The 459,255-nt window shown below is 72.0% G+C and carries 388 protein-coding genes, 9 tRNA genes, 3 rRNA genes, 4 pseudogenes and 1 riboswitch (1 of these 405 cut by a window edge); of the genes and pseudogenes, 221 read left to right on the top strand and 183 right to left on the bottom strand.

From position 1 onward, the window contains the following. A protein-coding gene (locus tag BS80_RS20585) for a maleylpyruvate isomerase family mycothiol-dependent enzyme (RefSeq protein ID WP_035799457.1) crosses the window boundary here: on the top strand, positions 1-499 show its 3' portion. Its footprint begins 335 nt before the window's first position; the window shows 499 of its 834 coding nt (coding positions 336-834); the start codon falls outside the window, past its left edge; its stop codon occupies positions 497-499. Positions 500-673: 174 nt separating this feature from the next. Further along, complete coding sequence (locus BS80_RS40920; protein ID WP_232246638.1) at positions 674-1,534, top strand: BRO-N domain-containing protein; 861 nt, start codon at positions 674-676, stop codon at positions 1,532-1,534. 50 nt (positions 1,535-1,584) lie between these two features. Here BS80_RS40920 and BS80_RS20575 read toward each other — a convergent pair whose 3' ends face one another. The 3 genes from BS80_RS20575 to BS80_RS20565 all read right to left on the bottom strand — a co-directional run bounded on the left by BS80_RS20575 (position 1,585) and on the right by BS80_RS20565 (position 5,670). Beyond that, a complete protein-coding gene (locus BS80_RS20575; RefSeq protein ID WP_051966834.1) occupies positions 1,585-2,946 on the bottom strand; it encodes an MFS transporter in 1,362 nt (453 codons plus the stop codon). A gap of 73 nt (positions 2,947-3,019) precedes the next feature. Continuing rightward, positions 3,020-4,267 carry a M64 family metallopeptidase gene (locus tag BS80_RS37895; protein ID WP_051966833.1) on the bottom strand — a complete coding sequence of 416 codons (1,248 nt, stop codon included), beginning with the start codon at positions 4,265-4,267 and terminating at the stop codon, positions 3,020-3,022. Positions 4,268-4,404: 137 nt separating this feature from the next. Next, a complete protein-coding gene (locus BS80_RS20565) occupies positions 4,405-5,670 on the bottom strand; it encodes a benzoate/H(+) symporter BenE family transporter (protein ID WP_332262180.1) in 1,266 nt (421 codons plus the stop codon). Positions 5,671-5,862: 192 nt separating this feature from the next. Between BS80_RS20565 and BS80_RS20560 the strand changes: the two genes are divergently transcribed. Continuing rightward, a complete protein-coding gene (locus BS80_RS20560) occupies positions 5,863-6,831 on the top strand; it encodes an LPXTG cell wall anchor domain-containing protein (RefSeq protein WP_035799456.1) in 969 nt (322 codons plus the stop codon). Positions 6,832-6,900: 69 nt separating this feature from the next. On the opposite strand, the gene BS80_RS20555 is transcribed toward BS80_RS20560, so the two are convergent. From BS80_RS20555 to pdhA (BS80_RS20545), 3 genes are read right to left on the bottom strand one after another with little or no spacing between them, the layout of a single operon-like run. Further along, a complete protein-coding gene (locus tag BS80_RS20555; protein WP_035799455.1) occupies positions 6,901-8,310 on the bottom strand; it encodes a dihydrolipoamide acetyltransferase family protein in 1,410 nt (469 codons plus the stop codon). 12 nt (positions 8,311-8,322) lie between these two features. Then, positions 8,323-9,294: an alpha-ketoacid dehydrogenase subunit beta gene (locus BS80_RS20550; protein WP_035799453.1), complete on the bottom strand. Its 972-nt coding sequence runs from the start codon at positions 9,292-9,294 to the stop codon at positions 8,323-8,325. 7 nt (positions 9,295-9,301) lie between these two features. Beyond that, positions 9,302-10,447, bottom strand: a complete 1,146-nt coding sequence (pdhA, locus tag BS80_RS20545) for a pyruvate dehydrogenase (acetyl-transferring) E1 component subunit alpha (RefSeq protein ID WP_035799451.1) — start codon at positions 10,445-10,447, stop codon at positions 9,302-9,304. Positions 10,448-10,808: 361 nt separating this feature from the next. On the opposite strand from pdhA (BS80_RS20545), the gene BS80_RS20540 reads away from it, so the two are divergent. Continuing rightward, a complete protein-coding gene (locus tag BS80_RS20540; RefSeq protein ID WP_035799439.1) occupies positions 10,809-11,468 on the top strand; it encodes a response regulator in 660 nt (219 codons plus the stop codon). Positions 11,469-11,621: 153 nt separating this feature from the next. Continuing rightward, positions 11,622-12,713: a phosphotransferase gene (locus tag BS80_RS20535; protein ID WP_083974975.1), complete on the top strand. Its 1,092-nt coding sequence runs from the start codon at positions 11,622-11,624 to the stop codon at positions 12,711-12,713. 6 nt (positions 12,714-12,719) lie between these two features. Here the strand turns inward: BS80_RS20535 and BS80_RS20530 are convergent, their stop codons facing one another. The 4 genes from BS80_RS20530 to BS80_RS20515 form a co-directional block, all read right to left on the bottom strand. Beyond that, the gene (locus BS80_RS20530; RefSeq protein WP_083974973.1) at positions 12,720-14,525 is read right to left on the bottom strand and encodes a protein kinase domain-containing protein; all 1,806 of its coding nucleotides are present in this window, start codon (positions 14,523-14,525) and stop codon (positions 12,720-12,722) included. Between the two features lie 95 nt (positions 14,526-14,620). Then, the gene (locus tag BS80_RS20525; RefSeq protein WP_083974971.1) at positions 14,621-16,093 is read right to left on the bottom strand and encodes a protein kinase domain-containing protein; all 1,473 of its coding nucleotides are present in this window, start codon (positions 16,091-16,093) and stop codon (positions 14,621-14,623) included. A gap of 373 nt (positions 16,094-16,466) precedes the next feature. Next, positions 16,467-16,985: a bacterial proteasome activator family protein gene (locus BS80_RS20520; protein WP_232246635.1), complete on the bottom strand. Its 519-nt coding sequence runs from the start codon at positions 16,983-16,985 to the stop codon at positions 16,467-16,469. 198 nt (positions 16,986-17,183) lie between these two features. Further along, positions 17,184-18,404: a hypothetical protein gene (locus tag BS80_RS20515; RefSeq protein ID WP_157536414.1), complete on the bottom strand. Its 1,221-nt coding sequence runs from the start codon at positions 18,402-18,404 to the stop codon at positions 17,184-17,186. Positions 18,405-18,649: 245 nt separating this feature from the next. On the opposite strand from BS80_RS20515, the gene BS80_RS20510 reads away from it, so the two are divergent. Beyond that, a complete protein-coding gene (locus BS80_RS20510) occupies positions 18,650-19,417 on the top strand; it encodes a ferritin-like domain-containing protein (protein WP_035799436.1) in 768 nt (255 codons plus the stop codon). A gap of 123 nt (positions 19,418-19,540) precedes the next feature. Here BS80_RS20510 and BS80_RS20505 read toward each other — a convergent pair whose 3' ends face one another. Beyond that, positions 19,541-20,518 (bottom strand): NAD(P)H-quinone oxidoreductase, encoded by a 978-nt coding sequence (locus BS80_RS20505; protein WP_035799434.1) that lies wholly within the window; start codon positions 20,516-20,518, stop codon positions 19,541-19,543. A gap of 69 nt (positions 20,519-20,587) precedes the next feature. Between BS80_RS20505 and BS80_RS20500 the strand changes: the two genes are divergently transcribed. Together BS80_RS20500 and BS80_RS20495 are read left to right on the top strand one after the other, a co-directional pair. Beyond that, complete coding sequence (locus BS80_RS20500; protein ID WP_035799431.1) at positions 20,588-20,833, top strand: hypothetical protein; 246 nt, start codon at positions 20,588-20,590, stop codon at positions 20,831-20,833. Positions 20,834-20,949: 116 nt separating this feature from the next. Further along, positions 20,950-21,570: a cyclodeaminase/cyclohydrolase family protein gene (locus tag BS80_RS20495; protein ID WP_035799429.1), complete on the top strand. Its 621-nt coding sequence runs from the start codon at positions 20,950-20,952 to the stop codon at positions 21,568-21,570. A 30-nt stretch (positions 21,571-21,600) separates the two neighbouring features. Here BS80_RS20495 and BS80_RS20490 read toward each other — a convergent pair whose 3' ends face one another. The 5 genes and pseudogenes from BS80_RS20490 to BS80_RS41940 all read right to left on the bottom strand — a co-directional run bounded on the left by BS80_RS20490 (position 21,601) and on the right by BS80_RS41940 (position 26,811). Then, positions 21,601-22,650, bottom strand: a complete 1,050-nt coding sequence (locus tag BS80_RS20490; protein WP_051967164.1) for a potassium channel family protein — start codon at positions 22,648-22,650, stop codon at positions 21,601-21,603. A 101-nt stretch (positions 22,651-22,751) separates the two neighbouring features. Then, entirely contained in the window at positions 22,752-23,996 is a 1,245-nt protein-coding gene (locus tag BS80_RS20485; RefSeq protein WP_269676109.1) for a molybdopterin molybdotransferase MoeA, read from the bottom strand. Beyond that, positions 23,993-24,945 (bottom strand): annotated as a pseudogene (locus BS80_RS44125) (NTP transferase domain-containing protein). Before BS80_RS44125 ends, BS80_RS20485 begins: the two are co-directional and overlap by 4 nt. A gap of 19 nt (positions 24,946-24,964) precedes the next feature. Beyond that, complete coding sequence (locus tag BS80_RS41945) at positions 24,965-26,014, bottom strand: MBL fold metallo-hydrolase (RefSeq protein ID WP_051966831.1); 1,050 nt, start codon at positions 26,012-26,014, stop codon at positions 24,965-24,967. Positions 26,015-26,169: 155 nt separating this feature from the next. Then, the gene (locus BS80_RS41940) at positions 26,170-26,811 is read right to left on the bottom strand and encodes an FMN-dependent NADH-azoreductase (protein ID WP_035799426.1); all 642 of its coding nucleotides are present in this window, start codon (positions 26,809-26,811) and stop codon (positions 26,170-26,172) included. A 110-nt stretch (positions 26,812-26,921) separates the two neighbouring features. Here BS80_RS41940 and BS80_RS20460 point away from each other — a divergent pair, with 110 nt between their 5' ends. After that, on the top strand, positions 26,922-27,290 hold the full coding sequence (locus tag BS80_RS20460; RefSeq protein ID WP_035799423.1) for a winged helix-turn-helix transcriptional regulator: 369 nt from the start codon (positions 26,922-26,924) through the stop codon (positions 27,288-27,290). Positions 27,291-27,300: 10 nt separating this feature from the next. Here the strand turns inward: BS80_RS20460 and BS80_RS20455 are convergent, their stop codons facing one another. The 5 genes from BS80_RS20455 to dnaB form a co-directional block, all read right to left on the bottom strand. Continuing rightward, positions 27,301-27,921: a class I SAM-dependent methyltransferase gene (locus BS80_RS20455; RefSeq protein ID WP_232246545.1), complete on the bottom strand. Its 621-nt coding sequence runs from the start codon at positions 27,919-27,921 to the stop codon at positions 27,301-27,303. A gap of 19 nt (positions 27,922-27,940) precedes the next feature. Further along, entirely contained in the window at positions 27,941-29,194 is a 1,254-nt protein-coding gene (locus BS80_RS20450; protein ID WP_035802108.1) for an RNA polymerase sigma factor, read from the bottom strand. 110 nt (positions 29,195-29,304) lie between these two features. Next, on the bottom strand, positions 29,305-29,727 hold the full coding sequence (locus BS80_RS20445; protein WP_232246544.1) for a YciI family protein: 423 nt from the start codon (positions 29,725-29,727) through the stop codon (positions 29,305-29,307). Positions 29,728-29,985: 258 nt separating this feature from the next. After that, entirely contained in the window at positions 29,986-31,644 is a 1,659-nt protein-coding gene (locus tag BS80_RS38645; protein WP_063772019.1) for a hypothetical protein, read from the bottom strand. Positions 31,645-31,989: 345 nt separating this feature from the next. Then, a complete protein-coding gene (gene dnaB, locus BS80_RS20435) occupies positions 31,990-33,561 on the bottom strand; it encodes a replicative DNA helicase (RefSeq protein ID WP_051967162.1) in 1,572 nt (523 codons plus the stop codon). Positions 33,562-34,117: 556 nt separating this feature from the next. Here dnaB and BS80_RS20430 point away from each other — a divergent pair. Further along, positions 34,118-35,446, top strand: a complete 1,329-nt coding sequence (locus BS80_RS20430; RefSeq protein ID WP_035799417.1) for an MATE family efflux transporter — start codon at positions 34,118-34,120, stop codon at positions 35,444-35,446. A gap of 81 nt (positions 35,447-35,527) precedes the next feature. Here BS80_RS20430 and rplI read toward each other — a convergent pair whose 3' ends face one another. From rplI to rpsF, 4 genes are all read right to left on the bottom strand, one after another. Further along, positions 35,528-35,974: a 50S ribosomal protein L9 gene (gene rplI, locus BS80_RS20425; RefSeq protein WP_035799415.1), complete on the bottom strand. Its 447-nt coding sequence runs from the start codon at positions 35,972-35,974 to the stop codon at positions 35,528-35,530. A 17-nt stretch (positions 35,975-35,991) separates the two neighbouring features. Then, on the bottom strand, positions 35,992-36,228 hold the full coding sequence (rpsR, locus tag BS80_RS20420; RefSeq protein WP_030304537.1) for a 30S ribosomal protein S18: 237 nt from the start codon (positions 36,226-36,228) through the stop codon (positions 35,992-35,994). Positions 36,229-36,306: 78 nt separating this feature from the next. After that, complete coding sequence (locus tag BS80_RS20415; RefSeq protein WP_035799411.1) at positions 36,307-36,921, bottom strand: single-stranded DNA-binding protein; 615 nt, start codon at positions 36,919-36,921, stop codon at positions 36,307-36,309. A gap of 132 nt (positions 36,922-37,053) precedes the next feature. Further along, complete coding sequence (gene rpsF, locus BS80_RS20410; protein WP_035799409.1) at positions 37,054-37,344, bottom strand: 30S ribosomal protein S6; 291 nt, start codon at positions 37,342-37,344, stop codon at positions 37,054-37,056. A gap of 320 nt (positions 37,345-37,664) precedes the next feature. Here rpsF and BS80_RS20405 point away from each other — a divergent pair, with 320 nt between their 5' ends. From BS80_RS20405 to BS80_RS20395, 3 genes are all read left to right on the top strand, one after another. After that, positions 37,665-37,964, top strand: coding sequence for a hypothetical protein (locus BS80_RS20405; protein WP_035799408.1), 300 nt, complete (start codon positions 37,665-37,667; stop codon positions 37,962-37,964). A gap of 217 nt (positions 37,965-38,181) precedes the next feature. Then, entirely contained in the window at positions 38,182-39,300 is a 1,119-nt protein-coding gene (locus tag BS80_RS20400) for a lipid II:glycine glycyltransferase FemX (protein ID WP_035799406.1), read from the top strand. 32 nt (positions 39,301-39,332) lie between these two features. Further along, positions 39,333-40,385, top strand: coding sequence for an alanine racemase (locus BS80_RS20395; protein ID WP_035799405.1), 1,053 nt, complete (start codon positions 39,333-39,335; stop codon positions 40,383-40,385). On the opposite strand, the gene BS80_RS20390 is transcribed toward BS80_RS20395, so the two are convergent. Together BS80_RS20390 and BS80_RS20385 are read right to left on the bottom strand one after the other, a co-directional pair. After that, positions 40,382-41,977: a glycosyltransferase family 87 protein gene (locus tag BS80_RS20390; protein ID WP_083974969.1), complete on the bottom strand. Its 1,596-nt coding sequence runs from the start codon at positions 41,975-41,977 to the stop codon at positions 40,382-40,384. The two genes, BS80_RS20395 and BS80_RS20390, sit on opposite strands and share 4 nt — an antisense overlap. Positions 41,978-42,100: 123 nt before the next feature. Continuing rightward, the gene (locus tag BS80_RS20385) at positions 42,101-44,758 is read right to left on the bottom strand and encodes a transglycosylase domain-containing protein (RefSeq protein WP_157536409.1); all 2,658 of its coding nucleotides are present in this window, start codon (positions 44,756-44,758) and stop codon (positions 42,101-42,103) included. Positions 44,759-45,172: 414 nt separating this feature from the next. On the opposite strand from BS80_RS20385, the gene BS80_RS20380 reads away from it, so the two are divergent. The 4 genes from BS80_RS20380 (at position 45,173) to BS80_RS37890 (ending at position 49,505) form a co-directional block, all read left to right on the top strand. Continuing rightward, entirely contained in the window at positions 45,173-45,856 is a 684-nt protein-coding gene (locus BS80_RS20380; RefSeq protein WP_035799403.1) for a PadR family transcriptional regulator, read from the top strand. Between the two features lie 135 nt (positions 45,857-45,991). Continuing rightward, positions 45,992-47,068 carry an inositol-3-phosphate synthase gene (locus BS80_RS20375; protein ID WP_035799401.1) on the top strand — a complete coding sequence of 359 codons (1,077 nt, stop codon included), beginning with the start codon at positions 45,992-45,994 and terminating at the stop codon, positions 47,066-47,068. A gap of 94 nt (positions 47,069-47,162) precedes the next feature. After that, positions 47,163-48,524 carry an MFS transporter gene (locus BS80_RS20370; RefSeq protein WP_232246542.1) on the top strand — a complete coding sequence of 454 codons (1,362 nt, stop codon included), beginning with the start codon at positions 47,163-47,165 and terminating at the stop codon, positions 48,522-48,524. A gap of 42 nt (positions 48,525-48,566) precedes the next feature. Further along, on the top strand, positions 48,567-49,505 hold the full coding sequence (locus tag BS80_RS37890) for an LppU/SCO3897 family protein (RefSeq protein ID WP_051966830.1): 939 nt from the start codon (positions 48,567-48,569) through the stop codon (positions 49,503-49,505). Positions 49,506-49,511: 6 nt separating this feature from the next. On the opposite strand, the gene BS80_RS20360 is transcribed toward BS80_RS37890, so the two are convergent. Beyond that, entirely contained in the window at positions 49,512-50,951 is a 1,440-nt protein-coding gene (locus tag BS80_RS20360) for a CCA tRNA nucleotidyltransferase (protein ID WP_035799398.1), read from the bottom strand. Positions 50,952-51,288: 337 nt separating this feature from the next. Here BS80_RS20360 and BS80_RS20355 point away from each other — a divergent pair, with 337 nt between their 5' ends. The 7 genes from BS80_RS20355 (at position 51,289) to trxA (ending at position 61,575) form a co-directional block, all read left to right on the top strand. After that, a complete protein-coding gene (locus BS80_RS20355) occupies positions 51,289-53,562 on the top strand; it encodes a DUF6049 family protein (RefSeq protein WP_332262179.1) in 2,274 nt (757 codons plus the stop codon). Between the two features lie 192 nt (positions 53,563-53,754). Then, complete coding sequence (gene murJ / locus BS80_RS20350) at positions 53,755-56,238, top strand: murein biosynthesis integral membrane protein MurJ (protein WP_035799395.1); 2,484 nt, start codon at positions 53,755-53,757, stop codon at positions 56,236-56,238. Positions 56,239-56,446: 208 nt separating this feature from the next. Next, positions 56,447-58,291, top strand: a complete 1,845-nt coding sequence (locus BS80_RS20345) for a protein kinase family protein (protein ID WP_051966828.1) — start codon at positions 56,447-56,449, stop codon at positions 58,289-58,291. Between the two features lie 48 nt (positions 58,292-58,339). After that, positions 58,340-59,065: an RNA polymerase sigma factor SigM gene (gene sigM, locus BS80_RS20340; RefSeq protein WP_083974965.1), complete on the top strand. Its 726-nt coding sequence runs from the start codon at positions 58,340-58,342 to the stop codon at positions 59,063-59,065. Beyond that, positions 59,062-60,012, top strand: coding sequence for an anti-sigma factor (locus tag BS80_RS20335; protein WP_035799391.1), 951 nt, complete (start codon positions 59,062-59,064; stop codon positions 60,010-60,012). The genes sigM and BS80_RS20335 overlap by 4 nt, the downstream gene beginning before the upstream one ends. A 135-nt stretch (positions 60,013-60,147) precedes the next feature. After that, positions 60,148-61,116 carry a thioredoxin-disulfide reductase gene (gene trxB, locus BS80_RS20330; RefSeq protein ID WP_035799389.1) on the top strand — a complete coding sequence of 323 codons (969 nt, stop codon included), beginning with the start codon at positions 60,148-60,150 and terminating at the stop codon, positions 61,114-61,116. A 126-nt stretch (positions 61,117-61,242) separates the two neighbouring features. Further along, a complete protein-coding gene (gene trxA / locus BS80_RS20325) occupies positions 61,243-61,575 on the top strand; it encodes a thioredoxin (RefSeq protein WP_035799388.1) in 333 nt (110 codons plus the stop codon). 86 nt (positions 61,576-61,661) lie between these two features. Here trxA and BS80_RS20320 read toward each other — a convergent pair whose 3' ends face one another. The 9 genes and pseudogenes from BS80_RS20320 to rpmH all read right to left on the bottom strand — a co-directional run bounded on the left by BS80_RS20320 (position 61,662) and on the right by rpmH (position 68,497). Continuing rightward, on the bottom strand, positions 61,662-62,279 hold the full coding sequence (locus BS80_RS20320; protein WP_035799386.1) for a GNAT family N-acetyltransferase: 618 nt from the start codon (positions 62,277-62,279) through the stop codon (positions 61,662-61,664). A 136-nt stretch (positions 62,280-62,415) separates the two neighbouring features. Beyond that, entirely contained in the window at positions 62,416-63,513 is a 1,098-nt protein-coding gene (locus BS80_RS20315; RefSeq protein ID WP_035799384.1) for a ParB/RepB/Spo0J family partition protein, read from the bottom strand. Next, positions 63,510-64,520, bottom strand: a complete 1,011-nt coding sequence (locus BS80_RS20310; RefSeq protein WP_063772018.1) for a ParA family protein — start codon at positions 64,518-64,520, stop codon at positions 63,510-63,512. The genes BS80_RS20315 and BS80_RS20310 overlap by 4 nt, the downstream gene beginning before the upstream one ends. 230 nt (positions 64,521-64,750) lie before the next feature. Then, positions 64,751-65,521 carry a 16S rRNA (guanine(527)-N(7))-methyltransferase RsmG gene (gene rsmG / locus BS80_RS20305; protein WP_051966827.1) on the bottom strand — a complete coding sequence of 257 codons (771 nt, stop codon included), beginning with the start codon at positions 65,519-65,521 and terminating at the stop codon, positions 64,751-64,753. Positions 65,522-65,672: 151 nt separating this feature from the next. Then, positions 65,673-66,221: a Jag family protein gene (locus tag BS80_RS20300; RefSeq protein ID WP_035799382.1), complete on the bottom strand. Its 549-nt coding sequence runs from the start codon at positions 66,219-66,221 to the stop codon at positions 65,673-65,675. A gap of 86 nt (positions 66,222-66,307) precedes the next feature. Further along, positions 66,308-67,498, bottom strand: a complete 1,191-nt coding sequence (gene yidC, locus BS80_RS20295; protein ID WP_035799379.1) for a membrane protein insertase YidC — start codon at positions 67,496-67,498, stop codon at positions 66,308-66,310. Positions 67,499-67,501: 3 nt separating this feature from the next. Continuing rightward, positions 67,502-67,903, bottom strand: a complete 402-nt coding sequence (yidD, locus tag BS80_RS20290) for a membrane protein insertion efficiency factor YidD (protein ID WP_035799377.1) — start codon at positions 67,901-67,903, stop codon at positions 67,502-67,504. 41 nt (positions 67,904-67,944) lie between these two features. Beyond that, positions 67,945-68,340: pseudogene (gene rnpA / locus BS80_RS39500) on the bottom strand (ribonuclease P protein component); the annotation flags it as partial. 19 nt (positions 68,341-68,359) lie between these two features. Beyond that, positions 68,360-68,497, bottom strand: coding sequence for a 50S ribosomal protein L34 (rpmH, locus tag BS80_RS20280; RefSeq protein ID WP_035799375.1), 138 nt, complete (start codon positions 68,495-68,497; stop codon positions 68,360-68,362). A 434-nt stretch (positions 68,498-68,931) separates the two neighbouring features. On the opposite strand from rpmH, the gene dnaA reads away from it, so the two are divergent. From dnaA to BS80_RS20225, 12 genes are all read left to right on the top strand, one after another. Beyond that, the gene (gene dnaA, locus BS80_RS20275) at positions 68,932-71,055 is read left to right on the top strand and encodes a chromosomal replication initiator protein DnaA (RefSeq protein WP_035799374.1); all 2,124 of its coding nucleotides are present in this window, start codon (positions 68,932-68,934) and stop codon (positions 71,053-71,055) included. Between the two features lie 973 nt (positions 71,056-72,028). Beyond that, positions 72,029-73,159 carry a DNA polymerase III subunit beta gene (gene dnaN / locus BS80_RS20270; RefSeq protein WP_035799371.1) on the top strand — a complete coding sequence of 377 codons (1,131 nt, stop codon included), beginning with the start codon at positions 72,029-72,031 and terminating at the stop codon, positions 73,157-73,159. A 127-nt stretch (positions 73,160-73,286) separates the two neighbouring features. Beyond that, complete coding sequence (gnd, locus tag BS80_RS20265; protein ID WP_035799370.1) at positions 73,287-74,162, top strand: phosphogluconate dehydrogenase (NAD(+)-dependent, decarboxylating); 876 nt, start codon at positions 73,287-73,289, stop codon at positions 74,160-74,162. A gap of 34 nt (positions 74,163-74,196) precedes the next feature. After that, a complete protein-coding gene (gene recF / locus BS80_RS20260; protein WP_035799367.1) occupies positions 74,197-75,324 on the top strand; it encodes a DNA replication/repair protein RecF in 1,128 nt (375 codons plus the stop codon). Positions 75,325-75,398: 74 nt separating this feature from the next. Further along, positions 75,399-75,911: a DUF721 domain-containing protein gene (locus tag BS80_RS20255; protein ID WP_083974961.1), complete on the top strand. Its 513-nt coding sequence runs from the start codon at positions 75,399-75,401 to the stop codon at positions 75,909-75,911. A 294-nt stretch (positions 75,912-76,205) separates the two neighbouring features. Continuing rightward, on the top strand, positions 76,206-78,248 hold the full coding sequence (gene gyrB, locus BS80_RS20250) for a DNA topoisomerase (ATP-hydrolyzing) subunit B (RefSeq protein ID WP_035799362.1): 2,043 nt from the start codon (positions 76,206-76,208) through the stop codon (positions 78,246-78,248). Positions 78,249-78,307: 59 nt separating this feature from the next. Beyond that, positions 78,308-80,932, top strand: coding sequence for a DNA gyrase subunit A (gene gyrA / locus BS80_RS20245; RefSeq protein WP_035799360.1), 2,625 nt, complete (start codon positions 78,308-78,310; stop codon positions 80,930-80,932). Between the two features lie 144 nt (positions 80,933-81,076). After that, a complete protein-coding gene (locus BS80_RS20240) occupies positions 81,077-81,796 on the top strand; it encodes a DUF3566 domain-containing protein (protein WP_232246541.1) in 720 nt (239 codons plus the stop codon). Between the two features lie 236 nt (positions 81,797-82,032). Further along, positions 82,033-83,454, top strand: a complete 1,422-nt coding sequence (locus BS80_RS20235; RefSeq protein WP_035799358.1) for an SAM-dependent methyltransferase — start codon at positions 82,033-82,035, stop codon at positions 83,452-83,454. 16 nt (positions 83,455-83,470) lie between these two features. After that, positions 83,471-83,544, top strand: a tRNA-Ile gene (locus BS80_RS20230). 337 nt (positions 83,545-83,881) lie between these two features. Further along, the gene (locus BS80_RS42915; RefSeq protein ID WP_211786189.1) at positions 83,882-84,010 is read left to right on the top strand and encodes a DLW-39 family protein; all 129 of its coding nucleotides are present in this window, start codon (positions 83,882-83,884) and stop codon (positions 84,008-84,010) included. Between the two features lie 136 nt (positions 84,011-84,146). After that, positions 84,147-84,219, top strand: a tRNA-Ala gene (locus BS80_RS20225). Positions 84,220-84,282: 63 nt separating this feature from the next. On the opposite strand, the gene BS80_RS20220 is transcribed toward BS80_RS20225, so the two are convergent. After that, entirely contained in the window at positions 84,283-85,128 is an 846-nt protein-coding gene (locus BS80_RS20220) for a DUF5324 family protein (protein WP_051966825.1), read from the bottom strand. Positions 85,129-85,307: 179 nt separating this feature from the next. Here BS80_RS20220 and BS80_RS20215 point away from each other — a divergent pair, with 179 nt between their 5' ends. Continuing rightward, entirely contained in the window at positions 85,308-85,832 is a 525-nt protein-coding gene (locus tag BS80_RS20215; protein ID WP_035799357.1) for a peptidylprolyl isomerase, read from the top strand. Between the two features lie 131 nt (positions 85,833-85,963). Next, complete coding sequence (locus tag BS80_RS20210; protein ID WP_083974957.1) at positions 85,964-86,923, top strand: rhomboid family intramembrane serine protease; 960 nt, start codon at positions 85,964-85,966, stop codon at positions 86,921-86,923. Positions 86,924-87,265: 342 nt separating this feature from the next. On the opposite strand, the gene crgA is transcribed toward BS80_RS20210, so the two are convergent. Next, positions 87,266-87,517 (bottom strand): cell division protein CrgA, encoded by a 252-nt coding sequence (gene crgA / locus BS80_RS20205; RefSeq protein WP_035799352.1) that lies wholly within the window; start codon positions 87,515-87,517, stop codon positions 87,266-87,268. Between the two features lie 179 nt (positions 87,518-87,696). Between crgA and BS80_RS20200 the strand changes: the two genes are divergently transcribed. From BS80_RS20200 to BS80_RS20180, 5 genes are all read left to right on the top strand, one after another. Next, positions 87,697-88,455 carry a DUF881 domain-containing protein gene (locus BS80_RS20200; protein ID WP_083975313.1) on the top strand — a complete coding sequence of 253 codons (759 nt, stop codon included), beginning with the start codon at positions 87,697-87,699 and terminating at the stop codon, positions 88,453-88,455. 114 nt (positions 88,456-88,569) lie between these two features. Then, positions 88,570-88,740, top strand: coding sequence for a hypothetical protein (locus BS80_RS41935; RefSeq protein WP_035799350.1), 171 nt, complete (start codon positions 88,570-88,572; stop codon positions 88,738-88,740). A 60-nt stretch (positions 88,741-88,800) separates the two neighbouring features. After that, a complete protein-coding gene (locus tag BS80_RS20190) occupies positions 88,801-89,463 on the top strand; it encodes an aminodeoxychorismate/anthranilate synthase component II (RefSeq protein ID WP_035799348.1) in 663 nt (220 codons plus the stop codon). Between the two features lie 88 nt (positions 89,464-89,551). Next, entirely contained in the window at positions 89,552-90,505 is a 954-nt protein-coding gene (locus BS80_RS40910; protein ID WP_051966824.1) for a class E sortase, read from the top strand. 59 nt (positions 90,506-90,564) lie between these two features. After that, complete coding sequence (locus tag BS80_RS20180) at positions 90,565-91,287, top strand: class E sortase (protein WP_035799346.1); 723 nt, start codon at positions 90,565-90,567, stop codon at positions 91,285-91,287. Between the two features lie 134 nt (positions 91,288-91,421). Here BS80_RS20180 and pknB read toward each other — a convergent pair whose 3' ends face one another. The 6 genes from pknB to BS80_RS20150 form a co-directional block, all read right to left on the bottom strand. Further along, positions 91,422-93,545, bottom strand: a complete 2,124-nt coding sequence (gene pknB / locus BS80_RS20175; RefSeq protein ID WP_035799334.1) for a Stk1 family PASTA domain-containing Ser/Thr kinase — start codon at positions 93,543-93,545, stop codon at positions 91,422-91,424. 254 nt (positions 93,546-93,799) lie between these two features. Beyond that, on the bottom strand, positions 93,800-95,251 hold the full coding sequence (locus BS80_RS20170) for a peptidoglycan D,D-transpeptidase FtsI family protein (protein WP_035799332.1): 1,452 nt from the start codon (positions 95,249-95,251) through the stop codon (positions 93,800-93,802). Positions 95,252-95,322: 71 nt separating this feature from the next. Further along, on the bottom strand, positions 95,323-96,726 hold the full coding sequence (locus BS80_RS20165) for an FtsW/RodA/SpoVE family cell cycle protein (RefSeq protein WP_035799327.1): 1,404 nt from the start codon (positions 96,724-96,726) through the stop codon (positions 95,323-95,325). A gap of 32 nt (positions 96,727-96,758) precedes the next feature. After that, the gene (locus tag BS80_RS20160) at positions 96,759-98,468 is read right to left on the bottom strand and encodes a protein phosphatase 2C domain-containing protein (protein ID WP_035799322.1); all 1,710 of its coding nucleotides are present in this window, start codon (positions 98,466-98,468) and stop codon (positions 96,759-96,761) included. Positions 98,469-98,566: 98 nt separating this feature from the next. Beyond that, positions 98,567-99,106, bottom strand: a complete 540-nt coding sequence (locus BS80_RS20155) for an FHA domain-containing protein FhaB/FipA (protein ID WP_035799321.1) — start codon at positions 99,104-99,106, stop codon at positions 98,567-98,569. A 12-nt stretch (positions 99,107-99,118) separates the two neighbouring features. Further along, the gene (locus tag BS80_RS20150; protein WP_035799320.1) at positions 99,119-99,976 is read right to left on the bottom strand and encodes an FhaA domain-containing protein; all 858 of its coding nucleotides are present in this window, start codon (positions 99,974-99,976) and stop codon (positions 99,119-99,121) included. 438 nt (positions 99,977-100,414) lie between these two features. Here BS80_RS20150 and BS80_RS20145 point away from each other — a divergent pair. Further along, positions 100,415-100,501, top strand: a tRNA-Leu gene (locus BS80_RS20145). Between the two features lie 99 nt (positions 100,502-100,600). Here BS80_RS20145 and BS80_RS20140 read toward each other — a convergent pair. Continuing rightward, on the bottom strand, positions 100,601-100,948 hold the full coding sequence (locus BS80_RS20140) for an ArsR/SmtB family transcription factor (RefSeq protein WP_035799319.1): 348 nt from the start codon (positions 100,946-100,948) through the stop codon (positions 100,601-100,603). Between the two features lie 37 nt (positions 100,949-100,985). Next, on the bottom strand, positions 100,986-101,360 hold the full coding sequence (locus BS80_RS20135; protein WP_035799315.1) for a hypothetical protein: 375 nt from the start codon (positions 101,358-101,360) through the stop codon (positions 100,986-100,988). 227 nt (positions 101,361-101,587) lie between these two features. Here BS80_RS20135 and BS80_RS20130 point away from each other — a divergent pair, with 227 nt between their 5' ends. From BS80_RS20130 to BS80_RS20120, 3 genes are read left to right on the top strand one after another with little or no spacing between them, the layout of a single operon-like run. Beyond that, a complete protein-coding gene (locus BS80_RS20130) occupies positions 101,588-102,328 on the top strand; it encodes an alpha/beta fold hydrolase (RefSeq protein ID WP_051966823.1) in 741 nt (246 codons plus the stop codon). 37 nt (positions 102,329-102,365) lie between these two features. After that, complete coding sequence (locus BS80_RS20125) at positions 102,366-102,953, top strand: sigma-70 family RNA polymerase sigma factor (protein ID WP_035799313.1); 588 nt, start codon at positions 102,366-102,368, stop codon at positions 102,951-102,953. After that, positions 102,950-103,696, top strand: coding sequence for an anti-sigma factor (locus BS80_RS20120; protein ID WP_035799312.1), 747 nt, complete (start codon positions 102,950-102,952; stop codon positions 103,694-103,696). Before BS80_RS20125 ends, BS80_RS20120 begins: the two co-directional genes overlap by 4 nt. Here the strand turns inward: BS80_RS20120 and BS80_RS20115 are convergent. From BS80_RS20115 to BS80_RS20090, 6 genes are all read right to left on the bottom strand, one after another. Beyond that, positions 103,689-104,462, bottom strand: a complete 774-nt coding sequence (locus BS80_RS20115; protein ID WP_035799309.1) for a DUF1295 domain-containing protein — start codon at positions 104,460-104,462, stop codon at positions 103,689-103,691. The two genes, BS80_RS20120 and BS80_RS20115, sit on opposite strands and share 8 nt — an antisense overlap. Beyond that, entirely contained in the window at positions 104,459-105,769 is a 1,311-nt protein-coding gene (locus BS80_RS20110; protein WP_035799300.1) for an SAM-dependent methyltransferase, read from the bottom strand. The genes BS80_RS20115 and BS80_RS20110 overlap by 4 nt, the downstream gene beginning before the upstream one ends. Positions 105,770-105,772: 3 nt before the next feature. After that, entirely contained in the window at positions 105,773-107,050 is a 1,278-nt protein-coding gene (locus BS80_RS20105) for a class I SAM-dependent methyltransferase (protein ID WP_051966822.1), read from the bottom strand. Then, positions 107,047-107,826, bottom strand: coding sequence for a DUF1365 domain-containing protein (locus tag BS80_RS20100; RefSeq protein ID WP_232246540.1), 780 nt, complete (start codon positions 107,824-107,826; stop codon positions 107,047-107,049). Before BS80_RS20100 ends, BS80_RS20105 begins: the two co-directional genes overlap by 4 nt. Beyond that, a complete protein-coding gene (locus BS80_RS20095) occupies positions 107,823-109,100 on the bottom strand; it encodes an NAD(P)/FAD-dependent oxidoreductase (RefSeq protein ID WP_035802059.1) in 1,278 nt (425 codons plus the stop codon). Before BS80_RS20095 ends, BS80_RS20100 begins: the two co-directional genes overlap by 4 nt. A 254-nt stretch (positions 109,101-109,354) precedes the next feature. Then, positions 109,355-109,594: a chaplin gene (locus tag BS80_RS20090; protein ID WP_035799298.1), complete on the bottom strand. Its 240-nt coding sequence runs from the start codon at positions 109,592-109,594 to the stop codon at positions 109,355-109,357. A 431-nt stretch (positions 109,595-110,025) separates the two neighbouring features. Here BS80_RS20090 and BS80_RS20085 point away from each other — a divergent pair, with 431 nt between their 5' ends. The 3 genes from BS80_RS20085 (at position 110,026) to BS80_RS20075 (ending at position 112,164) form a co-directional block, all read left to right on the top strand. Continuing rightward, a complete protein-coding gene (locus BS80_RS20085) occupies positions 110,026-110,370 on the top strand; it encodes a hypothetical protein (RefSeq protein WP_157536407.1) in 345 nt (114 codons plus the stop codon). A gap of 88 nt (positions 110,371-110,458) precedes the next feature. Then, complete coding sequence (locus BS80_RS20080) at positions 110,459-111,835, top strand: DUF4331 domain-containing protein (protein ID WP_035799291.1); 1,377 nt, start codon at positions 110,459-110,461, stop codon at positions 111,833-111,835. 11 nt (positions 111,836-111,846) lie between these two features. Continuing rightward, complete coding sequence (locus BS80_RS20075; RefSeq protein ID WP_035799290.1) at positions 111,847-112,164, top strand: hypothetical protein; 318 nt, start codon at positions 111,847-111,849, stop codon at positions 112,162-112,164. Between the two features lie 165 nt (positions 112,165-112,329). Here BS80_RS20075 and BS80_RS20070 read toward each other — a convergent pair whose 3' ends face one another. Together BS80_RS20070 and BS80_RS20065 are read right to left on the bottom strand one after the other, a co-directional pair. Then, entirely contained in the window at positions 112,330-113,505 is a 1,176-nt protein-coding gene (locus BS80_RS20070; RefSeq protein ID WP_051966821.1) for a sensor histidine kinase, read from the bottom strand. Then, on the bottom strand, positions 113,502-114,167 hold the full coding sequence (locus BS80_RS20065; protein ID WP_063772017.1) for a response regulator: 666 nt from the start codon (positions 114,165-114,167) through the stop codon (positions 113,502-113,504). The genes BS80_RS20070 and BS80_RS20065 overlap by 4 nt, the downstream gene beginning before the upstream one ends. A 250-nt stretch (positions 114,168-114,417) precedes the next feature. Here BS80_RS20065 and BS80_RS20060 point away from each other — a divergent pair, with 250 nt between their 5' ends. Both BS80_RS20060 and BS80_RS40905 read left to right on the top strand, forming a co-directional pair. Then, positions 114,418-116,184: a phosphatidylglycerol lysyltransferase domain-containing protein gene (locus BS80_RS20060; protein ID WP_051967155.1), complete on the top strand. Its 1,767-nt coding sequence runs from the start codon at positions 114,418-114,420 to the stop codon at positions 116,182-116,184. 236 nt (positions 116,185-116,420) lie between these two features. Next, on the top strand, positions 116,421-117,194 hold the full coding sequence (locus tag BS80_RS40905; RefSeq protein ID WP_051966820.1) for a hypothetical protein: 774 nt from the start codon (positions 116,421-116,423) through the stop codon (positions 117,192-117,194). A gap of 53 nt (positions 117,195-117,247) precedes the next feature. Here the strand turns inward: BS80_RS40905 and BS80_RS20050 are convergent, their stop codons facing one another. Continuing rightward, positions 117,248-119,167 carry an ATP-binding SpoIIE family protein phosphatase gene (locus BS80_RS20050; RefSeq protein ID WP_232246539.1) on the bottom strand — a complete coding sequence of 640 codons (1,920 nt, stop codon included), beginning with the start codon at positions 119,165-119,167 and terminating at the stop codon, positions 117,248-117,250. 469 nt (positions 119,168-119,636) lie between these two features. On the opposite strand from BS80_RS20050, the gene BS80_RS20045 reads away from it, so the two are divergent. The 6 genes from BS80_RS20045 to BS80_RS20020 all read left to right on the top strand — a co-directional run bounded on the left by BS80_RS20045 (position 119,637) and on the right by BS80_RS20020 (position 125,769). Further along, entirely contained in the window at positions 119,637-120,434 is a 798-nt protein-coding gene (locus tag BS80_RS20045; RefSeq protein ID WP_051966819.1) for a J domain-containing protein, read from the top strand. Between the two features lie 74 nt (positions 120,435-120,508). Continuing rightward, on the top strand, positions 120,509-120,835 hold the full coding sequence (locus BS80_RS20040; RefSeq protein WP_035799289.1) for a rhodanese-like domain-containing protein: 327 nt from the start codon (positions 120,509-120,511) through the stop codon (positions 120,833-120,835). A gap of 89 nt (positions 120,836-120,924) precedes the next feature. Continuing rightward, positions 120,925-121,599, top strand: coding sequence for a DUF5819 family protein (locus tag BS80_RS20035; protein WP_051966818.1), 675 nt, complete (start codon positions 120,925-120,927; stop codon positions 121,597-121,599). Continuing rightward, positions 121,596-122,960 (top strand): HTTM domain-containing protein, encoded by a 1,365-nt coding sequence (locus BS80_RS20030; RefSeq protein ID WP_051966817.1) that lies wholly within the window; start codon positions 121,596-121,598, stop codon positions 122,958-122,960. The genes BS80_RS20035 and BS80_RS20030 overlap by 4 nt, the downstream gene beginning before the upstream one ends. Before the next feature lie 93 nt (positions 122,961-123,053). Then, positions 123,054-123,659 carry a BRO-N domain-containing protein gene (locus BS80_RS43580; protein ID WP_051966816.1) on the top strand — a complete coding sequence of 202 codons (606 nt, stop codon included), beginning with the start codon at positions 123,054-123,056 and terminating at the stop codon, positions 123,657-123,659. Continuing rightward, positions 123,634-125,769 carry an FUSC family protein gene (locus tag BS80_RS20020; RefSeq protein WP_035799286.1) on the top strand — a complete coding sequence of 712 codons (2,136 nt, stop codon included), beginning with the start codon at positions 123,634-123,636 and terminating at the stop codon, positions 125,767-125,769. Before BS80_RS43580 ends, BS80_RS20020 begins: the two co-directional genes overlap by 26 nt. On the opposite strand, the gene BS80_RS20015 is transcribed toward BS80_RS20020, so the two are convergent. The 6 genes from BS80_RS20015 to paaN form a co-directional block, all read right to left on the bottom strand. Further along, positions 125,749-126,531 (bottom strand): TrmH family RNA methyltransferase, encoded by a 783-nt coding sequence (locus BS80_RS20015; RefSeq protein WP_035799284.1) that lies wholly within the window; start codon positions 126,529-126,531, stop codon positions 125,749-125,751. The two genes, BS80_RS20020 and BS80_RS20015, sit on opposite strands and share 21 nt — an antisense overlap. A 51-nt stretch (positions 126,532-126,582) precedes the next feature. Next, complete coding sequence (locus BS80_RS20010; RefSeq protein ID WP_051966815.1) at positions 126,583-127,560, bottom strand: hypothetical protein; 978 nt, start codon at positions 127,558-127,560, stop codon at positions 126,583-126,585. 463 nt (positions 127,561-128,023) lie between these two features. Next, the gene (locus BS80_RS20005; protein WP_083974949.1) at positions 128,024-130,447 is read right to left on the bottom strand and encodes a protease pro-enzyme activation domain-containing protein; all 2,424 of its coding nucleotides are present in this window, start codon (positions 130,445-130,447) and stop codon (positions 128,024-128,026) included. Between the two features lie 258 nt (positions 130,448-130,705). After that, positions 130,706-131,578: an oxygenase MpaB family protein gene (locus tag BS80_RS20000; protein ID WP_035799279.1), complete on the bottom strand. Its 873-nt coding sequence runs from the start codon at positions 131,576-131,578 to the stop codon at positions 130,706-130,708. A gap of 32 nt (positions 131,579-131,610) precedes the next feature. After that, positions 131,611-133,233 carry an FAD-dependent monooxygenase gene (locus BS80_RS19995; protein ID WP_083974948.1) on the bottom strand — a complete coding sequence of 541 codons (1,623 nt, stop codon included), beginning with the start codon at positions 133,231-133,233 and terminating at the stop codon, positions 131,611-131,613. Between the two features lie 219 nt (positions 133,234-133,452). Further along, positions 133,453-135,150 carry a phenylacetic acid degradation protein PaaN gene (gene paaN / locus BS80_RS19990; RefSeq protein ID WP_035799274.1) on the bottom strand — a complete coding sequence of 566 codons (1,698 nt, stop codon included), beginning with the start codon at positions 135,148-135,150 and terminating at the stop codon, positions 133,453-133,455. A gap of 148 nt (positions 135,151-135,298) precedes the next feature. Here paaN and BS80_RS19985 point away from each other — a divergent pair, with 148 nt between their 5' ends. Then, positions 135,299-135,889 carry a TetR/AcrR family transcriptional regulator gene (locus BS80_RS19985; RefSeq protein WP_035799272.1) on the top strand — a complete coding sequence of 197 codons (591 nt, stop codon included), beginning with the start codon at positions 135,299-135,301 and terminating at the stop codon, positions 135,887-135,889. Here BS80_RS19985 and BS80_RS19980 read toward each other — a convergent pair. Beyond that, positions 135,886-136,467, bottom strand: a complete 582-nt coding sequence (locus BS80_RS19980; RefSeq protein ID WP_232246538.1) for an Lrp/AsnC family transcriptional regulator — start codon at positions 136,465-136,467, stop codon at positions 135,886-135,888. The genes BS80_RS19985 and BS80_RS19980 overlap by 4 nt on opposite strands. Before the next feature lie 181 nt (positions 136,468-136,648). Between BS80_RS19980 and pdhA (BS80_RS19975) the strand changes: the two genes are divergently transcribed. The 4 genes from pdhA (BS80_RS19975) to BS80_RS19955 all read left to right on the top strand — a co-directional run bounded on the left by pdhA (BS80_RS19975) (position 136,649) and on the right by BS80_RS19955 (position 141,894). Then, positions 136,649-137,782, top strand: coding sequence for a pyruvate dehydrogenase (acetyl-transferring) E1 component subunit alpha (pdhA, locus tag BS80_RS19975; RefSeq protein ID WP_035799268.1), 1,134 nt, complete (start codon positions 136,649-136,651; stop codon positions 137,780-137,782). Further along, complete coding sequence (locus BS80_RS19970) at positions 137,779-138,792, top strand: alpha-ketoacid dehydrogenase subunit beta (protein ID WP_035799264.1); 1,014 nt, start codon at positions 137,779-137,781, stop codon at positions 138,790-138,792. Before pdhA (BS80_RS19975) ends, BS80_RS19970 begins: the two co-directional genes overlap by 4 nt. A gap of 1 nt (position 138,793) precedes the next feature. Beyond that, the gene (locus tag BS80_RS19965) at positions 138,794-140,143 is read left to right on the top strand and encodes a dihydrolipoamide acetyltransferase family protein (protein ID WP_408607416.1); all 1,350 of its coding nucleotides are present in this window, start codon (positions 138,794-138,796) and stop codon (positions 140,141-140,143) included. A 161-nt stretch (positions 140,144-140,304) separates the two neighbouring features. Beyond that, on the top strand, positions 140,305-141,894 hold the full coding sequence (locus BS80_RS19955) for a globin domain-containing protein (protein ID WP_232246537.1): 1,590 nt from the start codon (positions 140,305-140,307) through the stop codon (positions 141,892-141,894). A gap of 21 nt (positions 141,895-141,915) precedes the next feature. On the opposite strand, the gene BS80_RS19950 is transcribed toward BS80_RS19955, so the two are convergent. From BS80_RS19950 to BS80_RS19940, 3 genes are all read right to left on the bottom strand, one after another. Next, positions 141,916-142,467: an NUDIX domain-containing protein gene (locus BS80_RS19950; RefSeq protein ID WP_051967153.1), complete on the bottom strand. Its 552-nt coding sequence runs from the start codon at positions 142,465-142,467 to the stop codon at positions 141,916-141,918. 203 nt (positions 142,468-142,670) lie between these two features. Continuing rightward, on the bottom strand, positions 142,671-145,718 hold the full coding sequence (locus BS80_RS19945) for a S53 family peptidase (RefSeq protein WP_157536405.1): 3,048 nt from the start codon (positions 145,716-145,718) through the stop codon (positions 142,671-142,673). 184 nt (positions 145,719-145,902) lie between these two features. Further along, complete coding sequence (locus tag BS80_RS19940; protein ID WP_035799248.1) at positions 145,903-146,280, bottom strand: phage holin family protein; 378 nt, start codon at positions 146,278-146,280, stop codon at positions 145,903-145,905. 106 nt (positions 146,281-146,386) lie between these two features. Here BS80_RS19940 and BS80_RS19935 point away from each other — a divergent pair, with 106 nt between their 5' ends. Both BS80_RS19935 and tenA read left to right on the top strand, forming a co-directional pair. After that, positions 146,387-146,704, top strand: a complete 318-nt coding sequence (locus BS80_RS19935; protein ID WP_035799243.1) for a cupin domain-containing protein — start codon at positions 146,387-146,389, stop codon at positions 146,702-146,704. 29 nt (positions 146,705-146,733) lie between these two features. Continuing rightward, entirely contained in the window at positions 146,734-147,402 is a 669-nt protein-coding gene (tenA, locus tag BS80_RS19930; RefSeq protein WP_035799242.1) for a thiaminase II, read from the top strand. A 55-nt stretch (positions 147,403-147,457) separates the two neighbouring features. On the opposite strand, the gene BS80_RS19925 is transcribed toward tenA, so the two are convergent. Together BS80_RS19925 and BS80_RS19920 are read right to left on the bottom strand one after the other, a co-directional pair. Further along, positions 147,458-150,253 (bottom strand): PKD domain-containing protein, encoded by a 2,796-nt coding sequence (locus BS80_RS19925; RefSeq protein ID WP_035799240.1) that lies wholly within the window; start codon positions 150,251-150,253, stop codon positions 147,458-147,460. A 135-nt stretch (positions 150,254-150,388) separates the two neighbouring features. Next, the gene (locus BS80_RS19920; protein WP_035799237.1) at positions 150,389-153,166 is read right to left on the bottom strand and encodes a right-handed parallel beta-helix repeat-containing protein; all 2,778 of its coding nucleotides are present in this window, start codon (positions 153,164-153,166) and stop codon (positions 150,389-150,391) included. Between the two features lie 222 nt (positions 153,167-153,388). Between BS80_RS19920 and BS80_RS19915 the strand changes: the two genes are divergently transcribed. Further along, the gene (locus BS80_RS19915; protein ID WP_035799234.1) at positions 153,389-153,589 is read left to right on the top strand and encodes a DUF5326 family protein; all 201 of its coding nucleotides are present in this window, start codon (positions 153,389-153,391) and stop codon (positions 153,587-153,589) included. 78 nt (positions 153,590-153,667) lie between these two features. On the opposite strand, the gene BS80_RS19910 is transcribed toward BS80_RS19915, so the two are convergent. Continuing rightward, positions 153,668-156,490 (bottom strand): PKD domain-containing protein, encoded by a 2,823-nt coding sequence (locus BS80_RS19910; RefSeq protein WP_035799225.1) that lies wholly within the window; start codon positions 156,488-156,490, stop codon positions 153,668-153,670. 211 nt (positions 156,491-156,701) lie between these two features. On the opposite strand from BS80_RS19910, the gene BS80_RS19905 reads away from it, so the two are divergent. Then, complete coding sequence (locus tag BS80_RS19905) at positions 156,702-157,394, top strand: VC0807 family protein (RefSeq protein ID WP_083974942.1); 693 nt, start codon at positions 156,702-156,704, stop codon at positions 157,392-157,394. Positions 157,395-157,427: 33 nt separating this feature from the next. Then, complete coding sequence (locus BS80_RS19900) at positions 157,428-158,504, top strand: hypothetical protein (protein ID WP_063772015.1); 1,077 nt, start codon at positions 157,428-157,430, stop codon at positions 158,502-158,504. A 65-nt stretch (positions 158,505-158,569) separates the two neighbouring features. Here BS80_RS19900 and BS80_RS19895 read toward each other — a convergent pair whose 3' ends face one another. Together BS80_RS19895 and BS80_RS19890 are read right to left on the bottom strand one after the other, a co-directional pair. After that, positions 158,570-160,072, bottom strand: a complete 1,503-nt coding sequence (locus tag BS80_RS19895) for an SPFH domain-containing protein (RefSeq protein WP_035799223.1) — start codon at positions 160,070-160,072, stop codon at positions 158,570-158,572. A gap of 124 nt (positions 160,073-160,196) precedes the next feature. Then, entirely contained in the window at positions 160,197-160,403 is a 207-nt protein-coding gene (locus BS80_RS19890) for a hypothetical protein (RefSeq protein ID WP_035799221.1), read from the bottom strand. Between the two features lie 286 nt (positions 160,404-160,689). On the opposite strand from BS80_RS19890, the gene thiC reads away from it, so the two are divergent. Continuing rightward, positions 160,690-162,510 carry a phosphomethylpyrimidine synthase ThiC gene (gene thiC, locus BS80_RS19885; protein ID WP_035799218.1) on the top strand — a complete coding sequence of 607 codons (1,821 nt, stop codon included), beginning with the start codon at positions 160,690-160,692 and terminating at the stop codon, positions 162,508-162,510. Between the two features lie 135 nt (positions 162,511-162,645). Here thiC and BS80_RS19880 read toward each other — a convergent pair whose 3' ends face one another. Then, positions 162,646-163,113 (bottom strand): NUDIX hydrolase, encoded by a 468-nt coding sequence (locus tag BS80_RS19880; protein WP_035799216.1) that lies wholly within the window; start codon positions 163,111-163,113, stop codon positions 162,646-162,648. Next, complete coding sequence (locus tag BS80_RS19875) at positions 163,100-163,579, bottom strand: DUF5919 domain-containing protein (RefSeq protein WP_232246629.1); 480 nt, start codon at positions 163,577-163,579, stop codon at positions 163,100-163,102. The genes BS80_RS19880 and BS80_RS19875 overlap by 14 nt, the downstream gene beginning before the upstream one ends. Positions 163,580-163,666: 87 nt before the next feature. Between BS80_RS19875 and BS80_RS44120 the strand changes: the two are divergent. Next, positions 163,667-163,747: pseudogene (locus BS80_RS44120) on the top strand (NUDIX hydrolase); the annotation flags it as partial. Between the two features lie 167 nt (positions 163,748-163,914). Here BS80_RS44120 and BS80_RS42905 read toward each other — a convergent pair. Then, on the bottom strand, positions 163,915-164,373 hold the full coding sequence (locus tag BS80_RS42905; RefSeq protein ID WP_035799214.1) for a hypothetical protein: 459 nt from the start codon (positions 164,371-164,373) through the stop codon (positions 163,915-163,917). Between the two features lie 142 nt (positions 164,374-164,515). On the opposite strand from BS80_RS42905, the gene BS80_RS19865 reads away from it, so the two are divergent. The 5 genes from BS80_RS19865 to BS80_RS19845 all read left to right on the top strand — a co-directional run bounded on the left by BS80_RS19865 (position 164,516) and on the right by BS80_RS19845 (position 169,626). Next, positions 164,516-166,192 (top strand): DUF885 domain-containing protein, encoded by a 1,677-nt coding sequence (locus BS80_RS19865; protein WP_035799213.1) that lies wholly within the window; start codon positions 164,516-164,518, stop codon positions 166,190-166,192. Between the two features lie 56 nt (positions 166,193-166,248). Next, entirely contained in the window at positions 166,249-167,913 is a 1,665-nt protein-coding gene (locus tag BS80_RS19860; RefSeq protein WP_035799212.1) for a DUF885 domain-containing protein, read from the top strand. A gap of 86 nt (positions 167,914-167,999) precedes the next feature. After that, positions 168,000-168,671: a hypothetical protein gene (locus tag BS80_RS19855; protein ID WP_157536403.1), complete on the top strand. Its 672-nt coding sequence runs from the start codon at positions 168,000-168,002 to the stop codon at positions 168,669-168,671. 57 nt (positions 168,672-168,728) lie between these two features. Then, positions 168,729-169,160, top strand: coding sequence for a GNAT family N-acetyltransferase (locus tag BS80_RS19850; RefSeq protein ID WP_198045562.1), 432 nt, complete (start codon positions 168,729-168,731; stop codon positions 169,158-169,160). Positions 169,161-169,191: 31 nt separating this feature from the next. Beyond that, the gene (locus BS80_RS19845) at positions 169,192-169,626 is read left to right on the top strand and encodes a YrdB family protein (protein WP_051966813.1); all 435 of its coding nucleotides are present in this window, start codon (positions 169,192-169,194) and stop codon (positions 169,624-169,626) included. Here BS80_RS19845 and BS80_RS19840 read toward each other — a convergent pair. The 3 genes from BS80_RS19840 to BS80_RS19830 form a co-directional block, all read right to left on the bottom strand. After that, positions 169,587-170,474, bottom strand: a complete 888-nt coding sequence (locus BS80_RS19840) for a hypothetical protein (protein ID WP_035799209.1) — start codon at positions 170,472-170,474, stop codon at positions 169,587-169,589. The genes BS80_RS19845 and BS80_RS19840 overlap by 40 nt on opposite strands. A 180-nt stretch (positions 170,475-170,654) precedes the next feature. Beyond that, a complete protein-coding gene (locus tag BS80_RS19835; RefSeq protein ID WP_083974938.1) occupies positions 170,655-171,839 on the bottom strand; it encodes a metallophosphoesterase in 1,185 nt (394 codons plus the stop codon). A 125-nt stretch (positions 171,840-171,964) separates the two neighbouring features. Further along, positions 171,965-173,122: a LacI family DNA-binding transcriptional regulator gene (locus BS80_RS19830; RefSeq protein ID WP_035799207.1), complete on the bottom strand. Its 1,158-nt coding sequence runs from the start codon at positions 173,120-173,122 to the stop codon at positions 171,965-171,967. A gap of 366 nt (positions 173,123-173,488) precedes the next feature. Between BS80_RS19830 and hisC the strand changes: the two genes are divergently transcribed. Then, positions 173,489-174,568, top strand: a complete 1,080-nt coding sequence (gene hisC, locus BS80_RS19825) for a histidinol-phosphate transaminase (RefSeq protein WP_035799204.1) — start codon at positions 173,489-173,491, stop codon at positions 174,566-174,568. A 59-nt stretch (positions 174,569-174,627) separates the two neighbouring features. On the opposite strand, the gene BS80_RS19820 is transcribed toward hisC, so the two are convergent. Next, positions 174,628-175,020 (bottom strand): VOC family protein, encoded by a 393-nt coding sequence (locus tag BS80_RS19820; protein ID WP_035799202.1) that lies wholly within the window; start codon positions 175,018-175,020, stop codon positions 174,628-174,630. 264 nt (positions 175,021-175,284) lie between these two features. On the opposite strand from BS80_RS19820, the gene BS80_RS37880 reads away from it, so the two are divergent. The 12 genes from BS80_RS37880 to BS80_RS19760 all read left to right on the top strand — a co-directional run bounded on the left by BS80_RS37880 (position 175,285) and on the right by BS80_RS19760 (position 191,912). After that, complete coding sequence (locus BS80_RS37880; RefSeq protein ID WP_051966812.1) at positions 175,285-176,838, top strand: efflux RND transporter periplasmic adaptor subunit; 1,554 nt, start codon at positions 175,285-175,287, stop codon at positions 176,836-176,838. Further along, positions 176,838-177,710, top strand: coding sequence for an ABC transporter ATP-binding protein (locus BS80_RS19810; RefSeq protein WP_083974936.1), 873 nt, complete (start codon positions 176,838-176,840; stop codon positions 177,708-177,710). Before BS80_RS37880 ends, BS80_RS19810 begins: the two co-directional genes overlap by 1 nt. Further along, positions 177,707-178,921, top strand: a complete 1,215-nt coding sequence (locus BS80_RS19805) for an ABC transporter permease (RefSeq protein WP_035799199.1) — start codon at positions 177,707-177,709, stop codon at positions 178,919-178,921. The genes BS80_RS19810 and BS80_RS19805 overlap by 4 nt, the downstream gene beginning before the upstream one ends. Before the next feature lie 49 nt (positions 178,922-178,970). Beyond that, the gene (locus BS80_RS37875) at positions 178,971-179,678 is read left to right on the top strand and encodes a hypothetical protein (RefSeq protein WP_157536401.1); all 708 of its coding nucleotides are present in this window, start codon (positions 178,971-178,973) and stop codon (positions 179,676-179,678) included. Positions 179,679-179,830: 152 nt separating this feature from the next. Further along, entirely contained in the window at positions 179,831-180,532 is a 702-nt protein-coding gene (locus tag BS80_RS19795) for a VC0807 family protein (protein WP_035799197.1), read from the top strand. Between the two features lie 115 nt (positions 180,533-180,647). Next, the gene (locus BS80_RS19790; RefSeq protein WP_083975307.1) at positions 180,648-181,490 is read left to right on the top strand and encodes a response regulator transcription factor; all 843 of its coding nucleotides are present in this window, start codon (positions 180,648-180,650) and stop codon (positions 181,488-181,490) included. Positions 181,491-181,497: 7 nt separating this feature from the next. Then, the gene (locus BS80_RS19785) at positions 181,498-183,048 is read left to right on the top strand and encodes a sensor histidine kinase (RefSeq protein WP_332262177.1); all 1,551 of its coding nucleotides are present in this window, start codon (positions 181,498-181,500) and stop codon (positions 183,046-183,048) included. 100 nt (positions 183,049-183,148) lie between these two features. Continuing rightward, a complete protein-coding gene (locus BS80_RS19780) occupies positions 183,149-183,769 on the top strand; it encodes a Uma2 family endonuclease (protein ID WP_035799195.1) in 621 nt (206 codons plus the stop codon). A 222-nt stretch (positions 183,770-183,991) separates the two neighbouring features. Next, positions 183,992-185,536, top strand: a complete 1,545-nt coding sequence (locus BS80_RS19775) for a cytochrome ubiquinol oxidase subunit I (protein ID WP_035799193.1) — start codon at positions 183,992-183,994, stop codon at positions 185,534-185,536. A gap of 18 nt (positions 185,537-185,554) precedes the next feature. Further along, complete coding sequence (gene cydB / locus BS80_RS19770) at positions 185,555-186,580, top strand: cytochrome d ubiquinol oxidase subunit II (RefSeq protein WP_035799190.1); 1,026 nt, start codon at positions 185,555-185,557, stop codon at positions 186,578-186,580. Position 186,581: 1 nt separating this feature from the next. Continuing rightward, a complete protein-coding gene (gene cydD / locus BS80_RS19765) occupies positions 186,582-190,106 on the top strand; it encodes a thiol reductant ABC exporter subunit CydD (protein ID WP_035799188.1) in 3,525 nt (1,174 codons plus the stop codon). 9 nt (positions 190,107-190,115) lie between these two features. Beyond that, complete coding sequence (locus tag BS80_RS19760) at positions 190,116-191,912, top strand: GAF domain-containing sensor histidine kinase (protein WP_051966810.1); 1,797 nt, start codon at positions 190,116-190,118, stop codon at positions 191,910-191,912. A gap of 17 nt (positions 191,913-191,929) precedes the next feature. Here BS80_RS19760 and BS80_RS19755 read toward each other — a convergent pair whose 3' ends face one another. Together BS80_RS19755 and BS80_RS19750 are read right to left on the bottom strand one after the other, a co-directional pair. Beyond that, on the bottom strand, positions 191,930-193,033 hold the full coding sequence (locus BS80_RS19755; protein ID WP_035799187.1) for a DUF1648 domain-containing protein: 1,104 nt from the start codon (positions 193,031-193,033) through the stop codon (positions 191,930-191,932). Continuing rightward, positions 193,030-193,446 carry a GntR family transcriptional regulator gene (locus tag BS80_RS19750; RefSeq protein ID WP_035799184.1) on the bottom strand — a complete coding sequence of 139 codons (417 nt, stop codon included), beginning with the start codon at positions 193,444-193,446 and terminating at the stop codon, positions 193,030-193,032. Before BS80_RS19750 ends, BS80_RS19755 begins: the two co-directional genes overlap by 4 nt. Before the next feature lie 313 nt (positions 193,447-193,759). Between BS80_RS19750 and BS80_RS19745 the strand changes: the two genes are divergently transcribed. From BS80_RS19745 to BS80_RS19700, 10 genes are all read left to right on the top strand, one after another. Continuing rightward, positions 193,760-194,182, top strand: a complete 423-nt coding sequence (locus tag BS80_RS19745) for a YegP family protein (RefSeq protein ID WP_157536399.1) — start codon at positions 193,760-193,762, stop codon at positions 194,180-194,182. Then, on the top strand, positions 194,175-194,588 hold the full coding sequence (locus BS80_RS19740; RefSeq protein ID WP_157536397.1) for a hypothetical protein: 414 nt from the start codon (positions 194,175-194,177) through the stop codon (positions 194,586-194,588). The genes BS80_RS19745 and BS80_RS19740 overlap by 8 nt, the downstream gene beginning before the upstream one ends. 307 nt (positions 194,589-194,895) lie before the next feature. Then, positions 194,896-195,939: a PstS family phosphate ABC transporter substrate-binding protein gene (locus BS80_RS43575; RefSeq protein WP_035799177.1), complete on the top strand. Its 1,044-nt coding sequence runs from the start codon at positions 194,896-194,898 to the stop codon at positions 195,937-195,939. Between the two features lie 147 nt (positions 195,940-196,086). After that, positions 196,087-196,686, top strand: coding sequence for a hypothetical protein (locus tag BS80_RS19730; protein ID WP_035799175.1), 600 nt, complete (start codon positions 196,087-196,089; stop codon positions 196,684-196,686). Positions 196,687-196,944: 258 nt separating this feature from the next. After that, positions 196,945-199,584 carry a hypothetical protein gene (locus BS80_RS19725; protein WP_157536395.1) on the top strand — a complete coding sequence of 880 codons (2,640 nt, stop codon included), beginning with the start codon at positions 196,945-196,947 and terminating at the stop codon, positions 199,582-199,584. 95 nt (positions 199,585-199,679) lie between these two features. After that, positions 199,680-200,681: a phosphate ABC transporter permease subunit PstC gene (gene pstC / locus BS80_RS19720; protein ID WP_035799169.1), complete on the top strand. Its 1,002-nt coding sequence runs from the start codon at positions 199,680-199,682 to the stop codon at positions 200,679-200,681. 39 nt (positions 200,682-200,720) lie between these two features. Next, entirely contained in the window at positions 200,721-201,911 is a 1,191-nt protein-coding gene (pstA, locus tag BS80_RS19715) for a phosphate ABC transporter permease PstA (protein WP_083974934.1), read from the top strand. A gap of 35 nt (positions 201,912-201,946) precedes the next feature. After that, a complete protein-coding gene (locus BS80_RS19710) occupies positions 201,947-203,830 on the top strand; it encodes a substrate-binding domain-containing protein (protein WP_083974932.1) in 1,884 nt (627 codons plus the stop codon). Then, positions 203,827-204,720: a sortase gene (locus BS80_RS19705; protein WP_083974930.1), complete on the top strand. Its 894-nt coding sequence runs from the start codon at positions 203,827-203,829 to the stop codon at positions 204,718-204,720. Before BS80_RS19710 ends, BS80_RS19705 begins: the two co-directional genes overlap by 4 nt. A 20-nt stretch (positions 204,721-204,740) precedes the next feature. Next, positions 204,741-205,562: a phosphate ABC transporter ATP-binding protein gene (locus BS80_RS19700; protein ID WP_035799164.1), complete on the top strand. Its 822-nt coding sequence runs from the start codon at positions 204,741-204,743 to the stop codon at positions 205,560-205,562. A gap of 69 nt (positions 205,563-205,631) precedes the next feature. On the opposite strand, the gene BS80_RS19695 is transcribed toward BS80_RS19700, so the two are convergent. Further along, positions 205,632-207,674, bottom strand: coding sequence for a hypothetical protein (locus BS80_RS19695; RefSeq protein WP_035799162.1), 2,043 nt, complete (start codon positions 207,672-207,674; stop codon positions 205,632-205,634). A gap of 222 nt (positions 207,675-207,896) precedes the next feature. After that, positions 207,897-208,718 (bottom strand): HAD family hydrolase, encoded by an 822-nt coding sequence (locus tag BS80_RS19690; RefSeq protein ID WP_035799161.1) that lies wholly within the window; start codon positions 208,716-208,718, stop codon positions 207,897-207,899. Positions 208,719-208,987: 269 nt separating this feature from the next. Here BS80_RS19690 and BS80_RS19685 point away from each other — a divergent pair, with 269 nt between their 5' ends. The 4 genes from BS80_RS19685 to BS80_RS19670 all read left to right on the top strand — a co-directional run bounded on the left by BS80_RS19685 (position 208,988) and on the right by BS80_RS19670 (position 212,097). After that, positions 208,988-209,521 carry a helix-turn-helix domain-containing protein gene (locus tag BS80_RS19685; RefSeq protein ID WP_232246535.1) on the top strand — a complete coding sequence of 178 codons (534 nt, stop codon included), beginning with the start codon at positions 208,988-208,990 and terminating at the stop codon, positions 209,519-209,521. Between the two features lie 119 nt (positions 209,522-209,640). Next, a complete protein-coding gene (locus BS80_RS19680; protein WP_035799157.1) occupies positions 209,641-210,237 on the top strand; it encodes a hypothetical protein in 597 nt (198 codons plus the stop codon). A gap of 34 nt (positions 210,238-210,271) precedes the next feature. After that, the gene (locus BS80_RS19675; protein WP_063772014.1) at positions 210,272-211,507 is read left to right on the top strand and encodes an MAB_1171c family putative transporter; all 1,236 of its coding nucleotides are present in this window, start codon (positions 210,272-210,274) and stop codon (positions 211,505-211,507) included. Continuing rightward, positions 211,504-212,097 carry a phosphatase PAP2 family protein gene (locus BS80_RS19670; protein ID WP_035799154.1) on the top strand — a complete coding sequence of 198 codons (594 nt, stop codon included), beginning with the start codon at positions 211,504-211,506 and terminating at the stop codon, positions 212,095-212,097. Before BS80_RS19675 ends, BS80_RS19670 begins: the two co-directional genes overlap by 4 nt. A gap of 75 nt (positions 212,098-212,172) precedes the next feature. On the opposite strand, the gene BS80_RS38640 is transcribed toward BS80_RS19670, so the two are convergent. Next, positions 212,173-215,091, bottom strand: a complete 2,919-nt coding sequence (locus tag BS80_RS38640; protein ID WP_157536394.1) for a beta strand repeat-containing protein — start codon at positions 215,089-215,091, stop codon at positions 212,173-212,175. 261 nt (positions 215,092-215,352) lie between these two features. Between BS80_RS38640 and BS80_RS19660 the strand changes: the two genes are divergently transcribed. Continuing rightward, a complete protein-coding gene (locus BS80_RS19660) occupies positions 215,353-216,036 on the top strand; it encodes a DUF6159 family protein (protein ID WP_035799152.1) in 684 nt (227 codons plus the stop codon). 72 nt (positions 216,037-216,108) lie between these two features. Here BS80_RS19660 and BS80_RS19655 read toward each other — a convergent pair whose 3' ends face one another. Further along, on the bottom strand, positions 216,109-216,996 hold the full coding sequence (locus BS80_RS19655) for an LLM class flavin-dependent oxidoreductase (protein ID WP_035799150.1): 888 nt from the start codon (positions 216,994-216,996) through the stop codon (positions 216,109-216,111). Positions 216,997-217,089: 93 nt separating this feature from the next. On the opposite strand from BS80_RS19655, the gene BS80_RS19650 reads away from it, so the two are divergent. The 4 genes from BS80_RS19650 (at position 217,090) to BS80_RS19635 (ending at position 218,545) form a co-directional block, all read left to right on the top strand. Beyond that, a complete protein-coding gene (locus BS80_RS19650; RefSeq protein WP_051966809.1) occupies positions 217,090-217,371 on the top strand; it encodes a hypothetical protein in 282 nt (93 codons plus the stop codon). After that, entirely contained in the window at positions 217,368-217,760 is a 393-nt protein-coding gene (locus BS80_RS19645) for a PIN domain-containing protein (RefSeq protein WP_035799148.1), read from the top strand. The genes BS80_RS19650 and BS80_RS19645 overlap by 4 nt, the downstream gene beginning before the upstream one ends. 138 nt (positions 217,761-217,898) lie before the next feature. Then, positions 217,899-218,147 carry a type II toxin-antitoxin system CcdA family antitoxin gene (locus BS80_RS19640; protein ID WP_035799145.1) on the top strand — a complete coding sequence of 83 codons (249 nt, stop codon included), beginning with the start codon at positions 217,899-217,901 and terminating at the stop codon, positions 218,145-218,147. Continuing rightward, entirely contained in the window at positions 218,144-218,545 is a 402-nt protein-coding gene (locus BS80_RS19635; RefSeq protein ID WP_035799142.1) for a DNA-binding protein, read from the top strand. The genes BS80_RS19640 and BS80_RS19635 overlap by 4 nt, the downstream gene beginning before the upstream one ends. A gap of 144 nt (positions 218,546-218,689) precedes the next feature. Here the strand turns inward: BS80_RS19635 and BS80_RS19630 are convergent, their stop codons facing one another. The 5 genes from BS80_RS19630 to BS80_RS19605 form a co-directional block, all read right to left on the bottom strand. Then, complete coding sequence (locus BS80_RS19630; RefSeq protein ID WP_035801968.1) at positions 218,690-221,113, bottom strand: non-reducing end alpha-L-arabinofuranosidase family hydrolase; 2,424 nt, start codon at positions 221,111-221,113, stop codon at positions 218,690-218,692. Between the two features lie 162 nt (positions 221,114-221,275). Then, positions 221,276-221,728, bottom strand: a complete 453-nt coding sequence (locus tag BS80_RS19625) for an SUKH-3 domain-containing protein (protein WP_035799138.1) — start codon at positions 221,726-221,728, stop codon at positions 221,276-221,278. Between the two features lie 216 nt (positions 221,729-221,944). Further along, entirely contained in the window at positions 221,945-223,084 is a 1,140-nt protein-coding gene (locus BS80_RS37870; protein ID WP_051966808.1) for a pentapeptide repeat-containing protein, read from the bottom strand. 79 nt (positions 223,085-223,163) lie between these two features. Further along, positions 223,164-227,012, bottom strand: a complete 3,849-nt coding sequence (locus tag BS80_RS19610; RefSeq protein ID WP_051966807.1) for a polymorphic toxin type 28 domain-containing protein — start codon at positions 227,010-227,012, stop codon at positions 223,164-223,166. Continuing rightward, the gene (locus tag BS80_RS19605; protein WP_232246534.1) at positions 227,009-227,704 is read right to left on the bottom strand and encodes a WXG100 family type VII secretion target; all 696 of its coding nucleotides are present in this window, start codon (positions 227,702-227,704) and stop codon (positions 227,009-227,011) included. Before BS80_RS19605 ends, BS80_RS19610 begins: the two co-directional genes overlap by 4 nt. A 643-nt stretch (positions 227,705-228,347) precedes the next feature. On the opposite strand from BS80_RS19605, the gene BS80_RS19600 reads away from it, so the two are divergent. From BS80_RS19600 to BS80_RS19540, 13 genes are all read left to right on the top strand, one after another. After that, entirely contained in the window at positions 228,348-230,264 is a 1,917-nt protein-coding gene (locus BS80_RS19600; protein ID WP_035799133.1) for a hypothetical protein, read from the top strand. After that, the gene (locus BS80_RS37865) at positions 230,261-230,827 is read left to right on the top strand and encodes an NADPH-dependent FMN reductase (protein WP_051966806.1); all 567 of its coding nucleotides are present in this window, start codon (positions 230,261-230,263) and stop codon (positions 230,825-230,827) included. The genes BS80_RS19600 and BS80_RS37865 overlap by 4 nt, the downstream gene beginning before the upstream one ends. Beyond that, a complete protein-coding gene (locus BS80_RS40900) occupies positions 230,820-231,575 on the top strand; it encodes an O-methyltransferase (protein ID WP_035799130.1) in 756 nt (251 codons plus the stop codon). Before BS80_RS37865 ends, BS80_RS40900 begins: the two co-directional genes overlap by 8 nt. Further along, positions 231,572-232,522, top strand: coding sequence for an NAD-dependent epimerase/dehydratase family protein (locus BS80_RS39485; protein ID WP_035799128.1), 951 nt, complete (start codon positions 231,572-231,574; stop codon positions 232,520-232,522). The genes BS80_RS40900 and BS80_RS39485 overlap by 4 nt, the downstream gene beginning before the upstream one ends. After that, complete coding sequence (locus tag BS80_RS19580; protein WP_083974924.1) at positions 232,513-233,103, top strand: NADPH-dependent FMN reductase; 591 nt, start codon at positions 232,513-232,515, stop codon at positions 233,101-233,103. The genes BS80_RS39485 and BS80_RS19580 overlap by 10 nt, the downstream gene beginning before the upstream one ends. Further along, entirely contained in the window at positions 233,100-234,389 is a 1,290-nt protein-coding gene (locus tag BS80_RS19575; RefSeq protein WP_035799126.1) for a M16 family metallopeptidase, read from the top strand. Before BS80_RS19580 ends, BS80_RS19575 begins: the two co-directional genes overlap by 4 nt. A 6-nt stretch (positions 234,390-234,395) precedes the next feature. Further along, positions 234,396-237,140, top strand: coding sequence for a class III lanthionine synthetase LanKC N-terminal domain-containing protein (locus BS80_RS19570; protein ID WP_035799123.1), 2,745 nt, complete (start codon positions 234,396-234,398; stop codon positions 237,138-237,140). Further along, positions 237,137-238,315 carry a pyridoxal phosphate-dependent aminotransferase gene (locus tag BS80_RS19565; protein ID WP_035799120.1) on the top strand — a complete coding sequence of 393 codons (1,179 nt, stop codon included), beginning with the start codon at positions 237,137-237,139 and terminating at the stop codon, positions 238,313-238,315. The genes BS80_RS19570 and BS80_RS19565 overlap by 4 nt, the downstream gene beginning before the upstream one ends. Continuing rightward, a complete protein-coding gene (locus BS80_RS19560) occupies positions 238,312-240,081 on the top strand; it encodes a S9 family peptidase (protein ID WP_035801957.1) in 1,770 nt (589 codons plus the stop codon). Before BS80_RS19565 ends, BS80_RS19560 begins: the two co-directional genes overlap by 4 nt. A 110-nt stretch (positions 240,082-240,191) precedes the next feature. Further along, complete coding sequence (locus BS80_RS19555; RefSeq protein WP_035799118.1) at positions 240,192-241,109, top strand: helix-turn-helix domain-containing protein; 918 nt, start codon at positions 240,192-240,194, stop codon at positions 241,107-241,109. Positions 241,110-241,167: 58 nt separating this feature from the next. After that, on the top strand, positions 241,168-242,439 hold the full coding sequence (locus tag BS80_RS19550) for an MFS transporter (protein ID WP_051966803.1): 1,272 nt from the start codon (positions 241,168-241,170) through the stop codon (positions 242,437-242,439). 23 nt (positions 242,440-242,462) lie between these two features. Beyond that, the gene (locus BS80_RS37860) at positions 242,463-242,969 is read left to right on the top strand and encodes a pyridoxamine 5'-phosphate oxidase family protein (RefSeq protein WP_051966802.1); all 507 of its coding nucleotides are present in this window, start codon (positions 242,463-242,465) and stop codon (positions 242,967-242,969) included. 109 nt (positions 242,970-243,078) lie between these two features. Next, on the top strand, positions 243,079-246,090 hold the full coding sequence (locus BS80_RS19540; protein WP_051966801.1) for an AfsR/SARP family transcriptional regulator: 3,012 nt from the start codon (positions 243,079-243,081) through the stop codon (positions 246,088-246,090). A 12-nt stretch (positions 246,091-246,102) separates the two neighbouring features. Here BS80_RS19540 and BS80_RS40895 read toward each other — a convergent pair whose 3' ends face one another. Then, positions 246,103-246,261 (bottom strand): hypothetical protein, encoded by a 159-nt coding sequence (locus tag BS80_RS40895; RefSeq protein ID WP_157536390.1) that lies wholly within the window; start codon positions 246,259-246,261, stop codon positions 246,103-246,105. Positions 246,262-246,368: 107 nt separating this feature from the next. After that, on the bottom strand, positions 246,369-247,676 hold the full coding sequence (locus BS80_RS19535) for an ATP-grasp domain-containing protein (RefSeq protein ID WP_051966800.1): 1,308 nt from the start codon (positions 247,674-247,676) through the stop codon (positions 246,369-246,371). 373 nt (positions 247,677-248,049) lie between these two features. Here BS80_RS19535 and BS80_RS19530 point away from each other — a divergent pair, with 373 nt between their 5' ends. From BS80_RS19530 to BS80_RS19495, 8 genes are all read left to right on the top strand, one after another. Further along, positions 248,050-248,931, top strand: coding sequence for a hypothetical protein (locus BS80_RS19530; RefSeq protein WP_157536388.1), 882 nt, complete (start codon positions 248,050-248,052; stop codon positions 248,929-248,931). After that, positions 248,921-249,838, top strand: coding sequence for a hypothetical protein (locus tag BS80_RS37855; RefSeq protein WP_051966799.1), 918 nt, complete (start codon positions 248,921-248,923; stop codon positions 249,836-249,838). Before BS80_RS19530 ends, BS80_RS37855 begins: the two co-directional genes overlap by 11 nt. Next, on the top strand, positions 249,835-250,677 hold the full coding sequence (locus BS80_RS19520; protein WP_035799114.1) for a hypothetical protein: 843 nt from the start codon (positions 249,835-249,837) through the stop codon (positions 250,675-250,677). The genes BS80_RS37855 and BS80_RS19520 overlap by 4 nt, the downstream gene beginning before the upstream one ends. Next, positions 250,674-251,633 carry a hypothetical protein gene (locus BS80_RS19515; protein WP_035799112.1) on the top strand — a complete coding sequence of 320 codons (960 nt, stop codon included), beginning with the start codon at positions 250,674-250,676 and terminating at the stop codon, positions 251,631-251,633. Before BS80_RS19520 ends, BS80_RS19515 begins: the two co-directional genes overlap by 4 nt. A 146-nt stretch (positions 251,634-251,779) precedes the next feature. Continuing rightward, positions 251,780-252,736, top strand: coding sequence for an ABC transporter ATP-binding protein (locus tag BS80_RS19510; protein WP_035799110.1), 957 nt, complete (start codon positions 251,780-251,782; stop codon positions 252,734-252,736). Next, on the top strand, positions 252,720-253,643 hold the full coding sequence (locus tag BS80_RS19505; RefSeq protein WP_035799107.1) for an ABC transporter permease subunit: 924 nt from the start codon (positions 252,720-252,722) through the stop codon (positions 253,641-253,643). Before BS80_RS19510 ends, BS80_RS19505 begins: the two co-directional genes overlap by 17 nt. A 9-nt stretch (positions 253,644-253,652) precedes the next feature. Beyond that, complete coding sequence (locus tag BS80_RS19500; protein ID WP_035799104.1) at positions 253,653-254,570, top strand: ABC transporter ATP-binding protein; 918 nt, start codon at positions 253,653-253,655, stop codon at positions 254,568-254,570. 43 nt (positions 254,571-254,613) lie between these two features. After that, positions 254,614-255,345, top strand: a complete 732-nt coding sequence (locus BS80_RS19495; protein WP_232246533.1) for an ABC transporter permease — start codon at positions 254,614-254,616, stop codon at positions 255,343-255,345. 70 nt (positions 255,346-255,415) lie between these two features. Here the strand turns inward: BS80_RS19495 and BS80_RS19490 are convergent, their stop codons facing one another. After that, on the bottom strand, positions 255,416-256,669 hold the full coding sequence (locus tag BS80_RS19490; protein ID WP_232246532.1) for a CynX/NimT family MFS transporter: 1,254 nt from the start codon (positions 256,667-256,669) through the stop codon (positions 255,416-255,418). 89 nt (positions 256,670-256,758) lie between these two features. After that, on the bottom strand, positions 256,759-257,490 hold the full coding sequence (locus tag BS80_RS19485) for a FadR/GntR family transcriptional regulator (RefSeq protein WP_232246628.1): 732 nt from the start codon (positions 257,488-257,490) through the stop codon (positions 256,759-256,761). Between the two features lie 350 nt (positions 257,491-257,840). On the opposite strand from BS80_RS19485, the gene BS80_RS19480 reads away from it, so the two are divergent. Next, positions 257,841-259,589, top strand: coding sequence for an LCP family protein (locus BS80_RS19480; RefSeq protein ID WP_232246531.1), 1,749 nt, complete (start codon positions 257,841-257,843; stop codon positions 259,587-259,589). 67 nt (positions 259,590-259,656) lie between these two features. Here the strand turns inward: BS80_RS19480 and BS80_RS19475 are convergent, their stop codons facing one another. From BS80_RS19475 to BS80_RS19435, 9 genes are all read right to left on the bottom strand, one after another. Continuing rightward, on the bottom strand, positions 259,657-260,466 hold the full coding sequence (locus tag BS80_RS19475) for an HAD family hydrolase (protein WP_035799101.1): 810 nt from the start codon (positions 260,464-260,466) through the stop codon (positions 259,657-259,659). Next, a complete protein-coding gene (gene serS, locus BS80_RS19470; RefSeq protein ID WP_083974916.1) occupies positions 260,463-261,737 on the bottom strand; it encodes a serine--tRNA ligase in 1,275 nt (424 codons plus the stop codon). The genes BS80_RS19475 and serS overlap by 4 nt, the downstream gene beginning before the upstream one ends. A gap of 581 nt (positions 261,738-262,318) precedes the next feature. Further along, the gene (pheA, locus tag BS80_RS19465) at positions 262,319-263,254 is read right to left on the bottom strand and encodes a prephenate dehydratase (protein ID WP_035799097.1); all 936 of its coding nucleotides are present in this window, start codon (positions 263,252-263,254) and stop codon (positions 262,319-262,321) included. A gap of 110 nt (positions 263,255-263,364) precedes the next feature. After that, a complete protein-coding gene (gene efeB, locus BS80_RS19460) occupies positions 263,365-264,603 on the bottom strand; it encodes an iron uptake transporter deferrochelatase/peroxidase subunit (RefSeq protein WP_035799095.1) in 1,239 nt (412 codons plus the stop codon). Between the two features lie 3 nt (positions 264,604-264,606). Then, a complete protein-coding gene (locus BS80_RS19455) occupies positions 264,607-266,568 on the bottom strand; it encodes a copper resistance protein CopC (RefSeq protein ID WP_035799092.1) in 1,962 nt (653 codons plus the stop codon). A gap of 8 nt (positions 266,569-266,576) precedes the next feature. Continuing rightward, complete coding sequence (locus BS80_RS19450) at positions 266,577-267,059, bottom strand: copper chaperone PCu(A)C (RefSeq protein WP_035799091.1); 483 nt, start codon at positions 267,057-267,059, stop codon at positions 266,577-266,579. Next, the gene (locus tag BS80_RS19445; protein ID WP_035799089.1) at positions 267,059-267,730 is read right to left on the bottom strand and encodes an SCO family protein; all 672 of its coding nucleotides are present in this window, start codon (positions 267,728-267,730) and stop codon (positions 267,059-267,061) included. The genes BS80_RS19450 and BS80_RS19445 overlap by 1 nt, the downstream gene beginning before the upstream one ends. 85 nt (positions 267,731-267,815) lie before the next feature. Next, positions 267,816-268,556 (bottom strand): YcnI family copper-binding membrane protein, encoded by a 741-nt coding sequence (locus tag BS80_RS19440; protein ID WP_198045561.1) that lies wholly within the window; start codon positions 268,554-268,556, stop codon positions 267,816-267,818. 111 nt (positions 268,557-268,667) lie between these two features. Beyond that, positions 268,668-269,507 carry a hypothetical protein gene (locus BS80_RS19435; protein ID WP_051966798.1) on the bottom strand — a complete coding sequence of 280 codons (840 nt, stop codon included), beginning with the start codon at positions 269,505-269,507 and terminating at the stop codon, positions 268,668-268,670. Positions 269,508-269,752: 245 nt separating this feature from the next. On the opposite strand from BS80_RS19435, the gene BS80_RS19430 reads away from it, so the two are divergent. Further along, positions 269,753-270,406: an ATP-binding protein gene (locus BS80_RS19430; RefSeq protein WP_035799088.1), complete on the top strand. Its 654-nt coding sequence runs from the start codon at positions 269,753-269,755 to the stop codon at positions 270,404-270,406. Positions 270,407-270,416: 10 nt separating this feature from the next. Here the strand turns inward: BS80_RS19430 and BS80_RS19425 are convergent, their stop codons facing one another. After that, positions 270,417-272,087: a hypothetical protein gene (locus BS80_RS19425; RefSeq protein WP_157536386.1), complete on the bottom strand. Its 1,671-nt coding sequence runs from the start codon at positions 272,085-272,087 to the stop codon at positions 270,417-270,419. A 124-nt stretch (positions 272,088-272,211) separates the two neighbouring features. On the opposite strand from BS80_RS19425, the gene BS80_RS19420 reads away from it, so the two are divergent. From BS80_RS19420 to BS80_RS19410, 3 genes are read left to right on the top strand one after another with little or no spacing between them, the layout of a single operon-like run. Then, positions 272,212-273,108, top strand: coding sequence for a LysR family transcriptional regulator (locus BS80_RS19420; RefSeq protein ID WP_035799085.1), 897 nt, complete (start codon positions 272,212-272,214; stop codon positions 273,106-273,108). A 60-nt stretch (positions 273,109-273,168) separates the two neighbouring features. After that, positions 273,169-274,254: an allantoicase gene (gene alc / locus BS80_RS19415; RefSeq protein WP_035799082.1), complete on the top strand. Its 1,086-nt coding sequence runs from the start codon at positions 273,169-273,171 to the stop codon at positions 274,252-274,254. 43 nt (positions 274,255-274,297) lie between these two features. Further along, positions 274,298-274,546: a hypothetical protein gene (locus tag BS80_RS19410; RefSeq protein ID WP_035799075.1), complete on the top strand. Its 249-nt coding sequence runs from the start codon at positions 274,298-274,300 to the stop codon at positions 274,544-274,546. A gap of 33 nt (positions 274,547-274,579) precedes the next feature. Here the strand turns inward: BS80_RS19410 and BS80_RS19405 are convergent, their stop codons facing one another. Beyond that, positions 274,580-275,770 carry an acyl-CoA dehydrogenase family protein gene (locus BS80_RS19405; RefSeq protein WP_035799072.1) on the bottom strand — a complete coding sequence of 397 codons (1,191 nt, stop codon included), beginning with the start codon at positions 275,768-275,770 and terminating at the stop codon, positions 274,580-274,582. Positions 275,771-275,868: 98 nt separating this feature from the next. Here BS80_RS19405 and BS80_RS19400 point away from each other — a divergent pair, with 98 nt between their 5' ends. Continuing rightward, positions 275,869-276,510, top strand: a complete 642-nt coding sequence (locus BS80_RS19400; protein WP_035801934.1) for a TetR/AcrR family transcriptional regulator — start codon at positions 275,869-275,871, stop codon at positions 276,508-276,510. 75 nt (positions 276,511-276,585) lie between these two features. After that, positions 276,586-277,194 carry a TIGR03086 family metal-binding protein gene (locus tag BS80_RS19395; RefSeq protein WP_035799070.1) on the top strand — a complete coding sequence of 203 codons (609 nt, stop codon included), beginning with the start codon at positions 276,586-276,588 and terminating at the stop codon, positions 277,192-277,194. A gap of 107 nt (positions 277,195-277,301) precedes the next feature. Here the strand turns inward: BS80_RS19395 and BS80_RS19390 are convergent, their stop codons facing one another. Then, positions 277,302-277,523: a DUF5302 domain-containing protein gene (locus tag BS80_RS19390; protein WP_035799068.1), complete on the bottom strand. Its 222-nt coding sequence runs from the start codon at positions 277,521-277,523 to the stop codon at positions 277,302-277,304. A 342-nt stretch (positions 277,524-277,865) separates the two neighbouring features. Here BS80_RS19390 and BS80_RS19385 point away from each other — a divergent pair, with 342 nt between their 5' ends. Then, positions 277,866-278,687 carry a protein phosphatase 2C domain-containing protein gene (locus BS80_RS19385; protein WP_035799066.1) on the top strand — a complete coding sequence of 274 codons (822 nt, stop codon included), beginning with the start codon at positions 277,866-277,868 and terminating at the stop codon, positions 278,685-278,687. On the opposite strand, the gene BS80_RS19380 is transcribed toward BS80_RS19385, so the two are convergent. From BS80_RS19380 to BS80_RS19370, 3 genes are read right to left on the bottom strand one after another with little or no spacing between them, the layout of a single operon-like run. Further along, complete coding sequence (locus BS80_RS19380; protein WP_035799065.1) at positions 278,672-279,826, bottom strand: glycosyltransferase; 1,155 nt, start codon at positions 279,824-279,826, stop codon at positions 278,672-278,674. The genes BS80_RS19385 and BS80_RS19380 overlap by 16 nt on opposite strands. Positions 279,827-279,836: 10 nt before the next feature. Then, on the bottom strand, positions 279,837-280,046 hold the full coding sequence (locus BS80_RS19375) for a DUF397 domain-containing protein (protein WP_035799064.1): 210 nt from the start codon (positions 280,044-280,046) through the stop codon (positions 279,837-279,839). Continuing rightward, complete coding sequence (locus BS80_RS19370) at positions 280,043-280,861, bottom strand: helix-turn-helix domain-containing protein (protein ID WP_035799062.1); 819 nt, start codon at positions 280,859-280,861, stop codon at positions 280,043-280,045. Before BS80_RS19370 ends, BS80_RS19375 begins: the two co-directional genes overlap by 4 nt. 129 nt (positions 280,862-280,990) lie before the next feature. Between BS80_RS19370 and BS80_RS19365 the strand changes: the two genes are divergently transcribed. Beyond that, positions 280,991-281,224 (top strand): hypothetical protein, encoded by a 234-nt coding sequence (locus BS80_RS19365; protein WP_035799059.1) that lies wholly within the window; start codon positions 280,991-280,993, stop codon positions 281,222-281,224. 102 nt (positions 281,225-281,326) lie between these two features. After that, entirely contained in the window at positions 281,327-281,515 is a 189-nt protein-coding gene (locus tag BS80_RS19360) for a hypothetical protein (RefSeq protein WP_035799056.1), read from the top strand. A gap of 19 nt (positions 281,516-281,534) precedes the next feature. On the opposite strand, the gene BS80_RS19355 is transcribed toward BS80_RS19360, so the two are convergent. From BS80_RS19355 to BS80_RS19330, 6 genes are all read right to left on the bottom strand, one after another. Then, positions 281,535-281,918: a hypothetical protein gene (locus BS80_RS19355; protein ID WP_035799053.1), complete on the bottom strand. Its 384-nt coding sequence runs from the start codon at positions 281,916-281,918 to the stop codon at positions 281,535-281,537. Between the two features lie 179 nt (positions 281,919-282,097). Further along, positions 282,098-282,880 carry a phosphotransferase gene (locus BS80_RS19350; RefSeq protein WP_051966796.1) on the bottom strand — a complete coding sequence of 261 codons (783 nt, stop codon included), beginning with the start codon at positions 282,878-282,880 and terminating at the stop codon, positions 282,098-282,100. A gap of 120 nt (positions 282,881-283,000) precedes the next feature. Continuing rightward, complete coding sequence (locus tag BS80_RS19345; RefSeq protein WP_035799050.1) at positions 283,001-284,041, bottom strand: aldo/keto reductase; 1,041 nt, start codon at positions 284,039-284,041, stop codon at positions 283,001-283,003. 8 nt (positions 284,042-284,049) lie between these two features. Further along, complete coding sequence (locus BS80_RS19340; RefSeq protein WP_035799047.1) at positions 284,050-284,514, bottom strand: MerR family transcriptional regulator; 465 nt, start codon at positions 284,512-284,514, stop codon at positions 284,050-284,052. 125 nt (positions 284,515-284,639) lie between these two features. Further along, positions 284,640-285,593, bottom strand: a complete 954-nt coding sequence (locus tag BS80_RS19335) for a pirin family protein (RefSeq protein ID WP_035799044.1) — start codon at positions 285,591-285,593, stop codon at positions 284,640-284,642. Between the two features lie 310 nt (positions 285,594-285,903). Continuing rightward, a complete protein-coding gene (locus BS80_RS19330) occupies positions 285,904-286,458 on the bottom strand; it encodes an SseB family protein (protein WP_035799041.1) in 555 nt (184 codons plus the stop codon). Between the two features lie 231 nt (positions 286,459-286,689). Between BS80_RS19330 and BS80_RS19325 the strand changes: the two genes are divergently transcribed. Both BS80_RS19325 and BS80_RS19320 read left to right on the top strand, forming a co-directional pair. After that, positions 286,690-288,519: an acyl-CoA dehydrogenase gene (locus tag BS80_RS19325; protein WP_035799038.1), complete on the top strand. Its 1,830-nt coding sequence runs from the start codon at positions 286,690-286,692 to the stop codon at positions 288,517-288,519. Positions 288,520-288,908: 389 nt separating this feature from the next. Beyond that, positions 288,909-290,213, top strand: coding sequence for a M18 family aminopeptidase (locus BS80_RS19320; RefSeq protein WP_035799036.1), 1,305 nt, complete (start codon positions 288,909-288,911; stop codon positions 290,211-290,213). 57 nt (positions 290,214-290,270) lie between these two features. Here the strand turns inward: BS80_RS19320 and BS80_RS19315 are convergent, their stop codons facing one another. Further along, positions 290,271-292,097: an NHL domain-containing thioredoxin family protein gene (locus tag BS80_RS19315; RefSeq protein WP_035799033.1), complete on the bottom strand. Its 1,827-nt coding sequence runs from the start codon at positions 292,095-292,097 to the stop codon at positions 290,271-290,273. A gap of 251 nt (positions 292,098-292,348) precedes the next feature. Between BS80_RS19315 and BS80_RS19310 the strand changes: the two genes are divergently transcribed. Together BS80_RS19310 and BS80_RS19305 are read left to right on the top strand one after the other, a co-directional pair. Further along, a complete protein-coding gene (locus tag BS80_RS19310) occupies positions 292,349-293,389 on the top strand; it encodes an acyltransferase family protein (RefSeq protein ID WP_198045560.1) in 1,041 nt (346 codons plus the stop codon). 92 nt (positions 293,390-293,481) lie between these two features. Then, a complete protein-coding gene (locus tag BS80_RS19305; RefSeq protein ID WP_408607401.1) occupies positions 293,482-293,970 on the top strand; it encodes an LURP-one-related/scramblase family protein in 489 nt (162 codons plus the stop codon). A gap of 52 nt (positions 293,971-294,022) precedes the next feature. Here the strand turns inward: BS80_RS19305 and BS80_RS19300 are convergent, their stop codons facing one another. Then, entirely contained in the window at positions 294,023-294,643 is a 621-nt protein-coding gene (locus tag BS80_RS19300) for a GNAT family N-acetyltransferase (RefSeq protein ID WP_035799031.1), read from the bottom strand. A 137-nt stretch (positions 294,644-294,780) separates the two neighbouring features. Further along, positions 294,781-296,064, bottom strand: coding sequence for an adenylosuccinate synthase (locus BS80_RS19295; protein ID WP_035799029.1), 1,284 nt, complete (start codon positions 296,062-296,064; stop codon positions 294,781-294,783). Positions 296,065-296,190: 126 nt separating this feature from the next. Here BS80_RS19295 and BS80_RS43870 point away from each other — a divergent pair, with 126 nt between their 5' ends. The 4 genes from BS80_RS43870 (at position 296,191) to purM (ending at position 299,905) form a co-directional block, all read left to right on the top strand. Continuing rightward, positions 296,191-296,589 (top strand): hypothetical protein, encoded by a 399-nt coding sequence (locus tag BS80_RS43870; RefSeq protein ID WP_332262176.1) that lies wholly within the window; start codon positions 296,191-296,193, stop codon positions 296,587-296,589. Then, the gene (locus BS80_RS43865) at positions 296,550-297,023 is read left to right on the top strand and encodes a hypothetical protein (RefSeq protein WP_332262175.1); all 474 of its coding nucleotides are present in this window, start codon (positions 296,550-296,552) and stop codon (positions 297,021-297,023) included. The genes BS80_RS43870 and BS80_RS43865 overlap by 40 nt, the downstream gene beginning before the upstream one ends. A gap of 152 nt (positions 297,024-297,175) precedes the next feature. Beyond that, on the top strand, positions 297,176-298,756 hold the full coding sequence (purF, locus tag BS80_RS19285; RefSeq protein ID WP_035799028.1) for an amidophosphoribosyltransferase: 1,581 nt from the start codon (positions 297,176-297,178) through the stop codon (positions 298,754-298,756). A 72-nt stretch (positions 298,757-298,828) separates the two neighbouring features. Continuing rightward, on the top strand, positions 298,829-299,905 hold the full coding sequence (gene purM / locus BS80_RS19280; RefSeq protein WP_035799026.1) for a phosphoribosylformylglycinamidine cyclo-ligase: 1,077 nt from the start codon (positions 298,829-298,831) through the stop codon (positions 299,903-299,905). A 157-nt stretch (positions 299,906-300,062) separates the two neighbouring features. Here purM and BS80_RS19275 read toward each other — a convergent pair whose 3' ends face one another. Then, a complete protein-coding gene (locus BS80_RS19275; RefSeq protein WP_035799023.1) occupies positions 300,063-300,314 on the bottom strand; it encodes a DUF3073 domain-containing protein in 252 nt (83 codons plus the stop codon). 366 nt (positions 300,315-300,680) lie between these two features. Further along, complete coding sequence (locus tag BS80_RS19270; RefSeq protein WP_035799021.1) at positions 300,681-301,856, bottom strand: Glu/Leu/Phe/Val dehydrogenase dimerization domain-containing protein; 1,176 nt, start codon at positions 301,854-301,856, stop codon at positions 300,681-300,683. Positions 301,857-302,009: 153 nt separating this feature from the next. Here BS80_RS19270 and BS80_RS19265 point away from each other — a divergent pair, with 153 nt between their 5' ends. After that, the gene (locus BS80_RS19265) at positions 302,010-302,936 is read left to right on the top strand and encodes a hypothetical protein (RefSeq protein WP_035801929.1); all 927 of its coding nucleotides are present in this window, start codon (positions 302,010-302,012) and stop codon (positions 302,934-302,936) included. Positions 302,937-303,476: 540 nt separating this feature from the next. Then, positions 303,477-303,683, top strand: coding sequence for a developmental transcriptional regulator BldC (gene bldC, locus BS80_RS19260; protein ID WP_030459248.1), 207 nt, complete (start codon positions 303,477-303,479; stop codon positions 303,681-303,683). A gap of 551 nt (positions 303,684-304,234) precedes the next feature. Here bldC and BS80_RS19255 read toward each other — a convergent pair. The 3 genes from BS80_RS19255 to BS80_RS19245 form a co-directional block, all read right to left on the bottom strand. Then, positions 304,235-304,308 (bottom strand) — tRNA-Asp (locus tag BS80_RS19255). Positions 304,309-304,444: 136 nt separating this feature from the next. Continuing rightward, positions 304,445-308,410, bottom strand: coding sequence for an ATP-dependent RNA helicase HrpA (gene hrpA, locus BS80_RS19250; RefSeq protein ID WP_051966794.1), 3,966 nt, complete (start codon positions 308,408-308,410; stop codon positions 304,445-304,447). Positions 308,411-308,522: 112 nt separating this feature from the next. Further along, positions 308,523-309,518, bottom strand: coding sequence for a LysR family transcriptional regulator (locus BS80_RS19245; RefSeq protein WP_035799019.1), 996 nt, complete (start codon positions 309,516-309,518; stop codon positions 308,523-308,525). A 158-nt stretch (positions 309,519-309,676) separates the two neighbouring features. Here BS80_RS19245 and BS80_RS19240 point away from each other — a divergent pair, with 158 nt between their 5' ends. Next, entirely contained in the window at positions 309,677-310,603 is a 927-nt protein-coding gene (locus tag BS80_RS19240; protein WP_035799017.1) for a zinc-binding dehydrogenase, read from the top strand. 68 nt (positions 310,604-310,671) lie between these two features. After that, complete coding sequence (locus BS80_RS19235; protein ID WP_232246530.1) at positions 310,672-311,733, top strand: alpha/beta hydrolase family protein; 1,062 nt, start codon at positions 310,672-310,674, stop codon at positions 311,731-311,733. 62 nt (positions 311,734-311,795) lie between these two features. On the opposite strand, the gene BS80_RS19230 is transcribed toward BS80_RS19235, so the two are convergent. From BS80_RS19230 to BS80_RS19200, 7 genes are all read right to left on the bottom strand, one after another. Next, positions 311,796-313,010, bottom strand: a complete 1,215-nt coding sequence (locus BS80_RS19230; protein ID WP_035799015.1) for a beta-ketoacyl-[acyl-carrier-protein] synthase family protein — start codon at positions 313,008-313,010, stop codon at positions 311,796-311,798. Then, on the bottom strand, positions 313,007-313,255 hold the full coding sequence (locus tag BS80_RS19225) for an acyl carrier protein (RefSeq protein WP_035799014.1): 249 nt from the start codon (positions 313,253-313,255) through the stop codon (positions 313,007-313,009). Before BS80_RS19225 ends, BS80_RS19230 begins: the two co-directional genes overlap by 4 nt. After that, the gene (locus BS80_RS19220) at positions 313,248-314,360 is read right to left on the bottom strand and encodes a beta-ketoacyl-ACP synthase III (RefSeq protein WP_063772012.1); all 1,113 of its coding nucleotides are present in this window, start codon (positions 314,358-314,360) and stop codon (positions 313,248-313,250) included. The genes BS80_RS19225 and BS80_RS19220 overlap by 8 nt, the downstream gene beginning before the upstream one ends. Before the next feature lie 82 nt (positions 314,361-314,442). Continuing rightward, a complete protein-coding gene (locus BS80_RS19215; RefSeq protein ID WP_035799012.1) occupies positions 314,443-316,434 on the bottom strand; it encodes an acyl-CoA dehydrogenase family protein in 1,992 nt (663 codons plus the stop codon). Beyond that, complete coding sequence (locus tag BS80_RS19210) at positions 316,431-317,195, bottom strand: AfsA-related hotdog domain-containing protein (protein WP_035799008.1); 765 nt, start codon at positions 317,193-317,195, stop codon at positions 316,431-316,433. The genes BS80_RS19215 and BS80_RS19210 overlap by 4 nt, the downstream gene beginning before the upstream one ends. Positions 317,196-317,358: 163 nt before the next feature. Beyond that, positions 317,359-318,192, bottom strand: a complete 834-nt coding sequence (locus BS80_RS19205; RefSeq protein ID WP_035799005.1) for an SDR family NAD(P)-dependent oxidoreductase — start codon at positions 318,190-318,192, stop codon at positions 317,359-317,361. Between the two features lie 110 nt (positions 318,193-318,302). Next, complete coding sequence (locus BS80_RS19200) at positions 318,303-319,349, bottom strand: 3-oxoacyl-ACP synthase III family protein (protein WP_035799000.1); 1,047 nt, start codon at positions 319,347-319,349, stop codon at positions 318,303-318,305. Between the two features lie 752 nt (positions 319,350-320,101). On the opposite strand from BS80_RS19200, the gene BS80_RS39475 reads away from it, so the two are divergent. After that, the gene (locus tag BS80_RS39475) at positions 320,102-321,016 is read left to right on the top strand and encodes a hypothetical protein (RefSeq protein WP_051966792.1); all 915 of its coding nucleotides are present in this window, start codon (positions 320,102-320,104) and stop codon (positions 321,014-321,016) included. Positions 321,017-321,103: 87 nt separating this feature from the next. On the opposite strand, the gene BS80_RS19190 is transcribed toward BS80_RS39475, so the two are convergent. Together BS80_RS19190 and BS80_RS19185 are read right to left on the bottom strand one after the other, a co-directional pair. Continuing rightward, positions 321,104-321,943 (bottom strand): response regulator, encoded by an 840-nt coding sequence (locus BS80_RS19190; RefSeq protein WP_083974912.1) that lies wholly within the window; start codon positions 321,941-321,943, stop codon positions 321,104-321,106. Further along, on the bottom strand, positions 321,940-323,352 hold the full coding sequence (locus BS80_RS19185; protein ID WP_035798996.1) for a sensor histidine kinase: 1,413 nt from the start codon (positions 323,350-323,352) through the stop codon (positions 321,940-321,942). The genes BS80_RS19190 and BS80_RS19185 overlap by 4 nt, the downstream gene beginning before the upstream one ends. 212 nt (positions 323,353-323,564) lie before the next feature. Here BS80_RS19185 and BS80_RS19180 point away from each other — a divergent pair, with 212 nt between their 5' ends. Next, a complete protein-coding gene (locus BS80_RS19180; RefSeq protein WP_051966791.1) occupies positions 323,565-324,236 on the top strand; it encodes a DUF2306 domain-containing protein in 672 nt (223 codons plus the stop codon). A gap of 138 nt (positions 324,237-324,374) precedes the next feature. Here the strand turns inward: BS80_RS19180 and BS80_RS19175 are convergent, their stop codons facing one another. Together BS80_RS19175 and BS80_RS19170 are read right to left on the bottom strand one after the other, a co-directional pair. Continuing rightward, positions 324,375-324,989: an NIPSNAP family protein gene (locus BS80_RS19175; RefSeq protein WP_063772011.1), complete on the bottom strand. Its 615-nt coding sequence runs from the start codon at positions 324,987-324,989 to the stop codon at positions 324,375-324,377. After that, a complete protein-coding gene (locus BS80_RS19170) occupies positions 324,986-325,453 on the bottom strand; it encodes a hypothetical protein (RefSeq protein ID WP_035798993.1) in 468 nt (155 codons plus the stop codon). Before BS80_RS19170 ends, BS80_RS19175 begins: the two co-directional genes overlap by 4 nt. Positions 325,454-325,526: 73 nt before the next feature. On the opposite strand from BS80_RS19170, the gene BS80_RS19165 reads away from it, so the two are divergent. Then, entirely contained in the window at positions 325,527-326,495 is a 969-nt protein-coding gene (locus BS80_RS19165; protein WP_035798990.1) for a helix-turn-helix transcriptional regulator, read from the top strand. A 259-nt stretch (positions 326,496-326,754) separates the two neighbouring features. Here BS80_RS19165 and BS80_RS40890 read toward each other — a convergent pair whose 3' ends face one another. Then, positions 326,755-327,999, bottom strand: coding sequence for a plasmid pRiA4b ORF-3 family protein (locus BS80_RS40890; protein ID WP_157536385.1), 1,245 nt, complete (start codon positions 327,997-327,999; stop codon positions 326,755-326,757). A 75-nt stretch (positions 328,000-328,074) separates the two neighbouring features. Between BS80_RS40890 and BS80_RS19155 the strand changes: the two genes are divergently transcribed. Both BS80_RS19155 and BS80_RS42895 read left to right on the top strand, forming a co-directional pair. Then, positions 328,075-329,208: a hypothetical protein gene (locus BS80_RS19155; RefSeq protein ID WP_035801915.1), complete on the top strand. Its 1,134-nt coding sequence runs from the start codon at positions 328,075-328,077 to the stop codon at positions 329,206-329,208. Between the two features lie 146 nt (positions 329,209-329,354). Further along, complete coding sequence (locus BS80_RS42895) at positions 329,355-329,525, top strand: helix-turn-helix domain-containing protein (RefSeq protein ID WP_332262193.1); 171 nt, start codon at positions 329,355-329,357, stop codon at positions 329,523-329,525. Here BS80_RS42895 and BS80_RS19150 read toward each other — a convergent pair. The 5 genes from BS80_RS19150 to BS80_RS19130 all read right to left on the bottom strand — a co-directional run bounded on the left by BS80_RS19150 (position 329,519) and on the right by BS80_RS19130 (position 331,072). Next, positions 329,519-330,064, bottom strand: a complete 546-nt coding sequence (locus BS80_RS19150) for a Uma2 family endonuclease (protein ID WP_035798987.1) — start codon at positions 330,062-330,064, stop codon at positions 329,519-329,521. The genes BS80_RS42895 and BS80_RS19150 overlap by 7 nt on opposite strands. A 220-nt stretch (positions 330,065-330,284) precedes the next feature. Next, positions 330,285-330,358 (bottom strand) — tRNA-Phe (locus BS80_RS19145). A gap of 28 nt (positions 330,359-330,386) precedes the next feature. After that, positions 330,387-330,460 (bottom strand) — tRNA-Asp (locus BS80_RS19140). Between the two features lie 66 nt (positions 330,461-330,526). Beyond that, positions 330,527-330,599, bottom strand: a tRNA-Glu gene (locus BS80_RS19135). Between the two features lie 131 nt (positions 330,600-330,730). Continuing rightward, the gene (locus tag BS80_RS19130) at positions 330,731-331,072 is read right to left on the bottom strand and encodes a metallopeptidase family protein (RefSeq protein WP_035798984.1); all 342 of its coding nucleotides are present in this window, start codon (positions 331,070-331,072) and stop codon (positions 330,731-330,733) included. A gap of 249 nt (positions 331,073-331,321) precedes the next feature. Here BS80_RS19130 and BS80_RS19125 point away from each other — a divergent pair, with 249 nt between their 5' ends. The 3 genes from BS80_RS19125 (at position 331,322) to BS80_RS19115 (ending at position 335,766) form a co-directional block, all read left to right on the top strand. After that, a complete protein-coding gene (locus BS80_RS19125; RefSeq protein ID WP_035798982.1) occupies positions 331,322-332,242 on the top strand; it encodes a hypothetical protein in 921 nt (306 codons plus the stop codon). A gap of 195 nt (positions 332,243-332,437) precedes the next feature. Then, positions 332,438-334,801: a DEAD/DEAH box helicase gene (locus tag BS80_RS19120; RefSeq protein ID WP_035798979.1), complete on the top strand. Its 2,364-nt coding sequence runs from the start codon at positions 332,438-332,440 to the stop codon at positions 334,799-334,801. A gap of 143 nt (positions 334,802-334,944) precedes the next feature. After that, positions 334,945-335,766, top strand: coding sequence for a TIGR02452 family protein (locus BS80_RS19115; RefSeq protein ID WP_035798977.1), 822 nt, complete (start codon positions 334,945-334,947; stop codon positions 335,764-335,766). 25 nt (positions 335,767-335,791) lie between these two features. Here BS80_RS19115 and BS80_RS19110 read toward each other — a convergent pair whose 3' ends face one another. Further along, the gene (locus tag BS80_RS19110; RefSeq protein ID WP_035798975.1) at positions 335,792-336,103 is read right to left on the bottom strand and encodes a hypothetical protein; all 312 of its coding nucleotides are present in this window, start codon (positions 336,101-336,103) and stop codon (positions 335,792-335,794) included. 129 nt (positions 336,104-336,232) lie between these two features. Between BS80_RS19110 and BS80_RS19105 the strand changes: the two genes are divergently transcribed. Both BS80_RS19105 and BS80_RS19100 read left to right on the top strand, forming a co-directional pair. Then, positions 336,233-336,907, top strand: coding sequence for a DNA polymerase beta superfamily protein (locus BS80_RS19105; RefSeq protein ID WP_035798972.1), 675 nt, complete (start codon positions 336,233-336,235; stop codon positions 336,905-336,907). 164 nt (positions 336,908-337,071) lie between these two features. Then, positions 337,072-337,144 (top strand) — tRNA-Lys (locus BS80_RS19100). Between the two features lie 403 nt (positions 337,145-337,547). Here the strand turns inward: BS80_RS19100 and BS80_RS19095 are convergent. Then, complete coding sequence (locus BS80_RS19095; protein WP_083974908.1) at positions 337,548-338,327, bottom strand: thioesterase II family protein; 780 nt, start codon at positions 338,325-338,327, stop codon at positions 337,548-337,550. Further along, positions 338,324-339,910 (bottom strand): amino acid adenylation domain-containing protein, encoded by a 1,587-nt coding sequence (locus tag BS80_RS19090; RefSeq protein WP_051966790.1) that lies wholly within the window; start codon positions 339,908-339,910, stop codon positions 338,324-338,326. Before BS80_RS19090 ends, BS80_RS19095 begins: the two co-directional genes overlap by 4 nt. A gap of 170 nt (positions 339,911-340,080) precedes the next feature. On the opposite strand from BS80_RS19090, the gene BS80_RS19085 reads away from it, so the two are divergent. Genes BS80_RS19085 through BS80_RS19045 form a run of 9 tightly spaced genes read left to right on the top strand, consistent with a single transcriptional unit; the run spans position 340,081 to position 361,385 of the window. Next, complete coding sequence (locus tag BS80_RS19085) at positions 340,081-340,374, top strand: phosphopantetheine-binding protein (protein ID WP_035798967.1); 294 nt, start codon at positions 340,081-340,083, stop codon at positions 340,372-340,374. Continuing rightward, positions 340,371-344,951, top strand: coding sequence for a type I polyketide synthase (locus BS80_RS19080; RefSeq protein ID WP_051966789.1), 4,581 nt, complete (start codon positions 340,371-340,373; stop codon positions 344,949-344,951). The genes BS80_RS19085 and BS80_RS19080 overlap by 4 nt, the downstream gene beginning before the upstream one ends. Beyond that, entirely contained in the window at positions 344,948-348,265 is a 3,318-nt protein-coding gene (locus tag BS80_RS19075; protein WP_035798964.1) for a non-ribosomal peptide synthetase, read from the top strand. Before BS80_RS19080 ends, BS80_RS19075 begins: the two co-directional genes overlap by 4 nt. Continuing rightward, positions 348,265-355,824, top strand: coding sequence for a non-ribosomal peptide synthetase (locus BS80_RS19070; RefSeq protein WP_035798962.1), 7,560 nt, complete (start codon positions 348,265-348,267; stop codon positions 355,822-355,824). Before BS80_RS19075 ends, BS80_RS19070 begins: the two co-directional genes overlap by 1 nt. Continuing rightward, a complete protein-coding gene (locus BS80_RS19065; RefSeq protein ID WP_051966788.1) occupies positions 355,824-357,059 on the top strand; it encodes an MFS transporter in 1,236 nt (411 codons plus the stop codon). The genes BS80_RS19070 and BS80_RS19065 overlap by 1 nt, the downstream gene beginning before the upstream one ends. Before the next feature lie 13 nt (positions 357,060-357,072). Next, the gene (gene hppD / locus BS80_RS19060) at positions 357,073-358,143 is read left to right on the top strand and encodes a 4-hydroxyphenylpyruvate dioxygenase (protein WP_051966787.1); all 1,071 of its coding nucleotides are present in this window, start codon (positions 357,073-357,075) and stop codon (positions 358,141-358,143) included. Further along, positions 358,140-359,297, top strand: coding sequence for an alpha-hydroxy acid oxidase (locus tag BS80_RS19055; protein ID WP_035798960.1), 1,158 nt, complete (start codon positions 358,140-358,142; stop codon positions 359,295-359,297). Before hppD ends, BS80_RS19055 begins: the two co-directional genes overlap by 4 nt. Further along, on the top strand, positions 359,291-360,601 hold the full coding sequence (locus BS80_RS19050; RefSeq protein WP_035798959.1) for an aminotransferase-like domain-containing protein: 1,311 nt from the start codon (positions 359,291-359,293) through the stop codon (positions 360,599-360,601). Before BS80_RS19055 ends, BS80_RS19050 begins: the two co-directional genes overlap by 7 nt. Beyond that, the gene (locus BS80_RS19045) at positions 360,591-361,385 is read left to right on the top strand and encodes a 4'-phosphopantetheinyl transferase family protein (protein ID WP_051966786.1); all 795 of its coding nucleotides are present in this window, start codon (positions 360,591-360,593) and stop codon (positions 361,383-361,385) included. Before BS80_RS19050 ends, BS80_RS19045 begins: the two co-directional genes overlap by 11 nt. Positions 361,386-361,412: 27 nt before the next feature. Here BS80_RS19045 and BS80_RS42890 read toward each other — a convergent pair whose 3' ends face one another. Beyond that, positions 361,413-362,096, bottom strand: a complete 684-nt coding sequence (locus BS80_RS42890) for a helix-turn-helix transcriptional regulator (protein WP_232246528.1) — start codon at positions 362,094-362,096, stop codon at positions 361,413-361,415. Between BS80_RS42890 and BS80_RS19035 the strand changes: the two genes are divergently transcribed. The 4 genes from BS80_RS19035 to BS80_RS19020 all read left to right on the top strand — a co-directional run bounded on the left by BS80_RS19035 (position 362,083) and on the right by BS80_RS19020 (position 365,696). Continuing rightward, a complete protein-coding gene (locus BS80_RS19035; RefSeq protein ID WP_198045559.1) occupies positions 362,083-363,549 on the top strand; it encodes an ATP-grasp domain-containing protein in 1,467 nt (488 codons plus the stop codon). The genes BS80_RS42890 and BS80_RS19035 overlap by 14 nt on opposite strands. Before the next feature lie 111 nt (positions 363,550-363,660). Beyond that, positions 363,661-364,299, top strand: a complete 639-nt coding sequence (locus tag BS80_RS19030; protein ID WP_035798957.1) for a class I SAM-dependent methyltransferase — start codon at positions 363,661-363,663, stop codon at positions 364,297-364,299. Then, positions 364,296-364,886, top strand: a complete 591-nt coding sequence (locus BS80_RS19025; protein WP_051966784.1) for a TrmH family RNA methyltransferase — start codon at positions 364,296-364,298, stop codon at positions 364,884-364,886. The genes BS80_RS19030 and BS80_RS19025 overlap by 4 nt, the downstream gene beginning before the upstream one ends. Before the next feature lie 39 nt (positions 364,887-364,925). Beyond that, positions 364,926-365,696 carry a glucose 1-dehydrogenase gene (locus tag BS80_RS19020; protein WP_035798956.1) on the top strand — a complete coding sequence of 257 codons (771 nt, stop codon included), beginning with the start codon at positions 364,926-364,928 and terminating at the stop codon, positions 365,694-365,696. 29 nt (positions 365,697-365,725) lie between these two features. Here BS80_RS19020 and BS80_RS19015 read toward each other — a convergent pair whose 3' ends face one another. Then, the gene (locus BS80_RS19015; RefSeq protein ID WP_232246527.1) at positions 365,726-366,718 is read right to left on the bottom strand and encodes a ScbA/BarX family gamma-butyrolactone biosynthesis protein; all 993 of its coding nucleotides are present in this window, start codon (positions 366,716-366,718) and stop codon (positions 365,726-365,728) included. 111 nt (positions 366,719-366,829) lie between these two features. Here BS80_RS19015 and BS80_RS19010 point away from each other — a divergent pair, with 111 nt between their 5' ends. Together BS80_RS19010 and BS80_RS19005 are read left to right on the top strand one after the other, a co-directional pair. Then, positions 366,830-367,492 carry a ScbR family autoregulator-binding transcription factor gene (locus tag BS80_RS19010; RefSeq protein WP_035798954.1) on the top strand — a complete coding sequence of 221 codons (663 nt, stop codon included), beginning with the start codon at positions 366,830-366,832 and terminating at the stop codon, positions 367,490-367,492. Positions 367,493-367,658: 166 nt separating this feature from the next. Further along, entirely contained in the window at positions 367,659-368,171 is a 513-nt protein-coding gene (locus BS80_RS19005; RefSeq protein WP_035798953.1) for a flavin reductase family protein, read from the top strand. A gap of 90 nt (positions 368,172-368,261) precedes the next feature. Here the strand turns inward: BS80_RS19005 and BS80_RS19000 are convergent, their stop codons facing one another. Continuing rightward, positions 368,262-368,972 carry a ScbR family autoregulator-binding transcription factor gene (locus tag BS80_RS19000; RefSeq protein WP_035798952.1) on the bottom strand — a complete coding sequence of 237 codons (711 nt, stop codon included), beginning with the start codon at positions 368,970-368,972 and terminating at the stop codon, positions 368,262-368,264. A gap of 509 nt (positions 368,973-369,481) precedes the next feature. Between BS80_RS19000 and BS80_RS18995 the strand changes: the two genes are divergently transcribed. Next, positions 369,482-369,937 (top strand): helix-turn-helix domain-containing protein, encoded by a 456-nt coding sequence (locus BS80_RS18995; RefSeq protein WP_035798951.1) that lies wholly within the window; start codon positions 369,482-369,484, stop codon positions 369,935-369,937. A gap of 32 nt (positions 369,938-369,969) precedes the next feature. On the opposite strand, the gene BS80_RS18990 is transcribed toward BS80_RS18995, so the two are convergent. Beyond that, the gene (locus tag BS80_RS18990; RefSeq protein ID WP_035798950.1) at positions 369,970-371,034 is read right to left on the bottom strand and encodes an enoyl-CoA hydratase/isomerase family protein; all 1,065 of its coding nucleotides are present in this window, start codon (positions 371,032-371,034) and stop codon (positions 369,970-369,972) included. A gap of 150 nt (positions 371,035-371,184) precedes the next feature. On the opposite strand from BS80_RS18990, the gene BS80_RS18985 reads away from it, so the two are divergent. The 3 genes from BS80_RS18985 to BS80_RS18975 all read left to right on the top strand — a co-directional run bounded on the left by BS80_RS18985 (position 371,185) and on the right by BS80_RS18975 (position 375,912). Beyond that, entirely contained in the window at positions 371,185-371,934 is a 750-nt protein-coding gene (locus BS80_RS18985) for an HAD family hydrolase (RefSeq protein WP_035798949.1), read from the top strand. Continuing rightward, complete coding sequence (locus BS80_RS18980; protein ID WP_035798948.1) at positions 371,931-374,339, top strand: glycoside hydrolase family 65 protein; 2,409 nt, start codon at positions 371,931-371,933, stop codon at positions 374,337-374,339. The genes BS80_RS18985 and BS80_RS18980 overlap by 4 nt, the downstream gene beginning before the upstream one ends. 325 nt (positions 374,340-374,664) lie before the next feature. Beyond that, on the top strand, positions 374,665-375,912 hold the full coding sequence (locus BS80_RS18975) for a S53 family peptidase (protein WP_051966783.1): 1,248 nt from the start codon (positions 374,665-374,667) through the stop codon (positions 375,910-375,912). Between the two features lie 61 nt (positions 375,913-375,973). Here the strand turns inward: BS80_RS18975 and BS80_RS37845 are convergent, their stop codons facing one another. The 7 genes from BS80_RS37845 to BS80_RS18940 all read right to left on the bottom strand — a co-directional run bounded on the left by BS80_RS37845 (position 375,974) and on the right by BS80_RS18940 (position 382,504). Continuing rightward, complete coding sequence (locus BS80_RS37845; RefSeq protein ID WP_051966782.1) at positions 375,974-376,564, bottom strand: PASTA domain-containing protein; 591 nt, start codon at positions 376,562-376,564, stop codon at positions 375,974-375,976. Further along, positions 376,530-377,111: a SigE family RNA polymerase sigma factor gene (locus tag BS80_RS18965; protein WP_063772010.1), complete on the bottom strand. Its 582-nt coding sequence runs from the start codon at positions 377,109-377,111 to the stop codon at positions 376,530-376,532. Before BS80_RS18965 ends, BS80_RS37845 begins: the two co-directional genes overlap by 35 nt. A 113-nt stretch (positions 377,112-377,224) precedes the next feature. Then, positions 377,225-377,587: a hypothetical protein gene (locus BS80_RS18960; protein ID WP_035798947.1), complete on the bottom strand. Its 363-nt coding sequence runs from the start codon at positions 377,585-377,587 to the stop codon at positions 377,225-377,227. An 84-nt stretch (positions 377,588-377,671) separates the two neighbouring features. Next, positions 377,672-378,403: an HAD family hydrolase gene (locus BS80_RS18955; protein ID WP_035798946.1), complete on the bottom strand. Its 732-nt coding sequence runs from the start codon at positions 378,401-378,403 to the stop codon at positions 377,672-377,674. Positions 378,404-378,552: 149 nt separating this feature from the next. After that, complete coding sequence (locus BS80_RS18950; RefSeq protein ID WP_157536381.1) at positions 378,553-379,347, bottom strand: hypothetical protein; 795 nt, start codon at positions 379,345-379,347, stop codon at positions 378,553-378,555. 62 nt (positions 379,348-379,409) lie between these two features. Further along, positions 379,410-381,785 (bottom strand): FtsX-like permease family protein, encoded by a 2,376-nt coding sequence (locus BS80_RS18945; protein WP_035798944.1) that lies wholly within the window; start codon positions 381,783-381,785, stop codon positions 379,410-379,412. Then, complete coding sequence (locus tag BS80_RS18940; protein WP_035798941.1) at positions 381,782-382,504, bottom strand: ABC transporter ATP-binding protein; 723 nt, start codon at positions 382,502-382,504, stop codon at positions 381,782-381,784. The genes BS80_RS18945 and BS80_RS18940 overlap by 4 nt, the downstream gene beginning before the upstream one ends. 216 nt (positions 382,505-382,720) lie before the next feature. On the opposite strand from BS80_RS18940, the gene BS80_RS18935 reads away from it, so the two are divergent. Both BS80_RS18935 and BS80_RS18930 read left to right on the top strand, forming a co-directional pair. Continuing rightward, complete coding sequence (locus BS80_RS18935; protein WP_035801896.1) at positions 382,721-384,037, top strand: sensor histidine kinase; 1,317 nt, start codon at positions 382,721-382,723, stop codon at positions 384,035-384,037. Positions 384,038-384,052: 15 nt separating this feature from the next. After that, positions 384,053-384,739: a response regulator gene (locus BS80_RS18930; RefSeq protein WP_035798939.1), complete on the top strand. Its 687-nt coding sequence runs from the start codon at positions 384,053-384,055 to the stop codon at positions 384,737-384,739. Between the two features lie 20 nt (positions 384,740-384,759). Here BS80_RS18930 and BS80_RS18925 read toward each other — a convergent pair whose 3' ends face one another. Next, entirely contained in the window at positions 384,760-385,404 is a 645-nt protein-coding gene (locus BS80_RS18925) for a maleylpyruvate isomerase N-terminal domain-containing protein (RefSeq protein WP_035798937.1), read from the bottom strand. Between the two features lie 99 nt (positions 385,405-385,503). Between BS80_RS18925 and BS80_RS18920 the strand changes: the two genes are divergently transcribed. Together BS80_RS18920 and BS80_RS40885 are read left to right on the top strand one after the other, a co-directional pair. Further along, the gene (locus BS80_RS18920; protein WP_035798935.1) at positions 385,504-386,148 is read left to right on the top strand and encodes a helix-turn-helix domain-containing protein; all 645 of its coding nucleotides are present in this window, start codon (positions 385,504-385,506) and stop codon (positions 386,146-386,148) included. A 17-nt stretch (positions 386,149-386,165) separates the two neighbouring features. Further along, positions 386,166-386,333 (top strand): DUF6126 family protein, encoded by a 168-nt coding sequence (locus BS80_RS40885; protein ID WP_157536379.1) that lies wholly within the window; start codon positions 386,166-386,168, stop codon positions 386,331-386,333. Here the strand turns inward: BS80_RS40885 and pdxR are convergent. Further along, positions 386,327-387,745 (bottom strand): MocR-like pyridoxine biosynthesis transcription factor PdxR, encoded by a 1,419-nt coding sequence (pdxR, locus tag BS80_RS18915; protein ID WP_035798933.1) that lies wholly within the window; start codon positions 387,743-387,745, stop codon positions 386,327-386,329. The two genes, BS80_RS40885 and pdxR, sit on opposite strands and share 7 nt — an antisense overlap. 50 nt (positions 387,746-387,795) lie before the next feature. On the opposite strand from pdxR, the gene BS80_RS18910 reads away from it, so the two are divergent. The 3 genes from BS80_RS18910 to BS80_RS18900 all read left to right on the top strand — a co-directional run bounded on the left by BS80_RS18910 (position 387,796) and on the right by BS80_RS18900 (position 389,918). Continuing rightward, a complete protein-coding gene (locus BS80_RS18910; protein WP_035798930.1) occupies positions 387,796-388,281 on the top strand; it encodes a carboxymuconolactone decarboxylase family protein in 486 nt (161 codons plus the stop codon). Beyond that, a complete protein-coding gene (locus tag BS80_RS18905) occupies positions 388,278-389,117 on the top strand; it encodes an isocitrate lyase/PEP mutase family protein (protein WP_035798927.1) in 840 nt (279 codons plus the stop codon). The genes BS80_RS18910 and BS80_RS18905 overlap by 4 nt, the downstream gene beginning before the upstream one ends. A 72-nt stretch (positions 389,118-389,189) precedes the next feature. Further along, a complete protein-coding gene (locus BS80_RS18900; protein WP_035798924.1) occupies positions 389,190-389,918 on the top strand; it encodes an MgtC/SapB family protein in 729 nt (242 codons plus the stop codon). Between the two features lie 75 nt (positions 389,919-389,993). Here the strand turns inward: BS80_RS18900 and BS80_RS38630 are convergent, their stop codons facing one another. From BS80_RS38630 to BS80_RS18870, 6 genes are all read right to left on the bottom strand, one after another. Then, a complete protein-coding gene (locus BS80_RS38630) occupies positions 389,994-392,885 on the bottom strand; it encodes a beta strand repeat-containing protein (RefSeq protein ID WP_063772009.1) in 2,892 nt (963 codons plus the stop codon). A gap of 152 nt (positions 392,886-393,037) precedes the next feature. Continuing rightward, on the bottom strand, positions 393,038-395,326 hold the full coding sequence (locus BS80_RS37840; RefSeq protein WP_051966781.1) for a SpoIIE family protein phosphatase: 2,289 nt from the start codon (positions 395,324-395,326) through the stop codon (positions 393,038-393,040). Positions 395,327-395,471: 145 nt separating this feature from the next. Next, positions 395,472-395,699: a hypothetical protein gene (locus BS80_RS18885; protein ID WP_035798921.1), complete on the bottom strand. Its 228-nt coding sequence runs from the start codon at positions 395,697-395,699 to the stop codon at positions 395,472-395,474. A gap of 199 nt (positions 395,700-395,898) precedes the next feature. Beyond that, complete coding sequence (locus tag BS80_RS18880) at positions 395,899-396,474, bottom strand: TetR-like C-terminal domain-containing protein (protein ID WP_035798918.1); 576 nt, start codon at positions 396,472-396,474, stop codon at positions 395,899-395,901. Beyond that, positions 396,474-397,322: an alpha/beta fold hydrolase gene (locus BS80_RS18875; protein ID WP_035798916.1), complete on the bottom strand. Its 849-nt coding sequence runs from the start codon at positions 397,320-397,322 to the stop codon at positions 396,474-396,476. Before BS80_RS18875 ends, BS80_RS18880 begins: the two co-directional genes overlap by 1 nt. A 109-nt stretch (positions 397,323-397,431) precedes the next feature. Beyond that, entirely contained in the window at positions 397,432-397,722 is a 291-nt protein-coding gene (locus BS80_RS18870; RefSeq protein WP_035798913.1) for a YiaA/YiaB family inner membrane protein, read from the bottom strand. Between the two features lie 250 nt (positions 397,723-397,972). Further along, positions 397,973-398,136, top strand: a riboswitch (cyclic di-AMP (ydaO/yuaA leader). An 11-nt stretch (positions 398,137-398,147) separates the two neighbouring features. On the opposite strand from BS80_RS18870, the gene BS80_RS18865 reads away from it, so the two are divergent. Then, positions 398,148-399,122: a M23 family metallopeptidase gene (locus BS80_RS18865; RefSeq protein WP_051966780.1), complete on the top strand. Its 975-nt coding sequence runs from the start codon at positions 398,148-398,150 to the stop codon at positions 399,120-399,122. Positions 399,123-399,136: 14 nt separating this feature from the next. On the opposite strand, the gene BS80_RS41930 is transcribed toward BS80_RS18865, so the two are convergent. Further along, a complete protein-coding gene (locus tag BS80_RS41930) occupies positions 399,137-400,108 on the bottom strand; it encodes a hypothetical protein (RefSeq protein WP_035798910.1) in 972 nt (323 codons plus the stop codon). Between the two features lie 51 nt (positions 400,109-400,159). Between BS80_RS41930 and BS80_RS41925 the strand changes: the two genes are divergently transcribed. The 5 genes from BS80_RS41925 (at position 400,160) to BS80_RS18835 (ending at position 403,649) form a co-directional block, all read left to right on the top strand. After that, complete coding sequence (locus BS80_RS41925) at positions 400,160-400,726, top strand: GNAT family N-acetyltransferase (RefSeq protein WP_035798907.1); 567 nt, start codon at positions 400,160-400,162, stop codon at positions 400,724-400,726. Between the two features lie 95 nt (positions 400,727-400,821). Continuing rightward, entirely contained in the window at positions 400,822-401,511 is a 690-nt protein-coding gene (locus BS80_RS18850; RefSeq protein WP_035798902.1) for a sensor domain-containing protein, read from the top strand. Positions 401,512-401,574: 63 nt separating this feature from the next. Continuing rightward, positions 401,575-402,282, top strand: a complete 708-nt coding sequence (locus BS80_RS18845) for a class I SAM-dependent methyltransferase (protein ID WP_051966779.1) — start codon at positions 401,575-401,577, stop codon at positions 402,280-402,282. After that, complete coding sequence (locus BS80_RS18840; protein WP_051966778.1) at positions 402,267-402,980, top strand: tyrosine-protein phosphatase; 714 nt, start codon at positions 402,267-402,269, stop codon at positions 402,978-402,980. Before BS80_RS18845 ends, BS80_RS18840 begins: the two co-directional genes overlap by 16 nt. A gap of 27 nt (positions 402,981-403,007) precedes the next feature. Beyond that, the gene (locus BS80_RS18835) at positions 403,008-403,649 is read left to right on the top strand and encodes a TNT domain-containing protein (RefSeq protein ID WP_035798898.1); all 642 of its coding nucleotides are present in this window, start codon (positions 403,008-403,010) and stop codon (positions 403,647-403,649) included. A 21-nt stretch (positions 403,650-403,670) separates the two neighbouring features. Here BS80_RS18835 and BS80_RS18830 read toward each other — a convergent pair whose 3' ends face one another. The 6 genes from BS80_RS18830 to BS80_RS18805 form a co-directional block, all read right to left on the bottom strand. Continuing rightward, positions 403,671-404,774, bottom strand: coding sequence for a hypothetical protein (locus BS80_RS18830; RefSeq protein ID WP_035798894.1), 1,104 nt, complete (start codon positions 404,772-404,774; stop codon positions 403,671-403,673). A 415-nt stretch (positions 404,775-405,189) separates the two neighbouring features. Continuing rightward, positions 405,190-405,263, bottom strand: a tRNA-Met gene (locus tag BS80_RS18825). 54 nt (positions 405,264-405,317) lie between these two features. Next, the gene (locus tag BS80_RS18820) at positions 405,318-406,334 is read right to left on the bottom strand and encodes a PrsW family intramembrane metalloprotease (RefSeq protein ID WP_051966777.1); all 1,017 of its coding nucleotides are present in this window, start codon (positions 406,332-406,334) and stop codon (positions 405,318-405,320) included. Between the two features lie 92 nt (positions 406,335-406,426). After that, complete coding sequence (gene trmB / locus BS80_RS18815) at positions 406,427-407,326, bottom strand: tRNA (guanosine(46)-N7)-methyltransferase TrmB (RefSeq protein WP_232246526.1); 900 nt, start codon at positions 407,324-407,326, stop codon at positions 406,427-406,429. 89 nt (positions 407,327-407,415) lie between these two features. Next, positions 407,416-408,651, bottom strand: coding sequence for an L-2-hydroxyglutarate oxidase (gene lhgO, locus BS80_RS18810; RefSeq protein WP_035798886.1), 1,236 nt, complete (start codon positions 408,649-408,651; stop codon positions 407,416-407,418). Between the two features lie 120 nt (positions 408,652-408,771). Further along, a complete protein-coding gene (locus BS80_RS18805; protein ID WP_035798883.1) occupies positions 408,772-410,331 on the bottom strand; it encodes a hypothetical protein in 1,560 nt (519 codons plus the stop codon). Between the two features lie 872 nt (positions 410,332-411,203). Here BS80_RS18805 and BS80_RS18800 point away from each other — a divergent pair. From BS80_RS18800 to BS80_RS18790, 3 genes are all read left to right on the top strand, one after another. Then, positions 411,204-413,576 carry an asparagine synthase-related protein gene (locus tag BS80_RS18800; protein WP_157536375.1) on the top strand — a complete coding sequence of 791 codons (2,373 nt, stop codon included), beginning with the start codon at positions 411,204-411,206 and terminating at the stop codon, positions 413,574-413,576. A 155-nt stretch (positions 413,577-413,731) separates the two neighbouring features. Next, positions 413,732-414,286, top strand: a complete 555-nt coding sequence (locus tag BS80_RS18795) for a universal stress protein (RefSeq protein ID WP_198045558.1) — start codon at positions 413,732-413,734, stop codon at positions 414,284-414,286. Positions 414,287-414,392: 106 nt separating this feature from the next. After that, a complete protein-coding gene (locus BS80_RS18790; protein ID WP_035798882.1) occupies positions 414,393-415,109 on the top strand; it encodes a DsbA family oxidoreductase in 717 nt (238 codons plus the stop codon). Positions 415,110-415,152: 43 nt separating this feature from the next. On the opposite strand, the gene BS80_RS42885 is transcribed toward BS80_RS18790, so the two are convergent. The 3 genes from BS80_RS42885 to BS80_RS18780 all read right to left on the bottom strand — a co-directional run bounded on the left by BS80_RS42885 (position 415,153) and on the right by BS80_RS18780 (position 418,569). Next, positions 415,153-416,004 carry an NPCBM/NEW2 domain-containing protein gene (locus BS80_RS42885; RefSeq protein WP_051966775.1) on the bottom strand — a complete coding sequence of 284 codons (852 nt, stop codon included), beginning with the start codon at positions 416,002-416,004 and terminating at the stop codon, positions 415,153-415,155. Further along, positions 415,938-417,335, bottom strand: coding sequence for a sigma-70 family RNA polymerase sigma factor (locus BS80_RS42880; protein WP_051966774.1), 1,398 nt, complete (start codon positions 417,333-417,335; stop codon positions 415,938-415,940). The genes BS80_RS42885 and BS80_RS42880 overlap by 67 nt, the downstream gene beginning before the upstream one ends. Positions 417,336-417,699: 364 nt before the next feature. After that, complete coding sequence (locus tag BS80_RS18780; RefSeq protein ID WP_232246525.1) at positions 417,700-418,569, bottom strand: TetR/AcrR family transcriptional regulator; 870 nt, start codon at positions 418,567-418,569, stop codon at positions 417,700-417,702. 436 nt (positions 418,570-419,005) lie between these two features. Here BS80_RS18780 and BS80_RS18775 point away from each other — a divergent pair, with 436 nt between their 5' ends. The 13 genes and pseudogenes from BS80_RS18775 (at position 419,006) to pstB (ending at position 437,523) form a co-directional block, all read left to right on the top strand. After that, positions 419,006-420,394, top strand: coding sequence for an NAD(P)/FAD-dependent oxidoreductase (locus tag BS80_RS18775; RefSeq protein ID WP_232246524.1), 1,389 nt, complete (start codon positions 419,006-419,008; stop codon positions 420,392-420,394). A 155-nt stretch (positions 420,395-420,549) separates the two neighbouring features. Beyond that, positions 420,550-421,893: pseudogene (locus BS80_RS18770) on the top strand (PP2C family protein-serine/threonine phosphatase); the annotation flags it as partial. 632 nt (positions 421,894-422,525) lie between these two features. Then, a 16S ribosomal RNA gene (locus BS80_RS18765) occupies positions 422,526-424,047 on the top strand. Positions 424,048-424,330: 283 nt separating this feature from the next. Next, a 23S ribosomal RNA gene (locus tag BS80_RS18760) occupies positions 424,331-427,451 on the top strand. An 88-nt stretch (positions 427,452-427,539) separates the two neighbouring features. Further along, a 5S ribosomal RNA gene (rrf, locus tag BS80_RS18755) occupies positions 427,540-427,656 on the top strand. The 16S, 23S and 5S rRNA genes sit together here, the layout of an rRNA operon. A gap of 109 nt (positions 427,657-427,765) precedes the next feature. After that, the gene (gene mshD, locus BS80_RS18750) at positions 427,766-428,773 is read left to right on the top strand and encodes a mycothiol synthase (protein ID WP_051966772.1); all 1,008 of its coding nucleotides are present in this window, start codon (positions 427,766-427,768) and stop codon (positions 428,771-428,773) included. A 275-nt stretch (positions 428,774-429,048) separates the two neighbouring features. Continuing rightward, a complete protein-coding gene (locus tag BS80_RS18745) occupies positions 429,049-431,277 on the top strand; it encodes an RNA degradosome polyphosphate kinase (RefSeq protein ID WP_051966771.1) in 2,229 nt (742 codons plus the stop codon). A 43-nt stretch (positions 431,278-431,320) separates the two neighbouring features. Then, on the top strand, positions 431,321-432,436 hold the full coding sequence (locus tag BS80_RS18740) for a CHAD domain-containing protein (protein WP_063772007.1): 1,116 nt from the start codon (positions 431,321-431,323) through the stop codon (positions 432,434-432,436). Next, positions 432,421-433,104: an NUDIX hydrolase gene (locus BS80_RS44115; protein ID WP_408607392.1), complete on the top strand. Its 684-nt coding sequence runs from the start codon at positions 432,421-432,423 to the stop codon at positions 433,102-433,104. The genes BS80_RS18740 and BS80_RS44115 overlap by 16 nt, the downstream gene beginning before the upstream one ends. Positions 433,105-433,338: 234 nt before the next feature. Next, positions 433,339-434,481 (top strand): phosphate ABC transporter substrate-binding protein PstS, encoded by a 1,143-nt coding sequence (pstS, locus tag BS80_RS18730; protein ID WP_035798881.1) that lies wholly within the window; start codon positions 433,339-433,341, stop codon positions 434,479-434,481. Between the two features lie 145 nt (positions 434,482-434,626). Continuing rightward, positions 434,627-435,628, top strand: coding sequence for a phosphate ABC transporter permease subunit PstC (gene pstC / locus BS80_RS18725; RefSeq protein ID WP_035798879.1), 1,002 nt, complete (start codon positions 434,627-434,629; stop codon positions 435,626-435,628). Beyond that, on the top strand, positions 435,625-436,704 hold the full coding sequence (gene pstA, locus BS80_RS18720) for a phosphate ABC transporter permease PstA (RefSeq protein ID WP_051966769.1): 1,080 nt from the start codon (positions 435,625-435,627) through the stop codon (positions 436,702-436,704). Before pstC (BS80_RS18725) ends, pstA (BS80_RS18720) begins: the two co-directional genes overlap by 4 nt. A gap of 42 nt (positions 436,705-436,746) precedes the next feature. Further along, a complete protein-coding gene (gene pstB, locus BS80_RS18715; RefSeq protein ID WP_035798878.1) occupies positions 436,747-437,523 on the top strand; it encodes a phosphate ABC transporter ATP-binding protein PstB in 777 nt (258 codons plus the stop codon). A 144-nt stretch (positions 437,524-437,667) separates the two neighbouring features. On the opposite strand, the gene BS80_RS18710 is transcribed toward pstB, so the two are convergent. Together BS80_RS18710 and BS80_RS18705 are read right to left on the bottom strand one after the other, a co-directional pair. Next, positions 437,668-438,657, bottom strand: coding sequence for an inorganic phosphate transporter (locus BS80_RS18710; protein WP_408607430.1), 990 nt, complete (start codon positions 438,655-438,657; stop codon positions 437,668-437,670). Between the two features lie 11 nt (positions 438,658-438,668). After that, a complete protein-coding gene (locus BS80_RS18705) occupies positions 438,669-439,289 on the bottom strand; it encodes a DUF47 domain-containing protein (protein WP_035798876.1) in 621 nt (206 codons plus the stop codon). A gap of 332 nt (positions 439,290-439,621) precedes the next feature. Here BS80_RS18705 and BS80_RS18700 point away from each other — a divergent pair, with 332 nt between their 5' ends. Continuing rightward, complete coding sequence (locus BS80_RS18700) at positions 439,622-439,969, top strand: metal-sensitive transcriptional regulator (RefSeq protein ID WP_051966768.1); 348 nt, start codon at positions 439,622-439,624, stop codon at positions 439,967-439,969. Positions 439,970-439,981: 12 nt separating this feature from the next. On the opposite strand, the gene BS80_RS18695 is transcribed toward BS80_RS18700, so the two are convergent. Both BS80_RS18695 and BS80_RS18690 read right to left on the bottom strand, forming a co-directional pair. Next, positions 439,982-440,248 carry a hypothetical protein gene (locus BS80_RS18695; RefSeq protein ID WP_157536373.1) on the bottom strand — a complete coding sequence of 89 codons (267 nt, stop codon included), beginning with the start codon at positions 440,246-440,248 and terminating at the stop codon, positions 439,982-439,984. A gap of 166 nt (positions 440,249-440,414) precedes the next feature. Next, the gene (locus BS80_RS18690) at positions 440,415-441,317 is read right to left on the bottom strand and encodes a hypothetical protein (RefSeq protein WP_051966767.1); all 903 of its coding nucleotides are present in this window, start codon (positions 441,315-441,317) and stop codon (positions 440,415-440,417) included. A 242-nt stretch (positions 441,318-441,559) separates the two neighbouring features. On the opposite strand from BS80_RS18690, the gene BS80_RS44110 reads away from it, so the two are divergent. Continuing rightward, complete coding sequence (locus BS80_RS44110) at positions 441,560-441,682, top strand: hypothetical protein (RefSeq protein WP_269676108.1); 123 nt, start codon at positions 441,560-441,562, stop codon at positions 441,680-441,682. Positions 441,683-441,716: 34 nt separating this feature from the next. On the opposite strand, the gene BS80_RS18685 is transcribed toward BS80_RS44110, so the two are convergent. Both BS80_RS18685 and BS80_RS18680 read right to left on the bottom strand, forming a co-directional pair. Beyond that, on the bottom strand, positions 441,717-442,430 hold the full coding sequence (locus tag BS80_RS18685; RefSeq protein WP_035798873.1) for a phosphatase PAP2 family protein: 714 nt from the start codon (positions 442,428-442,430) through the stop codon (positions 441,717-441,719). Positions 442,431-442,642: 212 nt separating this feature from the next. Then, positions 442,643-443,686 carry a C40 family peptidase gene (locus BS80_RS18680; RefSeq protein WP_035801839.1) on the bottom strand — a complete coding sequence of 348 codons (1,044 nt, stop codon included), beginning with the start codon at positions 443,684-443,686 and terminating at the stop codon, positions 442,643-442,645. Between the two features lie 399 nt (positions 443,687-444,085). Here BS80_RS18680 and BS80_RS18675 point away from each other — a divergent pair, with 399 nt between their 5' ends. The 5 genes from BS80_RS18675 (at position 444,086) to BS80_RS18655 (ending at position 449,568) form a co-directional block, all read left to right on the top strand. Continuing rightward, positions 444,086-444,397: a hypothetical protein gene (locus tag BS80_RS18675; RefSeq protein WP_035801837.1), complete on the top strand. Its 312-nt coding sequence runs from the start codon at positions 444,086-444,088 to the stop codon at positions 444,395-444,397. A gap of 110 nt (positions 444,398-444,507) precedes the next feature. Next, positions 444,508-445,338, top strand: coding sequence for a hypothetical protein (locus BS80_RS18670; RefSeq protein ID WP_035798870.1), 831 nt, complete (start codon positions 444,508-444,510; stop codon positions 445,336-445,338). Continuing rightward, positions 445,328-446,617: a hypothetical protein gene (locus BS80_RS18665; RefSeq protein WP_408607391.1), complete on the top strand. Its 1,290-nt coding sequence runs from the start codon at positions 445,328-445,330 to the stop codon at positions 446,615-446,617. Before BS80_RS18670 ends, BS80_RS18665 begins: the two co-directional genes overlap by 11 nt. A 6-nt stretch (positions 446,618-446,623) precedes the next feature. Further along, entirely contained in the window at positions 446,624-448,198 is a 1,575-nt protein-coding gene (locus BS80_RS18660; RefSeq protein ID WP_035798867.1) for an SCO6880 family protein, read from the top strand. A 14-nt stretch (positions 448,199-448,212) separates the two neighbouring features. After that, positions 448,213-449,568 (top strand): ATP-binding protein, encoded by a 1,356-nt coding sequence (locus BS80_RS18655; protein WP_035798864.1) that lies wholly within the window; start codon positions 448,213-448,215, stop codon positions 449,566-449,568. Between the two features lie 43 nt (positions 449,569-449,611). On the opposite strand, the gene BS80_RS18650 is transcribed toward BS80_RS18655, so the two are convergent. From BS80_RS18650 to BS80_RS18630, 5 genes are all read right to left on the bottom strand, one after another. Next, complete coding sequence (locus tag BS80_RS18650; RefSeq protein ID WP_051966766.1) at positions 449,612-451,168, bottom strand: sensor histidine kinase; 1,557 nt, start codon at positions 451,166-451,168, stop codon at positions 449,612-449,614. Between the two features lie 4 nt (positions 451,169-451,172). Next, positions 451,173-451,946, bottom strand: coding sequence for a response regulator transcription factor (locus BS80_RS18645; protein ID WP_035798860.1), 774 nt, complete (start codon positions 451,944-451,946; stop codon positions 451,173-451,175). 73 nt (positions 451,947-452,019) lie between these two features. Continuing rightward, complete coding sequence (locus BS80_RS18640; protein WP_035798857.1) at positions 452,020-453,180, bottom strand: S1C family serine protease; 1,161 nt, start codon at positions 453,178-453,180, stop codon at positions 452,020-452,022. Positions 453,181-453,285: 105 nt separating this feature from the next. Continuing rightward, positions 453,286-454,329 carry a LacI family DNA-binding transcriptional regulator gene (locus tag BS80_RS18635; RefSeq protein ID WP_035798854.1) on the bottom strand — a complete coding sequence of 348 codons (1,044 nt, stop codon included), beginning with the start codon at positions 454,327-454,329 and terminating at the stop codon, positions 453,286-453,288. A 107-nt stretch (positions 454,330-454,436) separates the two neighbouring features. Beyond that, positions 454,437-455,171: a response regulator transcription factor gene (locus tag BS80_RS18630; protein WP_051966765.1), complete on the bottom strand. Its 735-nt coding sequence runs from the start codon at positions 455,169-455,171 to the stop codon at positions 454,437-454,439. A gap of 421 nt (positions 455,172-455,592) precedes the next feature. On the opposite strand from BS80_RS18630, the gene BS80_RS18625 reads away from it, so the two are divergent. The 6 genes from BS80_RS18625 to BS80_RS18605 all read left to right on the top strand — a co-directional run bounded on the left by BS80_RS18625 (position 455,593) and on the right by BS80_RS18605 (position 458,726). Next, positions 455,593-455,907 (top strand): MoaD/ThiS family protein, encoded by a 315-nt coding sequence (locus BS80_RS18625; protein ID WP_198045557.1) that lies wholly within the window; start codon positions 455,593-455,595, stop codon positions 455,905-455,907. Between the two features lie 126 nt (positions 455,908-456,033). After that, positions 456,034-456,723 carry an LmeA family phospholipid-binding protein gene (locus BS80_RS18620; RefSeq protein ID WP_035798851.1) on the top strand — a complete coding sequence of 230 codons (690 nt, stop codon included), beginning with the start codon at positions 456,034-456,036 and terminating at the stop codon, positions 456,721-456,723. 194 nt (positions 456,724-456,917) lie between these two features. Further along, on the top strand, positions 456,918-456,998 hold the full coding sequence (locus tag BS80_RS44105; RefSeq protein ID WP_370221044.1) for an Ms5788A family Cys-rich leader peptide: 81 nt from the start codon (positions 456,918-456,920) through the stop codon (positions 456,996-456,998). 218 nt (positions 456,999-457,216) lie between these two features. Continuing rightward, positions 457,217-458,059, top strand: coding sequence for a sulfurtransferase (locus BS80_RS18615; protein WP_035798849.1), 843 nt, complete (start codon positions 457,217-457,219; stop codon positions 458,057-458,059). Between the two features lie 33 nt (positions 458,060-458,092). Then, positions 458,093-458,383 (top strand): DUF1416 domain-containing protein, encoded by a 291-nt coding sequence (locus tag BS80_RS18610; RefSeq protein WP_035798846.1) that lies wholly within the window; start codon positions 458,093-458,095, stop codon positions 458,381-458,383. 82 nt (positions 458,384-458,465) lie between these two features. Beyond that, on the top strand, positions 458,466-458,726 hold the full coding sequence (locus tag BS80_RS18605) for a DUF3099 domain-containing protein (protein WP_035798844.1): 261 nt from the start codon (positions 458,466-458,468) through the stop codon (positions 458,724-458,726). Between the two features lie 20 nt (positions 458,727-458,746). On the opposite strand, the gene BS80_RS18600 is transcribed toward BS80_RS18605, so the two are convergent. Next, entirely contained in the window at positions 458,747-459,109 is a 363-nt protein-coding gene (locus BS80_RS18600) for a DsrE family protein (protein WP_035801823.1), read from the bottom strand. Positions 459,110-459,255: the final 146 nt, after the last annotated feature.

Here is a 459,255-nt window from a genome sequence, read left to right as displayed (position 1 = left end):
CCTGCGCACCGCCCGGACCGAGGCGACCGAACAGGTGCGCTGGCCCGCCGGACCGTTCTCCTTCGACGTCCCCTACCACCAGCTGCTGCGGATGCGGGTCTTCGACGTCTGGGTGCACGAGCAGGACCTGCGCCGCGCCCTGGGCACCCCCGGCAACCTCGCCTCCCCCGGCGCCCTGATCAGCCGCGACCTGCTGGTGGACGGCCTGCCCAAGGTGGTCGCCAAGCTGGCCGGCGCCCCGGCCGGCAGCACCGTCGCCTTCGACGTCACCGGCCCGCTGGAGTTCCTGCGCACCGTCCGGGTGGACGACACCGGACGCGGCTCGGTGGACGCCCAGATCACCCTGGGCCCGGACGTCAAGCTCACCCTCGACTGGGAGACCTACCTACGGCTGGCCACCGGCCGCGTACGGCCGGAGGCAGTGGCCGACGCGGTCCGCGCCGACGGCGACACCGAGCTGGCGGAGCGCATCCTGGCCAACTTCACCCTGACGTTCTGACGCCCGGCGCAACACACCGACAGAGCGTGACCACCCATACGGCGCACACGTACGACCGCGCGCCGGGCGAGCACTCCTCGCACATCCGCGCGGTCGTACGGTGCCAGTACCGCAGGCGTTCGACCTCGTTGATCCGGACACATCCCGTTCCTGAAGAAAGTGGGGGTGTCCGAGATGGACGACGTCGGCATGGTGCTGATGAGAACGAGTTTCCCGGTGACGGGGCAGCCGATCCGGGTGGTGATGATCACGGGAGACCCGTGGTTCGCCACGACGGACGTCTGCCGGATCCTCGGCCGGGGCAATCCGAGCAGGGCCAGCAAGTTGGTCGCGGAGGGTGAGACCACTACCGTCGACTTGCGGCGGGCAACCCTAACTTCAAGTAAGGGTTGGGGCGTTTCCGCAGGTGATCCGCCCTACACCAACAACAATCCGCTCCTGAACGTGGTCAGCGAGGCGGGCCTCTACACCTTGATCATGAGGTCCAAGAAGCCCTCCGCCGCCCCCTTCCAGGAGTGGGTCACCCGCGACCTCCTCCCCTCCATCCGGCGCGGCGACACCGACATCCCGACGCAGCGGCAGCGGATGGCGCAGACCCTCGCGGAGGCGATCGGGCAGCAGATCCAGATCGTCGCCGAGATCGACCGCGAGGGCTCCCCCGGGATCCACGTGCACTCCGACGGGACGGTGCACTGCCGGCACGGCGAGATGGAGTTCCACGCGCCGGGGCGCGCGGAGGACAGCGGTCCGCCGTTCGGGGCGTACTTCCAGTGCCCGAGCGTGGAGCGGGTCGGCATCCGGGGCGGCAAGGGCATACCGCGCTGCGGGAAGCTGAAGCTGGTCGAGCTGATCCGGCGGATGTCCGCCGAACCGGCCCCCGACCGGCCCGCGCCGGAGGCACAGCCGGTCCCGCAACCGGTCCCGCAGCCGGAGCCCTCGGCCTCGACCGGCCTCATGCTGGTCAGGCTCGGCGAGGCGGAGATCCACGGAAGCCCGCAGCAGGTCGCCGAGCTGATGCGGTACATGGCCGCGTGAGTGAGTCCCGTACGCCTCGCGCCGCGCGAGGCGTACGGGACTCTCCCGGCTCAGTGACTCTTCAGCTTCCCCCGGAGCCGCAGGATCATCGCGGCCCCCACCAGTAGCGGCACGTACATCCAGCAGAACGCCAGCCGGTACGCCCCCGCCGAGTACGTCGCGGCGCTGGCCGGTGAGAGTGCGTCGAGCAGGACGCCGATGCCCAGGAGAGTGATCACCGTGGCGATGAAGCCGCCCATGTTCGCGATGCCCGACGCCGTGCCGAGGCGTTCGGCGGGGTTGTGCGAGCGGGCGTAGTCGAGGCCCACCAGGGAGGCCGGGCCGTTGCTTCCCATCACCAGCAGGACCAGCACCAGCAGCCAGAACGGCGGGTGGCCGCCCGGCCAGGCCAGGGCCAGCGCCCAGCAGCCGGCGGTGGCCGTGATCACCGTGAGGACGATCGGCATCCGGGCCCGGGCCGAGCGGGCCAGCAGCCGGCCGATGAGCAGGGCGAAGAACATGTTGCTGAAGACCAGCAGGGTCAGCATCCCGCCCGCGTCGGCCCGGCTCATGCCCTGGCCCTCCACCAGGTAGGGCAGGCCCCAGAGCAGCGCGAACGCGCCGGCCGGGAAGGCGGTGGTGAAGTGCACCCAGAGGCCGAGCCGGGTGCCGGGCTCGCGCCAGGAGCTCCTGATCTGGGTCAGTACGGGCATCCGGACCGGTGCCGTTTCCGACACCGTTTCCGGCAGGACCGAGGCCGACGGCGGAGCCTCCTGGAGGAGCAGCGCGACGAGCGCGAAGGCGCCCACGCCGAGCAGGGCGACGGCACCGAAGGTGGCCGTCCAGCCCTCGGTGTGCAGCGCCTGCGCCAGCACCACCGTGGTCACCAGGTTGCCGGCCATCCCGGCCAGCCCGGTGAGCTGCATGACCAGCGAGGTCCTGGCGGCCGGGAACCAGCGGGCGGCGACCCGCAGGACGCTGATGAAGGTCATCGCGTCGCCGCAGCCCAGCACCGCTCGCGAGGCCAGCGCGGGCCCGAACGACGAGCTGAACGCGAACGCCAGCTGCCCGACGCTGAGCAGCGTGACACCCATCAGCAGGATCCGGCGCGGCCCGAACCGGTCGACCAGCAGTCCGACCGGTATCTGCATGGCGACGTAGACCATCACCTGCAGGATCGAGAAGGTGGAGAGCGCCGAGGCGCCCACCCCGAACCGCTGGGCGGCGTCCAGTCCGGCCACCCCGAGGCTGGTGCGGTGGATCACCGCGAGGACGTAGACGCTGACGCCGATCCCCCAGGCGAACCACGCGGCCCGCCCGCCGGGCGGCCCGGCTACCGAGGGCTCGGCCACCACCGGGGGCTCGGCCGGGGAAGGACGGGGGCCGGGGAAGGACGGGGAGCGGGTGGCGGCGGCGGCTGGGTCCACGGGCATAGTGGACCCAGACTAGTCATCCCACCTTTTGATCGCATACACCGGGTGGAGCGAGTGCACACGAACCACCCGCTCAGCCTTTCAGCACCCAGCGCACCGTGCGCGTCATGTGCTGGTCCCGGAAGGCCTCGTCCCGCACCCAGTCCGTGGTGTCCCGCACGGTCGCGGTCACCGCGACCCGCTGGCCGGGCGCCAGCGTGAGCGAACCCGGGTCGAACCAGGTGCGGTCCTCGGACTGCGGGTCCACCGACCGGCCGTCGACCTTCCAGTCCACCTGGAGCTGGCGCGGGCCGGTCAGCGGGAGCGGCTGGACGGAGAGCCGGGGGCGGCCCGTCACGTCGCCGGGGGCGGGCGAGGCGCCGTCGGTCGGCGAGAGCCGGCGGTAGATCTGCTCGATGATCGCCTCGCGCGAGGGCAGGTTGTAGCTGCCTCCCAGGGTGCGCATCACCGAGTCCGCGGTCGGGCGGTAGATGCCGTTGCTGCTGCGGTACGCGCCGACCGTGCCGCCGCCGTCCGGCGACTGCGCCCCGAGCCAGCGCCACCACTTGAGGTGGTCGCGCTGCATCACGTCGGCGCCCTGGTTCGAGAGGTTCGGGTAGTCGGCGTCGTTCGGGGCGCTGTCGTACTCGTCCCCGAGATCACCCACGGTGTGCCCTATCTCGTGCTGGATGATCCGCCCGGCGTCCGAGCTGCCGCCCGAGAGGGTCGTCACCCCCGTGCCCCCGGCGCCGCCGTACTCGGTGGAGTTGGCCAGCGCGATCAGGTACTGCGGTCCCTCCCCCTCCCCCGCGTACCGGGCGGTCGCCGCCTCGTCCGCGCAGAGCAGCCGCGCGGTGCCCTCGCACCAGAAGTGCATGCCGAGCGGGGTACCGGGCTTGCGGTTCTTGGTGTCCCCCTCCGCGATCCCGGAGACCGGGGAGACCACCTCGACCCGCCTTATGTTGAAGTAGCCCTGGTAGGTCCGGAAGGGCTCGATCTCCATCAGCGCCCGCCAGGACTGGTCGGCCTGCTGCCGGAAGAGGTCCTGCTGGCTCTCGGTGTAGCCGTCCCCGAGCAGCACCAGGGTGATCCGGTTGGACGGGTCGCCGCTGCGGCGTATGTCGACCGTCGGGGCGGCCCCCACGGTGCGCAGGTGTGCCGAGACGGCACCGGCCCGCGCGTGCGGAGGCACCGCGCGGTCGGTGGCCGCACCGGCTGCCGGGCCGATGACGGCGAACGGCGCCGGACCGGCGACTTCCAGGGCAGCCGGCAGGACCGCTGCGGCGAGCAGAACGAGTGCGGCCAGACTCCGGATGAGACGGCCAGGGTTGCCAGGCGTCATACGGGCGGGTCCTCGGTGCTCCGGTCACCCGGCGGGCGCTCGGGTGGGGGTCGCGGAGACATACCCCGGCCGAGCCGACTAGCCGACTTCCTGTCGAACATCTCACCGGACTGGCGCAACGAGTCACCCGGGCGGCCTCACCCGCGTCGCGGCCACCAGCGAGCGGTGGGGGCGGCGCGCAGCACCAGGTGGGTGCCCACGCCGAGCAGCAGGCCCCAGAAGGCCGCGCCGATGCCGAAGAGCGACATGCCCGAGGCGGTGGCGAGGAAGGTGACCACGGCGGCGTCCCGACCCTGCTCGTCGGCGACCGCCGCGGCCAGGCTGCCCTGGAACGAGCCGAGCAGGGCCACTCCCGCGACCACCGCGACGAGCGCTCCCGGCAGGCCGGTGAAAAGGCTGACCAGCACCCCGCCGAAGCTGCCGACCAGCAGATAGCCCAGGCCGGTGGCCATGCCGGCGACATAGCGCCGACGCGGATCGGGGTGGCTCTGCGGGCTGGTGCAGATCGCGGCCGTGATCGCTGCGATGTTGATTCCCGGCGAGCCGAAGGGGGCCAGCAGGACCGACGCCGCACCGGTCGCGCCGATCAGCAGCCGGTCGTCCGGCTGGTAGCCGGAGGACCGCAGCACGCCGAGCCCGGGAGCGTTCTGCGAGGCCAGCGCCACGATGGTGAGCGGCAGCGCGAGGCCCACCAGCGCCGCCGGGTCCAGGCCGGGCGCGGTCAGCACCGGGTGGGCGAGGCCGCCGTGCCCCAGCCGCAGCGGGAGCCCGACGGTGAGCCAGGCGGCCACGCCACCGGTCAGCAGGGCGGCCGGGACGGCATAGCGCGGAAGCAGCCGCTTGGCGAGCAGGAAGGCCGCCAGCGCGGACAGCACCACGGCCGGCGCGGTGTGCAGCGCGGTGAAGATGTCGGCGCCGAAGCTGAACAGGATGCCGGCCAGCATCGCGTTCACCACGCCGGTCGGCACCGCCCGGATCAGCCGCCCGAACAGGCCGGTGACGCCGAGCAGTGTCACGACTACACCGCTGACCAGGAATGCGCCGACCGCCGAGGGGTAGGAGTACGAACCAAGGCTGGTGACGAGGAGCGCCGCACCGGGCGTCGACCAGGCGGTGATCACCGGTGTTCGGGTGTACCAGCTGAGCAGGAGCGAGGTCAGCCCGCTGCCTATCGAGACGGCCCATATCCAGGACACCGTGTGCGCCTGGTCGAGCCGGCCGGCGGCAGCGGCCGCGAGCACCACCACCAGCGGTCCGGAGAAGCAGACGACGATGGCGATCATCCCGGCCAGCACGGCCGGCAGCGAGACGTCGCGGCGCAGCGCGTACGCGTGCGGGGCCTGCGCCTCGTCCTCGTCCGCGTCGGAGTGGGAGGTGCTCTGGACGGTGCCGTGTTCTGCCACCTGAGCAGTATTCAGGAAGGCTTGGACGACGGCCCGAAAATAATCTGAACTCACCTGCAACCCCTGGAGGGGATGCGCGTCCATACAGATGAAGGCACGGAGAGCGAGACCGGCAGGGGCCGGGGGGAAGTTCGAGAACCGGCCACCTTCAGACCACACACCCCGCAGCACCAGTCCTCGAAGGAACACGTCATGCGCGCGTCCGTTATCTCCGCTTTCGCGAAGAACATCTCCTCCACCGTCACCCGTCGTGCCCTCGCCACCGCCGCCGCCACCCTGGTCATCAGCGCCGCCGTTCCGCTCCTGCCGGGCGCGGCCACCGCCTACGCCTGTGGGGGCGCGCCCGCTCAGACGGCCGGTGGCCACGTGGTGCTCCCGGGCGTGGGCGGATTCATCCCCGACCCCGGCTTCCCCAGCAGCATCACCGCCGGTGGCGCCCCGATCCAGGTGGGTGAGGAGGTCGGTCCGAAGCCCGGTATCCCCGACGGCAGCTGGATCGCGCCCGAACTCGCGTTCTGGAACCCGGCCGGGGACCCGCCGGGCGGGAGCTACCTGCGGCCGGCGGACTTCACCGTCCAGGCCATGGTCGGCGGCCACTGGAAGACGCTGCCGGTCGTGCACACCTGCGACCCGGTCATCCGCGCCGACACCTCCTCGGTCGCCCAGCAGGTCGCACCGGGTCACGCCATGCGCGTCCTGTTCCAGATCACGCTCTCGGCCGACGCGCCGCGCAACCAGACCACGATCCAGATGTTCCCCAGCCCGGGCGCCGACGGCACGGGCACGCTGAACACACTCAAGGTGCTGCGCGTCGCCGCGCCGAGCGCCAAGCCGGCTCCGCCCGCCCCGCGCACCGCCGTTCCGGTCGTCCCGGCCGCGGCTGCCGTGTCCGCTGCCCCGGTCGCCGTGGCGCCGGTCGCCCAGGCTGCCGCACAGCCCGCCGCGCCGACGCCCGTGCCCAGCGCACCCGCCATACCCACCGCGCCCACCTCGCAGCCCGCCGCCGTGCAGCCGACGACGCCCGCCACCGCCGCGCCGCAGCTGTCCAGCACCGCTGCCGACAGCTCAGCCGTCCCGCTGCTCGGTGCCGGCGGCGCCCTGATCGCCCTCGGCGCCGGTGCCTTCGTGATCAGCCGGCGACGCCGCTCCGCCCGCCAGTAGGTCACGGGCACAAAGGACAGGGCCCCATCCCCGGCGGGGGATGGGGCCCTTCGGCCGTTCAGTGGGGCGTCAGCCCCAGGTGATCAGGCGCTTGGGACGCTCCAGGATGGCCGCGACATCGGCCAGCACCTTCGAGCCCAGCTCGCCGTCGACCATGCGGTGGTCGAAGGAGAGCGCCAGCGTGGTGACCTGGCGGGGCACCACCTTGCCCTTGTGCACCCAGGGCAGCTCCCGGACCGCGCCGAAGGCCAGGATGGCGGCCTCGCCGGGGTTCAGGATCGGGGTCCCGGTGTCGACGCCGAAGACGCCGACGTTGGTGATGGTGACGGTGCCGCCCTGCATGTCGGCGGGCGAGGTCTTGCCCTGGCGGGCGGTGTCGACCAGCGCGCCGAGCTCGACCGCGAGGCCGGACAGGGTCAGCGCGCCCGCGTTCTTGATGTTCGGCACGATCAGGCCGCGCGGGGTCGCCGCGGCGATCCCGAGGTTGACCTGGCCCCGCAGGACGATCTCCTGGTTGGGCTCGTCCCAGCTGGCGTTGATCTCCGGGTGCCGCTTGAACGCCGTGAGCAGCGCCTTGGCGACCAGCAGCAGCGGGCTGACCCGCACCCCCGCGCCCAGCTCGCCGCTCTCCTTCAGCGTGCGGACCAGCTTCATCGTGCGGGTGACGTCGACCTGGACGAACTCGGTGACGTGCGGCGCGGTGAAGGCGGAGGCCACCATCGCCTGGGCGGTGGCCTTGCGGACGCCCTTGACCGGGATCCGCTGGTCGGCGCCGGTGGAGAGCACGGGGGCCTCCACCGCGGCGGCGACCTGGACCGGCGCCTCGACCACGGCCGGCGCGGCGGGCGCGGCGGCGGCGTGGACGTCCTCGCGGGTGATGATCCCGTCCGGGCCGGTGGCGCGGACGGCCCGCAGGTCGATGCCGAGGTCCTTGGCGAGCTTGCGGACCGGCGGCTTGGCGAGCGGCCGGTCGGTCACCGCGTCCACCGCGACGGCGACCGGGGCGACGGGCGCCACGACCGGAGCGGGTGCGACCGGAGCCGCCACGGGGGCGGCGGCCGGAGCAGCCGTCCGGCGGGCCCGGCGCTGCACGGCGCCGGTGCGCGGGCCGTACCCGACCAGCACCTCGCGGCGGGCCGGCTCACCGGCCTCCTCGGCGGCGGCCGGAGCAGGCGCGGGGACCGCGGCGGGCGCGGCAGCCGCAGCCGGCGCCGGAGCGGCTCCGAGCACCGCGACCGTGATGATCGCGGTGCCGACGTCGACCGTCGACCCCTCGGGGAAGAAGAGCGACTCGACCGTCCCGTTGAACGGGATCGGCAGCTCGACGGCCGCCTTCGCCGTCTCGACCTCGCAGACGACCTGGCCGTCGGTGACGGTGTCGCCCGGCTGGACGTACCACTTGAGGATCTCGGCCTCGGTCAGCCCCTCGCCGACGTCGGGCATCCTGAATTCACGGAGCGAACGAACTTCGGTGGTCATCGCCACTCCCTCTCAGTACGCCAGCGCGCGGTCGACGGCGTCCAGCACCCGGTCCAGGTCCGGCAGGTACTGCTCCTCGACCCGGGACGGCGGGTACGGCGCGTGGTAGCCGCCGACCCGCAGAACCGGCGCCTCCAGGTGGTAGAAGCACCGCTCGGTGAGCCGGGCGGCGAGTTCCGCGCCCATGCCCATGAAGACCGGTGCCTCGTGCACCACGATCGCCCGCCCGGTGCGCTTGACCGACGCCTCGAGGGTGTCGAAGTCGACCGGCGAAAGCGAGCGGAGGTCGACGACCTCCAGGTGACGGCCGTCCTCCTCGGCGGCCGCGGCCACCTCCAGGCAGACCTTCACCATCGGCCCGTACGCCAGCAGCGTCAGGTCGGTGCCCGACCGGACCACCTTCGCGGTGTGCAGGTCCAGCGCCGGGGCAGCGCTGATCTCGGCCTTGTCCCAGTAACGGGCCTTCGGCTCCAGGAAGATCACCGGGTCATCGGACTCGACCGACTGCCGGAGCATCCAGTACGCGTCGTCCGGGTTGGACGGCGTGACCACCCGCAGACCGGCGGTGTGCGCGAAGTACGCCTCGTGCGACTCGCTGTGATGCTCGACGGCGCCGATTCCACCCGCGTAGGGGATACGGATCGTGATCGGCATCTTGACGTGGCCCAGCGCACGGGCGTGCATCTTGGCCAGCTGGGTGACGATCTGGTCGAAGGCCGGGTAGACGAACCCGTCGAACTGGATCTCCACGATCGGCCGGTAGCCGCGCAGCGCGAGGCCGATCGCGGTGCCGACGATGCCGGACTCGGCGAGCGGGGTGTCGATCACCCGGTCCTCGCCGAAGTCCTTCTGCAGGCCGTCGGTGACGCGGAAGACGCCACCCAGCTTTCCGACGTCCTCACCCATGATCAGGGTCTTGGGGTCGGTCTCCAGACAGTTGCGCAAGCCTTCGTTGATGGCTTTCGACATGGTGAGCTTGGACATGATCGGACTACTCCCCGCCCTCGAACGACTCCGCATACGCGACGTACTCGGCCCGCTCCTCGGTCACCAAGGCATGCGGCTCGGCGTACACATGGTCGAAGATCAGGGTCGGGTCCGGGTCGGGCATCGACCGGACGCCCTCACGCACCCGCAGGCCGAGCGTCTCGCTCTCGGCGTCGATCGCCGCGAAGAAGTCCTCGTCGGCCAGCCCCTCGCGCTCCAGGTACGTCTTGAGCCGCGAGATCGGGTCCTTGGCACGCCAGGACTCGGTCTCCTCGGCCGCGCGGTAGCGGGTCGGGTCGTCGGAGGTGGTGTGCGCGCCCATCCGGTAGGTGAAGGCCTCGATCAGCACCGGGCCGCCGCCGTTGCGGGCGCGGTCCAGCGCCCAGCGGGTGACCGCGAGGCAGGCGAGGACGTCGTTGCCGTCCACCCGGACACCGGGGAACCCGAAGCCGGAGGCGCGGCGGTAGAGCGGGATCTTCGTCTGGTTGGTGGTGGGCTCGGAGATCGCCCACTGGTTGTTCTGGCAGAAGAAGACCACCGGAGCGTTGTAGACCGAGGCGAACGTGAAGGCCTCGTTGACGTCACCCTGGCTGGAGGCGCCGTCGCCGAAGTAGGCGATCACGGCGTCCTCGGCGCTGTCCTTGGTGATGCCCATCGCGTAGCCGGTCGCGTGCAGCGTCTGCGAGCCGATCACGATGGTGTAGAGGTGGAAGTTCTTCTCGTTCGGGTCCCAGCCACCGTGGTTGACCCCACGGAACATCCCGAGCAGGTTGAGCGGGTCCACACCGCGGCACCAGGCGACGCCGTGTTCGCGGTAGGTGGGGAAGGCGTAGTCCTTCTCCCGCATCGCGCGGCCGCTGCCGACCTGGGCCGCCTCCTGGCCGAGCAGCGAGGCCCACAGGCCCAGCTCGCCCTGCCGCTGGAGCGCGGTCGCCTCGGCGTCGAACCGCCGGACCAGCACCAGGTCCCGGTAGAGCGAGCGCAGCTCGTCCGCCTCGATGGCCAGCGGGTAGTCCGGGTGTTCGACCCGTTCACCTTCGGGGGTGAGCAGCTGGATCAGCTCGGCCGGGGCGTCCTTCCCCGCCTGGAGGTTGTCAGGGACGCCGGGGGCGGCCTTCTTGCGCGCCCTCGCCGTGCTTTTGACGGTCACGTTTACTCCTCGGTCTGTCCGGCCGCCCGGGGTCGCCGGTGACCGGTCCGGTCACCGCCTCGCACAGTGCGCGGGGTGGGCGCACCGATTACGTGGCAGGTGGTGATCCTTTTCCGACGGCGTCCTCACGAGAACGTTACCCAGCGGGCGCACTTGGCGCGCCTGCGTGAGGACGTCCTAGTTGTTCCGACCTGGATGGGGGTCGGGCCGGGCTCGAAGCTAGCTCCGGCGGTGCCGTACAGGACACCTGCGCACGCTATCCGGGCAGCGCGTTTCGCGTAAGGGGGTGGATCAGACAGATTGTGTGGGCGACCCGTGCGGGCGATAGGCCTTCCCTATGACGATATGGGAGCCTTTACGGGTGACAGAAAACGGACAAATCAGGGTTTTCCTTCTCGATGATCATGAGGTGGTCCGACGAGGAGTTCATGAGTTGCTCACCGTGGAGGACGACATCGAGGTGGTCGGCGAGGCCGGCACCGCGGCCGAGGCGATCACCCGGATCCCCGCCGTCCACCCCGACGTGGCCGTTCTGGACGTCCGGCTGCCCGACGGCAACGGGGTGGAGGTCTGCCGCGAGATCCGCTCGCAGCACCCCGACATCCGCTGCCTGATGCTCACCTCCTTCTCGGACGACGAGGCGCTCTTCGACGCGATCATGGCCGGGGCCTCGGGCTACGTGCTCAAGGCGATCCGCGGCAGCGACCTGATCTCCGCCGTCCGGGACGTGGCGGCCGGGAAGTCGCTGCTCGACCCGGTGGCGACCGGCCGGGTACTGGAGCGGCTGCGACAGGGCGGCGAGAAGGAGGACGAACGTCTCGCCCAGCTCACCCGGCAGGAGCGCCGGATCCTGGAGCTGATCGGCGAGGGGATGACCAACCGGCAGATCGGCACCGAACTGCACCTGGCGGAGAAGACCGTGAAGAACTACGTCTCCAGCCTGCTGGCGAAGCTCGGCATGGAGCGCCGCACCCAGGCCGCCGCCTACGTCGCCCGGCTGGGCGCCGAACAGAACCGGTGACCCATCCGCCTCACCGATCACTTGCGGCACTGTCCGCGCAGCGCCGGACAGTTCACGCTCCGTCATCGACGGCGAAGATCGGCCCGATGATCACAGTCGGGCATTTTCGGGCATCCGTACCGCGTTCGGCGCCCGTCACTACGATGACCGAGCGTGACAGAGAGTCAGTTCACCTCCACCGCAGTCGTGCTGGAAGGTCCGGATGCCGGCGCCCCACCGGTCGGGACGCTGAGCCCACCGGTCTCGCGGTTCGTACTCGCCCGAGTGTTGCGCGGCTACCGCGCCGGGCGGCTGATCGAGGCGCACCCGGTCGCCGAGGGTCTGCTCAACCGGGGCTACCGGGTGACCAGCAGCGCCGGCGTCTACTTCCTCAAGTGCTACGTCGACCGCGCCACCGCGACCCTGCCGGCGATCACCGCCCAGCACCGGGCCACCACCGCGCTGTACGCCCAGGGACTGCCGATCGCGCCCCCACTGGTCGGCCGGGACGGGCAGACCGTCACCGACTGTGACGGCCGGCGGTTCGCGCTCTTCCCCTGGGTGCCGGGCTCGCACCGCACCGGCTCCGAGCTGAGCCTGGTGCAGTGCGAGGAGCTCGGCGCGCTGCTCGGGAACGTGCACGGCGCACTCGCCAGGGTCTGCGCCCCCGTGGTGCAACCCGGCCGACAGCCGACGGCCGACCCGCGGGCCACCGCGGCCCTGCTCGACGAGTTGCTGGAGCGGGCCCGGCGGCACCGCCCGCACGGCCCGTTCGACCAGCTCGCCGAACGCCGGCTGACCGAGCGCGCGGCGCTGCTGGAGGCCTACGCCCACCGACGGCCCGGGCCGGAGGCGGCCGGGCCGGCCGGCTGGGTGCACGGCGACTTCCACGGCCTCAACCTGCTCTACCGCGGCGAGCGGGTGGTCGCCGTCCTGGACTGGGACCGGCTGGGCGTGCGGCCGCGCGGCGAGGAGGCGGTCCGGGCCGCCACCCTGATCTTCAACGACCCGGTGACCGGCGAGCTCGACCTCGCCCGGGTCCGCCGCTACGCCCGCGGCTACCGCGAGGCCGCCGATGCGCCGGCCCAGGAGCTGGCGGCGGCGGCGCACCGGGTCTGGTGGGAGCGGCTCAACGACTTCTGGATGCTCCGGTGGCGCTACCAGCGCGCCGACCAGCGCGCCGACCAGCTCTTCCCGGCGGCCGCCGCGCAGACGGTGTGGTGGTGCCAGGAGTACGAACAGGTGCTGGACGCGTTCGTCAACTGAGCCGGGTCAGTGCCCGGCCCCCGAGCTCGGCGACGACCCGCCGCCGTGGCCGGTCGGCACGGTGCTGGGGTTCCCGCCGTCGTTGGACGGGGTGGACGCCGAACTCGACGCGGGGGCCGAGGCCGACGCCGTCGAGGAGGCGGTGGACGACGCACTCTCCGAGGCGGACGACGACGCGGAGGCCGACGCCGAAGCGGAGGCGGAGGCGGACGCCGAGTGCGACGGGTAGCGGGTGTAGCCGCCCGACGGGGTCTGCGGCGGGTAATCGCCGGTGGACTGGGTCGGGGTGTGGCTGCGGGTCTGAGTGGGCGGTGGCGTCGCCGACGGCGTCTCGGAGGCCTCGTCCGTCACCGGGGCGACCGGCGAGGTGACCGGGATCTGCGGCTTCTGCGAGCCGGAGTTGTTGTCCACCGCGAGCGCGATGCCGACCCCGCCGCCCGCGAGCAGCAGCAGGCCGAGGACCCAGGCCAGCGCGGTGCGGCGGCGCGGCGGCTCGTCGTAGCCGTCGTCGTGTCCACCACCCTGACCGCCCTGACCGCCACCACCGCCGTAGCCCCCCTGGCCGTAGCCACCGGAGTCGCCCGCGCCCTGGTAGGGCGAGGCCGGCGTGCGGTACGCCGCGGTCGGCGCGCCGTAGGGCAGCACCGTGGTCGCGTCGGACGGGTTCCCGGCCATCCCGAACGCCTCGGTGACCGCCGTCCCGTCGCTCGGCGTGCCCTGGTAGCCCGGGTAGCCGCCGCTGCCGGCGGCGCCGTGCATCTCGCGCAGCGCGTGCTGCAGGTGCGCGCGGAACTCGTCCGCGCTCTGGAACCGGTCGTCCGGGCTCTTGGCCAGCGCCCGCAGCACCAGCGCGTCGAACTGCTGCGGCACGCGCTGGTTCACCCGGGACGGCGGCACCGGCGCGTCCTGGACGTGCTGGTAGACCACCGCGAGCGGGGTGTCGCCGGTGAACGGCGGGCGCAGCGTCAGCAGCTCGTAGAGCATGCAGCCGGCCGCGTAGAGGTCGGAGCGGTGGTCCACCGGCTTGCCGAGCGCCTGCTCGGGCGAGAGGTACTGCGGGGTGCCCATCACCATGCCGGTCTGCGTCATGGTGCTGGCCGCGCCGGTGAGCGCTCGGGCGATGCCGAAGTCCATCACCTTGACCGCGCCCGAGGTCGTGATGATCACATTGGCGGGCTTGATGTCGCGGTGCACGATGCCGTGCCGGTGGCTGTAGTCCAGCGCCTCCAGCACCCCGGCGATGATGATCAGCGCCTGGTCGACCGGCGGCGCCTCCTCGTCCACCAGCAGCTCGCGGACGGTGCGGCCCTCGACCAGCTCCATCACGATGTACGGGGTGGACTCGCCACCGAGGTAGTCCTCGCCGGTGTCGTAGACAGCGACGATCGAGTGGTGGTTGAGCCCCGCGACGGAGTGAGCCTCCCGAGTGAACCGCAGTCGGGCGACCTCGTCCTGCGCCAGCTCGGGGCGGAGCAGCTTGACCGCGACGGTCCGGCCGAGCCGGACGTCCTGGGCGGCCAGCACCTCGGCCATGCCGCCCCGTCCGAGCCGGTGGGTCAGCCGGTAACGGCCGTCACCGAGGGTGCCGAGCGCGGCGGCGGTGCCGCGGCTCGGGGTGGGCGGACCCTCGAAGGAGGAGGGCCGGCCCGCCGCGCGGGCGGCCGTGGTCTCGTCGGGAGAGGAGACACCGCGGTCCTCCCGGTCAGCGAAGCGGGGCGTCTCGCGGGTGGCGTCGTTCTGCTCCGGCTCCTGGCCGGTGCCGGGGACGAGGTGGTCTCCCTCGCCGTCGCCCGGCTGCTGCGTCTGTGCCATTACTCCTCGCCCCGGGCCGACGCTCTCGTCGCGGTCGCCCATTCGATTCACTTCACCAGAACGCTACCGCCTCGGACACCCGGGCGCGGAACGCGTTACAGGACCGGCGGGAGACCTCCGGGTCCCGGGGAGAGCGGCGCGACGACCGCCGAGGGCCTCGGCGCGCTGCCGTACGTATTGGTGTCCGAGGTGTTGGTGTTCGCGGTCTTGTTGGCCACGATCGCGATGATGATCGCGACCAACACGATCAGGCCGATGATCACACCGATGATCACCAGCGCGGTCGAGCAGCCGTTGCTGCCGGACGCCGGCACCGGGCGCTGCCCGTACGGGCCGGGCTGCTGCATCGGCCGCTGCATCGGCGCCGGGGTGTGCGCCTGCTGCTGCTGCTGCGGGAAGGCGGACGGCGGCGTCTGGTACTGCGGCGGCGGGGTCTGGTAAGCCTGCTGGAACTGCGGCGGCGTCTGCTGGCCGAACACCGGCGGCGGGGTCTGCGGACCGTACGACGGCGCCGTGTGGGCCGGCTGGTACGGCTGCTGGACCTGCGGCGACGGCGTCCGGATGTCGCCCCCGACCTGCGGGAAGTTGGTCAGCGAGTGCGCGGCGTGCGCGGCCCGCGGGCCCTCGCCGATCACCAGCGGCGTACTGGCCATCAGCGGCGTGCCGCCTCCGGTCGCCGCACCGCCCGCGACCCGCTCGACCTCCTCGCGCATCGACTCGGCGGTCGGGAACCGGTGCCCCGGGTCCTTGCGCAGCGCGCGGGCGACCAGCGCGTCCACCGCGGGCGTGACCGCCCGGTTGAGGGTGGACGGCGCCGGCGGCTCCTCCTGCACGTGCTTGTACGCGATCGAGAACGGCGAGTCGCCGTCGAACGGCAGCTGGCCGGTGAGCAGCTCGAAGAGCATGCAGCCCACCGAGTAGAGGTCGGAGCGGGCGTCCACGCTCTTGCCCAGCGCCTGCTCGGGCGACAGGTACTGCGGGGTGCCGACCACCATGCCGGTCTGGGTCATCGACGTCACGCCGGACTGCATGGCCCGGGCGATGCCGAAGTCCATCACCTTGACGATGCCCTTGGTGTTGACCATGACGTTGCCGGGCTTGATGTCGCGGTGCACCAGGCCCTGGTCGTGCGAGGTGTCCAGGGCGGCCAGCACCGCGGCGGTGATCTTCAGCGCCTGCTCGGTGGGCATCGCGCCGTGCTCGGCGATCGCCTGGTTCAGCACGTCGCGCAGCGAGGGGCCCTCGACGTACTCCATGACGATGTAGGGGGTGGTCGCACCGTCCGGCGCGACCTCCTCACCGCTGTCGAAGACCGAGACGATGTTGGTGTGCTGCAGCCGGGCGACGGCCTGCGCCTCGCGGCGGAAGCGCTCGCGGAAGGACTGCTCGCGGCCCAGCTCGGTGTGCAGCGTCTTCACCGCGACCTGACGGTCCAGCACCGTGTCGTACGCCAGGTGGACGGACGCCATCCCGCCCTGGCCCAGCAGATTCTGGAGGACGTACCTGCCGTTGCCCAACGAGTGCTGGGCCTGCGGCTGACCGTGACCCGTGCTGCCGTCCTCGCTCATGGTCCTCTGCTTCCCCCTCGGCACGGCCGAACACCGCTGCCGCGACGTGGTTGATCGGATGCCCTGTCAGCCGGACTGTCAGGTGGCCTGTCGGGTGGCCCGTCGACGCTCCGCCGGACCGGCCCCCCGTGGACCGGACCACCGCACAACCTGTCGGACGGCTCGTCAGAGCCGACCGCACCCGCCCCGCCGACCGGGCCGACCCCGGCCGGCGGCCGGTATCAGCCGTCGACAGGGGCCAGGGTATCGGCACCTCGGCCCGGTGGGAGGTGCCGGGGCAGGCCGGGCCCGCGTACGGCGGTGTCACGCGGGGTCCTCCAGGTACGGACGGTTCCGCGCGGCCGTCGGTTCCGGCCGTGGATCGGGTTTCCGGCTACAGGTAGGGGCCGGACCGCATGCTGTGGCCCTCGTCCGGGTCGTCGAAGTCGTGGTCGGCCGGCTGACTGCCGGGCGGCAGCGCGCGACGCATCTGCTCCAGCTGCGCCCTGGCGGCCATCTGCTGGGCGAAGAGCGCGGTCTGGATGCCGTGGAAGAGGCCCTCCAGCCAGCCGACCAGCTGGGCCTGCGCGATCCGCAGCTCGGCCTCGGTCGGGATGGTGTCGTCCATGAACGGCAGCGACAGCCGCTCCAGCTCCTCCACCAGCTCCGGCGCCAGGCCGAGTTCCAACTCCTTGATGGAGCTGGCGTGGATGGCCTTCAGGCGGACCCGGCTGGCCTCGTCGAGCGGAGCCGCCCGTACCTCTTCGAGCAGCTGCTTGATCATGCTGCCGATACGCATCACCTTGGCCGGCTGCTCGACCATCTCGGTCACCGGGAGCTCCCTGGGCCCGGTCTCGTCACCCGAGCGTCCGAAGGCCCGGCCACCGGCTCCCGGGACACCGCCGACCGGCATACCGTCCGGGCCGACGATCAGCACCTGCTGCGGCCCTTCCTGCGACGGTCCGGTCGATCCCGTCGATCCTTGATACGGCTCGTACTCCGGCCGTTCGTCCAGCGGCTTCGTCATAGCTCCTTCATATGCTTCAGGCGTCGGGAGGGTCAACCGACCTGGAGACCGGCGATCCGGCGACGGGCCTCGCCGACAGCGCTGTCAGCTGCGTCGCAGGCGGTAGCCGACCAGCGCCAGGCCCAGTCCGATCAGCGCCAGCCCGGCGCCCAGCGGCAGTTGAAGGTTGGACGGATCGGCCCAACGGGCGGCCGCTCGCACACCCGCCGCCTGCTCGCCCGCCGCTGTCTGCACGCCCGCCGCGGGCGCCGTCGGGAGCACCGAGGCCACGGCGTCGGCCGGTCCGTCGACGACCGGCAAGCCACCGGCGAGGCCGCCCTGGCCCGCCGGAGCCGCCGCCACGCCCGCCGTGTCGTCCACGGCCCCCGAACCATCGGCGACCTGGTACGCGCCGTCCCCCGCCGCGACAGCCGCCGCGGCGCCGGGAGTCGGCGGGGCCGGCGCCGGCCCGGCGGGCAGGACGGCGACCGGCTCGACCGAGGGCGCACCCGACCCGACGGGCGGCAGCTGACCGGACGGCGCGGACGGACCCGGACGACCGCTCGGCATCGCGCCGGCGGAGGACGCAGCGGCGGCCGAGGCCGAAGCCGAAGGAGCGCCCGAGGGGGCGGAGGAGGCTGCGGACGGCGGCGCGGCGACCGGGCCCGGGGCCGAGACCGGTGCTGTCAGCGTCGGCGGCGCGGTGGGAATCGGTACGGCCGAGGGCTCCGGGGCGGGGCTGCCGGTGCGGGTCGGACCGGCGGACGGCTCGGCCGTCGCGGGTGCGGGGGTGGCACGGGAGGGACTGGCTGACGGCGCGTCACCGTCGGTCGGCGTCGGTTCCGCCGGATCGACCGGATCTGTCGGTTCGCTGGGGGTGACGGGCGCCGACGTCTGGAACGTCGGCGCCATGGGTATCGGGCGGAGCTGAGCCCGTACCGACGTCGGCGGGCTTCCGGCCGGCCCGTCGACAGGACCCTGCGACGCCGGACGACCCACCCCGACCGGCACCGCCGCACTGCTCAGCACACCGAGCGCCGCGGGCCCGCCGACCGGCACCGCCTGCGCCGTCGCGGGCACCACGAGCGACAACAACACGGGCGCCGTGAGCCCCGCACCGGCCACCAGCCGACGGGCCAACGCCGCACGCAGCGACACGGCCCGCGCACGGGCCGGACGGGCCGCCCGAGCGGACCGCAACGCCCGGCACCTGCCGAAGGCGGCCCGGGTACGGGAGAACGGCTGCGCCGGTCCGCCAGGCGCGACGCCTGCGGAACACCGGACGGCCGGAGCGAGCGGGGACATCGAGTGCGAGGTCATGGCCACGGACGGACAGTCCTTCCGACGGCCGGGGACCCGAGGGCCGCACCGGCAGCGGGACAGCTCCCGACCAGCGTCACACAGTCGGCCGCCCCCAGCACCTCAAGGCCCCGCCGACGCCCCCGTTCCCCCGTGCAGTGGTGGCCGGAGGCTCTCCGGTTGCGGGTCGCCGTGAAATCGCCCTTGACTGGATCGACCATGCCCGCAATGGACTTGATCGGCGCCCCCGCAGCCGGGAAAGGCGGTACCAGGTGCTCTCGGCCCGCAGCCTGTTCCAGGAGATCCACGACAACGACGACGCCTTCCGCCTGTTCTGCAGCATCGCCGCCAAGGGCGAGGACCAGGGCGGCTGGGAGAACGGCCGGATCGCCGCACTGGTCACCGACCAGGAGCTCGCACCGAAGATCGCCCGGCACGGCGCCGACGAGGAGAAGCACGGCCGGATCTTCAACGCCCTGCTGCACAAGCGCGGACTGCACCCCGTCGACGTGCCCGACTCGACCGACTACACGATGCTGCTGGAACGGCAGGGCATCGGCCTGGCCCACGCCCGGCTGCGCCGGGAGGAGCCGCTGACCGACCACGACGTCCTTGTCTACCTGGCCCACAGCCGGGTCACCGAGCAGCGCGCGGCCGAGCAGATGCGCCTCCTGGTCGGCGTCTTCGGCACGCACCCGGACATCAGCCGCGCAGTACGGATGATCTCCGCCGACGAGGACAACCATCTCGCCTACTGCCACGAGGAGTTGCTCCGGCTGGCCGCAGCGGGCCACGGCCGCGAGATCCTCGACGTCCTGCACCGCACCGCCCACGCCGAGATCCGCACCTACCGCGACGTCAGCCTCGCCGTGATGGCCCGGATGGGCGACATCCTGCGCTGGTCCAAGCCCAAGGCGGCAGTGCTGGCCCTCGGCATCCACCTGACCTACCTCTACGACCGCCTGCTCGGCTGGCGCCGGATGACCACCCTCAGCACCCCCGCCATCCCCAACGCGCTGGGCGAGCCCGCCCGGGCCTGATCCCCGCCCCCGCAGCCCACCAGGCCGCCGCCCCGCCCGCTTCCCGGAGATCCGTAGCAGCACGACACGGGCCCGGCGGTCCTTGCCATCGCGGCAGGTCCACCGGGCCCGACTGCCCACTCCTCAGGCCTGCAGGATGACCTTCCCCACCTGCTCGCTCGCCTCCACCACCCGGTGCGCGCCGGCCGCGTCGGTCAGTGGCAGCACCCGGTCCACCACCGGCTTCACCACTCCCGACTCGATCAGCGGCCAGACGTGCTCGCGCACCGCCGCCACGATCGCCGCCTTCTCCGCCAGCGGGCGCGGCCGCAGCGAGGTCGCCGCCACCGCCGCGCGCTTGGCCAGCAGCGTGGAGAGGTTCAACTCGCCCGTCGTGCCGCCCTGGAGCCCGATGATCACCAGGCGGCCGTTCACCGCCAGCGCGTCCACGTTCCGCTGGAGGTACTTGGCGCCCATGATGTCCAGGATCACGTCCGCCCCGGCGCCGCCGCTGGCCTCGCGCAGCACCTCGACGAAGTCCTGCTCGCGGTAGTTGATCCCGACGTCCGCGCCCAGCTCCGCACAGCGCGCCAGCTTCGCGGCACTGCCCGCCGTCACCACCACCGTCGCGCCGATCGCCTTGCCCAACTGGATCGCCATCGTCCCGATCCCGCTGCCGCCGCCGTGCACCAACAGCGTCTCGGCAGGCCGCAGGTGGGCCACCAGGAAGACGTTCGACCAGACCGTGCACGCCACTTCGGGCAGCGCGGCGGCGGCCACCAGGCCGAGGCCCTTGGGGATCGGCAGCAGCTGGCCGACCGGCACCGCCACCAGCTCCGCGTAGCCGCCGCCGGAGAGCAGGGCGCAGACCTCGTCCCCGACCGCCCAGCCCGAGACGCCCGGACCGAGCGCGACGATCCGTCCCGAGCACTCCAGGCCGGGGTAGGGCGAGGCCCCGGGCGGCGGGTTGTAGAACCCCTGACGCTGCAACAGGTCGGCGCGGTTGACCGCGGTCGCGGCCACCTCGACCAGGACTTCGCCCTCACCGGGCACCGGATCGGGCACCTTGGCCCACACCAGCGCTTCAGGGCCACCAGCTTGAGGAATCGTGATTGCGTGCATGGCCCGACGCTACCGCCCGGACCCGCACGCCGGGCGTACCGACGGCCGGTCGCTCCCGGCAGCGCTGGCATGTCGACGGCCGCTTGGGAGTGGGCACCCGACGGTCAGTCGCTCTACTACAACGCCAATCCGTCGACCGCCTGGGCCGACCTCCGGTTCACCGTCGGCCACCACCTGGTGCTCTCCTCCCGGGCCGACACCGGCACGCCCAACGGCCTCGCCCGGGTGCAGCAGCAGCCCCTGCCCGCCGCGTCCATCAAGGTCAACGGCACCGGCGACGTGGTCGCGGACGTCTTCGGCTACTTCGGCCGCTGACGTCCGGCCCTGCTCCTGCCGCCCCGACACCTCGTCGAGGCGTCAGGGACAGGGGATCTGACGAGCCGTCAGGCATGCGAGGATGTGATCACCGATCCTCCGGAGGAAGAGCTCCCGTGCGCGACGAGACGATCAGCGATTTCCTGGACCGCCTGGCCGACCGGGTACCCGCCCCCGGCGGCGGCGCTTCGGCCGCCCTGCACGCCGCCCAGGCGGCCGCTCTGCTGGGCATGGTGGCCCGCTACACGACGGGCGAGAAGTACGCCGTCCACCAGGAGGTGGTCGAGCGGATCCGCCGTGAGAGCGACACCCTGCGGGCCCGGGCGCTGACCCTGGCCGAGCAGGACGCGGCGGCCTTCACCGCCGTCACGGACGCCTACCGGCTGCCCCGGGAGAGCGAGCAGGAGAAGGCGGCGCGGTCCACCGCGATCGCGCGGGCGCTGGCCGGTGCGGCCCGCCCGCCGGCCGACGTGATCGCCGCCGCGCTGGACGTCGTCGAGCTGGCGGAGGTGCTGCTGCCGATCGGCAACCCCAACGTGGTGACCGACATCGCGGCGGCCGCCGAGGCCGCGCGCGCGGCGGCCACCACGGCGCGGGTCAACGTCGAGGTCAACCTCATCGGGATCCGCGACGACCGGGTACGCAGCGGGCTGCTCGCCGAGACCGCGCGGGTGGACGAGATCGCCACCCGGACCGAGCGGATCACCGCCGCCGTCCGCGAGGAGATCGCCAAGTGAGCGGCAAAGCCGGCACACCGGCCTGAGGGCTCAGACCAGCGGCGACACGGTCTGGATGGTGATCACCCGGTCGGTCAACTGCAGGACGGCGGCCTCCGGTTCGGCGAAGGTGAGCAGCCGCCGGCCGCGCAGCACCGCGACGACCAGGTCGGCGCAGTCACGCGGACTGTGCCCGGCCTCGGCCCTGGTGACCGGGCGTTCCACCAGGTCCAGCCCGTGGCCGTAGGTGAGCAGGTCCTCCATCACGGCGCCGGCGTTGGGGCTGAGCATCGACATCCCGAGCAGTCGGCCGGCCGAACTGGAGCTGGTGACCACCACGTCGGCGCCGCTCTGCCGCAGCAGCGGGGCGTTCTCGTCCTCGCGGACCGCCGCCACCACGATGGCACTCTTGTTCAGCTGACGGGCCGTCAGAGTGACCAGGACCGCCGTGTCGTCCCGCTCGGGGGCCACCACCACCTGGGCGGCCCTGGGGAGTTCGGCCCGCAGCAGGGTCTCGGTCCGGGTGGCGTCGCCGACCACCCCCACCAGCCCGTCCTGGGTGGCCTGTTCGATCACCTTGCGCTGCGGGTCGACCACCACGATCGACTCCTTCGCGACCCCCTGCCCGAGCAGCGTCTCCACGGCGCTGCGGCCCTTGGTGCCGTAGCCGACGATCACCGCGTGGTCGCGCAAGGAGGACCTCCAACGTCCGATCCGCCACTGCTGGCGGGTCCGTTCGGCCAACACCTCCAGGGTGGTGCCGACCAGGATGATCAGGAAGACCACACGCAGCGGGGTGATCACCAGGATGTTGGTCAGCCGGGCGGTGTCGCTGACCGGGGTGATGTCGCCGTAGCCGGTGGTGGAGAGCGTGACGGTGGCGTAGTAGGCGGACCCCAGCAGGTCCAGGCTGCCGCGCGCGTTGTCGTTGTACCCCCTGCGGTCCAGCCAGACGATCAGCGTGGTGACCACCAGCACCGCGAGCGCCACCGCCAGCCGCAGCCCGACCTGGCGCAGTGGTGGGGCCGCCGCCCGGGCCGGCAGGAGGATCCGGCCGGCCGGATCCGCGTCGTGGCCCCGGCCGCCGAGCAGCCGGGCCAGCGGCGCCCGCCGAGCCGGACCTCCCCGCCGGATGGGCTGCTCATCGGTGGTCACAGCACAAGGATGCGGTCGCCACGGCCGCACACGGCCGCGCCGGCGACCTACGGCGTGGCGAGCAGCTCGACCCGTTCCCCGCCCGGCACCCCGCCCGGTGGGACGACCGCCAGCGCGTCGGCCAGCGCCAGGCCGCGCAGCATCGACGGGCCGTCGAAGGCCAGCGGCACCGGGCCGTGCTCACCGTGCCGTACCGGCAGCAGCCGGGTGTCGGTCGGGTGGCCGGGCAGCCGCGCACCGGCCCGGACGAACCGCCCCGGCCCCGGTGGGCGGCCGCAGAGGCGGTGCAGCAGCGGCAGCGCGAAGGTGACCGCCCCGGCGACCGCGGCCAGCGGGTTGCCGGGCAGCCCGACCAGGTACCGGGGGCCGGTCGCCGACCCCGCCGGGGGCAGTTCGGCGAGCAGCATCGGGTGGCCGGGACGGACGGCCACGCCGTCCACCAGCAGCCGGCCGCCGGCCGCCGCGAGCGCCGCGTGCAGGAAGTCGACCGGGCCCGCCGCCGTGCCACCGGTGGTCACCACGACATCGGCCGACGAGTGCCGCAGGGCGTCCCGCAGCAGCCCGAAGTCGTCGCGGATCCCGCGGCGGCCGATCGGCTCGGCGCCGGCCGCCCGCAGCCAGGGCTCCAGCAGCGGCCCCAGTGCGTCCCGGACCAGTCCGGGGCCGGGCAGGCCCGCGTCGAGCAGCTCGTCGCCGAGTACCAACAGCTCCACCCTGGGCCGGCGCCGGACCGTCAGCCGGTCGTACCCGCAGGCCGCGGCGAGACCGATCACCGCCGCGGTCACGGCAGTCCCGGCCGGCAGCAGCGCCTCGTCCCGGTGGCACTCCTGGCCGCGCGGACGGACGTCCTGGCCCGGCGGCAGCCCGCCGGGGTCCAGCTCGCGCAGGGTGTCGCCCTCGGCGGCACGGCCGTGCTCGCGGCGCAGCACGGCGGTCGCGCCCGGCGGCAGCTGGGCGCCGGTGGCGATCTCGGTGGCCCAGCCGTCGGCCAGCGGCGGCGGCGTACGGCCCGCCAGCACCCGACCGGCCAGCCGCCATGGTCCGGGCCCGGACACCGCCCAGCCGTCCATGGCGGAGGTGTCGAAGGCGGGCAGGTCGGTGAGCGCGGTGAGCGGGCCGGCCAGCGTGCGGCCGAGCGCGGCCGCGAGGTCGACCGGCTCGGCGGGCAGCGGCGCCCGGACGGCCTGCCGGGCCGCCTCGCGGGCCTGGGGCCACGGGCAGTCGTGCCCGGCGGCGGCCGACCGCGACCGGCCGTCCCGGCCGGTGCCGACGCCGGGCGCCGCCGCGTTCACTCCTGCCCCGACGCCTGCTGGTCCGCCCAGCGCGCGGCCAGAGCGGCGATCCGCCGGTTGGCGGCGGCCACCTCGGCCGGGCCGCCGCCGCGGGTCGCGGCCGCGTAGCCGACCAGGAAGGCGGTCAGCGGCGCGGCCGGCCGGGCCACCCCGTGCGCGACCACCCGGGCCAGGTCGAGCAGTTCGGGGATGTCGACGGCCAGGTCGATGCCCAGCTCGGTCTTGGCCTCGGTGATCCAGTCGTCCAGCGTGCGCTCCATAGTGGACATGCTGCCTGATGACCGGCCCGCTGCTGTGCCGCGGGGATGACCCACGTGCTTCTTTTCGCTCACAGCGCGGCGTCCGGGCCCGTGCGCGCGGCCCGCTCCGGCTCCCGGCGCCGGGCCTCGGCCAGTTCCGCCCAGGTGTCGCAGTCGTACGACGCACCGTCACGGTCGGCCAGCCGTACGGTGCGCAGGCCCGCGGTGAGGCGGCGCAGCGGGGCTCCGACGGGGTCGCCGAGGGCGGCCAGCGCGGCGCGCAGGTCCGCGGTGCGGTAGGCCGCCGTCAGCGGCTGGTCGCGGCCGTCGGCGTCCACCAGGACGGCGGCCTGCGCCTCGCCGGTCACGGCGGACGCCAGCCGCTGGAGGGTGCGGGCGTCCAGGAACGGCAGGTCGGCGGCGAGCAGCAGCACCCGTTCGGCGCGGACCTGGGGCAGCGCGAGCCCGGCCGCGACGGCGGCCACCGGCCCGCCGCCCGGCGGACTCTCGCGGGTCCAGTGCAGATCCGGCCGGGGCGGCGGACCGGCCGGCCGGGGGCCGACCACCACCGTGTGGCCGGCACCGGCACAGGCCGCCAGGACCCGGTCGAGCAGCGTGCGGCCGCCGACGGTGAGCTGCGGCTTGTCCGCGCCGTCCAACCGACGGGCGGCGCCGCCGGCCAGCACGATGGCGTCGTAGGGCGTCCTCATGCGGCCAGTATCGGGCGTCTCAGCCCTGCTCGTCCCCCGCGCCGGACTCGTCCTGCGCCTCCCCCTGCGACTCGTCCGCGGACTCACCCTGGGATCCGTCGACCGCCGGCCGCGCGGTGTTCGCGGCGGCGCCCAGCTCCAGGGTGGCCGGCAGCGTCAGCTCGCCGTACAGCTCGCTCATCGCGGTGACCAGGCCCTCCGGGTCGCCGGGGTGGTCGGCGAGCGACCGGTCGAAGTCCCTCAGGTAGTCGTCGGTGAAGGTGAGCACCCGGGCGGCGTCGTCGTCGTGATCGGGCGCCCGGTGGCCGGCGATCACCCGCTCCACGCCGAGGTCGGCGATCCGCTCCAGATTGCGCGCCCAGACCCGGCGCTCGGCCGGGGTGGTCTCGGCGGTCCAGACGTGGGTCCCGTTGTACGCGAGGTCGCCCGCGATCACCGTGCGGGCGCTGGGGATGTGCACGACGGTGCAGTGCGCGCAGTCGCCCTGGCCGAGGTAGAGCACCCGGATCAGCTGACGGTCGATCATCAGCGGCTGCGGCAGCAGGGCCCGGGGGACCACCGGCGCGTCGGGGAGGTCGTCGCCGTAGACCGGCCGCCACTGGACGACCTTGGCCGCCGCCGTCCGGACGATCTCCTCGACCACCTGCGGCGCCGCCAGGACGTGCGCCTGCGGGAAGAGCCGCAGCACCTCCTCCACGCCGAAGTAGTGGTCGGGGTGCGGGTGGGTGATCACGACGGCCAGCAGGTTGCGGTTCTTGCCGGCGATCCACTCCGCGAGCTCGCGGCCCGCGCTGCGGGTCAGCTGCGCGTCGACCAGGATCGCGTCGCGCTGTCCGATGATCAGCGTGGAGGTGGCGAAGAACGCGGACTCCGGGCCGACGAAGACCTCGACCTCCAACGTCGGTCCGGCGGCCGGAGCTGCCGTGGAACCGCCCTGCGGCCGCGCCGGGACGGGCGCCGAGCCGCCCCGGCGGGCGATCACACCGCCGTCGCCGCCCCCACGACGGCCACCGCCGGTCGCGCCGCCCGGCTCGTCGGCACTCTCCTCGGGCGGTGGTGACGACGTCACGGGCTCTCCCTGGTCCACGGCGGTGCACGACTCCCCCGCCGCGCGGGGGTCCTGTGGGGACCAGCATGGAAGCCGACGGCCCGTCACGCCCGGCGGGCGCACCCGGGTGGGTGAGCGGTAGCCGGGCGGGACGGGCCGTCGCAGGGCTCGGAACGTCAGGCGCCGACGGCCGAGGCCTTCGCGAACGCGGCGGCGTCCTGGTGGGCCTTCGCCTTCGAGGCCGCGCCCGCCTCGACGAAGTCCGCGAGCGCCGGGTTGATCGCGGCCATCGTGAACTCGGCGACCACCAGGTTGACCTTCAGACCCAGCAGCTCGGTCAGCGTCTTCTCCACGTAGGTGGTGGCGAACTCGAAGGACTCGCGCGGGCTGCCCTCGGCGTACGAGCCGCCGCGCGAGGCGACGACGGTCACCGGGGTCCCGGCGGCGGACGGCGTCACACCGGCCGTGCGGCCCATCAGGACCACCTGGTCGATCCAGGCCTTGAGCGAGGAGGGGATGGTGAAGTTGTACATCGGAGCGCCGATGACGATGGCGTCGGCCTGCTCCAGCTCGGTGATCAGCTCGATGCGCGTGGCGAACGCGGCCTGCTGCTCGGCGGTCTGGTTCTCGGCCGGGATGAAGGCCGCGAACATCCCGGCTTCGCTCAGGTGCGGCACCTCGGTGGCGGCGAGGTCGCGGTAGATGACCGTGCCACCGGGGTTGGCGGCCTCCCACTCGGCGCGGAAGGTGGCCGAGACCTCGCGGGAGACGGAGCCCTCGCGGCGGGCCGACGAGTCGATGTGCAGCAGCGTAGCCATGAGAGATCCTCCGGGATCGGTCAGTAGTACTGCCTTTTTCTTGGCAGCTGGTTTTACCGTAGCAGCTTACTTTTATTCAGCCACTAGCGGCAAGCCAGTACGCTGGACCCATGGGCGAGCTTGAGACACCGACGACCGCACCCTCCGGATGTACCGGAGTGGACAGCGCCATGCACCGGGTGTTCGCACTCCTCGGCAAGCGCTGGTCCGGCCTGATCCTGGCCGTCCTCACCCAGCACTCCGGCTACTTCTCCGAGCTGCGCCGCGCCATCCCCGGCATCAGCGAGCGGATGCTCTCCGACCGGCTGACCGAGCTGGCCGAGGCCGGCCTGGTGGTGCGCTGCGTCGACGAGGGCCCGCCACTGCGGGTCTGCTACCGGCTCACCGAGGCCGGCCAGGCCCTCGGCCCCGCCCTGGAGGCACTCGGCCACTGGGCCGCCCTGCACCTGTCGGACGGCCCCTCCCGGCCCGGGTGCTGACCGCTGCCCCTCACGGCCGCAGGAACCCCCACTCCAGCCAGCGCACGTCCGCCCGCCCGTGCAGGTCGGTCCGCTCACCGCGATGCACCAGCCGCAGGCCCGCCCGCTCCGCCAACGCCGGCAGCTCCTGCGGCGGCACCTCGAACATCCGCCGCCCGGCGGGTACCGGCCCGCTCCGCACGGACATCACCAGCAGGCCGCCGGGCGCCAGCAGCCCGGCCAACCGGCCCAGCGCCTCGGCCCGCTCCGCCGCGTCCAGGTGCATCCAGACCGCGGTGAGCAGGATCAGGTCGAACCGGTCCACCGGCGCCCCGAGTACCGGCAGGCCGGGCAGCGCGTCGTCCACCCAGCGGATGGCCGCGTCCGCGTGCAGCAGCCGTCCGCGCTCGCGCAGCTCGGCCGTCGGCTCGACCGCCGTCACGGTGTGCCCGAGCCCGGCCAGCGCCGCCGCGTCCCGTCCGGAGCCGGCTCCGACATCCAGCACCCGCGCCGGCGCGGGCGGGAAGAGGTGCAGCAACCCGCCCTGCACCTGCTCGAACCCGACGCTCTCGTACTGCGCCACCAACGCGTCCGCGTCCGCGCCGTAGCCGGCGGCACCGGCCGGGAGAGCCGCCCCCAAGGTTTCTGTCACACCGTCAGACTAGTTCCTGTCAGCCGCACTCGGCCGCCCGGGCCAGCAACAGCGCGCGCTCGCGCTCGTTGCGGGTGAGCGCCGCCGCGCGTTCGAACTCCGCACGTGCCTCCTCCCGGCGGCCGAGCCTGGCCAGCAGGTCGCCGCGCACGCCGGGCAACAGGTGGTAGTCCTTCAGCGCGGGCTCCCCGGTCAGCTGGTCCACCAGTTCCAGGCCGGTGGCCGGGCCGAACGCCATCGACAGCGCCACCGCGCGGTTCAGCTCCACCACGGGCGACGGCGTACGTCGGGCCAGTGCCTCGTACAGCGCCGCGATCCGCACCCAGTCCGTCTCCTGCGGCGTGCGCGCCCGCGCGTGGCAGGCCGCGATCGCCGCCTGCAGGGCGTAGCCGCCGCCCGCACCGCCGAGCTCTCGGGCCCGCTCCAGCGCCAGGAGGCCGCGCCGGATCAGCAACTGGTCCCAGCTGCCGCGGTCCTGGTCGAGCAGCAGCACCGGCTCACCGCCCGGCCCGGTGCGGGCGGCCGAGCGCGACGCCTGGATCTCCATCAGCGCGACGAGCCCGTGCACCTCGGGCTCTGCGGGCACCAGTTCGGCCAGGATCCGGCCCAGCCGCTGGGCCTCCTCGCAGAGCGCCGGACGCATCCAGTCGTCGCCCGCGGTCGCCGCGTACCCCTCGTTGAAGATCAGGTACACCACCTCAAGGACCGACGAGAGCCGGTCGGCCAGTTCGGCGCCCTGCGGGACCTCGAACGGCACCCGGGCCCGGGCCAGCGTCCGCTTGGCCCGGACGATGCGCTGCGCGACGGTCGACTCCGCGACCAGGAAGGCCCGCGCGATCTCGTCGGTGGTCAGGCCGCCGAGCAACCGCAGGGTGAGCGCGACCCGCGCCTCGGTCGACAGCACCGGGTGGCAGGCCGTGAAGACCAGCCGCAGCAGATCGTCCTCGATGGTGCCGTCCAGCTCGACGACGTCCTCCGGCACCGGCTCCGAGCCGCCCGGCGGACCGCTCGCCAGCTCGTGCCCGAGCTCGTCCAGCTTGCGGGCCAGCCGCTCGCGGCGGCGCACCAGATCGATCGCCCGGTGCTTGGCGACCGTCATCAACCAGGCCCCCGGATTCTCCGGCACCCCCGTGGCCGGCCACTGCTCCAGCGCGGCGACCAGCGCGTCCTGCGCCAGCTCCTCGGCGATCCCGACGTCCCGCACGATCCGGGTCAGCCCGGCGATCAGCCGGGCCGCCTCGATCCGCCAGACCGCGTCGATCGTGCCGTGCACGACCGCACGACGGTCGGCGGAGGCCGGGGTGGGCGGCTCGGAGGCTGTCACGGCAACCCATCAGAGCAGCGCCCCGGGGGCCGCCGCAACAGCGGCCCCCCGCCCGCCGGCTACTGCTGCCCGGACCTGCGCAACAGCTCCTCGCGCATCCGCGCCTCGCTGGCGGCGGTCTCGGGCGTGATGATCTCCGCCGGGAAGTCACCCGGCTCGAACACCTGGCGCAGTTCCACCACCCCGCCCTCGCCGAACGGCACCCGGCAGGCCCACTCGACAGCCTCCTCGCGCGACTTCACCTGGAGCATCCAGTAGCCGGCGATCAGCTCCTTCGCCTCGGCGAACGGTCCGTCGGTCACCGTCGGGCGACCGCCGTCGAACGAGACCCGGGCGCCCTTGCTGCTGGGCTGCAGCCCGTCCGCCGCGAGCAGCACGCCCGCCTTGACCAGCTCTTCGTTGTACTTCCCCATCGCCTCGAACAGCTCGGCGGCCGGCAGCACGCCCGCCTCGGTGTCCTTGTCGGCCCTGACCAGCATCATGAATCGCATCGTCGTCCTCTTCCTCGGTTCGGATCGGGCGCCTGGCCCCGGACGTTTCCGCCCGGTGGGAACCAGCCTCCACCCATGCGTCGAACGGGGGGCGGCCGGATCGACAGCCCGGGTGAGGTTTTTTCCGGCCGCCGGGCGGACGCGCGACAGGCCCCGGGCGGCGCGTGCTGCGCTGCCCGGGGCCTGCTGGTCGAACGGGTGGAACAGGTGGATCAGGTGCTCCGGCCGGTCACGCGGCCGGGGCGGCGATCAGTCGTTCTGGTAGAAACCGAAGGCGTCGACCACCAGGTCGGTGGTGCCGGAGCCGGTGTTCCAGAAGTCGATGATGCCGGTGCCACCGGTGCCGGCCTGGACCAGGTTCGGAACGGTCTGGCCCGGCAGCCAGTTGAGCACCGAGCTGTTCGGGCGGCTGGCCGAGGCCGTGTTGTTGCCGTACTGGGCCAGCGTGTTCGGGTCGGGCGAGACGGTCAGGAAGCCGCCGCCCCTGGTGTTCGTGACGGTGGTGTTGAGGACGAAGCCGGTGATGTCGGGCTCGGTGTCGCTCAGCGGCATGTAGATGTACTGGCCGGCGTCGAGCGGGCCGCTGGGCCACGAGGGGTCGCGGGTGTCGAGCAGCCGGGTGGGCTTGATCGGCAGGTAGCTGCTCTTGCTGGCGGGGCTGTAGTAGCCGACCACGTCGATGACGACGTCGGCGCCGAGGCCGCCGCCGTTGTGGATGTCGATCTTGCCGTCGGCGCCGATCGGGACGACCACCGAGTTGGCGATGGTCTGGCCGGCGAGGTAGTTGACGTTGGACGCGTTGGGCGTGGCCTGGCCGTCGGGGAAGGCGGTCAGGAAGCCGTCGCTGCGCGGGTTGGTGACGGTGACGTTCAGTGCCACCGCGGTGGCGCCCGAGGCGGGCACGCCGGCGTTGCCCGCGACCTGCGCGGAGATCGCGCCGAGGCCGGGGACCTGGGCGGCGGAGCCGGTGCCGGTGCCGTCACGGGTGTCGACGATGCGGGTGGGCGTCAGCGAGGTGTAGCCGCTCGCCGAGCTCTGGGTGAAGTAGCCGGTGACGTCGGCGATCAGGTCGACCGAGGCCAGGCCGCTGTTGTACAGGTCGACGTAGCCGTCGGCGCCGACCGGGACGATCGCCATGTTCGGCACGGTCTGGCCGGCCGTGAAGTTGACGTTCGAGGTGGTCGGGCGAGCCGTACCGTCGGCGTAGGCGGTGATGAAGCCGCTGTTCGTCGGGTTGGTGACGGTGACGTTGAGGACGACCGCGGTCACCTTCGACGGGATCGCGCCGTTGCCGGCGACCTGCACCCGGGTGATGCCGTAGGACGGCACCTTCGCCGCGGGCGCGCCGGTGCCGTCGCGGGTGTCCAGCAGACGGGTCGGCCCGTACGGCGTGTACTGCGAACCGGGCGTCGACACCATCACGGAGTTGGACTCCACGACGGCGTTGTTGTCCGTGAGGACGACGCTGACGTTGTACTGCCCCAGCTTGGCGTAGCTGTGCGCCAGGACCGCCGGCACGGCGCCGCTGAAGTAGAGCGGGCCGGAGGTGCCGTCGCCCCAGTTGACGGTGCCGTTGAGCGGGAAGACCGCGGTGCTGACGGTCGTGGTCAGGTCGATGCTGTACGCGCTGGTGCCCGTCGCGCTGAGGCCGATGGTGAAGCCCGGGTCCGGGTCACCGCTCGCCGCGGGTGCCGGAGCCGCGCTGCTGCTGTTCGGGGCGGCAACCGCCCCCTTCTCCACCCGGGCCGTGTTGGAGGCCGCACTGGTGAAGGTCTTGAACGTCGAGGCCGCGGTCAGCGCGGAGGCACTCGGAGCGTCCGACTTGGTGGCCGTGCCCGGTGCGCCGGCCGCGCTGGCCGATGCCGGGACGAGAGCAACGCCGGCTGCGACTATCGCAGAAACCAGCATTGCGGAACGACGGTGAGACACTGGGCCCCCAGTTACGTGATGATCAGGACGCAAGGCTCACTCAGAATACAGATGACCGGGTATCAGGAACAGTCAATTCAGGTTGACCACACCGACTCTGACCATACCTTTACCATTAAGCCAGAGCCGCTCGACCCGAGGCATCGGTAACGCCGTGACATGAACTTTCAACGATGCCTCAGAGCAATTCGTGTGAAATCGTCCGATCCGTCACCGGGTTCGCCGACGCACCCCCGTCGCGCCGCCGGTTTGTTTATGCAATTGACCCACGCACCAAGCCGGTCGGGAGCCGAAGGCGCGCTTTCTGCGACCCGTGCGGGGAAATCAGTCGCGCGTCATGTCGACAAAGCGTGAATAGTGGCCCTGGAAGGCGACCGTGATGGTGGCGGTGGGGCCGTTGCGGTGCTTGGCGACGATCAGGTCGGCCTCGCCCGCGCGGGGCGACTCCTTCTCGTACGCATCCTCACGGTGCAGCAGGATGACCATGTCGGCGTCCTGCTCGATCGAGCCGGACTCACGCAGGTCGGAGACCATCGGCTTCTTGTCGGTGCGCTGTTCGGGACCACGGTTCAGCTGGGAGAGCGCGATCACCGGGACTTCGAGCTCCTTGGCCAGCAGCTTGAGGTTTCGCGACATGTCGGAGACCTCCTGCTGACGGCTCTCGGCCCGCCGGGAGCCGCCGGACTGCATCAGCTGGAGGTAGTCGATGACCACCAGCTTGAGGTCCTGACGCTGCTTCAGGCGGCGGCATTTGGCGCGGATCTCCATCATCGACAGGTTGGGCGAGTCGTCGATGAAGAGCGGCGCGGCGGTGACGTCCGGCATCCGGCGGGCGACCCTGGTCCAGTCGTCGTCCGTCATGTTGCCCGAGCGCATGTGGTGCAGCGCGACCCGGGCCTCCGCCGAGAGCAGACGCATGGCGATCTCGTTGCGCCCCATTTCGAGCGAGAAGATCACGCTCGGCAGGCCGTTGGTGATCGAGCAGGCCCGGGAGAAGTCCAGCGCGAGCGTGGACTTGCCCATCGCGGGCCGGGCCGCGATGACGATCATCTGGCCCGGGTGCAACCCGTTGGTCAGCGCGTCGAGGTCGGCGAAGCCGGTGGGGACGCCGGACATCTGGCCGTTGCGGGAGCCGATCGCCTCGATCTCGTCGAGGGCGCCCTCCATGATGTCGGCCAGCGGGGCGTAGTCCTCGCTGGTGCGCTGCTCGGTGACGGCGTAGATCTCGGCCTGCGCCGCGTTGACGATCTCGTCGACGTCGCCCTCGGCGGCGTAGCCCATGCCGGCGATCCGGGTGCCGGCCTCGACCAGGCGGCGCAGCACGGCGCGCTCGTGGACGATCTCGGCGTAGTACTCGGCGTTGGCGGCGGTGGGGACGGAGTTGACCAGGGTGTGCAGATAGCCGGGGCCGCCGACCCGGGCCAGCTCGCCGCGCTTGGTGAGTTCGCTGGCGACGGTGATCGGGTCGGCCGGCTCGCCGCGGGCGTAGAGGTCGAGGATCGCGCTGTGGATGAGCTCGTGGGCCGGGCGGTAGTAGTCGAGCGGCTTGAGCACCTCGACCACGTCGGCGATGGCGTCCTTGGAGAGCAGCATGCCGCCGAGGACGGACTGCTCGGCGGCGAGGTCCTGCGGCGGGACCCGCTCGAAGCCCTCCATGCCACCGGAGCGCTCGCGGTCACCGTCCTTCCCGCCGCCGCTGCCGCCGCCGTCCCGGTCGCGCTTGCGGAAGTCCCCGCCCTTGCCGCCCCCGCCGCCGGAGCCGCCCTTGCCGCCGCCCGGGCCGCCCTCAGCGCGGTTGCGGGAGACCGGGAGCCGGTCGCTCGGGCCGTCGGGCTGGAAGGGCCCGGAGAATGCGTCATCGGACGGCTGCCAGTCGTCCTCCGGGGGCGGAGGCACGTCGTGGTCGTCGTACTGGGGGCCGGTCACGCGTGTTCCCCGATCAGCGAGCGGTGCGAGTGCGGTGCGAGGGCGGAGTGGTCAAGGAGGGCGGCCGGGGTCACGAACCGGTCCACCTCCTTCTTACGCCACGGTGCCGACAAAACGGACGCCGGGTGGGCATCTGGCGCGTCGGACGAGCGCCCACGCTAAGGGGCCGGAGGGCCTTCGACCAAGACGGTTATCCACAGGGCGTGTGGATGACGGGACCTGTCCTGTGGACAACTGCCCGAAACCTGTGCACGAGCATGTGGACGGCCCTGTGGATAACCACACCATCCGTCCAGTGTCAACTTGCTGACCTGCGATGACTCGTTCTGATGGCTGTGCATGAGAAATTCTTCACACAGGCACGAATCGACCCTCCCCCGCCGGGCAACAGGCCCGTCGCTCACAGGTACGAGTAATAGCTGAGACGACATTGCGCCGCTTACCTGTGGATGGTTACGGTGACGGCTGTGCACAGCAGCAGCCCAGCCGCACGGCCATCCACCAGACCAGCAGAACCGGTGACCTCATGACAGCCCCGCGCACCGACCGTCGACGCCAGGACCGGGAGATCCTGGCCCTGGCCGTTCCGGCCTTCGGCGCCCTGGTCGCCGAGCCGCTCTTCCTGCTGGCCGACTCGGCGATCGTCGGCCACCTCGGCACCTCCCAGCTGGCCGGGCTGGGCGTCGCGGGCGCGGCGCTGTCCACGATCACCGGGGTGTTCGTCTTCCTCGCCTACGCCACCACCGCCGCCGTGGCCCGCCGGATCGGCGCCGGCGACCGCCGCGGCGCCGTCCAGCAGGGCATCGACGGCATCTGGCTCGCCCTGCTGCTCGCCGTCCCGCTGGTGCTGCTCACCCTCGTCGGCGCGCCCTGGATCGCGGACGCGCTGGGCGCCTCCGACACCGCCGCGCCGTCCGCGGTGACGTACCTGCGGATCAGCTCGCTGGGCGTGCCCGCGATGCTGATGGTGCTGGCCGCCACCGGCGTGCTGCGCGGCCTGCAGGACACCCGCACCCCGCTGCTGGTGGCCGTGGCCGGCTTCACCGCCAACATCGGCCTCAACCTCGCTCTGGTCTACGGAGCCGGACTCGGCGTGGCCGGCTCCGCCTGGGGGACGGTGCTGGCGCAGACCGCGATGGCCGCCGCCTACGTCGTCGTGGTGCTCCGCGGCGCCCGCCGGGAGCGGGCCGGCCTGCGCCCGGACGCGGCGGGCATCCGGGCCTGCGCCAAGGCGGGCTGGCCCCTGATGGTCCGCACCCTCAGCCTGCGCGGCGTGCTGATGGTCGCCACCGCGGTGGCCGCCCGGCTGGGCGACCGGGAGATCGCGGCCCACCAGATCGCGATGACCCTGTGGACCTTCCTCGCCTTCGGCCTGGACGCGATCGCGATCGCCGGACAGGCGATCATCGGCCGCAGCCTGGGCGCCGGGGACGCCCCCGCAGCCCGCGCGGCGACCCGCCGGATGGTCCAGTGGGGCGTCGGCTCGGGGGTGCTGCTGGGCCTGCTGGTGGTGCTCGCCCGCCCGCTGTACGTGCCGCTGTTCAGCCCGGACCCGCAGGTGCAGGACGCCCTCTCGGCCGTCCTGCTGCTGGTCGCGCTCACCCAGCCGGCAGCCGGTCTGGTCTTCGTCCTGGACGGCGTCCTGATGGGCGCCGGGGACGGCCCCTACCTGGCCTGGGCGATGCTGGTCACGCTGGCCGTCTTCACGCCGGTGGCGCTCGCCGTACCGGCCCTCGGCTGGGGGCTGCTGGGCCTGTGGTGGGCGATGAACCTCTTCATGCTGGTGCGCGGCGCGTTCCTGCTGAGCCGGGTCCGCGGCGGGCACTGGCTGGTGACCGGCGCCGTGCGGGCCTGACTCGAGGAGCCGGGAAAGACCCGAGGGCCGGCGCTCCGCGAACGGAGTGCCGGCCCTCGGGCCGTTCGACTGCTAGGCAGTTCAGGCAGACACGACGGCGACGTCGAGGTTGGCCTGGACGTCCGCGTGCAGCTTGACCGACACCTTGTGGGTGCCCACGGTCTTGATCGGCGAGGCGATCGTGACGGCGCGCTTGTCCACAACCGGGCCGCCGGCGGCCTTGACGGCCTCCACGACGTCGGCCTGGGTCACCGAGCCGAACAGGCGGCCGGCGTCGCCGGAGCGAACGGCCAGCTTGACCTGCAGGCCCTCCAGCTTGCCCTTGAACTCGTTGGCAGCCTCAAGGGTCTGGATCTGGTGGACCTTGCGAGCGCGACGGATCGCGTCGACGTCCTTCTGTCCGCCCTTGGTCCAGCGAATGGCAAAGCCACGGGGGACGAGGAAGTTACGTGCGTAACCGTCCTTGACCTCGACAACCTCGCCGGCGCCACCGAGGCCGGAGACCTCGTGAGTGAGGATGATCTTCATTCTTTGGTCACCCTCTCTTAGCGCGCGGTGCTGGTGTAGGGCAGCAGGGCCATCTCACGGCTGTTCTTCACGGCCGTGGCGACGTCACGCTGGTGCTGGGTGCAGTTGCCGGTGACCCGGCGGGCGCGGATCTTCCCGCGGTCGGAGATGAACTTGCGGAGCAAGTTCGTGTCCTTGTAGTCAACGTAGTTGACCTTGTCCTTGCAGAAGACGCAAACCTTCTTCTTCGGCTTGCGAGCAGGCGGCTTCGCCATTGTGTGCTCCAAAGTGGATTCACGATCCGGGCCGGCGCGTCAGCACACGGCTCCGGGTCGCACGAAATCTGTCAGCTCTTAGAACGGAGGCTCTTCCGAGAAGCCGCCACCGGACGGGGCACCCCAGCCACCGCCGCCACCCTGGTTTCCACCGGGTGCCGGAGCGCTGGACGCCCACGGGTCGTCGCTGGGACCGGACTGGCCGCCGCCGGAGGTGTTGCCACCCCAGCCGCCGCCGCCCTGCTGGCCACCGCCGCCGAACCCGCCGCCCTGCTGCTGGCCGCCGCCGAAGCCGCCGCCACCACCAGGTCCGCCCTGGCCACCGGACCGGTTGGCCCGGGTCACCTTGGCGGTCGCCGAGCGAAGGCTCGGGCCGACCTCATCGACCTCGACCTCGAAGACCGTCCGCTTCTCGCCTTCCTTGGTCTCGTAAGACCGCTGGCGCAGTCGGCCCTGCACGATCACGCGCATGCCGCGCTGCAGCGACTCGGCCACGTTCTCCGCCGGCTGACGCCAGACGTTGCACGTGAGGAAGAGGCTTTCGCCGTCCTTCCACTCGTTCGTCTGACGGTCGAAGGTGCGGGGAGTGGACGCGATGCGGAACTTCGCGACCGCCGCACCCGACGGGGTGAAACGCAGCTCGGGGTCGTCGACGAGATTGCCGACGAGTGTGATGACGGTCTCGCCTGCCATGGTGTGATGGCCTCTCGGGAGGAGGAGTTCCGTTCAGCGATGTTTCACGCTTCAGCGGTGCTAGTAATGGCTTCCGCCACGTGAAACATCGGACCTGGACTACCGCGGACCCCGAAGGGTCTCAGCGGTGGCTCAGTGGGTGTCCGGGCGCAGGACCTTGGTCCGCAGAACCGACTCGCTCAGCGAGAACTGGCGGTCGAGCTCCTTGACAACCGCGGGCGTGGCCTTCAGGTCGATGACCGTGTAGATGCCCTCGGACTGCTTGTTGATCTCGTACGACAGGCGACGACGACCCCAGGTGTCGACCTTCTCCACGTTGCCGCCGCCTTCGCGGACAACGTTGAGGAAGTTCTCGATCAGGGGGGAGACAGCGCGCTCCTCGACCGAGGGGTCGAGGATGACCATCACCTCGTAGTGACGCATGAGTAACCCACCTCCTTTGGACTCAACGGCCACGGTCTCTCCGTGGCAGGAGGGTTGTGCAGCGTCGGCACTGGAGGAGTGACCGACCGCGGTCCACCGTAGTGGCCGGGTCTGACAGTGCCGCTCCATCGACCCGCCGACGGGTGGGAACCCACGAGCGGAGACAGGACGGGCACAACTACACCAGTGCAGACCGCACAGCCTACCCGCACCCGTACGGCCGAACAAAACGCGTACCGGTTGAGATCCAGGGGTCAACCGGCGCAATCTGGGCACAACGGCTACACGCGCATCCTCGCCCTCCGCAGGAGGTGGGTTCCATGGCACAGTCCGTCCGCCGATTTCCCGCACTCACGCTGAACACCGACGGTCACACCCATCCCAGGGAGAACACCCTGGTCGGTCTCACCGTGATCTTCGGCCTGGTGGCCTTCATCTCCGCCGGCTTCTACAACCTGCATCTGCTGAGTTCCTGGGCCGGACTCGGCGGGATCGTCACCGGCCTGTGGGGGCAGTTCATCTCGGTGACCACGGCCGAGCGCTTCGTGATCGTGATCGCCCTGGCGATGTCCGTGATCGGCTTCGGAATGGGCCTGGCGCACGGCGGACTCTGGGGCTGACCCAGCCCGCAGCGGTGCACACGAACGGCGTTTCCCCGCTCGGCCGGGGAGCGCCGTTCGTCGTGCACCGGGCCTGCTGCGACACCCCCGCGGGCCCTAGGGTTCCGTCAACGCGCCGCAACCAAGCCGCCCGAAACGGACCATTCGGGCGATAGGGTCACACAAGCCCGCCCTTCGCCCCGTGCTTTTCCGACACCAGCCAAGGAGCACCCCGAGCATGAGCCTGCGTCTGAGGACGATCACCCGCGAGGAGCATCTGTCCTTCATCAGGAGCCTGCCGTCCGCGAGTCACATGCAGGTGCCCTCGTGGGGCGAGGTGAAGGGCGAGTGGCGCAGCGAGTCGGTCGGCTGGGTGGACGCGTCGGGTGCGGTGGTGGGTGCGGGGCTGGTGCTGTACCGGCAGTTGCCGAAGGTGAAGCGGTACCTGGCGTACCTGCCGGAGGGCCCGGTGATCGACTGGTTCGACCCGGATCTGGACCGCTGGCTCCAGCCGCTGCTGGCGCACCTGAAGTCGCAGGGCGCGTTCTCGGTGAAGATCGGGCCGCCGGTGGTGGTGCGCCGCTGGGAGGCCTCCACCATCAAGGAGGCCGTGGCGGGCAAGGAGGCCAAGCGGCTGCGGGACGTCGAGCCGGACTGGTACGAGCCGCGGGCCTTCGAGGTGGCCGACCGGCTGCGCAAGTCGGGCTGGCTGCAGGGCGAGGACGGCGGCGCCGGCTTCGGCGACGTCCAGCCGCGCTACGTCTTCCAGGTGCCGCTGGCCAGCCGTTCGCTGGACGACGTGCAGCGCGGCTTCAACCAGCTGTGGCGGCGCAACATCAAGAAGGCGGAGAAGAGCAGCGTCGAGGTGGTCCAGGGCGGCTACGACGACCTCGCGGTCTTCCACCAGCTCTACCTGGTGACCGCCGAGCGCGACCGCTTCACCCCGCGCCCGCTGTCGTACTTCCAGCGGATGTGGAAGGCCCTGACCTCCGAGGACCCCAACCGGATGCGGCTCTACATCGCGTACCACGAGGGCGAACCGCTGGCCGCCACGACGATGCTGACGGTCGGCGAGCACGTCTGGTACTCCTACGGCGCCTCCGCCAACCACAAGCGCGAGGTCAAGCCCTCCAACGCCATCCAGTGGCGGATGATGCGCGATTCCTACGCGCTCGGCGCCGGGATCTACGACCTGCGCGGCATCAGCGACACCCTCGACGAGGACGATCCGCTGTACGGCCTGATCCAGTTCAAGCTCGGCACCGGCGGCCAGGCCGCCGAGTACCTCGGCGAATGGGACTTCCCGCTCAACAAGCTCCTGCACAAGGCCCTGGACCTCTACATGTCCCGCCGCTGAACCACCGTGACGCACCACCTCCGGAGAGCTCGATGACTCTGTCGCTGTACGTGGACACCGACCGCTGGCGGGCGCATCAGCACGCTCTGCTCGCCGAGTTCCCGGGCCTGGTCCCGGTGGCCAAGGGCAACGGCTACGGCCTGGGCAACGCCCGCCTGGCCCAGGAGGCCGGGCTGCTGGGCACCGCGCTGCTGGCGGTGGGCACCGCCGACGAGGCCGCCGAGGCGGTCGACCGGTTCCCCGGCGAGTTGCTGGTGCTGACGCCCTACCGGATCGGCGAGGACAGCCCGCAGCTGCCGTCCCGGGTGCTGCGCACGGTGGCGAGCGTGGAGGCGGTCCGGGCGCTGCCCGGCGCCCGGGTGGTGGTGGAGTGCATGACCAGCATGCGCCGGCACGGGATCGCCCCCGGTGACCTGGTGCACCTGGCCGAGGCCGTCCACGACGTCGCCTTCGAGGGCTTCGCGCTGCACCTGCCGCTGGACCGGCCGGACGGCTCCGACCCCGCCACCGAGGTGTCGACGTGGGTGCAGGCGATCGGGCAGGCCGGCTTGCCCGTCGACACCGTCTACCTGAGCCACCTGGGCGCCCCCGGCGTGGCCTGGCTGAACGTGCGCCACCCGCACACCGAGTTCCGCTCCCGGATCGGCACCCGGCTCTGGCTGGGCGACATCGGCGCGCTGGAGGCCCGCGCGACGGTGCTGGACGTGACGCCCGTCGCCAGGGGGGACCGCTACGGCTACCGCCAGCACAAGGCGCCCTCCGACGGCCACCTGCTGGTGGTTTCCGGCGGCACCGCGCACGGCGTCGGCATGGAGGCGCCGAAATACGTGCACGGACTGATGCCGCGCGCCAAGGGCATCGCCCGGGCCGGGCTGGCGACCGTCAATCGCACGCTGTCGCCCTACTCCTGGCAGGGCCGACAGCTCTGGTTCGCCGAGCCGCCGCACATGCAGGTCAGCATCCTGTTCCTGCCCGCCGACAGCAAGCCGCCGGTCCTCGGCGACGAACTGTCCGTCAACGTGCGGCACACCACGACGCACTTCGACCGGGTGACAGACCGCCAGGCCGTCTCCCAGGGAGTCTAGGAGCGCTCGGGAGCCGACTGCGGGCTCGCCTCGTCGACGGTCCAGTCCACCTGGTCGAGCTCCCCGGAGCGCGCGTCCGCCAGCCAGTCGTCCCGGTTGGCGGGCGCGAAGGCGGCGTACGACTCCGCCTCGCGCAGCCTGCGGGCCGCGCCGATCACGAACCGGTCCGGAGCGAGGTCGAGCACGCCGCCCGACGGGTCGTCACTGCCGTCCCAGCGGACCGGGTCCCGGTCGGGGCGCAGGATGTCCCGGATCACCACGGCACACAGGTAGAGCGTGCCCAGCAGGTGCAGGATGACCGCGAAGTGGTACCAGTCCTGGCCGATCCCGTGCTGCTTGGCGTCACCGGTGTAGGCCAGGTAGGACCAGATGCCGAGGAAGTACAGCACCTCGCAGGCCTGCCAGATCAGGAAGTCGCGCCAGCGCGGCCGGGCCAACACCGCCAGCGGGATCAGCCAGAGCACGTACTGCGGGGAGTAGACCTTGTTGGTGACGACGAAGGCCGCGACGATCAGGAAGACCAGCTGGGCGTAGCGCGGCCGGCGCGGGGCCGACAGCGCGAGCCAGCCGATGCCCAGGCAGCAGGCGATCAGGAGGCCGGCGATCCAGTTGTTCAGGCCCGCCAGCGACTCGTTGCGGTCCTGCATGAGGATCATCCAGAAGGACCCGAAGTCCTCCTTGCGGGTCTGGCTGAAGGTGTAGAAGGTGGCCCAGCCGTCCCAGTTGGCGATCATGATCGGGACGTTGACGAGCAGCCAGGCGCCGACCGCACCCCCGGTCGCCTGCCAGAAGGCCCGCCAGCGTCCGGCGCGCCAGCAGAGCACCAGCAGCGGACCGAGCAGCAGCAGCGGATAGAGCTTGGCCGCGGTGGCCAGGCCGATGAAGACGCCCGCCCAGACCGTCCGGCTGTTCGCCCAGTACGCCATCGCCACGGCGGTCAGCGCGACCGCGAGCAGGTCCCAGTTGATGGTGGAGTCCAGCGCGAGGCAGGGCGCCAGCGCGAACAGCAGCGCGTCCCAGGGGCGGCGGCGGTGGGTGCGCGAGAGCGCGATCACGGTGACGACCGCGCAGATCAGCAGCATCGCGGCGTTGACCATCCAGAACCAGCGCTCGCGGTCCTGGATGACGCCGCCCTGCGGGGTGAGCCAGCCCGCGATCTGCATGAAGAAGCCGGTCAGCACCGGGTACTCCAGGAACTTCATGTCCGGAGCGGGCGACGGGATCATGTCGAGATAGGGGTGCAGACCGTCGGCGAACCCGCGGGCCGAGTACAGGTGCGGGATGTCGCTGTAGCAGGCGTGGGTGTACTGCGCGGTCGCGCCGAAGAACCAGCCGCTGGTGTAGCAGGGCACCTTCTGCACCAGGCCGAGCGCGTAGGTGACCACGGTGAAGAGCGCCAGCACCCGCGCCGGGATCCACCAGGAGACCCCCAGCAGGGCCCGCCGGCCGGGCGGGCCGCCGAGGAACTCGCTGCCGGCCGCCGCGACCGGGTCCTCGTCCGCGGGGACGACCACGGTGTTGGGCAACGGTCCTTCCGCGACCGGGGCCGCTGCCTCGGGCCCGGTGGATTCGTCACGCGCGATCGACGTCATGGCGCACATACTGCCGCACGACCGTGACGGGGACGAGAAGGACCCCGCGAGCCGCACGCGCGAGAACGGCCGTGGCGGCCCCGCTCGGTTGCGGGGCCGCCACGGCCGTTCCTGCGCTGTCGGCTACTGGCCGAGCAGTCCACCAGCCGCTGTCGGCGGCGCCGAGCTGGTCGGCGGGCTGGTCGGCGGGCCGGTGGGCCTGCCGCCGTGGCTTCTGGTCGGGGACGGGCTGTCGGTCGGGCCACATCCGAAGACCACGTCACAACCGGTCGGGCCCGAGCTCGGCAGCGACGGCGTCGTGGGCGCACCGGTCGGCGGCTGGGCCGGGGCCGAGCTGACCGGGGCGGCCGGGGGCGCGGTGCTGGGAGCCGGCGCCGTGGCGGTGTCGGTCGCCGTGGCGGAGGCCGAGGGCGACGGCGAGGCGGTGCTCGGCGCGCCCGAGGCGTCGACCTCGGTGTTGACCGATTCCGGCGTCGGGAAGTCGGTCGACGGGACGTTCGCCAGCGCGGCCTTCATGTACTCGGTGAAGATCTCGGTGGGGAGGTTACCGCCGTAGAAACCGCCGACCGCGCCGCCGGTGCCGGTCAGCGACAGCAGCTTGGGGTTGGCCGGGTCCTCACGGAACATGCTGACCGCGGTGGCCAGCTGCGGGGTGTAGCCGTCGAACCAGGCCGAGACGCCCTTGTCGGTGGTACCGGTCTTGCCGGCCACCGGGCGGCCGAGCGCCTTGGCCTTGGTACCGGTGCCCCGCTGGACCACGCCCTGCAGCACGTCGGTGATGTTGTCGGCGACCGCCTGGTCGAGGACCGGCTTCGGCGTCGGCTTGGTGAAGGCGGGCTTCAGCACGCCGTTGAACGAGACCTTGGTCACCGAGTACGGGTCGGTCTGCATCCCGCGGGCGGCGAAGACCGAGTAGGCCGAGGCCATCCGGATCGCGCTCGGGGTGGAGGTACCGATCGCGAAGGAGGCCGTGTTCGGGTCGGCGAAACTCTCCTTCTTCAGGCCCATCTTCTCGGCCAGCGCCTCCACGTTGGTACCGCCGACGTCCTCGCCGAGCTGCACGTACGGCACGTTCATGGACTGCTCCATGGCGGTGCGCAGGGTCACGAAGCCCGGGTCGCCGGGGTCGTCGTTCTTCTGCCGGAACGGCTTGTTGCTGGCGTCGAGCACGAGCGAGCCGTCCGGTTTGCGGATGGTGCTCATGTCGGCGCCGCTGTAGCGGCTGTCCTCGTTGATCCGGGTGGGCTTGCCGTCGGCGCCGGTCTGGGTCAGCACGCCGGTCTGCATGGCGGTGGCCAGCACGAAGGGCTTGAAGGTCGAGCCGACCGGGACACCGGAGGCGTCGGCGTTGTTGACGAAGTGGTTCTGGTCGTAGCCGGGACCGCCGTAGATCGCCACGATCGCCCCGTCGCCGGGGACCACCGAGGCCGCGCCGACCTGGACGTTGGTGTCCGTGTCGGGCCGCTTGGCGGGGTTGAGGTTCTGCGAGCTGATGTCGTCGACGGCCTTCTTCAGCGCGTCGACCTTGTCCTTCTGGAAGGTCGTGTAGATCTGGTAACCGCCCTGCGCCAGCGTGGCGTCGGTGATCGTCGGATCCTGCGCCTCGAGGTACTTGTTGGCCGTGTCGACCAGGTAGCCGATCTCGCCGGTCATGTTGGACGCGGTCTTGTTCGGGATCGGCATCGGGAACTGGCTGCACTGGGCACGGTCCGCGGCGGACAGCGAGTGGGTGGCCACCATCCGGCCCAGGACGTAGTTCCAGCGGTCCGTCTCACGCTGGAGGTTGGCCTTGCTGAGGCTGGGGTCGTAGTCGTTGGCACCCTTGAGCAGACCGGCCAGCATGGCGCTCTGACAGACGTTCAGGTCCTTGGCGTTGACGCCGTAGTAGGCCTGGGCAGCCGCCTGGATGCCGTTGGCGTTGCGGCCGAACCAGCTGGTGTTCAGGTAGCCGTCAAGGATCTGGTCCTTGGTGAGCTTCTGGTTGATCTTCAGCGTGATGAAGAACTCGCTCAGCTTGCGGCTCAGGGTCTGGTCCTGGCTCAGGTAGGCGTTCTTCACGTACTGCTGGGTGATCGTGGAACCACCCTGGGTCGGACCGCCGGTGGCCATGTTGTAGACGGCGCGGGCGATGCCCTGGGGGTCGATGCCGCTGTCGGTCTTGAAGGACTCGTTCTCGGCGGCGATCACCGCGTTCTGCAGGTTCGGGCTGATGTCGCTGAGCGGGACGATCTGCCGGTTGGTCTCGCCCTTGCGCGTCATCTCCGAGCCGTCGGCCCAGTAGTAGATGCTGTTCTGGTCCTTGACCAGGTCCTTGATGTTGGGGATCGCGGTGTTCGCGTAGGTGACACCGACCGCGCCCACTCCACTGCCGAAGATCAGCAGGAAGATCGTCAAGCACTGCTTCCACGACGGGAGCCAGCGGCGGACGCCGCTCTTGCCCCAGCGCGGGTAGTCGATGAACCGCTTCTTGCCCGGCGGCTTGCCGCCGTCACGGCCGCCGGCGCCGGCGCCGGAGGCGGACGCGGTGGTCGCGCCCTTGCGGCCGCCCTTCTGGGAGGCCTTGCGCATCTCGGCCCGAGTCAGCCGCGGCTGCTGGGCGGTCGACCGGGTACCCCGGGGGGCACCGGGGGCGCCGCCCCGGTTGGGCCTGGGCCGTCCTGGCGTGTCATAGGACGGCGCACCCTCCGGCGGACTGCCGTAGGCGTACGGTTGCCCGCCGTTGCTGCCCTCGGGTGGTTCGTCGCCGCCCGAGTTGTGCGACCTACGCCGGTGTTCGCTCATTGTCCAGTAACTCCTAGGCCAGGCACGGACGCCTGAAGACAGGTTCCCCTTCCAATGCCCGCAACCGCCCTAGGCCTTGTGTACGGCCGCTGCCCCGATGGTGGTCCTCGTGCACACGCGACAGCGTACGCACCCTGAAACCCTGACTAATCGGGCATCAGGAACTAATCACCAGAAAACCACCGCAGATCATTACATCCCCGTTGCCAAGACCCCCCGAGATGGCCGCGACCTGGGGCGCGAACAGATCGAACGAACTCTTGTGATCACATTCACCCGTGCCCCTCTTGCCCCAATCGTGACCTCGGCCTATCGTTCTCGATATATCGAGTCGATACATCGCAGCGGCATAGCCGACCGCGAGGTACCGAGGGCCCCGGCAGGGGCGAGTCGTCGGAGAGGAGGCCGGACAGCGTGAGCAGGCGTTCAGGAGTGCTGGAGTTCGCCGTTCTCGGCCTGCTGCACGATGCTCCGATGCACGGCTACGAGCTGCGCAAGCGGCTCAACGTACTGTTGGGGTCGTTCCGTGCGTTCTCGTACGGCACGCTCTACCCCTGCCTGAAGAACCTGGTCGCCCAGGGCTCGCTGGTCGAGGACAACCCGGACACCGCGTACGTCCCGGCCACGGCACTGAACGGCAAGCGGTCGAAGATCGTCTACCGGCTCTCCTCCGAGGGCAAGGAACGCTTCGAGGAGCTGCTCGCCGACTCGGGCCCGGACGCCTGGGAGGACGAGCACTTCGGCGTGCACTTCGCCTTCTTCGGTCAGACCGACCGAGCCGTGCGGATGCGCGTCCTGGAGGGCCGCCGCAGCCGGCTGGAGGAGCGGCTGGAGCGGATGCGGAGTTCGATCGCCCGCACCCGCGAGCGCTTCGACGACTACACGCTCGAGCTGCAGCGGCACGGCCTGGAGTCGGTGGAGCGCGAGGTCCGCTGGCTGAACGAGCTGATCGAGACCGAACGGGCCAATCGGAGCGGGCGCGGCATCGTGTCCCCGAGAGGCCAGGAAACACCACAGTCTTCGGACGGCCGTGGCGACGAGGACGGATCTTCGGATCCGCCCCGGCCACCGTACGACCGCCCGGGGCACTCCGCCTAGGAGTGCCGCCACCGCGTCTGCCCTGTGCCACGCGGCGGAAGTGGGCGCAGCGCGCCCGTCAGACAGTCAGATGAGAAGCAAGACGAGGATCGTCGGTCTCCGACGGACCTCACGAGATCACAGGGAGCAACCGGAATGGGTTCGGTTCGCGTAGCCATCGTGGGCGTCGGCAACTGCGCCGCGTCGCTGGTGCAGGGTGTCGAGTACTACAAGGACGCCGACCCGGCCGGCAAGGTCCCCGGGTTGATGCACGTGCAGTTCGGCGACTACCACGTCTCCGACGTGGAGTTCGTCGCCGCGTTCGACGTCGACGCCAAGAAGGTGGGCCAGGACCTGGCGCACGCCATCGGCGCCAGCGAGAACAACACCATCAAGATCTGCGACGTGCCGCCGACCGGCGTCACCGTGCAGCGTGGTCACACCCTCGACGGCCTGGGCAAGTACTACCGGGAGACCATCGAGGAGTCCGACGAGGCTCCGGTCGACATCGTGCAGGTCCTCAAGGACCAGCAGGTCGACGTCCTGGTCTGCTACCTGCCGGTGGGTTCGGAGAACGCCGCCAAGTTCTACGCGCAGTGCGCGATCGACGCCAAGGTCGGCTTCGTCAACGCTCTGCCGGTGTTCATCGCGGGCACCAAGGAGTGGGCGGACAAGTTCACCGAGGCCGGCGTGCCGATCGTCGGTGACGACATCAAGTCGCAGGTCGGCGCCACCATCACGCACCGCGTGATGGCGAAGCTCTTCGAGGACCGCGGTGTCCTCCTCGAGCGCACCATGCAGCTGAACGTCGGCGGCAACATGGACTTCAAGAACATGCTCGAGCGTGAGCGCCTGGAGTCCAAGAAGATCTCGAAGACGCAGGCCGTCACCTCGCAGATCGTCGACCGCGAGCTGGGCGCCAAGAACGTCCACATCGGCCCGTCGGACTACGTCCAGTGGCTCGACGACCGCAAGTGGGCCTTCGTCCGCCTCGAGGGTCGCGCCTTCGGTGACGTCCCGCTGAGCCTGGAGTACAAGCTCGAGGTCTGGGACTCCCCGAACTCGGCCGGTGTCATCATCGACGCCGTGCGCGCCACGAAGATCGCCATGGACCGCGGCATCGGCGGCCCGATCCTCTCGGCGTCCTCGTACTTCATGAAGTCCCCGCCGGTGCAGTACTTCGACGACGAGGCTCGCGACAACGTCGAGAAGTTCATCCGCGGCGAGGCCTGAGTCCGCGAGCCCTGAGCTCCCGACTCCGATCTCCGTCTGACTGTGGCCGATGTTTCACGTGAAACATCGGCCACAGTCATGACACCCTGAGCGTGTGGCGATCACCAGACGGCCGGCACCGGCCCCCAGCTCCCAGCTCACCGGCCACGCCACGCTCCGCGGGCTGATCCGCACGCGCGACTTCCGTCGGCTGCTCACCGCCCGGCTGCTCTCCCAGCTCTCCGACGGGGTCTTCCAGGTCTCGCTGGCCTCGTATGTGATCTTCTCCCCGGAACGCCAGTCCAGCCCGGCCGACATCGCCTCGATGCTCGCGGTGCTGCTGCTGCCGTTCTCCGTGATCGGCCCGTTCGCCGGGGTGCTGCTGGACCGTTGGCGCCGGCGCCAGGTGCTCTACCTGGGCAACCTCGCCCGCTTCGGCCTCGGCCTTGTCACCGCCGCACTTCTGCTCGGCCGGGCTCCCGAATGGCTCTTCTTCGGCGCCGCCCTGCTGGTCACCGCGCTCAACCGGTTCATCCTGGCCGGACTGTCGGCCGCGCTCCCCCGGGTCGTCGAACCGGCCCAGCTGGTCACCGCCAACGCCGTCTCCCCCACGCTGGGCACCGTGGCGGCCGCCGCCGGTGGTGGCATCGGATTCCTCTTCCACCAGGTGCTGCCCCCCGGGCAGAAGGCCGACGCCGGCCTGGTCTGCATCGCGGCCGTGCTCTACCTCAGCGCGGCCCTCGCGGCGCACCGGATGGACCCCGAGCTGCTCGGCCCCGAACACCACCCCGACCGTCCCGACCTGCGCGCGGCCCTCGGCCAGGCCGGGCACTCGCTGGCGGACGGCGTGCGCCACCTCGTCAGGGACGGCCGCCCGGCGGTGCACGCGCTGGCGGCGGTCACCGCGGCGCGGTTCTGCTACGGCGTGCTGATCGTCGTGGTGCTGATGCTCTCCCGCTACACCTTCAACCAGCCCGGCGACAGCAAGGGCGGACTGGCCACCCTGGGCACCGCGTTGGGCTTCTCGGCGGTCGGCTTCTTCCTGGCGGCCGTGGTCAGCCCGTGGTTCACCCGGCGGCTGGGGCTGACCGGCTGGATGGTCGCCTGCCTCGCCTCGGCCGCGGTCTTCGTCCCGGCGCTGGGGCTGCTCTTCTCCGAGGGCCCGGCGATGGTGGCCGCCCTGCTGCTCGGGGTGGTCACCCAGGGCACCAAGATCTGCGCCGACACCATCGTGCAGAACGCCGTCGAGGACGACTACCGAGGCCGCGTCTTCGCCCTGTACGACGTGCTCTTCAACGTCGCCTTCGTGGCGGCGGCCGGGGTGAGCGCGCTGGTCCTGCCACTGAACGGGCGCTCGGTCGGCCTGGTGGTCGGCGTCGCCCTGCTCTACGCGCTGAGCGCGGTGCTCTACGGACGGGCCTGCCGACGCGCCGATCCGTCGGCCAGGCGTGGGCTCGTGTTCGGCACGACTCGCTAGGGTTCGTCACTCACCCGTCCTGCCACGTCCTGGGAAGTCCTCGTGAGCAATCCGTACCCGCCGCCGAACCCGTACGCCCCGCAGGGCCGGCCGCCGCTGCCCAGCCCGTACGGCCGCGGGCCGGTGCCGGTGGGCTACCCGCCGGCGCCCGGGTACGGCTACCCGACCGCGCCCCCGCCACCCGGGGCGTACGGCCGGCCGCCGGCCGGATATCCGCAGCCCTACCCGTACGCGCCGCCGGCGCAGATGCCCGGCGGCGGCTACCCCCAGGGCTACCACCCCGGCGGCCCGGCCTGCCGGATCTGCGGCGGGTTCCCCGCGGTCGACGTCACCGTGCACGGACACCGCGGCATGATCGTGATCATGCGGTTCCTGCGCAGGCGCGGACCGTTCTGCCGAATATGCGGCACGGCCACGGTCCGCGACATGTCGCAGCAGACCCTGCTGCGCGGCTGGTGGGCCTATCTCTCCTCGGTCTTCACCCTCATCGCGCTGCTGCGCAACCGCGCGGCCTACCGGAAGATCCGGCAGCTGCCACCGCCCGCGCCCGGCACGCACGGCCCGCAGCTCGACCCGGGAGTCCCGCTGACCAGGCGCGGGGCGATCTTCATGCTGGCCCTGCCGATCGTCTCGCTCCTGCTGGCGCTCGGGCTGCTGATCGTGCAGGCCGCGCTCTTCGCCGGAACCGCCGCCACGAAGACGTCCGGCGGCTCGGCGACGGGCAACGGCTCCGACGTGGCCACCGCCAAGGCCGGCGACTGCGTGCACAACGAACACCCGACCACCAGCACCGAGGACCCCACCCCGAAGCTCGTGATCGTGCCCTGCGGCGCCACCAACGCCGAGTACAAGGTGGCCGGCCGGATCGACGGCGCCACCGACGGCGCCACCGCCTGTCGCCAGCAGTTCCCGTCGGCCAGCACCTGGTACACCCGCGAGAGCGGCGGCGACGGCTTCGTGCTCTGCCTGCTCCCCAACTAGTGCCGCTTACTGCTCCTGCTCGGCCGCCCACCAGGTCTTCAGCGCGGCCACCGCGGCCTCGTGCTCCATCGGGCCGTGCTCAAGGCGCAGCTCCAGCATGTGCTTGTAGGCCTTGCCCACCTGCGGGCCGGGCTTCAGCTCCAGTAGCTCCATGATCTGGTTGCCGTCCAGCGCCGGGCGGATCGAGTCCAGCTCCTCGCGCTCCTTGAGCTGGACGATCCGCTCCTCCAGACCGTCGTAGGTGCGCGAGAGGGTGGCGGCCTTCTTCCGGTTGCGGGTGGTGCAGTCGGAGCGGGTCAGCTTGTGCAGACGCTCCAGCAGCGGACCGGCGTCGGTGACGTAGCGGCGGACGGCGGAGTCCGTCCACTCGCCGCCGCCGTAGCCGTGGAAGCGCAGGTGCAGTTCGACCAGCTGCGAGACGTCGTCGATCAGTTCCTTGGAGTACTTCAGCTCCCGCATCCGCTTGCGGGTCATCTTCGCGCCGACCACCTCGTGGTGGTGGAAGGAGACCCGGCCGTCCGACTCGAAGCGCCGGGTGCGCGGCTTGCCGATGTCGTGCAGCAGCGCGGCCAGTCGCAGCGTCAGGTCCGGACCGTCCTGCTCCAGCGCGATGGCCTGCTCCAGGACGGTCAGCGAGTGCTCGTAGACGTCCTTGTGCCGGTGGTGCTCGTCGGCCTCCAGCTGGAGGGCCGGAAGCTCGGGCAGGACGAAGCCGGCGAGCCCGGTGTCGACCAGCAGCCGCAGGCCCTTCACCGGGTGGTCGGCGAGCAGCAGCTTGTTGAGCTCGGCCTGGACCCGCTCGGCCGAGACGATGGTGATTCGCTCGGCCATCGCGGTCATCGCCACGACCACCTCGGGAGCGGGCGTGAAGTCCAGCTGGGCGGCGAAACGGGCGGCCCGCATCATCCGCAGCGGGTCGTCGGAGAAGGACTCCTCCGGGGTGGCCGGCGTGCGCAGCAGCCGGGCCTCCAGGTCGTCCAGGCCGTGGTGCGGGTCGACGAATCCGCGACCCGGCAGGTCGACGGCCATCGCGTTCACGGTGAAGTCGCGGCGCACCAGGTCCTGCTCGATGGTCTCGCCGTAGGTCACCTCGGGCTTGCGCGAGGTGCGGTCGTACGCCTCGGAGCGGTAAGTGGTGATCTCGATCAGGAAGCTGCCGTCGGCGGTGTCCTTGCGGGCGCCCACCGTGCCGAACGCGATGCCGACGTCCCAGACCGCGTCCGCCCAGCCGTTCACCAGCTTGAGCACCTGCTTGGGCCGGGCGTCGGTGGTGAAGTCCAGGTCGTTGCCCAGCCGACCGAGCAACGCGTCCCGCACCGATCCGCCCACCAGGGCCAGCCGGAACCCGGCCGCCTGGAACCGTCGAGCGATCTCGTCCGCGACCGGGGAGACCCTGAGCAGCTCCTGAAGCCCGCGCGTCTGGGCCTCGCTCAGGCCTGGCAGCACCGTCGCGGCGGCAGCGGGAAGGGGGGTCTCGGGGCTGGAATCATCGACGTGGGACACGGCACACAAGCGTACGTGTCCCAGCGGCCCTGACGCCCGCGGGTTTCGCCGGCCGTCACGGTCGCTCATCCCAAGGCCCGCAACACTGCGGGCCGGGCAACGTCGTTACCATGCGGGTGGGGAAAACTCGGGTGCGCCACCACGAGCCGTTCGACAGGACGGCCCGCGGCAGCATGCAGCGCCCGAGCGGACGGCACCAGGACAGTGCGGGACAGCGCGGAACACCTCCGCGTGACGTTGACGAAGACGACAGCGAACCGGAACGGCGAGGGCGAAGCGCGTGGGCGAGCCAGCACGGCACACGGGAAGTCCTCGCAGGTCGGGCTCCGGTTCCCGACCATCGGCCCGCCTGCGGGCCGGAGCACTGTCCGTCGGCTGCGCCCTTGGGCTGCTCGGCGTCATCGCCGCCCCGCCCGCGCTGGCCGCGCCCGCCTCGGGCTCCTCCGACACACCCGTGAACGTCGTCATCAGCAACGTCCAGCCGGTCGCCCCCGGCCCCACCGGCCAGCTGACGATCACCGGCCAGGTCACCAACACCGGCTCGGGCACCATCAGCCACCCGCACGCCGGGCTGGAGCTGGGCAGCCACGACAAGCCGCTGAGCACCCGCAGCGACATCGCCGCGCTGTTCGCCAGGACCACACCCACCAGTGCCGACGGCAAGGAGCTCACCGACCCGGCGCCCAACCAGCTGTCCGACCTGGGCCCCGGCGCCACGGCGCCGTTCAGTTTCCAGGTCCAGATGGCCGACCTGAAGCTCGACAAGAGCGGTGTCTACGAGCTGGCAGTGGACGTCCAGGACGACAACGACCGTGTGGTGGGCATCGGCCGCACCGTCCTGCCGTACTTCGCGGACCCCAAGGACGCCCAGCCCACCCAGGTCGCCACGCTGTGGCCGCTCACGCACGCCCCCGAGCTGGTGGCCCAGACCACGGACACCGACCAGACCCCGGTGCTGCGCGACGACACCCTCGCCACCGACCTCGGACCGAGCGGCCGGCTCGGCCAGCTGGTCACGACCGGGGCCAAGATCAACTCGCTGACCTGGGTGATCGACCCGGAGCTGCTGGACACCGTCTTCGCGATGACCAAGCCCTACCGGGTCCAGCTGGCCGGGCACGGCGGCGAGCCCGCCAAGGCCGACAACACCAAGGCCGGCACCGGAACGGCCGTGGCGACCGCCTGGCTCGCCGCGCTGCGCGCCGCGGTGGCTGCCAACGGCTCACAGGTGGTCGCGCTGCCCTACGGCGACCCCGACCTGGCCTCGATCGCGCACAACGGCTCCGGTTTGGTGGGTCTGGACACCGTGACCGGCAAGGCCCGCACGGCCGGCAAGGTGACCGTCGAGGGCCGGCTGTCCACCGACGTGACGGACAACGTGGCCTGGCCCTACCAGGGCGTCCTGGACCAGCCGACCGCCGCCACCGCCAAGCAGCTCGGCGGCACGACGGTGCTGGTGAACAGCTCGAGCATGCCGGAGAGCCTCGCCTACACCCCCAATGCCGCCCGCCCGATCGGCAACGGCCAGACCGGCGTGGTCGCCGACAGCACCGTCGCCGCGCTGTTCCAGGGCGATCTCAACAGCCCGCTGAGCCAGGCCGAGGCGCAGCGGCGCTTCCTGGCCGAGACCCTGGCGGTCACCCTCCAGCAGCCGAGCGTCCCGCGCACCATGCTGGTGATGCCGCCACGCGACCTGACCGTGGGCAGCGCGCAGGCCCTGGCCGACTCGCTGGCCGCCGCCCAGGCCGGCAAGTGGACCACCCCGGCCACGCTCGACGCCGTCACCGCGGCCGCCGCCGACAGCAGGGCGACCACCAGCGTCCCGGCCGCCGACACCTACCCCGGCGACCTGCGCGCCACCGAACTGTCGACCAAGGACCTGGCGACGGTCGCCCAGATGCAGCAGGACGTCGACCGGCTGGTGCGGATCCTCACCCTCCCGCAGCGCGTCAGCAGCCCGTTCAGCGCCGCGATGCTCCGCTCGCTGTCCACCGAGTGGCGCACCCAGCAGAAGGCCGGCCAGGACTTCCGCACCAACGTCACGGCCTACCTGGCGCAGCTGACCACCGCCGTGGCCATCGCGCCCAAGAGCAGCGTGGTCACTCTTGCCGGTGATTCCGGCCTGCTCCAGGTCAGCGTCAAGAACGACCTCACCCAGACCGTGCTCAACCTCGAACTGCGGCTCACCTCCTCGCAGCCGAACCGGCTGAACGTCAGCCAGCCCGGCTCGATCGTGCTGGGCGCCGGGCAGAGCGCCTCGCTGCGCTTCACCGCCCGCGCCAAGGGCAACGGGGTCGTCCCGATGACCGCCCAGCTGTGGACGGTGGGCCCCGACGCCCAGCCCTACGGCCCCGAGGTGCAGTTCAAGGTCGACGTCACCCACGTCCCCAGCGGCGTCTGGTGGGTGGTCGGTGCTGGCGTGCTGCTGGTGCTGCTGGCCGGGCTGCGGATCTACCTCAAGCGGAAGAAGGGCCTCGTGGCCGCCGGGGACCCGGACGCCCCGCTCGCGGTCGGCGAAGGCGAGGACGACGCGCCGCCGGCCGAGCAGCCGTAGCCGGACGGCAGAAGGCGCAGGGGCGAGCCGCGTCGAAAGCCGGGATCGGGCGGGCCGTGATGAGACAGTAGATCTCTGGGACCGGCCGGTCCACGGCAGGCGGGCAGTGGCATCGTCCGGCGTCGGCCGACCGACCGGTCCGAGGCCGCCCGGAGACCCCGCGCGGCCGGACCCGGACAGCGAAGAGGTGGCATGAGCGGGCCGCGGGACGAGCGAGTACAGGGCCAGGAACGCGGACGGGGCCGGACCGACAGCGCACCCGCCCCAGGAGCCCCGCCGGCCGATGAGCAGGACTGGTACCTGACCGACACCTACGCCCAGGATCCGTTCGCCGCCGACCCGTACCCGACGCTCGCCGGACCCGACCCGTACGACCGCACCGCCGACGAGCCCGCCGAGCAGCGCGCCGAGCAGACCGTCGAACAGCCCGCGGACCTGGCGGAGCCGCCGGTCGAGGCGGAGGCGGCGCTCCCCGGCCTCCCGGACGGCGCCGGCGCCCCCGAACCGACCGTCCCCGCCTCCCGCTGGGCCGGGCGCGCCGCCCTGGCTGCGCGCCGCCTGCTGCCCGCCGCCGCGACGGCCGCCGCGAGCGCGCCGGAGAACAGCGCGGCCGAGCCCGGGCCGACCGGCTCCCCCTGGGACAGCGAGAGCACCGAGTACGTCGGGGTGGACGCCCTGCTCAGCGGTGTCGGCGCCGGCCACGCGGGCGGCGCTCTGGACACCGCGCCCGCCACGCCCGCCAGCCCTGCCCCGCCGTCGCCCGCTGCGCCGTCCGCGCCGTCCGCGCCGTCCGCGCCGTCCGCGCCGGAGAAGCCGGAGAAGCCGTTCATCCCGGTGATCGAGTTCGACCCGCCGCTGACCGCCGAGGAGGCCGAGCTCCAGCTCTCCCCGGCCCGGACGCCCAAGCCCTGGCTCGACCCGGCCAAGTCACCGGCACCCGAGACCCCGTCGGCCGGTGACCCCCGGGAGCCGACCGAGAGCGACGACGAGGCGCAGGAGCCCGGCGAGCCGACCGGCTCCCCGCAGCCCGGCGGCAAGATCGGCGGCTTGGTCAACTCCAGCGCCATCATGGCCGCCGGCACCCTGGTCTCACGCGGCACCGGCTTCGTGCGCACCATGGTCATCGCCGCCGCGATCGGCGTCGGCACGATGGGCGACTCCTACTCGGCCGCCAACACGCTGCCCACCCTGCTCTACATCCTGATCGGCGGCGGCGCCCTGAACGCCGTCTTCGTCCCCCAGCTGGTCCGCAGCATGAAGCAGGACGAGGACGGCGGGACCGCCTACGCCAACCGCCTCCTGACCCTGGTGATGGTCGGCCTGGCCGGAGTGGCGTTCGTCGCCGTGCTGGCCGCCCCGCTGCTGGTCCAGCTGATCTCGCACTCGCTGATGAGCAACCCCACCAGCGCCGACACCACGGTGACCCTGGCCCGCTACTGCCTGCCGACCATCTTCTTCATGGGCGTGCACGTGGTGATGGGTCAGATTCTGAACGCCCGCGGGCGGTTCGGCGCGATGATGTGGACGCCGGTCCTCAACAACGTCGTGGTGATCTTCACCTTCGGGATGTACCTCTGGGTCTTCGGCACCTTCGAGAACAGCCGCGTCACCCCGGAGACCATCTCGCCCGAGGGCCTGCGGCTGCTGGGTGTCGGCACCCTGCTGGGCCTCACCGTGCAAGCGCTGGCGATGATCCCCTACCTGCGGGCCGCCGGCTTCCAGTTCCGCCCGCGCTTCGACTGGCGCGGGCACGGACTCGGCAAGGCCGCCCGGCTGGCCAAGTGGACCTTCCTCTTCGTCCTCGCCAACCAGGCCGGCTATCTGGTGGTCACCCAGCTCGCCACTGCGGCGGGCAGCGCGGCCGCGAGCTCCGGCTACCTCGGGGTGGGCCTGGCGGCCTACTCCAACGCGCTGCTGATCTGGCAGCTGCCGATGGCCGTGATCACCGTCTCGGTGATGAGCGCCGTGCTGCCGCGGCTCTCCCGCTCGGCCGCCGACGGTGACGCCGGCGCCGTCCGTGACGACCTCTCGTACGGCCTGCGCACCTCCGCCGTGGCGATCGTCCCGGCGTCCTTCCTCTTCCTCGCGCTCGGCCCGCAGATCGGCACCGCGATCTACGGGCTGGGCAACGGGGGCAGTGCCTCGCACGGCACCACAGCGGTCGGCCTGATGCTCTCCGCCTTCGCGCTGGGCCTGATCCCGTACTCGGTGCAGTACGTGCTGCTGCGCGGCTTCTACGCCTACGAGGACACCCGTACCCCGTTCTCCAACACCGTCTGGGTGGCCGCCGCCCAGGCCGGCACCGCGGTGCTCTGCTACCTGCTGCTGCCCGCCCAGCTGGCCGTCACCGGCATGGCACTGGGCTACGGAGCCTCGTACGCGGTGGGTGTGGCGGTGGCGGTGCCCAAGCTCAAGCGGCGGATCGGCGGGCTGGACACCGGACGGATCGCCAAAACCTACGCCCGGCTGGCGATCGCCTGTCTGCCCGCCGCGCTGGCCGGCTTCCTCGTCGCCCTGCTTCTGGGGGACCTGCTGAACAGCTGGCTGGGAAGCGTGGTTACTGTGCTGGTCGCCGGAGCCGTACAACTGGCGGTCTTCACCGCGCTCGCCAAAAGGATGCGGATCGAGGAACTCAACGCGATGATCGGCATGGTCCGTAGCCGACTGGGCCGCTGACTTCTCCTCAGTTCGTCCACCCACGGATCCGTCCGGCACCGAGCGCAACCAGTTGGGCCCCTCGCCGGTCGTAGCAAGGTGGGAAGAGTGGGCACAATTGTCTTAGAACGACTTGGTCTGCAGACCCGGGTCCTCGTACGGCTGCCCTCCCGAGGGCCGGGCCGACAGGGGCGCCGGACCGGGCGATACAAGGGGAGGCAGGACGACGGTGGCTGATGGCACCAAGGCAGTCGTCGACGCATCAGCGGCCGAGGAGGAGGCCGAGACGACAGCACCGCTCTCCGCCTCCGAGATCGCCGCCGAGCTGACCGATCGGGCGGCCTCGGCCGCCGCCGACGAGGACTCGTCGTCCGTCCCGGCCGAAGCGGCCGGGACGGACGACGCCCCCGCGGACGAGGACGGCGACGACGGCGACAGCGACAGCGACGAGAAGCCCGACGACGACGACGACGCCGCGGCGGACGACGTCCCCGAGGACCTCCCGGTGCCACAGCGGCACAGCGGCGACAAGATCGCCGACCGCTACCGGCTGGAGGAGTGCACCTCGCAGACCGCGGTCTTCAGCAGCTGGCGCGCGGTCGACGAGAAGCTCCGACGTGCCGTCGGCGTCCACCTGATGGCCGCCGGGCATCACCGGGCCAAGGACGTGCTGGCCGCCGCGCGGTCCGCCGCCCTGCTCGGCGACCCGCGCTTCGTCCAGGTCCTGGACGCGGTCCAGGAGGGCGACCTGGTCTATGTGATCCGGGAGTGGCTGCCCGGCGCGACCGACCTGGCCACGCTGCTCGCCGACGGCCCGATGGAGCCCTACGACGCCTACCAGATGGTCCGCCAGGTGGCCGAGGCGGTCGCCGCCGCGCACCGCAGCGGCCGCTCGCACCTGCGGCTCACCCCGCGGTGCGTGCTGCGCACCGACACCGGCCAGTACCGGATCAACGGCGTGGCCGTGGACGCCGCGCTGCGCGGGCTGCCCGAGGAGGACGCCGAGCTGGTGGACACCCGGGCGATCGGCGTGCTGCTCTACGCCTCGCTCACCCACCGGTGGCCCTACCCCGAGGACCGGTACGACCTCCAGGGGCTGCCCAAGAGCCTCGGCTGCGTGCCCCCCGACCAGGTCCGGGCCGGCATCCACCGCGGCCTGTCCGACCTCGCCGCACGGACCCTGTGCGACCCGCCGCCGCACCACCTGGAGCCGATCACCACCCCGGCCGAGCTGACTAAGGCCATCGCGCTGCTGCCCAGGATCCGCCAGCCGCAGCCCGACCCTGCCCAGCCCGGCCTCGCCCAGCCGCGCTACTCGGTGCCCGAGCCGGTGGCCGGCCGGACCAGCCGCGAGCCCCGCGAGCCCCACCCGGCGGTGGAGCGGCCCGCACCGGCTCCGGCGACGATGCACCAGGAGCGGATCCCCGCCCGCCCCGCACCGCGCCGGCGCGCCAAGCGGCTGCTCAAGTGGACCCTGTCGGTCACCCTGCTCGCCGCGATCGGTTACGGCTCCTGGCACCTCGCCAGCCAGCTGGGCAACGGCGGCTCCGGCAGCAGCGAGAAGCAGGCCCTGGGCGTCACCGGGGTCGCCGGCTCGCCCAGCCCGGCCACCTCGATGGCGCCGCTGAAGCCGGTGACGATCGCCGGCGTCACCTCGTTCAACCCGCTGGGCGACGGCCCGATGCACACCGACCAGCTGCCCCTGACGTACGACAACAACCCCAGCACCTCCTGGCAGACCGAGGGCTATCTCCAGAACCTCACCACGATCGGACACGGCACAGGCCTGCTGGTCGACCTCGGCTCGACCACCTCGGTCGGCGAGGTCTCGGTGCAGTTCGCGGGCGGCGACACCACTGCCGAACTGCGGGTGCCCAGCGGCTCGGGCGCGACCGCACCCAGCCAGTTCACCGACTTCGGCGACCCGGTCGCCACGAGCACCGGCTCCACCGCCGACTTCCGGCCCACCACGCCGGTCCACACCCGTTACCTCTTGATCTGGCTGACCAGCCTCCCCAATGATGGGGCCGGAACCTACCGGGGCAAGGTCGCGGAGATCAAGGTCGCCGGCTGAGCTGTGCGGCTCGCCGTGCGCACCCGAGCGGCAGAGAGGGGACAGCAGATGGCGGAGCCGACGCGACAGCAGCTGTCCGAGGCCGCCGAGCCGACCGACGCGGAGCTCCTGGCACGTCATGTCGACGGTGACAAGGCTGCCTTCGGCGTGCTGGTCCAGCGCCATCGGGACCGCCTCTGGGCCGTGGCCGTGCGCACCCTCAGCGACCGTGAGGAGGCCGCCGACGCGCTCCAGGACGCACTGGTCTCCGCCTTCCGCGCCGCACACACCTTCCAGGGCCGCTCCGCCGTCACCACCTGGCTGCACCGGATCGTGGTCAACGCCTGCCTCGACCGCGCCCGGCGGACCGCCAGCCGTCGCACCGGCTCGCTGGACGAGGACCCGCAGCAGCTCGACACCCTGGTCGGCAGCACCGAGCCCACCGACGCCCTGGTGGTCCGCCAGGAGCTGCGCCGCGAGCTGGCGACCGCGCTCGACACGCTCCCCGTCGACCAGCGGGCCGCGATAGTCCTGGTGGACATGCAGGGCTATCCGGTCGCCGAGGCGGCCGAGGTGCTCGGCGTGCCCGTCGGCACCGTGAAAAGCCGCTGCGCGCGCGGCCGGGCCCGGCTGCTGCCGCTCGTCCGCCATCTGCGCGGGAGCGATGTTTCACGTGAAACATCGACCCGTCCCCCGCCACCGGGGAACCCAGCGGGCTCCGGCTCCGTCCCATCGAGGGATCCCGCCATCCCCGTGCGCAAGCTGAGCCTGGAAGGAGACGCGACGCCCCGATGACCAACCAGGCACCCGACCCCGTCGAGGACGATCCGACGGCCTCCGCCCCTTCCACGGACCAGCCGTCCGACGACCACCCGTCCACCGACCAGCTGGCGGATCTGCAGGAGGAACTGCTCGGCGCCGAGGAGGCCGCCGCCGTCCGCACGCATCTGGACGGCTGCGCGCAGTGCGCCGACACTCTCGTCGCGCTGGCCGAGCTGGCCGAACTGCTCGGCTCCGACGACCCGCCGGCGATGCCCGCGGACGTCGCGCTGCGGATCGACGCCGCGTTGGCCGCCGAGGCCGCCGCACACCCCATCGGCGAGCCGGCTTCGGCTCCGGTTTCGGGTTCGGCTTCGGGTTCGGCTTCGGGTCCGGGTCTCCCCCGCTCTCCGATCGCCGCGCCGCCCGGCCGCAGCGACCGCAGCTCGCGGCCCGGACGGACGGCCTTCCGCCGCCGGGCCCGGATGCTGCTGGCCGCCGCCGGATGCCTCGCCGTGCTCGGACTGGGGGCCGTCCTGGTCCACTCCGGCTCCTCCAACGACAACATCGCGAGCAGTGCGAACAGCGCCACCCTGCGGCCCGCGGACTCCCCCGCCCTGGCCGGCGGACCGGTCTTCAGCGCGGACGGCCTGCCGTCCCAGGTACAGCAGCTGCTGGCCTCCCAGCCCTCGGGCTCCACAGCCAAGATCGTGCCGCACGCCACCAACCAGAACGCCGACGCCACCGCCCCCACCGACCAGCTCCCCGGATGCGTTCGGGCGGCCGTCGGCGGCGACGCCGGCAAGGTCCCGCTCGCGGTCGGCCATGGCCGCTACGGCAGCACCCCGGTCGACGTCTACGTCTTCCCGCTCCCCGCCGATCCGGGCCGGCTGGACGTCTACCTGCTCGACGCGGGCTGCGCTCTGCACACCCCCGCCGCACCCGCCACCGTCGAACTGCACCAGACCGTGGCAGCGCCGTAAGCCATTCGTGAGGTGGGCGGCTGGTGCTGGGCAGCCGGGGAATGCGGGAGACTGGTGAGTCGTTGTCCGGGTCGGCGGAGCAGGACCGCCGCCCCTCCCCGCTAGCGCGGGTCGCGATGCGAACCAGGAGATGCAGTGAGCGACGTCCGTAACGTGATCATCATCGGCTCCGGCCCGGCAGGGTACACGGCCGCGCTCTACACCGCGCGGGCTTCCCTCAAGCCCCTCGTCTTCGAGGGTGCGGTGACGGCCGGCGGTGCGCTCATGAACACCACCGAGGTCGAGAACTTCCCCGGCTTCCGGGACGGCATCATGGGCCCCGAGCTGATGGACAGCATGCGGGCACAGGCCGAGCGGTTCGGCGCCGAGCTGGTCCCCGACGACATCGTCGAGGTCGACCTCACCGGCGAGATCAAGACCGTCACCGACTCCGAGGGTGTCGTGCACCGCGCCCACGCGGTGATCGTCACCACCGGCTCGCAGCACCGCAAGCTCGGGCTGCCGCGTGAGGACGCGCTCTCCGGGCGCGGCGTCTCCTGGTGCGCCACCTGTGACGGTTTCTTCTTCCGCGACCAGGACATCGCCGTGGTCGGCGGCGGCGACACCGCCCTGGAGGAGGCCACCTTCCTGTCCCGCTTCGCCAAGAGCGTCACGGTCATCCACCGCCGCGACAGCCTGCGGGCCTCCAAGGCCATGCAGGAGCGCGCCTTCGCCGACCCGAAGATCTCCTTCGCCTGGGACAGCGCGGTCGAGGCCATCCACGGCGACCCGAAGCTGACCGGCGTCACCCTGCGCGACACCACGACCGGCGAGCTGCGCGAGCTGCCGGTCACCGGCCTCTTCATCGCCATCGGCCACGACCCGCGCACCGAGCTCTTCACCGGCCAGCTGGAACTGGACGCCGAGGGCTACCTCAAGGTCGAGGCCCCCTCCACCCGCACCAACCTCACCGGCGTCTTCGGCGCCGGCGACGTGGTCGACCACACCTACCGCCAGGCGATCACCGCCGCCGGCACCGGCTGCTCCGCCGCGCTGGACGCCGAGCGCTACCTGGCCCACCTGGCCGACCAGGCGACCAAGGCCACGGCCGAGGTCGCGGCCTGACCCAGCGGACTCCGCCGGTCCCCGGGTGGCGCTGTTTCACGTGAAACAGCGCCACCCGGGGGCGGCACCCGCTGGACCGCAGTTTCCACCCGCAACACATCGCTGAATGCGACTTTGGGAGTTCCCGTGGCCGACGCCATCATCACCGTGACCGACGAGACCTTCGACGCGTCCGTTCTCCAGAGCGAGAAGCCCGTCCTGGTCGACTTCTGGGCGCCCTGGTGCGGCCCGTGCAAGCAGGTCGCCCCGGTCCTGGAGGCGATCGCCGACCAGTACGGCGACCAGATCACCATCGCCAAGATCAACATAGATGAGAACCCGGAGATCCCCGCCAAGTACGCGGTGATCTCGATCCCGACCCTCAACGTGTACCAGGGCGGCGAGATCGTGAAGACCATCGTCGGCGCGCGTCCGAAGGGCATGATCCTGCGCGACCTCGACGGCATCATCACGCTCTGACGTAGGTAGCGCCCCGGATGGGGTGAATGCCGGGAGGCGGGTCCGCGAGCGGACCCGCCTCCCGGCATTTTCGGTCTCAGCAGGCCTCAGAACGGCCGTAGGGCGGGCTCCTTGCGGGCTCCCCCGAGCAGCCGCTCCAACGCGCCCTCCACGTCGCCCTTCCAGGAGAGCGTGGAGCGGGCCTCCAGCCGCAACCGGGGGTAGCGGTGGTGCGGGCGGACCGTCTTGAAGCCGACCGCCAGCAGGTGATCGGCGGGCAGCAGGCATCCCGGCCGCTCGGCGCCGGCCACTCCGAAGGCCTCGATCGCCCGGAAGCCGCGCCCCAGAAGGTCCTTCGCCACCGTCTGCACCAGCACCCGGCCCAGCCCCTGGTGCTGATAGCCGGGCACCACCCGACTGATCATCAGCTGAACGGCATCCGGGGAGACCGGGCTCGTCGGAAAGGACTGCGAGCGCGGCACATAGGCGGGCGGCGCGTAGAGCACGAAGCCGACCGGCTCCTCGTCCACATAGACGATCCGCCCGCAGGAGCCCCACTCCAGCAGCACGGCGGAGATCCAGCCCTCCTTCTCCAGCTCGGGCTTCCCCGCCTCCACCGCCTCCCGGCCCCGCACCGGGTCGAGCTCCCAGAACACGCAGGAGCGGCACGGCTCCGGCAGGTCGGCCAGGTTGTCCAGGGTCAGTGGGGCGATTCTGCGTCCCATCCACCACACCTCCTCGATCGGTTCCTACCCAGGGACCCCCACGCCCAAGGACCCATCCGTGAAAGCCCGGCGCAGACGGCTGTGGGTGCATGTTTCACGTGAAACATGCACCCACAGTGTTCGAACCTCCGAGCACTCAGCTCGGGGAGAGCCGCAGCCCGTCGTCCCCCGGCGCCAGGCTGTCCAGGATCCGGTTGAGGTCCTCCACCGAAGCGAACTCCAGGACCACCTTGCCCTTGCCGAGCTTCCCGTTGCGCTGGGAGACCTCGACCTTGACCCGGGTGTCGAAGCGGTCGGAGAGCCGGCCGGCCAGATCGTTGAAGGCCGGGGAGAGCAGCTTGCCGGCCTTCGGGCCGGCCGGGCGCTGGGGCTTCTCGTCCTGGTCCAGCAGCGCGACGATCTCCTCGGTGGTGCGCACCGAGAGCCCCTCGGCGATGATCCGGCGGGCCAGCTGGTCCTGCCGCTCGCCGTCCACGACGCCCAGCAGGGCACGCGCGTGACCGGCTGTCAGCACACCAGCGGCAACCCGGCGCTGCACCGTGGCGGAGAGCCGCAGCAGGCGCAGCGTGTTGGAGACGTGCGAACGCGAGCGGCCGATCCGGTCGGCCAGCTCGTCGTGGGTGCAGGAGAAGTCGGTCAGCAGCTGCTCGTAGGCGTTGGCCTCTTCCAGCGGGTTCAGCTCCGCCCGGTGCAGGTTCTCCAGCAACGCGTCCAGCAACAGCTTGTCGTCCTCGGTGGCCCGGACGATCGCGGGGATCTGCTCCAGGCCCGCTTCACGAGAGGCGCGCCAGCGGCGCTCGCCCATGATCAGCTCGAACCGCTCAGGACCGACCTGACGCACCACCACCGGCTGGAGCAGGCCCACCTCCTTGATGGAGGCGACCAGCTCGGCCAGCTTGTCCTCGTCGAACACCTCGCGCGGCTGGCGCGGGTTGGCCGTGATGCTGTCCAGCGGCAGCTCGGCGAACCGCGCTCCCTCGACCGGGGCCAGCTCGGCGAGAGCCTCCCGGGCGTTCTCCGCCGCCTTGGCCGCCACCGTGCCGCGACCCGAGGGCAGGACCGGCATCGCGCTGGGCGACACCGTGCCGGTCGGCAGCAGCGCGCCCGTCGGCAGCCCCTCCGGCTGACCGGAGCGTGCCGGAGCCACCGTCGTCGTCCCGCTCGCCGCCCCCGGCGCGCTGCCCGGCGGGATCAGCGCCCCAAGCCCTCGTCCCAGACCCCTGCGACCACTCACCGGTTGCCCTCCATCGTGCTGTGCTGTGCCATCGGCGCCGCCTGCGCGCCGATCGTGTGCCGGTGCTTGCCCACCGCGCCGAGAGCGTCCGCGGCAGCCTGCTCCACCACGCTGGGCGGAGTCTCCAGGCCCACCGCCCGCAGCGCCAGCTCACGGGCGGCCTCCAGGTAGGAGAGCGCCCCGGTGGATCCCGGGTCGTAGGTGAGTACGGTCTGACCGTAGCTCGGTGCCTCGGAGATCCGGACCGACCGCGGAATGGCGGTCCGCAGCACCTCGGCGGCGAAGTGGTTGCGCACCTCCTCCGCGACCTGGGCGGCCAGCCTGGTCCGGGCGTCGTACATGGTGAGCAGAATGGTCGAGACGTGCAGCGTCGGGTTCAGGTGCGCACGCACCAGCTCGACGTTGCGCAGCAGCTGCCCCAGCCCCTCCAGCGCGTAGTACTCGCACTGGATCGGGATCAGCACCTCCTGGCCCGCCACCAGCGCATTGACCGTCAACAGGCCAAGCGAGGGCGGGCAGTCGATCAGGATGTAGTCGAGCGGCTGCTCGTAGGCGGCGATGGCCCGCTGCAGCCGGCTCTCCCGGGCCACCAGCGAGACCAGCTCGATCTCCGCGCCGGCCAGGTCGATGGTGGCCGGGACACAGAAGAGGCCCTCGACGTCCACCACCGGCTGGACCACGTCGGCCATCGGCTTGCCCTCGACCAGGACGTCGTAGATCGACGGCACCTCGGCGTGGTGGTCGATCCCGAGCGCGGTGGAGGCGTTGCCCTGGGGGTCGAGGTCGATCACCAGCACGCGTAGGCCGTGCATGGCGAGCGAGGCCGCCATGTTGACGGTGCTGGTGGTCTTCCCCACCCCGCCCTTCTGGTTGGCCACCACGATCACGCGGGTCGCCGGCGGCCGTGGCAGCCCCTCACCCGCCCTCCCCATGGCACGGACAGCGGCCTGCGCCGCCCTCCCGATGGGGGTGTCATCGATCTGGCCGATGGTCTCCGAGTCCTGCATGGGGGTCAGTGTTTCACGTGAAACCGGAGCGGCAACAGTCACCGCCCGGCTGCGACCGAGGATTCCAGAAAGCAGGGAGCGACGTTTCACGTGAAACACGATGCCCGCAATGTCGCAAATCTGACGGTGCGACACTCCGAACAACAAGAGGCCCGCGTCGCACCATGGCGACCCGGGCCTCTTCGTCCAGCATGGTCAGAACGGCCTCAGCGGGCTCCGACCGGCAGCTCTCAGCGTCGGCGCCGCCCCGCGGCACGGCCGCCGTCGGCCGGCCGGGCCACCCGCCCCGCCCTGGCCGCCTTGGCCCGCCGGGTCGCCGCCTTGACGCCGCCCGGGCTCTCGCCGACCTTCACCTGGACCACCCGGGTCGCGGCGCCCAGGGCGCTCTCCCCCACCGGGATCACCGAGCACTCCACCGCGCCGAGCCGGGCGAGCGCCGCGCGGGACTCGGCGAGCTCCTGCTCGGCACTGTCGCCCTTGAGCGCCAGCATCTGCCCGTACGGACGCAGCAGGGGCAGGCCCCAGCCGGCCAGCCGGTCCAGCGGAGCCACCGCGCGCGCGGTGACGATCTCCACCGCGACCTTGCCGATCATCTCCTCGGCCCGCCCCCGCAGCACGGTGACGTTCTCCAGGCCCAGCTCCCGGACCACCTCCTCCAGGAAGGTGGTGCGCCGCAGCAGCGGCTCCAGCAGCGTCACCGAGACATCCGGCCGCGCCAGCGCCACCGGAATCCCGGGCAGGCCCGCGCCCGACCCGACGTCGCAGAGCGTCGCCCCGATCGGGAGCAGCTCCGCCAGCACCGCGCAGTTCAGCACATGGCGGTCCCAGAGCCGCGGCACCTCCCGCGGCCCGATCAGCCCGCGCTGAACCCCCGAGGTTGCCAGCAGCTCGGCGTAGCGCTCCGCGGCGGAGAACTGCTCACCGAAGATCTCCCGGGCCGCCTGCGGTGCCTCGGAGAGCCCCTCCGGCACACCCTCGGCCGCCGCACTGTCCGTCGCCATCTCAGCTTCTCCGCTCACCGATTCCACCGACCCGCCTCAAGCACCGTTTCACGTGAAACATCCCCCGCCAACTCGGACCCGCCCCAGGAACGACGACCCCGCCCGCACGAGGCGGACGGGGTCGGTCGGGAGCGGGCTTCGCAGACGGGTCTCAACCCGCCAGGACGACAACGCAGCGCTGGGGCTCCTCGCCCTCCGACTCGCTGCGCAGTCCGGCCGCAGCCACGGCGTCGTGGACGACCTTGCGCTCGAACGGGGTCATCGGCCGCAGCTTGACCGGCTCGCCGGTCGTCTTCGCCTGCTCCGCGGCCTTGGCACCCAGGTCCGCCAGCTCGGTCCGCTTGCGCGCCCGAAAGCCGGCGATGTCCAGCATCAGCCGGCTGCGCTCGCCGGTCTCGCGGTGCACGGCCAGCCGGGTCAGCTCCTGGAGCGCCTCCAGCACCTCCCCGTCCTGCCCGACCAGACGCAGCAGCGTCCGGTCGTCGCCGTCACCGACGATGGACACCAGGGCGCGATCGCCCTCCACGTCCATGTCGATGTCGCCGTCGAGGTCGGCGATGTCCAGCAGGCCTTCCAGATAGTCGGCCGCGATCTCGCCCTCCTGCTCCAGACCAGCGAGCAGGGTGTCGGTCGAGTCGACGGCATCGACGGCATCGACGCTCTGACCGGCATCGACGGCGGAGGTGGTGCCTTCCGTCACAGGAGGGACTCCTTCGGAGATGGGGCCCAGAGGTACGGGCCGAGGACGAAGATCAGGCAGAGGTCCGGCTCAGCAACGCGGGCGGATCAGGACTTCTTCTTGGGCCGCTGACCGCTCTGCGACTGGCCGCCCTGCTGCGGGCCCCGCTTCGCCGATCCGCCGCTCTGCTTGGTCGGCTGCTGGCGCTTGGCAGCGGCCGGGGACTCGGTCTTGCCGGCTCCCTGCGTCGAGGGCACGGCATCCTCGGGAGCCTCGTCCTCGGCGGCGTCGTCCTTGGCGAGGCCGACCTTGGCACCGGTGTGCACCTGCTGGCGCTGCGACTTGCTCTGCTTGCGCGGCTGCTGGCGGCGGACCTGGACCGACTCCGTGACGGCGGCCGCGGCTGCGGCCTGCTGCTGCGCGGCGGCCTTGCTCCCGCCGAGACCGACGAGCCCGAGGACGCCCGCACCCTTGATCACGGTGCCGTCCGGGTTCAACCGGCCGGCCGCCTTCAGGCGGGCCTGACGCTCGTCCCAGGCCTTGCTGCCGGGCGTCGGGTTGTTGTGGATGACAACCAGCTGCTGGCCCATCGACCAGACGTTGGTGGTCAGCCAGTAGACCAGCACACCGACCGGGAAGTTGATGCCCATCACGGCGAACATGAACGGGAAGACGTACATCAGCATCTTCTGCTGCTGCATGAACGGCGTCTTGACCGTGAGGTCCATGTTCTTGGTCATCAGCTGGCGCTGGGTGATGAACTGCGACAGCGACATCAGGATGATCATCACGCCGGTGACGACCTTGACGCTGGTGTCACCGCTGTGCACGAAGGTCGCCGACAGCGGCGCACCGAAGATGTGCGCATGCTGGGCACTCGCCAGCAGGTCGCCCTTGATGACGCCGATCGGCTTGTTGTGCGCGACCGAGCTCAGCACCCCGTAGAGGGCGGTGAAGAACGGCATCTGCACCAGGATCGGAAGGCAGCTCGAGAAGGGGTTGGTGCCCGCCTCCTTGTAGAGCTTCATCATCTCTTCGGACTGGCGCTGCTTGTCGTTCTTGTAGCGCTCCTGGATGGCCTTCATCTTCGGCTGGATAGCCTGCATGGCCCGGGTCGACTTGATCTGCTTCACGAAGAGCGGGATCAGGCAGATCCGGATCACGATCACCATCGAGGCGATGGCCAGACCCCAGGCCCAACCGCTGTCGGCCGGGAAGACGTGGCTGTACAGCGAGTGGAACTGGACGATGATCCAGGACACCGCGGTGTACAGGGGATTCAGGAAGGACCAGGTCACCGGTCAGACTCCTTGGGCATTGGGCTTGGTCGTCAGGCTTGCGGACATCGGGCCTACCGACGTCTGACCAGCAGCCGTCGAGCCTGTGGTGACCGGGCCGTCGGCCGGGGAGCCCGCGGGCTCCGGGCGAACGGCGGTGCCGGTCCTGGGCTGCACCAGGGCGCGGAGCCGCTGGTGCCAAACGGGATGCTTGCGTGGCGGTACGTGGTCCACACCGCCGGGGGACCAGGGGTTGCAGCGCAGGATGCGCCACGCGGTGAGGGCACTGCCCTTCACCGCGCCGTGCACCCGCACGGCGTCGTACCCGTAGTGCGAACACGACGGGTAGTAACGGCAGACCGGACCGAGCAGTGGACTGATCGTCCACTGGTAGGCCCTGATCAGTCCCATCAGCAGGTACTTCATCGCCCTGATCCTGTCGCCGGGACCCCTGTTGTCGAGGGGCCGGGCTCCGTGCGGAGCAACCGCCGAAGGGCCGCATCCAGGTCATGTGCAAGATCCAGGTACGAAGCCGTCCCCGACGGGGGCAGCGCGCGTACCACTATCAGGCTACCTGCGGGAAACTGCGCCAGACGGTCCCGGACAAGGTGACGCAGGCGACGCTTCACGACGTTGCGCACCACGGCCGGTCCGACCGCCTTGCTCACGACGAAACCCGCACGCGCCGAGGATGTCCCCTCGGCGACGTGCGGGTGGGAGTCGCTGTCCCCGGCGACCTGCGCCGCAGGCTCGTCCTCTCGTCTGAGATGGACGACTAGCAGCGGTCGGCCGGCCCGGCGTCCGCGTTTGACCGCGGTCGCGAAGTCCTGGCGCCGCCGCAGCCGATTCTCGGGGGGCAGCACTGGAGACCCTGGACGCGGATCAGGCGGAGATGTTGGTGCGGCCCTTGGCACGGCGGGTCGCCAGGATGGCGCGGCCGGCGCGGGTACGCATCCGCAGCCGGAAGCCGTGGGTCTTGGCGCGACGACGGTTGTTCGGCTGGAAGGTGCGCTTGCTCACTCGGGGGCTCCTGGGGTGAATCGTAGGATGACGAATCGCAGCTTGGCCGTCACCGTGCGTCCGCGTGATCTCCCCTTCAGGACTGGGAAATCCGACCCGAAACCCCAGGTCTGCTGGGGTAAGAGGCAATCCACGGCGCCCGTGCTGCGCGCCTTCTGGAAGCGGGGTGGACCCGCGGACATGCGGCAGCGGCCATCGACAACTCGACCTGGTTACGGTACGCGGGACGAGGGTCGAGGGTCAAACCGGCTTCGTCGGAGGACTCCCCGACTGACCGCCACAGGGCACTCGTGCACAGCCTGTGGACAACAACTTGTATCAGCTCTGTCCGCTGACTACCGTTGCAGGACTTGTCTGGTTTGTTCATCCACCCGAACCGACACCAGATCCTGACCAGGACCTCCCCGTTCGGGGGAACGAGAAAGCGTGCACCAGTGGCTGATGTCAACAGCGATCTCGCCCCCGCCTGGGCGAAGGTCGTCGAGCGGCTGGTCAACGACACCTCGGTCGGTGACAAGGACAAACTCTGGGTGCAGCGCACCCAGCCGATGTGGATGATGCACGACACCGCCCTGCTCGCGGCGCCCAACGAGTGGGCGAAGCAGGTGCTGGAGGGCAGGTTGCTGCCCCAGCTGACCGACGGGCTGAGCCAGCAGTTCGGCCGGCCGGTCCGGATCGCCGTCATGGTGGACGCGAACGCGGCGCCGCCGAGCCCCTCCCCCGCCGTCGAGCCGGAGCCGCAGCCCACCGAGGAGCCGACCGGCTGGGCCGCCGGACCGGCCGAGGGCTATCCGCAGCAGTCCGCGCCGACCTTCGGGCGCGGCCGGTACGACACCGCCGGCTACGACCAGCGTCCCGCTCCGTACGCCGAGCGGCCCGAGCAGGCCGAGCGTCCGGAGGGCTCCGAGCGGTCCGAGCGGTCCGAGCGCTCGGAGCGGTCCGAGTGGAGCGGCCAGGGCGAGAGCTGGGAGCGCCAGGGCGGCTACCCGGCGCGGCCCTACCAGGAGCAGCAGTACCCCGAGCCTCAGCAGTACGGCGAGCAGCCCTACCAGGACCGCCCGTACCAGGAGCGGCCGCAGTACGGCGAGCCGCACCAGTACCGGCAGTGGACCGGCCGGGAGAACGAGAACCTCCAGGAGCAGTCCCCCGAGCAGCACCAGGGCGGCGCGCCGCAGCAGTCCCCCGGGCAGCGGCCCGGCGGCGACCCGGCGCAGGGCGACCTGTTCGGCGGCGCGTACGACCCGACCGGCGAGGAACGGGCCAGGCCCGGGGTACGACAGCCGCCGGGAGCGGGCCAGCGTGGTCAGCAGGGCGGCCGGCCGAGCGGCAACGCGCCGCAGGACCGCGGCCAGCTGATGCCCGACCCGAGCCGGACCGGCGGCGTGCCGGCCATTCGCCCCGGCTCCGAGGTGGACCGTCCCGGGTCGCCGAACCTGCCCGAACGGGTCGCCGACCGCACCCCCGTGCCCGGCGTCCCCGCCCCGCCCGGCGCACCGCCGGCCGGCGGCTCGCGCAAGGACGAGCCGGCTGCCCGCCTCAACCCCAAGTACCTGTTCGACACCTTCGTGATCGGCGCCAGCAACCGGTTCGCCCACGCCGCGGCGGTCGCGGTGGCCGAGGCACCCGCCAAGGCGTACAACCCGCTCTTCATCTACGGCGAGTCGGGGCTGGGCAAGACCCACCTGCTGCACGCCATCGGGCACTACTCGCGCAGCCTCTTCCCCGGCACCCGGGTGCGGTACGTGAGCTCCGAGGAGTTCACCAACGAGTTCATCAACTCGATCCGGGACGGCAAGGCGGACGCGTTCCGCAAGCGCTACCGGGACATGGACATCCTGCTGGTCGACGACATCCAGTTCCTGGCGAGCAAGGAGTCGACGCAGGAGGAGTTCTTCCACACGTTCAACACCCTGCACAACGCCAACAAGCAGATCGTGCTCTCCTCGGACCGGCCGCCCAAGCAGCTGATCACGCTGGAGGACCGGCTCCGCAACCGCTTCGAGTGGGGACTGATCACCGACGTCACCCCGCCCGAGCTGGAGACCCGGATCGCGATCCTTCGCAAGAAGGCGATTCAGGAGCAACTCAACGCTCCGGCCGATGTGTTGGAGTTCATCGCTTCCCGAATCACCCGGAACATCCGGGAGTTGGAGGGCGCGCTGATCCGGGTGACCGCCTTCGCCAACCTCAACCGGGCGCCGGTGGACCTGGAGTTGGCCGGGATCGTGCTCAAGGACCTGATCCCCGGCGGGGGTGAGGACGCCGGCCCCGAAATCACCGCGCAGGTGATCATGCAGCAGACCGCCGCGTACTTCGGGTTGAGCGTGGAGGATCTCTGCGGATCCTCGCGCAGCCGGGTGCTGGTGACGGCCCGCCAGATCGCGATGTACCTCTGCCGGGAGCTGACCGACCTCTCGCTGCCGAAGATCGGCGCACAGTTCGGCGGCCGCGACCACACCACGGTGATGCACGCGGACCGCAAGATCCGCTCGCTGATGGCCGAGCGGCGGTCCATCTACAACCAGGTCACCGAGCTGACCAACCGGATCAAGAGCTAGCCCACAGCGGCCTGTTGAGGCTGTCGCAGGGGTGTCGGGACGCATCGTCCGGGCACCCCTTCTTGGCGTTCCCGTCAGCCCCTTCGGGCGCCTTCGGGGTACCGAATCCAAGGGGACGGCGGGTGTGAATCCGGTGGAGCGGGGGAATGCTCGCTTCAGCTGACGCTCCACCAGCCTCCGGTCGCTTTCGTACAACTGACCAGGTAATCGAACAGTGTGAGCCGGATGGCCGACTGTCCACAGGAACGGGTGCTTTCCCCCGTCCACAGTGTGGGGAGCCCGGAGTTATCCCGAATTCCTCCACAGGTGGACGGCCGTTACGCTCTTCGGCGCAGGTCAGTGCCCTGTGGACTTGTGCACAACGGTTATCCACAGGCTGTGGACAGTTGGCGGGGCGTCAGACCGGGTTCGTGGTTGTCCACCGGCCGTCCCCAGGCTGGGGCAGGTTATCCCCAGGTTCTCCACAGCTGTATCCACTGTTCGACAACGTGCAGGCCCTGTTCATCACCTGGTGTGAAAGCCGTCACGAGATGTTGACCGACGCCCGTGGATAACCCGCCTCCGATCTGGGGACGGCGCTGGGGATAACCTGTGGATACGCAACGTGCCCTGTGGGTAACGCTCAGTTCTCCACAGTGGCACCTGGTTATCCACCGGCTGCGTCCACACCCACTGTGGACAAAAAACCGGGTCTGACCTGCGGAAACGGGGTTATCCACGGTATCCACAGCCCCTACTACTACCACTACACCTATAGACCAGTTGACTCGGAAAACAGTGGGGTGGGCCGAAATCTGTGGACAACGCCCGACCGACATTTGTTCGGCTTGCTTCCGCCCGTCTGCCCCGTCTGTCCGTGGAGTAGGTCAGACTGTCCTTCGGCACCTGGAGCCGATGGGGCTAGCCCCGCTGTCCAGTGCCGGTCAGACGATCAAGATCAGAAGCGACAGCAGGATCCAGGAGGCGGTTACCGGTGAAGTTCCGGGTGGAGCGTGACGTCCTCGCGGAGGCGGTGGCCTGGGCAGCCCGCAGCCTCCCGGCGAGGCCGCCGGTGCCGGTGCTGGCCGGCCTGCTGCTGACGGCGCAGGAGGGCACGCTGGCCCTCTCCGGTTTCGACTACGAGGTCTCGGCCCGGGTCGAGCTGGAGGCGGACGTCGAGGAGTCGGGCACCGTGCTGGTCTCCGGCCGGCTGCTCAACGACATCTCGCGCAACCTTCCCAACAGGCCTGTGGAGATCTCCACCGACGGCCAGCGGGTCACCGTGGTCTGCGGCACCTCCCGGTTCACCCTGCCGACCCTCCCGGTCGAGGAGTACCCGGCCCTGCCGCAGATGCCCACCGCGACCGGCACGGTCTCCGGTGAGGTCTTCGCCTCCGCCGTCAGCCAGGCCGCCGTGGCCGCCGGTCGCGACGACACCCTCCCGGTGCTGACCGGTGTCCGGGTGGAGATCGAGGGCGACCGGATCACCCTGGCCGCCACCGACCGCTACCGCTTCGCCGTCCGCGACCTGCTCTGGAAGCCCGAGCAGCCGGACATCTCGGCGGTCGCGCTGGTCCCCGCCAAGACCCTGCAGGACATCGCCAAGTCGCTCGGCAGCGGCGACACGGTCTCCATCGCGCTCGCCTCGGGCGGCGCGGGCGAGGGCCTGATCGGCTTCGAGGGCGCCGGCCGGCGGACCACCACCCGGCTGCTGGAGGGCGAGTTCCCCAAGTTCCGCAGCCTTTTCCCGACCGAGTTCAACGCGATCGCGGCGATCCAGACCCAGCCGTTCCTGGAGGCGCTCAAGCGCGTCTCGCTGGTCGCCGAGCGCAACACCCCGGTCCGGCTCAACTTCGAGCAGGGCGTGCTGACCCTGGAGGCCGGCTCGGGCGACGACGCCCAGGCCACCGAGCGGATCGACGCGGACCTGGAGGGCGACGACATCTCGATCGCCTTCAACCCGGGCTACCTGGAGGAGGGCCTGAAGGCCATCGACTCCGCCTACGCCCAGCTGGCCTTCACCACCTCGACCAAGCCCGCCCTGCTCAGCGGCAAGGCCGCGGTGGACGCCGAGGCCGACGAGGCGTACCAGTACCTGATCATGCCGGTGCGGCTCTCCGGCTGACCGAGGCCCTCAGCAGCGCGGGGTGTCCACAGGCTGGGAACAGCTTGTGGACACCCCGCGGCGTAGGCTCAGCAGGCGCGGCAACGGCGCCGCCGTCAGGCACGACACCACCAGGTAAGGACTTGTCATGGAGCTCGGCCTCATCGGTCTCGGCAAGATGGGCGGCAACATGCGTGAGCGCATCCGCCGCGCCGGCCACACCGTCATCGGCTACGACCGCAACCCCGACCTTGCCGACGTCGCGAGCCTCCAGGAGCTCGTGACCGGGCTTCAGGGCCCGCGCGTGGTCTGGGTGATGGTCCCGGCCGGCGGCCCGACCCAGGCCACCGTGGAGGAGCTTGCCCAGCTGCTCTCCCCCGGCGACGTGGTCGTCGACGGCGGCAACTCCCGCTGGACGGACGACATCAAGCACGCCGAGCTGCTGGCGGCCAAGGGCATCGGCTTCGTGGACTGCGGCGTCTCCGGCGGCGTCTGGGGCCTGCAGAACGGCTACGCGCTGATGTACGGCGGCGCCGCCGAGGACGTGGCGAAGGTCCAGCCGATCCTGGACGCGCTCAAGCCCGAGGGCGACTTCGGCGCGGTGCACGCGGGCAAGGTCGGCGCCGGCCACTTCGCGAAGATGGTCCACAACGGCATCGAGTACGCCATGATGCAGGCGTTCGCCGAGGGCTGGGAGCTGCTGGAGGCCGTCCCCGAGGTCACCGACGTGCGCGAGGTCTTCCGTAGCTGGCAGGAGGGCACCGTCATCAAGTCCTGGCTGCTCGACCTCTCGGTCCGGGCGCTGGACGACGACGAGCACCTGGAGAAGCTCAAGGGCTGGGCCGCCGACTCCGGCGAGGGCCGCTGGACGGTGGAGGCCGCGATCGACCACGCGGTCCCGCTGCCCGCCATCACCGCCTCGCTCTTCGCCCGGTTCTCCTCCCGGCAGGACGACTCCCCGCAGATGAAGATGATCGCCGCGCTGCGCAACCAGTTCGGCGGCCACGCGGTCGAGTCCAAGTAACGATCCCCGCAGAAGGCGAGCGCAGTCCACCCCCATGCATGTCGCGCATCTGTCGCTCGCCGACTTCCGTTCGTACGCCCGGGTCGAGGTGCCCCTCGACCCGGGCGTCTCGGCGTTCGTGGGGCCCAACGGCCAGGGCAAGACGAACCTGGTCGAGGCGATCGGCTACGTCTCCACGCTGGGCAGCCACCGGGTGGCCACCGACGCCCCGCTGATCCGGCTGGGCGCCGAGCGGGCGGTGGTCCGCTCCTCGGTCGTCGACCGGGCCAGGACCACCCTGGTCGAGCTGGAGATCACCGCGGGCAAGGCCAACCGGGCGCGGATCAACCGCTCGGACAACGTCCGGCCCAAGGACGTGCTCGGCCTGCTGCGGACCGTCCTGTTCGCCCCCGAGGACCTCTCGCTGGTGAAGGGCGACCCGGGCGAGCGCCGGCGGTTCCTGGACGAGCTGCTGACTGCCCGTGCCCCGCGCCTGGCGGGCGTCCGGCAGGACTACGAGCGGGTCCTCAAGCAGCGCAACGCGCTGCTGAAGACCGCCGCGATGGCCCGTCGGGCCGGCGGCGGCAAGGGCGCCGACCTGTCCACCCTGGAGGTCTGGGACGGCCACCTGGCACGGGCCGGCGCCGAGCTGACGGCCTTCCGGGTCCGGCTGGTGGACGCGCTCCAGCCGCTGGTGGCGCAGGCGTACGAGCAGCTGGCGCCCGGTGGCGGGCCGACCCTGCTGGAGTACCGCTCGTCCTTCGAGGGGGCGCTGCCGGCCAGCCGGGAGGAGGCCTACCAGCAGCTGCTGGAGGCCCTGCAGGCCGTCCGCAAGCAGGAGACCGAGCGGGGGCTGACCCTGGTCGGGCCGCACCGCGACGAGCTCGGGCTGAAGCTCGGCGAGTTGCCGGCCAAGGGCTACGCGAGCCACGGGGAGTCCTGGTCGTACGCGCTGGCGCTGCGACTGGCCTCGTACGAGCTGCTGCGGGCGGACGGCGGTGAGCCGGTGCTGATCCTGGACGACGTCTTCGCCGAGCTGGACGCCCGGCGCCGTGACCAGCTGGCCGAGCTGGTCGCCGGGGGCGAGCAGGTGCTGGTGACCGCGGCGGTGCCCGATGACGTGCCGAAGGCGTTGCGCGGCGCGCGGTACGCGGTGGCGGGCGGAGCCGTCGACCGGCTCTGAGAGCCGGTGTCAGCGAGCCCCCGGGGAACCTCGTACGCTGGTCTGTCCACAGCCTGGGGAAGGAGCGCGCCGCGATGAGCAAGGAATCCGAGCTGTCCGGGGTCGATCTGGCCCGGGTCGCGCTGCGGGCGGCGAAGGAGCAGGCGAGGCAGCGCGGGGAGCAGGTGCGCGAGAAGCGCGAGGCCAAGCGGCACGGCCTGCGCAGTGGGGCGCGGGCGGACGGGCGGGATCCGGTGCCCTTGGGGGCAGCGTTGAACCGGCTGATCACCGAGCGGGGCTGGGAGGCGCCGGCCGCGGTGGGCGGGGTGATGGGCCGTTGGTCCCAGATCGTCGGCCCGGACATCTCGGCGCACTGTGCCCCGGAGCACTTCGCGGAGGCGGAGGCGGTGCTGACGGTCCGTTGCGACTCCACCGCCTGGGCGACGCAACTGCGCTTGCTGGCACGGCAGTTGGTGGCACGCCTCAATCACGAGCTGGGCCATGGCACGGTCCGGGTGATCAAGGTGCTCGGCCCGGCCGCACCGCAGCGCGGGTACGGGCGGCTGCGGGCGCCGGGCAGCCGCGGTCCGGGCGACACCTGGGGCTGATCGCCCGTCGGCCCGCGCGCTCGATCCGGGCGCTCGATCCGGGCCGCGAGGGCCTTGACGGAGGGCCGCCCTCCGGAACCGCTGACGGCCCTTTTGAGGCCGCTGAGCCCCCTGGGCGAGTATCGGGACATGTGCGGAGGGGATTCAGAGCGGCACATCCGCCTTCAGAGCCTGCCAAACGCCCATCTCTGTCGGTCGTACCGGTAGACTGAAAGCCAAACACTGCCGCTTGCGGTAACAGAGTCGAACGCCGAGGTCGCACGCTCGCCCGTCCATCGGGTGGGGATGCGGCCCGTGCTGTGCCAGAGAGGGCGCTTCGTGGCCGATTCCGGCGAATCCAGCCAGTCCCCAGTCCCCACCGACCCGGCCACCCAGGCCGCCCCCGCCGACCCGGTGGCGTACGACGCCAACGCGATCCAGGTCCTGGAGGGGCTGGACGCGGTCCGCAAGCGCCCCGGTATGTACATCGGCTCCACCGGTGAGCGCGGCCTGCACCACCTGGTGCAGGAGGTCGTCGACAACTCCGTCGACGAGGCGATGGCGGGGCATGCCGACACCATCGCGGTGACGATCCTGGCCGACGGCGCGGTGCGGGTGGTCGACAACGGCCGCGGCATCCCGGTGGGCATGGTCCCGGGTCAGGACAAGCCGGCCGTCGAGGTCGTCCTGACGGTGCTGCACGCGGGCGGCAAGTTCGGCGGCGGCGGCTACGCCGTCTCCGGCGGTCTGCACGGCGTCGGCGTCTCGGTGGTCAACGCGCTCTCCACGCGGCTGGCGATCGAGATCCACACCGACGGCCGCCGCTGGACCCAGGAGTACAAGCAGGGCGTCCCGACCGCGCCGCTGGCCGAGCACGAGGCCACCGACCGCACCGGCACCAGCGTCACGTTCTGGGCCGACGGGGACATCTTCGAGACCACCGTCTACTCCTTCGAGACGCTCTCCCGCCGGTTCCAGGAGATGGCCTTCCTCAACAAGGGCCTGACCATCTCGCTGACGGACGAGCGCGAGGAGCACGTCGACGACGAGGGCAAGCCGCTCTCCGTCTCGTACCACTACGAGGGCGGCATCGCCGACTTCGTGACGCACCTCAACTCCCGCAAGGGCGACGTGATCCACCCCTCGGTCATCGACTTCGAGGCGGAGGACAAGGACAAGACGATCTCGGTGGAGATCGCGATGCAGTGGAACGCCTCGTACACCGAGGGGGTCTACAGCTTCGCCAACACCATCCACACGCACGGCGGCGGTACCCACGAGGAGGGCTTCCGCGCGGCGCTGACCGGCCTGGTGAACCGCTACGCGCGGGACAAGAAGCTGCTCCGCGAGAAGGACGAGAACCTCTCCGGCGAGGACATCCGCGAGGGCCTCACCGCGATCATCTCGGTCAAGCTCGGCGAGCCGCAGTTCGAGGGCCAGACCAAGGACAAGCTGGGCAACACCGAGGCGAAGACCTTCGTCCAGAAGGTGGTGCACGAGCAGCTGAACGACTGGCTGGACCGCCACCCGGTGGAGGCCGCGGACATCATCCGCAAGTCGATCAACTCGGCCACGGCCCGGATGGCGGCCCGCAAGGCGCGCGACCTGACCCGCCGCAAGGGCCTGCTGGAGAGCGCCTCGCTGCCCGGCAAGCTGAGCGACTGCCAGTCCAAGGACCCCTCCGAGTGCGAGATCTTCATCGTCGAGGGCGACTCGGCCGGCGGCTCGGCCAAGCAGGGCCGTGACCCGCGGATCCAGGCCATCCTGCCGATCCGCGGCAAGATCCTGAACGTCGAGAAGGCCCGGATCGACAAGGTGCTGCAGAACACCGAGGTCCAGGCGCTGATCTCGGCCTTCGGCTGCGGCATCCAGGAGGACTACGACGAGTCCAAGCTCCGCTATCACAAGATCGTCCTGATGGCGGACGCCGACGTCGACGGGCAGCACATCCGCACCCTGCTGCTCACCCTGCTGTTCCGCTTCATGCGGCCGCTGGTGGAGTCCGGGTATGTGTACCTGGCGATGCCGCCGCTGTACAAGATCAAGTGGGGTCGCGAGGACTTCGAGTACGTCTACTCCGACCGCGAGCGCGACAGCGTGATCGCGGCGGGCGTGGCGGCCGGGCGCCGGCTGCCCAAGGACGACGCGATCCAGCGCTTCAAGGGTCTGGGCGAGATGAACGCCGAGGAGCTGCGGATCACCACCATGGACCAGTCTCACCGGCTGCTGCAGCAGATCACCCTGGAGGACGCGGCCCGTGCCGACGACCTCTTCTCGGTCCTGATGGGCGAGGACGTCGAGGCCCGCCGGTCCTTCATCCAGCGCAACGCCAAGGACGTCCGCTTCCTGGACGTGTGACGGGTCCTCACGACTCCGTCCGTACGTACCAGTCACGCGTGAAAGGAAACTGACCACCAGTGGTCGACGACAACCGTCCCGACGGCGAGCAGCCGGACAGCACCTCCACCGACGTCTTCGTCTCCCGGGTCGAGCCGATCGAGCTCGAGACCGAGATGCAGCGCTCCTACCTCGACTACGCGATGAGCGTGATCGTCAGCCGGGCGCTCCCCGAGGTCCGCGACGGCCTCAAGCCGGTGCACCGCCGGGTGCTGTACGCGATGTACGACGGCGGCTACCGGCCCGAGAAGGGCTACTACAAGTGTGCCCGCGTGGTCGGCGACGTGATGGGCAACTACCACCCGCACGGCGACACCTCGATCTACGACACCGTGGTGCGGCTGGCCCAGCCCTGGTCGCTGCGGATGCCGCTGGTCGACGGCAACGGCAACTTCGGTTCCCCGGGCAACGACCCGGCCGCCGCCATGCGGTACACCGAGTGCAAGATGATGCCGCTGGCCATGGAGATGATGCGGGACATCGACGAGGACACCGTCGATTTCGCCGCCAACTACGACGGCCGCTCGCAGGAGCCGACCGTCCTGCCGGCCCGCATCCCCAACCTGCTGATCAACGGTGCCACCGGCATCGCGGTCGGCATGGCCACCAACATCCCGCCGCACAACCTGCGCGAGGTCGCGTCGGGCGCGCTCTGGGCGCTGGAGCACCCCGACGCCTCCAACGAGGAGCTGCTGGACGCCCTGATCGAGCGGATCAAGGCGCCGGACTTCCCGACCGGCGCGCTGATCGTGGGCCGCCGCGGCATCGAGGACGCCTACCGGACCGGCCGCGGCTCGATCACCATGCGCGCGGTGGTGGAGGTCGAGGAGATCCAGGGCCGCCAGTGCCTGGTGGTCACCGAGCTGCCGTACCAGGTGAACCCCGACAACCTGGCGCTGAAGATCGCCGACCTGGTGAAGGACGGCCGGGTGGCCGGCATCGCCGACGTCCGCGACGAGTCCTCCTCGCGGACCGGCCAGCGCCTGGTCGTCGTGCTCAAGCGCGACGCGGTCGCCAAGGTGGTGCTGAACAACCTCTTCAAGCACACCGACCTGCAGACCAACTTCGGCGCGAACATGCTCGCCCTGGTCGACGGCGTGCCGCGCACGCTGTCGCTCGACGCGTTCATCCGGCACTGGGTCAACCACCAGGTCGAGGTCATCGTCCGGCGCACCCGCTTCCGGCTGCGCAAGGCCGAGGAGCGCGCGCACATCCTGCGCGCGCTGCTCAAGGCGCTCGACATGATCGACGAGGTCATCGCGCTGATCCGGGCCTCGGACAGCGCCGACGCCGCCCGCAGCGGCCTGATGAACCTGCTCAGCATCGACGAGCTGCAGGCCAACGCGATCCTGGAGATGCAGCTGCGCCGGCTGGCCGCCCTGGAGCGCCAGCGGATCATGGACGAGCACGACGAGCTCCAGCGCAAGATCGACGAGTACAACGCGATCCTGGCCTCGCCGGCCCGTCAGCGCGAGATCATCTCCGAGGAGCTGACCGCGATCGTCGAGAAGTACGGCGACGAGCGGCGCTCCACGCTGATCCCCTTCGACGGCGACATGTCGGTCGAGGACCTGATCGCGGAGGAGGACATCGTCGTCACGATCACCCGTGGCGGCTACGTCAAGCGGACCCGCTCCGACCTGTACCGCTCGCAGAAGCGCGGCGGCAAGGGGGTGCGCGGGGCCCAGCTGAAGCAGGACGACCTCGTCGACCACTTCTTCGTGACCACGACGCACAACTGGATCCTCTTCTTCACCAACAAGGGCCGGGTCTACCGCGCCAAGGGCTACGAGCTGCCGGACGCCGGCCGCGACGCCCGCGGCCAGCACGTGGCCAACCTGCTGGCGTTCCAGCCGGAGGAGCACATCACCCAGGTGAAGGCGGTCCGCACCTACGCCGACGCTCCCTACCTGGTGCTGGCCACGCGTGAGGGTTTGGTTAAAAAATCCCCGCTCAAGGACTACGACTCGCCGCGCTCCGGCGGCCTGATCGCGATCAACCTGCGGCAGGACGAGGACGGCCGCGACGACGAGCTGATCGGCGCCGAGCTGGTCTCCGCCGAGGACGACCTGCTGCTGGTCTCGCGCAAGGCGCAGTCGATCCGCTTCACCGCGACCGACGAGGCGCTGCGGCCGATGAGCCGCGCCACCTCGGGCGTCAAGGGTATGGCGTTCCGCGAGGACGACGAGCTGTTGTCGATGAATGTTGTCCGTCCGGGCACATTTGTCTTCACCGCTACCGACGGCGGATATGCCAAGCGCACCCCGGTGGACGAGTACCGTGTTCAGGGACGTGGTGGCTTCGGCACCAAGGCGGCCAAGATCGTCGAGGGTCGTGGCTCGCTGGTCGGGGCGCTGGTCGTCGACGAGACCGACGAGATCATGGCCATCACACTTTCGGGTGGTGTGATCCGTACAAGGGTTTCCGGAGTTCGTGAAACCGGACGTGACACGATGGGCGTCCAACTGATCAACCTCGGAAAGCGCGACGCGGTGGTGGGCATGGCCCGCAACGCGGAGGCGGAGGACGAGGACATCATTGAGGACGTTGCTCAGGACGCTCCTCAGGACCACGACGGTTCGGGTCCGGCCGAGCCGGCCGACGAGGGTGCCCAGGCTCCCTCCGACGCCGGTGACCAGGCCTGACCCGACATTCGGTAGTCGGTTGCCCCCGGGAGGTCCGGGGGCGCCGACCGCCCCGGTTTCGGGCAAGTCGGTCCGATGCTGGACAGTGGAGTGACGACCAGGGCGCAGATCGCTGCTCTGGCGGGGAACTGCGGGAGGACCAGAGTGAGCGGGAGCACGGGTGCTGCGGGAGGTGCCGCGCCGGGCGGTGCGCCGTACGGAGGTGTGCCGCAGCCGCCGGCGGAGCACCCCGCGGCGTCCACCTCACTGATGTCCGCGGTGGGCGGTGGATACGGCACGCCGCCGCAGCCGGCCCAGCCGCCGAGTGGGACGGCCCCGGCGGGCTACTCCACGCCGACCACCTACACCAAGGGGCAGCCGACGCCGCCCCGCGGGACCCGGACCAGCGGTGGCGCGCCCACCGGCCCCGCCGGCACGCCCGGCGCCCCCGGTCCGCGCCGTCCGGGCACCGCACCGCAGTCCGCCCCCGGCGGGCTGGCCGGGCGGACCCGTAAGGCGCGGCTGCGGGTCACCAAGGCCGACCCGTGGTCGGTGATGAAGGTCAGCTTCCTGCTCTCGGTGGCGATCGGCATCATCCTGATCGTGGCGTCCGCGGTGCTCTGGGAGACGCTGGACTCGCTGGGCGTCTTCACCTCGCTGGGCAAGACGCTCAAGGAGGTCACCGGCTCGGGCACCGACGGCGCCACCGGCGGCCTGAACATCATGGACTACGTCGGCTTCGGCAAGGTGCTCTCGTTCACCACGATGATCGCGGCCGTGGACGTCGTGCTGCTGACCGCGCTGTCCACGCTGGCGGCGTTCATCTACAACACCGCGGCCGGCTTCACCGGCGGCATCGAACTGACGCTGGCGGAAGAGGACTGACGCGGCGTCAAACAATCTCAGCTTTTCCGTGAACCACGGAATGCACGGGTCCCACCGGCTGTTCGAGCGGTGGGGCCCGTTGGCATTCGGGTGACTGGCGTGATGGCCCGGCGTGCCGCCGGGGGGGAGCGAGCCGGTTACCGCTTGGCTGGTGGGACCTGCACGGCTACTGGTACGGCTCAGGGGGCAGAGTCGGTGCGACGGCTGCCCACCAGGTTGCTTGGAGGTTTCGCGCGATGGCACAGATCGCTCAGCAGCTCGTCGGTGCGCTGGAGGGGCTGCTCGGCACCCGACTCCCGTTCCGAATCCAGGCCTGGGACGGCAGTTCGGCGGGGCCCGCCGGTTCGCCGCAACTGGTACTGCGCAACCGCCGGGCGCTGCGCCGGCTGGTCTGGTCACCGGGCGAACTGGGCCTGGTGCGCGCCTACGTCTCGGGGGATCTGGACTTCGGCCCCGACACCGGCCTGTACGAGGTGCTGGCCGAGTTCGCGCACTTCGTCGAGCGGCCCGAGATCAAGGGCCTGCAGCTGGGCGTCTCCGAGCTGGCCGACCCCGAGACCCGGCGCGCGGTGCGGGCCCTGCTGAGCGCCGCCCTGCGGGCCGGGGCGATCGGCCCGCAGCCCGCCGCTCCGCCGGAGGAGGCCCGTCCCGCCGGCCGGGTGCACAGCCGCGGCCGGGACCGCGCCGTGATCAGCCACCACTACGACGTCGGCAACGACTTCTACCGCCTGGTGCTCGGCTCCTCGCTGGTCTACTCCTGCGCCTACTGGACGCCCGAGGGCAAGAGTCTGGAGGACGCCCAGGAGGCCAAGCTCGACCTGATCTGCCGCAAGCTGGGCCTGAAGCCGGGGATGCGGCTGCTGGACGTCGGCTGCGGCTGGGGCTCGCTGGTGCTGCACGCGGCCCGGCACTACGGCGTGAGCGCGGTGGGCGTCAGCATCTCCGCCGAGCAGGTGGCGCTGGCCACCCAGCGGGTCGCCGACGCCGGGCTGGCCGACCGGGTGGAGATCCGCCTCCAGGACTACCGGGAGATCCCGGACGGCCCCTACGACGCCATCTCCAGCGTCGGGATGGCCGAGCACGTCGGCAGCGAGCAGTACCGCACCTACGCGACCGGACTGTACGGACTGCTGGCCCCCGGCGGCCGGCTGCTCAACCATCAGATCGCCCGGCGCCCCAGCCAGCCCGGCGAGCCGTACGTCACCAGCCCCTTCATCTCCCGCTACGTTTTCCCGGACGGTGAGCTGGCGCCGATCGGCAGCACCGTCGCGCTGCTGGAGGAGGCAGGCTTCGAGGTCCGGGACGTGGAGTCGCTGCGCGAGCACTACGCCCTGACCCTGCGGGACTGGGTGGCCAACCTGGAGGCGCACTGGTCGGAGGCGGTCGGCCTGGTCGGCGTCGGCCGGGCGCGGGTCTGGCGGCTGTACATGGCCGCCTCGGCGCTGGCCTTCGAGGAGAACCGGATCGGCATCAACCAGGTCCTCGCCGTGCGCACCGGCCCGGCCGGCGCCAGCGGCCTGCCGCCCACCCGCGAGCAGTGGCTGGCCCGCGCGGAGGCGGCCGCGGACCTCGCCAGGTCCCCTGAGCTGCGCGTTGCGATCGGCGGTCCGAGCGGGTCGGTGGACCCGGATTTGGGAGATCGGCCGGAGGTCCGCTAATCTTTGAGTGCGGCAAGGGCCTATAGCTCAGACGGTTAGAGCGCTTCCCTGATAAGGAAGAGGCCACAGGTTCAAGTCCTGTTAGGCCCACCTGCGAGAACGGCCCCCATACTCACGCGAGTATGGGGGCCGTTCTGTGTTGCGGCGCCAAGGGTTCGGTGCCGCAGGTTCGGGGCCGCGCGGTGGCCGGGCGGCGGCCGGTTTGGGCCGACCGGGAGGCGCGGCGTCAATCCGTCGTCAGGGTCAGCCGGTTGGGGCACTGCTGGCCGGTCTCGAACAGGACACGGGTGTGTATCATCGGCCGCATGGTGGTTCGTCCATTCGACCGCCGGTTCGTACTTGTACATCCGAGGACTCGCAGTCCTGGCCGGTCGGCCGGGATCCTCCTGCCGAGCCCGCCCATTTGCTAGAAGGACGAGGTCCCGCGGTGAAGAAGCTCCTCCTGGTCGCCCTGGTCGCCCTCGGCGGCTTCTTTGTCTACCGTCAGGTCCAGGCCGACCGTGCCGAGCAGGACCTGTGGACCGAGGCCACCGACCCGATCCCGGCCGGTCGCTGAGAATTCGGATGCGGACGGCGGGGGGCCCCTTCGGGCCTCTCGGTCCGCCCTCCCCGCAGTGCTGCCGGGATACCTGCTGAAGATTCTCCGCAGGACCCGGTACGCTGTTGCCTGACGGCGCCAGCCGGGCCGTCGAGGGGCTTTAGCTCAGTTGGTAGAGCGCTGCCTTTGCAAGGCAGATGTCAGGAGTTCGAGTCTCCTAAGCTCCACAGGTTCCACAGCACGAAGGCCGACCCGGTGATCCGGGTCGGCCTTCGGCGTCTGGCGGGCCGTCAGTGCGGCTTGCGCGGGTCGTGCGGCTTGGGGTGGTCCTCGGGGGTGCCGGCGGTGTGCGGGCCCGGTGTGGGGCCGGGGGCCGGGGGCTCGGGGGCCGAGCCGTTCAGCGGGGCGGTGCCGGCGCCGGTGGCGGAGGCACCCAGGTCGCTGCTGGCCGGGTGCACGGTGTTCGGCGGGCCCTGCACGGCGGGCGGCTCGACCAGCCACTCCGGCTCGCTCTGCTTGCGCCACCACTGCCAGATCAGCACGCCGCTGCCGACCGCCACGGTGCCGGCGATGGCCAGCCCGGTGGCGAGGCCGTTGCGGTGGGCCTTCTTGGCGTTCTTCGCGGCCAGCCGGTTGATCTCCTCGGCGCTCACGTTGCCGTGCAGGGCGGTGAGTGCGGCGTTGCCGCGCAGCTGGGCCTCCTGGACCAGCGGCACGGTGGCCGCGCGGGCGTCGTCCAGCGCGCTGCTGATTCTGGGCAGGGTGCTCGTCCTGGCGTGGGCGCCGGCCCGGTCCGCCGAGTGCTTGGCGGCCAGCGCGGCCTCCTGGGCGCGGTGGACGGCCCGCAGGGTGCTCTCCTGGGCCTTCGGGGGCAGCGAGGCGAAGGCGTGCTCGACGTGCGGGGCGACGTGCTTCACGTAGCCGACCCGGGCCGTGTGGGCGGCCTGCAGGCTGCCGGCCTTGGCCTGGCCGGTGGCGGCCTCGAACCGGGGCCCGAGCGCGTCCAGCGCCGGACCGAGCCGCTGGCGGGCCTCGTCCGCGTAGTGCGCGGCGGTGTCCTTGGCCCCTGCGGCGTAGGGCGCCAAGGTCTCCAGGGTCTTGCCTGCGTTCTCGCGGGCTGTGTCCAAGCGGGTCACGAGATCCTCCTCCTGGGGGTGGCGTCTCTATGCACCTATCCACCTGATTGAAGATCATGCATCCTGATTTGTCCCCTTGCATCACAGGCTGGGCCGTCTGCGGACGGTGATTCGCATGTCGGGCGAGGGGTGCGTGGGAGGATTCCGGGGTCAGTGACGTAGACAGAGAGGTACCTCCCGTGGCCGAGAAACTGTTCGCGACCCTCAAGACGAACCACGGCGACATCGTCATCGAGCTCCTGCCCAACCATGCGCCGAAGACAGTGCGGAACTTCGTCGAGCTGGCCGAGGGCAGCCGGGAGTGGGTCGACCCGAACTCCGGGGAGAAGTCCACGGGCCGGCTCTACGACGGGACGGTCTTCCACCGGGTGATCAGCGGTTTCATGATCCAGGGCGGCGACCCGCTGGGGAACGGCACCGGCGGCCCGGGCTACAAGTTCGCGGACGAGTTCCACCCCGACCTGGCCTTCACCAAGCCGTACCTGCTGGCGATGGCCAACTCCGGCCCGGGCACCAACGGCTCGCAGTTCTTCGTCACGGTGGCTCCGACCGCCTGGCTGACCAACAAGCACACGATCTTCGGCGAGGTCGCCGACGCCGAGAGCCGCAAGGTCGTGGACCAGATCGCGGGCCTGGAGACCCGGCCGGGCGACCGTCCGGTCGAGGACGTGGTCGTCGAGTCGGTGGAGATCAGCCGCCGCTGACCGGTGCGGCTTCCCGCAGGGAGGCCTGAACAGCAGCCGGGCCTTGACGCCCGGCAGTAGCCTTGGCGGTCCCGGTGGTACTCCGTACGGCGGAGGCGTCACCGGGATCCGTCATGAGGAGGAGTGCCCGGATGGTCCAGGACGAGCCCGGTCGGCCCGATCCGAGCAAGCCGCAGCCCGATGTCGCAGCGGCCGAGCCGCCGGCTGCGGGTGCGCCCGGCTCGGCGCAGCAGCCCGGGTCCGCGCAGCCCGCGCACGCGCTGCCGGGCTGCTACCGGCACCCCGAGCGGGAGACCGGGATCGGCTGCTCGCGCTGCGGCCGGCCGATCTGCCCGCAGTGCATGGTGAACGCCTCGGTCGGCTTCCACTGCCCGGAGTGCGTCAGCGGCGGTGCGGCGCAGGTGCGCAGCGCGACCACGCGCTTCGGCGGCCGGCCGGTCCAGGACGGCGCGCTGGTCACCAAGATCCTGATCGGGATCAACGTGGTGGTCTTCGTACTGGCTGCCTACCTCTACAAGCCGCTGCAACAGGACTTCCTGCTGTTCAGCGTCAAGCAGTACGGCTACCGCTACGGCGTGGCCGCCGGTCCCGACCAGTGGTACCGGCTGCTGACCGCGACCTTCCTGCACGTCCAGCCCTGGCACATCGCCTCCAACATGCTGGCGTTGTGGTGGATGGGCCCCACCGTCGAGCGGGTGCTCGGCCGGGTGCGCTATCTGGCGCTGTACCTGGTCTCCGGCCTGGCCGGCAGCGCACTGGTCTACCTGGTGGCCGGCGACGCGGTGGCCTCGCTGGGCGCCTCCGGGGCGATCTTCGGGCTGTTCGGCGCCACGGTGGTGCTGTACCGGGCCGCCCGGCAGCCGCTGGGTCCGGTGGTCGCGCTGATCGTCTTCAACCTGGTGATCACCTTCTCGGTGCCCGGGATCGACTGGCGCGCGCATGTGGGCGGGCTGGTGGCCGGTGCGCTGACCGGGATCGGGATGATGCACGCGCCGCGGGCGAACCGGAACCTCGTGCAGGCGGGGACGGTGGTGCTGATGCTGGCCGTCGTCCTGGGGATGGTGCTGGTGGAGACGGCGCGCCTGAGTTGACTCGGGCGGCCGGCGCGTGCTGGGTGGGCGGGGTTGTCCACAGTGGTTGGGGGCCGCTGCACAGGCCGGCCGCCAACTCCCGCGCCGAGAGCCGGTCTACGCGCGTCTGCCTGCTGCTTCGACGTCTCGGACGGTGGTGGACGAAGCACTGCTCCGGGCGTGGTATGCACCGGGCCGGAAAAGTTATCCACAGACTGGGGGTACTTTTCCCCACTGTGGATAACTGTGTGGATAAGCACATCGCAGAAGCGGCGTCGGCTGTCGCCGAAAGGCGCCGGACAGCACGACGTGCCGCCTCGCCCGAGGGCGGAGCGGCACGGGTGGACGGGCGTCAGGCGGCCGTTACTTCCACTGCGTGGAGAGGCCGAAGCCGGCGGCGATGAAGCCGAAGCCGGCCAGGATGTTCCAGTTGCCCCACGCGTGCACCGGCCAGGTGCCGCCGGTCACGTAGAACGTGACGATCCACAGCAGCCCGATCAGGAACAGGGCGAGCATCGCCGGGGCCACCCAGCTTCGCCCGCTGCTGATCTTGACAGCGGTCGCCGAGACCGGCGGGGTGTAGTCGGACTTCTTGCGGAGTCGAGACTTCGGCACGAGGGGATCTCCTGTCGATGCGCTGTGGACCGCGCAGGGCTCAGCGGGGCGGGGCGGCTGTGGGGACCGGGTTCGTACGGGAGGTACTCCGCACATGCCACCGGCGTCCGTTAGCGTAGTGGCTCGCCGGGTCAGAAGGAGATAAGGGTACGGTGCAGAATTCCTCGATTCCCGGAGAGATTCCCCACGTCCAGGCTCCGACGCCCCGCCGACCGGTCCGATTTGTCGGGCGTGCCCTGACCTGCGGTGTTTTCGCACTGGCCGGTGTGCTCTTCTACGTCAGCGCGCACGCCGCCAACGGCATCGACCTGCGCACGGACAACTCGCTGCTGGGGCTGAGCGACGTCATACAGCAGCGCAGCGACCAGAACCAGCAGGCCCAGTCCGACCTCACCGCCCTCCAGCAGCGCGCCGACCAGTTGGCCGGGCAGCAGGCCCAGAGCCCGGCCGACGCCGGCCGGCTCGCCACGCTCCAGCAGGAGTCCGGCCTCACCCCGTTGCAGGGCCCCGGACTGACCGTCACCCTCAACGACGCGCCGCCCAACGCCACCGCCCGCGTCCCGGGCGTCCCCGAGCCGGGCGTCAACGACCTGGTGATCCACCAGCAGGACATCCAGGCCGTGGTCAACGCGCTGTGGCGCGGCGGCGCGGCGGGCATCCAGGTGATGGACCAGCGGCTGATCTCCACCAGCGCGGTGCGTTGCGTCGGCAACACGCTGCTGCTCCAGGGCCGGGTCTACTCACCGCCGTACGTGATCAGGGCGGTCGGCCGGACCGCCGAGCTGAAGGCGGCGGTGGAGGGCGACCCGTCGATCCACAACTACCTGCAGTACGTCAACGCGTACGGGCTGGGCTGGAAGGTGCAGGAGAGCACCGAACTGGCCGTGCCCGGCTACACCGGCACCACAGACCTCCAGGTCGCCACGGCGCAGCCGTAGGGCCCCGCGGGTAGCACGGCGTGCGTGGCCTGCGCGGGAGATCGGCCGCAGCCGCCGACGCGCACAGGTGGGAGGTCTACTCTGGTTCCCACTGCCCATCACCTAGGGAGCACCATGTACGGCTGGATCTGGCGCCATCTTCCGGGCAACGCCCTGGTACGGGCCGTCATCTCGCTGCTGTTGGTGCTCGGCGCGGTCTACGTGCTTTTCCAGTACGTCTTCCCCTGGGCGGAACCGCTGCTCCCCTTCAACGACGTCACAGTCAACAACGGCGGTGCCGGCTGACCGCCGCCCGCCCGGCCGCTCTGATCCCCCGTACCCCGCACCACACCGGAGTTAGCGCGAATGACCCCGCCTGTCACCGCCCCGCGGATCCTCGTGGTCGACAACTACGACAGCTTCGTCTTCAACCTGGTCCAGTACCTGTACCAGCTCGGCGCGACCTGTGAAGTGGTCCGCAACGACGCGGTGACGGTCGAGGAGGCGGTGCACCGCGACGGTGACCGCGGCTTCGACGGCGTGCTGCTCTCCCCCGGCCCGGGCGCGCCCGAGGAGGCCGGTGTCTGCATCGACATGGTGCGCCACTGCGCGGACACCGGGCTGCCGCTGTTCGGCGTCTGCCTGGGCCTGCAGTCGATCGCGGTCGCCTACGGCGCGGTGGTCGACCGGGCGCCCGAACTGCTGCACGGCAAGACCTCGCTGGTCACGCACGAGGACGGCGGCGTCTTCGCCGGGCTGCCCTCGCCCATGACGGCCACCCGCTACCACTCGCTGGCGGTCGAACCGGCCACCGTGCCGCCGGAGTTGGTGGTCACCGCACGCACCGAGAGCGGGGTGATCATGGGTCTGCGGCACCGCGAACTGCCGGTCGAGGGCGTGCAGTTCCACCCCGAGTCGGTACTCACCGAAGGAGGGCACCGGATGCTGGCCAACTGGCTGGGGCAGTGCGGCGACCCGGAGGCGGTCGGCCGCTCGGCCGGCCTCGCCCCGGTGATCGGCCGGGGCTGAGACCGTGACGGCGGTGCGTCCGGAGGGGCGCCGGGACACGGGGTACGGACAGCCGCCGTACACAGACCCGGAGCCGGACGGCTGGGGCGTGTACGAGACTGCCCAGCTCCCGGTGATCGAACCCCAGGAGTTCTACCGGCCCGGCCCGGGCCAGCAGCAGGGCGAGTACCCGTGGCTGGCCGACCAGACCCTGCAGCTGCGGACGATATCCGTGGACGCGGACCCGACCGAGCCCGTCTCCTCCCCGGACGGCCGGGCCGACCGGCGCCGGGCCCAGGGCCGGATCTCGGTGCGCTCCGGAAACGGCCGCAGGCGGGCCGTGGGGCGCCGTTCGACGGTGGCCCGGCCCAAGGAGTCCAAGGGCGTCATCGCGGCCCGGATGGTCGGCGAACTCTGCATCACGCTCGGCCTGGTGATGCTGCTCTTCGTCTCGTACCAGCTGTGGTGGACCAACGTGCAGGCGGACGCCTCCGCCAACAGCGCGCGCAACAAGCTGGAGCAGCAGTGGGCCACTCCGGCCACGCCGGCGCCCGGCGCCCCCGCGCCCAAGGACCCGGGGGTCTTCGCCCCGGGGCAGGGCTTCGCGATCCTCTTCGTCCCCAAGCTCGGCCTGCAGTACCCGATCGCCGAGGGCACCGACACCGAGAAGGTCCTCAACAAGGGCCTGGTCGGCCACTACACCGGCACCGCGATGCCGGCCGACGCCAGCGGCAACTTCGCCGTCGCCGCCCACCGGACCACGCACGGGCAGCCGTTCCGCCGACTGGCCGAGCTCGGCCCGGGCGACAAGATCGTGGTGGAGACCGCCACATCCTTCTACACCTACGAGGTGGAGGGCGGCATCCCGGAGACCTCGCCGACCAATGTGGCGGTGCTTCAGCCGATCCCGAAGGGCTCGCCGTTCGCCCAGCCGGGCCGCTACATCACGATGACCACCTGTACCCCCGAGTTCAGCGCCAGGGGGCGGCTCATCGTCTTTGGCAAGATGATTGCCGAACAACCGAGGAGCCAGGGGCAGCCTCCGGCGCTGACCACCTCCTAGGCCCTAGGACGCGGACGGCCCGCCGAGCGGCCCGCGGCCACAGCGCGAGGCGGGACCACGTGAGGCAGCAGCGGACAGCAGCCGGGCGAACGCGCGGCCGTGGGGCGGCGCTGCTGGGCGCCGTGGGGGAGCTGCTGCTCACGCTGGGGGTGGTGCTGGCGCTCTTCGTCGGCTACTCGCTCTGGTGGACCGACCTGGTCGCCGACGGCCGTTCCGGGCAGGCCGGCGACCGGCTGCGGCAGGCCTGGACGGCGCCGTCCGCCGCCGCGTCACCCGCTCGGGCGTACCGGACCGGTGACGTCGTGGGGTTCCTGCACGTGCCGGCGATGGGCAGGGACTACCAGGTGCTGATCCGGATGGGGACCGGGCTGGATGTCCTCAACGAGGGTGTGGCGGGGGTCTACCAGGAGCCCTACCCCTCGGCGCTGCCCTGGGACGCCGCCGGCAACTTCGCCCTCGCGGCGCACCGGGACGGCCACGGCGCCAAGTTCCACGACCTGGACGACGTCGGCAAGGGCGCGGCGGTGGTGGTGGAGACCCAGGACCACTGGTACGTCTACCGGGTGGACGCCACGCTCGACCAGACCTCCAAGTACGACACCGGCATCGTCGCCCCGGTCCCGGAGGGCTCGCCCTACCGCGGGCCCGGGCGCTACATCACCCTGACGACCTGTACGCCGGTGTACACCTCGCGCTACCGGATGGCGGTCTGGGGCAGCCTGGTCCGGGTCGACCCGATGGACGCCCACCGGACGCCTCCGCCGGAGCTGCGGGCCGGCTGACGGGGCGTCCGGACCGCCTCAGGCGGTGGAGCCGACGGTGGCGGGTGAGGGCGGGCGGTGCTGACGGCGCGCCGGGGAAGCCCGAAGGGGCTGTCGACGCCGTGGCGTCGACAGCCCCTTCGGAGGGTCAGCCGTCAGTTGTTGCCGTTCGGGGATGTCGTGGTGCCCCCGTTGCCGAAGGGCGGGGAGCCGAAGGCGCCGCCGATGGGCCCTTTGGTGTTGCCGCCACCGGGTGACGTGGTGATCACGATGTTCATGCTCGGGTCGACCAGCTGGTTCGGACCGGGGTTCGTGGTGACCACGATCGCGTTGTTGTCGCTGGGGCCGTTGTAGCTGAAGCCGAGACCGGCGTTGCGCAGCGCGGCGGTGGCGTCCTTCACCGACTTGCCGGTGACGTCCGGGACCTGGATCTTCGCCGGGGCGGCGTAGATGATCAGCGTGATCTTCGCGCCCGGGGCCGCCTTGCCGTTGGCCGCGGGGCTCTGCGAGGCCACCGTGCCGACCACCTTGCTGGGGTCGGTGGACGGGGTGGTCTTGGAGGAGTCCACCGCGAAGCCGGCGTCGGCCAGCGTCTGGGTGGCCACGTCGGTGGTCTGGCCGACCACGGAGGGGACGGCCACCTTGCCGGGACCCTGCGAGATGGTCAGCGTGATGGTGGCGCCCGCCGCGGCCGGGCTGCCGGCCGCCGGGTTCTGCGAGATGACCGAGTCCTGCGGGACGCTGGGGTCGTTGGCGTACTGCGGGGTGCCCAGGGCGAAGCCGGCGCCGGTCAGCGTCTGGTTGGCGGCGTCCTTGGGCTTGCCGGTGACGTCCGGGACGGGCGTCTGGGCCGGGCCGCTGGAGAGCTGGACGGTGATCGTGGAGCTCGCGGCGACCTTGGTGCCGGTGGCCGGCTCCTGCTTGCAGACCATGCCGGAGGGCTGGTCCGGGCAGGCGACCGGGGCGCCCTGGGTGACCTGGAGGCCGGAGTTCACGGCCTGCGCGGCGGCCTGGGCGTCGGCGAACGACTTGCCGGTCAGCGTCGGGACGGTGACCTGGCTGCTGCCGCCGGGGCCCTTGAACATCGCGCTGGCGACGAAGAACGAGCCCACCAGGACCAGCACGGCCGCGACGGCCAGGATGATCCAGGAGGTGTTGCTCTTCTTCGGCTGGTCGTCGCGGCGGCGCCCGGCACGGCCCTGGCCGTCGTCGTTTCCGCCGCCGTAGCCGTCGTAGTCGTCGTTCTGGTAGCCGCCGGGGCCCTGGCCGTAGCCCTGCGGGCCGCCGACCGGGGGCAGCATGGTGGTCGGCGCGCCGCCGCCCTGCTGGGGCAGCAGGTTGGTCTGGCCGTACGGGTCGTGCTGCTGCGGGTAGCCGTTCTGGTCGTAGCCGTAGCCGCCCATGCCGTAGGCGGCGGCCTGCTGGGCGGCGGCGACCGGGAGGCCGTCGAGGAAGCGCTCGATGTCGTCGCGCATCTCGTCGGCGCTCTGGTAGCGGTAGTCGCGGTCCTTGGCGAGCGCCTTGAGCACGATCGCGTCGACCTCGGGGCGGACCTCGGGGTCGTAGGCGGACGGCGGCTGGGCCTCCTCGCGCACGTGCTGGTAGGCCACCGCGACCGGCGAGTCGCCGACGAACGGCGGCCGGACGGTCAGCAGCTCGTACAGCAGGCAGCCGGTGGAGTAGATGTCGGATCTGGCGTCGACCGTCTCGCCCTTGGCCTGCTCGGGGGAGAGGTACTGCGCGGTGCCGATCACGGCCGAGGTCTGGGTCATCGTCATGCCGGCGTCGCCCATGGCGCGCGCGATGCCGAAGTCCATCACCTTGACGTTGCCCTGGCGGGTGAGCATCACGTTGGCGGGCTTGATGTCGCGGTGCACGATGCCGGCGCGGTGCGAGTACTCCAGCGCCTGCAGGATGCCGATGGTCATCTCCAGCGCGCGCTCCGGCAGCAGCCGGCGCCCGGAGTGCAGCAGTTCGCGCAGCGTGGAGCCCTCGACGTACTCCATCACGATGTACGGGATGGAGATGCCGTCGATGTAGTCCTCGCCGGTGTCGTACACGGCGACGATCGCGGGGTGGTTCAGCGAGGCCGCGGACTGCGCCTCACGGCGGAAGCGGGCTTGGAAGGACGGATCCCGGGCCATGTCGGCCCGGAGCGTCTTCACTGCGACGGAGCGGCCGAGCCGGGTGTCATGGCCGAGGTAGACCTCGGCCATGCCGCCGCGTCCGAGGACGCCGCCGAGCTCGTACCTGCCGCCGAGGCGACGAGGCTCTTCCATAGTTCCGACCCTCTCCCTCACCGGCCGGTGAGGATGTGACGTAGGTGTCCCCGCACGCTCTGAAGTGACGCTGTCCTCGCCACGGTGGTTCTGTGACTCCCGTCCCACACCGGAGCGGGGCGGGTACTTCAGGGCACACTCGCTGCTTGCGGATACGCTACCGGGCGCGTGCGGCACAACTCGACACGCCCGCCAGCTGAGACCAGACCGGTATCCGGGTCAGCGTACGGGACCGGACCGGGCGGGCGAAGGACCTACTGACCGATCACGGCCTGCATGACGGACTTGGCGATCGGGGCCGCGATGCTGCCGCCGCTGATCTCGTTGCTCGACGCCGCGCCGTCCTCGACCACCACCGCGACGGCCACCGGCGCGTTGTCGCCGACCTTGGCGTAGCTGACGAACCAGGCGAACGGCAGGCCGCTGTTGCCCTGGCCGTGCTGTGCGGTGCCGGTCTTGCCGCCCACCTCGACGCCGTTGATCTGCGCCTTCTTGCCGGTGCCGTCCTGCACCACGGCGACCATCATCTGCTGCAGCTTCTGGGCGGTGGCCGGGCTGATCGCCTGGTCCATCTCGTGCTCGGTGTGCTTGGAGATGGTGGTGCTGTTGGCCGAGCGCTCCTCGTCGACGAGGTAGGGCTGCATCAGCTTGCCGTTGTTGGCGATGGCCGCGGCGACCATGGCCATCTGCAGCGGGGTGGCCGCGGTGTTGTGCTGGCCGATCGCGTCCATCGCGGTGCCGTCCGGCGAGGAGTTGTTCGGGAAGACGCTGGGTGCCGAGCGGATCGGGGTGTCCACCGTGTTGTTGAAGCCGAACTTGTCGGCCTGGGCGAGCAGCTTCTGCGAGCCGAGCTCGGCGCCGATCTTGCCGAAGACCGTGTTGCAGGAGATCGCCAGCGCGTCCTTGAGGGTCGCGTTGGTGCACGGCTCGTCGGGGCTGTCGTTGTTCAGCTGGGTGTTGGTGCCCGGCAGGGTGTACGTCTGCGGGGTGTCGGTCTGGTCGTCGGGGCTCTGGAACTTGCCGGTCTCGAACGCGGTCGCGGCGGTGACCAGCTTGAAGGTCGAGCCCGGCGGGTACGTCTGGCGCAGCGCCCGGTTCAGCATCGGCTGGTTGGGGTCCGCGTTGAGGGACTTCCAGGCGGTGTCGTCGGTGGTTCCGGCGATGGTGCTCGGGTCGTACGACGGGGTGCTGACCAGTGCCAGGATCGCGCCGGTGCGCGGGTCGATGGCGACTGCGGCGCCCTTCTTGTCCCCCAGCCCGTCGAAGGCCGCCTTCTGGGCCTTGGCGTTGATCGTGGTGACCACGTCGCCGCCCTGCTTCTGCTTGCCGGTCAGCATGTCCAGCGTGTTGCGGAAGAAGAGCCGGTCGTCGGTGCCGGACAGGATCGGGTCCTCCAGCTGCTCCAGCTGGTTGCTGCCGTAGGCCTGCGAGGAGTAGCCGGTGACCGGGGCGTACATCGCGCCGTCCGTCCAGCCGGTCTTGTACTTGTACCGGTAGCCGTTGACGAAGTTGGACTGGGTGACCGGCTGGCCGCCGACGATGATGTTGCCGCGCGGGTAGGCGTACCGGTCGTACTTGACCCGGTCGTTGTACGGGCTGTTGGCGTAGCTGTCGGCCTGGACGCCCTGGATCCAGTTGGTGCGCAGCAGCAGCGCCATGATCAGGATCAGACAGAAGACGGAGACCCGCCGAATGGGCTTGTTCAAGAGATCGGGTCCCCTCCTCGTTCCTGGCGGCGCTGGTCGGTGCGGCGTGAGTCATTCAACCGCACCTTTCTTTACGCTCCGACCGCCCGGGTCGGTTCCGGCCTCGGACGGCGGGCGCTGTCGCTGATCTTGAGCAGGAGGGCGATCAGGGCCCAGTTGGCGATCACCGAGGAGCCGCCCTGGGCCATGAACGGCATCGTCATGCCGGTCAGCGGGATCAGGCCGGTCACGCCGCCCGCCACCACGAAGACCTGGAGTGCGAAGGCCGAGCCGAGTCCGACGGCGAGCAGCTTGCCGAACGGGTCGCGGGCGGCCAGGGCGGTGCGCAGGGCCCGCTGCACGATCAGTCCGTAGACCGCGAAGACCGCCATCAGACCGGTCAGGCCCAGTTCCTCGCCGAAGGAGCCGAGGATGAAGTCGCTCTTGGCGGCGAAGCCGATCAGCCAGGAACGGCCCTGGCCCAGCCCGGTCCCGGTGACGCCGCCGGTGCCGAAGGCGAACAGGGCCTGGCCGATCTGCTCGGTGGAGCCGGGCGGCGGGTGCGCGCCGAAGGCGGCCAGCGGGTCGAGCCAGGCGTTCATCCGGACCTTGACGTGGTTCTCGGTGGAGCCGACGAAGGCCGCGCCGGCGACCGAGAGCAGCAGGCCGAAGACGATCCAGCTGGTCCGCTCGGTGGCCACGTAGAGCATCACCACGAAGAGGCCGAAGAAGAGCAGCGAGCTGCCGAGGTCGGTCTCGAAGACCAGGATCAGGATGCTCAGCAGCCAGACCACCAGGATCGGGCCCAGGTCGCGCCCGCGCGGCAGGTAGAGGCCCAGGACCCGGCGGCTGGCCAGTGCCAGGGCGTCCCGGTTGGCGGTCAGGTAGCCGGCGAAGAAGACCGCCAGGATGATCTTCGCGAACTCGCCGGGCTGGATCGAGAAGCTGCCCAGGTGGATCCAGATCTTCGCCCCGAAGTCGCTGGCGCGGGCCGGGAAGAAGGCCGGCGCGGCGAGCAGCACCAGGGCGGCGGCCATCGAGATGTAGGTGTAGCGCTGGAGCACCCGGTGGTCCTTGAGCAGGACGATCACCGCGCAGAAGAAGGCCACCCCCAGAGCCGACCAGAGCAGCTGGTTGGCCGCGGCCGGGTAGTTGTTCTGGAGCAGCGGTCCGGCCTTGTCCAGCCGCCAGATCATCACCAGCCCGAGGCCGTTGAGCAGCGTCGCCAGTGGCAGCAGCAGCGGGTCGGCGTAGGGCGCGAAGCGGCGCATCACCAGGTGCGCGACCAGCGCGAGCGCCCCCATGCCGAGCCCGTATTCCAGCATCCCGGCCGGCAGCCGCCGGTCGAGTGCCAGGCCGACGTTGGCGTACGCCAGCGTCGGCAGCAGGACGGCGAACGCGAGCAGGCCCAGCTCGGTGTTACGCCGGTTGGGCGCGCCGGGGGAGTCGAGGCCGACCGTGCCGCCGGTCCGGCCGCTGAGCTGGAACACGCTCATCGGCTCAGCACTCCCCCGTGGCGCGCCCCACGTCAGGCGGTCGCGCAGTCGGCGGCCAGCGTCTGTTCCTCCGGGGTGAGCGCCGGGGGGCTGCTGGGCGCGGTGACGGGCGGTGACGGGGTGCCGGTGGCCTGGGCCGGCACGCTCGGCGCGGGCGTCGGCGCGGTCGGCGAGGGCGTCGTGCCCGCCGCGGGCGAGGCGCCCACCTTGGGAGCGGCCAGGAACGCGGCGGTGGTCGCGGCGGCCGGCGTGCCGCCGGTGCCGCCCGGCTTGGCGCCCTCGGAGATCTTCTTGCAGACCGTGGCCTGCGCGTCGAAGGCCTGCACCCGCTTGGTGGCGGCGTCCAGGCTGTCGGCGTCGATCGTGTTCTTGAGCTGGTTCTGCTGGTAGACCGGCAGGTACTTCAGCTCGACGTTCGGGTACTCCTGGTAGACCGAGGAGAGGCTCAGGCCGGCCAGGTTCTGGCTGATCCCGCGGTAGACCGCGACATGGCCGTTGTCCACGGCGACGTAGTACTGCCCCTGGGTCCACTGCCAGCCGCCGTACACGGCGCCGCCGACCAGGCCCAGCGCGACCACCAGGATCGCCGAGCGCTTGAACCAGCGGCCCTTGCGGGGCGCGGCCTCGGCCGGCGGGTAGTCCTCGGCACGGTAACCGGCGGCGTCGTACTCGCCGGCCGGGGCCGGCGGGGCGTAGCCCTCGGGGCCCTGCGGCGCGGCGCCGTAGCCGTCCTGGGAGTACTCGGCGCCGTAGCCCTCGGCCGGGCCGAAGCCGCCCTGGCCCTGGTCGTAGCCGGCGTCGTACCCCTGCTCGTAGCCGGGCTCGTAGCCGCCCTGGTAGCCGTCGGCCGGGCCGAAGGCGCCCTGCGGGGCCGGCGGCTGCTGGCGGCCGAGGCCGGCCGCGCGGCCGGCCGGGGTGTCGATGATCGCGTGGTCGGTCGCCGTCCCGTGCGGGCCCTCGGCGACCGCGCCGACGACCATCGGCAGACTGGCGAACTGCCCGCTGAGGGTGTCGGTGGCGCCGACCTCGATGACGTCCGCGACGATGCAGGTGATGTTGTCGGGGCCGCCGCCGCGCAGCGCGAGCTGGATCAGCTCCTGGATGGTCTGCTCGGGGGCGTAGAAGCTCCCGAGGGTCTCCTCCAGGGTCTGGTGGCTGACCGGGCCGGAGAGGCCGTCGGAACAGATCAGGTAGCGGTCGCCGGCCCGGACCTCGCGGATCGACAGGTCGGGCTCGACCTGGCCGCGGCCGTCCAGCGCGCGCATCAGCAGGGAGCGCTGCGGGTGGGTCTCGGCCTCCTCGGCGGTGATCCGGCCCTCGTCCACCAGGCGCTGCACCCAGGTGTGGTCCTGGGTGATCTGGGTCAGCGAGCCGTCCCGCAGCAGGTAGGCGCGGGAGTCGCCGACGTGTGCCAGGCCCATCCGCTCGCCGGTCCACAGCAGCGCGGTCAGGGTGCAGCCCATGCCCTCCAGCTGCGGGTCCTGCTCGACCATGACGCGCAGTCGCTCGTTGGCGCCGTGCACGGCGTCACTGAGCAGGGTCAGCAGGTCGGCGCGGAGGTCGGCCTCGTCCAGCGAGACGATCGAGCTGAGGGCCTCGGAGGAGGCGACCTCGCCGGCCGCCGCCCCGCCCATACCGTCGGCCACGGCCAGCAGGCGCGGGCCGGCGTAGCCGGAGTCCTCGTTCCCCTCCCGGATCAGTCCCTTGTGGGATCCGGCGGCGAAACGCAGCACGAGGCTCATGTTGTGCGTGCCCCCCTCTGGGCCTCGCGCACGGCAGCGGCAGCAGTGTGGCTGCCGTCCCGGCTGGTCATGGACGGGGTGCTGTCCCTCATGCGCTACTACTTCCGCAGTTCGATGACGGTCCTGCCGATACGGATCGGCATACCCGGCTGGAGCGGCGTCGGCACGGTCAGCCGCTGCCGGTCCAGATAGGTGCCGTTGGTGGAGCCTAGATCCTCTACGGTCCACTGCCCAGCCTGATCCGGGTAGATCCTGGCATGACGGGACGATGCGTAGTCGTCGTCGAGCACGATCGTGGAGTCGTGCGCGCGGCCGAGCGTGATGGTCTGGCCCTGCAGCGCCACCGTCGTACCGGTCAGCGAGCCTTCGACCACGACCAGCTGGCTGGGGGCGCCGCGGCGGCCGCGGCCCAGCTGCTGGGTGGCGTCGCGCCGCTCGGGCGCCGGGGCCTGCTGCGGACGCGGCGGCGCTGTGCCCGCGCCCGTCGCGGCCGCTGTTCCGGCGGCCCGACGGCCGCCCTTGGCGGTGCCCTTGGCGCCGAACATGTCGCTGCGGATCACCTGCACCGCAACGATGACGAACAGCCACAGCACAGCCAGGAATCCCAGCCGCATGACTGTCAGGGTCAGTTCTGACACCGGTGCCCCGCCCTACCCTTCGACCTGTCGGTAGATGATCGTCGTGCTACCCACGACGATCCGTGAGCCGTCGCGGAGCGTAGCGCGCTGGGTGTGCTGTCCGTCCACCACGATGCCGTTGGTGGACCCCAGGTCGAGCACCATCGCGGGGGTGCCGGGGCGGATCTCGGCGTGCTTGCGAGAGACTCCGGGGTCGTCGATCCGGACGTCGGCCTCGGTCGAGCGGCCCAGGACGCAGGCGGTTCCGGTGATCTGGTGGCGGGTGCCGTTGACCTCGATCCAGCGGCGGGTGCCGGCGCCGGCACCCGAACCGGGGAACGGGCGCACATTGCTCGGGGCGGGCGGCATCGACGGCATCGCGGGGGGCGAGTTCGGCGGCGGCGGGGCGCCACCGAAGGTCGGCGCGCCGCTCTGCTGCCACGGTGCGCCGGGCGCCTCGGCGGCCGGGCCGCGGCCGTAGCCGGGCTGCTGTTGCTGGGCCGGGGCCTCGGGGGTCTCGGTGGCCAGCGTGCGGCTGCGCACCCGGTAGAGCCCGGTGTCCAGGTCCTCCGCGCATTCGAGGTTGACCTGGAGCGGGCCGAGGAAGCTGTAGCGCTGCGCCTCCGCGTACTCCAGGACCATCCCGGACAGTTCCTGGCCGAGCTGGCCCGCGTAGGGGCTGAGCCGCTCGTAGTCGTGCGAGCTGAGCTCGACGATGAAGTCGTTGGGCACCACGGTGCGGTCGCGGTTCCAGATGGTGGCGTTGTTGTCGCACTCGCGCTGCAGCGCTCCGGCGATCTCCACGGGCTGGACCTCGGACTTGAACACCTTGGCGAAGGTGCCGTTGACGAGACCCTCGAGTCGCTGCTCGAACTTCTTCAGGACTCCCATGGGGCACCCCCTTCCAAGGGTTCTAGCGGTACTGCTCGGGCTTGATTGCGGTACTTCCGTACTGATCGTATCCACGCCGCGGCCATCTGTACGGTTCCCCGGCCGGGCCGAGCCCGGGGGTGGGCTTGCGCACACCCCTTCGTACGGGTGCCCCCGGTGGCCAAGAGGTACCCCTCGCCAACGGCCCTCACCCCTGGGCCGTTCCCGGCTCACCCGTACGCCGGGTGGCCCGGGCCTCGGTTCCGGTCGCGGCCCGGACAGACCTGTGCAGGTGGGCAGGGGGAAGGGATTCGTAGGTTCCCCGTGGAGCGTGCTAATGTTTCTCATGTCGGAAGGGGCGCCCGAGAGGGAGCCGAAGCCGGACGGAAGATCGAGAAGCGGGTCCAAACCGATTCGAAATCATCCGGACGATCGGTTAGCATCTACGACATCACCCATGCGCGGGTGGCGGAATAGGCAGACGCGCTGGATTCAGGTTCCAGTGCCCGAAAGGGCGTGGGGGTTCAACTCCCCCCTCGCGCACCATGGTCTTCGGACCATAAAGGCCGGTCAGAGCGACGAAAGTCGCGCTGACCGGCCTTCTTGTTGTGCTCGGCCCGGTGACGACGGCGGTGCGGGCTTCGCTCATCGGGCGGGCGGTGAGCCGGGGGCGCTGTGCAGCTCCTCCAGCAGGAGGCTGCGGTCGGTGATCAGCTCGGTGAGGATCCGGCGGGCGGCCCGCAGCAGGTCGGCGACGTCCGGGGTGCTGAGCGCGTACACCACGGTGTTGCCGTCCCGGGTGGAGCTGACCAGCTGGGTGCGGCGCAGCACGGCCAGCTGCTGGGAGAGGTTGGACGCCTCGACGTCTATCTCGGTGAGCAGCTCGCGCACCGGGCGCGGGCCGTCCTGCAGGAGTTCGAGCACGCGGATGCGTACCGGGTGGCCGAGGGTGCGGAAGAACTCCGCCTTGGCCTGGTAGAGCGGGACGGGCACCGGTCAGTCCTCTCCGCATTCCTCTTCAACCGCCCGGTCAGACGGTGAGTTCACTCTCGATCCGCCGGGCGTGGTGGCGGGCGAGCGCGAGGTTGGCCCGGGTGCGGTCGAGTACCAGGTAGAGGAAGAGGCCGTGGCCGCCGGTGCTGGTGAGTGGCCGGATCAGGTGGTACTGGTGGGTGAGCGTGCTGAGGATGTCCTCCATCGTCTCTCCCGTACGGCCCTGCAGTTCGACGGCCCGCAGGGTGGCGCGGACCACGTCGGTGCTGCCCGCCGCGGCCAGCGCGAGGTCCAGGTCGGCCGCGTGGCCCAGGGTGCCCAGGGCCATCCCGCTGCCGACGTCCACCAGCGCGGCCCCCAGCGCGCCCTCGATGGTCATCGCGTCCTTGAGCGCGTTCTCGATACCGGACATATGGCCCTCCTGGCTGATCGGATCGATGGCATGAGGGTAGGGAGATGGCCGGTGGGCACCACTCTGATGACTGAAACTGATCGCTATCTGCGCTCGGGGGCGCCAGTTCTGTTGACTAGACGTCGTCAATTGAAGACTTCTTCATCCTGATCGGACGGCTGGGCGGCGTACCCTTCGCCGCACCGGGGCTCGCGGCGGGCCCCACGGGACGGACGGAGTGGTCGCTCATGACGGGCGCGGTGACCTGGCGGGTACGGCCGGCCGAGCCCCGGGCGGTGGTGCTGGTGCTGCACGGCGGCCAGGTGGAGAGCACCGCGCCGGCCCGGGCCTGGCACCTCGCGGTGGTCCGGATGCACGGCTTCGTCCGGTCGGTGGCGCGCGAGACGGCCGGGAACGAGGTCGCGGTGGGCCTGCTGCGCTACCGCTACCGCGGCTGGAACGGCGACCGGGCGCACGCCGCCGCCGACGTGCGGGCGGCCCTGGACGCGGTGGCGGCCGCCCACGGTCCGGTGCCCGTGGTGCTGGTCGGGCACTCGATGGGCGGCCGGGCCGCGCTGCGCGCCGCCGGGCACCCGAGCGTCACCGGCGTCGTCGCGCTCGCTCCCTGGTGCCCGCCCGAGGACCCCTGCGAGCAGCTGGCCGGACGCCGCCTGGTGGCCCTGCACGGTGACCGGGACCGGGTGACCGACCCGGCGCAGACCCGGTCGCTGGCCGCCCGGGCCCGGGCGGCGGGCGCCTCGGTGGCCGCGATCGAGGTCACCGGGGCCAGCCACGGGATGCTTCAGCGCTCCGCGGACTGGCACCGCGCCGCCGCTCGGCTGGCGGCAGCCTTGCTGGACCTGCGCGAGCTGCCGGAGCCGGTGGCGCGGGCCATGGCGCTGGGTGGGGCCGACCCGGGCGGCCTGCGCCTGCCGCTGCCGACGTTCGAACAGTGGCCACCAATCCGGGCGGGCGTCGGCCCCGAATGAGGGGCGAGGAGATTGCCCGAGGCTGCCCAGGAGGCTCATGGTGAACGCGATCGTCCAGCTGGCCGGCCCGCAACGGCGCGGGCCCGACCTGGAGGAGCTGGTCGCCAAGGTGGCGATCGGTGACCAGGACGCCTTCGGTCGGCTCTACGACGCGGTGGCCGGGCCGGTGCTCGGACTGGTCCGCCGGGTCCTTCGGGATCCCGCGCAGTCCGAGGAGGTGACCCAGGAGGTGATGCTGGAGATCTGGCGCACCGCCGCGCGGTTCCGCCCCGACCGCGGAGCGGCGATGGCCTGGGTGATGACCATGGCGCACCGCCGGGCCGTCGACCGGGTGCGCAGTGCCCAGGCGGCCACCGACCGCGAGCAGCGGGCCGCGGCCTCCGCCCGGATGCCCGCCTACGACGAGGTGGTCGAACAGGTGGAGAGCCGGATAGAGCGTGAGCAGGTCCGTCGCTGTCTGCGCGGCCTGACCGAACTGCAGCGGGAGTCGGTGACCCTGGCGTACTACCGCGGCTGCACCTACCGTGAGGTGGCCGAGCTGCTCGGGGTGCCGCTGGGCACCGTCAAGACCCGGCTGCGGGACGGCCTGATCCGGCTGCGTGACTGCTTGGGGGTAGGGGAATGACCACGGTCGCGGAGCTGCACACGCTCACCGGTGCCTATGCCACGCACGCACTGCCCGAGGTGGAACGCTCGGCCTTCGAGGAGCATCTGGCCATCTGCCCGTCCTGTGCCCGGGAGGTCGCCGAATTCAGTGCCACGGTCGCCCGGTTGGGCCTGGCCGAGACCGTCGTCCCGGCGCCCGAGCTGAAGCAGCGGGTGCTGGCGCAGGCCGCCACGGTGCGCCAGCTGGCCCCGACCGTCGAGGAGGAGGACCGCCCGGCGGCCGTCCGCTCCCGGCGCGGGCGGATGCTGGGCCGGCTCGCGCTGGCGGCCTCGGTGCTGCTGGCCGTGACGGCCGGCGGGCTGGCGGTGCAGCAGCACCAGGACGCCCAGCGGGCCCGCAGCGAGACCGCCGCCGTCCGCCTGCAGTCCGCCGCTGTCAGCTCGTTGCTCACCGCCCCGGACGCGAGGACGGCGACCACCAGCTCGGGCGGTGGTGTCGGCACGGTGGTCTGGTCGCAGAGCAGGGACCAGGCGGCGTTTGTGGCCGGCAGCCTGCCCAAGCTCGCCGCGGACCACGTCTACCAGCTCTGGTACAACGACGCGGGCACCATGCGCGCGGCCGGTCTGCTGCCCGCCTCCAGCGGCGCGCTGGTGCTGACCGGGCGGATCGACGGCGCTGTCGGGGTCGGCGTGACGGTGGAGCCGAGCGGTGGCTCGGCGCACCCGAGCGGTGCGCCGGTGATGCTGCTCCCGTTCAGCTGACCCTGCGGCCGGCCGCTCGGCGCGGTGGCCGGGGGAGGAAGCCGCTGGTGCGCTCGGCATAGGCCGCGTAACCCGGCTTGGTGGCGATCAACTGCCGTTCCAGCAGCGCCTTTCCGCTGCCCCAGACGAGCAGGTAGGTCATCAACAGCGGGCTCGCCAGGGTGGCCCAGCCGTACGGCGCCTCGACCGCGAGCAGGTAGAGGCCCCACCAGACGCAGGCGTCGCCGAAGTAGTTCGGGTGCCGGGTCCAGGACCACAGGCCGCTCTGCAGTAGCCGGCCGCGGTTGCCGGGGTCGCGCTTGAAGCGCGTCAACTGCCAGTCCCCGACGGCCTCGAAGACCAGGCCGACGGCCCAGAGCAGGGCGCCGGCCAACGCGAGTGGGCCCAGCGGCGCACGGCCGTACTGCGCCAGCTGGACGGGCAGCGAGACGAACCAGACCAGCCCGGCCTGGGGGAGGTAGATCCACTGCAGGGCCCGGCCGCCGCGGCGGGCCAGCAGGCGTTCGTAGCGCGGGTCCTCGCCGTGGCCGCGCGAGCGCAGCGCGATGTGGCCGGACAGCCGCAGCCCCCAGAGCACCACCAGCGTGGTGACCAGGGCCCGGCGGGCCGGGGAGCCGTCCGCGAGGGCGCAGCCGGTGAGCGCCACCGCGCAGAAGGCCAGGCCCCAGGCGACGTCCACCACCCGGTGCCGGCCGGTCCGGGTGCCGACCGCGTAGGCCGCCAGCAGGACGACCAGTGCTGCCGCCAGGCAAGAGAGCGTGCTCACGAGGCCGGGTACCAGGCGTGCGGGGTGGCCGGGAAGCCGGACGTCCCGTCGGCGCCGGGGCGCACGGTCAGCAGCTGGTCGACGCCCATCCGGCGCTCGCTGAACGCCAGTGAGGCGCCCACCAGGTAGAGCCGCCAGACTCGCGCGCTCTCCTCGCCGACCAGGTCGGTGAAGGTGTCCCAGCGCAGCTCCAGGGTGTCCCGCCAGGCGTCCACCGTCCGGCTGTAGTGCTCGCGCAGCGCCTCGACCTGGCGAACCTCCAGGCCCGCCTCCTCCAGCAGCGCCACCGTGGCGCCGACCGGGCGCATGTGCATGTCGGGGGCGATGTAGGTCTCGATGAAGGCGCCGCCGCCGGGTGCGCCGGCGCCCCGGGACATCTGCTGGACGAGCAGCCGGCCGCGCGGCCGCAGTAGCCGGTGGAGCCGGCGGGCGAAGGCCGGGTACTGCGCGGCGCCGACGTGTTCGCCCATCTCGATGCTGCTGATCGCGTCGTAGGGGCCGTCGGCGATCTCGCGGTAGTCGCACAGCCGTACCGTCACCCGGCCGGACAGGCCGGCCGCGTCGGCGCGCGCACGGACGAAGGCGTGCTGGCGCTCGGCGAGGGTGACGGCGGTGACCTCGACCCGGTAGTGCTCGGCGGCGTACAGCGCCAGCGAGCCCCAGCCGCAGCCGACGTCCAGCAGCCGCATGCCGGGGGCGAGTCCCAACTTGCGGCAGATCAGCTCGAGTTTGGCGGTCTGCGCCTCGGCCAGGGTGGCGTGCTCGGAGGTGAAGTAGCCGCAGGAGTAGGCCATCGAGGGGTCGAGCAGCAGGGCGTAGAACTCGTTGGAGAGGTCGTAGTGGTGGCTGATCGCGGCCCGGTCGCGGGTCTTGCTGTGCGGGCTGCCGCGCAGTGCGGCCCGGCCGGCCGGGGGCGCGGGCCGCGCGCCGATCGCGCCGAGCCGCAGTGCCGCGGTGAGGGCCCTGGCCCGCTCGGCCGGGCCCAGCGAGGGGCGGCCGGCACGTTCGCGGGTGGCCTGCCGGATCCGGCGCAGGCCCTCGCCGAGGTCGCCCTCGACGTCGATGTCACCGGTGATGTACGCCTCGGCCAGGCCGAGTTCACCGGGGGACCAGAGCAGCCGGCGCAGCGCCCGGCGGGAGGTGACGGTGAGGGTGGGCGCGTCGGCGGGGCCGGCCTCGCTGCCGTCCCAGGCCCGGATCCTGATCGGCAGCGGGTCGCCGAGCAGCCGGGTGAGCAGCGGGGCGAGCGTCCCGGTGACGGTGCCGGGCGCCGGCGTCGAGGGCGGAGCGGCGGAGGTGGTGGACACGGTTCAGCTCTCCCTCGTCAGCAGCAGCTGCTGCACGTCCAGATAGCCCGAGCGGAAGCCCGCCTCGGAGTACGCCAGGTAGAACTCCCACATCCGCCCGAAGACCTCGTCGAAGCCCAGCGCGTGCACGTGCGGACGGTGCTCGGCGAAGCGCTCGCGCCACAGCCGCAGGGTCTCCGCGTAGTGCGCGCCGAAGCCCTGGCGGCCGGTGAGCCGCAACGAGGTGTGGGCGGACACGGTCTGCTCGATCGCCTCGGTGGAGGGCAGCAGGCCGCCGGGGAAGATGTACTTCCCGATCCAGGTGTGGGTCTGCTCGCTGGCGAGCATCCGCTCGTGCGGCATGGTGATGGCCTGCAGGGCGGCCCGGCCGCCGGGGGCGAGCACCCGGTCCAGCGTGCTGAAGTAGTGCGGCCAGAACGCCCGGCCGACCGCCTCGACCATCTCCACACTGAGCACCGCGTCGTAACTGCCCTCGGCCGAGCGGTAGTCGCACAGCCGCACACTCACCCGGTCGCCGTATCCGGCGGCGCTGACCCGCTGTTGGGCGAGCTGCTGCTGTTCGCCGGAGAGCGTCAGGGTCACCACCTGCGCGCCGCGGCGGGCCGCCCGCAGGGCCAACTCCCCCCAGCCGGTGCCGATCTCCAGCACCCGGGTCCCGGCGCCCACCTCGGCCAGGTCGAGCAGCCGGTCGATCTTGCGGTGCTGGGCCTGCTCCAGCAGCTCCCAGCCGGCCAGCGGCAGGCCGTGGTCGTCGGTGACGAAGAGCGCCGCCGAGTAGGTCATGGTGGGGTCGAGGAAGAGCGCGAAGAGCTCGTTGGAGAGGTCGTAGTGCCGCTGGATGTTGCGGCGTGCTCCCTCGGGGGTGTTGAGCTGGTCGGTCGGCCGGTGCAGCGCGTACCAGCGGCGCAGCCACTGCAGGCTGGGCGGCACCAGGGTGTCCATCGATCCGGCCATCACGGTGAGCAGCCCGACCAGGTCCGGGGAGTCCCAGTCGCCGGCCTGGTAGGCCTCGCCGAAGCCGATCAGACCGCCGGCGCCGACCCGTCGGAAGAACGCGTCGGGGTGGTTCAGCCGCAGCACGGGCGCGCCTGCCGCAGCGGCCACCAGTATGCCGCCGTCGGGGAGTTCGACCTGGAGCCCGAGTCGCCGGGCGACCTGGCGCAGCAGCCTGCGGGCCAGCGGTGCACGTAGCCCGGCGGCCGGGACCCGGGCCACGTCGGGCCAGCGTCCGGAGTCCGGAGCGGCGGTGGCGGTGCGCGGGCGGGGAAGTGTCTGGCTCACGGCAGGGGGACCTTTTCGTACGAGTGGGAGGAGGGGGACGCCGCCGCCGGACCGGGCCGGGGCTGCACCGGCAGACCGCGCAGCAGCAGCCGGATGCCCTGGACGCGGATGTGCAGCGACACCGCGAGGGTCGACCACGGGTGGCGCAGCACGGACCGCAGCAGCGCGGCCGGTCCGGCCGGGCGGGCCGAGCCGTGCACCGTGGCGGTGAACGGGCGTCCCCCGTCCAGCTCCAGATGGATCGTCAGGTCGAGCCGGTCGTCCGGCTCGGGCAGCCGCATCAGGTAGTCGCCGCGCACCGGGAAGAACGGCGAGACGTAGAACTCCTTGGGCGTGCGCGCGCGGGTGAGCTCGTCCGGGTGGAGCAGGTAGCGGTGGTCCTCGCCGTAGGTGTTGTGCACCTCGGCGACGGTGCACAGCGGCCGGCCGTCCGGGCTCCGGCACCAGTAGACGGTGATCGGGTTGAAGACGTGCCCCAGGCTTCGGGCCTGGGTGAGCATCAGGACCCGTCCGCCGCGCAGGTCGACGCCGCGGGTGGCGAGGAAGTGCTCCAGGTTGGCGCGCAGGCTCAGCCGTGGGTCGCCGGGGTGGTCGCGGGCCTCGATCCGGGCCAGCGGGCGCAGTGGCCGGGGCAGTCGGGGGAGGCGGTCGAGGTCGACCAGCCAGAGGAAGGTGCGGTGCCGGAAGGCATGCCGCAGGGGTGCGGTGCGCACGTGCGCGATGGCGCACTCGTAGAGCGTGGCGCCCCACGGGCCGGGCAGCGCGGTGTCGTTCACAGCGGACTCACCGCCCGGTCGAGCAGCAGCTGCGCGGCGCGGACGCCGGAGCGGCAGCCGTCCTCGTGGAAGCCCCAGCCGTGGTAGGCCCCGGCGTACGTGGTGACCGCGGTGTCCAGGGTCGGCAGCAGGCGCTGGGCGGCCACCGACTCGGTGGTGTAGAGCGGGTGTTCGTAGACGGTGCGGGAGATCACCTGGTCGCTGCGGAACGGGTGGTCCGGGTCCTCGTTGAGGGTGACCAGGTAGTCCTCGGGGGTGTCCAGGCGCAGCAGCCGGTTGAGGTGGTAGCTGACCTGGACCGGTCCTGAGCCACCGTCGCAGGAGGGCAGTTGGTGGTTCCAGGAGGCGCGGGCCCGGCGGGCGCGGGGCAGCGGCGACGGGTCGCGGTGCAGCACGGCCGGGTTGCGCGAGTAGTGGAAGGCGCCGAGCACCCGGGCCTCGGCCTCGGTCGGGTCGGCCAGCAGGCGCAGCGCCTGGTCGGGGTGGGTGGCGATGACCACGGCGTCGAAGTGCTCGGTGGGCCGGTCGCCGGCGCCGATCTCGACGCCGTCCGGGTGCCGGAGCACGGCGCGCACCGGCAGGCCGCGGTGCACGGTGGTGAGCGCGGCCGCGATCCGCTGGACGTAGCCCTGCGAGCCGCCGACCACGGTCCGCCAGCGCGGCGAGCCGGTGACGGAGAGCAGCCCGTGGTTCTCCAGGAAGGCGAAGAGGTAGCGCGCCGGGTAGTCGCCCGCGGCGCCGGCCGGGCAGGACCAGACGGCGGAGACCAGCGGGGTGAGGAAGTGCCGGGTGAAGTACGGCGAGAAGCCGCCGGCCCGGACGAACTCGGCCAGCGTGGGCTCGTCGGCGCCCTCGGCGCTCGGGGCGGCCAGCAGCCGCCGGGCCCGGCGGTGGAAGCGCGGAACCTCGGTGAGCATCCGCAGGTAGCGCCCGCGCACCAGGGCACTGGACTGCGCGAACAGGCCGCCGGGGCCGCGTGCCCCGGCGTACTCCAGTCCGCAGCCCAGGCACCGCACCGACATGCTCATCTCGCTGTCCTGGGTGCTGATGCCCAGGTCGCCGAAGAGCCGCAGCAGGTGCGGGTAGGTGCGGTCGTTGTGCACCAGGAAGGCGGTGTCCAGGGCGAGCGGTCGCCCGTCCAGGGCGGTGACCTGCTGGGTGTGGGCGTGGCCGCCGAGCCGCTGGTCCGCCTCGAAGAGGGTGACCGCCGCGCCGCCGCGCTCCAGCTCGTACGCCGCGGTGAGGCCGGCGACCCCGCTGCCGACCACCGCGATCCGGCGCCGTCCGCGGGCCCGGCCCGCGCCGGGCGCCCGGGGCGGCGCGGGCCGCGTCGTCGTCCGTGCGGCACTCTCGGGCACGCTGTTCACTCCCACCCCTCCGCTCTGCGTCGGCCCTCCCCTGGTCGGGGGACCGTCCGACCGGTATTCGCGGCCGGACCCGGGGGCGGATTGGTCACAGCCGGGGGAAGCCCGGAAACGGCTGCGGCCGCCCCCGCCCTGGTGGGCGGAGACGGCCGCAGCGGCAGCTGTTACGCGTTGACGCAGGTGTTCCCGAACGCCGGGTTGGCGATGCCGACCAGGTTGATGCTGTTCCCGCAGATGTTGATCGGGATGTGCACCGGGATCTGAATCAGGTTGCCCGACAGCACACCCGGCGAGCCGATCGCCGCGCCGTTGGCGGTGGCGTCGGCGCTGGCCACGCCGGCGCCGCCGAGGACGAGTGCACCAGCGGCACAAGCGAGCACAACGGCCCTGCGGAAGTCCTTCATGGGTCTTCTCCATTCCTTGCGGGATCGAACAGGGTCAAGCGAGAACACATTCCGTCGACAAGTGACCGAACGTGTTCCCATACTTACTCTTCGTCCTCGGAAGTGCCCTGGACTGTTACGCCACCCGTTATTCACCCGGTCGGCTGATCCGATCGTCGAGCAGGCCGCGCGACGGCCGCCGCGGCGGTCGGTGACCACTCGGACGGCCCCGGTTGGCGGCGGTGCTCTGCGCCGTCCGGATGACTGCCCGTGCCCTTCCGGCCCTGCCGGCTTGACCGGTCGAGCTGACGCCGTTTCACTTCAGCGTGGCTGCCGACCCTCTGCCACCGGACGGCCCTTCGTGTACGTACCCGATCTGTGCCCGTCCCGCTCGTAGGACCGAGCGCGAGGCTCGGGGCCTCCCCGTTCACCGAGTCGGAGGAAAACGACCCATGTCCCTGGATACCCCTGTGCCCGAAACCGCCACCGAGGCGGGCCTTTCCCGGCGCGGCCTGATCCGCAACGCCACCGCCGTCGGCGCGGTCGGCCTCACGGCCGGCCTGCTCTCCGGACTGGGCACCGGCAGCGCATCGGCCGATCCGTCCGACCCGGCGGACCAGCCCGACCAGGCCGCCGCGCCCGACGCGACGGGTGCGGCGCCCGCCGACCCCGAGACGCCGACCGTGGTGCACCTGCGCAACGCCCGCACCGGCGAGCTGGACGTCTTCCACGGCGACAGTCATCGCCGGGTCCGCGACCGCGAGTTGGCCGACGCGCTGCTGCGCACCCTGGGCTGACCCGCACTCCCCCGGTCGGCCCCGCGCCGGAGCCGACCGGGCATCTCCTGCCACGAATCTCTCGTCCCAACACCTCTGTGAGGTCAGTATGTCGTCCCACCGCGAAGCCCCCGAGATCTCCAAGGACCCGGTGGCGGACAGCACCGACGTCTACGCCTTCGTCAGCCCCGACGCCTGCGACACCGTCACGCTGATCGCCAACTACATCCCGCTGCAGGGACCGGCCGGCGGACCGAACTTCTACGAGTTCGGCGAGGACGTCCTCTACGCCATCCACATCGACAACGACGGCGACGGCCGGGCGGACGTCAGCTACGAGCTCCGCTTCAGGGTGGAGGTCCGCAACCCGGACTCCTTCCTCTACAACACCGGGCCGATCACCTCGCTGGACTCGCCCAACTGGAACCGCCGCCAGAGCTACAGCATCACCAGGGTCGAGGCGAGCGGCCGGCGCAGCGAGCTCGCGAAGGACCTGGCCTGCCCGCCGTGCAACATCGGCCCGCTGTCCACGCCCGACTACACCTCGCTGGCGAACGCGGCGGTGCACCAGCTGGACGGCGGCCGCACGGTCTTCGCCGGACAGCGCGCCGAGGGCTTCTACGTCGACCTCGGCTCGATCTTCGACCTGGGCACCCTGCGGCCGTTCCAGCAGCTGCACGTCATGCCGGCCTTCACCAACCCGGCCCCCGGCGTCAACACCACCAAGGCGCTCAACGTCCACAGCATCGCGCTGCAGGTCCCGATCACCGACCTGGTCAAAGACCACCGCCGCCCCACCGACGTGATGGACCCGCACGCCACCATCGGCGTCTGGACCACCGCCAGCCGCCACCAGGCCCGGATCATCAACCCGGAGGGCAAGGACATCGAGTCCGGCCCCTTCGTCCAGGTCTCCCGGCTGGGCAACCCGCTGTTCAACGAGGTCATCGTGCCGATGGGCAAGAAGGACCTCTGGAACGCCCAGCCCCCGTCCGACGACAAGAACTTCGCCCAGTACGTGGCCCAGCCGGAGCTGGCGAAGCTGCTGCCGGTGCTCTACCCCGGCGTCTTCCCGAACCTGGCGGCCTACACCAAGGACCGCGCCGACCTGCTGGCCATCCTGCTGACCGGCATCCCCACCGGCGTGGTGCCCGGCTTCCAGAACTTCACCGGCACCACCGAGGCCGACATGCTGCGGCTCAACGTGGCCGTGCCGCCCAGCACCAGCCCCAACATTCTGGGCCTGGTGGCCGGCGACGCGGCCGGCTTCCCGAACGGCCGCCGGGTCTTCGACGACGTGGTGACCATCGAGCTGCGGGCCATCGCGGGCCTGGTCCTGAACCTGGTCGACCCGTCCTTCACGCCGGACGGCGCCGCGAGCGCGATCACCGACGGCCTCACCCCGGCCGACCTCAAGAACCCCTACCTGAACGCCTTCCCCTACCTCGGCGTCCCGTACGACGGCTACAGCAACCCGTCGAGCTGATGGAGACCTCCATGCACACCCACGCACCACTGCCGCCGCCCTCCTGGGAGGGCAGCGTCGTCCTGGACATCGGCGGGGACCACGGCGCGGTGATCATCCACACCGGCCCCGCGCAGGACGGCCTGGAGATCGAGGTCGGCCCGGTCGACCCTCCCCTCCAGCGCACCCACGCCGCGGTCCGGCCGCGCCACCTGGGCGAGCGGACCGTCTACTGCGCGGTGATCAGCCCGCTGCCGGCCGGCGAGTACATCGTCTGGCGCGACCCGGTCACCGAGGCGGGCCGGCTGACCGTCCACGGGGGCGCGGTGAGCGAGCACCACTGGGAGTGACTAGTGCCGCGTCAGGCAACCTTCGCCCCGTCGCGACGCCCGGCACGCACTCTCGCCGCACCGGCCGAAAGCCCAAGTACGTCCAGTACGAGGACTTCCGGCCGGCACGCCGATAGCACGCACCGGACCCCGCTCCTTGACGGGCAAAAGTTACCTGACGCGGCACTAGTCGGCCGGCAGCTCGGTGTGCACGGCGAAGCCGCAGTCCGCGGTGGGGCCCGCGCTGAGCGAGCCGCCGAGCAACTGGGCCCGCTCGCGCAGGCCGACCAGCCCGTGCCCGCCTCCCGGCAGCGGCGCGGGCTGGCCGGCTGTCCGGGCGGGCGCGGGCCCGTTGTGGACGTCCACCAGCAGCCGGCTGCCGCGGGAGGTGACCCGGACCCGGACCGCCGAGCCCGGCGCGTGCTTGCTGATGTTGGTCAGCGCCTCCTGCACCGTCCGGTAGGCCGCCCGCTGGACGGCCTCCGGCCAGTTCCGATCGCCGGGCCGCAGCTCGGCGTCGGCGGCCAGCCCGCTCTCGCCGATCAGCCGGGGCAGGTCGGCCAGTCGCGGTTGGGGCCCGAGCGGCACGCTCCCCGGCCGCAGGTCGGTGCCACCGGCCGCGCGCAGCACCCCGACCATCTGCCGCAGCTCCTCCAGGGTGCGCACCGACAGCTCGCGGATGGTGGCGGCGGTCCGCTCGGCGGACGGATCGGTGGTGGACACCTGAAGGCCGCCGGCCTGCACGCTGATCAGGCTCACCTGGTGCGAGACCACGTCGTGCATCTCGCGGGCCAGCCGGGCGCGTTCGGTGGCCAGCACCCGCTCGGCCAGCAGCCGGGCCTCGCGCTCCTGGCCGCGGGTCAGCTCCTCCAGCCGCGCGGTCAGCTCGCGCCGGGTGCGGGCCAGCAGGCCGAGCGCGACCGGGGCGATGCCGAGCAGCAGCGACTGGATCATGGCCAGCCCGTTGGACTGGTTGAGTGCCAACGGGTCGATGGACGAGTTCTGCTCGGAGACCGACCAGGTGAAGTAGTCGGCCAGCGCGAAGGCGGTGGCGCAGAGCACCGTCACCGGCAGCCGGCGCCGGGTGGCGGCCACCGAGTAGACGGCGGTCATCGGCGCGAGCCAGCTCTCGGTGAAGAAGGTCCCGGGCAGCGCGAGCAGCACCGAGACCACCGGCCACCGGGTGCGCAGCAGCAGGCCGAGCACGGCGACGCCGTTCAGGGCGTTCTTCCACCAGACGGTGTCCCGGTCCAGCAGCCAGGTCTCCAGCAGCGCCAGCAGGACGGGCAGCAGCAGCGCCACCCACGGTCTGCTCAGCCAGCCCGGCAGCGTGCGGTCCCCGGTGGTTCTCGGCGCGGTCACTGCTGCTTCGGCGTCCGGACCAGCGCGGCCCGGTGCGCGATCACCGCGGCCTGCACCCGGTTGGCCGCGCCCAGCTTGCCGAGGATCGCGCTGATGTGGTCCTTGACCGTGCCGGTGCCCAGGAACAGCCGGTCGGCGATCTCGGCGTTGGCCAGGCCCTCGCCGAGCAGCGCCAGCACGTCCAGTTCGCGGCCGGTCAGCGAGCGGACCATGGCGAGCGCCGCCGCGTCCGGCCCGCCGCCGTCGACGTAACCGCCGATGACCGTGCGGGTCACCGCCGGGGAGAGCATGCTGCCGCCCGCGGCCAGGATCCGCACCGCGTGCACCAGCTGCTCGGGCGCGGTGTCCTTCAGCAGGAAGCCCGCCGCGCCGGCCCGCAGCGCGGTGCCGATGTACTCGTCGGTGTCGAAGGTGGTGAGCATCGAGACGGCCGGCGGGTCGGGCAGCGCCCGCAGCCTGCGCAGCACCGAGATGCCGTCCAGGTCCGGCATCCGGATGTCCAGCAGCACCACGTGGGGCTTCAGCCTGGTGACGAAGGCCTCGGCCTCGGCACCCGAGCACCCGCCGACCATCTCCAGGTCGGAGGCCGAGCCCACGATCAGCCCAAGGCCCGAGCGCACGAGCAGCTCGTCGTCCACGATCAGCACACGGATTGCTGTCACGTTCCCTCCTTCTCTCAGCAAGGACGAGCCTAGGGCGTCCGGCGGCCTCACCCCCGCCGATCGGCGGGGTGGGAATCAGCAGCCCGGTTCACGCGAATCTCATCCGGGGTGAGCCACGATGGAGGACGCCCCTGAGACACAAGCGGATGCGTCCCAGCCCCTGATCGTTTGGAATTGAGCTGTGTCGACCACCACGAAGCAGCCGGCCGCGGCCGTCCCGGCCGCGCCCCGGCCAGGCCTGCTCGCGCGCATGCGCCCGCGGGCCGCCGCCGGGACGGTCTGGTACCTGCGGCTCGTCGCCCTGCTCAACCTGGTGGCCGTGCTGCTGGTGCCGTTCCGCAACACGGTGCGCCACCACTCCGAGGGCGACTTCTTCACCCCGTACCTGGTGACGGCCGGCCTCGCCACCATGGTGCTGTCGCTCTTCCTGGCCGTCGCCATGCGGCGGCGCAAGCGGGCGGCCTGGATCTTCAACATGGTCCTGGGCGGGTTCACCTTCCTGATCTACCTGCTGGCGCTCTGCTGGCCGGGCGTGAACCACTTCCGCGAGCACGGCTTCAACTACTTCTCGGCGGTGCTCACCGGGCTCTTCGTGCTGGCGCTGCTGGTCGGCCGCAAGGAGTTCGTCTCCAAGGGCGACCGGTCCAACCCGATGATGGCGGTGGTCACCTTCATCGGCGGGCTGCTGGTGGGCGGGGCGATCGGCGCGCTGCTGGTCACCCTGAACAACAGCCTGCCGGGCGCCGCGATCGGCGACCGCTTCGGCTATGCGCTGGCCCGGATGATCACCATCGAGCCCTCCGAGCACGTGCAGGACGTCATCGACGTCCCGACCTGGGTGAACGCCTTCATCAACGCGATGAGCGCGGTGCTCTTCCTCCTGGTGCTCTGGGTCGCCTTCCGCAGCCCGCGGGACAAGGAGCTGCTGAACCCGGACGACGAGCAGCGGCTGCGCGAGCTGCTCGACAAGCAGGGCGAGCGCGACTCGCTCGGCTACTTCGCGCTGCGCCGCGACAAGGCGGTGATCTTCTCGCCGACCGGCAAGGCGGCGGTCACCTACCGGGTGGTCGGCGGTGTCTCACTCGCCTCGGGCGACCCGATCGGCGATCCGGAGGCCTGGCCGGGGGCGATCGACCTGTGGCTGGCCGAGGCCCGCGAGCACGCCTGGGCGCCGGCCGTGATGGGCGCCTCCGAGGAGGCCGGGGTGATCTACGCCCGGCACGGCCTGGACGCGCTGGAGCTGGGTGACGAGGCGATCGTCGAGCTGGACGAGTTCTCCCTGGAGGGCCGGGCCATGCGCGTGGTCCGGCAGGCGTACAACCGGGTGAAGCGGGCCGGCTACACGATCCGGATCCGGCGGCACGAGGACATCCCCGAGGCGGAGATGGCCGAGCTGCTGGCCAAGGCCGACCGCTGGCGGGACGGGCAGACCGAGCGCGGCTTCTCGATGGCGCTCGGCCGGCTCGGCGACCCGGGGGACGGCCGCTGCGTGATGCTGGAGTGCCATGACGCCGAGGGCGAGCTGCGGGCCGTGCTCAGCTTCGTCCCGTGGGGTGAGAAGGGCCTCTCGCTCGACCTGATGCGCCGCGACCGGGAGACCGAGAACGGCCTGATGGAGTTCATGGTGATCGAACTCCTGGAGCAGGCGAAGGAGATCCAGCTGGAACGGGTTTCGCTGAACTTCGCGATGTTCCGTTCGGTCTTCGAACGCGGTTCGCGGCTCGGAGCCGGCCCGGTGCTCCGGCTCTGGCGCGCGGTTCTCGGCTTCTTCTCGCGCTGGTGGCAGATCGAGTCGCTCTACCGGGCCAACGCCAAGTACCGGCCGATTTGGGAGCCCCGCTACCTGCTCTTCGAGAAGAGCAGCGAGATCCCGCGGATCGGCATCGCCAGCGCGCGCGCCGAGGGGTTCATCACCGCACCGAGTCTGCCCGCCCTGTTCCGTCGTCGGCATGTCCGGGTGGCCTCCGTGCCGTCGGCACCGAAACTGCCGACGGCGGAGCGCGGAGGGAAGGGGTAGTCCCTCCGCCGGGGGGCGGAGGGGGCCCATGGGGCTCGTGTGCACGAGGGAATGACGAGCCTCTCGAAACTCGCTTTATCCCTCGTAGAGATGAGCGGAAAATCAGTCTGTGGACCGAGCGAAATCGTTTTGCTCGTGTCTACGCTGGATGAGGAAGCCGACCGGGTATGTATCGGGGATCCCGGTCGGGAGACGTGTCGGGACGACGTTCCGGCAGGCGACATGGAGAGGTAGCCGTGAACCAGAGGACCCACGCGGGGGACGAGCGACGAGGGCGGGTAGCGCCGATCAGGCGGGCCGTCGTCGCCGAGTGGGGAACGCTCTTCGTGACCGTCCGGGACCAGCTGGCGCGCAAGCGTCTGGCGGCCGTCCCGCTGGCGACCCTCGCGACGTTCCTGATCCTCCTGTTCAGCGTCGTCCAGCACCTGCCGGGGGGCGAACGCCTGGTCACCCACCTCGGCGTGGTGAAGGCGGGGCTGCCGCTCGACGTCTCGCTGCTGCGCACCCCGCTCTCGCTCTACGTACCCGCCCTGGACCTGCCGGTGTGGGGGGCACTGGCGCAGGTGCTGCTGGTCTTCGGGATCGCCGAGATCGTGCTCGGCCGGCGGATGACGCTGCTCATCGCCTACGCCTGCACGCTGGCCGGCACCTTCTTCGCCAGGATCGGCGTGGCGATCGGTCCCGACCACCTGCTGGGCCTGCCCGAGAAGGTCGCCCAGTACCGGGACACCGGCCCGTCGGCGGCCGTGGTCGCGCTGGCGGTCTGCGTCGCCTGGAAGTGCCGGGCCTGGTTCACCATGGGCGCGGTGCTGGCGACCATGGTCGGCGAGGCCGTGCTGCTGCCGAACCTGGCGGGTCTGGAGCACGTGGTGGCGCTGATGACCGCGGTGCTGATCGCCGCCTCGGCCGAGGTCTTCGGCAGCTACTGGCCGCGGGTGCTGAGCGGCGTCGGCGCCGCCGCCCTCGTGACGGCGCCGGACAACCGGCGGCCGTCCGGCGCCGTGCTCTGACGCGCTGCTGGCCCGCCTACTGCCCCGCCTACTGCCCCGTCGCCGGCGTTTCGCTAGCGGCGGGGCAGCGGCAGTTCGAACCAGACGACCTTGCCGACCGCCTTGCGGGCGGTGCCCCAGCGTTCGGCGAGCTTGCTCACCAGGTTGAGGCCGCGGCCGTGCTCGTCCAGCGACTCGGCGGGCTCCAGCGACGGAAGGTTGTGGTTGTCGTCGCTGACCTCCACCAGCAGCTTGTCCACCCGGATCAGCTGGAGCTGCACGTAGTCCCTGGCCACCCGGACCGCGTTCGTGACCAGCTCGCTGACCAGCAGCTCGGTGGTGTCGCTGAGTCCGCCCAGCTGCCAGGAGGTCAGCTGGTCGCGGACCAGCTGGCGGGCCCGGCGCACCTCGGAGCGGTCGACCGCCAGCTTCCAGGTGGCCACCTCGGTCTCGGCCACGCCGTCGAAGCGGGCCACCAGCAGGGCCACGTCGTCCTTGCGGTCCTCGGTGTGCAGCCGCTCCAGGACCGTGTCGCAGGCCTCCTCGGGCGTCTGCTTGGGATCGATCAGGTTCCCGCAGAGCGCCGCCAGGCCGGCTCCTATGTCGCCGCCGCGCACCTCGACCAGGCCGTCGGTGCACATCACCAGCATCGAGCCGTCCACCACGTCGATCTTCTTGGCGACGAACGGGACGCCGCCGACCCCGATCGGCGCGCCGGCCGGGATCTCCAGCAGCTCGCCGGTGCCGTCCGGGTGCACCAGCACCGGGGGCACGTGGCCGGCGCTGGCCAGTTCGCAGGTCCGGTTGATCGGGTCGTAGACCGCGTAGAGGCAGGTGGCCAGGTGCTCGTCGCCGAGCTTCTGGGCCAGGTTGTCCAGATGGCGCAGCAGCTGGCCGGGGGGCAGGTCGAGCGCCGCCAGGGTCTGCATCGCGGTGCGGAAGCGGCCCATCGCGGCGGCCGAGTGCAGGCCGTGACCCATCACGTCGCCGACCACCAGGGCCACCCGGCTGCCGGGGAGCTGGATCGCGTCGAACCAGTCGCCGCCGACCTCGGCCCGCCGGTCGCCCGGCATGTAGCGGTGCGCGATCTGCACACCGGGGATCCGCGGCGGCCTGGTCGGGATCATCGAGCGCTGCAGGGTGGTGGCGACCTTGGCCTCGGCCCGGTGCAGCCGGGCGTTGTCCAGTGAGAGCGCGGCGCGGGCGGCGAGCTCCAGCAGGGTCGCGGCGTCGCCCTCGTCGAACGGGGCGCGGCCGGGCAGCCGCAGCAGCTTGAGGGTGCCCAGCACGGTGCCCCGGGCGGAGAGCGGCAGGACCAGCATCGAGCGGCCGCAGACCACCGGCACCAGGCTCGGGCCGCCGAGTGCGGCCGCGTAGTCGCCCGCCAGGTCCTCGGTCACCACCGCGACCAGCACCGCCTGGTTGCGCTGCAGCGCCATCCCCGGTGGGGTGGTGCGCGGCATCGCCAGCAGGGCGCCCTCCTTCAGCACGTGGTCCCAGGTGCCGGGAGCCTCGTGGAAGCTGGCCGCCACCCGGCGCAGCATGGTCTCGTCGTCCGGCTCCTCCTCGGGCAGCTCGGCGTCCGAGATCAGCCGGTCGAGCAGGTCCACGCAGGCGAAGTCGGCCACCCGCGGGACCAGTACCTCGCACAGTTCGCGCGCGGTGGTGTCCAGGTCCAGGGTGGTCCCGACCTTGCCGCCGACTTCGTTCAACAGGGCCAGCTGCTCACCGGCCTGACCGGTCGTCAGCATCGGAAGGAGCTGGTCGGCGCGCGAGGCGTGCGGGATGCGCGGACGGCTGCCGTTGGCCAGCGCGCCCATGGGCTGGTCGGGCGTCGCGGGCTGATCGTTCGTCAGGATGGCCCCCGAGGTCGGCGCGGGGCCCGGACCGGTAGGGCGTGCGCCGGGCCGGGCGGGAGGGAGGGGAGGTGCGGACGGGACCGGCAGGGCCGGCGGCGCGGCGGCTGCGGGCGGCGCGCGGAACGTGAAGGGCACGTCGTCACCGCGGGGCTCGGGCACCGTCCGCAGGCCTCGCATGCCTTCGGCCGGAGCGCGGGCCGGGGTCACCGGCCCCGGCGCCCGGGGCAGATCAAGAGGTGCGTCCGATGTGGAGTTTGGGTGGTCCGCCATGGGATTCGTGTCGCTCCCGCCTGGCCGGCCCGATGGTCGGCCTTCACCTGTGCGGCTTCAGGCATCCGTGCTGTACCGCTCGCAGCGAAGCATGTTGTGGCCCTCCAGCGAAGCACGGAGCGGCCCGTGACCGGTACCGAAACGCAGGTATTCGTCAGTATCAGTTGCGTGTCACCCAGCGTGCGCCGTTCCGCACGCCCTGTCCATGGTTTTGTTGGCCGGATCTCGTCCTTGCCACGGCCCCCGGGCGGTGGGCGCGGCCCGGGTAGGGTGGCGGAGCCCGGGACGGACAGGTGGGATCCCGGCCCGGACGAGTGGATGAGCGAGGCGACAGGTGACCGCGGAGAGCCCCGTCCGGTGGACCGACCCGGAGCGGCAGCAGCTGGAGGAACGGGTCGCCGCGACCGAGATCGCCTGGTTGACCCTTGAGGTCGACGTGGAGACGCTGCGGGTCGAGATCGACAACTTCGCGCTGATCCACCACGAGCGGCTCGGCCCGCTGTACGCCCGGCTGGACGAGCTGGAGGCGCTGGTCGCGGAGGCCGTCGCGGCCCGGACCGGCGCCGCGGAGGACGTCCGCCGCGCCGCCGAGGCCCGTCGGACGGTCGACGAGATGCCGGATCTGGACGCGCTGTTCGACAGCGTCCGGGCCGCCGAGGAGAGCCTGCACGAGACGCCGCCGCAGGCCGAGGCACCCCGCCGGGTGCGCCCCGGCAAGGACGCGCAGCGGCTCTACCGCGACCTGGCCCGGCGCGCCCACCCCGACCTCAGCACCGACCCCGCCGAGCAGCACCGGCGCTCCGCCTTCATCGCCCGGGTCAACGAGGCCTACGCGCGCGGCGCGGCCGAGGAGCTCGAAGCGCTGGCCGAGGAGTGGTCCACCGCGCCCGAGGCGGCCCCCGACGTCCAGGCGCCCGACCGGGGTGAGTGGCTGCGGCAGCGGCTGGAGTGGCTGAGCGGCAAGATCGCCGAGCTGGCCACCGAGCAGGTCCGGCTGGAGGGCACCGCGATGGGTTCGCTGCTCCGGCTCAGCCCGCAGGACCCCGACCGGCTGCTGGAGGAGCTCGCGGAGCAGCTCCTGGCCAGGGCCGCCGAGCAGCAGGCCGAGCTGGCGCGGTTGCTCGGGACGTGACGGAAACGGCATCGGTCGGCCCCGAACCGGTGGACAATAGGCCCATCCCTTCGCAGACCCAGGAGAGCCCGCCGATGTTCGCGCAGATCCCCACCACCGCGGCCGCAGCCGTCCCCGCCGAGGCCGTCCTGGTGGACGTCCGTGAGCAGGACGAGTGGGACGCCGGCCACGTCGACGGCGCCCTGCACATCCCGATCGGGGAGTTCACCGCCCGGATCGACGAGGTGCCGGACGCTCCGCTGTACGTGCTCTGCCGGGTCGGCGGGCGCTCGGCGCAGGTCGTCCAGTACCTGGTGGCCCAGGGCCGGGAGGCCTTCAACGTGGACGGCGGGATGTTCGCCTGGGAGGCCGCCGGCCGTCCGATGGTGAGCAGCTCGGGCGACGGCGCCTTCGTGCTCTGACCGACCTGCCCAACCCGCGCCCGGTGCGGCAGGATGACCGGGCGCGGCAGGTGGGCCGGCCGCACCATCGGCGCGGGGGAGCACGTGGAATGACGGACGGCGACGGTGCCGGTACCGGTGACGGCACGGGTGGCGGGGGCGGTAGTGCACCGCGGGTCTGGTCGCGGCCGGCGCTGGCCGTGCTGGTCGCGGGCGCTGTCGGGCTGGTCACCTGCACCGCGGGGTTCCTCGGTGCGCTCTTCCTGCACGTCGCGCCGCCCAACACGCTCTACCAGCGGTACCAGAAGCAGGTCGACGGCGTGGTCTACCCCGAGTTCGAGCAGAACTGGAAGCTCTTCGCGCCCGACCCGCTCCAGCAGAACGTGACGGTCGACGCCCGGGTCCGTACCGCTGCCGGCACCGGCGGGTGGATCGGCCTGACCGCGCAGGACATCGCCGCGATCCGCGGCAACCCGATCCCCAGCCACCTCGACCAGAACCTGCTGCGGCGGGCCTGGGACTTCTACGACAGCACGCACAGCAACCAGGACGACAGTGCCACCGCGCCCAACGGCGGCCTCGCCCAGGAGTACCTCAAGCGGATCGCGCTGCAGCGGATCGGCCGGGCGGCGGGCGGCGATCCGGTGACGGCGATCCAGTTCCGCTCCGGGACGCGTGAGGTGGCACCGCCGCCGTGGAGCCGGGAGAGCTGGTCGACCCAGATCCAGTACCGGGAACTCGGCTGGTGGCCGGTCACCGACCAGGACTACCGGGGGCTGCGATGAGCCAGTCGGAGACGGGCGGGGGCGCGGACGGGTTGGTGGCGGGGGCCGGGGCCGGGGCGGACGGGTTGGTGGCGGGGATTCCGCGGCAGGCGGCGCCGCCGAAGGTGGATCAGCCGGTGGATCAGCCGGTGGCCGGCTTGGTGGCCGGCCCGGTGGCCCTGGCGCGGCCGGTGCTCGGCGCGGTGCCGGTCGTCCGGCTCGCCGACCGGATCGAGGCCGCCGTGGCCGGCGGCTTCCACACCTTCACCGGGCGGGTGCTCGGCCCGTACCAGGCGGCGACGGTCCGGATCGGCTTCGCGCTCGTCTTCACGCTCCAACTGCTGCGCGAGTGGCCGCACCGGCGCGTCCTGTACGGCGACCGCTCCCCGTGGGGCCTGGACCTGGCACGGCAGTTGCTCGCCGGCAACCACGCCTTCACCGTGCTGGTCTGGTCCGACAGCCGGTGGTGGTTCGAGGCCGTCTACCTGTTCGCCGTGCTGGCCGGGATCCTGCTGATGCTCGGCTGGCGGACCAGGGCGACTTCGGTGCTCTTCATGGTGGCGGTGCTGTCGCTGCAGAACCGCAGCGTGCTGATCGGCGACGGCGGCGACAACATCGTCCACCTGATGGCGATCTACCTGGTCTTCACCCGGTGCGGAGCGGTCTGGTCGCTGGACGCCCGCAGGCGTGGGCGGGGGCCGGGGCGGGTGGGGCACGACGTCGCGGGGGTGCTCCTCTGGGCGGCGCTGGGCGGGTTGCTGGCGGCGGCACAGTTGGCCGGCCGGGTCGACTGGCTGGGCGCGACCTGGCCCTACCTGGGCTGGGGGGTGGTGTTCTGGACGCTCTGGGCCGTCGCCGGTGCCTGGTACGCCGTCAACCGCTGGTGGCCGCAAAGCGAACCGCGTGCGGTCCTGGACGCGCTGGCGACCATGCTGCACAACTGCGCGCTGCTGGTGATCGCGGTGCAGGTGGTGCTGGTGTACTCCACGGCCGGCTGGTACAAGGTGCAGGGCTCGCGCTGGCAGGACGGCACCGCGCTCTACTACCCCATGCACCTGGACTACTTCGCCCCCTGGCCATGGCTCTCCGGCGTGCTCGGGACGAGCGCGGTCCTGGTCTTCCTGCTCTCCTACGGGACGGTGCTGGTGCAGGTGGCCTTCCCCTTCACGCTGATGAACCGGCGGCTGAAGAACGTCCTGCTCGCCGTGATGATGCTGGAGCACCTGGGCATCGCGGTCGTGCTGGGCCTGCCGATCTTCTCGCTGGCGATGATCACGGCCGACGCCGTCTTCCTGCCCACAGCCGCGCTCGTCTGGTTCGCCGGGCGCGTACGAAGGACCGCGCGCTGGGGGCGCGCCCCGATGCTCCGGCTGCTCCGATGAACTGATCGAATGTTGCATCCGCACCCGTACTACCTACTTCAGGCTGGTGTCCTGCCGTCTACCTGAAAGTGGGACGCCGCGAACGAGGGCGAGATGACGATGGTGCAGTCGACCTTCCCCGGGAGTGGGCAGGCACTGCGGATCGTGATGATCGACGGGGAGCCGTGGTTCGCGACCGCGGACGTGTGCAAGGTGTTGGGGAGGGGGAACCTGAGCCAGGCGAGCCAGCTCGTGGACCCTGAGCACCGGCGGACGGTGAATACCCGTCGGATTAACCTCCCTCCGAGTGAGGTTAATGACGTTTCCGCAGGTGGAATTGGCTACCACCGAGGAAGTCCGATGATCAACCTGGTCAGCGAGGCAGGGCTGCACGTGCTGATCATGCGATCGGACAAGGCCGCTGCGAAGCCGTTCCAGGAGTGGGTCACCAGCGAGTTGCTGCCCGGCATCCGGCGTGGTGACATCGACGTCGAGCGGGAGCGGACGCGGTTGCGGGCGACCGTCGGGGAGGCGCTCGGTGAGGGTGGCGGGGGCCGGGCGGGGAGGGGGTGGTGGTGGAGATCGGGCGCCGGGTGGTGGCGCTTCGGCCGGTCGGGGAGTTCGCTGCCCTGCTGCGGGAGCTGGGCGAGGCGGGGTAGGCCGGGGGTGAGGTGCAGCGCCTACGATGTCCGGTATGCCCTGGTTGGCCGCGCTGCGTGACTCCGGACGGGCGGGGCTGCGTCTGGAGCGGGTGTACACCGAGCCGAGGCGGGCCGCGCGGGGGGCGTGCGCGGTGGCGTTGATGCTGTTTCCGACGCTGGCGATCGCCGGGCCCGCGCTGGCGACCTCGGCCGCGATGGGGGCCTTCATCGCGGGGACGGCGACCTTTCAGCGCAGCTTCCGGCCGCGCCCCTCGCTCGCGGTGGTGGCCGGGATCGGACTGGGCGTCAGCACCTTCCTCGGCTACCTCGCGGTCTCGGTGCCGGGGCTGTTCCCGGTGCTGCTGGCCCTGTGGGCGTTCGGGGCCGGTCTGGCCTGGTCGCTCGGGCAGACCGCGGGAGTGGTGGCCACCAACACGGTCACGGTGATGCTGGTCGTGGTCCAGCTGCCGGTCAGCGTGCCGACGGCGCTGGGGCACGGGGCGCTCTGCGCGCTGGGCGGCGTGGCGCAGGCGGTGATGATCACGCTCTGGCGCGGCAAACCGTGGGGGGCGCAGCGGGACGCGCTCGCGGACGCGTACGCGTCGCTGGCCGACTACGCGCGCCGGTTGCGGCACGATCCGCACGCCACCATCGATCCCGGCCCGCTGATGACCGCCCGGCACGCCGCCACGTTGACCAGCTGGCAGCAGCGCCGCCGGCCGCCGGAGCTGCGCGGGTTGCGGACGCTCGCCGAGCGGATCCGGCCCACCCTGGCGGCGGTGGCGGACCCGGCGATCGGGGCGGCGGCCGAGGGGCCCGAGCGGGACCGGGTCCGGGAGCTGCTGGCGGGGGCGGCGCAGTTGCTCGACGCGCTGGCCCGGGCGATCCGCACGGGAGATCCGGTGCAGTACCCGCAGTCCGCGCCGACCGCGCTGGTGGTGCCCGCGGGGCCGGTGCTGCGCGGCCCGGCGCTGCGGTCGGCCCGGCGGCTCACCACGCTGATGGTGCGGGCGGCGGGGACGCTCGACCGGACCGAGGAGGATTCGCTGTCCGAGCCGGTCACCGGGCCGGGCGGCGGTCTGGTGCGGCCGGGGCCGGCCCGGATGGTGCCGGTGGCGCTGCGCACCGCGCGGGCCCAGCTGCGCTCCGACTCGGTGGTGCTGCACCACGCTGTCCGGCTCTCCGGGGTGGTCACCACGGCCTATCTGCTGGCCAGGGTGGCCGGCCTCGAACACGGCTACTGGGCCGCGATGACCGCCGCGATGGTGATCCGGCCGGACTTCTCGCAGACCTACAGCCGCGGGGTCGCGCGGCTGGCCGGCACGGTGGTGGGCGTACTGCTGGCGACGCTGGTGGTGACGCTGGCGCACCCGGGGCAGTGGATCTCCTGTGCGCTGGCGGTGTTCTGCATCTTCGGCGCCTATCTGACCCTGCGCACCGGGTACGCGGTGACGACCACCTGCATCTCGGCCTACGTGGTCTTCCTGCTCGACCTGGGGCCCGGCGACCCGGTGCACACGGCGTACGAGCGGGTCCTGCTCACGCTGCTGGGCGGCACGGTCGCGCTGCTCGCCTACGCGCTGTTCCCGACCTGGGAGACCGCGCGGCTGCCCGAGCGGACCGCCGGCTGGATCGGCGCCGGCGGGCGGTACGCGGCGGCCGTGCTGACCGCGTTCGGGAGGGCCGAGGGGCGGGGCAGCGACCGGGTGCGTGAGGCGCTGCTGGACTTCCGGGAGGCCAGGGCGGAGTTCCTGCAGGCGCTGGAGCGCTCGGCCGCGGAGCCCGTCCGGCATGCGGTGCACTCGCCGCAGCTCTCCCGCAAGCAGTTGGGCAAGGTCCGCGAGGCGATGGCCTTCCTGGCCCGGGTCTCGCTGCTGATGGAGGCCCACCTGCCGGGCCAGTCGGCGGAGCCGGTGCCGGGCGCGGAGGAGTTCGGCCAGGTGCTGGCGGAGGCGACGGCGGTGGCCGGGACCGCCGTGCTCACCGGGCGGCCCGCGGACTTCCGGACCGTGCGGGCCGCCCACCAGCGCTGGGAGGAGCAACTGGAGGCCGATCCGGCGGTCGCCCGCGCCCACCGCCCGGGCGACCGGCTGGACGTGGTGCGCTCCAGCGTCCGGCTGCTGCTGCAGGCGCTGGGCGAGCTGGAGCGGGCCGTCCGGGTCAGGCCGTCAGGCGGGCGCGGGAGCTGACGGGCTGTGGGTCATCCAGTGGAAGAGGCCCATGCCCACCGAGGTGGCCAGGTTGAAGCTGGAGACCTGCGGCCGCATCGGGATCGCCAGCAGCCGGGTGGCCCGGGCGCGCAGCTCGGGGGAGACGCCGTGCCGCTCCGAGCCGAAGACGAGCAGCGCGTCGTCCGGCACGGTCACCGAGCGGATGTCCTCGCCCTCCGGGTCCAGCACGTAGAGCGGGCCGGCGGGCAGCTCGGGGGCGCTGAGCCGGGCCACCGCGGTGGCGAAGTGCAGTCCGGCGCCGGCCCGGACCACGTTGGGGTGCCAGGGGTCGATGTCGCCGGTGGTGATCACGCCGGTGGCGCCGAAGCCGGCGGCCAGCCGGACCACCGCGCCGATGTTCCCCAGGTTGCGCGGGTTGTCCAGGACGACCACGGGGGTCCGTCGGGGCAGGCCGCGCAGGGTGTCCAGGACCGCCCGCTCGCTCGGCCGGATCGCCAGCGCGGCAACGCCGGTGGGGTGCGGACGGGCCACCAGCTCGCGCAGGACCGCGGACGGCACCTCGACGGCGGCCGCCGTGACGGTCCGCGCGACGTCGTCCGCGAGGTCGGCGGCGAGCGCGGCGAGCGCGGCCCGGTCGGTGGTGAGCACCTGGCGGACCTCGCCGCCGAAGCGCAGGGTGTGCTTCAGCGCGTGGAACCCGTCGATCAGGACGGCGTCCGGCAGCGCGGCGGTCTCCCGCCACCGCCGGACCGCCTCGTCGGGGGCGTCGTGATCTGTCATCCCCCCACTCTCGCACGACGGTCCGGGCAGACCGCCGGGGCCGGTGAGCGGCTACTCCCACTCCCAGCGGATGCCGGTCTGGCCCGGGGCCTGTTCGGTGGCCAGCACGTGGGCGCTGGCCGAGGCGCCGATCCAGAGCCGCTGGCGCACCCGGTCGGTTTCCGCGCCGGGGTCGCGTTCGTAGCGCTCGCAGTGCGCGGGTACGGCCGACGGGTCGAAGTGGACCTGGAGCACGTACTCCCGGACGGGGACGGCGAAGCGGCGTCCGTAGACCGTGGTGGGTGTTCCGGGCGGGAGTTCGACCTCGTACTCGAAGACCGTGCAGTCGCCGAGCCCGAGCGGGCGGTCGAGCAGCAGTTCGGCGACCAGCAGGCCGATCTCCGGGCGGCGGCGGACCCGGCCGAGCCGGGCGTGCCGCACCGAGGAGATCTCCGGGCAGCCGGTGGTCCCCTCGTCGGCCTTGTGCACCACCAGGCAGCGCGAGACGCCGCCGGCGGTGGCCCGCACGACCTGGCGCATCCGCAGCAGGCGGCCGAACCGCTGGGCGTCCACGTAGTACGCGTCGTGGACGCTGAGGCGCTCCAACTCGCCGATGGGCGGCGCGTCGAGCTCCTCGAAGACCTGGGCGATCTGCTGCTCCTCGGGCCAGATCTCCTCCATCGGGAGGCTGCCCGGCACCACGGTGGAGACCCAGCGCCCGCGCGGGCGGGGCGGTCCGAGCAGGCTGGAGAGCGTGCCGCGGGGCAGCGTCAGCAGCTGTTCGAGCAGCTCCACGGCGAGCACCGAGGACGCCCGTTCCGGCTGGCTGCGGCCGCGACGCCAGTAACTCAGGGTGGTGACGCTCACCCTGACGCCACGTTGGGCCAGCGCGGAGCGCAGCCGGTCCAGGCTGAGGCCGCTGGCTTCGATGGCGCTGTGCAGCGTCTCGGCGAAGGTGCCGGTGGCGGGTGCCTGCTCCGGCGGCACGGCGACGTCCGTCGGGTCCGCGGCGTCGGCGGGGGCGACGGGCACGGTATCGACGGTGGTCATGGTGCCGACGGTGCCGACGGATTCAGCGGCGTGACAGACCGAGGGCAGTACAGGTCGAAGTCGAAGGGGTGCCGTACCGACCGGATCGGTCAACAGGGCCGAATGGTTCGGCTGCTGTTCGACCAACCGGAGGCGTCCGGCGCTGTACGGGTATTGCGAGCCCATGCGGATACCTTCCCCACCAGCCGAGTTCGGCGGGATTGGCCCAGTGACGGTGTCGTGGGGGCGTCACCGAGCTGGGGGAACCTTACGCACGGAGCAGAGGCTACGTCATCTACTGGTCGGTATGACAGTGGTCACGACAAATTACTTTCACCGCAGTTGCGTTGATCTCCAAGAGCACGAAACACGAATGCAACAATCCCGCCGGTATCGGGCGTTGACCCGATACCGGCGGGATTGCTAAGTGGCTGTTATAACGCGCTGAATGTGTCAGTCAGCCACCGGATAATCACGGACGGTGTCAGCTGGTGGTGACCGCGGTGTCGTCGATCACGAAGCTGGTCTGCAGCGAGGAGTCCTCGGTGCCGGTGAACTTCAGGGTGACGGTCTTGCCGGCGTAGGCCGAGAGGTCGAAGGACTTCTGGACGTAGCCGGTGGCGGCGTTCACGTTGGAGTAGGTCGCCAGCGTGGTGCCGTTGGCCGTGACACCGAGCTTGTCGTAGGCGGTGCTGCCGGTCTCGGCGGTGTCGATGTGCAGCCAGAAGCTGAACGTCGCCTTGCAGCCGGCCGGGATGGTGACACTCTGCGAGAGGGTGTCGGTGTGGGTGCTGCCGTAGCCGTCGAGGTAGGCCTTCCAGGAGCCGGAGTGCGCGGCCTCGGAGGTGCCGTTGTCGATGACGCCGGAGCTGGCGGTCCACGGGGTGGCGCTGCCGGTCTCGAAGCCGGCGTTGCCGAGCAGCTGGGCCGGGGTGCAGCCGGTGGAGCCGCCGCCGGCGACGGTGAAGGTGAAGGTGGTGCTGCCGGTGGCGCCGGTGGCGTCCTTGGCGGTGACCGTGACGGTCGAGGTGCCCGCGGTGGTCGGGGTGCCGGTGATCAGGCCGGTGGAGCTGATCGACAGGCCGGCCGGCAGGCCGGTGGCCGAGTAGCTCAGGGTCTGGCCCGAGGCCGAGTCACTGCCGCTGACCTGCAGGCTGACGGCGGTGCCGACGGTGCCGTTCTGGTTGCCGGGGGCGCTGACGGTGACGGTGTTGCCGCCGCCGGTGGAACCGCCGCCCAGCAGCGCGGTGGTCAGCGCGTCGCCGACCGGGGTGCCCCAGCCGGTGACCTGGTCGTAGCCGGTCTTGGTGCTGAAGTCCTGGTTGGCGCCGGACTTGACGTCGTGGAACGTGGTGCCGTAGCTGGAGCTGTTGGCGACCGCGTAGAGCGCCGGGTTGGCCTGGCCCAGGTTGGCCTTCGAGGCGGCCGCGGCCTTCTGGTTGAAGAGCGCGGTGAAGCCGGACCAGAGCGGGGCGGCGGCGCTGGTGCCACCGTAGACCTGCCAGCCGGGGCTGCTGGTGCCCTGGGTGTAGATCGCGAAGCCGCTGTTGGGGTCGGCGTTGGAGGACACGTCGGGGACGGTCCGCATGGAGCCGGTGATGCCCGTGCCGGTCTGCCAGCTGGGCTTGGAGAAGACGGTGGAGACGCCGCCGCCGGCGGTGCTCCAGGCGCTCTCCGAGGAGTAGGTGTTGCCCGAGAGCTGCAGGTTGGTGCCGCCGACGCTGGTCACGTAGGTGTCCGAGCCGGGGAAGTCCACCGACTTGACGCCGGAGCCGCTGGTGGAGCGGGTGCAGTCGCGCGAGCCGTCGTCACCGGAGGCCGAGTAGACCGAGATGCCCTGGGCAGCGGCCTGCTTGAAGGAGTTGTCGACCGCGGTCATCGAGGACTGCGTGGTGTCGGGCTCGCAACCGCCCCAGGAGATGGAGATGACCGAGACCTGGTTGTCCGCCACGATCTTGGCGGCCATGTCGATCTCGCCCTGGTCGCTGTTCGGGGCCTCGTAGACCAGCTGGGTGGCCTTGGGGGCCACGCCGCGCACGATCTCGCTGTCCAGCTCGACCTCGCCCTGGCCCTGGCCGGGGGCGCTGTCGTAGCTCTGGCCGTCGACCGGGACGGTGGTGACCGCCGGGCCGGTGAGGCCGAACTGGTTCTGGTAGGTCGTCAGGTTCGAGGCGGTGTAGCCGTCGAACTCCCAGAGCGCCACCTTCACGCCGGTGCCGTCGGCGCCGACCTTGTTCAGGTTGTAGGCGCCGTTGTACTGCGCGGGGCCGTAGCCGCTCGGGGTGGCCATCGGGGCCGAGGCGTTCGGCTTGGCCAGCTGCGGGGTGCGCACGGTCTTGTTGTTCAGACCGGAGACGCCCTCGACGATCGTCGCGACGTCCGCCGGGAGGGAGGCGGCGTTGTCGTTGGCGTAGAACTGCTTGGCGCTGGAGGCGTCGTAGTACGCGCTCTCGTGGGTGCCGAAGGCCTGGGCGATCTGCGCCGTGGTGCCCTTGGCGTCGATCACCTGGCGGTTGGCGCTGACCGTGGCGGTCAGGCCCTGCGACTTGAGGTACGCCGTGACGTGGTCCACGTCGGCCTGGGTCGGGCCGTAGCGGGCGTTGAACTCGGCCGGGGTCAGGTAGTGGCCGTACTCGTTCGAGCCCGGGGTGCTGACCGCGGTGAGGAAGCGGTTCAGGTCGGCGGTGTTGCGCAGCTTGAGGCTGACCGCCACCGACAGCTGCTGGGCGGCGGGAACGTCGCCCTGCTTCTGCGAGTTGGCCACCGCGGGGGTCACGGTGTTGGGGAGCGATATCCTCGGAGTCACCGTGTTGGGAGTCGCTGCTTGCGCGGCGGTGACTCCCATGGAGGCCACGGTCAGGGGCAGCAGGGCGATGGCCGCTGCGAGGGCGAGAGGGCGGGGACGCACGGGCTCCTCCTCTGGCCGGCGTGCATGTGCCGGCAGGGGCTAAGCGTTCCGGGGTCGAAAACGCTTGGATGAACATCCCAGAAATTCGCTGGGAGTTGTCCCAAGAGCAGGTAATTGGTTCCTAAATAACAGTCAAGTGTTAAATGCCGGGATCTGAACTGAATGGAGAGTTTTCCATACAGTGAATAGAATTCGGCCGGGTCCGGACCGCAGATGGTGTGCGGTGCGAACCCGGCCGGAAAACGGATTGACCAGACGTCAGTCCTTGTGGTGGACCGGGCATCCGGGGGTGGGGAAGGTGCCGAGGTCGGCCAGTCGGAAGCCGTTCGGATAACCCTTGATCTCGGGGTTCTGCCGCGCGTAGTGCGGGTGGCGCCGAGGTGGCAGCAGGCGGACGGCCCGGGCGCGCAGGCGCAGCGCGCCGTGCACCAGGGTGCGGGTGAGCGGGGCCGGCGACGGGTAGCGGAAGGCGCGCAGCAGCGGCTCGTCGAGCAACGCCAGGCTGGCGGCGCGCACCGCGCCGGCCAGCGGGCGCGGATACCAGGAGGACATCAGGTCGAGGGTGGCGTCGGAGACCTGCCGGGCGCCGGCGTCCCAGCCGAAGTGCGCCGCCTCGTAGGAGTCCAGGAACTCCTCGAACTCCTGGTAGCTCGAGGGGAGTTCCTTGATTCCCAGGTGGCGCCCCAGGGCGTGGTAGTAGGCCGCGGTGGCGCGCACTTCGTGGTCGGAGAGCCGGCGCCAGCCGTAGCGGTCGATCCACCGCTTGGGGACCACCACGAAGGTGCAGAGCACGTAGCGCATGTCGTCGTTGCTGATGTCGTAGCGCTGGTGCATCTGGTTGACCCGGCGGATCGCGGTCCGGCCGTCCTCGGTGTCGAAGCCGTGCTCCACCACGGCGCCGAGCAGCAGCGAGGTGTCGTCGTACCGCTTCTGGCAACGGTCCGTCAGCTCGGCCGTCGTGGCGAGGAGGCGGCCGATGCTGGGGACGGCGTAGGTGCGGTAGAGCGCCAGTTCCAGCGCCCGGGTGTGGTCCCAGGGGAACTCGTAGGTGGCGGTGAGCCGGTAGATCTCCAGGTGGTCGCGCTCGGGGTCGAGTTGCTGGATCTGCCGCAGCCGGTCGTAGCGCTTCATCGAACCATCGTTCCACAGGGTCCGACGGAGCGTCAGTCCACCGACGGGCGGCCCAGCCAGTGGACCAGCGCGGTGCGCAGTTCGGCCCGGCTCGGGTCCGCGGCGGCCCAGGCGGCGTAGCCGTCCGGGCGGACCAGCAGCACGGTGGAGCGGAGCTTACCGTGCGGGTCGGCGGGGGCGGCGTGCACCAGCCGGTCCGCCCACGGCTCGGTGACGGCGGCCTCCAGCCCGCTGAACGGCGCTCCGGGGGCCCGCTCGTCGGTGGTCACCAGGACGAACTTGCCCTCGCGCAGGGCCTCGTAGAGCCGGGCCGGGCGGCCCGGACGGTCCGAGGCCAGCCGCAGGTCGGGCATCCGGTGGCCGGCCAGCGGGTGGGCGCCGGGGCCGGCCGGGTAGCTGATGCCGATGCCGGAGATCGTCCGGGCTCCGCGCGAGACCAGCGGGCCGAGCTGGTCGGACAGGGAGGTGAGCGCCGAGCGCACCGCCCGGGTCGCCGCGCTGCGGGCCAGCGCGAGGCGGATCAGCGTGCCGGAGCTGCGCAGCACCGACTTGCCGACCGGGTGCCGCTCGTCCTGGTAGCTGTCCAGCAGGCCGTCCGGCGCCCAGCCGTGGACCACCGCCGCGAGCTTCCAGCCCAGGTTGGCGGCGTCCTGCAGGCCGGTGTTCATGCCCTGGCCGCCGGCCGGCGAGTGGCAGTGCGCGGCGTCGCCCGCCAGCAGCACCCGGCCGTCGCGGTAGCGGGCCACCTGGCGCTCGTCGCTGTGGAAGCGCGACATCCAGCGGGCGTCGTGCATGCCGTAGTCCTCGCCCAGGGTGCGGCGGGCGATGTCGGCGATCTCCGCCAGCTCGACCGGGGCGTCGTCCGGCAGCTGGCGGGTGCGGTCCCAGGCGATCACCCGGTACCAGCCGTCGCCGAACGGTGAGAGGAAACCGAAGCCGGCCTCGGTCGCCCGGACCGTCAGCACGTCCTGCGGCGCCCGCTCCAGGCGGACGTCGGCGAGCAGCACCGAGCTGATCACCGACTCGCCCGGGTACGGGATGCCCAGCAGCTCGCGGACGGTGCTGCGCACGCCGTCGGTGCCCACCACGTACGCCGCCCGGTGGGTCACCGGTCCGGCGGCGGTGCGCACCTCCAGGGTGACGCCGTCGGCGTCCTGGCGCAGGGCGGTCACCTCGTGGTCCCGCAGGAGCTCCGCGCCGGCCTTCACCGCCCGTTCCTGCAACAGCCGTTCGGTGTGTGACTGTGGGGTGATCAGCACGAACGGGAAGCGCGAGGGCAGTCGGCTGAAGTCGACGGTGAGCTTGCTGAACAGCCGCATCGAGGAGAGCGTGGAGCCGGTCGCCAGCAGCTCGTCCGCCAGGCCCCGGGCGTCCAGCTGCTCCAGGGTGCGGGCGTGCACGGTGAAGGCGCGGGTCAGGTTGGACTCCGTGCCGCGCCGCTCCAGCACGGTCACCCGGACGCCGGCGGCGGCCAGGTCGCCGGCGAGCAGCAGGCCGGTCGGCCCCGCGCCGACGACGATCACCTCGGACTCCCGGACGGCGTCGGCCGCCTCGCCTGCTGCCACGCCTGCTGCCTCGGTGACTGCCTCGGCGACTGCCGCCGTGGTGGCCTCGGTGCTGGCCGGCTGGTCGGAGTCGGTCGGCTGGTCGGTCATGGCCATCTCCCGGTGATCGGACGACGCTCTCAGGGCGCGGAAGGCTTCTCCGTCCCCCTTCAGCTTCCCATCATCGCGGGCCCGTTCGGCGCTGTGAATCTCCTTGCACGGCAGAGTCCGCACCAGGGCCTGTCCGGCTGGGCGTGCGGGGACGGGAGCGGCCCGGCCGACGGTGCTGACACGTCGGCCGGGCCGCTGCTCGGGGTGGTGCGCCCGGGCTCAGGCCGGGCGGCGGACCTGCACCACGCGGAACCGGTTGGCGACGAACGCGGCATCCGTGTAGGCGGAGTTGGCGGCCGGGTTGGCGCCGGTGCCGTGCAGGTCGGAGAAGGCGGCGGTCTGGTTCGGGAAGACCCCGCCGGTCAGGTTGAGCGAGAGCGAGACGCCGGTGTCCAGGCAGGCCTGCACCAGCTGCGACTCCACCTCGGGCGAGGTGGTGTAGCCGGTCGCGGTCATCGCGCCCTGCTCGGTGACCGTGCGGCGCAGCAGGTCCACCGCGTCGCCGGCGGAGTCCACCGCGACGGCGAAGAAGACCGGGCCGAAGCACTCGCTGAGGAAGACCGCCCGGTCGTCCGGCTTGTGCGCCTCGACCTTGATCAGCGCGGGCGTCCTGATGGTCGCGCCGGGGAACTCCGCCGACTCCACCACCCGGGGGGCCAGGGCCAGTTCGCCGTACTCGCCACTCGCCGCGGCGGCGCTGCGCTGCAGCACGGCCGGGTTGACGACGGCGCCCAGGATCTGCGCGGCGCGGGCGTCGTCCGAGAGCAGGCCCTCGATGGCGCCGGCCAGGTCGGCCACCACCTCGTCGTAGGTCTTGGTGCCCTGGTCGGTCTCGATGCCGGTGCGCGGGATCAGCAGGTTCTGCGGGGTGGTGCACATCTGGCCGGAGTAGAGCGAGAGCGCGAAGGAGAGGTTGCCCAGCATGCCCTTGTAGTCGTCGGTGGAGTCGACGACCACGGTGTTGACGCCGGCCTTCTCCGTGTAGACCAGCGCCTGACGGGCGTTCTGCTCCAGCCAGTCACCGAACTCGGTGGAGCCGGTGTAGTCGACGATCCTGACGTCCGGGTGCAGCGCCAGCGTCTTGGCGATGCCCTCGCGCTCGCGCTCGGCGGCCAGGGTGACCACGTTCGGGTCGAAGCCGGCCTCGGTGAGCACCTCGCGGGCGATCCGCACGGTCAGCGCGAGCGGCAGCACGGCGCGCGGGTGCGGCTTGACCACGACCGGGTTGCCGGTGGCGAGTGAGGCGAACAGGCCGGGGAAGCCGTTCCAGGTGGGGAAGGTGTTGCAGCCGACCACCAGCGCGAGGCCGCGCGGGACGACGACGAACTCCTTGCCGAGGCGCAGCGGGTCGCGCTTGCCCTGCGGCTTGGTCCAGCTCGCCTGCGACGGCAGCTTGGTCTGCTCGGCGAAGGCGTAGGCCACCGCTTCGAGACCGCGGTCCTGGGCGTGCGGGCCGCCGGCCTGGAAGGCCATCCCGTAGGCCTGGCCGGTGGTGTGCATGACCGCCTGGCCGAACTCGTGCGAGCGGGCGTTGATCCGGGCCAGGATCTCCAGGCAGACCGCGGCGCGCGCGGCCGCTCCGGCGGCGCCCCAGAGCGGAGCGGCGGTGCGGATGGCGGGCAGCAGGGCGTCCAGGTCGACGCGCGGGTAGGCGATGTCCAGCTCGATGCCGTACGGCGAGACCTCGGTGCCGACCAGGTCGCCCGCGTCGGGCTGGCCGGGCAGCGCGAAGGTGGTGCCGAGCAGCGAGTCGAAGGCCGCCTTGCCCTCGGCGGCGCCGTCCTCCCCGTAGGCCTTGGGGAACTCGGGGTAGGGCGACCAGTAGTCCCGTTCGGCGAGTGCGGTCAACGCCCTTGCCAGGGTCGCCTGGTGGCGCTCGATCAGTTCGCTGACGAAGGGGTGTTCCGCTGCGGCCATGCTGCGCTCCTCAGTGCGGGAGGACGGGGGCTGACGTTCCCCAGCGTAACCGAACGATCGGTCGGCTCAACAGACCCTGTTTCGCGCGCCCGCAGGCCGGGAGCACCTCGGGTGATCGGCGGCCGGGGCCGCCGGGGATACTCGGAGCATGGCCGGCTCTCCCATCACCCGCACCACCTACACCGTCGACTCGCTGCTCGCCGTGACCGTGGAGGTCTTCAACACGCGCGGCTACGACGGAACCTCGATGGAGGACCTCTCCCGGGCGGCCGGGATCTCGAAGTCCTCCATCTACCACCACGTGCGCGGCAAGGAGGAACTGCTGCGGCTCGCGGTCGGCCGGGCCCTGGACGGCCTGTTCGCCATCCTGGACGAGCCGCCGGCCGTCCAGGGGCGCCCGGTGGAGCGGCTGGAGCACGTCGTGCGGCGGACCACCGAGGTGCTCCTCGCCGAGCTGCCGTACGTGACGCTGCTGCTGCGGGTGCGCGGCAACACCGAGGCCGAGATCTGGGCGCTGGAACGCCGCCGCGACTTCGACCACCGGGTCGCCGACCTGGTACGGGCGGCGGTCGCCGAGGGCGAGCTGCGCGCGGACGTGGAGCCGCGGCTGGCCACCCGGCTGCTCTTCGGCATGATCAACTCGATCGTCGAGTGGTACCGCCCCGGCGCCGGCCCCGAGGCCGTGGACGGGATCCCGGACGCCGTCGTCCGGCTGGCCTTCGCGGGGCTGCTGGCCTAGGCCGGGGGGACCTGGTCGGTCTCCTCGAAGACCAGCAGGGTCTGGGTGGCCAGGACCTGGGGGATGCTCTGGATGCTGCCCAGGACGAGTTCGCGCAGGGCCCGGTTGTCGGGGGTGTGGACCAGCATCAGGACGTCGAACTCGCCGCCGACCAGGGCGATGTGGGCGACGCCGGGGAGTTCGAGGAGCTGGTCGCGGACCGTGCGCCAGGAGTTCTGGACGATCTTGAGGGTGACGTAGGCCGAGGCGCCCTGGCCGGCCCGCTCGTGGTCCACGCGGGCGGTGAAGCCCCGGATCACGCCGTCCTCCATCATCCGGGCGATCCGGGCGTAGGCGTTGGCGCGCGAGACGTGCACGCGTTCGGCCACTGAGCGTATCGAGGCGCGGCCGTCCTGCTGGAGCAGGCGCAGGATGGAGTGGTCCACCCGGTCGAGGCCGCGTTCGACCGGCGGTGGGGCGGGTGCGGGTGCCCGGCTGCCGGCGGGTGGTCGGCCGGACAGGCTGGTACCTGGCACGGAGTGCCCGTTGCCTGGCACTGGGTGTCCTGTTCCCGGCCCGACCATTTGTTCAGCGTCCATGTCCCCCGGCTCTCCTGCTGTGGACGTGCTGCCTTCAGTCGACTGCTCCGGCGGCCGATTGTCCAGCGCCTTCACTCGGCTGTGGCCACAATGAAAAGACAACCGAACAATCGGTGGCGAGGCAACCCCCCTCCCGCTCTCCAGCGGACCTGCCCCTCCCCACCCCTTGGAGGTGCCCGAGATGACAGTCCTCGACCACAGGCCCACGGCGTCTGTGCCTGGCTGGCTACCCGGAGCGACCGGCCCCCGGACCGACCCCGCGCCCCTCCTCCCGGACCCCTCGCCGGTCCGCCTGCTCGGTACCCCCGACCTGGAGAAGGCCGACCCCGCCCTGCTGCTCGACCTGTACCGCCGCCTGGTCGTCGGCCGGCGCTACAACCAGCAGGCCACCACCCTCACCAAGCAGGGACGGCTCGCCGTCTACCCGGCCTCCACCGGCCAGGAGGCCTGCCAGGTGGCCGTCGGCGCGGTCCTCCAGCCGCAGGACTGGCTCTTCCCCAGCTACCGCGACACCCTCGCCGTGGTCTCCCGGGGAGTGGACCCGCTGGAGGCGCTCACCCTGCTGCGCGGCAACGCGCACACCGGCTACGACCCGGTGGCCACCCGTACCGCGCCGCTCTGCACCCCGCTGGCCACCCAGGCCCCGCACGCCGTCGGGCTGGCGCACGCCGCCCGGCTGCGCGGAGAGCCGGTGGTCGCGCTCGCCATGCTGGGCGACGGCGGTACCAGTGAGGGCGACTTCCACGAGGCGCTGAACTTCGCCGCCGTGCTGAACGCCCCGGTCGTCTTCCTGGTGCAGAACAACGGCTACGCGATCTCCGTCCCGCTCACCCAGCAGTCCGCCGCGCCCAGCCTGGCGCACAAGGCGGTCGGCTACGGCATGCCCGGCCGGCTGGTGGACGGCAACGACGCGCCCGCCGTGCACGCGGTGCTGGCCGAGGCGGTCGAACGGGCCCGCAGCGGCGGTGGCCCGACCCTGGTGGAGGCGCTGACCTACCGCCTGGAGGCGCACACCAACGCCGACGACGCGACCCGCTACCGCGAGGACGCCGAGGTGGCGGCCTGGCGCGAGCACGACCCGATCCTGCTGCTGGAGCGGCAGTTGCGCTCCTCCGGGCTGCTGGACGACGCCGTCGCCACGGCCGCCGTCGAGCAGGGCGAGGAGCTGGCCGCCCGGATGCGTGCCGAGTTCCACGCCGAACCGGAGCTGGACCCGACCTCGCTCTTCCGGCACGTCTACGCCGAGCCCACCCAGCAACTCCAGGAACAGGCGGCACAGTTGGCAGCCGAGCTCGCTGCGGAGGCGGCCCGATGAGCACGCTCACCCCCGCCGGCACCCGTACCAGCACGATGGCCCAGGCGCTCAACGCGGCGCTGCGCGACTCGCTGCGCGAGGACCCGGCCGTGCACCTGCTCGGTGAGGACGTCGGCGCACTCGGCGGGGTCTTCCGGATCACCGACGGGCTGACCGCCGAGTTCGGTGCGGACCGCTGCCTGGACACCCCGCTGGCCGAGGCCGGCATCCTGGGCACCGCGATCGGCATGGCGATGTACGGGCTGCGCCCGGTGGTCGAGATGCAGTTCGACGCCTTCGCCTACCCGGCGATGGAGCAACTGGTCTCGCACGTCGCCAAGATGCGCAACCGGACGGCCGGCCGGATGCCGCTGCCGATCACCATCCGGATCCCCTACGGCGGCGGGATCGGCGGGGTCGAGCACCACAGCGACTCCTCCGAGGCGTACTACGCGGGCACCCCCGGCCTGCACGTGGTCACCCCGGCCACCGTGCAGGACGCCTACGGGCTGCTGCGGGCGTCGATCGCCTCGGACGACCCGGTGGTCTTCCTGGAGCCCAAGCGGCTCTACTGGTCGAAGGGTGAGCTGGACCCGGCGGCCGCCGTTTCGGCCGCCGCGGAGCCGATCGGCAAGGCCGTGCTGCGGCGCACCGGCCGCTCGGCGGTGCTGATCACCTACGGTCCCTCGCTGCCGGTCTGCCTGGAGGCGGCCGAGGCGGCCGCCGCCGAGGGCTGGGACCTCGCGGTGCTGGACCTGCGCACGCTGGTCCCGTTCGACGACCGGACGGTCTGCGAGGTGGTCCGCTCGCTCGGCCGGGCGGTCGTCGTGCACGAGTCGACCGGCTTCGGCGGGGTCGGCGCCGAGATCGCCGCTCGCGTCACGGAGCGGTGCTTCCATCATCTGGCCGCGCCCGTCCTGCGGGTGACCGGCTTCGACATTCCCTACCCGCCGCCGATGCTGGAGCACCACCATCTGCCCGGGGTGGACCGGATCCTGGACGCGGTCGCGCGACTCCAGTGGGAGGGGTGACATGGTGCCGATCGTGCGCGAGTTCACGCTGCCCGACCTGGGCGAAGGGCTGACCGGGGCGGAAGTGGTGCGCTGGCTGGTGGAGGTGGGCGAGGTGATCGCCGTCGACCAGCCGGTGGTGGAGGTGGAGACCGCCAAGGCCGTGGTGGAGGTGCCCTGCCCGTACGGCGGCGTGGTCACCGCGCGGTACGGCGAGCCCGGCGAGGAGCGGGCGGTCGGGCAGCCGCTGGTGACGGTGGCGGTGGGTTCGTCGGAGTCCGGCGAGGCCGTGGACCAGCCGCTGGACGACGGCGCCTCCGGCAACGTGCTGGTGGGGTACGGGGTTTCGGCGGGCGGCAAGGGTTCGCGGCGGCGCCGGGTCGGGGTTCCGGCCGTGCCGATCGCTCCAGCTGTGCCGACCGCTCCGGCTGTGCCGACCGCTCCTGCTGTGGCGCCTGCTGCGGCTGTGGCGCCCGCTCCGGCGGTGGTCGCTCCCGCCGTGGTCGCGGTGATCTCTCCGTTGGTGCGCCGGCTGGCGCGGGAGCACGGGATCGACCTGGCCGGCCTCACCGGCAGCGGCCCCCAGGGCCTGATCATGCGGGCCGACGTCGAGCGCGCGGTGGCGACGCCGGCCGTGGCCGCGCCCGCGCCCGCTGCTCAGGCGCCGGCCGACGCGACGTCGGTCCCGCTGCGCGGGCTGCGCCGCACGGTGGCCGAGAAGCTCACCCGCAGCCACCACGAGATCCCCGCCGCCACCTGCTGGGTGGACGCCGACGCGACCGAACTGCTGGACCTGCGCCGCCAGATGAACCAGGGCAACGGTCCGAAGGTCAGTCTGCTCGCGCTGCTCGCCCGGATCTGCACGGCGGCGCTGGCCCGCCACCCCGAGCTCAACGCCAGCGTCGAACTCGACGCCGCGGGAGCCCCGGTGGCGCTGCACCGGCACTCGGCCGTCCACCTGGGCTTCGCGGCCCAGAGCGACCGCGGCCTGATGGTCCCGGTGGTGCGCTCCGCGCATCTGCTGTCCACCGAGCAACTGGCCGCCGAGCTCTCCCGGTTGACCGAGTCGGCCCGCTCCGGCTCGCTCACTCCGGCCGAACTCACCGGTGGCACCTTCACGTTGAACAACTACGGCGTGTTCGGGGTGGACGGCTCCACGCCGATCCTCAACCACCCGGAGGCGGCGATGCTGGGGGTCGGCCGGATCGTTGCCAAACCCTGGGTCCACCAGGGCGAGTTGGCGGTTCGCCAGGTCACCCAGCTGTCCTTCACCTTCGACCACCGGGTCTGTGACGGCGGTACGGCCGGCGGGTTCCTGCGGTTCGTCGCGGACTGCGTGGAGCAGCCGGGGATGCTGTTGCGCCAGCTCTGAGAACGGCGGGGTGTCCCGTGTCCCGTCCGCGCGCGAATCGGCCGAGCCTAGCGTGCGGGCGGGGAGGGTGTCCGGCGTTCACTCAACTTGTCGGATGAGCTTTTTGGTCGTGCCACGCTACCCGAGGCGTTGCTGGGACGACCGGAGGCGAAACGATTCTTTTGAGTACGCGTCAGGCTGAGGTGAAGTCGCTTCCCGCGCTGCTGGTTCGTTCCGGGCACGGGTCGGTCGCGGCGTCCGCGGTGCCGGGCATGCCGGCTCCGGCGGCGCCCGCGGGGGACGTGCCGGTGCCGACCCAGGTCGCCGGGGTTCCGGTCCCGCCGCGGCCGACCGTGCCGCCGACCATTCCCGCGCCGCCGCCGGCGCCGGTGGTGCCCGTCCCGGCGGCCGCGCCCGTCCCGGCGTCCTTCCTGCCGGTGTTGCACACCGCCGAGCCGGCGCCGCACGGCGCCGAGCGGCCCGCCATCGAGCCGCTCTTCAGCTGGGCCCCGGGGCTCAACTGGGCCGGCCCGGGCGACCAGTGGAGCCAGGCCTGGGAGAACCAGGAGCCCGGAGTGCCCCCCGCTCCGGGTGCGGCTCCCGGCCCCGACGCCTCGCGGGAGCAGGCCGCCGCCGAGCCGCCCACCGCCCGCGACATCGAGCTGATCCGGGCCAGTCTGGCCGTCGTCGAGCCGGTCGCCGACCGTGCCACCGCGCACTTCTACGCGTTGATCTTCGTCCGTCACCCGGAGGTCCGCGCACTCTTCCCGGCGGCCATGGACGTCCAGCGCGACCGGCTCTTCCGGGCCCTGCTGATGGCCGCCCGCAGCGCCGACGACCCGGCCGGTCTGACCGCGTACCTGACCCGGCTGGGCGAGGGCCACCGCAAGTACGGCACGCTGACGGGCCACTACGGCGTGGTCGGCGAGTGCCTGGTCGCCGCGCTGGAGAAGTACTGCGGCAGCCGCTGGGACGCCGACACCGAGGTGGCCTGGCGCCGCGCGTACGGCCTGATTTCGAAGATCATGATCGACGCGGCCGAGGGCGCCGCCCGGCACTCGCCGCCGTGGTGGCAGGCCGAGGTGGTCTCGCACCAGCAGCGCGGCCGGGACGTCGCGGTGATCACCGTGCGCCCCGACCAGCCGTACCCGTACCGGGCCGGGCAGCACGCCACCCTGGAGACGCCCTGGTGGCCGCGGGTCTGGCGGCACTTCTCGTTCGCCACCGCGCCGCGCCCGGACGGTCTGCTGACCTTCCACGTCAAGGCGGTGCCGGCCGGCTGGGTCAGCAGCGCACTGGTCCGCCGGGCGGCCCCGGGGGACGTGCTGCGGCTCGGTCCGGCGGCGGGCTCGATGGTGGCCGACCACGCGGATCCGGCGCACCTGCTCTGCGTCGGCGGCGGCACCGGCATCGCGCCGATCAGCGCGCTGGTCGAGGAGGTGGCCGAGCGGGGCGCGGCCGGCCGCCGGGTGGAGGTCTTCTACGGCGCCCGCCAGACGGGCGAGTTGTACGAGCTGGAGTCGCTGCGGCGGCTGGCGCACCGTCACCCGTGGCTCTCGGTGCGACCGGTGCTCTCCGAGGAGCGGGTGCAGCCGGGCGCCGCGCTGTCCGGGCTGCTGACCGACGTGGTGGCCCAGCTCGGGCCGTGGGACGGCCACCACGCGTTCCTGAGCGGCCCGGCCGCGATGGTGCGCCGCGGGGCGGGCATGCTGGCCAGGTCCGGCGTGCGGCCCGAGCACATCCGGCACGACCTGGTGGGCGACCTGGCGTAGCGCGCGTCGGACCCGCGCCGGTCAGCCCAGGTCGTCGGCGAGCATCGCGCGGACACCCTCGATGTTGGCGGCCAGGTAGGCGCGCAGCGAGGGCGGCACCAGGTTGACCGCGGTGACCCCCTCACGGGTGAACGGCAGCCGGACGATCTCGTACTCGCCCTGCGGCTCGTCCACCTCCGGGCCGTGCCGCCGCGAGGGGTCCATCCCGGCCAGCCGGCAGACGAAGAAGTGCTGCACCTTGACCCCGTGCGGGTGCAGCAGGCTGCCGTCCTCGTGGTGCGAGTGGGCGACCGTGTCGACGAAGGCCGGGACGATGTCCTCCACCTTGCCGCCGAGCTCCTCGTCCACCTCGCGGTGCAGTGCGTCGACGACGGTGCGGTCCTCGGGCTCGACGCCGCCGCCGGGCGTGATCCAGTACGGGTTGCTGCCGGGCCGGGTCCGCTTGATCACCACCAGCGAGGCGGTGCCGTTCGGGTCGTCGGCGGGCAGGTCGAGCAGGATCGCCCGGGCCGTGCGCTTGACGACCGGACGGGGATGCGGAGTGCGGGACGGGCGGGCTTCGGGAAGGCCCATGGTCACCTCAGGTCACCTCCGGGAGGGTCCGGGTGGCTGCCGGACCGGCACGTTGTGCGGGAGTCTGCCGCAGCCGTCCGCCGCTGAAACTCGCACAGGTGAACGAAGAGGAGTGGTGCGTTCCGCTTGACCGCGGCGAACGGGCGGGGAATGCCGAAGGGGCGGGCAGCGGACCAGGTCCGCCGCCCGCCCCTTCGCCCGGATCAGCTGTAGTAGCCGAACAGGTCGACGATCACGTGGGTGTTGCCCGCGGACACGTTGGTGAGGTTGACGATGCCGTCAGGACCCACCGGGACGGTGACCAGGTTGGGGATGGTCTCGCCCGCCGTCCAGTTCAGGTTGGACGAGTTCGGCCGGCTGCCGCCGGTCGGCCAGGCCGTCAGGAAGCCCTCGGACGTCGGCGCGGTGACCGTGACGTTGAGGACCACCGCCTTCGCCCGGCCCACCGCGGTGGTGGTGTCCAGGTGCAGCTGGCGGGTCTCGCCGCCGGCCAGCGCGGCGGCGTTCGTGCCCAGGCCGCTGCGGGTGTCCATCAGCCGGCGCGGGAACGAGGTGTGGAAGGGCGAACCCGCCGGGGCCGCCGCCGAGAAGTACCCGAAGACGTCCGCGACCACGTGGGTGGTGCCCGCGCTGCTGTTGTACAGCGTCACCTTGCCGTCCGGGCCGAGCGGGACGATCACCTGGTTGGGGATGGTCTCGCCGGGCGTCCAGTTGAGGTTGGAGGTGCCGATCGGGGTAGTGCCGGAGGGGACCACCGTGAGGAAGCCCTCGCTGGTCGGCGCCGTCACCGTGACGTTCAGGACCACGGCGGTGACGCCGGTGGCCGGGATGCCCGCGCGGCCGGCCACCTGGAGGGAGACCGAGGAGTCGGACGGGATCGGCGTGGTGGTCGGCGTGCCGATGGCGCCACGGGTGTCCAGCAGGCGGTTCGGGCCGGCGCTGGTGAAGCTCGGACCGCTCGGGTTGGCGCTGGTGTAGTAGCCGAAGACGTCCGCCACCAGGTGGGTCGGGCCCCAGCCGCTGTTCAGCAGGACGACCTTGCCGTCCGGGCCGACCGGCACCGTCACCAGGTTGGGGATGACCTCGCCGGCCGTCCAGTTCAGGTTCGAGGTGGTCGGCACGATGCCGCCGGAGGGGTAGACCGTGAGGTGCCCGTCGGTGGCGCTGTCGGTGGTGGTCACGTTCAGGACGACCGCGGTCAGGCCGCTGGACGGGATGCCCGCCCGGCCGGCGATCTGCAGCGGGACCGAGCTGAACGCGGGGACCTTGCCGGTGCCCGGGGTGCCGACGGCCGCGCGGGTGTCGAGCAGCCGGGTCGGCGGCGTCGCGGTGAAGGTGCTGCCCGGCACGCAGAGGTTGCTCGCCAGGTTGCCGCCGTTGGGCGTGCCCAGGCCCGAGGCCATGTCGTAGCCGGGGCCGCTCTGGTAGGCGGCGCCGGTGATGTTGTTGCCGCCGACGGTGACGTCGTGCAGCGAGGAGCTGCCCGCGAGCTTGTAGAGCGTCGGGTTGAGCAGGCCCACCGGGCCGCTGGTGGTGCAGGCGGACGAGGCGTCGGCCTGCGCGGCGATGGCGGCCCAGACCGGCGCCGCGGCGCTGGTGCCGCCGAGGCGGATCCAGTACGTGGTGGTGGCGTTGGCGTTCAGCGCGACCAGGTAGCCGGTGTACGGGTCGGCCAGCGCCGACACGTCCGGGACCTGGCGGCAGGCCTGCCCGGCGCCCGCGTTGCACGGGGTGCCGCTGTAGCCCGGGCCGGTGAAGCCGGCCTGGAAGCCGGTCGCCTTGTCCAGGGCCCAGGCCTGCGAGATGCCGCCGCCGCCCGCGCCGTTGTTGCGGTTCCAGACCGACTCGGCGACGGTCGCGCCCTGGCCGGTCATCGAGGTGCCGCCGACGCCGGTGATGTACGGCTGGCTCGCCGGGTCGTCGGTGGAGAGCCGGGTGTCGGGGGCGCCGGGACGCGCGCAGTCCGTCGAGCCGGAGTCGCCGGAGGCCGCGACCACGGTCTGACCCTGCGCCGCCGCCTGCTGGAGAGCCAGGTTCTCGGCGGTGATCTGCGCCGGGGCGCCGTTGTTCGGGTCGAGCAGGGCCGACTCGCAGACACCCCAGCTGGTCGAGATGACCTGGGCCTTGTTGTCGTTGACGATCTGGCGGAGCACGTCCACCGTCTGGGTGCTGCTGGCCAGGGCCGCGTCGGGGCCCTGGTAGACCAGGATGCTCGCCTTCGGGGCGAGGCCGATCACGGTGTCGATGTCCAGCGCGGACTCGCCGCCGACGGCGCCGTCGTTGGTCGGCGCGGCGGTCGGGCCGCCGTCGACCTTGATCCGGGAGATCGGGGCGTTCGTCCCGTAGCAGTTCTGGAAGGCCGCGACACCGCTGTCGCTGTAGTCCTCCAGCTCGTACAGGGCGACCGTGACGCCCGCGCCGGCGTTCGGCAGCGTCTGGGCGCCCATGCCGTAGGCCTGGGCGAGGGAGTCGTAGCTGTAGTAGTCGCGGTTGTTGACGAAGCCGTTGGTGGTGGACTCGAAGTTCACCAGGTTGGAGCAGATCTGCGGCGCGCCCCCGGTGGCGTGCGCGCCGGGCGTGGTGCTCGCGTTGGCGGTCGGCACGGCGGTGGTCTCGTGCGGGTTCGCCAGGTGGTTGTGCGCGCGGGCCAGGTTGTCCAGGCCGACCACGGCGGTGACCGCGCCGGCGGCCTTGGCCGACAGGGCGGGCGCGGCGGTGTTGGCGTAGGCGGTGCTGCCGTCGGCCAGCTTGTAGCCCGCGAAGCCGGTGCCGAAGGCCTTCTTGGCCTGGGCGACGGTGGTGTCCACGGGGATGGTCAGGCCGTCGCCGCCCAGCGCGCCGGGGTGCAGGCCGGCCGCGGCCAGCGCCTTGCTGACGGTGGCGACGGTCGCCTGGTCGGCGCCGAAGACCTGGGCGAACTGACCGGTCTTCAGGTACTGGTGGTAGCGCGAGGAGGTCGGCGACGCGACGTCGCTCAGGAAGCTCTTCAGCGCGGCCGGGTCGCGCGGCGACAGCGTGACGCTCAGCTGGAGCGCGGTGTCGTCGGCGGGTCCGGCGGCCGGGGTCGCGTCGGCCGGGGCGGCGGGCGCGGAGCCCACCCGGACCGGCGCCGGCGTCGGCGAGTCGGCCAGTGCGGTGCCGGGGGTCAGCAGCGCGGCCACCACGGCCACGCAGGCACCGCCGGTGAGCAGGCGTCTCGTGGCGGTACGGGATATTCGAGGACCGCCCAGCGGACCCAGGGGACTGGCCATCCATGCTCTCCAGGTGCGTGCACAAAAAAGAGGAGCGCGCGGCGTGCGCTGCTCCATGACGTCGAATTAACCCTGACGTGCCATAAGTCGCTTGTTTATATCATTTTCAGACAGGCGCTCTGCGAACAATATTGCCCGGCGCTGACAGCGCGCCGGGCAGGTCCTGCGATCAGCGGGTCCGGGCTCAGTCGTCGTCGCCCACCGCCATGTTGAGGCCCCAGGACACCAGGCTGATGATCAGCGAGCCGAGCAGGGCCGGCCAGAAGCCCGTCACGTGGAAGTCCAGGTTCAGCTTGTCGGAGGCGAACGAGGTCAGCCAGAGCATCAGGGCGTTGATGACGAAGGTGATCAGGCCCAGGGTGAGGATGAACAGCGGGAACGAGAAGAGCTTCACCACCGGCTTGATCAGCCAGTTCACCACGCCGAAGATCACTGCGACCGCGAGAACGGTCAGCGTCTGGTGCTGCCAGTCACCGTTGGAGAGCGTGATCCCGCTGACGATCCAGGCGGCGACCCAGATGGCTGCCGCGTTGATGAGGGTCTTGACCGCGAAGTGCTTCATGGCTCCGCATCGTCGCAGGCCTGGCCGGTTGGTGGAAGTCCCGGCGGGGGGATGTTGCCTGTCAGGGTGTTGAATGCCGCTGTACCGAGACGAGGAGCAGCGGCGAATGAAGGTCTTCCGGCTGGACGAGCTGGACGCGGAGCGGGCGGCCAACGAGGGGGCGTACCTGCGTTTCCTCAAGGAGCGGCACATGTCGGCGGGGCTGTACGCGCTCTCGCCCGGCGACACCGACACCCAGAGCGCCCACGAACAGGACGAGATCTACCAGGTGGTCAGCGGCCGGGCCTACCTGACGATCGGCGCCGAGACCACCACGGTCGGGCGGGGCACCGTGGCGTACGTCCCGGCCGGGGTGCCGCACCGGTTCCACCACATCACCGAGGAGCTGCGGGTCCTGGTGGTCTTCTCGCCGCCCGAAGCCTGAGGCCTGCGGGGGTCGCTTAGGGTCGCGGTATGACCCAGACGCTGACCGAGGAACTCTGGACGGCCATCGAGCCGGTCTACGCGAGGATCCTCGACCACCCCTTCCTGGCCGGCCTGACCGACGGGACCCTGCCACGCGCCGCCTTCCGGCACTTCGTCGTGCAGGACTCGCACTACCTGCGCGACTACGCCCGGGCGCTGGCCGTCTGCGCCGCCAAGGCGCCGGGCGAGCAGGAGGTCCGGGCCTTCGCCGACGACGCGATCGGCGCGCTGGCCGCCGAACAGGGCATGCACGCCGAGTTCCTGGACGCCTTCGGGGACACCGCCGCGCAGGCCGCCGCCGAACCGGTGCTGCCCACCACCCGCGCCTACACCAGCTACCTGCTGGCCACCGTCTACGGCGGCTCGTTCGCCGAGGCGGTCGCCGCGGTGCTGCCCTGCTACTGGATCTACGCCCGGGTCGGCGAGCAGCTGCTCGCGCGTTCCTCGCCCGACCCGCTGTACGCCAAGTGGATCGCGACCTACGGCGACGAGGCGTTCCAGTCCGTGGTGCGCCGGGTGCTGGAGCTCACCGACCGGCTCGGCGAGGAGATCTCGCCGGCCGAACGCCGCCGGGTGACCGAGCACTTCACCACGACATCGCGGTACGAGTGGATGTTCTGGGACGCGGCCTGGCGGGGCGAGACCTGGCCGGTCTGAGGCGGGTACGGGTGAGGGCCCCGGCTGTTCAGCCGGGGCCCTCATGTGTTCGGGGTCAGTTGTTGGTGAAGTAGCCGAAGAGGTCGGCGACGAAGTCGGTGTGGCCGGTGAAGTTGTAGATGTCGGCCTTGCCGTCGGTGCCGACCTGGGTGATGGCGTGGTTGGCGATGTCGGTGTTCGGGACGACGTTGAGGTTGCTGGAGCCCGGGCGCGGGGTTCCGTCGGCGTAGACGGTGAGGAAGCCGTCGTTGTCGCCGCCGGTGGCGGTGATGTTGAGGGCGGCAGCGGTGGCGCCGGCGGGGAGGCCGCCGAAGGTGGTCACGCTGCCGGGGCCGGGCTTGGCGGCGGGGCCGGCGTCGCGGGTGTCGAGTAGGCGGGTCGGGGAGACGGGGGTGAAGAGGCCCTTGCCGTCGGGGCTGTAGTAGCCGAAGACGTCGGCGATGACGTGGACGCTGCCGCTGTGGTTGTAGATCGTCACCTTGCCGTCGGGGCCGACGGGGACGATGACCTGGTTGGGGGTGTTGCGGCCGGGCTGGAAGTTGAGGTTGGAGGTGCCGGTGAAGGCGGTGCCTGAGGGGTAGGCGGCGAGGTAGCTGGAGTCGGTGGCCTCGGTGGTGGTGAGGTTGAGGACGACGGCGGTGGCGTTCGTGGGGACCGAGGCCTGGCCGGTGACCTGGAGGGGCAGCGTGGCGGCGGGGCCGAGCTTGCCGGCGTCGCCGCCGTTGCGGGTGTCCAGGATTCGGGCGGGGGTGGTCGGGGTGAACTTGGAAGCTGCGCCGGGCATGTAGTAGCCGTAGACGTCGGCGATCGCGTCGACCGAGCCGGTGTTGGTGGCGACCTGGAGGTCACCGCCGCTGTTGACCGGGACGGTGACCAGGTTGGCGATGTTGGTGCCGGCCGTGTAGTTCAGGTTGGACGTGCTGGGCTGGGGCGTGTTGGCCGGGAAGACCGTGAGGTGGCCCGTCTGGTTCGCGTTGGTCGCGGTCAGGTTGAGCACGACCGCGGTCGCGCCCGCGGGGACGCCAGTGATGATGTACTGCGGCGAGCCGGCGGTCAGCGGCTGGTGGCTGCCCATCATCGGGTTGCGGGTGTCCATGACCCGGTGGGGCGTGACCGGCACGAACCCGGCCGGGTCGTACTCGGCGTCGACCGGGATGCTGGTGGACTTGGTCGTGCCGGTCTCGTCGGTCAGCGTCAGGGTGACGGTGTACTTGCCCGGCTTGGGGTAGGTGTACGGACCCTGGGACGAGGACGTGACGCCGTTGCCGTAGTCCAGCACTGTCTTCTCGATGGCCCACGGGTCGGTGGTGCCGGTGGTCGAGAAGGTGAAGGTCAGCGGTGTGGTCTGCTTCTCGGCGGTCAGCGCCGGGACGAACGGACCGGGCGCGTTGACCACGACCTGCCGGTCACGGCCGATCACCCGGCCGCCGAGACCGTCCGTGACCGTCACGATCGGCGTGTAGCTGCCGACCGTCTGGTAGGTGTGGTTGAGGGTCCGGTCAGTGGTGACCACCGCCGGGCTGCCGTCGCCGAAGTCGAACGAGTAGCTCAGCTTGCTGGACCAGCTGTCCGTGGCGGTCACGCTGACGGTCGCGGTGAGCGGAGCGGGGCCCTGGGGCGAGGGGGTGGTGCTTCCCCGGACGTACAGCGTGGCGCCGGCCAGGCCGTCGAACTCGTACGCGCCGCGGTCCCGGAAGGTGCCGCCCGGGCCGGAGTTGGTCACCGTGGGGTCGTCGATCGGGCTGTTGCCCAGCCGGTCGGTGTCCAGCAGCCCGGGGGCGGTCGAGTCGGCCGAGTCGATCGCCGGGGAGCCTTCGGTCAGCTCGTCGAAGGGCGCGGCGCCGCCGTTGAACGTCACGTCGGAGTCGATGTCGTGGGCGCCCTGCCCAGTGGCGGTGTGCAGTGCCGCCGCCGTCGGGTAGGCGGTGCCGGACCAGTTGTACGCGGAACCGCCAGTGGCGGGGCGGACGATGTTGTAGTCGCTGCGGCTCTGCGCGGCGGAGTCGGCCGAGACGGCGAACTGGACCTGCGGGGTCCCCGCCAGGCAGACCCCGTTCGGGGCCAGGGTGGCGATGTTGTTCTCCACCACCGAGCCGGTCGATGCGCCGGACAGGCTGACGGCGGTGCCGCAGAAGGACTTGACCGTGTTGTTGACCACCACGGTGTTCGGGGCGCCGACGGCGGTGATGCCGACGGTGGGCCCGCTGTAGAGGTCGTTGCCGACGACCGTGGTGCGCTGGGCACCGGCGTCGACCAGGACCGGCGAGCGGCTCATCAGGACGTTCCGGCTGACCGTGATGTCACTGCTCTGGCCCGACACGTGCACGGCGGCGGTCGTGGTGAGGGGCTCGGTGCCGGGCTCGCGGTAGTTGCCGTCGATCGTGACCCGGGCGGAGTCGGTGATCGCGATCGCGTCGGGCGACTGCGAGAGGTCGAAGTGCTGGATCACGATGTCGTGGGCACCGGTCACGACGAAGGCGTGGGCCTGGTGGACCGGGTTGGCCTTGGTCGAGATCTCGGCGGTGTAGGAGCCGACCGTGATCACCCCGCCGCCGCTGAAGGTGATGGGCTGGCCCTGTGTACCGGAGTGGGTGATGGTCACCTGGCTCTGGTATGTGCCGTCCGGCGAGACCTGGACGGTCTGCCCGGGCTGGGCGGCGTCGGCTGCGGCCTGGATGGTGCAGTAGGGCTGGGCCTGGGTGCCGGTGCCGCTGTCCGAGCAGTGGGAGCTGGCGGCGTTGTCCACGTAGAGCGTGGTGGCGTCGGCCGACGCGGCTGACGTCAGCGGGAGGCCCAGGGCGGTGATGAGTCCGGCGGCGGTGAGGCCGCCGATGGCGCGGTAGCTGCGCACGTACTTCCCCCAAAGAAGATGATCAGGGCGCGATGCTATCGGGGAGACATCTGGGTGGTCTCCGGGGGTTCTCTTGAGGACGCACCAGGGCCCGGCCGTTGTGCGGCCGGGCCCTGGTGCGTGTCTGCTGGTTGGTCAGTTGTTGGTGAAGTAGCCGAAGAGGTCGGCGACGAAGTCGGTGTGGCCGGTGAAGTTGTAGACGTCGGCCTTGCCGTCGGTGCCGACCTGGGTGATGGCGTGGTTGGCGATGTCGGTGTTCGGGACGACGTTGAGGTTGCTGGAGCCCGGGCGCGGGGTGCCGTCGGCGAAGACGGTCAGGAAGCCGTCGTTGTCGCCGCCGGTGGCGGTGACGTTGAGGGCGGCCGCGGTGGCGCCGGCGGGGAGGCCGCCGAAGGAGGTCACGCTGCCGGGGCCGGGCTTGGCGGCGGGGCCGGCGTCGCGGGTGTCGAGTAGGCGGGTCGGGGAGACCGGGGTGAAGAGGCCCTTGCCGTCGGGGCTGTAGTAGCCGAAGACGTCGGCGATGACGTGGACGCTGCCGCTGTGGTTGTAGATCGTCACCTTGCCGTCGGGGCCCACGGGGACGATGACCTGGTTCGGAGTGTTGCGGCCGGGCTGGAAGTTGAGGTTGGAGGTGCCGGTGAAGGCGGTGCCGGAGGGGTAGGCGGCGAGGTAGCTGGAGTCGGTGGCCTCGGTGGTGGTGAGGTTGAGGACGACGGCGGTCGCGTTGGCCGGGACCGAGCCCTGACCGGTGATCTGGAGGGGCAGCGTGGCGGCGGGGCCGAGCTTGCCGGCGTCGCCGCCGTTGCGGGTGTCCAGGATGCGCGCGGGGGTGGTCGGGGTGAACTTGGCGGCGGCGCCGGGGACGTAGTAGCCGTAGACGTCGGCGATCGCGTCGACCGAGCCGGTGTTGGTCGTGACCTCCAGCTCGCCGTTGGTGCCGAGCGGGACGGTGACCAGGTTGGCGATGTTGGTGCCGGCCGTGTAGTTCAGGTTGGACGTGCTGGGCTGGCTCGTGCCGGCCGGGAACACCGTGAGGTGGCCGGTCTCGTTCGCGTTCGTCGCGGTCAGGTTGAGCACGACCGCGGTCGCACCGGCCGGGGCGCGCGTGATGATGTACTGCGGCGTGCCGGGGACCAGCGGCTGGTGGCTGCCCATCATCGGATTACGGGTGTCCATCACCCGGGTGGGCGTGATCGGGACGAAGCCCGCCGGGTCGTACTCGGCGTCGACCTGGACGCTGGTGGACTTGGTCGTGCCGCTCTCGTCGGTGAACGTCGCGGTGACGGTGTACTTGCCCGCCTTGGGGAAGGCGTGCTGACCCTGGGAGTGGTCCTGAGTGCCGTCGCCGTAGTCCAGCACGGTGTTGCTGATCCAGTACGGGTCGGTGGTGCCGACGGTCGAGAAGTCGAAGGTCAGCGGCGAGGACAGCTTGGTGGCGGTCAGCACCGGGACGAGCGGTCCGGGAGTGTTGACCACGACCTGGCGGTCGCTGGCGACCGCCCGGCTGCCGAGGCCGTCCGTGACCGTCACGGTCGGCGTGTAGCGGCCGACCGTCGGGTAGCTGTGGGTGGCGGTCGGGCTGGTGGAGACCACCGCCGGGCTGCCGTCGCCGAAGTCGTACGAGTAGCTCAGTGCGGTGGTCCAGGTGTCCGGAGCGGACACGGTGAGCTTGGTGCTCAGCGGCGCGGGGCCTTCGGGTGAGGGCGTGGTGGCTCCCTGGACGATTATCGAGGGGTGGCTCAGTCCCTCGAACTCGTACGCGCCGCGGTCCCGGAAGGTGGCGCCGGAGTTGGCCACGGTGGGGTCGTCGGCCGCCGGGTTGCCCATCACGTCGGTGCCCTGGATCCCCGGCGCGTTCGGGTCGGCCGAGTCGATCGCCGGGGAGCCCTCGGTCAGCTCGGCGAGGGGTGCGTCGTTGACGCTGAACGTCACGTCGGCGTCGATGTCGTGGGCGCCCTGCCCGGTGGCGGTGTGCAGTGCCGCTGCCGTCGGGTAGGCGGTGCCGGACCAGTTGTACGCGGAGCCGCCCGTCGTCGGGTGGACGACGTTGTAGTCGGTCCGGCTCTGCGGGGCGGAGTCGGCCGAGACGCCGATCTCGACCTGCGGGCTCCCGACCGGGCAGTTCCCGAGCTTGGACACGGTGACGATGTTGTTCTCGATGACGGCGCCGGTCGATCCGCCGGTCAGGCTGATGCCCGAGCCGCAGGTTGACCTGACCGTGTTGTTGACCACGACCGTGTTCGGAGCACCGACGGCGGTGATGCCGACGGTGGGTCCGCTGTCGAGGTCGTTGCCCTCGACCGTGGTGCGCTGGACCCCGGCGTCGATCACCACGGGCGAGCGGTTCCACAGGATGTTCCGGCTGACCGTCACGTCGCTGCTCTGACCCGACACCCGTACGGCGACGGTCGAGGCGGCCGACTCGGTGTCGGGCACATCTTCGTCGTTGTCGATCTTGACACGGGCGGAGTCGGTGATCGCGATCGCGTTGGTCGACGTGGAGACGTCGAAGCCCTGGATCACGATGTCGTGGGCGCCCGACACGGCGAAGGCGTGAGCCTGGTTGGCGCCGGTCTCGATCCAGGCGTGGTTCGAGTTGAACGCGGGCACCCCACCGCCGCTGAAGGTGATGGGCTGGCCCTGTGTCCCGGAGTGGGTGATGGTCACCTGGCTCCGGTAAGTGCCGTCCGGCGAGACCTGGACGGTCTGCCCGGGCTGGGCGGCGTCGGCCGCGGCCTGGATGGTGCAGTAGGGCTGGGCCTGGCTGCCGGTGCCGCTGTCCGAGCAGTGGGCGCCGACGGCGTTGTCCACGTAGAGCGTGGTGGCGTCGGCGGCGGCGGCCTGGATCGGCAGGCCCAGGGCGGTGATGAGGCCGGCGGCGGTGAGGCCGCCGATGGCGCGGTAGCTGCGCACGTACTTCCCCCCAAGAAGATGATCAGGGCGCGATGGTATCGGGGCGCTGGCGGGCGGTTCCCGGGGGTCCCCCTGGCTTCGGGGTCAGGGGGATCTCCGGGTTCTCTCGGGGACCGGATCCCTCGTTTCCGCCGGTTGCCCCTCGTACGATCGAAGTACCGAAAGCAGACGGGATGCGGCCACCGAGCGGTGGCCGACCCGAGGGGGAGAGAAGGAACGGACATGGCCGAGCTCTGGAAGTCACTGCCCTCTTGGGTGCGCAACATCGTCGTCCCGATCATCGTGCTGGTACTCGCCTGGAACCTGGTCTGGTTCGTGGTCGGTGTGGTCAGCGCGCTGGTGGGGTTCCTGATCAAGGCGCTGGTGGTGGTCGGTATCGCGGCCGCCGTGGTGATCCTGGTCAAGAAGGCCGCCAAGAGCTGACGCACCGCGCACCGAAGCGACGACGCCCGCCCCACCGTGTCCGGTGAGGCGGGCGTCGTCGTGGGGTCGCGCGGTGCGTCAGCCGTTGGTGAAGTAGCCGAAGAGGTCGGCGATCAGCTGGGTCGAGCCGGCGCCGTGGTTGAGCACCTCGACCCTGCCGTCGGCGCCGATCGGCACCAGCGTGTGGTTCTGCGTGGTCTGGCCGGCGACGAAGTTGACGTTGCTGGTGTTCGGCGGCGCGATGCCGTCCGGGTAGGCCGTCAGGAAGCCGTCGCCGGTGGGCGCGGTCTCGGTGAGGTTGAGGACGGCCGCTGTCGCGCCGGCCGGGACGCCGCCCGCACCGCCGACCTGGATGCCGAGCGCCGTGCCGCCGGCGACCGGGTGGCCGCCGGCGTCGCGGGTGTCGACCAGCCGGGTCGGCGGGACCGGGGTGAACAGGCCCTTGCTGTCGGCGCTGTAGTAGCCGAGCACGTCCGCGACGGCGTGCGTGCTGCCGGAGTGGTTGTAGATGTCGATCCTGCCGTCCGGGCCGACCGGGACGATGACCTGCCCGGGGACGGTCTGGCCGGGCGTGAAGTTCAGGCTGGAGGTGGTGGGCGGGCCGGACCGGCCGCTCGGGCGGACGGCCAGGTAGCCGGTGGCCGTGGGCTCGGTCGCGGTCAGGTTCAGCACCACGGCGTCCGCGCCGACGGGCACCGCCCCCCGGCCGGTGACCTGCAGGGAGGTCCAGGAGAACGGGGCGAGCTTGCCGCCGGCGGCGTCGCGGGTGTCGAGCAGCCGGGCCGGGGCGACCGGACTGTACCCGTCCTTCGCGTTCGGCAGGTAGTAGCCGAGGACGTCGACCACGACGTGGACGCTGCCCGCGAGGTTGGTGATGTTCAGGCCCGGCCGGGTGCCGACCTGCGAGACGGTGACCAGGTTGGCGACCGTCTGGCCGGGGACGACGTTGAGGTTGGAGGTCCCGGTGGGCTGCTGGCCGGCCGGGCTGACGTCCAGGTGGGTGGAGGCGGTGGCGTCGGTGGCCGTGATGTTGGCGACGATCGCGGTGGCACCCGAGGGAACGGAGTCCACCGGCACGTACAGGGTCTCGCCCGGTCCGACCGGCCGCGCGCCCGGGGCGCGGTGGTAGAGCTCCGGCGTGCGCGAGTCGTACACCCGGGTCGGGGCGACCGGCACGTAGCCGGCCGGGGTGTAGCCGACCTGCACCGTGTTGCGGGTGACGGCGGTGCGACCGCCCTGGTCCTTCTCGGTCAGCGTCACGGTGTAGCTGCCCGGCTGCCGGTAGGTGTGCTGGGCGCTGGAGGCACCGGTCTCGGCCGGGGTGTTGTCGCCGAAGTCGAAGGAGTAGCCGGTGATGCGCCACGGGCCGGTGCTGCCCTGGCTGCCCGCGCCGATCTCCAGCAGCCCGATGCCCTGGGTCGTCAGCTTGGGAACGAGGTCGCCGGGCTCGCCGACGGTGACGAGGCTGGCGTAGTTGCCCTCGCTGGCGGGGGTGCTGACGAGCCGGCCGCCGTAGGAGTCCGTGACGGTGACGCCGACCTGGTAGCTGCCCTTGGCCGGGTAGAGGTGTTGTGCGCTCGGATCCGTGGTGACGACCGGGGCCGAGCCGTCCCCGAAGTCGAAGCTGTAGCTGACCGGCCCGGGCCAGCTGTTCGAGACCCGCGCGGTGGCGGTGACCAGCAGGGCGGCGGGGCCCTGGGCGGGGTCGGCGCTCAGGCTCACCGCCGTCAGGCCCTCGAACTCGTAGGCGCCACGGTCGCGGTAGCCGCCGGCCGGAGCGGTGTTCGCGACCTTGGGGTCGTCCACCGGGACGTCGCCCAGCAGGTCGGTGCTCAGCATGCCCGGCGCCGCGGGGTCGGCCGAGTCGATGGCGGGTGAGGCCTCGCTGAGCTTCTCGCGCGCGCCGTCGCGCACCAGCGGCGTGGCGTCGTCGAGGTCGTGGGCGCCCTGGCCGGTCGCCGCGCGGAACGCGGCGGGCTGATAGTTCCGGCCTGCCCAGCTGTAGACCCCGCCGCCGCCGTTCGCCTGGTCGACGACGTTGTAGTCCACGGTGGTGTGCGCGGCCGAGCCGGCGGAGACCAGCAGTTCGGCGTCGCCCGTTCCGTCCGCCGGGACCGTGCCGATCCGGTTGCCGGTGAGGATGTTGTTCTCGACCGAGCTGCCGGTGGAGGCACCGGCCAGGCTGAGCGCCGGGCGCGGGCCGCCGGAGAGGGTGTTGCTGGTGAGGACCGTGCCGACCGCGTCGACCGCGGAGACGGCCGTCGCGCTGGAGTCGAAGAAGTGGTCGGTCGTCAGGGTGGTCCGCTGGGTGCCGGCCTCGATCGAGACGCCGCCGGTGAACTGGAAGTCGCTGCGGCCGACCGTGACGTCGGAGCTCCGGCCGGTCACCCGCAGGGCGGGCGGCTGGACGGTCTTCGCGTAGTAGTCGCCCCAGAAGCTCGTCTGGTCGAGCGCGACCTGCGAGGAGTCGGTGATGGTCGCCGACACCGTCGGCTGCTCGAAGGCGATCCGCTCGATCCGGACGTCGTGGACGCCGCTGACCGAAAGCGCGGGCGTGCCGGCGTCAGTGGGCTCGATCGTGACGGACGGCGTCGGGTCCTGCACCGACAGCGGGCCGCCCGCGAAGGTGATCGGGTGCCCGGGGGTGCCCGACCGGGTGAGGTGCAGCTGCTCGCCGTACCGGCCGGGCGCGATCCGCACGGTCTGCCCCGGCTGGGCGGCGTCGGCGGCCGCCGCGATCGTGCAGTACGGGGTCTGCTGCGAGCCGACGCCCGCGTCCGAGCAGCCGATGACCTGGCTGACGTAGAGCGTGCTGACGTCGGCGGAGGCCGCCGGTACGGGCAGCCCGAGGACTGCGGTGATGGCTGCGGCACCGAGGCCGACAGCGTTGTGGAGGCGCAAGGCGCACTCCTCCCCCCGGATGGTGTGGAACGTTCTGTTGATCGTTCTTTATCACGGCGCGCGCCCGGGGCGCTCGGGCATATCCGTCCAGCTGTCATCGCACAGCCGTGACAGCTGTCATGCCGAACTGCGCACAGTCGGCACTGACGGGTGGTCAGCCCCGCGCGGGAGGCTGGGCGCAGCGCGGAAACGACCAGCGGAGGAGCGGACCATGAGCCAGAGCGTCATCACCCCGGAGGCTGTCCCGACGGCCGTCCCGACGGTCGGCCGGCCGGCCAACCCGCTGGTCGTCGCGTTGTGGCCGCTGGCAGTGGACATCGTGGTGCCGCTGGCCGTCTACTACCTGGCGCACTCGGTGGCGGGCCTGGGCCTGGTCGCCTCGCTCACTCTGAGCAGCGTCGTCCCGGCGGTCCGGACGCTGGCCGGCCTGCTGCGGGAGCGTTCGGTGAACGGGCTGGCGGCGCTGATGCTCGTGGTCAACGTCGTCGGGATCGCGCTCTCCGCGCTGGCCGGTGACCCGCGGCTGATGATCGCCAAGGACGGCGCGGTCAGCAGCGTGATCGGCTTCTCGATCCTGTGGTCGGCCTTCGGCGCCCGCCCGTTGATGAGTGCCGGGCTGAAGCCCTTCCTGACCAGGGGGGAGGCGACGCTCGCCGCCAGCTGGGACCGGCTGGCCGAGCGCTCGACGGCGTTCCGCCGGGCGGAGCGCGGCTTCTCGGCGGTCTGGGGGATCGCGCTGGTGGCCGACTGCGCCCTGCGGATCGTCCTCGCCTACACCGTCCCGGTGGCGACGATGGCCTGGCTCTCCACGGTGCTGCTGATCGGTGCGATCGGCGTCGCCAGCGTGGCGAGCGGCCCGTTCAGCGAGCGGATGAAGAGCCTGCTCACCGCCGAGACCGCCTGATCCCCCCACCCACACGACTCAGGAGAACCCGCCATGCGCGGCAAGGGCATCAACTACGACACCGGTTTCAGCCCCGCCGGGGACACCTCCCGGCCGGAGTTCCACGCCGATCAGGTCCGTGAGGAACTGCGGGTGATAGCAGAGGAGTTGCACTGCACGGCGGTGCGGATCTCCGGCGACGACCCGGAGCGGCTGAGCATCGCCGCCGGCTGTGCGGCCGAACTCGGCCTGGAGATCTGGTTCGCACCGTTCCCCTGCGACCTGACGCCGCAGGAGATGCTGCCCTGGTTCGAGGACTGCGCCCGGCGGGCCGAGCGGGTGCGTGCGGGCGGCGCCGAGGTGGTGCTGGTCACCGGCTGCGAACTGTCCGTCTTCGCGCAAGGGTTCCTCCCCGGGGACGGCTTCGCCGAGCGGGTGGCCAACGTCGCGGCCCCCGACCCCGAGCTCTTCCGGCCCTACGGGAACATCGCCGGACGGCTGAGCGCCTTCCTGGCCGAGGTGGCCGCCCGGGTCCGGCCGCACTTCGGCGGCCCGCTGAGCTACGCGTCCGGCCCCTGGGAGGAGATCGACTGGACGCCGTTCGACATCGTCGGCGTCGACGCCTACCGCGACGAGCACAACGCCGACCACTACCGGGACGAGCTGCGCGCGCACTTCGCGCACGGCAAGCCGGTGGCGGTCACCGAGTTCGGCTGCTGCGCCTACCAGGGCGCGGCCGCGCGCGGCGCGATGGGCTGGGACGTCGTCGACGACGACGCCGAACCGCGCCGGGTGGTGGGCGAGTTCGTCCGGGACGAGCAGGTGCAGGTCCGTTACCTGCGCGAGCTGCTGCCGGTCTTCGAGGAGGAGGGCGTGGACGCGGCCTTCTGGTTCACCTTCGCCGCCTACGGCGCGTCGCACGACCGCGACCCGCGCTTCGACCTCGACCTGGGCTCGTACGGGGTGGTGCGGATGGTGCCGGGCGGCGGCCGTCCGGGGCTGGGCTGGGAGCCCAAGCTGGTCTTCGACGCGCTCGCGCAGGCCTACGCGCCGGCCTGTGTCCCGACCTGTGTCCCTGCTTGTGTCCCAGCCTGTGTCCCTGTCCGTGTCGCGACCAGTGCACGGGCCTGAGAACGCGCCGGTGCCCGGGCTGCGGCGAGGCGGCCCGGGCACCGGGGTGCTGCGGAAGGCGCAGGTCAGGACGCGGGGTCGGGATCCGCCTGGACCGGGATGGCCTGGCTGCCGGTCCGTCGGGGAGCTGCTTCGGCGGGGGTGGCTGATCCGGCGGACACGGGGGTGTCGCCGGTGGCGTTCATCGAGCCGAGCAGCTGACGGGCCAGGCCCAGGCCGGTGCCGCCCATGGTGAGGGCCTTGGCGAACATCTCGCCCATGCCGTCGGCGCCGTTGAGCAGCACCATGTGCTCGACGTTGCCGAAGGCCTCGGCGCCGGCCCGCACGATCTCGGCCCAGTTCTCGGCCAACTGCTGGGCGACCAAGGCATCCTGGTTCTCGGCCAGGGCTTCCGAGCGGGCCTTGAGCGCCTCGGCCTCGGCGAGGCCGAGGGCGTGCGCCGCGGCGGCTATGGCCTGGCCCTTGGCCGCCGCGGCGGCCGCTTCGGCTTCGCCGGTGGCCCGGGTGGCGTCGGCGGCGGCGAGACCGCGGGCCTTGGTGGCCTCGGCCTCGGCGAGCGCGGCGATCTTCACCCGGTTCGCCTCGGCGACGGCCTTCAGCTCGGTCTCCCGGGCCTGCGCCTCGGCGGCGGAGATCCGCGCGTCGCGGTCGGCCTCGGCCTTGGTGCGGGTCTCGTACGCGCGGGCGTCGGCCGGCTTGCGGACCTCGACCTGCAGCTGCTGCTCCTTGCGGTGCGCCTCCAGCTCGGCGACCTTCGTCTCCTGGACCACCACCTCCTGGCGGGAGGCGGCCTCGGCGAGCGGTCCGGCCTGCAGCGCGCGGGCCGCCGCAGTGTCCATCTCGGCCTGGTAACCGGCCTGCTGGATACCGGAGTTGCGGGTGGCCTCGGCCTTGCGGGCGAAGGCCTCCTGCTCCGCCTCGGTGGCCTCCCGGTCGGCCGCGGCGGCCGCGATCCGGGCGTCGCGCTGGACGGCGGCGGCGTGCGGGGCGGCCAGGTTCTTGATGTAGCCGGTCGGGTCCAGGATCTCCTGGATCTGCAGCGAGTCGATGATCAGCCCGAGCTTCTCCATCTCGGAGCCGGACGCGGCCCGGGTCTCCCCGGTCAGCCGCTCGCGGTCGCGGATCATCTCCTCGACCGTCAGCCCGCCGACGATCGAGCGCAGGTGGCCGGCGAAGACGTTGTGGACCCGGTGGCCCATCATCTTCTGCTGGTCCAGGAAGCGCCGGGCGGCATTCGCGATGGAGACCTGGTCGTCCCCGACCTTGAAGATCACCACGCCCTTGACCTGCACCGGAATGCCCTGGGACGTCACGCAGCCGACGTCGAGGTCGGCCTCGTTGAGGTCCAGCGAGAGCTTGCGGACCACCTGCACGCCCGGCGTGACGAGCGTGCCGCGCCCGGTGACCACGCGGAACCCGAGGCCGTCGGCGACACCCTCGGTGCGGTGCCGCGACCCGGAGATGATCAGTGCCTCATTGGGCTCGGCGACCCGCCACATGAGCTTGAAGAGCACGACGACCAGAATGACTGCTGCGGCGACCCCACCGCCGACGATGCCGAAGAACATCGGCTTTTCCCCCTTCAGGGCGCACGACGTCCCGTGACTGCGCTCGGTTGTGCAGGATGGCGCGGAACCCCGTGGCGAATGGAGATTGTGCGCCGTTTCGGATCAGTTGGGAAGCCCGGGGGGATCACCCGTACGCGGGGGCCACGAAGACCGTCCGCGGCGGCTGGTAGTCGACCACCACGACGGGTGTGCCGACCGGCAGCAACTCCCCCGGCGCGGCCGGGTAGGCGAGGAACGCCTCGGTCCCCTGGCGCTGCGGTACGTGCACCAGCACCTCGCCCACCAGCCCCGGTCCGACCCTGCCCGTGACCCGTCCCGTGCAGCCGATCATGCGTGCGTGCCCCCTTCCGCCACCCGTTCCCCGCGGAGCGGCGAACCGCCTCCCAGTCTGCCGCACTGGCCGGGACCTGCCCATACTCCGGACCCCCCTCTGGACCCCCGGGCGCGCTGCCGCTACCTTGGGGACGTCTTTTGTGCAGGCAAGACCGCCTGCAGAACGGGAGCTCGGAGCACCGGGCTGAGAGGGCGCTGACAGGTACGCGGGCCGCGTACCGATCGCTGCGTCGACCGCAGGAACCTGGACCGGGTAATGCCGGCGTAGGGAGTAAGAGGGTCTGATGACCATTTTTGATGCACGTTCGGCTGCCTCCACGCAGAACGACGGCGACGCCGTGACCAGCGCCGCAACCGGCTACCCGACCCCGGCGTGGCGCAAGGCCTACCGCCAGGGCTCGCGCCCCGACCTGCGCGTCCCCTTCCGCGAGGTGCACCTCACCAACGGCAGGACCGTCCCGCTGTACGACACCTCCGGCCCGTACACCGACCCGGAGTACCAGCCCGACGTCCGCCGCGGCCTGCCCGCGCTGCGCGACCCGTGGATCCGCCAGCGCGGCGACGTCGAGGAGTACGACGGCCGCGAGGCCCGCCCCGAGGACGACGGGATCAAGCACACCTCCCCGCGCGGCGGAAACCTGCGCAGCCTCGACGCGGTCTTCCCCGGCCGCCCGCGCCGCCCGCTGCGCGCCCGGGACGGCGTCGCGGTCACCCAGCTCGCGTACGCGAAGTTCGGGATCGTCACGCCGGAGATGGAGTTCATCGCCCTGCGCGAGGGCCTGGAGCCCGAGTTCGTCCGCAACGAGGTGGCCACCGGACGGGCCGTCATCCCGCTGAACGTCAACCACCCCGAGGTCGAGCCGGTCGCCATCGGCACCAACTTCCTGGTGAAGATCAACGCCAACATCGGCAACAGTGCGGTGACTTCGTCGATCGAGGAGGAGGTGGAGAAGATGACCTGGGCGACCCGCTGGGGCGCCGACACGGTCATGGACCTCTCCACCGGCCGCAACATCCACACCACCCGCGAGTGGATCCTGCGCAACTCCCCCGTGCCGATCGGCACCGTGCCGCTCTACCAGGCGCTGGAGAAGGTGGACGGCAAGGCCGAGGAGCTGAGCTGGGACGTCTACCGCGACACCATCGTCGAGCAGTGCGAGCAGGGCGTCGACTACATGACGGTGCACGCCGGCGTGCTGCTGCGGTACGTCCCGCTGACCGCCCGCCGCAAGACCGGCATCGTCTCGCGCGGCGGATCGATCATGGCCGCCTGGTGCCTGGCGCACCATCAGGAGAACTTCCTCTACACGAACTTCGAGGAACTCTGCGACATCCTGCGCGCCTACGACGTCACCTTCTCGCTCGGTGACGGCCTGCGCCCCGGCTCGATCGCCGACGCCAACGACGAGGCGCAGTTCGCCGAGCTGCAGACCCTGGGCGAGCTGGGCCGGATCGCCCGCGCCAAGGACGTCCAGGTGATGATCGAGGGACCGGGCCACGTCCCGATGAACAAGATCAAGGAGAACATGGATCTCCAGCGGGAGATCTGCGACGAGGCGCCGTTCTACACCCTGGGCCCGCTCACCACCGACGTCGCACCCGGCTACGACCACATCACCTCCGGCATCGGCGCCGCGATGATCGCCTGGTGGGGCACCGCGATGCTCTGCTACGTCACGCCCAAGGAGCACCTGGGCCTGCCCAACCGCGACGACGTCAAGACCGGCGTGATCACCTACAAGATCGCGGCCCACGCCGCCGACCTCGCCAAGGGCCACCCCGGCGCCCAGGCCTGGGACGACGCCCTGTCCGACGCCCGCTTCGAGTTCCGTTGGCAGGACCAGTTCGACCTGGCCCTCGACCCGGAGACGGCCCGCGCCTTCCACGACGAGACGCTGCCCGCCGAACCGGCGAAGACCGCCCACTTCTGCTCGATGTGCGGCCCGAAGTTCTGCTCGATGAAGATCAGCAAATCCATCAATGAGAAGTTCGGCAACGGGCAGGCCTCGCCGGAGTACGACGCGGACGCCGTCGAGGGCATGAAGGCCAAGTCCGAGGAGTTCGCGGCTCAGGGCAACCGGGTCTACCTCCCGCTGGCCGACTGACGGCACCCGCCGGCCACCCGGGCCGGGAGCACCGTCCAGCTCCCGGCCCCGTCGGCGTGTGCACGGCTGCTCTGGGAGGCAGGAGGGGGCTTCCCAGCGCAGTGCCCGGACGTACTGGTATGCCTCGGCATCCGACTACCGGATGGCCGGGCCCCGTCCGGATCGCCAGTCGTCGATCCGCTTGCGGATGCTCGGGACCATGGCCAGGCCGTTCACGTCATCCGGCTTGAACCAGGCCACCTCGAACGACTCGTCGGACACTCGCAGTTCTCCGCTCGTCGGCCGAGCGAGCAGGCAGATGGAGAACTCCTGGCGCACTTCGCCGTCGTCGTAGGCGAAGACGTGGCCGGGGTTGGTGTAGGTCCCCACAATGCCCGTGATCTCCACGTGGATGCCGGTCTCTTCGAAGGTCTCCCGGATGCCGCACCCCGCGAGTGATTCGCCCAGCTCCATCTTTCCGCCGGGCAGCGCCCACATCCCGTTGTCCGTACGCCGCTGGAGCAGGATGCGGCCTGACTCGTCCACGACGACCACTGAGGCGGCTGGAACGAGGCTGTTGGGCTTCGGTGCGTTCGGGTCGTCCTCGTAGTCACGCCTGGCCATGTTGCGCTCCCTCCCAGATGTTGCGCCCGCGACTCCAGAGTTCTTCGACGTGATCGGCGAACCGATCCAACATGCCGTCGTCCTGCGCTCGCCTCAGGTGCATCATCGGCGAGTCATGGCCGACCCTGCGGGCGAGGATCGGCGTCACGATCATCTCGTCATCGAACCGGAAGACGGACAGGTTGACGTGTCCGGTCTCGAACCGCCCCTCGATGTCCCCAACGCCCCGCAGCCGTTGCAGCTCACTCAGCGTCACGGCGATACGGGTGGACAGGGTAAGCGGGACGCCCTCCTCGGCCTCGCGAGCCCGAGTGACAGGACTGTCCGGATCGCCGATAAGGAATCGGATCCGGCAACCGGTCTGGGCTTTCCGGCGGAGCGCGCCGGCCAGGTTCGCCTGTTCCAGCCACAGGAAGGACCAACGAGTAGAGACCGGACTCGCTGATGATGGAAAGCTGCTGGTCACCGCCAAGGGTGCGGATAGTATCCGTACCCTTCTCGTCGTCGTCGAGCCCACGTACGGCACGTCGTGAACAGCGAGAAGCAGGTGCCGATGATGTGGCGCCACCGCTTCATCATCGACTCGTGGGCCTGGGAACTTCCCATGGAGCTGATCGAAGCCCACGAGACACCGGCCGCAGCCCCAGCCCGCGAGGTGCTGGAGGAGACCGGCTGGACAGCCGGCGAGATGAAGCCGCTCATTTACGCCTCAGTAGCGCCGTTACCTGCCGGACCTGGTGCTCGATGTCTGCTGTGTCGGCCCGCTCTGAGCGGCCGGGGGCTGCTCGGAGCAGGGCAGTCCTACCGGATCACGACCTGGAACTGTGCGGTGTCGTCCTGCGGGGTCGGGTCGCCGGGGAGGGTTGCTTCGACGGTGCCGGTGAGCACGCCTGGGGGCATGCCGGAGGAGACGGAGAGCGGGAGGTCGGCGCCGGCCGTCTCGCCGGGGTGGAGGCCGGCGGGGAAGGTGCAGGTGACGGTGTGGCCGAAGGGGAGGATGGTGCAGCTGGTCGGGGAGGTGGGGTTGGCGAAGGAGACGCCGGGCGGGACGTGGACGGACAGGGTGAACGGCTGGGTGGTCGTCGCGTCGCCGTTGTTGATCACGTGGGCGTGCACCGTCGAGTTGCCGCCGGAGGCGACCAGAACCGGGGCCGGTGCCAGTACCAGAAGGTCCGGGCCGCGCGGGGCGTCGGCCGCTGCTGCGGGCGTTGCCGTGAGCAAGAGCGCCAGCACCGGTACCGCGAACGAACTGCGGAACATCGTCCTCACCTGCTTCAGCTGCGAATCCGTCCGGTGCGGCCGGGCGACCGCACCACGCCCATCGTGTGGCTCGCGCGGCCGGGAGGAGGTGAGCACGTGGCCGGATGAACCCCGATGGGGGACCGGGGGAAAGAATGGCGGAATGACAGATCATCTGAAGACCCCCCGCCGGATCGCCGATGACTACGTCGAGCAGGTCGCCGCAGCAGATCCGGCGACGTCCGCCAGGCTGGGCCTGCACCTGGACGACGACCGGCAGCCGGACCTGTCGCCGCAGGGGCTGGAGGCCGCCGCCGAGCTCGCTCGCGCTGCGCTGGCCGCGCTCGATGGCGCACCCGTCACCGCGGACCCCGCCGAGCTGGCGTGTGCCCGGCTGTTGCGGGAGCGGCTCGCGGCGGGGCTGGCCGTGCAGGAGGCCGGCGACAACTTCCGTCAGCTGTACAACACGGGTGCGCCGGTCCACCAGTTGCGGGGGATCTTCACGATGATGCCGACCGCCACCGAGGAGGACTGGGCGGTGGTGGCCGGCCGGTTGCGCAACCTGCCGGGGGCGCTGGACGGTTACCGGGCGACGCTGACCGAGGGGATCGCGCGCGGGCTGCTCGCGGCGCCCCGGCAGGCCGGTGTCGTGGCCGGGCAGCTCACCGCGTGGACCGGCGAGGACACCGGTGGTGCCGGGTGGTTCGCCGACTTCGTCGCGGACGGGCCGGAGCGGCTGCGTCCCGAACTGGACCACGCGGCCGGCCGGGCGACCGCCGCCGTCGGCGCGTTCCGCGACTGGCTGCGGGACGACTACGCCTGCGCCGCCGAAGGGACCCCGGACGGCGTCGGCCGTGAGCGCTATCTGCGCGCCGCCCGCTACTGGACCGGCGCCGACCTCGACGTGGACGAGGCCTACGCCTGGGCCTGGGACGAGTTCCACCGGATGCTCGCGCAGATGCGGGCCGAGGCCGGCCGGGTGCTGCCCGGGGCCACCGTGCTGGAGGCGATGGGACATCTGAACGGGCACGGCCACGCGATCAAGGGGGAGGAGGGTATCCGCGACTGGTTGCAGCAGGTCATGGACGAGGCGGTCGACGCCCTCGACGGGGTTCACTTCGACATCTCCGGCCCGGTCCGCAACGTCGAGTCCCGCATCGCGCCGCCGGGGAGCGCCGCCGCGCCGTACTACGCGGGCCCGAGCCTGGACTTCAGCCGTCCGGGCCGCACCTACCTGCCCACGCTCGGCCGGGAGTCCTTCCCGACCTGGCAGCTGGTCAGCACCTGGTACCACGAGGGGGTGCCCGGCCACCACCTGCAGCTCGCGCAGTGGAACGTGGTCGCCGACCGGCTCAGCCGCTACCAGGTCACGCTCGGCAAGATCAGTGCCAACGTGGAGGGTTGGGCGCTGTACGCCGAGCGCCTGATGGACGAGCTCGGATTCCTCACCGATCCCGCCAACCGCCTGGGCTACCTGGACAAGCAGATGCTGCGCATCATCCGGGTGATCATCGACATCGGCATGCACCTCGGTCTCGCCATCCCCGCCGACTCCGGTTTCCACCCCGGTGAGCGCTGGACCCCGGAGCTGGCCACCGCGTTCATGGCCGCCTACCACGGCAGCCCGGCCAAGCGCCGCTCCAGCGAGATCGACCGCTACCTCGGCCGGCCCGGCCAGGCGATCGGCTACAAGCTGGGCGAGCGCGCCTGGTTGCAGGGCCGCGCGGCGGCCGAGCGGCGCCTCGGCGGGGCCTTCGACCTGAAGGCCTGGCACATGAAGGCGCTCTCGCAGGGGTCCTTCGGCCTGGACGACCTCGTCGACAACCTCGCGGCGCTGTAGCGCGGGAGGGGGGTAATCCCTGTCGCGGGCGGCGAGGCTGGGTCAGGATGGTCCGCATGGCAGAGGAATCGAGCACCCCGCGCAGCATCGCCGACGACCATCTCGACCGGGTCGCCGCCCTGGACCCGATGGTGGCCACCTGGATGGGGGTGAACCAGGGTGACGCGCGGCAGTTGGACCTGTCGTCGGACGGCTTCGACGCGCGCGCCGCGCTGGCCCGGCGGGCGTTGGCGGAGCTCGACGCGGCGCCGTCCGTGCCGGGGGCGGCGGAGGAGGAGGTGTGCGCCCGGTTGCTGCGGGAGCGGCTGACGGCGGAGCTCGCGGTGCACGAGGCCGGTGACCACCTGCGGCAGTTGCGGATCATCGGGTCGCCCGTCCAGTGGGTGCGGGAGATCTTCACCTACATGCCGACCGAGACCGACGAGGACTGGGCGCTCGTGGCCGGCCGGATGCGCAACATGGCCGGGGCGCTGGAGGGTTACCGGGCCACGCTGACCGAGGGGATCGCGCGCGGGCTGCTCGCGGCGCCCCGGCAGGCGGCCGCGGTCGCCGACCAGTACGCCGCCTGGACCGCCGCCGACTGGTTCACCGGCTTCGTCGCGCGGGGATCCGACCGGCTGCGGCCCGAGTTGGACGCGGCCGCCCGTCAAGCCACCGCCGCGGTAGGCGAGTTCGGCGACTGGCTGCGCGGCAGCTACCTCCCTGCCGCCGAAGGGAGCCCGGACGGCGTCGGCCGTGAGCGCTACCTGCGCGCCGCCCGGTTCTGCACCGGCGCCGACCTCGACCTGGACGAGGCGTACGACTGGGCCTGGAGCGAGTTCCACCGGATGAACGCCGAGCTGCGGACCGAGGCGGACCGGGTGCTCCCCGGCGCGAGCCCGCTGGAGGTGGTCCGGTACCTCGACGAGCACGGCCACACGGTCGTCGGCGCGGAGGGGATCCGGGTCTGGCTGCAGGAGTTGATGGACGAGGCGATCGAGGCGCTGGACGGACGGCACTTCGACATCGCGCCGCCGGTGCGCCGGGTCGAGTCGCTGATCGCGCCCGAGGGCAGCGCGGCGGCGCCGTACTACTCGGGCCCGAGCCTGGACTTCAGCCGTCCGGGCCGCACCTACCTGCCCACGCTCGGCCGTAAGGCCTTCCCCACCTGGCAGTTGGTCAGCATCTGGTACCACGAGGGGGTGCCCGGGCACCACCTGCAGCTCGCGCAGTGGAACCTGGTCGCCGACCGGCTCAGCCGCTACCAGGTCTCGCTGGGCAAGGTCAGCGCCACCATCGAGGGCTGGGCGCTGTATGCCGAGCGCCTGATGGACGACCTCGGCTTCCTCACCGAGCCCGCGCGGCGGTTCGGCTTCCTGGACGAGCAGATGCTCCGCACCATCCGCGTCATCGTCGACATCGGCATGCACCTGGGCCTGGCGATCCCCGCCGACTCCGGTTTCCACCCCGGTGAGCGCTGGACCCCGGCGCTGGCGGCGGAGTTCATGGCGGCGTACAACGGGAGCCCGGCCGAGATGCGCGCCAGCGAGATCGACCGCTACCTCGGCTGGCCGGGCCAGGCGATCGGCTACAAGCTGGGCGAGCGCGCCTGGTTGCGGGGCCGCGAGGTGGCCCGGCACAGGCTGGGCGGGGCCTTCGACCTGAAGGCCTGGCACATGAAGGCACTCTCCCAGGGCTCGCTGGGCCTGGACGACCTGGCCGGCAACCTGGCGGCGCTGTAGGGGTGGCGACAGCGCCATGGCGGAACCGGCGGCGGGGCGGGTGCGTCGAACCGGGGTCTGAACCCGGATGTCGACGGAGGCTGCTGATGATGCGTCAATGGATGCTCGCGCTCTGCTGTGCCGCCGTGCTGGCGGGGGCGGGCGGCTGTGCCGCGCAGCGCTCGACGGGACCGATCACGGTCGGTCTCTCCTCGGTGAACCCGGGAGGTCCGATGCGCTCGCCGGCCCCGCCGGTCGCCGTCACCGGGGCACCGACGCCGGTGCCGGCACCGGCGCCGACCTCGACGCCGACGTCCGACCCGGCGCTGGACGCCGCCGCAGCAGCCCTCGACGGGCAGGGCCGCACCCGCTACGCCGACGTGTACGGCACGCTGGCGGTGGACCCGCCGCACGGCCGGGTGCTGCTGTACGTGACGGACACCGCGCGCGGGCAGGCCCTGGTGGCCGCCGCCCGCCGCGCGGCGCCGGGGACCGCCGGCACGCCGGTCGAGGTGCTGGCGTGCCGCTACGCGCGCCGGGACGTGGACGCGGCCTCCGAGCGGGTCTTCGCGGCCCAACAGGCCCATCTGCTGGCTTTCGAGGTCTTCTCGGCGAGTGCGGACCCGGACGGTTCCGGTCTGCGGGTCGAGGCGTCGGCGGCGGCCCTCGCCTCGCCGGAGTTCGTCCGGGCCGTCCTGGCAGCGGCCGCGCCGGTGAGTACGGCGGTGGTCCTCGGGCAGCCGTTGGTCCCGGCCGACGCGGTGGGCCCGACGGGTTGACGGATGCGGGGCCGGCGCGGCGGCGGGCGCACGTAGGGTGGCCGGGTGGAGCTGACCATGATTGACATCGCGCCCGGGGATCGCGCTCTGCAGAGCGACGTCGCGCCGCTGATCCGTTCGCTTCGCCCGGGGTTGAGCCCGACGGGCTTCGCGGCATTCGCGGCGGAGGCGTACGGGCAGGGGCTGGTCTTCACGGCCGCCTACGACGAGCGCGGGCGGTGCGTCGCGGTGGCCGGCCACCGGATGCTGGCGACCAGCCGGGGCCGGGTGCTCTTCATCGACGACCTGGTGACCGACCCGCAGGTCCGCTCCGGCGGGATCGGCGGGTGGCTGCTGGCACAGCTGGAGGACCGGGCCCGGCAGGCGGGCTGCGTCCGGATCGAGCTGGACTCCGGGGTGTCGAACCACGGGGCCCACCGCTTCTACCACGCACGACGGATGGCGATCGTGGCGCTGCACTTCGCGCACGATCTCTCGACCGGACAGTAGGCACGGACTCACGAACTCACGGGGAGCGCGGATGGTGGTACCGAGAGGTCTGCACGTCGTCAACGAGGGGCTGGCCTTCCTGGCCGAGCTGGCGGCCCTGGGGTTCCTGGCCTGGTGGGGGTGGACGGCGGTCGACGAGCTCGCGGTCCGGATCCTGCTGGGGCTGGGCGCGCCGGTGGCGGCCGCGGCGCTCTGGGGGCGGTACGCGGCGCCCCGGGCCGTGGTGCGGCTGCCGTTGCCGGGGGTGCTGGCGGTGAAGGCGCTGGTCTTCGGCGCCGGTGCGGTCGCGCTCGGGGCGGTGGCGGGCGTGGGCTGGGGGATCGGCTTCGCCGTGTTCGTCCTGCTGAACACGGCGCTGGCCACGGTGGACCGCGGTGCGTTGATGCACCGTCGCCAGGAGGCCGACGGCCCGGGCGGCCCGGACGGTCAGACCTCGTCCGGGCCGGTGAAGCCCGGCGGGCTGTAGCCGGGGCTGCTGAACTCGGTGGGTCGCGGCTCGCGGCCCTCGGGGTCGGTCACGCCCTCGACGCCTGGGCTGGAGAAGCCGGGGCTGGCGTAGGCCGCGCTGCTGTAGCCGGGGCTGCTGAACTCGGGGGCGGCGGTGGGCCGGCGGCCGGGCGGTCGCGGCGCGAGGGCCGGTGCCGAGTCCAGGTTGGCCAGCAGGTACGGCAGCAGGCCGCGCTCGCGCAGCGCGTGCTGCCAGGCGGCCCGGGCCTCGGCCACGCCGGCCCGCAGCTCCGGGTCCTCGCCGCCGGGCCCGGCCGCGCCGTCCCGCAGCGCGGTGAGCACCAGGCCGACCAGCCCGATCACCAGGGAGGCGGCGGCCACCGCGGCCGCCGCCCAGCCCGACAGGAGCACCGAGCGGCCGTAGCCGACCCCGCTGTCGGTGCCGGTCAGGATGTAGCCGGTGAGCAGCAGCAGGATCGCCGCGCCGACCGACAGCATCGGGACCAGCACGGTCAGCACCGGCCAGAGCCCCCCGCCGCCGGGCGAGCTGAGCTGGGCCAGCAGCTCTGTGGTGGTCTGCGGCCCGGGCCGCCCGGGCCGCTTCGGGCGGTCGTCGACCACCGGGTGAGACGTTCGCGGGCCGTCCCGCAGGCCGTCCCGCAGTTCGGCGTAGTGCAGGTACTCGTCGAGGGCCGCCTCGGCGATCAGGTCCTGGTCGAAGAGTGCCTTGGTGCGCAGCTGTTCGGCGTTCAGGCCGGTCTGGCGCTCTCGCAGGGCAGCGAGGATCGTGCTGTCGCGCAGTGCCTCGTCGAGGGTCCGCCCGAAGTCCGGACGGTCCTCGGCGCGCAGGTGCGGGGCGTGGTTCATGACTACCCCGTTCGCTCCGTCAGGGAGGTGGACGGCCACCGGCAGGCTCGGGGCGGCCGACGTGGGTGGGCGCGGACGCCTGGGGTGGTCCCTCGATGGTAGGGGCCGGGGGGCCGGTGCTGACAGTCCGTTTCCAGATATTCGACTGCGAACCAGGTCAGCGACCCTGTGGACGCGCGGTCAGTCGAGCGGCAGCCGGGCGACCAGCAACCGGCCCTCCATGGTGACCCCGCCGTCCATCGCGACGGCCAGCTCGTCCGCGTAGATGTACGGGCCGGGCACGTACGGGCGCTCGCCGCTGTCCGAGTTGGCCTCGCCGGTCAGGTACGGGATCGGGCTGTGCCCGTGCACCACCCGGTGACCGCCGTACGTCCCGAGCAGCTCGCCGGCCGCCGTGGGGCCGCCCGGGCCGCGGAACGCGAACCGCTTGGTGAACCGGCGGAAGGCGTCCCACCACTCGTCGGCGCCCTCGTCGGCGAGGAGGTCGTGGACGGCGTCGTTGACCTCGTCGATGGAGGCGCCGTACTCCAGGTACGACGTGGTGTCCGAGTGCAGCAGCAGGTGGCCGTCCTCCAGCGCGATCGCCGGCAGCCGGGAGAGCCAGCTGATGTGGTGGCCCTCCAGCCGTTCCAGGTCGTGCTGCTGGCCGCCGTTGAGCAGCCAGGCGGCGCGGAACGAGGCGGTGCCCGCGGTGGACTGCACGGGCTCGTCGCCGTAGCGGTGGGCGCCGAGGAAGAGCAGCTCGTGATTGCCCATCAGGGCCCGGCAGTACCCGCCGGCGGCGGCCGCCTCGGCGGCCAGCTGCATCACCAGGTCGATGACGCCGATGCCGTCCGGGCCGCGGTCGGTGAAGTCGCCGAGGAACCAGACCCGCGAGCGGCCGGCCGACCAGTGGCCCTCGGCGTCGATCAGGTTCTGCCGGCGCAGCTCGCCGACCAGCTCGTCGAGGTAGCCGTGCACGTCGCCGACCACGTAGAGCGGGCCGACCGGGCCCGGGTCCTCGACCGGCTGGTAGCCCGCCGCGCGGAGGTCCTCCTCGGTCAGCGGCGGGCCGAGCTCGATGGTCGGCGGATCGTCGTGGTCCAGGGGCCGCACCTGGCCCTGCGCCGCTGCCTGGTCGTGCCCGGGCACCTGCGCCTGCCCGTGGGCCTCGCCCACCGGCCAGTGCTGCTCCAGGTACCGCGCGCCGCCGTACCCGCTGTAGGTCGGGTCCTGCCCGACGACCTGCTCGCCCGGTGAACCCTGGTACTCCTGCTGCGGATTGGGCTCGTGATACGAGCCGTACGGCAGCACGTCGAGGTCCTGGTGCGGGTGGGGGCCTGAGTGGGACAGATCAGGCCCGGGGAAGCGGTCCTCGGGAGTCATTCGCCCATCATAGGAAGACCACTCTCCCGTCGTCCTCACCCGGTGGGTATCCAATCTGTACGAACGTACCCCGCCAGGCCCCGCCGGGAGGCCCGGACCGGTCGGCGCGCACCCGCCGACCGCCCTCAGACCTCGCCCGGCGGGCGGGGCGGGCTGACGGTGGTTCGGGGGCTGCGACGCTGTGACGAGGCACGGACGATCAGTTCGGTGGGCATCAGGGTCCCCGGCGGCGGTCCGGTGCCGGCGGTCCGGTAGCGCGGCGGGAAGAGCCGGGCGATGTCCACCCCGGTGCCCGAGTCGACCCCCTCGATCGCGTCGATCAGCAGGTTGACGACGGTGGTCCCGATCCGGCGCGGCTTGAGCGAGAGGGTGGTGATCGGCGGCTCGGTGCCGGCGTAGACGTCGCTCTCGCTGCAGCAGACCAGCAGCAGTTCCTCGGGGACCCGCAGGCCGTACCGGCGGGCGGCGGCGAGCAGGTCGGTGCCGTTGGGGTCGAAGAGACCGTAGACGGCGTCCGGGCGGTCGGGACGGGCCAGCAGCCGGTCGGCGGCGACCGCACCGGCGGCCGGGTCGTGCGCCGGGTAGGCCTCGTACACCGGCTCCTGGCCGACCCGGTCGCACCAGCCGAGGTAGGCGTCGGTGCTGAGCCGGGTGTAGGTGTCGGTGCTGGTGCCGGTGAGCAGGCCGATCCGGCGGGCGCCGGCCTCGCTGAGGTGCTCCAGGATGTTCAGCACGGCGGCCTCGTGGTCGTTGTCGACCCAGGCGGTGACCGGGCAGTTGCCGGGCTTGCCGTCGCTGACCACGGGCACGCCGGACCGGTACAGCTCGCTGACCAGCGGGTCCTGGTCGGCGGGGTCGATCACCACGGTGCCGTCCAGCGCGACGTTGCTCCAGACGTCGTGGCGGGAGGAGGCCGGCAGGACGACCAGCGCGTAGCCGCGGCCGAGCGCGGCGCTGGTGGCGGCGCGGGCCATCTCGGCGAAGTAGGCGAACTCGGTGAAGGTGAACGGCTCCTCGCCGTAGGTGGTGACGGTCAGTCCGATCAGTCCGGACCGGCCGGTGCGCAGCGTCCGGGCGGCGGCGGACGGCCGGTAGCCGAGGCGCTCGGCGACCTCGCGCACCCGGCTGCGGGTTTCGTCGGGCAGGCGGCCCTTACCGTTCAGGGCGTCGGAGACGGTGGTGATGGACACTCCGGCGGCTGCTGCCACGTCCCGGATGCCGGCCCGCTCCAGACGTCGTGAGGTCGTGGGTCGCCGACCGCTCTGGTTGGCTGCTGCTGTCATGGCGCACCGATCGTATGGGGCGTCAGCGGTTCTCGGGACCAGGCCGCCGGACGGGGCTGAAGATACGTTTCTCCATGACTTATGACCGGATCACCCCTTGGATCGGGGGTCTGGTTTCGGCCGATTACCTCTGACATGTGCCATCGGAACGAGGGACAATGGCTGATCCGCATCGGTAACCCGACCGGACATCTCACCCCTACGGGTGAGCGTGCTCGGTATCGTTCTCAGCACCCGACCGGGGAACACGCCGCCTGCCGCGACCAGCGCACACCAACGCGCCGGGGCGCACACGCGGCACCGGGGCGATGCCCCGCAGGGCCGGTCCCAGGAAACCGGCTCCGACAGACGAAGGAGAGCACCACCGTGAGCGGTACGGCAGCGCAGGGCCCGCGGCTTCGCCCGAGCCTCGACGGCATCCCCACCTACAAGCCCGGCAAGCCGGCCGGCGCCGACGCCTTCAAGTTGTCCTCCAACGAGAACCCGTACGAGCCGCTGCCCGGCGTGCTGGAGTCCGCCGTCGCGGCGGCCGGCTCCTTCAACCGCTACCCGGACATGGCCGTCACCGAGCTGACCGCCGAGCTGGCCCAGCGCTTCGGCGTCCCCGCCGAGCACATCGCCACCGGCCCCGGCTCGGTGGGTGTGGCCCAGTCGCTGGTGCTATCCACGGCCGGCCCGGGCGACGAGGTGATCTTCGCCTGGCGCTCCTTCGAGGCCTACCCGATCATCACCCAGGTGGCCGGTGCCACCCCGGTGCCGGTGCCGCTGACGGCGGGGGAGGAGCACGACCTCGACGCGATGCTCGCGGCGATCACCCCGCGGACCCGGCTGATCTTCGTCTGCAACCCGAACAACCCGACCGGTGTGGCGATCCGCCGCCCCGAGCTGGAGCGCTTCCTGGACGCCGTCCCCGGCGACATCCTGGTGGTCGTGGACGAGGCCTACCGCGAGTTCCTGCGCGACGAGCTCGTCCCGGACGGCGTCGAGCTCTACCGCGACCGCCCGAACGTCTGCGTGCTGCGCACCTTCTCCAAGGCGTACGGCCTGGCCGGCCTGCGGATCGGCTTCGCCATCGCGCACGAGCCGGTGGCCACCGCGCTGCGCAAGACGGGTGTCCCGTTCGGCGTCAGCCAGCTGGCCCAGGACGCGGCGGTCGCCTCGCTGCGCGCCGAGGACGCCCTGATGGTGCGGGTGGAGGCCCTGGTCACCGAGCGCACCCGGGTGGTCGCGGCGCTCACCGAGCAGGGCTGGACGCTCGCGGACTCGCAGGCCAACTTCGTCTGGCTGCGGCTGGGCGAGCGGACCGTCGAGTTCGCCGAGGCCTGCACCGCGGCCGGCGTCATCGTCCGGCCGTTCGCCGGTGAGGGTGTGCGCGTGACGATCGGCGAGGTGGCGGGCAACGACCTCTTCCTCGGCGTCGCGCAGGCGTTCCGCAAGGAGCTCTGAACGGAGCCCTGACCGGCTGGGGTCCCGAGCGCCTCGGGACCCCGGCCGGGTTCGGGAGCTCAGGCCGTCGCGGCCCGTTCGGCGGCGCTGCGCTCGACGCACAGCTCGTTGCCCTCGGGATCGGCGAGGACGGCCCAGCCGGTGCCGTCGGGCCTGCGCTCGTCCTGGACGAGGGTCGCGCCGAGGTCCAACAGCCGCCGGACCTCCTCGTCCCGGGTGCGGTCGTCGGGCTGGAGGTCGAGGTGGACCCGGTTCTTCACGGCCTTCGGCTCGGGCACCGTGATGAAGAGCAGCCGGGGCCCGCCGACGTGGGCCGGCGGGATCACGGCGGCCTCCGGGTCGCCCGGGACGTCGTCCTCCCCCAGGGGCCAGCCGGTCACCCGCGACCAGAAGCGGGCGAGGCCGTAGGCGTCCGTGCAGTCGAACGTGATGCTGTGCAGGGCTGAACTCAAGGCTGCCTCCGACAACGTAAGGGTGACGGTCCGTCATTCTCCCAGCAGGACGGCGCCCGGCGTCCGGTTCCCCGGCCAGGATTAAAGGCTGCGGACCAGATGCCTGGGAAAATCCTGAGAGTTCCGCCAACAGCGCCTCCGTAAACCCGGGCCTACAGCGGTGCTATGTATCGTTATGTCCGATCTTGCTTCCCCTGATTGATTCAGCGGGCTCTCAGTCGTCGGTCAGGACTTCGCAAGAGCGCCAGGCAACTCTTGTGCGCTATGAAGGTCCTCCCGCGACGGCGTGGTGCCGTCCTCGTCAACTCAGTACTCGGTGTGGCCCTCCTCGCCGGAGGCGCCCTGGCTTACACCACCGTGACCAGCGGCAGCAGTGCTGCCGCCAGTAAGCCGACCACCCGCAGCGCGACCGTGACCAAGGGCACGGTCCTGGCCACCGTGTCCGGATCCGGTGCCCTCTCCTCCCCGTCCGACGCCGGACAGAACTTCGTCACCGGTGGCAAGCTCACGGCCGTCAAGGTCTCGGTGGGCGACACGGTGACGGCGGGCGAGGTCCTCGCCACCGTCGACATGACCCAGGCCCAGCAGCAGCTGACCACCGCCCAGGGCGGCGTGACCAGCGCGCAGGCCGCACTGAACACCGCCGAGGCCAACCTCACCAAGGCCCAGGCCGGGGTCACCACGACCACGACCAAGCCGGTGTCGGGCGGCACGGTGCAGTCCTCCTTCGTCACGGCCAACGCCACCGGCGCGCCGACCGCCCCGGGCTCGACGTCGCGCTCCGGCGGCAGCGGCAGCGGCAGCGGCAGCGTCGGTGGCGGCACGGTCACCGGCAACACCGCCAATGCCACCGGCGGCAACGGTGCGGGCAGCGCCACCAACTCCGGTGGCGGCGGCAACACCGCGCCGGCCCCGCAGACCACCACCATCACGACCACCACCGTCGACCCCGACGCCGTGGCCCAGGCCGAACAGCAGGTGACGCAGGCCCAGCAGCAGCTCAGTGCCGCGCAGATCACCCTGACCAACGCCCAGGCGGGGCTGGCCGGCACCACCCTGACCGCCTCCGAGGGCGGCACGGTCGCGTCGATCTCCAACAAGGTCGGCGACACCGTCTCCGGCACCGGGACCGGCGACTCGTCGGGCTCCGGCAGCTCCGGCAGCGGCGCGAGCAGCAGCAGCAAGACCACCGGCTCCTCGACCTCCAGCGCCCCGAGCGGCTTCATCGTGCTCACCAACCCGACCGGAATGCAGGTGACCGCGGACTTCTCCGAGCTCGACTCGCTGAAGCTCAAGAAGGGCGAGGCGGCCACCGTCACGCTCAACGCGCAGTCCAGCACGGTCCTCAACGCCACGGTGCTGTCGGTCAGTTCGCTGCCCGTCTCGAGCAGCACCGGTGCCAGCGCGGCGGTCCAGTACGCCGCGACGCTCCAGATCAACGGTGACACCAGCACCCTGCGGACCGGCCTGAGCGCCACCGTCTCGGTCGTCACCGGTGAGGCCGACAACGCGCTCTCCGTCCCGGCGGCGGCGCTGGCCGGCACCGGCACCACGCGCACCGCGACCCTGGTGAAGCCGGACGGCACCACCTCGCGGGTCAGCGTCACGGTCGGCGTGGTGGGTGACTCCACCGTCCAGGTGGTCTCCGGCCTCAACGTCGGCGACAAGCTGCAGATCGCCTCGGCCACGGCCGGCAGCGGTTCGGGCTTCCCGAGCGGCGCCTTCCCGGGCGGCGCGGGAGTGGCCGGCTTCGGCGGCGGCGCCGGTGGCGGCGGCGGTCGTGCCGGTGGCGGCGGCAGCGCCCGGGGCGGCAACTGATGGCCCGGCGCGGCCGAGCGCGTCACTCCGGTACCGCTCCCACCCCCGAGACCGAGACCGGTCCGGCCACGCCGGTCCCGGTCATCCAGATCCAGCGGCTCACCAAGGCCTACGGCCACGGTGACGCGACGGTCCACGCGCTGCGCGGCCCGGACGATCCGGAGACCGGTCTGCCGGCAGGCGTCAGCCTGGACATCGACGAGGGCGACTTCGTCGCGGTGATGGGTAGTTCGGGTTCCGGCAAGTCGACCCTGATGAACATCCTGGGTTGCCTCGACGTTCCGACCGCCGGGCGGTACCTGCTGGACGGCATCGACGTCGGACACCTGGACGAGCAGCAGCTCTCCCTGGTCCGCAACCGCAAGATCGGCTTCATCTTCCAGTCGTTCAACCTGGTGCCCCGCACCAGCGCCCTCGCGCAGGTCGAGCTGCCGCTCGCCTACGCGGGGGTCAAGGCCGCCGAGCGCCGCAAGCGCGCGCTGGCCGCGCTCTCGCTGGTCGGCCTCTCCGAGCGGTCCGGGCACAAGCCCAACGAGCTGTCCGGCGGTCAGCAGCAGCGTGTCGCGGTCGCGAGGGCGCTGGTCACCGCTCCGGCGATGCTGCTCGCGGACGAGCCGACCGGAAACCTGGACAGCCACTCCACCGAAGAGGTACTGCAGATCATCGACGGACTGAACGCGACCGGACGAACGGTCGTGCTGATCACCCACGAGGACGAGGTGGCCATGCACGCCAAGCGCGTGCTGCGGCTGGTCGACGGCAAGGTGATCTCGGACGTCCGGCAGGGGCCGGTCGCCGGCCCGCCGCCGGTGCTCGCGGCCCAGCTGCGTCAGCGCGCCGCCGCCGGTGAACTGATCGGAGGCCGGCAGTGATCTTCTGGCAGATCCTTCGCTTCGCCATCGGCGGCCTGGCCGCCAACAAGGTGCGCTCCGCGCTCACCATGCTCGGTGTGCTGATCGGTGTCGCCTCGGTGATCCTGCTGCTCGCGGTGGGCAACGGCTCCTCCGCCGCGGTGAAGAACTCGATCACCTCGCTCGGCACCAACTCGCTGACCGTCAGCTCCGGTGCGTCCTTCGGCGGCTCGCGCAGCGCGGCCACCACCAAGAAGCTCACCGTGGCCGATGCCAAGGCCCTGGCCGACCCGTCCGCCGCGCCGGACATCAAGTCCGTCGCCCCGGTGGTCTCCACCAGCGCCACCGCGATCTACGGGGACATCTCCTACACCCCCGGCTCGGTCCTGGGCACCTACCCGGCGTACTTCGAGACAGCCAACGAGAAGATCGCCAAGGGAGACTACTTCAGCGCCGACGACGTGCTGAACGCCCGCAAGGTCGCGGTCATCGGGTCCACCACCGCCACCCAGCTCTTCGACACCGACGACCCGGTCGGCAAGAGCATCAGCCTGGGCGGCACGCCGTTCACGGTGGTCGGCGTGCTCCAGACCAAGGGCGGCAGCACCGGCTTCAGCGACCCGGACGACGTGGTGATCGCACCGCTGCCGACCGTGCAGAACGCCTTCACCGGCTTCAGCTCGGTCAGCCAGATCCTGGTGCAGGCGACCTCCGCCGACACCACCACGCAGGCCCAGTCCGAGATCACCTCGGTCCTGATGGGGACGCACTCGCTGACCGACCCCACCAAGCTCGACTTCCGGGTGAGCAACCAGGCCTCCCTGCTCACCGCGCGGGAGAGCACCACCAAGACCTTCACCGTGCTGCTCGGCGCGGTGGCCGCGATCTCGCTGCTGGTCGGCGGGATCGGGATCACCAACATCATGCTGGTCACGGTCACCGAGCGGACCCGGGAGATCGGCATCCGCAAGGCCCTGGGCGCGCCCAAGGCGGTGATCCTGGGCCAGTTCCTCACCGAGTCGACCCTGCTGTCGGTGCTGGGGGCGGGGCTCGGAGTCGCGGTCGGACTCATCGGCTCGCACTTCAAGGTCGTCGGGATCGTGCCGGTGGTGATCCCCTCGTCGGTGCTCGGCGCCTTCGCGATCGCCGTGGCGATCGGACTCTTCTTCGGCAGCTACCCGGCCAACCGGGCCGCTTCGCTGCGTCCCATCGACGCCCTGCGGCACGAGTGAGGCAGCAGACATGATCACCGAGCGAGACGAGCGGGAGCAGTCAGAGCCCATGCCTACCAACAACAGTGACCTGGTCCGGGCGGACGACACGGTTCAGCTGGCCGCCATCAGGACCGACGGACCGCACGGCGAGCCGGAGCCCGGCAGCGCGGCGGCCCACGCCGCCCTGCTGGCGACCGCGCCGGACGCCCGCGACATCAGCGCCGAGCTGGCCGCGCCGCCGCGGCGCAAGCTGCCCTGGCTGACCCTGCTGCTGGCCGGCGGCGTGGTGGCCGCGGCGGCCTTCACCGGCGGCGCCTGGTACCAGAAGAACCATGGCACCTCGAACGTCGCGAGCGGCAGCGGCCGTAGCGCGGCCGCTGCGGCTGCCGCGGGCCGGGCCGGCCGTGGTGGCGCCGGCGGCGGCGGGGGTACCGGCGGTGGCCAGGCGGCCGGCGCGCCCGGGTTCACCCGGGGCACGGTCAAGCTGGTCGACGGCAGCACCGTCTACCTGACCGACACCAGCGGCAACACCGTCAAGGTGACCACCAACGGCACCACCAAGGTGCAGGTCACCAAGGACGGCCAGGTCGGCGACCTGCAGCCGGGCCAGAGCGTGACCGTGGTCGGGACGCCGGACTCCACCGGTGGCTACGCGGCCTCCCAGCTGACCGAGGGCGGCGCCACGGCGGGCGGCTTCGGCGGCGGTGGCGGCGGCTTCGGTGGCTTCGGCGGTGGTAGCGGTGGCGCCACCGGCGGTACCACGAAGAGCGGCTGACGATCCGTCGCGGGGTGGTGACCAGCCGTCAAGGCCGGTTCACCACCCCGTTGCAGACCTGGGCCGGGTGCGCCGGGATCGGGCACACTGTCCCCCGCGGCCAGGGGTCCTGGTCGCAGGTTCCGCGCTCCGGCGCCGTCCACGGGGGACTCATGTCCACGAACGCTCCACAGGCTCCTGCCCGCAAGGGCTCCGCAGCGGGCCTCGGCTGGCTGCTCAGCATCGGCTTCAACGTCGTCGCGCCGATCGTCATCTACAACCAGCTGCACGCGCACGGCGTCGGCGACTTCACCGCGCTGCTGCTCTCCGGACTCGGCCCGGTGCTCGACATCGCCGTCTACCTGGCCTGGCACCGGCGGGTGGACGAGTTCGCGATCGTCTCGCTGGTCTTCGTGGCGCTGACCGCGGTCGTCTCGCTGGTCGGCCCGCACGACGCCCGCCTGCTGCTGGTCAAGGACTCCTTCGTCACCGGCCTCTTCGGCGTGCTCTGCCTGGTGTCGCTGGCCGCCCCGCGCCCGCTGATGTTCTACTTCGGCCGCAAGTTCGCCACCGACGGCACCGCCGCCGCAGCGGCCTGGTGGAACGGGCTCTGGGTGCACCCGGGCTTCCGCAGGATCCAGCGCAACCTGACGATCGGCTGGGGCGTGGGCTATCTGGCGGAGGCGGCGCTGCGGATCGCGCTCGTCTACACGCTGTCCACCGGCGCGATGGTGACCGTCAACAACGTCCTGCCGTACGCCGTCACCGGCGGGCTGGTCCTCTGGACGATCACCTACGCCAAGCGTGCCCAGGCCAGGGACGCCGCGGCCGCCGCGGCCCGGGCCGCCGCGCCCGCCGAACCGCAGACCGTCTGAGCACGGACGAGCCGGGCGTTCATCCACCTCTCATCACCTGCGTGTAACCTCCCGAGTCCGTCATCCGATGGGGTGATGGAACGGCTCGACCCTCGACCTGGGAGGCGGACCCATGATGCAGGGGACTGCGGCAAGCACGGCGCCCACGGCGGCCTCGCCTGCCGGACCGGCCGGCGGCAGCCGAACTCCCGGCGAGGCTTTCCTGCTCGTGGTGGACGACGAACCGAACATCCGCGAGCTGCTCTCCGCCTCGCTGCGCTTCTCCGGGTTCCGGGTGGAGTCCGCCGCCACCGGTGAGGAGGCGCTGGCCGCGATCGCCGTCGAGCGCCCCGACCTGGTGGTCCTCGACGTGATGCTCCCCGACGTGGACGGCTTCACCGTCGTCGAGCGGCTGCGCGAGCGCACCCGCCGCCAGCAGATCGCCAACCCGGCCGGCCTGGCCACCCGGCCGGGCCGGCCGCGTCCGGCCGAGCACCTCCCGGTGCTCTTCCTGACGGCCAAGGACGGCACCGAGGACAAGGTGCACGGCCTGGCGGCCGGCGCCGACGACTACGTCACCAAGCCGTTCAGCCTGGAGGAGCTGATCGCCCGGATCCGGGCGATCCTGCGCCGGGCCGGCGGTCCCGCCGAGGACGGCCGGCTGATGGTCGCCGACCTCACCCTCGACCCGCTGGCCCACGAGGTGACCCGCGACGGTCACGCCGTCTCGCTGTCGCCCACCGAGTTCAAGCTGCTGCACTACCTGATGGCCAACGTGGGCCGGGTGGTCTCCAAGGCGCAGATCCTGGACCACGTCTGGGCGTACGACTTCGGCGGCGACCTGAGCATCGTCGAGTCCTACATCTCCTACCTGCGCCGCAAGCTCGACTCGGGCCCCGACCACGGGCCCAAGCTGATCCACACGGTGCGCGGCATCGGCTACGCGCTGCGGCGGCCGCCGCAGCAGGCACAGGACTGATCCGACCGTGCGCCGACTGCTCGCCCGGGTGCCGCGCCGCCTGCCGCGCGTGCCGCGCCGCCTGACCCGCCTGCCGCGTCCGCTGCGCTCCGGCGCGCTGACCCGCGGCGCGGGGCGCTTCTCGCTGCGCAGCAGGCTGCTGGCGCTCACGCTGGTGATGGTCGCCACCGGTCTGGCGGTCAGCGACCTCGTCGTGCTCGGCGCGGTCCACAGCCAGCTGCTCGGCCGGCTCGACCAACAGCTGGAGAGCTTCGGCCGACAGGCGGCGCACCGGCCGGGCAAGGGCGGCGGCAAGCCCCCGCCCCCCGACGCGAAGGTGCTGCCCAGCCAGTACGAGGTGCGGATGCTGGCGGCCGACGGCAGCGTGCTGCGGGTCGAGCGCCAGCCGCTGGCCGACTCCGACCCCGGCCCGCGGCTGCCCGCGGCCGGGGACGCCTCGCTGCTCACCCACCTGGGCCGGGGCTTCTACCTGCCGGCCGAGCACGGCTCCGGCAGCTGGCGGGTGCTCATCCTGCCCATCCAGCGCACCGGCCCGACGCCCCCCAACGGGTCCGCGTACATCATGGTGGCGATCTCCTCGGACGAGGTGGGGGCCACCGTGGAGAAGCTCCGCGCGGCCTTCCTGGCGATCGGCGCGGCCGTCCTGCTGCTGATCGCCGCGCTCGGCACCTTCGCGGTGCGGGCCGGCCTGCTGCCGCTGCGCCGGATCGAGCGCGGCACCGAGCTGATCGCGGCGGGCGAGCTCTCCTACCGGATGCCCGAGCTGCCGCCCGGCACCGAGGTCGGCCGACTCTCCGTGGCGCTGAACGGGATGCTCGACCAGATCGAGTCCGCGTTCGCCGCCCGGGCCGAGTCCGAGGAGCGGATGCGCAGCTTCGTCGCGGACGCCTCGCACGAGCTGCGCACCCCGCTGGCCGGCATCCGCGGCTTCGCCGAGCTGTACCGGATGGGCGCGCTGCCCTCCGAGGGGGACGTCAAGCGGACCATGAACCGCATCGAGAGCGAGGCGGTCCGGATGGGCGGCCTGGTCGAGGACCTGCTCACGCTGGCCCGTCTCGACGAGGAACGCCCGCTCGACCTCGCCCCGATGGACCTGCGGACGCTGGCCGTGGACGCGCTGCACGACCTGATGGCGCTCGACCCGACCCGTTCGGTCTCCCTCACCGGCCCCGGCGGCGTCGGTACCCCCGGCGAGGCCACCGTCCTCGGCGACGAGGCCCGGCTGCGCCAGGTGGTCACCAACCTGGTCGGCAACGCCGTCAAGCACACCCCGCTCGGCACCTCGGTACGGATCGGCGTGGGCACCGACGAGGACAGCTGCATACTCGAAGTGGCCGACTCCGGACCGGGATTGACGAAGGATCAGGCGACCCGCGTGTTCGAGCGCTTCTACCGCGTGGACGGCTCCCGCAGCCGCCACGACGGCGGCGGCGCCGGCCTGGGCCTGGCCATCGCCTCCGCCCTCACCCGTGCCCACGGCGGCGCGCTCACCCTGGACACCGCCCCCGCGACCGGCGCGACCTTCCGCCTCAACCTCCCCCGAACGAGTGGTACGTAGCCGAACCCCCTTGCGTGCGGCCGACGGTGTGTGATCGTACGGTTGCGGCTTGTGGCACCCGGTCCCGCCGCTCACACTGGACGGGAAGAGAGGTGTCCTCATGACCGCGCTCGCACTCGAGGAGATCGCCGTGGACCTGGACCAGGCCTTGTGGCAGGCATGGAAGTCCATGGACGTCCGGGAGGGCGTCCGGGCGGAGATCATCGAGGGAGCTATCGAGATGTCGCCAACGGGCGGAACCCGGCACGGGCTCGTCAACCGGCGGCTCTACCGTGCTCTGCACGACTTCCTGCGGGGGAGCGGCTACGGGCCGACCAACGACTTCAACGTGATCCACGACCTCAAGGTCTGGATCCCCGATGTGTTCGTCGCCCCCGACGACATCGAGGAGATCGCCGACCCCGAGGGTCTCGGCGTGCTCGCCTCCGCCGTCGGCCTCGTCGTCGAGACCGTCTCCTCCGGTAGCGATGCCCGCCAGCGCGACCTGGTCCGCAAGCACCGCGCGTATGCGCAGGCGGGCATCCCCGTCTACGTGATCATCGACGACTACGACGACGGCGGCGCGGTCACCGTTCTCAGCGGTCCGGACAAGGGCCGTGGCGCGTACGCCAGTTCCGTCCGTACGCCGTACGGCGCCGAGGCGCTGGTGCCGGACGGGCCCGCCAAGGGCTTCGTCGTCGGCCCGGAGATCACCGGCGGCCCGGTCGACCGCCAGGCCTGATCGCTCTTCACCTTTTCCCCACCCCCCGGTGTGTATCGCCGAACAGGCGTGCGTGATACTGGCTTCTGGCAGAGCTTGTGAACGTGTTCACGTTCACAAGCGCGCAAGCTTGGCACGGATTGGTGCGATTCACGGCGAAGAGCACTTTTGTCCGGCTTGTGCGGCAGGATTCTGGTCGAAGCCAGGTCGAATCGGACAGCGGACCGCAGGGAAGAGGCCGAAGTGGAGCTAGCAGTCGCTCACGAGACCATCGCGCGATGGCAGTTCGGGGTCACCACCGTCTACCACTTCCTCTTCGTGCCGCTCACCATCAGCCTGGCGGCGATGGTGGCCGGGCTGGAGACGGCCTGGGTGCGGACGGGCAAGGAGAAGTACTTCCACGCCACCAAGTTCTGGGGCAAGCTCTTCCTGATCAACATCGCCATGGGCGTGGTGACCGGGATCGTGCAGGAGTTCCAGTTCGGGATGAACTGGTCGGACTACTCGCGTTTCGTCGGCGACGTCTTCGGTGCGCCGCTGGCGATGGAGGCGCTGATCGCCTTCTTCTTCGAGTCCACCTTCATCGGCCTGTGGATCTTCGGCTGGGACAAGCTGCCGAAGAAGATCCACTGCGCCTGCATCTGGATGGTGGCGCTCGGCACGGTGCTCTCCGCGTACTTCATCCTGGCCGCCAACTCCTGGATGCAGCACCCGTCCGGCTACACCGTCGACCCGGTCACCAAGAAGGCCCAGCTGACCGACATCATGCGGGTGCTCTTCCAGGACACCACCGTGGTCGTGGTCTTCCACACGCTCACCGCGGCCTTCCTGACCGGTGCCGCCTTCATGGTCGGCATCGCCTCCTACCACCTGTGGAAGGCCAAGCGGCGGCCCGAGACGGCGGACGGCCGCAAGGTCGCCGCGATGCGCACCTCGCTGCGGTTCGGCCTGGTGCTCGCGGTGGTCGCGGGCCTGGGCACCGCGATCAGCGGTGACACGCTGGCCAAGGTGATGTTCGAGCAGCAGCCGATGAAGATGGCCTCCGCCGAGGCGCTCTGGGAGACCCAGGCGCCCGCGCCGTTCTCGATCTTCGCGGTCGGCAACGTCAACCAGGGCCACAACTCGGTCGAGCTGGAGATCCCGGGGATACTCTCCTTCCTCGCCAAGAGCAACTTCAGCTCGTCCGTCCCCGGCATCAACGACACGGCCGCCGCCGAGGCCGCCAAGTACGGCGGCCGGCCCGCCGACTACATCCCCAACATCTTCGTCACGTACTGGGGCTTCCGCCTCATGATCGGCTTCGGGATGACCTCCTTCGTGGCCGCCCTGATCGGCCTGTGGACCACCCGCAAGAAGAGGTTCCTCGCCCCGGAGTTCCGCACCGCCGAGGACGAGGTGCCCCGGCTGATGCTCACCCCCAGCCGCGAGATGGGCCCCTTCCTGACCAGGTGGAGCTGGCGGATCGGCATCCTCACCATGGGCTTCCCGCTGATCGCCAACAGCTTCGGCTGGATCTTCACCGAGATGGGCCGTCAGCCCTGGGCTGTCTTCGGCCTGATGAAGACGGCCGACGCCGTCTCGCCGAACGTCAGCGTGACCACCCAGGTGATCGCCTTCTCCACCTTCACCGCGCTCTACGCGATCCTCGCCGTGATCGAGGTGAAGCTGCTCGCGAAGTACGCGAAGGCGGGCGTCGACCTCACCGACCGGCCGCCGGCCAAGGACCCGACCCTGCGCGGCCCGTCCTCGGACGAGGACGCCGACAAGCCGCTCGCTTTCGCCTACTGAGCCGGGGGACCCTGCGCCATGCAACTCCACGACGTCTGGTTCGTACTCATCGCCGTTCTGTGGATCGGCTACTTCTTCCTGGAGGGCTTCGACTTCGGCATCGGCGTGCTCACCAAGCTGCTGGCCCGGGACCGGGCCGAGCGCCGGGTGCTGATCAACACGATCGGCCCGGTCTGGGACGGCAACGAGGTCTGGCTGCTGACCGCCGGCGGTGCCACCTTCGCCGCCTTCCCCGACTGGTACGCCACCCTCTTCAGCGGCTTCTACCTGCCGCTGCTGATGATCCTGGTCTGCCTGATCGTGCGCGGGGTCGCCTTCGAGTACCGGCACAAGCGCACCGAGGAGCGCTGGCAGCGCGGCTGGGAACACGCCATCTTCTGGACCTCCCTGATCCCCGCTTTCCTCTGGGGCGTGGCCTTCGCCAACATCGTGCACGGCGTCGACATCGACCGGCAGAAGAACTACGTCGGCAGCTTCTGGGACCTGCTCAACCCGTACGCGCTGCTCGGCGGCCTGGTCACGCTGACCCTCTTCACCTTCCACGGCGCGGTCTTCGCGGCGCTCAAGACGGTCGGCGACATCCGCACCCGGGCCCGGGCGGCGGCCCGCCTGCTCGGCCTGCTGACGGCGGTGCTCGCGCTGGTCTTCCTCGGCTGGACCCAGGCCCACTCGGGCACCGGCTGGAGCCTGGCCGCCCTGGTGATCGCCGTGCTGGCCCTCGTCGCGGCCCTGGCGGCCAACCAACTGGCCCGCGAGGGATGGGCGTTCGTCTTCTCCGGGCTGACCATCGTGGCGGCCGTAGCGATGCTCTTCCTCGCGCTCTTCCCGGACGTGATGCCCTCCACGTTGGACCCGGCGTACAGCCTGACCGTCACCAACGCCTCCTCCTCGCCGTACACGCTGAAGCTGATGACGATCGTCGCGGCGGTCTTCACCCCGCTGGTCCTGCTCTACCAGGGCTGGACGTACTGGGTGTTCCGCAAGCGGATCGGGGTCCAGCACATCCCCTCCGCCGACCACGTCGCGCCCGCACCCGAGGTCTGAGATGAAGCCCGTCGACCCGCGCCTGCTGAGCTACGCCCGCACCACCCGGGCCTTCCTGGCCGGTACCGTGCTGCTCGGCGGCATCGGCGCGGTGCTGGTGCTCTGCCAGGCGACGCTGATAGCCGAGATCGTGGTCCGCTGCTTCCAGCGCGGCCAGGGGCTGGACCGGCTCGGCACGCCGCTGCTGCTGCTCGCCGCCACCGCGGCCGGCCGGGCCCTGGTGGCCTGGCTGACCGAGCTGACGGCCCACCGCTCGGTGGCCCGGGTCAAGTCGACGCTGCGCCGCCGCCTGCTCGACCACGCCACCGCGCTCGGCCCGGGCTACCTCTCCGGCCGCCGCACCGGCGAGCTCACCACGCTGGCCACCCGCGGCGTCGACGCGTTGGACGACTACTTCGCCCGCTACCTGCCACAGCTCGCGCTCGCGGTGGTCGTGCCGGTGGTGCTGCTGGCCCGGATCCTCGGCGCGGACTGGATCTCGGCGGCGATCATCGCCGGGACGCTACCGCTCATCCCGGGCTTCATGATCCTCATCGGCCTGGCCACCCGGTCCCGGATGGACAGCCAGTGGCAGAGCCTGGCCCGGCTCTCGCACCACTTCCTGGACGTGGTCGCCGGACTGCCCACGCTCAAGGTCTTCAACCGCGCCAAGGCGCAGGCGGCGACCATCGCCCGGATCACCGACGAGTACCGCCGGGCCACCCTGCGCACCCTGCGGATCGCCTTCGTCTCCTCCTTCGCGCTGGAACTGCTCTCCACCATCTCGGTCGCCCTGGTCGCGGTCTCGATCGGGTTCCGCCTGGTGGACGGCACGCTCGGCCTGGAGACCGGGCTGCTGGTGCTGATCCTCGCCCCCGAGGTGTACTTCCCGCTGCGCCAGGTCGGTGCGCTCTACCACTCCAGCGTCGAGGGCCTGGCCGCGGCGGACGAGATCTTCACGGTCCTGGAGACCCCGCTGCCGCCCGTCGGCAGCACCCCCGCCCCGGACCTGGCCGGTGCCACGCTGACCGTCGACGCGCTGACGCTCCGCCACCCGGGCCGCGCCGTGCCCGCGCTGAGCGACCTCACGCTGACCCTCTCCCCCGGCGAGACCCTCGCTCTCACCGGCCCCAGCGGCGCGGGCAAGAGCACCCTGCTCGCCGTCCTGCTCGGCTTCGCCCGCCCGGACGAGGGCGCCGTGCGCGTCACGGCCGCCGACGGGTCGTCGTACCGCCTGGACGACCTCGACCCGGCCTCCTGGCGCGCGCAGATCGCCTGGGTCCCGCAGCGCCCGCACCTCTTCGCCGGGACCGTCGCGGACAACGTCCGGCTCGGCCGGCCCGACGCCTGCGACGCCGACCTGCGTACGGCCCTCGCCGCCGCGCACGCCCTGGACTTCGTCGACCGCCTCCCGCAGGGCCAGGACACCCCGCTCGGCGAGTCCGGCGCCGGGCTCTCGGCGGGCCAGCGCCAGCGCCTGGCGCTGGCCCGCGCCCTGCTCGCCACCGACCGCCCGCTGGTCCTGCTCGACGAGCCGACCGCCAACCTGGACGGCGAGAGCGAGGCCGCCGTCGTGGAGGCCGTCCGCACTCTGGCGGCCGACCCGAATCGCACGGTGCTGCTGGTGGCCCACCGTCCGGCGCTGCTCGGGGTGGCGGACCGGTTCGTCTCGCTCGACCTCCCGCTTCCTGCGGCCTCCCCCGCTCCCGCTCCCGCTCCCGGTGTGCGGGTCGCGCGGCGGGAGCGGGTGGCGGACGCAGTGCTGCCGCCCGAGAGCCCCCCGGCTGCCGCGCCCACTCCCCGCCTGACGCCGGCCGTCCTGCTGGGCAGCCTGGCGCTGGGCTGCGCCGTCGCGCTCCTCGCGCTCTCCGGCTGGCTGATCTCGCGTGCCTCGCAGCAGCCGCCGGTGCTCTACCTGATGATGGCCGTCACCTCGGTCCGCGCCCTCGGCGTCGGCCGCAGCGTCTTCCGCTATACCGAGCGCCTGGTCTCGCACGACGCGGTGCTGCGCACCCTGGGCGGCCTGCGCACCTCGGTCTACCGCCGGCTGGAGCGGCTGGCCCCGAGCGGGCTGCCGGCCTTCCGCCGCGGTGACCTGCTCTCCCGGCTGGTCGCCGACGTGGACGCCGTGCAGGACCACTACCTGCGCTGGCGGCTGCCGGCGGCCGTCGCGCTGACCGTCTCGCTGGCCTCCGCCGCCGCGCTCGCACTCTTCCTGCCCGCCGCCGGTCTGCTGCTCGGTCTCGGCCTCCTGCTCGCGGGTGCCGCCGTCCCGGCGCTCTCCACCCTGCTGGCCGGCCGCAGTGAGCGGCAACAGGCCCCGGCCCGAGGGGAGTTGGCCTCGGCTGTGGTCGACACCTTCACCGGCACCGCCGAGCTGACCGTGGCCGGCGCGCTGCCCGCGCGGCTCGGCGCCGTCCGGGCCGCCGACGCGCGGCTGACGGCGCTCGCCTCCCGCTCGGCGGCCACCGCCGCCGTCGGCGCCGGACTGACCGCGCTGCTCACCGGCCTCACCGTGGCGGCCTGCGCCGCCGTCGGCGTGCGGGGCGTCAGCACCGGTTCGCTCTCCGGCCTCTGCCTGGCGGTGGTGGTCCTCACCCCGCTGGCCGCCTTCGAGGCGGTGGCCGGGATGCCGGTGGCGGTGCAGTTCCGCGAGCGCAGCCGGGCCGCGTCGGCGCGGCTCGCCGAGGTGCTGGAGACGCCGGACCCGGTGACCGAGCCCGCCGCCCCGGCCGCGCTGCCGGACGATCCCTTCCCGCTCGCGGTGCGCGGCCTGCGGGCCCGCTGGCCCGGCCGCGAGGAGTACGCGCTGGACGGCGTCGACCTCGACCTCGCGCCGGGCCGCCGGGTCGCGGTGGTCGGCCCGTCGGGCTCGGGCAAGACCACGCTCGCGCACGTCCTGCTGCGGCTGTTGGACCAGCAGAGCGGTTCGGTCACCCTCGGTCGTCCACAGCCTGTGGACACCCGTGCGCTGGACGGCGACGACGTCCGGCGGGTGGTCGGCCTCTGCGCCCAGGACGCACACGTCTTCGACAGCTCGCTGCGCGAGAACCTGCGGCTGGCCAGTCCCGGCTGTGACGACGACGAGCTGCGCGGCGCGCTGGCCGCGGCCCGGCTGCTGGAGTGGGTCGACAGCCTGCCCGAGGGCCTGGACACCATGGTCGGCGAGCACGGCGACCGGCTCTCCGGCGGCCAGCGCCAGCGCCTGGCGCTGGCCCGCGCGCTCCTCGCCGACTTCCCGGTGCTGGTCCTGGACGAGCCGGCCGAGCACCTGGACCTGCGCACCGCCGACGCGCTCACCGCCGACCTGCTGGCCGCCACCGAGGGCCGCACCACCCTGCTGATCACCCATCGGCTGGCCGGTCTGGCCGCCGCCGGGGTGGACGAGATCGTGGTGCTGGACCACGGCCGGGTCGTCGAGCGCGGCGGCTGGGACGAGCTGGCGGCCCGGGACGGCGGCCGGCTGCGCGAGCTGTGGGAGCGCGAGCGCCGGGCCGACCGGCTGGCGGCGGCCTGTCGCGAGCCCGCACAAATCGGGGCGAACTAGTCTCGTTCCATGGTCACCACCCCACCGGATCCCCCCGAGGAGAGCCCGGAGCCCGCCCCGCACCGCGTCCCCGAGATCTCCTCGCTCGGCCTGGACACCCTGGTCACCGAGGTCGCGGAGCGGCTGCAGTCCGCCGCCGCGGTCACCGACCGGATGCAGCGGTTGCTGGAGGCGGTGGTCTCGGTCGGTGCCGGCCTGGACCTGCACGCCACCCTGGAGCGGATCGCCTCCGGCGCCGCCGAGCTGGTGGACGCCCGCTACGCCGCGCTCGGGGTGATCTCCGCGGACGGCGCCGGGCTCTCCGACTTCATCCACGTCGGCATCGACGCGCAGACCGCCGGGGCGATCGGCGCGCTGCCCTCCGGCCGCGGCATCCTGGGCGCGCTGATCGACCGTCCCGAGCCGCTGCACCTGGACGACCTCGCCAGCGACCCGCGCTCGACCGGCTTCCCGCCGCACCACCCGGCGATGAGCTCCTTCCTGGGCGAGCCGATCCGGGTCCGCGACGAGGTCTTCGGCAACCTCTACCTGACCGAGAAGCAGGGCGGCGGTGGCTTCACCCCCGAGGACGCCATGGTGGTGCACGCCCTGGCGGCCGCGGCCGGCGTGGCCATCGAGAACTCCCGCCTCTACGAGGCCGGTCTGCGCCGCGAGCGCTGGATCGCCGGGGCCGCCGCCGTCACCACCGCGCTGCTCTCCACCGAGGAGGCGCACGCCGCGCTCGCGGTCGCCGCCGCCCAGGTCAGGGAGCTGGCGGACGCCGCGCTCGGGATCATCGTGCTGCCCACCGCCGACGGTGGGCTGCGGGTATCGCACGCCTCCGGCGAGGTCGCCGAGCTCGTCGTCGGCGAGCTCGTCCCCAGCACGGAGTACAGCGGGCGCCTGTTGGCGGGCGAGAGCATCTTCATCGAGGACATGTCCGCCGAGCCGCGGGTCGGCCTGCCGATCGCCCGTGACTTCGGCCCGGCGATGGCGCTGCCGATGGTGGCGGCCGGGCGGGTGCTCGGCGGCCTCGGCGTCTGGCGACGGCGGGGTGCGCGGCCGTTCAGCGAGGCCGAGAAGCAGCTCGCGCAGACCTTCGCCTCGCAGGCCGCGTTGGCCCTGCGGCTGGCGGAGGGCCAACGCGACCAGCAGCGGCTGGCGGTCTTCCAGGACCGCGACCGGATCGCCCGGGACCTGCACGACCTGGTGATCCAGCGGCTCTTCGCCACCGGGATGATGCTGGAGAGCGCGGCCCGCCGGGCGGTGGTGCCGGAGGTCAAGGAGCGCCTCGCCACGGCGGTGGACGAGCTGGACGCCACCATCCAGGAGGTCCGCACCACCATCTACGCCCTGCAGCACGACGACCACGGCGACGAGCCGGACACCGTGCGGACCCGCATCCTGCGCGAGGGCAGCCAGGCCGCGGCCGCGCTCGGCTTCAAGCCCTCGGTGACCTTCACCGGGCCGGTGGAGAGTCTGATCAGCGAGCTGACCGCACGCCAACTACTGGCTGCTGTGCGGGAGATGCTCTCCAACACGGCCCGTCACGCGCGGGCCTCACGGGTCGGCGTGGAGGTGGACGCCACCGTCCATCTGGACGAGCGCGGGCACCCCGTCCCCGGCGATCCGGACCGGCGCGAGCGGGCCGGCCGGCCCGGCGTGCTGCTCACCGTCACGGACGACGGCGTGGGGATCCCCGAGGGCGGCCGGCGCAGCGGCCTGGCGAACCTGCGCCGCCGGGCCGAGAACCTCGGCGGCGACGCCTGGCACGAGCCCGGGCCGGACCGTCGCGGCACCCGGGTGCGCTGGTCGGCCCGGTTCTGATCCGGCGGCACGGGTGCTCAGGAGCTGAGGATGCCGACCGCCAGGCTCAGCACGAGGACGGCGGCCATCAGGAGGACGGCCTTCGGATTGCCGAAGTTGACGGTCCATCCGACGCCGAACCGCTTGGGGACGAAGAGCGCCGGGTCCTGCCGGTTGACGTAGACCAGGCCGCCGCGCCAGTGCCGGTCGTCGTCCCGGTGGACCGAGGCGGTCGGCGGCTCGGCCGCCGCGAGGGCGGCGGGCAGCGGCACCCGGCTGCCGTTCTGGCCGGTGCGGACGGCGACCAGCACCACCAGCACGGTGCCGGCCAGGATCGGCAGCAGCAGGGGCAGCACGCCCATCGCGCGGTCGTCGTGCCAGATTCCCCAGGCCCCGAGCAGCATGGTCAGGTTGGCGCAGGTGCCCAGCAGCAACACCGAGACGGTCATCCGGACGATGAAGCGGCGGTGCCGGTACGCACTGGCGGCCGGCCGGGACGGGTCGAGGTCGGCCCGGGAGCGGAACGCCAACCACGCCACCAGGGTGATCACGAGGGTCGAGCCGGCCTGGACGAAGACCGGCACGAACGCCGTGCCGACCGACTTGGCCACGAAGTGGTCCACCGCGCCGGAGCCGTTGAAGTGGCTGGGCAGCCGCTGCGGCATCGACGGGTAGCGGACGACGCCGATCGCCGCGGTGGCGGCGAGGACGAGCAGCGCCGGCAGGCTCCACAGCCAGGGGAACGGCTCGGGGCTGGTGCGCAGCGCGGTGTCGGCGGTCACGCTCTGGCGCAGTCCGCGGTACCAGTCCTCGCGCTGCTTGACCGCCCGGATCGCCCTGCGGGCGCGCAGATAGGCCGCCGCGCTGCCGGCCACGGCGACGAGGGTGGGCAGCGCGCCGGCGGGGGAGTCGGGAGCCAGGGCGGCCAGTGCGAGGCCCAGCAGGACCAGCGCGCTCCCGGCGGTGCCCAGCAGCAGGCGGTAGGAGCCGCGCTGTCGGACGATCACCGGGTCGTCGGCGTGGGCGGGCGGCACGCGGACGCCGAAGGGCAGTGTGGGGCCGCTGAGCGAGGGGGTCAGCCACGCGGTCAGCAGGATCAGCAGCGGGACCGCCGCATCCGTCCAGAACGCTCCGCTCGTCATGCCGGTTCTCCTTGCTCTGTTGCGTCCACGTCCCCCGCGAACGTGGTCAGGGCCGTCCTGCACGCCGCCAGCACGCCGGGGCCGTCCAGGCCCTGGGCGACGGCCTCCGCGAGCAGGGTCCGCAGCCGGGCGGACCACTCCTCGGTGAAGCCGGCCGGTGGTGGGCCGGTGCGGGCGTCGCGCTGGACGACGGCACCGGTCTTGCGGTTGAGGACCAGCAGGCCCTCCTGCCGCAGCAGGTCGTAGGCCTTGTTGACGGTGTGGAAGTTGATCCCGAGGTCGGCGGCCAGCTGGCGGGTGGAGGGCAGGGGGCTGCCCTGTGCCAGCTCGCCGGTGGCGACCGCCTCCACGACCCGGTCCCGGATCTGCTGGTAGATCGGGATCTGGCTGCTCAGGTCGATGGTCAGGATCACGCCGGCTCCCGTCGGTTGTGCTGCTCTATTACTTATAGAACAAAGAGTAGTGGGAGACAAGTGCAATCGGCCGGTGGGCGCGGGCCGCCACGCCGACAACACCCGTTCGAGGGGCCAAAGTTGCCGTGCCGCGCAAGATTAACGAGGGAGAACATCCGGACCAATAGAACCCATGAACGGGCATCTCCCCTATCTGTGCTCAGTTCCGCACACATACGGTTGCCCAGGTCGGGGGCCGAGCACAGGATCTCTACGCAACACCCATGGGTCACGCCGTCCCGCGGCGTGGGCGTGGAACCGGACAGGGGTGGCGGTGAGCCGGAGCGGTGGGAGCGGAGCGAGGGCCGGGGGTGTCCGTGGCGGGTTCCAGACCGAGCGGGCGGCCAACGGGCGCTATCAGTGGCAGCTCAAGGCGCCGAACGGGCGGATCGTCGCGGTCTCCCCGGCCGTCTACGAGTCCGCGGCCGAGGCCGGGCTGGTCTTCGACGCCTTACGCTCCGGCGCGCCGGAGCTGACCGCGCGGATCACCCACGTGCGGGAGGGCATCGGCTGGATCTGGGTGGTCCCCGGCCCGCGCGGGCTGCCCGAGGCCCGCTCCAGCCGTGCCTACGAGCGGTATGCGACCTGCCAGAACGCCTTCCGTCGCTTCGTCGCCCTGCTGGAACGCCGCGGCGAGGAGCAGCCGGTGGGGTCCGACCCGGCCGTCGGCGGACTGAGACCCTCCGACGATGCCTGACCCCCGTCCGGTGCAGCGCGGCCCCCGGCTGCTCGCCGTCCAGGGGGCCGACCGCCGGGTCGGCTGGGCGCTCGCGGCCGGAAACGGCCGGCAGCTGGCGGTGTCCGCCCGGATGTATCGTGGGGAGAGTGAACTGTCCTCTGCGCTAAGGGAGTTGCTGATCGAACGGGCGGCCCTGCGGTACGCCCTGACGCAGGACCAGACCCGGTCCTGGCGCTGGTCCGCCTTCCTGCCGCCGCGCAGCACCCGGCCGGGCCCCGGTGCGGAGGAGCCGGTGGCCCGCAGTGCCCGCGGCTATCTCCGACGCGACCAGTGCCGCCAGGGACTGGAGAGCTTTCGTAGCGGACTCCAGGCATTGGAACGGGAGTTGAGGTCGGCCGGCGTCCCCGGCCGGTGGCCCTGGTGAAGTCGAGGCATCCGAACGCGCCCTCAATGGCCACCGCGAGAAGAACGTCCGGGAGCAGCCTCGGCGCCCGCCGCACCGGTCGGGCCACGAAGTACCGGACCGGACCAGTGGTTAAACCAACGGGCTGACCTAACACCGGAATTCACCTCGCCGCGAGACCCCGTGGACGGACCTTCCGGCCCCGTCCGGGCCCGGCCAGGATCGGTCCCGCCGGACGGGCCGTCGGAACTGCGGCCTCCGGTCACCGGGTTCGACCCCGGACCCGGACACGCCATGCATGCCTCTCTCCCACCGGAGGAAAAGCACCATGCGTCACACCGCCGCAAAGCTGTTCGCAACCCTTGCCATCGCCACCTCTCTCGCCACCGTCGCCGCCGGCCAGGCCTCGGCCGACCCGACCGTGACCCCGGCCGCCCAGGACATCGTGGGCGTGGGTTCGGACACCACGCAGGCTGTGTTCAACCAGTTCTCCGCCGACTACAACGCCACGATCCCGTCCACCACGCCGCACCTGTACAGCTGGGACGCGACCGGCACCTCCCCGATCACCACCAAGACCGGTGCGACCTCGATCGCCCGCCCGAACGGCTCCAGCGCCGGTGTCGCCGCGCTGAACGCCAACACCAGCAGCACGGTGGACTTCGCCCGCTCCTCGCGCGCTCCGCAGACCGGTGACCTGAGCACCGACATCTTCGTGGCCTTCGCCAAGGACGGCGTCTCCTGGGCCGGCAACTCCACGGGCAACGCCCCGGCGAACCTGAGCACCGCCGACCTGGCCGGCATCTACACCTGCTCGATCACCAACTGGAACCAGATCACCGACGTCACGGGCTACACCGGCCCGAACGCCACCATCAAGGCTTACCTGCCGCAGCTCAGCTCCGGCACCCGCGCCTTCTTCCTCAAGGCCATCGGCGGCGGCACCACCGTCACCCCCGGTGCCTGCGTGCAGGCCTACACCCCGGAGGAGAACGAGGGCACCGACGCGGTCTTCACCGACGCGAACGTGATCTACCCCTACTCGGCCGCGCACTACATCGGCCAGGTCTACGGCGGGCACACGACCACCACCGACGCCCCCGGCAGCCTGAGCATCCGCTCGGTCGACACGATCTCCCCGATCTCCGCGACCAACACGCTCAACCCGAGCTTCACCTCGACCAACTACGGCCGCAACGTCTACAACGTGGTCCGTAACGCCGAGTGGACCGGCACGGACTCGCACGCCGCCGCGCTGAAGGCGATCTTCGGCTCCACCGGCTGGATCTGCAAGAGCGGCGCCGCCGACATCAAGAGCTACGGCTTCCTGCCGCTGCCCCTCGGCGCCTGCGGCAGCACCACCCACATCTGATCACCCGCACTGCCCGCACCACTTGCAGTAACCGCACCACCCGTACGACCCGCACCACCCGTACGACCCGCACCACCCGGCGGCCAGGGGTGCTCCCCCTGGCCGCCGGCCGCTCCCTGATCGGCCGTCACTTACAAGGAGTTCGACATGCCCCGCACCCGTGCCCGCGTCGCCGCCACCGCCGCCGCCACCGCTGCCCTCGCCGCCACCGTCGCGTTCACCGGCCTGAGCGGCGCCGCCTCGGCCGCCACCGCCCCGGCGCCCACCGGCAGTCTGGCGATCCAGGAGGACAGCACCTTCCTGCAGCAGTCCGCCGCGGCCGGCATCCTCGCGATCGCGCTGCCCAGTGCGACCTCCGCCTACAACAGCGCGACCGGCCTCTCGGCGAGCTTCCCGGTGACCGCCGGCTCGATCCACCTGACCGGCTACTACGGCAACGTCCAGGTCGGCGGCGGCCTGCTGCTGGTGAACGTGCGGACCGGCAAGACCGCGATCTTCACCCAGCTGGCCTTCAGCGCCGACAACTGGGCGATCACCGGTGTGCCGCTGGGTGCGAGTGCCGCGGTCAACCTGCTGGACCCGGTGGGCAACACCGCGGTGGCGCAGAGCGGGACCACCCAGACGCTGCAGTCCGACGACCTCCAGGTCGACCCGGCCGGCGCGCAGTTCGCCGACGCCAAGCTGGGCACCGGCTTCTTCACGGCCGGCCAGCACACCGGAACCCTCGCGCTGACCGTCACCGGCTGACGCCGACGGACACCTCCTGCGACGAGTCGATCCAGGGCCCACGCCGTCATCGTGGGCCCTGAGTTCGTCGGCCCGACCGACAACGCCCCTTCGTGGTGCTGTGGTTGGGCTCTCGTACACCTGAACTGTCATCAAGTGACATGTGAACAGGCTGAGATGGACCTCTCGGGAAGCCGTCGGTCCATTGCACCGGCCCAGAGTTCTGAAGCGTCCGAAGCCCTCGCTCGTCTGCCGCGCGCCCTGCCGGAGGTACCCTCAATGAAGCTCCGTGACCGACTTCCGCGCGGGTTGGGGTGGTGGTCCAGAGCCTGGCTCGCCGCCGTGCCGGCCTGGGCGGTGGTCGCCGCGATCGCCGTGCTGCCGCTGGGCGGTGGCACCGCGGCCGCCGACACCGGCTCGGTCACGGTGACCGGCCCCGCCGTCTGGTTGCCGGCCACCGGTGGGTACGGGCCGGCCGGCTCGGTCACGGTGACGCCGACCACCAACCTGACCGACCAGATCGTCCACGTGACCTGGAAGGGCTTCACGCCCACCGTGGACACCCAGGGCAAGCCGGTCACCTCGGTCCCCGAGGGAGACGGCAACAAGCTGTACGCGGTGCGGGTCTACCAGTGCCGCGGCGCCAACCCCGGCCCGACCGACTGCTACGGCGCCGAGCTCTACGACGGCACCCCCGCCCTCGGCTTCCAGCAGGCGGCTCCGGCCGCCGGGCGCTCGCCCGAGTTCCCGGCCAACCGGGCGATCGCGGTCACCGCGCCGGACGGCACCGGCCAGGCCGACATCGAGGTGTGGACCGCGACGCAGAGCCAGACGCTCGGCTGCGACTCCACCCACCCGTGCTCCCTGGTGGTCGAGCCCAACTACGGCGGCGACGCGGTGGGAGTGGACGCCTTCACCAACAACGACCCCACCGGCGCCCCGAACTGCGACGACCACAGCTACGACAACGACGGCTTCTTCAATGAGGCGAGCGACGCCACCGTGTTGTCGTACCCGAACATCGTGAACCAGAACCAGACCGGCGAGGCCTGCGCCTGGACCCACCGCACGGTCGTGCCGCTCTCCTTCTCGCCGACCGCGGCGGACTGCAAGCAGGCCGGTGCGGACTTCACCATGATGGGCCTGGAGATGGCCAACCGGGCCGTCCAGCAGTGGCGTTCGGGACTCTGCCTGGCGGCTGACCCGCTGAACCTGCAGTACACCTTCGGCGGCGGTGACCCGCAGGCGCGGGCCGCGTTCCTGAAGAAGTCCGGACCCGACGTCGCGCTGACCGCGCTGCCCGACACCTCGGCGACCGCGCCGCGGCCCTACGTCTACGCGCCGCTGGCCAACGCCGGGATCTCGGTGGCCTTCGAGGTCGACGACCCCGCCACCGGCCGGCAGATCACCCAGATGCGGCTGAACGCCCGGCTGATGGCCAAGGAGCTGACCCAGTCCTACACGTCCAGCCCCACCCACGCCTTCGACCCGGCCTCGGTGGCCGGCAACCCGGCCTGCATCTTCGAGGACCCGGAGTTCCTGGCGCTCAACCCGCCGAGCCTGATCGCCCCCGCACAGTGGCCCAAGTGCATGCCCGGCGAGCCCTCCAGCCTGCCGATCGTGGTGGGCGGCACCACCGACATGGTCCGCCAGCTGACCACCTGGATCGCCGCCGACCCGCAGGCCGCCGACTTCCTGTCGGGCCTGCCCGACCAGTACGGCATGCACGTCGACACCTTCTACCTGCGCCCCGGCTTCTCCGGCTACCCGGCCGACTCCTTCGTCGCCCAGGACCAGTCCGGCTCAGGCAGCCAGCCCAACGCCAAGCAGTACGACTGGACGCCGCAGATCGGCGGCCTCGACCAGGTGGCCCGGCACATCCTGTCCAACACCCCGACCTGCCAGGCCCCGCTGGCCGACGCCACCGGCAACCACCCGGCCTGCGCGGCCGAACTGCCGGGCGCCCGACAGCTGATCGCGGTCCTGGACACCGGCGAGGCCAAGGCGTTCAGCCTGCCCGAGGCCCAACTGCTGAACGCCCAGGGTTCGTTCGTCGCACCGACGCTGAGCTCGATGGAGGCGGCGGTGGCCGACATGCCCGTCGCCCCGACCACCGGGACCCAGCAACTGCCCTACGGAATCGCCGGAACGGTGTACGCCGCTGACCCGGGCGCCTACCCGCTGACCACCGTCCAGTACGCGATGGTGCCCACCGCCGGGCTGACGACCGACAAGGCCGGCGCGATCGCGCGGTTCGTCCAGTCGGTCACCCAGCAGGGCGGGCAGGTCTACGGGACCGACCCGGGCAGGCTGGCGCTCGGCTACGCCGACCTGAACCAGCAGCAGCTGGCCCAGGCGCAGAGCGCCGCGTCGCACGTCGCCGTCCAGGACAGCGCGCTGCCGGGCAACCAGCAGCCGCCGCCGACCCCGACCCCGACCCCGTCGCCGAGCCCGTCCGCCACCGCGTCGCCGAGCCCCAGCCCGACCCCGACGCCCGGCCCGAGTCCGTCCGGGACCCCGGCGGCGACACCCGTCGCCGCGCCCGTCGCCGCCGCTGCGGCGCCGGTTGCCGCGCCGGTCGCGACCGTGCCCGAGCCGGTCGAGGCGGCCGCTCCGGACGCCGGTGTCGCCGCACCGGACACCACCACCACCACCGTTCCCGCCGCCACTGCCACTGTCGCCCCGACCCCGGCGGGCACGGCGAGTGCGCCCGCCCCGGCGGCGTCCAGTGCCGCGCCGTCGCTGGCGGCGGTCGCCGCCGGATCGCCCTCGCCCGACCGGGCCGGGACCGCGCGGCTGCTGCTGCCGATCGTGCTGATCGTCGGAGCGGTCCTGCTGCTCGGCGGTCCCGCCGCGCTGGTCCTGGCCGGAACCTCGGCCGGCGGCCGCCTGCTGGGACGGCTGCGCGGCAGGCCCTAGGCCGTATCTGACGAGCACCGAACCGGACGGGGCCCGACCCGGGCCCCGTCCGGCCCAGCCCCCCTGTCCCGTCGGAGTCGGAGAGCTGACAGACCATGACATCCGCCGTCCTCGTGCCACACTCCCAGCCGAGCCCGGACGAGCCGCGCGTGATCAGCGCGCCGGCCACCCCGGGCGACCGGATCTTCCGCGGCCTGCTCCGGGCGGCCGGCCTGTCGGTCTTCGTGATCATGGGCCTGATCGCGCTCTTCCTGCTGCTGCGCGGCTCGGACGCGCTGCGCGCCACGGGCTGGTCCTTCTTCACCGAGCAGCGCTGGCGCACCGAGACCCATCAGTTCGGGATCGCCGCGGTGCTCCCGGACGGCCTGCTGATCGCGGTGATCGCGCTGCTGGTCTCCGTCCCGGTCTCGCTCACGGCGGCGGTCTTCGTCTCCGAGTACGCGCCGGTCCGGCTGCGCGGCGCGCTCGTCTCGCTGGTCGACCTGATGGCGGCCATCCCGAGCATCGTCTACGGCCTGTGGGGCTTCTACTTCCTGCAGCCGAGGATCGTCGGTGTGATCCGCTGGATGGCCCTGCACCTGGGCGGCTTCCTCCCGTTCCTCAAGGTGCGCACCGGCGACATCGGCACCTCCTACACCTCGTCGACGTTCATCGCCGGCGTGATCGTGTCGCTGATGATCATCCCGATCGTCACCTCGCTCAGCCGCGAGGTGTTCTCGCAGGCCCCGCAGGGCGAGCGCGAGGGCGCCTACGCGCTCGGCAGCACCCGCTGGGGGATGGTGCGCACGGTCGTCCTGCCGTTCGGCCGCGGCGGCATGATCGGCGCCGTGATGCTCGGCTTCGGCCGGGCGATGGGGGAGACCATCGCGGTCGCGCTGGTCATCTCGCCGGCCTTCAAGGTCACCGGGCACGTGCTGGAGAACGGCGCCAACTCGATCTCCGCGCTGATCGCGCTGCGCTTCAGCGAGTCGGACGGCCTCTCGCTCTCCGCGCTGATGGCCGCCGGTCTGGTGCTCTTCACGCTGACCCTGCTGGTCAACGTGCTGGCCGGGCTGGTGATCAGCCGGTCCCGCTCCGGCGCGAACACGGCGGACTGAGCCATGGCCACGACCACCGACCAGACAGGGAAACCCCGGATGACCACCGCCCTCGACCTGCCCACGGCCACGGCCACGGCCACGGCCGCCGCTGCCCCCGAGCGCCGGCTGCGGCTCGGCGGCGTCACCCGCGCCGAGGTGTCCACCCTGGGCGGCGCGCTGCTGGGCTCGCTGGCGCTGGACTGGATGCTCTACGAGCGACTGCTGCCGTTCAGCGGCGCGCAGGGCTTCCTGCTCTGCTGGTACCTGCTCTTCCTGGGGTTCTGCTACGCGCTCGGCAGCGTCCAGTGGGACCCGCAGACCGTGCGCGAGCGGCTGGTGTCGGTGGTCGCCTGGAGCGCCGGGCTGCTGCTGCTGGTGATCATCGCCGAGCAGATCGGCTACATCGCGATCCGCGGCTGGCACGCCGCCTCGCACGGCAACTTCCTCACCCAGGACATGGACCACACCGCGGCGCACTCCCCGATCACCTCGGGCGGGGTGCTGCACGCGATGATCGGCTCGCTGGAGCAGCTGGGTCTGGCGACCCTCTTCGCGGTCCCGCTGGGCATCGCGGCGGCGGTCTTCATGTCCGAGGTCGGCGGCCGGGCGGCCCGTCCGGTGCGCACCATGGTGGAGGCGATGACCGCGCTGCCGTCCATCGTCGCCGGCCTGTTCGTGCTCGGCGTGGTGATCCTCTCGCTCGGGCTGCAGGCCAGCGGCTTCGCGGCCTCGCTCGCGCTGACGGTGATGATGATGCCGATCGTCACCCGGGCCGCCGAGGTGGTGATCCGGCTGGTCCCGGGGACGCTGCGGGAGGCCTCGTACGCGCTCGGCGCCAGTCAGTGGCGCACGGTGTGGAACGTCGTGCTGCCCACCGCCCGGCCCGGCCTGGTGACGGCGGTGGTGCTCGGGATGGCGCGCGGCGTCGGGGAGACCTCCCCGGTGCTGCTGACCGCGGGCTTCACCACCCGGGTCAACGCCAACCCGTTCTCGGGGCACCAGGTCAGCCTGCCGCTCTACATCTGGAACTACGTCAAGCAGCCCTACCCCGACATGGTCTCCCGGGCCTTCGCGGCCGCGCTGGTGCTGATGGCGATCGTCCTGGTCCTGTTCGTCACCGCGCGGGTGCTCGGCGGACGCCGTCCGGGCGCGCTGAGCCGCCGCCAGCGCCGCCGGATCGCCCGCGACGCAGCCGCCCGCGACGCGGTCGTCCGGGAAACGGCCGTCCGGGAGGCGGCGACCCGATGAGCCACCGACCCACCACCCGTATCGGAGGAACCGTCATGCCGTGGGCAGCCGCTCACCGTCCCGCCCGACCGCTGGCTGTCCTGCTCGCCCTGCTGCTCTGCACCCAGGCGCTCCTGCTGGGCGCGGGCACCCCGGCCTTCGCGACCACCTCGCTCAACGCCGAGGGATCCAGCTGGGCGGGCCCGGCGATCGACCAGTGGCGCACCGACGTCACGACGCAGGGCATCCAGATCGACTTCAAGCCGAACGGCTCGGCCGCCGGCCGCCAGCAGTGGGAGGCCGGACAGGACGACTTCACCGCCTCCGACGTCCCGTTCCGCACCAAGGACGACACCGGCGCGGGCGCCGGCATCCACACCGGCGGCGGCGGCAACGCGGAGAACCCGGTCTACGGCTACTCCTACGTCCCGATCACCGCCGGCGGCACCGCGTTCATGTACAACCTCACCCTGGCCGGCAAGCGGGTCACCGACCTGCGGCTGTCGCCGGACAACCTGGTGGACATCTTCACCGGCAAGATCACCTACTGGGACGACCCGAAGATCACCGCCAGCTACGGCCGCACCCTGCCACACGTCCCGGTCACCCCGGTGATCCGCTCGGACGGCTCCGGCGCGACCGCGCAGTTCACCCGCTGGATGGAGCACACCCACCAGAGCCAGTGGGACGCCTACTGCACCGGCGTCAACGGCGTCACCTGCGGCGACTACACCGAGTTCTTCCCGCCCTCCGGCCGGATGGTGGCCCAGAACGGCTCGGACATCGTGGCCGGCTACGTCATGTCGCAGACCGGGCTCGGCTCGATCGGCTACGACGAGTACGCCTTCGCCAAGTCCGCGAACTGGCCCGTCGTCAAGGTGCTCAACCCGGCGGGCTACTACACCCTGCCGACCGCCTCCAACGTGGCTGTCGCGCTGACCGCCGCGAAGATCCGCGGAGTGGACGACAACACCTCGCCGAACGACCCGAACTACCTCCAGCAGAACCTGGACGGCGTCTACACCAACGCCGACCCGCGCTCCTACCCGGTCTCCAGCTACAGCTACGTCATCGTGCCGAGGGCCGGCGCGACCCTGCCGGTGCCGCCGCGCTTCAACAACCCCAAGGGCGCCGCGCTCAGCCAGTTCCTCTCCTACGTGCTCTGCCAGGGGCAGGGCGAGGTCAGCGACATCGGATACTCGCCGATCCCGCGCGGCCTGGTCCGCGGCGGGCTGCTGCAGACCGCGCACATCCCCGGCGACTCCAGCACGGTGGACCCCAACACACTGAGCAACTGCGCCAATCCGACCTTCAACGCGGCCGGCCAGCTGACCATCCTGGTCTCCGCGCCGCAGCCGAGCCCCTGCGACAAGGTGGGCACCCCGATCGTCTGCACCGTCACCAACGGCAGGCCGACGGGCGGCAGTTCGGGTTCCGGCTCGTCCGGCAGCAGCGCCGGCGGGACCGGGACGGGGACCGGCGGCGGCAGTGGCAGCGGTTCGTCCGGCGGATCCGGCTCGACGGGCGGCGGCGGCAGCGGCAGCGGCGGCTCGGGCGGCGCGGCCGGGACCGGCGGTTCGACCGGCGGCGCCAACGGGACTGGCACCGGTGGCAGTTCGGGCGGCTCCGGCGCCGCGGGCAGTGGCGCGGCGGGCACCGCGGGCGCGGCCACGCCCGGCGCGGCGGGTGGCGCGAGCGACTCGGGGGCTCCCGTGATCGACCCGCAGACCGGCGAGCAGATCGCCGCGGGCGGCTCCGGCGGTGGCACGGGCAGCCTGGCCGCCGCCTCGGTGGTCGCCGTCGGCGGACGGCCCGAGGACTGGGTGCTCAGCTCGCTCACCGCACTCGAACTCCTCGCCGTGGTGGCCGTCCCGCCCTTCCTCGGCGGGTGGCTGATCCGTCGTCGGCGCAGCGACGCGGTCTCGGGCGGACCGCGATGACGGCCACCCTCGTGCCGCGCACCGCGGCGCTGCCCGTCCTGGCCGACGCGGTGCCGTACGCCCCGGCGCCGGCCGGCCGACGCCGGCTGCTGCTCCAGCTGGGCTGGGCCGCGACCCTGCTCTCCGCCCTGCTGCTCGGCTTCGGCGGCTACCTGGCGGTGCTCTCCGGCTTCCAGGAGCAGCACTTCCAGTCCACCGCCTACAAGACCTTCCGCTACCAGCTGGCCAACGCCGTCGCGCCCACCGGAGCCGCCGCCGACGGCACCCCCGTCGCGCTGATCGACATCCCGGCCATCGGCCTGCACCAGGCCGTGGTGGTCGAGGGCACCAGCGGCCGCGACCTGATGCGCGGCCCCGGCCACCGCCGGGACACCGCGCTGCCCGGCCAGAGCGGCACCGCGGTGCTCTTCGGCCGGGGCACCGCCTTCGGTGCACCGTTCGGGCGGCTGTCCGAACTGCGGGTCGGCGACAAGATCTACGCGACCACCGGCCAGGGCAGCTTCAGCTACACGGTCAACGCCTACGGCGACAGCACCCACCCCGTGCGGGACCCGGCGGCGCCCGCCCGGCTGGTCCTGACCACCAGCGACTCCGGCTGGATCCCCACCGGCACCGTGCTGGTCGGCGCCCGGCTGGACGGCGACCCGCAGCCGAACCCGTACGGCCGTCCGGCGATCACCGCCGCCGACCACGCCCTCGCGGTGGACGGCGGCGCGCTGGCCGGGCTCCAGCTCTGGGCGCTGGCCCTGCTGGGGTCGGTGCTGGCGGCGACCCTCGCGGTCCGGCACTGGCACCGGCGGGCGGCCTACCTGACGTTCACCCCGGTGGTCGTCGCGCTGCTCTGGGCCGGGTACGAGAACGCCGCCGCCCTGCTGCCCAACCTCTACTGACCGAAGGCGAAGGACCGCAGATGACCACCACCGTGCCCTACCAGCCCGCCGCCGCCGAACCCGAGCTCCTCTCCGGCCTGGAGACCCGCGGCGTCTCCGCCTGGTTCGGTGCGCACAAGGTGCTGGAGCGGGTCTCGCTGACCATGGCGGCCGGCGAGGTCACCGCGCTGATCGGCCCTTCCGGCTGCGGCAAGTCCACCTACCTGCGGATCCTCAACCGGATGCACGAGATGGTGCGCGGCGCCGCGTTGGCGGGCGAGGTGCTGCTCGACGGCGCGGACGTCTACGAGGCCGGCCGGCGTCCGGCCGAGGTCCGGCGCCGGATCGGCATGGTCTTCCAGCGCCCCAACCCGTTCCCGGCGATGTCCATCGCGGACAACGTCGCGAGCGGCCTCAAGCTGGCCGGCATCAAGACCTCCCGCGACGAGCGCGAGTACCTGGTGGAGACCAGCCTGCGCCGGGCCGGCCTCTGGAACGAGGTCAGCGGCCGCCTGCACACCCCCGGCGGTGCCCTCTCCGGTGGTCAGCAGCAACGCCTGTGCATCGCCCGCTCGTTGGCCGTCTCGCCGGACATTCTGCTGATGGACGAGCCCTGTTCGGCCCTCGACCCCACCTCCACCCGCCGGGTCGAGGAGACCATCGCCGAACTGCGCGGCCGGCTCACCGTCGTGATCGTCACCCACAACATGCAGCAGGCCCAACGCGTCTCGCAGTCCTGCGCGTTCTTCCTGGCCACCCACGACACCCCCGGCCGCATCGTCGAAGCCGGCCCCACCGCCCAGCTCTTCACCGACCCGGCCGACCCGCGCACGGCGGACTACGTCAACGGGCGCTTCGGGTAGCGGACTTGGAATGACAGCGAGCCGGGGCGGATCGGAATCCGCCCCGGCTCGGGTGTCTCAGCTGCTGGATCAGTTGGAGGCCACGTACATCTGGAAGCTGTTCGCGGCCGTGGTCCCGCCGTCCAGACTGGTCGCCTTCACACTGAGGAACTGGCTGCCCCACTGCCCGGGGGTGATGGTGACCGTCGCCGCGCCGTTCACGGCCGGGACGGTGGTGCAGTTGTACGGGTCGAAGCCGTAGCAGAACGACCCGGCCTGCTGACCGGGCAGGGTGCCGTTGCCGACCGAGGTGAAGGTGAACTGCGCGGGAGCGCCGACGTGGAACTGGGTCGAGGTCGAGGTGATCGTGACGCCGGTGAGCCCGGGCTCCGGGCCGACCTGGAAGTAGCACGGGGCACTCGGCGGCGAGACGAGCGTGCCGTCCGTCGTGTAGGCGTACCAGCTGTACTGGCCCTGGGCCTTGAAGTCGGTGTACGACGCCGCGAGCGGCACCGGAGTCCCGTAGTAGTAGTTCGGCTGTGTCGGGTAGCTCGTGGTGCCGTCCGGGCCGGTGATCACGATCTCGGCCCAGATCTGGTTCTGGTGGGCGGAGTTCGCGAAGCCCGTACCGCTGAGGGTGAGTCCCACCGCCTTGACGGTGCCACTGACGAACTGCGGATCGACCCAGCCGCCGGGGCTCGCCTGGTTGCAGGTGGGTGCGCCGTTGTAACCGCCCATGGCCAGGCCCGTCGGTCCCCCCTGCGGAGCGGTGAAGTAGCCGAACAGGTCGACCACCAGGTCCACCGAGCCGAACCGGTTGTAGAAGTTCAGCATCCCCGAGTCGTCCACCGGCACGATCACCAGGTTCGGGACGGTCCGGCCCGTTGTGAAGTTGAGGTTCGACGTCCCCGGCGGGGTGCTGTTGGCGCCGGTGAAGACGGTGACGAAGCCGTCGGAGGTGGGGTTGGTCGCGGTGACGTTCAGGACCACCGCGCTGACCTTGGTGCTGGACAGGCCGGAGCCCTGGCCGACCGGGCGGCTCAGGGTCTGGCCGGGGCCGACCTTCTGGCCGCCGGCCTCGCGGGTGTCGAAGAGGCGGGTCGGGCCGGTGGCGGTGTAGCCGGAGCCGGTGGGGGCGGAGGTGTAGAAGCCGAAGACGTCCGCCACCACGTCGGTGGTCCCGAGGTGGTTGTAGATGTCCACGCTGCCGTCGGCGCCGAGCGGGACGGTGACCAGGTTGGGCACGGTCTGCCGGGCGGCGAAGTTGAGGTTCGACGTCCCGGGGCGGGCGGTGCCGTGCGGGTAGACCGTGAGGAACCCGGTGTCGGTGGTGTCCGTCGCGGTGACGTTCAGGACGACCGAGGTGGCGCCGTACTTCGGGACGCCCCCGTGGCCGGCCACCGGCAGGTTGACGGTGCCGAACTGTCCGACCGGGGCCGCCCTGCCGCCGGTGCCGGTGCCGTCCCGGGTGTCCAGGACCCGGCCCGGGGTGACCGGGAGGTAGGTGGAGCCGCTGAGCGCCGCGTCGTCGGTGTAGTAGCCCGACATGTCGGCGATCACGTCGACCGAGCCGAACCGGTTGTGGATGGCGACCTTGCCGTCGGTCACCGGGACGGTGACCAGGTTGGCGATGGTCTGCCCGGCCGTGAAGTTGAGGTTGGAGGTGGACGGCTGCTGCGCGCCGTCGGGGTAGACGGTCAGGAAGCCGTCGGCGGTGGTGTCGGTGGCGGTGACGTTCAGCACCACCGCCTTCACGTCGGCGGCGGGCAGACCCAGGGCGAAGCTGAGGTCCGCTCCGGCGCCGAGCGGCGCGGCCGTCGGGACGCCGGTCGCGCTGCGGGTGTCCAGCAGGCGGGTCAGGTCGGTCCGGACGAACGTCCCGGGCCGGGTGGGAGCCGGCGGCACGGCGGCAGGCGGCTGGTCGTGCGGCGCGGCGGTGCCGCTGCCCGTGGTGGTACCGGCCGTGGTGCCGCTGCCCGCCGTGCTGCCGCTCGGGGCGGCAGTCGGGGCGGCGGTCGCGATCGGGGCGGCGGTGGCCAGCAGGGCCAGCGCGGTCGTACCGACCAGGACGAGACGACGAAGTGCGCTCCCCGGGCGGGGTGTGCGACGGGCGTCGTCGGTGGACGAGTCCATCCAGCGGCTCCATGAGGATGCGATGCGGTCATGGGAGCGCGCGCGGGCCGCGCCGTCGGGCGCCGGTCCTGGTGCTGGATCGGCGCCCGACGGCGCGGCCGACGTTCGTGAGAAGTTCCGCCCCCGGCCGGTGGGATCACCGGCCCTGACTTCCTATCAGCGCGGGGAGGTCGCGGTCGCCTCCGGGTGATCACAGTTGGGCAAAGGTTCGATGGCGCACCGTCAGCGGTCGAGCAGCTCCTCGATCACCTGGGCCACGCCGTCCTCCTCGTTGCTGACGGCGCGGTGGGCGACGGCGGCCAGGACGTCGGGGTGGGCGTTGGCGACGGCGTAGCCGGTGCCGGCCCAGGCCAGCATCTCCAGGTCGTTGGGCATGTCGCCGAAGGCCGCCACCTCGGTGCGGTCGATGCCCTGTTCGGCGCACCAACGGGCCAGCGTGCTGGCCTTGGTGACGCCGGGGGCGCTGATCTCCAGCAGTGGGATCGGGCTGGAGCGGGTGATCTCGGCGACCCGGCCGACCGCTGCCCGGCCCTGCGCGAGGAAGACGTCCGGGTCCAGCTCGGGGTGCTTGGCGAGCAGCTTGTAGCAGTCGCCCACCCGGTGGTCGGCGAGCAACTCCTCGGCCGTGGCGATCGGGTGGTCGTCCTCGGCGCCCCACATCGGCACCCGGTACTGCGGTTCGCGGGCGAAGCCGCCGGGGAACTCGAAGGCGAACGCCGTCCCGGGCAGCCGGTCGCGCAGCAGGGACACCACCGTGGCGGCCTCCTCGGCCCGCAGCGGGAAGCTCTCCAGCACCCGTTCGCGCCGGACGTCGAAGACCACGCCGCCGTTGGAGCAGATCGCCACCCCGTGGCCGCCGATGTGCGGTCCGAGCCGCTGCATCCAGCGCGGCGGACGGCCGGTGACGAAGACCACCTGGATCCCGGCCGCCTCGGCCGCCGCGAGCGCCGCGGCCGTCCGGGTGGAGACCGTGCCGCCCTGGCAGAGCAGGGTGCCGTCGAGGTCGGTGGCGATCAGTCGCGGACGCGGGGAGGCCTGGTTCACCCGTCCATCCTCGCAGGTGCCGCCGGACCGACCGGAAAAAGTGGCGGCACACGGTCAACCCCCGTGTGACCGTGTACCGCCCCGACCGCCGTCTATTTTGTTGGACGGCGCGCGCTCGAACATACGCTGTCCCCCACCCGACCTGTCAACCTTGCTGGAAATTTCGGAATCTGTTCATGCCAGTCGTCTAATTCAGTGGATACTGGGGCCTTCCGAACAGATCGTCGAAGGCCCGTCGAAGGCCCGTGGACCAAGGAATGGTGACGTCGATGGGTGAGCAGACCCCAGCCCGCCGACGAACCATCGCGGAGAAGCTCGACCACCTCTTCCAGGAGATCCACCCGGCCGGCCGGGGCCCGTTCAGCTATCACGAGGTGGCGCACGCGATCCGCAGGCAGGCCGAGGTGGGCGGGCCCACCGTGTCGCACGGCACGCTCCAGCAGATCCGCACCGGCGCGAAGACCAACCCGACGGTCAACACCCTGGAGGTCATCGCCGCCTTCTTCGGCGTCCCGGCGGCGTACTTCCTGGACGACACGGTGGCCGAGCTGGTGGACGCCCGGGTGCGCGAGCTCAAGCTCGGCGCGGAGGCGGACGGCCGGCCCGGCGCGGTCGACCCGGCGGCCGGGGCCGTCGACGAACTCGCCGGGGTGCTGGCCGACAGCAACATCCGGGCCGTGGCGTTCCGGCTGGCCGGCCTCTCCCCGAAGGCGCTCAAGGGACTGCGCGCGATCGTCGACCAGGTGCGGGTGGTCGAGGGCCTGCCCGCGGTCGGCCGGGTCGCCCGCCGCCGACGTGCCTGACCGCCGACGTGCCTGACCGCCGACGTGCCTGACCGCCGTCGGGCGGGGGTACGGTCGCTGCGGTCCGTCTAAGCTACTGTCCGATCACTCTCGGACGACACCAGAGGGGCAGGGCACCCGTGAAGTGGCGCAGCCGTTCGGGTGACCGGTTCACTGCTCTGGCCGAGCAGCTGGCCGTCCCGCGCCCCTTCGACCTGGCGGAGTTCTGCGAGGGCATCGCGCGGCGGCGCGGCCGTCCGCTGCGCCTGGTGGCGTTGGAGGGTGCCGTCGCCGCCGAACTGCCGTGCGGGATGTGGCTCGGCCTGGACACCGTCGACCTGGTCTTCTACGAGGCCGGAGCCGAGCCGATCCTGAAGACCCAGATCGTCCTGCACGAGATCTCGCACATGCTGCTCGACCACGCCTCGCCGCAGGGCCCGGCGGACGCGCTGCGCGCCGAGGCCGACCGGGTCCGCGCGGTCCGGGACGCCGTCCGGGCCGCTGAGCAGGCCGCCGGACGCGCAGCCGACCGCGAGCTCGGGCTCTCCACGGACCGGGTGCTCAGCCTGCTGGCCCGCAGCGGGTACAGCAGCCGCCAGGAGACCGAGGCGGAGTCGCTGGCCACCCTGATCCTGGAGCGCGCCACCCGGGCCGGCGCCCACCGCGCCTCGCCGGACTCCGCCGACGTCCTGGCCCGGCTGGACGACGCCTTCGGCCATCCGATCCGCAGCATATGAACACGATGAGCACAACGAATCCGGGGGCCGGGCGATGAGCACCGCCAAGCTCGTCGTGCTGGCCATGCTCTGGACGGTCACCGCCTGGCGCCTGCCGTCCGCCGTGCGGGTGCCCAAGCAGCGGGCGCTGTGGACGGCGTTCGCCGCTCTGACCCTCGCCAGCACCGTCGGAGTGCCGGGCGTCGGCAGCCGGATCGACGCGTCCAGCGGTGTGCACAACCTCGCCGTGCTGTTCAAGAACCAGATCGGCATCGTCGCCTGCGCGGCCGTGCTCTCCTTCGTGGCCGGCATGGCCCGGCCCGACCTGGCCCCGCGCGTCCGCAAGCCGCATCTGGCCGTCGGCCTCGCCGTGCTGGCCGCGCTGACCACCGCCTTCGCCCAGGTCCGGCAGCCCACCGAGGTGGCCGACTTCTACCAGGCCTACCGCGCTTCGGTGCCCGCCGACGCGTACGCGCTGGTCTTCAACGGCTACCTCGGCGCCTCGATGGCGGTGGCCGGCTGGCTCTTCTGGACGTACGCCCGGCGCGCCGGGGCCGGCTGGCTGCGGACCGGTCTGCGGGTGCTCGGCGCGGGCACCGCCGTCGGCGTCTGCTACGCGTCGCTGCGCTGCTGCGAGGTGGTCCTGCACCTGTGCGGGCGCGCGTTGTTCGTGGGTCAGTCGGTGCTGGACGGCGTCGAGCTGACCGCCATCACGCTGATCCTGGTCGGCAACGCGATCCCGGCCGTCGGCGTCGCCTGGCACGGCCTGCGGGACTGGCGCACCGCCCGCCGGATCCGCGGCCTGTGGGTCTCGCTCACCGGCGCGGTGCCCGACGTCGTGCTCACCGCGAGCCTCGGCCACGGTCCCCGGGTGCGGCTGCACCGCCTGGTGATCGAGATCCGCGACGCCGCCCTCGTGCTGGCCCCGCACGCTTCCGCGCAGGTGCGCGAGCGGGCCCGGCGCTGCGCCGAGCGGTCCGGTCTGCACGGCGACGAGCTGGCGGTGGCGGCCGAGGCGTACTGGCTGCGCGCGGCCCGCGAGGCCCGGTTGGCCGGGCGTACCCCCGAGGGCCGTACCCCCGAAGGCCGTACCGCTGAGAGCGGGCCGGTGCCGACCGTCGGCAGCAGCTTCGCCGAGCTCGACTTCGCCTCCGAGACCCGCCGGCTGCTCCGGCTCGCCGAGGCCTACCGCTCCACCGCCGCCGAGGCGTTCGCGCGCTCCACGGCCACGGATACCACCGACGTTACCGACCACGACCTCACCGACCACGAACTCCAGGACATCCCGTGACCGCACCCGCCCACCCGGTGGAGTCCCGCCCCGCCCGCCTGATCACCGACGGCCTCGAACCCAAGAACTGGATCATCGCCGTCACCCTGCTGATGGGCTGGCACGCACAGCGCCTGGTCGGCGTCGGCTGGGGCCTGGAGGCCGCGCTCTTCTCGGGCGTCATCCCGATCCTGCTGATCAAGGCCGGTGAGCGGCGCGGCCACTGGGGCGACCGGCACGTCCGCCGCCGGCAGGACCGGCTGGTCGTCATCCCGCTGATCATGGCCTCGGTGATCTGCGGGATGGCCCTGATGCTGGTGGGCCACGCGCCGTCCGAGATGGTGGCGCTGGTCGCGGCGATGCTGGCCGCGCTGGTGGTCATCCTGGCCGTCACGGTGTTCTGGAAGGTCAGCGTGCACACGGCGGTGTCCTCCGGCGCGATCGCGATGCTGGTGATCGCGTACGGGCCCTGGATGCTCGTGCTCTACCCGCTGGTGGCCGTGGTGGGCTGGTCGCGGGTGGAGCTGAAGGACCACACCCTCGCCCAGGTGCTGGTCGGCACGGTGCTGGGCGCCGCAGTCGCCGTCGCGACCTTCCTCGCCCTGCGCTGATCCGCGGCGCCGCCGAACGACTGTGGGACCAGGCCCTGTTCGGGCCTGGTCCCACAGTCGTTCAGTGCTGCGGCGTCAGCCTGCGGTGATCGTCAGGGTGACCGGTCCGCCCGGGACGGCCGGCTTGCCGGGCATCCCGTAGGAGCTGCTGAGCCAGCCGGCGTCGTTGAGGCTGAAGCCGACGGTGTAGGTGCCGACCGCGATCGGGTTCGGCAGGTAGACGCCGAAGGTGACCGTGCCGTCCGGCCCCTGGCTGGCGCCGCCCGACGACTGGCCCACGACGGCGCCGGTGCTGTCGTAGAGGTAGCTGCTGAACCCGACGACCGGCGCGGTCGGGGAGTTGACCTTGGCGGTGACGACGAACGACTGCGTCGAGGCCTTGCTCTGGGCGATGCTGGTGACGTTCAGCGCGGCCGAGGTGACGGTCGGCGGGGTGGTGTCTGCGACGCCCTTGATGTTCAGTCCGGGATCCGGCGCGGCGAAGTCCGAGCCGTAGAGCGCCACGTTGCCCGCGCCGTCGAGGATGCTGATTCCCGCCACGAGGCAGGAGGACGCCTGGCCGTTCCGCGACTGGTTCATGGTCCCCGACACCGAGTAGCTGCCGTCAGCGTTGTGGGTCGGCGTGGCCGACTCCACCGAGCAGCCGCCGGTCGAGAAGACCTGGACCGTCTGGACGCCGCCCTGTGCACCGTTGATGTGCATGGAGATCTGGAACGGAGTGTTCCCCGCCCAGGAGTTGACCGGGTTCGGGGTGGCGGTGAAGTGGTCCGCGCTGAGCGTGCTGTTCGAGGTGACCGTCAGCGGCACCGCGTTGAGGTTGTTGAAGGTCTGGGTCTGGCCCGCGTTGTTGGTCAGCGAGAGCGCGGACACCGTCCACACCCCGGCCGGGGTACCGGCGGGGAAGACCACGGTGACGTAGCAGGAGGCGTCGGTGATCTGCTGATGGCACGGTCCGTACTGCTGGCCCTCGTCGTTCATCTCGGCGAAGGTCGAGCTCAGCGTGCGGCCGCCCGGGCCGGAGAGGGTCAGGGTGCCCTGCCCGAGGCCGGACTGCTGGTCCTGCACGGTGATCGAGTACAGCGCCGAGTTGTTGGCACCGTCGTACAGGTAGGCGGGCGCGCCGGCCGTGTTCGAAACCAGGGCGAGGCTGTTGTCGTAGCTCGGCGTCACTGTCGAGACGGCCTCGGTGGCGGTAAGGACGTCGCCGTAGCCGCTGAGGGCGGAGCCGGCCAGGACCAGCTGCTGCTGCGAGGCGTTCTCGAAGGCGCTGACCAGGGTGACGGCCCACTTGGCGGTTGCCGACGCCGCGTAGCGCGGGACGGAGAAGGTGTAGGAGTAGCTGGAGTTGGCGGCGCTGCCGGAGACCAGCTTGGCTCCACCGAAGCTGGACATGTCCTGCGTCGAGAGGTAGTCGACGACGTAGGGCTGGCCGATGTAGGTGTCGGGGGTGCTGCCCTGCTGGCGGATGACGATCTCGCCGCCGGTCTGGGTGGCGGCCGGGTTGGAGTCGGTGAGCGTCCAGTTGACGGCGACCGGGGTGTAGCCGGCCGAGGCGTCGACGGTGGGTGTGGCGAAGTTCAGTGAGGTCAGGGCGAGTTGGTCGCCCGCGCTGAAGTAGCCGAAGACGTCGGCGATGACGTCGGTGGTGCCGGCGAAGTTGTAGAAGTCGACCTTGCCGTCCGCCCCGACGGGGACGGTGACGAGGTTGGGGACGGTCTGGCCGGCCAGGAAGTTGAGGTTGGAGGCGGTGGGGACGCTCTTGCCGTCGGGGTAGACGGTGAGGAAGCCCTGGCTGCTGGCGTTGGTGACCGTGACGTTGAGGACGACGGCGGTGACGTTGGCGGCCGGGATGCCGGCGTTGCCGGCGACCTGGAGGCCGATGCTCTTGCCGGTGCCGATCGGGGCGGCCTTGCCGCTGGTGCCGGTGCCGTCGCGGGTGTCGAGCAGCCGGGTGGGGGCGTCCAGGGTGCGGAAGACGCCGCCGGTCTGCGGGGCGCCGGCGAGGTAGTAGCCGGCGAGGTCGGCGACGACGTCGGTGGTGCCGGCGAAGTTGTAGAAGTCGACCTTGCCGTCGGCGCCGACGGGGACGGTGACGAGGTTGGGGACGGTCTGGCCGGCGAGGAAGTTGAGGTTGGAGGCGGTGGGGACGCTCTTGCCGTCGGGGTAGACGGTGAGGAAGCCCTGGCTGCTGGTGTCGGTGGCGGTCACGTTGAGGGTGACGGCGGTGACGCCGGTGGCGGGGACGCCGGCGACGCCGGCGATCTGGAGGGCGACGCTCTTGCCGGTGCCGATGGGTGCGGGGTGGCCGGCGGTGCCGGTGCCGTCGCGGGTGTCCAGGACGCGGGCGGGGCCGTCGGCGACGTAGGTGGCGGCGGCCTTGTCGAGGGTGTAGTAGCCGGCGAGGTCGGCGATGACGTCGGCGGTGCCGGCGAAGTTGGCGATGCCGATGAGGCCGTTGGTGCCGACGGGGACGGTGACCTGGTTGGCGACGGTCTGCCCGGCGGTGAAGTTGAGGTTCGACGTCCCGGGGACGTTCCCGCCGTACGGGTAGACGGTCAGGAATCCGGCCGAGGTGGGGCTGGTGACCGTGACGTTGAGGACGACGGCGGTGGGTGTGACGGACGGGTTGCCGGTGACCTGGGAGACGTCGAGCAGCAGCGGGTTGTTGCCCACCGGCTTGACGAGGCCGTGTGTTCCGGTGCCGTCGCGGGTGTCGAGCAGCCGGGTCGGCCCGGCGGGGACGAACGCACCCGACAGGTCGTGCTGCTCGGGCAGGGAGATGTGCGGCTTGGCCGCGGCGGCCTTCGGCGCGGTGCTGATGGCCTTCGGCGTGCTGGTCGTGGGTGTGCCGGCTGTGGGCGCGGCGCTGGGCGCGCCCGTCGCCGCGGTCGCCGTCGCGGCGGTGCCGGCCGAGGCGATCATCGCCATCGTCACCGCGGCGACCGCCACCCAGCGGCGCAGACCCCGCTGAGATCTGAACTCTCTGATGGACATGCTTGTGTGCTCCCCCTCTGGACGCGTCCGGCCACTCCGGCCGGGGCGCTGTCCGCGCGCGCGGACTGGCCATTGATAGCAGAGGCGGTCCGCGCGTGATCAGCCAGGCCCAGGGGCGGCGGTCCCGTGCGATGTCCTCTGCGGTAGAACTGTGTGCTCAGGTGATCGACGAGGGGTGGGGCAGTGCGCTCAGGGGTAGTTCGAACGGCTGCGCGGGTCATCCGCCGCCGGCCCGCGCTGCTGTGCTTCCCGGCGTTGAGCGTGGCTGCCCTCGCGCTCGTCCTGCTCGCGGCGTGGGTCGTGCCGCTGAGCGGTGTCTGGCAGCGGGTGGAGCAGGGGCAGACGCCGACGACGGCTCAGTCGGCCGGGCTGGTCGTGCTGTTGGCCCTGCTGTCCTGCGTGGGGACCTACTTCAGCGCGGCGCTGCTGCACTCCGTGCACGGCCTGCTGGCCGGCGGTCGGCCGGCGATCGGGACGTCGCTGCGGTCGGTGGCAGGGCGGTTGCCGACGCTGGTGGGGTGGAGTGCGCTGGGCTCCACCCTGGGCCTCCTGCTGAGGGTGCTGGAGTCCACCGTCGGGCTGTCGTTGATCTTCGAACTGGCCGGTCTGTCCTGGTCGTTGCTGACGTTCTTCGTGCTGCCGGTGATCGTCGTCGAGGGTGGCGGGCTGCTGCCCAGTCTGCGGCGCTCGCTGCTGCTCGGCCGCCGGGAGCTCGGCTCCTGGGTGGCCGGCGGGGTGCGGCTGTTCGTGACGACCGTGGTGGTGTTGCTGGCCGGTGTGTCGGCGATGATCGTCGCGGTCGAGTCGGACAGTCCCGCGGTCATGTTCGCCGCGGCCGGCTCGGTGCTGACCCTGTTCCTGCTGGCGGGCATCCTCTCCTCCGCGGTGTCGGGCGCCTACCGGATGACGCTCTACCACCGTGCCGTGACGGACCGGGCCGGCTGACCGCAGGCCGGCTGACCGCGGGCCGGCTGACCGCGGGCCGGAGCTCTCGGGCGAGAGCTCCGGCCGGAGCGGTCAACCCAGCTGTGCCAGGCCCTCGGTGGCGATCCGCTCGAAGACCGTGAGGTCGTTCTCGAAGATCGAGTCGGGCACCGGCCAGTGGATCACCAACTCGGTGATCCCCAACTCCCGGTAGGTGCCCGCCCAGTCGACGAAGGCGTCCAGCGAGGCGAGCGGGCGTTCGGCCGTCGAGCCCTGCAACAGCATCTTCTCCAGCTCGTTCACGTCCCGGCCCTGCGCCTCGCAGGCAGCGGTGAGCTTGGCGAGCTGTCCCGCGATCACCGCCGGGGCCTGCGCCACGGGCACGTCCGCCGGGCCTCGCGCGTCACCGTAGGTGACCCAGCCCTGCCCGTACTCCGCCGCCAGCCGCAGCCCGCGCGGGCCGGTGGCCGCCACGTAGAACGGCACCCGCGGCCGCTGCACGCAGCCGGGGATGTTCCGCGCCTCGACGGCCGAGTAGTAGCGGCCCTCGGCGGTCGTGGCGTCCTCGGTCAGCAGCCGGTCCAGCAACGGCAGGAACTCCCCGAGCCGGTCCGCCCGCTCCTTCGGCGTCCACGCCTCCTGCCCCATCGCCGTCGCGTCGAACCCGTCCCCGCCGGCCCCGATCCCCACGGTCAGCCGCCCGCCGGACACGTCGTCGACCGTCAGCAGCTCCTTGGCCAGCGTCACGGGGTGCCGGAAGTTCGGCGACGTCACGAGCGTGCCCAGCCGGATCCGCTCGGTCGCGGTGGCGGCCGCCGTCAGCGTCGGCACCGCCCCGAACCAGGTCTCCTGCCGGAAGGACCGCCAGGAGAGGTGGTCATAGGTGTACGCGGCATGGAACCCGAGGTCCTCGGCCCGCCGCCAGATCTTCTGTCCCTCGTTCCACCGGTGGATGGGGAGGATCACTGTGCTCAGACGCATGGCTCCGACCCTACGGGAGTCGTGTCCACTTGCTGTGAACGTCGGGCCGAGAACGGCCCTCGCCGCTCACACATGATGTAATACACTACTGGCGTGGACAGACAGCGCCCTGGCAAGACCCGAGTCACCAGCGTCTCCCTGCGCGCCGAGACCCTTGAGGCGATTCGCGCACGCGCTGGCAAGCAGGGCGTCTCCTCCTACATCGAGGAGGCCGTCCAACGACAGCTCCAGCGCGAAGCCATCGACGATTACATCGTGGCTGCCGAAGCCGAGCACGGGCCGGTGGATCCGGCCGAGGTGGCGGCCAGGGCCGAGCGCGTCCGCGCACACCACACTGCTCACCGCGGTGACTCCGCCCCGGCGGACGCCGCGTGAGCGGCGCCCTTGTTCTGGACAGCGAGGCTCTCTCGAAGCTCTCCCGGCGGCATCGCGACATGACTGTGTGGCTGGATGTCGCCCGCACGCTGGATCTTCTGGTGGTGACGAGCGCGGCCACACTGGTAGAGGCGCGCGACCCCGAGGTGCCGCAGGCGGCGTTCGACCACGCTGTCTCCCTGGCCAAGGTGCGTCCCGTCACGGAGGAGATCGCACGTGCGGCGAGCAAGCTCCTGGCAGTCGAGGGGCTTCATGGTCACAAGTACGCCATCGACGCCATGCTCGCAGCCACCGCGCACCTTGAGCACGGTGACGTGACGATCGTGACGAGTGACCCCGAGGACCTGTATCGGCTGTGTCACCGCCACATCGCGGTCGAGCCGATCTGACGTCTTGGCCCTGCCTGTTCCGCTTCTTGCAGTGCGCCGTCCCAGCTCAGGGGAGGATCGCGGTACTCAAGCGCATAGCGACGACCCTACGTCCCGGGAGGGCCGCAGGGGTGGTGCATATCGCAGTATGCTTGTGCCATGCCAGCCACGACACGCATCACGGTCACCCTCCCGAGCGAGCAGGTGGCCGAGCTGAAGAAGCTCACGGACAACGTCTCCGGCTACGTCGCCGAGGCCGTGGCCCGCCAGATCCGGCACCAGCTGCTGGGCGAGGAGGTACGCCGCCACGAGGAGGAGTACGGGTTGTTTACCGAGGAGGAGCTGGCTGCGGCGAATGCCAGGATCTTCGGATCGACCAACCACGACAGCTCGGCGAACGCCGCGTGAGCATCCGCATCGAGACCGTCGTGCTGGACTCTCAGGGGCTGTCCTCCTGGGTCTCGCAGGAGCGTGGCACACTCGCGCTGCTCCGGTCCTTCCACTCGATGGCGGCTGATCTGGTGGTCGGCGCCAACACCATCGTGGAGGTCATGCATGCGCGGGTGAGCACTCCTCGACTGAACTGGGTGCTCTCACAGGTCAAGGTCGAGGCGGTCACCGAACAGGCGGCGCGAGCGGCAGCCGAACTGCTGAAGCAGACCGGCCTGCACGGACACAAGTACGCGATCGATGCGACCGTCGCCGAGATGGCGCTTCGTCAGCCGGCACCGGTGGCCATGCTCACCTCGAACGTCGATGACATGGCCAAGCTCTGCGGCGACCGCGTCCGGCTCATCGCCATCTGAGCCGGAAACAAGGCGGCCTGGGTGGCCGTCAAGGCACTGGGCGGGCGGTGCCGAGCTGCGGTCGCGCAACAGGGAACCCCGGCCGGCGGGCGGCTGGGGTTCCCTGAGGTGGTGGACGTGGCGGTCAGTGTGGGGCGGGCGGGGTCAGTGCTGGAGGGTGAGGAGGCCGGGGCGCCAGGGCAGTTGGTCGTAGGGGCCGGTCGCGGTGGGGGACTTGCCCTGGTAGAGGAGCTGGAGGTTGCAGGGGTCGATGGTCATGGTCTGGTCGGGGTTGTTGCGGACCAGGTCACCGTGGCTGATGTCGTTGGTCCAGGTGGCACCGCTGTTGGCCTTGCCCGCGAAGGGGTTGCTCTCGGTGCCGGCCTGGGGGGTCCACGAGCCGTTCAGGCTGCTGGCGGTGAACGAGCGGAAGTAGCGCTGCTCGTTGGCACCGCGGGCCTCGACGAGCATGAGGTACTGGTTCTGCCCCTGGACCTTGTAGACCTGGGGCGCCTCGAACAGGTTCTTCGCCGAGTTGCTCATGACCGTGGTGGAGGAGGAGCCGAAGGTGCCCGGGAAGTTCCCGATCGGCATGCTCGCCCGGTAGATGCTGCCGTTGTCACCGGCGAAGAACAGGTACATGTTCTGGTCGTCGGCGATCAGGGTCTGGTCGATCGGGCCGGTTCCGGAGCCGGGGATGCTGCCGGTGAACAGCGGCTGCGGCGCGGACCAGCCGTTGGGGTTGGTGGGTTCGCTCGACGTGCGGTAGATGAACGGCCACTGGCCCCACTGGTACGCCAGCACCCAGATGTGCTTGGGCGCGAAGTAGAACAGCGTGGGTGCCACCGCGGACTGGCTCATCGCGCTCTGGCCGGCCGACGCCATGTCGGACCAGTTCGTGAACGGGCTGAACACCATCGAGCCGTAGGTCGATCCCGAGACGGTCGACGCGTAGACCAGGTGCTTGCCGTTGTACACCACGTCGGTGAAGTCCTTCACCGCGGCCAACCCGTTCGACGGCTGCGCCAGCGCGCCCGTCGACGTCCAACGGTACGTCGAGGGAAGGGCACACGTGCCGCCCGTCGGTGTCGCTGTCGCTGTCGGTGCTGGTGTCGGTGCCGGTGTCGTCGACGCGGAGGGTGTGAAGCTCCAGTGCTGGTTGGCGCCGCCGTTGGAGTCCCAGACCTGGACGGGGGTGCCGTTGGCGGTCTGACCTGCGGGGATCGCCAGTGCTCGGCGGCTGGCGACGTTGGTCAGGGTGTAGGAGCCGTCGGCGTTGCGGGCGGCCTTCCAGTGCTGGTTGGCGCCGCCGTTGGCGTCCCAGACCTCCATCCTCGTCCCGTTGCCCGTCTGGTTGCCCGGCTCGTCCAGCACCCGGCCGCTGGCGACGTTGGTCAGCGTGTAGGAGCCGTCGCCGTTCCGGGCGGCCCGCCACTGCTGGTTGGTGGCGCCGCTGGCGTCCCAGACCTGGAGCGGGGTGGCGTTTCCGTTCTGTCCCACGTACTCGTCGAGAGCACGTCCGGCGGCTACGTCGGAGAGCGTGTAGACGGTGCCGGGGGTGATGCCGCCGCCCGGCGTTCCGCCGCCGCCGGCGGCGCCGGCCAGGGTGGTGAGGACCGCGTTGTAGGCGGCCTTCTTGTTGCCGTTGCCGTCGAACAGCAGCGGGTCCTCACCGGTGCGCCAGGAGTCGCTGTCGCGGATGCCCCACACCGTGATGCCCGTGCAGCGGGCGACGTTGAGGCAGTCCTGGACGGTGGTGGTGTACGCGGCTGCGGACGCCTGGGCGATGTCGAGTTCGGTGATCTGGACGTCCACGCCGAGCGCGGCGAAGTTGGACAGGGTGGTCTGGAAGTCGGCCGGCGGGCCGCCGGCGCCGAAGTGGCTCTGGAAGCCGACGCAGTCGATGGGTACGCCGCGGGACTTGAAGTCCTTGACCATGGCGTAGACGCCCTGGGTCTTGGCGTCCGTCCAGTTCTCTATGTTGTAGTCGTTGTAGCACAGCTTGGCCGAGGGGTCGGCGTTCCGGGCGGTGCGGAAGGCCTCCTCGATGAAGCCGTTGCCCAGCACGTTCTGGAACACGGAGCTGCGGTGCCGGCCGCTGCCGTCGTCGGCGAAGGCCTCGTTGACCACGTCCCAGGCGTAGATCTTGCCCTTGTAGTGGGTCATCTCGGTGGTGATGTGGTTGTCCATCACACTGCGAAGGGTGGTGGCATCGGTGATGGAGCTGACCCAGCCGGGCAGTTGGGAGTGCCAGACCAGGGTGTGGCCGCGCATGCGCTGGCCGTGCGCGTCGGCGTGGCTGACGATCGCGTCGGCGGGGGCGAAGTTGAAGGCTCCGCGGGAGGGTTCGGTGGTGTCCCACTTCATCTCGTTCTCGGGGGTGATCGTGTTGAACTCCCGGTCGAGAACGGTGGCGTACGTCGAGTCACCGAGCCTGCCCCCAGCCACCGCCGTGCCGAAGTAGCGGCCGCTGCCCGCCGCCGCACCGGCGAGCGTGGTCGGCGTCCCGCCGTTCGACGTGAACGCGGCCTCGGCGACCAGCGGGACGGCGGCACCCACGGCGGCGAGAGCCACGGCGGCGGCGAGCAGCCGGCGGGTTGCCGGGCGGCGGCGATGAGAACGTTTCTGACGTGGCAACGGCTTGTCCTTCTGGCGCGGGAGCCTTGGTCTCGGCCCCGGTTGCCCGTCAGTTGCCGCCACACGCCAGAAGGTTGCCGCGATCCGGCAGGAGCACGTTGCCGCCGCTTCGGGTCAGAAGAAGGTCTTGTCCCAGTCGCCGGTGACGAGGCACCGCACGGCGTTCTCGAAGCCGTGCGCGACCCGCTGGATCCCGGCGTCTCCGCCGAGCAGGATGTCGCCGTTCTCGGCCAGCAGCAGGACCTCGTCGGTGGTGAACGCGGCACCGACCGGGAGGACCGGTTGGCCGATCCGCCGGGCGTAGAAGCGCACGTTCCTGGCGGGAGCGTCGAGCGCCTTCTCGACCGAGGTCGAGACCTCCTCCTCCCACTCCCGGAACCGCCAGGCGACGGTGAGTTCGGCGTAGTCGGCCAGGAACTCCCGCAGCTGCCCGGTGGCCTCGTAGCCCTCCTCGGCGTACTGCCGGCAGGCGTCCTCGACGTCCAGGGGGCCGGTCTCGAAGCGGGTCGCGTCGGCGAGGGTGGCGCGCAGCTTCTCGAGGACCGGGCGCCCGGTGGTGTCGCTCATCCCGACAGCGCCTCTCCTCCGAAACCGGGCACCCATGTCTGGCAGTTCGCGCACATCTTGACCCTCCTCATCAGTCGGCGCCGTGCGGATACCCGCCGTGCGCAGGGCTACCCGCTCAGCCTGGCGTCGACCGTTCCCGTCCTGGTCCCGCCGCCGAGTGACGCCTCGTCATACTGTTGGGGGGAAGCCCCGCTGGGCCCGACCCGAGGTCGGGGGTCAGCCGCTGGGTGCGAGGTACGCCCCGGTGGTCGTCGCGGCTTGCCACTGCCGTTCGGTCACGCGGCAGGAGAGCAGGGTCGCCTGGCTGAAATCGGCGTCCGTGGTGTCGGCGTCCTCGAAATCGCAGCCCTGTAGTGCGGCTCCGCGCAGGTCGGCGCCGCGCAGGAGCGAGCCGCGCAGCGAGATGCGGCCGCGGCAGCGCGACAGGTTCGCGCCGCGGAGGTCGGCGCGGTCGAGGTCGGCGTCGAGGAGGTGCGCGCCGGACAGGTTCGCGTCGGCGAGGACGGCGGCCACGGCGGTGGCGCCGTCGAGGAGTGCTCCGGACAGGTCCGCCCCGGTCAGGTCGCGGCCGTCCAGCGGGGCGCCGCGCAGGTCGCGGCCGCCGGGCGGGGAGTCGTCGGCGAGGGCCGCTTCGAGGGCGCGACGGCCCTCGGGCCCGGACCACCGGGCGCGCAGGGCCTCGCGCAGCGGCTGCGGGAAGTCGAAGCCGTGCAGTACGGTCGGCGGGCGCTGCGCCGGCGGCTCGCTGCGGCTTGGGGCCTCGGACCCCGGGAGGTCCAGCCGGGCGCCCGTCAGGTTCGCCCCGGCCAGGTTCGCCGCCGTGAGGTCGGCGCCCAGCAGGTTCGCGCCGGTCAGGTCCGCGCGCACCAGATCGGCCTGACGGAAGTCGCTCGCCCGCAGCATGGTGTCGACGAGCTTGGCCTCCTCGAAGCGGCACCCGGTGAACCGGGCTTTGCCAGTGGCGTCGGAGAGGTCGGCCCGGCGCAGGTCCGATCCCGTGAAGTCGGCCTCGTCCAGCCGCGCGCCGCGCAGGTCGGCGTCGGCCAGGACGGCCGACCGGACCGAGGCCTCGGAGAGGTCCGCGGCGCGCAGGTCGGCGCCGCGCAGATCCAGTCCGTCCAGCGGGGCGCCGCGCAGGTCTCGACTGCCCGGTTCCGGTTCGTCCTGGAACGCCTCGTCCGCGTACGGGAGTTCGGCCACCGCGTCGTACCACCGGCCGCCGCTCTGCAGGCCGGTGACCGCTGCGGCCAGGGCCGCCGCGCCCTGCGGGGTCAGCCAGCGGGCACGCAGCTGCTCGGGCGACGCCAGCGGGGCGAAGACCCCGTGGAGCTCCGGAAAGCCGTCCTCGTCCGTCATACCCGTCCTCCGGTCCGCCCGCGCCGATGGTCCTGCCCGCACCGACGATCCTGCCCGCACCGACGATCCTGCCCGCGCGTCACGATCCCGGCGGCCACTCATGATACGGAGGCGTCGTGCCGTGTCCGATCCCGTGCAGGAAGCTGCTGAGCCGCCCGGCCTGGCGGTTGCTGGCCCTGACGTAGCCGGCGAGCATGCTCCGGTCCTCCTCGCTGAGATCTCCGCCCTTGATCAGTTGCCGGCCGAGGGTCTTGGCGACGCCCTTCATGCCGTCGCGGGCCTGCTGGAGGTCGGAGATGTGCGAGTAGGGCCGGCCGTCCTTCTTGCGCGCCACCACGATGCCGGCGGCCTCCTGGCGGGCCGCGGAGTAGTGGTTGTGCCCGGCTTGGGCGTTCGCCTCGCCGATCGGGTCACGCATCAGGTTGTGATACTTCGTGATCGCCTGCTGCGCTTCCTCGGAGATGCCGGGCGGCGCCTCCTCCGGAGCTCCCTCGGGCGTCGCCGGGTGCGGTGACAGGCCGAGCGGGTCCGCCCAGGTGTGCGGGTTGTGGACGTACGTGTCGGGGTTGGGGTGCGGGACCAGGCCGAGCGGGTCGGGGGCGGTGTAGCGGGCGGTCTCGGGGTCGTAGTACCGGTTGACGTTGTAGTGCAGCCGGGTTTCGGGGTCGAAGTACTGGCCGGGGAAGCGCAGCGGGGTGTAGGTGCTGCTGTCGGACGGCCAGCTGGTGTGTCCCCAGAGCGTGGGCGTGGCGCGCCAGGCGATGGTGGCGGTGGCCGGGTCGACGAGTTCGGTGGGCGTGCCGACCAGGTCGGTGACGATGGCGAAGAACCGGCGGTCGACCTGTTCCTGTGCCGTGATGGTCTCGGTCTGGGCCAGCGGTTGCAGGCCCTGGTGGTCCCAGCTGAGGGTGTGCGGGCCGGGGAGGTAGGGGGCGTGCGTGGTCTGTTCGGCGAGGGTGAACCCGTCCCAGGTGAACTCGGTCCGCTCCTCGACGGTGACCGCGTCGGCCGCCAGGCGGTGTTTGGCGATGCGCCGGGCGAACGGGTCGTAGAGGTAGCGCCAGCGGGTGCCGTCGGGAGTGGTGACCTCGGTGAGCCGGTCCTCGGCGTCCCAGGTGTAGCGCCAGCTGTCGGGCTTGCGGGAGAGCCGGGTGACCTGACGCAAGGTCACCCGCCCCGCGTCGTCGTACTCGTAGCGGACCCGGCCGGCAGTGGTGAGCTGGGTGCCGGTGTAGGTCCGGTCGCCGCGGGCCGCCTCGGTCGCGCCGGTGGCGGGCCAGTCGGCGCTGGTCAGGTTGCCCGCCTGGTCGTAGGCGTACCGCTCGCTCCAGCCGGCGGCGTGCACGGCGGTGACGCGTCCGGTCGGGTCGAGTTCGAAGGTGCGCTGTCCGGCGAGCCGGTCGTCGACGCCGGTGAGGTGGCCGTCCGCGCGGTAGCTGTAGCCGCGCTGCTGGACGACGGCGGACGCTGCGCGCAGGGTGTGGCCGGTGAGCCGGTGAAGGCTGTCCCAGCTGCTGACGAGGGTGAGGGAGCCGTCGACGGTGCGTTGCTCCTCCCGTCCGGCCAGGTCGTAGGCGAAGTCGAACGCGCCGCTGGAGGTGGCGAGTTGGGTGGGCCGGCCGGACGGGTCGTAGCTCCAGGAGCTGGTGTGGCCGCTGGGCGTGCGCCGACCGGTCCGGCGACCGCCGGCGTCGTGGGTGAGGGTGAGGGCGCGGCCGTTGACGCTCTCGCTGAGCAGGTTGCCGAGGGCGTCGAAGGAGCGGATCACGTCCGCGTCGGCGTTGGTCGCCCGGACGAGCCGCCCCGCCAGGTCGTACGCGTAGCTGGTGGTACGGCCGTCGGCGTCGCGGCCGACCGCGCGGCCCAGCAGGTCGTAGGTCTGCCGGACGGTCTGTCCCAGCGGGTTCGTCAGCGCGATGACCTGGCCGGCCGCGTCGAGCTCGTAGCCGAGGGTGCGGCCCTGGAAGTCGGTCTCGCCGGTCAGCCGGCCGGCCGCGTCGTACCGGTACGTCCACTGCCGGCCGAGGGCGTCGGTGACCGCGGTGAGCTGCATGTTCGCGTCGTGGGTGAAGGCGATGCGGGCGCCGGTGGGCGAGGTCCGGGCGGCCAGCGTCTCGAAGTGGGTGTACTCCAGGGCGGTGGTGCGGCCGAGCTGGTCGGTGTGGGTCAGGCAGTTGCCCTCGCCGTCGTACGTCCAGGTCTCGGTGGCGCCGTCGGCGGTGGTGCGGGAGGCGAGCCGGCCCTCGGTGGTCCAGCCGAACCGAACGGTCGACCCGAGCGGGTCGGTGACGGCGGCGGTACGGCCGAAGCGGTCGCGGGTGAAGCGGGTGGTGGTGCCGGTGGCATCGGTGATCTCGACGGGCAGGCCGGCGGCGTCGCAGCGGAGCCGGACGGTGTTCCCCAGCGGGTCGGTGACGGCGGCGAGGTGGCCGTACTCGTCGTAGCCGTAGCGGGTGGTGGCGCCGAGCGGGTCGGTCAGGGAGGTGCGTCGACCGGCTTCGTCGTACGTCTGCCGCCAGGCGGCGCCGCCCGGTTCGACGATCACCGTCGGCAGGCCGAGGACGCCGAGGTACTCGGCGGTGGCCGTCTCGCCGTCGGCGCGGGTGAGCGAGACGAGGTCGCCGGCGCCGTCGTACGTGTAGTGGGTGCTGCGGCCCAGCGGGTCGGTCTCGACCAGCAGGCGGTCGTAGGCGTCCCGCTCGAAGCGGGTGGTGTTCCCCAACGCGTCGATCCTGGCGACGATCTGGGCGTGCTCGTTGACGTGGTAGGTCGTCGTGTGGCCCAGCGCGTTGGTCTCGGTGTGGACCCGGACGGCCGTCACGGGGTCGGGCTCGCCGTAGCTGAAGCGGAAGCTGAGCGCGCCGTCGAGGCCGCCCTCGTCCACCACCCGGTCCAACTGGTCGTAGCTGTAACGGTAGTGGCTGCTGTTGCGGTCGGTCCAGGAGAGGATGCGCCCGGTGGCGTCGTTGGCGAACCGCAGCGGTTTCCCGGACGAGTTGTAGACCGAGGTCAGGTGGCCGTCGGTGTAGCCGTAGCGCACCAGCAGGACGTCGTGGCCGTCCTCGCCGCCACCGGCCAGGCGCAGGGCGGTGATCCGCCTGCCGTCCACGGTGACGAGGAGGCGGTAGCCGCCGCTGTGGGTGATGCCGAGCGGGGTGCCGTGGTCGTCGTAGGCGAGGTCGTAGTGGCGTCCGAAGCGGTCCCGGACCCGGGTGAGCAGGGCCTCGCGGCCGCCCGCGGCGACGGTGAACTCCCGTACCAGGCCGGTGGATGTGTCGGTGAGCGCATAGCCGCCCGGCGCGAGTTCCAGGTCGCGGCGCACCCCGGCGCTCGCCTGGACGGCGTCGTCCGGCTGCGGGTGGGGGTAGGCCTGGGTGCGGCGGTCGGCGCCGATGTGAACGACGCCCTCGGCGTCGATCTCCAGGCGTTCGTCGAAGGTGCAGACCCACCGCGGGCCCATCCACCGCCCGGCCTGGTAGCCGGACTCGAAGTTGCGGGTGAACAGCAGCGGCAGCGAGCCGGGCAGCGAGGCGTCGACCTGGTCGATGAACATCCGCCCGGTGGCCATGTCGACGGGTTCGCCGCCCTCGCAGACCGCGTCGTCCTTGCGGCCGGCCTCGCGTGGGTTGTCGGCCTGCTTGCGACCCGAACCCGAACCGCCCTCGCCGTCCCCGCCCTTGCCGCCACGGCCGCCGCCCTCGCCGGGCAGGTGGGGTTCGTGCGGGGCGTCCTTCTTGCCGTCCTCCAGGATCTTCTTGAGTTCGGCTTCGTGCTTGGCGTCGGTCTCGGCGGTGTTCTTCGCCACTGTCTTCAGTTTGCTGCCGGCCGAGTGGTAGAAGTCCTTGACCGTCTTGCCGGCGTCCTCCGCGAGGGCTTTGCCGAGCTTCTTGGCGCCGTCCTCCAGCGCTTTGACGATCTGGTTGCTCATGTGAAGTCCACCCCTGCCAGCTTGCCGCGCAGCGCTTCGGCGTGCCCGGCCACCTCCTGTGCGTGCCCGTTCATCGTCTCCGCGTGGTCCTCCAGCGCGGCCGGGTCGATCTTGAACCCAGAACCGCCCGCCCCCGCACTGCCCGAGACGCCCAGGATCCCCGACACCGCCGAGAACGCGAGCCCGTTGACGGCCTTGGCGACCACGGCGACCAGCGGCGTGATCGCGGCCTCGATCACCTGGCCGATGACGTACTGCTCCAGCTGCTGTTCGAGGTAGTCGGTGATCTGCTCCGCGCCCTCGACGATCAGGGCCATGCCGGCCTCCGCCAGACCGAAGGTCGCCACTGCCGCGGCCTGGTCGGCCAGGAACGTCACCGCCAGCGCGCCGAGTTCGCCGATGGCCTGCATCTTCATCGCGACGATCACACCGGCGGCCGCGTCCAACGCGGTCGCCACCGTGTGGCAGGCGTCGACCAGCTCGCTCATGTGGCTGGACGACAGGTGCGCCCAGGTCGACACCAGCGCCTCGTAGGAACCGCCCTGGTAGTCGGCGGCCATCGCACTGACCGTCCCGGTGGCCTTCTGGTGCGTCCCGTCCACATTGTCCGCGAACTCGCGTATGTGTGTGGCGAGTTCGCGGACCTTGTCCTCGTTCACGTTCGGCCAGTTCACCCCGATGAACTGAAGCATCGACACAACTTCGCCAGGTAGCTCGATCGCCACAGTGACCCCCGTCCACTCCTCTGCGCGACCACGCGAAGGTAGCGCACGACGCTGACAGGGAACAGCAGTTCCAGAGTTCCTCCGCAGAACCGCTACGTGCCGGGGTTGGCTTCGGTGAGCCACGACGTCCATGCGCCAATCCGACTCCATTGCCGCCCCGGGCGGCGTGCGAAAAGCTCCTGGTGTGCCACCGGGACACCGGAACGGTACTGAACTGGACACCTTTGGAAAGGGGTTGATTCACATGTCTGACAACGAGCTGACCGCAGCGCTCGAGGAGGTTCTCGCCTCCTTCGACAGCGAGGTCGACGGCGGCATGGGCGAGCGCGAGTACGAGCTGGCCCGCGGCACCGCCGAGTGGTAAATCGCGGTCCGAGCCGTGCCTAGTGCCGGCTGAGGATCGAGGGTGCCGGCCTCGGGAACTCTCCCGGGGCCGGCACCTCCGGTAATCCGGGCCGTTGTGGTCCCCGGTGCAGGAAAGCAACGGAGTCATGGGAATACAGGGTGGGACCCGGACAGGAGGCGGACGGCGATGGATGAGGTAACTCCGGGCGGCGTTCCGCCGTGGCACGCTGACTCCACTCTTGAATGGGCTCCGGCCGATCAGGTCATGCTGCTCTGCGGTGCGCCGCACGACACGGTCTCGTGCCTGTCGCAGGCGGGGTTCGCGGCGGGCGACCTGGTGGTCACCGTGCTCGCGCCGGCCGCCGGGTTCGAGAACCTGTCGGGAACGGACGTGCTGCTGAACGCCCTTCTCCCGCTGGTCGAGGCGGCCGTGTCGGCCGAGGTGTACGCCGACTTCCGCGAACGCCACAGCCGGGTGCTCGACCTGCTGTCGGCGCCCGGACACCGCGACCAGATCGGGCGGCTGGTTCCGATGTCCGAGGCCGCGGCACTGGGCACCACCCGCCGGATCAGCCGTGAGTCGCACACCAGCTCGCTGTGGATCGACGAGGCGGCCCGCCTGGTCGCCAACTGCGCCCTGCTGATCGGTGAGAGCTCCCGCCTGGTGCTGGAGGTGGACCGACTCGACAGCTGGGACCGCCCCTCCCTGCGGGTGCTGTACCGCGCCGCGCTGATCTCGCCGTCCGGCGCCGGCCGGCTGACGGTCCGCGGCCGGATGCGCCGTCACCGCTCCGACGCGCCCGTCGCCCGGATCATCGACCGGCTGCGCGCCACCTTCTTCTCGAACATCGCGGCCCGCAGCGGGGTCGTCGTCCACCCCGCTCCCGACGACGCGCCGGTCGCCGACGGCGGCCGGTGGACCGAGCCCGGGGCGGCGGAGGCCTCCACCGTCGTGGGGCGCGCGATCGCGGCTGGAATGCCGAGCCTGCTGCGCCTGGTGGGCGACTCGCTCGCGCTGCAGAACTTCGAGCGGGTCCGGCTCCTCATCGCCACCGCCCTGGCCATGGACACCTTCGGGACGGATCCGGAGGAGGACGCCGCCACCCGGGTGCAGCTCAGGCGGCTGGAGGCGATCTGCGCCGCGCAGGAGGGCGACATCGCCGGTGCCGAGACGCTGCTCGACGAGGCCGTGTCGATGACCGGCCGGCCCGAGGTGAAGGCGCACCTGTACTACCTGCTCGCGCTGATCGCCACCAAGCGCAACTACGACCTGGTCCGGGCCCGTTCGCTCTACGCCGAGGCCCGCGCCGCGCTGGCGGAGGTCGTCGACCCGAACGTGGACGTCCTGGTGGAGCGCGCCTGGGTCGGCAACGGACTGGCGCTGGTCGCCGCGATGGAGGGCCGTCGCGCCACCGACGTCGCCGTGCGGGAGGCCCGGTTCGCCGAGGCGTACCGGGAGGAGCTGGAGGCCTTCGCGACCGTCAAGGGCCTGCCCGGGATGAGCGCCTTCTATCTGCGCTACAACCTCGGCTACAACCTGTCGTTCCTGATGGAGATCACCGGCCGGCCGGACCAGGCCCAGCACTTCCTCACCTCCGTCTCCGCGGTCCTGCGCAAGGCCGCCCGCGCGGACTACGGCGCGCTGTACCACTACGCCATCGGCCTGCTCAGGCTGCGCAACGGGGACCTGGACGGTGCGGCCGAGTCGCTGCGCCAGGGGATCGGCCTCGCGGAGCACCTGCGCGACCCGTTCTATCTGGAGCGGATGCTCTCCGCGCTCGGGTACGTGGAGCACAAGCGCGGCCGTCACGACGAGGCCTTCACCGTCTACCGGGAGGGCGCCAGGCTGGCGCGCTGGCTGCGGGACGAGGACGCCTACCGGGAGCAGCTCGCCGGACTGCTGTGGTCCACGGTGCTGGGCGGTCTCGAACGCGACCGGCACCTGCTCGACGCCGCGGCCCGCTGGTTCCCGCAGGCGGTCGGCGCGGTCGGCAGGGGTGATGCCGCGGCCGGGGCGGCGGCGCTGCACGAGGCCGGCGCCGAGCTGCTGGTCCCCTCCTCGAAGCTTCCCTCGTACATTTCCACCGTCGACCTCGAAGGACGTCCCGGTATGGACCTGAACCGCTTTCTCTCCGGCGTCGGCACCACCGAGCGCCCGCAGGCCGTCCGGGGTGCCGCGTGAAGCGCGTCGCGCTGCTGTGCGGCAGCCGCAAGCCCGGTCCGGGGATCGACCGCCCCTCGGCCACCCGCAAGCTGCTCCTCGCGGTTCAGGCGGGACTCCAGGACGAGGGCGCCGAGTGGGAGCAGCTCGACCTGCGGGAGCTCGACGTCCCGCAGTTCGACGGGCGCACCTGCGAGCAGTACGGCAGCCCGGACCTCGAGCTGGTGCGGCGCACGCTGGACGAGAGCGATGTCGTGGTGCTCTCCGCCCCGGCTTACTGGAACTCGATCTCCGGACCGGTGATCAACCTCCTGAACGTGCTCGGCGGCGCCAACTACGACCCGGTGCCGGACCGCTTCCTCCCGCTCGCGGGCCGGACGGTGATCCTGCTGGTGGTCGGGGCGGACCACTCCTCCGCCTACCTCGGTGCGGCCCAGCTCCGCCAGGTGCTGACCGCCATGGGCGCCACCGTGCCCCCCACCGAGGTGGTCATCGGCAATCCGCGCCAGGTGCCCAACATGGCGGCGGTGGTCAGCTCGGTGCGCGAGCTCGGCCGGTACGCGGCGCGGGTGAACGGTGGCTGATCCGGCGGTCCCCGGCGCCGTCGCGGACCGGGCCCGGCCGCAGCTGACCATCGCCCAGACCGATCTGCTGGCCCAGCGGATGGTCGAGCACTGCGTGCGGGCGGGCGTCCTGCCGACGGCGCCGGAGGGCCTGTGGGAGGGCTACCACCGGCTGCGCCCGCTGCTGTACGACGCGTTCGAGATCCCGGACACCCACCTCACGCCGCTGGCCGCGCGGCTGCTGTACGCCGTCGCGACGATCCACCGGCCGCAGCGGGTCGCTGTCCTCGGCTGCTACGCCGGAAACCTGCTGGGCTGGGTCACCGCTCCCGGCTTCGGTCCGACCGCCTCCTACCAGGGCACCCACGCGGTGGGACTGGACGTGGACGCCGATGCGCTGGTGACGGCCGAGGGCAATCTGCGCCGGGCCGGCTTCGGCCCGGCCGCCGTCGTCGTGCGGGCCGACGCCTACGCCGCCGCGGACTTCGCCCACCTCGGCCCCTGGGACCTCGTGCTCGTCGACATCGACGAACCGGGAGCCCGCAAGGCCGGATACGCCCGGCTGGTGGAGCGCTGGGCGCCGAACCTGGCGCCTGGCGCCCTCGTACTCGCGCACGACGTCCGCCACCCGGTCTTCCAGTGGGACCTGCGGGACTACGCCGCCAGGCTGCTGGACCTCGGCGCCGAGGCCTCCACGAGCCTGCCGGTGGACGTCTGCGGAATCGAGATCACCCGCTGGGGAACCGCTCCGACCGGGGCGCGACCGTGAGCACGGCGGTGGCGGGGCGCCGGGTCCTGGTGGTCGGTGCCGGGCTGGTGGGGACGGCCACCGCGGCCGAACTCGTCCGCCGGGGCGCCGAGGTGACCTGTGCCGACCTGGACGCCGCCCGGGCCGCCGCGGTCGCGCGACAGGTGGGCTGCGCGGCGCGTGCACTGGACCTCGGTGACCGCGCAGGTACCCGGGCGGCGGTCGCCGAGCTCGGGCCGGCGCTGGTCGTGCACACCGCCGGACGCCTGCGGGCCGACGGCCGGGCCGGTGCCGCCACCGACCTGGTGGTGGACACCGTCCGCGCGACCGCGCACCTGACGGAGGCCTGCGTCGCCGAGGAGGTGCCGCGGCTGGTGCTGGCCTCCAGCCTCGCCGTGTACGGCAGCCCGGATATCACGCCGGTGCCGGAGTCCTGGCCCTGCCGCCCGCGCACCCCGTACGGCGCCGCGAAGGCCGCCGCGGAGGCCACTGTGCTGGGGCAGAGCGCCGGGACCGCCACCGTGCCCCGGATCGCCAGGCTCTGCGGGGTCTACGGACCGGGTGCGCGTCCCGATGGCGGGCAGCTGGCCGGACGGCTGATGATCCTCCTGGCGCGCCAGCTGACGGGCCGGCCGGTGCGGGTGGGCGCGGGGCTGTCCGGCCGCGAGTACCTGTACGCCGACGACGCGGCCCGGGGCCTCGTCGCGCTCGCCACCGCACCGCCCGACGGTCCGACCGTCGCCAACCTGGGCACCGGCCGGCCGCTGTCCGCCGCGGAGGTGGCCGAGGCGTTCGGTTCGCTGGGCGGCCCGGACGTCGAGCATGATCAGGACCAACAGAAGCCGACACCCTGGCAGTTGGACACCCGCGTCGCCGCGGACCAGCTGGGGTTCACCGCCCGGTTCGAGCTGGCCCGCGGGCTGGCCGACTGGGCGGCGCGCATACGAGAGAGGGGACCATGGCAGTGAGCCAGGTACCGAGCACCGCCCCAGCCGCCCGACCGGTGGACGTCCTGATCCTGTCCGGAAGCATCCGCAGCGACGGATACACCGGTGCGCTGACCCGCTACGCCGCCGAGTCGGTGCTCACCGCGGGCCACCGCCCCGTGCTCTGGGACCTCGGAAAGGACGCGCTGCCGATCGCCGACCCCGCCTACCACCGCGATCCGGCGGCCAACCCGGATCCGACCGTGCAACGGCTGGTCGCGGCGGCCCGTCGCGCCGACGCCTTTCTGCTCGCCACGCCCGTCTACCACAACTCCTACTCCGGAGTGCTGAAGAACGCCCTGGACTCCCTGTCCATGACCGAGTTCACCGGCAAGTCCGTCGGTCTGCTCGCGCACGGACCCAAGCTGACCGCCGTCCAGGCCTGCGACCACCTGCGCATCGTGGTGCGCGGCCTGTACGGGCTCTGCGTGCCCGAGCAGGCCGTCACCACGCCGGGGGACTACCGCACGCAGGAGTCGGGCGCCGTACAGCTCGGTTCGGACGCCATGCGGATCCGGGTGGACGGTCTCGTCGGAGCTGTCGGCAAGCTGGCCCGGCGGTGACCGCCGCGCCGACGGCGGGTGCCACGCTGGTGCGGCAGAGCCCGGGACGCGGGCGGTCGGCCAGTGCCATGGTCTACCTGAGCGCGGGCTCCTGGTCCGACCCCGTCGGCGCCTCCGGTCTCGCCCACCTGTACGAGCACGCCTTCTTCGCGGGCGCCGGGCCGCACCCGACCGCCGGGCGGATCGCCGCGGCGGTCTCGGCGTTGGGCTGCACGATGGATGCGCGAACGGCCGCCGAGTACTCGTACTTCCGGCTCAGCGGTCCCGACGAGACGCTGCGGGAGGCCGTGGACCTGCTGTTGACCTGCTACACCCGGCCCGGCTGGGATCCGGCCGAGCTGGCTGCCCAACGCACGGCGATCCGCAACGAGTTGAGGCTTTTCGCGGACAACAGGTCCCGGCGCCTGCGCCAGTTGGTGACTCGGGCGCTGCACGGCGACGGCCGCTTCGGGCTGCCGGCGCTGGGCGTCGCCGAGCAACTCGACGGCCTGGACCGGGAGTCGATTGCCGGATTCGCGGCCGACTCGGCCGGTCCCGGCCGACTGACCCTCCTGGTGGACAGTCCTCGGGAGGATCCCGGCATCGAGCGGACCGTCCAGCGCCATCTCCCGCTGTCGGCGGCTCCCGTCCCGCCGCCCCCCGGTCCCCACCCGCGGGCGTACGGCCCGCGCGGGCACACCGTGCTCGCCGTCCCCGGCCGGACGGTGCTGGCCGCGCTCGCCGTCCCCGGACCCTCCTACCGCCTCGGCAACCGGGACATCTATGCCCTGCGGCTGTTCCACTCCATCGTGGGCGGCATGCCGGGCAGCCGGCTGGGCGAACTGCTCCGCAACCGGCTGGGCCTGTCGTACCAGGCCAGGACCGTCCTGGAGTTGCACGCGGCGACGGGTGCGCTCCTGGTGCTCTTCAGCTGCCTGCCCGAGGACCTGGCGAAGGCCTTCGACGCGGTCCACGACCTGCTCGGTCGGGCCCTGGCCGAGCCGCCGTCCGCCGAGGAGCTCGCCCGGGCCGTCGCGGTCAACCGCGGTATCCACGTCAGGGACCGGGAGACGGCCGAGGGCCGCTGCCTGGTCACCGGGAACGAGGTGCTGCGACGCGGTGCCCCCCAGCCCGAGGAGGAGCTGTTCGCCCTGTGGGGCGATATCAGCGCCTCCGACGTGGTGACGGTGGCCCGCCGCGAACTGCGTCCGGAGTTGGCCAGGGCCGTGGTGGTCGGACCCCAGGACTGCCACCTTCCGCTGCTCGACCGCGACGAACTGCCGGGACCCTGGCACGTGGAGAGGTGATCCGCCGTGCCGGACGACCGACTTGACGAGTGGCGCGAGCTGCTCGGCCCCGCGCGGTCGGCCGTGCTGTCCGCCGACATGCGCGAGCGGCTCAGCGGATCGGGCTGGACGCTGCGCGACGACGGGTTCTGGTGCCATGCGCGGCCCCCGGGGGCGGTCCTGCCCGAGCAGGGGTGGAAGTTGCACGTCTCCACCGTCCCGACGCACGCGGCCCGCACCCTGGCCGCGTGCCTGCCGGTGTTGCGCCGGGCGCGCGTGACGTTCAAGTTCGCGGCGGACCAGGCGGTCCTGCACCAGGTGGTCTCGGCGCGCTACGAGGAGAGCGGAGTCGGGAAGTTCCTGACGGCCTATCCGGCCGATCCCCGGCAGTGCGCGCTGCTGGCCGAGAAGTTGGCCGAGGCGACGGCCGGGATGCCCGGGCCTGGCGTCTCCTCCGACGCCCGGTGGGCACCGGACAGCCCGGTCTACTACCGCTACGGCGCCGTCCGCAGCGAGCACCGGCTCGACGACCGGGGTGGGCTGGTCTCCGTCCTGACCGCTCCGGACGGGCGGCGCGTCCCCGACCCCCGGCACGGGTACGCACCGCCGGCCTGGGCTCCCGAACTGCCCCGGCCCGTCGTCCCGACCCGGCCGGGCGCGAGCTCGGGTCGGGCCACGCGGGACGGTCTTCTGCTGGCCGGGCGTTTCCGGGTGACCGGAGTCCTGCAACGCTCGTCCCGCGGAGGCGTGTTCACGGCGCTGGACCAGCAAACCGGTGCGGTCGTGGTCGTCAAGCACGTGCGCCCGCACATCGGCGCCACCGCCTTCGGCACCGACGCGCGTGACGTGCTGCGGCACGAGGCCCAGGCGCTGCGAGCGCTCGGCCCCACCGGCGCGGTGCCCGCCCTGGTGGACCTGGTCGAGCTGGGCGAGGCGCTCCTGCTCGTCCAGGAACGCCTGCCGGGAGTCAGCCTGGCCGACTGGGTACGCACCCGGTGGCGCCCCGGACGCGGCTGCGGACCGCTGGCGTTCCCGGTCGCCCGGTCGCTCGGCAAGGCGGTCGACGCCGTCCACGAGCTGGGCTGGACGCTGCGCGACCTGTCGCCGGGCAACGTCGTCGTCGACGAGCTGGGCCGGGCCCGACTGGTCGACCTGGAGCTGGCCGCCCGGCCGGACGACAGCGTCTACCGGGAGTACACCCGGGGCTACGCCGCCCCGGAACAGGTTCACGCCCCGCTGCGCGGACCGGCCCCCGGCCCCTCGGCCGACCTCCATGCGCTCGGCGGACTGCTCTTCCTGCTGGCCAGCGGCCGGGACCCGCACGCCCTCAGCGGTCTGACGCCCGCCGCCGAGCTGCTCGGCGCCCAGCTGGCCCGCGTCCCGGACGAGTCCGGCTTCGCCGCCGCGGCGGCCGGCCCGGTGGCGAGGCTCATGACCGGCGATCCGGCGCTGCGACCGCAGAAGGCGCCCGTGCTGCGGCCGGCCTCGCCGCGCCGGGCCTCCCCGCAGCCGTCCTCCCCGCAGCCGTCCTCGCCGCAGCCGATCGAGGCGCCGTCGCACCCCGCCCGCGCGATCGCGGGACTGTCGGTGCTGCTCCACGACGGCCTCGCGGACCTGGTCATGGCCGTCCTCGACGGGGGGCCGCAGGCGCTGCGGCTGACCGCCCCGCACCGCCGTCGGCGCGATCCGCGCGGCCTCCAGCACGGCATCGCCGGCCCGCTGCTGCTGCTCGCCCGAGCGCTGCGCCACGCCGACCGGTCGGGCCGGGCGGATCCGGCGGACCTGCGCGCGGCCGTGGCGCTGCTGGCCCGCGACGTGGAGCGGCACGACGCCGTGGGCCTGCTCGGTTCCGGCCCCGACCTGGGGCTGAGGACCGGCGAGGCCGGCGTGCTCTGGGCACTGTGGGAGGCGGCCGAGGCGCTGGACGACGACGACATGCGGCGTCGCTGCCTGGCCCGTGCCGTCCTCCCGCCCCGGGAGGCCACCCATCCGGAGCCCGCCCCGCGCGCGCTGGCGGGGTTGGGCCTGCTGCAGCTGCGGCTGTACCTGGCGACCGGCTCGGCCGTCATGGCGCGGGCGGCGCGGGACTGCGCCTCGACGCTGGCGGCGACGCCGACGGTGCCCACGGCCGATTCGACCGCGACGACCCTGTTCCTCCTGGAGGCGGGTGCGGCGCTGGACCACCGGCCGGCCCGGCGCGCGGCGCGCGCGGCCGTGGCCGCCATGGCGCAGGAGCTGGGCACGGCGCGCGTTGACGGCGTCCCCGACCTGGCGTACGACACCGGTCTGACCGGACGCGGGCAGGTCCTCGCCCGGGCCGCCCACCGAGGACTGCCCGGGACGGCGGACGCGCTCGCCCGCCTCTGCTCCCTCCCGCAAGGCTGGTGCACCGCGGCGCCGTTGGGGCTCGCCGGCGGCGTCGCGGGCTGGGCGGAGTTCCTGCTGGACGCGCGCGAGCCGGCTGCCGCAGACCCGACGGGCGCGGCGGGACTGTTCGACCGCTGGACCGCCGTCGCACCGCTGGTCGGTGAGTTCGCGGCGCGCGCCAACGTCCGGGACGGCCGCCTGCTGCTCCCCGACGACTCGGGCCAGGACGTCGGACACGCCCTCGGCGACGGCGTGTGCGGCCCGCTCTGGCTGCTGCTGCGACTTGTCGAGGGCGGCCCCGGGTTGTGGGACCCCCGGCCGTGGCCGCCGGCCGCGGCTCCCGGTCGAGCCGTCAGGACACCTCAGGACAAAAGCTGTTTCCGGCAGGAGGAAAGGACGCCATGACCACCACCACGACCACCACCGGCCCGCGGGTCGTCGATCTGGCCCTCGGGGATCCCGGGCATCCGGCGCCGGCCGCCGTCCGGGTGGCGCTGCGCCGGGCCGCGGAGCGGACCTCGTTCGGCTACGCCCCGGCGTCGGGGTTCGGCGCTCTGCGGGAGTCACTGGCAGAGAAGTTGACCCGGTCGAACCGGATCGCGGCGCGGCCGGGCGAGGTCGTCGTGACCACCGGCGCCAGCCAGGGCATCTACGCCACCCTGGCCGCCCTGTGCGCGCCGGGCGACCGGGTGCTCGTGCCGGCGCCCGGCTATCCGGCCTACCGGGCTGCCTGCCGCACCCTCGGGCTGGTCGTCGTCGACTACCCCGTGGGCCGGGGGCAGGACGCCGCGCCCGACTGGGCGCGGCTCGAAGCCCTGGCGGGGGACGCCCGCGTGCTGCTGTGGAACTACCCGTCCAACCCCACCGGAACGATCGCGGACCCGGCCTGGTACCCGCGGCTGTACGCGCTGCTCGACGCGCATCCGGGGCTCACCGCCGTCAGCGACGAGGTGTACGAGGAGCTGTGCTTCGACGCGCCGCACGTCTCGCCGGCCGCGGCCGCCGGCCCGGTGGCCGACCGGATCGTGTCGGTGTTCAGCTTCTCCAAGGCCTACGCGATGACCGGCATGCGCGTCGGCTACCTGCACGCCCGGGCCGAACTGGCCGCCCGGATCAGCCGCGCTCATTGGGGGGTCGGGATGTCGACGCCCGCGGTGTCCCAACTGTGCGCCCTCGCGGTCCTGCACGGCGCCGGAGACTACCCCGAGGAACACCGGGGCGTGCTGCGCGCCGGCCGGGACCTGCTCGCCGGTGCGCTCTCCGCGGCCGGACTGTCGGTCGAACTCCCCTCGGCGGGCTGCTTCCTGTGGCTGGACGTGGCCGGCAGCGGTCTGGACGGCCTGAGTTGGACTCGCGCCGCGTCGGAGCACTGTCGCGTCCTGGTCGCTCCCGGACGCGACTTCGGTCCGGACTGCGGCGACCGGGTGAGGATCAGCTTCGCCGCCCCGACCGTTCAACTCACCGCCGCGGCCGAACGCTTCAGCCGGTGGGCGGCTGCGGGCTGGCCGGGCGAGGGCCGTCCCGGTCCCGGAGCGGCGCCGTCCCCGGCGCCGTCCGCCGCTGTCGCCGTGCAGCCGTGATCGGCGACGACCGGTGGCGCGAGCGTTTCGGTACCGGTCGGCTCCAGCTGCCCAGGTACGCCCGCCTGTTGCCGAGCCGGGCCGTGCTGCTGGCCGACCACGAGGGCAAGCCCGAGGTGCACACCTGGGACCGTGCCGACGGTGCGCGGCGGCGGATCACCGATCAGCCCCGGGGGACCGTCCGGTACGCGATCGAACCGGCCGGTGGCCAGGTGTGGTGGTTCGCCGATCCGACCGGCGGTGGGCTCGGCCAGTGGTCGCGCCAACCCTTCGAGCCGGAGCCGTCCGTCGAGCCGGGGAACAGTGCGGCCGAACCGGTCGGCCCGGTCGGCCAGTCCGCCGGCCTGGTCCTGGCGGACGACGGCTACGCCCTGGCGATCGCCGCCGACGGCCGGACCCGGGTGCGCACCCGAACGGGTCGAGCCGGTCCCGCGTGCTGGTCCTGGCCCGGTGACCGGCAGTTGGCCGCGCTCGCACCGGACGGGTCGCTGCTGGCGGTCACCGATGTCGGCGACCTCGGCCCCCGCCGCCCGGACCTGCGGATCCTCGACCCGGCCGACGGCGCCGTGCTCGCCTGCCGGGCGGCGACCCGCACCGCGGCCGTCCACCCGCTGGGTTTCGAGCCCCGCCCGGGTGCGACCCGGCTGCTGCTGCAGCGCGAGGAGGAGGGCGCCCACCGGCTCCTGCTCTGGGACGTCGCGGCCGACACCGTGCGGGAGATCGAGCACGGCCTGCCCGGCGACCTGCGGGCCGAGTGGCTGCCCGACGCCTCGGGGGTGCTGGTGTGCCACGCCCGGGAGGGGCGGAGCCGGCTGGCTGTGGTGGGCCTGGACGGCCGGGTCCGTGCCGTCCCGACTCCCCCGGGCCTGGTTCGCGACGCCACCGCCCGGCCCGACGGGAGCGTGGAGTACCTGTGGTCCTCCGCCCGCTGCCCGTCCGAAGTCCGCTCCACCCGGGACGGACTGCTCTACGGCGGTCCCCGCCGCCCACCGGGCGTCCCGGTCGAGGACATCAGGGTGGACGGCCCCGGCGGTGAGGTGCACGCGCTGCTCAGCGCCCCGGCCGAGCCGCGCCGGGAGCCGGGAGCCGCGGTCTTCCTGTTGCACGGCGGTCCGGCCCTGCACGACACCGACAGCTACAACCCGCTGGTGTCGGCCTGGGTGGACCACGGCTACACCGTGGTCCGGGTCAACTACCGCGGTTCCACGGGCTACGGGCGGCGCTGGCAGGACGCCGCCCGCCCGCAGGTGGGGACGCCGGAGCTGGAGGACGTCGCCGCCGTGCGGGAGGCCCTCTGCGCCCGAGGGCGCGTCGCGCCCGGCCGGCTGGTGGTCGGCGGCTCGTCCTGGGGCGGATTCCTGGCCCTTCTGGCGGTCGGCCGCGAACCGGAGGTATGGGCGGCCGGGTTCGCCGTGGCGCCGGTCGCGGACTTCACCGCGGCCTACGCCGAGCAGACGGACCGGCTGAGAGCCCTGGACCGCACGCTGTTCGGCGGTACTCCCGAGCAGGTCCCGCACCGCTATCGCGAGGCCTCGCCGATCACCTGGGCCGACCGCGTGCGCGCGCCGCTGCTCCTGATGGCCGGCAGCCTGGACCGCCGCTGCCCGCCGGCGCAGATCGAGGACTACGCGGAGCGGGTCCGCGCGGCGGGCGGCCACGTGGAGCTCGACCGGTACGCCGGCGGCCACGAGGAGCGGCGGACGGCCGCCCAGGTGGCCCGGATGGAACGCCAGCTCGCCTTCGTCCGCCGGCACTGTCCTGCCTGAGGCGGTCGGCGGACCGCAGGGGAACTCGTGCGGAACTGCTCGGGAACGGGCTCGCTGACCATCGAAACGAGCGGGGGGCGCTCACCGACCGCCGGGACCGAGGAGTGCGCATGCCGTTGACCAGAGTTGATCTTTCCCGTGGTGCCGGTTCGCACGGCCGTGTCGCCCACCCGGCCCGCACCGGCCCGTCCGGTCCCGGCACGCCGCCCGGCCACGGCGGCACCGCGTCCGTCGCCGACGCGCTGGAGCGGCTGCTGCACACCCAGCGCGACCAGGTGCAGGCCTCGCTGGCGGCGTCGGCCGCCTGCCAGCAGGCCCTGGACCAGCTGGCGACCCAGTTCCGCGAGGTGCTGGAGCAGCCGTCCGCCGGCACCGGTCCGGTCGATCCCCTGGTGGACACCGCCCAGGTGGCCGAGCTGGTCACCACCGCCCGGACCGCGGTGCTGTCCATGCGCCCGGGCGCGGCCCCGTCCGCCGAGGAGCTGGCGGCGTCGCTGGACCGGGCCCGGGGCCTGCTGCAGCGCGGCGTCTCGGTCCGCGTGATCTACCCGGAGAGCTTCCGCAGCACCACCAGGCTGCGTCGCTACCTCAGGGAGGCCGCCGAGATGGGCGTCCAGTGCCGGTACGCCGCGGATGTGCCGCTGCGACTCGTCGTGATCGACGGCTCGAGCATGCTGCTGCCCGAGAACGCGGCCGAGGAGGGCGGCGGTCTGGTACTGGTCCGGTCCGCGCCGCTGGTCAGCGCGTGTCTCGCCTTCTACGAGCTCTGCTGGCAGAACGCCAACTGTCCGGACGGCGCGCCCCCGGCCCGGCGGCTGAGCCCCGACGCGGAGCTGACGGACGTCCAGCGGGTCGCGCTGCGGATGATGGCCGAGGGCGCCAAGGACGACCGGATCGGACGCGCGCTCGGTGTCTCGCGCCGCACGGTGAGCCGGATCATTTCCGAACTCCTGGACTTCCTGGGCACGGACAGCCGGTTCCAGGCCGGGATCCGCGCGATGCAGAACGGCTGGATCGGACCGTCGTAGGCCGGTCGTAGGCCGCCTGCCGTCCCGTTGTCCCCCTTCCCGCTTCGGAGCCCGCACGATGACCTTGCGCAACGACGTCCGAGTCCTGCGGGTGCGCCCGTTCCGGCTCTTCTGGACCGGCCAGATGATCTCCTCGTTCGGCGACGGCATGGTCGGCATCGTGACCACGTTCGCGCTGCTGAACCAGGGCAGCGGAGTCGGCGGGCTGGGTGTGGTGCTGGGGACGGGCATGCTGTTCCGCGTCCTGGCCTCGCTGCTCGGCGGCGTGACGGCGGACCGGGTGTCGCGCCGGGCGCAGATGGCGGCGGCGGACAGCGTGCGCTGCGCGGTCCAGCTGTGCCTGGCGGCGGTGGCCGCCTCGGGCCACGCCACCCCGCTGGCGCTCTCCATCGGCGGGGCGCTCTACGGGACCGCCGCGGGTTTCTACACCCCCGCCTCGGCCGGACTCATCCCGGCCCTGGTCAAGGACCGGTCGCTGTTCCAGTCGGCGGCCGCCCTGCAGTCGCTCACCCGCAGCAGCTGCATGATCGTCGGCCCCGCGGTCGCGGGACTGCTGCTCGCCAAGGCGGGCGCGGGCCTGGTCTACGGCATCGACGCGGCGACCTTCGCGGTCAACGCCACCATGCTGATGCGGATCCCCGCCACACAGGCGCGTGGGCAGCGCGGCCGGACCTTCGGCACCGATCTGGTCCAGGGCTGGCGCGAGGTGACCCAGCGGCGCTGGCTGTCGCTCAACCTCGTCGCGCACGCCGCGTGGAACCTGGGCATGGCCGCCTTCTTCGTGCTCGGCCCGGTGCTCGCCAAGCAGCACCTCGGTGGGTCGGCCGCCTGGGGCGTGGTGGCCGCCGGCATGTCGGCGGGCTCGCTCAGCGCGGGGGTCGTCGCGTTGCGCTGGCGTCCGAAACGGCCCCTGGTGGTGGGGAACCTGGCCCTCACCCTGGGAGTCCTGCCGCTGCTCGCGCTCCGGCTGGGCCTGGCCGCGCCGCTGGTGGCTGTGGCCGCGGCGGCGTCCAACGGCGGTGTGGTGATGCTCAACGCGCTGTGGACGGCCACCCTTCAGCGCACGATCCCCGGGCACGTCCTGTCCCGGATCTCGTCCTATGACACGTTGCTCAGCCTGACCACCATGCCGCTGGGCTACGCGCTGGTCGGTCCGGCCGAGCAGGCCGCTGGACAGGGCGGTGTCCTGCTCATCGGCGTCGCCCTGGTGTCCCTGCCCAGCGCGCTGGTCTGCCTGCTGCCGACCGTCCGGGGGATGCGCGCGGACCCTGTGCAGGACGACGGCGCGCAGGGGTCGCCGTCTCCCGTCCCGGCCCCAACTGCCTCATGAGGGAGGCCGGATACGATGGTCCGATGGAACAGAGTCCGCAGGACCTGGCGGTGCTTCAGCAGCTGATCGACGAGAGTGCCCGTCGTGCCTCACCGGCGATGCGCGCCTCCTTCGGGCTCCCCGAGCAGTCGCTGACGGCCGCTCAGCTGGTGCGCCGGTGCGCGGGGGTGTTCACCGCCGTACTGGCGACCACGACCGCCAAGGGCGAGCCGCGCTGCGCGCCGGTGGGCGTCCTGTTCCACCGGGGCCGGCTGCACGTCCCGACGAGCGCGGACTCCAACCGGGCACGCAATCTCGCAGCGCGTCCCGCGCTGAGCCTGAGCCTGTTCGACGACGCCGGGTTCGCCCTGATCGTGCACGGCAGCGGTGTGCTGGTCGAGCCGGGGCATGCTGACTTCGAGGCCCTGGAGGACGTGCAGTTCGCGGCGCGGGGGACCAGGGTCAGCAGCTGGGGCCGCGGGGTGTTCATCCGGATCGAGGCCGACCTGCTGTTCAGCTACGCCCGTGATCCCCAGGGGTATCCGGGCTGATCCGGCCTGCCGGCCGCGGCACCGCGGGGCGAAAACCCCGGAACCCGAGCCCGCAGTGCGAGTTAAGATCCGCGACCAAGCCATCTGTGCAGGTCGGGGGAGATCAGTCGTGGTTGGAACATCCAGAGCCTCGTTCAACATCCTGGGCTCGATCGAGGCGTGGTTCGGCGGAGAGCGGGTGCGGCTGGGCGGTCCCAAAGCCGAACGCCTGCTGGCCGCCCTCCTGTTGGAGGCGGGCCGGGTCGTCCCGGTCAGCAGGCTGGTGGAGGCGGTCTGGGAGGAGAATCCGCCCGAGACCGCCCCGCACCGGGTGCGCAAGAGCGTGGCGGAGCTGCGCGAGCGCATCCCGGGCGGTCCCGCACTGCTCCTGACGGACGGCCCGGGGTACCGCATCGCCGTCGACGACGACCAGGTCGACGCGGTCCGCTTCCGCTCCCTGCTCGGACGCTCCCGCGAGGCCTCGGCCCGCGGCGACGGGCAGCAGGCCGTCGAGCTGCTCCAGGAGGCGCTGGCGCTGTGGCGCGGGGACGTGCTGGCCGGCGAAGGGGGCCGGGTCGTCCAGGCGGCCGCCCGCTCGCTGGACGAACAGCGGACGGCCGCGCTGGGCGAGCTCTACGCCCTGCGGCTGTCCCTCGGCGGGGCTGCGGCGATCGTGTCGGATCTGCGCGACGCGGTCGAGCGGGACGCCTACGACGAGAACCTGCGGGGCCTGCTGATGCTCGCCCTGTACCGGACGGGACGCCAGGCCGAGGCCATCGAGGAGTTCGGACGGGTCCGCGAGCTCCTGGCGGCGGAACTCGCCGTGGACCCGAGCCCGCGGCTCTGCCGACTCCACGAAGCCATCCTGCGCGGAGATCCCGAACTGGCGGACTCCGAGGGCCCGGCGGCGGCCCCGGCCGCCGACTCCGGCCTGCCCAGGCCGACTCCGGCCACCCTCCCCTACGACCTGGAGGACTTCAGCGGCCGCGCCCCGGAGCTCGAACGCATCCTGCGGCTGGCCCGATGTCCGTCCGGGCACGGACCGCGGATCGTCGCGGTCGACGGCATGGGGGGCGTCGGGAAGAGCGCGCTGGTCGTCCGCGCGGGGCACCTGCTCGCGGACGAGTACCCCGACGGACACCTCTACGCGGATCTGCACGGGTTCACCCCGGCCCACCAGGCGGAGGCGCCGGGCCAGGTGCTGGACGTCCTGCTCCGCTGCATGGGGATCCCCGGCGACCGCATCCCCGAGGATCTCGACGGCCGGATGCTCACCTGGCGCAGCGTCAGCGCCGACCGGCGACTCCTGGTGATCCTCGACAACGCGGCGAACAGCGCCCAGGTACGGCCACTGCTGCCCGCCTCGCCCGGCTGCCTGGTCCTGGTGACCAGCAGGACCAGGCTGCGGGACCTGGACGGCGCGGAGCCGCTCTCGCTCGCCCCGCTCACCGAGGACGAGGGGACCGCCCTGATCGCCGAGGTCCTGGGCTCGGCCTGGGCCTCCACCGAGTCCGCCGCCGCAGCCGCGCTGGTCCGCGCCTGCGGCGGCCTTCCACTCGCCCTGCGGATCGCCACGGCGCGGCTGCGTCATCGGGCGCACTGGGATCTCGCGCACCTGGTGGACCGGCTCACCGAGGCGGCCACCCCGCTGGAGGAGTTGAGCTCCGGCGAGCGCAGTGTGAGCGCGAATCTCCAGCTCTCCTACGTGGCGCTGCGGCGTGAGCACCAGCGGGCGTTCCGGTTGCTGGGCATCCACCCCGGTGGCGACCTGGACGTGCGGTCCGCCGCCGCGCTGCTCGGCAGCTCGGTGCTGCAGGCAGAGCGGACCCTGGAGCTGCTGCTCGACGTGCACCTGCTCCAGCAGCACGAGCGCGGCCGGTACACCTTCCACGACCTCGTCCGGAACTTCGCGGCGACCCTGTGCACCGCGCAGACGGCGCGGGAGGACCGGGCGGCCGTCCAACGCCTGCTGGACTACTACGTCGTGGCCGCCGAAGCCGCCGGGGACGTGCTCTTCCCGGGACGGGCCCGATACCGGCTGGGCCGACCCGAGACGGTTCCGGAGCCCGCCGGGATCGACACCGCCGACGCGGCATTGCACTGGTTCCGCCAGGTCTGGCGCAACCTCGTCGCCGGCGTGCACACGGCCGAGGCGGAGGGTTTCGACCAGCAGGCCGCCCTGCTCACCCGCACCCTCAGTGCCTACCTCCGACTCCAGGACTACTACAGCGAGTCCTTCGCCGTGGGCGAGGTGTCGGTCCGTGCGGCCAAGCGCCTGGGCGTCCCCGGGCTGCTGCGGCTGAGCCTGACGAACCACGCACTCGCCTACTGGGCGGGCGGCGACTACACGGAGGGCATCGCCCTCCTGGAGGAGGCGCTGGCGATCGCCGCCGCCAACGGCGACCGGCCCGGTGAGGCCCGGTGCCTCACCCGACTCGGCCTGTTCCACAACGCCGCCGGCGATCCGGCCACGGCGCTCGTGCGGTTGAAGAGCGCCCTGGAGGTCCACCGGGAGCTGTCCGACCTGCGGGAGGAGGCGCTGACGCTGACCTATGCCACCGAGTCCAGCAACATGCTCTGCCGTCACGACGAGGCCCGCTGGTTCGCCGAGACCGCACTGGCGATAGCGCGACAGCTGGGGGACGTGAAGAGCGAGGTGGTATCCCTCCTGGACCTCGCCGGATCCTGCGCGGGGGAGGACAGCTGGCAGGCTTGCGTGGACTACCTCTCGACGGCCGAGCCGCTCTGCGAGCGGCTCGGAACGCCGTCGCTGGGCCGACTCGCCGCGGCCCGCAAGGCACTGGCCCTGCAACGGCTCGGGGAAACCGACCAGGCCGATGCCCAGATCCGGCTGGCGGTCCGCGAGGGGCGGGAGCGGTCCAACAGGCGGGAGGCGACGATCGAGAACATCGTCGGGGCCGCTCTGCACGGCCTGGGGCGCCGCCGCGAGTCGCTCGAACACCACACCCGGGCCCTGGGTCTGGCCGCCGGGGACCGCCATGGGCAGGCCGTCGCGCTCGACGGCATGTCAGCGGCGCTGCACTCGCTGGGCGATGCCGAGACGTCAGCCGTGCACCGACGGGCGGCGGACCGGTTGTTCGAGCAGATCGGAACGCAACGCTGTTGTCGGCGCCGCCTCTGAGGCCCGTCCTGCTCAGAGTCCCGAGACGGCCGTGCCTTCGTTGCTCGGGTCGTCCCCCAGGGGCACGCTGACGGCACGGGAGTGCGGAGCAACCGTGGCGGTTGCCGCGTCCGTGCACGCCACCAGCACGGCGAGAACAGCGATCAGCAGAGCGGGGGCGAGGCGGCGCAAGGCGAATCCTTCCAGGTGAGCGGGTCGTTCGGACGCGCTCACGCTCGCAGTCGATGTTCCCGGACCCTTCCGCAGCAGGTCCGGGAACATCGACTGCCGGACGGGCCTTACGCCCGGAAGCAGCCCCAGGGCTCCGGGACGGCCTCGACCGCCGCCCTGAGCACCTGACCGGCGTCGCGCACATCGACGCGGACGCCGTCGCGGATCGCCTGCGCGGCTCGCCGGACGGCCGAACTGGTGTCAGGTCCGGTGACCGCGACGACGCCCAGCCGCTGCCCGGCCTCCTCGTGCCCTCGGAGCCGGTCGCCGGGCCGGACGGTGAGGTGCACCCGGAGCACGCCGTCGTACCCGGCTCGTAGCGAGTCCGCCCGCACCGACTCCACCACTCCCGGCCCGCCGACCACCGCGCGGGCACAGGCCCCGGCGTACGCGTGGAGGTCACCCGGCAGTTCCTCCAGCAGGCGGAACGGGCGACCGAGGGCGTGGGCCACGAGATCGACGCCGTAGGCCGCGTGCACCAGCTCGTGCAGGAGCTCCTCGTTCTGCGGGTTCTGACTGTCGGTCACGGTTGTGCCGCGGGCGGTGAGCCGGACCGCGGTGTGGCAGACGCCGTCCTCGAATCCGACGAGGTCCAGGAAGCGGACGACTGCGGCGCGTATCTGCTGCTCGTCGCGGGCGTTGAGCCGGGCCGGCACAGCGTGGCCCAGTGCGGTGAAGTGGTTCGGCGAGAGGAACGTCTCGGTGATCGCCACGACGACGTGGCGTCCGGCGAAGCTGAACGACGCGACGCCGAACTCCGGTCCGTCGAGGTATTCCTCCATCAGGAAGTCCCGGGCGCCACGTTCGCACACCTCTCGCCACACGCGCTCGGCGGCCTGCGGGCCGTCCACCCGCAGGAAGTCCGCAGCGGGTCCGACACGGGGCCGCACGACGTACGGGTAGCCGTACCGTGCGCCAAAGGCGTCCAGGTCGTCCCGCTCCGCCAGGGGCGCGGCACCCGGCAGGAGAGCGCCGGCGCCGACGAGCTGCCGGTGCGTCTCGCGCCTGTCGCGCATCCGGTGGGCGACGGCGTATCCGGTGCCTCCCAGGCGGAACAGGTCGTTGATCCGGCCCGCGTTCTCCAGTCCGGCACCGGTGAGCGACACGGCGGCCGAGAGGCCTGCCCAGGCGTGCAGTTCGCGGACCACCGGTTTCAGGCGGCCCCAGTCGCGGTAGTCGACGAAGCGAACCGCGTCTGCCGCAGTGCACCGCACTTCGGCGGCCTCGTGCGGTTGTTCCACCAGGAGCGTCCGCAGCCCGAGCTGCTTGGCTGTGCGGACGGCCTCGTCGGTAGCCCCCAGCAGGAGCACGGTGGGTGTCGGGATCACGGTCGGCCTCGGGCGGGGGGTGAGGGGGAAGCGGGCAGCGGATGCCATGACAGGTCCTCATCATGGCGGTTCCCGGCGCTGTTCCGTTCCCGATGCATTCCTCCCACCGGGATGAGTGTCAACTCCTTTTCCTGGCTGACGCGTTCGGTGGGTGTCCGGATCGCGGGCGGTGACTGCCTCCCGGTTGCGGTTCGATCACAGCGTGTCCGTTTGGTGAAGCAATGGGGGAGTCGCGTGGATTGCCGCGTTGTTGGCGAGAGCGGTGATCTCTCATAATTTCAGCTGACTGGTACTACGGCCGATGTACGCGCGGCGGCCCGGCCGCTTCCGCCATGCCGGCGTGAAGTACCGCATCTTTGCGCTCTTTACTCCTGGGGGGAGTCCCTTGTCCGCGCCCGACCCTGCCGGCGATCATCCGCCGGTGCCCGAGATCGAGCCCGAGCCCGTCCCGGTGCCCGAGATCGAGCCCGAGCCCGTCCCGGTGCCCGAGATCGAGCCCGAGCCCGAGACCGTGTCCGACCCCGCGCCGGTCGCCGAGGCGCCCGCGCCGCGTCGGCTGCCGCGGGCCGCGGTGGTCACGCTGGCCACCCTCGGCCTGCTGGCCGTCACCGCGGGCAGTGCCGCCGTCACCGTGCTGGTCGGCAAGCCCGACCACCGGCACACCGTCGCCACCGCCCCGGCCGCTGCGGGTGTCCCCGGCGCGAGCGCGTCCCCGTCCGCCGCGCCCACCGCGAGCGCGGCGCCGGTCCCCGTCCCCTCCCAGTCGCTCGTCCCGTCGCCCAGCAGCACGCTGCACGGCACGGTCAGCGGCAGTACCCACGGCGGCGACCTGCGCTACTTCCTGGTCCCGATCCCCGACGGCGGCGAGTCCTACGGCTCGGCCGACGGTGCCGCGCTGACCGCCGACGACGTGGCCAAGGACTACAGCGACTCCACGGACATCAAGAGCATCCTGGACTCCTACGGCTACCAGGAGAGCGTCTACCGCAAGTACCGCACGGTCGACGGCAGGGTCGAGGTCTCGGCGCGGCTGATGCGCTTCTCCTCGGCCTCCAACGCCAGGCAGTTCGCCGCCAACGCCACCTTCTCCAAGGGCGACAGCTTCGACCTGGACGGCGACAGCGGGGGCCGCGGCTACATCTTCAAGCCCGACCAGCAGGCGTTCTCCGGCCACCTGATCGGCGTCTCCTCGGTCGGCGACGTCGAGTACGAGGTGAGCGTCGACGTGAAGGGCGACCCGGACAAGGCGCTGCTCACGGATGCGATGAAGCGTCAGCGCGATCGGCTCTCCAGTGCCGGTTGAGCCCACGCCCGCCGAGGGCCCGACCGCTGACTCGGCCGACTCCCCCGACTCCCCTGAATCCTCTCCTTCCGCGCTGGAGCCCTCCCTGAGCACCGAGACCGCCGCCGAGACCGGTGCTGAGACGGCCGCCGCGCCCGCCGCCGCGCCCGCCGCCGCGCCCGAGACTGTGCTCGATGAGCCGGCCGTCGAGCCGCCGCCGCCGGCGCGCGGGCGCCGCCCCCGTACCGCGCTGCTGCTGGTCGCCGCCCTGCTGCTCGGCCCGGTGATCGGCAGCGGCGTCGGCTACGCGATCCAGGCGAACCGCCCGCCGACCCCGCTGCCGCCGCTCCAACTGAGCGTCCTGCCGCACTACCCGAACACGGTCCTCGACGCCAAGGCCGCCGCCGACGCCGCGCCCAAGCCGCTCGCCATCGACGGTGACCTGCGCAAGCTGCTGGTCAGCAAGCCCGCCGACGCCCAGGACTGGGACGACTTCGGGTCCCTGGACGGCGACGGCTGGATCTCCGTCGCGGACCTCGCCCGCAGCCGGGGCGACTCCGCCATGCAGTTCCGGCTCATGCTGGGCGACGGGCTGCGCCGGGCGGCGGTCGTGTCCTGGCAGAAGGGCGACGCCAAGTACCTGGTCAAGCTGACCCAGTACGGCCCGGACAACGCGGACACGGCGATCACGGACGTGACCGGCCTGGGCGGGATGGTGTCGCACCCGTTCGCCAACGGCATGGAGGGTGGCTTCGGCGTGTACGAGAAGCCGCTGACCTACACCGAGACGACGACTCAGTACTACTACGCGCTCGCCAAGGCTCGCCGGGGCAACGTCCTGGTGAGCGTCGAGGAGTTCTCCTCCTCCGCGGTCGGCGCCGACGACGTCAAGGACATCGCGCAGCGGCAGTGGGAGCAGTTGGCATGAGCGACCTGGAGAACCCCACCGTCCCCGTCCCGGACGCGGTCCCTGCGCCGGACGCCGTCCCGGAGCCCATCCCGGAGCCCACCCCAGCGTCCGCACGCGGACGTCGCGGGCTCGCCCTGCGGGTGGCCGCCGCCGTCGTCGCCGCCGCCCTCGCGGGGGTGGGCATCGGCGTCGGCATCATCAAGGTGACGTACGACGACGCCCCGCAGGCCGCGGCCGCCGCCGCCCCCCAGGGCGTCGCGGCCGCCCCCGCGCAGCCGCACCCGTACGGCGCCCAGGCGAACGGCACCCACTTCGGCTCGCTGCTGGACCTGCTCCTCCCCGTCCCGGCCGGCTACAAGCTCGGTCCGGACGACGGTGCCGCGGGCAACGACGCCGAGCTGACGCCGGACCAGGTCGCCGCCGCCCTCGACGACAGCGTCAAGGACCTGCCCAAGACCGAGCGGGACAAGGCCAAGGGCGTCCTGCAGGGGATGAAGGTCAAAGGGGAGGGCGTGCGCACCTTCCGCTCGTCGACCGGTGACATGGCGCTGTACCTGCGGCTCAGCCAGTTCAACCAGAAGTCGGTGGAGGCGGAGAGCGCCTTCGAGGGCGCGCTGGGGTCGGAGACCGGCCTGTTCCGGCTGGGGCCGGAGGTGCCGGGCCATCCCGAAGCCCACTGCTTCCTGCCGCCGGCCGAGCCGGGGGATCCGATCGACGAGCTGGACTGCACGGCCGCCGTCGGCGACCTGCTGGTCGAACTGCACGTCGCAGGCGTCGCGCCGCTGCCCAAGGCCGAGGCCGTGTCCGTCTTCCGTCAGCAGCTCGACCGGCTGGCCCTTCCCGGAGCGACCGTATGAGTGAGCAGAACCCGACCGCCGAGACCGAGCCCGACCAGCCCGTCGAAGCCGTCGAAACCCTCGAAACCCTCGAAACCCTCGAAACCCTCGAAACCCTCGAAACCGAGGCGCCCGAGCCCGACCGGCCCTCGGCACGCCGTCGCCCGCGCACCGCCACCGTCGTGCGCTGGACCGCCGCCGTCCTGCTCCTCGTGGGCAGCGGCACGGCCGCCGCCTTCGGCGTGACCGCCCCCGCGCGGACCGACATCCCGGGCCTGGCCACGCCGAACGACGGCCGCTACAGCTTCGCGCCGCTGACGCTGCCCCCGCTGCCGTCCGGCAGGTCCACGCCCGCCGCCGGCGACCAGGGGCACCGCCACTACGCGGATCTGCGCAGCCTGGTACTGCCCCCGCCCAAGGGCGCGGTCACTCCGGTGCTCACCGCCGCGCCCGCCGCGTCCTCCTCCCCCTCGCCTACTTCCTCACCGTCAGCCTCCCCTTCCCCGGCCGCCACCGCCGCGCAGCCGACCGCCCACTGGGCCGCCTGCGGCGACTTCGCCAAACTGGACGCCAACCCGGCCCAGTTGGCGGTGATCGTCACCGAGAACGCCTGCCGCGCCGCCGCCACCCAGGTGTGGACGGCAGCGGCCGACGGCACCCGCACCGAGCTGTGGCTGCAGAGCTTCGGTTCGCAGGACGAGGCCCACCAGTACTACCTCGAACTCACCACCAGGAGCGCGCCCAAGGACGTCCCGCAGCCGATGACCGTGCCGAACGACACGCCCCTGAGCGGTCTTTCGGACGCCTTCCCGCGAGCCAGCGGCCAGAGCGGCACGGGCGGCACACAGCCCGTCGGCCGGTTCGCCTACCTCGAATCGGGTGACATCGTCGCGACCGTCCTGATGACCAACCCGGTCGGCGTCGGCGACCAGCCCTTCCAACAGGTCGTCACCCTGCAGTCCGACCTGCTGAACTGACCGCCTCGGTCGGCCGGTTCGCGACCGGTCCGGGCCCGTCCCCAGGACCCCTAGGGGCAGGCCCGGTCCACTCATCCCAGAGGATGATCGACCCCTCGTCATCCCAGCTCATGCGGCCGGTCGCGGGTACGGACTAGGTTCGCACCGTGTCCACTTCGTCCCCGGTCATCAGGACCGACGGCCTCACCAAGCGGTTCCCCTCCGTCACCGCGCTGGATCAGCTCACCGTAGAGGTGCAGCCCGGCGTGGTGGGGCTGGTGGGGGCGAACGGTGCAGGCAAGTCCACGCTCATCAAGATCCTGCTGGGCCTGGCCCCGGCCACCTCCGGGACCGGCCAGGTCCTCGGGCTGGACATCGCCACCGAGGGCTCGGCGATCCGCGAGCTGGTGGGCTACATGCCCGAGCACGACTGCCTGCCGCCGGACGTCTCCGCCACCGAGTTCGTGGTGCACATGGCCCGGATGTCCGGACTGCCGGCGTCGGCCGCCCGCGAGCGGACGGCGGACACGCTGCGGCACGTCGGCCTGTACGAGGAGCGGTACCGCCCGATGGGCGGCTACTCCACCGGCATGAAGCAGCGGGTGAAGCTCGCCCAGGCCCTGGTCCACGACCCGCGGCTGGTCCTGCTGGACGAGCCGACCAACGGCCTCGACCCGGTCGGCCGCGACGACATGCTCGCGCTGATCCGCCGGGTGCACAGCGACTTCGGCATCTCGGTGCTGGTCACCACCCACCTGCTCGGCGAGTTGGAGCGGACCTGCGACCACCTGGTGGTGATCGACGGCGGCCGACTGCTCCGCTCGTCCTCCACCGCCTCCTTCACCGAGGCCACCCAACTGCTGGCCGTCGAGGTCACCGACCGGCCGGACGACGCGGGCTTCGACGCCGACGCCGCCGTCCAGGAGCGCCTCACCGCCGCCGGGCTGACCGTCCGGACGGACGGCGCGCGGATCCTCCTGGTGGACATCGCCGGCGAGGAGACCTACGACATCATCCGCGACACCGTCGCCGACCTCGGGCTCGGCCTGGTCCGCCTGGAACAGCGCAGGCACCGCGTCTCCGAGATCTTCACCCAGGAGGCAGCCGATGTCCGCACCGTCTGAACCGGCCGACACCCCGACGGCCGCCCGCAGCGGCGCCGGCGTCATCCACGACATCGGCTACCGCGGCTACCAGGGCCCGCGGCTGGGCCGCGCGTACGCCACCCGCTCGCTCTTCGTGCAGGGGCTGCGCGGGGCGTTCGGCCTCGGCCGGTCGGGTCGGTCCAAGGTCCTGCCGATGCTGATCCTGGCGGCGATGGTGGTGCCGGCGGCCGTGCTGGTGGCGGTGACCGTCCTCATGAAGCGCACCGACCAGCCGATCGACTACCCGCAGTACCTCGCCACCTTCGGACTCTTCAGCGAGATCTTCCTGGCGGCCCAGGCGCCGGTGCTGCTCTCCCGCGATCTGCGCAACGCCACGGTGCCGCTGTACTTCTCGCGTCCGATCACCCGCGGCGACTACGTGCGGGCCAAGGCCGCCGCGATGGTCGCGGCGATGCTGATCGTGACGGTGCTCCCGCTGCTGGTGCTGTACGTCGGCGCGTTGCTGGCGGGCCTGGACTTCGGGCACAACACGACCCACCTCGGCTACGGGCTGCTGGCGGCGCTGCTGTACTCCGTGGTGCTGTCCGCGGTCGGCCTGCTGATCGCGGCGAGCACTCCGCGGCGGGGCTTCGGGGTGGCCGCGATCATGGGCTTCCTGGTGGTCAGCGGCGGTGTGGCGGGCGTCGTGGAGGCAGTGCAGAGCGGTCCTCCCACGGCCGCCTCCTCTGCCGACTGGGCCTTCCTGATCTCGCCGAGCGACCTGGTGGAGCGCTTCGTCAACCACGTGTGCGGCCTGGTCCAGTCGTCGTCGTCGAGCTTCGGTGACACGCCCGGGACGCTCGGCGCGGTGGTCTTCGGGCTGGAGATGGTCGTCATCGTGGCCGGTGCGTACGCCCTGCTGCTGCGCCGCTACCGGAAAATCTGAGAGGGCGTCATGGCCGTCATCACCATCGACAAGGTCTCCCGCTGGTTCGGCAACGTGGTCGCCGTCAACGACGTCTCGATGTCGATCGGTCCGGGTGTCACCGGCCTGCTCGGGCCGAACGGCGCGGGCAAGTCCACCCTCATCCACCTGATGAGCGGCTTCCTGGCCCCCTCGGCGGGCACGGTCACGCTGGACGGCGCGCGGATCTGGCGCAACCAGGAGGTCTACCGCGAGATCGGGCTCGTCCCGGAGCGGGAGTCGATGTACGACCACCTGACCGGCTGGGAGTTCGTCCTCGCCAACGCCGAGCTGCACGGCTTGATCGGCCCGGCCGGCGCCGCCAAGCGGGCGCTGGCCCTGGTCGACATGGAGTACGCGCAGGACCGGCCGACGGGGACGTACTCCAAGGGCATGAAGCAGCGCGTCAAGATGGCCTCCGCGCTGGTCCACGATCCGTCCGTGCTGCTGCTCGACGAGCCGTTCAACGGGATGGACCCGCGCCAGCGGATCCAGCTGATGGACCTGCTGCGCCGGTTCGGCGTCGAGGGCCGCACGGTGCTCTTCTCCTCGCACATCCTGGAGGAGGTCGAGCAGCTGGCCCGGCACATCGAGGTGGTGGTGGCCGGCCGGCACGCGGCCTCGGGCGACTTCCACCGGATCCGCCGGCTGATGACGGACCGTCCGCACCGCTACCTGGTGCGCTCCAGCGACGACCGGCGGCTGGCCGCGGCCCTGATCGCGGACGCCTCCACCGCCGGGATCGAGCTCGACTGGAAGGAGCGGGCGCTGCGCGTCCAGGCGATCGACTTCCAGGGGTTCACCACCCTGCTGCCCAGGGTCGCGAAGGAGGCCGGGATCCGGATCCTCACCGTCTCCCCGGCGGACGAGTCCCTGGAGAGCGTCTTCTCCTACCTCGTCTCCTCCTGACCCGTTCCCCACCTGCGCGTCCGAACCGAAAGGATCCACCCCCGTGCTGCAATCCCCAGTGCAGGGCACCGTCGCCCGGCTGACCGTCCGAGGTCTGCTGGGCAGGCGGCGCGGCATCCTGCTGGCGGTCGCGCCGGCGCTGCTGCTGTTGATGTCGGCCGTCGCGGCGTCCTCGAACGGCGACATGCACGAGCTGACCGTCACCATCCTCGCCCGGCTGGGCCTGGGCACCCTGGTTCCGCTGCTCGGTCTGGTGGTCGGCACCGGCGTGATCGCCACCGAGATCGACGACGGCTCGATCGTCTACCTGCTGGCCAAGCCGCTGCCGCGCTGGCGGATCGTCACCACCAAGCTCACCGTGGCGGTGCTCACCATCTGGCTGTTCTCCGCCGTGCCGACCCTGCTGGGCGGCCTGCTGATGTACGGGACCAAGGACGGCCTGGCGGTCGCCCTCACGCTCGGCACCATGGTGGCGGGCGCCGCCTACGCCGCGCTCTTCCTGCTGCTCGGCGTGGTCTCGCGCAACGCGGTGGTGATCGGGCTGGCGTATGCGCTGATCTGGGAGAGCCTGATCGGCAACTTCGTCGAGGGCGCCAGGACCCTCAGCGTCCAGCAGTGGGGTCTCGCGGTTGCCAAGGCGGTGGCCTCGGACGGCACGCTGACGGCGGAGGTGGCGCTGGGCACCGCGGTGCCGCTGCTGCTGGTGGCCACCGCGGGGGCCATCGTCCTCGCCTCGGTGAAGCTGGCCGGCCTGACCCTGTCCTCGGACGACTGACGACGGAGGGCCGCCCCCAGGCCCGCCGCCCGCCCCGGACCTGCCGTCCGCCGCCCCCACCGTCCCGCTGCTACAGCGTCCGGCCGCGCCCCGCGCCCCAGCCCGCGACGGCCGCGGCACCCGCGAGCACCAGCAGCAGCACCAGCGGCACCGTCCAGCTGCCGGTCAGCTGGTGCAGCGCACCCGCGCCCACCGGCCCGGCGGCGGCGATCAGGTAGCCGACCGCCTGCGTCATTCCGCCGAGCTGCGCCGCCCCGGCCGCGCTGCCGGTCCGCAGCACGATGAAGGCCAGGGCCAGCCCGAGCGAGCCGCCCTGCGCCACGCCGAGCACGGTGGCCGAGACCCAGGCGCCGGACACCGGGGCGAGCAGCAGGACGCTGACCCCGACCGCGTTCAGCGCCGCCATCGCCACCGCGAGCCCGCGCTGACGGGTCATCCGGCCGGCGATCAGCGGCACCAGGAACGCGCCGGACACCTGCACCAGGTTGCTGTAGGCGAAGACCAGGCCGGACTCGTCCCGGCTCATGCCGTGGTCGGCCAGGATCGTCGGCATCCAGGCGACCAGGGTGTAGACCATCAACGAGGAGATGCCCATGAAGAGGCTGATCTGCCAGGCCAGCGGCGTCCGCCAGAGCCCGCTGATCGGCTTCGCCGCCGCCACGGCCGGGGTGGCCGCCACCGGCCCCGCGGCCACCGCGGCCCTCTCCTGGCGGGAGCGCAGCACCTGCGGCAGCCAGGCCACCGCCGCGACCAGCGCCAGCAGCGACCAGGCGCCCAGCGATGCCCGCCAGCCGCCGCCCAGCACGTGCTCCAGCGGCACCGAGGTCCCGGCGGCCAGCGTCGCGCCGACCAGCATGGTGGTCGAGTAGACCCCGGTCATCGCCGCGGCCTTCGCCGGGAACTCCCGCTTGACCAGTCCGGGCATCGAGACGTTCAGGACGGCGATCGCCACGCCGATCACCACGCAGCCCGCGTACAGCGCCGCCACCGAGGGCAGCACCCGCAGCAGGACGCCGGCGCCGAGCACCAGCACCGCGCCCAGCACCACGCGCTCGGTCCCGAAGCGGCGGGTGAGCCGCGGGGTGAGCGGCGCGCCCATGCCCTGGAACAGCACCGGCACGGTGGTGATCAGCCCGCTCGCGGTGGAGGAGAGGCCGAAGGTGTGCTGGATCTCCCCGACCATCGGCGAGATGGCCGCCAGGCAGGCCCGCATGTTCAGCGCGACCAGCAGGATCCCGGTGAGCAGCAGGGCGGGGTGCGCGAGCTTGGTGCGGACGGCGGAGACCGGCGTGAGCACCGGCTGCGGGGCACGGGTGATCGACAAGGTGGTGCACTTTCTGGAGACGCCTGCGCCGGGAAACGGCGGCAGGGAAAGACAACGGACGGACGGACGGCGGACGGACGCGCCGTGCGTTACTTCCGGGCCGCGAACTCGGCGAGCAGCTGCTCGACGGCGGCCGTCGGCTCGGCCAGCAGGGCGCGACACGCGACCTCGGCCTGCTCCGGGTCGCCGGCGGCGATGGCGTCGACCAGGGCCTGGTGGGTGGCCACGACCACCTCGGGCATCTCGTGGTCGCCGAAGGCCGTCCGCATGGACTCGCGGACGGAGGCGCTGAAGTAGCGGTAGACCTCGGTCAGTGCCGGGTTGTGCGCGGCCTCGACGATGGCGGTGTGGAACTCCAGGTCGTGCTCGACCGTGGCCTCCCGCTCGACCCGCTCGGTGTGCGAGGCGATCACCTCGGCCTCCCGGGCGAGCGCGGCCCGCATCCGGTCGAGGTCCTCGGGGGTGTGCCGGACGGCGGCCAGCCGGGCGGCCTCGGCCTCCAGCGCGGCACGGACCTCCAGCACGTCGCGGACGCCCGAGCGCTGTACACCGCGCAGGACGGAGGCGGGGTCGCTGGTGCTGCGGACGAAGGTGCCCTCGCCCTGCCGCGAGACCAGCATCCCGGCGTGCACCAGCACCCGGATCGCCTCCCGCACGGTGTTGCGCCCCACCTGCAACCGCTCGGCGAGCTCGTGCTCGGTCGGGATCTGCTCCCCGACCGCCCAGGTCCCGGCGGCCAGCCGCTCGCGCAGCTGCTCGATGGTGAGGTCCACCAGGGAGCGCCGCCCGGTGGCGTGCAGACTGTCGTTTCCGCTGGTCACCACGCCACCTCCTGTTCGAACCCACCCTGATCGACCGCTTGCCCGGTCATCCTACAACCAGTTGTCCTACAACTCATCCCGGGGTCCGTCGAAACTTCCGGTGCGAACAGCCAATGCTCCGCCGCCCCCGCCCTCACCGACCTGGTCGCGAGACCCTGCGGCTGACCTGCTGCGATGTCCGGCGGTCCCCCTGCGTCGTGACTTCGCGATCATGCCTTTATATGCTCCGCTGAGCTCCATGTGTCTGTACGCGATGAAACCGGCCCCGCTCAGGCGGCGCGGGACATTCGGAGGGCGCCGAGCGTTGCCACAGCGCGTGGCTGATCATGCCGCCGGTGAAGGGTGTACCAATGTCAGGCCATAGGGCGGGAGCGTCCGACCACGACGCGGGTTTGTACCGCGAGGAGGACGCCTCGTACGGCGCGGTGCCCGGGCAGCGTGCTCCGTCCGAGGGCGAGCAGCCGCGGACGGGCGGGCGTGCCGAGGCACGGCGGGCCCAGGGGCGGGGCGGGCGCGCCGGGGGCAACGGGCGCGGCGGCAGCGGCGGCGGGCGCGGGAGCACCGGGCGCGGGGGCAAGAAGAAGCGCAGCACCAAGAAGATCGTCGCCTGGACGGCCGCCTCGGCGGTGGTCCTGGTCGCGGCCGGCGGCGGGGCGGTCTACTACAAGCTCAACGGCAACATCACGACCTTCGACAAGGCCGGCATCAGCAAGGACCGCCCGGCGGCGGCCGCGGCCGACGCCAACGGTGACAAGCCGGTCAACGTCCTGCTGATCGGCTCAGACTCGCGCGGCGACGGCAACAGCGACCTCGGCGGCGGCGGTGACGCGGGCGCCCGTTCGGACACCACGATCCTTCTGCACGTCTACGCGGACCACAAGCACGCGGTCGGCGTCTCCTTCCCGCGCGACTCGCTGGTGGCGATACCGCCCTGCCTGGTGAACGGCAAGTGGACCGCGAAGCAGCCCAGTGCCATGTTCAACTCGGCCTTCGCGATGGGCAATACGGACAAGGGCAACCCCGCCTGCACGCAGAACACGGTGGAGGCCCTCACCGGGATGCGGGTCGACCACACCATGGTCGTGGACTTCAACGGCTTCGCCACGATGACCGCCGCGATCGGCGGCGTGCAGGTCTGCCTGCCGAACGCGGTCTACCAGGGTGACCTGGACCCCAACCTCGGCCACAAGGGCAAGCAGGTCTTCGCCAAGGGGCTCCAGGAGGTCTCCGGACAGTCCGCGCTGGACTACGTCCGGATCCGGCACGGCATCGGCGACAACTCGGACATCGGCCGGATGGCCCGCCAGCAGGCCTTTCTCTCGTCCATGATCAAGGACGTCAAGGGCAAGGGCATGGACCCGACCACGCTGCTGCCGCTGGCCGACGCCGCGACCAAGTCGCTGACCGTCGACCCGGACCTCAACACGGCGGCGAAGCTGCTCTCCTTCGCGCTGTCGATGAAGAGCATCGACCTGAAGAACATCAAGTTCATCACCACGCCCTGGCGCTACAACAAGGAGCGGGTGGACCTCGTCCACCCCGACGTCGAGAAGCTGTGGGCCGCGCTCAAGGCCGACCAGACGCTGGACGGCCAGGACGCCAGCGGCGGCCAGCAGCCCGACGCGCCCTCCGGCGGCGCCTCGCCCGCCGCGCCGGCCTCCGCCCCGGCGGCCGCCGCCGCGGACGTCAACGGCGCCGGCGCCCACGTCATGGTGCTCAACGGCACCACGACCAAGGGTCTGACGACCACGGCCTCGGCCAAGCTCAAGGACGCCCACTTCATGGTCTCCGGCACGGGCAACGCGCCGGCGCAGACCCACGACACCACGGTGATCCAGTACGGCGCCGCATCGGCGCAGGCCGCCCAGTCGCTGGCCCAGCTCTTCCCCGGCGCGACGCTGGAGAAGGGCAGCGCGGCCGGGCTGACCTTGACCCTGGGCAAGGACTACGCGGCCACCGCCGGCGGCTCCGCCCCGGCGGCCGGTGCCGCCTCCCCGGGCGCCCCGCGGCCCCGGCCCCGCTGCCGACCAGCATCAGCGACGCCGGCCGCACAGCCGCGGACGACCCCTGCAGCAACGTCTCCTACGGCTGAGCCTTAGGCCGGTCGGTCTTAGTCGCGAACGGGCCCGCTGCCGACCTGGCAGCGGGCCCGTCCGATATCCCGCATCAGCCGAAGAGGCGCTCCAGCACCAGCGCGACGCCGTCCTCGTCGTTGCCGGCGGTGACCTCGTCCGCGACCGCGAGCAACTCCTCGTGCGCGTTGGCCATCGCCACCCCGTACCCGGCCCACTGGAACATCGGCAGGTCGTTGGGCATGTCGCCGAACGCGATGGTGTCCGCCGCCTTCAGGCCCAACCGACGGGCCGCGATGGCCAGTCCGGTGGCCTTGGAGAGTCCCAGCGGCAGCAGCTCGACGATGCCGGGCCCGGCCACGGTGACCCCGACCAGGTGGCCGGCCAGCTGCGCGGCGATCGCGCCCAACTCGTCGTCCCCATAGCCCGGGCACTGGATGTAGAGCTTGCCGATCGGCGCGCTGACCAGCTCGGCGAAGGTGTCGACCCGGACCGTCGGCAGGTGCCCGATCGCCTGGTAGGTCGCCATCTCCAGCACCGCGCCGTCCAGGCCGTCCTGACTCGCCGCCACGGCGAGCGGGCCGATCTCGGCCTCGATCTTGGCGACGGCCGTCGCGGCCAGCGTGCGGTCCAGCGTCATCGAGGTGAGCAGCTTGTGCGCCCCGGCGTCGTACAGCTGCGCACCCTGCCCGCAGACCGCCAGGCCGGTGTAGCCGATCTGGTCGAATATCGGCCGCGACCAGACCGCGGAGCGGCCGGTGACCACGATGTGCACCGCACCCGCCGTCGTGGCGGTGGCCACGGCGGCGAGGGTGCGGGGGGAGACGGTCGTCCCCGTGGAGGTCAGCAGGGTGCCGTCCAGGTCGGTCGCGACCAACCGGTACGGCAGTCCCTGGACGGTCACTTGACCGGGTCCAGCGTGGTCCGGCCGCCGAGGTAGGGGCGCAGCGCCTCGGGGAGGACGACCGAGCCGTCCGCCTGCTGGTGGTTCTCCAGGATCGCCACGATGGTGCGCGGCACGGCGACCAGGGTGCCGTTCAGGGTGGCCAGCGGGCGGACCTTGCCCTCCTCGCGCATCCGGATGGAGAGCCGGCGGGACTGGTACTCGGTGGTGTTCGAGGTGGAGGTGACCTCGCGGTACTTGCCCTGGGTCGGGATCCAGGCCTCGATGTCGAACTTGCGCGCGGCCGAGGAGCCGAGGTCGCCGGAGGCGACGTCGATCACCCGGTAGGGCAGCTCGAGCGCGTTGAGGAAGTCCTTCTCCCACTGGAGCAGACGGCGGTGCTCGGCCTCCGCCTCCTCCGGGGTGGTGTAGACGAACATCTCCACCTTGTCGAACTGGTGCACCCGGATGATGCCGCGGGTGTCCTTGCCGTACGTCCCGGCCTCGCGGCGGAAGCAGGAGGAGAAGCCGGCGTAGCGCAGCGGCAGCTGGCCCGCCTCCAGGATCTCGTCCATGTGGTACGCCGCGAGCGGGACCTCGCTGGTGCCGACCAGGTAGCGGTCGTCCTGCTCCAGGAAGTAGACGTTCTCGGCGGCCTGGCCGAGGAAGCCGGTGCCGTCCATCGCGGCCGGCCGGACCAGGCTCGGCGTGATCATCGGGATGAAGCCGGCCTCGGTGGCCTGCGCCATCGCCATGTTGACCAGGGCCAGCTCCAGCAGCGCGCCGACGCCGGTCAGGTAGTAGGAGCGCGATCCGGCCACCTTGGCGCCGCGCTCGGTGTCGATCGCGCCGAGGATCTGGCCCAGCTCGACGTGGTCCTTGGGCTCGAAGCCCTCGGCCGCGAAGTCGCGCGGGGTGCCGATCTCCTCCAGCGTGACGAAGTCCTCCTCGCCGCCGACGGGGGCCGCCGGGTCGATCAGGTTCGCCAGCGAGCGGATCAGGCGCTCGGCCTCGTCCTTGGCCTCGCTCTGCTCGGCGTCCGCCGCCTTGACCTCGGCGGCCAGCGCGCCGGTGCGGGCCAGCAGGGCGGCCTTCTCGTCCCCCTGGGCCTTGGGGATCAGCTTGCCGAGCGTCTTCTGCTCATTGCGCAGCTCGTCGAAACGGGTGCTCGAAGACCGGCGCCGTTCGTCGGCGGAGAGCAGGGCGTCGACCAGGTCGACGTCCTCGCCACGGGCGCGCTGCGAGGCGCGCACTCGGTCAGGGTCCTCACGAAGCAGGCGAAGGTCAATCACGGGCCACAGCCTACCGGGGCGGGAGCGACCGGCCGGTACCTGTTTTTCCGGATCGGCCCGGCGCTGTCCACCGCGGCCTCCGCGCCCTGGGGATAACCACCCCAATCCTGTGGATAACTTGCCCACAGCGGCTGCGGGGCCTCATTTGTCCACAGGGCTGGGAGGTGGCCTGTGGATTGTGGTTCCTGAGAGAATCCTGGATCCAGAAATCAGGTTTCCAAGGTTTGAAACCTGAAATAAGCAGCTCGGCTGAGTTAATTTACCCACTCGGGCGGGTGATTTAAAGGCGGAAGGGTGACTCTGGTGTGATTAGTCCGATCCCGCCCACTAGGAGATGATCCGACCGGACTCATGAGTAGCTATGCCGTTTTGTCGACTCATCCCCAGGCCTGTGGATAACTTGCCCCAGAACGGCCTGTGGATGAGCAGCGGGCCAGTTCACCGGCCTGTGGATGACGGTGCGTGGCCGGGCGCTGACCAGCTTCCCGGGCGGTGTCACCCGGATGGGCGCGACATGAACGACCGGCGAACGAACCGGCCGTGGCGTCGTGTGGCGTCGAGTGGCGTCGTCCGGCCGGGCGTCAGAGTTCGGCGCGGCCGTCCAGGCAGCGCGCGAGCCAGTCGGCCGCGCGGTCGAAATCGTCGTCCGACGTCCCGGGCTGGCGGGCGGACGGGTCCCGCTGGTCCGCGCGGGGATAGGAGCCGAGGAACCGCACCTGCGGGCAGATCCGCCGCAACCCCATCAGCGCCTCGGAGACCCGCCGCTCGGTCAGGTGGCCCTCGCAGTCGATCGAGAAGCAGTAGTTCCCGAGTCCCTGCCCGGTGGGCCGGGATTCGATCCGCATCAGGTTGACCCCGCGCACCGCGAATTCCTGCAGCAGTTCCAGCAGCGCGCCGGGGTGGTCGTCCGGCAGCCAGACCACCATGGAGGTCTTGTCCGCGCCGGTCGGCGAGGAGACCCGCCCCGGCCGGCCGACCAGGACGAACCGGGTGGTCGCGTACGCGGCGTCGTGGATGTCGGTGACCAGCGGCTCCAGCCCGTACAGCGCGGCGGCGAACTCCCCCGCGAAGGCGCCGTCGAAGCGGCCCTCCTGCACCAGCCGGGCGCCGTCGGCGTTGGAGGCGGAGGCCTCCCAGCGAACCTCCGGGAGGTGGGCCCGCATCCAGTGCCGCACCTGCGGCTGGGCGACCGGGTGGCTGGTCACGGTCTTCACGTCGTCCAGCGTGGTGCCCGGGCGGACCAGCAGCGCGAAGCTGATCGGCAGCAGCACCTCGCGGTAGATCATCAGCGGGGTGCCGGTGGCCAGCTCGTCGATGGTGGTGGTGACCGCGCCCTCCACCGAGTTCTCGATCGCCACGAAGGCCCCGGCGGCCTCACCGGACCGGACGGCGTCCAGCGCGGCCTGCACCGAGGTGAGCGGCACCAGCTCCCGGGTCGCCGCCTCGGGCAGGGTGTGCAGGGCGGCCTCCGTGAAGGTGCCCTGGGGCCCGAGGTAGGTGTAGCGGGTGGCCGACATTTCGTGCCTTCCGGACGGTTTCACACAGCGATACCAGACCTGCCACCTTAGCCACTCGGGCCCGCACGCGGAGCGGTTCGTCCACCCCGTGGGCACCACGCTGGACGCGCTCAGCCCTCCAGCAGCGCCTGGCCCAGGTAGCCGGCGCCGCCGGCCGGGACGCCCGGGGGCACCGCGTAGAGCCCGCTCGCCTCGTGCCGCAGGAACTTCGACAGCCCGTCGCCCCGGGAGAGCTTGCGCTGCACGGGGACGAATCCGTGCGCCGGGTCCGCCTGGAAGGCCAGGAACAGCAGACCGGCGTCCGGCGAACCGTCCGCCAGCACGCCGTCCGCGTAGCTGTAGCCGCGCCGCAGCATCGCCGCGCCGCTGTTGGCGGCCGGCGCGGCGACCCGGATGTGCGCGTCGGCGGGGATCGCGAGGGTGCCGTCCGGGTTGGACTTGGCGAGGTCCACGGCGGTGGTCTCGGTGCCGCCGGAGAGCGGCGCGCCGTCCGACTTGCGCCGCCCGATCACCCGCTCCTGGCGGTCGGTGGGCAGGTTCTCCCAGTCGTCCAGCAGCATCCTGATCCGGCGGAACACCAGGTACGAGCCGCCGGTCAGCCAGTCGGGCCCGGTGGTGAAGATCCGCGTGGCGAAGTCGGCGTCGGCCGGCTTCGGGTTGTTGGTGCCGTCGATCTGGCCCATCAGGTTGCGCCCGGTCCTGGGCTGCGCGGTGGCGCCCGGGGTGCGGCTGAAGCCCGCCGACTGCCAGCGCGGGGCGGCGGTGCCTGCGGCCTGCTGCTGGAGCACCCGCAGCGCGTGGAAGGCCACCAGCGCGTCGTCCGCGCAGACCTGGAGCCACAGGTCGCCGTCGCCGCGCGAGCGGTCCAGGGCGTCCCCGGGGAAGTCCGGCAGCGGGGCGAGTGCGGCCGGCCGGGCGGCCTGCATCCCGGCCTTGTCGAAGAGCGAGCCGCCGAAACCGACCGTGACGGTCAGCGAGCAGGGCCCGGCGTCCAGGGCGATCTGGTTCTCGTCCTGGTCGGCCGGCTCACCGGCGGTGAGCCGGGCGATGGTCACCGTCCAGCGCTTGAGCAGGGCTTGCAGCCCGGCCCGCCCGGCGGTGGGCGCCAGGTCGAAGGCGGCCAGCTGCACCCGGGCCTGCTGGGGGGTGAGGATGCCGGCCTGGTGCGGGCCGTGCGGGTCGACCCGGCCCTCGCCGAGGCCCGCGCCGCGGTCCGCGCCGGTCCGGGCCGCGGCGGGCCCGGTCGCGTACGTGGCGGCCGCGCCGCCCGCCGCGCCCGCCACCAGGCCGGCCCCGGCGCTGCCGAGCAGGGCGCGCCGGGAGAACGCGCCGGTCGTGCTGGGAGTCATGGTTCAGCCGATCTTCACGGACTTGGTCTGGGTGGTCTGGTCGATGTCCGAGGAGCGGACCACGACGGCGGCCACCCAGTCGCCGGCCAGCGGGAGTTGCGCCGTGCCGCTCCAGGTGCCGGTGGCGGACTTGGCCAGCACGACCGGCAGCGGGCCCAGGTCGCGGTCCGGCAGGGTGAACGACAGCTGCACCTCGGGGACGTCCACCGGCTGTCCGGTGGTGTCGCTGACGACCAGCTTGACGGTGTTGCCGCCGGTCCGGGCGGGGTCGATGCTCAGCGTCACGGTGCCCTTGGCGCCCGCCCCGGTGCCGCCGGTGTCGTACGCCAGCTTGAGCTCGACGGGCTGCCCGGTGCCGACGGGCGCGGTCGCGCCCGGGGCGGCCGTCGCGGCGGCGGCGGAGGCCACCCGGCCGGGCGGCGAGTTGGTCAGCAACGTGGTGACCACCAGGACGGCCACCGCCACGCCGGCCTCCGCCAGCACCGCGCGCCGCAGTCCGGCCCGCACCGGCGAGCCGTCCCGGGCCCGGCGCACCTTCGCCGAGGCCAGCGCGGCGCGCTGGCGCTCCAGCTGGGCCCGACGGACCGGGTCGTCGGCCTGGCCGACTTCCTGCTCCCGCCCGTCCGCCTCGTCAGCGCTGTCAGCGTGATCCGGCGCATCCGGCTCGTCCGACGCCCCGCGCAGCCGGGTGACCCAGCGCCGCGAGAACCACGCCAGGCCCAGCATCACCAACACCAGGCCGATCTTGATCAGCAGCAGCCGCCCGTACTCGGTGTCCGTCAACGCGCTCCAGGAGCCCACGCCACGCCAGGACTGGTAGATCCCGGTGGCCACCAGCACCGCCACCGAACCGAAGGCGACCTTGGAGAACCGGTCGATCTCCGGCGCCCCGACCCCGTGCCGCAGCCCGACCAGCAGGGTGACCAGACCGCCGAGCCAGCAGGCCATCGCCAGCAGGTGCAGCATGTCGAACGGCAGCGCCAGCCCCACCTGGATCCCCACGGCGGCATGGTCCGCCCCGGCCCAGGTGGCGCCGAGCGCCAGCGCCAGCACCAGCCCGCCGACGCCGAGCGCCAGCCGGGCCTCCCGTTGCGGACGCGTCGAGGCGCGCAGCTCCAGCCGGCGCAGCTCGTCCTCCTCGGCATCGCCGGTCGGCTCGGCCGCCCGGGCCGTCGGCGCCGATGCCAGCTGTCCCAGGTGCCCCACCAGCAGTGACAGGAACACCCCGGCCGCGGCCAGCAGCAGCAGCCGGGCCGCCAGCGCGGTGCCGAGCCGCTCGTCCAGCGTGCTGCGCACCAGCGAGAGGTCGAACGCCTGGCCCAGCCCCGTCCCGCGCTCGTACGGCCCGCGCAGCAGCAACAGCGCCACCGTGGAGGCCAGCAGCGCGACCCAGCCGGTCATCAGCAGCCGCTGCACCGAGCGCACCGCGGCGCCGCCGGGCCAGCAGAGCAGGACGAACGCGGCGACCCCGATCAGCAGCGCGTAGGCCGCGTAGGCCACCGTCCGCGCGGTGCCGTAGAGCGCGGCCACCACGTCGTCGGCCTTCGCGCCCTGCACCTGCGAGGCGGAGACCGAGGTGTCCGAGGGCGCCCCGATCGAGAAGGTGAACGCCCCGCCGACCGGGTGCGAGTCCTCCGAGATCGCCCGCCAGGCCACCGTGTACGTGCCGTTGGCCAGGCCCGGACGCAGCCCGATCGTCGCGGTGTCCGCCTTGCCGTCGGCGTGCCCGGGGTTCCCGGTGTCCACCGCCTTGCCGGCCGGGTCGAGCACCCGCAGTGCGTCGGAGTCCAGCGTGACGCCTTCGCTGAAGGTCAGCGTCACGGCGGCCGGCTCGGTCGCCACCACGGAGTTCTGCTCGGGGTCGGTGTGCAGCAGCGCCGCGTGCGCGGAGGCCGTCCCGGCGCCGCCCAGCAGCAGCACCAGCAGCGCACCGACCGTTACCAGGATCGCCCTCGTCTTGCGCATGTCTCTCGTCAGCTCCCGGGCCGGTAGGTGAGGGGCTCCACCGGCACCTGGACGGCGATCGTTCCGCCGTGCTCGAAGGTGAGGTCGAGTTCGAGCTTGTCGCCGAGGGCGGGCGGCTTCGCCCACCCCATGATCATCAGATGGTTGCCGCCCCGGGCCAGCTGCAGCGTGCCCCCGGCGGGGACCGGGAGGCTGTCGACCTCCTGCATGGTGGTCTCGGTCGACTGGTGCAGCGTCACCGACTGGGCGCCCGGGCTGCTCACCTTCAGCAGCTTGTCCGCCTCCCCGCCGGTGTTGCGGACCGTCAGGTACCCGGCCGCCATGGCGTCGCCCGCGGGCATCGGGATGTAGGAGTCCGCGACGCTGAGCTTCACGCCTGCCGCCGCGGCCCCGCTGCCGCTGCCGCCGCCGCAGGCGACGAGTATCGCCCCCGCGCTCAGGACGGTGGCCAGCGCGGCGCCCGCGAGCGCGGTCCCTCGGAATCCGGGCATCAGGCCGGCACCCCCTTCGCCAGCAGCGGCAGGTCGTGGCTGAACACGTCGATCGAGCTGTTGCTCAGGTACAGCACGTGAGCCTTGTCGTCCGAGGGCAGGAAAGCCAGCACCTGCGCGCCGTGCGAGGAGCTGACCGTACCGTCCTTGTTGACGATCGGGTCCTCGACCAGGATCCCCAGCGACTTCGCGGCCGCCTTGACCTTGTCCAGGTCGCCGGTCAGGCCGATGAAGCTGGTGTTGAAGGAGTCCAGCCAGGTCCGCAGCACCTTCGGGGTGTCGCGCGCCGGGTCGGTGGAGACGAAGACCACGTCGATCTTCTTCTGCTCGTCGGCGGGCAGCTTCTGCATCGCCACGCCGATGTCGCCCATCGTGGTCGGGCAGACGTCCGGGCAGTCGGTGTAGCCGAAGAAGAGCAGGGTGGTGCGGCCCGCGGTGCGCTGGCGCAGGTCGAACGGCTGGCCGCTGGTGTCGTTCAGCACCAGGTCCGGCTTGTCGAAGTGCCGGGACAACGGGGTGCCCTGGTACGGCGAGTTCGAGGACGGCTGGGAGACCACGGCCGCGCCGGCGGTGGTCTTGCCGGCGGCGGACCCGCAGGAGGTCAGGGCGAGGCAGCCGGCCAGGGCGAGGGCCGCGGCGGCGGCCAGGCGGCGGGAGGAGGTGCGAGGCATCGGAGGTCCGATCGGGGCTCGGAGGGAGGGATGGGGTCACCCGCCGGGGCCGTGCGGATCGACGCACGGCCCCGGCGGGCTGCGGTCAGGAGGCGGTGCCGCTCTTGCGGCGCAGGCCGAGGACGCCGAGGCCGGCGCCGATCACGCCGACCACGATGCCGACCACGCCGAGCGTGCGGGCGGTGGAGTCGTCCGACTTGGCCGCGGCGACCGTGACGGTGGCGTCCTGCGAGCCGGTGCCGCCCATCTGGTGCCCGCCCGCGGCGGGGGAGGCGGCGTCGGCCTTGGTGAGCGTCAGCGTCGGGGCCGGGTGCTGCGGCTCCGGCTGGCCGGACTGGGCCTCGTCGATCCAGCGGACGACGGTGCCGTCGTCGTAGGTCTGCAGGGCCTTGAAGACCAGCTTGTCGGTGTCGGTCGGCAGCGGGCCGAGCGAGATCTTGAACTCCTGGAACTGGCCGGGGCCGACCTTGGTACCGGCGTCGGCGGTCCAGGTGATCTTCGAGACGGCGTCGGTGATGGTGGCGCCCTTGGCGGACTTCACCGGCGTCGCGAGCTTGCTCTTCTCGACGGTGGCGGTCCAGCCCGGCAGCGGCTGGGTGCTCACCGAGGTCACCGGGTGGTCGGTGGGCACGGTGACCTCCAGCTTGGTGGTGCCGGCGGTGTCGCTCTCGTCCGGCACCCGGAACGCGACGGCGGTGTAGCCGCCGGCCTGGGCGGTGCCCGGCTGGACGGTGACGTGCGCGAAGGCGGGTGCGGCGAAGGCCAGCACGGTGCCCGTGGTCAGAGCGGCGACGGCGGCGAGACGACGGGCGGGAAGCGAACGCATGATGCGGGGTTCTCCATCGGAAGCAGGGCACACCGGTGCCCTGGGCTGAGGGGTGCTGACGCGGTACGCATGGCGCGCCCGACCCCGCAGCGGAGAGTCTCCGACGGTGGGTCAGCGCGCGAACGCCGCCACCGGCGGACCCCGCCGGATCACGCTGTGCCGCAGGACGGCCGCCCGCGGCAGCCGTCCGCCTCCCGCGTCCGGACGCGCCGTCCGGACCTGCGCCCCGCCGGCGCCGAGCAGCCCGCGCAGCAGCGCCGCCACCAACCGCAGCGCGGTGCGCAGCGGTGCGGCCAGGTCCTGGACCTCACGGGCCAGCGCGCCGGCCAGCCGGACCAGCCGCCAGAGCGCGGCCTCGCCGCGGCGCAGCCACCAGCCGGCCAGCACGGCGGCCGCCAGGTGGCCCAGGGCCATCGCCGGGGTCAGGCCGAACTGCCACCAGGGCAGCGCGGCCGCCGCGTGGTAGGCGCTCGGGTCCACGCCCGCGTCGCCCAGCAGCTGTGCGGGCGTCAGGCCGGCGGGCAGCGTGCCGGTCGTCGCACCGGGCATGTCGTTGCAGATCAGCCGTCCGGCGATCTGGTCCATCGTCATCCCGGCCATCGCGTGATGGTCGACGGTGTGGAAGAGCAGGTGCAGGCCGAACTGACCGATCCCCAGCGCGCCGGCGATGGACGCCAGCGAGCGCTCCCGACCGCCGAACAGCGCGGCCAGCGCGCAGACCGCGGCGAAGCCGAGCGCCAGCGCAGGCAGGGCCACCGGGCCGCCGCCGCCGAAGTCGTGGCCGGCCGCGGCGATCACCGTGCACACCAGCGCGAACGGCACCGCCCGGACCGCCCGCAGATCCCACGCGGCCCCACGGGCAGCGCCCGGCGCAGCGCCGGGTGCGACACCACGGACCCGGCGCACCGGGTCGGCGGCGCCCGGCTGCGGGGCGGGATGGCGGTCAGTCATGGCCGGGACATCATCTCACCGGGCCTCGATCGGCTTCGCGGGGGGTGGTGTCGGGCCGCGGTGGGAAATCCACAGGAATGCCCCATTCGGCCCCGGCGCGCACGCCGTGGTGTGCGCCGCTCGGCATACCGTGCCGCGTCAGTCCATCCGCCGAACGGGCGGACCGACACCCTGGAGACGGTTCACGGGCGGATTGCTCGGCAATACCTAGTTGTATGTGGAGCCGCAGCCAGGAGGGACCTGTCGTGGACATCTGGTGGACTCTGCATCTCAAGCGCGACCTCGCCAGCGTGCCGCTGGCCCGGCGCATCCTGCTCGGCACCATGGAGACCGCCGGGGTCGATCCGCAGATCGCCTACGACCTGGGCGTCGCGCTGACCGAGGCCTGCGCCAACGCCGTCGAGCACGCGGTCGGCGGCCGGCCGGACGACAGCTTCCAGGTGACCGCCTCGATGGAGGGCGACCGGCTGCGGATCGAGGTCACCGACTCGGGTCCCGGCCTGCCCGCCACCTCGCACCTGGTCCCGGCGCGCCGCGCCCCGGGGGCCCCGCAGGCCCGCGCGCTCACCCGCGGTGGCCCGCGCACCCGGCGCGGCCGGGCCTCGCTCCCGCCGCCCGGCGCCCTCGGCTCCGCCCGCCGCAGCCGTCCCACCGACCGCCCGGCGCCGTACGACACCCACGTCCTGCCCCCCGGCCGCCCGGTCCCGGCCGGTCCCCGCCCCGCCGACCTGGACGCCACGCCCGACCTCTACGCCGAGAGCGGCCGCGGTCTCTTCCTGATCCGCGCCCTGACCGACCACGTCCAGCTGCGCAACCACCCCCAGCGGGGTGCCATCGTCAGCTTCGACAAGGTCCTCAAGTGGCAGCACGACACCCCGGTCCTCCAGGCCGCCTCCTGACTTCTGTCCGTCAGGGGCAGCCGCTGTCCAGGCCGCGGACGGTCACCAGGCTCACCCCGGCCCCGGGCACCCGGGTCACCTGGCCGGTGGCGGGGTTCCACAGGGCGACGTTCGTGGCGAGCGGGTCGAAGGTCAGCAGCGGGGTGCCCAGCGGGAGCGGGGCGCCCTTGACGGCCAGTTGGGTGGTCGTCGGCTTGACGCAGACCGCCTGGGCCGTGATCGCCCGGAAGTCGCCCGGCAGGTGCCTGGCGGCGACGTCGCGCAGGGCGCGCGCCGAGGCGTGCTCCCCGCTCTCGGTGGCCGCCAGCACGATCACCAGGGTGTAGACGACGGCCAGCGGGACGATCAGCAGCTTCCCGAGGTCCACGTGCACCCGCCGGGCGAACCCGGCCGCCGCGAGGGTCAGCAGGCAGGCGGCCACCCCCAGACCGAGCGGCCGGAACGCGGGCCACATCTGGTTCAGCCCGCTGACGGTGACATCGTCCAGTCGCAGCCCGAATCCCGACAGATAACTGCCGTAGGCGAGGTCGCCCACTCCGCGCAGCAGCGGCGGGGTCAGCGAGACGACGAACGGTACGGCCCAGAGCGCCAGCTTTCCGGAGCTCGTCCCGCGCACCAGGGAACGCAGTCCGAAGAAAGCGAAGACCAGCAGCAGCGGAACGACGCGCCCCCAGGTGCCGGCGACCGGACTGCTGTTGCCGACCGCAATTCCCAGTCCGGTGGAAAGGGCCGATCCGAAGCCGGCGAGGATCACCTTCGCGCGGGTCGAGAGCGGTGGATCGATCCGGGACTGAGCGAGGTACAGAAATGCCGCGCACAGTGCGGCGAGGGCGACCGGCAGCGCCGTTCCCCAGCCGCCGGCCGCCCAGCGCGGCTGGGTGAGGACGACGAGCGAGAAGTTCACGATCATGATGCCGGCGGCGCGCAGGGCTTTGGCGCTCTCCCGACGGGTCCGATAACGGCCGCTCGCCTCGCGCTGACTCCGGGAGGACGTCAGGAAGGGGCGTCGCAGGCCGGCCCGTTCCGGCCGCTCGGGGCCGTTGTGCAGACCGGCTCGCCGGGCGAACTCACGAACGGCGTGCCGGTCCGAGTGGGCGTAGAGGACCTCGCCCGTGTCGTGCAGTCCGAGCTGCGTGCCGAGCCGCTGCAGCCGTCGCAGCCAGGGCGTCCGGGCGCGCGGCGGCCGCTGGTGGACGCGGTACTTCAGGGCGGTCATCGCACTCGGTTGCAGGACCCAGCTGCCTCGTACGTCGGCCATGGTGCCGAACGGTTCGAGAAACCTGCGCACGTCCAGCTCGGCTTCGTTCTCCACCCCGAGCGCGGCCCCGACGCGCGGCACGTCGACGAACCAGTGGGAGTCCAGGCTCTGCTGGTCGGGACCGAGTTCGCGCTCGCTGACGCCGGAGTCCCGCTCGCAGTTCCAGCCCCGGTCCTGGCAGGCTTTCACGATGAGCTTGGCGTCCTGGCTGTGCAGGGCCAGGGAGACTCTGACCCGGAGGTCGAAATCCCCGGTCGGAAGCACCGGATCCTCGGATTCCGGGTCGGCGCCGGGGGAGCCGTTCGCGCTTGTCGGGGAGCTGTTCGTGCTCGTCGGGGAGTTGATTGTGCGCTGGTCGGGAACGCGTGACCGGTTTCCGACCGAGCCGCCCCGAAGACGGTTCCACAGGTCGTTCGTGCTCATGGTGTCCTCGTGAAGTGCGGTGCGGTCGGTGAGGCTTCGCGACGGCGACGGTAGCAATCCCGGCCGGCGGATCTCCGGGATTTACCGCGGCCGGGAGCGCGCCGGTTCCGCCTACGCTGGCGCGATGACCGACTGGGACCTCAAGAAGCTGCGCATCCTGCGGGCGCTCGACGAGTGCGGCACCGTCACCGCGGCGGCGGCGCGCCTGAGCATGACGCCGTCCGCCGTCTCGCAGCAACTGTCGCTGCTGTCCAGGCAGTTGGGTGCGCCGATGCTGGAACCGTACGGGCGGCGGGTGCGGTTGACCAGCGCGGCCCGGCTGGTGCTGCGGCACGCCGACCGGGTGTTCGGCCAACTGGAGCAGGCCGAGGCCGAGTTGGCGGGCTATCTGCACGGTGAGGCGGGGGAGGTGCGGATCGGGGCGTTCGCGACCGCGATCACCGGGCTGGTGGTTCCGGCGGTGGCCCGGCTGCGGGTGAGCGCGCCGCGGCTCGCGGTGCGACTGGTGGAGGCGGAGGCGGCCGAGGCGTTCGAGCTGCTGGCCTGCGGCGAGGTGGACCTCTCGGTCTCGCTGAGCGTGCGCGGGTCCGCCGCCGAGGATCCCCGGCTGGTCCAGCTCCCACTGCTGGACGACCCGTTGGACGTCGCCCTGCCGCTGGGCCATCCGCTCGCCACGGAGGCCGACCCGCGGCTGGCCCAACTCGCCGACGCGCCCTGGATCTTCGGCAGCAGTGGCCCGTGGCGGGAGATCACCCTCGGCGCCTGCGCGGACGCCGGCTTCGTCCCCGGGCGGGCGCACACCGCCGCCGACTGGGCGGCGATCCTGGCCATGGTCGGCGCGGGCCTGGGCGTGGCGCTGGTGCCGCGCCTGCTCTCCCGGGCGGGGGAGGCCGACGGCGTGGTGGTCCGCGCGCTCCCGGCGGACCTGCCGAGCCGTCGGGTGGTGGCCGCGGTCCGGGCCGGTACCGAGCAGGCCCCGCCGCTGCGCCGGGTGCTCGCCGAGATCGTGAAGTCCAAATGAACGATGTGGTCAGAAACTTGAGATGGACCTGAAGAGTCTGGTGGGAGCAGAGTGAGAGCCATGACGAGTTACGAGTACCTCACCGGCTACGCCGACTACGACACCGCCGACCTGGACCTCCCCTTCACCCGCCTCGTCGACCTGGCCGACCGCCGCCTGGGCGCCGGCGTGATCTGCGCCAACGACGAGCTGTTCGCCGAGCGGGAGAACCTGCTGCTGCCCACCCCGGCGCTCTTCCAGCCGCACACCTTCGGCCGCAAGGGCCAGCTGATGGACGGCTGGGAGACCCGCCGCCGGCGCGGCACCGACACTGCGCACCCGCACCCCGGCGCCGACGAGCACGACTGGGCGGTGATCCGGCTCGGCCTCCCCGGGGTGATCCGCGGCATCGTCGTCGACACCGCGCACTTCCGCGGCAACTCCCCGCAGCAGATCAGCGTCGAGGCACTCGAGCTCCCCGGCACCCCGGGCCCGCGCGAGCTGCTCGCGGCGGGGGCCGACTGGCGGGAGATCGTCCCGCGCAGCGCCGTCCGCAGCCACGCCGCCAACGGCTTCGCGGTCGCCGACCAGGGCCGCTGGACCCACCTGCGGCTCAAGCAGTATCCGGACGGCGGCATCGCCCGGTTGCGCGTGCACGGCGAGTCCCGCCCCGACCAGGAGTGGCTGGCCGCGCTCGGCACCTTCGACCTGGCGGCCCTGGAGCACGGCGGTTGCGTGGACGACGCCTCGGACCGGTTCTTCTCCCCGCCGGTCAACCTGATCCTGCCCGGCCGCTCCCGCGAGATGGGGGAGGGCTGGGAGAACCGCCGCCGCCGCGACGGCGGACACGACTGGGTACGGCTGCGGCTGGCCGGGCGCGGCCTGATCCGGGCGGTCGAGATCGACACCGGCAACTACGTCGGCAACGCCGCCGGGTGGGCCGCGCTCCACGGCTTCGACGCGAGCACCGGCGCCGACCCCGCCGACCCGGCCACGGCCGCCCAGTGGTTCGAGCTGATCCCCCGGACCAGGCTGCAGCCGGACTCCGTGCACCGCCTCCGGCCGGCCGGCGACGCCCGGCCGCTCACCCACGCCCGGCTGGACGTCTTCCCCGACGGCGGCATCGCCCGGCTGCGCCTGCACGGCTCGCTCGTCCGCCTGGGGTGAGCCACCAGTGGCATTCGCGGGCAGTCGGGAGCACTGTGGAGGCATGTTGCATCACATGCGCGCGGAGTACGGCGATGAGGGCCTCAGCGGCCCCGTGCGGCGGTGGCACATGGTGCCCACCGTCACCGGCAATGCCCTGTGCGGGCAGGACGTCCCGGTCGGCGGCCCGATCCTGGAGCCGACCGAGTGGGGCCGGACCAAGGAGCCGTGCTGCCGCGCCTGCGGTGTCCTCTGGCTGCAGTCGGTGCCCTTTCTCGCGGACGAGCACGACCGGCAGGACTACCTCTCCTGACCTGCCCGCCCTGACCCGTCCGCGGGTGGACCCCTACTGGTAGGCGGCCTCGCCGGTGATGGCCTCGCCCAGCACCAGCGTGTGGATCTCGCTGGTCCCCTCGTAGGTCAGCACCGACTCCAGGTTGTTCGCGTGCCGCAACACCGGGTACGCGGTGGTGACGCCGTTCGCGCCGAGCACGGTCCGCGCGCTGCGGGCGATCTCCAATGCGCTGCGCACGTTGTTCAGCTTGCCGAAACTGACGTGCGCCGCACGGGACTTGCCCTCGTCCTTGAGCCGACCGACCCGCCAGGCGACCAGGTAGGCCTGCTCCAGCTTGAGCGCCATCTCGACCAGCTTCTCCTGGGTGAGCTGGAAGGCCGCGATCGGCCGGCCGAACTGCACCCGGCTCTTGGCGTAGTCCAGTGCCGAGGCGTAGCAGTCGCGGGCGGCGCCGACCGTCCCCCACAGGATGCCGAAGCGCGCCTCGTTCAGGCAGGAGAGCGGGCCGCGCAGGCCGGTGACACCGGGCAGCACCGCGTCTGCGGGCAGCACCACCTCGTCGAAGGCCAGCTCGCTGGTGACCGAGGCGCGCAGCGAGAGCTTGCCGTGGATGTCCTGGGCGGTGAAGCCGCGGGTGCCGCTCGGCACGAGGAAGCCGCGCACGCCCTCCTCGGTCTGCGCCCAGACCACCGCGACGTCCGCGATGCTGCCGTTGGTGATCCACATCTTGCTGCCGGAGAGCACCCAGTCGGTGCCCTTGCGGCGGGCGGTGGTGCGCATCCCGGCCGGGTCCGAGCCGAAGTCCGGTTCGGTCAGGGCGAAGCAGCCGATGGTCCGGCCGGCCGCCATGCCCGGCAGCCACTGCTGCTTCTGCTCCTCGGAGCCGAAGGCGTGGATGGCGCGCATCGCGAGCGAGCCCTGCACCGAGACGAAGCTGCGCAGCCCCGAGTCGGCCGCCTCCAGCTCCAGGCAGGCGACCCCGTACGCCACCGCGGAGGAGCCGGTGCAGCCGTAGCCGTCCAGGTGCATGCCGAGCAGTCCGAGCGCGCCGAGTTCCGGCGCGAGCTCCCGGGCGGGGAAGACCCCCTGCTCGAACCAGTCGCCGATGTGCGGCCGGATCCGGTCGTCGGCGAAGCGTCGGACGGTGGCGCCGATCAGTCGCTCCTCGTCGGAGAGCAGGTCGCTCACCGCGAGCAGGTCGAGCGGGTCGGGTCCACCGGAGCGTGCGGGCCTGCCGGACATGCGGGTCTCCTGAGGGTGTGGGTCTGCACGGTGCCGGACCATCCGTATCAGGCTTTACGCTGACTCGAAAGGCAGTCACACGGAGGACGGTGGTGGACGTGACCGATCCCACGACGGACGGGCGGGTCCAGAAGGGCAATGAGACCCGCCGTCTGGTGCTCAGCCGGGCGGCCGAGATCGCCTCGGTCGAGGGGCTCGCGGGACTCTCGCTGGGCCGGCTGGCCGCCGAGCTGGAGTTGAGCAAGAGCGGGGTGTTCGCGCTCTTCGGCTCCAAGGAGGAGCTCCAGCTCGCCACCGTGCGGGCGGCCCAACGGATCTACCTGGACCAGGTGGTGGTGCCGGTGCGGGAGCTGCCGGCCGGGGTCGGCCAGGTCTGGGAGCTCTGCCGGCGCTGGCTGGAGTACTCCCGTACCCGGGTGTTCGCGGGCGGTTGCTTCTTCTACGCGGTCGGCGCCGAGTTCGACGCCCAGCCCGGGCGGGTCCGCGACGCGCTGGCGGCGGGCAGTCTGGCCTGGCGCCAGACGGTCCTGGAGTTCCTCGAATCGGCGCTCACGGCAGGCGAGTTGCGCCCGGACGCGGACCTCGGGCAGCTCTCCTTCGAGCTGGTCAGCTTCCTGGAGTACGCCAACGCGGTGTCCCTGCTGCACGACGACGAGACGGTGTACGCGCGGGCCGGGCGCTCGGTGCTGTTGCTGCTCCGCTCCGAGGCGGTTGACGAGTCGCTGCTGCCGGCGGACTGAGCGGGGGGAGGCGGTCCGCTTTTTCCCGCCAGTGAACCCTAAAACTGACCGACCGATCGTGCTAACGTTTTCCGCATGGACTCCGGCATTCGCACTGCCCATCTCCGCGCTCTCGCGCTCGTCCAACCGGTGCTGGACGCGGTTCGTCCCGAGCACCTCGACCTGCCGACCCCGTGCGCACAGTGGACGCTCCGGCGCCTGCTGGCCCACATGCTCGGCCAGAACCACGGCTTCGCGCAGGCGGCCCTCGGGCGCGGCGCGGACCCCGCCGTCTGGGTCGACCTGGAGGTCGGCGACGACCAGGTCGGCCCGGCCTTCGCCGCCTCGGCCGACGAACTCGGTGCCGCCTTCGGCAAGGCAGTGGAGGCCGGTGACACGCTGCTGATCCCCGAGATCCTGCCCGGCCACGCCTTCCCGGCCGAGCAGGCGATCGGCTTCCACCTGGTGGACACGCTGATCCACGGCTGGGACGTGGCGGCCACCGTCGGCGCCCCGCTGGACTGCCCCGACGACCTCGCGGCCCTGCTGCTGGGGATCACCCGGCAGGTCCCGACGACCGCGGAGGCCCGTGCTCCGGGCCGCGCCTTCGCCCCGGTCGTCGAGCCGGCCGGTGAGCCGACGGTCTTCGACCGCGCGCTCGGCCTGCTCGGCCGGGACCCGGCCTGGTCCCCCGAGCGCGGCTGACCCCTTCCGCCACCTGACCGACCGCGCGCGCCCGGGGGCACGGGGGTGTCCCGGACGCGCGAAAGGGGGGACCGGCAGCTCGTGCCGGTCCCCCCTTCAGGTCGAACTCAGCCGCCGCTCTTGCGACGGAAGGTGCGCTTGCCACCGGCTGCGGAGTGGGCACCGTGGATCTTGGAGTCGCCGCCCGAGCCACTGGCCGAAGCGTCACTCTTCCCACCGTGCTTGCGCTCCAGCGCGGCCAGGAACTTGGCCTTCATGTCGTCCTGGCCGGCAGCCGCAGGCGTCTCGGGGTTCTCGTCGTTCTCCACTGCTGCTGCGTCGCTGCTCATACGGGACCTCCTGGGCGGGGCGGACTTCTGGTCGTGCAGCTGCCACTGTGTCATGTCCGGTGGGGGACCCGGCTGCTTGAGTGCTCCAGATCGCGGTACTTCGGCCCGCCGATGAAGTACAGCAGTGCCGCGGCCGGAAAACAGAACGATGCCACGGCAACGACGATGGCTTCCCACCACATGACGCACTCCCGACACTCTCGCATGACCGTTTGGTCCGTATTGCGACGCTATGGGCAGATCGATGGCCGCGCCACCGCGCGAGTCGCGCGGTGTCCCCGTTCGAGGGATCATCCGCCGAGGTCTGTGCCGGGGCCGATCCGGCACCGCACACTTGGCGGCATGCAGGTACAACTGGCAGGGCAGGCGCAGCGGCCGGACGCGGAGAGCGAGGACTTCGCCACCGCCTCGCCGGAGGCGCTGGTGCTGCTCGACGGTTCGAGCTCACCGGCGGGCATGGAGTCGGGCTGCCGGCACGGCACCGCCTGGTACGTACGCCGGCTCGGCGTGCACCTGATGGCCCGGATGACCGACCGTTCGGACCGCGACATCGCCGAGTGCCTGGCCGACGCCATCGCCGAGACCGCCGCCCTGCACGGCGGACGCTGCGACCTGGCCCACCCCAACACCCCCGCCGCGATGGTGGTCGCCGCCCGCAAGCACGGTCGCTCGCTGGAGTACCTGGTGCTCGGCGACTCGCTGCTCGTCCTCGAACCGTCCACCGGCCCGCTACAGGTGATCGGCGACAACCAGGACTTCACGGCCGGTGAGAGCCTGCTCCGGTCGGTCTGGCAGGCCGAGCTCGGGACGGCCGAGCGCGCGGCGCTGCACCTGCGGTACGCGCTGGCCGTCCGAGCCGTGCGCAACACCGGCGACGGGCCGTGGATCGCGGCCGCCTCGCCGAAGGCCGCCGGCCACGCCGAGACGGGCTTCGTCCGGCTCGACGGGCTGCGCGCGCTGGCCGCGCTCACCGACGGCGCAGGCCGGTACACCGCGAACTTCGCCCTCGGCGACTGGCCGGCCGCGCTGCGCCTGATGGCCGACAGCGGCCCGGCCGCGCTGATCGCCCGGGTCCGCGAGGCGGAGGAGAGCGACCCGCGCTGCGAGCGCTGGCCGCGCAGCAAGCCGCACGACGACGCGACCGCCCTCTACGCCAGGCTCTGAACCTCCTCCAGCACCGCGCCGACGCTCGCCAGCGCCCCCATCTCCGCCCCCAGCCGCTGAGCGGCCGTGCGGTACGACGCGTCGCCGAGCACCGACTCGACGGCGGCCCGAATCCGCGGCACGTCCTCGGCGCGGGGTAGGCCCATCGCGCCCGCCGGCCCGCCACTGGGCGCGACGACCAGGCCCGCGCCCGCCGCGTCCACCAGCCGGCCGTTCGCGGGCTGGTCCGCGAAGAGCGGAACGACGACCAGCGGGACCCCGGCCGCCAACGCGCCGAAGGTGGTGCCCGAGCCCCCGTGGCAGAGCACCAGGTCGGCGCTGCCCAGCACGTCCGCCTGCGGGACCCACGCCTCCACGTGCACGTTGGCGGGCACCGGGCCGAGCGACGCCGGGTCGACGGCCCGCCCGACGGTGAGCAGCACCCGCACGGGCAGCCCGTCCACCGCGTCCAACGCCGTCCGGAACGCGGCCGAGGCGGCCGGGCTGCCGCCCACGACACTGCCGAACGTGAGGTAGACCAGCGGCGCCGCACTCCCGGACCACCAGTCCGGCAGCTCCCCGCCGCGCTCCGCCACCTCCCGGAAGCGGCGGGTCAAGACATACGGTGACGGGTCGAGCGAGGCCGGGAACCGCGTCAAGTACGGCGCCGCGCGCAGCCGTTCGACGGTCTCGTGCCCGTACGGCTCCAGCGCGGGCGCGGCCAGGTCGAGCGAGGACGCCTCGACCGCCGCGAGCGAGATCCCGACCTGCGCCTGCGGTATCCCGTGCCGCGCGGCGACCACGGCCGAGGCGTACTCGCACGGCTCGTGCAGGATCAGCTCGGGCCGCCACTCGCGACACGCCTCTTCGAGGGCGGGCAGCATCGCGGCCGTGCAGAGCCGCCCGAAGAACTCCCGGTTGGCCAGGACGGCGGCCTCACCCCGGGACGCCTGCGGAAACCGCCGCCAGACCGCGGCGGCTTCGTCCGCGGCCGGCTCGTCCCCGACCCGGACCGCCACCCCCAGCCCGGAGACGCGCGCCACCAACTTCGGTGGCACCACGAGGAGTACGTCGTCCCCGCGCGCTACACAGGAGTCGATGAAGGGGAGGAGCGGATTGAAGTGCCCGGAGCCCTCGGTGGAGCTGAAGAGAACACGCATGCTGCCGAGGCTAGTTGCCGAACGCGCCGTCCCTGACTCCACGGAGGAAGTCGGCGAAGGCAGCGGTGGAGAAGACCAGCGCGGGCCCGTGCGGGTCCTTGCTGTCGCGGACGGGGACGGCGTCTGTGAGCCCGGTTCCGACCTCGACGCACTGCCCCTGGTTGGAGCCGCTGTAGCTGCTCTTGTGCCAGGTAACGGGGAGTCTGCTTGCACTGGTCATCTGCTGAATTCCTCCAGACGGGCGGCGATCAGTTCGGCCGACGCCTCGTGCGACAGGGCGACGGCTCTGAGCAGATCATAGGAGTGTGCTGCGTGCGCTACCTCCTCCTTGCCGAGGCCCATGCGACCTTGCGTGAAGGCATCGACGTACAGCACGTCTTCGCCCTCGTCGAAGCCCAGAAGTGTGAAGGGTCCATTCAGTCCGGGGTGTTCCGCGACACTCGCCGGGATCACCTGGATGACCGTGCTGGGATCCTCGCCCGCCTGCAACAAGCGCGTGAGCTGAGCCCGCATCACCGCTGCTCCTCCGATAGGCCTTCTGAGCGCCTGCTCGTCGATCACGAACCAGACCCGTGGGCGGTCCTCCCGCTCGAAGATGCTCTGCCGGGACATCCGGGCGGCGACCAGGTCGTTGAGCGTGTACGAGCGCGCCACCCTGAAGATGGCCCGCGCGTAGTCCTCGGTCTGCAGTAGGCCGGGGATGAGCTGCATGTCGAAGGTCCGGATGGATTGGGCTTCCCGCTCCAACTCCACATACGGCAGGAACCAGCTCGGATACGCATACCGCAACACCAGCGGATGCAGCCGCATGAAGTGGCCCCCAGTGCCGAACGCCGCGTCCAACCCCGCCGCCAACTCCGCGCTCGGCACCCGCTTCGCCGACTCGATGTAGCTGATCATCGCCTGCGTGGCGAGTGCCTTCTTCGCCGTCTCCTGCTGCGACCAGCCCGCCTCCGTCCGCATCCGGTGGGCCTCCGATCCGAAGAACGCGAGGAGCGACGCCGTGGGGTCCGGCCCTTCGGTCTCTGCGGTCATCGCGGCGACGCCTCCTCATAACTGGATCCGCTTTATCGGCCCGCCCCTCCTCAGCGTACGTGCGCAGAGCGATGATTGATGGACAGTCAGTCATAGTCATCCAATCGAGCGCAGCCAGAACGGACCCCCATGACCGCCGACTTCCACCGCCACCTGCGTGACCAGCGCGAACGCGCCGACCACGCCCTCGCCCGGCTCCGCGCCGCCCTCCGGCTCGCCGGACTCGTCCTGCCCTCGCTGGGGCCCGACCATCAGTCGTCCCTCACGGGCGTTGTGCTGATCGAACTCGGTGCGGTGCGACCCGACATCGCCGAGCAGCTGGCGGATCTCATCGCGCGAGGAGTCGGCAATGCCGACTTCTGAAACCGGTAGACCCGCCCGGCTCTGGCGTCTCCTCCGCCCACCTCACCCGACCTGTCCGCTCGGCTGGCCCAACTGTCCACTGTGCCAAGGGAACCCAACCCGATGAAGTCCTCCAAGTGCAGCGCCATGACCCTGCGCGCCTACCGCATCACCCCCACCGGCCGGCGCGTCGAGATCTCCCGCCGGACGGTCTCCCTCCAACCGGGTGCGATCGAGATCTCCAGCATCTGGCCGCCCTGCGCCTGTCCGCGCTGCCGACCAGCCGCCGAGCAGCTGCCCGAGAGCGCCTGAACGCTCCGGCGGCGGGGCGCTAGAAGCAGTTCCAGTAGCCGTTCCAGCCGCCCGAGCCGTTCGGGGTGCCGAACCAGTGCCAGCAGCCGCTCAGTACGGGCTCCCAGCCGGTGGACGCGTACTGGTAGTAGGAGCCCTCGTCGCCGCCGGCCGGGAAGCCGGTCGGGTCGTAGAGCTCGGCGTCGGTCAGGGCCTGGTGGCCCGTCTGGTTCCACGTGTTGACGCAGATGCTTCCGCCGTCGTAGGAGCGGATCAGGCGCGTGCTGAAGCCGTTGGCGTCGTGCTGCGCGATGACGTTGCCGTTGCAGTAGTAGTTCGCCGCATGGGCGGCAGTCGGCAGGCTGATCGTCAGGGCAGCGCTCATCGCAGCCGCAGCGCCGAGCCCGGCCAGCCGTCGTCGCATTGCCTTCATGGTGGTGCCCCCGCGTCCCCGTGTCTGAGTGTCTCTGTGGCTGTGTGTCTGTGTGATCCCCTGGCCGGGGGCTCACGTGTGCCGGTCACGAAGGCCAGGGGCTCGGGGCGCCGGGCAGGAGGGTGGAACTCGCCTAAGGAGCAGGCGTTTTCGGCCAACCCGGAGGGCCTTCAGGCGTGGCCGAGCAGTTCCTCGCGCCGGGCCAGGGCCCAGGCGCGTTCCGTCTCGATCTCCGGGATGAAGTCTTGGCGCAGGAACGCGGCCCAGGGGTCCTCGCCGAGGACGCCCAGGCGCGCGATCCGCTCGGTCTCGTCGCGCTGCAGCCGCGCCAGCGCGTCGAGTACGTCGCCCGGGACCGCGCCGTACGCGGCGCACAGCAGTCGGAGCCGTCGTGCGAGCGGTGCACCCTCCTTCCCGTAGCCGACCCTGCTCTGGCGGTCGGGAAGCCGCAGCGGCACGCTGTACCAGGCCAGTTGGGCAAGGTCGTCCAGGGGCTCGCCGGGGATGGCGAGATCCCAGTCGATAAAACCCGTCAACCGGTCGTTCTCCCAGACCGAGTTCCAACTGGTGAGGTCTCCATGGCGCATGATCAATCCGGGGCGCCACTGAGCAGCCGGGTCGCACCACACGGCCGCGGGCGAGGGGCGGAAGTCGCGGACAGCCTCGTGGTAGTCGCGCAGCCACCGCCCGAGCGCGGTCACGCCCTCGTCCGCGAGCAGCGCCTTCGGCCACGGGTACAGGCCGACCTCGCCGTGCAGGAGCGACACCACCTCCTCGCCCTCGTCGGGTCCGGCGCCCAACACGCGTGGTGCGCCCGAGAATCCGACGTTCTCGAGGTGGCGCAGCAGCTCGTGCACCGCAGGGGTCCATACCCGCCAGGGCCGCCGGATGGTCTCGCCTTCACGGCGTACCTCGGAGAGGCCGCCCCGCATCGTCTCGCCGTCCTTGATCACGGCAGCACCCTAGCGTCGACCGTCATCAGCGCTACCTGCGGCCCGCACGCCCGGACCATCGGACCGGCCGAGAAACCGTCGAGCGGTAGCGGGGCTCCAGGAACGGCGGTTCCCCACGCCCTACTTGGCCTCGCGGGCGGCCGAGGTGTGCGACATGTCCGCGTAGCGGTCGCCCGCCACCTGGCCGGCGATGGGCTCCAGCAGCGCCAACTCCTCGGCAGTCAGGGTGATTCGGGTGGCTGCGGCGTTCTCCAGGAGGCGGCTGCGCTTGCGGGTCCCGGGGATCGGCACCACGGTCAGGCCGTGCACCTCGGCCCGTTGCTGCACCCAGGCGAGCGCGATCTGCGCCGTGCTGGCGCCACGGTCGGCGGCGATCGCGTGCAGCGGCGCCAGGAGGGCGGCGTTCGCGCGGGCGTTGTCGCCGCTGAAGCGCGGCAGCAACGTCCGGAAGTCGCTGCTGGAGAGCTCCTCGTTCGCGTCCGTGAAGGCACCGGTCAGGAACCCCCTGCCGAGCGGCGAGTACGGGACGAAGGCCACCCCGAGGGCGGCGGCCGCGCCGACCGCGCTGTGCTCGACGTCCCGGCTGAAGACCGACCACTCCGACTGCAACGCGGTGATCGGGTGCACGGCGTACGCCTCGCGCAGTTCGGCACCGGTGACCTCGCTCAGGCCGAGGTGCTTGACCTTGCCCTCCCGGACCAGTTCGGCCATCGTCCCGACCGATTCGGCGAGCGGGACGGCAGGGTCGCGGCGGTGCATGTAGTAGAGGTCGATGACGTCGACGTCCAGTCGCCGCAGGCTCGCCTCGACCGCCCTCCGGAGGTAGCCGGGGTCGTTGCTGATGCCCCGGTAGTTCGGGTCGTCGGCGCGGAGTTCGAAGCCGAACTTGGTGGCCAACGTGATCTCGTCGCGGTGCGCGGCGACGAACGGCGCGAGGAACTCCTCGTTCGAGCCGTGGCCGTACATGTCGGCGGTGTCGATGAGGGTGACGCCTGCTTCGAGGCTCGCCTCCAGGGTGTCGCGCGCGGCTGCGACGTCCGTGTCTCCGTAGGCGACGCTGATGCCCATGGCGCCGAAGCCCTGGACGCCCACGAGGGGTCCGCCGGAGCCCAGTTCGACCGTGCGGATCTTTCCGGTGGTGCTGCTCACGGGGTTGCTCATGAGGGTGTTCAAGCCCTTCCTGACGCCCGCCGGGCGCCCGCATAGAAGTCGATCTTGAAGTTGAGTGCGGTGAGGGTGTCCTGCAGCTCCCCGATGCGCGCGAGCAGCTCGCCCCGGGTCCGCTCCAGGACCTCCTGCCGCTCGTCGAGGGTGTCCTCGCCCTGGCGGACCAGCTCCGCGAAGCGGACCATGTCGGCGACCGGCATCCCGGTCAGCCGCAGCGTGCCGACGAAGGCGAGCCAGTCCAGATCCCGGTTGTCGAAGAGGCGTTGGCCGTTGTGGGACCGCTGCACCTGCGGCATCAGGCCGATCTGCTCGTACCAGCGCAGGGTGTACGCGGTGAGTCCGGTCAGTGCCGCGACCTCGCTGATCGTGTAGCGGTCCTGCCCGTCGGGGCGCGGATGGGCCGGGCCCGCGGACACGCAACTGCCCACGGCCGGGGACTTCACGGGGGTGCCGTCGATCACCGTCATGACAGTCACGCTAGAGGGTTCGAGCGGACTCGAAGCAAGTGTGCGAGACCTGACGCACTGATGCCGCTGGGCGGCCGACGCAACGCGTCGGCCGCCCAGCGGCATCACAGCTCTGCTCCCGCGGCTCACTCGGCCGGGACGGTCCCCAGGCGGCCGGCGTGGAAGTCCTCCATCGCCTGCTGCAGCTCACGGTGACTGTTCATCACGAACGGACCGTAGTGGGCCACCGGCTCCCGGATCGGCTCGCCGCCCAGCAGCACGACCTCGAAGGTGGAGCTGCGCGAGTCCTGGGTGTCGTCCGCCCGGATGGTGAGTGAGTCGCCCTCGCCGAAGACCACGGACTGCCCCATGTGGAACGGGCGCCGTTCCTCGCCCGCCGAGCCGCTGCCGGCGAGGCCGTACGCGAGGGCGTTGAAGTCGCGCCGCCACGGCAGCGTGACCTGCGCACCGGCGTTCACGGACACGTGCATCATCGTGATCGGCGTGTGCGTGGCGCCGGGGCCCTGGTGGCCCGCGATGTCACCGGCGATGAGCCGGACGAGCGCGCCGCCGTCGGCCGAGGAGAGCAGCTTCACGCTGCCGCCGCGGATGTCCTGGTACTTCGGCGCGATCATCTTGTCCGCGGCGGGCAGGTTCACCCACAGCTGCAGCCCGTGGAAGAGCCCGCCGGACATCACCAGCGACTCCGGCGGCGTCTCGATGTGCAGCAGGCCCGAGCCGGCCGTCATCCACTGGGTGTCGCCGTCGGTGATGACGCCACCGCCGCCGTGCGAGTCCTTGTGAATGAAGGTGCCGTCGATGATGTAGGTGACGGTCTCGAAGCCGCGGTGCGGGTGCCAAGGGGTCCCCTTGGGCTCACCGGCCGCGTAATCCACCTCGCCCATCTGGTCCATCATGATGAATGGGTCCAGGTACTTGGTGTTGATCTTCGCGAACGCCCGGCGGACCGGGAATCCCTCGCCCTCGTACCCCTCGGGTGCGGTGGACACCGCCAGGACCGGCCGGGACGTCGTGACGGCGGGGTCGGGGGTGGCGACGCGCGGGAGGGTCAGCGGGTTGTCGACGGTCACGGCGGGCATGTCGGCCTCCTTCGGGGGTCTGTGGCCTACATCCAGGAGATTAGTTCAATCATCAACAAGAAGCAAGTTGAAAGTTCAACCATGCGTGGAGGAGCGGCGCTCTCAAGTGAGATCGACGCTCTAAAGCGAGAGCAGTGCTCTTAGGCAAGAGCACTGCTCTCGCCTGTTCCGCCCTACCACCCCACCCCGCACGAAGGCAGCAAAAAGAGCGGCGATCCCAATCAAGAGCACTGCTCTCGATTCAGATCGCCGCTCCGGCGGCCCCGAGCCCCCAGGGTCCTGGACGCCGTCAGCCGTCAGCCGTCAGCCGTCAGCCGTACATCCGCCGCATCGTGAAGTCGACCATCTGCTCGACGGCCTTGGCGTCGAACACCATCCGGTGCTCGCCCTCCATGTCCAGCGCGAACCCGTACCCGGTCGGCAACAGGTCCAGGACCTCGGCGCCGGAGACCGAGAAGTGCTTGGACTCCTTGCCCGCGTAGCGCCGCAGCTCCTTGAGCGAGCTGAACATCGGGATCACCGGCGTCGGCGTGTTGTGCAGCGCCAGGAAGCCGGGTCGCTCGCCGCGCGGGCAGTGCACCTTCGACGTGATGAAGATGGCCTGGAAGTCCTCCACCGGCATCGACCCGGTGGTGAAGGCGCGCACGGCGTCCGCCAGCGATGGTGGCGACGGCTCGGGGTACAGCGACTGACCGGCGGTCGGCGGTTGCTCGCCGTATCCTCCGACCCCGCCGACACCGCCGGCCTGTCCGTCGTAGCCCGGCTGTCCGTACATGCCGTTCATGCCCTGCTGCCCCGCCTGCTGGTAGGGGTCGCCGGGGTAGCCGCCGTTCGCGCCGGGTGCGCTCTGCTCGTAGCCGTACACACGGACAGGCTAGCGGGCCCGGCCCACCTCGTGGGGCGGCCGATCCGGACAAGGAGCGGTGGGATGGGACTGTCGGGACGTGACTACGTTCACGTCGGATTAACGCCGAAGGGGTTGAAGAAGTTACTAACCGGTAGCATCATGATGTCTACTGGCGGGTAGGGGCGTCCGGATGTATGGAACGACGCACCTGGAAGCGACGAACCGAAGCGACGAACCGGAGAAACGGCCATGGGTCACTACAAGTCCAACCTGCGGGACGTGGAGTTCAACCTCTTCGAGGTGTTCGGTCGCGACCAGGTGTACGGCACCGGTCCGTTCGCCGACATGGACGTCGAGACCGCGAAGAACATCCTCAGCGAGATCTCGCGCCTGGCCGAGAACGAGCTGGCCGCCTCCTTCGCCGAGACCGACCGTACCCCGCCGGTCTTCGACCCGGAGACGAACACCGCTCCGATCCCGGACGCGTTCAAGAAGAGCTACCAGGCCTACATGGACGCCGAGTGGTGGCGTCTGGGCATTCCGGAGGCGATCGGCGGCCAGGTCACGCCGTCCTCGCTGATCTGGGCCTACGCCGAGCAGATCCTCGGCTCGAACCCGGCCATCTGGATGTACTCCTCCGGTCCGGCCTTCGCCGGCGTCGTCTACGACGAGGGCACCGAGGAGCAGGCCAAGGTCGCCAAGCTCATGGTCGACCGCCAGTGGGGCGCCACCATGGTGCTGACCGAGCCCGACGCGGGCTCCGACGTCGGCGCCGGCCGCACCAAGGCGATCAAGCAGGACGACGGCTCGTGGCACATCGAGGGCGTGAAGCGCTTCATCACCTCGGGTGAGCACGACATGTCCGAGAACATCATCCACCTGGTGCTGGCCCGCCCCGAGGGCGGCAAGCCGGGCACCAAGGGCCTGGGCCTGTACATCGTCCCGAAGTTCGACTTCGACTGGGAGACCGGCGAGCTGGGCGAGCGCAACGGCGCCTACGCCACCAACGTCGAGCACAAGATGGGTCTGAAGGCCTCGAACACCTGCGAGGTGACCTTCGGCGCCAAGCACCCGGCCAAGGGCTGGCTGGTCGGTGAGACCGTCGACGGCATCCGCCAGATGTTCAAGATCATCGAGTTCGCCCGGATGATGGTCGGCACGAAGGCCATCGCCACCCTCTCCACCGGCTACCTGAACGCGCTGGAGTACGCCAAGGAGCGCGTGCAGGGCGCCGACATCTCCAACTTCCTGGACAAGGCCGCTCCCCGGGTCACCATCACCAACCACCCGGACGTCCGCCGCTCGCTGATGACCCAGAAGGCGTACGCCGAGGGCATGCGCGCCCTGGTGCTCTACACCGCCTCGGTCCAGGACGACCTGGTGGCCGCCCGCCTGCGCGGCGAGACGGACGAGGCCGCCGAGCGCCTGAACGACCTGCTGCTGCCGATCGTCAAGGGCTACGGCTCGGAGAAGTCCTACGAGCAGCTCGCCCAGTCCCTGCAGACCTTCGGCGGCTCCGGCTTCCTGCAGGAGTACCCGATCGAGCAGTACATCCGGGACGCCAAGATCGACACCCTCTACGAGGGCACCACCGCGATCCAGGGCCTGGACTTCTTCTTCCGCAAGATCGTCAAGGACGGCGGCCAGGCGCTGACCGCGGTCTCCGAGCTGATCCAGAAGTTCATCGCCGCCGGTGAGGGCGGCGACGCCCTGGCGGCCGAGCGCGAGCTGCTCGCGAAGGCGGCCGGCGACCTGGAGGCCATCGTCGGCAAGCTCCTGGCCGACCTGTCCTCGGTCGAGCAGGACGTGAAGAACATGTACAAGGTGGGCCTCAACACCACCCGCCTGCTGATGGTCTCGGGCGACGTGGTGATCGGCTGGCTGCTGCTGCGTCAGGCCGTGGTCGCGCAGGCCAAGCTGGAGGCCGGCGCCGCCGCCAAGGACGTCGCCTTCTACCAGGGCAAGATCGCCGCGGCTCGCTTCTTCGCCCGCAACATCCTGCCGACGGTCGCCCCGCAGCGCCTGATCGCCGAGGGTGTCGACAACGAGATCATGGACCTGGCCGAAGAGGCGTTCTAGTCTGCCGCCAGGTCTGCCGGACCGCCTGACCCACCCTCAACCCGGAGGGGGCCCTGCGCACAGCGCTCGGCCCCCTCCGGGCTTTTCGCGTCCGCGTCACGCCCGCGTCGGGTGTTCGTCGGTGTTCGTTGGTGCTCGTTGGTGTCTGCCGGTCGCCCGCCGGGTACCTGGCGGGTGCGGCGGCGGTCCGACGGACACCCGAATCCCGCCGGGTTCCAACGGGATTCCGGCTCGATTCCGACCTGATCGCGACGGGCGGTCCCAGTCGGTGTTCGGAGTGTGATGGACCGTGCGGACGTTTGACTGTCCTGTCGGTGTACGGGCATATGCTCAGGGATGGGAAGCCCCTCCCCCACCGGCTCTCCGCTATCCCTCGACTCAGGAGCAGCATGTCGACCGCCGACCGACCGGTCTACTTCGACCGGACCCACACCGACGATCTGATCGCCTATCTGGCGGCCGCCCCGTCCCCGTACCACGCGGTGGCCGGTGCGGCCGAGCGGCTCGAGAAGGCGGGTTTCCGCCAGGTCGCGGAGACCGACGCGTGGGAGGGCACGGCCGGTGGGCGGTACGTCATCCGAGGTGGTGCGCTGATCGCCTGGTACGTGCCGGAAGGGGCCCGGCCGGAGACGCCGTTCCGCGTGGTCGGCACGCACACCGACTCGCCCAACCTCCGGGTCAAGCCGATGCCCGACACCGGCTCGGCCGGCTGGCGCCAGGTGGCGGTGGAGATCTACGGCGGTGTGCCGCTGAACAGTTGGCTCGACCGGGACCTGGGACTGTCCGGCCGGCTGGTGCTGCGGGACGGGTCGACGCGGCTGGTGCAGTTGGACGAGGCGCTGCTGAGGGTTCCGCAGCTGGCGATCCACCTCGACCGTCAGGTCAACGACGGACTGAAGCTGGACAAGCAGCGCCACCTCACGCCGATCTGGGGTCTCGGCCAGGTGGACGAGGGCGCGCTCATCTCCTACGTCGCGGAGCGCGCCGGAGTGGACGCTTCCGCGGTGGTGGGCTGGGATCTGATGACCCATGACGTCCAGCCGCCGTCCTATCTCGGCAAGGACCACGACCTGTTGGCCGCCCCCCGGCTGGACAACCTGCTCTCGGTGCACGCGGCCACCGCCGCGCTCGCCGCCGCGGTCACCACGGACGGCGCCAACCTGCCGTACATCCCGGTGCTCGCGGCCTTCGACCACGAGGAGACGGGCAGCGAGTCGGACACCGGCGCGCAGGGCCCGCTGCTGGGCAACGTGCTGGACCGCAGCGTCTTCGCACGCGGCGGTACGGCGGAGGACCGCGCCCGGGCGCTGGCCGGCACGATCTGCCTCTCCTGCGACATGGGCCACGCCGTGCACCCGAACTACAGCGAGCGGCACGAGCCCGGCCACCAGCCGATGCCCAACGGCGGCCCGATGCTCAAGGTCAACGTCAACAACCGCTACGCGACGGACGGCGTCGGGAGGGCCGTCTTCGCTGCCGCCTGCGAGCGGGCCGGTGTGCCGTGGCAGACCTTCGTCTCCAACAACGCGATGCCCTGCGGCACGACGATCGGCCCGATCACCGCCGCCCGCCTCGGCATCACCACGGTGGACTGCGGCATCGCGGCGCTCTCCATGCACTCGGCCCGCGAGCTCTGCGGCGCGGACGACCCCTACCTGCTGGCCAGCGCGATCAAGGCGTTCCTGGAGGGCTGACCCGCCAGGCCGTGCCCAGGGGGCCGGGACCGCTCGCGGTCCCGGCCCCCTGGCGCGTCACTCCATCCCGGCCAGCACCAGCGGCAGCCGGGTCGCCCCGCCGGCGACCAGCTTCACCGGCACACCCCAGTCCTGCTGGTGCACATGGCAGGCCGGGTACTCGATCTCGGGGTCGTCGTCGCAGGACGCGGCCATCGCCGAGACGTGCAGCACGCCCTCCGCCACCTCGTCCGAGAGCACCAGCTCACGAACGAGAGCACTGTCCGCGCCGGCGCCCGAGACGAGCAGCTCCGGCGGGGTCGAGCTGACCAGCAACCGGGTCGACGGGCCGTAGCGTTCGTCCAGCTTCTGGCCGCTGGGGGCGGAGAAGACCACGTCCAGCCGGAGCGCGCCGGGGGCGACCTCGGTCGCCGCACGCTGGGTGCGGTGGGCGACCGACTCGACGCGCACCGCCTCCTCGGGCAGCCGCAGCCGGGTCAGCCGGTGCCGGGCCGACTCCACCACCACGATGTCGCCGTCCACCAACACCGCCCCCGAGGGCTCGCGCAGGTCGGTGGCCAGCGTGCTGACCTCGCCACTGGCCGGGTCGAAGCGGCGCAGCGCGTGGTTGTAGGTGTCCGCGATCGCCACCGAGCCGTCCGGCAGCACGGTGACGCCCAGCGGGTGCTGGAGCAGCGCCTGGTCGGCCGCGCCGTCGCGGTGCCCGAAGTCGAAGAGCCCACTGCCCACCGGCGAGGAGACCAGACCGGTTTCACGTGAAACAGCGCGCAGCGCCGAGGTCTCCGAGTCCGCCACCCAGAGCGTCCCGCCGTCCGCCGAGACGGCGAGACCGGACGGCTGGGCGAACCAGGCCTCGGCGAGGGGACCGTCCACCAGGCCCTCGTTGGTCGTCCCGGCGGCGACGCCGACCGTGCCGACCACCGGGTCGTACGCCCAGAGCTGGTGCACGCCGGCCATCGCGATCCACACCCGGCCGTCGAACCAGGCGACGTCCCACGGCGAGGAGAGGTCCACCTCGCGGGCCGGGCCCTCGGTCGCCGACCCCTGCCACCACTGCCGGCCGGTCCCGGCGAGCGTGGTGACCGAGCCGTCCGAGAGCCGCACGCCGCGCAGCGCGTGGTTCACGGTGTCGGCCACCACCACGTCGTAGTCCAGCCCCAGATCGGCCGGGACCAGCGCCAGCCCCTGCGGCTCGCTGAACCGCGCGCGGTCGGCCGGGCCGTCCGCCAGCCCGCGCACCCCCTCGCCGATCCGCCGCAGCACGCTCTCGCCGTCCTCGGCCAGCTCGACCAGCGAGTGATGGCCGGAGTCGGCGACCAGGAAGCCGCCGCCGGGCAGCCGGACCGCCTTGCCCGGGAACTTCAGCTCCCCGGCCTGCGGCTCGGGCGCCACGTACGGGCCGTCCCCGCGCCGCAGCGTCCCCTTGGCCGCGTGCTCGGCCTCCAGCTCCTCCACCAGCCGCTCGATCGCGTGCGCGTGCCCCTCACCGGCGTGCTGGGCGACCACGTACCCCTCGGGGTCGATCACCACCAGCGTCGGCCACGCCCGCACCGCGTACTGCTTCCAGGTCACCAGCTCGGGGTCGTCCAGCACGGGGTGCGCCACGTCGTACCGGGCCACCGCGTCCACCACCGCCTGGTGGTCCGCCTCATGGACGAACTTCGGTGAGTGCACCCCGACGATCACCAGCGTGTCGCGGTGCTTCTCCTCCAGCTCGCGCAGCTCGTCGAGGACATGGAGGCAGTTGATACAGCAGAAGGTCCAGAAGTCGGCGATGACGATCTTCCCCCGGAAGTCCGCCAGCGTGAGGTCCTTGCCGCCGGTGTTGAGCCAACCACCGGCGCCGACCAGTTCAGGGGCGCGTACGCGTGCACGAGAAGCCATAACCCCATCAAACCGCACGGGTTCGTGCCGGCTCGAGCGGGTAGGGTCCGCAGTGGCGGTGGCAAGAGGCAAGATCAACAAGTGCCCGCAGGGGCAACGATCTTGGGCGAACGTGCTAGCGTGCGCCGATGTCATGTTCGGGCCAGACGACAGTACTTCCTGGCGTGGGATCACCCCGCCCGAGTTCAGCAGCGCCCGGTGCGGTGGCGAGGCCGATAGGCCGGCCGACGGCGCTCCCGTCGCTGACGGGGATGCGCTGGACTGCGGCGCTCCTGGTCTTCCTGTTCCACGTGAACCTGGTGCAGTACTTCGGCGGCCGTGCCGGCAGCCTGGTCAACTGGGCCTTCTCGGCGGGCGACACCGGGGTCTCGTTCTTCTTCATGCTGTCCGGGTTCGTGCTGGCCTGGTCCTCGCCGGGACGCACCGGGATCGTGCGGTTCTGGCGCCGCAGGCTGGCCCGGGTCTATCCGCTGCACGTGGTGACCGCGCTGCTCGCCCTGGCGATGGCCTTCACCTTCGCGCCGCTGACGAAGCCGCTGCACACGCAGCTGGCGGCGAACCTGCTGATGGTCCAGTCCTGGGTGCCGGACTTCGGCTTCTTCCAGAGCGTGAACCCGGTCAGCTGGTCGCTGGCCTGTGAGGCGTTCTTCTACCTCCTGTTCCCGGTGCTGCTCTGGTGCCTGCGGCGGGTGGACTGGCGCGGGAACCTGCTGGTCGTCGCGGCCTGCACGGCGACGGTCCTGCTGATGCCGACGCTGGTCCACCACCTCTCGCCGTCCGCCGACTTCACCTGGGCGATCTACTACTTCCCGCTGCTGCGGCTGCCGGAGTTCGTCCTCGGCGTGGCGCTGGCCGAGGTGGTCCGCGCCGGGCGCTGGCGCGGTCCCGGCCTGGCGGTCTCGCTGCTGCTCGCGGCGGCCGGCTACTTCCTGACCAGCCAGGTCGCCTACGGCTACCAGTTCGTCTCGTGCACGGTGACCGGGTTCGCCGCGCTCATAGCGGCGGCGGCGACGGCCGACCTCAAGGGGGAGCCGTCGCCCTGGCGCGGGCGGCTCATGGTCAAGCTGGGCGAGATGTCCTTCGCCTTCTACATGATCCATCTCCTGGTGATGCGGACCGGCGAGTACGCGTTCCGCTCCCACCCGAAGCTGCACTGGCCGACGGGCCTGGCCGTGACGGCGGCCGCCTTCGCGGTCGCGCTGGGCATCGCCTGGGTGCTGCACACCTTCGTCGAGGGGCCCGGGCGTCGCCTGATGCTGCGCAGCTGGAGCCGACGGGCCGACACGCCCTAGGTTTCCCGGCTCTGGCGGTGCTCCCCCCGGATCGCGCCGCCGTGGCTCAGGATGTCCCGTGAGGGGTCGGAATCCACGACGGGAGCGAGTGCGTGATCAAGTACAAGGTCAGGGAGCGGGTCTTCGGGATCGGCGACGACCACTGGATCGAGGACGAGCACGGGCACAAGGCGTTCCTGGTGGACGGCAAGGTGCTGCGGATCCGGGAGACCTTCGAGCTGAAGGACGACACCGGCCGGGTGGTGGCGGTGATCAGGAAGAAGGCGCTCGCGGTCCGGGACGCGATGCGGGTCGAGGACGCGCACGGCGGGACGGTCGCCACCGTCCGCCGCAAGCTCTTCTCGCCGATCCGGCACAGCTACTACGCGGAGCTGCACGGCGGCGGGGAGCTGGAGATCCACGGCGACCTGGTCGGCAAGGAGTACACCGTCGAGGCGGACGGCCACAAGATCGCCGAGGTCTCCCGCTCCTGGTTCCGGATCCGCGACCACTACGGCGTGCGGATCGCCGACGGCGCCGACACCCCGCTGCTGCTGGCCATCGCGGTCTGCGTGGAGCACCTGGTGGCGGAGGACGACTGACGTCGGTCCCGGCCCGGGCGCCCGCCCGGGCCGGAGCGGCGCCGGGCGGGGGTCAGCGGGCGGACGGGGCGAGGTGCTCCCCGAGCCGGGCGCTCAGGTGCTGCCGGGCGGCCGGCCACTCGTCGGCGAGCATCGAGAAGTAGACGCTGTCGCGCCAGGTGCCGTCGGCGCGGCGCCGTTCGCGGCGGTGGGTGCCCTCGTACTGGGCGCCGAGGCGGCGGATGGCGGCCTGCGAGCGCTCGTTGCGGTGGTCGGTCTTCCACATCACCCGGCCCATGCCCAACTCGTCGAAGGCGTGGCGCAGGAGCAGCAGCTTCGACTCGGTGTTGACCGCGCTGCGCCAGGCCGAGCGGCCGTACCAGGTCCAGCCGATCTCCAGCCACTCGTCCTGCGGGTGGATCGCCAGGTAGGTGGTCCAGCCGATGGCGCGGCCGGTGTCGAGCCTGATGACGGCGAAGGCGACGCTCTCGCCGCGCTCGACCTCGGCGAGCAGTCCGTCCAGCAGCGCGCCGAGCTCCTGCTCGGTCTGCGGGGCGGGGACGGGGAGCCAGCGCCAGACCTCCTCGTCCCGGCCGCCGGCCTCGAAGAGGTCGGGCAGGTGAGTGCGGGAGAGCGGTTCCAGGCGGACGTGCTGGCCGGTCAGGGTGACGGGCACGGGGTGCTTCGCGGTCATGAGCGAACGGTAGTACTCGATTGCACTAGGGGCAAGGGATATCTGCCTTAGTACAAAGATGTCCATGAAAGAGGCCCCGCCGGATCGCGGCGGGGCCTCGTTCGTGCACTCCGATGCGCGGGGCGCTCGGATCAGGCTCAGACGAAGGAGTTGATCTGGATCGTCTCGTAGCGGCCGGGGCCGACGCCGATGGCGGAGATCGGGGCTCCCGACATCTCCTCCAGCGCCTTCACATAGGCCTGCGCGTTCTTCGGCAGGTCGCTGAAGCTCTGCGCCTTGCTGAGGTCCTCGGTCCAGCCGGGGAAGTTCTCGTAGATCGGCTTGGCGTGGTGGAAGTCCGACTGGTTGTACGGGAGCTCCTCGACGCGCTTGCCGTCGATCTCGTACGCGACGCAGACCGGGATCTGCTCCCAGCCGGTCAGCACGTCCAGCTTGGTGAGGAAGAAGTCGGTCAGGCCGTTGACCCGGGTCGCGTAGCGCGCGATCACCGCGTCGAACCAGCCGCAGCGGCGGTCACGGCCGGTGGTGACACCGCGCTCACCGCCGATCCGGCGCAGCGCCTCGCCGTCGGCGTCCAGCAGCTCGGTCGGGAACGGGCCCGAGCCGACGCGCGTGGTGTACGCCTTGAGGATGCCGATGACCCGGTCGATCTTGGTCGGGCCGATGCCCGCGCCGGTGCAGGCGCCGCCGGCCGTCGGGTTGGACGAGGTCACGAAGGGGTACGTGCCGTGGTCGACGTCCAGCAGGGTGCCCTGGCCGCCCTCCAGCAGGACGACCTTGTTCGCCTTCAGCGCCTCGTCCAGGACGAGGGTGGTGTCGGCGAGGAACGGGCGCAGCTTGTCGGCGTAGCCGAGGTACTCCTCCACCACCAGCTCGGCCGGGATGGCGCGGCGGTTGTAGAGCTTGACCAGCAGCTGGTTCTTGTCCTGCAGCGCGGCTTCGACCTTCTGCTGCAGGATCGACTCGTCGAAGATGTCCTGGACCCGGATGCCGACGCGGTTGATCTTGTCCGCGTAGGTCGGGCCGATGCCGCGGCCGGTGGTGCCGATCTTGCGCTTGCCGAGGAAGCGCTCGACCACCTTGTCCAGCGTGCGGTGGTAGGGCGTGATCAGGTGGGCGTTGCCCGAGATCAGCAGCTTCGAGGTGTCGATGCCGCGCTCGTTCAGGCCCGCCAGCTCGGAGAGCAGCACACCCGGGTCGATCACGACGCCGTTGCCGATCACCGGGACCACGTTCGGGCTGAGGATGCCGGAAGGGAGCAGGTGGAGGGCGTACTTCTGGTCGCCGATGACCACGGTGTGACCAGCGTTGTTGCCACCCTGGTAGCGGACGACGTAGTCGACGGATCCGCCGAGGAGGTCGGTGGCCTTCCCCTTGCCCTCGTCTCCCCACTGAGCGCCAACGAGCACGAGTGCCGGCACAGGCGTACACCCCTTCCGGTTGGGGCATCCTGCGTAGGCCGCAGTCTGCCCCGAGATAGACGAAGCCCCTGGCGCAATAGCGCAAGGGGCTCTTGCACCGAGAGATTACCTGAGGAAGGACCGGTCGTGTCGTCCCAGTCCACGTCCGTACCCCCGCCGTCCGACACCCCGCAGCCGCCCGGGAGCTGCCCGCTGCTGCTCCTGCTGGACCCGGTCGCGCGCGAGGCGGACGGCGAGGCGGTACGGATCGCCCGGGACGTCCTGGCGGGGGGTGCCGACGTCAAGGTGGTGCTACCGGAGAGTTCGGCCGAACTCGACCGGGTTCTTTCGCATCGTGGTCGCCGCCGTCCGGTGGTGATCGGTTCCGATCTGACGTTGCAACGAGTGGTGCAGGCCCTGCACCGGCAGCGCGAGTTGGCCTCGGGACCGCTCGGGCTGGTGCCGGTTGGCCGGGCTCCGGCGGTGGCGCTGGCCCGCGCGGCGGGGTGCCGACCGAGCCGGTGGCCGCGGCCCGCGCGGTCCTGACCGGCGTGCCGCGCGACTTCGGGATGCTGCTGGACGAGGAGGACGGGGTGGTGCTGGGCGAGGTCCGGATCCCCGGCCGCGGACAGGGCCATCCTGGCGGTTGGCGTTCGCTATGGGCGAAATTGGTTGCGGCCGAGCAGGTGGAGCCGGAGCCCTCCCGGCTACGGGTGGAGGCGGACGGGCGTCCGCTCTGCGGGCACGACCGTCCGGTCCGGCTGGTCGCGCTGCGGCTGCCGATGGGGTCCGTGGCGGCCGAGGTGGTGGTCCGGCCGGCCGGCCCGGGCGGGTCGCTGGTGCGGGTACGGGCCTCCAGCGTGACCGTGCGGGGCCGGACGTTCGGCTACGAGGCCGACGGCTGCCCGGTCGGTCCGGTGCGCACGCGCACCTGGACGGCCCATCCGGACACCTGGGCACTGCTGCTGCCCGCAGGGTGAGCAGCGTCACCCGGACACCCCCGGCCGCCGGGCCCAGCCCGGCCGGGGGGCATGGTAAGGGGTTTTGTCTACGCGCGTTGCCAGCGGATTGACCAAGCTCGACCCGATCCCTCGTTCGGGAAGCCTGTGCCAACTGCCCTAGACTCGAAGGCGTGCCTCGTGGTGACGGAAGACTCAACCACGACCTTCTTCCCGGTGAGAAAGGCCCCCAGGACGCTTGCGGCGTCTTCGGTGTCTGGGCTCCCGGCGAGGAGGTCGCCAAGCTCTCGTACTTCGGCCTCTATGCCCTGCAGCACCGCGGACAGGAATCCGCGGGAATCGCAGTGAGCAATGGGTCCCAGATTCTCGTCTTCAAGGACATGGGACTTGTCTCCCAGGTCTTCGACGAAGCGGCTCTGGGGTCCTTGCACGGGCATATCGCCGTCGGACATGCCCGCTACTCGACCACCGGGTCCTCGGTCTGGGAGAACGCCCAGCCGACATTCCGGGCGACCGCTCACGGTTCGCTGGCTCTCGGCCACAACGGAAACCTGGTCAACACCGCCGAACTCGCGGAGATGGTCGCCCAGCTCCCCGGTGCCGAGCACGTCTCGCGCTCCGGCCGGACCGCCGCGACCAATGACACCGATCTGGTGACCGCGCTGCTCGCCGGCCACCCCGACCTGTCCATCGAGGAGACCGCCCGGCAGATCCTGCCGAAGGTCAAGGGCGCCTTCTCGCTCGTCTTCATGGACGAACACACCCTGTACGCCGCCCGTGACCCGCAGGGCATCCGCCCGCTGGTGCTCGGCCGGCTCGAACGCGGTTGGGTGGTGGCCTCCGAGACGGCGGCCCTGGACATCTGCGGCGCCAGCTTCATCCGCGAGGTGGAGCCCGGCGAGCTGATCGCCATCGACGAGAACGGCATGCGGACCTCCCGCTTCGCCGAGGCCGCGCCCAAGGGCTGCGTCTTCGAGTACGTCTACCTGGCCCGTCCGGACACCTCCATCGCCGGCCGCAACGTCCACCTCTCGCGCGTCGAGATGGGCCGCAAGCTGGCCGCCGAGGCGCCCGTCGAGGCCGACATGGTGATAGCCACGCCGGAGTCCGGGACCCCTGCGGCGATCGGCTACGCCGAGGCCAGCGGCATCCCGTACGGCTCGGGTCTGGTGAAGAACGCCTACGTCGGGCGGACCTTCATCCAGCCCAGCCAGACGATCCGCCAGCTCGGCATCCGGCTCAAGCTCAACCCGCTCAAGGAAGTCATCGCGGGCAAGCGCCTGGTGGTGGTGGACGACTCGATCGTCCGCGGCAACACCCAGCGCGCGCTGGTCCGGATGCTCCGCGAGGCGGGCGCCGCCGAGGTGCACATCCGGATCTCCTCGCCGCCGGTGAAGTGGCCGTGCTTCTTCGGCATCGACTTCGCCACCCGCGCCGAGCTGATCGCCAACGGGATGACGGTGGAGGAGATCGGCCGGACCCTCGGCGCGGACTCGCTCGCCTACATCTCGCTGGACGGGATGATCGAGGCGACCAAGCAGCCCAAGGACAAGCTCTGCCGGGCCTGCTTCGACGGCGTGTACCCGATGGAGCTGCCGGACCCGGCGCTGCTCGGCAAGCTCCTGCTGGAGGCCGAGATCGCGGGCAGCCAGCAGCCGGCACCCGTGCGGGGCAAGCCCACCGGCTCGGACCTCGACGGGGTCCAGTCGCTCCTCGGCGGCCACGGCGCGGCCGACGCGCTGCGCCGACCGTAGTTCCTCCCGCCGCGGGCCCGCACAAGGGGCCCGCGGCGGACCACTCCCCAGACCCGAGAGGGCCTTAAAGCCGTGACCAGCAAAGATTCCGGTGCCACCTACGCCGCCGCGGGCGTGGACATCGAGGCGGGTGACCGCGCCGTCGAGCTCATGAAGCAGTGGGTGAAGAAGACCAACCGCCCCGAGGTGGTCGGCGGCCTCGGCGGCTTCGCCGGGCTCTTCGACATCTCCGCCCTCAAGCGCTACGAGCGGCCGCTGCTGGCCTCGGCGACCGACGGTGTGGGGACCAAGGTCGCGCTGGCCGCCGCGATGGACAAGCACGACACGATCGGGCACGACCTGGTCGGCATGGTCGTCGACGACCTGGTGGTCTGCGGCGCCGAGCCGCTCTTCATGACCGACTACATCTGCGTCGGCAAGGTTCACCCCGAGCGGGTCGCCCAGATCGTCAAGGGCATCGCCGAGGGCTGCGTGCTGGCCGGCTGCGCGCTGGTCGGCGGCGAGACCGCCGAGCACCCGGGCCTGTTGGGCCCGGACGAGTACGACGTCGCGGGCGCCGGCACCGGTGTGGTGGAGGCCGACAAGCTGCTCGGCGCCGAGCGGGTCCGCGCGGGCGACGTGGTGATCGCGATGGCCGCCTCCGGGCTGCACTCCAACGGCTACTCGCTGGTGCGCCACGTGCTGCTGAACCAGGCCGGCTGGAAGCTCGACCGCGAGGTGCCCGAGTTCGGGCGCACGCTGGGCGAGGAGCTGCTGGAGCCGACCCGGATCTACTCGCTGGACTGCCTGGCGCTCACCCGCGCCACCGAGATCCACGCCTTCTCGCACGTCACCGGCGGTGGCCTCGCCGCCAACCTGGCCCGGGTCATCCCGCAGGGCCTGCACGCCCGCCTGGACCGCGGCACCTGGACGCCGCTGCCGGTCTTCCAGACGGTGGCCGAGGTCGGCGCGATGCAGACCCTGGAGATCGAGAAGACCCTCAACATGGGCATCGGCATGGTCGCCGTCGTCCCGCCGGAGTCGGTCGACGTGGTGCTGGCGATCCTGGAGGACCGCGGCGTCGAGTCCTGGCTGCTCGGCGACATCGTCAACCTGCAGGACGGCCCCTACGAGGGCGGCGCGGCGCTGTACGGCGAGTACGCCGAGTAGAACCGCAGTCGAGAAAACGTACGACGATACGGCCGCGGGGCTCCTGAGAGGGCCCCGCGGCCGTATCGTCAGCCGTTCAGTGGGAGCTGCCGCTGTGCGGGCGCGCCGAAGACCGGTCCGGTGCCTCGGGGGCACACGGACCGGTCAGGGCAGGCCGCTACGCGCGGCGGCGGGCTTGGTGACCTGCGCCCGCCTCCTCGTCCTCTTCGTCCTCGTCGGCGTAGTAATCCGCATACGCCGCGTAGGGATCGTCCTCGTCCTCTTCGTCCTCAACCGGCTCAGGGTTGATCGAAGGAACGGGTGAAACGCCCAGCTCGCTGGACAGACGATTAGCATCGAAGCCGCCGCCGTTGTACTTCAGCTCGCGGGCAACCTTCGTCTGCTTGGCCTTGGCCCGGCCGCGCCCCATGGGTCGACCCCCTCAACGATGGGGCTCACGGCCCCGAGTCTGACACGTGTTCATGATCAGGAGCGGCTCCCCCGAAGTGGGATAGCCGTCCCTTGGAGCATTAACGGTACCTGTTTCCGCCGTCAGACGGTACGTCGCCGGTGTGACGTGGCGCGCACTGTCAGTCCGCAGAACCCGGTCTCTCCAGGTCACACGGGGGTTTCCAGGCATTCACAGGGTGTCCGGAAGGTGCCCGGGACCGTCGTTCTCCGACCGATTATCCCCCGACCGGGGCGCTGTGATCGCCCGATCGGGGGACGGACCGAGAATCCGGTTCCACATTGTGATGCGGTCGGCGTGTCGGCGTGTCGGCGGAGCAGGTCCGGTTCAGGCCCGGCGGGCACCCGGCAGCAGGATCGTGCGCAGCGCGCTGATCTCCCGCATCCGCAGCTCGGCGAGACGGTCGGCGGCCACGGCCGGCGGCACCCCGTCCGAGGCGGCCCGGGTGAAGATCTCCAGGGTGGTGTCGAAGATCTTGGTGGCCTTGTTCTTGGCCCGCTCGAAGTTGAAGCCGTCGATCTCGTCGGCCACCTGGATCACCCCGCCGGAGTTCACCAGGTAGTCGGGCGCGTAGAGGATGCCGCGGTCGGCCAGGTCCTTCTCGACGCCCGGGTGGGCCAGCTGGTTGTTGGCCGCGCCGCAGACCACCGAGGTGCCGGCGGCGGTCAGCGCGCCCACCGTGTCGTCGTCCAGCGCGCCGCCCAGGGCACAGGGGGCGTAGACGTCCAACGAGGCCGCGAGCAGCGCCTGGGAGTCGGCGACCACCTCGACGTCCGGGTGGGCGGCCCGGACCCGGTTCACGGCGGTCTCCGAAACGTCGGTGATGACGACGGTCGCACCGTCCGCCACCAGGTGGCCGACCAGGTAGTGGCCGACCTTGCCGACACCCGCGACGCCGACCCGCTTGCCGCGCAGCGTCGGCGCGCCCCAGCGGGCCTGGGCCGAGGCCCGCATGCCCTGGAAGACGCCGAAGGCGGTCAGGATCGAGGAGTCGCCGGCTCCGCCGTGCTCGGGGGAGCGGCCGGTGACGTAGTCGCACTCGCGGGCGACCACGTCCATGTCCTGGACGTAGGTGCCCACGTCGCAGGCGGTGATGTAGCGGCCGGCCAGCGACTGCACGAAGCGGCCGTAGGCGCGCAGCAGGGCCTCGCTCTTGTCGCCGCCCTCGGCCTTGGCCGCCGGGTTGCCGATGATCACGGCCTTGCCGCCGCCGAGGTCGAGCCCGGCGAGCGCGTTCTTGTAGCTCATGCCGCGGGAGAGGCGCAGGGCGTCCTCCAGGGCCTCCTCCTCGGAGGCGTACTGGTGGAAGCGGGTGCCGCCGAGGGCGGGGCCCAGCGCGGTGGAGTGGATGGCGATGATCGCCTTGAGGCCCGAGGCCCGGTCGTGGCAGAGCACGACCTGCTCGTGCCCGTCGCCGGGGGTGCCGTCCTGCTCAGTACGGAAGATCCTGCTCAGCACGCCGGGTGCGGGGTGCGTCGCGGATACGGTGCGTACGTCGGTCACTGTGGTGACTCCAGTATCTGCAGGCCCGCTGCTGTGGTGCGGGCATCTACGGCGAAGCGTAGTCCGGGAAGGCCGACCTGGGCTCCCCCCGTCCACGCTTCGATCGGTGGATCGGGCGCGGGTCCTCCCGGGGGGTCGGTGGCGCGTGCGACGATGCGAGGCGTGACCGTTGTCCGCACCTCGGTGTTACCGCCGTACGCCGCCCACCTGCGGGTGTACGAGCCGCTCGGCGCCTATCCGGAGCCCGAGCGGGCTCGCTGGCAGGCCTACGCGGCGGCCTGCGGGCCGGACGCGGCCTCGATGGACGGTCCGGTCGCCCGAGCGGCGCTCGAGGCACAGCGGGGGGCGCTCGCGGAGGTGGTCGCCCGCACTCCCAGGGCGCTGCCCGAGCGGGAGAGCGAGCGCGCCTTCGTCCGGCTGCTCGACGGGGTGCTGTACGTCTGTCCCTGGTCGGTGCGGCTGCGCAGCTGGCAGGCGTTGGACGAGCTGCGGGCCTCCATGCCGCAGGCGTTGCTGGACACCGTGCTGCCCCGGGCGATGCGGGAGGACGCGGTGGCGGCGCAGGTCCGCTGGCAGGCGGAGCACCCGGACGCCCGGCCCTGGATCCTGACGTCCCGTTGGGAGGTCCCGGTGCGCTGGTTCCTGCCGTTCGGGGCCGAGGACCGCCGGTATGTGCCGGGTGAGCCGGCAACGGGCGGGGAAGGGGAGGAGGTGGAGCAGGGGAGCGTGGGCGAACCGGCCGCCCTCTTCTATCTGACCCCCATGGCACAGGCCCGGCGCCGGGTGGCCCGCGGCTACCGGGTGCTGAAGGAGCGGCTGCCGAGGTCGGCGCTGACCCTGGGAGCCGAGCAGGTCGGGCGCTGGCTGGAGGAGTTCCACCCGCGCTCGCTGGTGGAACTGGACTACGGCGGCCTGGTGCACGCGATCGGGGCGCCGCGGCTCGCGGTGGACCACTCGGCGGCCGAGGTGGCGGCCGGCCTGGACGCGCTGCGCTCCGGCGACGGCGCGGGGGCGGCGCTGGCGTACGAGCTGGTGACCGAGCGCTGGCGCCGGGTGCAGGCGCTGCGGCAGGCGAACTGAGTCCGTAGGCCACTGAGGGGTGGTCAGTACGCGCTGGGGAGACGTGAAGGGGGACACCCTGGGTATGGATGGGGCTGGGGGTGTAGGAGGGGCGTTCGGGGCCCAGGACCAAGGTCCCGGTTCGGGTCAATAGCCAACGAACGTGACACTACTCACCGTTGACGTGAACTAACCGTTAAGGGTAAAAATGGGACAACCAGCCCAACTCTCCTCAGTCCTGTCCACTTTTGGGTGGATCTGGGGTCGGTGTGCCCTTTGGGGGGAATCGATAGGTCTGGCCACCCCGCTACCGGTTGTCACATAAACGTGACTGTCCGCTATGGGATGGTCCATCGCCATCCGTCGCTCTTGAACCCGTGAGGGGCCAATTTTGGCGGTTTGGTCGATAGGGCTGGACGGATGGTGTAGTTGTAGACACCAGGACAAGCCGTTCGTCCTATTACCGACTCGGTCCGTCTGTGCCATTTCGGGCATCGCGGGCCAAGGTGCAGAATTTGAAGGATAGAACCGCCCTGGTTCGGTTCTCCGAGGAGGCCGCTCATGACCGCTCGTACACCTGACGCTGAGCCACTGCTGACACCGGCAGAGGTCGCCACCATGTTCCGCGTAGACCCGAAGACGGTCACGCGCTGGGCCAAGGCGGGAAAGCTCACGTCCATCCGCACACTCGGCGGTCACCGCCGCTACCGGGAGGCAGAGGTTCGCGCTCTGCTGGCCGGGATTCCCGCTCAGCGCACCGAGGTCTGAGTGCTTGATCCGGGCCGCCGGGCCCGCTGATCCAAACACTCACAGGCCTCGTTGTGCTGTGCACGCTTTACAGCTTTGCCGAAGGGGTCGTAGCCCCGGACTCCGCCGGGTCCGGGATGCGGCCCCTTCGGCATGCCCGGGCTGCCGGCCTGGCCATTCGCAGAGGTGGGACGATGGGATGACTGTCATCAGCGTCCACCTATTCATGACTGTCATTTGACCCGTTAATGGCGGCGGAAAAGATAGTCATTTGTGGCGCCTGTGGCGGGTGGGTTTCCTGATGATGTGCAAAAAGGTAAAGCTGAACAAGTCTGTACAATTTTACATATTAAATGACGGTGTCATGAGGGGGGGTTCATGGTGTCCGCCTTCAAGAAAAGATAAGTGACGACCGTCACAAGTGGGCCTCTTGTGGTCTGGACCAAGGTGTCGATAATGCCGTCCTGACGGTCCGTCGGGCACGGGGGTGGGGTGAGAGTGGGCGCGCGGCGGGATGGGACGTCAACGACGAGAGGCCCGGAACCTTGCGGTTCCGGGCCTCTCGTGCACTGCGATCCTGACGGGACTTGAACCCGCGACCTCCACCTTGACAGGGTGGCGAGCTAACCAACTGCTCCACAGGACCAGAGTTTTCACTGGCGAACCAGTGTTTTTTGCCGCCCTCACTCAGCGACAAGACAGATCGTACTGCATGGCGGGCCCCCAGGTCGAACCCGTGTCGCGGAGCGGTGGCGAGACCTCCCCGCGACACGGGCCGCAGCTCAGAGCGTGGCCGCCGCGGCGTCCATCGCGCGCAGGATCCGCTTCTCGGAGACCGGGCTCGGCGTGCCCAGCGACTGGGCGAAGAAGCTCACCCGCAGCTCCTCGATCATCCAGCGGATCTGCCGCAGCTCCGCCGAGGGCTCCCGGCCGGCCGGGACGGCGGCCAGCAGCTCGCCGTACGCCTGCTGGACCTGCTGGACCTTGAGGAGCTGCTGCAGGTCGCGCTGCGGGTGGTTGGGCAGCGCCTCCAGCCGGCGGTCCACCGCCAGCAGGTAGCGCTTCAGGTCCGGCAGCCGCTGCCAGCCGGTGTCGGTGACGAAGCGGGGGTGCACCAGCGAGGTGAGGTGGAGCTTGATGTCGTTCACCGCGCTGAGCAGGACCGGGCTGCTGACCGACTTCAGGCGGGTGGTGGCCCGGTGAAAGGCGATCAGTGCGCCGGCCGTTTTCAGGGTGGTGTCGGCCGACAGTTCGTACAGGTCCGCGCGGACCTTGTCATAGAGCTTCGTGTAGGCCGTTTCGTCCCAGGCCGGGCCGCCGGCTCCCGCCATCAGACGGTCGGTGGCGCAGTCGACGATGTCCTCGAACAGCGCGGGGATCGAGCCGTGCGGGTTGTAGGAGAGTGCCAGTTTGGCCTGGTTGCCCAGCCGGCCCTGGATCGACTTGGCGGGCGAGTTGACGGCCAGCGTGAGCATCCGCCGGGTGCCGCGCCACATCGCCTGCTGCTGCGCCTCGGGGGTGTCGAAGAGCCGGACCGCCACCGAGGTGCCCTCGTCCACCAGCGCCGGGTAGGCGCGCAGCGAGTGGCCGCGGGTGCGCTGCTCGAAGGTGCGCTGCAGGACGGGCAGCGAGGCCGGCCAGGCGGTCAGGCCGGTCTGCTCGATGCCCTGGCCGGAGGCGGCCGTGGAGAGCGTCTCCTTGAGCTTCGGCTTCAGCTGGAGCCGAAGCTCCTCCAGGTCCTTGGACTCGGCGAGCTTGCGCTTGCCGTCCACCACCCGGAAGGTCACCCGGAGGTGGTCGGGGACCCGCTCGTCGTCCCAGGAGTCGGCCGGGATCGCGATGCCCGACATCCGGTGCAGGATCCGCTCCAGGGTCGGCAGCAGCGGCTCCTGGCGGTCCTTCACCTGACGCAGGGCCGCCTTGGCGAAGTCCGGGGCCGGGACGAAGTTGCGGCGGATCGCCTTGGGCAGGGCACGGATGTAGGCGGTCACCAGGTCGCCGCGAAGCCCCGGGATCTGCCAGTCGAAGCCCTCGGAGGTGACCTGGTTGAGCACCGGCAGCGGGATGTGCACGGTCACGCCGTCCGCGTCGCTGCCCGGCTCGAACTGGTAGGTGAGCTGGAAGCGGAGCTTGCCCTGCACCCAGTAGTCCGGATAGTCGGCCTCGGTGATCCCGTCCGCGGAGTCGTTGATCAGCATCGACTTCTCGAAGTTGAGCAGGTCGGGCTGGTCGTGCCGGGTCTTCTTCCACCAGGAGTCGAAGTGCCGGGTGGAGACGATGTCCTCGGGCAGCCGGCTGTCGTAGAAGTCGAAGAGGGTCTGGTCGTCGACCAGGATGTCGCGCCGCCGGGCGCGGTTCTCCAGCTCCTCCACCTCCTGGAGCAGCTTGCGGTTGGCGGCGAAGAAGTGGTGGTGGGTCTCCCAGTCGCCCTCGACCAGGGCGTTGCGGATGAACAGCTCGCGGCAGAGCTCGGGGTCGATCCGGCCGAAGTTGACCTTGCGCTGGGCGACGATCGGCATCCCGTAGAGGGTGACCCGCTCGAAGGCCAGCACGGCGCCGGCCTTCTTCTCCCAGTGCGGCTCGCTGTAGGTGCGCTTGGTGAGGTGCTCGGCGAGTGGTTCGACCCACTCCGGCTCGATCTTGGCGTTGATCCGGGCCCAGAGCCGCGAGGTCTCCACCAGCTCGGCCGACATCACCCAGCGCGGCGGCTTCTTGAAGAGCCCCGAGCCGGGGAAGACCGCGAACCGCGCGCCGCGTGCGCCGCCGTACTCGCGCTTCTCGACGTCGTACAGGCCCAGGTGCGAGAGCAGACCCGAGAGCAGCGACTGGTGGATCCGGTCGGCGTCCGGCTCGGCGTCCGGGTGCGGCTCCTCGATGGTGACCCCCAACTGCTTGGCCACGGTCCGCAGCTGGGTGTAGATGTCCTGCCACTCCCGTATCCGCAGGTAGTTCAGGAACTCCGACTTGCACATCCGGCGGAACGCCGAGGAGGAGAGCTCCTTCTGCTGCTCCCTGACGTAGCGCCACATCGCCAGGTAGGAGAGGAAGTCGGAGGTATCGGAGCTGAAGCGGCGGTGCCGCTCGTCGGCCACCTGGCGCTTCTCGGTGGGCCGTTCGCGCGGGTCCTGGATGGAGAGCGCGGCGGCGATCACCATCACGTCCCGGACGCAGCCGTTCTTGTCGGCCTCCAGCACCATCCGGGCGAGGCGCGGGTCGACCGGCAGCTGGGCGAGTTTGCGGCCGAGCGGGGTGAGCCGCTTGCGGTGGTCCTTCTCGTTCGGGTCCAGCGCGCCCAGCTCGTGCAGCAGGCTGACGCCGTCCTTGATGTTGCGGGAGTCCGGCGGGTCGAGGAACGGGAAGGCGGCGATGTCGCCGAGGCCGGCCGCCGTCATCTGCAGGATGACCGAGGCGAGGTTGGTGCGCAGGATCTCCGCGTCGGTGAACTCCGGCCGGGAGAGGAAGTCCTCCTCGGAGTAGAGCCGGATGCAGATGCCGTCCGAGGTACGGCCGCAGCGGCCCTTGCGCTGGTTGGCGCTGGCCTGGCTGACCGCCTCGATCGGCAGTCGCTGGACCTTGGTGCGGTGGCTGTAGCGGGAGATCCGCGCGGTGCCCGGGTCGATCACGTACTTGATGCCCGGGACGGTCAGCGAGGTCTCGGCCACGTTGGTGGCCAGCACGATCCGGCGGCTGCCGGAGCGCTGGAAGACCCGGTGCTGCTCGGCGGAGCTCAGCCGGGCGTAGAGCGGGAGGATCTCGGTGGACTTCAGGCGCAGCTTCTCCAGCGCGTCCGCGGTGTCGCGGATCTCGCGCTCGCCGGAGAGGAAGACCAGGATGTCGCCGGGGCCCTCGGCCTGGAGTTCCTGGGCGGCCTCGCAGATCGCCTGGATCTGGTCGCGGTCGCGGTCCAGCTCCTCGTCCTCGGCGTCGTCGTCCACCACCGGCCGATAGCGCACCTCGACCGGATAGGTGCGGCCGGAGACCTCGATGATCGGGGCGTCGTCGAAGTGCTGGGCGAAGCGCTCGGGGTCGATCGTCGCGGAGGTGATGATCACCTTGAGGTCGGGACGGCGGGGGAGCAGCTGTTTGACGTACCCGAGGATGAAGTCGATGTTGAGGCTGCGCTCGTGCGCCTCGTCGATGATCAGGGTGTCGTACTGGCGCAGCTCGCGGTCGGTCTGGATCTCGGCCAGCAGGATGCCGTCCGTCATCAGCTTGACCAGGGTGTCCGGGCCGACCTGGTCGGTGAACCGGACCTTCCAGCCGACGGCCTCGCCGAGCGGGGTGTTCAGCTCCTCGGCCACCCGGTCCGCCACCGTGCGGGCGGCGATCCGGCGGGGCTGGGTGTGGCCGATCAGGCCCTTGATGCCGCGGCCCAGCTCCAGACAGATCTTGGGGATCTGGGTGGTCTTGCCGGAGCCGGTCTCACCGGCCACGATCACCACCTGGTGGTCGCGGACGGCGGCCAGGATGTCGTCCTTCTTCTGGCTCACCGGGAGCTCGGCCGGGTAGGTGATCACCGGGACGGCCGCCCGGCGCTGCTCCACCCGCAGCTCGGCCCGGGTGATGTCGGCGGCCAGCTCCTCGGTGATCTTGCGCTGGGCCTCGGGCTTGCGGATCCGCCGCGCGCCGTCCAGCCGGCGGCCGATCCGCTGCTGGTCGCGCAGCGTCAGCTCGGGCAGACGGGAGGCCAGCTCGCCGACGGTGGGTGCATCGGTCGGCTGGACTACGGGAGAACTCAACTCGGGCATCCCTCTAGGTTCGCAAGGAGGGGCGGTCTGGCGCACCTCGGTTTCTCGGAACCGGTGGCTGCGACGCGGCTCCACAGGTTCTCAGCCCGTCAAGTGTCACACCCGGGTGGTCTCAGCCCGCCAGTGCGGCACGGTCCGGGCCCGGCAGCCAGTCGCGCCGGGGGTCGTGGTCCAGCCAGCGGTTGCGCCGGGCCTGCTCGGCGAAGGCCCGCAGCAGCGGTTCGAGCAGCGGGTGCGGGTCGGCGCCGCGCCAGAGCAGTGACCAGGCGTAGAGCGGGGTCGGGTCGACCAGCGGGACCGACCGGAGGCCGGGTGCGTCGGGCAGGGGGCTGTCGGCCGGGAAGAGCGCGAAGTGGCGGGGCTCGGCGCGCAGGTGGTCGACGAAGTGGTCGAGGCCCAGGTTGGTGCCGGCGGCGCGTTCGGTGATGCCGAAGTGGTCGGCGAACCGGTTCAGGAAGTCGAGCCGGTCGACGGCGGCCGGGTACCAGAGGACGCTGTCGCGCAGCTGCGTCGGGCGTAGGACGGCCTCGCCCGCGAGCGGGTGCGCGGTGGAGAGGACGACGTCGACCGGCTCCAGCCGGACCAGGCGGTGGGTGAGGTCGGTGGGGGTGGGGTGGCGGGTAGTGGTGGTGGCGGGGTGGGGCGGGCCGGTGTCCGGGCTCTCGCCGAGGGGGTGGACCCGGCCGAAGCCGGCGTCGGTCTCGCCGCGCAGCAGCGCGGCGGCCACCGTCGGCAGGTCGCGTCCGGGGGCGGGCTCCACGCTGAGGCCGGCCGTCTCGACGGCCTGGGCGAGGGTGCGCATCGGCGAGTACAGGTGTCCCCAGACGTCGATCCGCAGCGGCCGCCGGTCGCCGAGCACCGCGGCCACCGCGCTGTCTCCGTCCGTGAGCAGCCGCCGGGCCGGCTCCAGGAAGCGCCGGCCGGCGTCGGTCAGCCGGACCGCCGACCGGTCGCGGTCCAGCAGCCGGGCGCCGAGCAGGGACTCCAGCCGGGCGATCCGCTTGGAGAGCGCCTGCTGGCTGATCGCCAGTCGCCCGGCGGCGCGGCCGAAGTGCAGCTCCTCGGCCGTCGCGGTGAAGGCGCGGACCTGGGCGAGATCGAGATCCATGGCCGTCACCCTAGGCGTCCGCGCGGGTGTCCTGGCGGCCGACTGTGACAACTGTCGGTTGTCGGGCGCGGTGGGCGGTTGTTGGACCGGGCGGTGGGGTGCGCGATGTGCTGGGAGTCGTCCGGTCGAGCGATCGGAGCGCAGGAGGGGACGTGACCATGAAGGCACTGACGGCAACGGGCCGGCCCGACTTCTCGGTGGCCTTCGCCGAGGTCGAGCAGCCCCGGCCACGGCCGAACGAGGCCCTGGTCAAGGTCGAGGCGTTCTCGGTGAACCGCGGCGAGACCTTCAAGCTGGAGGACCCGGCGGCGGACTGGCGGCCGGGCAAGGACGTCGCGGGCCTGGTGGTGCAGGCCGCCGCGGACGGCTCCGGGCCCGCCGCCTGCACCCGGGTGCTCGGCCACCCGTCGTCGGCCGGCTGGGCCGAGTACGTCGCGGTGCCCACCGACGCACTCGCCGAGCTCCCCGAGTCGCTGGGCAGCGTCCGGGCGGCGGCCCTGCCGCTGGCCGGGCTCACCGCACTGCGGCTGCTGCGCGCCGCCGGACCGGTGACCGGCCGCCGACTGCTGCTGACCGGGGCCTCCGGCGGCGTCGGCCACTACGTCACCGAGCTCGCCGCCGCGGCCGGCGCCGAGGTCACCGTGGTGGTCGCCTCCGAGGAGCGCGGGCGGCGGCTGGTGGAGCTGGGCGCTGCCGAGGTGGTGCACGAGGTCGCCGCCGCGACCGGGCCCTACGACCTGGTCCTGGAGTCGACCGGCGGAGCGAACCTGCCGCTCGCACTGGCCCGGCTGGCCCGGCGCGGGACGTTGATCTGGTTCGGCCAGGCCAGCCGGACCCCCGCGACGCTGGACTTCTTCGACTTCTTCGCCGGTCCCGAGTCGGCCACCGTGCGGCACTTCCACTACGCCGACTCCGACGTCCCCGACGGCAAGGACCTCGCCACGCTGGTCCGCTTGGTCACGGCGGGCCGGCTGACCCCCGAGATCGGGCGGGTCGCGCCGTGGACGCAGACCGCTGCCGTGCTGGCCGACCTGCGGGACCGCCGGATCCGCGGCAAGGCCGTGCTGACGCTGACCGCGTCCTGACCACGTCCCGACCGCGTCCTGCCACGTCCTGACCACGTCCCGACCGCTTCCTACCGAGAGTTGTGAGAGTGAGTGAGCTGATGACCGCGTTTGTGGATCTTCCCGACGTGCTGGCGCCCTTCGTCGCGGGCAACCGGTCCCGGGCCACCGGGGCCGGGCTCGACCCGCACGAGTACGGCCGGGTCACCGAGCCGCTGGGGTCGCTGCACGACTGGCCCGAGGCGTTCGCCGCGGCCGGGCGCGAGCACCGGGCCGCCGGTGAGCGGGCGGCCGCCCTGGGGCGGGCGGTCAGCGCCGGTGAGGCCTATCGGCTGGCCGCGCGCTGGTTCCACTTCGCAACCCTGCTGCCGCACCCCGACCGGGCCGGCGCGGCCCGGGCGGCCGCCGACGCCGACGAGGCGATGGACCGCGCCCTGGCGCTGCTGGACCCGACGGCCGTCCGGATCGAGGGCACGGGCTTCGTCGGCCGGCTGCGGCGCCCCGCCGGCGTCGAGCGGCCGCCGGTGGTGCTGGTGGTGCCCGGCCTGGACTCCGGGAAGGAGGAGTTCCACGGCGTCACGCAGGCGCTGCTGCGCCGGGGCGTGGCGGCCTTCACCCTGGACGGGCCCGGGCAGGGCGTGCTCGCCGCGACCAGCGGTCCCGAGCCGGACTACCACCGGGTGGTCGGCCGGGTGATCGACGCGCTGGAGCCGCGTGGCGAGGTCGACGGCGGGCGGATCGCGGTGATCGGGCTCAGCCTCGGCGGCTACTACGCGGCCGTCAGCGCCGCCCACGAGCCACGGATCCGGGCCACCGCCACGGTCAGCGGTCCGGACCGGCTGGACTGGGAGGCGCTGCCGCCGTTCGTCACCGACACCCTCACCCAGCGGTGTGCCGGCCCGGGCGCCGCACGGGAGTTCGCCGGGCGGGTCGATCTCGCGGCGGTGGCTCCGCTGATCGCCGGACCGCTGCGGGTGGTGGACGGCGGACTGGACGTCATCCCGGGCGCGGTGAATGGCGAGCCGCTGGCCCGTCGGGCGGCGCAGGGCGAGTACCTGCTGGTCCCGCACGGTGACCACCTGCTCGGCAACGCCGTCCGGGACTGGCTGCCCGGGACGGCGGACTGGCTGGTGGAGCGGCTTGGGGGATAGGTGGGAGGGCGGTGGGAGGGCGGTGGGAGGGCGGTGGGAGGCGCGGGCGGCTGGGGGCGGCTTCAGGGGGCGGCGCGGAAGACGAGGACGGCGTTCTGGCCGCCGAAGCCGCTGGAGTTGCTGAGGGCCAGCGAGAGGGGGGCGGCTCTGGCCCGACCGGTGACGAGGTCGAGGTCGATCCGGGGGTCCGGTGAGCGGAGGTTGGCGGTCGGCGGGATCTGGCCGTGGGCCAGCGCGAGAACGGTGTAGGCGGCCTCGATCGCCCCGGCGGCGCCCATCGTGTGGCCGGTGACGCCCTTGGTCGAGGTGACGGCCGGGTGGCTGCCGAGGACGCGGCGCAGGGTGTGCGCCTCGCGGAGGTCGTTCAGCGGGGTGCCGGTGCCGTGTGCGTTGACGTGGTCGACCTCGGCCGGCGTGGCGCCCGCGTCGGCCAGCGCGTCGGCGAGTGCCCGGGCCAGTCCGGCTCCCTCGGGGTGCGGGGCGGTGGGGTGGTGGCCGTCCGCCGACGCGCCGTAGCCGGCGAGCAGGGCGTGCACGGTGGCGCCGCGGGCCCGCGCGTGTGCCGCTCGTTCCAGGACGAGGACGGCGGCGCCCTCGCCGAGGACGAAGCCGTCGCGGTCGGCGTCGAAGGGGCGCGAGGCGCGGCCCGGGTCCGTCCGACGGGTGGAGAGCGCGCCCATCTTCGCGAAGGCGGCGGCGCAGAGCGGGGTGACCATCGCGTCGGCGCCGCCCGCCAGCGCGACGTCACAGGCGCCGGAGCGCAGCAGCCCGAGCGCGGTGCCGATGGCGGTGGCGCCCGAGGCGCAGGCGGTGGCGGTGTGCAGGCACGGGCCGCCGGTCCGCAGCTCGATGCTGATCCGGCCGGCCGCCATGTTCGGCAGGAACATCGGCATCAGCATCGGGGAGACGGCGCCCGGGCCGCCGTCGTTCAGCCGTCGGTGCTGCGCCTCCAGCGAGGCGATGCCGCCGGCCGCGGAGCCGAGAACCACGGCCACCCGGCCACCGTCCCAGCCGTTCGGATCGAGTGCGGCGTCGGCCACCGCCTGCTGGGCGGCGGCCAGCGCGAACTGGCCGTAGCGGTCCAGCTGCCAGCGCAGTCCGCGCGGCACGAGGTCGTCGCTGTCGGGCACCCGGCAGGAGAAGTCCACTGGCAGGCCCCGGAGTTCGGGATCGGTGGCGGCGGTGGGCAGACCCGAGCAGATCCGTGTCCAGTTGGCCGCAGTACCGATCCCCGCAGGAGTGACCAGGCCTATCCCGGTGACCGCGACCTCGTTCATCGGGTCGGGTCGTCCACATCGAACCGGTCGACCAGGGAGACAAGTTGACCGAGTGTCAGATCCGTCTGTGCCTGCGCGTCGTCGAGCGGCACGTGCCACTGCTCCTGGATGGTGACGAACAGCTCGATGATGGCGAGCGAGTCGAAGTCCAGCTCGGCGAAGGTGGTTTGGTCGTTCAGCGTGGCGGGTCCGGTGTCGAACTTCTCGACGAGCAGGGCGGCGAGGCGCTCGTAGGTGTCACTCATGGTTGTTCCGTTCGGAGTTGTCGGACACGGTCTTGGCCTTGTCCTGGGTCGAGGTGGGGGTGGGGGTGGAGGTGCAGGTGGTCATGACGGGGGTGATGGCGGGCCAGGTCAGCGCGCAGGACCCCCAGGTGAGGCCGCCGCCGAAGGCGGTGAGCAGCAGCCGGGCGCCGGGGGTGAGCGGGCTGCCGGGCAGCGTCGCGGCGTCGGCGAGGGCCAGCGGGATGGAGGCGCCGGCGGTGTTGCCGACCCGGGCGATGTTGCTGACCCGGCGGTCGGCGGCGATGCCGAGCCGGTCGGCGACGGCGTCCAGGATCCGCTGGTTGGCCTGGTGGGCGGTGAACGTCACGGCGTCCGGTGCCCAGTGCAGCAGGTCGAGGACGTGTTGCGCGGAGGCGGTCATCCGGCGTACGGCGTGGGCGTAGACCTCGGGTCCGCGGACGTCCAGGAAGTGCGCGCGCAGCGGCAGTTCACCCGCCCCTTGGGGATGGGGATGCCGGGAGCCGCCCGCCCCGATCGCGATGAAGTCGCCGTGCGCGCCGTCGCTGCCGAGGTCGAAGGCCAGCAGCGCGCCGGGTTCGCCGGGTTCGCCGGCGCGCAGCAGGGCAGCGCCCGCGCCGTCGCCGAAGATGACGGCGGTGCCACGGTCCGTGCGGTCGATGATGGTCGAGTAGGTCTCCGCGCCGATCACCAGCACGGTGCTGCTGATTCCGGCGCTGATCAGGCCGGCGGCGGTGGCCAGGGCGTAGACGAAGCCGGAGCAGACGGCGCCGAGGTCGAAGGCGGCGGCGCCGGTCAGGCCGAGCCGGGAGGCGACCTCGGGGGCGGTGGCCGGGCAGCGCCGGTCGGGGGTGGTGGTGGCCAGCAGGACGGTGTCGGGGGGCGGGGTGGAGTTCCCGTCGTGGGCCGAGCGGAGGGCGGCCTCGGCGGCGCCGAGGGCGAGGTCGCCGGTGCTGGTCGGCGGGTCGACCCAGCGGCGGGCGGTGATGCCGGTGCGGGTGCGGATCCACTCGTCGGAGGTGTCGAGGGTGCGGGCGAGGTCGTGGTTGCTGATCTCTCGGACCGGCAGACAGGCGCCGAGGCCGGTCAGGACTGCGCTGTGGCCCATGGCTGCTCCTTCCTGTCCTTCCTGGAGGCGCTGGAGGCGCTGGACGGGGTTTCGGGGGTGCGTGGGTGGTTGGGCGAGGTGGCTAGGTGGGTTGGCTGGGTGGGGTGGCGGCGCGCAGGAAGGCGTGCAGCCAGTCGGGTTCGGCGATCGGCGCGGGGGCACGGTGGGTGGGGACGCCGAGGCCGTCCAAGAGTTCCGGCAGTTGGCGGTGCACGTCGCCGAGCGCCTGGGTACGGGCCTGGTGGACGGCTCCGGCCTGGGCCGGGGTCAGGTTGCCGTGTTCGAGGTGCCAGCCGAGCTCGGCCTCGATGCTGTCGAGGGCGAAGAGACGCAGGAGGGCGGTCAGTGCGGCATGGGCCTGCGGGTCCGTCAGTGTCTCGGCCTGCTGCTGGAACCGCTCCAGGGCCAGTTGCCCGGTGTGCGCCTCGGCGAGCCTGACCAGCCCCGGAAGCAACGGGTTCCAGATGTCGAGGGAGTCGGGTGGCGGGGTTCCGGCGGGGTGTGGGGTTGCGCTCTCGGCGCGGTGGGCGGCGACCTGGGCGGCGAGGTGGGCGGTCAGGACGGCGTGCAGTTGGTGGCGGCGCAGCCGGGCCAGCCGGATGGCGGTGCGCGGGTCGGACAGGTCGTAGGGGAAGGGTGCTTCGGGCGGCTCGGGCCGTTCGGGTGGCCCGTACGGGCTGGGTGGGCTGGACGTCGGCTCGTCGGGGCCGGGTGAGGGCTCGTGCAGGAGGGACTTGCCCGCGTCCAGTCGGATCAGCAGGTCGTCGCCGCCGGCGGCGTGGAACAGGCGGGCGATGTCCTCGTAGTCGGTGATGCGGTTGACCGAGAGGGTCCCTTGTGCGCCCGAGCGCTTTCGGCAGACCCCGGCCACCTGGTGGAGGGTGTCGCCCGCCCAGGCCTTGGCGAGTGCGCAGTCGCGGTGGGTGGCGGACCAGGGGGCCCAGGTCGGTGGCCGGTCGCCGACGGCCGGCGCGGCGGACGGGCCGCGTCGGACGAACCGCTCGCGCTCCTCGTTCACCAGGAACGTGGTGGCATAGCAGCGGGCGAGCGCGCTGTAGAGGGCGTCCTGATGGGTGCTGTACTCCAGCACGGACAGTTCGGGGGCCAGCCGGCCCTGGGTGGTACGTTGCAGCGCGTAGCGGAGCGCGACGGCCATGGCGGCCCGGGCCGCGGCCGCCTGACCGACGGCCGCGCTCACCGAGGCGTTGGCGGCGGCCTGGATGGAGCGCACCAGCCGCAGCTCCTGGTCGGCGATCGGGTCCTCGAACCGGCCGTCCACGGTGATCCGGGCGGTGTCCCGCAGCCAGGCGTCGTACGGCACCTGGACGTCCTCGAAGCCGATCAGCGCGTAGTCCAGCGGGAGGACGGACGTGGTCGGGATCGCGCTGATCCGGACCCCGGCGGTGACGGTGTCGTTGTGGCGCAGCCGGACGGCGAACGGGAAGACCCCGTGCGCGTGTCCGTCGATCAGCAGCCGGGCGTAGACCACGGCGATCTTGGACTGTTTGGGCAGCGCGGTCGGCGGCATGAACTTGGTCGCCGCCGGATGCGGGGTGCGCAGCGTGAACGTGCGGCGCTGGTGGTCGTAGTGGGCCTCGGTGGCCGGGGCGATATGGCTGCTGCCACTGCCCAGTTCGGTGATGGCGATCACGCCGATCGCGGCCGTCCGGTCGAGGTCCTCGATCAGGGCGCCGAGGCTGCCGCCCGGGCGGCCGAGTTCCACCACGGTGGTGGCGACCACGGCGAAGTGCACCAGGGCGGGGAGGAAGAGCGCGGGATCGGCGGTCGCCGCCCACTCCAGGGCGGTCAGCAGGCTCGCGCGGTCCTGTTGGAAGGCGAGGGTGCCGCCGCCGGCCCTGGCCAGGTCGCAGAGCCGGCGGTACGTCCGGCGGCTTCGTTCGTCGGTGCCGGCCGACGTCATGTCGGGTGCGAAGGAGGGAAGTTCGAGGAGCAGGTCGAGCTGGTCCAGCTGGTCGAGGCGGTCGCCGTGCAGCAGGCTCTGCAGCGCGCTGGGCTTGGCGGGATCGGTGGCGTTGAGGGGTTTGGTGGGAGCGGGGGCACCGGGGGGCTTCATCGGGTCTCCTGCTCGGCGCTTGCGGGTGATCCGGCGCGCTCCAAGGTCCGGATGGCCTGGGCGTGTTCGATCGCGAAGATGTGTGTCGGATCGAAGGCGTGCAGCCTGACCCGGCAGGTGGAGCAGATCCGCCCTGCCTGACGCACCGTCACCACGCCTTCCAGGGGTACCCGTTGCTCCTCGGGCGGGCCGGTCGCGGTGAGCGTGCCGTCGAGGTCGGTGGGGAGTGGGAAGACGAACTTGGCGAAGTCGAGATCCAGGCCGTGCATCACGGCGTAGCGCGGTCCCTGGCCCGCCGGGGTGCCGACCAGTTCGCCCACCGCCCAGGTGACCAGTTGGGTGCAGGCCTCGATCAACAGCATTCCGGGGACGTGCTGTTGATCGGCCGTGTGGTCGCGGATCATCTCGGTGTCGTTGGCGACCGAGAGCCGCGCCCGGAACCGGCCGTCGGCGGCGTGGGCGTCGCCGATCAGGACGTTGTCCTGAGCGTGCTTGAGGACGCGGTGCCGGGCCACCGGGCGGGGTGTGTCGCGGTGCGGACCGTCGGCCAGCCGGGCGCCGGCCTTGGTGACGGCCTCGCGCAGCTCGGCCCAGGTGTGCTCGTCGATCCCGAGGCCCGGGATGACGATCGGCGCGTGGTCCGGGGGGAAGGGGCCGGCGGCGAGCTGTTCGCGCAGTTGGCGGGCGGTGACGAGGTGGGGGTGGACGGTGGCTCGGGAGAAGGACTCTCCCACCACCCACAGGGTCTGCGGTGTGCTCATGGTGCGCTCCCGTGGTGAAGCCGGGCGGGGAGGGGGTGATCGGGCAGGGGGAGAGATTGGCGTTGGGTGGGTGGGGCGTTCGGCGGGTGGGGCGTTGGGTGGGTGGGGCGTTCGGCGGGTGGGGCGTTCGGCGGGGTGGGGCGTCCGGTCGGGGTGGGGCAGGTCAGAACGGTGGTGGCGGCTTGGGGAAGCCGGCCAAGCCGCCGTCGGGGAGCGTGAGTCCGCCGTCGACGACCAGGGCATGGCCGGTGACGAAGGCTGCCGCCGGGGAGCTGAGGAAGACGGCCGCCCCGGCCACCTCGGTCGGCTCCGCCCAGCGTCCGAGCGGCACGTGGGCCAGCAGCCAGGCGGCGGTGGGTGGATGGGTGTGCACCGCGGCCGTCATGTCGGTGCGGACCCAGCCGGGGCAGAGCGCGTTGACCCGGATGCCCTGCCGGGCCCAGCCGACGGCCAGCGACCGGGTGAGCGAGAGCTCGGCGGCCTTGGTGACGCCGTACGCCTCCATGGTCGGCACGGCCATCAGTCCCGCGACGGACGAGACCAGCAGGATGCTGGCCCGTGGGGACGCCGCCAGGTGGGGGTGGGCGGCGCGGCAAAGTGCCACGGTGGCCCGCAGGTTGACGGTCAGTACGGGCTCCCACTGGGCGGGGGTGGAGTCCTGGAGCGGTGCGAAGACGGTGTTGCCGTGCTCGTCGGCGGGGAGCAGGCCGGCGTTGTGCACCAGCAGGTCCAGGCCGCCGAGCTGGGTGGCGGCCTCTGCGACGATCCGGGCCGGTTCCCGCGGGTCGAGCAGGTCGCCCGGGACGACCTCGGCGCGGCGGCCGGTTCGGGCGATCGCCTCGGCGGTCTGCTTGAGGCCGTCGGCGCTGCGTGCCGTCACGGCGATGTCGGCACCCGCCTCGGCGAGGGCCAGGGCTATCGCGCGGCCGATGCCGCGGGAGGCGCCGGTGACCAGGGCGCGGGTGCTGCCCAGGTGGAAGGGGGCGGGGGACGGCATGGGCGGGTGTCCTTTCCGGGGCGGGGCGTGAGGGCGTGGCTGGGGTGCGGCCGTAGCCGTAGCCGTGGTTGTGGCCGTGGTTGTGGTCGTGGTCGTGGTTGCGTGCGGGCTCAGGCCGACTGCTGGAGCTGAAGGTCAAGCAGCGGGCTCCGGGCGACGTTGGCGGTTCCGCTCCAGATCAGGACGGTGCTGCCCCAGGTGACACCGGCGCCGAACGCGACCAGCAGGACGCGGTCGCCGGGCTTCACCCGGCCCGCCGCCGCGGCGTGTGCGAGGCCGAAGGGCAGCGAGCCGGCACCGATGTTCCCGACCTCCTCGCCGACGATCACCAGGCGCTCCTCCGGCAGACCGAGCGCCCGCGCCGCGCTGCGCAGCAGGACCGGATTGGGCTGGTGGGTGACCACCAGGTCGATCTGGTCCAGCGTCAGACCGGATGCGTCGAGTGCGCTGTGCACGGCGGCCGGGAAGAGCTCCAGGATGAAGTCGCGCACCGCGCGGCCGTTCATGAAGATCCGGTGGCCGCCGTCGGTCAGGGTGGTCGGCGAGGCCGGGCGACGGCTGCCGCCGGCCGGGATCAGCACGTCGCTCGCGTGGGTGCCGTCGGAGCCGAGCCGGATGGCGCCGAAACCCTCGTCGTGCGCCACCGGCGCCAGCACGGCCGCCGCCGCGCCGTCGGCGAAGAGCACCGCCGTCGCGCGGTCGGCCGCGTCGATGAACGGGGAGTAGACCTCGCAGCCCACCACCGCCGCGTACCGGGAGGTGGGGTCGCCGGCCAGCCAGTCGTGGGCGACCCGGGAGGCGAACAGCCACCCCGAACAGGCTGCGGAGACATCGAACGCGACCGCGTTGCGCGCGCCGAGGAGGGCTTGCACCCGGCAGGCGGAGGAGGGGCCCAACTCGTCCGGGGTGGAGGTCGCGAGGATCAGCAGGTCCAGCTGTGCGGCGTCGAGTCCGGCGCAGTCCAGCGCCGCGCGGACAGCCTCGGCGGCCAGATCCGAGGCTGCCTGGTCGGGCGCGGCCTGGTGCCGGTGGCGGACGCCGGTCCGTTCCACGATCCATTCGGGGGTGACCGAGGCGGCGGGCGCGACCTCCGAGTTTGTTCGAATCGAGCGGGGAAGATAGCCGCCTGTTCCCACAACTCCGATACGGCGTCGCATGGGTGATTCCGTTCTGTCGGGCCTGCGTTTTCGCAGGCACGGCAGGGCCCGGGGAGCTGGTTGGCGGGCCGGTCGCGGGACCGACGTGTACGGAGCTCCGTCGCGGGAAACATTTCCCTGCCGGCCTCCATGGTCGGCCTTCGGCGTCGGACGTCGAAAGGCCCTTCGGTCCCCCTGTCGTTAAGAACAGCGACGCGTTAAGCAATCGCATAATCCGTCGTATTTTCGTATTGTGTTGTAAGGGCTGCGAAATGACGGGACATCAGAACTCCAATGCACTGCTTCGCGGACTGCTGGCCGAGGCCGGTTGGAGTGGCGAGGAACTGGCTCGTGCGGTGAACGCCGCCGGAGCCGAGGCCGGACTCTCGCTGAACTACCAACGACCCTCAGTGGCACAGTGGTTGAACGGCTCAGTGCCACGTAGGCCGGTGCCCGAGCTGGTCGCCGAAGCGCTCACCCGTCGGCTGCGTCGACTCGTCACCCCGGACACTGCCGGGCTCGGTGAGGCGCGGGTGCCTGGGCAACGGGAGGCGGGCGGTCCCGGGGGGCGCGACCCGGTGCTCGCGCTCGCCGAGCTCAGCGCCGGCGGCGCTGGGGGTGGGCGTGGGCGGGGGCGCGGGCGCTCCAGTGCCGCGTACTCGCTGGCCGAACTGGCCGCCGTGCCGTTGACCGCGAGAGGCCGGGAGCGTTTGGCTGGGGTGGGTTCGCCTGGGGTGGGTTCGCCAGGGGTGGGTTCGCCTGGGGTGGGTTCCGTGTCGGCTCGGTCTCGGCAGATCACCCGCGCGCACCTGCGGGCCGCGCAGGCGATGGGTACTGTCTTCTCGCTCACCGACCACGCCTCGGGAGGCGGAGCGGTGCGCCCCGCGCTGACCCAGTACCTGGCGACCAGCATCGTGCCGTGGCTGCGCGAGCCGGCGCCCCCGGGAGTTCGCCGTGAACTGTTGATCACGGCATCGTCGTTGACCTACCTGTGCGGCTTCACGCATGTGGACGACGAGCTGCACGGCCTTGCTCAGCGCTACTACCGCCTCAGCGCGACGCTGGCGGACGAGGCCGGCGACCGCACCGCGCTGGCCGTCGCCCTGCGGGCGCTCAGCGTGCAGGCCCGCGGGCTGGGGCACCACCGTGACGCCTTGCGGCTCGCGGAGGCGGCGGTCGCCGAGGGGCGGCACGCGCCGCCGCGCACTCGGGCGTTCCTGCACGGCCAGTTGGCCGTGGCCCACGCCGCACTGCTGGAGCGCCGCCCGGCGCTGGAGCAACTGGCGGCTGCGGAAGCAGGGTTGGTGGACGCCGGTGCGGTCCGGGACGCCTCGTTCACCGGCGGCTATCACGAGGCCTCGCTGGCCCACCAACGGGCCGTCATCTGCTGGTACTTCGGGGACAGCCGGGGAGCCGTCGCGGCTCTCCAGGACTCACTGCGGCACCGGCCGGATCAGGAGCGGCGTTCGCGCGCCGTCGTGCTCGCGCAACTGGCCGAGTACCAGATGCGGTCAGGCCATCTGGACGCGGCCTGCGCGACGTGGAGCACCTTCCTGGAGCAGCGCTCCGCTCTGCGCTCACGCCGGTACGACCGCGCCGTCGCCCTGATGCGGGCGTATACCCGGCCGTACCGTAACCAGCCTCGGGTCAGGGCGCTCTGGCAGGTCGCGGCCCGGACTCCTGACTGATGCCGGTGGGTTGCTGGCTACTCGGGTGGCGGGCCTGGGGTCATGGGTCGCGGCCGTAAGGCTCAGAGCGTATGGGCCCGGTGGTGGTCAGCGGGCGATGTCCGGCGTGGTCATCAGGCCGCCCTGGTAGGCAATCGCGACCGCCTGCGCGCGGTCGCGGGCGTCGATCTTGGCCAGTACCCGTTTCATGTGGGTCTTCACCGTGGACTCGGCGACGAACAGTAGCGCGGAGATCTCCGCGTTCGAGTACCCCTCGGCGGCCAGCCGGAGTACCTCCCGCTCCCGCACGGTCAGCTGCGCCAGCCGTCGGTCCGGTACGCCGGCCCGCGGCCGGTCGGGGTCGCCGGTGACGAGATGGGTGACCAGGTCACGGGTGACGGCCGGGTCCAGCAGCGCCTCGCCGGCGGCGAGCGCCTGCACGGCGTCGATCAGGCGCTCCGGAGAGGCGCGCTTGAGCAGGAACCCGCTGGCACCGGCCCGGAGCGCACCCCAGACGTAGTCGTCGTACTGGAACGTCGTCAGCACCAGGACGCGAGTAGCCAGGCCCGCGGCGACGATCCGGCGCGTCGCCTCGATGCCGTCGATGCCGGGCATCCGGACGTCCATCAGGATGACGTCCGGTGCCAGTGACCGGCACAGTTCGACGGCCGTCAGGCCGTCGGCGGCCTGGCCGACCACCTCTATGGCGGCTCGGCTGCCCGGGTTGCCCGCGCTGCCTGGGTTGCCTGGGTTGCTGGAGTTGCCCGTGCTGCCCGTGCTGCCGGAGCCGCTGCTGCCGTCGTCGTCGCTGGTTCTGCCGTCGAGCCTCCTGCCGTTGGCGCTACCCGTGTCGTCCGTGCCACCTGTCTCGTCCGCGCTGCTGAGCACCAGCGCGACACCGGCACGCAGCAGCGCGTCGTCGTCGGCGACCACGACCCTCACCGTCATGGGATCGGGAGCACGGCATGGAGACGGAACCCGCCCCGTTCACCTCCCTCGTGCTCTACGCTGCCGCCGAACATGGACGCCCGCTCGGCGATGCCCAGCAATCCCCGGCCCGGCGTGTATCCACCGACAGCGCCCGACCCGTCGTCACGGACCTCGATGTCGATCACCCTTCCGTCGCGGCGGACGATCACCTCGGCGGATTCGGCCTGCCCGTGTTTCAGCGTGTTGGTCAGGGCCTCCTGGACGATCCGGTAAGCCGACATGTCGATACTGCGTGGGACTTGGCGCACGGCGGGGTCGATTCGCGCGGTGACCCGGATCCCGGCCTGCTCCATCCGGGCGGTCAGCCTGGACAGTTCGCTGAGCCCGGGCTGCATGTTCGGTTCGTCCAGGGGGGCGTTCGGCGGCGCGTGTGCCTGCGTGGGCGCCGGTGCTGGCGGCGGTGCCGGTGTCGGTGACTGGGTGGGGGACGGTGCAGGTGCTGTGCCGGTGGTTGCGGGTGCAGCCGCGCCTGCGGCTGCCGGCCTGAGTGGCGACGTGACTGTCTCGGACGGATGTGTCGGGCTGCCGTGGCGCAGCAGGCCGAGCACCCGGTCCAGTTCGTCGAGTGCCTCGCGGCCGGTGTGTTCCATGCCCGTCAGCAACTCACGGCTCTGCTCGGGATCTCGGCCCAGCAACCGGCGGGCGGCGCCAGCCTGGACGAGCATCACGTTGAGCGTGTGGCCGACGAGGTCGTGCAACTCACGGGCGATCCGGGCACGCTCCTCGGCCACCGCCTGATGGCGCAGCAGTCGCCGCGCGGTCTCGCGCTCCTCCTGTCGCCGGGCGGCGCCGTACCCGAGTGACCAGGACAGCAGCCAGACGAAGAGAGCGCCGGCGGGGATCACCGGGTAGGTGTGGGCGGAGCCGCTGAAGTAGGCCACCATGCCGAGCAGCACGACGACCGGCCCCAGCCGCGCACGGCCCCGCGTGCCGTGCAGGCCGAGCGAATAGAGGCCGATCAGGTTCGCGTAGGGGGAGAGGGGACTGGGCAGAACGAACAGGGCCTCCACCGAGAGCGCGGCGGATCCCACCACGTACGCAGCCAGCGGCGCGCTGCGGCGCACGGCGATCGGGCCTGCGATGGCCACGCTCAGCAGGATGGCCAGCGGCATCCGGGCGCCGATTCGCGACGCCGCGTCGGTCCGCTCGACGACCATCACGGCCAGGAACGCGGCGGCCACGGTGCGGTCGACGGCCGTCGGGATCGGTCCGGTGGTCGTCATCGCGCCGCGCCGCACGCTCTGCATCGCTCGGCACAGCGTGCCGAAGAGTGTGGCCAGCAGGGCGACCAGTTGTGCGTTGGAGCCAGGCAGCGTTCGGCGCAACCACGTCGTGGCGCGCGTGCTGGTCGAGATCGGCCGACTCATCGCACCTCCCGGGGCACCGTCACCGCGGCGCGGTGACAGCTCCGGACGGTAGCAAGGCGGGCGTCAGCCGCACATCGCCCCGCGGGGGTACTCCGCCTGTACCCCCAGTGGGGTACAGCATCGATGGCTCACGACCTACCCCTGTCGGGGTACACCGATCCACCCCGAGAAGTGGACGCGGACCACCCCGACCGATCCGTAGCTTCCTGGCCATGAACTCCTCTGCTCCCACTCGCCGCCGCGTCGCCCCGGTCAACGAGGGCCGCTCGTCCCCGCCCCTCCTCCGTCGGGCCGGGTGGATCTCGATCACCGTCCTGGCGACCCTCACCGCCCTGGTCGCCGCCCGCTACTTCACCCTCGACCCGAACACCTTCCTCGCGCAGCAACGGGCGGTCTATCTCGCCCACCTCACCCCGTTGCTGCTCCATGTAGGCGGTGGTTGCCTGGCATTGGCCCTGGGGCCGTGGCAGTTCCTGCCCTGGTTGAGAGCCGGCCGCCCGACCCTGCACCGGGTGATAGGCCGGGTCTACCTGGTCAGCGTTCTGGCCGTCGCCGCCGGCGCCCTGCTGCTGGCGCCTACCGGTCTGGTCGGGCCGATCGCCCCGCTCGGCTTCTCCATGCTCGCTGTCCTGCTCCTGGTGACGTCCACCGCCGCGTACGTCACCGTCCGCCGGCGCGACTACGCCCGTCACCAGGTGTGGATGGTCAGGTCCTACGCCCTGATCTTCGCCTCCGTCACCTTCCGCCTGTGGTTGACCGTTCTACCGGCAGTCGGCCTCCCCTTCGACCAGGCCTACGGCAGCGGCGCCTGGACGTCCTGGTTGATCGACCTCCTGGTCGCCGAACGAGTCATAGCCGGCCGCGGCCGTCGGCGTCTCACATGAGCCGAGGCCGCTCCGACGTCGCCGACCGTCCCCACGGAGGGCCCTCGACTCGCCTGGCGGCCGGCTTGCCCGAACCGTCAGCAATCGGGTGGATGCGGTGTCAGCTCCGAGCAGCGATGCGCCGACGGTCCTCACCGGTCACCGCTTCCACCTGATCGGTTCCAGGTGCAGTTGCTGCGGAGCGGTGTGCAGCCGGGGAAGCAGCCCGTCGGGCCAGGGCAGGTCGGGTGCCACGGTCCCGGCGGTGAACCAGAGGAAGACGTCCTCGCCGGTGCGGACCGGCAGAGCTGGGAAGTTGTTCTCGGCATGCTCAGAGTGGTGGACGCCGAGTGGCGCCACGTCGGCGGCAGCCAGCGCGGGGCTTACCTGCTGCGTGAAGTACTCGGCGAAGTCCGGCTGCCTCGGGTGACAGATGGTGAGAGTGACAGTCTCGGTGTCCGGCAGCGCGGTGAAGCCGGGACCGTTGAGTAGCAGGACGTTGTCCGAGTCGATCATGGTCGCGTTGGCCTCGTCCCGGTGGGCCTGCCAGACCGGACCGTAGTAGAACGCGCTCAGCGCGCGGGCGCGGGCCGCCATGTCGGGGAAGGCCCGCAGCCAGACGAAGCGGTCCGGGTCGTTCACGTCCCGGAAGCGGCTGCCGAGCGTGATGCCCGCGACCTCCTGGCCGGTCACGAACTTCCGTTCGAAGAGAGAGATCAGGGTGTCCCGTGCTCCCGGGCGCAGCGTGTACTGACGGAGCTCGACGATGCTCACGCTTCCGCCCCCCGGACACGAATGAGATCCATCACCCAGTTGCGCTCCCAGCTGAGGCCGTCGTCCGCCGAGAACTCCTGCTCCCACCGGGCCGTGTCGCGGCCGAGTCGAAGCCAGCTGAAGTGGACCCGGATGACGCGACCCCCGTACGCGTCATCCCCGTGGAAGTCGCCACGGTCGCCCGTGAACGAGCCCACCACCGGCGGGTCGAGCCTGCCGCTGCGGCTGTCCGCCCAGTGGATGGCCCACTGCTTCCGCTCAGGGTCGTACAGGCGCAGCGTCACACCCTGGTAGTCGAGCGTTGGGAAGGTGATCTCGTCGATGTTGCCGGCGCCACCGAACAGCGGACGCACGCATGCCCGGCCGGGGAACTCCTGCCAGTCGTCGCCCCGGCCGGACAGCGGCGCGGCAAGGCGGCGGTTGGCCACGTCCCAGACACCGTGAAGGAAGTCGAAGTCGTCCATGCGCTGGAGCGTACGAGCACTCCACTGACACCTTCTGTCAGGTGAGTGAGAGGTCCGGCGGATACTTGCTGTCATGCGTGCCGACCGGCTGATCTCCCTGCTGCTGCTCTTGCAGACCCGTGGGCGGATGACCGCGCAGCAGCTCGCGGAGGAGCTGGAGGTCTCGGTGCGGACGATCTACCGGGACGCGGAGGCACTCGGTGCGGCGGGTATCCCGCTGTTCGGTGAGGCGGGGCACGCGGGTGGGTACCGGCTGCTTGACGGGTACCGGACCCGGCTGACCGGCCTGACGGCAGATGAGGCACAGGCGGCGTTCCTGGCCGCACTGCCCGGGCCGGCGGCGGAGCTGGGGCTCGGCGAGGTGCTGGCGGCCGCTCAACTGAAGCTGCGGGCCGCGCTACCGGCCGAGCTGCGCGAGCACGCGGGACGGATCGAGGAACGCTTCCACCTGGACGCGCCCGGCTGGTACGGGAACGGCGACGAGACGCCGCACCTGCCGGGCGTGGCTGCGGCGGTGTGGGAGCGGCGGGTGATCTCTGTGCGCTACCGCCGGTGGAAGGCACCGGAGGAGGTCGAGCGGCGGTTGGAGCCGTACGGGCTGGTGCTCAAGGCCGGGCGGTGGTACCTGGTGGCTGCGGCCGGGGGTGATCCGCGTAGCTACCGGGTGGACCAGATTCTCGAACTGCGTGTGCTGGACGAGGAGTTCTCACCGCCTCCTGGGTTCGACCTGGTCGCGCACTGGCAGGCGCAGCTTGCCGATTTCCATGCGCGGCTGCACACCGGTGAGGCGGTGGTGCGCCTGTCGCCGCGCGGGGTCGGGCGGGTGCGGGAGCAGCTCGGGCACGCGGTTGCCGGTGCGGTCGCCGCCGCCGGAACCCCGGACTCCGACGGCTGGACGGTGGCGACCGTCCCGATCGAGTCGATCGACCACGCCCACGGCGAGTTCCTCAAACTGGGCTCCGACCTGGAAGTCCTCCAACCCCCGGCCCTGCGAGCCCTGATCGCCACCACCGTCCGGACCCTCGCGGCTCGCTACACCTAGGCTGCGGGTTGCCATCGCCGGAGAGGGCCGCTTCAAACGGAACGCAGAAGCCCCCGAGCGCTGGGCGCTTCGGGGGCTTCTTGCTGTTCAGCAGCTGTGGCCAGGGCCGGGGTCGAACCGGCGACCTTCCGCTTTTCAGGCCAAGCCAGGGCGTCGGGATGCCCTGGCTTGGCCGGCCTTGCCGTCCGTGGAAGTGTTCTTTCGGGCGCCAGCGTCCATGCCGGTTGGCGTCAGCGCTGGCGTCAACCGGGCGGCTGTATCACTGGTCGCTCAGAGCGCGGAGTCGGTGGTCGGTTTGACGGAGGTCGAAGTGGGCTGGGTCGAAGTCGGCTGCTGTCTCGAGGCCGAGCCATCGCAGGAGGTCTTCGTGTTCGGGGTGGGCGGAGTCGGCGAGGGCCTGCTTGAGATCTTCGTATCCGGGCGCGCCGCCGCAGTCCTCAGGCGGGCAGGCTCCGGCCCCGTCCAGGCATAGGGGGTAGCGGTGCCCGGCTTCGGCATCGAGTCGGCGTTCGACGGTGATGCGGTGGTCCCAGGAATCGCCGAAGTCGTAGGCGTACTCGAGGTGGCCACCCTCCTTGACCACGGTGTCCAGTACGGCTCTGGTCTCGTCGGCGAAGTCCAGCTCGGAGGAGGGGCGGCCGTAGTGGATGCCGTTCGTGCTGTAGGCGTGCAGGTGACAGTTCTGCCAGCCCATGGCGGCCTGGATGACCCTGTGCAGTTGATCGAGACGAACGGTGGCGGGGACCTCGACGCGTCGCCAGACCAGGGGCTGCTGCACGTCGGTGAGCTCGATGCGGAGCCGGTAGACGGGGTCGCCGGGGCGGGGCTCTCCGCGCAGTCGGGCCATGGTGTGGCGGCCCGCCGCAGTGAGGCTGGCGGTATCGCCGGTGCGCTGGAGGACGCCGAGGCCGTCGAGCGTGGCGAGGAGGAGCGTCACGTCACGATCGTTGCTCTGACGCAGGAGTCGTAGGCGATCCGCGGGGAGGTCGTCGAGGATGAAGAAGCCGGACACGTTGTCCCAGACTGCGGCCTGTAGGTCCTGCTCCGGAACCAAGTGATCGGACGGATAGAGGTGCGCCAGCAGCGCCCGCAGCCCGGCCGGGTATTCCTCGGCGAACGGCGAGCCGAGCCACCCGGCCGGTAGTACCGCGTCGCCGATCCGCGGCAGGGCGTCGAACAGCGCTTGCACGAGCAGCTCGGGGTCCTCCCATACCCGCGCGTTCTTCTTCACGGGCATCACCCGTCCGCTCACGGTCCTCAGCAGTCGGGCCGACTTGGCCCACTCCACCAGCAGGTTCAGGTGGTACAGCTCCTGGCTGGTCTTGGTCTTGAAGGTCCTGTCGCCGATGGACGGGTCCACCGTGTCTCCGGTCTCCAGCAGCGCGACCAGAGCGCGCGCGTCCGCGAGGGTGACCTTGCCCGTCTGGGTGAGCTTTCGCCCCGTGCCGATCCAGGCGATCAGGTCCCGCACTTGCCGCACTGTGCGTGGCTGCTCCGCTTCCACCGTCTCTCCTTGTCCCGTTCCGAGGTGTGCCGGATTCCATCATGGAGCTTCAATCGGGCCGGTAAGGTCGCGGTGGTGAGCGAGTACCAGCATTACGAGTTTCTGGCGATCGATCGCCCACTCACGCGCGAGGAGCAGGAGCAGCTGCGGGCGCTGTCCAGCCGGGCCAGGATCACCGCGACCAGCTTCACCAACGACTATCACTGGGGCAACTTCCGCGGCGATCCCAGGAAGCTGGTGGAGCGGTACTACGACGCTCATCTGTACCTCGCCAACTGGGGTACCCATCAGGTGATTCTGCGCGTGCCCAAGCAGCAGCTCGCGCTGCCCACTGTGGAGGCGTACTGCTTCGACGAGCACGTCGAGGCATGGACCACCAAGACCCACCTGATCCTTGATCTGCGGAGTGAAGACGAGAGCGGAGACTGGGACGAGGGGGCGGAGGACTCGCTCGGTGCCATCGTCGGGATTCGGGCGGAGTTGGCGGCCGGTGATCTCCGTGCTCTGTACCTGGCGTGGTTGTCCGCTCTTGGTGTCTGGGGGCTCCAGGGCGACGACGAAGAGGAGTACCAGGAAACGATCGAGCCCCCGGTCCCGGCCGGGCTCGACCAGCTCACGGCACCTCAGCGAGCACTCGCGGATTTCCTGCGCGTCGATGCCGACCTCCTCGCAGTCGCCGCCCAGGCCAGCCTCCCCGCCCCCGGATCGGGGAGGGGGCTCGGGAAGAAGGAACTGGCTCAGCTGATCGCCGTACTTCCCGAGAAGGAGAAGAACGACCTGCTGCTGCGCCTGGCCCTCGGCAGGGAACCGCAGTTGGGCCCCGAATTGCTGCGCCGTCTGCGTGGGGAAGCGACCCCGGCGACGGCACCGGGGCGACGCTCCGCAGCTGAACTGCTTGACGCCGCACACGCGCGAGCCACCGAACGCCGGCAACGGACCAAGCAGACGCAAGCCGAGACGCTCGCGAAGAAGCTGACGGCCTTGGCCGACAAGGAAGAGTCGGTGTGGGCCCAAGTCCAGGACCGCATCGCTCAGAAGAAGCCGACCGACTACGACGCCGCTACCGCTCTCCTGGTGGACCTTCGCGACGCCTGTGACCACATCGGACGCGGTCCCGCCTTCCGGCAGCGCCTCAGCGCGCTTCGCGAGGAGCATCAGCGCCTGCCCGGCCTGCTGCGCCGCCTCGATGAGCGGAGGCTGCGGGGCTGATTACACACGCAACACGGCGGAGGAGGAGTGCTGAACCACGCACGCTGGCAGGTAGTCCGGGACAAGCGCGGGCTGCACGGGGACGTCGAGCCCCCGCGATCGTCGCCGAGCGCGAGCAGATCCGCTTGGCCATGGCGCTCGGGTAACTGGTCTTCGACCGACGTGCCCAGCTGGGTCTGAGCGAGGACGAGCTGGCGGTGCGGCTCGGCACCACGGCTGACGAGGTCGAGCACATCGAGGTCGGCGGAGTACTCCCGGTCACGTCCGACCTGCTGCTGCGGCTCGCCGCAGTTCTGGACGTGTCCGTCGGTCAGTAAGGGAGCAGTTCGGTCGTGTTCAGGTCGAAGTCGAACGGCTCTGGGATGTGCAGCGTCTCACCGAACTCGATGTCCTCGCGGCGGTGGTATCTCGTGCCATCGGGGCGACTGAAGAGCGTGACGGTCTTCTGCCTGGCGTCGATCAACAGGTACAGCGGGATCCCCATCAAGGGGTAGTCGCGCACCTTCCCGACCCAGTCGTTCTCCGGGTTGGAGGGAGAGACCAGTTCGACGGCGACAGCGGCGACTTCGGAGGGGACCTGATTGTCAGTCGTCTCCAACGCCTCGCCTGGAAGGTATGTCAGGTCAGGGTTGCGGCTCTTGCCCACGTTCGGTGAAACGAGGTCGGTGTTCTCGCTCGGCAGCAGCTCCGACGGGGCGTGCGCGTCGAACTGGCGGCGGACCAGGAGAAGGTTCCGCTGGTGGATGCCCGAGGGGCTGACCATCATCACGATGGTGTCGCCCGACAGCTCCACCTTGAATCCGTCGGGAAGGCTTCTGCGGGCCTCTTCAAGGAGTAGAAAGTGCTCCGGGTTCATGCGCGGTGCCTCCTGGGGTGTGCCGGGCAGCACCTCAGCGTAGTCCGGGACGGGGTCCGGCATCGCCCGTACGGGCCCCGTGGCCGGGCGCCCAGTCCCTCGGATCGCTCCGGGCCGCTCATTCGGATGACCGACCGTCCGCTGTGCCGTTGGCGTCAAACAGCACAAAAATGCCCCCGAAGCGATCTGCTTCAAGGGCATCGTGCCTGGTCAGGCTATGTGGCCAGGGCCGGGGTCGAACCGGCGACCTTCCGCTTTTCAGGCGGACGCTCGTACCAACTGAGCTACCTGGCCGTACTGCACCATCCCTTGCGGGGATGAGCGATCCTGACGGGACTTGAACCCGCGACCTCCACCTTGACAGGGTGGCGAGCTAACCAACTGCTCCACAGGACCTCGACAGAGCCTTGCGACCCTGACTGTACTACTTGTACCGCGTACTGCTGTCGAACTGTACTGCCGTGCCCCCAACGGGATTCGAACCCGTGCTACCGCCTTGAAAGGGCGACGTCCTGGGCCACTAGACGATGAGGGCTTGCGGCCCGCCCGGCTGATCTCCAGCGGTCGGGGACGTGAGAAGCATATGGGATGCGGACGGGAACGCCAAAACCGGTTTCGGCAGGCAGACGGCCACACGGGCAGACGGACAGGCAGGGCGGCTGTGGGTCACGACCAGCCGAGCTCGTGCAGTTCGTGATCGTCGAAGCCGAAGTGGTGGGCCACCTCGTGGATGACGGTGGTGCGGACTTCCGAGACGGCCTGCTCGCGGGTCTCGCACATCCGCACGGTCGGGCCGCGGTAGACGATGATCCGGTCGGGCAGCACCCCGGCGTACCACTCGCCGCGCTCGGTGAGCGGGGTGCCCTCGTAGAGGCCGAGCAGGTCGGGCGAGGCGGGGTCGGGCTCGTCCTCGACGAAGACCGCCACGTTGTCCATCATCGCCGCCAGCTGCGGGGGGATCTGGTCCAGCGCGTCGCTGACCAGTGCCTCGAAATCGTCCCGGCTCATGTCCACGGGCCCATTGTCGGCGGCCGGGTGAGGGCGTGCCAGATGGTGCGCGGCCGTACGTCGGTTCGGCACGACTGTTCGATCGATGGGGCGAGTCGTTCGACGCGTTCGAGCGAATTCGGACGGTGAGGCCGGACGCGGCCATCCGGTCGACGGTCGGCCGTGTCCACGCGGCGCGCCAGGCGTTGGGCACCGAAAGCGGCCGTGTGCGACGAGCGGCCAGGCGGGGCGGGCGGAGAGGCGGCGGCGATGGTTCCGACGATTTCGAGCGGGGGCACGGTGCTCGGCGGTGCCCGGGGCGGCGTGCTGCGCGCCAGGGCCGTCAGGGTGGCGGCGGGCGCGGCAGCCGCTGGTGCACCCGCCGGGCGGGCCGGATCGGTCCGGTCCGCGGTCGCCGCGCGGGCGGCCGCACGGGCGGCCGGGCGGGGCGGGCAGCCGGTGCGGCCGGCGGTCTTCCGGACGGTCGCGGTACGGACCGCCGTCCTGGCGCTGGCCGGCCTCAGCGTGGCGGGCTGCATGGAGGTCGGTCCCAGCGCGGATCAGCAGCCGGCCGGCCGCACCGCCGGCCAGGCGAACCCGACCGGCCACGCGAGCACCGGGGCGAGCGCCGGCCAGGGCCGGGGCAGCGGATCCCGCGCCGAGCGGTCGGGTGGGACGAAGGGCGAGGCCGCCTCGGCGGGGTCGCCCGCCGGCGCGCCGGGCACGGGCGGCTCGGTGGTGGCCGCCGGTGACCCCAGCCCCGGGATGTCCTCGCTCCCCGGCGCGCCGCTGCCCGGCGGCGTGGTCGCGGTTCCGGTCCGTCCGGGCGAGTCGGCCGGGCCGGTGGCCAGCGAGCCCGCCTCCGGTGGCACCGGTGCGGCGGGCGGCACGGGCCGGGGCACCTCCGGCGGGACGACGGGCTCCGGCGGCACGGGCACCACAGGGGGCGCCAGCGGCGGCGCGGGCGGTACGGGCGGCGTGGGCTCCGCCATCGGCGGTGCGGCCGGTGGCGGTGCCGTGGGCGGCGCGGTCGGCGGTGGCGCGGCCCCGTCGTCCAGTCCGGGCGCTCCGGTCGAGTCCGCGCCGAGCTCCGGCCGTCCCTCGTCGGCGCCCTCCGCCCCGGCCGGCCCGGGTCCCTCCGCGAGCAGTAGCGCATCCACTGCCCCGGGTGGTGGTTCGGCTGGGCATTGAGGGCCTGGCCAGCGCATTTGCCTTCGGAGTCATGGTTCGTCTATCTTGGTAGATCGTTCGTTTGATTCATTTGTCTGGCGCCCTGAATCCCCATTGGCGCCCCTGGCGCGTTCCGGCGATCCGTGGCTGACCGCATTGAGGCGGTTGTATGCGAACCCCCGGACTTAGGCGCGTGCCACTTCCGGAAGGTTTTGCATGTCTCTCGTTGACGACGACCGCTTCGCCATGCCCGCGAGCGGCTCCGCCGCCGATTTCCCCGCCGACGCTGCCGCTGTGGCCGCCGACGCGATCGACTCCACCGAGGTCATCGAGTCCTTCGAGGCCGAGTTCGACGCCGAGCTCGACTCCGACGAGGACGACGCTGTGGCGGCCCCCGCCGAGCGCACCGTGACCTTCGGCGACCTGGGCCTGCACGACGACATCGTGCGTGCCCTCGCCAAGCGTGACGTCACCACCCCGTTCCCGATCCAGGCCGCGACCATCCCGGACGCGCTGGCCGGCAAGGACGTCCTGGGCCGCGGCCGTACCGGCTCCGGCAAGACCCTGAGCTTCGGCCTGCCGCTGCTCACCCGGATCTCCGGCGCCGAGGGCCGCACCCGCCCGAAGCACCCGCGCGGCCTGATCCTCGTCCCGACCCGCGAGCTGGCGATGCAGGTCGCCGACGCGCTGGAGCCGTTCGGCTCGGTGCTCGGCCTCAAGCTCAAGGTCGTCTGCGGCGGTACGTCGATGTCCAACCAGATCTACGCGCTGGAGCGCGGTGTCGACGTCCTGGTCGCCACCCCCGGCCGCCTGCGTGACCTGATCAACCGCAGCGTCGCCAAGCTCGACGACGTGATGGTCACCGTCCTCGACGAGGCCGACCAGATGGCCGACATGGGCTTCCTGCCCGAGGTCACCGAGATCCTCGACAAGGTGCCGAGCGGCGGCCAGAGCCTGCTGTTCTCGGCCACCCTCGAGAACGAGATCGACAGCCTGGTCAAGCGCTACCTGAAGAACCCGGTCACCCACGAGGTCGACGCGGCCCAGGGCGCGGTCACCACCATGACCCACCACATCCTCGTGGTGAAGCCCAAGGACAAGGCCCCGATCACCAACGCGATCGCCGCCCGCAAGGGCCGCACGATCATCTTCGTCCGCACCCAGATGGGCGCCGACCGAGTGGCCGAGCAGCTCATCGAGGCCGGCGTGAAGGCCGACGCGCTGCACGGCGGGATGACCCAGGGCGCCCGTACCCGGGTGCTCGGTGACTTCAAGGACGGCTACCTCAACGTCGTCGTCGCGACCGACGTCGCGGCCCGCGGTATCCACGTGGACGACATCGACCTGGTCCTCAACGTGGACCCGGCCGGCGACCACAAGGACTACCTGCACCGCTCCGGCCGTACCGCGCGGGCCGGCCGCTCGGGCGCCGTCGTCACCCTGGTGCTGCCGCACCAGCGCCGTGGCGTGTTCCGCCTGATGGAGGACGCGGGCGTCGACGCCAGCCGCCACATCCTCGACCACGCCTTCGACGCCGAGGTGGCCCGGATCACCGGCGCCCGCTCGCTGATCGAGGTCCAGGCCGAGAGCGCGGCCGGCATCGCCGGTGCGGCCGAGCGTGAGATCGCCGACATGACCCGTCAGCTGGAGAAGGCGCAGCGCCGGGCGACCGAGCTGCGCGACGAGGCCGACCGCCTGGCCGCCCGCGCGGCGCGCGAGCGTGCCGAGCTGGGCATCGAGGACGAGGCCCCCGCCGCGGAGGCCGTCGAGGGCGAGAGCGCCGTCGTCGAGACCGCCGCGCCGGTGCGCGAGGTCCGTGAGGTGCGCGAGGTGCGCGAGCCGCGCGAGGAGCGCACCCCGGCGTACCGCGAGGCGCGCAGCGAGCGTCCGTCCTACGGCGACCGCGACAACCGCGGCGGTGGCCGTGACCGTGACGACCGTGGCGGCCGTTCCTACGGTGACCGTCCGGCGGGTCGCTCGTTCGGTGACCGTGACAACCGTTCCGGTGGCGGGTTCAACCGTGACCGTGACGACCGTCCGGCCCGTTCCTTCGGTGACCGTGACAACCGCTCGGGTGGCGGGTTCAACCGTGACCGTGACGACCGTCCGGCCCGCTCGTTCGGTGACCGTCCGGCCGGCCGTTCCTTCGGTGACCGTGACAACCGCACCGGCGGTGGCTTCAACCGTGACCGCGACGACCGTGGTGGCCGTTCCTTCGGTGACCGTCCGGCGGGTCGTTCGTTCGGTGACCGTGACAACCGCTCGGGTGGCGGGTTCAACCGTGACCGTGACGACCGTCCGGCCCGCTCGTTCGGTGACCGTCCGGCCGGCCGTTCCTTCGGTGACCGTGACAACCGCACCGGCGGTGGCGCCGGTGCCGGTGCGAGCCGTCCGTTCGCCCGTCGTGACGACCACCGCTCGGGTGGCCGCCCGCAGGGTGGCTCCTCCTACGGTGACCGCGACAACCGCGGTGGCGGCCGCTCGTTCGGCGACCGTGACAACCGTGGCGGCGGCTTCAACGGCGGCAACGGTGGTGGCGGCTTCAACGGCGGCGACCGCAAGCCGCGTTGGAAGAGCTGACGCTCGGTAGCCCAGTAGTCCAGTAGTCGGCGGGCCCGTTCCACTTCGGTGGGGCGGGCCCGTTGGCGTTGCCGGAGCAGGTTGTACTGATGTTGAGAACAACTCGCTGGCGCCTCGGAGGGTGAGCGCGTACGGTCTGACGCATGAGCAGCAGACTGCACCAAGTGGCCGTGGTGAACGAGGAGATCGCCGAGCGCGGGACGTACCGGGGACCGGGCGGTGCGCAGGTGGAGGTGGCCGAGCGGCTGGCCGCCGCGCGGGCCGGGACGCTCAGCTACACCCCGGAGCAGCTGACGGCCCTGCTGGAGTCGGCGCCGTCGGCCGCGACGGCCGGGGCGCGCCTGGAGGTCACCGCCGAGGGCAGCATGCAGGCCGCCGAGCGGCTGCACCAGGAGGGCGGCCGACGGATCGGGGTGCTCAACTTCGCCTCCGCCCGCAACCCCGGCGGCGGCTACCTGCGCGGCGCGCGCGCCCAGGAGGAGGACGTCTGCCGCACCGCCCTGCTCTACTCCTGCCTGCTGGCCGCGCCCGACTACTACGCGGCGCACCGCGCGAGCGACGACCTCCGCTACAGCCACCGGGTGATCTTCTCGCCGGGCGTGCCGGTGATCCGCGACGGGCGGGGCGAGCTGGCCGCGCAGCCGTACGAGGTGGACTTCCTGACCTCACCGGCGCCGAACGCCGGGCAGCTGCGCCGCCGTTCCGAGAGCGTTGACGTCCGGGAGGTGCTGGCCGAGCGCGCGCTGCGGGTGCTCGCCGTCGCGGCGCGGCACGGCGTGCGGGAGTTGGTGCTCGGGGCGTGGGGCTGCGGGGTGTTCGCCAACGACCCGGGCGAGGTGGCGGCCGCCTTCGAGTCGGCGTTGGTCCGCTACGGCACGGCGTTCGACCGGGTGGTCTTCGCGGTCTGGGACCGCACGGCGGTGTCGCCGAACCGGGCGGCCTTCGAGGCGCGCTTCGGTTCCTAGTGCCTGACGCGGCACTAGCACGGCATCAGCAGGAGCCGGCCGTCGCGCGCCGGGTGAGCGCCGAGGCGGCCGTCACCACGCCCGTCACGGCGAGCACGGACGGCCAGGCGCCGATCTTCTTCGCCAGCGGGTGCGAGCCGCCGAACGCGCCCAGGTACAGCCCGGTCAGCGCCACGGCCGTGGCCGCGCCGCTCTCCCGCCGCCAGCGGTACGCGGCGGCCGCGCCCGCGGTTGCCAGCACCGCGCCGCCCAGCTCGCGCCGGCCCGTCCAGCGCGCGGTGCCGTACCCGCCGATCAGGCCGGTCGCCGCGATCAGTGCGGTCGGGATCTTCGCCATCGTGCACTCCGGTCTCTGCGGGGGCTCCTCCCGTCGACCCTAACCCGGTGCCCCGCCGGAAATGGGTCGCGGGTGGGCCCCGGCAGCGGGGAGACTCCGGACAGCGTCGCGAGCGGGAGAGGGAGTGTCATGTACGAGGTGTTGTCCGGCATCGTGGGTTCCACCGCGTACGGGCTGGCGCACGAGGGGTCGGACGTGGACCGGCTCGGCCTGTTCGCCGTCCCGACTGAGGAACTGCACGGACTGCGCCGCCCGGCCGAGTCGCACGTCACCACCGCGCCCGACAGGACCTGGCACGAGGCCGCGAAGTGGTGCCGGCTGGCCCTGAGCTGCAACCCGACCGCCTCGGAACTCGTCTGGTTGCCCGATGACTTGTACGAGGTCAGGACCGAGCCGGGCGAAGAGCTGATCGGCCTGCGCAGCACCCTGCTGAGCAGCCGTGCGGTGCGCGACTCCTACCTCGGCTACGCCACCCAGCAGTTCAGGAAGCTCCAGACCCGCGACCGCACCGACGTCAGGGCCCGCACCCAGGGTGCCAAGCACGCCCGGCACCTGGTCCGGCTGCTGGAGCAGGGCGTCGGCCTGCACGAGACCGGCGAGCTGCGGGTCCGCCTCGCCGACCCCGAGCGGATACGGGAGTTGGGCGAGCGCTTCGCGGACCACCCGGACCTCGCCGCCCCCCTGCTCGCCGACGCCGAACGCCGCTTCGACCGCCCCGGCGTCCTCCCCGACGCCCCCGACGAACCCGCCGTCGAAGCCTGGCTGCGCCGCCTGCGCCGCACCCGGCTGCCCGCCGCCGCGTAGCCCCGCCCCGGCGGCCTGCCGCCCAAGCCCGCCCCGGGGCATCCCCCGGGCCCGCTTCTGCGGTGCGACCCGCGCGGCGGCCCAGAACTCTGGTCAACGCACAGGGATCACCGGGTAGGATCATCGCGGCAGGCGCTGTACCACCATGGTGGTCGCCGGCTGACGGGGCGCTAGCTCAATGGTTAGAGCTGCGGACTTTTAATCCGTAGGTTCAGGGTTCGAGCCCCTGGCGCCCCACCTGATAGAGGGCCAGGTCAGACACCGTCTGACCTGGCCTTTTTGGTTTCCTGGCTCTCGGTTAGTGCTCGCGGCCGGCCCGAAAATGCGCCCGAAAATGCGCCCGAAATGTCCGTCTGCGGGGATTCTGCGGCGGACAGTGCCCGACGGCAGAGGTGTTCCCGCGCTGCGGGGGCCATGATGAATGGAGCCAGTTGCCGGCCGAGTGCGGCCATGAATGCACGCCGGCTTCCGGCGGAGGTGGCCCGCGGTGCAAGGCGGGTCGTGCCGCTCTCGCGCAGGTCGATGGCCAGGTAGGTGTGGTGGGTGAGGGGGGAGCACCCCGAAGGGTGCGTGACCCTACGTACCGCAGATCTTCGCCCAGGAGTCCAAGTCCTCTGCTACTTCGGTTGGTTGGGCCAGTTCATCGGCCGAGGCGGGAGCAGATCGTGGCGAGGATCCGGGATGACCAGCGGGTGAGGTAGAAGTGGTCTCCGGAGAAGTGCTCGACGGTGACGGGTCCGCTGGAGTACTGGCGCCAGGCGTCCAGGGCCTCCTCGGAAACCATGGCGTCAGAGGTGCCGCCGAACAGCGCGAAGGGGGAGTCCAGCGGGGGCTCCGGGGTGTGCTGGTAGGTCGCGATGGCCGTGAAGTCCGCTCGCAGGACGGGCAGGACGATCTCCAGCAGTTCGGGGCTGCGCAGGACGTCTGCCGGGATTCCGCCCCATGATGTGACCTGGTCGAGCAGTTCCTGGTCGGAGACGGGGGGCTGGGGTGGGAGGGCCTTGTCGAGGTGCGGGGCCGAATGGGCGGACAGCCCGAGCAGCACGGGCTGGGCCAGGTCGCGTCGGCGCAGCTCGCGGGCGGTCTCGAACGCGGTCAGCGCGCCCATGCTGTGACCGAAGAACGCGAACGGCAGTCCCTGGGCGTCCTCGGCGACCGCGTCCGCGGCGGCGCGGGCCAGCGAGTCCAGGTCGGTGAAGGCGGGGGCGCCGGCGAGGTCCTGGCGCCCGGGCAGCTGGACGGCGCGGAGCTCGACCCCGGGCGGCAGGAGCATCGGCCAGGACCGGTAGAAGGGGGCGGCGCCGCCCGCGTGCGGGAAGCAGTAGAGCTTGACCTCGGTGGTCGCGGTGGAGCCGTAGCCGTGCATGCGCACGACCGGCTGGTCCGGGTGGGAAGCGGGGGCGAGGGGAGAAGTGGTCATCGTGGACTCTCGGTGCGGAGGCGGACCGCGAGATCCGCAAGAGACTGACGGTCGGTCTTCCCGCTGGGAAGCAACGGGAACGCCGGCAGCGCGTGGAAGACGGCGGGAATCATCGGCGCGGGCAGCAGTACTCGCAGGTGCGAGCGCAGTGCGCGGGGCACTCCGTCGGTCTGCCCTTCCCACTCGACGAACGCGACCAGCAGATCGGGGCCGGGCCCACCGGTGAGGACGGTGACGGCGGCCTGCTTCGCGGCCGGGTGCCGCTGGATCGCGGCCTCGATCTCGCCCGGCTCGACCCGGACGCCGCGCAGCTTCAGCTGTCCGTCGACGCGGCCGACGAATTCCAGTGAGCCGTCCAGCTGCCGGCGCACCCGGTCGCCGGTGCGGTACAGCCGTGCCCCGGGCAGGCCGGAGAACGGGTCCGGGACGAACCGTTCGGCGGTCAGCGCGGGGCGGTTGAGGTAGCCCCGGGACAGCTGCGCGCCGCCGACGTAGAGCTCTCCCGGGGTCAGTGGTGCGAGCGCCTCGCCGTCCGGGGAGCACACGTGCACGCGAAGCCCGGCGGATGCGTGGCCGATCGGAATCGTCGAGCCGGGCTCGGTGCCGGTGACGCGATGGGCCGTCACGCCGATTCCGGCCTCCGACGGACCGTAGAGGTTGTACAGAGCCGCGGGGTTCTGCCGGGCGAAGTCGGCCGCCAGGCTCCGGGTCAACTGCTCGCCCACCGAGACGACCACCCGCAGTGACGGGCAGCGCGTGAACACCTGGTCGGCGACCAACGGGGCCAACAGGCTCGGCACGATGGTCAGCATGCTGATCCGGTGCTGCTCCAGGGTTCGGGCGAAGGCGTCCGGGGTGGCCAGGGCCTCCAGCGGCAGGACGACCACCGCGGCGCCGACCGCGAAGGCCATCACCAGCTCGGAGAGCGCGGCGTCGGAGGTGTACGGCGCCCGTTGGGCGACCCGGTCGTCCGGGCCGAGTGCGAAGCTCTCCGCCTGGTGCCGGGCGTAGTTGGTGACGGCGGCATGGGTGAGCAGCACGCCCTTGGGACGCCCGGTGCTGCCCGAGGTGTAGAGCAGGCAGGCGAGGGCAGTCGCGCTCACGTCGGCAGGACCTGTAGTCGCGGCCGCCGCGGAGCCGGTCGCCGCGAGGGCGTCGAGCGTGACAGCCTCCCAGGACACGCCGTCCGGCGGCTCGACGCTGCCGTCGGTGATGACGATCCGGACGCCGGCATCCTCCGTCAGCGCCCGGAGCCGCGCCGGGGGCTGGGCGGGATCCAGGGCCAGCAGCGCGCCGCCGGCCTGCAGGATCCCGAGCAGCGCGACGACCTGCTCGGCCGTGCGGGGGAGGACCGTCGCCACCACCTCGTCCTGGCGGACGCCGTGCCCGCGCAGGGCGGCCGCGACCTGCCCGGCCCGCTGCCACAGAGCGCCGTAACCGTGCGTCCCGGTCGCGTCGACGACTGCCGGGGCCTGGGGCGTGTGCGCGGCCCAGTGAGCGAACAGCGCGTGCAGCGCGACGTGCTCACGCGGCGGACTCGGCGGGCTCAGCGGGCTCGTCGGGGCAGGGGGTTCGAGGGTCACGGACAGCAGCCTGGCGGGCGCCCGTCCCGCTGTCGTGTCCCCTGAATCGGTGTCCCCTGAATCGGTGCCCCCGGATTCGGTGTCACGGCTTTTGGGCGCGTGTGCGGTACCGACCGGAGAGGTGAGCATGGGCGTATCTCCAGTCATGCCGAAGGTTGAAAGGCGATGCATTGAACTCCGATCTCCAGCAGGGCGATGTCCCAGTCCGGCTCGCCACGATCTGGCGCGACGCGCTGAGCGTCGAGCACATCAGCGGGGAATCCGACTTCTTCGAGCTCGGTGGGCATTCGCTGCTGGCTATCCGGGTCTGCGTGTTCGCGGGCGAGGCGTTCGGGGTCGAGGTGTCCAGCAGCGAGCTGGTCATCGACTCGTCCTTCAGCGCGATGGTGGAGCGCATCGAGGCCGCGCAGCGCGACGTGGCCGCCCTGCGCACCGACCGTCCGCAGCAGGGAGTTTCGGCATGACCGAGTCGTCTCAGCCCCTGGGGATCGCCATCGTCGGCATGTCCTGCGCCTTTCCCGGAGCGGACAGCCCCGAGCAGTTCTGGCGCAACATCCGCGACGGTGTCGAGTCGCTGACCGTCCTGAGTGACGAGGATCTGGCGGCGGCGGGCGTGGATCCGGCGCTCTCCAAGGCGCCCAACTACGTGAAGCTCGCCGCGAGTATCGAGGGCATCGACCTGTTCGACGCCGGGTTCTTCGGGATGAGCCCGCGTGAGGCGGAGCTGATGGACCCGCAGCAGCGGCTGTTCCTGGAGCACTGCTGGCGGGCCGTCGAGGCCGGTGGCTACGACCCGACGCGGGTGGACGTGCCGGTTGGCGTCTACGCCGGAGCCGGCGTCAACACCTATGTCACGCAGATCCGTTCCAACGCGGACGTGCAGGCGCTGAACGCTTCGGGCGAGAGCCTGCACGATGTCGGCTCGGTGGAGAACGACCTCGACTATCTGACGACCCGGGTCTCGTACAAGCTCAACCTGACCGGTCCGAGCATCAACGTCACCACCGCCTGCTCGACCTCGCTCGTGGCGATCCACATGGCGGCCCAGGCCCTGCGGACCTTCGAGTGCGACATGGCGCTGGCCGGTGGTGTCGCGGTGTCTCCGCCGGTGAAGTCCGGCTACGTGTACCGCGAGGGTGCGATCAACTCCTTCGACGGCCACACCCGCAGCTTCGACGCCGCATCGACCGGGACGGTACTCGGCTCCGGCATCGGGGTCGTCCTGCTCAAGCGGTTGGAGGACGCGCTCGCCGACGGCGACGTCATCCACGCCGTGATCATCGGCACCGCGGTGAACAACGACGGCGCCGACAAGGCGGGTTTCACCGCCCCCGGCGTGCCCGGGCAGGCCGAGGTCACCGCGTCGGCGCACGCGGTGGCGGGCATCACCGCGGACAGCGTGACCTACCAGGAGGCGCACGGCACCGGTACCCGGCTCGGTGACCCGATCGAGGTGCAGGCACTGACCCAGGCGTACCGGGAGACCACGGACGCGACCAACTACTGCGCGCTGGGCTCGGTCAAGGCCAACATCGGCCATATGGACACCGCCGCGGGCGTGGCCGGATTGATCAAGGCCGCGCTCGCGGCCAAGAACGGCGTCATCCCCCCACAGATCCACTTCGAGCAGCCCAACCCCGGACTCGAACTGGAGACCAGTCCCTTCTACATCCCCACGGTGGCCTCCGCCTGGCAGCCCGCCGAGTTCCCGCGACGCGCCGGCGTGAGTGCCTTCGGCTTCGGCGGCACCAACGCGCACGTCCTGGTCGAGCAGCCGCCGGCCCGCCAGGAGCGGCCCGAGTCCGCGGACTGGCAGATCCTGCCGGTCTCCGCCCGGGACGAGCAGGCCGTGGGCGAGTACCTCGGCTCGCTCGCCGACTGGCTGGACGAGAGCGACCGGGACCGGGCACCCCTGAGCGACGTGTCCGCGACCCTGCAGGTCGGCCGGACCCGCTTCGCCCGGCGCGCCGCCGTGGTGGCCCGCACCGCGCAGGAGGCCGCCACCGCGATGCGCGCCCGGAGCGGTGCGCCCGTCGCCCAGGCGATCGCCAACCCCGAGGTCAGCTTCCTCTTCCCCGGCCAGGGTTCCCAGCACGCCCAGATGGGCCGGGACCTCTACCGGGAGCAGCCGGTCTTCCGGGCCGAGTTCGACCGCTGCGCCGACCTGTTCGCCGCCGAGCTCGGCACGGATCTCCGGACGGTCCTCTTCGAGTCCGAGTCCGAGTCCCAGGAACAGGGCGCGGAACACCCGGTCAACCAGACCCGGTTGACCCAGCCCGCGCTGTTCGCCGTCGAGTACGCCCTGGCACACACCTTCGCGGCCTTCGGTGTCCGCCCGAGCGCGATGATCGGTCACAGCCTGGGCGAGATCGTCGCGGCGACGCTGGCCGGGGTGTTCACCCTGGAGGACGCCGTCAGGGTGGTCGTGAAGCGGGCCGCCCTGATGGAGGCGGCGCCGCCCGGTGCGATGCTCGCGATCGCCCTGCCGGCCGCCGAGGTCGAGCCGCTGCTGCCCGCCGGTGTGTCCATCGCGGCGTACAACGGGCCCCGCCTGGTGGTCGCGACCGGTGCGGAGGCGGCCATCGACCAGCTCGCCGAGGAGCTCACGGCGCGCGGGGCCAACCCGCGCAAGCTCCGGGTCTCCTGCGCGAGCCACTCCGAGTTGATGGAGGAGCCGGCCCGGCAGTTCGTGGAGTTCCTGCGCGGGATCCCGATGGCCCGGCCGACCCAGCGGGTGGTCTCCAACGTGACCGGCGACTGGCTCACGGACGCCGACGCCTGCGATCCGGAGTACTGGGGCCGCCACCTGCGCGGCGCCGTTCACTTCACGCAGGGCCTGGAGCGGCTCACCTCCGCGGTGGATGGCCCGCTGGTGGAGGTGGGTCCCGGCGGTGGGCTGCTCTCGCTCGCCCGGGCCAACCAGGCGGCGAGCGCCGGCCGGTCGCTGATCCCGGCGATGCGTCACCCGAAGGACTCGGACGACGACACCCGGGTCCTCTTCGCCGCGCTGGCCGCGCTGTGGGAGACCGGAGTGGAGCCTGACTGGGCCGGCGGGGAGGAGCGCACGTTGCGCCGGGTGACCCTCCCGACCTACCCCTTCCAGCGCCGCAGCTACTGGATCGCCGGGTCCTCGGAGGAGGAACAGCGCCTCAGCCGCCGCCTGCTGGACCGTGCCGACGACCCGGGCCACTGGTTCTACGCCCCCAGCTGGCGCCGGACGGCAGGCGCCGGCCAGCTGCGGCCGGTCGGCCCGGAGGGCTGGACGGCCCCGGACTCCGTGCTCGTGGTCACCGACAAGGCCGGGCTCGCCTCGGGCCGGCCGGAGGCGTTGGCCGAGCAGCTGCGCGGCACCGGTCGGCGCTGTGTGCTGCTGGCCGACGGCGACCGGTACATCCGCCACTCCGACGAGCTCGTGGAGCTCACCCTCACCGACTCCGCGCACCTGCGGCTCGCACTCACCGAGGAGGACGCCGGGGACGGCCGCACGGCCCTGGTCTTCCTGCCCGGCGCTCAGGACGCGGTCGCCGATCCGGCGGGCCCCTCGCTGGCGCTGCTCGCTCTCGGCCGGACACTGGCCGACACGGCCTGGTCCGGCGAACTGCTGGTCGTGACGGACGGGTCCTTCGACGTCCTCGGCCACGAGGACTCGAACCCCGCCGGCTGGCTGCTCGACGGCATCGCCCGGGTGCTGCCCCGCGAGGTCCCCGGCCTCGCCTGCCGGGTGGTCGATCTGGACCCGGCCGCGACGCCCCAGGGTGTGGCCGCCGATCTCGCGGACGAGCTGACCGCCCATCAGCCGGATGCGGTGATCGCCTACCGCCGCGGGCGCCGCTGGCTGCGCGGGATCGAGCCGCTCACCGCCGGAACCCGGTCGGCGCGCGGCCCGCGCGAGGGCGGCGTCTACCTGATCACCGGTGGGCTCGGCGGGATCGGACTGTCGTTGGCCGAGTTCCTGGCCGAGCGTTACCGGGCCAAGCTCGTGCTGACCGGGGTCACGCCCTTCCCCGAGCCCGAGCAGTGGGACGGGTGGCTCGCCGACCACGACGAGCGCGACCGGGTCAGCCGGCGGATCGAGCGGCTGCGCCGGATCGAGCGTCACGGCGGCGAGGTCCTCGCGGTCAGCTCGGACGTGTCCGACGCGGTCGCCGTGCGGCAGTTGATCGCCCGTACCGAGGAACGGTTCGGCCGGCTCGACGGTGTGGTCCACGCGGCCGGCCTGCCCGGTGGTGCCCTCGTGCAGGCCCTCGACCCCGACGCCTTCCTGAGGGTGCTCGCTCCCAAGGTGCTCGGCGGACAGCACCTGCTGGCCGCCACCGAGGGACGTGACCTCGACTTCCTGATGCTGTTCTCCTCGCTCAACGTCATCGACGGCCGCTTCGGCATCGCCGACTACACCGCGGCCAACAACTACCTCGACGGTCTCGCCCACCAGGCCTGGCACCGTGGCCGGACCGAGGTGGTGGCGGTCGACTGGACCGGTTGGCGCGACCTCGGCATGGCGCTGGACGCCGGCTCGACGGCCGAGGGCAACGAGGAACTGCGCGAGGTCGAGCGGCTGACCATCATGTCGGAGGCGGGACTGGCCTCCTTCATGTCCGAGCCGGAGGGCCACGAGGCGTTCGTCCGCTCACTGGGCCTCGGCCTGCCGCAGGTTCACATCTCCACCCAGGACCTGAACGCCGTCGTCGAGCACGGCCGCCGGCTCGACGTGGCGACGGCGCTGGAGGCGCTGGCCCAGGCGGACCGGCGGCGCGGCGCCTACGAGCGGCCGGAGATCGGCAGTGCCTACGAGGCGCCAGCCGACGGTGCCGAGTCCTTCCTCTGCGAGGTCCTCCAGCTGCTGCTGGGCATCGAGCAGGTCGGCGCGACCGACAACTTCTTCGAGCTCGGCGGCAACTCACTGCTCGCGCTGGACGTGATCGCCCGGGTGAAGCGCCGCTTCGAGGTCGAGGTCGCGATCGGCCGCTGGCTCGCGCTGCCGACACCGCGAGGGATGGCCGGCCTCGTCGCCGAGCAGCTCGCGCCCGCGGAGGCACCGTGACCACGACCGTCGCGAGCACCGGCACCGGCACCGTCGTGGACCGGGTGGTCCCGGTTCCCGCGACGGGCTTCCAGAGCGGGCTGTGGTTCGTCAACCAGGCACATCCCGATGCTCCGCTGTACTCGCTGCCGCTGGTGCTGCGGTTGCGCGGTCCGGTCGACCCGGACGGCATCCGGGCCGCGCTGCGGCATCTGGTGGCCCGCCACGAGATCCTCCGGTTGCGCTTCGCGGCCGACGAGGACGGCCTCGGGCTGGTGCCCGCGGCCGTCCTCCCGCAGCCGCGCTGGGTGGACCTGCTGCACGACCCGGAGCCTGAGCAGGCCTGGGCCGAGCTGCTGCGGACGGAGCTCGCCCGCCCGGTGGACCTGGCCGCCGCCCCGGGGCACCGCAGCCTGATCGCCGCGCTCGGCGAGAGCGACTACGCGGTCGTGCTGGTCCTGCACCACGCCTGTGCGGACGCCCGTTCGATGGAGCTCCTGATGGAGGGCTTCCGGGCCGCGTACGAGGCCTGGGCCCTGACCGGCGCGGTCCCCGCACCGCCCGCGGCCCTGCCGTACCGGGAGGTGGTCCGACGGCTGGGGGAGACGCTCGACGGTCCGGGCCGGGCGGCCGGGCTGGCGTACTGGCGTCAGGAGACGGCCGGTCTGGAGGACTTCGCGCCGGCCGCCGACCGCCGTCGGCCGGCCGTTCGCAGCTTCGCCACCCGCGAGCTGCGCGTGCCGCTGCCCGCCGGACTGCTGGAGCGGGTCGACGCGGCCTGCCGGGGGCTGCGGGCGAGTCGCTTCATGGTGTTCGCCGCCGTCCTGGCCCTCGCACTGGCCCGCTGGTCCGGGGAGTCGCGCGATCCGGTGCTCGCGGTCCCGCAGACCCTGCGCCGGGCGAGTTGGCTGGACGAGGTGGTGGCGCCGCTGGTCAACACGGTGCCGTTGCGTCTGCCGGTGGACTTCCAGGGGTCGTTCCGCGACCTGGTCGCGGGCACCAGGGCACAGACCGCTCGCGCGATGCAGCACTGCGGCATCGCGTTCGACGAGATCGTCGCGCTGGCCGAGCGCTCCGCCGACACGGCCGCCGCGCCGCTGACCTCGGTGGCCTTCCACGTGGCTCCCACGGTGTCGCGCCGCCTGCGGGCCGGTGAGGTCACCATCGAGTGCTTCGACCTGGAGCCTCCGGCCGGCGACATGGACCTGGTCTGGGACGTGCTGTTCACCCCGGAGGGCGGGAGCCTGCTGGCGGTGCGGTACGCGACCGAGCTGTTCGACCCGTCGACCGTCGACCGGATGACGGCGGAGTACCTGGCGCTCGTCGACGCGGTGATCGCCGAGCCGGATCTCCCCCTGCACCAGGTCGAGCACCGTGACGACGCCCAACTCGCCCTGCTCTGGGCGGCCGGCGATTCGGCCGGTCGGGCGGCTGAAGCGGGCGACGTCGGCGGGCTCTTCGCCGAGGTGGCCGCAGCCCACCCCGACCGGGTGGCGATGGTCCTCGCAGACCGGAGCTGGAGCTACGCCGAGCTCGACGCCGGCTCGCGGCAGCTCGCCGCCCGGTTGCGGCGGGCCGGAATCCGCCCGGGTGACCTGGTCGCGCTGGCGCTGCCGCACCGGAGCGACGTCGTGACCGCGATGCTGGGTGTGCTCCGGGCGGGAGCGGCCTATCTGCCGCTCGACCTGGCACAACCGGCCCCGCGGCTGCGCGCGGTGCTGGCCCGGACCCGACCGGTGGCGGTGCTCACCGACGGACCGCACACCTGGTCGGCGCAGACCGCCGACCTGCCGGTCATTCTGCTCGATGGTGCCGATCCCCAGGCGCCCGCGGACCGGTCGGAGCCCGGCCCGCCCGAGCCGCCCGGTCCGGCGGCGCTCTGCTACGTCATGTGCACCTCGGGCACCACCGGTGAGCCGAAGGCGGTCGCCGTCACCCACCGGGGCGTCTCGTCGCTGGCCCACCGGCCCGCGTTCGTCCCGCTCGGACCCGGTGACACGGTCCTGCAGCTGGCTCCGCTCTCCTTCGACGCGGCCACCTTCGAGGTCTGGGGCGCGCTGCTGAACGGCGCCACCCTGGTGCTGGCGCCGCGGGCCCAGCTCACGGCCTCCGAGATCGGGCAGTTGGTCCGGGAGCACCGGGTCACCGTCCTGCATCTGACGGCCGGCCTGCTGCGGGTGGTCGCCGAAACCGATCTCGACTGCTTCACCGGCCTGCACACCCTCCTCACCGGCGGCGACGTGGTGCCGGTCCCCCAGGTCCGCGCGGTGCAGCGGGCCCATCCCGGGCTGACCGTGGTGGCCTGCTACGGGCCGACCGAGAACACCACCTTCTCCACCGTCGCGGTGCTGACCGGGCCGCCGACGGGTGCCGTGCCGCTGGGCAGTCCGCTGGCCGGGCGCAGCGTGCACCTGCTGGACAGCCGGCTGCGGCCGGTCTCGCCCGGAGCCGTGGGTGAGGTCTACGTCGGCGGCAGCGGCCTGGCCCGCGGCTACCTGTCGGATCCGCGGCAGACCGCCGAGCGGTTCGTCCCGCACCCGCGCCCCGCAACGCCGGGGGAACGGCTCTACCGGACGGGTGACCTGGCCCGGCGCGGCCCGGACGGTGCGATCGAGTTCCTCGGCCGCCAGGACAGCCAGCTCAAGATCCGCGGCTTCCGAGTGGAGCCGGCCGAGGTCGAGGCCGCGTTGCTGACGCACCCCGCCGTGCTGCGCTGCCTGGTGCGGGCCCGCGGCGGGGCGGGGGAGCGGACGCTGGCGGCGTACGTCGTGCTGTCGGCGCCCGGTGCGGACATGGCCGACGTCCGCGCCCACGTGGCGCGGCTGCTGCCCGAGCCGATGGTGCCCAGCGCCTGGTTTTCGCTCGACGAGTTGCCGCTCACCGCGCAGGGCAAGGTCGATGTCCGCAGCCTCGACCAACTGGAGCCGGAGGAGACCGAGGACGGCGTGGCCGAGGAGCCGATGACCCCGACCCAGGCCGCCGTTCACGAGATCTGGTGCGCCTGCCTCGACCGGCAGCGGATCGGCCTGACGGCCGGCTTCTTCAGGGTGGGTGGGCACTCGCTCGCCGCTCTGCGCGTCGCGGGCCGCCTGGAGCGCCGCTTCGCCCGGCCGGTGCCGCTCGCGGAAGTCCTGAACCGTCCCACCATCGCGGCACTCGCGGCTTGGCTGGACGCCGGTCGTCCGGAGCCTGCCGTCGCTCCCGTCCCGCGAGCCGACCAGCCCGCGCGGCCGATCGTCCCGGCGCAGGACCTCGCCCTCGCCAGCTCCGACGAGCTAGCCGCTCTGCTGCGCCTGACCGGCGCCGGCGGTCCCCTGACAGAAGGTATGGAGTAATGACCGTCTCATCCGACAGTCTGCCGGTCGTCCCGCAGAGCCGCCCCGAGGTGTGGCCGCTGACCCCGCCGCAGCAGGCGCTGTGGTTCCTCGAGAACTTCAACCCGGGCAGCTCGTTCTACGTGATCGGCCTCGGCCTCGTGCTGCGCGGCAGTCTCGATCCCGCGGCGCTGGCCGGGGCGCTGGACGACACCGTCGCGCGCCACGAGGCCCTGCGCACCCGGTTCCTGACGCTCGGCGGGCGCCCCTACCAGGTCTTCGTGCCCGGCCGGCCGGTCGACCTCGATCCGCGTGACCTGTCCGGTGAGCCCGACCCCGAGGCGGCGGCCCGGACGCAGCTGGACGAGCTGTCGACCACCCCGTTCGACCTCGGCGCCGAGGCCCCGCTCCGCACCCGGCTGCTCCGGCTGGGTCCGGACCACCACGTCCTGCTGCTCGCGGTCCATCACATCGTCTTCGACGGCTGGTCGACCCAGGTGCTGCTGGCGGACCTGTCCGCGGCCTACCAGGCACGCACCGCCGGGCATCCGCTCCGGCTCCCCGCGCTGGAGACCGGGGTCGGCGAGTACGCCGCGCGGCTCGCCGAGCTGGTCGGCGCCGACCAGGGACTGCCGGAGCAGGAGCTGGCCCACTGGCGCGAGGTCCTGCACGCGGCACCGCAGACCGCTCTGCCGACCTGCTTCCCGCGCCCCGCCTACCGCACGTTCGAGGGGGCCTCCTGCGTCCACGACCTGGACACGGAGACCAGTACCGCGCTGTGCGAGCTGGCCCGCAGCCTCGGCACCACGCCGTTCACCGTGCTGAGCGCGGCGTTCACGACCCTGGTCGCCCAGCTCTCGGGCAGCGACGACGTCGTGATCGGCGTTCCGCTGGCCGGCCGCAGCGAGACGGCGACCCACGGCCTGGTCGGCTTCTTCGCCAACGCGCTGCCGCTGCGGGTCGACCTGGCCGGTGTGCGCTCGTTCCGTGAGGCGGTCGAGCGTCATCGGGCTCCCGTCCACGAGCTGCTGACCCGTCAGCACGTCCCGTTCGCGCGACTGGTGGACGCACTCGCCCCGCGTCGCAGCGCCAACCGCAATCCGTATTACGACATCTGCTTCCAGTACCTGCCGGGCGCCGCCCAGGGCGTCGACTTCGGCGGCCTGGAGCTCGGATTCCTCGACGGCACCCGCCGGGCGTCCCAGTTCGACCTGAGCTGTGACGTCCACCAGATCGGCGACCGCCTGCGCATCCAGTTCGAGTACAGCACCGAGCTCTTCACCGAGCGCACCATGCGGATCCACCTGGCGGCCTTTGTGGCACTGCTGCGCGAGGTGGTGGCCGAGCAGGACGGCCGGGTGGCCGCCGGGACCGCACCGGCGCCGGTGCCCGCGCCCCGGGCAGCCGAGCTGCCGGCCGGCGGGCTGGCCGCCATCGTGCACGCCCAGGCCGAGCTGCGACCCGACGCGCCGGCCGTCTCCTCGGCCGGGTGCTCGCTCACCTTCCGCGAACTCGACGAAGCCGCAGCCCGCTTCGCCACCGCACTGACCGATCGGGGGGTCACCGCCGGCGACACCGTGGGCCTGTTGCTGGCCCCCTCCGTCGAGTTGGCCGTGGCGATCCTCGGGGTGCTGCGCACCGGCGCGGCTTACGTGCCCGGGGATGTCCGCACCCCGGTCGGCCGTACCGCCGAGACGCTGCGTCAGGCAGCCTGCCGGGTGGTGGTCCATGACGCGGCCAGCGGCACGGCAGCGCGGGAGGCGGCCGCTGCCGCTTCCGCCGGGACCCTGCGGCTGGACCTCGCCGAGCTGGCCGGGTACGCACCGGCGGTGCTCGGCGCGATCGACCCGCAGAGCCCGGCGTACGTCATCTTCACCTCGGGCAGCACCGGTCGTCCCAAGGGCGTCGTGGTGTCGCACCGGGCTGCGCTCAGCCTGGCCGCCGCTGCGGCCGGGGTCTACCGGATCGTCCCGGACGACACGGTGCTGCAGATGGCCTCCCCGGCCGTGGACGTGTCCGTCGAGGAGTTCTTCGGTTCCTGGCAGGCCGGCGCGCAGGTCTACGTCCACGGCCCGGTCATCGACGACCTCGCCGAGCTGGTCCGTGCCCAGCGGTTGTCCGTTCTCAACCTGCCCGCCGCGCTGTGGCACGAGTGGACCAGGCAGGCCGTCGCCGGCGAGTCCGACGTGCCGGACTGCGTGCGGCTGGTCATCGCCGGCAGCGACCGGGTGGATCCGCAGCGGGTGCGTCAGTGGCGGGCGGGCCCGGGCGCCGGCGTGCGGCTGCTCAACGCCTACGGCCTCACCGAGGCGGCCGTCTCGTCCGCCTGGTACGACACCGCGGAGCTCGACGCGGACGCGCCGCACACCACCCGGGTGCCGATCGGCCGGGCCTACCCGCACGCGGCGCTCTACGTGCTCGACGAGGCCGGTGTCCCGGTTCCCGACGGTGTTCCCGGCGAGCTGTGGATCGGCGGCCCCGGAGTGGCGCTCGGCTACCTCGGCGACCCCGAAGGCACCGGGTCGCGCTTCTGCCCCGACCCCTTCCAGCACGGCGCCGGCCACCGGATGTACCGGACCGGCGACCAGGTCCGCCGACTGCCCTCCGGCGCACTGGACTTCCGCGGCCGCAGCGACACCCAGGTCAAGATCCGCGGTACGCGCATCGAACTGGCCGAGGTCGAGCGGGTCGCGACCGAGGTGCCGGGCGTGGCCCAGTTCGTCGCGGACGTCCGCCCCGACGAGCAGGGCGCCCCCCGGCTGGTCGGCTATCTGCGGCTGGAGCGGACGGCCGACGGCGAGCGTGACCTCGGCCACGAGCGGGTCGAGGAGTGGCGTCAGATCCACGACGCCGACATCTTCAACGACGTGGCCGCTGACCAGCAGGCCGACCTGAACGTCAGCGGCTGGACCAGCAGCTACACCCAGGAGCCGATCCGGGACGCGGACATGGCCGAGTGGCGCGACGAGACCGTGGACCAACTGCTCGAGCAGCCGCCCGGCCGCGTCCTGGAGATCGGCTGCGGTACCGGCATGATCCTGCTGCGGGTCGCCCCGCAGGCCGAGTACTACGTCGGTACCGACATCTCCCCCAGGGCCCTTCGCTACGTGGCGGACCAGCTGCCGGCGGCCGGCCTGGAAGCCACGGTCCGGCTGGTCGAGGGTGCGGCGCACGACCTCTCGGCGCTCGCCGACGAGCGGTTCGACCTGATCGTCGTCAACTCGGTGGTGCAGTACTTCCCGTCCGAGGAGTACCTGACCGAGGTGATCGAGTCGGCCTGGCGGCTGTTGCGCCCCGGCGGCCGGCTGCTGATCGGCGACGTCCGCGACCTGACGCTGCTGCGCGCCTTCCACCTCTCCGTCCAGCGCTTCCGGCAGGCCGACCTGGAGGACCCCCAGGCCCTGTCCGACAGCGTCGAGGAGTATGTCGAGACCGAGAACGAACTCTGCCTGTCCCCCGGGTACTTCCACGCCCTGACCGAGCGGGTGCCTCAGCTCGCGGGTGTCGAGGTCCGGACGAAGTACGGGCGGGCCGACACCGAGATGAACGGGTTCCGCTACGACGCGGTGCTGCGCCGTGGCGCGGGGCCCGCCGAGGCGCGCCCCGAGGGAGCGCCGGTGGAGCGGCTGGACGGCCGCGAGCTCACCGTCGCCGGCTTCGGCCGCATCCTCGACACCCTGGCCGGGGCGGATGCCCTGATCACCGGTGTCCGCGACGCCCGGCTGGTGCGCCCGCTGGCGCTGGCCCGAGAGCTGGCGGCCCCCGAGTGCCGCAGCGTGGCGGCGGCCGCCCGCCTGGCCGATGCGCGGCCCGGCGGTATCCATCCGGCCGACCTGGCGCTCGTGGCGGCCCGCCACGGCCGGCGGATCACCGTCCGGCAGCTCGGCGACGGACTGCTCGACGTGCTGGTGGCCGACCGGCCGTCGCCGTCGGCGGAGCCCATTTCGGTCGCCGCGCCGGTCCTGGCCAACCGTCCGCTGGAGACCGCGGTGCGGCGCAGCACGGTGGCCGCTGTGCGTGAGCACCTCGGGCGCCATCTGACCAAGGCGATGATCCCGAGCCGCCTGGTCTTCGTCACCGAGTTCCCGCTGTCGACCGGCGGAAAGGTCGACCGCTCCCGGTTGCCCGCTCCGGCACGGGCGGTCGGCGGATCGACCGCCGCGCCGGTGAGCGAGCTGGAACGCACCCTGGCGACCGCCTGGGAGCAGGTGCTGGGCGCCGACTCGATCGGCACGGAGGACAACTTCTTCGAGATCGGCGGCGACTCCATCGGGTGGCTCCAGATCATGTCCCGGTGCTCCCGGGCGGGAGTCAAGCTGACGGCCCGTGACGTGTTCGAGTATCAGACGATCCGCGCGCTCGCGGCTGCCGTCGAACTCCGGCAGGCCGACGCGGCTGCCGCCGCGCCGGTGCCGTCGCAGGAGGTCCGCGAGTCGGGGCTGACTCCGATCCAGCGCTGGTTCGTCGACGCGTTTCCGGTCGGTCGCGACCGGCAGAACCAGACCCAGTGGTACGAACTGGCCGAGGGCTGCCCGACCGCCGTGCTGCGGCAGGCTCTGCACGATGTGGTCGGCCACCACCAGGCGCTCTCCGGGACCGAGTTCGGCCTCGACCCGCAGACCGGCCGTTGGTCGCAGCGCGCGGTGCCGCTGCCTGCGGCCGGGGAGCTGCCGCTGAGCGAGCTCGCACTGCCGGCGGCCGGACCCCAGCGGGACGAGGCCCTGGCGGCGGCCGACGACGACGCCCAGAACGGACTGTCGGTCACCGGAGGTCCGCTCTTTCGACTGGTGCTGTTCCGTACACCGCAGGGCGAACCGGATCTCCTCCTGTGGTGCGTGCACCACATGGTGGTGGACGCGGTCTCCTGGCAGTTCCTCGACGAGGACCTGGACGCGGCGCTCGACGCCCGCCGGCGCGGCGACACCCCGCAGCCGCCCCCGCGGACGGCCACGTTTCTGGAGTGGAGCGCCTGGTCACAGCAGGCGTCCGAGCGGCTCGACGCGGCCGAGCTTGAGCACTGGCACGCGGCCGCGCGGGCCCCGGGCCTGACCGTGCCGGAGCGGCATCCGCAGGCCGAGGCGGTCTACGGGGCCGCCCACCGTCGGACCCGCTCGCTCGCCGCGCCGTCGGCGCGCCACGGCCAGCTCCCCGGCGAGCTGGTGATGGCCGGCGTGCTCAGCGCGGTCCGGACCGCGCTGGCCCCGGTGGTGGGACGGCCCACCGGATCGGTCTGGCTGGAGTTCCACGGCCGGCCGTTGGACGGCTCCGGGCCGGACACCACCCGGACCGTCGGCTGGTTCACCGCGCTGTTCCCGTTCGTCCTGGAGGACCTGGACCCGCAGGGAGTGCGGGCCGGGCTCTCGGCCGTCCCCGGCGGAGGCATCGGCTACGGCAGGGCCCGCTACCTGGCCGGTGCGGAGCTCGTCGACGGCGGCGCGAACGTCGTGGTCAACTACCTCGGTGGAGCGGGCGCGGCCGGCACCGGGCGGGAGCTGCGGGTCATGTCGCCCCGCCCGGCCGGCGCCGGGCCGGATGTCGCGGCGGACGCGCCGATGCCCTTCGCCCTGGAGGTGAACCTCGGCCAGAGCCCGGACGGCGGACTGGCCCTGGAGTGCACGTTCAGCGCCCGGCACTTCGACGCGGCCGAGGCCGACGGCTTCACGGCGCTGCTCGACCGGACGCTGGCCCGCGTCTACGCCGCCCTGTCGCCCGCCGACGGCGCGGCGACCGGACCGGACCTGACGCTCCTGCCCGACGAGCAGCGCACCGGCCCGGCCCTGGCCGCGCTGCTGGCCCGCACCGGTCAGGTCGATGCCGCCTACCCGCTGATGCCGATGCAGCAGATGATGCTCAACCGCCACCTGCTCGGCTCGGCCGGCGATGCCAACTACAACGAGAGCGTGTTGACGCTGCTCGGGGAGCTCGACCTCGGCCTGTTCCGGGCCGCGTGGCAGGCACTGGCCGCCCGGCACGAAGTGCTGCGCACCTCGGTGGAGTGGGCCGGACTGCCGCAGGCCGTCCAGCTCGTCCACGCTCAGGCACCGGACCCGGTGCGCGCCCTCGACTGGTCGGCGCTGTCGGCCACCCGGGTGGAGCGGCGGCTGAACCTGCTGCTGGAGGAGGAGCGGGCCAAGCCCCCGGCGCTGTCCGGTGTGCCGCCGTTCCGGCTGACGCTGGTCAGGACCGGGCCGCGGGAGAGCAGGCTCGTCTGGATCGACCATCACATCCTGCTCGACGGCTGGTCCTCCTCGGTGCTCGTCAGGGAACTCCTGGAGTGCTACGCGCAGCTGGCGTCGGGCCGCCCGGTCCTGACCGGCGCAGCGCGCCCGGTCGCGTACCGCGACTACGTCCGCTGGACCCGTGGGCGCGGGGCAGGCCGGGCACAGGAGTACTGGCACTCCACGCTGGGCGGGTTCGCCGCGCCCACCGACCTGCCGTTCGACCGTCCGCCGGTCGCCGTCGCCGCGAAGTCGGCGGACTACCACGAGCGGGACGACGTGCTGCCCCCGCAGCTGGTCGACGCGCTGCGGCGACTCGCCCGGACCCGCCGTACCACCCTGGGCAACGTCCTCGCCGCAGGGTGGGCGGCCTTCCTCCAGCGGTTCAGCGGCGATCGGCAGGTCAGCTTCGGCATGGCGCTGAGCGGTCGGCCCGCCGAGCTCGGCGATGTGAACTCCATGGTCGGCCTCTACCTGAACACCCTTCCGCTGGTGGTCCGGGCCCCGGCGGACGGCTCCGCCGCCGAGCTGCTGGACGCCGTCACCCGTCAGGGCTGGGAGCTCAGCGAGCTGTCCGGGTCCGGATCCCTGTGGGACATCTACGACTGGGCCGAGATCCCGGTGAGCCGCACGCTCTTCCACAGCGTGCTGGTGGTGCAGAACTTCGGCCGGTCGGCCGAGGGCGCCCCCGGTCCGGAGCTGCCGCTGACGGCCCGGACCGCGCACAGCCGGATCCTCACCGGCGCACCGCTGACCATCGCGGTCGACCCCGAGGCCGGCGGCCTCAGGCTGGTGTGGGACAGCCGGGTCTTCGCGGCGCAGACCGCGACCCGGATCGTCGAGGAGTTCACCGCGGTCCTCGGCCGGCTGGCCGAGGACCCGGACCAGCCGCTGGCGGCGCTGCCGGCGCCGGTGTTCGCGCCGCAGTCGATGGGTGACCTCGATCGGGCGGGTGCCCCGGACCAGGTCGTCGTGCCGCCGCAAGGGCCGGTGGAGGAACGGATCGCGCAGGCATGGCGCGAGGTGCTCGGGATCGAGCACGTCGGGCGGAACGTCAACCTCTTCGAGGCGGGTGCCAACTCGGTGACCGTGATGAGACTGCACTCCCGGCTGGCCGATCTGTTCGACACCGTGCTCTCGTTGCCGGAACTGTTCCAGCACCCGACCGTTCAGTCCATGGCCGAGCTGCTGGCGGCCTCCGGGGCACCGGACTCCCGGGCCGGAAACGCCGCGGCACACGCGGCCCGGACCCAGCGCCGCCGCGGCGCCCTGATGGACTCGGCGGCCAACCGCCGTGCCACCGCGCCTCGGGCCGGCCGGCGAGACAGCATTCGTACGCGTTCCACGGAAGGTCAGCTCTGATGAACCCCCAGATACTCCAACCGCTCCGCCTGCCGGCCTTCCGGCGGGTCTGGGCCGGGCAAGCGCTCAGTGCGGTCGGTGACGGAGTGTTTCCCGTCGTGCTGGCCGCCGCGATCCTGAAGCACCATTCGGCTTCGGACCTGGGGCTCGTGCTCGGAGCCGAGAGCCTGTTGCTGGTGGCGGTCGCCCTGCTCGGCGGCGTGCTCGCGGACCGGGTCCGGCGGACCCGGGCGATGATCGCGGCCGACCTGGTCCGGATGGCCGCGGTCGTCGGCCTGGCGCTCGGCGCCGCGAGCGCACCGCTGCCGGCAGCCGTTCTGCTGGCGATGGCCATGGGCCTGGGCAGCGGCCTCTTCCGTCCGGCGTCCCGGGCGCTGTTGCCCACGCTGGCGCCCGATCTGCTGACCCAGGCCAATGCGCTGCAGTCGGTCACCAGCCGCGTCGCCATGATCGCCGGGCCGGCCCTGGGCGGCCTCTTCCTGGCTGTCGCGAGCGCCGAGGCGGCCTTCTGGCTCGACGCCGTCACGTTCCTGGCCAGCATCGTGACCCTGCTGGGGATCACGGACGCCAAGCCGGCGCGCGGCCAGGCCGAGGGGATCTTCGCGGAGGCCCGCGAGGGTGTCCGGGCCGTCCTGGACCGCCCGTGGGTGGCCACCATCATCGGCCAGGGGACGGTTCAGCTCATCCTGGCGATGGCGCCCTCGCTGGTCCTGCTGCCGATCTACCTCGACGCGCACGGTCAACTGCCCGCCTACGGCGTCATGCTCGGTCTGCAGGCCGGGGGCTCGGCCGTCGGCGGCCTGCTGGTGGGTCTGCGCCCGCCGGCCAAGCCCGGCACGGTCGGCGTCCTCGGACTGGGGCTGCTGGCGTTCCAGCTGCTCTGCATGCTGCTCACCGCGCCGCTTCCGGTGCTGGGCGCGGCGATGTTCCTGACCGGCGTCGGCTACGCCCTGTTCGGCGTGCTGTGGGCCAGCGCCCTGCAGCGCTGCATTCCCGACGAGCTGCTGGGCCGGGTCTTCGCGGTGGAGATGCTGGGCACCTACGCGCTGGAGCCGGTCGGGCTCGCGCTCGCGCCCTACGCGGCCCACCTGCTCGGTCTGCGGACCGTCCTGCTCACGGCGATCGTCGTGATGGCGGTGACCACCGTGGTGCCCCTGCTGGTCCCCGGTGTCCGGGAGTTCGCGGACCCGTCCGGCCGGGACGCCGCTCCGGCCGAGCCCGCGCTCAGCGCCTGAACAGGAGTCACTGATGATGCATTCCAACGGAATCGACCACATCGAGCTGTACGTGGCCGACCTCACGCAGGCGGCGGACCTGTTCTGCGGCCAGTACGGCTTCGCCGTCGTCGCGGCCACCGACCCGGCCGGTACGGACCGTCGCTCGCTCCTGCTCTCGCAGGGAACGGCCGACCTGGTGCTCACCGCGGGCGTCACCGGCAGCAGCGAGGTGGACGCCTTCGTGGCCGCGCACGGAGACGGCGTGCGGACCGTCGCCCTGCGGGTGCCCGATGCCGCGCAGGCCTTCGCCCAGGCCGTCCGTGGTGGCGCGACCGCCATCGCGGCCCCCCGGGAGGAGCAGGGCGTCGTCGTGGCGACCGTCTCCGGCGTCGCGACCATCGCGCACACCTTCGTGGAGCGCCGGACCGAGGGCGCCCTGCTGCCCGGGTTCCACGCCCTCGGCTCCGCGCAGGGCCGCCCGGAGGAGCCCGCCCTGATCGAGGGGATCGACCATCTGGCGATCTGTCTGCCGCGCGGCACCCTGCAGGCGGCCGAGGAGTTCTACCGCAGCACTCTCGGCATGCACCGCACCTTCACCGAGTACGTGGAACTCGGCGCGCAGGCCATGGAGTCGGTGGTCGTCGAGGACAGCTCCGGGCAGGTCACCTTCACGCTGGTGGCTCCGGACTGCGCGGACGGCCAACTGGTCTCCTTCCTCAACTCCTTCAGTGCCGGCGGGGTCCAGCACCTGGCGTTCCGGACCGATCGCATCCTCCGGGCGGTGCCGGAGCTCGCCGAGCGCGGCGTCCGGTTCCTCAGCACGCCGACCAGCTACTACGACGCACTTCCCACCCGGCTGGGCTACTCGGAGGCCGAAACCGACGCCCTCGCCGAGTTCGGCGTCCTGGCCGACCGCGATCCCTGGGGCGACCTGCTCCAGGTCTTCACCCGGTCGCCGTTCTCGCGGCGCACGGTCTTCTTCGAACTCATCGAGCGACGCCGGGCCCGCACCTTCGGCTCCGCCAACGTCCGGGCGCTGTACGAGGCGGCCGAGCACGAGCGGCAGGGGCAGCTGATCGGTGCCGGGGGTGAGCGCCGATGACGGCCTCGACGCCGGCCGGCCGTGCGTCCGACGTCGAGCCGGACGACTTGGAGCAGCGGGCGCGTGCTGTGCTGCCCGGGGAGGTGGCGGACTTCATCGCCGGTGGGGCGGACGACGAACGGACCCTGCGGTGGGAACAACAGGCTTTCGAGGACTACGTCTTCGAGCCGCGCGTCCTGACCGGGGCGCGGGAGCCGCAGCTGGCGGTCAGCATGCTCGGCACTCCGGTCGCCCTTCCGGCGGCGGTCGCCCCGATGGCCTACCAGCGCCTGGTGCACCCGGACGGTGAGCACGCGACGGTGGCCGGGGCCGCCGCTGCCGGGGCGCTGACGGTTGTCCCCACACTGTCGAGCGTCACCCTGGAGGCGGCCGCCGAGCGGGCCGCCGGACCTCTCTGGTTCCAGCTCTACTGCCTCCAGGACCGTGAGCTCACCGCCTCGTTGGTGCGGCGCGCGGAGGCGGCCGGCTACCGGGCGATCGTCGTGACGGTGGATGCTCCCCGACTGGGTCGGCGGCGACGGGACGAGCGCAACGGGTTCACCCTGCCCGCCGACGTGGAACCGGCCAATCTGGCCGGCCGGCCCGCCGGTCGGGTCCACACCGCCGGCCGAGCCGAGTCCGCGCTGGCCGTCCACGCCGCGGCCACCCACGATGCGTCGCTCAGTTGGGCCGACCTGGCCTGGCTCCGATCGCTCACCGGCCTGCCACTGGTCCTCAAGGGAGTGCTCTCGGTGGCCGACGCCGAGCGGGCGGTCCAGGAGGGCGCGGCAGGCATCGTCGTCTCGAGCCACGGCGGGCGCCAACTGGACCGGGTTCCCGCGGCGTTGCACGCCCTGCCGGAGATCGTCCACGCGGTGGGCGACCGGATCGAGGTCTATCTGGACGGCGGGGTGCGGCAGGGCGCGGATGTGCTGACCGCACTCGGGCTGGGCGCACGCGCGGTGTTCATCGGCCGTCCGGTGCTCTGGGGCCTCGCCGCAGGCGGAGCCGACGGGGTGACCGGCGTGCTCGACCGGATCCGGGACGAACTCGCCCACACCCTGGTGCTGGCCGGACGGGAGGGCGTCGGAGATCTGGACGGCCTCGTCCGGCCGCGTGGGCTCCGTCATCCACTGCCGGGCTCGGCCCGATTCCCGAGGGAGGCACCGTGCTGACCGAGCACGAGCTGCACAGTTCACTCGCCGACCCGTCACTGGCGGTCATGAGTTTCCTCAACGAAGCGACCCTTCGCTTTCCGGACGCCATCTCCCTCGCGGCCGGCCGTCCCTACGAGGGCTTCTTCGCGCTGGACCGGATCAACGACTACCTCTCCCACTACCTGGAGCACGCCCGGGAACAGGGGAGGGATGAGGCGGCGATCACCCGGGAGCTGTTCCAGTACGGGCCCACCGCCGGGACGATCCGCGAGCTGATCGCCCGGATGCTGCTCAAGGACGAGGGGCTGGTGGCCGCCCCGCAGGACGTGGTGGTCACGGCCGGCTGCCAGGAAGCCCTGCTCATCGTGCTGCGCGCGCTCTTCGCCGACGCCGAGGACGTCCTCCTGGTCCCCTCGCCCTCCTACACCGGAGTCACCGGGGCCGCGCTGCTGCTGGACGTTTCCGTCGAGCCGGTGCCGGAAGGCCCCGCCGGACTGGAGCCGGCGCAGGTGCGGGCGACCGTCGAACGACTCCGGGCGGCCGGACGCCGCCCCCGGGCGCTCTACCTGGTACCCGAGGCGTCCAATCCCACCGGGTCCTCGCTCTCGCTCCCAGCGCGACGCGAACTCCTGGCCGTGGCAAAGGAGTACGACATCCTGCTGCTGGAGGACCACGCGTACGCGGTGTTCTCCCCGGCCGGTTCGCCGCCCGCTCTCAAGGCGCTCGACACCGACCGCCGGGTGATCCATATCGGCACCTTCGCGAAGTCCGGCTTCCCGGGCCTGCGCATCGGGTACCTGGTGGCGGACCAGCTGATCCGCCGGGCCGACGGCTCGACCAGGCCACTGTCCGCCGCCCTGGCCGACGTGAAGAGCATGGTGACGGTCAACACGTCCCCGATCACGCAGGCCGTCGCCGGCGGGATGCTCCTGCGGCACGGGCTGAGCCTGCGGGCGGCCAATACCGAGGCGGCCGCGTTCTACCGGGCCAACCTGCGCACCGCGGCGGCCGCGCTGGCCGAGCGGTTCGGCTCCTCGGGGCTGCCGGTGTCGTGGAACGAGCCCGACCGGGGCTTCTTCATGGTGGTGACCGTTCCGTTCGAGGTGGACGACGCCGCGCTGGAGGCCTCGGCCCGCGACTACGGCGTCCTGTGGACGCCGATGAGGTACTTCCAGGCAGCCGGTGCGGAACGGCAGTTGCGGCTGTCGGTCAGCTACCTCACCCCCGAGCAGGTCCGGCAGGGCGTCCATCGCCTGGCGGACTTCATCGAGGATCGCTGCGCCGTGCCCCGATACGAAGAGGTGGACTCTCTTGTCGCCTGACCCGCTTGTCGCCTCCAACCCGCCCGGCCCGGGGACCGGTCCGCTGCTCCCGGGTGAGTGCCATATCTGGTGGGCATCCGCCACCCGGCCCGAGCAGCAGCTCGTCGGCTCCCTCGACAGCGTCGAGCTCGGCAGGCTGACCGGTTATCACCACGGCGCCGACCGGGTCCGCTTCGCCACCGCACGGATCCTGCTGCGCACCGTCGCGGCCGGCTACCTGGGCACCGGGCCCGGTCACGTCCAGGTCGTGGCACGCTGCCCGGACTGCCCCAAGCCGCACGGCAGGCCGACCCTGCCCGGGACCGGACTCGAGGTGTCGATCTCGCACGCGGGTGACCTGGTCGCGGTCGCGGTCACCGCGGTCGGCCCGGTGGGCATCGACGTGGAGCACATCGACCCGGAGCTGAGTACGGCCGACCTGCTGCCGCATGTCCTCTCGGAGGTGGAGCGAGAAGCTTCGGCGGTCGACACGGGCTTCGGCTTCCATCGGATGTGGACCCGCAAGGAGGCGGTGCTCAAGGCGACCGGTGACGGGTTGCGGGTGCCGCTGTCCGGGCTGGGCGTCTCGGCTCCGGACGCCGAACCGCGGCTGCTCTTCCTCGACGGCTCCACCCGGCCGGTCGAGCGGTTCGTGATGGCGGATCTCGACGCGGGAGCCGGCTACGCCGCCTCGATCGCCGTGATCGGTGCGGGTCCGGTCAGGTTCGTCGCCTTCCACGGCGACGGCCTGCTGGACCGCTCGCTCGCGGCCGCGCCCGCGCTCGGGCGTGGGGTGCGGGTCTGAGGCTTTGCGGCCGCAGGTCCGTCCAGGTCAGAACGCGTGGGCGGTGATGGCGGCGCGGATGAGCTGGGCCTTGTTGTTCGCACCGAGCTTGGCACGGATTCTCTTGACGTAGCTGTCGACCGTGTGGTGGCTGATCCCGATCCGGCGCGCGGCCTGGTCGTGGGTCAGTCCCTTGGCGATGTGCCGGAGAACCTCCTGCTCACGGGGGGAGAGCAGGGCGAAGCCGTGCCGGGCGACCGCGCTCTCGGCCAGTGGGTCGGATCGCACCGCCACCCGGCGCACGGTGTCGACGATCCGGTCCGTCGGTTCGTCCTTGAGAAGGATCTCCGTGATGTCGGATCTCACGGACCGGATGAGCCCGGCCCCCACGGTGTCGGCGGCCAGCCCGATCATTCCCGGCAGCGAACCGTCGGCACGGGCGACGGAATCGAGGGAATCCGGCAGGTCGCCGATCAGGTCGGCATCCACCAGCAGGCAGTCGATGACCCCGGCCGCGACCGGAAAGGTTTCCGACGAAGCGAATTCGACGACCATGTCCTCCTCGCGGTCGAGGAGAAAGCGCAAACCCAGCATGGATAGCCGGCTGCGGTCGAATATTCCTACTCTGATCATTCTGAACTCCCCGTGCAGGCACCCCTCACGGGATGAGGCCGACTCCGGTGCCCATTCTTGTGGCACCACCGGCGGCTCAGAAGAGTTGTCGAGTGGCATAAACGGTCCATGGACCGTTTATGCCACTGCCCGTGCCTTCCACGGAGACCCGGTCATCGAAAGGCTTGGCCGAACGCATCGCGAGAGGAACACAGTGAACACTGACAGCCGGGCTCGACACCAGGCCGACTCACCCCTGAGCCCGAACGACCCCGGCCGAAAGTGCCGACTGGTCGTCGTCTACGACCAGGGCGTGGCAGGGGCCGGTGAGTTGCTGCGTTCACTGCGATCCGACTTCGAGCTGGTCATGGTGGCCGCCCAGAACGCGCACACGGCGGCGGTGGCGGAGTTCCTGCACGCGGCCGGGCGCGTGATCCCCCTGGACGGCTGGCGCCACCACCTGCCCGAGCTGCTGGCATGGGAACCCGACGGGATCACCACCTTCACCGAGCTCCTCCCGGAGACCGCGGCGCTGGCCGAGGCACTCGGCCTTCCGTACCACAGTCCGGAAACCGCAAAGCTGTTGACCGACAAGCGAGCGCAGCGAGCGCGACTGCGGGAGCACGGAGTCGACTTCACCCGCACCGTGACGCTCCGCACGCCGCAGGAACTGGCGGAGGCCGTCAGGCGGGTGGGCCTGCCCGCGGTCATCAAGCCGGTCACCGGCCGGGGAAGCCAGAACACGCATCGACTCGACAGCCAGGCCGCGGCCGCTCGGATCGGCGCGGAGCTGCTCGCGGGAGGCGATGTCGACTACGTCCTGGAGGAGTTCCTGCAGGGCGAGGAACGGCCCGGCTTCGGCGACTACGTCAGTGTCGAGAGCATGATGCTCCCGGACGGTCCGCATCACATCGCCGTCACCGGGAAGTACCCGTTGGCCGCCCCCCTGCGGGAGTGTGGCCAGTTCTGGCCCTCCGGACTGTCCGATGCCGAGGAACAGCGGGTCCGCTCCCTCGCCACGGCGATTCTGAACGCTCTCGGTGTTTCGCACGGGATCACGCACAGCGAGTTCAAGCTCACCGCCGACGGACCGCGGCTCATCGAGGTCAACGGGCGGCTCGGCGGATGGATCGGCGATCTGGCGCAGCGCGCCGTAGGCGTCGATCTGCTGCGGACGAACGCCCTGTTGGCCTGCGGTGCCGGCGAGGCCGTCGAGTACCGCGGCTCGGAGGTCTGGTTCCAGTTCTGGAATCAGGCACCGCTGGGGAGCACCGGCCTCAGGGAGGTCACGGGTGTCTCGGCGGCGCGTGGTGTGCCCGGGGTGCAGCGCTATCTCAGCCTGACGGCTCTGGGCCCGCTGACCGGTGGCGTACTCACCGAGCGGCTGGACCTGATCGCCGGCCGGGCGGATTCACACGACGCCATGTACCGCGTGCTCGATCGGACGCTGTCGGCGCTCTCGTACACCCTCGTGGATGAACACGGCACGCCGGCGGTGGTGCGGGCGACCGCACTGCCGACGTGGAACCCCCCGACGAGCCTGGAATCGCCTGTGGTGACCGGGTCGCGGTGACCGGGCGACGGGTGCTCCGGCGAGGGTACGATCGGGGGTGAATATCCAGGATTCGGCCACAGGTTCCTCCTGGTCCAGACCCCGATGAACCGATCTGACCACGAGGGAAGCATGTCCGGCTCGCACTACTTCACCAGTGATCCCGACGCCGTCAGCGAACGCCGCGAGATCACCGTGACCCTGCCTGACATCACCCTCGAACTCACCACCGACGCGGGTGTGTTCTCGCGGGGCAAGCTGGACCCGGGGACCAGGGTCCTGCTGGAGCACGCGCCGCCGCCGCGGGTGCGCGGACCGATCCTCGACCTCGGCTGCGGCTACGGCCCGATCGCGCTGACCTGGGCCTCGCGCCGCAAGCGCAGCGCGGTCTGGGGCGTCGACGTGAACAGCCGCGCGCTGGAGCTGCTCACCCACAACGCGCAGAGCCTGAAGCTGGGGAACGTGCAGGCGGCGCTGCCCGACGACGTCCCGCAGGACGTGGTCTTCGGTTCGATCTACTCGAACCCGCCGATCCGGGTCGGCAAGGCCGTGATGCACGAGATGATGCACCGCTGGCTCGCGCGCCTGGCGCCGGAGGGCTCCGCGTTCCTGGTCGTGCAGCGCAATCTCGGGGCCGACTCCTTCATGCAGTGGCTGAACGACCAGGGATACCCGACCACGCGCGTCACGTCGGTCAACGGGTTCCGCATTCTTGAAGCGCGTCCCCGCACCGACGGTGCGGGACCCGACAGTGGACGAGGTACATCGTGAAGCAGCTCCGCGGGACCGACCTGAAGCGCCAGCACCGGGTGTGGCGCCGGGCGAACGACTTCCGGCTCGCCATCATCATGGAGAACCTGCAGTCGCCGTTCAACGTGGGGTCGATCGTCCGTACCGCGGCCGCGATGGGGGTGGAGCAGCTCTACCTGACCGGTGACACCCCCTCGATCAGGTCCTCGGGCGCGCAGAAGGCCGCGATGGGCACGGACCGGTACCTCAAGGCGCAGCACTTCGAGACCGTCGCCGAGGCGGTGGCCAAGGCCCGGGCCGACGGTTTCCGTATCGTGGGGCTGGAGCTCGCGGACGACGCGGTGCCGCTGTTCGGCGCCGAACTCACCCCGGCCGCCTGCCTGATGGTCGGTCACGAGGACCGCGGCATCACGCCGGAGGGCCTGGCGCTCTGCGATGTGGTGGCCTTCGTCCCGCAGCTGGGCCGGGTCGGCTCGCTGAACGTCTCCTCGGCGACCGCGGCCGGTTGCTACGAGGCCCGTCGCCAGGGCTACGCGATCACGGGCCTGCCGGACGGCGTGGACGCCGGAGAGCTGGACGCGGACCTGGCGTTCGACGACGCCGAGTGAGCCTTAACCCGAAAGATCTTCACATGGCACACTGCCGCCATGAACGATAACAGCGGGTTTCTGGCCGGCAGGATTGCGCTTGTCACGGGCGCCAGCAGCGGTATCGGCGCTGCCGCCGCACGGGTCTTCGCCCGGGAGGGCGCCACCGTCGTGCTCATCGCGCGCCGGGAGGAGAAGTTGGCCGCCCTGGTCGAGGAGATCCAGGCGGCCGGTGGCCGGGCCGCCTATCTGGTGGGCGACGTCGCGAAGCCCCAGGACGCCGAGCGTGCCGTGGACTTCACGGTCGAGCGCTTCGGGCGGCTGGACGCGGCCTTCAACAACGCCGGCATCGGCGGCGACCAGACGCCGATGCACCTGATGGGCGACGAGGTCTACGACGCCATCATGGACACCAACGTGCGCGGCGTGTGGAACTGCCTGCGGTACGAGATCCGGGCGATGCTGGCGACCGGCGGCGGCGCCATCGTCAACAACGCCAGCGTCGGCGGGCTGGTGGCGATACCGGCGGCCGCGCCGTACGTGGCCTCCAAGCACGCGGTGGTCGGGCTGACCCGGGCCGCCGCCGCCGAGTACGCCGGGCAGGGGATCCGGGTCAACGCGGTCGCGCCCGGGACGACGCGCAGCGAGATCACCGTCGACTGGTTCGCGCGCAACCCGGGGCTGGAGGACCTGGTCCACGGGATGACGCCGCAGGGTCGCACCGCCGCGCCCGAGGAGATCGCCGAGGCCGCCGCCTGGCTGTGCAGTGACCGCTCCTCGTTCGTCACGGGGGTCGCGATGCCGGTGGACGGCGGTTTCTGCAACCAGTGACTCCCTTACGCGCCCCGGGCCGGTCGCGATTATCGGACTTCGGCGATCGGCCCGGTCAAGGTGGACTCGAAGGCCGGCTGGCCGTCCTGGCTACCGGTGACCCGGACGGTGACGGTGCCGGGGGTGTCGGTCGGGACGGTCTCGGCCTCGATCCAGCAGGGGGCGTCGAACTCGACGTACCGGGTGAACACGGTGGCGACCGAGGACGGGGTGAAGAGCCCGGAGGTGCGTCCGTGCGCGGCCTGGCAGGCGGCCTCCACCAGGACCAGGCCGGGCACGTGGTCCACCGGGTGGTCGAAGAGCGCGGTGTGGGTGGGGTCGCAGCGCAGCTCCCACCGGTGCGGCCGCGCGGTGGGGGCGAGGACGATCTCGGGGGCGGTGGCGCGGCCCGCGAGCTCCGGCTCCACCGGGCCGGGCAGCGGCCACTGCCCCCAGCCGCTGACGACCGCGCGCTCACCGCGCAGGCGGCGGTAGACCGCCGGGGATATCCAGGAGAACCGGGTCTCGGAGCGGGCCACCAGCCGGCCGTGGTGGCGGACGGCCACGTCGATGTCCAGGCCGGTGAGGACCCGGCCGCGTCGCCCGGCCTCGCGGCAGACGACCTCGACGTCCATCTCGGCCGGCCGGTCGGCCGGCACCCGGAAGCCCGGATCGACGGTGAAGTCGAGCTGCTCCAGCAGCGTCTGGTGCGCGAGCGGGACGTCGAACTCGGCGTGGGCGATCAGCAGTCCGCTCTGGCGGACGGTCTGCGCGACGAGCCGCGTGTCCGGTCTAGGTCCGCCGGTCGCGGGGTCCCCGCCGTCGGCCTCGGGCCACAGGGCGGTGAGGGTGAACCGCTCGGCGTCGTGCCTGGTCCAGCCGGTCAGCAGGACCGATTCCGGTGCCCTGAGGTGGACGAGCTCCCCGGCGACCCGCCCGGTCGGCCGCTCGCCGTGGGCCTGCGGAGCGGTCCGGCCACGCTGTCCCGGGAGCCGCGGTGTACTCGGGTGGTGGGCGGTGGCGGGCGGAAGGATCTGGTACAACGTTTCCCCCTGAGAACATGGATCTCGGTAGGCGGCTGAAGCGCTCGCGGATAACATACTGACCAATTGGTTTGTTTTTCAATATGTAAAAAATGAAGGTGGAGGGCGGTCATGGCACAACAGGAGCGCGGAATCCGGACCCAACGGGCGATCCTGGAGGCGGCCGCCTCGGTCTTCGACGAGTTCGGCTACGAGGCCGCCACCATCGCGGAGATCCTCAAGCGCGCCCAAGTGACCAAGGGCGCCCTGTACTTCCACTTCTCCTCGAAGGAGGCGCTGGCCCGCGGCGTGCTCGACGAGGCGGTCACCACCGACGGCGTGCTGCCGCAGGCCTTCCGGCTCCAGGAGCTGGTGGACACCGCCATGGCGCTGGCCCACCGGCTGCCCAGGGAACCGCTGTTGAGCGCCTCGATCAGACTCTCGGTGGACCGGACGGCGCGGACGATGTTCGGCACCCGGTGGCCCGACTGGATCGCCCTGCTGGCCGGGCAGCTCCAGGAGGCCAAGGAGAACGGCGAGGTGCTGCCGCACGTGGTCCCGGCCGACACCGCGCGCCTCCTGGTGGGCGCGTGGACGGGCGTGCAGCTGGTGGCCGAGGCGCTGCCGGACCAGCCGGCGCTGGAGAGCGAGATCGCCCAGCTCTTCGACCACCTGCTGCCCGGCATCGCGGTCCCCGCGGTGCTGGCGCGGCTGGACACCTCCGCTGACCGCGGTGCCCGGCTGGTCGCCGAGGCGGCGCAGCCGGCGGCCGAACACGCGGCGGCGGCCCGCTAGGCGACCTGTCGGCCCGGTCGGCGGCTCGCTCCCGCCGACCGCGTTCGAGCGTGAATCCAGCCGGATCGGTGACCCTCCTGCGAACCGCGGGAGTGGCGTGGTGCAGCGGCTTCCGGGTGCGTTCCCCACGTATCCGCCTCCGAACGAGAATGCTGGTGACGTCGACATGGCGATAAATCCTGAGCGCTTCCGCGAGGTATTCGGCTCCTTCCCCACCTCGGTCTCCGTCGTCACGGCGCTGGACGGGCAGGGGCAACCGCGCGGATTCACCTGCAACGCCGTCTGTGCGGTGTCCGCCGAACCGCCGCTGCTGCTGGTCTGCGTCGACCGCGGCGCCCAGACGCTGCCGGCGATCGTGGCCTCCGGGGCCTTCGTGGTCAACGTGCTGGCGGCGTCGGGGGACCACGGGGAGCGGACGTCGCGACTCTTCGCGGGCAAGGAGGCCGACAAGTTCGCCGCCGTCGACTGGCGTCCCTCGGCCGTGGCCGGCGGCGCGCCGATCCTGGCCGACGTCGCGCTCGCGTACGCCGAGTGCCGGGTGGTCGACGCCGTCGAGGCGGGCGACCACTGGATCTTCATCGCCCGGGTGGAGGGCGCCGAGGTCTCCGCCCGCGAACCGTTGCTCTACTTCAAGCGCCAGTACAGCTCCTGGGCGCCCGACTTGGCGCCGGTGCACTGAGCGGGGACGCCATCGGACGGCCCGCCGCAGGCCCGCCGGGCGTGAGCCGGCGGGTCAGTCGGCGGGTCAGTCGGCGGGTCAGCAGGCAGGTCAGGCGGCCGATTCGGCGCTCGCGCAGAGCACGGCCGTGCTGTCGCAGAGCACGGCGGTGCTCTCGCGGACCGGTCCGACCTGGCTGGGGATGCTCGGCGCGGTACCGCCCGGGTCCAGCCCGCGCAACGCCTCCGGGGTGGCCATGTGCGGCAGCAGGAGCTGCCAGAAACCGGTCAGGGCGCTGCGGGCCAGCCACTCCCGGTTCTCCCGCCCGAGCACCTGGAACCCCGTGGTGGTCGCCACGATGGCGTCGGCCAGGCTCTCCTGCGAGATCCCGGGTGCGAGCACGCCCTCGGTCGAGGCCTGCGCGATCAGCTGCTGCACGCAGCTCTGCCACTCCTGGCGCAGGCTGACCCCGGGCTCCTTCGCGGTGTCGCAGCTGAGCTGGAACCCGGCCCGGACCGTCACGTCCGAGCGCAGCAGCTCCGCGAGGGCGTGCGAGATGTCGGTCAGCGCCTGGAGCGAGTTGACGCTGCGCCTGGTCGCGTGGCGGGCCGCCGTCCGCAGCGCGAGGGCCGCTTCGCCTTCGACGGCGGCGGCCAGCGTGGCCTTGTTCTCGAAGTGGAAGTGCAGCGCCCCCGAGCTCACGCCAGCCTCGGCGCTGATGCCGGCCATCCGCGCCTGCACGTAGCCGTGCCGGTCGAACGCGTCGGCGGCGGAGCGGATCAGCTCGCGGCGGGTGCGTTCGGCGCGCTCCTGTTTCGTCACCGGGAACCTCCGTCGGCGGGAGCGTTCGTGATGACACCGCGCAGGGGTATGTGGGAGGCGGGTGTGCGGGGCACCCGGGGGTACTGCGGAGGATGCATGGTGGTCACTATAAAACCAACCGCCTTGTTTTGTCGCTCCCCGGATGGGCTTTTTGTGCGTGCGTCTCCACAGGGGAGGGTCTGTGGCGAGGGCCGGTCAGAGCCGACAAATCGGTCTGATAGCACCCAACTTGGCACGTTTCAGCGAAGATTGGAGGCCGCCGGGACTGTGGGGGCCGTGCGGCCCGCAGGGGTGGAGGCGGCCGTAAAGAAGCAGGAGTCCGGTTTGTTTTTGAGAGCCGGCTCCGCACGCAATGGTCGCGCAGTCCGGCGCGTCCGTGATCGGTACGGGAGCTCCACCGGTCTTCCACCAGTGGTATTCAAACGGCGCGCGAGCTGCAACTAGTATGGCCCCAGCAGCAAGGAGCGTCCGTGTGAGCTGCTGGAACGCGGAGCGGAAGGAGCGAGGGGATGACCGATTCGGTCGAGCCGTCGGCACTCTCGGAGAAGATCGACGCGCTGTTCCGGACCGTCCGCCGCCCCAACCGCGAGCAGTACAGCCACGAGGAAGTGGCCAAGGCCTGTCGGGAGGTCACCGGCGAGAGTTTCTCCGCCACCTACCTCTGGCAGTTGCGCACCGGCCGCCGCAACAACCCGACCAAGCGCCACCTCGAAGCCCTGGCGCAGTTCTTCCAGGTCCCGCCCGCCTATTTCTTCGACGAGGAACAGGGCGGCGAAATCGCCGAGGAGATCGCCCTGTTGGGCGCGCTGCGAGACGCGGGGGTGCGCAGCATGGCGCTGCGCGCGGTCAACCTCTCGCCCGAGGGACTGGACACGGTGAGCGACCTGATCGACGCCATCGCGCGCCGGGAGGCCTCCCGCGAGGCCTCCCGCGACTCGTCCAAGGGCCGCCGCGACCGGTCCTGAGGTCGCAGGTCGCAGGCCGTAGGCCGTAGGTCCTAGACCGCCAGGTCCGCTGCCGCCAGGCCCAGTTCGGCTTCACCCAGTGGTGCGAAGTGCCGATCGACCTCGGCCGCCGAGACCTCGGCGAGGGTGGCCGGGGACCAGCGCGGATTGCGGTCCTTGTCGATGACCTGGGCCCGGACGCCCTCCACCAGGTCGGGCGAGTCCAGGCCCGCCCAGGAGACCCGGTACTCCTGGTCCAGCACGGCCTCCAGCGAGGGCAGCCGGCGCGCCCGGCGCAGCGCGGCCAGCGTGACCTTCAGCGCGGTCGGCGACTTGGCGAGAATCAGCTCGGCCGCCTCCTTGGCCTCCGGCAGGCCGCAGTCCCGCAGCCGCTCCAGGATCTCCTCGACGGTGTCGGCGGCGTAGCAGTGGTCGATCCACTCGCGCTGCCCGGCGATCGCGGACGGCTCGGCCGGAACGGCGAACTCGGCCACGGCGGCCGCCGGTTCGGCCTCGGCCAGCACCCGGGTGAAGGCCGCCAGTCGGTCGGAGGGCACGACGTGGTCGGCGAAGCCGCAGTACACCGCGTCGGCGCCGGTCAGCCGTCCGGCGGTGAGCGCCAGGTGCGTCCCGAGCTCGCCGGGGGCCAGCGCGAGCAGCCGGCTGCCGCCGACGTCCGGCACGAAGCCGATCGCGGTCTCCGGCATGCCCAGCGCGGTGCGCTCGGTGACCACCCGGACCGAGCCGTGCGCCGAGACGCCGACCCCGCCGCCCAGCACCAGCCCGTCCATCACGGCGACGTACGGCTTCGGGTAGCGGGCGATCCGGTGGTTGAGCAGGTACTCGTCGCGGAAGAACGCCCGCGCCCCGGCGCCGCCGAGCTTGGCGTCGTCGTGGAAGAACCGGATGTCGCCGCCCGCGCACAGCCCGCGCTCGCCCGCGCCGGTGACCACCACGGCGGCCACCTCGTCGTCCGCCGCCCAGTCGGCCAGCACCGCGTCCATCCGGCGGACCATGGCGTGGTCCAGCGCGTTGATCGCGCGCGGCCGGTTGAGGGTGAGCCGTCCCACCCGCCCGTCCTTGTGGGCCAGGACCGAGTCGTCGGGCTGCGTGCTCATCGGGTGCTCCTCGCGGGTGGGGCCGTGCCGTTGCCACCGTAACCGGCTGCGGCCGCCCGCGGGCAACCGGGCTGCGGGGGCCGGAATTCCCCGGCCGCCGCGCCGGGCCGAATCGGGTGTGGGAGCCGGATTCTGGGTGAGACTTCACTCATGCTGGGGCTACCGGATCACATTCGCGCGTACCTCTTCGATCTCGACGGGGTGCTGACGCAGACCGCCAAAGTCCATGCCGCCGCGTGGAAGTCGATGTTCGACGGCTTCCTGCGCGAGGAAGCGCGGCGCACCGACGAGGAGTTCGTCCCGTTCGACCCGGTCGAGGACTACGACCGCTACGTCGACGGCAAGCCGCGGCTGGACGGCACCCGTTCCTTCCTCGCCTCGCGGGACATCGAGCTGCCCGAGGGCAGCGCCGCCGACCTGCCCGGCACCCGCAGCGTCTACGGGCTGAGCACCGCCAAGAACGACACCGTGCTGCGCCTCATCCGCGAGCAGGGCGTCCAGCCGTACCCGGGCTCGGTGGAGTACCTGCACCGGCTGCGGGTGCTGGGCCTGCCCCGCGCGGTGGTCTCCTCCAGCGCCAACTGCCGGGACGTGCTGCGGGCGGCCGGCATCGACGGGCTGTTCGACGTGGTGATCGACGGCGAGACCGCCCGCCGGGACGGACTGCCGGGCAAGCCCGCCCCGGACACCTACCTGGCCGCCGCCCGGGCGCTGAAGACCGAGCCGCAGCACGCGGCGGTCTTCGAGGACGCCCTCGCGGGGGTGGCCTCCGGCCGGGCCGGCGGATTCGGGGTGGTGGTCGGGGTCAACCGGACGGGTCAGGCCGCGGCCCTGCGCGCCAACGGCGCGGACCTGGTGGTCGACGACCTGTCCGACCTGATCGAGGGGGAGGCCGAATGACCAGCCAGGAGGGGTTCGCCATCGACCCCTGGGGGCTGACCGAGCACCGGGTCGACCTGGTCGGCCTGACCCGGGCCGAGTCGCTCTTCGCGCTCTCCAACGGCCATATCGGCCTGCGCGCCAACCTGGACGAGGGGGAGCCGCACGGCCTGCCGGGGACGTACCTGAACGGGGTCTTCGAGCTGCGCCCGCTGCCCTACCCGGAGGGCGGCTACGGCTTCCCGGAGTCCGGCCAGAGCGTCATCAACGTCACCAACGGCAAGATCATCCGACTGCTGGTCGACGACGAGCCGTTCGACCTGCGCTACGGCGAACCGCGCGATCACCGCCGCTCGCTGGACTTCCGCGAGGGCGTGCTGCGCCGCGAGGCCGAGTGGACCTCGCCGGCCGGGCGGACCGTCAAGGTCCGTTCCAAGCGGCTGGTCTCGCTCACCCAGCGGGCGATCGCCGCGATCGAGTACGAGGTCGAGGCGGTCGACGACACGATCCGCATCGTGCTCCAGTCGGAGCTGGTCGCCAACGAGCAACTCCCGGGCTCGGACGGCGATCCGCGCGCCTCGGCGGTGCTGGAGGCGCCACTGGTCGCCGAGGGTCACCACGCGGCCGGCACCACCGCGTCGCTGGTGCACCGCACCCGGTACAGCGAGCTGCGGGTGGCGGTCGGCATGGACCACCTGATCGAGGGGCCGAAGGACGTCAGCGTCACCGCCGAGAGCCGCGAGGACCAGGCGCGGATCAGCGTGACCACCGTGCTGCAGCCCGGCGAGAAGCTGCGGCTGGTCAAGTTCATCTCCTACGGCTGGTCGGCGACCCGCTCGCTGCCCGCCGTCCGGGACCAGGTGGAGGCCGCGCTGACCGCTGCCCGGTACTCCGGCTGGGAGGGCCTGGTGGCCGAGCAGAAGGAGTACCTGGACGCCTTCTGGAGCACCAGCGACATCGAGATCGACGGCGACGTCGAGCTCCAGCAGGCCGTCCGCTTCGCGCTCTTCCACGTGCTGCAGGCCTCCGCCCGCAGCGAGGAACGCGCCATCCCCGCCAAGGGGTTGACCGGCCCGGGCTATGACGGGCACAGCTTCTGGGACACCGAGGCGTTCGTCCTGCCGGTGCTCACCTACGCGCTGCCGAGTGCGGTGTCCCAGGCGCTGCGCTGGAGGCACACCACGCTGCCGCTGGCCCGCGAGCGCGCCGCCCAACTCGGGCTGGCGGGAGCGGTGTTCCCGTGGCGCACGATCCGCGGCGAGGAGTGCTCCGGCTACTGGCCGGCCGGCACCGCGGCCTTCCACATCGGCGCCGACATCGCCGTCGCGGTCGCCCGCTACGTCCGGGCCACCGGTGACACCGAGTTCGAACGGGCCTACGGCGTCGAGCTGTTGGTCGAGACGGCCCGGATGTGGCGCTCGCTCGGGCACCACGACTCGGTCGGCCGGTTCCGGATCGAGGGCGTCACCGGACCGGACGAGTACAGCGCGGTGGCCGACAACAACGTCTACACCAACCTGATGGCCCAGTCGAACCTGCGCGAGGCCGCCGAGGCCGCCACCCGGCATCCGATCGAGGCCGCCGCGCTCGGCGTGGACACCGAGGAGACCGCGGCCTGGCGCGACGCCGCCTCCGCGATGTACATCCCGTACGACGCCAAGCTCGGCGTGCACCCGCAGGCGGACGGCTTCACCGACCACCAGCAGTGGGACTTCGAGGGCACACCGCCCGAGAAGTACCCGCTGCTGCTGCACTATCCGTACTTCGACCTGTACCGCAAGCAGGTGGTCAAGCAGGCCGACCTGGTGCTGGCCATGCAGGTCCGCGGCGACGCCTTCAGTGCCGAGCAGAAGATCCGCAACTTCGCCTACTACGAGCGCCTCACCGTCCGGGACTCCTCGCTCTCGGCCTGCACCCAGGCGGTGATGGCCGCCGAGGTGGGGCAGTTGGACCTCGCGTACGACTACACCGCCGAGGCCGCCATGATGGATCTGCACGACCTGGGCGGCAACACCCGCGACGGCCTGCACATGGCCTCGCTGGCCGGCTCCTGCCTCGCGCTGGTCGGCGGCTTCGGCGGCCTGCGCGACCACGGCGACCTCCTGGCCTTCCAACCCCGGCTGCCCGCCGGGCTGGTGCGCCTCGCCTTCTCGATGAAGGTCCGTCAACACCTGCTGCGCGTCGAGATCACCCACGCCCAGACCACCTACACCCTGCGCGAGGGAACCCGGCTGCGACTGTCGCACGACGGCGAGGACCTGACGGTCGCCGTCGACGAGCCCGTGCGGCGCCCCACCGCCACGCCCAGGACGGGCGAGCGCCCGAGCCAGCCGCCCGGCCGCGAGCCGGCCCGTCGTCAGTCCCAGGCCGGGCCCGCCACCGGCTCGGTGATCGGCGGCGCCCCGGACCATCTGGCGGCCGAGTAGCCACCTGGCACCACAGGCCTCACGGCGTGCCCTACTTGCCTGACCAGGCAAGTTTGGGCACGCCGTTGTTGCGTCCGGGTGACTGCGAAGTGACGGTCAGTCGGTTTTCAACCCATTCCAGGTAACGGCCGGATGGAGTTCTTTCTGGACTCTTGTTGACCGGGTCATGCCTCACTAGCCTCGTCGCAAGCCGGTCGAACCCGACCCCGGGCAGGCCTGGCTCACGCAATCGCACGCCCCCGGCACGTGGACCACGCATGTCCATGTGGCGGTCCCCCACACCCTTTTCGCCCCCGGTTCACCCCAGACCAAAGGGAGCAGTCCGTTGCGCGTCACTCCGTTCTCCCCCACCACCCGCAAGATCGCCGTCGCCCTCGTGGGCTCGGCCTCGCTGGCGCTCTCCGCGCTGGCGGTCGCCGCCCCGGCCGGCGCTGCCGCCCCGCAGACCTTCAGCCACGACGGGACCTCCTGGGTGCGCTCCTGCGCCGCCCCGACGTCCACGCTGATGGCCTGTAACGCGCTGCGGGTCACGAGCGTGGCCGAGCACATCAACGCGATGGGCGTGACGCCGAACGCGACGCCCTCCGGCTTCGGCCCGAGCGACCTGCGCAGCGCCTACAACCTTCCGGCGAACGGCGGCGCGGGCCAGACGGTGGCCATCGTGGACGCCCAGGACGACCCCAACGCGGAGGCCGACCTCGGCGTCTACCGCGCCCAGTACGGCCTGCCGGCCTGCACCACGGCCAACGGCTGCTTCAAGAAGGTCAGCCAGACCGGCAGCACCACCGCCCTGCCGACCCCGGACCAGGGCTGGGCCGGCGAGATATCGCTGGACGTCGACATGGTCTCGGCGATCGCGCCGAACGCCCACATCATCCTGGTCGAGGCCAAGAGCGCGACCACCGCCAACCTGGGCACCGCCGTCAACGAGGCCGTGAAGCTGGGCGCCAAGTTCGTCTCCAACAGCTACGGCGGCGGCGAGTCCTCCTCGGACCCGAGCTACGACACCAAGTACTTCAACCACCCGGGCGTGGCGATCACCGCCAGCTCCGGTGACTCGGGCTACGGCGTGGAGTACCCGGCGGCCTCCAAGTACGTCACCGCCGTCGGCGGCACCGCGCTCAAGAAGGCCACCAACGCCCGTGGTTGGACCGAGTCGGTGTGGTCGACCAGCAGCAGCGAGGGCGCCGGCTCCGGCTGCTCGGCGTACGACGCCAAGCCCAGCTGGCAGAAGGACACCGGCTGCTCCAAGCGCACCGTCGCGGACGTCTCGGCCGTCGCCGACCCGGCCACCGGTGTCGCGGTCTACCAGACCTACGGCGGCTCGGGCTGGAACGTCTACGGCGGCACGAGCGTCGCCTCGCCGCTCATCGCGGCGGTCTACGCCGACGCGGGCACCCCGTCCGCGGCCATCCCGGCGGCCGACCTCTACGCCCACACCAGCTCGCTGAACGACGTCACCACCGGCAACACCGCCAGCTGCTCCCCGGCCTACCTCTGCACCGCCGAGGTCGGCTACGACGGCCCGACGGGCCTCGGTACCCCGAACGGCCTGGCCGCCTTCACCGGCTGACCTGGCTGAATTCCTCTCGCTGCCCCGCACATCCCCCCTCGGGTGTGCGGGGCAGTCGCCGTCAGGGGCTGTTCCGCGCGAACGACAGGACGACGGACGTCCCGGCGGCGACGTCGGTGCCGGCGGCGGGCTGCATCGCCAGCACCGTGTCGGCCGGGCTCTGCGGGTCGGACCCCGACTGGATCGGGAAGAGGCGCAGGCCGGCCTGGCCGAGCACCTGCTCGGCCCGGGTGCGGCTCATGCCGAGGACCGAGGGGACGGTGACCAGGCCCGGTTGCGCGGCGGCGTTGTGCGTCCACGGCGCCGGCCGGGTCGGCATGAACGGCGGCGTCGGCGAGGCCGCCTGCGGGGGTGTCGGCATGGGCGTGGGCGCCGCGGCGGGCGCGCTGGAGACGCTCGGGCCCGAGGCGATCAGGAGGGTCGGACCGCCCGACGGGTGCAGCGCCAGCGCCGTGCCCACCCCGAGGACGAGGACGGCCGCCGCCGAGGCCGTCGCGGTGCGGACCGCGCGCCGACGGCGGGTGCGCCGCAGGATTGCGCCGCCGTCGAAGGCGGGGGGCGGTGTGTCGTGCGCGAAGGTGTCCATGGCCTGGATCAACGCCTCTTCGAAGTCGCGGTCAGGGGTGGTGGAGTCGGGCGGCAACACGGTCATCACGCACCTTCGGGGCGGGGGAGGGACGTTCGGTCGGCTCGTCCGGGGCGGCAGCGCTGCGCAGTTTGGCCAGCCCACGGGCGAGTTGGGAGCGCACGCTGCCTGCGGAGATGCCAAGGGCGGCGGCGATCTCGGCGTCCCCCATCTCGTGCAGATAGTGCAGCACCACGACGGTGCGCATCCCGATCGGGAGCGACTGCAACGCCCGGACCACCTCGTCGCGCTGCTCCACCCCCCGGTAGTGATCGCTGGGGTCGGCGCGGTCCGCGAGATCCGAGCGCTCACCGGCCCGGCGCAGCCTGCGCCACCGGTCGTTGGCCAGGTTCACCACGATCCGCCGCACGTACGCCTCCGGCGAGTCCGTGACCCGGACCCGGTTCCAGTGCCGGCACGCCTTCTCCAGCGCCTCCTGCACCAGATCCTCCGCGGTCTCCCGACCACCGGTCAGCACGTACGCCGTGCGGAACAGCGCCGCGGACCGCTGCTGGACGAACTCGGCGAAGTCGATCCCCTGAGCTGCCGTCGCCCGGTCCCTGCCGAGCCTCACCGGACGACCAGTGACGTGTGCACGTGTTCCTCCTCGGGTGCGCCTGCCGACTCCTCCTCTCCGACGGCGGGGCACCCGGATCTGCTGCATCCGTTCGCACGATGTGACGGGCGTCACGCGCGGCGGGTCAGTCCTCCAGCTCGGTCGACGACGGTGTGCCCGGGAACAGCGAGTCGATCAGGTGGATGCGCCAGCTGGGCGGCCCAGGCGAACGCGAGGACCCCGGTGACGGCCAGGCACGCCCCGGCCCACCGGCCGGCCCTGCGGTGCCATTCACGCAGCCGCAGCGCGTCCGGCAGTCCCGCTTCGGGTGGGCGCAACAGGTGCAGGCAGGCGGCGAGGGCGAAGCAGGTGACCACGGAGACGATCCGGAGGCCGCCCAGTTGAGGCGCGCCGGCCGGCCAGGGTGCGTTCAGGGCCAGCGCCAGGCCGACGACGGCGACCAGCACCCGCAGGACCCGCCGGAGCCCGGTCATCCGCGTCATCTCCGCCCCCGAAGAAGGTGTCGCTTCGACGATACGGGAACGGCGTTGGTGCCAGAAGGAGTTGGACGCGGACGCTCAGCGACCGGCCGGCGTGAACAGCGGGAGCAGCTCGGTCAGTGAGGCGATCACGGTGACATCGGGGTCCGCCTGCGGGCCGGCCGCTGCGCGGTTGAGCCAGATGCCCGTCAGCCCGGCGTCCCGGGCGCCCTGCGCGTCGAGGTCGTGCCGGTCGCCGACGTACGCGACCTCCCCCGGCGCCAGCCCCAACTCCCCGCACGCGGCATGGAAGATGGACGCGGCGGGCTTGGCCGCGCCGTGCTCCTCCGAGCAGATCAGCGGGCCGTCGGAGAAGAAGTCGGCCAGGCCGATCTCCCGCATCTTGGGCCGCTGGTTCAGCTCACTGGAGTTGGAGATCAACCCGAGCCGCAGCCCGTGCGCGGTCAGCGCCTCCAGCGTCGGCGCCGCGTCGGGGAACGCCCGCCACGCCGCGCGATAGTGCCGCCGGTAGCCCTCGAACCACTCGGCCGCCGCCGCGTCGTCCAGCGGCCCGTCGCCCGGCCGGACGGCGGCGACGAACGCCCGGGTCCGCTCCAGCTGCTGTCCCCGGTGCGTCAACTCCCCGTCCAGAAAGCGCTGGTAGGCAGCCGCCATGACCTGGATCCAGAGCTCCACCGCCGCCTGCTCCGAGGCGAACGCCCCCGCCATGCCGCTCTCGTCCACCTGGGCCACGATCGCGGCCCGTTCGGCGCCGCTGTAGTCGAAGAGCGTGTCGTCGATGTCGAACAGAACGGCCCGGACCTGTCGCATGGCTCCCCCAGTGGACGCAGTGGATCTCGTGCAACTGTAGGACAGGCCTGGGCAGTCGCTGTTGTGCCCTCGGCCGCCGCAGCGCGACGGGCCGACGGCACCGGGGTCAGGAGAAGATCACCGAGCGGAACTTCACGTTGGTCAGTTCCCTAATGCTCGGGAGCAGGCAGACGGCCCGAGAAGTCGGCCAGGCCGACTTCCTGCGTCTCGTTCCGCTGGGGTCGCTCTGCTCCCCGATAGGCGGCGTAGAGCAGCACCGCGACGAGGACGTCCTTCAACACCTCGATCAGGAGCGCCGCGACCTGGACCAGGCCGATGGACGACACCTCCGGAAGCGTGCCCAGCGTCATGATCTGCCACTGCTGCAGGACGCTGGTGACCAGGCCGCTGAGCAGCACCACGGGCAGGACGCGCAGGACGGTCAGTCCGCGGCCGTGGGACAGCCGGAAGGCCCGGCCGATGCCGCGTCCCTCCAGCAGGATCGCCATGGGCAGCAGCGCCGCCGCGAACAGCAGGTAGAGGTAGCCCAGCCGGACGGCGTTCATCAGCGGCGAGACCACGAGACCGACATACGCGTCGATGTCGATGTCGCTGAACAACCTCAGCAGTCCGAAGACGTCCAGGACCGCCAGCCACCCTCCCAGCCGCCCGATCCGCCGCAGGTCGGGCCGCAGCGCCGACGGTATCCCACGCCCGCCGTCCAGGACCCGCAGCTTCGCGGACCAGCTCCAGGCGGCCGTGAGGCTGCCCACGACAAGCAGCGCGAGATCCAGCACCACGCGCGGAGCGTCGCCCTGGAGCGCCACCCGAAGCCTCAGTTCGCCCGCACCGGCCACCGCGAACACCAGCTGAACGGCCAGCAGCCGCCACCCACAGGCTGCCGGCTTCCCCCGGACGAGCGTCCACCAGCTGGTGCGGGGCTGCTCGGTCAATTCGATCATCACCGGGGGAAGATAGCCGCTGCCTGCGGTTTTTGCACACCCTTTGTCTGCGGGGTGGAGCGGTGCTACTCCGTGCGCAGTGCCGTCGCCGTCCGGGTCCGGGCCGCCCAGCCGGCCGGCAGCAGCGCGCCGAGCATCGCGATCAGCACGCCGCCCAGCCCCAGCAGGCCCAGTTCCAGGGCGTGGTAGACGTCGGTGACCTGGCTCGGCAGGGCGCTGTCCATGCCGTGTCCGACCATCGGCAGGACCAGGTCGTGCAGCGCGATCCCGCCCGGCACTCCGAGGATCCCGCCGACCAGGCCGACGCCGGCCACCGAGGTGAGCACCATCGCGGTGACCTGGCCCGGGGTCATGCCGAGCGCCTTGCAGACCCCGAGGTCGCGCACCCGCTCCCGGGTGTCCAGCACCACGGCGTTGAGCACGCCGAGCCCGGCGACCACCAGCAGCATCAGGGTGAGCAGCGCCGTCATCGCGTCGACCATGACCACGATGTTCGAGGTCTCCCCCTGGCGCTCGGTGCCGCGGACGCCGAGCGGGGCCAGCGCGGTGTTCAGCCCGCTCAGGTAGGAGGCGGTCGAGACACCCGGCTTCAGCGCGACGCCGTAGGTCCAGATCGCCGGCGCGCCGGGGCCGGTCAGGAAGGCGGGCAGGTCGGCGCTGAGCTCCATGCCGCCCTCGCCCGCGTTGAAGGACTCGCCGACGATCACCGCCGGCAGGCTGCTGCCCTGCGAGGTCAGGGTGATCGTGTCGCCGACCCGGTGGCCGCTGGTGGTCAGGAAGTGCTGTGGTGCGACCACCTGGCCGGGGCCGGTCAGCCAGTGCCCGGCCAGCATGTCGTAGCCGGTGGCGGGTGAGTCGCCGGTGTAGAGCATGGTCTGTACGGTGCCGGCGACCCCGGAGACGGCGGCCTGGATGCCGCTGATGGCGTAGTAACCGGCCGTTCCCGGCTGGGCCTTGATGGCGGCCACCACCGTGGCGTCCTGCGCGGCGGTCAGCGGAATCGGCCGTGCGGGCGCGCCGTCCGCCTGGCCCGGGCCGCCGTGCGGGAAGACCATCGGGTCGACGGTGACCGCGTACCCGCTGTCCACCTCCCGCGAGTGGCCGATCGCGTTCGCCGAGGAGGTCAGCCCGCTCGCGAAGGTCGCGGCGGCGGTGCTGAACGCCACGGCGGCCACCAGCGCGGCCGTCCGCACCGGGCGGGCGAACGGCCCGGCCAGCCCGTACGAGACCGGGCGCGGAACCGGCAGCCGGGTGGCCAGCCGGTGTGCCCACTGGCCGCGGCCGGTGCGTGGCGCCCGGCCCACCGCGATCGCGTCCACCGTGCGCAGTCGCCCGGCCCGCAGCGCGGGCACCACGGCGGCCAGCGCGACGACCAGCAGCGCGCTGCCCCCGACCGCCAGGTCGACCCACCAGGACACCGCCAACGAGGCCGAGCCGTACGCCTCCTGGGCGTCGCCCAGCAGCGGCATCGCCAGCAGGTTGCCGCCCACCAACCCGAGCGCCGTACCGAGGGCGGCCGGCAGCAGCGCCTGCGCCACATAGGCGCGCACCACCTGGCCAGGGGTGAAGCCGAGTGCCTTGAGGATGCCGATCCGCCGCATGCCGGAGCCGACCGCGCCGCTGACCACGCTGGCCACGATGATCACCGACATGACCAGCCCGAGCGCGCCGAAGGCCAGCAGGAAGGGGGCGATCGACTGCGCGTTCTCGTCGGCGGCCAGCTTGGTGTCCAAGTACGAACGGGTGCCCAGCAGCGCGCCGGACGGCAGGGCCCTGGCCAACTCGGCTCGTTCCGCGTCGAGTTGCGTCGCGGTGTCGGCCGCGGCGAAGCGGTAGAGCTCCTGCTGCTGCGCCGGGCCGCCGGACCCGGGCAGCGCGTCGACGCCGGCCGGCAGCATCCAGGCCTGGGCGGTCCCGCTGACCGAGGAGGCGGTGCCGACGATCGTCAGCGCGGCGCCGGAGGTCGTCCGCAGGGTGGAGCCGACGGTGAACTCCGGGCCGTTGTAGTCCGTCGAGATCACCAACTCGCCCGGCGCGCTCGGCCAGCGCCCGCTGAGAAGGCTCAGCTCGTCGACGCCGCCGCCGGTGGCGCTCGGCCGCCCGACGGTGAAGAGCTGCGGGCCCGCCTCGCCGTGGTCAAGCACCGGGGTGAGCGTGGTCGCGGGGTAGGGGCCCGCGACGGCCGTCACTCCGGGCAGCCGCCCGGTGGCGGCCAGTTGTGCCGCGTCGACCGCTCCGGCGTCGACCTGGACGACCAGGTGCGCGCCGTGCTGGCGGGCGAAGGCGTGGTCGAAGGGGGCTGAGGAGGCCACCAGCAGCGAGCCGGCGACCACCGCCGAGACCACCGCGACCATGGTGACCAGCACCATCACCAGGGTCTGCAGCCGCCGCCGGCCCACCCCGGAGCGGACCACCGTGCCGAGAGCTCCGCCGCGCCTCATCGGGTCACCGCCGAAGCCTCGTTGCGGGTCTTGCTGTCCTGAGTCGGCCGGTCGAACGCGATGCGGCCGTCCACCAGGTGCAGCCGTCGGCCGGCGCAGGCCTCGGCGAGTGCGTCGTCGTGGGTGACCAGCACCACGGTCTGGCCGCCGCGGTTCAGGTCGATCAGCAGCTCGCGGACCTCCTGGCCGGCCGCGCTGTCCAGCGCGCCGGTCGGCTCGTCGGCCAGCAGCAGTGCCGGACGGTTGATCAACGCCCGTGCCACCGCGACCCGCTGGCGCTCGCCGCCGGAGAGCCGGCCCGGGTAGGCCCGGGCGTGCTTGGCGATGCCGAGCGTCTCCAGCAGTTCGGCCGCCCGGGCCGCCGCCGCCCGGCCGCCGGTCTTGGCCAGCTGCGCCGGCAGCAGGATGTTGTCGGTGACGGTGAGGTCGTCCAGCAGGTTGAAGAACTGGAAGACCATCCCGATCCGCTCGCGCCGGAACCGGGCGAGTGCCCGCTCGCCGAGCTGGTCGAGCCGCTGCCCGGCCACCGTGACGCCGCCCGAACTCGGCTTGTCCAGACCGGCGATCAGGTTGAGCAGGGTGGACTTGCCGCTGCCCGAGGGCCCGGTCACCGCGAGTGCCTCGCCTTCCTCGACGGTGAGGGTGAGCGGCCCGAGGGCCGGTGTGTCGGCGCTGTCGTAGTGCCTGGCCGCGCCGGCCAGTTCGATCACGTGGCCCATCGGGTCATCCGTTCTGTTCACCGGGGATTGTGCTGTCGGGAACGACGGTAGGAGCGGGGGTCCTCGGGCCGCGTCGACCGCTGCATCGACATTGCGTCGTCCTCGCGGACGACCCGCGCCGGGGTCCTCCTTGCGAAGTACGCCGCTCGGTCGGCGGGGTGGGCAGTGGGAGGGATGCGGAGCCGCGAAGTCCGCCTGCACAATGAGCCGGTGCTGATGGACGAAGGACCTCATGGCTGGCGGCGACTGGTCCGCGACGCGCTGCGCCCGGACGGCCGGACCGTCTGGCCGGACCGCCGTACGCTGCTCGGCGACGCGCTGCTCGCCCTGCTGCTGACCGCCGTGGTGCTCTACCGGGGCACCTTCGCCACCATCGGACGCCAGGGCGTCGGACTGCCGTCGGCGCTGCCCCAAAGCGCCGTTCCCGACCGGCCGTTGTGCCCCGGGCTGCTCGGCTCCTCCGTTCCGGTCCCACTGGAGGCCCGCGACTACGTGCTGCTCGCGCTGACCGCGCTGCCCCTGCTGGCCCGGCGCCGCTACCCGCTGGCGGTCTTCTGGGTGGTGCTGCTCGCGGCGCTCAGCGCCCAGTCCTACGCGGGCTGGTTCAGCGTGCTCGGCTGTGCGGTCGCGGCCTGGAGCGCCGTCGCCCACAGCCGCAACCTGCCTCCGGTGCTGGGCAGTTTCGCGCTCGGCGCGGTGCTGGCCGCCACCGGCCTCGACCAACAGGCCGACGCCTCCGGCCCGCTGATCGCCCGCCCGTACGTCATCCTGAATGTGCTCGGGCTGGTGGCCGCCACCGTCCGGTACTCGCGCCAGAGCCTGCGGGACGGTCAACAGCGCCTGGCCGAGCTGCGCTCGGCCCAGGCGGAGGCCACCCGCCGGGCCGTCGAGGAGGAGCGCGCGCGGATCGCCGCCGAGCTGCACGACGTGGTGACGCACAACGTCAGCGTGATGGTGATCCAAGCCGGCGCCGCCCGCCGGGTGCTGGACGTCTCGCCCGCGGACGCCCGGGAGGCGATGCTCGCGGTGGAGTCCGGAGGCCGCGCGGCGATGGCCGAACTACGCCACGTGATGGGCCTGTTGGCCGCCTCCGGCACCGGCCGGGCCGAGCTGGAGGGCGGCGGCACGGACGAGCTGGAACCGCAGCCCGGGCTCGGCCGGCTCGCCGCGCTGACCGGCCGGGTCCGGGCCGCCGGACTGCCGGTGACGCTGGAGCTCTCGCTGCCGCCCGAGCCGCTGTCCTCCGGCGCCGACCTGACCGCCTACCGGGTGGTGCAGGAGGCGCTGACCAACGCGATCAAGCACGCGGTGGGCGCCGAGGCCTCGGTGACGATCGATCACGACGACGAGTGGCTGCGGATCGAGGTGGCCGACACCGGCGGCTCGGCGTCCGACCAGGCGGCCACCGGCGGCGGTCGCGGCCTGATCGGACTGCGCGAACGCCTGGCCCTCTATGGCGGAACCCTTGACGCGGGGCGGAGAATCGGCGGCGGCTATCTGATCAAGGCCCGCCTGCGGTGGCGGACCGGCTGAACCCGGAGGAGTCCCATGAGCACCGCGCCACTGCGCGCCGTCATCGCCGACGACCAGGCGCTGGTCCGCACCGGGTTCCGGATGATCCTGGCCAGCGACGGCATCGAGGTGGTGGCCGAGGCGGTCAACGGCGCCGAGGCCGTCGCCGCCGTCCGCCGCACCCGCCCGGACGTGGTGCTGATGGACATCCGGATGCCGGAGCTGGACGGGCTGGAGGCCACCCGGCAGCTGCTGTCCGGCGGCGGCTGCGACAGCAAGGTGCTCATCCTGACCACCTACGACCTGGACCACTACGTCTACGCCGCGCTCAGCGCGGGTGCCAGCGGCTTCCTGCTCAAGGACGTCAGCCCCGAGCACCTGATCGCCTCGGTCCGGCTGGTGCGCTCCGGCGACGCGCTGCTGGCGCCCACCATCACCCGCCGCCTGATCGAGCGCTTCGCCCACCGCGACGAGGCCCGCAACAGCCTGCACCGCGATCTGGCCGAACTGACGCCGCGCGAGCTGGAGGTGCTGCGGCTGATGGCCACCGGCCTGAGCAACGCCGAGCTGGCCGACCGGCTGACCCTGGGGCAGACCACGGTGAAGACGCACGTCACCCGGATCCTGTCCAAGCTCGGGCTGCGCGACCGGGTGCAGGCCGTGGTGCTCGCCTACGAGACCGGCCTGATCGCCCCCGGCGGCGGCTCCGTCGAAGGCTCCTGAAGCCCGAGCCGCCGGGTCCGTCAGCTCCTCGGGCGCCCGTCCCAGCGCCAGCGGTTCAGACGGGCCCGCCCGGGCAGCGTCCCGCGCCCGGTGGCCCAGAGCAGCGTGGCCCACGGGTCGCCGCCCTCCGGTACGTCCGGGAAGAGCCGCCGCAGCACCCGCGCGCACAGGTCGGCCGGCGGCGCCCAGTCCAGGCCCAGGGCGAGGGCGACGTCGTGGCCGTGCGCCAGCACCTCCACCACGCCCATCGCCGCGAAGCCCTCGGGGTCGGACACGCCGAAGACGTGGTGCGCCCGGACGTCCGGCGACGAGGTGCGCACGAGCGCGGTGAGGAAGGCGCGGGTGGCGTCCAGGACCTGGAGCAGCCCGGCCTGCCCGGCCTTGGGATCGGCGAAGATGGTGGCGGGCGGCCCGCCGACCCGCCGGGACTGGTAGGCGATGGGCACGTGGGTGTCCAGCGGCGGCCGCTTCGGGGCGAGTTGGCCCGCGTAGGCGAACAGGTCGTCGCAGATGTGCTCGACGACCTCCCAGCAGTCCCAGTCCGAGTCGTCCGCCAGGACGTGCCAGTCCTGCTGGAGGACCGGCGTCAGTGCGTCGATGAGGGCGTCGACGGCGAGATCCACGTCGTCGGCGGTGACCGGGCCTACCGGTGTTGAAGTGCGCATCCGGCCGAACCTAGTGGTCCACGCCGGGCCGGTGCATCCGCATTTTGCCTCTGAGGCACTTTTCTTGCCTCATGGGCAAGGCGGGTGTGGACTGAACCCATGAGCACGAGCCACCCGGACCCCGATCCCGACCGGACGGACGGACCGGACACCGCCGAGGTACCCGGCCTGGGAGCCCGCCTGCGTGAGCAGCGGCAGTCCAACCGGCTCACGCTGGAGGCCGCGGCCGCCCGCGTCGGACTCTCGCCAGCCTATCTCTCCCGGCTGGAGACCGGCAGACGGCAGCCGTCCCTGCCCGTCCTGCTCGGCCTGGCCCGGGCCTACGGCGGCACCGTCGCCGGACTGCTCGGCGAGCAGGTCGGCGAGCCCGACCCGGTGATCCGCGGCGGCGCGATCGAACCGGGCCGCGCCGGCGGCTGGGGCTACCGGCGGGCGGGCGTGCCGGGGCGGGCGATGCAGGCCCTGCGCGTCCACGTGCCGCCGGGCGTCCAGGACGAGGTGGTCCGGGTCCATCCGGGCGAGGAGTGGCTCTACGTCCTCCAGGGACGGCTGCGGCTCACCCTGGGCGACACCGTCCACCTGCTCGACCCGGGCGACAGCGCGCAGTTCGACTCGCTCACCCCGCACTGCATCGCGGCCGACCCCACCGGCGTGTACGCCGGCGTCGAGCTGCTCTTCGTCCACACCCTGCTCCAGAGCCCGGACAGCACCCTCTGCCTGGGCGACCCGCCGCGCACCCACTGAACCGGGAAGGACCCGACATGTCCGCTCACCCCGTGCACCGGCCGACCTACGCCCCCACCACCGACGCCGGCAAGCGCACCGACCACCGCGTGCTGATCCGTGTGCTCATCTACATGGCCGCCGCCCACCTCTTCGGCGGCTTCCTCTTCCTGCTCTTCTACCTGGGCGCGCACACGCATCACTGACCGAGCAGGTCACCCAGCACCTCCAGGCCGCGCACGAACGCCCGCTCCGGCGGCGCCCCGTACCCGATCACCAGCGACGGCGGCAGCGTGTCCGGCGCCGTCAACGGGTGACGGAACGCGTGCAGCCCCTGCAGCCCGAGCCCGCGCCGGTACGCCCGCTCGACCAGCACCTCCTCCGTCGGGAGGCCGCCCGGCAGTCGCAGGACGGCGTGCAGCCCGGCGCAGATCCCGGTCACCCGGACGTCCGGCGCCCGCTCGGCGAGCAGCGCGGCCACCCGGTCGCGGCGCCGCCGGTAGTGCAGCCGGGCCCGGCGCACCTGGCGGTCGTAGCCACCCGAGCGGATCAGCTCGGCCAGCGTCAGCTGCTCCAGGACGCCCGACTGCCCGCCGGTCGCTGCCTTGCGGGCCCGCATCGGCTCGACGAGCGCGCTCGGCAGCGCCAGCCAGCCGAGCCGCAGGCCGGGCGCCAGGCTCTTGCTGGCGGTGCCGGCGTACACCACCCGCTCGGGATCGAGCGCCTGCATCGCGCCGACCGCCTGCCGGTCGTAGCGGAACTCCCCGTCGTAGTCGTCCTCGATCACGAAGGCGTCGTTCTCCCGCGCCCAGTCGACTGCGGCGGCCCGCCGGGTGGGGTGCAGCAGGTTGCCGGTGGGGAACTGGTCGGCGGGGGTGAGCAGGACGGCCCCGGCCCCGACGCCCGGGAGCAGGTCGGTCCGCGCGCCGTTCTCGTCCACCGGGAGCGGCACGGTCGCCGGTCCGGCGGCGGTGATCATCGCGCGGTGCGGGGCGAGGCCGTACGCCTCGACGGCCAGCGTGTGCGCGCCGCGCGCGTGCAGTTCGGCGCTGAGCAGGCTCAGGCCCTGTGCGTAGCCGGAGGTGAGCAGCAGCCGGTCGGGGTCGGTGCGCACCCCGCGCACCCGGCCGAGGTAGTCGGCCAGCGCCTGGCGCAGCTCGATCCGGCCGCGCGAGTCGGAGTAGCCGAGCGCGTCGCGCGGCGCCGCGGCCAGCGCCCGGCGGGCGGCGGCCAGCCATGCCACGTGCGGGAAGAGGTCGAGATCGGGGTGCCCGGCCCGCAGGTCGTAGCGCAGCGCCGCGTCGGGCGAGGCCGGCGCCGGGGAGCCGGCACCACGACGCACCGCACGGTCGGCCACGGTCGTCCCCGACCCCTGACGGGAGGTCAGCCAGCCCTCCGCGGCGAGCTGGGCGTAGGCCTCGGCGACCGTGTTGCGGGCGATCCCGAGGTCGGCCGCCAGCATCCGGGAGGACGGCAGCCGGGTGCCCGGCGTCAGACTCGCCCCGGCCGCCGCCTCGCGCAGCGCGTCCTCCAGGGCGGCCCGCAGGCCCAGGCCGCGGGCCCGTCGTTCGGAGAGGTCGAGGTGCAGGTCATGCCCCCAAGTGGCCCAAGAATTCATACTGGAAATGAACCACGGGGGCGGTCCACTTACTCCCTAGGGTTGGCCGCATGACCGCCACCGAAGAACGCGCGACCGTGCCCGCCCCCGCTCTGCGCCTGCCGCTGCCCCAGCTCGCCCCGGACGTCTACCGCGCGATGGTCGAGCTGAACAAAGCGGCCGAGGCGGGCGTCGACCCGGTGCTCGCCGAGCTGGTGAAGATCCACGCCTCGATGATCAACGGCTGTGCCTTCTGCATCGACATGCACAGCACGGACGCGCTGAAGGGCGGCGAGGCCCAGCACCGGATCTTCGCGCTGCCGGCCTGGCGCGAGACCCCGTTCTTCAGCGCCCGGGAGCAGGCCGCACTCGCGCTGACCGAGGCGGTCACCCTGATCACCCAGGGCCATGTGCCGGACGCGGTGTACGAGGAGGCCGCCCGGCACTTCGCCCAGGAGGAACTCGCCAAGCTGATCTCACTGATCGTCACCATCAACGCCTGGAACCGGATCGCCATCACTACCCGGATGAGCCCGTCGCCGCGGACCGACGCATGAGCCGCCGCGACCAGGCCCTCGCGCTGCGCGAACTGCACGTGCCCGGGCGCCCGTTGGTACTCGCCAACGTCTGGGACCCGGGCACCGCCCGGGTGGTGGCGAGTGCCGGGGCCGCCGCCCTGGCCACCACCAGCGCCGGCGTCTCCTGGGCGCTCGGCGCACCGGACGGCGAGGGCCTGGGACGCGACCGCACCGTCGAGCTGACCGCCCGGGTGGCCGCCGCCGTCGACCTGCCGGTGACCGCGGACCTGGAGGGCGGCTACGGCGCCACGCCCGAGGAGGTGGCGCTGAGCGTCCACCAGGTGCTCGCCGCCGGCGCGGTCGGCATCAACCTGGAGGACGGCCTGCACGGCAGCGACCCGGCCTACCCGGACGGCACCCCGCTGCGCACCGTCGAGGACGCGGCGGCCCGGATCGCGGCGGCCCGGGCGGCGGCCGACGCGGCGGGCATCCCGCTCTTCATCAACGCCCGGACGGACCTCTTCCTGTACCGCGTCGGCGACCCCGCGACCCGGGTGGAGCAGGTGCTGGTCCGAGCCGCCGCCTACGCCGAGGCCGGCGCGGACGGGATCTTCGTCCCTCAGGCGCCGCCCGAGGCGATCGGCCTGCTCGCGTCCACCCTGACGCTGCCGCTGAACGTCATGGTCGGCCCGGGCTCGCCCACCGTCCCCGAGCTGGCCGCCCTGGGCGTGGCCCGGATCAGCGCGGGCGCGGCCCTCGCACTGGCGTCCTTCGACACCGTCCGCCGCGCGGCGGCCGAACTCTTCGGCACCGGCACGTACGACGCCCTCGCCGGCACCCTGAACTACCCCGAGCTGAACGCCCTGCTCAGCTAGGACCGGTGTCGTCCGCCGTCACCGTCGAGACCCGTCGAGATCCGTCGAGATCCGTCGAAGGATGTGTGCCCCGTGGCCACCCTGAGCACCCTGGACTTCCTCACCCGGCTGGCCGTGGGCGTCGGCTGCGGCGCGCTGATCGGCGTGGAACGCCAGTGGCGGGCCCGGATGGCGGGCCTGCGCACCAACGCGTTGGTCGCCGCCGGCGCCACGCTCTTCGTCCTCTACAGCGAAGCGGTCCTCGACCCCGGCAGTACCACCCGGGTCGCCTCCTACGTGGTCTCCGGCATCGGCTTCCTCGGCGGCGGCGTCATCCTGCGCGACGGCGCCAGCGTGCGCGGCCTCAACACCGCCGCCACGCTGTGGTGTTCGGCGGCCGTCGGAGTGATGGCGGCCTCCGGCAACCTGCTCTTCGCCCTGCTCGGCACGCTGGGCGTCCTGGCGGTCCACCTGGTGCTGCGCCCTGCGGGCCGCCTGATCGACCGCGTCCCGCAGGACGACCCGGACATCGAGGGCGTCCGCGCCAGCATCCACCTGCTCTGCGACCGCAAGGCCGAACCCCAGGTCCGCGCCCTCCTCCTCCAGGCCCTCGGCACCTCCGGCCTCACCCCCACCGGCCTGCGCGCCCGCCGAGAGGACGACCACACCACCAAGATCCGCGCCACCGTGGCCGTCACCGGCGACCCGGCTCGCGCCCTGGAACAACTGATCACCCGGCTCTCCCTGGAACCCGGCGTCCGCGACCTCCACTGGCACCTCAGCGAAGAACGCCAGGAACCCGACGCCGAGGCCCTCGCGTAGGCGCCTGGAGGCGGGAGACGACTGTGGGACCAGGCCCTGTTCGGGCCTGGTCCCAGTGCCTTCAGCGGCGAGGCGTCAGCCCGCGGTGACCGTCAGCGTGAGCGGTCCGCCGGGGACGGGTGGAGTGCCGGGCATCCCGTAGGAGCTGCTGAGCCAGCCGGCATCGTTGATGCTGAAGCCGATGGTGTAGGTGCCGACCGGGATCGGGTTGGGCACGTTGACATTGAGTCGGACGGTCCCGTCCGGTCCTGGTGTGATGGGGGTGCCGATCAAGGACTGGCCCACGATGGTGCCGGTGCTGTCGTAGAGGTAGCTGCTGAACCCGTTGACGGGCGCGGTCGGGGAGTTGACCTTGGCGGTGACGACGAACGACTGCATCGCGGCCTTGCTCTGGGCGATGCTGGTGACGTTCAGCGCGGCCGAGGTGACGGTCGGCGGAGTGGTGTCGGCGACACTCTTGACGGTCAATCCGGGATCCGGCGCGGCGAACTCCGAGCCGTAGAGCGCCACGTTGCCCGCGCCGTCGAGGATGCTGACGCCTGTCAGATGGCAGGAGTTCGGCTGGCCGTTGTTCGACTGGTACATGACGGCCTGTACCGAGTAGCTGCCGTCCGCGTTGAGCGTCGGCGTGGCCGATACCTCGGAGCAGCTGGCCCAGCTGAGCTGGACCGTCTGGACGCCGCTCTGCGCGCCGTTGACGTGCATGGACACCTGGAAGGGGGTGTTCCCCTGCCAGGAGTTGACCGGGTTCGGGGTGGCGGTGAAGTGGTCCGCGCTGAGCGTGCTGTTCGACGTGAGGGTGAGCGGCACCGCGTTGAGGTTGCTGTAGGTCCGGGTCTGGCCCGCGTTGTTGGTCAGCGCGATCGTGGACACGGCCCAGACCCCGCCAGCGGTTCCGGCGGGGAACACCACGATGAAGCTGCAGACCCCGTGCAGGCAGGGCCAGGAGGACTCGCCCGCGTTGGTCATCTCGGCGAAGGTCGTGCTCAGCGTGCGGCCGCCGGGGCCGGAGAGGGTCAGGGTGCCCTGCCCGAAGCCGGACTGGATGTCCTGGACGGCGAGCTCGTACTCCGCCATGGTGTTGACGCCGTCGTACAGGTATCTGGACGGGATGCCCATGAGCGTAAGGCTGTTGTAGGTCGGCGTGACCGTGGAGACGGCCTCGGTGGCGGTGAGGACGTCGCCGTAGCCGCTGAGGGCGGAGCCGGCCAGGACCAGCTGCTGCTGCGTGGTGGTCTCGAAGGCGCTGACCAGGGTGACGGCCCACTTGGCGGTTGCCGACGCCGCGTAGCGCGGCACGGAGAAGGTGTAGGAGTAGCTGGAGTTGGCGGCGTTGCCGGAGACCAAGGTGGCTCCGGCGACGCCGCCAGGTGTGGAGCTGTACGGGACGACGTAGGGCTGGCCGATGTAGGTGTCGGGGGTGCTGCCCTGCTGGCGGATGACGATCTCGCCGCCGGTCTGGGTGGCGGCCGGGTTGGAGTCGGTGAGCGTCCAGTTGACGGCGACCGGGGTGTAGCCGGCCGAGGCGTCGACGGTGGGTGTGGCGAAGTTCAGTGAGGTCAGGGCGAGTTGGTCGCCCGCGCTGAAGTAGCCGAAGACGTCGGCGATGACGTCGGTGGTGCCGGCGAAGTTGTAGAAGTCGACCTTGCCGTCGGCGCCGACGGGGACGGTGACGAGGTTGGGGACGGTCTGGCCGGCGAGGAAGTTGAGGTTGGAGGCGGTGGGGACGTTCTTGCCGTCGGGGTAGACGGTGAGGAAGCCCTGGCTGCTGGCGTTGGTGACCGTGACGTTGAGGACGACGGCGGTGACGTTGGCGGCCGGGATGCCGGCGTTGCCGGCGACCTGGAGGCCGATGCTCTTGCCGGTGCCGATGGGGGCGGCCTTGCCGCTGGTGCCGGTGCCGTCGCGGGTGTCGAGCAGCCGGGTGGGGGCGTCCAGGGTGCGCAGGACGCCGCCGGTCTGCGGGGCGCCGGCGAGGTAGTAGCCGGCGAGGTCGGCGACGACGTCGGTGGTGCCGGCGAAGTTGTAGAAGTCGACCTTGCCGTCGGTGCCGACGGGGACGGTGACGAGGTTGGGGACGGTCTGGCCGGCGAGGAAGTTGAGGTTGGAGGCGGTGGGGACGTTCTTGCCGTCGGGGTAGACGGTGAGGAAGCCCTGGCTGCTGGTGTCGGTGGCGGTCACGTTGAGGGTGACGGCGGTGACGCCGGTGGCGGGGACGCCGGCGATGCCGGCGATCTGGAGGGCGACGCTCTTGCCGGTGCCGATGGGTGCGGGGTGGCCGGCGGTGCCGGTGCCGTCGCGGGTGTCCAGGACGCGGGCGGGGCCGTCGGCGACGTAGGTGGCGGCGGCCTTGTCGAGGGTGTAGTAGCCGGCGAGGTCGGCGATGACGTCGGCGGTGCCGGCGAAGTTGGCGATGCCGATGAGGCCGTTGGTGCCGACGGGGACGGTGACCTGGTTGGCGACGGTCTGCCCGGCGGTGAAGTTGAGGTTCGACGTCCCGGGGACGTTCCCGCCGTAGGGGTAGACGGTCAGGAAGCCGGCGGAGGTGGGGCTGGTGACGGTGACGTTGAGGACGACGGCGGTGGGTGTGACGGACGGGTTGCCGGTGACCTGGGAGACGTCGAGCAGCAGCGGGTTGTTGCCCACCGGCTTGACGAGGCCGTGTGTTCCGGTGCCGTCGCGGGTGTCGAGCAGCCGGGTCGGCCCGGCGGGGACGAACGCACCCGACAGGTCGTGCTGCTCGGGCAGGGAGATGTGCGGCTTGGCCGCGGCGGCCTTCGGCGCGGTGCTGACGGCCTTCGGCGTGCTGGTCGTGGGTGTGCCGGTCGTGGGCGCGGCGCTGGGCGCGCCCGTCGCCGCGGTCGCCGTCGCGGCGGTGCCGGCCGAGGCGACCATCGCCATCGTCACCGCGGCGACCGCCACCCAGCGGCGCAGGCCCCGCTGAGATCTGAACTCTCTGATGGACATGTTCACTCCGCCCCCTTGGAGCGCCCCGGGGTCTCCCAGCCGGGTGCGCCGTCCGCGCGTATGCGGACGGCTCATTGAAGCAGAGGCCCTGCGGGTGCCGACCAAGGGAGCCGACCGCTCGCCGACCGCTCGCCGACCGCCCGGTCCGGCCGCTAACTCCCCGTCCGGTGCAGGAGGAGCAGGGCGACGTCGTCGGGGCGGGAGTTGCGTTCCGTCACGTTCAGGGTGAGCAGGTCGGCCAGGCGTTCCAGGGCCGTTGCCGGGCCGACCCGGCTGGGGCCGGTCTGGCGGCTCCACAGTTCCAGGCCGCCGAGCATCCGTTGGACCGACTCGTCGTAGTCCTCGGCGCGGTCCTCGACCAGGCCGTCGGTGTAGGTGAGCAGGGTTTCGCCGAGGCCGAGCCGTTCCACCGCCAGCGGGTAGGCGGCGCACGGGTCCACGCCGAGGGGCGGTCCGCCGGGCAGGTCCAGTTCGGCGGCTTTGCCGTCGGAGATCCGCACCGGCGCCGGGTGGCCGGCGCGGGCGCCGTGCACGGTGCCGTCGGCGAGGTCGAGGGTGAGGTAGAGGCAGGTGGCGAAGAGTTCGGTGTCCAGTTCGGCGAGCAGCCGGCTGGTCCGGGCCAGCGTGGCGGCAGGGTCGTGCCCGTCCGTCGCGTACGCCCGCAGACCGCTGCGGAGTTGACCCATCACGGCGGTGGCCTCGGCGTTGTGCCCCTGGACGTCGCCGATCACCACGCCCACCTTGCCGGCGGAGAGCTTGATCAGGTCATACCAGTCGCCGCCGATCTGCATGCCCTCGGTGCTGGGCAGGTAGCGGGCGGCGGAGGTGAGGCCGGGCAGCTGCGGCAGGCTGCGCGGGAGCATCGCGCGTTGGAGCTCGGTGGCGCGGTGGTGGTGGGTGTCGTACAGCCGGGCCCGCTCCAGGGACTGCGCGAGGATGCCGGCGAAGGCCGAGTACAGCGTGCGGTCCTCGCGGCTGAAGACCCGCTCGGCCGCGAAGGTGATCAGGCAGGAGCCGACCTGCCTCCCGGAGGCGACCAGCGGCAGCACCGCCCAGGAGGCCGGCCGCTCCCGGTCGGCGGCGGACCCGGCTCCGGTGGCGGACCCGGCTCCGGCTCCCGCTCCCGCGGTGCCCGGCTCGCTGAACAGCGGCGTCGCCCGGGCCTGCGCGTGCTCCGCCGCGCCGCTGGACAGCTCGTGCAGCCGGTTCAACTCGCCGCGGCCCGAGCCGCCGTAGACCGAGGGCGAGACCGGCAGCAGCCGTCCCTCGTCCACCAGGTCGAGGACCAGGGTGGTGGCGCCGAGGGCCGGGCGGGCGATGTCGGTCATCGCCTCGGTGACGTCGCGGACCGTGACGGCGCGCGAGAGCGCCCGGGTCAGCGCGAGCAGCAGCGCCGAACGGGCGTCGGCCGGCGGGGCACCGGCCGGTTCGGGCTCGGGCAGCGACGACCCGGCCCGGTGGCGCTCCACGAGCAGCCCGGTGATCCGCACCGGACGGCCGTGCCCGTCCAACAGCACCTCGCCGTGCTCCTCGATCCGGCCGACCGTGTCGTCCGGCCGGATCACCCGGTAGCCCAGCCGGTACGGGCCGCCGCCGGCCAGCGCGTCCACCAGCGCGGCCTGGACGTCGGCGAGGTCCTCGGGGTGCACCAGGCTGTTCAGGTCGGGTGCGGGGAACGGGCCGCCGTCGGCGGGCGGCACCCGGCCGACCACCCGGTAGGCGTTGGCCTCCCAGGCGGTCTCACCGGTGACCAGGTCGCGTTCGAAGGCGCCCGCTCCCGCGGCCCGGACGGCTCCGGCGAGCAGCGGCTGCGCCGCCGACGACTCGGGCTGCCCGGTCGCATGGGTGCGGACCCCGCCGCGTGCGCCGTTCTCACCGGCGGGCGTGTGGTCGATCAGGTGGGCCAGCCGCTGGGCGCAGGTCTGCGCGATGACCGCGAGCGCGTCCAGGTCGCGGCGCGGCACGGTGCCGCGGTGGGCCAGCGAGAGCGCGAGGACGCCGAGTTCCAGGTCGTCCACCACCAGCGGCAGGGTGACGATCGCGACCAGTCCGGTGCCCGGGCCGGCCACCGGGTCGGGGTAGTTGCTGCTGGTCCGCTCGGGGCCGAGCAGCACCGGCTCGCGTCGGCGCAGGGCGACGGCGGCGGGCAGGTCGCCGGCCGGGTCGATGGTGCCGTAGCGCTCGTGCGCCCACTCGGGGAGCCCGTTGGAGACGGTCAGCCGCAGCATGCCGGTGCCGTCGAGCAGGTAGATCGCGGAGCCCTCGCCGGTGATCCAGCCGGGTCCGTCGGCGATGATCGTGCCGAGCATCTCGGCCGCGCTGGTGGCGCGCAGCAGGATCCGCAGGCAGCTCACCGTGGACCGGCTGCCGGAGCGCTCACCGCCGGTCGCCGGGTCGCCGGAACGGGCCGGGGTTGGCGGCCATGGCGAGGTCAGGTCCATCGCGGGCCCCTCTACTGGTCCTATCGGGCCCTCCCCGTTCGGGGCGGTCCGCCGCCGCACATATTGCTGAATATCCTATTTGGTCCCGTCTGGTTTGGCGGGAATTCAGCTCAGGGGCGGAGGAGCGGCAGGCAGGCAGCGGGCCCTACTGGCCGTCGCACTCCCCGTACGAGGCCTGCGGCCGGGCGGGGACGGTGGCGAGCGAGCGCAGGCCGCGGACGATCGCGAACCCCCGGCGGACCTCGGCGGCCCAGCTCAGCCGGTCGTCGGCAGGACGGGCGACGGGCGCGGGCCGCAGGGCGGAGCGCTGGGCGGGGATCGCGTCGGAGGCGGTCAGCTGCCCGCTGTCGCGGGTGGTGCCGGGCTGTGTCATGGGCCTTCGTCCTCTGCTGCTACCTGGGCCTGGGCCCTCTCCAGGTCAGTCTGACCGGAGGCCGGAGACGAATCGGTCTCGGTACCCACCCGAATCGATACCAACTGGTACTGAATTCCTATCGGATGAACCCATCGCCTGGCTAGACCACACGAGGTGGCCGGCGTTAATAAACCTTGAGACTCCCGGGACTGCGGCGCTACGACCCGCCCGGCCACTGCCGCAGCCCGCCGGTGAGCAGGGTGATCAGCCGGTCCTGGGTCACCTCCAGGTCCTCGCGGAGCTGGAAGGCGCCGGCGATCGTCAGCGAGGCGAAGCCGTGCGCGAGCGACCGCACGGTGCGCGCCGCGTGGATCGCCTCGGAGTCCTCGATGCCGTAGTCGCGCAGCACCTCGATGATCGCCCCGACCACCCGCGCGCCGGCCTGCACCAGCTCGTCGTCGGCCGCCGAGTACGCCTGCGGCAGCGCGGCGTAGCGGCGCGGGAACTCGACCGCGTAGGCGTGGTAGGCCCGCAGCAGCGCGGTGACCGCCGCGTCCCCGTTCAGGCCCGCGTTCTCCCGGTGCAGCCGGTCGGCGAGATCGTGGGTCACCCGGATCGCGATCATGCGGCGCAGCGCGCCCACCCCGCCCGGTACGTGCTTGTAGAGGGAGGGGGTGGCGACCCCCGCGCGCGCCGCCACCGCCGCCAGGGTGAGGACGTCGGGGCCCTCCTCGTCGATCAGTGCCAGGGCGTGGTCCACCACGGCGTCGGGGGTCAGTCCGGCCCTGGGCATCAGGCCACCTCGGCGAGGAACGGGAGCAGCGCGTCGGCGGTGGCCTGCGGGAACTCCGCCGCCGGGTAGTGCCCGGCGCCCTCGATCATCACCTTGCGGGCCTTCAGCGCCGCCGCCTGGCGGTCGGCGACCACCTCCGGCTTCGGGAAGTCGGGGTCCTTGCTGCCCATCAGCACGAGCGCGGGGCAGTCGACGTCCTGGGTCCAGCCGATCGGCGAGGCGTCCCCGTGGACGTGGCCGCGGGTGGCGGTCTTGCGCCCGGGAGTGCGCAGCGCGGCGACCAGGCCGGAGACGTACGCGTCGAAGTCGGCGGGCTTGGCGGTCGGGTAGGCCATCTTCCTCAGGTAGAGGCCCCAGAGCGAGGGCACCTGGACGATCAGGGCGCCGAGCACCTTCACCAGGGCGCGCTGCACGGCGTTCTGCGGGAGGTTCTCGATGAAGGCGTCCATCAGGACGATCCCGGCGACCCGCTCGGGCACGGTGCCCGCCACCTTCACCACGCTGGCGCCGGTGTAGGAGCAGCCGGCCAGCACGGCCCGCTCGATGCCCAGGTGGTCGAGCAGTGCGACGGCGTCGCCGGCCATCGCGGCGGGGGAGTAGTCGGTCCAGGTGATCGAGGACTCGCCGAATCCGCGCAGGTCCATCGTGATCACGCGGCGGCCGGCGGCGGTGAGCAGCGGGCGCAGGTGGCGGAAGACGGTCCGACTGTCGAGCATCCCCGGCAGGAGGAGGATCGGGACGCCTTCGCCGAGGCCCTGGCCGGCGGGCGAGGAGGCCGTGTCGTCGAAGGCGATCCGGCCGCCGGGGAGGTCGAGGTACTGGGTCTGCGGGGCGAGGGTGCTGGTCATGACGGGCCTCCTTGGCCTGGCTGGCGGTGCGCCGTGTCTGGCGCTGCCGACATCCACAAAGCTAAGGCTAATAGCCTTAGCCGTCAAGGCCTCGGTCCGGGCTCCGTGTTCAGATCCCCTCGACCTTGAACGGGTCGTGCTCGGCGAGCAGCTTCTCCAGGCGCGCCTGGTCGACCCGGGTGACGATCTCGGTGCTCTCCTGACGGTCGCGGATCACCTTGGCGAGCGTGAATGCCGAGGTGATGACGTACAGCAGGCCGACCGCGAGGAAGGCGCGCATCCACGCGCTCACCGGCAGATAGGCGATGCCGATCGCGAGCGAACCGCCGGAGAGCGCGAACGAGGCGATGGCCTGGACGTAGTAGGCGGACGTGGTCCGCGGCTGAACCGAGGTGGTCATAGCTGAAGGATCGTTAACTGTGCCGCGCCGCACCTGAGTACGCGTACTCAGGTGCGGGTCACAACTGTGCGACTGGCCAAATGGCGGCAATTTCTCACTCAGCGTGACGGCGAATCGGATATCCACGACAAACCGTCCACCCGGTCTCGGAATCAGGTGATATTCCCAGCCAAGCGGCTTGGAATCAGAGCCTCCTAGGATTAACGTTTGATAACGCAGCGCGGTCGGCAACGCCGTACCCGAACGGCACCGTGCGCCGTCGCCAAATCCCGCAGGACCATGCCCCCGGGCAGGGTCCGGGAGCCGGGGAACCACCGTTCCTTGGGGTGAATCGGTTCGGCCCCGGCCGGACCGTAGGAGACCTTCCTGCTCCGAACCCGTCAGCTAACCCGGTAGGCGAGAGGGAAGGAAAGGAGCGCGCCCCCGTGGCGTTGTCGCAGTCCCAGCAGAGCCGTACCCAGCTGCTCGACCACTCCACCGGCGCCGCCACCGGCCCCCTCGCCGGTTCCGACCCCGCCGTGCCCGACCCGGCGCCCCGGCACCGGATCCCCAAGCAGTCCCGGACCGGCGTCCCGGCCCTCGGGGTCACGGCGATGGCCGCCGCGCTCGGCGCCACCAGCCTCTCCGCCGCGACGGCCGCTGCCGCCGCCGCGCCCGCCCCCGCGCCGGCCGTCAGCGCTCCTGACGGTGCGTCGGACGCCGCGCAGCAGGACGCCCCGGACCCGGACGCCGCCGACCCGGGCCTGGCGCTGGCCGCCCGGATCCAGCAGCAGGCCGACAGCCGCCGCACCGCCGCCGAGGAGAGCGCCCGTCTGGAGGCCGCCCAGGAGGCCGCCGCCAAGCGTGCCGCCCAGGCCGCCGCCGAGGCGGCTGCCGCCGCCCGGGCCGCCGAGGCCGAGGCCGAGGCGCACGCCCAGGCGCAGGCCCAGGCCGCCGCGCAGCAGGCCGCCCAGCCCGTCGAGCAGCCTGTGGCGCAGGGCGAGTTCACCCTGCCCACCAGCAAGTACACGCTCACCGCGCAGTACGGCCAGTCCACCTCGCCCTGGGCGCACCTGCACACCGGCCTCGACTTCGCCGCCCCCACCGGCACCCCGGTCACCGCCGTCGGCGCCGGGACGGTCACCTCCGCCGGCTGGTCCGGCGCGCACGGCTACCGGGTGATCCAGACCCTGCCGGACGGCACCGAGGTCTGGTACTGCCACCTGTCCTCGATCGCCGTGGCCTCCGGCCCGGTGGCCACCGGCGCCGTGCTCGGCAAGGTCGGCGCCACCGGCAACGCCCCGGCCCTGCGGCCGGGCGGTACCCCCGCCGGCCCGCACCTGCACCTGGAGATCCGCCCGGACGGCGCCGCCCCCGTCGACCCGCAGCCCTGGCTCCAGCAGCGCGGCGTCACCGCGTAGCCGCTGTTCCGGCCCTACGCCTCGGCAGGACCCTGCTCGTCGATGTCGATATCGGTGTCGAAGTCGAAGACGTCGGACGCGGGGTCCTGCACGGCGAAGCCGTGCTCGGCGAGGTACTGCTCCGCGTACCCCTGCTCGATCAGGTAGCGGTCGATCTCGGTCGAACCGGGCTCCGGCGCGAGGTCCGGGTACTCCGCCAGCAGCAGCGCCGGCAGCCCCGGGACCGTCCACTCGCCGTACAGCCGTAGCGCCTCCGCCTCCACGGCCGCCTCGAACGCGGGGAAGTCGCCGGCCAGTTCCTGCGGCATCGGCAGGCCCAGCGCGTTCAGCCCGGCCAGGTTGCGGTAGCTGCGCTGCATCAGCCGGTTCTCCAGGAGCAGCCGCGCCCCGTCGGTGGCCATCCCGACCGAGAGCAGCACGCCGGGACCCCAGCCGTCCACGCCCTCCGGCTGGTCCAGCGCCTCCAGGGCCGCGAAGGCCTCGATCCGCTGCTCCTCGTCCAGCTCGCGGAAGCCGTCCAGCCAGTCCCGGACGGCGTCCAGGTCGCCGGTGTCCACCCCGTCGGCCCGCAGCAGCAGGGTGTACAGCCGAGGCCAGGTGACCAGATGCGGCTGGCGCAGCAGCCCGACGAGCAGCTCGCCCTGCCACTCGGCTTCCTCGTGCAGCCGCTGGTGACGCTTGGCGTTCAGCCGTTTGGCCGCTCGCTGATGATCGATCAGCAGCCGCACCGCCGCGCCGTAGGCGAGCGGCGACAGGTCGTCGGCGGGCTGCACATAGAGGTGGATCCGTTCATACAGCAGCTGTTGCAACACCGGGGAGGTCAGCTCGGGGAAGCCGTCGTACACCTGACCGTCGCCCAGTTCCAGCAATGTCAGCACCGCGTCCACCGCGGGCTCGGCCACCGGTTCCAGGCCCTGCTCCTCGGCCCAGCGCAGCAGGTCGGCGGTGCGCGGGCGCGGGGGGAGCTGCAGGTCGTCGTCGTTCATGTCCTGTACGGTAACCGCCCGCGCGGCCTGCCCGGCGCTACGGTACGCACCATGAATCCCGTACAGCTCACCGGACCGCGGCTCACCATCCGCGAGTTCCACCACGTGCCGCGCGACATCGACGCGCTGCACGCGGTCTTCGGCGATGCCGAGACCGCCCGGTACCTGCCGTTCGAGCCGCGCGACCGGGAGGACTGCGCGGACCAGATCGCGCTCTACATCGACGAGGCCGAGAAGGACCCGCGCACCGTCTACCGCCTGGCCGTGACGCTGACCGCCGACGGCGAGGACGCCGTGCCGATCGGCAACGCCGTGCTCGGCACCGAGGGCCAGCGCGCCGCCTTCGTCGGGTACGCGCTGCGCAAGGACGTCTGGGGCCTGGGCTACGCCACCGAGATCACCCGGCTGCTCTGCGACTTCGGCTTCGGCACGCTGGGCCTGCACCGCCTCGCCGCCCGGCTCGACCCGGAGAACCTCGCCTCCGCCCGGGTGCTGCGCAAGCTGGGCTTCCAGCTGGAGGGGCGGATCCGGCACGACCTCTACCTGCGCGACACCTGGTACGACGCGCTGCAGTACTCGCTGCTGGAGGACGACTGGCGGGCGACAGAGGGCGGATGACCGGAGATGACCGGGGACGCCCGGGGGATAACCCCACCCCCGGTCCGCCGGGTGACCGGATACCGGCGCCCACCGGGCTCCGGCACTGTGGTGGTATGACGAATGACCAGGCGATCACCAGCAGCTTCCGGCCCACCGCCGCGGCCCGCTCCATCCGGTACACGCCGTTCTCGCCGCGGACCTTCCGCCTGTACGGCTACGCGCTCGGCGGGCTTCCGGTGGCGCTCGTCGGCTTCGTCTGGACCGTCACCCTCTTCGCGCTCGGCGTCGGCACGATGGTCACGGCGCTGGGCCTGCCGGTGCTGGCGCTGCTGCTGGCCGGCGCGCGCGGCTTCGGCGCGGTCGAGCGCGGCCGGGCCCGCCGACTGCTCGGGGACGACATCGCCGGGCCCGGTCCGGTCGTCCAGCGGCGGCCGGGCCGCTGGGGCGCGGTCACCGCGCGGCTGGCCGACCCGGCGGGCTGGAAGGCCGCGGCCTACCTGGTGCTGATGTTCCCCTGGCAGCTGCTGACCTTCGTGCTGACGGTCACCCTCACGGTGACCGGCTGGGTGCTGGCGCTCTACCCCTGCTACGCCTGGGTCTTCCCGCGGTACGTCGGCTGGAGCGGCGCGCGGCTCTTCGACACCGTCGGCCGCAACGGCGTGCACCACGTCTACGAACTCGGCTCGCCGTGGCAGATCGGGGCCGCCGCCCTGGTCGGCATCGGGCTGCTGCTGCTCACTCCGCACCTGGTCAGGGCCCTGACCGCGGTCCCGCGCGCGGCCACCCGGACCCTGCTCGGCTGACCCCCGCCCCGCCGCTGCGGGCCTGCGGATGCGGGGCGGACGGGGGCGTGGTGCGATGCGATCATGCTGATCACGTCGCGGCCGCTGGACGAGTACTGCCAGCTGTTCGGCCTCAGCCGGGCCGCGCTGCGCGCCACTCCCGGCCCGGTGCTCGACTGCCCGGGCGGTGCCGCGGGCCTGGTCGCCGAGGCCCGTCAGCTCGGCTGCCGGGTGGTGGCCACCGACCCCGTGTACGCGCTCCCGCTCTCCACCCGGCTGGCCCGCGCCGAGGCCGCCCGGCGCCGGATGGCCATCGCGATGCCGGCCTCCCCGGGCCGCTACCTCGCCCCGCGCTACCGCCCGTACGACAAGTACCTGCGCAGCTGGGACCGGGCCCGCGCGCTGTTCGCGGCCGACACCCTCGCCCACCCCGACGGGTACGTGGCCGCCGCGCTGCCGCGGCTGCCGTTCGCGGACGACACCTTCGCCCTCACGCTCAGCTCCTACCTGCTCTTCGCCTACCCCGCCCTCTTCTCCCCGCAGGCCCAGCTGACCGCCCTCCTGGAGCTGGCCCGGGTCACCGCGCCGGGCGGCGAGGTGCTGGTGCACCCCGTCCACGACAGCCACAGCGTCCGCTGCCCGCACCTGGACGAGCTGCGCTTCGCCCTCGGCTCGCACCGCGTCTCCAGCGAACTGCGCACCCTGCGCCGCCCCGGCGACGGCCGCCGCCGTTACGTCCTCGCCCTGTCCCGGCTTCCCCGTTACGGTGCTGTCCCATGGACGAATCCCTGACGGACCGCCGGCCGGACAGTCGCCTGCTGTCGATACCCAGCCTGCGCAACCTCCGCGACGTCGGCGGGTGCGGTCCGGTCCGCACCGGCCTGCTCTACCGCTCGGCCCGGCTGGCCGAGTTGACGCCCGAGGGGGCCCGACGGCTCGCGGAGCTGGGGCTGCGCACGGTGGTCGACCTGCGCGACCCGATCGAGCTCGGGCGCTTTCCCAACCTCACCCATGACTGGGAAGTCGATCTGGCCAACTTCCCCCTCCTGCCCCAGGACGGCCGCAGCCACCGCGACACCCCGCTGGCCGAGGTGTACCCGCTGATCGCGGACACCGCCGGTCCGACCCTGGTGGCCATCCTGCGCCGGCTGCTCGAACCGGGCGCGCTGCCCGCCCTGGTGCACTGCGCCGTCGGCCGCGACCGTACGGGCATCGTGATCGCCCTGCTGCTCGCCCTGCTCGACGTCCCCGACGAGGAGATCGTCGCCGACTACCTGCTCTCCAACGAGGGCCTCGACCTGCTGGAAGGCCCGCAGGAGTACGTGGACGTGCACGGGACGGTCCGGCTGTCGTACCCGGTCACGCCGGAGCTGATCACCGGGGTGCTGGCGCGGGTGCGCGAGCGGCACGGCAGCGTCGCCGGCTATCTGGCCGATCATGGTCTGACCTCCGAGGAGGAGACGGCCGTGTGCTCTATGCTCCGTGACTGATCGTCAGTCGACACACACGGAGGGCACATGAAGGTTCGTCGGATCCTCGTCGCGCTGATTTCCGGGGCGGCGCTGCTGAGCGCCGCCCCGGTGGCGCAGGCGGCCGCCCCGGCCGGCACGCCCTCCGACCAGTGCTCGGCCACCTTCCGGGAGGGTGACCCCCGGCTCGGTCCCGACCAGCTGCCCAGCACCGGCGCGGTCGGCCGCCAGCTGATCGGCTACCGGCGCACCGGCGGTCAGTCCGAGCAGGACTTCCTGGCCACCTTCTACGACTCCACCGCCAAGTCCTGGCGCTACCCGCCGTCCAACGGCTACCTGATCGGCTTCAACGGGCAGCCCGTCGAGCTCGACCAGACGCTGGTCCCCGGCCAGGACATCGACCGCTACGGCAGCGAGTACGGCTCCTTCCTCGCCCCCGAGGGCCTGCCCTACACCAGCAGGGCGATCCCGCCGCAGAGCCTGGACGGCACCCCGGCAGCCGGCTGCAACTACCACGACTACCGCGTCCTCAAGCCGTTCACCGTGCACGCCGGCCCGATCGCGCCGTGGTTCGACCAGATCGGTCTGGGCTGGCAGTACCAGCTCGACGCGAGCCTCGTCGCGGGCGCCCCGGCCCAGATCAACGTCGGCTGGCTGGTCACCAACGGCTATCTGGAGCGCCTGGTCTAGGACCTGTACGTCGGGGGTTGCTCAGACCCCGGACGGCCGCGGGGCCGGCAGTTGGCCGACCGCGTCCAGGGTGGCGAGGATCCGCTCGCCCACCCAGCGGCGGTCCGAGGCCGCCGGAATGCCGTCCGGGGCGAGCAGTTGGCCCACCACCGCGGCGCGCAGCCTGGTCCGCTGGTCTCGGCCGAGCCGGGGGATCAGGCCGTGCGCCGCGAGCAGCGCGTGGTAGTGCTCGAAGGCGGAGCGCGGATGCTCGATGTACTCCAGCAGGCTCTCGAAGTCTCCGAGGCCGGCGTTGCCCTGGGTCAGCGCGAGCGCCTGGAGGCGCAGGCCCGGATCGTCCGAGGCGAAGAGCCCGCGCACCTCGTCCACGGTCGCCGCGGAGTTCTTCGCGCCCGCCCGGACGTCGGCGACCCGGGTCTCCAGCGCGGCCGGCCGCTCGGTGCCGGCCGGCGCCGCGGTCGGGGTCAACTGGCCGAGGTGGCCCATCGCCTGGACCCGCGAGTCCTCCGCGCCGACCGTGTTGCCCTCGCGCTGCTGCTGCTGGGCCCGGCTGAACAGCGCCAGCGCGCTCCCGTCCGCCCGGGTCAGCGCGCCGGCCAGCAGCAGCCGGGTCAGCAGCCAGCCGCCGAGGAAGCCGAGCAGGACGAAGTACAGCACCAGCGCGGCGGCGAACGGCTGGCTGTCCGCGCGCCCGCCGAGCGCGGGGGCCAGCGCCCGGGCCAGCTGGTGGAAGTGCTGCCAGATGCTGCCGAGCTGGGTGAGGCCGACGCCGAGCAGGATCTTGGTCAGCCAGTCGGAGACCTGTTCGAGGTTGGTATTGGGGGAGTACTGCTCACCCGCCGAGACCGGCGAGGCCGGTGCCCCCGGCACCGTCGCCGTCGTCGCTGCGACGGCCGGACCCGACCCGCCGCCCAGGGCGTGCGGCATGCCGAAGAGGAAGCCGGCCGCGCCGCCGGTCACCAGCGTCGCGCAGGAGATCATCAGCCCGGCGCCCAGCGCGCTCACCGCGTGCGGTCCGCCGGCGGTGTAGAGCACCAGCCCGAGCAGCCCGAGCCCGAGCAGCGATCCGATCCCGACGGCCTGCCACCGCCGGACCTCCGCGGAGTGCCTGCTTGCACGCGCCATTGCCCGCCCCCTACCGCGTCCGGTACGCCCGGGGCCCGAGGTCCCGGCGGGAGGAACTGTAGCGGTCCGCTCGCCCGCCCGGGGAAGTCGGCGCACACCGGTTCAGTCCGGCCGGGTCCGGACATGCAGACGGCCCGTGGGCGTTCTCCTCGGTGGCGTACCACCGAGGCACCGGGGATGTTCCGGTGAGCCCACGGGCCGGGTGACTGCTGGGAATTGCCTCGGCCACCGGCCTAAGGCTGGGGCAGCTCTAGCGAGCAGCCACCTCACACATCCTGACGGTACTCAACTCAGGATCACCTCCTTTCAGTGTGCTGCCACGATAGGCAGGCCACCGGGGACGAGGCAACGGATTTATCCGGGAACGGCAGAAGGCCCGGCAGACGATGTCTGCCGGGCCTTCTGTGCTACTGAGTAGCGGGGACAGGATTTGAACCTGCGACCTCTGGGTTATGAGCCCAGCGAGCTACCGAGCTGCTCCACCCCGCGTCGGTAAACCCAACTCTACGGGAAGGCCACCACGAAGGGAAATCGGTTATCGCTTCAGCCCTGATCACGCCCCTGATCACGCCCCTGATCGCGTCCCTGATCGCGTCCCTGGTCACGCCCCTGGTCAGGGACCGCCCGTCGGGCCCAGAAGGCCAGCGCGGTGAGGGCGGCGAAGCAGGGCACCATCAGCAGCGCGTAGACCAGCAGGAACCCGTGGGTGCCCAGGCCGGCGGCGGCGTTCCAGCCGCCGTGCAGCGCCATCGCCAGCAGCAGCCCGCCCGGCCCCGCCGTCCGGGCCAGCCAGCGGCGGCCCGTGGTCAGCGCGAGGGCCAGCCCGATCCCGGTCATCGCGGTGAAGAGCGGATGCGCGAACGGCGAGAGCAGGGCCCGCAGGACGAAGGTGTGCACGGTGCCGTCGTAGTCGCGCAGGCTGGGGGCGTCGCCCAGGCCGATCGAGTCGAGGCGCTGGCGCTGGTCGTCGGTGAAGGCGCGGCCCAGGTAGAGGACGTTCTCGGTGAAGGCGAAGCCACCGGCGGTGATCGTGGCGAGTACCACCCCGGTGGCGACCAGCCGGGCGCGCGAGCGGGCGCGCAGCGCGGGGTCGGCGCGCAGCCGGTGGCGCAGCGGCACCATCGTCAGCAGCAGCACGGCGCCCTTGGCCGACTCCTCGATCAGCGGGGTGGCGAACTCCGCGCCGAGCGTCTCGCCGCGGGCGCTGCCCTGCAGGGCGACCAGGTACGAGCCCGCCCAGCCGTTGGCCAGGACGGCCACCGTGGTGGCCGCGCAGGAGCCCCAGGCCAGACAGAGCGCGAGCCGGCGGGTGGGCACCTCGGCGCTCTGGTTGAGCCAGAGCAGCGCGCCCAGCACGAAGGGCATCGGCAGGACGGCGAGCCCGAGTCCGACCAGCAGGCCGACGGTGCCGGTCTGGCGCTGCACCTGGTGGAGGACCAGCACTCCGCAACCGGTCAGCAGCAGGGCCGCGGCGGCCGGACCGGCGAGCGGATGGCGAGCGGGCTGCTCGACACCCGGGAGTTCGGGTACCGGCGGCCGGTGGCCGGACGGACTGCTCACGCGAAAAGAGTAGGTGACGGCTCTGCCGCAGGGGAGTGGAGTGACACATTCCGTGCCACTCGCCTCACCGACCGTGAGAGCCGGCCGTCGGGTCAGACCTTGCGGAACAGCAGGTCGTGCACCACGTGGCCCTTGGCTATCCCGGCGCGCTCGAACTTGGTGACCGGCCGCCAGTCCGGGCGCGGTGCGTAGCCGGGGACGGTGTCGTCCTCGCGGCCGTCCGTCCAGCGGCCGCCGTCGCCCTCGGGATGCAGGTTGACCAGCTCAGGGCGGGCCGACAGGACGTCCGCCATCTGCTCGGCGTACGGCTCCCAGTCGGTCGCGCAGTGCACCAGGGCGCCGGGCGCCAGCCGGGGCAGCACCAGGTCGAGGAAGGACGCCTGGACGAGCCGGCGCTTGTGGTGCTTGGGCTTGGGCCACGGGTCGGCGAAGTAGACCCGCAGGCCGGCCAGCGAGGAGTCCGGCAGCATGTCGCGCAGCAGGATCACCGCGTCGCCGGCCGCCAGCCGGACGTTCTCGGCGCCGTTGCGCTCCAGCAGGCTCAGCAGGTTCCCGTGGCCGGGGGTGTGCACGTCCACCGCGAGGATGCCGGTGGACGGGTCGGCGGCGGCCATCGCCGCGGTGGTCTCGCCCATCCCGAAGCCGATCTCCAGGGTGACCGGGAGGGAGCCGAAGAGCTCGGGCAGCGAGAGCGGGGTGCCGTCGATCGCCAGGCCCCAGCGCTCCCAGTTCCGGTCCAGGGCGCCGGCCTGGGCGGGGGTCATCCGGCCCCGGCGCGGCTGGAAGCTGCGGATCCGGCGCTCGTTGTGCTGTTCCTCGGTGGCCCGGTGCGGATACATCGGAGCCGGGTAGCCGGCCGGGGCCGCCGAGAGCCGCGCGGAGGGCGAGCCCGCCGGGCGGCGGGTGGGGCGGCCGCCCTGGGCGACGACCGGCACGGTCTCGTCCTGCTGGGGGGCGGGGGCCTGCTGGGGGGAGGGGGCAGTCGCAGTCACAATGCCGTCGAGTGTAAAGGGCCCGGCGCGCCCGCTCCTATCCCGAGCCGTGCCCGCCGCAGTCCCGCCGTCCCGCCGGTCCTGAGCAGCTATCCCCCGGCGGCCAGCGCGGCCAGCGCCCGCCGGGCCACCTCGCGGCCGATCGGCAGCGAGGCCGTCGCGGCGGGCGAGGGCGCGTTGAGCACGTGCACCAGGCGGCGGGTGGAGCGCGGGTCGGCGGGGTCGAAGCCGGCGAAGGCGAAGTCGTCCAGCAGCGAGCCGTCGCGTGCCACCGCCTGGGCCCGCACCCCGGCGGTGGCCGGCACCAGGTCCTGCGCGCCGACGGCGGGCAGCAGCCGTTGCACGGCCGCGGTGAACGCCCGCTTGGAGAGCGAGCGGTGCAACTCGCCGCACTCGTAGCGCCAGTGCCGCCGGGCGAGTTGCCAGGTCCCGGGGAAGCCCAGCGTCTCGGCCAGGTCGCGCGGGCGCACGGTGTGCCAGTCGTAGCCCTCGCGGGCGAGTGCCGGTACGGCGTTGGGGCCGACGTGGACGTCGCCGTGGATGCCCCGGGTGAGGTGCACGCCGAGGAACGGGAAGGCCGGATCCGGCACCGGGTAGACCAGGCCGCGCACCAACCCCCGCCGGGCCGGGACCAGTTCGTAGTACTCCCCGCGGAACGGGACGATCCGCACCCCGGGGTCGTCGCCGGCCATCCGGGCCAGCCGGTCGCTGTGCAGGCCGGCGCAGTTGACCAGCACCGAGCAACGCAGCTCGCCGGCCGCCGTCTGCACGGTGACGCCGTCGGCGCGCCGGTCGACGGCCCGCACCTCGCTGCCGGTGTGCAGCGCCGCGCCCTTGTCCCGGGCGAGCCGGGCGTAGCTGCGGGCCACCGCCGTGTAGTCGCAGATGCCGGTGCCGACGATCCGCAGCGCCGCCACACCCGCCACCTCGGGCTCGTACTCGGCGATCCGGGCGGCCGTCAGTTCCTCGACCGGGATCTCGTTGCGGCGTCCGCGCAGCGCCAGCTCGGCCAGGCCCGGCAGTTCCTCGCGCCGGGTGGCGACGATCAGCTTGCCGGTCACCTCGTACGGCAGCCCGTACTCGCGGCAGAAGTTCACCATCGAGGCGGCGCCCTCGGTGGCGTAGCGGGCCTTGAGCGAGCCGGGACGGTAGTAGACGCCGCTGTGGATCACCCCGCTGTTGCGGCCGGTCTGGTGGGTGGCGAGGGCGCGCTCCTTCTCCAGCACGCCGACCCGCAGCCCGGGGCGCGCGTTGGTCAGGGCGAACGCGGTGGACAGGCCGACGATGCCGCCGCCCACCACCAGGACGTCGTAGTCGTACGCCACCTGAGCCTCCCGAGCCGCCGGCCCCCCGCCGTCCCTCCCCCGGCCGCCGGCCGGGGGTGCCCCCTTCCCGGCGATGGTGCCACGCCCCGGTGGGGCGCGTCAGCCCCTCGGTCACCACGGCTATGCGGGCGCCGCCAGCACCACACGGGCGCGCTCCGTCAACTCCCTTACCCGGCGCTCCCCCTGGTAGGGCTCCAACTGGCGGAGCATCTCCAGCACGTACTCCCGGCTGCGCTGCGAGGAGATCCGCCCGGCCACCTCCACGGCGCGCGAGCCCGCCTCGACGGCGGCGTCCAGGTTGCCCGCCTCCGCCTCGGCCATCGCGGAGACCACCAGCCGCAGGCCGTGCGAGCGGACGAAGCCCTCGGTGGGCCGGGCCAGCGCCTCCCGGGTGAAGTGCCGGACCTTGGCGGGCACGCCCAGGTCGCGGAAGCACTCGGCGGCGTCGGCGGCCAGCCGGTCGTAGGCGTAGAAGTCGATCCAGGAGGGGTCCGGGTCCCCGGCGCGCGAGCGCCCGAGGGCGTTCTCGGCGGCGGTCAGCGCCGTCGAGCAGGCGGCCGCGTTGCCCGCGCGGGCCTGCGCCCGCGCCTCCACGAGGTGGAAGAAGCTCATCGTGCGCGCCGTCGCCAGGCCGCGGTTGCGCTCCAGCGCGGCCTGCGCCAGGTCGACCGCCTCCTCGGCGAAGCCGCGGTAGCAGGCCTGCAGGCTCATCGAGGCCAGCACATAGCCGCCGAGCGGCACGTCGGCCGCCGCCCGGGCCAGCCGCAGCGCCTGGATGTAGTACCGCTGGGCCGCCTCGTGCTGACCGGTGTCAAAGGCCATCCACCCGGCCAGCCTGGTGAGTTCGGCCGTGGCGCCGAACAGCGCGCGGCCCACCGTGTCGCTGTACGAGGCCAGCAGCAGCGGCGCCGCCTCGACCCGCAGACACTCCGGGACCATCGACGAACGCCAGTCCCCGCCGCCGTACTTGGAGTCCCAGCGGCGGGCCTCCTGGGCCGCCTCGCGGAGCTTGGTGGCGTCCGACTGGCCGACCCGGTAGGAGCGCTCGCCGCCGGTCAGCGAGCCCGCCGCCCGCGAGCTCGCCGTCGGCGCCGCCGACCTGGGCTCGGGGACCTGCGGGTCGTCGGCCGGTGCCTCTGCCGGTGCCTCCGCCGGCTCCGCCGACTGCTGCGACGGCTGTGCGCCGGGCGCCGCGCCCTCGCCGCGTGCCACCGAGCCGTCCGCCGGGGTGATCAGCCAGCGCGAGACCGGGGTCGCGTACGCGGCCACCGAGAACGTCCCCGACAGGCTGTCGCTCCACCGCCCGCCGCCGGGCGAGCGGCGCAGCTCCAGGTCGACCCGCCACAGGTCGGTCGCCGACCGCACCGCGGCCGCGACCTCGCGCGGGAAGGCCAGCCCCAACTCCGGTGTGGGGTCGGTGTCGCCGAGCCCGATCTCGTCCAGCGGGACGGGCCGGCCCAGCTTGCCGCCGATCGCCGTCGCGATCAGGTGCGGCACCGGCCCCTGCGGCACCATGCCCTTGCTGACCCAGCGGGCCACCGAGGTCTTGTCGTAGCGCAGCGTCAGGCCGCGCTGGGCGCCGAGGTCGTTGACCCGGCGGGCCAGGCCGGCGTTGCTGATCTGGGCCAACGACAGCAAGGCACCGAGCCGTTCGTTCGGTCCTCGTGGGCTGATGCTCATGGCGGCGGCGGCACCCCCTGGCGGTGTTCTGCGCGGTGTTCTCACGGTGCGGCGTCCTGGTGTTGGCACCTAGCGTAGTCGTCCGGGTTCCCAGGGTTAAGGGTCGGCATTCCGGTTGGCGGGATCGCGCACTCCCGTGGGGGCCGAACGGGTGGCCCCTAGGGGCGGAAACCGGCCTCGCAGCGGTCCGGAACCGGCTCGGCGGCCCGCGTGGCGCGCGGGTCCCCGGCCGTCGCCCGGCGTCGGAGGGGGTGGCTGGACGGCCGTGCTCCGGTCGAGTGTTGACGTGCGCCCACCTGTGCCCCCTGGCTCCGGCGGCACCGCAGCAGTTCGCTATGGGCTGTGGGTCGGCCCGCCGTCGAGGACCCGGCGGGCCGGGGGATGCCGCTGCCACAGTTCCCCGCGGGTGGCGGCCGGAGTCCGGGAGGGCATGCGGATGCCCTCCCGGTCTTTGCGCCGCTTTTTGGCCATATGGGCATGGCCATGACGCATCCGGGGCAACCGATGGCGGCGGCCGTACCGGGCCGTCGCTGGGCCCGGGTGGTCCGGCGCCGCGATCGGACGCGCGGCGCCGGCCGCCCGGGCGGTCCGGTTCGCTTCGGTGGCCGCCGCTGGGAGCGGCCCGGCCGACCACGCCGCGCGGCCCGGGCCACGGAGGGGGAGGCCCGGCCCGCGCGCGCCCACCCGTCCGCCCCAGAACCGCCCGGCCGTCGGTGCTGGTGTCCGAAATCGGCGGGGAGCACACGAAATCACCCGACCGTGCCCGGAATCACCCGACCCCGAGCATGGTCGCCTTCACCGCCTCCGGTGGCACGATGTCCCTCGGAGCCGCCTTGGCCGGCTCCGAGAGGTCCACACCCGGTGGAGGCACGATGCGGTGGCTTGCGGGCTGGAGCGGCGGGGTAGCCGGCTCCCGGAACCTGACGCGTCGTCGGTTCGCCCCCGACCCGCCACGCGCCGCCACGCGCGCCCCCCGGCAGCCTCTCGCGCCCCCCGCAGGCCCTGGCGCGTTCGCCCTTCCGAGCGCCCCCACCGCGCACGACGCGCTGGCCGCCCTCGCCGCCGTCCGCCCACTGGCCGCCAGCACGCTCTGGGACGGCCCCGACCCGCTCTGGGCCGTGGGCGACTGGCGTCCGGAGGAGATCCGGCAAGCCGTGCTCCGCCCCGGCGCCGCACCCGAGGTCAGCACCGGACCGGCCACCGTCGATCTGCACGAGGACGGCGAGGCGGTGGTCCGGCTGGCCGTCCTGGGCCACTGCGGAGCCAGCGACGAGGAACTCGCCGCCGGCCTCGCCGCGGCCCGGGGTGGCGCGGTGCGCCATCTGACGTCCTGGCCCGGCAGTTACACCGTCCTGCTCCGGGTCGGCACCCGCAGCACGCTGCTGCTCGCGGACCTGGCCGGCGCGCAGCCGCTCTTCCACACCCCCTGGTGCGGCGGCACCGCCTACGCCACCGCCGGGCTCGCGCTCGCCGACCTGATCGGCGCGCCGGTCGACACCGGCCACCTCGCCGCCCGGCTCGCCTGCCCCGAGTCGCCGGAGGCGCTGGGCACCGGCACGCCGTACGTCGGCGTCCGGCGGGTGCCGCCCGGCCACACCCTGGCGGTCCGCGGCGGCCGCCCGCACGTCACCGGCTACGACGACGAGGGTGCGCCCGGGAACGGCCCCGGGAGCGGCGGGGAGGCCCCGGCGGTCCGGGAGTTGACGCGCAGTCTGCTGGAGGCGGTGCGCTCCCGGGTGCGCAGCTCGCCGGCCGCCCCCGGTCCCGGCCCGGCCCGGCCGCGGATCGGCGCCGACCTCTCGTACGGCACCGCCTCGACCACGGTGGCGCTGCTGGCCGCGGCCGTCCCGATCGGCCGGGCCACCGCGCCCGTCACGCCGGCCGAGCCCGCGACCGCCGCCGTCCTCACCGGCGCGTCGCCCGGCGGAGCGCTGCCGGTGCCCACCCCGCGCAACGGCGCGGTGAAGGGCTCCTGGGCCCGCCCGGCCGACGCCGCCGTGCCGCCCCCCGAGCCGGAACTGCTGGCCGCCGTCACCTTCCACGAGTCCGCCAGGGCCGAACCCGCCACGGTCCCCGGCGCGGTGGCCGACCGGACCCCGCGACTGCGCCACACCGTGCTGGCGGCCACCCCGCGGACCCTCCCGTACGCGGACCTGGACGACCCGCTGGCCGGGCCGCTCACCGACGAGCCCGGACGCGCCCTGGTGACCGCCGCGGCCCTCGCGGCCCGGCTCGCCGCAGGCGGCGCCGACCATCTCACGGGGTACGGCGCCCGCCAGGTCCTGGACGGCCATCCGGCCCGGCTCGCCGACCTGATCCGGGACGGCCGGCCGCGCGAGCTGCTGCCGCCCGTCGCCGCGCTGGCCGGCGCGGACCGGGCCCTGGCGGGCACGCTGACCGGCGCCGTCCGGACCCCCGTCACGGTGCTCCGGGCGGCCCGACGGCTGGCCCGGGCGGGCTACGCCGAGGCGTTGGACGACGTCGCGGTGCAGCTGTCGGCCCGCAGAGGACCCGTTCGGCCGGGCGTGCGGGGCGGCGCACGCGCCGGCGTGCAGCTCACCGCAGGGGCGTACTCCGCCGCCGACCTCGCCTGGTGCGTCCCCGGCCCGGCCGCCCGCTGGCTCTCCGACGACGCGCTCTCCGCCGTCGCGCTGCGCCTGCGGGTCGCGGCCCGCGGACCCGAACCCGAGGACCACCCCGGCGTACGCCGCGCGCGGCTCGCGCTGCACCACCACGCCGCCGGCTTCCGCACGCTCCTCCAGGCCGCCGAACAGCACGGCCAGCGCCTGCACGCGCCGTTCCTGGACAACCGGGTCCTGCGGGCCACCCGGCTGCTCCCGATCGACGTCCGCCTCCAGCCCGGCGCCCGGCACGCCCTGCTGCGCGCCGTACTGGCGGGGGCGGGCCGCGCCGACCTGCCCGCCGACTGGGGACGCGTCGCCCGCCCGGACCGGGCCGCCGCCGCCCGCAAGGGCCTGCGGCTGGCCGCCGACCCGCTGACCGAACTCTTCCGCGAACCGCTGCTCGCCGAGGCCGGCCTGATCGACCTCCCCGCCGTCCGGCAGGCCCTGACCCGCGCCGCCGACCCGCACGCCGAACTCCCGCCGGGCACCCTGGACGGGCTGGCCGACCTGGTCTCCACCGAACTCTGGCTGCGCCGTCTGCAGGCCCGCCGGCACGGCTCCTGCTGGACCGGCCTCCCGCTGCCCGAACGCCGCGCCGTCGCGGCCGCGCGCTTCCCGTAGGCGTCGCCGCGCGCTTTTCCCGGCCGCGCTCTCCCCGGGCCGCGCTTCCCCCGTGGCGTTGACGGGCGGCGGCCCCCGCTCGATGGATCATGGCCTGCGTGCGGGTGCGCCCGGCCGGACCGCGCACCCCCGTCGCAGACCCACCGGAGGCCGTGGTGACCAGCACCGATCCGCCAGCCGTCACCCCGCCGCCGGGGCTCCTCGCGCCCGCCGTCGCACCCGCGGGCATCTCCGTCGAGCTGCCGGGCCCGCCGCAGCCGCCCGGGATCCTGGCGGCCTGCGACGGCTCGGACGGTTCGCTGTGGGCGCTGGACCGCGCGATGACCGAGGCCGAGCTGTTCGGGCTGCCGCTCTACGTCCTCGCCGTCGTCAACCCGTCCCCCGGCGGCTACCCGCCCGGGATGGCCGAGCTGGTGCAGGAGAGCGTGGAGCGGCTGACGTCGAGCATGGCGGACGGCCTGCACCGGGCGGTGTCGGCCGTGGAGCGGGCGCGCGGCCACGCGTTCGACGGCCGGATGTCCCTGCACGTGGTGCTCGGCCGGGTGGTGGAGGTGCTGCTCGCCGCCAGTGCCGGCCAGCACACCCTGGTGGTCGGCACCCGTGGCAACGGGGGCTTCAGCCGCCTGCTGCTCGGCTCGGTGAGCACGGCCGCCGTGCACCACGCGGCCTGTCCGGTCCTGGTGGTCCCGGCGCCGCCCGCGCGCGGCTGAGCCGCACCGCGGGGTGCCGCCGGGTGGGCGGCCGGGAATGCGGAGCCGGACATTTCGGTTCACTCTTCCGGCCGACACCCCACCCCGTTGACAGGAGCCAGCCCCCATGAAGGTCGAGATCTACTCCGACATCGCCTGCCCCTGGTGCTGGATCGGCAAGCGCCGGTTCGACCAGGCCCTGGAGCGTTTCGCCGGGCGCGACGACGTCGAGGTGATCTACCGGCCGTACCAGCTGGTGCCGGACGCCCCGGCGACCGCGAGCCCGCACCGCGCCTGGCTCGCCGAGCGCTACGGGCCGCAGTCCCGCGCGATGGACGACCGGGTGACCGAGCTCGGCCGCGCCGAGGGCCTGACCTACGACTTCGACGCCGCGCAGCACGCCAACACCTTCCTGGGCCACCGGCTGCTCCACCTCGCCGAGGCCGAGTACGGCCCGGCGGTGCAGGGCGTCCTCAAGGAGCTGCTGCTCAAGGCGCACTTCAGCGACGGCGTGGACGTCGGCGACCGGGCCGCGCTCACCGAGGTCGCGGTGGCGGCCGGGCTCGACCGTCAGCGGGTCGTCGAGTACCTGGCCGGCGACGAGGGCGCCGACGAGGTGAGCGCGCTGCTCGCGGAGGCCCGTGACCTGGGGATCAGCGCCGTGCCGACCTTCGTCTTCGAGGGGCAGTGGGCGGTGCAGGGCGGCCAGGAGGTGGACACCTTCGTGAAGGTCCTGGAGCAGGTGACCGCCGACATGGCGGCCGCCGCCGACGCCTCCGAGGCCGCCGCCGCGCGCCGGACTCCGGACGCGGACGCCTGCGCCGACGGAGCCTGCGCCGTCTGACGCGGGCCCGGCCGGCGCGGCGGCCTCGGGATCAGCCCCGGCCTCAGCAGGTGAAGCGGGCGTCGGCCCAGTCGCCGAGGGCCCCCGCCCACCACAGCCCGTCGGCGGACCGCACCACCAGCCGGATCGAGTGCTGCCCGGCCAGCGGCACGTGCACCGCTACCGGCGTCGCCCCGGCGGCGAGCCGCGGCGAGGTCCAGAGCGTGCGGTCGCCGTCCCCGGTCACCGAGAAGACCACCCCGCCGGTGGCCGGGGTGATGTCGTCCACCCCCGCGACGGCGTCGTAGGAGGTGCACGGCCGGTTGAGGTCGAGCGTCACGGATGACGGGACGGCCATCGAGATGCCGCGCCGGTAGTCGGTGCCGCCCATCGAGAGGGCCTGCCGCTGCCAGAGCCAGTCGCTCGCCGAGGCGTCGATGCTCGGTCCCGCCGGGGGCACCCGCTGCGAGCCCTTGCTGAACGGCAGGCTGTCCAACCAGTAGCTGGTCAGCGTCGGGACGGGCGGGGTCGGCACGGGCACCGACGGCGGCGGGACGATCGGCGGCGTCGGCACCGGCGGCGGGGTCGGCTTCGGCGGGGGCGTCGGGATCGGCGGCAGTGTCGGGACGGGGGCGGGGACGGGTGTCGGGGTGGGCGTCGGTTTCGCCGACGGCCTGGGGGTCGGCTTCGGCGCGTGGGTGGGGGGCGGGGTCGGCTTCGGCGCAGGTGGGGTGGGCAGCGGCGTCGGGACGGGCGCCGGGACCGGGGCGGCCGGAGCCGGCTTCGGGGTCGCCGGGGCGCTGCTGACCGGGGGTGCCGCGACCGGTGGCCGGGCCTCGGGGGCGGTGGTCAGGGCGTAGGCCACCGCCGCTGCGGCGGCCACCGCGACGGCGGCGGCGATGCCGGCCTTGGCCACGGTGCCGAGTCCCTCGCCCGCAGCGGCGGCAGCGCCGCCTCCCGAGCCTCCGGCGCTGCCGCCGGCCCTGCCGCGGCGCCCGCGGCTCCGCTCGCGGCACTCCCGCCACTCGCGGCCGCACCACCGGCCGTTGCACCACTCGCCGCTGCGGCCCCGCCCACCGCCGCGCCACCGGCCAGCGCTCCCGCGCCGAGCGCGGCCGCGGCGGCCGAGAAGGCCCCGGACCCGACCCAGAGCAGCGCGCCGCCGGGCAGCACCACCCGCAGGCCGTGGTTGATGTCGGCCAGCTCCAGGTAGGCGGTCGTGCACCGGTCGCATTCCTGCAGGTGCCGCCCGACCTCGGCGGAGGCCCGCTTGCGCAGCGAGCCCCGGGCGTACAGGCCCAGCCGGTTGGCGTACTCCTCGCACCCCTGCTGCTGGGTCCCCGAGACGTGCGCCTGGAGGAACCCGGCGGCCAGTCGCGAGCGGGCCCGGTGCGCCTGGACCGCGGTGGCGTTGGCGGTCTTGCCGAGCAGCACCGCGACGGTCTTGGGTGACTCCTGTTCGACCTCGGTGTGCCAGAGCAGCATCCGGTCGTCCTCGGGCAGTTCGACGAAGGCCCGCATCACCATCCGCTGGTCGGCCTGCGCGATGGCCCAGGCGTCCGCGCCCGGGTCTGCGAGGTCGTACTCCACCGCCCCGGCGGCCGCGGACTGCGCGAAGACGCTGAAGTCGTCGACCAGTTGTTCGCGCCGCTCACTGCGGGCCCAGGCCGCGGCCACATTGCGGACGGCGGTCAGCAGGTAGGCCCGAACGGCGAATTCCGGTCCCTTGCCGGCCTTCAGCGCCTGCAGCGTGCGGGCGAAGACCTCGCCCGCCAGGTCCTCGGCGGTGAAGCTGTCCCGGCAGCAGGTCCGGGCGTAGCGACGGACCGGAACGGCGTGCCGACGGTAGATCTCCTCGTAGGCGCGGTCGTCCCCGGCGCGCACCAGCGCCGTCAACTCCGCGTCGGAGGGCGGCCGGTCGCCGTCCACCGGGTCGGCCGGCGGGGGCACCTTGCCGACGGTGGGCGGCTCGTCGCCGCCGGCCGGGCGCAGGCCCACGAAGGCCGCGGGCGTCACGCCGCCCTGGCCGGCGTTGGCCTGGCCGGGCACCCGTCCGGCCACCGGCCCGACGCCGTACGGGGAGTCGGCGAGCGACTCACGCGGCGGCGCGCCGGCCTGGCCGGGAACCTGCCCGGTGGACGGCTCTCCGAGTCCGGCGCCGCGCTCGCTGCCGCGCTCCGTCCCCCGCTCGGTGCCGAAGCCCGCGCCGAAGTCGTAGTCGTGCTCGTTCTGGTCCTCTGCGCTCACGGGCCCACTCTGCCGTTCCCGGCATGCCCGTTGACACCCCTGAGCACGGTCGGTGCGGCGCACGGCGCCGGTGCGCACCGCGTCGGCGTTCGGCGCGCCGGTGCGTGAGCGGCCCGGGCGGCGGGCGAGGCACCACGAAGGGTACGCACTGGGACATTGGCTCCAACCACGGCCAAAGAATGGCATAGCGGAGAGGGCTCCGGTAGCCGGACGGCCCGCGACCCACTCTTCCGGGGAGGTCGCCCACCGCCTGTTCGGCTTTCCCGTCCACGCCAGTTGACGCCGGGCCACCGGACGGCTGCTGCCCGGCCCGCCGCCCGGGCGGACGCCTCCGCTCGTCCGCCCGGATGGCAGGCGCGGCCGCTCAGCTCGCGCGCAGCCCGTCCAGCAGGATGCGCAACAGCCGCTCGGCGGGCTCCGCGCTGTCCACCCCGGCACCCCGCCCGATCGAGGGCGGCACCGCGGCGGTCAGCACCAGGACGATCTCCGACACCGTCACGCCGGCCCGCAGTTCACCGGCCGCCGCCGCCCGGGCGACCAGCGCGGCCAGCAGCCGCAGCAGCTGCCGTGGATCCGCGTCCGCCTCGGTCGCGGACGCCGGTGGCTCCGCGGGCTCGACGGCAACTCCCGTACCGGCGAACGCACCCGGCGCAGCAGCCGACGCCGCAGTCGGTGCCGCGCCCGGCTCGGGCCCCACCGCGGCGTCGTCCCAGGACGGCCGTTGCTCGGGCACCCGCGCCAGCTCCTCCGCGTACCGGAACGCCTCCGGCGGCAGCAGCCGTCCGGCGCCGGTGGCCACAGCGGTGGCCAGGTAGGCGGCGAGTGCCTCCCAGGGCCCGGCGAGGCCGTACAGCGCCTCCTTGGCCCGGGCGGTCAGCCAGGCGACCTCCTCGGCGGCGATCCGCTGGACCAGTACCTCCTTGCTGGGGAAGCGCCGGTACACCGTGCCGACGCCCACGCCGGCCCGCCGGGCGACCTCCTCCATCGGTGCGTCGTAGCCGAGTTCACCGAAGACCTCACGTGCGGCCCGCAGCACGCTCTCCAGATTGCGCCGGGCGTCGACCCGCAGCCTGCTCCCGCCCGTGCGCCGCTCCTCGGTCGTGCCGGCGGGGCCTTCGTGCTCCGGCCCGGCCCGGTACGGGACTGACAGTGGGCTGCGTTGTTCGGGGACCGTATTCGCCCCGATCTGCGGCCCGGTCGGCTCGCCCAGCAGAAGATGCTCCTGTTCCATCATCCCAACCCTCCCCCGCAGGGGCCCTGTTCCAGGCCCCTGTGCGTAGTCGCAACAGCCGGCCGTGGGGCGCCGCCGTCCAGCCCCACCACTCGGCCCCCATGAGTGCCCGGCCCAGGTGTGCAGCCGGACTCCTGGCCCGCCCGGCGATCGGGGTCGGCCTGCCCGGGCGAGGATCGCCTGCGGACTACCCTTCCCCGTTTCAGCGTGCGCCAGTCGGCCTGGACGGCCAACGGTAAATCAGGCCGTAATGGATTCACCACCCGGGGTGACGAATTGATGTGTCCGGATGACCCGCAGACGACCGGCGCGAGACCCCCGGCGGACCCGCGGGTGACCCGGCGGCGCCCCCGGGCCGCCCGCCGCCGACCGAAATCCGTCGCGCCGGATCCGGTACGCACTGTGGACAAGAGGCACCCCGGCAGTGCGTCATGGTTGCGTGAACCAGGTCACATCGACAGGGGGTGCCGTCATCCGGATCCTGATCGTGGGCGGCGGCTGCGCCGGGCTGACTGCGGCGGCCCGCCTCCAGCAGGGCCTGCGGGCCGAACTGCGCTCCGGCGCCGTGCAGATCACCGTGGTCGAGAACCGGCCCTACCTGACCTACCAGCCACTGCTGGCCGAGGTCGCGGCGGGATCGATCGACCCCCGGCACGTGGTGGTGCCGCTGCGCCGGGCGCTGCCCGGGTGCCGCGTGCTCACCGCGCGGATCGCCCGGATCGACCATGCGCGCCGACTCGCCTGGATCGTCCCCGAGACCGGACCCGAGATCGAACTCTCGTACGAGCAGCTGGTTCTGGCGGCAGGTTCGGTCTCCCGGACGCAGCCGATCCCCGGGCTCGCCGAACACGGCCTCGGTTTCGGCACGGTCGGCGAGGCGGTCGGTCTGCGCAACCACATCCTGGAGCAGCTGGACATCGCCTCCTCCACCCGCGATCCCGAACTGCGCCAGGCCGCCCTGACCTTCGTCTTCGTCGGCGGCGGCTACGCGGGCGTCGGCGCGCTCGCCGAGCTGGAGGACATGGCCAGGTACGCGCTGCGCGGCTACCCCAACATCCAGCCCAACGACCTGCGGTGGGTGCTGGTGGAGTCGGGCGACCGGATTCTGGCCGAGGCCGATCCGGTGCTGGCCGGGCACACCCTCGTCCACCTGCGCGAACGCGGGGTGGACGTCCGGCTCTCCACCACTCTGGAGTCCGCGCAGGGCCGGGTGACGGCCCTCTCGGACGGCAGCCGGTTCGCCGCCCGCACGCTGGTCTGGACCGCTGGAGTGCGCCCGGCGCCCTTGCTGGGCGCCACCGACCTCCCCCTGGACGAGGGCGGCCGGGTCCGCTGCCTGCCCACCCTGCGGGTGGCCGGGCCGGACGGCGGCCCGCTCGCGGACGCCTGGGCGGCCGGCGACTGCGCGGCGGTACCGGACCCGGGAGCCGACGGCGCGCTCTGCGCGCCGAACGCCCAGCACGCGCTGGGACAGGCCGAGCTGCTGGCAGACAATCTGATCGCCGCACTGGGTGCCGGCGGCCCGGCCGGGGCAGCCGGCTCCGACCGCGCCGAGCGGGCGTACCGGCCCGAGCGCCTCTGCTCCTCCGCGTCGCTGGGCCTCGGCCGAGGAGTCGCCCACACCCGGCGGCGCAGCCTCACCGGGCGCCGGGCCTGGCTGCTGCACCGCGCCCGCACGCTGCGCGCACTGCCCAGCCCGGACCGCCGGGTGCGGATTCTCGCGGACTGGATCCTCGCCGGCCTCTTCACCCGTGAAGTCGTATCCCTGGGATCACTGGAACATCCGCGAGCCGAGTTCGAGGCGGCCGTCGACTCGGTCGAGGGCTGACCCCCTCGACCGGGCCGTACAACACGACCAACACACGTACGACTTCCGGAATCGCTCCTCCACCTGTCAGGATCTGCCTGACAGACCGTCACGGCCTGTGCAAACGCATGTACGAAACGTGACGGCCCCTTTTGACTTCGAGGAAGCGAAATCGGTTGAACCTCATGCGCTGGAGTGCGCGGCTGGCCGGAGCCCCGTGGCGCGTCGCCCCGCCGACGGACGACGCCGTCGCCGTGCCCGGACCGCGCGACCCGCTCGGACCGGCCGGCTGCTCCGCCGGCCTGTCGGCCGCACCGCCGCTCGACCTGCATGAGCTGTACGACCTGCGGGACGTCCTCGGCCGGCTGCCCGCGCCGGTCGCCGTCACCTACGGCGCCCGGCACCGCCTGGGCTACGCCAACCGCGCCTACCGCGAACTGTTCGGCGCCCGTACGGCCGGCCTCCCGGCCGACGAGGCGATGCCCGAGCTGGCCGAACTGGGCCTGCTTCCCCTGCTGGACCAGGTGCTCCGCAGCGGTCGCGAACGCAGCGTCAAGGCCCGGTGCATCCAGGACAGCGCCCCCGGCGGCCGCTCGCGCCACTTCAACGTCTCCTGCGTGCCGCTGCACGCGAACGAGCTCGCGTCGGCTCAGCCGAACGGCTCCGGCGGCGTCCGCGAGGGGCGGGCCCCCGTGCCGGTCGGTGTGCTGATCTCGGCGGCCGAGGTGACCGACCAGGTCCAGGCCGCCGTCCGGCTGCGCGAGGCCGAGCGCCGCCAGCGCGAGGCCGCGGTCACCCTGCAGCGCAGCCTGCTCCCGCAGGAGCTCGAACAGCCGGCCGACCTCAACGTCGCCGCCACCTACCAGCCGGGCGGCGCCGAGGCCGCCGTCGGCGGCGACTGGTATGACGTGATCAGCCTGCGCGGCGGGCGGACCGCCCTGGTGATCGGCGACGTGATGGGCCGGGGGCTGCGCGCCGCGGCGGTGATGGGACAGCTGAGGACGGCGGTGCGTGCGTACGCCCGCCTCGACCTCCCCCCGCACCAGGTGCTGGGCCTGCTCGACGGCATCGCCATGGAGATCGACGCCAACCAGATCGCCACCTGCGTGTACGCCGTCTACGACCCGCCCTCAGACTCCGTCCGGGGGCGCCCCCAGGCCGGCACGCTCACCTACGCCTCGGCCGGCCACCTGCCGCTGATGCTCCGCTCCCCGGACGGCACCGTCCTCCAGGGCGAGCAGCAGAACGGACCACCGCTGGGCACCGGCGGCGGCAGCCACAGCTCGCACGTCCTGCGCCTGCTGCCGGGGACCACCGGCGTCCTCTACACCGACGGCCTGGTCGAGCGCCGGGACCAGGACATCGACGAGGGCCTCGGCCAGCTCGCCCGCACCCTGGCCGGCGCGGTCGGCTCCCCGGACGTCGTCTGCGCCCGCCTCCTCCGCGCCATGGGCGTGACCGCCGACCACGACGACGACGTCGCGGTGCTGGCCTTCCAGCTGCCCCTGCGCCCGCCCCCGGCAGCAGGGGTTGACTCGACCCCCGAGGAGGTCTAGTGTTCTTCGAGCTGCCTGCCTGGGAGCACCGGACGCGCGCTCTGCACGGACGGTCCCGGGGTAGCCACTCCTCCGAAACACCTTTCTCGGCAATCAACCGCCTTTCTGCGCACTGTCGCAGGGGTGCTGTTTTGCTGTGCCGGTATTGAGGTGAGTGGGGTCGGATTCGCCTTTCGGGGCGGGGCTGGGCTAAAGTTCAACACGTCGGACAGGCCGTCAGGTCGGTTACGGCGAAGGGCACTTGAGGCCAAGTGGTGCGGAAGACCTGCTAAGGTCGGAGGCACTGCGGCAGGAAAGCGAGTGGGAAACGCCGAACGGCGGATCTGATAAGCTGAATGCAGAACGAAACGCAGTACTGAGCGAAACACTCGGAGAGCTTGCGAGAGCGGCTTGAAGACAGTGTCCGTTCCTTGAGAACTCAACAGCGTGCCAAAAGTCAACGCCAGATATGTTGACATCCCCGGCCTCGGTCTTTGATCGGGGTTGGAGATTCCTTTTGAAGTAAGACACAGCGAGGACGCAGTGCACGTAGCCACCCTATTCCGGTGGTTGTCGTGCCGCTCAACGCGGGTGTTCGGCCCGATTACGGGCAGACATTCACGGAGAGTTTGATCCTGGCTCAGGACGAACGCTGGCGGCGTGCTTAACACATGCAAGTCGAACGATGAAGCCTTCGGGTGGATTAGTGGCGAACGGGTGAGTAACACGTGGGAAATCTGCCCTGCACTCTGGGACAAGCCTTGGAAACGAGGTCTAATACCGGATATGACCTGTCCTCGCATGGGGGTGGGTGGAAAGCTCCGGCGGTGCAGGATGATCCCGCGGCCTATCAGCTTGTTGGTGGGGTAATGGCCTACCAAGGCGACGACGGGTAGCCGGCCTGAGAGGGCGACCGGCCACACTGGGACTGAGACACGGCCCAGACTCCTACGGGAGGCAGCAGTGGGGAATATTGCACAATGGGCGAAAGCCTGATGCAGCGACGCCGCGTGAGGGATGAAGGCCTTCGGGTCGTAAACCTCTTTCAGCAGGGAAGAAGCGCAAGTGACGGTACCTGCAGAAGAAGCACCGGCTAACTACGTGCCAGCAGCCGCGGTAATACGTAGGGTGCGAGCGTTGTCCGGAATTATTGGGCGTAAAGAGCTCGTAGGCGGCTTGTCACGTCGGATGTGAAAGCCCGGGGCTTAACCCCGGGTCTGCATTCGATACGGGCAGGCTAGAGTGTGGTAGGGGAGATCGGAATTCCTGGTGTAGCGGTGAAATGCGCAGATATCAGGAGGAACACCGGTGGCGAAGGCGGATCTCTGGGCCATTACTGACGCTGAGGAGCGAAAGCGTGGGGAGCGAACAGGATTAGATACCCTGGTAGTCCACGCCGTAAACGGTGGGAACTAGGTGTTGGCGACATTCCACGTCGTCGGTGCCGCAGCTAACGCATTAAGTTCCCCGCCTGGGGAGTACGGCCGCAAGGCTAAAACTCAAAGGAATTGACGGGGGCCCGCACAAGCAGCGGAGCATGTGGCTTAATTCGACGCAACGCGAAGAACCTTACCAAGGCTTGACATATACCGGAAACGGCCAGAGATGGTCGCCCCCTTGTGGTCGGTATACAGGTGGTGCATGGTTGTCGTCAGCTCGTGTCGTGAGATGTTGGGTTAAGTCCCGCAACGAGCGCAACCCTTGTTCTGTGTTGCCAGCATGCCTTTCGGGGTGATGGGGACTCACAGGAGACTGCCGGGGTCAACTCGGAGGAAGGTGGGGACGACGTCAAATCATCATGCCCCTTATGTCTTGGGCTGCACACGTGCTACAATGGTCGGTACAAAGGGCTGCGATGCCGCGAGGCGGAGCGAATCCCAAAAAGCCGGCCTCAGTTCGGATTGGGGTCTGCAACTCGACCCCATGAAGTTGGAGTTGCTAGTAATCGCAGATCAGCATGCTGCGGTGAATACGTTCCCGGGCCTTGTACACACCGCCCGTCACGTCACGAAAGTCGGTAACACCCGAAGCCGGTGGCCTAACCCGTAAGGGGAGGAGCCGTCGAAGGTGGGACCAGCGATTGGGACGAAGTCGTAACAAGGTAGCCGTACCGGAAGGTGCGGCTGGATCACCTCCTTTCTAAGGAGCACATGGCCGCTTGCGAGCAAATGTCTCGCACGGTTGCTCATGGGTGGAACGTTGACTATTCGGCACACACGGTTGGTTGTTACCAGTACTGCACTTCGGTGCGTGGAACGTTTCAGCGGGTCGGGTGTGTCGGGCACGTTGTTGGGTCCTGAGGGAACGGCCGTATGGCTGGTACCTCTGGAGCCGGTCCCACGGACACTGCCTCATTCTTGGGGTTGTGTAGGTGGGTGTCTGGTCGTTGTTTGAGAACTGCACAGTGGACGCGAGCATCTGTGGCCAAGTTTTTAAGGGCGCACGGTGGATGCCTTGGCACTAGGAACCGATGAAGGACGTGGGAGGCCACGATAGTCCCCGGGGAGCCGTCAACCAGGCTTTGATCCGGGGGTTTCCGAATGGGGAAACCCGGCAGTCGTCATGGGCTGTCACCCATACCTGAACACATAGGGTATGTGGAGGGAACGAGGGGAAGTGAAACATCTCAGTACCCTCAGGAAGAGAAAACAACCGTGATTCCGGGAGTAGTGGCGAGCGAAACCGGATGAGGCTAAACCGTATTGGTGTGATACCCGGCAGGGGTTGCCAATGCGGGGTCGTGGGAAAGTTCTTCAGTCGTCTGCCGGCGGCTGGGTGAGTCAGAAACCGTATGGGTAGTCGAAGGACATGCGAAAGGTCCGGCGTAGAGGGTAAGACCCCCGTAGACGAAATCTGTACGGCTCACTTGAGCTTCTCCCAAGTAGCACGGAGCCCGAGAAATTCCGTGTGAATCTGGCGGGACCACCCGCTAAGCCTAAATATTCCCTAGTGACCGATAGCGGATAGTACCGTGAGGGAATGGTGAAAAGTACCGCGGGAGCGGAGTGAAATAGTACCTGAAACCGTGTGCCTACAAGCCGTGGGAGCGTCGGACACCAGCTTGCTGTGTGTCTCGTGACTGCGTGCCTTTTGAAGAATGAGCCTGCGAGTTTGCGGTGTGTAGCGAGGTTAACCCGTGTGGGGTAGCCGTAGCGAAAGCGAGTCCGAATAGGGCGGTTGAGTTGCATGCCCAAGACCCGAAGCGGAGTGATCTAGCCATGGGCAGGTTGAAGCGGAGGTAAGACTTCGTGGAGGACCGAACCCACCAGGGTTGAAAACCTGGGGGATGACCTGTGGTTAGGGGTGAAAGGCCAATCAAACTCCGTGATAGCTGGTTCTCCCCGAAATGCATTTAGGTGCAGCGTCACGTGTTTCTTGCCGGAGGTAGAGCACTGGATAGGCGATGGGCCTCACCGGGTTACTGACCTTAGCCAAACTCCGAATGCCGGTAAGTGAGAGCGTGGCAGTGAGACTGTGGGGGATAAGCTCCATGGTCGAGAGGGAAACAGCCCAGAACACCGACTAAGGTCCCTAAGCGTGTGCTAAGTGGGAAAGGATGTGGAGTCGCACAGACAACCAGGAGGTTGGCTTAGAAGCAGCCATCCTTGAAAGAGTGCGTAATAGCTCACTGGTCAAGTGATTCCGCGCCGACAATGTAGCGGGGCTCAAGCACACCACCGAAGTCGTGTCATTGCAGCAATACTCCCAACGGGGGCTGTGATGGGTAGGGGAGCGTCGTGTGCCGGGTGAAGCAGCGGAGGAATCCAGTTGTGGACGGTTCACGAGTGAGAATGCAGGCATGAGTAGCGATACAAGAGTGGGAAACTCTTGCGCCGATTGACCAAGGGTTCCTGGGTCAAGCTGATCTGCCCAGGGTAAGTCGGGACCTAAGGCGAGGCCGACAGGCGTAGTCGATGGACAACGGGTTGATATTCCCGTACCCGCTTTGAAGCGCCAACGTCGAACCTCTGAATGCTAAAGCCGCGAAGCCGGCCTGGAGTCTTCGGACGAAGGGACGTGGTGGAGCCGCTGACCCAACAGGGTAGTAGGTGAGCGATGGGGTGACGCAGGAAGGTAGTCCAGCCCGGGCGGTGGTTGTCCCGGGGTAAGGGTGTAGGCCGAGTGATAGGCAAATCCGTCACTCATTGAGGCTGAGACCTGATGCCGAGCCGATTGTGGTGAAGTGGATGATCCTATGCTGTCGAGAAAAGCCTCTAGCGAGTTTCATGGCGGCCCGTACCCCAAACCGACTCAGGTGGTCAGGTAGAGAATACCGAGGCGTTCGGGTGAACTATGGTTAAGGAACTCGGCAAAATGCCCCCGTAACTTCGGGAGAAGGGGGGCCACACCTGGTGATGGAATTTACTTCCTGAGCTGGGGGTGGCCGCAGAGACCAGCGAGAAGCGACTGTTTACTAAAAACACAGGTCCGTGCGAAGCCGTAAGGCGATGTATACGGACTGACGCCTGCCCGGTGCTGGAACGTTAAGGGGACCGGTTAGTCTAGTTTCGACTAGGCGAAGCTGAGAACTTAAGCGCCAGTAAACGGCGGTGGTAACTATAACCATCCTAAGGTAGCGAAATTCCTTGTCGGGTAAGTTCCGACCTGCACGAATGGCGTAACGACTTCTCGACTGTCTCAACCATAGGCCCGGTGAAATTGCATTACGAGTAAAGATGCTCGTTTCGCGCAGCAGGACGGAAAGACCCCGGGACCTTTACTATAGCTTGATATTGGTGTTCGGTTCGGCTTGTGTAGGATAGGTGGGAGACTTTGAAGCGGCAACGCCAGTTGTCGTGGAGTCGACGTTGAAATACCACTCTGGTCGTGCTGGATGTCTAACCTAGGTCCGTGATCCGGATCAGGGACAGTGTCTGGTGGGTAGTTTAACTGGGGCGGTTGCCTCCTAAAGAGTAACGGAGGCGCCCAAAGGTTCCCTCAGCCTGGTTGGCAATCAGGTGTTGAGTGTAAGTGCACAAGGGAGCTTGACTGTGAGACCGACGGGTCGAGCAGGTGCGAAAGCAGGGACTAGTGATCCGGCGGTGGCTTGTGGAAGCGCCGTCGCTCAACGGATAAAAGGTACCCCGGGGATAACAGGCTGATCTTCCCCAAGAGTCCATATCGACGGGATGGTTTGGCACCTCGATGTCGGCTCGTCGCATCCTGGGGCTGGAGTAGGTCCCAAGGGTTGGGCTGTTCGCCCATTAAAGCGGTACGCGAGCTGGGTTTAGAACGTCGTGAGACAGTTCGGTCCCTATCCGCTGTGCGCGTAGGAATATTGAGAAGGGCTGTCCCTAGTACGAGAGGACCGGGACGGACGAACCTCTGGTGTGCCAGTTGTCCTGCCAAGGGCATGGCTGGTTGGCTACGTTCGGGAGGGATAACCGCTGAAAGCATCTAAGCGGGAAGCCTGCTTCGAGATGAGTATTCCCACCTCCTTGAGAGGGTAAGGCTCCCAGTAGACGACTGGGTTGATAGGCCGGATGTGGAAGCCCAGTAATGGGTGGAGCTGACCGGTACTAATAAGCCGAGGGCTTGTCCTCAGTTGCTCGCGTCCACTGTGTTGTTCTGAAACAACGACCCCATCCCTGTTTGGTCACGGGGGTGGTGCGGTTGACAGTTTCATAGTGTTTCGGTGGTCATAGCGTGAGGGAAACGCCCGGTTACATTCCGAACCCGGAAGCTAAGCCTCACAGCGCCGATGGTACTGCAGGGGGGACCCTGTGGGAGAGTAGGACGCCGCCGAACAATCATTCCAGATAGCCCCCATCCGAGAAATCGGATGGGGGTTATCTGCGTTTCCCCCGCTTCGAGTCGAAATCGCCGGCGCACCGACGGGCTGACGTAGGGTCGGCTCATGGACGCGACGACGGGGGCGAGCCCCGACAAGCAGGAGAGTGCGGTCATCACGTACTCGGTGCTGCAACCGGGCGGGCGGGACAGCGCACTCCAGGTCCTGGCCGCCGCCTTCGAGGAGGACGGGCGTGAGGCCGTCTCCGAGCAGGGGCGGATCCGCCTGCGCTCGGAGCAGGCCAGGCCGGGCATCAGCCACTTCCTCCGCCAGGACACGAGCTACGCCCAGCTGGAGGCGCCGGCCGACGGCGGAGTGTCGACGGCCGAACTCGTGGTCACGCCGCAGCAGCGCGGTCGCGGGTACGGTCGGGAGCTGCTCGACGCCGTGCTGGCCCGGTCCGCCGGACCGGTCGACTTCTGGGCGCACGGCGGCCACCCGGCGGCCCGTCACCTGGCCGACCGTTACCACGCCGAACTGGTCCGCGAGTTGCGCCAGATGCGACGCACCCTGCCCGCAGAGGGACCGGCAGAGGGGCCGGCAGAGGGACCCGACCGGGCCGAGCAGCGCTTCGACGACGTGCCCCTCCCCGCCGGCATCACCCTGCGCACCTTCCGCCCGGGCACGGACGACGAGGCCTGGCTGCGACTCAACGCCCTCGCCTTCGCCCACCACCCCGAGCAGGGCTCCTGGACGCGCCAGGACCTGGCCGACCGGATCGCCGAGCCATGGTTCGACCCGAACGGCTTCTTCCTCGCCACCCGCGGGGACCGCGTGGTCGGCTTCCACTGGACGAAGGTCCACCCGCCCACCGCGGGGGAGCCCGCCATGGGCGAGGTCTACGTGGTCGGCGTCGACCCCGCGGAGCAGGGCAACGGCCTCGGCCGCGCACTCACCGCGGCCGGTCTGCGCCATCTGGCCGCAGACCGCGGCCTCTCCACCGTGCTGCTTTACGTGGACGCGGACAATCCCGCCGCCGTCCGGGTCTACGAGCGGCTCGGCTTCACCGTGCACGAGATCGACCTGGTCTACCGAGTGCCTGCCCCACCGGCCTCAGCGGCCACGGCGGGGTAGCGCCCGGCGGTCGAGGGAGGGACGGGTTCCGGTGTCGGCCGCAGGGCCGACCGCCTCAGCTTTCCTCCTGGCCATGCGGTGTTTACCGTGGATTCAGTTGCCGCCGCAAAGATCACAGGATGACGTCCGTAGTGTCTCGCTCCCGCAGCTCTGGCCCCGCGGCCCGGTCCGGTCGGATATCGACCGCACCAGGCGGCTGGGCCTACCCGCAGGCGGCGACGGTTTCGGAGCCTCCGGATCACTCGGACCTCATCTCTGTGGAGGAGCTGGAACCCATGAGCATCCCCCGTCCCGTCACCGCCGGAGCACCATCGGGAGAGGAGTCCGGAGCCCCCGACGCCACCGGTGGTACTTCCGCCACCGCGCGGGCGGGCAGGGCTCCCGGCCTCTCACCCGACCAGATCGCCGCGCTCGCCGACCTGGATTCCGAGGAGCTCCCGCAGGGGCGCTTCCTCGACCGTGAGCGCAGCTGGCTCGCCTTCAACGAGCGCGTGCTCGAACTGGCCGAGGACCCGCAGATCCCGCTGCTGGAGCGCACCAAGTTCCTGGCGATCTTCGCCAGCAACCTGGACGAGTTCTTCATGGTCCGGGTGGCCGGCCTGAAGCGCCGGATCGCCACCGGGGTCGCCCAGCGCAGTGCGTCCGGTCTCCAGCCGCGCGAGGTGCTCGACCTCATCTGGACCAAGTCGCGCGAACTCATGGCCCGGCACGCGGCCGCCTTCCAGCAGGAAGTCCTGCCCGACCTCGCAGCCGAGGGCATCGCGCTGGTCCGCTGGGCCGAGCTGTCGGACAAGGAGCAGGCCCGCCTGCACACCATGTTCCGCCAGCACATCTTCCCGGTGCTGACCCCGCTGGCGGTCGACCCCGCGCACCCGTTCCCGTACATATCGGGCCTGAGCCTCAACCTGGCCGTGGTGGTCCGCAACCCGGTCTCCGGGCACAAGCACTTCGCCCGCGTGAAGGTGCCGCAGGCTCTCACCCGGTTCCTGGAGGCCTCCGCCCAGCGCTACGTCCCGCTGGAGGACGTCATGGGCGCGCATCTGGAGGAGCTCTTCCCGGGGATGGAGGTGCTCGCCCACCACGCCTTCCGGGTCACCCGTAACGAGGACCTGGAGGTGGAGGAGGACGACACCGAGAACATCCTCAAGGCGCTGGAGAAGGAGCTGATGCGCCGCCGGTTCGGGCCGCCGGTCCGGCTGGAGGTCGAGGAGTCGATCGACCCCTACATCCTCGACCTGTTGATCCGCGAGCTGAACATCACCGAGGCCGAGGTCTTCCCGCTGGCGGGCCCGCTCGACCTGACCGGGCTCTTCGGCATCGCCGACCTCGACCGGCCGGAGCTCAAGTACGCCAAGTTCGTGGCCGGCACCGCCCGCGGGCTGACCGACGTCGAGTCGGCATCGCAGCCGGACATCTTCGCCGCGATGCGCGAGCGCGAGGTCCTGCTGCACCACCCGTACGACAGCTTCTCCACCTCCGTGCTGGCCTTCCTGGAGCAGGCGGCCAACGACCCGCACGTGCTGGCGATCAAGCAGACGCTCTACCGCACCTCGGGCGACTCGCCGATCGTCGACGCGCTGATCGACGCCGCCGAGTCCGGCAAGCAGGTGCTCGTCCTGGTGGAGATCAAGGCACGCTTCGACGAGCAGGCCAACATCAAGTGGGCCCGCAAGCTGGAGGAGTCCGGCTGCCACGTGGTCTACGGCCTGGTCGGCCTCAAGACGCACAGCAAGCTCTCCCTGGTGGTCCGCCAGGAGGGTGACATGCTGCGCCGCTACGCGCACGTCGGCACCGGCAACTACCACCCCAAGACCGCGCGGATGTACGAGGACCTCGGTCTGCTGACCTCGGACCCGCAGGTCGGCGCGGACCTCTCGGACCTCTTCAACCGGCTCTCCGGCTACTCGCGCCACGAGTCCTACCGCCGGCTGCTGACCGCCCCGCGCAGTCTGCGCGACGGCTTGATCGCCCGGATCCACCAGGAGATCGAGCACCACCGCGCCGGCCGGCCGGCCTCGGTGAAGATCAAGGTCAACTCGATCGTCGACGAGGCCGTGATCGACGCGCTCTACCGGGCCTCCCGGGCGGGCGTGCCGGTGGACGTCTGGGTGCGCGGGATCTGCGCGATCCGGCCCGGTGTGGACGGGCTGAGCGAGAACATCCGGGTGCGCAGCATCCTCGGGCGCTTCCTGGAGCACTCCCGGATCTTCATCTTCGGCAACGGCGGGGACCCGGAGGTCTGGTTCGGCAGCGCCGACATGATGCACCGCAACCTGGACCGGCGGATCGAGGCCCTGGTCCGGCTGGTCGACCCGGGACACCGTGCCGAGCTGTCCGGGCTGCTCGACCTCGGGATGGCGGAGGACACCTCCTCCTGGCACCTGGGTTCGGACGGGGCGTGGACCAGGCACAGCCAGGACGCCGACGGGCATCGGCTCCGCGACATCCAGGAACTGCTCATCGACTCGCGCCAGCGCCGTCGGAGTTCCTCCACCGCGCTCTGACCATCCGTCGCCTTGCCCTGGGGGAACGGGGAGTACCCAAGACATGACTGACGCGCCCATGACGACTCCGGCGGCTTCCACCGAAACCGCCGGAGAGACCCTCTCGCGCTATCTGACCGGCCAGGCGAGCGCCTTCCTGCGCGCCCTGCCGCAGGCGGTCGGCGAGGCGGGCGCCAGACCGGGCGCCCTGCCGTCGGTGAACTCGCCGACCGGCACGGCGGGGACGGGGGAGTTGCTGCGCGCCGTGCGCCGGATCGGCGGCGCCCTACACACGTTCGACGCGGTCTTCGACAACGCCTGGGCGCACGAGTCGCGCTCCGAGCTGCGCTGGCTGCTCAACCTGCTCGCGCAGGAGCCCGCGTACGTCCGGCGCTCGGCCCGCCTGCTGGCCGCGCTCGACTCGCTCAGCTCGACGTCGCCGGCCGGCGACGGTGCCGGGCCGGGGATGCTGGCCGGGCACCAGGGCGCGCCCAAGGCCCGGGCGCTGCTCGACCGGCAGTTGACGCTGTCCCGGACCAGGGCGCACAGCACGCTGCTGCAGGAACTGCGCTCGTCCCGGCTGCATGCGCTGGCGGACCGGATGACGCTGCTGGTGGGGGAGGCACCGCTCGTCCAGCCGATGGCCGGGCAGAGTGGGGCGACGCTGCTGGTCCAGGCCTCGGGGGCGTTCGGCGCGCTGGCCGCCGCCGTTCAGGGACTCCCGCTGCAGCGGGTCGCCGGGGCGTACCACGGTGACGCGCTGCACCGGCTGGGCGCCACGGCCGCGCCGCCGACCGGGGGCGTTCCGGTGCAGGCGCGCGGTGCGGGCGCGGCGGCCGCTCCCGGTGACGCCGACACGGCGCTGGCGGCGGACGACGCGCCATGGCGGCGGGCGCGGATCCTGCTGAAACGGGCCCGGTACGCGTTGGAGGTGTGCGGCCGTTCGGCGCCCGAGCTGGACGCGCTCGATCAGGTGCTCGACCGTCACCAGGACGCCTCGGACGCGGCGATGACCGCCGCCACCGCGGCGCGCACGCCGAGGATCACCCCGGCGACCGCCTACGTCCTGGGGGTGGTGCATGCTGATCAACGACTTGAGGTGGAGGCGGCCCGGCACGCCTTCGGCCGCCAGTGGCCTGACCTCCCGCACCACGGATGGCATGAATGGGCGAGCGCCTGACCGCAGACCAGCAGCAGAACCGCCCCGGCCCCCGGATGGCGGCGTCCGGGCACTCCGCCGCCGGGCACGGCGGTGACCCCGCGCGGGCCGAGTGGACGGAGGGCGCCGAGCGCCTGGGCCGGCGCAAGCTGCGCGAGGCCAAGATGCCCGGCGCCTGGGGAGGTCCGGGCCGGGGTGTGTCCAAGTCCCCCGCCCAGCAGCACCAGGCCGGGGCGAAGAAGAGCGGCCGGGGCAGCACGGTGCTGGCCGCCGGCGCGGTGCTCTGGGTCCCCGACGGGACGCGCAAGAAGGACGGCACTGCGCGCAAGCCGCGGATCGCGCTGATCCACCGGCCGAAGTACGACGACTGGAGCCTGCCCAAGGGCAAGCTGCTCGCGGGCGAGACCCCGTGGCAGGCGGCCCTGCGGGAGGTCGAGGAGGAGACCGGCCTGGTCTGCCGGCTGGTCGCGCCGCTGCCCTCCCAGTACTACCTGGCGAACGGGCGGCCCAAGGAGGTCCGCTACTGGTCCGCCGTGCCGCTGAGCGGCGAGTTCCGGCCCAATCGGGAGGTGGACCGGATGAAGTGGCTCAAGCCGGGCAAGGCCAGGGAGAAGCTGACCCACGCCCGTGACCGCGAGCTGATCGACGCCCTGTTGGAGCAGCTCGCCGAGGCCGGCGAGGACCGGTAGTTCGGCGTGTCTTGGCCGAATCCTTGCTGTGATGCAACCGTGACTACCGGCTGGTGTTTCCTGGCATCCTTTCGAGGTTCACTCCCCGTTCATTTATGACCGGCTGACGTGTCACTTGCCCGGCCTAACTTCGGTCGTACCGGAGGGCCGGAGAGGCCCCGGACCACAGCAAGGTCTGCCCCGTCCGAATGATCGGGCGTGCGTGGCGGACTGTGCCAAAGAAAGGGACACCCTGTGAAGCTCCAGCGGAACGGCCGCACCAAGGCCCTCGCGATCGGTGCCGTGGCGCTCGTCAGCTCGCTGTCGCTCGCTGCCTGCGGCTCGGACAACAACACCACCGCCTCCGGTGGCAGCTCCGCCAGTGGCGGCGCCGCCTCCCCGGCCGCCATCACCTGTGCCGCCAAGCAGGCGCCGCTGCTCGGCGCCGGCTCGAGCGCCCAGGGCGACGCGATCGACGTGTGGAAGAACACCTTCGGCGCGGCCTGCTCCGGCAGCACGCTGAACTACAACCCGGTCGGCTCCGGTGCCGGTGTCCAGCAGTTCAACCAGGGCAAGGTCGCCTTCGCCGGCTCCGACTCGGCCCTGAAGCCCGCCGATGTCACCGCCTCGCAGGCGGTCTGCGCCGGTGGCGGCAAGGGTGTCGACATCCCGATGGTCGGTGGCCTCGTCTCGATCGTCTACAACGTCGACGGTGTCAGCAACCTCGTGCTCGACGGCCCGACCATCGCCAAGATCTTCGACTCGAAGATCACCACCTGGAACGACCCGGCGATCGCCGCGCTGAACCCGGGCGTGACCCTCCCGTCCAGCCCGATCCAGGCCTTCCACCGCTCGGACGACTCGGGCACCACGCAGAACCTGACCGCCTACCTGGCGAAGACCTCGGCCGGCAACTGGGCCTACCCGTCCAGCAAGACCTGGGCCGGCCACGGCGGCCAGTCGGCGAACCTCAGCGCCGGTGTCGCCTCGCAGGTCAAGGCCGTCAAGGACTCGATCGGCTACGTCGAGCTGTCCTACGCGCAGAGCAACAACCTGAAGAGCGCCTCCATCAACACGGGCGCCTCCAAGCCGGTCGAGGCGACCGCCGCCAACGCCGCCACCACGATCGCCACCGCGACGCCCGCCGGCACCGGCAGCGACCTGGCGCTCAACCTGGACTACGCGACCAAGACCGAGGGTGCCTACCCGATCGTCCTGGTCACCTACGAGATCGCCTGCGACAAGGGCAACGCGCCCGCGACGCTGGACACCCTCAAGTCCTTCCTGACCTACACGATCAGCGACGCCGGCCAGAAGGCCATCGGCGACAAGGGCTACGTCCCGCTCCCCTCGTCGGTCACCGACAAGGTGAAGGCCCTGATCCCGACCCTCGCCTGATCCACTCGCTCCATCCGGTCGGCGGTCCCGCTCAAGGGGGGACGGGACCGCCGACCGGAGTTCCACCAGCACACCACTCGTCCGGGGCACCGCCGCCATGGTGCCGCCCTCGCGGGGCGGCGCCGCCAGACCGGAGTAGATCCTCATGACCTCATCCACCCCTGACTCCTCCGGGGGCAGGACCACCACGACCCCGACGGGCTCCCTGCAAGGGAACAGCCGCCGGGGCGACCGCCTGTTCTTCGTCGCTTCCGCCGGCTCGGGAATCCTGCTGCTGGTCATCATGGCCGCGATCGCCGGGTTCCTGCTGTACCGCAGCGGTATCGCGCTCAGCAAGGACCAGACGAACTTCTTCACCACCTTCGAGTGGGACCCGGACAACATCCTGAAGCCCAGCTTCGGCATCGCGGTGCTGACCTTCGGCACCATCGTCAGCGGCTGCATCGCGATGGTCCTCGCCGTGCCGCTCGCGATCGCGATCGCGCTCTTCATCTCGCACTACGCGCCGCGGAAGATCGCCCAGCCGTTCGCCTACCTGGTGGACCTGCTGGCCGCCGTGCCCAGCATCGTCTACGGCCTGTGGGGCGCGCTCTTCCTCGTCCCGCACCTGGCCGGGCTGACCAGCTGGATGAACACCTACCTGGGCTGGACGTACATCTTCCGGACGACCCACCAGGGTGCCCCGGCGCGCAACCTCTTCACCACCGGCATCCTGCTGGCGATCATGATCCTGCCGATCATCACCGCGGTCAGCCGCGAGGTCTTCCGGCAGGTGCCGCGCAGCCACGAGGAGGCGGCGCTCGCGCTCGGCGCGACCCGCTGGGAGATGATCCGCACCGCCGTCCTGCCGTTCGGACGGCCCGGCGTGATCTCGGCCTCGATGCTCGGCCTGGGCCGTGCGCTCGGCGAGACGATGGCGGTCGCCATCGTGCTCTCCTCGAGCAACGTCCTGTCGCTGCACCTGCTGGACGCGGGCGGCGGCACCTTCGCGCAGAACATCGCGCTGAAGTACAGCGAGGCCGGCCCGGCCGGCAAGGATGCACTGATGGCCTCCGGCCTGGTGCTGTTCGTGATCACTCTGCTCGTGAACGGCGGCGCCCGGTTGATCATCGCCCGCCGCAAGGAGTACTCGGGGGCCAACGCATGACCACCGCAACCTCAGTCACCGACCACGTGCCGCTCCCGCAGCTGCACCGCCGGCTGACCACCGCCCGGCTGCCCCGCTGGGCACCGGCCGCCACCGCCGTTCTGGCGATCGCCCTCGGCTGCGCCATCGGCGCCGGCGCGGGCCTCCAGAGCCACCTGCAGTGGGGCCTGATCGCCGCGCTCCTCTTCGTGGTCATCAGTTACGGCTCCTCGGCCAAGGTCGAGGGCCGTCGGCAGGCCAGGGACCAGCTGGCCACCTCGCTGGTCTGGGTGGCGTTCATCCTGGCCGTCGTCCCGCTCGTCTCGCTGATCTTCTACACGATCCAGCAGGGCGCCGCCGTCGTGAACGGCGACTTCCTCTCGCACTCCATGCGGGGTGTCTACTCGTCCGGTCCGGGCGGCGGCATCTACCACGCGCTGCTCGGCACCATCCAGCAGGTCGGCCTGGCCACCCTGATGGCCGCACCGATCGGTCTGCTGACCGCGGTGTACCTGGTCGAGTACGGCCGCGGCCGGCTCGCGAAGGTGGTCACCTTCTTCGTCGACGTCATGACGGGTGTCCCGTCCATCGTCGCCGGTCTGTTCATCCTCTCGCTGTGGATCCTGGCACTGGGCTTCCAGTACTCAGGCTTCGCGGGGAGCCTCGCGCTGGCCATCCTGATGATTCCGGTGGTCGTGCGCTCCACGGAGGAGATGCTCAAGCTCGTCCCGAACGAGCTGCGCGAGGCCTCGTACGCGCTCGGTGTGCCCAAGTGGAAGACCATCCTGCGGATCGTCATCCCCACCGCGATCGGCGGTATCGCCACCGGTGTGATGCTGGCGGTCGCCCGCATCACGGGTGAGACCGCGCCGGTGCTGATGCTGGTGTTCGTCTCGGACTCCATCAACAGCAACCCGTTCCAGGGCCCGCAGATGGACCTGCCGATCTACATCTGGCAGCAGTACGCGCAGGTCAACAACAGCTTCGGCTACGCGCGTGCCTGGGGGGCCGCCCTGGTGCTGATCGCCTTCGTGATGGGGCTCAACCTCATCGCGCGGGGCATCGCCCGCTGGCGTTCGCCCAAGTCCGGGCACTGACCGACCGACTGACGTACGTAAAGACGAGAGAGACGAAAGATCATGGCGAAGCGCATCGACGTCAGCGGACTGTCGGCCTACTACGGCGCCACCAAGGCCATCGAGGACATCTCGATGACCGTCGAGCCCCGCTCGGTGACGGCCTTCATCGGCCCCTCCGGCTGCGGTAAGTCCACCTTCCTGCGCACCCTGAACCGGATGCACGAGGTGATCCCCGGCGCCCGCGTCGAGGGCAAGGTCCTGCTGGACGACGAGAACCTGTACGCGTCGAACGTCGACCCGGTGGCGGTGCGCCGCACCGTCGGGATGGTCTTCCAGCGACCCAACCCGTTCCCGACCATGTCGATCTACGACAATGTCGCGGCCGGACTGAAGCTCGCGGGCATCCGCAAGAAGTCCGTGCTGGACGGCGTGGTGGAGAACTCGCTCAAGGGCGCGAACCTCTGGAAGGAGGTCAGCGGCCGGCTGAACAAGCCCGGCGCCGGCCTCTCCGGCGGCCAGCAGCAGCGGCTCTGCATCGCCCGCGCGATCGCGGTCGAGCCCCAGGTCCTGCTGATGGACGAGCCCTGCTCGGCCCTCGACCCGATCTCCACGCTGGCCATCGAGGACCTGATCGGCGAGCTCAAGGAGCGGTTCACGATCGTCATCGTGACCCACAACATGCAGCAGGCGGCCCGCGTCAGCGACCGCACCGCCTTCTTCAACCTGGCCGGCGTCGGCCAGCCCGGCAAGCTGGTCGAGCTGGACGACACCCAGCGGATCTTCTCCAACCCCTCGGTCCAGGCGACCGAGGACTACATCTCCGGCCGCTTCGGCTAGGCCAGGCCGGTCGGCGAGCGTGTGGAGCACGGAACTGCTCTGCGGCGCTGCATGGCGGTGCCGCCGCAGAGTATGAGGAAGGGCCCGCCCCCGGGACATGGGGGCGGGCCCTTTCGTGTGCGGCCGCAGCGGCCGGCGGGTGGATCAGAGGAAGATCACGTCGACGATCCAGTAGACCAGCGCGGCCACCACGGCCGCGGCCGGCATGGTGATGAACCAGCCGAGCACGATGTTCTTGGCGACGCCCCAGCGGACCGCGCGGACCCGCTTGGTGGCCCCCACGCCCATGATCGCGGCGGTGATCACGTGGGTGGTGGAGATCGGGGCCTTGAAGACGTACGAGGTGACGTACATGATCGTCGCGGCGGTGCTCTCGGCGGCGAAGCCCTGCGGCGGGTCCAGCTCGATGATCTTGCGCCCCAGGGTCCGCATGATCCGCCAGCCGCCCGCGTAGGTGCCCAGCGACAGCATGGTGGCGCAGGAGACCTTGACCCAGATCGGGATCGAGTTGTCGCTCTGGTGGCCCGAGATGGTGAGCGCCAGGACCACGATGCCCATCGTCTTCTGGGCGTCCTGCAGACCGTGGGCCAGCGCCATGGCGGCGGCCGAGGCGGTCTGCGCGACCCGGAAGTTGCGCTTGGCCTTGTGCGGGTTGGCCCGGCGGAAGATCCACAGGATGGCCAGCATCACCAGGTAGCCGGCCACCAGTCCGACGATCGGGGAGACGAACATCGGAATGATGATCTTGTCGACCACTCCGCTCCAGATCACCTGGGTGCCGCCGGCCAGCGCGGCGCCCACCATGCCGCCGAACAGCGCGTGCGAGGAGGAGGAGGGGAGGCCGAAGTACCAGGTCGTCAGGTTCCAGGCGATCGCGCCGACCAGGGCGCCGAAGAGGATGGCCATCCCCTGGCTGCCGGTCGGGGTCTCGATGATCCCCTTGGAGACGGTGTTCGCCACCCCGCTGCCCAGGAAGGCGCCCGCCAGGTTCATCACGGCGGCCATCGCGAGGGCGGCCTTCGGGGTCAGCGCCCGGGTGGAGACCGAGGTGGCGATGGCGTTCGCGGAGTCGTGGAAACCGTTGGTGTACGTGAAGAAGAAGGCCACGCCGAGGACGGCGATGAGTGCTGCCATGTCCACGCTGGTCAGGACTCCTTGACGGCGATGGTCTCCACCGTGTTGGCGACGTGCTCGAACGCGTCGGCCGCCTCTTCGAGGATGTCCACCACCTGCTTCAGCTTGAGCACCTCGATGGCCTCGTACTGACCGCTGAACAGGTGCGCGAGCAGCTTGCGGTGGATCTGGTCGGCCTGGTTCTCCAGCCGGTTGATCTCGATCCAGTACTCGCTCAGGCCCGACATGCTCCGCAGGTTCGGCATCGCCCCGGCGGTCAGCTCCGCAGCCCTGGCCAGCACCTCGATCTGCTGCTCGACGCCCTTGGGAAGGGTCTGGATGTCGTAGAGGACGACGAGGTCGACGGCCTCCTCCATGAAGTCCATGATGTCGTCGAGCGAGGAGGCCAGGTTGTAGATGTCCTCGCGGTCGAACGGCGTGATGAACGAGGAGTTGAGCTGGTGGAAGACCGCGTGGGTGGTGTCGTCGCCCGCGTGTTCGGCGGCGCGCATGCGCTCGACGATCTCCGCTCTGGCTGACACGTCTGAGCCCAGCAGTTCCAGCAGGAGCTTCGATCCGACGACCAGGTTCTCCGCCGCGGCGGCGAACATGTCGTAGAAGCTCGTCTCCTTCGGGGTCAGGCTAAAACGCACGGAAATCTCCGATGTGCGGGGTACGGACTGAACGATGCTAGGTGCTCCGCGTCAGGATTACGCAAACGGGGGTGCGCTACAGGGAACCGGACGCTCCTCTTCCAGGCGGGTGCCGTCCGAGCTCCGACCGGCCCCGCACGTCGGCGTACGGGGGAGTGAAGCCCCAGTCTGACGGAACCTCGGCCGGAATGCCCCTGTTCCGTCCACCGTGCTCCGCCCGCGCCGCCCGGACGGGGGAACCCCGCGCCGGCGTCCGGTGCGGGACACTGGTAGCGGGAGACCGGGGTGACCAGCGGCGATCGGCCGCACGAGGACGAGAACGGGGCAGGCCGATGAGCACCGAGGCGACCGAGGCGACCGAGGCCACTGAGACCGCCGCCGCCGTGGCACCGCAGGGACCGCACGGCTACAGCTCGCACAAGGCCGACCACCTCAAACGCCTGCGCCGGATCGAGGGTCAGGCCCGCGGCCTGCAGCGGATGGTCGAGGAGGACGTCTACTGCATCGACATCCTCACCCAGGTCTCGGCGAGCACCAAGGCGCTGCAGTCGTTCGCGCTGGCGCTGCTGGAGGAGCACATCAAGCACTGCGTCGCGGCCGCCGTCGAGGAGGGCGGGCCGACGATGGACGAGAAGGTCGCCGAGGCGATGGCGGCGATCAGCCGCCTGCTGCGGACCTGACGCCCGTCGCCGTCAGGCGGCTTCGGGGCTGCTGCCGTGGGGGGCCGCTTCTGGGTCCGGTTCGGGGTCCGGTTCGGGGTCCGCTTCGGCGGCCCCGGGGAGTGCCTCGCCGACGGGACCCTCCGGCTCGGGGCCGCTGAGCAGCACCTCGTCGATCCGGGCGGTCGGCAGCCGTTCGTCGGCGCTGGCGGTGGCGGCGATCATCAGCTCCCCGGCGAGGTCGATCTCGTCGAGGGCGGCGCTGTCGTGGCCGACCGTTCGGTCCGTGGAGGACGACACCCTGCACCAACCCTTCAGCGCCTGCACACCGGGGCGGCAGTTACCCGACTCCCAGCCTAGGGACTGCCGAGCCCGGCCACATGGCACGGACGGGCCATCTCTGCCGCCGAAACGGGTGGCTGGACAGCAGCCGACCGCCGCTGGGCGGCCGACCGCTGAGCCGCCGTCACTTCTGCGGACTCGGACTGCCGGAGTCCTGCATCTGGAACACGTCGGCGGAGGCCGGCTCGGCCACGTCCACCGGCTTGCCGAACGCGTCGAGCGTCAGCGTCGAGGTGACCTTCACCTGGTCCTTGGGGTCCTTGGAGCCGGCCACCCCGGCGAAGGTGAAGACCTCGGTCACCTTGTTCAGGCGTCCCTGGGGGTCCAGCCAGACGTCGAACGGGACCTCCTTGACGGTGAAGGTCGCGGCGGCCATCCGCAGTCCGTACGCGCCTTCGCCGCCGGTGGCGTCCGCCGCCTTGGCGAGGTCCAGGGTGCCCCGGAAGTGCTTCACGGCCACCCCGTTCAGCGTCTCGTCGCCGACCGCCTGGGCCTGCTGCGCGCCGCGCAGCGCGCCCGCGGCGGTCGCCGGGTCCGTCGCGCCGTTGCTGATCAGGTTGCCGTCGGCGAGCTGGCGGACGTCCAGCCGGACCCACTTGCCGGCCGGCACCTTGGCGCCGCTGTTCTGCAGGTAGACGATGCCGGGCTCGACCACCTCGACCACCTTGCCGGTGGTCGCGGCGCCCGGCGGCACGGCGACCTCCAGCTTGCCGATCCGCTTCTCGTAGTCGTACCCGCCGGAGCCGGTGAAGGACGCCTTCTTGTCCCCGGACTCGGTGGTCAGCTGGGTGGCGGCGGCCGCGGAACCGGTCCGGCCGGTGACGTCCGCGGCGTTGCGGACCGCGGTCAGCGCGTCGTCGGAGAGCTTGTCGGCGGCGGCACTCTGGGTTCCCGAGGTGTCCGCGGAGCTGCCGGTGCCGCCTGAACAGGCGGCGAGTGAAGCGGCCAGCAGCGCGGTTGCCGCCGCCGAGCCGAGGAAACGCGCGCTTCGGCGCTGCGACTGAATCATGGTGATCTCAACCCCCATGGTGATCTCCACCCCCTCGGGCCGGGTGCCCGGCCAGCCACCGCCCCTGCTGGGCGGAGCCGTCCATTCGAGAACGAGGTGGCGGCCCGGGAGTTACGAGCTGCCCGGCGCACACCGCTCATCGCACGCCGGGGGTGGCGCGCGTTACGGTGAACGACGTGCCCCCGGAGCCGTCCGACCCGCCTGCCGCTGGTGACCACGCGGCAGCGCTTCCGCCCGACGAGGAACCCGAGCATCGGGTGATGATCACCGAGCGCGGATCCTTCGCCTTCGCCGTCTGCGTGTGCAGCTGGTTCGCCCCGGCGCGACGCTCGCGCGACCTGGCCCGGCGGGACGCGGCCGGGCATCTGCTGAACCCGGACTGAGCGGTACGGCCGGGGCCGCCGCGACCGTCGACCGTCAGGCCGCGAGGTCGGAGTCCGGCGTTCGCTCCGCCGCGCGGTCCCCCGACCCGCCCCGGCGCCGCCGCCCGCCGGGGCGGCCCTCGTCGACCCGGCCACCCGCGACCACCAGCGGCGCCGCCGCCGTCCGGGAGACCGCGTGGCAGAGCGGCACCAGCACCGCCATCGCGATCGGCGCGAGCAACAGCACCACCGCGGCGGCCAGCGCGTAGCCGCCGAGCACGTCGGTCGGGTAGTGCACGCCCATGAACATCCGGCAGAAGCCCTGCAACAGCGCCAGCCCGCTCGCGATCCAGCCGAGCTTGCGGTTGACCAGGAAGAGCCCGACCGCGATGCCCATCGACATCGTCGAGTGGTCGCTGACGAAGGAGTGCGTGCCGGCCTTGCCCGCCACCAGGACGTCGAGCCCGGGATGGTCCACGAAGGGCCGCGGCCGGTCGACGATCGAGGCGATCGGGAGGTTGGCGAGTTCGGCGATCGCGACCGCGATCGGCGCCCAGAGCACCCCGGCCACCGCGACCGGCGCGTTCGGCCGGCGGCGGGCCTGCAGCCAGCCGACCATGCAGAGCACGACCAGGCCGATCAGAATCCCGTACTCGCCGACCCAGGAGACCAGGCTGTCCAACCAGTGCGGGGAGTCCTTGGCCCAGCCGTTGACCGTGTAGAGCAGGCCCAGATCGGGGTTGGTGGTGTCGGCCAACAGCGTCGACACGCCGTACCTCCTGGGATCTGCCGTCTGATCAGCTCGTTCGCCTGCCGCGCGGTGCGCGGGGCAGCCCATGGGGACTGCCGCAGGACAGAACGCCGCAGGTGAGCCACAGCGTTCCACGGAAACCGGCTGTTATGGAAACTTGACTCATTGTGCACATATCTGTCACTCCGTCAGGGCGTCGCCGACCCGACCGCCACCCCGCCGATCAGCCGTCAGCTCGTTGTAGCGGGCGCCGAACCGGCGGTGATGGCCCCGTTCCCGCCGCTGCGGACGGGCAGCGCCGCCGCACCGTCCTGGGTGACCCGGGTGGCGCCGATGTAGTCCTTCTGGTCGATCTTGTCGTAGCGGATCACCGCCCCGGTGTGCGGCGCGTTGATCATGTAGCCGCCCCCCACGTAGATGCCGACGTGGTGGATGCTGCGCGGGTCGCTCAGATCCGTGGCGAAGAACACCAGGTCCCCCGGCCGGAGCTGATCCCTCGACGGGTGCTGCCCGGCGTACCACTGGTCGTTGGCGACCCGGGGGAGCGTGATGCCCACCGAGGCGTACGCGGCCTGGGTCAGCCCGGAGCAGTCGAACTGGCCGCCCTGCGAGGCCAGTCCCTCGCCGCCCCAGAGGTACGGCGTGCCGAGCTTGGTCTGGGCGAAGTAGATGGCCCCGGAGGCCTGCGGGGAGACCGCGACCGTGCTGGTGGGCGCGCTGAAGCTCTGGGCCAGTGCGGTGATCGAGCGCACGTAGCCCTGGGTCTCGGCGTACGCGGGCACGCCATGGGCGCTGATCACGGCATACGGACCGGCGTTGTAGGCCGCCAGCAGGTTTGCCTGCGCGTTGCCGGGGACGCTCGCGGTGTCGCGGGCGAGGGCGCAGTCGTAGGTCGCGGCGGAGGGGATGGCGTCGGCCGGATCCCAGATGTCCTTCTTGCCGTCACCGTTCCCGTCGACGCCGTAGGTCGCCCAGGTGCTCGGGAGAAACTGGGCGATGCCTTCCGCGTTGGCGGCGCTGTGGGCTGACGGATCGAAACCGCTCTCCTGGTAGAGCTGCGCCGCCAGCATCGGTGGTGAGATCTGGGGGCACAGGGTGCCCCACTGCTGGATCAGGCCCTGATAGGCGGCCGGGACCGTGCCGGTGGCCAGCCCCACGCCGCCGGACTGGGTCGCACCGCTCGCGGCGTAGGTGCCCGCACCGATCAGACCGACGAAGCCGAATGCAACAGCGCCCGCTGCGGCCGCCGCTGTCAAGCCTTTCCGGAGTACCATCAGCACCATCCCGATGCAGTGTCAGAGCGCTTGTGCCCCAAGGGCGCAGCCCCCGGCGTGGCACCGGTACGCATATGCCCCCCGCACGCGCCAAGTCGATCGGTCGACACCTCCAGCAGTCTGCTGGAAGGCGTTGCCCAGCGCAATCATCAGAGATACAAAGAGTGAGAGCTATCCTTCGTACGGTGGACATCCTGGCGTACGGGTCGGATGCTTCACGACCAATCCACCAGAAGTAGCCAAGTCGACATCAGATCTGGCCAAGAATGGGTCCCAGCCCTTCGCTTGACCCCGGTGGGGGGCCTTGAATTTGCCTGATCGGGCGGTGAGACAGGAATGCACTTGAGCAACGTAGTGAGCAGTGTGAGCACCACGGCGAGCGGCTATGCCAACGGCTACCTGGCCGACACTCCGCCCGCCAAGGGCAATATCAACACCATTATCGGTGGGATCGCCCCGGATTGGGGGCCTTTCTCCACCCTCGGGTCGGAGGCCAGGATCATGGTCGAGGTGATCATGGCGGTCGCCATCCTGGCCTGCCTGGCCATCGCGGTCTGGGGGGCCGCCAAGCAGCGGATCGGCGCCACGGCGATGCGGGACACCTTCAGCGCCGAGCAGGGCAAGGGGCTGATCGTCGCAGGGCTGACCGGCGTGTTCATCATCGGATCACTCGGCACTCTGTTCACCATTGTCTACGGCATGGCCATCTGACGATCGGACAGTCAGCCCGGCAGCTGCCGAGCTGGCCGCCCCATCCCGGATCCGACCCCGGAACGTCATCCCGGAGCCCCCCACCGGCTCCCTGTCCCAGGAGGGCCGCCGTGCCGTTGCCCGACGACCAGCCGCACACCCGTACGCGGCTGCCGGTCGGCGAGCAGTCCTCCCCTCATCCGGCCACCCGTCAGGCCAGGCCGCTGCGCACCCTGCTGGCGGTCCTGGTGGTGGTCACCCTGCTGGTCCTCGCCATCTCCGTGGCCAACCGGGGCAAGAGCGTCCCCTCCGCCGACGGCACCTCACCGGGCTCCTCCGGCCAGAGCGGCTCCGGGGGACGGCCCGGCGCCCCGCCGCCCACCGCGCCCAGCGGCGACCAGCCCGTCACCGCCAGCAGCAACGGCATCGGCGTCGGCTACCCGCACACCGAGCTGGGCGCCCAGTCGGCCGCCGCCAACTACGCGGTCGCGCTGGGCAGCGCCGACATGTTCCGGGCCGACAGCCAGCGGACGATACTGGCCGCCATCGCCGACCCGGCCGCCCTCGACCTCCTGCAGAGCCACCTCAGCCCGAGCCTCACCCCGGCCGCCCTGGCCGCCCTCGGGCTGGACGCCCAGGCCAAGGCCCCCGCCGGACTCACCTTCGTCAGCCGCAGCACGCCGGTCGGCACCAAGACGGACGGCTACACGGCCGACACCGTCCACGCGTCGGTCTGGTGCGTGGCGTTGAGCGGCCTGGCCGGCTCGTCCTCCAGCAAGCCGGTCAGCGACTACTGGTACACCGTCTCGCTCACCCTGCACTGGACCGGCAACGACTGGAAGCTCGCCGACTTCAGCAACCAGCTCGGACCTGCCCCGGTCCCGGCCGACCAGCAGGCCGCCACCGCCGGGGACATCACCGGTGCCGTCCAGCAATTCGGAGGCTTCCGCTATGCCCGCTGACGGCGCCGACCGCCCTGCCCGCCCTGCCCGCCCGTTCCTGCGCACCGCCGGCACCCTGGCGTGGGCGATGTCGATGGTGCAGCTCGCGGCCCTGCTGACCGCCCAGGGCGCCTTCGCGGCCGGGCCTAGCCCTTCACCCTCCCCGGCTCCCTGCCCGACGAACCTGCCATTGGCGGGTGATGGCGGGATTCTCTGCGCGGGGCCGCCCAGTGGCTCCGGGCTGCCCGGGTCCTCCACGGTGGGTTCCGTCACCGATCCGCTCGGCTCGCTGGCCAAGGGCTGCGCGCAGGCCGCCGCGTGGCTGGTGCGGATCCTCTCCGGGGCCATCGACAAGACCACCACGGTCGACTTCACCAACGCCGCCTTCCTGCAGCAGTACGCGGTGGTCTTCGCCGCCTCCTCCGTGGTGACCCTGGTCCTGTGGCTGCTCGCGGTCACCAAGCGGGCCGTGCGCGGTGTGCCGCTCACCCAGGCGTTCTCGGAGGCGATCGGCTTCCTCTGGCTGACCGTGGTGGCCTCCGCCTTCACCCCGCTGATCCTCTACACCGTGGTGAGCGCCACCGACGGGCTGACCGCCGCCATCGCGGCCGGGACCAAGTCCGACACCACCACCTACCTCGGCGGGTTCGCCGACACCCTGGAGAACGGCTCGATCGGCGGCGGTCCGCTGATCCTGATCATCGTCTCGCTGGTGGCGGTGCTGGCCGCCGCCGTGCTCTGGATCGAGCTGTGGATCCGCACCGCGATGCTCTACGTCGGAGCGCTGCTGGGCACCGCCGTCTATGCCGGTCTGGTCGACAAGCAGCTGTGGAAGCACGTCCGCCGCTGGGCCGGCCTGATGGCCGCCGTGGACCTGGCGAAGCCGGTGATCGTGATCATCCTGGGACTGGCCAGTGCGGTGGCCTCCGGGGCCGGCGCCTCGGACGACTTCTCCAAGGTCTTCTCCGGCCTCGCCATCCTCTTCCTGTCGATCTTCGCCAGCAGCGCGATCTACCGCTTCGTCCCCGGCTTCGGTGACGAGATGCTGCACATGCGCCAGGCCCGGGCCAGTGCGGTCTCGGCCGGTTCGGCGATGATCAACGGTCCGGCCAACCTGGTCAAGCAGGGCATCTCCGCGCACGGTTCGCGCGGTGGTGCGGACGGCGCCGGCGGTGGCGGTGGTGGTGCCGGGAGCAGCGGTTCGGCCGCCGCCGGCATCGCCGCGCACGCCTCCCGTTCCCCGGCTCCGCCCGCGAGCCCGGCCGCGCCCGCGGCACAGAACCCAGCGAAGGGAGGGTGACGCACCATGAGCAGCGAACCGCTCGGACAGTACGGAGGGCAGTACGCCCAGGGATACGTCCATCAGCGCCGCACCTATCTGATCGGCAAGGCCAGGCCCAACGCGCCGATCGGCCGCAACCGGGAGTCCGGGGAGATCGTGCTGATCATCTTCGGCGCCTTCCTGGGGATGCTCTGGGGTCTGCTGATGCCGGTCCTGCCGCTGCGCATCGCCGGTCTCATCGGCTTGCCGGTGCTGGCGATCGCCGCCGTCTACGTCCCGTACCGGCGCCGGACGTTCTACAAGTGGGTGGAGATCAACCGCACCTACCGGCGGACGGTGCGCAGCGGCCGCGCGGTCTGGCAGTCCACCGCGATGGACTCCGGGACCCGGATGGACGGCCAGGAGATCGAGGTCGGCCCGCCTCCGGGGGTCGGCCGGCTGCGCTGGCTGAGCGCCCCGTTCGGCCCGGACGAGGTCGGCGTGCTGATGCACCTGGAGCGCCGCACCGTCACCGCGGCGATCGAGATCGAGGGCCCGGGTGTCGGGCTGCGGGACTCCGAGGACCAGGAGGCGCTGGTCGACCGGTTCGGCACGCTGCTGAAGCACGTCGCCAACGGGGACGGCTTCGTGACGCGGCTGCAGATCCTGGCCCGCACCCTGCCGGCCGATCCCGACGCGCACGCCAAGGACGTCGAGCGGCGGGGTGACCACGACGCGCCGCGCTGGCTGCAGGACTCCTACGACCAGTTGCAGTCGATGGTCTCCACCTCCTCCGAGCAGCACCGCGCCTACCTGGTCGCCTGCATGCACTACAACCGCGAACTGGCCGCCGAGGCGCACGCGATGGGCCGTACCGCCACCGGCGAGCGGGCCCGCGACGACGACGGCCTGGCGGCCGTGATGGCGCGCGAGCTGACCGACATCTGCGCCCGGCTGGCCGAGGCCGACATCCGGGTCCGGCAGCCGCTGGGCCAGGCCCGGCTCTCCTCGCTGCTGCACTCGATGTACGACCCGGACCACCCGATCGACCACATCCAGGCGATGTCCCGGCGCAACGCCTGGCCGGCCGAACTGGACGCCACCCACCCGCAGTACCTGCAGGCCAAGACCCGCGAGTCGCAGACCCGCGCGCCCTGGTGCCACGCCACCGCCTGGGTCAAGGAGTGGCCGCTCACCCCGGTGGGCGTCAACTTCCTCGCCCCGCTGCTGGTGCACACCCCGGACGTGATCCGCACGGTGGCCGTCACGATGGACCTGGAGCCCACCGACGTGGCCATCGAGCGGATGCTCACCGAGAAGACCAACGACGAGGCCGAGGCCAGCCGCGCCGCCAAGATGAACCGGACGGTCGACCCGCGCGACCTGGCGCACACCGGCCGGGTCGACCAGCGCGGCGACGACCTCGCCTCCGGCGCGGCCGGGGTGAACCTGGTCGGCTACATCACGGTCTCCTCCCGCAACCCCGAGGCGCTGGCCCGCGACAAGCGGACCATCCGGGCGTCGGCCGGCAAGAGCTACCTCAAGCTGGAGTGGTGCGACCGCGAGCACCACCGGGCGTTCGTCAACACCCTTCCGTTCGCCACCGGCATCCGCCGCTGACCTCAGGGGTCCCGATGGCATCTCCGCTCAGTTCCCTCACCGACTCCTTCACCAGCCTGATGTTCGGCAAGGTGGAGACCTCCCGGCTGCCGGTCCGTACCTCGACCGGTCAGGCCCAGGCGGTCTACCTGCCCACCGCCGCACCGGGGTTGGGTGACTCCGGGGTGATCATCGGCCGCGAGGTCTACAGCGGCAAGGGGTACGTCTACGACCCCTTCCAGCTGTACGGGCAGCAACTGCCGGCCCCGCACTGGCTGGTGCTCGGCGAGTCCGGGAACGGCAAGTCCGCGCTGGAGAAGACCTATGTGCTGCGGCAGTTGAGGTTCCGCGACCGCCAGGTGGTGGTGCTGGACGCGCAGGGCGAGGACGGCGTCGGCGAGTGGAACCTGATCGCCAACGCGCTGGGCATAAGGTCGATCCGGCTGGACCCGATGGCCGCCAGGGACGGCGGCGTCAAGCTCAACCCGCTCGACCCGGCGATCACCACCACCGGTCAGCTCTCGCTGCTGCGCACCATCATCGAGGTGGCGATGGGGCGAGGCCTGGAGGAGCGCGCCGGCTTCGCGCTGAAGGCCGCGCACGCGCACGTCCGGGCCACCGTGACGGACCGTCAGCCGATCCTCGGTGACATCATCGACACGCTGCGCAAGCCCGACATGTCGTCGGTGGAGTCGCTCGGGGTCGCCACCGAGGACGTCCAGTCCTGGGGCCTGGACGTGGCGTTGGTGCTCGACCGGCTGGTCGACGGCGACCTGCGGGGCATGTTCGACGGTCCCACCAGCATCGGCATCGACCTGGATGCGCCGCTGATCGTCTTCGACCTCTCGCACATCGACCGCAACTCGATCGCGATGCCGATTCTGATGGCTATCGTCGGCGTCTGGCTGGAGCACACCTGGATCCGCCCCGACCGCAGGAAGCGCATCTTCCTGGTCGAGGAGGCCTGGCACATCATCAACAGCCCGTTCGTCGCCCAACTCTTCCAGCGGCTGCTGAAGTTCGGCCGCCGGCTGGGCCTGTCCTTCGTCGCGGTGGTCCACCACCTCTCGGACGTGGTGGACGGCGCGGCGGCCAGGGAGGCCTCGGCGATCCTCAAGATGGCCTCCACCCGCACCATCTACATGCAGAAGGCCGACGAGGCTCGGGCCACCGGCCGGGTGCTGGGGCTGCCGCGCTGGGCGGTGGAGATCATCCCCACCCTCTCGCCCGGCATCGCGGTCTGGGACGTGAACGGCAACGTCCAGGTGGTGAAGCACATCATCACCGAGGCGGAACGCCCGCTGGTCTACACCGACCGCGCGATGACCGAGGAGGCGGTGGCCGAACGCGTGCGTGCCGAGCGGCAGTTGGAGGCCGAGCCGGGCGTCTGAACGACGCCCCGCCCGGCACCGCAGCCGCTCGGGCGCCCGCGGCTCAGTCCTCCGCCGATGGCGGCGCCGACGGGTACGGCTTCGGCGCGATCCGGCTGCCCGGCAGGTGGACGGTGGCCAGCGTGCCGGGTCCGCCGTCCGGGGCCGGCCCGAGGGCGACCTCGCCGTCGGAGTCGTGGATGGTCTGCGCGACGATCGACAGTCCCAGCCCGGAGCCCGGCAGTTGGCGGGAGGACGGGGAGCGCCAGAAGCGGTCGAAGACGAACTGGAGCTCGTCCGTCGGGATACCCGGTCCGTGGTCCCGGACGGTGAGCATGCCGTCCCGCAGCAGCACGTCGATGGGGGCGGCCGGCGGGCTGTACTTCACGGCGTTGTCGAGCAGGTTCATCACGGCCCGCTCCAGCGCGGCCGCGTCGGCGCGCACGTACCAGGGGTTGAGATCGACCCGGTAGAGCAGCCCGGGGCCGCGCAGCTTGGCGCGCTCGACCGCCCGCGCGGCGATCTCGTGGAACGCCACGGTGGCCACGTTCTGGCCGGGCTTCGGCGAATCGGGCCGGGAGAGTTGCAGCAGATCACCGATGAGCAGGGTGAGTTCCTGCATCTGCGCCTTCATGCTGCCGAGCAGCTTGGTCTTGGTGGCGGGCGGCAGCGGGCGGCCGGTGTCGTCGCTGCGGATCATCAGGTCGACGTTGGTGCGCAGCGAGGTGAGCGGGGTGCGCAGTTCGTGGCCCGCGTCGGCGATCAGCCGGGTCTGCCGGTCCCGGGAGTTGGCCAGTGCGGTGCTCATCGAGTTGAACGAGCTGGAGAGCCGGGCGATCTCGTCGCTGCCGTGCACCGGGATGGTGGTGCCGACCTCCTCGGTGCGGGCGATGTGCTCGACCACCTCGGTGAGTTCGTGCACCGGCTTGAGCGCGGTGCGGGCCACGATCCGTCCGGTGATGCCGGCGCCGAGCGCGCCGACCGCGACCACGCCGAGCAGCAGCAGGGCGAGTTGCTGGAGCGAGTCGTCGACGCCCGAGAGCGGGGAGGCGGTGATCAGGACGTAGTTCTGGATCGGGCTGTCGTTGCCGCCGGGCGACTGGAAGTGCGTCAGGCGCAGCATCGCCGGATCACCGTTGAGGTAGCTGCCGACCCGGAAGATCGCCTGGTTCGGCTCCAGGCTGAGCGCGTCGAGGTAGGAGGGCGACTCCTTGATGCCCAGCGAGGTCGCGCCGATCGGCAGGCAGACCTTGCTGCCGTCGCCGCTGAGCAGCTCGGTCTCCCAACGGTTGGTCCGCTCGGAGGGGTTGGGCAGCGCCGGGTACTTGCTGGCGATCTCCGCGTTCGCCCCCTTGAGTTCGGCCAGGGCCGCCTGCGGGGTGGCTCCGCAGGCGATGTTCGGGGTGATCCTCAGCAGCGGCGGGTTCGGCGGCGCGCTGGAGAGTTGCGCCTTCTGCAGGTCGTAGAGGTTGGTCCGGACGATGAACCAGGAGGCCACCGAGCACAGCATGATCGCGACGGCGACCGCGAGCGAGGCCAGGATGGCCAGCCGGCTGCGCAGCGAGCGGCCGTGGTACCAGCGGGACAGCCGGCCCCGGTGGTGTGGAGCAGTGCCGCTCATCGCCTCAGGCCGCCGTGCCCGACGGTGCGCGCAGGGCGTAGCCGACACCGCGGACCGTCTGGATCAGCCGGGGCATGCCGCCCTGCTCGGTCTTGCGGCGCAGGTACATCACGTAGACGTCCAGCGAGTTGGAGGAGGGCTCGAAGTCGAAGCCCCAGACGGCCTTGAGGATCTGTTCCCGGGTCAGCACCTGGCGGGGGTGCGCCAGGAACATCTCCAGCAGCATGAACTCGGTGCGGGTCAGCTCCACGGGCTTGCCGTCGCGGGTCACCTCGCGGGTGGCGGTGTTCATCCGCAGGTCGGCGAAGGCGAGCACCTCGGAGTCGTCCTCGGTGACGGTGGCCCGGGCGGCGGCCTCGGTGGCCAGCGCGTTGCGGCGCAGCAGGGCGCGCACCCGGGCGAGCAGCTCGTCCAGCTCGAAGGGCTTGGCCAGGTAGTCGTCGGCGCCGACGTCCAGGCCGGTGACCCGGTCCCCGACCGCGTCGCGGGCGGTGAGCATCAGCACCGGGGCGGTGTCGCCGCGCGAGCGCATCCGGCGGACGGCGGTGAGGCCGTCCATCCTCGGCATCATGATGTCGAGGAGCACCAGGTCGGGGCGGTCGCGCTCGACGGCGTCGAGGGCTTCGTAGCCGTCGGTGGCGGTGGTGACCTCGTAGCCCTCGAAGGCGAGGCTGCTCTCGAGGGCGTCCCGCAGCGCGGGCTCGTCGTCGACCACGAGCAGTCGGGCCGGGGAGCCCGGCTGCTCGGCAGGGGTGCGGTCGTCGGCGCGGGGAGTCATCGGCGGTGTGGCCCTCTCTGGGTCCGGAAGGGGTCTTGCCATTGTGCGGTGTGGACGGGCGTTGCGGGCGTACTCAGAGGGTCTGACCGGCCTGCATCTTGGGCAGCACCTGCTTGATGCTGTTGATCGGGATGGAGAATCCGAGGCCCACGCTGCCGGCCTGGCTGCTGGTGGAGCTGGAGCTGGAGCCGCTGCCGGAGTACATCGCGGAGTTGATGCCGATCACCTGGCCGTTGGCGTTGATCAGCGGGCCGCCGGAGTTGCCGGGGTTGAGCGCGGCGTCCGTCTGGAAGGCCTGGTAGGTCGCGGTGGAGCCGGACCCTGCGCCGGACCCGGAGCCGGTGGAGCCGCGCCCGCCGTAGCCGGGGAAGCTGGGGAAGCCGAAGCCGCCGTTGCTCTGCGTGCTGCCCTCGTCGACCTGGACGGTGACCTGGCGGTTCTTGGCGCTGATGATGCCCGAGGTGACGGTGCCGGTGAGGCCGTCCGGGTTGCCGATGGCGACCACCGAGTCGCCGACGGCCATCGCGTCGCTGTCGCCGAGGGCGGCCGTGGGCAGGCCGCTGACGCCGCTCGCGGTGATCACCGCGACGTCCAGCGCCTTGTCGGTGCCGGTGACGGTGGCGCTGGCCTTGTTGCCGTTCTGGAAGGTGACGCTGATCGTGCCGCCGTTGCTGACCGCGCCGGAGATGACGTGGAAGTTGGTGAGGATCTGGCCGCCGGGGGTGAGGATCACGCCGGTGCCGGTGGCGGTGGCGTCGCTGGTCTGCACGGTGATCTGGACCACGCTCGGGGAGACCGCGGCGGCGATCGACGCGACGTTGGCGGTGCCGTCGGACCTGGCGGCCACCGGGCTCACGAGGGTGCTGGAGCTCGCGGCGGTGGTGTGCTGGGAGCCGGCGATCGTGCCGCCGGCCAGGCCGCCGAGGACGGCGGCGATCGCCGCGACCGCGGTGACCAGGGCGAGGCGGCCGCGCAGGTACCCGTTGCGGGTCCGCTTGGCGTGGCTGGGGACGGGCTGCTCGACGGGTCCGCCGACCGGGAGTTCGCCCCACGCCGGCGTGGCGTGTTCGGCGTGCTCGGCGTAGCCGGAGTACGGCTCGTGCGGACCGGCCGCCGGGTAGGACGCGTTCGGCGCGGAGAGGTCTTCGTGGACGTGAGCGGTGGGCGCCTCGGCCGGCTTCGGCGGGAGGGGCTGCCCCGACTCATCTGCGGAACTGCGGTGCTGGTCGCTCATGGACCTAACGTCCGCCCGCTGGGTGAAGATCTCATGAGAGCCGAGTCAGAACGGGCAGAGAAGCCTGTTGACTTCTCATAAAGACCCGTTACTCTGCGGCACCGCTTACCCGGTGGTGCTCTCGCCGCAGCCGCAGGAGCGTCGCACGACCAGCCGCGAGGGGAACCGGCGGACCCGCTCGGTGTCCGAACCGGGCACCATCAACGAGTCGTCCAGCACCAGGTCGACGGCCGCCCGGGCCATCGCCTCGCGCTCGCTGGCGACCGTGGTCAGCGGCGGGTCGGCCAGCGCGGCCTCCGGCACGTCGTCGAAGCCCGCCACCGCGAGGTCCTCGGGGACCCGGATGCCGACCTCGCGGGCGGCCCGCAGCAGGCCGATCGCCTGGTCGTCGGTGGAGCAGAAGATGGCCGGCGGCCGATTCGGCGAGCGCAGCAGCTTGACCGCGACCTCGTAGGCGCCGTAGCGGTGGAACGGCGCGTCGATCAGGTATTGCTCGGTGGGCAGCCCGTGGGCGTCCATCGCGCGCTGCCAGCCCTCGACGTGGTCGATCACCGGGTCGCCGGGCGCGGGGGAGTCCACCGGGCCGCCGAAGCAGACCACGTACGGGTGCCCGTGCACCTCCAGCAGGTGACGGACGGCGAGTTCGGCGCCGCCGACGTCGTCGGTCACCACCGAGACGTCGTCGATGGCCTCGGGCCGGCGGTGCAGCAGCACCACCTTGGCGCCCTCCATCGCGGCGAACTCCTTCGCCGCGCGCTGCGGGGCGCCCTGGCTGACCAGGATCAGACCGGAGACCCGCATGCCGAGGAAGGCCCGGATGTAGTGCAGTTCGCGGTCGTCGACGTAGTCCGAGTTGCCGATCAGGACCAGCTTGCCGCGGTCCGAGGCGGCCCGTTCGACCGCGTGTGCCATCTCGGCGAAGAACGGCTGCCGGGCGTCCGGCACGATCATGCCGATCAGGTTGGTCCGGCGGGAGGCCATCGCCTGCGCGACGCTGTTCGGCCGGTAGCCGAGCTGCTCGATCGCGGCGAGCACCTTCTCCTTGGTCGCGGGCGCCACCGGGCGCGGACCGTCGTTGATGACATAGCTGACGACCGCGGTCGAGGTCCCAGCCAGTCGGGCTACATCATCGCGCGTCACCTTGGCCACGCACGGAGTCTACGCGTGTTTGTCCAGTCCCAGGGCGGCCGGTCCGCCGGTCGCCCTGGTCGCTGTCCCGGGCGGGACGGGGACCGGCCCGCCGCGCCCGGTCCGGCTCAGCCCTCGTGCAGGCCGGCGACCGGCTGCTCCACGCCGGCGCGCTCGGCCTTGTCGCCGTGCGAGGGCGTCACGAAGCGGTAGCCGACGTTGCGGACCGTCCCGATCAGCTGCTCGTGTTCGACCCCGAGCTTGGCCCGCAGCCGTCGCACGTGCACGTCGACCGTCCGGGTGCCGCCGAAGTAGTCGTAGCCCCAGACCTCCTGGAGCAGCTGGGCCCGGGTGAAGACCCGGCCCGGGTGCTGCGCGAGGTACTTGATCAGCTCGAACTCCTTGAAGGTGAGGTCGAGCACCCGCCCCTTGAGCTTGGCGGAGTACGTCGCCTCGTCCACCAGGAGGTCGCCGTTGCGGATCTCGGTCGGACTGTCGTCGTTGGCCGCCTGCTGCTGGCGGCCCGTCGCCAGCCGCAGCCGGGCCTCGACCTCGGCCGGTCCGGCGGTGTCCAGCAGGACGTCGTCGACGCCCCACTCGGCGGTGACGGCGGCCAGGCCGCCCTCGGTGACCACCAGGATCATCGGCGAGCTGATGCCGGTGGAGCGCAGCAGCTGGCAGAGGCTGCGGATCTGCGGCAGGTCGCGCCGCCCGTCGACGAGTATCACGTCGGCGCTGGGGGTGTCGACGAGGGCCGATCCCTCGGCCGGGGCCACCCGTACCTGGTGCAGCAGCAGGCCGAGGGCCGGCAGCACCTCCGCCGACGGTTGCAGTGCGTTGGTGAGCAGGAGGAGAGAACTCATACCCGGGTCGTCCCCTTTCCGGGTCGCGGTCGCATGACAGCGGAGGTCCGGTCGGCGGGCCCTGCCGCGCGGGACGTGCCGCACGGGTCGTCCGACCCCTGCCGCACCCCTGCTGGCCTGCTCATCCGCGCACCGTCCGCTCTTCTTGGCTACCACTCGCAAGGCACACGCATCCGGTGTCCTGAAAGCACAAAAGGACCCGGGGGCGACTCTGCCCGGATCCCTTACGCCATGAGAATAGCCGAACACGCCTGGTCCGGGGAGGGGACGCGGGACGTGATCCCGGTCGCGTCCCGCGCCGTACGCCCCGGCGCCGACCCCTGTGGCCTGCGAAGTTCCCGCCTTGTGGGGGGTGCGAGCCATCATGGGTCACGGCACCGACCGGCACTGTCCGTGTACACCTTTCGAGAATGGGGCCGCCATGACCGCGACCACCGAACCCTCCCCCAGCCTCCGGCCCGGAGGTACCCCCGGCGTGGTGACCGGCACGATCCGCTACTGGGCCGCCGCCAAGGCGGAGGCCGGCATCGCCGAGGAGCCGTACCGGGCGGCCACCCTGGCCGAGGCGTTGCAGCACGCCCGCGAGCTGCACGCGGACCGGCCGCGCTTCGTCCAGGTGCTGGGCATCTGCTCGTTCCTGGTGGACAGCGAGCCCGTGGGCGGCCGTGACCGCGCCGCGGTGGCGCTCACGGAGGGCGGCGTCATCGAGGTGCTGCCCCCGTTCGCCGGGGGCTGACCGGCCGGATCGGAGCCGCGCGGCGGGCCGGGGGGAGCCGCGGGGCCGGTCCGGGTACGGAACCATGGCCCCGGACAGATCGTCGTACCGACTGGTACGGCAACCACGGACGGGGAGACTTTTTCGATGCGGACCTTGATCAAGGTGTTGATCGGTGTCGTGGTCCTGGCCGGCCTGCTGGTCGGGGCCGACCGGATCGCCCTCTCGACGGCGCAGAGCAAGGCCGCGGACCAGTTGGCGAACCGACAGGGCATCAGCGGCCGCCCCTCGGTGACGATCGACGGGTTCCCCTTCCTCACCCAGGCGCTGGACAAGAAGTTCGACAGCGTGCGGCTCTCGGCGAACAGCGTGCAGCTCTCCGGCGGCGGACAGACCGTCCAACTGGACTCCTTCGCCGCCAAACTGAGGGGTGTTCGGGTCAGCGGTGACTACAAGTCGGCCACCGTCGACTCGGGCACCGGCTCCGGTCGGCTGCCGTATGCCAACGTCGAGAGCCTGCTCGGCCTGGACTCCCGCACCACCCTCGGCTACGGCGGGCCCGGCCTGCTCAAGGTCTCCGTCCAGGTGCTGGGCCAGAAGGTCGGCACGACGGTCAAGCTGCGCACGGACGGCAACCGGGTGCTGGTGGACAGCGTGGGCGACGTCCCGGGCGTGGGGCTGCTGCCGGGCGTCAGCTCGATGGTCTCCACGGCGATCGGCTCGAAGAGCTTCACGCTGCAGGACATGCCGGTCGGACTCACCCTGAGCCAGGTCACCCCGGAGCCGGACGGCCTCGTGCTGGCCTTCCAGGGCAGTTCGCTGCAGCTGGCCGGCTGACCTCCCGGGCAGGCCCGGCCCCCGCACGGCATCCCGCCCCGTGAGACCCGCCGCTCGGCGGGCCCCGCGGGGCGGTGGTGTTTTCGCCCGCCCGGCCGGGCGAAGGGGGGTGAAATCCCACTCCTCGAACATATTCGTCTCAGTATTCGACACTCTGATGACAGGGACGCTCTCCGGTCCCTAGCATCATCGGCATGAAGCGACAGGCGGACCTCACAAAGCGGCGGGCGGTAGACCTCTGCCGCGTGGCTGCCTGCCTGTGTCGAAAGCGTTGATCGGCGGCTCGGTCCGGCAGTATTTGATCCGCCGCCTCGCCCGCTCGTAGGCCTGAACAGGCATTTCCCGCCTTCGGCCACCCCCAAGGACTCCCGCCCGTCGGCACCTGTTCCCGCCCCGTCTCAGCATCCGGACATATATTCGGACAAGCTGCACGGAAGATCGGACCGCGCCGGGCACCACCTCCGCACACCGCCCCCGGATGGAGACACATCTCATGAGCCGCAGTGACGTCCTGGTTGACGCCGACTGGGTCCAGGCGCACCTGGACGACCCGAAGGTCGTCGTCGTCGAGGTCGACGAGGACACCGCCGCCTACGACAAGAACCACATCCGCAACGCGGTCCGGATCGACTGGAAGAAGGACCTCCAGGACCCGGTCCGCCGCGACTTCGTCGACCAGGCCGGCTTCGAGGCGCTGCTGAGCGCCAAGGGCATCGCCAACGACGACACCGTGGTGCTCTACGGCGGCAACAACAACTGGTTCGCCTCGTACGCCTTCTGGTACTTCAAGCTGTACGGCCACGGCGACGTGCGCCTGCTCGACGGCGGCCGCAAGAAGTGGGAGCTGGACTCCCGCGACCTGGTCGACGGCGCCGAGGTCCCGGCCCGCGCCGCCACCGAGTACAAGGCGCAGGAGCAGAACACCTCGCTGCGCGCCTTCCGCGACGACGTCCTCGCCGCGATCGGCAGCAAGAACCTGGTCGACGTCCGTTCGCCCGACGAGTTCTCCGGCCGCCTGCTCGCCCCGGCCCACCTCCCGCAGGAGCAGTCGCAGCGTCCGGGCCACGTCCCGAGCGCCCGCAACATCCCGTGGTCGAAGAACGCCAACGACGACGGCACCTTCAAGTCGAACGAGGAGCTCACCGCCCTCTACCAGGCCGAGGGCGTCGACCTCGCGCAGGACACCATCGCCTACTGCCGCATCGGCGAGCGCTCCGCGCTCACCTGGTTCGTGCTGCACCAGCTGCTCGGCCAGCAGAACGTCAAGAACTACGACGGTTCGTGGACCGAGTACGGCAGCCTGGTGGGCGTGCCGATCGAGCTCGGCAGCAACTGAGCACCGCGCAGTACCCGTAAGAAGGAGACCGACATGTGTGGTGCGAAGGCCGGCGGCCCGGACCTGGCAGGAGTAGACGTGGCGAACGAGACGATCATTCAGGGTTCGGTCACCCGAGACGGTGAGCCGGTCAACGGCTACGTCCGGTTGCTCGACGCGGGCGGCGAGTTCACCGCCGAGGTGCCCACCTCGTCCACCGGGCAGTTCCGCTTCTTCGCGGCCCCGGGCAAGTGGACGGTGCGCGCGCTGGTGCCCGGTGCGACCGTGGACCGTGTCGTGGTCGCCTCGCAGGGCGCCCAGACCGAGGTCCCGATCGCGGTCTGAGGCGACGGGTCGGTGACGACCCGCTGAACGACCGGCTGAGAGCCCCTGCCACGGCGGGGGCTCTCAGCCGTACCGTGGTGGTGTGCAGCGCAACCGCCGACATGTGTACTACTTCGCCATGATGGCCGGGTGCATCGGCCTCTTCGTCCTGGCCTGGGGAGTCGTGCGGTTCTTCTCGGTCCCGGCGGCGATCGGCATGTGCCTGGTCGCGATGGTCATCCCGCCGCTGGCGGCGATCTTCGCCAACAAGCGCGACCCGCAGGACGACTGGTGGAACGACCCGCGCTGGGACGACCCCGACTGGGACGACCCGGGGCACGACCGCGACAAGCCCGACCGGTAGCGGCGCGGCGGCGGCGCGGATCAGTAGACGAGCGCCTGCACGTCGTCGGCCATGATCTCACTCAGGAAGACCTGGGCGCCCGCGATGCGGACACCGTCCAGGGTGTCCGACTGCCCGATCCCGCGCCGCACCGCGCACTGCGTGCAGAGCGTGACCGTGCCGGCCGCCAGCACCGAGTCCAGCAGGTCGGGCAGCGGCGCGGCGTGCGGCAGCTCGAACTGCGCCGCGCGGCCCGGCAGCGCGAACCAGGACGACTCCCCGGTCAGCCAGAGCGAGACCTCGACCCCGCTGGCGACCGCGATGGCCGCCACCGTGAACGCCTGCGAGCACCGCTCGGGCGCGTCGGCTCCGGCAGTGACCTTGATGACCAGCTTCTTCGACACACCGCCGAGCATAGAGGGCGCGCGCCGTGCGGCGGCCCCTTCCGGCCGTCCCTCCCGACCTCGCCGACCGGCAAACGGCTGGTCGGCCGGGCGTAGGGCGGGCCTCACCGCGAGTCGCCGATCGGCGCCGGATAGACTCGCGCCGT

Source organism: Kitasatospora mediocidica KCTC 9733 (assembly GCF_000744225.1).
Lineage (GTDB): Bacteria > Actinomycetota > Actinomycetes > Streptomycetales > Streptomycetaceae > Kitasatospora > Kitasatospora mediocidica.
The sequence above is the reverse complement of the archived record's forward strand: the minus strand, read 5'-3'. Positions and strand labels throughout refer to the sequence as shown.

Excerpts from the sequence above, each read along its gene's own strand:
- BS80_RS40920 (WP_232246638.1), top strand. The coding sequence starts at position 674 with ATGGACGACGTCGGCATGGTGCTGATGAGAACGAGTTTCCCGGTGACG.
- BS80_RS20575 (WP_051966834.1), bottom strand. The coding sequence starts at position 2,946 with ATGCCCGTGGACCCAGCCGCCGCCGCCACCCGCTCCCCGTCCTTCCCC.
- BS80_RS37895 (WP_051966833.1), bottom strand. The coding sequence starts at position 4,267 with ATGACGCCTGGCAACCCTGGCCGTCTCATCCGGAGTCTGGCCGCACTC.
- BS80_RS20560 (WP_035799456.1), top strand. The coding sequence starts at position 5,863 with ATGCGCGCGTCCGTTATCTCCGCTTTCGCGAAGAACATCTCCTCCACC.
- BS80_RS20555 (WP_035799455.1), bottom strand. The coding sequence starts at position 8,310 with ATGACCACCGAAGTTCGTTCGCTCCGTGAATTCAGGATGCCCGACGTC.
- BS80_RS20550 (WP_035799453.1), bottom strand. The coding sequence starts at position 9,294 with ATGTCCAAGCTCACCATGTCGAAAGCCATCAACGAAGGCTTGCGCAAC.
- BS80_RS20530 (WP_083974973.1), bottom strand. The coding sequence starts at position 14,525 with ATGGCACAGACGCAGCAGCCGGGCGACGGCGAGGGAGACCACCTCGTC.
- BS80_RS20525 (WP_083974971.1), bottom strand. The coding sequence starts at position 16,093 with ATGAGCGAGGACGGCAGCACGGGTCACGGTCAGCCGCAGGCCCAGCAC.
- BS80_RS20520 (WP_232246635.1), bottom strand. The coding sequence starts at position 16,985 with ATGCCGGTCGGCGGTGTCCCGGGAGCCGGTGGCCGGGCCTTCGGACGC.
- BS80_RS20505 (WP_035799434.1), bottom strand. The coding sequence starts at position 20,518 with ATGCACGCAATCACGATTCCTCAAGCTGGTGGCCCTGAAGCGCTGGTG.
- BS80_RS20500 (WP_035799431.1), top strand. The coding sequence starts at position 20,588 with ATGTCGACGGCCGCTTGGGAGTGGGCACCCGACGGTCAGTCGCTCTAC.
- BS80_RS41940 (WP_035799426.1), bottom strand. The coding sequence starts at position 26,811 with ATGGCTACGCTGCTGCACATCGACTCGTCGGCCCGCCGCGAGGGCTCC.
- BS80_RS20460 (WP_035799423.1), top strand. The coding sequence starts at position 26,922 with ATGGGCGAGCTTGAGACACCGACGACCGCACCCTCCGGATGTACCGGA.
- BS80_RS20445 (WP_232246544.1), bottom strand. The coding sequence starts at position 29,727 with ATGATGCTGGTCAGGGCCGACAAGGACACCGAGGCGGGCGTGCTGCCG.
- BS80_RS38645 (WP_063772019.1), bottom strand. The coding sequence starts at position 31,644 with ATGCTGGTTTCTGCGATAGTCGCAGCCGGCGTTGCTCTCGTCCCGGCA.
- BS80_RS20430 (WP_035799417.1), top strand. The coding sequence starts at position 34,118 with ATGACAGCCCCGCGCACCGACCGTCGACGCCAGGACCGGGAGATCCTG.
- rplI (WP_035799415.1), bottom strand. The coding sequence starts at position 35,974 with ATGAAGATCATCCTCACTCACGAGGTCTCCGGCCTCGGTGGCGCCGGC.
- rpsR (WP_030304537.1), bottom strand. The coding sequence starts at position 36,228 with ATGGCGAAGCCGCCTGCTCGCAAGCCGAAGAAGAAGGTTTGCGTCTTC.
- BS80_RS20415 (WP_035799411.1), bottom strand. The coding sequence starts at position 36,921 with ATGGCAGGCGAGACCGTCATCACACTCGTCGGCAATCTCGTCGACGAC.
- rpsF (WP_035799409.1), bottom strand. The coding sequence starts at position 37,344 with ATGCGTCACTACGAGGTGATGGTCATCCTCGACCCCTCGGTCGAGGAG.
- BS80_RS20405 (WP_035799408.1), top strand. The coding sequence starts at position 37,665 with ATGGCACAGTCCGTCCGCCGATTTCCCGCACTCACGCTGAACACCGAC.
- BS80_RS20400 (WP_035799406.1), top strand. The coding sequence starts at position 38,182 with ATGAGCCTGCGTCTGAGGACGATCACCCGCGAGGAGCATCTGTCCTTC.
- BS80_RS20395 (WP_035799405.1), top strand. The coding sequence starts at position 39,333 with ATGACTCTGTCGCTGTACGTGGACACCGACCGCTGGCGGGCGCATCAG.
- BS80_RS20390 (WP_083974969.1), bottom strand. The coding sequence starts at position 41,977 with ATGACGTCGATCGCGCGTGACGAATCCACCGGGCCCGAGGCAGCGGCC.
- BS80_RS20385 (WP_157536409.1), bottom strand. The coding sequence starts at position 44,758 with ATGAGCGAACACCGGCGTAGGTCGCACAACTCGGGCGGCGACGAACCA.
- BS80_RS20375 (WP_035799401.1), top strand. The coding sequence starts at position 45,992 with ATGGGTTCGGTTCGCGTAGCCATCGTGGGCGTCGGCAACTGCGCCGCG.
- murJ (WP_035799395.1), top strand. The coding sequence starts at position 53,755 with ATGAGCGGGCCGCGGGACGAGCGAGTACAGGGCCAGGAACGCGGACGG.
- sigM (WP_083974965.1), top strand. The coding sequence starts at position 58,340 with ATGGCGGAGCCGACGCGACAGCAGCTGTCCGAGGCCGCCGAGCCGACC.
- BS80_RS20335 (WP_035799391.1), top strand. The coding sequence starts at position 59,062 with ATGACCAACCAGGCACCCGACCCCGTCGAGGACGATCCGACGGCCTCC.
- BS80_RS20320 (WP_035799386.1), bottom strand. The coding sequence starts at position 62,279 with ATGGGACGCAGAATCGCCCCACTGACCCTGGACAACCTGGCCGACCTG.
- BS80_RS20310 (WP_063772018.1), bottom strand. The coding sequence starts at position 64,520 with ATGCAGGACTCGGAGACCATCGGCCAGATCGATGACACCCCCATCGGG.
- rsmG (WP_051966827.1), bottom strand. The coding sequence starts at position 65,521 with ATGGCGACGGACAGTGCGGCGGCCGAGGGTGTGCCGGAGGGGCTCTCC.
- yidD (WP_035799377.1), bottom strand. The coding sequence starts at position 67,903 with ATGAAGTACCTGCTGATGGGACTGATCAGGGCCTACCAGTGGACGATC.
- gnd (WP_035799370.1), top strand. The coding sequence starts at position 73,287 with ATGGAGCTCGGCCTCATCGGTCTCGGCAAGATGGGCGGCAACATGCGT.
- recF (WP_035799367.1), top strand. The coding sequence starts at position 74,197 with ATGCATGTCGCGCATCTGTCGCTCGCCGACTTCCGTTCGTACGCCCGG.
- BS80_RS20255 (WP_083974961.1), top strand. The coding sequence starts at position 75,399 with ATGAGCAAGGAATCCGAGCTGTCCGGGGTCGATCTGGCCCGGGTCGCG.
- BS80_RS20235 (WP_035799358.1), top strand. The coding sequence starts at position 82,033 with ATGGCACAGATCGCTCAGCAGCTCGTCGGTGCGCTGGAGGGGCTGCTC.
- BS80_RS20210 (WP_083974957.1), top strand. The coding sequence starts at position 85,964 with ATGGTCCAGGACGAGCCCGGTCGGCCCGATCCGAGCAAGCCGCAGCCC.
- BS80_RS41935 (WP_035799350.1), top strand. The coding sequence starts at position 88,570 with ATGTACGGCTGGATCTGGCGCCATCTTCCGGGCAACGCCCTGGTACGG.
- BS80_RS20190 (WP_035799348.1), top strand. The coding sequence starts at position 88,801 with ATGACCCCGCCTGTCACCGCCCCGCGGATCCTCGTGGTCGACAACTAC.
- pknB (WP_035799334.1), bottom strand. The coding sequence starts at position 93,545 with ATGGAAGAGCCTCGTCGCCTCGGCGGCAGGTACGAGCTCGGCGGCGTC.
- BS80_RS20165 (WP_035799327.1), bottom strand. The coding sequence starts at position 96,726 with ATGAGCGTGTTCCAGCTCAGCGGCCGGACCGGCGGCACGGTCGGCCTC.
- BS80_RS20160 (WP_035799322.1), bottom strand. The coding sequence starts at position 98,468 with ATGAGCCTCGTGCTGCGTTTCGCCGCCGGATCCCACAAGGGACTGATC.
- BS80_RS20150 (WP_035799320.1), bottom strand. The coding sequence starts at position 99,976 with ATGGGAGTCCTGAAGAAGTTCGAGCAGCGACTCGAGGGTCTCGTCAAC.
- BS80_RS20135 (WP_035799315.1), bottom strand. The coding sequence starts at position 101,360 with ATGTCCGGTATCGAGAACGCGCTCAAGGACGCGATGACCATCGAGGGC.
- BS80_RS20130 (WP_051966823.1), top strand. The coding sequence starts at position 101,588 with ATGACGGGCGCGGTGACCTGGCGGGTACGGCCGGCCGAGCCCCGGGCG.
- BS80_RS20125 (WP_035799313.1), top strand. The coding sequence starts at position 102,366 with ATGGTGAACGCGATCGTCCAGCTGGCCGGCCCGCAACGGCGCGGGCCC.
- BS80_RS20120 (WP_035799312.1), top strand. The coding sequence starts at position 102,950 with ATGACCACGGTCGCGGAGCTGCACACGCTCACCGGTGCCTATGCCACG.
- BS80_RS20090 (WP_035799298.1), bottom strand. The coding sequence starts at position 109,594 with ATGAAGGACTTCCGCAGGGCCGTTGTGCTCGCTTGTGCCGCTGGTGCA.
- BS80_RS20085 (WP_157536407.1), top strand. The coding sequence starts at position 110,026 with ATGTCCCTGGATACCCCTGTGCCCGAAACCGCCACCGAGGCGGGCCTT.
- BS80_RS20080 (WP_035799291.1), top strand. The coding sequence starts at position 110,459 with ATGTCGTCCCACCGCGAAGCCCCCGAGATCTCCAAGGACCCGGTGGCG.
- BS80_RS20075 (WP_035799290.1), top strand. The coding sequence starts at position 111,847 with ATGCACACCCACGCACCACTGCCGCCGCCCTCCTGGGAGGGCAGCGTC.
- BS80_RS20060 (WP_051967155.1), top strand. The coding sequence starts at position 114,418 with ATGCGCCCGCGGGCCGCCGCCGGGACGGTCTGGTACCTGCGGCTCGTC.
- BS80_RS20040 (WP_035799289.1), top strand. The coding sequence starts at position 120,509 with ATGTTCGCGCAGATCCCCACCACCGCGGCCGCAGCCGTCCCCGCCGAG.
- BS80_RS20035 (WP_051966818.1), top strand. The coding sequence starts at position 120,925 with ATGACGGACGGCGACGGTGCCGGTACCGGTGACGGCACGGGTGGCGGG.
- BS80_RS20030 (WP_051966817.1), top strand. The coding sequence starts at position 121,596 with ATGAGCCAGTCGGAGACGGGCGGGGGCGCGGACGGGTTGGTGGCGGGG.
- BS80_RS43580 (WP_051966816.1), top strand. The coding sequence starts at position 123,054 with ATGACGATGGTGCAGTCGACCTTCCCCGGGAGTGGGCAGGCACTGCGG.
- BS80_RS20020 (WP_035799286.1), top strand. The coding sequence starts at position 123,634 with ATGCCCTGGTTGGCCGCGCTGCGTGACTCCGGACGGGCGGGGCTGCGT.
- BS80_RS20015 (WP_035799284.1), bottom strand. The coding sequence starts at position 126,531 with ATGACAGATCACGACGCCCCCGACGAGGCGGTCCGGCGGTGGCGGGAG.
- BS80_RS20010 (WP_051966815.1), bottom strand. The coding sequence starts at position 127,560 with ATGACCACCGTCGATACCGTGCCCGTCGCCCCCGCCGACGCCGCGGAC.
- BS80_RS20000 (WP_035799279.1), bottom strand. The coding sequence starts at position 131,578 with ATGAAGCGCTACGACCGGCTGCGGCAGATCCAGCAACTCGACCCCGAG.
- BS80_RS19995 (WP_083974948.1), bottom strand. The coding sequence starts at position 133,233 with ATGACCGACCAGCCGACCGACTCCGACCAGCCGGCCAGCACCGAGGCC.
- paaN (WP_035799274.1), bottom strand. The coding sequence starts at position 135,150 with ATGGCCGCAGCGGAACACCCCTTCGTCAGCGAACTGATCGAGCGCCAC.
- BS80_RS19985 (WP_035799272.1), top strand. The coding sequence starts at position 135,299 with ATGGCCGGCTCTCCCATCACCCGCACCACCTACACCGTCGACTCGCTG.
- BS80_RS19980 (WP_232246538.1), bottom strand. The coding sequence starts at position 136,467 with ATGGACGCTGAACAAATGGTCGGGCCGGGAACAGGACACCCAGTGCCA.
- pdhA (WP_035799268.1), top strand. The coding sequence starts at position 136,649 with ATGACAGTCCTCGACCACAGGCCCACGGCGTCTGTGCCTGGCTGGCTA.
- BS80_RS19970 (WP_035799264.1), top strand. The coding sequence starts at position 137,779 with ATGAGCACGCTCACCCCCGCCGGCACCCGTACCAGCACGATGGCCCAG.
- BS80_RS19965 (WP_408607416.1), top strand. The coding sequence starts at position 138,794 with ATGGTGCCGATCGTGCGCGAGTTCACGCTGCCCGACCTGGGCGAAGGG.
- BS80_RS19950 (WP_051967153.1), bottom strand. The coding sequence starts at position 142,467 with ATGGGCCTTCCCGAAGCCCGCCCGTCCCGCACTCCGCATCCCCGTCCG.
- BS80_RS19945 (WP_157536405.1), bottom strand. The coding sequence starts at position 145,718 with ATGGCCAGTCCCCTGGGTCCGCTGGGCGGTCCTCGAATATCCCGTACC.
- BS80_RS19940 (WP_035799248.1), bottom strand. The coding sequence starts at position 146,280 with ATGAAGCACTTCGCGGTCAAGACCCTCATCAACGCGGCAGCCATCTGG.
- BS80_RS19935 (WP_035799243.1), top strand. The coding sequence starts at position 146,387 with ATGAAGGTCTTCCGGCTGGACGAGCTGGACGCGGAGCGGGCGGCCAAC.
- tenA (WP_035799242.1), top strand. The coding sequence starts at position 146,734 with ATGACCCAGACGCTGACCGAGGAACTCTGGACGGCCATCGAGCCGGTC.
- BS80_RS19915 (WP_035799234.1), top strand. The coding sequence starts at position 153,389 with ATGGCCGAGCTCTGGAAGTCACTGCCCTCTTGGGTGCGCAACATCGTC.
- BS80_RS19905 (WP_083974942.1), top strand. The coding sequence starts at position 156,702 with ATGAGCCAGAGCGTCATCACCCCGGAGGCTGTCCCGACGGCCGTCCCG.
- BS80_RS19900 (WP_063772015.1), top strand. The coding sequence starts at position 157,428 with ATGCGCGGCAAGGGCATCAACTACGACACCGGTTTCAGCCCCGCCGGG.
- BS80_RS19895 (WP_035799223.1), bottom strand. The coding sequence starts at position 160,072 with ATGTTCTTCGGCATCGTCGGCGGTGGGGTCGCCGCAGCAGTCATTCTG.
- BS80_RS19890 (WP_035799221.1), bottom strand. The coding sequence starts at position 160,403 with ATGATCGGCTGCACGGGACGGGTCACGGGCAGGGTCGGACCGGGGCTG.
- thiC (WP_035799218.1), top strand. The coding sequence starts at position 160,690 with ATGACCATTTTTGATGCACGTTCGGCTGCCTCCACGCAGAACGACGGC.
- BS80_RS19880 (WP_035799216.1), bottom strand. The coding sequence starts at position 163,113 with ATGGCCAGGCGTGACTACGAGGACGACCCGAACGCACCGAAGCCCAAC.
- BS80_RS42905 (WP_035799214.1), bottom strand. The coding sequence starts at position 164,373 with ATGTTCCGCAGTTCGTTCGCGGTACCGGTGCTGGCGCTCTTGCTCACG.
- BS80_RS19865 (WP_035799213.1), top strand. The coding sequence starts at position 164,516 with ATGACAGATCATCTGAAGACCCCCCGCCGGATCGCCGATGACTACGTC.
- BS80_RS19860 (WP_035799212.1), top strand. The coding sequence starts at position 166,249 with ATGGCAGAGGAATCGAGCACCCCGCGCAGCATCGCCGACGACCATCTC.
- BS80_RS19855 (WP_157536403.1), top strand. The coding sequence starts at position 168,000 with ATGATGCGTCAATGGATGCTCGCGCTCTGCTGTGCCGCCGTGCTGGCG.
- BS80_RS19850 (WP_198045562.1), top strand. The coding sequence starts at position 168,729 with ATGATTGACATCGCGCCCGGGGATCGCGCTCTGCAGAGCGACGTCGCG.
- BS80_RS19845 (WP_051966813.1), top strand. The coding sequence starts at position 169,192 with ATGGTGGTACCGAGAGGTCTGCACGTCGTCAACGAGGGGCTGGCCTTC.
- BS80_RS19840 (WP_035799209.1), bottom strand. The coding sequence starts at position 170,474 with ATGAACCACGCCCCGCACCTGCGCGCCGAGGACCGTCCGGACTTCGGG.
- BS80_RS19835 (WP_083974938.1), bottom strand. The coding sequence starts at position 171,839 with ATGACTCCCGAGGACCGCTTCCCCGGGCCTGATCTGTCCCACTCAGGC.
- BS80_RS19830 (WP_035799207.1), bottom strand. The coding sequence starts at position 173,122 with ATGACAGCAGCAGCCAACCAGAGCGGTCGGCGACCCACGACCTCACGA.
- BS80_RS37880 (WP_051966812.1), top strand. The coding sequence starts at position 175,285 with ATGAAGGTCCTCCCGCGACGGCGTGGTGCCGTCCTCGTCAACTCAGTA.
- BS80_RS19810 (WP_083974936.1), top strand. The coding sequence starts at position 176,838 with ATGGCCCGGCGCGGCCGAGCGCGTCACTCCGGTACCGCTCCCACCCCC.
- BS80_RS37875 (WP_157536401.1), top strand. The coding sequence starts at position 178,971 with ATGCCTACCAACAACAGTGACCTGGTCCGGGCGGACGACACGGTTCAG.
- BS80_RS19795 (WP_035799197.1), top strand. The coding sequence starts at position 179,831 with ATGTCCACGAACGCTCCACAGGCTCCTGCCCGCAAGGGCTCCGCAGCG.
- BS80_RS19790 (WP_083975307.1), top strand. The coding sequence starts at position 180,648 with ATGCAGGGGACTGCGGCAAGCACGGCGCCCACGGCGGCCTCGCCTGCC.
- BS80_RS19780 (WP_035799195.1), top strand. The coding sequence starts at position 183,149 with ATGACCGCGCTCGCACTCGAGGAGATCGCCGTGGACCTGGACCAGGCC.
- cydB (WP_035799190.1), top strand. The coding sequence starts at position 185,555 with ATGCAACTCCACGACGTCTGGTTCGTACTCATCGCCGTTCTGTGGATC.
- cydD (WP_035799188.1), top strand. The coding sequence starts at position 186,582 with ATGAAGCCCGTCGACCCGCGCCTGCTGAGCTACGCCCGCACCACCCGG.
- BS80_RS19760 (WP_051966810.1), top strand. The coding sequence starts at position 190,116 with ATGGTCACCACCCCACCGGATCCCCCCGAGGAGAGCCCGGAGCCCGCC.
- BS80_RS19755 (WP_035799187.1), bottom strand. The coding sequence starts at position 193,033 with ATGACGAGCGGAGCGTTCTGGACGGATGCGGCGGTCCCGCTGCTGATC.
- BS80_RS19740 (WP_157536397.1), top strand. The coding sequence starts at position 194,175 with ATGCCTGACCCCCGTCCGGTGCAGCGCGGCCCCCGGCTGCTCGCCGTC.
- BS80_RS43575 (WP_035799177.1), top strand. The coding sequence starts at position 194,896 with ATGCGTCACACCGCCGCAAAGCTGTTCGCAACCCTTGCCATCGCCACC.
- BS80_RS19730 (WP_035799175.1), top strand. The coding sequence starts at position 196,087 with ATGCCCCGCACCCGTGCCCGCGTCGCCGCCACCGCCGCCGCCACCGCT.
- BS80_RS19725 (WP_157536395.1), top strand. The coding sequence starts at position 196,945 with ATGAAGCTCCGTGACCGACTTCCGCGCGGGTTGGGGTGGTGGTCCAGA.
- pstC (WP_035799169.1), top strand. The coding sequence starts at position 199,680 with ATGACATCCGCCGTCCTCGTGCCACACTCCCAGCCGAGCCCGGACGAG.
- pstA (WP_083974934.1), top strand. The coding sequence starts at position 200,721 with ATGACCACCGCCCTCGACCTGCCCACGGCCACGGCCACGGCCACGGCC.
- BS80_RS19710 (WP_083974932.1), top strand. The coding sequence starts at position 201,947 with ATGCCGTGGGCAGCCGCTCACCGTCCCGCCCGACCGCTGGCTGTCCTG.
- BS80_RS19705 (WP_083974930.1), top strand. The coding sequence starts at position 203,827 with ATGACGGCCACCCTCGTGCCGCGCACCGCGGCGCTGCCCGTCCTGGCC.
- BS80_RS19700 (WP_035799164.1), top strand. The coding sequence starts at position 204,741 with ATGACCACCACCGTGCCCTACCAGCCCGCCGCCGCCGAACCCGAGCTC.
- BS80_RS19695 (WP_035799162.1), bottom strand. The coding sequence starts at position 207,674 with ATGGACTCGTCCACCGACGACGCCCGTCGCACACCCCGCCCGGGGAGC.
- BS80_RS19685 (WP_232246535.1), top strand. The coding sequence starts at position 208,988 with ATGGGTGAGCAGACCCCAGCCCGCCGACGAACCATCGCGGAGAAGCTC.
- BS80_RS19675 (WP_063772014.1), top strand. The coding sequence starts at position 210,272 with ATGAGCACCGCCAAGCTCGTCGTGCTGGCCATGCTCTGGACGGTCACC.
- BS80_RS38640 (WP_157536394.1), bottom strand. The coding sequence starts at position 215,091 with ATGTCCATCAGAGAGTTCAGATCTCAGCGGGGTCTGCGCCGCTGGGTG.
- BS80_RS19655 (WP_035799150.1), bottom strand. The coding sequence starts at position 216,996 with ATGCGTCTGAGCACAGTGATCCTCCCCATCCACCGGTGGAACGAGGGA.
- BS80_RS19640 (WP_035799145.1), top strand. The coding sequence starts at position 217,899 with ATGCCAGCCACGACACGCATCACGGTCACCCTCCCGAGCGAGCAGGTG.
- BS80_RS19625 (WP_035799138.1), bottom strand. The coding sequence starts at position 221,728 with ATGAGCGACACCACCGGGCGCCCGGTCCTCGAGAAGCTGCGCGCCACC.
- BS80_RS37870 (WP_051966808.1), bottom strand. The coding sequence starts at position 223,084 with ATGACGGACGAGGACGGCTTTCCGGAGCTCCACGGGGTCTTCGCCCCG.
- BS80_RS19610 (WP_051966807.1), bottom strand. The coding sequence starts at position 227,012 with ATGAGCAACCAGATCGTCAAAGCGCTGGAGGACGGCGCCAAGAAGCTC.
- BS80_RS19605 (WP_232246534.1), bottom strand. The coding sequence starts at position 227,704 with ATGCTTCAGTTCATCGGGGTGAACTGGCCGAACGTGAACGAGGACAAG.
- BS80_RS19600 (WP_035799133.1), top strand. The coding sequence starts at position 228,348 with ATGCTGCTCTGCGGTGCGCCGCACGACACGGTCTCGTGCCTGTCGCAG.
- BS80_RS19580 (WP_083974924.1), top strand. The coding sequence starts at position 232,513 with ATGGCAGTGAGCCAGGTACCGAGCACCGCCCCAGCCGCCCGACCGGTG.
- BS80_RS19565 (WP_035799120.1), top strand. The coding sequence starts at position 237,137 with ATGACCACCACCACGACCACCACCGGCCCGCGGGTCGTCGATCTGGCC.
- BS80_RS19555 (WP_035799118.1), top strand. The coding sequence starts at position 240,192 with ATGCCGTTGACCAGAGTTGATCTTTCCCGTGGTGCCGGTTCGCACGGC.
- BS80_RS19550 (WP_051966803.1), top strand. The coding sequence starts at position 241,168 with ATGACCTTGCGCAACGACGTCCGAGTCCTGCGGGTGCGCCCGTTCCGG.
- BS80_RS37860 (WP_051966802.1), top strand. The coding sequence starts at position 242,463 with ATGGAACAGAGTCCGCAGGACCTGGCGGTGCTTCAGCAGCTGATCGAC.
- BS80_RS19535 (WP_051966800.1), bottom strand. The coding sequence starts at position 247,676 with ATGGCATCCGCTGCCCGCTTCCCCCTCACCCCCCGCCCGAGGCCGACC.
- BS80_RS19520 (WP_035799114.1), top strand. The coding sequence starts at position 249,835 with ATGAGCGACCTGGAGAACCCCACCGTCCCCGTCCCGGACGCGGTCCCT.
- BS80_RS19515 (WP_035799112.1), top strand. The coding sequence starts at position 250,674 with ATGAGTGAGCAGAACCCGACCGCCGAGACCGAGCCCGACCAGCCCGTC.
- BS80_RS19505 (WP_035799107.1), top strand. The coding sequence starts at position 252,720 with ATGTCCGCACCGTCTGAACCGGCCGACACCCCGACGGCCGCCCGCAGC.
- BS80_RS19500 (WP_035799104.1), top strand. The coding sequence starts at position 253,653 with ATGGCCGTCATCACCATCGACAAGGTCTCCCGCTGGTTCGGCAACGTG.
- BS80_RS19480 (WP_232246531.1), top strand. The coding sequence starts at position 257,841 with ATGTCAGGCCATAGGGCGGGAGCGTCCGACCACGACGCGGGTTTGTAC.
- pheA (WP_035799097.1), bottom strand. The coding sequence starts at position 263,254 with ATGTCGGCCACCCGCTACACCTACCTCGGGCCCCAGGGCACCTTCACG.
- efeB (WP_035799095.1), bottom strand. The coding sequence starts at position 264,603 with ATGACTCCCAGCACGACCGGCGCGTTCTCCCGGCGCGCCCTGCTCGGC.
- BS80_RS19455 (WP_035799092.1), bottom strand. The coding sequence starts at position 266,568 with ATGCGCAAGACGAGGGCGATCCTGGTAACGGTCGGTGCGCTGCTGGTG.
- BS80_RS19450 (WP_035799091.1), bottom strand. The coding sequence starts at position 267,059 with ATGCCCGGATTCCGAGGGACCGCGCTCGCGGGCGCCGCGCTGGCCACC.
- BS80_RS19445 (WP_035799089.1), bottom strand. The coding sequence starts at position 267,730 with ATGCCTCGCACCTCCTCCCGCCGCCTGGCCGCCGCCGCGGCCCTCGCC.
- BS80_RS19440 (WP_198045561.1), bottom strand. The coding sequence starts at position 268,556 with ATGCGTTCGCTTCCCGCCCGTCGTCTCGCCGCCGTCGCCGCTCTGACC.
- BS80_RS19435 (WP_051966798.1), bottom strand. The coding sequence starts at position 269,507 with ATGACTGACCGCCATCCCGCCCCGCAGCCGGGCGCCGCCGACCCGGTG.
- BS80_RS19425 (WP_157536386.1), bottom strand. The coding sequence starts at position 272,087 with ATGAGCACGAACGACCTGTGGAACCGTCTTCGGGGCGGCTCGGTCGGA.
- BS80_RS19420 (WP_035799085.1), top strand. The coding sequence starts at position 272,212 with ATGACCGACTGGGACCTCAAGAAGCTGCGCATCCTGCGGGCGCTCGAC.
- alc (WP_035799082.1), top strand. The coding sequence starts at position 273,169 with ATGACGAGTTACGAGTACCTCACCGGCTACGCCGACTACGACACCGCC.
- BS80_RS19410 (WP_035799075.1), top strand. The coding sequence starts at position 274,298 with ATGTTGCATCACATGCGCGCGGAGTACGGCGATGAGGGCCTCAGCGGC.
- BS80_RS19405 (WP_035799072.1), bottom strand. The coding sequence starts at position 275,770 with ATGTCCGGCAGGCCCGCACGCTCCGGTGGACCCGACCCGCTCGACCTG.
- BS80_RS19395 (WP_035799070.1), top strand. The coding sequence starts at position 276,586 with ATGGACTCCGGCATTCGCACTGCCCATCTCCGCGCTCTCGCGCTCGTC.
- BS80_RS19390 (WP_035799068.1), bottom strand. The coding sequence starts at position 277,523 with ATGAGCAGCGACGCAGCAGCAGTGGAGAACGACGAGAACCCCGAGACG.
- BS80_RS19385 (WP_035799066.1), top strand. The coding sequence starts at position 277,866 with ATGCAGGTACAACTGGCAGGGCAGGCGCAGCGGCCGGACGCGGAGAGC.
- BS80_RS19380 (WP_035799065.1), bottom strand. The coding sequence starts at position 279,826 with ATGCGTGTTCTCTTCAGCTCCACCGAGGGCTCCGGGCACTTCAATCCG.
- BS80_RS19375 (WP_035799064.1), bottom strand. The coding sequence starts at position 280,046 with ATGACCAGTGCAAGCAGACTCCCCGTTACCTGGCACAAGAGCAGCTAC.
- BS80_RS19370 (WP_035799062.1), bottom strand. The coding sequence starts at position 280,861 with ATGACCGCAGAGACCGAAGGGCCGGACCCCACGGCGTCGCTCCTCGCG.
- BS80_RS19365 (WP_035799059.1), top strand. The coding sequence starts at position 280,991 with ATGACCGCCGACTTCCACCGCCACCTGCGTGACCAGCGCGAACGCGCC.
- BS80_RS19360 (WP_035799056.1), top strand. The coding sequence starts at position 281,327 with ATGAAGTCCTCCAAGTGCAGCGCCATGACCCTGCGCGCCTACCGCATC.
- BS80_RS19355 (WP_035799053.1), bottom strand. The coding sequence starts at position 281,918 with ATGCGACGACGGCTGGCCGGGCTCGGCGCTGCGGCTGCGATGAGCGCT.
- BS80_RS19345 (WP_035799050.1), bottom strand. The coding sequence starts at position 284,041 with ATGAGCAACCCCGTGAGCAGCACCACCGGAAAGATCCGCACGGTCGAA.
- BS80_RS19340 (WP_035799047.1), bottom strand. The coding sequence starts at position 284,514 with ATGACGGTGATCGACGGCACCCCCGTGAAGTCCCCGGCCGTGGGCAGT.
- BS80_RS19335 (WP_035799044.1), bottom strand. The coding sequence starts at position 285,593 with ATGCCCGCCGTGACCGTCGACAACCCGCTGACCCTCCCGCGCGTCGCC.
- BS80_RS19325 (WP_035799038.1), top strand. The coding sequence starts at position 286,690 with ATGGGTCACTACAAGTCCAACCTGCGGGACGTGGAGTTCAACCTCTTC.
- BS80_RS19320 (WP_035799036.1), top strand. The coding sequence starts at position 288,909 with ATGTCGACCGCCGACCGACCGGTCTACTTCGACCGGACCCACACCGAC.
- BS80_RS19315 (WP_035799033.1), bottom strand. The coding sequence starts at position 292,097 with ATGGCTTCTCGTGCACGCGTACGCGCCCCTGAACTGGTCGGCGCCGGT.
- BS80_RS19310 (WP_198045560.1), top strand. The coding sequence starts at position 292,349 with ATGCGCTGGACTGCGGCGCTCCTGGTCTTCCTGTTCCACGTGAACCTG.
- BS80_RS19300 (WP_035799031.1), bottom strand. The coding sequence starts at position 294,643 with ATGACCGCGAAGCACCCCGTGCCCGTCACCCTGACCGGCCAGCACGTC.
- BS80_RS19275 (WP_035799023.1), bottom strand. The coding sequence starts at position 300,314 with ATGGGGCGCGGCCGGGCCAAGGCCAAGCAGACGAAGGTTGCCCGCGAG.
- BS80_RS19265 (WP_035801929.1), top strand. The coding sequence starts at position 302,010 with ATGCGAGGCGTGACCGTTGTCCGCACCTCGGTGTTACCGCCGTACGCC.
- bldC (WP_030459248.1), top strand. The coding sequence starts at position 303,477 with ATGACCGCTCGTACACCTGACGCTGAGCCACTGCTGACACCGGCAGAG.
- hrpA (WP_051966794.1), bottom strand. The coding sequence starts at position 308,410 with ATGCCCGAGTTGAGTTCTCCCGTAGTCCAGCCGACCGATGCACCCACC.
- BS80_RS19245 (WP_035799019.1), bottom strand. The coding sequence starts at position 309,518 with ATGGATCTCGATCTCGCCCAGGTCCGCGCCTTCACCGCGACGGCCGAG.
- BS80_RS19240 (WP_035799017.1), top strand. The coding sequence starts at position 309,677 with ATGAAGGCACTGACGGCAACGGGCCGGCCCGACTTCTCGGTGGCCTTC.
- BS80_RS19230 (WP_035799015.1), bottom strand. The coding sequence starts at position 313,010 with ATGAACGAGGTCGCGGTCACCGGGATAGGCCTGGTCACTCCTGCGGGG.
- BS80_RS19225 (WP_035799014.1), bottom strand. The coding sequence starts at position 313,255 with ATGAGTGACACCTACGAGCGCCTCGCCGCCCTGCTCGTCGAGAAGTTC.
- BS80_RS19220 (WP_063772012.1), bottom strand. The coding sequence starts at position 314,360 with ATGGGCCACAGCGCAGTCCTGACCGGCCTCGGCGCCTGTCTGCCGGTC.
- BS80_RS19215 (WP_035799012.1), bottom strand. The coding sequence starts at position 316,434 with ATGAAGCCCCCCGGTGCCCCCGCTCCCACCAAACCCCTCAACGCCACC.
- BS80_RS19210 (WP_035799008.1), bottom strand. The coding sequence starts at position 317,195 with ATGAGCACACCGCAGACCCTGTGGGTGGTGGGAGAGTCCTTCTCCCGA.
- BS80_RS19205 (WP_035799005.1), bottom strand. The coding sequence starts at position 318,192 with ATGCCGTCCCCCGCCCCCTTCCACCTGGGCAGCACCCGCGCCCTGGTC.
- BS80_RS19200 (WP_035799000.1), bottom strand. The coding sequence starts at position 319,349 with ATGCGACGCCGTATCGGAGTTGTGGGAACAGGCGGCTATCTTCCCCGC.
- BS80_RS19190 (WP_083974912.1), bottom strand. The coding sequence starts at position 321,943 with ATGACGGTGAGGGTCGTGGTCGCCGACGACGACGCGCTGCTGCGTGCC.
- BS80_RS19185 (WP_035798996.1), bottom strand. The coding sequence starts at position 323,352 with ATGAGTCGGCCGATCTCGACCAGCACGCGCGCCACGACGTGGTTGCGC.
- BS80_RS19180 (WP_051966791.1), top strand. The coding sequence starts at position 323,565 with ATGAACTCCTCTGCTCCCACTCGCCGCCGCGTCGCCCCGGTCAACGAG.
- BS80_RS19170 (WP_035798993.1), bottom strand. The coding sequence starts at position 325,453 with ATGGACGACTTCGACTTCCTTCACGGTGTCTGGGACGTGGCCAACCGC.
- BS80_RS19165 (WP_035798990.1), top strand. The coding sequence starts at position 325,527 with ATGCGTGCCGACCGGCTGATCTCCCTGCTGCTGCTCTTGCAGACCCGT.
- BS80_RS19150 (WP_035798987.1), bottom strand. The coding sequence starts at position 330,064 with ATGAACCCGGAGCACTTTCTACTCCTTGAAGAGGCCCGCAGAAGCCTT.
- BS80_RS19130 (WP_035798984.1), bottom strand. The coding sequence starts at position 331,072 with ATGAGCCGGGACGATTTCGAGGCACTGGTCAGCGACGCGCTGGACCAG.
- BS80_RS19125 (WP_035798982.1), top strand. The coding sequence starts at position 331,322 with ATGGTTCCGACGATTTCGAGCGGGGGCACGGTGCTCGGCGGTGCCCGG.
- BS80_RS19120 (WP_035798979.1), top strand. The coding sequence starts at position 332,438 with ATGTCTCTCGTTGACGACGACCGCTTCGCCATGCCCGCGAGCGGCTCC.
- BS80_RS19115 (WP_035798977.1), top strand. The coding sequence starts at position 334,945 with ATGAGCAGCAGACTGCACCAAGTGGCCGTGGTGAACGAGGAGATCGCC.
- BS80_RS19110 (WP_035798975.1), bottom strand. The coding sequence starts at position 336,103 with ATGGCGAAGATCCCGACCGCACTGATCGCGGCGACCGGCCTGATCGGC.
- BS80_RS19105 (WP_035798972.1), top strand. The coding sequence starts at position 336,233 with ATGTACGAGGTGTTGTCCGGCATCGTGGGTTCCACCGCGTACGGGCTG.
- BS80_RS19095 (WP_083974908.1), bottom strand. The coding sequence starts at position 338,327 with ATGACCACTTCTCCCCTCGCCCCCGCTTCCCACCCGGACCAGCCGGTC.
- BS80_RS19080 (WP_051966789.1), top strand. The coding sequence starts at position 340,371 with ATGACCGAGTCGTCTCAGCCCCTGGGGATCGCCATCGTCGGCATGTCC.
- BS80_RS19070 (WP_035798962.1), top strand. The coding sequence starts at position 348,265 with ATGACCGTCTCATCCGACAGTCTGCCGGTCGTCCCGCAGAGCCGCCCC.
- BS80_RS19065 (WP_051966788.1), top strand. The coding sequence starts at position 355,824 with ATGAACCCCCAGATACTCCAACCGCTCCGCCTGCCGGCCTTCCGGCGG.
- hppD (WP_051966787.1), top strand. The coding sequence starts at position 357,073 with ATGATGCATTCCAACGGAATCGACCACATCGAGCTGTACGTGGCCGAC.
- BS80_RS19055 (WP_035798960.1), top strand. The coding sequence starts at position 358,140 with ATGACGGCCTCGACGCCGGCCGGCCGTGCGTCCGACGTCGAGCCGGAC.
- BS80_RS42890 (WP_232246528.1), bottom strand. The coding sequence starts at position 362,096 with ATGCCACTCGACAACTCTTCTGAGCCGCCGGTGGTGCCACAAGAATGG.
- BS80_RS19030 (WP_035798957.1), top strand. The coding sequence starts at position 363,661 with ATGTCCGGCTCGCACTACTTCACCAGTGATCCCGACGCCGTCAGCGAA.
- BS80_RS19020 (WP_035798956.1), top strand. The coding sequence starts at position 364,926 with ATGAACGATAACAGCGGGTTTCTGGCCGGCAGGATTGCGCTTGTCACG.
- BS80_RS19010 (WP_035798954.1), top strand. The coding sequence starts at position 366,830 with ATGGCACAACAGGAGCGCGGAATCCGGACCCAACGGGCGATCCTGGAG.
- BS80_RS19005 (WP_035798953.1), top strand. The coding sequence starts at position 367,659 with ATGGCGATAAATCCTGAGCGCTTCCGCGAGGTATTCGGCTCCTTCCCC.
- BS80_RS18995 (WP_035798951.1), top strand. The coding sequence starts at position 369,482 with ATGACCGATTCGGTCGAGCCGTCGGCACTCTCGGAGAAGATCGACGCG.
- BS80_RS18990 (WP_035798950.1), bottom strand. The coding sequence starts at position 371,034 with ATGAGCACGCAGCCCGACGACTCGGTCCTGGCCCACAAGGACGGGCGG.
- BS80_RS18985 (WP_035798949.1), top strand. The coding sequence starts at position 371,185 with ATGCTGGGGCTACCGGATCACATTCGCGCGTACCTCTTCGATCTCGAC.
- BS80_RS18980 (WP_035798948.1), top strand. The coding sequence starts at position 371,931 with ATGACCAGCCAGGAGGGGTTCGCCATCGACCCCTGGGGGCTGACCGAG.
- BS80_RS37845 (WP_051966782.1), bottom strand. The coding sequence starts at position 376,564 with ATGACCGTGTTGCCGCCCGACTCCACCACCCCTGACCGCGACTTCGAA.
- BS80_RS18960 (WP_035798947.1), bottom strand. The coding sequence starts at position 377,587 with ATGACCGGGCTCCGGCGGGTCCTGCGGGTGCTGGTCGCCGTCGTCGGC.
- BS80_RS18955 (WP_035798946.1), bottom strand. The coding sequence starts at position 378,403 with ATGCGACAGGTCCGGGCCGTTCTGTTCGACATCGACGACACGCTCTTC.
- BS80_RS18945 (WP_035798944.1), bottom strand. The coding sequence starts at position 381,785 with ATGAGGCGCGGCGGAGCTCTCGGCACGGTGGTCCGCTCCGGGGTGGGC.
- BS80_RS18940 (WP_035798941.1), bottom strand. The coding sequence starts at position 382,504 with ATGGGCCACGTGATCGAACTGGCCGGCGCGGCCAGGCACTACGACAGC.
- BS80_RS18935 (WP_035801896.1), top strand. The coding sequence starts at position 382,721 with ATGGACGAAGGACCTCATGGCTGGCGGCGACTGGTCCGCGACGCGCTG.
- BS80_RS18930 (WP_035798939.1), top strand. The coding sequence starts at position 384,053 with ATGAGCACCGCGCCACTGCGCGCCGTCATCGCCGACGACCAGGCGCTG.
- BS80_RS18925 (WP_035798937.1), bottom strand. The coding sequence starts at position 385,404 with ATGCGCACTTCAACACCGGTAGGCCCGGTCACCGCCGACGACGTGGAT.
- BS80_RS18920 (WP_035798935.1), top strand. The coding sequence starts at position 385,504 with ATGAGCACGAGCCACCCGGACCCCGATCCCGACCGGACGGACGGACCG.
- BS80_RS40885 (WP_157536379.1), top strand. The coding sequence starts at position 386,166 with ATGTCCGCTCACCCCGTGCACCGGCCGACCTACGCCCCCACCACCGAC.
- pdxR (WP_035798933.1), bottom strand. The coding sequence starts at position 387,745 with ATGAATTCTTGGGCCACTTGGGGGCATGACCTGCACCTCGACCTCTCC.
- BS80_RS18910 (WP_035798930.1), top strand. The coding sequence starts at position 387,796 with ATGACCGCCACCGAAGAACGCGCGACCGTGCCCGCCCCCGCTCTGCGC.
- BS80_RS18905 (WP_035798927.1), top strand. The coding sequence starts at position 388,278 with ATGAGCCGCCGCGACCAGGCCCTCGCGCTGCGCGAACTGCACGTGCCC.
- BS80_RS38630 (WP_063772009.1), bottom strand. The coding sequence starts at position 392,885 with ATGTCCATCAGAGAGTTCAGATCTCAGCGGGGCCTGCGCCGCTGGGTG.
- BS80_RS37840 (WP_051966781.1), bottom strand. The coding sequence starts at position 395,326 with ATGGACCTGACCTCGCCATGGCCGCCAACCCCGGCCCGTTCCGGCGAC.
- BS80_RS18885 (WP_035798921.1), bottom strand. The coding sequence starts at position 395,699 with ATGACACAGCCCGGCACCACCCGCGACAGCGGGCAGCTGACCGCCTCC.
- BS80_RS18880 (WP_035798918.1), bottom strand. The coding sequence starts at position 396,474 with ATGCCCAGGGCCGGACTGACCCCCGACGCCGTGGTGGACCACGCCCTG.
- BS80_RS18875 (WP_035798916.1), bottom strand. The coding sequence starts at position 397,322 with ATGACCAGCACCCTCGCCCCGCAGACCCAGTACCTCGACCTCCCCGGC.
- BS80_RS18870 (WP_035798913.1), bottom strand. The coding sequence starts at position 397,722 with ATGACCACCTCGGTTCAGCCGCGGACCACGTCCGCCTACTACGTCCAG.
- BS80_RS41930 (WP_035798910.1), bottom strand. The coding sequence starts at position 400,108 with ATGAACGACGACGACCTGCAGCTCCCCCCGCGCCCGCGCACCGCCGAC.
- BS80_RS41925 (WP_035798907.1), top strand. The coding sequence starts at position 400,160 with ATGAATCCCGTACAGCTCACCGGACCGCGGCTCACCATCCGCGAGTTC.
- BS80_RS18850 (WP_035798902.1), top strand. The coding sequence starts at position 400,822 with ATGACGAATGACCAGGCGATCACCAGCAGCTTCCGGCCCACCGCCGCG.
- BS80_RS18845 (WP_051966779.1), top strand. The coding sequence starts at position 401,575 with ATGCTGATCACGTCGCGGCCGCTGGACGAGTACTGCCAGCTGTTCGGC.
- BS80_RS18840 (WP_051966778.1), top strand. The coding sequence starts at position 402,267 with ATGGACGAATCCCTGACGGACCGCCGGCCGGACAGTCGCCTGCTGTCG.
- BS80_RS18835 (WP_035798898.1), top strand. The coding sequence starts at position 403,008 with ATGAAGGTTCGTCGGATCCTCGTCGCGCTGATTTCCGGGGCGGCGCTG.
- BS80_RS18830 (WP_035798894.1), bottom strand. The coding sequence starts at position 404,774 with ATGGCGCGTGCAAGCAGGCACTCCGCGGAGGTCCGGCGGTGGCAGGCC.
- BS80_RS18805 (WP_035798883.1), bottom strand. The coding sequence starts at position 410,331 with ATGAGCATCAGCCCACGAGGACCGAACGAACGGCTCGGTGCCTTGCTG.
- BS80_RS18800 (WP_157536375.1), top strand. The coding sequence starts at position 411,204 with ATGCGGTGGCTTGCGGGCTGGAGCGGCGGGGTAGCCGGCTCCCGGAAC.
- BS80_RS18790 (WP_035798882.1), top strand. The coding sequence starts at position 414,393 with ATGAAGGTCGAGATCTACTCCGACATCGCCTGCCCCTGGTGCTGGATC.
- BS80_RS18780 (WP_232246525.1), bottom strand. The coding sequence starts at position 418,569 with ATGATGGAACAGGAGCATCTTCTGCTGGGCGAGCCGACCGGGCCGCAG.
- mshD (WP_051966772.1), top strand. The coding sequence starts at position 427,766 with ATGGACGCGACGACGGGGGCGAGCCCCGACAAGCAGGAGAGTGCGGTC.
- BS80_RS18745 (WP_051966771.1), top strand. The coding sequence starts at position 429,049 with ATGAGCATCCCCCGTCCCGTCACCGCCGGAGCACCATCGGGAGAGGAG.
- BS80_RS18740 (WP_063772007.1), top strand. The coding sequence starts at position 431,321 with ATGACTGACGCGCCCATGACGACTCCGGCGGCTTCCACCGAAACCGCC.
- BS80_RS44115 (WP_408607392.1), top strand. The coding sequence starts at position 432,421 with ATGGGCGAGCGCCTGACCGCAGACCAGCAGCAGAACCGCCCCGGCCCC.
- pstC (WP_035798879.1), top strand. The coding sequence starts at position 434,627 with ATGACCTCATCCACCCCTGACTCCTCCGGGGGCAGGACCACCACGACC.
- pstA (WP_051966769.1), top strand. The coding sequence starts at position 435,625 with ATGACCACCGCAACCTCAGTCACCGACCACGTGCCGCTCCCGCAGCTG.
- pstB (WP_035798878.1), top strand. The coding sequence starts at position 436,747 with ATGGCGAAGCGCATCGACGTCAGCGGACTGTCGGCCTACTACGGCGCC.
- BS80_RS18710 (WP_408607430.1), bottom strand. The coding sequence starts at position 438,657 with ATGGCAGCACTCATCGCCGTCCTCGGCGTGGCCTTCTTCTTCACGTAC.
- BS80_RS18700 (WP_051966768.1), top strand. The coding sequence starts at position 439,622 with ATGAGCACCGAGGCGACCGAGGCGACCGAGGCCACTGAGACCGCCGCC.
- BS80_RS18690 (WP_051966767.1), bottom strand. The coding sequence starts at position 441,317 with ATGGGGGTTGAGATCACCATGATTCAGTCGCAGCGCCGAAGCGCGCGT.
- BS80_RS44110 (WP_269676108.1), top strand. The coding sequence starts at position 441,560 with ATGATCACCGAGCGCGGATCCTTCGCCTTCGCCGTCTGCGTGTGCAGC.
- BS80_RS18680 (WP_035801839.1), bottom strand. The coding sequence starts at position 443,686 with ATGGTACTCCGGAAAGGCTTGACAGCGGCGGCCGCAGCGGGCGCTGTT.
- BS80_RS18665 (WP_408607391.1), top strand. The coding sequence starts at position 445,328 with ATGCCCGCTGACGGCGCCGACCGCCCTGCCCGCCCTGCCCGCCCGTTC.
- BS80_RS18660 (WP_035798867.1), top strand. The coding sequence starts at position 446,624 with ATGAGCAGCGAACCGCTCGGACAGTACGGAGGGCAGTACGCCCAGGGA.
- BS80_RS18655 (WP_035798864.1), top strand. The coding sequence starts at position 448,213 with ATGGCATCTCCGCTCAGTTCCCTCACCGACTCCTTCACCAGCCTGATG.
- BS80_RS18650 (WP_051966766.1), bottom strand. The coding sequence starts at position 451,168 with ATGAGCGGCACTGCTCCACACCACCGGGGCCGGCTGTCCCGCTGGTAC.
- BS80_RS18645 (WP_035798860.1), bottom strand. The coding sequence starts at position 451,946 with ATGACTCCCCGCGCCGACGACCGCACCCCTGCCGAGCAGCCGGGCTCC.
- BS80_RS18640 (WP_035798857.1), bottom strand. The coding sequence starts at position 453,180 with ATGAGCGACCAGCACCGCAGTTCCGCAGATGAGTCGGGGCAGCCCCTC.
- BS80_RS18630 (WP_051966765.1), bottom strand. The coding sequence starts at position 455,171 with ATGAGTTCTCTCCTCCTGCTCACCAACGCACTGCAACCGTCGGCGGAG.
- BS80_RS18625 (WP_198045557.1), top strand. The coding sequence starts at position 455,593 with ATGACCGCGACCACCGAACCCTCCCCCAGCCTCCGGCCCGGAGGTACC.
- BS80_RS18620 (WP_035798851.1), top strand. The coding sequence starts at position 456,034 with ATGCGGACCTTGATCAAGGTGTTGATCGGTGTCGTGGTCCTGGCCGGC.
- BS80_RS44105 (WP_370221044.1), top strand. The coding sequence starts at position 456,918 with ATGAAGCGACAGGCGGACCTCACAAAGCGGCGGGCGGTAGACCTCTGC.
- BS80_RS18615 (WP_035798849.1), top strand. The coding sequence starts at position 457,217 with ATGAGCCGCAGTGACGTCCTGGTTGACGCCGACTGGGTCCAGGCGCAC.
- BS80_RS18610 (WP_035798846.1), top strand. The coding sequence starts at position 458,093 with ATGTGTGGTGCGAAGGCCGGCGGCCCGGACCTGGCAGGAGTAGACGTG.